Raw genomic sequence first — 461,373 nt, forward strand, 5'->3', positions numbered from 1 at the left:
ACTGATTTACTTTAAGAAATTAAAAAGTACCGAGACAAGGGAAGCCAAACTGGTTATATACAACCACAAGTAAAGCAAATTGGTGGTTCCATGGATAAAAACATTCAGGTTATCTATGGCTCTGCTTAGGCTGACCATCCAATGCAGACAACCGGCATCGTAAAGAGATATGTAAAGGATACTAATAGGCGTAAAAAAAGCCTTGATATTCAAGGCTTTTGTATTTGGTGCCCGGGGCCGGAATCGAACCGGCACGACCTTGCGATCGAGAGATTTTAAGTCTCTTGTGTCTACCAATTTCACCACCCGGGCGGGTGATTACTGCTGAATTTGTTGCGGAGCGTATTCTATCACTGTATCGCGCATTTTTACCGTAATCGGGACGATTTTTTTAATAATTTTGTCATTTATTTTCATATAAGCAAGATACAGTACGTGATCAATAGAGATATGAAAGAGTGATAATTCTAGATACAAAAAAAGCACCCTAAACTGGGTGCTTTTTTAAGCGGGCGTATCTTTATGGATTGACTAACTCACGCAAAATCTTCCACTCGCCACTGGAGTGTTCCAACTCCAAAGTTTTATTCACGTTATCGGCAAAGCCTTTTGTAGCAATTCGCTTAGCATTACACACATCACAGCCTTGGCTATTCTTTTGTTTTAATAGCTTATAGTTGGTCACACTATATTCTTGGTGGAATGTTGCTTTTGCTTTATCGCCTTCGCAAGTCACTTGCACATTCGACAGTGCTAAGTTAATTTTCCCAGGGGAAGACAAACGTTGCTTACGTTGCTGCTCCCACGCGCTTCTTGTGAGTGGGGGCTCAGGGTTGAATTTTTCTGAGTAAGTTTTGATATAGGCATCATAGTCTTTTTGACGCCATGCAGTTGCCCAATTGTTCACTTGTGCGGTTACCACTTCCGGTGAACATGCTCCAGCTGTGGCAGGCGCTAATGCAGTGGTTCTATCTGTTGGTTTAATCAACTGGCGGTTAGTGACATTGAGCGGTTTGGCATCTGCCAAAATAGCGGCTTTATCAATTGTCACCGGTACGGCTGCAACAGCCTGACAAACAGTGGCGGCATCTACATAGTCTTCACGCTTTACTTCAGGTAAGCCTTGTCTGGCTGAGCCAATTCTATTGACCAGCTGACCTTGCCCAGCAAACAATCTCGCATAGGCATTCATCAAGTCATATTCGGTATTGGCATAGCTACGCTTTGCCTGAAAATACTCATTTTCTGTATCGAGCAAATCCAATAAGGTTCTTTGACCAATATCAAATTGCTTTTGGTAAGCTTCTCTTGCGTTTTCAATAGATGCACGATGTTGATCGCGATAAGTGATTTGCTCTTTTAATTGGCGGATATCGTTATAAGCAATGGTGACGATTTGACGCGTATCGATACAGGCTTTATCACGCAAATCATTGGAGCGATTGAGTTTTTCCAATGTTTGGCTAACTGCCGCTTTATCAGAAAAGCCATTAAACAGGTTAAAGTTCATGGTCAGCTCTAGTAAATCCGCTGCGCTGGTACTGTTCTCACCATCAGAGCTGGTACCCAAATTTTTACGCGCTTGCAAATCAAAGCGGGGCAAGTAGCGCGCCTCTTTGGTTTTCACTTCTTTTTGTGTGGCTTGAATATCTTCTATGGTCGAGAGTAAATCTGGATTGGAAAGATAAGCCACTTGCAATGCCTCTGTTGGGCTAGGTGCAATTTCACCTGCTACAAACGCTGGCATTTCTAGCGTTTCTGGCGGCAACTCCCCTAATAAGCGTTGTACTCTGGCAGTCACTTCATACAAATTAGTGGTTTCTGTTAGCAAGTTAGCCTCAGCTAATGCTAAACGACCTGACGCCTGCTCTAAATCCACACGTCTCGCTACGCCAGCATCTACACGCTCTTTGATTTTGTCATGATATTGCTTGTGAATGACGTAGTTGGTTTTTGCATATTCGGTGAGTTGGCGATAGCGCAACGTATCGATATAAGAGCGCACAAATTCCAGCGTAGTATTTTGCATGGCACTTTGTAACTCGTAATACCGTACTCTTTGCGCATGTCCTAAGCGACTGACTTCATTTGGCGTTGCAAAACCATCAAAAATCATCTGTCTGAGGACTAGTTCGTTGTTGGATCTTGGAATAGCAGTACCATTACGGCGGCTAAAGCCACCATCCATATCCTCTTGCCTACGGTAGCTGCTGACAATATCCGCTTTAGGTAGATAACCGCCCTTGACCACATCGCGTTCGTAGCCCGCACCAGTGTATTCATGGTACTTGACTTGTACTTCCGGATTGGCGGAGATGACTTGTTCAACCATCTCTTTGAGCGTCGTCAATGTTTGCGACTGAGCGCTGAACGAAAACCATGAGAGTGTTGCAAATACAATAAACGGTTTCAGACTACTTATTTTTTTCATCAAGTGAGTTCACGGATCTTTATAACATTATAGAAATCATTAGGTTAGTAAAAAAACCTGAACTGAATATACTATACATAACTTTCCAAGTAAAGAAAAAGGGAGCAGCCAAATCGCGCCGCCCCCTCTAAAAACCATCAAACAGTGTTAATAAATGTTAATCCACAACTAAAGCACCATTGGCCAACATACGTTGTAGCAAATCTGTTTCATTGCCAGCTGTTGCGCCGGTCGCGGTATACAGGTTAATGCCTTGCAAGACAATACGTTGATCCTCTTGCGCTGCACTATAAGTGCCGCCAGTGAATCCACCTGCCGAGCTAATTCGGATTTCGGTATTGCCGCCATTGATATTAATATCAATATAATTCAGCAAGTTACCAATATTAGGAACGCTTCCGGTATTCAACAAGGTAGAGGCTTCGCCTTGTAGTAAATCGCGTAAATCTAGCGCATCTACTCTTGTTGCATTAAAGTCGGTCACTGTCGCATTGCCAGATCCACCGTAACGGAAATCAGTCACAGTATCGATGGCCGGTACACCTAACGTGCCTTTATCAGCAAGATTCCATTCAAAAATATCTTTACCAAGCGTGCCATTGGCAGGTGTGCCAGTGTCGCCTGTAAGCGTATCATTGCCTGCCCCGCCTATGATGCGATCATCGCCCAGCAAACCCATTAAGGTGTTATTACCATCATTACCGATGATTCGGTTATTGACAGCATTACCTGTCACGTTGGTGTTAAACGATCCACTTAGCGTAACGTTTTCAAAGTTGGTGGCAATGGTATAGGTACCGGGATTATAAGTAGCTGCAATCTCGATATTGTCAGTACCCTCATTTGCATTCTCAACAATCACATCGCCAGCACTGTCTATGCGATAGATATCATCGCCCAAACCACCAATCATCGTATCGTTGCCAGCGCCACCAATCAGAATGTCAGCACCGTCTCCACCATACAAGGTATCGTCACCGTCTCCGCCATCTAGGTAGTCAGCTCCGCCATATCCGTACATGATGTCGTTACCGCCAAAGCCTTGGATATAGTCTCGCCCTTCTGCACCCGTCAAAGTGTTGGTGTTACCATCACCATCCAACACAGAGCCTGTCCGCAAGTAGTATTGCTGATTGATGACATCGTCTTCAACAATATCCTGGATACGTGTATCTGTAATATTAGGCAAGTTAGCTGCTGAGAAGAACGCAATACTATCTAGCGAGAATGGTACCCATGTTGAACTGGATGTCAGTTTAAACTCAAACTGCAAGTTGGCATTACCGCCTTGTTCCCAATACAACAACTCAATTGAGGTGAATCCGGAAATCAAATCGGACACTTCCACGTTGGTAAACGTACGTGTGGTGGGTGGTTGATTGCCGTCAAACTCAATCAGCGTTTCACCGCCGACTTTCAATCTAAAGCCATCATCCGCATAGACTCTAAAGTCGTAGTTACCACGCTCTAGATACGCAAACCCTGTCATTCGGATAATCGCATCTGTGGTTGTGCCTAAGCCTGTTTGTGTGCCTACCGTTGCGCCCACTGGTGTGCCTGTTTGCACTACGGCAGTTGCAGCATCTGTGTACAAGAAGTTAGACAACTCTCGATTGGTTAACGTGTAATCATAGCCTGGCAAACCAGAGCCTGCTGCGGTGTTAGGGTTAGTACCCAAGTTACCGTTCACAGCCCTATCATTGCCAAACTCGTCTGTCTGCAAATCATTACCATAATTTAAGCTACGTACACTAAACCTTACATCGGCTGCATTGGTTGCTGCTGCGTTAGACGTCCCTACGATATTGCCAGGGCCACCCATAGCCAAATTACGGCCATTGATAATCGCAGTCACATCTTCTACCGATTCAATATTCGCGCTTGTCCCCAATGCCGTTGCAGTACCATCATCAGCATGCACACGATTACCGGCAACCACGGTTTCGTTGTATCCGTAGTATTCACCCATCAGACCATCTGCAACAATCGCTACTGGCACTGGTGTAATCGCGGTTAAGTCTAAGGTACCAAGAACGGCTACTGAAATCGTGGCAGTATCAAAGCCGCCATTGTTATCCGTAATCCGATACGTGAAGACATCATTGACTGTTTGCCCACCCAAGATGTTTTGCGTCTGGATGCGGCTGTTGTCCAAGGTGTAGGTATAAGTACCATTAGAGTTAATCACCAACGTGCCATAAATACCACTGACTGTAAGTGCAGAACCTAATGGCACTGCGCCCACCACGGCACCTGTACCTGCCACTGCCCCAGTGATAAACAGCGTATCGTTATTAGGATCAGCATCAGCTACATTGCCACTGCCACCCAATATCGCGTTGCCCGCCAACACTGAGTTCACAGTGTCTTCCTGCAAGTTGCTAACCGGTACATCGTTGATTGCATCTGGTGCATTATTGACATCCGTAATGGTGGCTGTGCCCACAGCAGAGGTATTGGTAGTAACACCTACCGTCCTGGTCGCTGTCAGCGTAAAGGTTTCACTGACTTCAGTAATGTTGTCTTGCGTAATTGGTGTACGCACCAATACATAAGTACCATTGATTGGGATAGTCGCAGTAGTCGCATTGCTCCAAGTAGCGCCATTGTCTGTCGACACTTGAATATTGGTCGCACCTGCTGCACCATAATCTACGCCGCCGCCAGTGGCTGTGCCATTAGCAAGCGCCAAACTGAAGGTAGTCGCCACAGAAGACGGATTGCTGAGTGACACAACGAATTGCGCAAAGCCTGCTGTTTGATCTGACACAGTAAGACTGGACACGGCTAATGTTGGCGTATCGTTATCCGTACCACCTGCCCCTGCACCATCATCGCGTATCGTACCGATACCGATACCATCAGCAATCGTCGCATTGGTTGCACCACTCAAATTGACTCTAAAGGTTTCACTGCCTTCATATATATTGTCGTTCAGAATAGGCACTGTAATGGTTTGCGTGGTGACGCCAGAGGCAAAAGTTAAGGTACCAGAGCTGGCAGTATAGTCACTACCAGACAATGCTGTTTGATTCACCATGCCGTAATTCACGGTCACCGTATTACCGCTTGCTGCACTTAAGGTCACCGTAAACGTCATGGTACCGGCAGCCTCATTCACGGTGACATCGTTAATCGTTAAGCTTGGGGTAGGATCATTATCGGTAATCGTACCCGTGCCTGTCACACCGCCAACCGTCAGCAACAATGTTTCATTTGGCTCATCCAACGTATCATTCACGGTTGGAATACTGACGCTGAAGCTTGTCACACCACCGGGAATAGTAATCAGCCCGGTGCCTGAGTTATAAGTCACGCCATTCGTGAAAGTCATTGCGCCATAATCGGTAGGCGATGCCGTACCGCTGAGCGCTAGCGATAAATCAACGGCAGCAGCGTGGGCTGAAATTGTCACGGCGTAGGATAATGTCGCCCCTTCTGTCACCGTAGGGCTAGAGACGGTGATTTGCTCATCCACAATGGTGGCCGTGCCGGTAGCATTTGTATTGCTGGTAGTGCCAGTGGTGACATTGGCAGATAGCGTAAATGTCTCGTTTTGAAGCTCGGTACCACCAGTGTTTTGGTTGATAGCTGTGCGAACAAGAACAGTGGTTTCTCCTGCAGCAAATGTCGCCGTGTTTACACCAAACGCCGACCAAGTCACACCACCATCGGTAGAGACCTGCATACGAGTGTTGTTGCCATAATCTTGGGTAGAGCTAGCCGCTGGGTTTGCTGTGCCACCGCCAGTGGCTGTACCATTGGCAAAGCTTAAACTCACTGTGACTGCACTGCTACTTGGGTTAGACAAGCTCACAGTAAACACTGCGTTGAGGTTATCCACTTCCGCGACTGAAATATTATTTACGCTCAGTGCAGGCGCCGCATCATCATCATTGATTGTACCCACGCCGGTAACGCCGCCTACGGTCAAGTTGTAGGTCTCATTAGGCTCATCTATCGCATCTTGAGTCGATGCGATAGTTGCAGTAAAGCTAGTAACGCCAGCTGGCACAGTTAATATGCCACCACTTAAAGTAACGCCATTTGAGAACGTCACAGCACTGCTGTAATCCACATCCGACGTAGCTGTACCACCACCCAAGCTATAAGCATACGTAGTCGCCACACTAGATCCATTGGTCAATGTAATGGTATGCACCAAATTACCGCCCTCTGTTACGCTTGCAGCGCTCACGCTCTGGATAGTGGGCACAGCATCATTATCAATAATGGTGCCTACGCCTTGGGAATCTGCAATCGTCGCATTGGTCGCACCGCTCAAATTCACAAAGAATGTTTCATTTGGCTCATCAATGGCGTCATTATTAATGGGCACGGTAATGGTTCGTGTCGTTTGCCCTGGCGTAAATGTCACTGTGCCTGTGCTATTAGTATAATCAAGTCCTACTCCAGCCTGAGCCGTACCATCTGCAGTGGCATAATTTACGGTAACTGTTTGTCCTGATGCCGCTGATAATGTCACGGTAAATGTTGCAGTGCCCGCTGATTCATTCACGGTCACATCGTTAATGGTCAGGCTAGGCGTTGGGTCATTATCGGTAATGGTTGTGGTAACACTACCATTTGTGCCGCTCACCACGATACTTTCAAAATTACCTCCAGTTGCAGAAGCAATGGTGACCGTAAAGTTTTCTAATGGCTCATCTAACAAATCATCAATGGTCGCAATATTAAAATTAGCAGAGCTGCTCCCGGCAGGAATAGTCACGGTAGCTACGCCCGTATAGTCCGTTCCGTTTGCCGCCGTACCACTATAAGTTAAGTTTATCGTCACCGCAGTTGTCTGCGCCGGGCTGGTCAGCGAAACCGTATACGAACCTGATGCGCCCTCCGTCACATTGGCACTTCCAGAAATACTCACAGTGGTCGCATCCGCATCTTCATTGACGGTGGTGCTGACGGTGCTGCTGGTGGTCAAGGCTTCGTAGGTGCCGCCACTGGTGCTGGCAATACTGCGCACGACGGTGGTGCTGCCTTGCACATAGACGTCATCCGCACGGACCACGACTGGCGCACTGGTGCCGCTGGTCTGACCGACGGCGATGCTGATGGTAGTGCCGTTATCTAAGGTAATGACGAGCGGACTGCCAGTCACAGCATTGGAGACCGTGGCGGTGTAGGTAATGGTGTTGCCTTCTAATACGCTGCCAGCAGAGGCGGTTAAGGTCACGGTGGTCGCATCCGCATCATCGATGACGGTGTTGTTGACGGTACCGGTGGTATTGACCGCTTCGTAGTTAGCACCACTGGTACTGCTGATGGTGACTGGGCTCAAGGTTTGTGTGCCTTGGGCGTAGGCGTCGTCAGCACGTACCGGGACCGCAGCGCTGTTGGCGCTGGTTTGTCCGACAGGGATGGTGATGGTGCTGCCGTTGCTTAAGGTCACGACCAATGGTGTACCGGTCACGGCGTTGTTGACGGTGGCGGTGTATACAATGCTGCCGCCTTCGCTAATGGCGCTGCCATTGGTGGCAGAGCTTAGGGTCACGGTGGTCGCATCCGCATCTTCATTGACGGTGGTGCTGACGGTGCTGCTGGTGGTCAAGGCTTCGTAGGTGCCGCCACTGGTGCTGGCAATACTGCGCACGACGGTGGTGCTGCCTTGCACATAGACGTCATCGGCACGGACCACGACTGGCGCACTGGTGCCGCTGGTCTGACCGACGGCGATGCTGATGGTAGTGCCGTTATCTAAGGTAATGACGAGCGGACTGCCAGTCACAGCATTGGAGACCGTGGCGGTGTAGGTAATGGTGTTGCCTTCTAATACGCTGCCAGCAGAGGCGGTTAAGGTCACGGTGGTCGCATCCGCATCATCGATGACGGTGTTGTTGACGGTACCGGTGGTATTGACCGCTTCGTAGTTAGCACCACTGGTACTGCTGATGGTGACTGGGCTCAAGGTTTGTGTGCCTTGGGCGTAGGCGTCGTCAGCACGTACCGGGACCGCAGCGCTGTTGGCGCTGGTTTGTCCGACAGGGATGGTGATGGTGCTGCCGTTGCTTAAGGTCACGACCAATGGTGTACCGGTCACGGCGTTGTTGACGGTGGCGGTGTATACAATGCTGCCGCCTTCGCTAATGGCGCTGCCATTGGTGGCAGAGCTTAGGGTCACGGTGGTCGCATCCGCATCTTCATTGACGGTGGTGCTGACGGTGCTGCTGGTGGTCAAGGCTTCGTAGGTGCCGCCACTGGTGCTGGCAATACTGCGCACGACGGTGGTGCTGCCTTGCACATAGACGTCATCCGCACGGACCACGACTGGCGCACTGGTGCCGCTGGTCTGACCGACGGCGATGCTGATGGTAGTGCCGTTATCTAAGGTAATGACGAGCGGACTGCCAGTCACAGCATTGGAGACCGTGGCGGTGTAGGTAATGGTGTTGCCTTCTAATACGCTGCCAGCAGAGGCGGTTAAGGTCACGGTGGTCGCATCCGCATCATCGATGACGGTGTTGTTGACGGTACCGGTGGTATTGACCGCTTCGTAGTTGGCACCACTGGTACTGCTGATGGTGACTGGGCTCAAGGTTTGTGTGCCTTGGGCGTAGGCGTCGTCAGCACGTACCGGGACCGCAGCGCTGTTGGCGCTGGTTTGTCCGACAGGGATGGTGATGGTGCTGCCGTTGCTTAAGGTCACGACCAATGGTGTACCGGTCACGGCGTTGTTGACGGTGGCGGTGTATACAATGCTGCCGCCTTCGCTAATGGCGCTGCCATTGGTGGCAGAGCTTAGGGTCACGGTGGTCGCATCCGCATCTTCATTGACGGTGGTGCTGACGGTGCTGCTGGTGGTCAAGGCTTCGTAGGTGCCGCCACTGGTGCTGGCAATACTGCGCACGACGGTGGTGCTGCCTTGCACATAGACGTCATCGGCACGGACCACGACTGGCGCACTGGTGCCGCTGGTCTGACCGACGGCGATGCTGATGGTAGTGCCGTTATCTAAGGTAATGACGAGCGGACTGCCAGTCACAGCATTGGAGACCGTGGCGGTGTAGGTAATGGTGTTGCCTTCTAATACGCTGCCAGCAGAGGCGGTTAAGGTCACGGTGGTCGCATCCGCATCATCGATGACGGTGTTGTTGACGGTACCGGTGGTATTGACCGCTTCGTAGTTGGCACCACTGGTACTGCTGATGGTGACTGGGCTCAAGGTTTGTGTGCCTTGGGCGTAGGCGTCGTCAGCACGTACCGGGACCGCAGCGCTGTTGGCGCTGGTTTGTCCGACAGGGATGGTGATGGTGCTGCCGTTGCTTAAGGTCACGACCAATGGTGTACCGGTCACGGCGTTGTTGACGGTGGCGGTGTATACAATGCTGCCGCCTTCGCTAATGGCGCTGCCATTGGTGGCAGAGCTTAGGGTCACGGTGGTCGCATCCGCATCTTCATTGACGGTGGTGCTGACGGTGCTGCTGGTGGTCAAGGCTTCGTAGGTGCCGCCACTGGTGCTGGCAATACTGCGCACGACGGTGGTGCTGCCTTGCACATAGACGTCATCCGCACGGACCACGACTGGCGCACTGGTGCCGCTGGTCTGACCGACGGCGATGCTGATGGTAGTGCCGTTATCTAAGGTAATGACGAGCGGACTGCCAGTCACAGCATTGGAGACCGTGGCGGTGTAGGTAATGGTGTTGCCTTCTAATACGCTGCCAGCAGAGGCGGTTAAGGTCACGGTGGTCGCATCCGCATCATCGATGACGGTGTTGTTGACGGTACCGGTGGTATTGACCGCTTCGTAGTTAGCACCACTGGTACTGCTGATGGTGACTGGGCTCAAGGTTTGTGTGCCTTGGGCGTAGGCGTCGTCAGCACGTACCGGGACCGCAGCGCTGTTGGCGCTGGTTTGTCCGACAGGGATGGTGATGGTGCTGCCGTTGCTTAAGGTCACGACCAATGGTGTACCGGTCACGGCGTTGTTGACGGTGGCGGTGTATACAATGCTGCCGCCTTCGCTAATGGCGCTGCCATTGGTGGCAGAGCTTAGGGTCACGGTGGTCGCATCCGCATCTTCATTGACGGTGGTGCTGACGGTGCTGCTGGTGGTCAAGGCTTCGTAGGTGCCGCCACTGGTGCTGGCAATACTGCGCACGACGGTGGTGCTGCCTTGCACATAGACGTCATCCGCACGGACCACGACTGGCGCACTGGTGCCGCTGGTCTGACCGACGGCGATGCTGATGGTAGTGCCGTTATCTAAGGTAATGACGAGCGGACTGCCAGTCACAGCATTGGAGACCGTGGCGGTGTAGGTAATGGTGTTGCCTTCTAATACGCTGCCAGCAGAGGCGGTTAAGGTCACGGTGGTCGCATCCGCATCATCGATGACGGTGTTGTTGACGGTACCGGTGGTATTGACCGCTTCGTAGTTGGCACCACTGGTACTGCTGATGGTGACTGGGCTCAAGGTTTGTGTGCCTTGGGCGTAGGCGTCGTCAGCACGTACCGGGACCGCAGCGCTGTTGGCGCTGGTTTGTCCGACAGGGATGGTGATGGTGCTGCCGTTGCTTAAGGTCACGACCAATGGTGTACCGGTCACGGCGTTGTTGACGGTGGCGGTGTATACAATGCTGCCGCCTTCGCTAATGGCGCTGCCATTGGTGGCAGAGCTTAGGGTCACGGTGGTCGCATCCGCATCTTCATTGACGGTGGTGCTGACGGTGCTGCTGGTGGTCAAGGCTTCGTAGGTGCCGCCACTGGTGCTGGCAATACTGCGCACGACGGTGGTGCTGCCTTGCACATAGACGTCATCCGCACGGACCACGACTGGCGCACTGGTGCCGCTGGTCTGACCGACGGCGATGCTGATGGTAGTGCCGTTATCTAAGGTAATGACGAGCGGACTGCCAGTCACAGCATTGGAGACCGTGGCGGTGTAGGTAATGGTGTTGCCTTCTAATACGCTGCCAGCAGAGGCGGTTAAGGTCACGGTGGTCGCATCCGCATCATCGATGACGGTGTTGTTGACGGTACCGGTGGTATTGACCGCTTCGTAGTTGGCACCACTGGTACTGCTGATGGTGACTGGGCTCAAGGTTTGTGTGCCTTGGGCGTAGGCGTCGTCAGCACGTACCGGGACCGCAGCGCTGTTGGCGCTGGTTTGTCCGACAGGGATGGTGATGGTGCTGCCGTTGCTTAAGGTCACGACCAATGGTGTACCGGTCACGGCGTTGTTGACGGTGGCGGTGTATACAATGCTGCCGCCTTCGCTAATGGCGCTGCCATTGGTGGCAGAGCTTAGGGTCACGGTGGTCGCATCCGCATCTTCATTGACGGTGGTGCTGACGGTGCTGCTGGTGGTCAAGGCTTCGTAGGTGCCGCCACTGGTGCTGGCAATACTGCGCACGACGGTGGTGCTGCCTTGCACATAGACGTCATCGGCACGGACCACGACTGGCGCACTGGTGCCGCTGGTCTGACCGACGGCGATGCTGATGGTAGTGCCGTTATCTAAGGTAATGACGAGCGGACTGCCAGTCACAGCATTGGAGACCGTGGCGGTGTAGGTAATGGTGTTGCCTTCTAATACGCTGCCAGCAGAGGCGGTTAAGGTCACGGTGGTCGCATCCGCATCATCGATGACGGTGTTGTTGACGGTACCGGTGGTATTGACCGCTTCGTAGTTGGCACCACTGGTACTGCTGATGGTGACTGGGCTCAAGGTTTGTGTGCCTTGGGCGTAGGCGTCGTCAGCACGTACCGGGACCGCAGCGCTGTTGGCGCTGGTTTGTCCGACAGGGATGGTGATGGTGCTGCCGTTGCTTAAGGTCACGACCAATGGTGTACCGGTCACGGCGTTGTTGACGGTGGCGGTGTATACAATGCTGCCGCCTTCGCTAATGGCGCTGCCATTGGTGGCAGAGCTTAGGGTCACGGTGGTCGCATCCGCATCTTCATTGACGGTGGTGCTGACGGTGCTGCTGGTGGTCAAGGCTTCGTAGGTGCCGCCACTGGTGCTGGCAATACTGCGCACGACGGTGGTGCTGCCTTGCACATAGACGTCATCGGCACGGACCACGACTGGCGCACTGGTGCCGCTGGTCTGACCGACGGCGATGCTGATGGTAGTGCCGTTATCTAAGGTAATGACGAGCGGACTGCCAGTCACAGCATTGGAGACCGTGGCGGTGTAGGTAATGGTGTTGCCTTCTAATACGCTGCCAGCAGAGGCGGTTAAGGTCACGGTGGTCGCATCCGCATCATCGATGACGGTGTTGTTGACGGTACCGGTGGTATTGACCGCTTCGTAGTTAGCACCACTGGTACTGCTGATGGTGACTGGGCTCAAGGTTTGTGTGCCTTGGGCGTAGGCGTCGTCAGCACGTACCGGGACCGCAGCGCTGTTGGCGCTGGTTTGTCCGACAGGGATGGTGATGGTGCTGCCGTTGCTTAAGGTCACGACCAATGGTGTACCGGTCACGGCGTTGTTGACGGTGGCGGTGTATACAATGCTGCCGCCTTCGCTAATGGCGCTGCCATTGGTGGCAGAGCTTAGGGTCACGGTGGTCGCATCCGCATCTTCATTGACGGTGGTGCTGACGGTGCTGCTGGTGGTCAAGGCTTCGTAGGTGCCGCCACTGGTGCTGGCAATACTGCGCACGACGGTGGTGCTGCCTTGCACATAGACGTCATCCGCACGGACCACGACTGGCGCACTGGTGCCGCTGGTCTGACCGACGGCGATGCTGATGGTAGTGCCGTTATCTAAGGTAATGACGAGCGGACTGCCAGTCACAGCATTGGAGACCGTGGCGGTGTAGGTAATGGTGTTGCCTTCTAATACGCTGCCAGCAGAGGCGGTTAAGGTCACGGTGGTCGCATCCGCATCATCGATGACGGTGTTGTTGACGGTACCGGTGGTATTGACCGCTTCGTAGTTGGCACCACTGGTACTGCTGATGGTGACTGGGCTCAAGGTTTGTGTGCCTTGGGCGTAGGCGTCGTCAGCACGTACCGGGACCGCAGCGCTGTTGGCGCTGGTTTGTCCGACAGGGATGGTGATGGTGCTGCCGTTGCTTAAGGTCACGACCAATGGTGTACCGGTCACGGCGTTGTTGACGGTGGCGGTGTATACAATGCTGCCGCCTTCGCTAATGGCGGTGCCATTGGTGGCAGAGCTTAGGGTGACGGTGGTCGCATCAATCGTATCCAACACGTTAGTTACCGCAGGTGTAGGATCAATCGAGCTTAAAATTCCACCGCCACTTAAGGCAGTAATCGTCGCACTAACGGTAGTAGGGTCAATATATGGGTCGTCCGATCCGGCAATCGATAGACTGACCGAGCCCGTGGTTCCTCCAGCAGGAATAACGATGCTTTGTCCATTAGACAAAGTCACAGTCAAGTTACTGGTCGGCGGTTGAGTGATAGTGGCGGTGTAAGTGATGACACCTCCAGCTTCTGTGATGCTCGGCGTGGCTGACAATGTGACGGTTGCAACATCGTTGTCTAACAAGTTAGTGGTAACGCTGCCATTTGCTGCGCTGACTACAAGATTTTCAAAATTGCCACCACTAATAGCACCTATCCCCACCACGATCGTTTCGCTACCTTCTGCTGCAACGTCATCTGTAATAGGCAAAGTAAAACTGACACTGCTAGCGCCTGCCGGAATAGTGACGACGGCTATACCAGTGTAATCACTGCCATTGCTGGCTGTACCAGCATAGGTGATGTTGATAGTCAGTGCAGTCTGTGCTGGGTTGGTGAGCGATACCGTATAGCTGGCTGTACCCCCTTCTGTAGCACTTGCACTGCCTGTAATGCTGATGGTGGTGGTATTAATCGTGTCTGTCACGTTGGTGGTAGCTGGTGCCGGATTCACGTTCAATTGCTCAAAGTTGCCGCCACTGGCACTGCTGATGGTTTTGCTAACAGATCCAGCATCCACGTACACATCGTCTGTCGGCGCTGCCAAAGTGGTGGTGCCGGTAGTTGCACCAGCCGCAATATTAATCACTTCGCCAGTAGATAAAGTGACAGTCACTGCTGACTGTGCAGGATTGCTCAAAGTCGCGGTGTATATAATGCTGCCGCCTTCAGCTACCGTAGGGGTTGCTGTTAATGTTACCGTTGTCGCATCTACGGTATCTGTAATCGTCGTCGTCGCGGGGGCAGCATTGACTACAAGGCTTTCAAAATTACCACCTGTTGCAGAAGTAATCGTGAGTGAGACAGTGCCTGTATCGACATAAACATCATCCGTCGGTGCTGAGATTGAAAGCGTACCCGTTGTTGCGCCATTGGGAATCGTAATCGTGCTGCCATTACTCAATGTCACAGTGACTGCACCTTGCGCCGGACTGGTCAATGTTGCTGTGTATACAATGCTGCCACCCTCAGCAACACTTGGCGTAGCGGACAAACTCACAGTTGTGACATCAATAGTATCTGTAATATTGGTCACTGCAGGTGTAGGATCAATCGAGCTGAGGATACCGCCGCCGCTTAGCGTAGTAATCGTAGCGCTTACGGTAGTAGGGTCTATATATACATCATCACTCCCTACCAACGTGTAATTGCCTGTGGCAGAGGTCGCGCCTGCCGGAATAGTAATAACAACCCCATTATCAAGCGTCACGGTGAGTGGGCTGGTAGGTGCTTGCGTGATGGTCGCAGTATAGACAATGGTGCCACCTGCCTCCGTAATGCTAGCAGTTGCAGTCAAGGTCACGGTAGCAACGTCGTTATCAAGCAAATTAGTTGTGACAGAGCCGTTGCTGCCACTCACCACTAGGTTCTCGAAATTACCGCCAGATACAGAGCCAATACCCACCACTAAGGTTTCGGAGCCTTCTGCCAATGCATCATCATTCATCACAATATTGAATGTTGCACTGCTCTGCCCTGCTAGGATCGTCACACTGGTGACCGCAGTATAGTCTGCACCATTCGCGGTGCCACTATAGACTAAGTTAATTGTAGTATTGGTTTGCGCTGGGCTGGTCAAGGAAACCGTATATGTTGCCGTACCATTCTCAAGGACAGAAGCCGTACCGGTAATACTCACTGTTGTGGTGTCAGCCGTATCCGTAATCGTTGTATTGACTGGCGTAGTATTCACTGCCAAGTTCTCAAAGTTACCGCCAGTTGCACTTGCAATAGACCGAGTCACGATAGAACTATCTAAATAGACATCGTCAGTTGGTGCCGGAATGCTGATAGAAGCCGATGTTGCACCCGCAGCAATGACAATAACCTCGCCAGTAGACAAAGTCACAGTGACTACTGTACCTGCCGGGTTACTTAAACTTACTGTGTATACAATCGCACCGCCCTCAGCTACGCTGGGGCTTGCAGTTAAGGTTAGCGCAGTGGTGTCCACCGTATCGGTAATTATTGTGACTGCCGGCGTTGTGCTTACAGTCATTGGCTCAGCGCTACCAGTCACAGTCGTGATTGTCGTGCTGATCGTAGATTGGTCTAAATAAGGGTCGTCATTCGGTGCAACGGTATAGGTTGCAGTGCCAGTGCTGGCACCTGCTGGAATCAATACAGTTTGACCATTGGAAAGCAATATTGACATGGGAGCGGTGGCAGCACGGCTCAATGTCACGGTGTAAATAATATCGCCACCCGCCTCTGTCAGTGATGAGGTAGCGCTTAAGCTCACGCCCAATGGCGGAAGTGAAGGCGTTGTCGTTAATCCGGTATTATTTAAATCAAGGTTCAACTCATCTTGCGTACGCGCACGAATCGGCTCATCTTGTAACTCACCATCAATATTGTATTCGTATGCAAAGCTGAATTGATTGAGCACATCATTGATGCGAAGCAAATTAACGAAGCCAAAACCGTAAGAATTTCTGCCGCCAGCATTGCCTGCCGCCGTTTCTTCCAGCACTTCGTTCACGTCCTGGCCAGACTCAATGGCTTTGACTACACTCTCAATGGTGGCCAAATCCACAGACCCATCTAATTTATCTTGCGCAAAAATTGTGGCTAAATCTTCGGTCAGCGCCACAATTTGATTGGCTGGAATATTAATATTTCGGCCATCGTTCATCGATAGCTCGACCAGCGCGCCAGACATGGTCTGGATGGTATCGCCCAACTCAACGGAGTCACCTAACTGAAGCTCTCGCTTTTCACCATTGTCTTTAGTGATGTAAGCGGTTCCTGTTAATGCAACAACTTTTCCGATGAGTGCCATGGTTTTATTCCAAATAATTAATTAAAAACAGCAAGTCAAATTGACCACACTGGCATTAAACACAAGTTTTTACCAAAAAAATATTGTACTAACGGCCAATACGCCTACTTTTTAGAACTACCCAATAAAAGCCAGTTTGATTGTGGCTTTCAAATACGTCTGCCACTGTAAAAATAGCGAAAATGGGTTTTCCTTATGGTTAAATAGGTGCATTCTCGCTTAAGCGGTGGTAGCACCTTGTTTTGGAGCAAGTTATTTCAACACCTGTGACCAGCATTGTTCATGTTATCGATCGCGCGCGCATGTTGATATGCATCATGCTCGGATTCTGCTGCGTCGCATACCTGTATGCCGGTGGCGTGCAATTTAATCGCTTAACCGAACTTGCCAAACAGCGCTATGGCGACCACGCCGTGCAAAGCATAGGCGAGCTCAACCAAGCACTCAATCGCGTCAGTAACGCATCTGACGAAGAAAAGCTTATTGCGATTAACGGATTTTTTAATCGAAAACTTGAATTTGTTGACGATTTAAATTTATGGAAGCAATCCGATTACTGGGCGACCCCGCTTGAATCGATTGGCATGCAGGCGGGCGACTGCGAAGACTTTAGCATTGCCAAATACGTATTTTTAAAAGCGCTGAATATTTCCAATGAGAAATTACGCCTGACTTACGTACGCGCGCAACTGTATGATCAAGATGTAAAAGTCGTCAAAGCCCATATGGTGCTGAGTTATTACAAAACCCCCACGTCAGAACCCCTTATTCTGGACAATCTGATTCCGGATATTTTACCTGCATCGCAGCGACCAGATTTAAACCCGATTTTTAGCTTTAACGATAAAGGCCTATGGGTAGGCAGCAGCACGCAACCCAAAGCCAGCTCACAACAACATTTATCAAAGTGGCGGGATGTGTTGTTACGCATTCGTGCAGATGGAATAGAATAAAAGAGTTAAGGAAAAGACCATGTCACTCATTCATCAAATTCGAATCGCATTATTTCTTGTCATTATCGCAACGGCGGGTGGCAGTTTGATTTTTAGTACACTCGACAGCAAGCAATACCTAGAAGAAGAGCTGCAGAAGAAAAATCTGGACAATGCCAACGTGCTGGCACTTGCTATGTCACAAATGGAAAAAGATGCCACGATGATTGATTTATTCATTTCGGCACAGTTTGATGCGGGTCATTATCGCTATATCGGTCTGTTTGACCCCAATGGCAAACTGATTACCGAGCGTGTCAACCCCAACAGCAGCACCATCGCCCCTGATTGGTTCACACGCTGTGTGCCGATTAACGTCACCCCAGGATTCTCGAACATTCAAACTGGCTGGACGCAATACGGCACGGTGCATGTGGAAAGTGATGTGAACTTTACCTATGACCGATTATGGCATGCGGTCAAAAACATGTTGATTTGGGTGTTATCCATTAGCTTAATTGCCTATATTGCTTGCGGACAGTTGTTAAGAAGGATTTTGAAACCGCTGGATGATGTGATTGGGCAGGCGCAAGCAATTGGCGAGCGTCGCTTTATTAATATTCAAGAGCCCAAAACGACAGAATTTAAAGCCGTGGTAAGAGAAATGAATCAGCTTTCCACACGCGTCAAAGAAAATCTGAACAAAGAATCTGAGCGCTTGGATGAATTACGTTTAAGAATCAATTATGACGATGCCACCGGCTTAATGAATCACGATTACTTTATGAATACGGTTGATTCAAAACTGCACCAAGAAAGCTTTGGTGAAGGCGCGCTCATTATCATCCGCATTTGCAATCTTGCTGAGATTGACCGCGATATTGGTTACCATCAAACCAATTTAATGCTCAAAAAAATCAGCGGCGCCATCACCTCCATTTCCAGTCACCAAGAAGGCTTGATTGCAGGCCGTATTAGTGGGCGCGATATTGCAATATTTTGCGACCAACCCAAAGATGAGTTTGTATTAGCACAACACTTTAAGGAAAACTTACTGGATGCGATGACACTCGCGCACACCGAGTATCAAGCCCCGCTATTTGCTTGTGTAGTCACTAAGACTAAATTTACCGATGAAAGCCAACACTTATTTAAAGCACTCGACTTTATTCTAGAGCTCTCGCATCTCAACAACGCACAAAACTTCCGTATCGTAAATGCGAACAGTATTGTGGCCACTAAACACCAATACCTCAACGAGTGGAAAACATTACTCGGCAATGCCATCACGCATCATCGAGTCAAACTAGAACATTACCCAGTGCTCACCATTCACGGCGAGCTCATTCATTACGAAAGCCCCGTCCGTTTGCAGCTAGAGGAAAATAGTAAATGGCTATCTGCTGGCGAGTTTATTGACTGGGCCATTCAACTCGACTTAATTCAATCGATTGACACGCTTGCCCTAGAAACCGCAATAGGCTTGCTAGCGCAGCATAACCTGCCCATTTGCTTGAATATATCCGAAAGCACGATGCGGGACGCTACTTACCTTAAAACAGCGGAAAGGCTCATTCAACAGCAAGGCATCAACACTGATTTATTGAGTTTTGAAGTCCCGGAAACCGCCGCCTTTAACCATCTGAATGAATTTAAAACCTTTACCCGTCAACTCAAAATGCTGGGTTGCCGTGTGGGTGTGGAGCATGTGAGTTTACGCATTTCACGCTTGGGTGAGTTACACGACCTCGGATTAGACTATGTGAAATTTGATGCCTCTCTCATCCGTGGCATTGATATCAACGAGAGTCATAAATCATTGTTACGTGGGTTATGTTTAATTGTGCACTCAATAGGTATCTACACCATTGCCGAAGGGGTAAATACAGAAGCCGAAATCGCAGCGTTAACAGAAGTGGGCATGGATGGCCTGACTGGGCCGGGTATTCGTATGGACGAGTAAGCATACGCGCGCCAGTTAGAAATACAGTGACTATGTATACGTCAGGTAGATTAGCGTAAAAGCTGGTGTATTAAATTTGATAATTTTGGTTGAGAATTAACGCCAAGTGCAACCTATCTTTGACTTTTAGTTGCTCAAAAATAGAAGCCAAATGCGCTTTCACAGTACGGTCCGTAATATTCAAAATACGGGCAATCTCTTTATTGCTTAGCCCTTTGGCGGCCTCTACCGCCACCTCTTTCTCGCGCTGCGTCAGCTGATTCAACAAGCTGTTGACATGCGAGTTATGGCTAGTGGTCATTCTGGTCGATACTTCAATCAACTTTTGTAATAGCGTATTCCCCAACCACAGTCCGCCGTGTGCAATGACAGTTTTGATTTCAGCCAATGCTTCTGCGGTCGCGTAAGCATGGCTGTAACCTACTGCCCCCAAACTCAAGGCATATAAGGCCTCTGCCTGATCCGGCGCATTGGCCAACACCACGACTTTTGCATTGGGATAAAGCGTGGTAATGCGTTTGATTGCGCCTTGCATCCAATGCTGGCGGTCTTCGTTCATGTGTAGCCAAAATACCAGTTGTGCTTGATTGGCAGTGGTTGAGACCTCACGCACACACTGGCAATCGGTGAAAGCTTGTTGCCAGCCAGGTAATGGCTGAGACAGTGTGGTAACAAAAATATCTTGCATAGTTGTAAGGGATTCTTTTTATCGCTCGCTGAACGCGTAAGACTTTGCTTTTAATACTGGTTTTAACAGATACGATAAGACCGTTTTTTTGCCCGTCAATATGTCCACCTGCGCCATCATGCCCGGAATGATCGGCAAACCTTTGCCAATGACAGATTGCTGGGTACGCACTTTCACAATGTAATAGGCATTGCCTTTATCATCCACGGTTGAATCCGCAGCAATGCTATCCACCACGCCGTTTACAGTACCATAAATGGTGTAATCATAAGCGGTGAGCTTAATAATGGCGGCCTGCTCGGGCCTGATAAACGCAATATCTTTGATTTGGACTTTGGTTTCTAAAATCAAACTATCATCCGTCGGCACCACTTCCATTACTTCTTTACCCGGCTGTATCACACCGCCCACTGTATTGAAAAACAAGCGGCTCACTTTACCATTCACTGGAGACTTCAACATGGACTGCTTTACTTTATCGGTAAGCGCCACACTGGTTTGGGTGAGACTATTCACCTTGGCCGAAGTGTCATTGAGCTCAGTTCGCACTTTACTTAAAAAAGATTGCTCGGCTTCGGCAATTTTACGTCTAGCCTCAGAAATAGAGACTTGGATCCGGCTAATTTGCGCGCGCGCTTGGTCAATGTCTCCTCGTGCTCGCGTTGCTTCCCGGTCTAATCTTAAAATATCGATTTCCGATACCGCGCCACTGGCCAGCAAGGGCTTGTTCGCAGCCAACTCTTTACTGGCCGACTCATAAGTCTTTTCTGCAATTTCTTTTTTAAACTGCACTTCTATCAATTCCTTTTCACGCTGTACCATTTGGTCGCGCGCAATATTCACGGTGGAATCCAACTCTTCGCGACTGGCCAAATATAAAGCACGCTCTTGCTCATAGACTTGAGGCATATCTTGCTGCACCTGTGCAGGTGGACTATAACTGGTGCCATTCGCCAGTGCCTTTAATCGTGCCTCTTTTGCTAACAGCGCTAAATACTGCCCCTGATTCTCTTTGAGTGAGGAAGCCGCGCGCGTTTCATCAATCTTAATCAGCGGCGTCCCTAGCTTCACTACATCTCCAGCTTTGACTAAAATTTCCGAAACAATCCCACCATCGAGTGATTGGATTACCTGCACTTGACGTGACGGCACCACACGTCCTTCACCACGCGAAATTTCATCGACTTGTGCAAATGCTGCCCATACCAACAACGCCACCATCACAGCCAAAATGGTGTAGAGCAACTTTTTGGCTTTAAGCGGCGTTTGCTCAACAATGGCAATATCCGCTTCTTGATCCCAAGCCAAACTTTCTTGCGTTTCCGCTGGAATAACTTTATCAATCATCGAATGTATAGGCGTTGCCAGCCAATTACGGCCGCCAAATACACGGGTAAACGCCCCAATCTTTTTAAATAAGCCCTCACTCATCTCAATTCCTCATCAATGGGCTTTACCCACTTTGCCTGCACGTAACGCTTCGATGACATCTTGTTTCTTGCCATCTGCCACTACGCGGCCAGCATCAATCACAATGAGACGCGTGACCAAATCAAATAATCCCGAACGATGGCTAATCAACACCATCGTGTGCAGGTGGGTAGCCTCAGCCAGTCGTTTTTTCACTGCATCTTCGCCAGAGTGGTCCATCGCGCTGGTTGGTTCATCTAACAACACAATCGAAGGCCGTGTAATAAACGCCCGGGCAATGCCTACGCCTTGTTTTTGGCCACCGGAGAGTGTCTCGCCACGCTCACCTACCAACAAATCAAAACCTTTGGGGTGTGCATTGGCAAACTCATCGATGCCGCCTACATGCGCTGCCGCCAGTACAGCAGCATCATTGCTATGAGGGGCACGCATGGCAATGTTGTCGCGCAATGAGCCATAAAACAAATGTGTATCTTGTTGTACGTATCCTATACTGCGGCGCAACTCGGCCGGGTCTATTTGTCTAGAATCAATACCATCAATCAAAATCGCGCCTTCTGTAGGTTTATACAGACCCAAAATCAGCTTATTGATGGTACTTTTGCCTGAGCCCATGCGCCCCAATAAAGCCACATGTTCACCGGCTTTAATTTTGAAAGACACTTTAGTCAACGCCAGCTCTTCTGCGCCCGGATATTGAAAACTGACTTCTCTAAACTCAATATCGCCACGGAACGATGGACGAGACAAAAAGTTAGCATTAGCGGGACGCTCTACTGACTTATGCATGATCTCGTCTAACGATTGCAATGAGGTAGACGCTGTGTGATATTGACTCAACAAGCCAGCTGTTTGCGCAATGGGTGCCAATGCCCGAGAAGCCAGCATCGTAGTTGCGATCAAGCCCCCCATCGTCAAATCACCACTCGTGACCATATAGACGCCTAGCAACACCAGTACCACAGTCAATATCTGTTGAATGGCATTAGAGCCGTTATTAATGGAAGAAGCCAGTAAGCGCAATTTACTGCCCACCTCAGTGAGATAGCGTGCACTATGCTCCCACTTGCGTTGCATATTGCCTTCAATACCTAAGGATTTAATAGTTTCCAAGCCCACCAAGCTTTCTATCAGCGTGGCATTACGAATAGCACCAGCGCGGTACATGGTTTCTGATAGCTCATGCATTTTGGTCTGCACACTCAAGGCATATACCAGCATGATGATGGCGCCGATCACAACGGGCAAGACCATGACCCAATTAATCCAGGCAATGACGACAATAAAAATAATGCCGAACGGCAAGTCAATTAAAGCGGTGATGGTGGCAGAGGTAATAAAGTCTCTGACACTCTCAAAGGAACGTAGGTTAGAGGCAAAAGAGCCTACAGAGTTTGGCCGCTGATCCAAATGTAGCCCTAGCACTTGCTCCATGATGCGCGCACTGAGCTTGACATCAATCCGTGCACTGGCCCAATCTAGGAAAAAAGCGCGCATGGTACGTAAAATCAAATCACCCACCACAATGATGAGTACACCCAAGCCCATGACCCACATGGTTTCAATCGCGCGATTTGGCACAATTCTGTCGTATACGTTCATCGTAAATAAAGGCATGGCCAGCGCAAATATATTGACCAGAAGAGCGGCCAACATCACATCACGGTAAATGCGCTTATTCTCTGCCAACGTACCCCAGAACCAATGTCTTAAGCGCACCTTACCTACCTCTGGTGCGCGTTGATCAAACATATACTTGGGCTTGACTGTAATGAAATAGCCGGCATATTTGGCTTCTAATTCAGCCAAAGGCAAATGCGTTTCAGCATCGCCCAATTCAGGAAAAATCACATAGGCGGTATTGGTGGCGTAATCAATGCGGGCAAGCTTACATGCCTCATCATTATGTAGCAGTAGTGTGACGGGTAAGAATTCTTTACGAATAGACTGTAGCGGCTTTTTAAGCACGGTGACCGAAAGTCCCAGCCGCTCAGCTGCGCGTTTAAAAATTGCTGGCGTCATTTTGCCGTTAGGCAATGGCAAGCCAGCAATCACCGCATCTTTAGTAGTCGTAATATGATGGGTTCGGCAGGCCAGCATCAAACAGCCTAAGAGTGAATCAAAACTTGCATCTTGCTGATCTGCCAGATCTTCTAAGTGCATTTGACTGTTTTCCAAATTCATTCAAGTAACCTGTTTAGTACGAAAATTCGCGTTGTTATTCTTAAACACGCACTAATGTAACAACATTTCTGGGGGACTGCCAGTAAATTACTATTGCGTAGGAGACAGGATACATAAACTGGCACAACACCAAAGCATTGAATAACGAGGTATTTACTGCGGACTTAGGTATTTGGAGGCGCGAGCCGGAGTCGAACCGGCCTAAACGGCTTTGCAGGCCGCGGCATAACCGCTTTGCTATCGCGCCGTGTCTTTCAAACAAAGCTGAAAGATTTAAGCTAAAAAGGGAAAGCTACTTGTTGTGCTTTCCCTTTTTAATATTTGGAGCGGGAAACGAGTCTCGAACTCGCGACCTCAACCTTGGCAAGGTTGCGCTCTACCAACTGAGCTATTCCCGCATGAATCATTACGTCGTGTGCCGTAAAGAAGCGAGCATTTTAGCGATTTTAAATTTAGTGTCAAGGCGCATTTGCAGGTTTTATGACAATATCCTGCGAATTATTTGTCTTGACAATTTATTTCATCGAATCTTTCATCACCGGCCATGCCGCTTTTAAATAATAAGCCATTGATACCAATGTTAAAATTGCTGCGATGATAATCAGCACTTGCCCAACGAACTTGGTGTTGAAGTGCCCAATATTATCGTAATAAAGTAGTAATAAAATCGCTAGCATCTGTGCAGCAGTCTTCACTTTACCAATCATCGCCACTGCCACGTTGCTACTTTTGCCAATATTGGCCATCCATTCGCGCAAGGCACTAATGGCAATCTCCCGCCCAATGATAATTAATGCAATCACTGCGCCTATGCGCTCAAACTCCACCAACACAATCAAGGCAGCAGCCACCATCAATTTATCGGCCACCGGATCTAAAAAAGCACCGAAGCCGGACATTTGATTAAACCTACGTGCCCAGTAGCCATCAAGCCAATCGGTAACGGCGGCCAACGCAAATACGATAGTAGCAGTGAAGTTTACCCAGTGCGCTGGAAACGCAGCCAGTGTCATGGCATCTTTAGGTAAATAGAAGATTCCCACAAATACAGGAATCAAGGCAATCCGCAACACCGTTAAAATATTTGGCACATTCCACAACATAGTTTTAATCACTTAATGAAATTGATCATAGATTTTTTCTGCAAGAGACTGGCTCACACCATCTACTTTTGCAAGTTCATCTATGCTAGCATTTTTTACGCCGTCTAAACCACCAAAACGGGTGAGTAGCGCTTTGCGGCGTTTAGCACCAACACCCTCAATGTCTTCCAAACTAGAAGTGATCCGCGCTTTGCCTCGTTTGGCACGGTGCCCCGTAATGGCAAAACGGTGTGCCTCATCACGGATACGCTGTAATAGATGCAAACCTTGATTGTCTTTTTCTAAATTGAGCATTTCGCCGGTATCCGAGAAAATCATGGTCTCCAGCCCGGGTTTGCGCTCCTCGCCTTTCGCGATCCCTACCAGCAAAATATCGTCCAACCCGACCTCTTGCATGACCTCAATTGCAATCCCTAATTGCCCTTTACCACCATCAATAAACACCAAATCCGGGCGCTTACCTTCACCAGCAGCCACTTTCTTATAGCGTCGTGTCAGCACATCGCGCATCGCAGCATAATCATCCCCCGGTGTGATGCCTGTGATGTTGTAACGGCGATATTCGCTGTTTTGCATATCACCTTTATCAAACACCACACAGCTGCCTACGGTCGCCTCACCCATGGTATGGCTAATATCAAAGCATTCAATGCGTTCTACGGTTTCGGATAAGTTTAATGCTTCACGCAAGGCAATCAATTTGGCTGCTTGATTAGCAGAGGAAGCAGCACGTTGCGATAACGCCAGTTCCGCATTGGTATCTGCCATTTTTAACCAGACACGTTTATCGCCAATGGGATTGGTAATAATCTTAATTTTGCGTTGCGCTTGCTCGCTTAACACCTCTTCAAAATCTCTGGCTGCAATCTCCATGCCACAGACAATCATGGGGGGCGTATTTTGTGCGGTGTAATGCTGGGTAATAAACGCTTCTATCGTTTCACTCAGTTCAGCATCCTGACTGTTTTTTGGGAAAAAGCTTTTATCCCCCAAGTGACGGCCACCACGAATCATCACCAAGTTAATGCAATGCTGCCCTTCCAATGCCTGGCAGGCAATGACATCAGCGTCAGATACAGTGAAATCGCTCACAAACTGCTTGGCCTGCACTTGCCGTAAGGCTTGCATACGGTCACGAAACACCGCAGCAGCTTCGTACTCCTGATTGGCGGCGGCTGTGTTCATTTTATCGCCTAGCACATCCATCACCTCACTGGTTTTGCCTTCCAGAAACAACGCCGCATGGTGCACATCTTGTGCATAATTTTCTTGATTGATGTAATCCACACAGGGCGCGGTACAGCGCTCGATTTGGTATTGCAGGCAAGGGCGTGACCGGTTAGCAAATACCGTATTTTCGCAAGTCCGTAACTTAAACACTTTTTGTAGCAGCTGTATGCTCTCACGCACCGCCACTGAGTTAGGGAAAGGGCCAAAGTATTGACTGCGCCCTGTAGACTTGGTGGCTTGGCGTTGCGTCCCACGATGAAATGCCAGCCTTGGAAAAGCATCACCTGTCAGTGCAATATAAGGGTACGATTTATCGTCCCGGAACAGGACGTTATAGCGCGGCATTAAGCCTTTGATCAGATTATTTTCCAGCAACAACGCTTCGGCTTCAGACCGCGTCACCGTGGTTTCAATCTTGGCGATTTGCGACACCATCATACGTGTACGCGGGCTCGGCAGATTTTTATTAAAATAGCTGGAAACGCGCTTTTTAATGTCTTTTGCTTTGCCTACATAAATCACCACCTCTTCCGCATTCATCATGCGGTATACCCCAGGCAGATTGGGCAGGTTTTTTAAAATAGGTTTAGGATCAAACATCCTTGCATTTTAGCATTGGCTTGCCGAGTTAAGCGAAATCGGCGTAACGACTATTCAACGTAACATGCCTACTCGTCCAGCAGCTTGCCACCTATCGCCCAGTCTTCGTATTCCACTTCTTCAAAGGTAATGTAAGTGTAATTAGCGGGTTTATGCGCTACGCGCGCCAAGGTTTCGGTGATTTCTTTGGCAATCTCCGCTTTTTGTTCGCGGGTGACAGCGCCTGCAAGTTTAATATTGACGTATGGCATGGTTAACTCCTTGTGGTTTACTCAACGGTATTACTGCGACCTAATAGATAAGCAACACTGATAGTAGCCATCAATGATGGTGTTCATGGCTGTTGTGTTGGCTTTCGCCACGAATATCTAGCCAAATATCTTTGATTAAACTCATGGTCACCAACAACAAGAGCACAGAAATCACCAAAGAAAGTAATGGATCAATCGCCAGCCAACCAGTGTAATAGATCACAACACCAGCCATCAGTGCCGCCACCGAGCCCAACACATCGCCCATCACATGCAACAAAGCCGCACGATGATTGAGATTATCCTTACCGCCATGATGATGGGCGTGATGGTGCAAACGCTGGGCGACGATTAAATTAATCACCAGCCCAAAAAATGCGATCAGCATCACATAGCCACCGGCCACCACATACGGGTGTTGCAAGCGATCAAACGCCTCAATCACAATCCATACGACCACTATCACCATGAGCGCCGCATTTAAGATAGAAGCGATGATTTCAGCACGACTATGCTTGGCCTCGCGACGCGCCTTGGCTGTACGATGGGAGGCATACATGGCTAAGCCCAGCGCGAACACATCGGAAAACATATGCCAGGCATCGCCTAGCAAAGCCAGCGACCTTGTCCATATCCCACCGGAAAATTCGATGACTGCAAACACGGCAATTAGAATAAAGGGTATTAAAAACGGGTTAGCATGCTGGTGGTCTTCTGCATGTGTATTGTCTTGTGGATGTGCATGCGTGTGATGCATGTCGGCGTCATGGTTGTGCGGTGTAGTCATGCCAATATGCTACCCCATGGCCAGCAAAGTGCCAATAAAAAAGCAGCTTTTTTAAGAAGCTGCTTGATTCAAAACCTTGCGTGATTTAGATGAGGTTAACGTGCTTTTTGCACACATTTATCATGTGCAGCTTGGCGATGTACACGCCATTTTTCTTTCATCGCATTACGCTCTACATCATCAATAAACCCATCATTATTCGTATCCTGACGTTTAAAGCGTTCTTGCAAATGCTGATCGCGTACAGATTTAAACTCATCAAAGCTGATTTTTCCATCTTTGTTAATATCGTCTTTTAATGCATCTTGCGCTGTCTTTTGCTCGCCACCTTCTTGATGGTTTGCGTAAATGCTCATGGTGGTGAATGCAAACCCGGCTGCCGCTGCAAGTATTAATAATGTCTTTTTCATGTTCATCCTTTGTGTATAAAAAGAAGCCCTACAGCTTACAAAACGCAACCGTGCATTATTTGTCGACAATCTCACGTAGAGATAACGGTTTAGTCTTTTATAATAGCCATCATTTAATCGTTGAATTTTTATGCTGAGTTACCGACACGCATTCCATGCAGGCAATCACGCCGATGTACTGAAGCACTATGTGCTGAGCTTAGTACTTGGCTACTTCAATCAAAAAGAAAAACCTTATTGGGTCATCGATACGCACGCAGGCGCTGGTATGTATGCGCTTACAGATGGTTTTGCGCAAAAAAATAGAGAGTTTGAAACGGGCGTTGCCCGCTTAATGGCTTCAGACGCTTTACCTGAATTAGTGCAGCGCTACTTAGAAGCGGTAAACGCAGTCAATACAGAAGGTTCGCTTCAGCTTTATCCTGGATCGCCACAGATTTCTGCGCATTTTTTGCGCGACCATGACAAGCTGCGTTTATTTGAGCTGCACCCAAATGACTTTAAGCTGTTGCAGCAGCATTTTGCGGGTAAGCATCGTCAAATTAAAGCCGAGATGGTCGATGGATTTCATGGTCTTAAAGCCTGTTTACCGCCACCCATCAAACGCGCCGTGGTATTGATTGACCCGCCTTACGAGCTGAAAGAAGACTATCAGCGTGTCGTGAGTAGCCTGCAAGATAGCCTCAAGCGATTTGCAACTGGCACGTATTTGGTTTGGTATCCGTTACTGCAACGCCCGGAACCCGGCGCGATGGTGCAGGCACTGCAACAACTGAACACGCAAAATTGGTTGGACATACGTTTACAAGTAGAACAACCGCATGCAGATGGCTTTGGCATGTACGGGAGTGGTATGTTTGTCATTAACCCACCTTGGCAACTACCGGAAATACTCAGCAGCAGCATGCCCAGCATTACTGAGCTATTGGGTTTGGACGCATCGGCACAGTTTAATCTCGAGTATGCCATCACATAGTCATACACTTCAGGTAAAATCCAACTTTTGATTTCGAGTACATCGCACCATGCAAGAAAACACCAACATTAGCCCAAGCCAGTACAAACAAAGCAACATCATGACCAACATTTTGTTTGGTAGCCGCTGGTTACAGCTGCCTCTTTACTTAGGCTTGATCATTGCACAAGCCGTATATGTTTACTTTTTTGCAGTAGAACTTGTGCATTTGGTGGGCAAAACTGCCACCATCAGCGAAGCCGACATCATGTTGATTGTGTTAGGCTTAATTGATGTAGTGATGATCTCAAACCTACTGATCATGGTCATTGTGGGTGGGTATGAAACCTTCGTATCGCGCTTAAACTTAAAAGGCCACCCGGATGAGCCAGACTGGTTATCTCACGTGAATGCCAACTTGCTTAAAGTCAAACTGGCTACCGCGATTATCGGCATTTCATCGATTCATCTGCTCAAAACCTTTATTAATGCTGCAAATTTGAGCAACGATGTCATGATGTGGCAAACCATTATCCACATGACGTTTGTGGCTTCAGCGGTTTCGATTGCTTATATCGATAAGCTGATGACACACGCGGATGACAATAAGCACTAATACTTATAGCGAATATGGCGAGGAGTTCCCGTCTCCTCGCTCACAGTAAATGATTGAACGGCAATGGTTTTCTCATTCTCAGTCTCAATCCTCACCCGCCACTCTCCTAGCGATATATTTTGCTTGTAGGTATAGCCGCGATAACCATTGTTACGCCCACCGTTTAAATCAAAGCCAATGCGCGATTGCGTCTGCCAACCGTTTTTCTTTGAATACAATTGCCAGCGATGATACAAACGCACCTCTAGCCCTGCTGGTGCAAATATGGGAGAAAAGCAATATAGCCGCTGTCCGGGCACTACTTTCAGGTGGTTACTTGTCTTGCGCCAAAACTGCCATATCGGGCCACGCTGCTGGATAATAAAGTAGTTGCCGTCTTCTTTTTTCACGTCATAAGCAATAGCAACGTCGCGTGTCACCAATGGCACCGGAGGAATCATATCCGCAGCATACGCCAGCATGAGCACCCCGGCAATCAGCCACACCGGCAGAATGCTGCCCAGATTCTGCGGAGTCTTGGAATACAGATAAATCACCAAACTCGCACCCAAAATCGTACTGAGATAAAACCAAATCGGATGCACGCTCCCGAATAGAAACGGCAACAGAAAGTTAAACAGTAAAATGGCGCACAAGCCAAACAGCGCCCAGCTTAAAGTAAATCGACGATACGCATTTTCTAAGAACTCATTGGCAATGAGCAACACGCCAAGAAGAATTGAGGTTAGGAAAGCCAATGCATGATTAGCGCTTTTAAAGTACAGAATAAACAGCGCACTCAACAAGCTACCATACAAAAACTGAAGCGCTAGATAAGGCCAACCTGTTGTAAAAAACCAGTGCAAACGTTTGGGGATAGTCGTTTCGTCTACCAAAATAAAACTTGGACGACTCATGATATACAGCAACATGCCCGCCGCAAATAAATACCCGGAAAAAATCAGCAAGTCAGATGTGGCTACGCTACGGCCAATGGTTAGTGCATCCCATATAAAGCCTGAAAAAAAGAAAATAGCAGGTAAAAAGCCTGCTATTTTCTTTGAAATATCTTTTAACATATTGAATATATTAAAATATTATAAAAATACAAAATAGTTACCTTTTAAAAATTCTTGTTGGTTGCGCTCTTTTCAGTGAGACCTGATATAAGTCAAAATAGCCAGTTTCAAAGCAACGTCTAGCACCATCAAAATATGCAAGATACTCATCAAAAAGTACCTGCCCATATTGCGCTATTAGCGCTTCTTTATTCTGCAACATTTTCTCACTCCAAGCTTGTAAAGTAGGTACATAATCGTGACCAATTCTACTTACGGCAGATATTTCATATTTATCTATCACAGCCTCTTGGAGATCACTAATTGACGCTAATGCAGAGCCAGGAAATATCTTATGTACAAGCCATGAATCTCTTAGCTCATCAATATTATTTGGGAGTCTTGTAATAATAATTGTCTGAAGTCCGACATAGGCGTCGGGAGTAGTAACACTTAAGCACCAATCAAAAAACTGCTTATAGATTTCTCGTTGTTTACCAGAAATACTGTCTTCATACGTAGCAAAATGTTCGAGACAGCCAATAGAAATAACTGCATCAAATTTAGTTTCTGGTGGTTGAAAGTCTTGCCATGCACATAGCTCAGCTGATGCGATTGGATTATTTGCACTATTTACATACTCTAGCTGCTTAGTACTGAGTGTTAAGCCGTGCACATGGGTATTAGAAAAATTTTCATTGATATATGTTGATAGCCCTCCCCAGCCGCATCCAACATCAAGAACCTTGCCACCGGACTTTACGTGGGAATAGTTGCAAAGCCTCTCAAACTTATCTGTTTGAGATTGCTCAATTGTTGTTGCGGTATCCCATACACCACATGTATATCCAAGATACTTATCATCAAGGAATAACGCGTAAAACTCATTATCTACATCATAGTGCTGTTCAATATCTTCTTTCGTAGCCATTACTATCCTTGTGAGTTCATATGCATTAAATATAGCGACTGCTGTTTTTATAAAAACAGATATTAACCTTAAACAATTACTACTCCAACTGAAAGTCATTTAAGTTTAAAGCGAATGTGAATTTTAGAAAATAGTTAGGTTTCCGTCATTAGTGATGACATTCCTACTCACAACACCAAAAAAATCACATTTACAAATACTATCTATATGTTTTTATTAGAATTAATGAAGAAACTATACTGGCATATGAATTGCTTCTTAAGATAAAAAATATTAACTTTTGAGGAGTATTGGAAAATGAATACAAGTCTATTTTTCAATAGCATTTTAATGCTCTGCAAAGAAATTGCTTCCCCATTCTTATACGCGTTCAAACATATTGAATTTAGCAAGCATGGCGATGAATATCAGCAAGCTGTTTTTAGGCTGTTCATCATCACGTTGACGCTAGCATTTGTATCCATGTCATACGATCAGGTTAAACCTGTTATTTACTTTGCTTTAACAATATTTAGCTTTGCCTCGTTAGCGTTCTTAGTACATACCAGACTAAACTCAGCACCAAACCTCAGTCGTCAATTGATTACAATGCTATCTGATGTATTAGCTACATCATTTGCTGTGCATCTTACCAATGATATTGGAGGTGTATTTATTGGTGTATATCTCTGGCTAATTATCGGCTACGGTTTCAGATTTGGTCGTCAGTTATTGATTGCAACCTACATTGCCAGCTTGACTGGGTTTGTCATTGCCAGCCTCAACAGCCCATACTGGCAATCGCACATGACAGGCTTTTATGGCTTGCTATTCACGCTTGTGTCTATTCCTATGTATGCATTGGCTTTGCTCAACCGATTGAAAGAGGCCACTTACAAGGCAGAGGCTGCCAGCCGTGCAAAAAGTGAGTTCCTTTCACATATCAGCCACGAGATCCGCACTCCGCTTAACGGGATTGTGGGTGCATGCAGCTTGTTAGAGGCCTCTAACCTAGATAAAAACAATGCAACGCTCTTTAACGTGATGAAGAACTCATCTAATGTATTGCTTGAACTTGTAAATAACGTGTTGGATTTATCAAAAATCGAGAGTGGCAAAGCCGTTGAGCACAAAGAGGATTTTTACTTACAAAACCTGATTCTGACTACTGTCAACTTATTCGAGACGCAAGCCAATCATAAAGGCATTGTCATTGACTATGACATTGCGCAGGACACCCCATTAAAATTGCACGGCAATTTATTGCATACCAAACAAGTGCTGATTAACTTAGTGGGTAATGCCGTTAAGTTTACCGAACAAGGCTCTGTCTACGTAAGGGTGACCGCTGCTAAACATTCACAAGGTAAAGTGATTGTCCGTTTTGAGGTCAAAGATACCGGTATCGGTATTTCAAAAGAATCCTTACCACATATTTTTGAGAGCTTTACGCAAGCCGAAGAATCTATTAAATACAAATTTGGCGGTACAGGTTTAGGCACCACTATCTCTAAAAAACTAGTGGAATTAATGGATGGTGAAATTGGGATTGAGAGTGAGTTGGGTCAAGGCTCTACTTTCTGGTTTGAGATTCCATTAGATGTTGTCACCAATGAGGACACTGAAGGTCAGGTTTCATCTGAAATCATTTCTTTCAAAAAAGCCATGCAAGCCAGCAAGAGAAAACCTTGCCGTATTTTGGTGGCAGAAGACAACGAGACCAACATTCTCATCTTGTCACAAATGTTGGCACTGGGTCAGCATCAGTTTGATGTTGTTAAAAACGGCCAACAAGCGCTGGACAAACTCGAAGAGACTACTTACGACTTAATGATTTTAGACTACAACATGCCAGTAATGGGCGGTTTAGAGGCGTTACGTATTTACCAAGCCATTAATGTTGGCTTGCCACAAGTACCTTCCATTATTTTGAGCGCCGATGCCACACATAACACTATTGCCGAATTCGATGAGTTGGGCGTTGCCGCTTACCTCACAAAACCTATCCAAATTGATGCGTTGAATCTTGCCATTGAAGAAGTGGTTGCAAAATCCAAACAAAAATCTTACCGCGATGCCGCACCTGTGGTCTCATTTGCCGCCAGCAAAGAGCAAGTGCTCAGCGAAGAACCAAGTGCAATCATTGCATCCTACACTGGCAATACCGCACTTAACTTGGCACGTTTGGCAGAGTTAGCTTCTATTAGTAAAAATGCAGGGTTTGTTGAAAGCTTGATTCTAGGCTTTATTGAAGATACCGATAGAAACTTGAGCGACTTGAAAGTGTATGTGCAAGCGCTAGATTTTGCGAATATTCATGACACGGCGCATGCGATTGCAGGGAGTGCAACCAACATTGGCGCTGAGGAACTCAGCCAGATTTGTGTAGAGTTAGATGACATTACACCAAATGAGATTTACAAGGTGCCTACATTGTTTGCGCAAGCTAACCATGCATACCAAAACACCAAGCTAGCGTTTGCAGATTACCTTGCGACGCATGCGCAGCAAGCTTCAGCAAATTAGTAGTGCAGAAAAACAAAAACAATCAATGAATTATGAAGCTGCGCGTTTGATAGAAACAACATTGTCCGCCACTGGCGAAGTATGTGGCATCGGTGCAGTTAAGTATTGCTTTTCTTGGCTGTAGATAAAGCGATCCATGATGCTAAATTCACGCTCGCCTAGTTTTAAAGCGGTATCTACCCAAATTTTGGTGATATCCAACAGCTCGTCATAAGTAATAGGGTTGACTCTATTTTTGGCACGTTGCGCAGCCAAATAACCGTTAAAGTAGCGTTTGTTTTTTTCAATCCATTCATACACCGCTTTTTCACCTTGACCGTCATCGACTAACACATCGACCAAACCAAGCTCAAACGCTTGTTCGGCTGTATATTGTTTGCCTTTGAGGATCATTTCGTCAGCGACTTTCATCCCTGCTTTACGTGCAACTAAACTATAGCCGCCCATACCAGGGAACATGTTGAACAAAATCTCAGGAAAGCCAAAATAGCTTTTGCGTTCAGCAATGATGACATCGCTGGCCAACGCACCTTCCAAACCGCCGCCCAAAGCCAAGCCCTGAACCAAAGTGATGTTGACGATAGAGGAGTTATTGAACCGTGACAGCCTGCTATGCAGAATATCAATGCCTTTAATTGCGTAATAAAGTAAAGCGTCTTTGTTTTTATTTAAGGCTAATTCACGAATCAAGGCAAGATGCCCGCCTAGATTGAATACATTGGGTGTGAGCGATGCTGCAACAGAATACTTCACTTGAAAAACACGGTCATTGGAGTACAACACGCCCGCAGCTTTTTCAAGCTCTTGCTGGTGTTGGGTTAACTCGTGAATAATTTCATGGTTGGCACAAGGAATGATATTTTTCTGATTAAAGTAGGTCCATAAAACCTCATGGCTTTCATCATATTTTAACGATAACTGCTTAAAATGATTACTTAAACCAAATTCAGAAATATTCATTAAAATCTCGCACTTTAAACAAAGCTTTATGGCATTATATTCTAGTTATTTAAAAATAATATAGCCGAAAAGGCGAATTGTGATAAGGATACCGTTGAATGAGCAAAGAAGTTGTCAATAAAGACGAAATTAAAACGTTTTTAACTGAAATATTTACCAAAGAAAAAAATATCCCCGCAGAAAAGTTAACCGCAGAACAAGCTTTAAAGGATTTAGACATTGATTCTTTCGGCTTTCTTGAAGTGATTTTTAGTATTGAGCACCAATACAACATTTCTTTCCCTAAAAATTATGAGCATATTGTGACGGTACAAGATTTAGTCAACGTCACACATGACTTAATTGCAGCAAAAAACTAAGTTTTTAGTATGAAACACCAACGTCGTGTAGTGGTAACCGGCTTTGGTCTGGTGTCCCCCTTGGGCAACACCATCGATGAGTTATCCGCAAATGTATTTGCCGGAAAATCTGGTATTCAACAATTTGTCGGCCCATATTTAGATAAACTCTCCTGCAAAGTGGCTGCACAGGCGGACTTTGACCCTACCCAACACTTTGAGAAAAAAAGTGACTATTCCATTCTCGACAGAAATGGGCAAATGGCGCTACATGCCAGCAAAGAAGCGGTTAAACACGCAAAACTTGATACTGATAGGCTGAACAAATTACGCACTGGCGTGTATGTAGGTACTGGCATGGGGGGTATCCATTCGGTAGAAGATGGTTACCAGACGCTATTTGTGGAAGGTGAAAACCGCTTAAAGCCTTACACCGTATTGATGTGCATGTACAACAGCGCAGCGGCAGCTATTGCTACCCATTTTTCCATTTCTGGCCCTAACCTTACTTTCTCAACAGCATGTTCATCCTCAGCAGTTGCTATCGGCCAAGCGATGAAAGACATTCGTTATGGCGAAATAGATGTGGCATTGGCTGGTGGCACCGATGCGATTTTGGCCTACGCCAGTATTAAATCGTGGGAAGCGATTCGCACGCTGGCCGGAGAAGACAAAGAAGATATCAGTAAATCCTGCAAACCATTTTCCGCCAACCGTACTGGCTTGGTGATTGGCGAAGGTGCAGCGACGGTGATTCTAGAAGAGTTATCCCACGCACAAGCCAGAGGTGCGCATATTTATGCAGAGATTGTGGGGTATGGCGCAGCCAATGATTTTAAACATATTGCCGTGCCGTCGGTCGAGGGTCAGGCCGCAGCCATGCAAAAGGCTTTGGATGATTCTGGATTAAATCCTCAATCAATTCAATACATTAACGCACATGGCACCGGCACAAAATTCAACGACGAAACCGAGACCAACGCCATCAAGCAAATTTTTGGTGATCACGCTTACCAATTAGCAGTCAGCTCAACTAAATCCATGCATGGTCATTTGATGGGCGCAGCGGGTGTGCTAGAAAGCATCATCACATTATTGGCCATGCAGCGCAACGAATTACCCCCCACTATTAACCTGCAACAAGCAGACCCTAAGTGCGATTTAAATTACGTACCTAATCAATCACAAAAAGTAGACTATTTAGAATACGCCATGTCCAATTCGTTTGCATTTGGTGGCACTGGCGCAACACTAATCTTCAAAAAAGTTTAAGGTTACACTTTAAGCCAATACTTTTAACTCGCTACCAGTGCAGGGGCATAAAAAATTTCCGGCCTTATTCTCTTTAACGTAGAGATAATCCATGTGATTTATTTTTAAATCATACTTTTGCTGCAGCCTTGTCGTATGTATTCATTAAACGTTTGCCTAAAGCTATTGAAGTCGACGTTGGTGACTGTTAATGCGCTTTCCAAATAGCTATGTGGCCTACCGCACAGAATATTTGATGCTTGCTAAGTAATATGCGTTCAAGTAGACACTCGTTTATGCGCAGCTGCTATTCAACGCAATTAGATTAAGGCAAAAAATGCAAAACAAAATGATTAAAATCGCAATTGCAGCAACTTTAGGGTTAACCTCGCTCGCATCCACTGCAGAAGATATGTACCGTGGCGCTTGGTATGCTGTGCCAGGAATTAGCTACATGAACACCGATAATGATTTAGAGGCTGACAATGGCCGTGGTGGCTTTATCAGCATCGGTAAAGAAGTGAGCCCAAACTGGGATTTCCAAGGTCGTTTAGGTTATAACCGTGCTGATGAAGACACTGGTCTTCCTGGTGTTGGTGGTAAATACAAACAAACAACACTTGGCATAGATGCTTTGTATATGTTTAGCCGTGATAAATTCCGCCCATTCTTATTGGCTGGCGTTGGTGCAGCTCGTAACAATGTTGACTATAGCAATGCAGGTATTGGAGATAAGACCAGAACATCTTGGTTGGGTAGCGTAGGTTTGGGTGCGCAGTACTTAATCAGTGAAGAGTTTGGTTTACAAGCTGACTTACGTCATCAGTGGAGCAAATCAGATGCTAAAAATGCAGCACGTACCATTGATGCAGATGGCACGATTGGTAATACAGTGTTTAGCCTAGGCGCTATCTTGCGCTTCGGTGCCCCAGCACCTGTAGTAGCTGAAGCGGCCCCAGAGCCGACACCGATTGCGGCTGCTCCAGAGCCCATGCCAGAGCCAGAGCCAGAGCCAGAGCCAGAGCCAGAGCCAGCTCCAGCTCCTACAGCAGTTGCTGTTGCTGTTGCTGAACCATGTAAGCCAAAATTTGAGACAATTACGCTTTCTGCTGAAAAACTATTTGGTTTTGATAAGGCCAAACTGCAAGATGGTGCCAAGCCTATTCTTGATGGTGTTGTTGCGAAACTAAAAGAACACGAAGAATTTAAATTGGTGATGGTCACTGGTCACACTGACCGAATTGGTTCAGAAGCTTATAACCAAAAACTTTCCGAGCAACGTGCGCATCAAGTAAAAAATTACATTGTTTCACAAGGTATTGATGCCAGCCGTTTGCAAGCTGTTGGCAAAGGTGAGTCTGAACCCGTAGCAGATTGCAAAGGCATTAGAGGCAAAAAACTAATAGAGTGTCTAGCGCCAAACCGTCGTGTAGTGATACTGGATGAAGAACAGCATAAAGTTGAAGGTCAAAATGCTTGTAATTAAGTAATCACTAGCATCACTGAACTCGTTTTATTTTCTGATTTAATTAGCGCATGTTACCTACTACATTAACTCTAAAAAACAGTTCAGCTTAAGCAAAGCACTCAACCCAGGCAAGTTACATACTTAGTTGGGTTGAGTGATATACCAAATTTAACTAGACAGACTCAGCAATCGGAATGACTTTCTTACCCGAACTCAAAGTATCTAACGCAGCTTTGTACTCGGTCATTTGGTGGAAATTCAAATACTTATAAATTTCTGCCGTATTGGCCAATTTATTACCGACCGTTTCCAAGTATTCAGCGTGGGTAGGCATGCGGCCCAACTTAGCACACACAGCTGCCAATTCTGCCGAACCCAAGTAGACACGCGCATCTTTACCCATACGGTTATCAAAGTTACGTGTACTGGTAGAGAATACTGTGGCTTTATCTGCCACGCGTGCTTGGTTACCCATACAGAGTGAACAGCCCGGCACCTCGGTACGCGCACCTGCAATACCAAAGGTGGAGTACACACCTTCGTCACGCAGTTGCGCTTCATCCATACGTGTTGGCGGCGCAATCCATAAGCGTGTTGGAATACCACCTGCGCCATCCAGCACTTTGGCTGCTGCACGGTAGTGGCCGATATTGGTCATACAGCTACCAATAAATACTTCATCAATTTTGTCGCCCACCACAGCCGTCAATGGCTTGATGTCGTCAGGATCGTTCGGACAAGCTACTAAAGGCTCTTTGATTTCATTCAGATCAATTTCAATGACGTGCGCATATTCTGCATCTGCGTCCGGTTGTAGTAGTTCTGGTTTAGCTAACCATGCCTGCATATTCTCAATCCGGCGTTGTAGCGTACGCGCATCTTGGTAACCATTTTCGATCATGTTTTGCATCAACACAATATTAGAGTTGAGAAACTCAATCACCGGCTCTTTATTCAACAATACGGTACAGCCATTGGCAGAGCGCTCTGCAGAGGCATCTGCAAACTCAAACGCTTGCTCCACTTTTAAATCTGGCAAGCCTTCAATTTCTAAAATACGGCCGTTGAATACATTTTTCTTACCTTGTTTGCCAACCGTCAATGTACCTTCTTGAATCGCCGCATAAGGAATCGCATTCACCAAATCACGCAGCGTAATGCCTGGCTGCATGGTGCCTTTAAAGCGCACCAGCACTGACTCCGGCATATCTAAAGGCATGGCACCAGTTGCGGCTGCAAACGCCACCAAACCAGAACCCGCCGGGAAGGAAATCCCAATCGGGAAACGCGTATGAGAATCGCCACCCGTCCCTACGGTATCAGGCAAAATCAAGCGGTTAAGCCATGAGTGAATCACACCATCGCCCGGTTTTAAACTCACACCGCCGCGGCTGGACATAAACTCGGGCAACGAATGTTGTAATTTAATATCGACTGGTTTTGGATACGCAGCGGTATGACAGAAGCTTTGCATCACCAAATCACTGCTAAAGCCCAAGCACGCCAGCTCTTTCAACTCGTCACGCGTCATGCCACCAGTCGTATCTTGCGAACCGACCGTGGTGGCTTTTGGCTCACAATAAGTGCCGGGACGCACACCCGCCACACCACACGCTTTACCCACCATTTTCTGAGCAAGCGTGTAACCTTTGCCAGTGTCTTTGGCCGGGATTGCTGTAATAAACGTAGTTGGTAAGGGCAAGCCCAGTGATTTGCGCGCATTGGTGGTCAACCCACGGCCAATAATCAATGGAATACGGCCGCCGGCACGCACTTCATCCGGCAAAGTAATCGGATTCATTTCAAATGTTGCAATCACTTCACCAGACTCAGACAACACTTTGCCTTCATACGGTTGAATAACAATCACATCGCCCGTTTTCATTTTGCTGACGTCGCATTGAATTGGCAATGCGCCAGAGTCTTCAGCGGTATTAAAGAAAATAGGGGCAATCTTGCTGCCTATCACTACACCACCAGTACGTTTATTGGGGATGTTGGGAATATCGTTACCCATAAACCATTGCACTGAGTTAATTGCAGATTTGCGTGAAGAACCTGTACCCACAACATCGCCCACATAGGCAAGCGGCAGGCCTTTCTGCTTAAGGGCTTCAATGGTGTTTAAGCCGTCTGGCATTTTGTTCACCAGCATGGCTTTGGCATGCAATGGAATATCCGGGCGGCTCCAAGCCTCTTGTGCTGGGCTTAAGTCATCAGTATTGGTTTCGCCATCGACTTTAAACACGACGACTTTGATTGCATTGGCCAGCACCGGCTTGCTGGTGAACCATTCTGCATTGGCCCAAGAGGTAATCAGTGTTTTTGCGTGGGTATTCCCTGCCTTCATCTTGGCTTCCACGTCATGAAAAGCGTCAAACATGAGGATGGTATTAGAAAGCGCTTTGACGACCTGTGCCGCCATATTGCTATCCAACAACTCTACTAAAGCTTGCACGTTATAGCCGCCCAACATGGTACCTAGTAACTCTACCGCTTTATCTGCAGATACCAAGGGTGAGCTGGCTTTACCTTTTGCGATGTCAGCCAAGAAAGCTGCTTTGACATAGGCCGCTTGGTCTACGCCTGCAGGAATGCGATTGGCTAGTAACTCAAGCAGCAAAGCATCTTGCCCGGCTGGGGGTGACTTGAGTAAATCAACCAACGCGGCCACTTGTTCTGCATTCAGGGGTAATGGGGGTAATTGTTGTGCAGCACGTTCCTGCACGTGGGCTTCATACGCTTTTAACATGTGTGTAGACTCGTTTCTTAATGGATGAAATCATTATAAACCAGCCTAATCTTGCAAGCCGTTTCACATTTGTAAAAACGCTTAAATTTAGGTAGCTAAAATAAGGCTAGTTTGTTGTGTTCTGGTAAGTTTTATCTGAGTACAACTCTTTGGCAAATGGGGTACTGCAACTCTTGCCACTGGCAGAAGATTCCCATTTATCCAACAATTCTTTTTGGTAGCCAACGCCATGCTGCTTTTCCAAATAGGCACGCACTTCAAACACGTCTGCAAATCCGTTGTGGTCTTTATCCATCAACGCCACCTGATCCTCTACCGAAGGACCAATATATTTGCCATTGGCATCGGTCAGGTAATCCAGCATGCTCTCTGCCTGCACATTGGCAGAAGCGAGTAGCACGCCCAAAAAGTATAAACGTTTTAACATGAGTTTCTTATCCGTCATTTTACTTATAAGACCCATATTAAAACAAATCGTGCGGGCAAGCTATGTGACTTTTAACACATTAAAAATCATGGTTTACACTGCACGGATTGCTATTTTTTGCTGCCACTGCGCAGGGCCAGTTTTGTGTACCGATTCACCTTGTGCGCTGACTGCAACGGTGACTGGCATATCGACCACTTCAAATTCATAAATGGCTTCCATGCCCAAATCTGCAAATGCGACTACGCGTGATTTTTTAATGGCCTTACTCACTAAATAAGCAGCCCCACCCACCGCCATCAAATACACGGATTGGTAGCGTGCCATCACCGCAAGCGCCTCATCTCCACGCTCTGCTTTGCCGATTGAGCCTAACAATCCAGTGTTCAGCATCATCTCAGTATAATCGTCCATACGGGTTGCGGTCGTCGGGCCAGCCGGACCAACCGCCTCATCACGCACCGCATCTACCGGGCCTACGTAATAAATAAAACGATTAGTGAAATCCACTGGCAATGCCTCACCGTTAGCCAGCATATTGGCAATGCGTTTATGTGCTGCATCACGCCCTGTTAGTATTTTACCTGTCAGCAATAGCGTCTCGCCCGCTTGCCAAGTCAGCGTCTCTGCCTTGCTGATTGTGTCTACATTGACACGCCTTGCCTGCGCGCTCGGCTTCCAGTGTACATCGGGGTAGATATCTAAATTGGGCGGTGCTAACTCTGCCACACCGGTACCATCCAACGTAAAGTGCACATGACGGGTGGCTGCGCAATTAGGGATAATCGCCACAGGCAAACTAGCGGCATGCGTTGGGTAATCCAAAATTTTTACATCCAGCACTGTCGTTAATCCGCCCAAGCCCTGTGCACCAATCCCTAGCGCATTCACCTTTTCATACAACTCCAAGCGCAACTCTTCGATACGAGACAGCTTTTCATTTTGCGCACCTTTGGCTTTTAACGCATGCATATCAATGGGTTGCATGAGCGATTCTTTGGCCAGTAACATGGCTTTTTCTGCACTGCCGCCTATGCCTATACCCAATATGCCAGGCGGACACCAGCCGGCTCCCATGGTAGGCACCACTTCCAGCACCCAATCGACAATACTGTCGTTAGGGTTCAACATCGCTAACTTAGCTTTATTTTCACTGCCACCACCTTTAGCGGCCACGGTGACCTCGACCGTATTGCCTTGCACCAACTCCACATGGGTAATCGCTGGGGTATTGTCTTTGGTATTTTTACGTCCACCAGCAGGGTCGTTCACAATACTGGCGCGCAACGTGTTATCCGGGTGTAAATAGGCACGGCGCACACCCTCATTCACCATGTCTTCTAGATTCAAATCAGTTTCAAACTGCACCTGCATGCCCACTTTAACAAACACCACCACAATGCCGGTATCCTGGCACAGTGGACGTTTACCTTCTGCACACATGCGTGAGTTGGTTAAAATTTGGGCGATGGCATCTTTGGCGGCTGGCGACTCTTCAATCGCATAGGCCTCACCCAAGGCTTGGATGTAGTCCTCTGGGTGATAGTAGGAAATATATTGCAACGCATCGGCGATGCTTTGAATAAAATCTTCTTGCTTAACGATAGTCATCTTGAGCTTTTGCTGGTTGCAATATTCGGGCTAATATCTTTACGTAAAATTTTACCATTTTTTGTGCGTGGAAAATCTTTTGCCAAATACACCGTTTTGGGTGATTTATAGGCTGCCAAGTGTTGTTTGCCATAGGTAAGCAAGTCATCCGGGGTCACTGCTGCATCTGGTTTAGGGATCACGTAAATCACCACTAGTAACTTGTCTTTTTCAAGCTCTTCACCTACTGCTGCACAATCCGCTACTGCAGGGTGCCCTTTGTAGACTCGCTCGATCTCATAAGGGGAGACGCGATAACCAAAGCTTTTGATGATGTCATCCTTACGACCTAAAAACCAAATGTAACCATCTGCATCGTATTTGGCGTAATCTCCGGTGAAAAAGTAGCCATCATGCTTGTATTTTGCAGTTTCTTCTTCTAAATTCCAGTAACTCAGAAATAAGCCTGGGTCATGATCTTTCACGCAAATCATGCCCTCTTCCCCCACAGTCACTGGTTGCATGGTTTCTGGATTCAGCAAATGAATCTCATGCCCTGGCTGCGGAAACCCCGCTGAACCCGGGCGAATTGGACGATACTTGCTCTGAGAAAGATAGTAAGAGAATTCACTCATGCCTACTGCTTCATAGATATCCAAGCCAAAACGATCACGCCACTGCGCAAGCACTTCATCGGAGAGGTGCTCACCTGCGCTCATGTAGTGCCGCAAACTCTGGATATCGGCTTGTGTTGCACTTGTTTTTTGAATGAGCTGACGGTAAATAGTAGGCACGCCAATAAAAATGGTGGCTTGATGCTTTTGAATCAAATCCAGCCATTTCTGCGCATCATTCTTACCCTCATGCACGATGACCGTTTTACCTAAATAGAGCGGATCCATCAAACCGGTGCCCAGCACATATGTCCAGTTAAATTTGCCGGAATGCATGATACGGTCTTGTATCTGCTCGCTATAGTTAAACCAAAATTTTGCCGCTGGCTGACGCCCCAGCAAAGCACGGTGTGCATGCAGCACCCCTTTGGGGTAACCCGTGGTGCCAGAGGTATACACCAAATAAGCCGGATCATCGGCTTTGGTCGTATGCGCTGGTGCTATCTTATCAATCGCCAGCATGCAATCTTCCAAGCGCTGCACGTTAAGTGCCGCCGCTTTCACCTCTGTCACGTTTTCTAGCTGCGTGACCAGCACATGGTTAAGGTTGGCAATATCTGCCGCATTTTGTGTAATCTGCCCTGCCATCACATTCCAAGCAGCGGCATCTGTTACCAGCACTGTTGCGCCAGAATCTTTTGCCAGATACGCGACTTCTTCTGCGGTAAGCAAAGTGGAGGTAGGCACAGAAATCGCCCCCATCTTCATGGCACCTAAAAAGGCAATCGGATAATCCAAACTATTAGGTAGACGAATCAACACGCGATCGCCCACCTTAACCCCTAAGTTACGCAGCACTTGTGCAAACTGATCAGTACGCAGCGCCAACTCTGCAAACGTAATACTAGACGTGCCCAAGGTATCATCTTCTACAATCATTGCCACGGTTTCAGCGCGTGCCGTATTCAGGTGCGTATCGGTACAAGCCACGCCAATATTGAAGTAGCCTGGAATGTTCCAAATCCATGGTGGAAAATCAGTGAATTTATGCATGTATGACCCCAAAATATCTTTTACTTATTTTTTCCCTAGTGCAAACAATCTACGTATTGGCGTTAACCCGCACCCCAAAAATTCAGAATTTACCGATGAAGCGCAAGGCGCACAGCGCGCAGAAAGCGGAATGTACATGTAGTACATGAGCATTTTGAGCTCTGCGCAACATAACGATTCGCGGTAAAAATGCATTTTTATAAAAGCACGCCATAAGGCCAGTTCTGACGTACTACTTGTGCTGGCAATAATTGCAAGACATGTAGGGCAAATTCCATATCGCTGGTTTTAAGTGCGCGCAACGCATGCGCACGTAGCAGCGTTTGCAAGGCTTTACCAAACATAGGCGGATCCAGCATCTCCCCTTCAAATTTAATGGCACCGCCTAGTAGCGCATCTGCCTCAATCGCCGCTTTTAAAATACTGACTTTCTGTGTGATATCCGTCGGCGATGGGGTGTATGCGGTTTTACACAAATGAATGTGGCCTGGATGAATCACTTGTTTGCCTGTGAGCCCCATTGCAGCTTCTTTACACGCATGCTTGTACACCACACGTGATTCGTTATCGCCATGCAAATCCAGCCAACGGCGGACATCATGTGGCTCTAAAAACTTCTCTGGCATGATGTTACTGCCAATGAGGGTTTCCACTCCGCCAATCACGCCCTTACCTGCAATCCGTGCTTCAAATAGCAATTGGTTGATAAAGTAAAACAGCTCTTCAATCCAGTTTTCTGGGGTAATGTGTATCCCCATCGCCTTTGAGAAGTCATGGATACCAAACACCACATGTTTGACGGTGTTGTATTGCATTAAATCTGGTGCAATTTTGAGCGACTTTGGGTGCTCGATAATCGGCTGAATGGTGATGTTGGGATTAATGCTAATCAAAAAGCTAGATAAATCACGCACCTCGGCTGCACCATATGCTTCGCCTGCTTTCGCGAGCATCACCACATCAATATATTCGCCCATATCACGTACCAGCTTCATGTCTTCCTCGTACTCATCGGTACGGAAAGAGTTGGCACGAATGGCAATCGTCACGCGTTCATTGATTTTTCTGAGCTGAGGCAGTTCTTTGCGCAGTAACTCGCGGCTCATTTCCTTTTGGCGGCAACCATCTTCCAAGTCAAAAATCAGCGTATGCGCGTTGGTAAAATGCGCATGCTTTTTCATGCGTGCCGAGGCTTGCTCCATGTCTTCATAAATACCCAAACTTGGGGCATATTTTACTGGCGGATAATACAGTTGTATGCCAGGCCAGTAATCCCCCAAAGCGCGCGCATCCAGTGCAATAGGCTCTTCACCAATGTGCTGTATCATGCTTCCTCCTGTTGTTTTTGCGCACTGGCTAAGCTTAGTTTTTGCAATACACCTTCCAGTGCCACCTCATGCTTTACCCGTCCAACGCTTTGAATCATGGCCCAAAAATCGCCATCCGGTAATTCCAGCATCTCATCAAACACTTCCATTTCTGCCAGTGTGAGACCGCCAAATTGCTCTTTTATAAAACGCTGCAAGACAATATCCAGCTCTAACATGCCACGCCTGCAACGCCAAGCTAAGCGCCTTTGTTCTGCATCTTGCATAATTTCTGCATTTAACATCGTATCCACCTCCAACACATGACGCCTATATTTTTCTCTATAAGACTTTGATACCAAAAATCTTTTTACCGGTTTTAGACTTGGCTTCTTTGTTTTCTTTGGCACGCTCGATTTTTAAATCTTTAATTTTTGCAATGGCCGCATTCGGATTCAGCTTTTTCGGGCACACATCCACACAGTTCATGATGTTGTGGCAACGATACAAACGATACGGATCTTCCAGATTTTCCAAACGCTCTTCTTCTGCTTGATCGCGTGAATCTGCAATAAAACGATAGGCCTGCATCAATCCTGCTGGTCCAACAAACTTATCAGGGTTCCACCAAAAACTTGGGCAAGAAGTAGTACAAGCACCACACAAAATACATTCGTACAAGCCATCTAATTTCGCACGGTCTTCTGGGCTTTGCAGACGCTCGGTTTCCGGCAGCGGATCGTTATTTTCCAAATAAGGTTTAACGGAGTTGTAATGGTCAAAAAACTGCGTCATGTCCACCACCAAATCGCGAATCACTGGCAAGCCCGGCATGGGACGCAACACAATCGGCTGCTCTAAATCCGCTAGCTTGGTAATACAGGCCAAACCATTTTTGCCATTGATATTCATCGAGTCACTGCCACACACCCCCTCGCGGCAAGATTTACGCAAACTTAAGGTGTCGTCTACTTGTTTGATACGCACCAAAGCATCCAGTAACATTTGGTCACTGTCTTCCAAAGCAATATCGTAGTCCTGCATATAAGGCTTTTTATCGACATCGGGGTTGTAGCGATAGATGGAGAATTTCATACTAATACACCCTTTTCTTCGGCTCAAACGATTCAACAGTCAGCGGCTTTAATCGCACAGGCTTGTATACCAAGCGATTGCCTTCCTTGTAATGCAATGAATGTGTGAGCCAGTTTGCATCGTCACGCTCTGCAAAGTCCTCACGCGCATGTGCACCGCGACTCTCCTTACGATGTTCAGCCGCATGCATGGTGGCCACAGCCGCTTCCATCAAGTTATCTAGCTCCAAAGCCTCGATACGTGCGGTATTGAATACTTTACTTTTATCTTTGATTTGCAAATGCGGGATGCGCTTGGCTACCGCATCAATTGCGCTGACACCTGTTGTTAGCAGTTCAGGGAATCTAAATACGCCACAGTGTTTTTGCATGGTTTTGCGCATATCGGCACCCACTTCGGCCACGCTCTCGCCATTCTGTTGACTTTCCAGACGCGCAATGCGTGCAAGGGTTTTGTCTGTGGCGTCACTGGGCAATGGTTTGTGCGCTTTGTTCTCACGAATTTCGCTCAACATTTTATCGCCAGCCGCTTTGCCAAACACCACTAAATCCAACAGTGAATTGGAACCCAAGCGATTAGCGCCATGCACGGACACGCATGCACACTCACCTACTGCATACAACCCATTGACGATTTGCTCTGACTGTCCATCATGCAAGACCACTTGGCCATCTAAATTGGTGGGAATACCGCCCATCATGTAATGCGCAGTCGGTACGACCGGAATTGGATCTTTAATAGGGTCTACATTGGCAAAGGTTTTCGCGATTTCGCGAATACCCGGCAGACGTTTATTGATGACCTCTTCACCCAAGTGATCGAGCTTTAGATACACCGCATCTTTGTATTTACCTACACCACGGCCTTCTTTGATTTCTGTCGCAGTTGCGCGCGAAATCACATCGCGACTGGCTAAATCTTTAGCATTTGGTGCATAACGCTCCATAAAGCGCTCACCTTCAGAATTCACCAAATAGCCACCTTCGCCACGTACGCCTTCCGTAATCAACACACCTGCATTGAGTACGCCTGTAGGGTGAAATTGCCAAAATTCCATGTCCTGCAACGGCAAGCCTGCACGTGCCGCCATGCCCAAACCATCGCCGGTATTAATAAACGCATTGGTGCTGGCCTGAAAAATACGACCTGCGCCACCGGTAGCAAGTAAAGTGGATTTGGCGTGAATTAGATGCAAATCGCCAGTTTCGATTTCCAGCGCAATTACCCCTAATACATCGCCATCGGTATCGCGAATCAAATCTAGCGCAAACCATTCAATCAAAAATTGCGTATTGGCGCGCACATTGCGTTGATAGAGGGTATGCAACATGGCGTGGCCAGTTCTATCTGCCACCGCACAAGTGCGAGAGATCGGTTTTTCACCAAAGTTTTGTGTCATGCCGCCAAATGGGCGCTGAAAAATCCGCCCATTGTCTAAACGGTCAAATGGCATGCCAAAATGCTCTAACTCAATAATCGCTTTGGCCGCATTTCTACACATAAACTCAATGGCATCTTGGTCACCTAGATAGTCAGAGCCCTTGATGGTGTCATACATATGCCACAGCCATTTATCCTCGGCCACATTGCCTAATGCTGCAGCAATGCCGCCTTGTGCTGCCACAGTATGAGAGCGCGTTGGGAATACTTTGGATAGCACCGCCACCTTGGCACCAGCCTCAGCCAACTGTAGCGAGGCGCGTAAACCTGCGCCACCCCCGCCAATAATGACTGCATCAAATGTATGTTGTTGGATTGTCATCGCCACTAATTCATCTTTATCAAAATCGTTACCATCCAAATCAAATCTACGATCAGTGCTAGCTCTACCAGCAACTGCATATAAGACCTGACGACCACATTGAACACATAATCTTTCAGCACATCACGCACACCTAGCCAAGCATGCATGATCAAACAAATCCAAAACAACAAGGTTGCCAACCGCCACCACCAAGGGCTAAAAAAAGCATGCCATTCTGCATAGTTGGCAGGCTGTTGAATCGCCACCAGCAACACAAGCACCAAGGTGTATATCGCCATCGCCACTGCGGACAAGCGCTGTGTCAACCACTGACGCATGCCCGGATAGCGATCGGTAAGCAACTCAATCAACATAAGCTGCTACCAGATGCACCAAGCAAATACCAACACTGCCACACCGACCAAGCCCAATACCACACGGCTTGAAAAACGCGCTTTCTGCAAACTCGTCATCCAATGTACATCCATGGCCAAGTGACGGATTCCCGCAAAGAAATGATGAAAAAACGCCCAAGCCAAACCAATTAATATTAGTTTGAACGCCCAATGCTGTAAGCCGCTTGCAATCATCAGGTATTGCACTTCACTTGCCAGCGATTGTTGCAACACCCATAACACTGCAGGCAGCATTAAAAACAGCATCACCCCACTTGCGCGATGCATGATGGAAACCACAGCATTGATCGGCAAACGAATCGTCAACAGATTCAGGTTTTTAGGCCGTTTTTTGATCGGCTTGTTTGCAATCATTCTGCCGCCTCTGCTACTGCCGTGGAGACATACTTCATCAATCGTGGGTCAAACGGTTTGGGAATAATGTAATCTTTGCCAAAACTCAATGCGCTTAGCTGGTAGGCTTTTAACACTTCTTCCGGCACCGGCTCACGTGCCAGCGCACTCAAGGCTTTTGCTGCGGCAATCTTCATGTTCTCTGTGATTTTTTTTGCCTTAGCGTCTAAGGCACCCCGGAACAAATAGGGAAAGCACAGCGCATTATTCACTTGGTTAGGAAAATCACTGCGGCCAGTCGCCATGATCAAATCATCGCGCACTGCGTGGGCTAAACTAGGCAACACTTCAGGGTCTGGATTTGCCAAAGCAAATACAATGGGATTGCTGGCCATGCCCTTAATCAACGCAGGATCCAGCGCATTTTTGGCAGATACCCCGATAAACACATCCGCATCGGGCATCACATCGGCCAACACTTTATTGTTAGAAGGCACTACGGCCAACTCACGATTGTTGTCGTGTAAATCTGGACGATTGGTATCCAACACACCACTTCTATCTACCATGGTGATATTGGTCGCACCCATTAACTTGAGCAGTTTTGCACAGGAACAACCCGCCGCACCCGCGCCTAAAAACACAATCTTGGCGCGGGCTAGCGTTTTGCCTTGGAGCTCCAAAGCATTGAGCAGTGCAGCAGCCACAATGACTGCCGTGCCATGCTGATCATCATGAAATACCGGAATATCCAGCCGTTTTTTTAGTTCGTTTTCAATATAAAAACAGTGCGGCGCTGCAATATCCTCTAAATTAATACCGCCAAACGTAGGCGCAATATTCACCACGGTTTGAATAAACTCATCTGGCGTTTTCGCATTGACTTCAATATCAAACACATCAATACCGGCGAATCGTTTGAACAACACCGCCTTGCCTTCCATCACCGGCTTACTGGCTAAGGGACCCATATCGCCCAAACCTAGTACCGCAGTACCGTCGGTAATCACCGCCACCAAATTACCTTTGTTGGTATATTTGTAGGCATTTGCAGGGTCAGCATGAATTTCACGTACTGGCTCCGCCACCCCTGGAGTATAGGCTAAAGACAAATCATCTTGCGTGGCACATGGCTTGCTGGAGTCCACGCTTAGTTTTCCCGGTGTCGGAAATTGGTGATAGTCCAAAGCGCGCTTTTTTAAATCGTCCATTGCTTATTCCAATTGGTAGATATTTTAATTTTCAACTATTCGACAATCAGTGCTTTTCAAAATTTACTGCAGCTAGGCGGGTGAGTGCAGACAGCGCAACTGGCACGGCAAGCGAACTCAACAATGCTGATGAAGATTTTTCAATTACTCCAACTCACTCATGTAGTGATGATCATCGGTAAGGCATAATCCTAACCGCCACTCCATTGGCTTATCGCCATAAGTAAAAGACACTCGCTCTATACTTAATAACGGGTAGCCATCCTGCAAACCTAGCGCCTTAGCCACTTCTTTATCAGCACCCACTGCTTTCAAACGCTCTTCTGCGCGAATCATGCGAATACCAAATTGCGATTCGTACATGCTGTACATGGAGCCATTGCTTTCTTCCACTTTGGCGCTATTTAAGCCTTTAAATGGTGCAGCCGGCACAATAATGTGATCATAAATAAGCGGCCTACCGGAGAAAGTCAGCAAACGCTTGACTTCAATCGTTGCCGCCCCTGCTTTAATATCGAGCACTTTTGAAATATGCGCACTGGCTTTGGTCTTTTCACAAGATAAAAACTCATTTTGTAGTATTTCTTTTTGACCATTCTCTGCGGTCAGACGTAAAAATCGCAGTTTAATGTCGTCTTCTTTGTGTGTAGCAACAAACGTGCCCTTGCCTTGACGGCGAATCAAAATGTTTTCGGTAGCCAGACTATCAATTGCCTTACGCACCGTGCCTTGACTCACTTTATAGCGCTGCGCTAAATCCACCTCACTGGGAATCATTTCACCTGGGCGCCATTCGCCACCTATTAGGCTTTGTGTAATGAGCACTTTAATTTGATCGTATAACGGCCTATAGCTAGGGGAGTTAAATTGCTTATACATATTAATCGTCCTGTGCATTAAATTTTCGTGTCCCATATTCTTTAATTAACACCTTCATTTGCAATTCAAATTAACCACTTGCAACACCGCTCAAAACTGCACACCGTTGCTTAAGCGTATTTATATCACGCACAATGTCCGCTGTCTACTGTTTTATATCTTATATAAGACATAAGATATATGTTGACACATTTGAAATTAACTCTATATAATCAATTTCAATTAACAACTCACCTGTAACCTACTACTGGATAAACATGATGGAATACTGCCTACGCCCCAGACGTTCTATGCTGTATGTACCTGGTTGCAACACGCACTATTTAGAACGTGCGCGAACACTGGCTGCTGATTCTGTGATTTTGGATTTAGGCGATCCCATCTTAATCGACGCAAAAATCCAATCTCGCGAGAATGTAGTGGCGGCCGTAAAAAAAGGTGGCTACGGCAAACGCGAGGTCGTCGTCCGCGTCAATGATTTGGATTCGATTTGGGGTGCCGATGACATTAAAGCAGTGGCCAATATTGGCGCCGATGCCATCTTGTTTCCCAATATAGAATCACGTGAAGATGTATTAAGGGCGCAGCAGGCTTTAGACGATGCAGGTGGCAGTCATATGCCTATCATGGTGATGATTGAAAGCCCGATTGCGGTGTTAAATGCAAAAGAGATTGCTTCTGCTTCAGATCGTATTATCTGTATTGTGATGGCCACTTCCGATTTAATCTCTCAGTTACACGCACACGTGACACATGAGCGCTCAGCCATACTGACCTCACTATCGTTAGTGATTCTAGCTGCACGCGCTTACGGGCGATGCGTGATTGATGGCATTACCAGCGATTTTAAAAACATGCATTCTTTTGAGTATGCCTGCCGTTTAGGCAGAGACATGGGCTTAGATGGCAAATCGTTAGTGCATCCGGCACAAATCGCCTACTGTAATGATGCATATACGCCAAAAGCCACAGAAGTCGCGCATGCGCGCGAAATCATTAAAGCGTTAAAAGAAGCAAACGCTTCTGGCCAAGGTACGGTGGTGGTCAATGATAAATTGGTGGAACACCATCACATCAAGGCTGCGCAGCGTTTAATTCAGTTGCATGAGTCAATAGCCGAATTAGAAGAGGAGTTCATCTGATGACACACTCTAACAAAATACATCACGGGCGATATTTTGAAGACTTCACACTGAATGAAGTCATTCAGCACGCCACACCACGCACCATTACCCAAGGTGATACCGCTTTATATATTGCACTGACGGGTGAGCGTAACCCATTGTTTTGCAGCGAGCCATTTGCACAGTCACTGGGTTACAAAACAATGCCAGTGGATGACTTGCTCGCATTTCATATTGCCTTTGGCAAAACGGTGCCAGATATATCTGTGAATGCAGTGGCCAATTTAGGCTATGCCGATGTGCGCTTTTTGCAACCCGTATTTGTCGGCGACACGTTAAGCACTTCTAGCCAAGTCATTGGTTTAAAACAAAACTCCAATGGCAATAGTGGCGTGGTCTGGGTACGTTCTACCAGTGTAAATCAAAACAACATGCCGGTAATAAGCTGGGTGCGCTGGGTAATGGTGCACAAAAAAAACGAACACGCACCGGCACCAGATACTGTGATACCAACGCTACCTGAATATGTGCCAGCAGACCAATTAAGCATACCTAATGACTTTTGTGCACATAATGAAATCAGCGTCGCCACAGGCGGTCAATACTTTTGGGAAGATTATCAAATAGGCGAACGCATCCATCACCCTTCTGGATTAACGATTAACGAAAGTGACCATACCCTGGCCACGCACTTATATCAGAACAATGCGCGCTTGCATTTTGATGCACATATGATGAAAGACTCCGTCATGGGTAAGCGATTGGTATATGGCGGTATCGTCATTTCGGCTTGTCGCGCCATGAGTTACGAAGGCCTAGAAAACGTATTAAGTGTGCTGGCCATTAACGGCGGCACGCATGCCAACCCATGCTTTGCTGGCGACACCATCTACACACTGACCGAAGTGCTCGACGCATGGGCGTTACCCAATCGTAGCGATGTCGGCGCTTTACGTTTACGCATGGTGGGCCTTAAAAACTGTGGCCCAGTCAGCTTTGAATACATCAAAAAAGACACTGGCTATCACACGCATGTGTTGTTAGACCTTGATTACACAGTGTTAATACCACGGAGAGAGCAATAACATGAGCAACTCAACCAAACCACACCCCAGCGAGGCTTTATTTGGTGGAGAAAAGCCATTTCCTTTAATACCCGCTTGCGAGCATTTTGCTGGTAGCGAGAAACTCATCCTCAAGGCGCTTAGTCTGCAAGAGAGCATCGGCCAAGTGTTTGATATTACTTGTGATTGTGAAGATGGCGCTGCCAGTGGACAAGAGCGAGATCATGCAGAAATGATTGTGCGCGTGCTGAATTCCGAAGCCAACAAATACCAGATGGCGGGTGCGCGTATTCACGATTACACCCACCCCGCTTGGAAACAAGACATTGACATTCTAGTGGGCGGTGCGGGCAAGGTCTTAAGCTACATCACCATTCCCAAATGTACCGATATCAGCCAAGCCAAAGAGATGATTGCCTATTTACAAAAAATGGCCACCTTTCACGGCATTGAGCGTGTGATCCCTGTGCATATTTTGATTGAAACGCATGGCGCACTCAACCAAGTACATGAGATTGCCAAATTACCTTGGCTACAAGTATTGGATTTTGGCTTAATGGATTTTGTCAGTGCGCATCATGGGGCTATCCCGGCCAGTGCAATGCGCAGCCCCGGCCAGTTTGACCACCGCTTGCTGGCACGTGCCAAAACAGAAGTGGTTTCAGCGGCACTCGCCAATGGTGTGGTGCCTGCCCATAACGTTACACTAGATTTAAAGAATGTAGAAACCACCTATAGCGACGCATCCCGTGCACGCAACGAATTTGGCTTTATGCGCATGTGGAGCATTTACCCAACGCAGATTCAAGCCATTGTGGATGCGATGAAACCCAATTTTGATGAAGTGGCCGATGCCGCCAATATTTTACTGACGGCACAAGCCGCCGATTGGGGTCCTATCCAATACGCCGGTGAACTGCATGACAGAGCCACTTATCGCTATTTCTGGGAAGTCTTGCAAAAAGCAAAATTGACCAATGTGGCGATTTCTGAAGAAGCCAATGTCGCATTTTTTAATTAATCGTGTTTCTATTTAAGTACAGGTTGAGTTAACCATCATGACACCAACACTCTCTGCTGGCGCCCGTTTTAGAGCAGCACTGGCCGCCGAAAAACCGCTACAAATCATCGGCGCCATCAATGCCTATCACGCCATGCTTGCGACGCAATCTGGATTTAAGGCTATTTATTTATCTGGCGGTGGCGTGGCAGCAGGCTCTCTTGGCTTACCCGATTTAGGCATTTCTAGCCTTGAAGATGTGCTGGTCGATGTGCGCCGCATTACCGATGCAGTGGATACGCCCTTGCTTGTCGATATTGATACCGGCTTCGGCGGTGCGTTTAATATTGCCCGTACCATCAAAAGCGTGGCCAAAGCAGGTGCAGCCGCGGTGCATATTGAGGACCAAGTGACTGCCAAACGGTGTGGCCACCGCCCCAACAAAGCCATTGTGAGCTTGGATGAAATGGTAGACCGCGTAAAAGCAGCTGTGGATGCCAGAACAGATGCTGATTTTGTCATCATGGCACGCACCGATGCATTAGCAGTTGAAGGTTTGCAATCTGCCATCGACCGCGCCTGTGCTTGCGTTGAGGCCGGTGCCGATATGATTTTTCCAGAAGCCATGACAGAACTGGGCATGTATAAGCAGTTTGTAGATGCCGTGAAAGTACCCGTGCTCGCCAATATTACCGAATTTGGCGCTACGCCACTGTTTACGGTAGATGAGCTGGCTGGCGCGGACGTAAGCATGGTGCTGTACCCGTTGTCTGCATTCCGTGCTATGAACCAAGCTGCGCTGAATGTATACCAAGCCGTGAAAAAAGACGGTACGCAAAAGCATGTATTAGACACCATGCAAACACGCATGGACTTGTACGACCACTTGGGCTATCACGCCTTTGAACAAAAACTCGACGCTTTATATAAAAAGTAGGGAGACCGAGATGAATACTACTACAGACCCCATCACGACAACTGATGCACCCAAAAAGAAAAAAGGCGTAGCGCTTGCTGGTGTATCCGCTGGTAGCACTGCGATTTGTACAGTGGGCCATACCGGTAACGATTTACATTACCGTGGCTACGATATTATCGAGCTGGCACAACATGCCACGTTTGAAGAAGTCGCTTATTTGTTGATCCATGGCGAGTTGCCCAACCAGGCACAACTCACTGCGTACCATCAAAAGCTCAAAAAGCTACGCGGCCTGCCCAATGCGCTTAAAACAGTATTGGAACAGATTCCAGCCAATGCGCATCCAATGGATGTCATGCGCACTGGCTGCTCCATGCTTGGCACATTAGAACCAGAAGCGGCCGACCGGAATACAGAAGCGGCTAAAACCTTAGGTGATCGACTGATTGCCTGCTTTGGTTCTATTTTGATTTACTGGTACCACTACAGCCATAAAGGCGTGCGTATTGAGGTGGAAACCGATGACGATTCTGTCGCCGCACATTTCCTACATTTATTACACGGCAAAAAACCATCTGCATTGCATATCAATGCCATGAATACCTCGTTAGTGCTGTATGCAGAACATGAATTCAATGCCTCTACCTTTACTGCGCGCGTCATCTCAGGCACCTTGTCCGATATGTACTCTTGCATTACGGGTGCGATTGGTGCATTGCGCGGCCCCAAACATGGCGGCGCCAATGAAGCGGCCATGGAAATCATCGAGCGCTATAAAACGGCTGATGAAGCAGAAGCCGACATCATGGCGCGTATGGCGCGCAAGGAAATCATCATTGGCTTTGGTCACCCGGTGTACACCATTGCAGACCCGCGTAATGAATCCATCAAAGCTGTCAGCCGCGCATTGTGTGAAGCTGCCGGCAACATGAAGTTATTTGATATTTCTGCACGCATTGAAGAAACCATGTGGCGTGAGAAAAAAATGTTCCCCAACCTAGATTGGTACAGCGCCTCTAGTTATCACATGATGGGCATTCCCACCGGCATGTTCACGCCTATTTTTGTGATCTCACGCACGACGGGCTGGATTGCACATGCGATTGAACAGCGCATTGATAACAAAATTATCCGCCCGAATGCGGAGTACACAGGGCCAGAAAATAGGTCATTTGTCCCACTGAATAAACGTTAATTAAATCGCGGTACTCACCAATTAAGTTGCCTTTAGCAGTCAAGGTTTTGAGTTATAGCGCAAGGCGATAGCCATGCAAAAACCGAGATAGTACAAGTAGTACAGCGAGGCCTTTTAAATGACGAGCAACACCGCAATACACTCAAACACTTATTGATAAAGGTAACTAGCATTATGTCAGCGCATATCTCTAACGTCCGTCCCGCTCCCGATCAAGTAATTGTGGATATCGCCAACTATGTAGCGGATTACGAAATCAACAGTGATGAAGCCTTTGATACCGCCCGCAACTGCTTGATGGACACACTGGGCTGTGGATTTGAAGCATTAGACTACCCTGCTTGCACCAAATTATTAGGCCCTGTGATTGCAGGTACCATAGTGCCGAATGGCGCAAAAGTACCGGGCACCAGCTACCAACTTGACCCTATTTTAGCGGCGTTCAATATTGGCGCGATGATTCGCTGGTTAGACTTTAACGATACTTGGCTGGCGGCCGAATGGGGCCACCCTTCTGATAACTTAGGCGGCATTTTAGCTGTGGCTGACTATATATCACGCAAAAACATTGCTGAGGGCAAAGCACCACTCACCATTAAAGATGTGCTGACTGCCATGATTAAAGCGCATGAGATTCAAGGTATATTGGCATTAGAAAATAGCTTTAACCGCGTAGGTTTAGACCATGTGATTTTGGTAAAAATCGCCTCTACTGCTGTCGTCACCAAGTTACTGGGCGGCAATAAAGAAGATATTATCAACGCCGTATCTAACGCGTTTGTGGATGGACAAAGCTTACGCACTTATCGTCACAGCCCCAATACTGGCTCACGTAAATCTTGGGCAGCGGGCGATGCCACCTCACGCGCAGTGCGTTTGGCTTGGATGACACTACAAGGTGAAATGGGCTACCCCTCTGCACTCACCGCTAAAACTTGGGGCTTTTATGATGTGTTATTTAAAGGCAATGCCTTTAAATTCCAACGCCCTTATGGCTCTTATGTAATGGAACAAGTACTCTTTAAAATCTCGTTCCCGGCCGAATTCCATGCACAAACCGCAGTGGAGTGTGCGTTCCAACTGAATGCAGAAGTCGGTAATAAACTGCAAACATTAGAACAAATCGCACAGATAGACAAAATTGTAATTACCACACATGAATCTGCCATTCGCATTATTGATAAAACCGGCCCATTAGACAACCCAGCTGACCGTGACCACTGTATTCAATACATGGCAGCAGTAGGTTTGTTAAAAGGCAGCCTCACTGCGCAAGATTACGAAGATGCTGCGGCTGCAGATCCACGTATTGATGCAGTGCGTGCCAAAATGGCCTGTGTGGAAAAAACAGAATACACGGCCGACTACCATAACCCGGAAAAACGCTCGATTGCCAATGCCATTCAAATCTTCTTTAAAGATGGCACCAGTTCCAGCAATATCGCTGTGGAGTATCCAATTGGTCACCGCCGTCGCCGTGGTGAAGGTATTCCAGAGTTGGTGAAAAAATTCAAAGTCAATTTAGCACGCCGTTTTGATGCTAAAAAACAGGCTGACGTATTGGCGCTATGCCTAGACCAACACAAACTGGAGCGTACGCCAGTGAATACATTTGTGGATATGCTAGTGGCTTAACACATACTTGTAAGTGGTTTTCTTAAACACCTTGTTTGAATAGTGATTTAACGGTAGGAAGTAAAATTGTTTTGCCTGCCGTTAATTTTGCTAATGACTAAACGCAATTCCGGTAAAGTTTTTGCGATAGTCATAATTATAAGTTGGGCACACCGCACCTCCAACACGCTTGTAATCTAGCCAATAGCATTTCCCATCACCATCTACTGATACTATTTCTAACACCTCTCCAAGTTGACCTGGAATAACTTGCGCTTTGACAAAAGGAACGTTTTTGTCATGCATAAATCCTACGTATCTCAATTTATCCAAATTTGGAAAGTCTTTTTTAACCAAAGAATTAATACCCGTAGCACCACCATCCTCATAACTAAATTTAGTCCACGTAGTCACCAAAACATAGTCTTCAATGTGAGTACATCTCGGATCTTTATTATCAATAACCTTTTTGCAGATAGATTCTAGGGGATTAATTTTCACACCATAAATATCAACAAACTCATCGGAAACAGTAGCATCAATAACACTAGAGCCATAGACAATTCCAGATTGATCTGTATTATTTACCATGTTCTTAATAGCGCTGCCGGTAGTTCCGCACCCTGAAATCATGCTAAGCATTAGCATCAAAACTACATTCTTTACTTTCATAATGACATCCACTTCAATAATTAATCTAACTATACTATTCGCATTGCCATGCTGTTATTAGTAGTATTTATAACCCACAACATTATATCGGGTTAATTACAAAACTTAAGTTCGTGTGATTTTATGTGCTTTTATCTTTTCAACGTCTATGATAAAGCTAAGAACGCTAGCCTCTAATACCAAATCAAAATTAGCACTGTGATTTATCAAAATAGACTAGAAATAGCCTTTTAATACGCCAATCAATTTGCGCACGCATCCTCTACCCTACTAGCTTCCCACAAAATCGTGGGGCGATTGCAAGTAAACAGGTAGATTGATGATAGAGATTCAACATTTTATTTATCGCGATGGCGATCCCACTCCGCTGCTTTATGGCACTTATGACCCTTGGTTGGTTGCGTTATCCGTGACCATTGCCATCGGCACATCGGTGCTAGGCATGCAGTTGGCGCGCGTTGCGCGCAAGCAAACTTCGCTATTGCTCAAACAGGCCTCTATCATTGCGGGCTCTATATCATTGGGTGCCGGCATTTGGGCCATGCATTTTATTGGCATGATGGCACTCAACCTTTGCACGCGTGTCGATTACGATACGTTCACCACCATACTTTCCATGGCGCCTGCGGTAGTGGCTTCTTGGTACGCACTATATTTACTCTCGGGCGACAAACTCACTTACCAACGCTTATGGTTAGGTGGCACGTTGGTAGGCGCTGGCATTGGTGCGATGCACTACACCGGCATGCTGGCCATGCAAATGGCGCCTGTTTTAAAGTTTGATATCCAATGGGTACTTGTTTCTGTTGTAGTAGCCGTAGTACTAGCCACCAGTGCGCTGTGGACAGGCTTACACCTCAATCAACAAAAACGCCTGTCTTCTCTCTACTCGCTAGTGTTAAGTGGCAGCCTGATGGGCATTGCCATTGCCGCTATGCACTACACTGGCATGGCTTCTGCGCGTATTCTGGGCACTGCCGATCAGCAATATAACGCGCTCAACAACCACTCATCTTCATTATCGCTGGGCATCTTTCTGGTCACAACGCTCATTGCAATTCTGGCTGCGGCCATCAATGCGCTGATTCACTACAAACAAATGCTGCATTCGCTGCAATATAACCAATCGCGTTTACGCACTATTTTAGAGACGGCGGTAGATGGCATCATTACGATCGATATGAACGGACGTGTCCTGTCTTTCAACCATGCCGCGGAGCAGTTGTTTGGCTGGCAAAGTGAAGAAATGCTGGGTAAAGACACAACTATCCTGATGCCCAAAGCATACAGTGTGCGCCATAACCATTTTTTAAAAAATTTTGGTAAGAATGGACAAGCCAAAATCTTAGGGGTTGGACGCGAGGTTACCGGGGTACGCAAAGACGGTTCAACTTTCCCCATGCGCTTAGCAATTGGCAAAGCTGATATTCCTGGTGAAACGGTGATTGTTGGATTCATCACCGACTTAACACAACGTAATGCCATGAAAACCGCAGTGCGGGAACGTGACGAACAATTACGTTCATTGATGTCAAATATTCCCGGCGTTACCTTCCGCTGCCTGTATAACCAAGACTGGAAAATGTTGCTGATTAGCGAGTCAGTGAAAGATCTTACCGGTTGGACGGCTGAAGATTTCTTGAAAAACAAGCTGTCATTCAGTTCATTTACCCATTCTGATGATTCCACACGCATCGCCACAGAAGTAGAGGAAGCACTAGCCAAAGGCGAGCACTATGCCATCGAATATCGCATTCGTCACCGAGATGGCCGTGAAAAGTGGGTCTCTGAAGTGGGTTGTGCGATTCGTGATAAAACGGGTGCTGTGCAAATGCTGGATGGCGTGATTTTGGATGTGACCGAAAACAAACTCAAAAATGCAGAGTTTGAAAGTATCGCGCGTGCCATCAATCAATCGACCAGCGTCGCCGAATTTACGTTGGATGGCATGATCCTAGACGCTAATCCTAGGTTCTTAACGCTTTTAGGCTACGAAAAACACGAGATCATAGGCCGACACCACTCCATTTTTTGCTCTGCGCAAGATGCAGCGTCTGAACGCTATCGTAATAAATGGCAAGCGCTGAACGGAGGCGAATTTGTGCAAGGCGAATTCAAACGCCTCGGTAAAAATGGCTCCGAGCTTTGGATTCATGCTTCCTACAGCCCAATTTTAAATGCGGATGGTAAGCCCAGCAAAGTATTGATGTTCATGATTGATATCAGTGCGCGTATCCGTATGGAAAACGACCTAAAAGAGGCCAAATACAAAGCCGAGCAAGCTGCCAGCGCCAAGGCCACTTTTCTAGCCAACATGAGCCATGAGATTCGCACCCCCATGAATGCAGTTATCGGTTTCAGCGAAATCATGATGGACACCAACATGCAAGATGAGCAACGACGGTACATGCATACCATTAACAGCTCGGCAAAATCATTGTTGCATTTACTGAACGATATTCTGGACAGTGCGAAGCTGGAAAAAGGCAAACTGGAGCTGGAAATCGTAGATTTCTCTCTACATGAGTTACTCGATAGCATTATTTCTACGCTGTGGGTGCAAGCCCGACGTAAATATTTAGAGCTGCAACTCGAATTGGCCCCAAACGTTGCTCCATATTATGTGGGTGCACCCGATCGTATCCGCCAGGTATTGATGAACCTGCTTGGCAATGCGATCAAGTTTACCGAACAAGGCCATGTTAAGCTGGTCGTCACCCAATTGGATCACCAGCAAGTATCGTTTGCCGTCATGGATAGCGGCATTGGCATTCCTCAAAATCGCTTAGATGTGATTTTTGAACCATTCACACAAGCAGACTCATCCATGAGCCGTAAATTTGGTGGCACAGGATTAGGGACCACCATCAGCAAACAGCTAGTGGAACTGATGGGCGGGCACTTAGTGGCAAAAAGCGAGATTGGCTCTGGCAGCTGTTTTACCATGATTCTGCCGTTGCAACTTGGCACAGTCCAAATAGAAAAAACAAAGCATCAAGCCTATGCATTGCCTGCCCTACGTATCCTTGTGGCGGACGACATTCGCCAAAACCTGGATTTGATCAGCATTTTGCTGGGCAGAGATGGTCATCACATTACAACCGCTAGCAATGGGATTGAAGCGGTGCAGTACTTTAATCAGCAACCATTCGATTTGATTCTGATGGATGTGCAAATGCCTCAGTTAGATGGCTTGGGTGCTGCAACACAGATCCGAACCATTGAAACGGCGCAGCAGCTTGCACGCACACCCATCATTGCACTGACAGCCAGCGTGTTGCAAGAAGACCGCACTGCCGCTTACAAGGCTGGCATGGATGGCTTTGCAAGCAAACCTGTTGATATTGATGCGCTTACCCGTGAGATGATACGCGTACTCAACGGACATACTTCCACTGGCGCGGATACTCCGCCAAGCCTACAACTGCATACAAAAAATGACACCATAGACTTGGAAAAAGGGCTGGCTTTATGGGGCAATAAACCGCTTTATTTTCAAGAGTTAGCGCGCATCGTCGCCGACATTCCACTGCAAATGGCGCGTTTAGATAGCACGCTTGAGCAGCAGAACCCTCAGCAACTTGCTGGCTTGGCGCATGCAAGCAAAGGTATTTGCGGCAATCTGGCACTGCCCGCACTGTATGCACATTTCGCCATACTAGAAAAACAAGCCATGGCCGGAGATTTGGTCAGCGCAACCGATACGTTGCATCACATTTCTACAGCTTGGCACACATTGCGCACATGGCTAGCGGCACAACCAGCAACAACTCCTGCAAGCATGATGCAAGCAGATGCAGCAGCCTATGATATCCCTATGCTGCAGACACAATTAACAGCGCTGGCACAAGCGGCTCAACTCGCTGAATTAGATGACAAACGCATGCAAGCAGTCTCCACAATGGCGCCGGCTATATACCAACCTACTATCCAACTTATTTTGAATGCCTTTAACGACTTTGAATTTGAACTGGCGGCAACACATATCGTGCAGTTGCAATCGCAAATTCAAAGCGGAGCACACTGATGACACATCCTGCAATACTCCAACCAAGAGTGCTGATCGTTGACGATGAGCCCACTAATCTCAAAGTACTGAAACAAGTATTACAGCAAGACTATCGTCTGAGTTTTGCCAAAAATGGCGCTGATGCACTTGAGCTTGCCGCGCGTGAATTGCCTGACCTGATTTTGCTAGATGTCATGATGCCGGAAATAACCGGGTATGAGGTCTGCCAACAACTGAAGTTAACCGCTAGCACCCAATCTATCCCGGTGATTTTTGTCACTGCACTGAAAGACGAAGTAGACGAAACTAAAGGCTTTGCGTGTGGTGCTGTGGATTACATTACCAAACCTATTACACCGGCTATTGTGAAGGCACGCGTGCGCACCCATCTTTCGCTAGTCCGTGCCGAGGAACTGAAAAAGACACATCTGCAGCTCATTCAAAGGCTAGGACGCGCTGCCGAATATAAAGACAACGAAACCGGTATGCATGTGATGCGTATGAGCCACATATCAAAAATACTGGCACTGGCATTAGGCTTTAATGAAGACTTTGCCGATAAGTTATTACAAGCCGCACCCATGCATGACATTGGCAAAATCGGCATCCCCGACCATATCTTACTCAAGCCAGGTCGCTTAGATGACGAGGAGATGCGCATCATGCAGCAACACCCACTGATTGGCGCTGAAATTTTGGCGAATACAAACTCAGAGCTCATCAAACTCGCACATTCTGTCGCGTTGCATCACCATGAAAAATGGGATGGCACTGGCTACCCAGCCGGCATCAAAGGTGAAGCAATTCCTATCGAAGGCCGTATTGTGGCGGTGGCTGATGTGTTTGACGCACTAACCAACAAGCGCCCCTATAAAGAAGCGTGGCCTGTGGACAAAACCATGGATTTTTTCAAAGAACAGCGTGGCAAACATTTTGACCCAAGCATAGTAGATGCCTTGGTGCGCGAGTTAGACCACATTTTGCAGACTGTCTCACAATGGCAGGATACCTAGCTAGCGAACACTAGACAGAGCAAAAGCTGCCCAGCCCGGTATCCACCACTACAATCTAACCCTTACCACGGCAAGCCTTCACCTTGGTGAAAGAAGCCACCTGTTGGGCCATCTGCTGCCAGCAATGCCAAGGCAACACTGGTTTTGTAACTGTCTTCGACTTCCATCGGTGCACTATCGCCACCCAGTTCTGTTTTTACCCAACCTGGATGCGCTGAATTGACTTTAATAGCCGTTCCTTTTAATGCGTGTGCCAAATGTACAGTATAAGCATTGAGCGCTGTTTTAGAGGCGTTGTATGCGAATGATTTAGCGGGATCAATTGGAGAGTTTTCCATGCTATGCAGAGTGAGTGAGCCTAAAATGCTGGATAAGTTAACAATACGGCCGGCGGCTGAGCGCTGTATCAATGGCAATAGTTTTTGCGTTAACGCAATCACCGCAAACAAATTCACATGAAAAGTATGCTGCAATACTTCCAGACTAACTTTGCTACTGTTGTTATCGCCCATTAGTTGCTCTTCACTAATACCCGCATTATTCACCAAAATATCCAACTTGCCATAATGCTGTTGCAGATTGTCATGTACCGCATCAATGGTGTGCGCTAGATCTGCATCGTACTGCACCGCAGTTGCTTCGTACCCCAGCGCTTGCAACTGCTTTGCAGCAGCCAGCCCTTTTTCTACATCACGCGCACCCAACACTACTGTTACGCCAGATGCCGCCAAATTTTTAGCGGTTTCAAACCCAATGCCACGGTTAGCGCCAGAGATAAATGCTACTTTTTTTGTGTTTTCCATGTTCATATCCTATATTATTTACCAAACAGTAAATAAATAATGAATGAATTTCATTCGGGCGTCAACAAATATTTTTACCAAGTGGTACAATATAATAAATATGACAGTGGATATCCATTCAATTGAGCAATCAAACACAAGACAAAGTAAGCAAACCGCGCGGACGCCCGAGTGAGTTTAATCACGAGGTGGCTCTGGAAGCAGCATTGAATGTGTTCTGGGCGCAAGGGTATGAGGGTACTTCGATGGCCGACCTGACAGTAGCGCTTGGCATTAATAAACCGAGCATCTACTCAGCGTTTGGCAATAAAGAGGCTCTGTTTAAAAAGGCATTAGCCAAATATGCACAACAGCATGTGCGTGTATTGCCAGAGGCGTTAAATGCCCCTACTGCCAAACAAGCCGTTGAAGCGTTCTTGACACATGCTGCCAGACTATTGACCAATCCAGATACACCTAAAGGCTGTTTGATCGTACAAGGCGCGCTGGCGTGTAGCGAAGATGCGAATACAATCCACGCACTGTTAGCCGACCATAGAAAAAATTTAGAAGCCGCCTTTGCCAAACGCTTTGATTTAGCCAAAGTGCAAGGCGATCTCAACATGCGTACAGACAGTACGGCGCTTGCTAAGTTGGTGACCACCGTACAACAAGGCATGTCGGTACAAGCCAAGAGCGGCGCGAGCAAAGACGAGCTGCTAGCGGTAGCTAAGCTGCTATTGCAATCCAATGTGTTTGGGTAATCCAGCGCGCAAGCATTTCTTTCATCCGACATGTTCAGTGGCAAATTCATGTAAAATAACGGTTTTCCGAAATCGTTAGTTACGTGTTATGTCACTCACCACTTTAAATGCACTCTCCCCACTTGATGGCCGTTATCAACCCAAATTAGACGCTTTGCGCCCGTATTTTAGTGAATACGCACTCATTAAACATCGCACTTGGGTAGAAATTGCATGGCTCAAAGCCTTGAGTGCAACAGCAGCGCTTAAAGAGATTGCGCCATTTAGCGCTGATACCATCAAAGAGCTAGATGCTGCCATTGTAAACTTTAGCGAAGCAGATGCCGCACAAGTAAAGGCGATTGAAGCGCGCACTAACCACGATGTAAAAGCCCTAGAATATTGGCTCAAAGAAAAATTCGATGGCAATCCAGAAGTCAAAAAAGCCAGTGAATTTATTCACTTTGCCTGCACTTCAGAAGACATCAACAATCTATCGCACGGCTTAATGCTCAAACACGCACGCGATAGTGTGATGCTGCCGTTTTTAGACCAATTGATTACACGTTTGACTACATTGGCGAACGAATTAGCAGCAACCCCCATGCTCTCACGCACGCATGGCCAAACCGCTAGCCCAACTACACTTGGTAAAGAGTTAGCCAATGTGGTGTACCGATTAAAACGTCAGCAAACACAATTAAAAAACAACGAAATCTTAGGCAAAATCAATGGTGCGGTGGGTAACTTCAACGCACATTTATCCGCCTACCCTGAGTTTGACTGGGAAAGTTTTGCCAAACAATTTGTGGAGTCATTAGGATTAACCTATAACCCGCTGACCATTCAGATTGAACCGCATGACTATATGGCTGAGTTGTACGACACACTCGCCCGCATCAACACCATTTTGATTGATTTGAATCGCGACATTTGGGGTTACATTTCTGTAGGTTACTTTAAACAAAAAGTAAAAGCGGGAGAGATTGGTTCATCTACCATGCCGCACAAAGTTAACCCGATTGACTTTGAAAACTCCGAGGGCAACTTGGGGATGGCCAACGCCATTCTGCGCCATATGGCAGAAAAACTACCCATCTCGCGCTGGCAGCGTGACTTAACCGACTCGACCGTATTGAGAAATATGGGTGTGGGCTTTGGCTACACCTTACTCGGTTATGATTCTTGCCTACGCGGTTTAAACAAATTAGAGGTGAATATTCAACGCCTAGATGAAGACCTGAACAATAGCTGGGAAGTCTTGGCGGAACCTATCCAAACCGTGATGCGCCGTTACGGCATTGAGAATCCGTATGAGCAATTAAAAGAACTCACACGTGGTAAAGGCGGCATCAATCAAGCGTCATTACATGCATTTATTCAAACGCTCGACATTCCAGCAGAGGCAAAATCAAACTTATTGGCACTCACGCCAGCCAACTACATAGGCAAAGCTACTGAGTTAGTAAAGAAAATGTAATGGCAATCATCACTGAAGCAAATGCTACGCTTGCTGTCCTTATTGATGCAGACAACGCACAAGCATCTATTATTGAGGGTTTACTTTCAGAGATTGCAAAGTTTGGTGTTGCAAGCGTCAAGAGAATTTACGGGGATTGGACCACGCCGAATTTAGGTCAGTGGAAAACTGTTTTACTCAATCACTCTATCCAACCGATACAGCAGTTTAGGTACACAACAGGCAAAAATGCTACGGATAGTGCCATGATTATAGATGCCATGGATTTGTTGTACACCGAAAAGTTTGATGGCTTCTGTATTGTATCAAGCGACAGTGACTTTACGCGTTTAGCATCTCGCATTCGCGAATCAGGGAAGCGAGTGTACGGATTTGGCGAGAAGAAAACACCCATGCCATTCGTGGCTGCCTGCGATCGCTTCATCTACACAGAAGTGTTCTCGATTGCAGAAAGTGCGGAAAAAGAATCCACTAAAATACCTAGTCATAAATTACGTCAAGACCCTAAGCTGATTAGCCTGTTCCAAGTTGCAATAGATGCGGCTTCAAACGAAGATGGATGGGCGAATCTTGGTGGGGTCGGCAGTAACATCATCAAAAATGCCCCGGATTTTGACCCACGCAATTATGGCTATGCAAAGCTGGCTGATTTAGCAAAAGCCATTGAACTGTTTGATATAGAAAAGCACCAAACCCATTTGCTGCTTAGAAATAAACAGAAAAAATAATCTGTTTCATAACTTCCTAATTGTTTTTAAGGTGTGAAGCCTATCGTTTTAATCACGCACATTCAGTATTTTCAGTATTTAAAGCATCGTTGGGCGCTATTACGTGCTGGCGTGCGATTACTGTTGTGCGTATTTTGCTTATGCAGCACATCCGTCAGCCTTGCTGACACCAGCACACTGCTGCACATCAAAAAAAACTCACCATACGCAACCACCTTCAAAATCTCACTGGCGCCTGACCAAACAATAGATACAGACGCCCTGCAAGACTTGCTCAAAACGCATTTGACGATTCATGAGGCATTAGAAAACACACGGTTAAATCAGGCGGAATGGCTGCGACTTGTGCAAGAAGCACCTAAAGAGATCAAAGAGTTACTGGAAACAGAGGGGTATTTTTCAGCAGAGGTAAACATCGAATCCTCGCCAACGCAAGATACGAATGAAGCGGTTTTTGTGATTACCCCCAACCCAAGAACACAGGTGCAAGAGGTTAGCCTGATATTCAAAGGTGAAATTGCGCATGCGCCGGCAGAGCAATCCCCATCATCCACCACATTAACGCAAGGCTGGTTGTTACCCAAAAGCACACCATTTACACAGCAAGGTTGGTCAGAAGCCAAGCGCGCATTACTGACTGCCATGCTGGGAGAACGCTACCCCAATGCCAAGATTGAATCTAGCCAAGCCATCATCGACCCAGAAACGCATCAAGCCAAACTCAATTTAACTGTCGATAGCGGGATTGGTATACATTTGGGTAATTTGGTCATTGAAGGTCTTCATCATTATCCGGAATCGCTGGTGCGTAATCTCAATCCCATTGAGTCGGGCATGCCATATAGTCAAAGTACACTGCTCAAACTTCAAAACACCTTACAAGAAACCGGTAAGTTTAATCGGGTGACTGTCAGCGCAACCACTCAGAAGCCTAACCAAGATGGGTTAGCCGATGTGGTGGTGAATGTGCAAGAGCGTGAACAAGAAAGTGTGAGCATTGGCGTGGGTGCAAGCACTAACACCGGTGCACGCGTGGTTTTAAACTACACAGACCGTAACTTATTTGAGCGCGGCTTATTGTGGGATACCTCATTGCGGCTTGAACAGCGGCTGCAAGCAGCCACTTCCAGCATCAAGCTCATGACGGATGCCAGTGGCTACCGCGACAGCATTAACAACAGCTTGGTACGTACCAATGTAGAAGGCCAAATCACAACGGCCGTTAATAATGGCGTCAAGCGTAGCTGGGGCGATCGTAACTTTGAGCAGTTTATCGGTGCCAACTTGCTGTACGAATTTCTGTCTATTGATGGTGAATCTACAGAGTTTAACAAAGCCGCTACGTTTGCTTATGGCTTAAGCCTGCGGCGTTTAGACCATGACCTGATTCCGACCAAAGGGGTGATTTTTAGCTCGCAGTTTCAGATGGCGCCAATCGAACGCTTATCTGATGGGCGATTCTTACAATCACAAGCCAAGTTACAAGGCTTTTATCCGCTGGGCCAAAATACACAGTTTTTAGGTCGGTTAGAGATTGGCGTGGTCACAGGTTCTGACAGCGTACCTGCGACTTATTTGTTTCGTGCTGGTGGCGATCAATCCGTACGTGGCTATGCGTTCCAGGCATTGGGCGTAAAAGATGGCGATGCCATACTGGGCGGGCGCGTACTGCTTACCGGCAGCACCGAGCTAGTGCAGTGGTTTACCTCATCCTGGGGCGCCGCAGCGTTTGTAGATTTTGGTAATGCCGCCAACAGTTGGCATGATTACAAACCTGCATATGGTTATGGTTTTGGGGTGCGCTGGAAAAGTCCGGTGGGCCCGGTGGGTGCCGATATCGCCTATGGTGAAGAAACCAAAGACTATCGGCTGCACTTTAATTTAGGTGTGAGTTTTTAATAAATGAATTTACGTATACCACACTTGCAATCGCGTTCGCGCTGGCCGCTTATGCTTTACGCGTTGTTGCGCACATGCAGCGTATCTGCGCTGTGCCTGTCGCTCATCATCACGCCACAAATGGTACTGGCAGCCAACTTACTGGTGTATTCCAACCTCAGTGCGCTTGAAATGGATTTGGGCAACGCTATTCTGCGAGTCGATCGTATCGACTCCAATCTATCAATCAGCTTAAATACTGCTGGCGAGCTCACGGTCTCGCGGTTTCATGCCAAACGCGCCAGTCTGACGTTTAAGCCATCACCTAAAGCAGCCAATCCATCAACTTCCAATACACTTCCTGCCAATATTGCATTGCCCTTACCTATTCAATTGCAACAGGGGCTGATCGATGAGTTGACGATTTTACAAGCGGACGAATCGCAAACACTCAAGCAGATTCAATTCAATCTACACGCTAACGACCAAAGCCTTGCGCTTGAGTTACAAGTCTCAGAAAGCCCATGGGGGCAATTACATACCGCAGTAGACATGGTGAATAAAAAGCCGTTTGCACTCAATGGCTGGCTGAGTGCGCAGAACACACAAGCCAGCACGCCTTATCAGCTCAAAGCCAATATCAGCGGAGACTTAGCGCAAATTCACGTCACTGCACACCATCTTTACCAGCCCGAAAACAGTGGTTTTGCCATCGTTCCGGCCGATCTCAATCTGCATCATGACAATCTCATCAAACTGACTGCAGACATTAGCTTGCAGGATCAGATGCCAGCGCATTTAGAGGTTGCATTGCAAGCATTAAATGCCGCGCATATCCACCCGCAACTGAGCGGCCAACTCAATCTTTCACTCACTGCGGATGGCATGTTGAGTGGTCAACAACCACTCAAAGTGTTATTGCAGGCGCACGACAGCCAATTACAGCAGCATCCGCTCATCCTGAATGCAGAAGCGACGCTCGTGGATTTTGTACTTTCATCACTCAATCTTGATGCACAATTAGCCAGTAACACCCTGCATGTAGAAGGTGGTTTGAATGCCAATGACCCATCGCATAACACGCTGCGTTGGCAAGCCAACTGGCCGAGTCTCAGCCAAGTTATGACGGGTCTCTCCGGAAAAATCAGCAGTCAAGGCGAACTCACACACAGTGGTGATGACTATCAAACGCATTACCAGTTGCAGGCTGAAAAACTTCGTCTTCCAGATGCAATACAGATTGGCAGTGTGCAGGCGCAAGGTCAGTTCTCTACCATAGCGCAGGCGCCTTTAGACAACAAAATTACCATCACTGGGCTACACAAAGGCGCCTCAGCAGATGCAGCTACCCATGCTATTAACGCGCAGATAACACTGAATGGCAGCTTGGCCAAACATACGCTAACACTCTCCACAGAGAATACAGACACGCAGCAAGCAACATTTGGTTTAGATAGCGTGATCGAAGGCGGAATATCAGCACAAGGTTGGCAAGGCACGTTAAGCAAGCTCACTAGTCGTGACCAAACCTCCATACGTCTAGCGCAGCCTGCGCCTATGCGTTATAGCGCAGAGACCGGCTTTGCAATGCAGCAAATGCAACTCAAAGTGCAAGAAGGCACGATACAGCTCGACGCTTTGCACTACCTTTCGGCGCAGACGGCAACAGCCAACAGTCCTGCCCTAAAAGCGCGCTTCAATACGCAGGGCCGCATTGAGCAACTGCCAGTCAAAGCATTACAAGATTACCTTGGGTTGACCAATCCCAATGTAGAACAAAGTCTGACGCTTAACGGGGCATGGAACGTTGATATTGCCGAACAAATCAACGCAGATATGACGCTTACACGTGCAGATGGCGACATTACATTGCATGATGTAATTCAAAAAACCAAACAAAACTTAGGGTTGAGTACCATCCACCTACAATCCAAGATTGTGAATAATCAGCTCAATGCCAGCGCCACAATAGAATCACAGCATGCCGGGAACATTCAGGCCAGTGCCGCCACAACCTTCACTAGCACTGCACATGGCTTTGCACTCAACCGAAGCGCACCATTGGCATTGCATGTAGAGGCAAACTTACAGCACCTGAATTGGCTAGCCTTGCATGATGCGAGCACCACCTTGGATGGGCAGTTGAATTTGAAACTGGATGGCCATGGCACGTTAGCTGCGCCAGAATTAGACGGCTATTTGCGTGGCGAGCATTTAGCTGTACAAATCCCTAGCCAAGGGGTGTTACTTAACAACGGCACACTCAATGCAAGCTTTGCCAAGGAAACACTCACCATCACCCAACTGGATTTTGAAGGAAAATCAGGCACATTACGCGCGCAGGGGCAAGCCAATCTGTTCAAAAACCCGGCGCAGCTCAATCTGCAGGTGCAGGCCAATCGCTTTACTGCGTTATCGCGCACAGACCGCTTTATCGTGCTGAGTGGTGAAGGCGATATGCAATTGGCAAGTGGGCGTGCGCTGATTAGCGGGCAATTTAAAGTGCACAACGGGCTATTTGAATTGCCCAAAGCAGGCAAGCCTATCTTGGATGACGATATCATCATTTTAGGCAAACAAACCGAAGAGAATCCGACCAATATTGCACTTGTATTGGATGCGCTAAACATTGATTTTGGGCGTAAGCCAACTGCGCCCTACGATGAAGCACATCACTTTTTACTGCGGGGACAAGGCCTTAACGGCGCACTCAGCGGACAAGTGAAGCTCTCAGGCAATCTACAGCAATTACAGGCGTTTGGTGCGCTTGAAGTCAATGGCACCTACTTGGCTTACGGGCAATTATTAGACATTGAAACCGGGCAAATCAACTTCAGCGGCCCTATTTCCAACGCGGGCCTAAACATTGTAGCGATGCGCAATTTAGAGCCGACCAAAGTAGGCGTGAAGCTCACAGGCGATATCCAGTCTCCAGAACTGAAATTAGTCTCGGACCCGGAGACCAGTAACGATGACAAGCTTTCACTCTTAGTGCTTGGCCGCCCCATGTCAGAAGCAGGCAGTAGCGAACTCGCGTTGCTTTCAGTGGCCGCAGGTGCACTCTTATCGCAAGGAGACTCAGTACCGTTACAATCCAAGATTGCAGGTATCGTTGGATTTGACAGCTTGGATGTCAAAGGCACCAACGCCACCAACTACAGTGTTAACATCGGTAAGCGCATTAATCGTAAATTAGTAATTGGTTATGAAAAGAGTTTGTTTGGCTTACTGAATGTGGCTAAACTCACTTATCAGCTGACGCGCAGAGTGGCCATAGAAACCAAAGCCGGCTCTGAAAACGCGCTGGATGTTGTGTATAGTTTCGACTTTGACTAACGCAATCCAAAAGTATCATAGAAAAAAGCATGATAGAAAGTAGTGTGCATGATAGAAATTCTAGTGTTGTATTACTCTCAAGGTGGCGCCGTACGTGACATGGCGCAGCTGATTGCCCGTGGCGTGGAAAGCGTTAACGGCGCAAAAGCGCGTGTACGCACGGTGCCTAAAGTATCGGCCAACCATGAAGCTACAGAGCCGGATATTCCTACCAGCGGTGCACCTTATGCTGAGCTAGCTGACCTGGAAGCTTGCGCAGGATTAGCACTAGGTAGCCCTACCCGCTTTGGCAATATGGCAGCGCCGATGAAATACTTTTTAGACGGCACTGCTGGCTTATGGCTAAAAGGCGCACTGATCGGCAAACCAGCCGCAGTATTCACCTCCAGCGGCTCTATGCATGGCGGCAATGAAACCACCTTAATCTCCATGATGTTGCCTTTACTACACCACGGTATGCTGATTACTGGTCTGCCTTATTCCGAGCCGCAACTCAGCACAACCACTACAGGTGGCACACCGTATGGTGCCAGCCATATTGGCGGCAGTATGGATGACCGCCCGATATCGGATGATGAACGTAAGTTGTGCATTGCGTTGGGTAAGCGTTTGGCCGAAACGGCGTTAAAACTGAGTTAGCCTATATATGTCACTCACCCTAGAAGCGCAGCGGTTTTTATTTAGCACCCACTCCGGCATTCTCTCTACGCATTCTGCCAAGTTTACAGGTTACCCTTTTGGCTCTGTTGCGCCATTTGTGCTCAATCACCAAGGCATGCCGACTATTTTGATTAGCAGTATTGCCGAGCACACCAAAAATATCTCGCACAATGCGCATGTTTCTTTGTTGGTATTTGCCGGCGCCGAAGACTTGCAAGCCAATGCACGCCTAACATTATTGGCCAAGGCCGAGCAAACCGATAAGCAGAACCCACTGATGCGTGAACGTTATTTACGCTATCTGCCGCAAGCTGAACAGTATTTTGATATGCATGACTTTACGTTTTATACGCTGTACATCACGCAAGCGCGCTATATTGCCGGCTTTGGCAAAATGGGCTGGATGCATGGAACTGACATGCAATTACCCACGCATCCACTGATGATTGAAGAGCAGAGCATTATTGAACACATGAACCACGACCACGCACACAACCTATTGGCCTATTGCCAGCACTACCATGATGTTCACGCCAATTCAGCAGAGATGATTGGTATAGACACCTTTGGCTTTGATGTGCGGGCGCATACCAAAACCGCACAACGTTTACGCTTTGATTTTGAAACACCTATCACCAATGCAGAAGAAGCAAGAACTGCGCTGGTGGCCATGGCTAAAGCGTGCCGCACATGATACGCCTACTTCATCTAGGGGCGAGCGTCAGCTTAATCGCCCTAATTATGCTGTGTGTGGCTTGGGAGCTTTGGCTAGCGCCGCTAAAAACAGGCGGCAGCATGCTTGTGCTTAAAGTGCTGCCGCTCCTAGTACCTTTGTTTGGCATTTTGAGAGGCAAGCGCTATACCTTTCAATGGGCCAGCATGCTCATTTTGCTTTACTTTACCGAAGGCACCGTCAGAGCATGGTCAGAGCATGGCTTATCGGCAAAGCTGGCTGGTTTGGAGATCATTCTGAGTCTCGTTTTTTTTGGATGCGCTATTTTCTATGCAAAATGGATAAAAAACCATTCAAACAAAAGCTTAGGAAGCAAGAAATAACCGGCGAGCGGGGAAAGTGCAAGGCGCACGGAACGCAGAAACCGAGATAGTATGCAGTATACAGCGAGGTTGCGAGTAGCGTGCAACGCAGCAATTTACCCGCGCAGCCACTTATTTCTTGCTTCCTTAAGTGATTTGCCCGCTGACAAGCTGCTTAAAACCATTATAATTAATGCATGCGAATTTTAATTTCTAATGACGACGGCTACTTTGCGCCTGGCCTTAGCGTCCTTGCTTCACACCTAGCCAAGATTGCCGACATTACCGTAGTGGCTCCCGAGCGTAACCGCAGTGGTGCCAGCAATTCGCTGACCTTAGATCGCCCACTGAGTGTACGCAAAACCAGTCATAATTTTTACTACGTCAATGGCACCCCTACTGACTGTGTGCACATTGCCTTAACCGGCTTGATGGATGAGATGCCGGATATGGTCATCAGCGGCATCAATGATGGCGCCAATATGGGGGACGACACGATTTACTCCGGTACCGTCGCAGCCGCCATGGAAGGCTATTTGCTGGGCATTCCTTCTTTTGCCATTTCGATGTCGCAGCATAACGCTATCCACTTTGAAACAGCTGCACGCATTACAGTAGAACTGGTGCAGCATTATGCCAAGACACCACTGACTTCACCCACATTGCTTAACATCAATGTGCCGGATCTGCCTTATGATGAGATTAAAGGGCGTGTAATCACTCGCCTAGGCAAGCGCCATAAGGCTGAGCCAGTAATACAACTTAAAACACCACGTGGGGAAACTGTCTATTGGGTAGGCGCTGCCGGACAACCCAATGATGGTGGTGAAGGTACGGATTTTCACGCCATTGCACATCAGCAAGTGTCTATTTCGCCTATTCAAGTAGATTTAACCAAACATACGCAACTTGCAGCACTCAACGATTGGATACAGAAGTAATTACCATGGCATTACTCAGGCCTACAACTAAATCTGGCATTGGCATGACCTCATTGCGAACACGTGATCGCATGCTGACTCGCCTGCGTGAGCAAGGCATTAAAGATGAAGTCGTACTCTCGGCCATTGGTGAGATTCCAAGACATATTTTTGTGGATGAGGCCTTGTCTATCCGTGCGTATGAAGATGTTTCCTTGCCGATTGGTTTTGGTCAAACCATTTCACAACCTTATATTGTGGCGCGCATGACAGAGGTGCTACGCAATGGCGGGCCACTCAATAAAGTATTAGAGATTGGTACCGGATGTGGCTATCAAACTGCAGTGCTGTCCAAAGTATCCAATGAGGTATTTTCGCTGGAGCGTATTCGCCCATTGGTGATGAAAGCACGCAGTCATTTGCGCACGCTCAAATGCACCAATGTCAAACTGGATCACGCGGACGGTAGTATCGGCCTCACTGACTATGCGCCATTCAATGGCATCATTGTCACCGCCGCCGCTAGCCATATTCCTGAAGAGTTATTGGCACAACTCGCCATGGGCGGCCGCTTGGTTATTCCTGTTGGCACCACCACGCAAACCCTTTACCTGATTGAACGCACCCCTACCGAATTTAAACAAACCAAACTAGAAGCGGTCAAATTTGTTCCCCTTCTAGGTGGTACAAGTACATAAAGTCTCATGCTACAAAAATCTCTACTCGTTATACTCACACTGACTTTAATCGCTTGTGCAGGCATTCCACCCGCACCCGTCATCGATCGTGACACCTCTGCCAATAAACAAAGCGCGCCCGTCGCAAAAGAGCCTACCGGTAGTGATTGGCGCCCAAATAGCTATACCGTCAAAAAAGGCGACACCCTCTATGCGATTGGGTTGGAGTTTGGTTACGACTATAAAGACATTGCCAGCGCCAATAATTTGACACCACCTTACCCTATTAGAGTCGGTCAAAAATTGATCTTGCCGAGCAACGGCAATGCAGAGAAAAATGTGAGTACGACTGAAAATGGTGTAGTGGTCACCCCCATTAAAACTGAGCCGGTTGCCGAAACCAAACCAACAGCACCAGCGGTGACGCCTATCCTTAACCAACCCAAGGCGATGCGTGAACCGTATAGCATAGAAGCGCTTAATCGCGCCTCACCCAAAGGTACAGAGCCTGCGCCAGCTGTAAAACCCAGTGCCACTGACACAGCTGCAACCAAGCCTACCGAGAGCAAAGTAACGGGCGACGATGCAGTGACCTGGTCTTGGCCAACCAACGGCAAAGTGATAGCAAGTTTTAACGAAGCCTCTAATAAGGGCATTGATATTGCCGGTACTGCAGGCCAAGCCATTGTGGCAGCCAGCGGCGGCAAAGTGATTTATAGTGGCTCTGATTTACGCGGCTATGGCAAACTCATCATCATCAAACATAATAAAACCTTTTTATCGGTCTACGCGCATAATAATAAGCTGTTGGTAAAAGAAGGTCAGCAGGTGACCGCTGGCCAAAAAATTGCAGAAATGGGCAATACCGACAGTAATACGGTGAAGTTACACTTTGAAATTAGACAGCAGGGTAAATCCGTTGATCCTGCTAAGTATTTGGCACAAAATTAACGTAAGACTTTGCTGAGGCACATCTATGGATCCGAACAAGTACGCTAAAAACGCCAAAATAAACCCGAATAGCAAAGTCGGCACAGCAGGTTCCATCATCTCATTTCTACTGATGGTGATTGGGCTGATAGGTCTTGGTATTGAGCTATTTAAAGATGGTAGTGTCGTCAAATCTTGGATCGGCAGCCTGTTTGAGTCAACCGTAGGCTTGTTGATGATCCCTGTGATTATTGCGGCAGCTTGGCTCTTTAATCGCTGGACTTCTTCTCCGTCTAAAACTGAAAAAACAAAAGCAGGCGACATTCCCATGTATATCATGATGGCGATTGGCGCTTTTTATGTGTTTCGCATCATCACAACTGGCGGATTCTAGTTGTTGATATAAGAAAAAAGCCACGCAGTTGCGTGGCTTTTTTATTCACATGTATCCGTAGATTATTTTTGATTGGCCGCGTAATACTCACGTACCGGCGTCATGTCAAACTCACGTGCCCATTTGATAATTTCATCAAAAGCTGGCGCACCAATTTCACCTACTTGGGCATGAATGCCAGCTTGCTCACGAATCACTAAAATGCCTGGGATTTGATTCACTTCAAAATACTCAGAAATTTCAGGGTCAGTCTCAGTGTTTACCATACCAAAGACAATATCAGGGTTTTTCTCTGCAGCGGCTTCAAACGTTGGGGTAAAAGCCACACATGGATCACACCATGGCGCCCAAAAATCGACAATCACAAACGGATTGTTTTCGATGGTTGATTTAAAGTTTGCTTTATTGAGTGTGAGCACAGCCATACCAAAAACCCCTAATATTTCTTAAAATAATTGTCTATTTTAACAGAGACCTACACAGAAGTAGGCGAACGCAGCGTTGACAATGCGAAAAATGATGAAAATCGACAGTTTATGTACTGAGAATGCAGGTTTTCAAAGTGGTTTTTTGCGCACCGTATACACAAAAACCATCTATTAGAGGATGGCTTTATCCCATGCCCCATTAAAAAATAACTCACCTAATGGGCGACGCTCTCTTGGTGCCAATTCACGTTCACGCAAATCTTCAGGCAAGCTATCTGCAGACCCTGCATACCCAATCGTGACCATAGACATCAGCGTAAATTGTTCTGGTACCGCAAAAGCCGTTTGCGCTTTCGCAACATCAAATCCACCCATCTGATGCGCAGCTAAGCCAAGTGCGGTTGCTTGTAGGCATAGATTTTCTGTTGCCGCACCTGTGTCATAAGGCGCCCAGCGATTGGGTTTTTGGTTGTGTCCAAACAAGGTATTTGCACAAATCAGTAGCAATACTGGTGCGTGTTGTGCCCATGTTTGATTACCTGGCACCAAGCAATCAAGTGCCTTTTTCCAAGCGTCTGGGTTGGTGGTTTTATCGCACACCACAAAGCGCCAAGGTTGATCTCCAAAACAAGAAGGCGCCCAACGTGCAGCTTCTAACAAGCTAATGATTTGTGTTTGGGACACTGGCTTATTGGCATCATATGCACGTGGACTCCAACGGTTAGCAAGCACATCGTGAATCGTCGTTTGTGTAATGGCTGGTTTATGCATGGCAGTCCTTTTTAATGTAATGATTTTTTGAGTTGATACAGCAATTCTAATGCTTGTTTAGGCGTCAGGTCATCTGGTTGTAGCGTCTCAATTTCCGTCACAATTGGATGCATTGCCGCAGGCATCGGTTCCTCAAAGGCCGTAAACATATCGGGTTGATGCGCATTTTGTGCAATTTGATTATTCTCTAATTGTAAAAGTTTACGCTTCGCTAGCTGCACAACACTTTTAGGAATACCCGCTAACTGCGCTACTTGAATACCATAGCTTTGATTCGCAGCGCCCTCTTCTACCTTATGTAAGAACACAATGCCTTGACCATGCTCCACCGCATCCAGATGCACATTGGCCGCATGTTTGGCATCATCCACAATGCGCGTCAGCTCAAAATAATGCGTAGCAAACAAGGTGAGTGATTTATTGTTATCCAACAATTGTTTTGCCACTGCCCATGCCAAACTTAATCCATCAAACGTACTGGTACCGCGCCCAATCTCATCTAACAGCACGAGGCTTTTTTCGGTAGCATTGTGCAGAATATTCGCCGTCTCGGTCATTTCCACCATAAAAGTAGAACGCCCGCCAGCGAGATCATCCGAAGCGCCAATACGGGTGAAAATACGATCAATCTCACCGATATTGGCCACACTGGCCGGTACAAAGCAGCCGCAATACGCCATCAATACAATCAACGCTGTTTGGCGCATAAATGTCGATTTACCGCCCATGTTCGGCCCGGTAATCAGCAACAACTGTCGATATGGACTAAGCGTTACATCGTTGGACACATAAGGCTGTGAGATGCTCTCGACCACAGGATGTCGCCCTGAGACGATGGACAAGCCGGCCTCTTGCGTAAACATAGGCTGCACATAGTGCAATGCTTGCGCGCGTTCGGCAAAGCAGCACAATACATCCAAACTGGCCACCGCACCTGCATTCATATGCAACGCGCGAATATGCGGTAGCAAGGATTCCAGCACTTGCTCATATAGCATTTTTTCGCGTGCCAGCGCTCTGTCATTAGCACTTAAGACTTTGTCTTCAAACGTTTTAAGCTCAGGGGTAATAAAACGCTCTACATTTTTGAGCGTTTGGCGCCTACGGTATTCTGGGGGCGCATTCTCAGCTTGTGCACGGCTAATTTCAATATAAAAACCATGCACACTATTAAACTCAACCTTTAGATTTTGTAACCCGGTACGTGCCTTTTCTGCGGCCTCGTACTGGAGTAAGAAATCGCCATGGTTGGTTTGAAGATTGCGCAACTCATCTAGTTCAGCATCGTAGCCATCTGCAATCACTCCGCCCTCGCGTAACACTACGGAAGGCGCTTCACGGATGGCATTTTTTAAAGTATCCACCACCGCGCTGGGTGCCTGCAAGCTTGCGCCCAAGGTTTGCAGCAACGTACATTGCAAATTAGCGAGTGCAGTTTGCAACATGGGCAACTGCAATAAGCTCTCACGTAAGCCGGACAAATCACGCGGTCTTGCTGTCTTCAGCGCGATACGCGCAGTAATGCGCTCAATATCGCCTACAAGCTTTAAGCTTGCTTGCAGCGGTTGCCACGCATACGTTTGCAATAACTCAGCAACCGCTTGGTGACGCATGTGCACATGCGTTTTGTCTCGCAACGGATGGTGTAACCAGTGGCGCAGCAATCTGGCGCCCATGGCAGTTTGTGTGGTATTGAGGAGGGAGTACAGTGTTGGTGAGGCTTCGCCTCGGATTGTGGTATCAATTTCTAGATTACGGCGGGTAGCGGCATCTAGCTGCACATATTGACTGGTTTGCTCAATCGACAAACCAACGATATGTGGCAATGCGGTACGCTGTGTATGCTTCACATAGTCTAACAAAGCACCGGCGGCGGCAATTGCCGCGGGCATTTCATGACAACCAAATCCGGCTAGATCCAAGGTATTCAGTTGTTGTGTAAGTGTACGTTGTGCGGCATCCAAATCAAACTGCCAAGGCGCCAAACGTTTTTTAAGTGCTTTATAGTTAGCCAATGCCGCATGCTGAAATGTTTCCTCACATACGATTTCCGCCGGATGGATGCGCTCTAGTTCTTGCGATAACTGGCCGGTAGCAACCTCACTCAATACAAAATCGCCTGAGGCTAGGTTTAGCCTTGCCAATCCAATGACGCCATCACCCGCATAGATACTGAGCAATGGTTGATCACGCGTTTCATCCAACAAAGCGGCATCTGTCAGCGTACCCGGCGTCAGGATACGCGCAACCTCACGCGCCACCGGGCCTTTGCTGGTAGCAGGATCGCCCACTTGCTCACAAATTGCCACTGCTTCGCCCATTTTGGCAAGCTTCGCTAAATACTGCTCGGCTGCATGATAAGGCACACCAGCCATTTTAATCGGCTCGCCATTACTGCTACCACGACGGGTTAAGGTAATGCCTAATAGACGCGAAGCTTTTTCTGCGTCATCAAAAAAGAGCTCGTAAAAATCCCCCATACGATAAAACAGCAACATATCCGGATGTTGTGCTTTGAGCGCCAAATATTGGCGCATCATGGGGGTGTGTTGTGCGAGTTGCTGCGCTGGCTCTAATGGCTCAAGCGGCGTTAATGGTTCAGGGGCAATCGACACAAGCGTACGTACTACTCAAGTGTAGGTGTTTTAATACGTTCTGTGAGGTGTGGTGCAATCACTTGCAACATTTGTCCAAACACTTTGGGGTTGCCGGCGACAATATTACCAGTTCTTAACCAGCTTTCGTTGCCTTCAAAATCGCCGACAATACCACCCGCTTCTTGCACCAATAGCGCACCCGCAGCGATATCCCAAGGCGATAAGTTGATCTCAAAGAAACCATCGGTATACCCAGCAGCTACATAGGCCAAATCTAATGCAGCAGAACCTGGACGGCGCAAGCCTGCCGTTTTTTTGGCCATGTCTTTAAAGATTTCTAGATAAGTATCTAAATAACTGAAATCTTTGAATGGGAAACCTGTTGAAATTAAGCCGTCTTGCAATTTACTACGATTCGTCACACGAATGCGCTTGTCATTTAAAAACGCGCCACGGCCTTTTGTCGCGGTAAACAAATCATTGTGGACAGGGTCATAAATCACAGCTTGTGTGAGTACGCCTCGTTCTTGCAGCGCAATCGAAACGCAATAACAAGGAAAGTTATGTAAGAAGTTAGTGGTACCGTCTAAAGGATCAATAATCCAAATACTTTCAGCATCCACATTGGTTTTACCACTTTCCTCACCATAAAAGCCGTGCGTTGGGTACGCTTCTTTCAAGATGCTGATAATGGCATCTTCGGCCGAACGGTCTACTTCACTGACAAAATCGTTGTAGTCTTTGGTTTGCACTTTGAGCGCACCTACGTCTTGTGACGCGCGGTTAATAATCTTGCCTGCTTCTCTGGCCGCTTTGGTCGCAACATTTAATATGGGATGCATTATTGATGGTCTTTGCGTGATGTACTGTAAAATAGCATTTTAGCATTTAAGCCAGCTTATCCAAATATCTAGTTGACCAACGCCCAAGTTAACCAAAAACTTATGACTGAAGACCTATTGACTGATCGCATTTTTAATCACATACGGATTGTACTTTGCCAAACCAGCCATCCGGGCAATATCGGATCGACCGCACGCGCCATGAAAACCATGGGCTTGAGCCGACTCTACCTAGTACAGCCTAAGCATTTTCCTGATAGCGAAGCCAATGCTTTAGCAGTGAATGCAGCCGATTTATTGGATACGGCTGTGGTGACACAAACACTGGAAGAAGCCATTGCCGATTGCCAATTTGTGATTGGCGTCAGCGGCAAACAGCGTTCACTCTCACAACAAGTTGTGACCGTACGTGAAGCGGCTGCCGAAGTGAAAGACATTGCAGCGCATCAAGAAGTGGCGCTGGTATTTGGTACAGAAATGAGCGGCTTATCCAATGAAGAGGCGAACCGCTGCCACATGCTGGCCACTATTCCCGCCAACCCGGAATACACCTCACTCAATTTGGCACAAGCCGTGCAAATTATGTGTTACGAACTGCGCATGGCGATCACTACAGGCGATCTGCACTACCAAGAAAAGACTGCTGAACTGGCCACGCAAGACGACCTAGAACGCTTTTATGAACACATGCGCGAAGTGCTGGAACATATTGGCTATATTAACCCACGCGCACCTAAAAAACTCTTTGAACGTTTACGCCGCTTATACGGACGCACCCGCTTAGAAAAAGAAGAGGTCAATCTATTGCGCGGCATTCTCACCTTAAGCGTGACCCCAAAAAAACATACTAAATATTGATGCCGCTAATTAACCTAGTAATTTATTCAACTATTACTTTATGGCATAATAGCGGATTGATTTTTCAGCCGTGAACTTATGTTTAATCACTTAAAAGAAGATATCTCAATTGTATTTGACCGCGACCCGGCGGCGCGTACGCATTTCGAGATTCTTACCACCTATCCCGGTGTACATGCCTTGATTATGCACCGCATTAGTCACTGGTTCTGGACTAAACGCTTTTACTGGCTGGGCCGCATGCTGTCTCATATTGGCAGATGGCTGACTGGCATTGAAATTCATCCCGGTGCAACCATCGGTCGCCGTGTGTTTATTGATCACGGCATGGGTGTAGTGATTGGTGAAACCGCTGTGATTGGCGATGATTGCACGCTGTATCATGGCGTCACATTAGGCGGCACTTCATGGAACAAAGGCAAACGACACCCCACGCTTGAAACAGGCGTGGTGATTGGCGCAGGCGCCAAAGTACTGGGCCCTATTACGATCGGCAAAAATGCAAAAATCGGGTCTAATGCCGTAGTAGTAAAAGATGTCCCAGACAACGCAACTGCTGTAGGCATCCCAGCACGTATTCTGGAAGAGGAAAAGCAGAAAAAACGCGACGATACAGCGCAAAAAATCGGCTTCAGCGCATACGCTGTCGGCAACGATGAGAACGACCCCATTACCAAAGCTATTCATAGCTTGCTAGACCACGCCAATAAGCAGGACATTGAATTGACTGCACTCAAAGCAGAACTTGCCAAACTCAGTGATGCGCAATCTGAAACTGATGTGGGTCAGGCATTTGCTACCAAAAAGCCAAACGTTTCCTAGCCTCGCAGTTTTAGCACACATTGAAGGTGTGAACTAAGCCCAATAATAATTGACTAAATTAGTAGGTTATTATAAAATAGACTCTAATTAAAACGGTATATTGATATTATGCGATTGACAACAAAAGGACGATTTGCGGTCACTGCAATGCTAGACATTGCATTGTACGAGGCGGACAAGCCAGTCACATTAGCAGGCATTAGTGAGCGTCAAAGCATTTCGCTCTCTTATTTAGAGCAATTATTTAGTCGCTTGCGCCGCCAAGGCTTGGTGACTAGTGTGCGTGGACCTGGTGGCGGTTATCGCTTAGCCAAACCACATCACGAGATTTCGGTATCTAACATTATTACCGCCGTGGATGAGTTGATTGATGCTACGCAGTGTGGCGGTAATGAAAACTGCCACGACGAAGGCCGCTGCATGACACATGACTTATGGACAGCGCTGAATGGCAAGATTTTAGAGTACCTGTCTGGCGTTACCCTTGCCGACATGGTGGATATGCAACGTAAAAATGGACAATGTGAAAACGCAGTGGTGTTTGCACCACGCAAATGTGCGACAACAGAGGCATTAAACGCTTAATGAATACTGTGTATTTTGATCACAACAGCACCGCCGCACTGCATCCGCAAGTGCTGGAAGTGATGTTGCCGTTCATGACTGCACAGCATGGCAACCCGACCAGTCGTCACGTATTTGGTCGCAATGCACGCGACGCAGTCGAGTACGCAAGAGCGCAGGTTGCTGAGACCGTGGGCGTACAAGCTTCGCAAGTGGTGTTTACCGCTAGTGGTACAGAGGCCAATAATTTTGCAATTCGAGGAATCGCTGGCAATTTAGCACCAAGCCAAATGTTGTATAGCAGCATTGAGCACCCATGTGTGTCTCGCCCGGCACTGGCATTGCAAACCAATGGCTGGCAAGTAAATAAAATTAAGGTCGATCCGCATGGGCAGTTAGACCTAGAACACCTGAATGCATTATTGCAACGCCCGACAGGATTGATTTCTGTGATGCTGGCAAACAATGAAACCGGCGCATTGCAACCACTGACTGCAGTAACAGCAGCAGCTAAACAGCACAAAGCATTTGTGCATACGGATGCGGTACAAGCGTTAGGCAAGGTGCCTGTGGATTTTTATGACTTGGGTGTGCATGCAATGACCTTGTCCAGCCATAAAATTGGCGGCCCATTAGGCGCTGGCGCTTTAGTACTCGATAAACGTGTAGACATACAACCGTTGCTGTTGGGCGGCGGACAAGAAAAAGGGTTACGTAGCGGCACAGAAAACGTAGCTGCGATTGTAGGGTTTGGTGCGGCATGTGCAATTGCACAGCAACAATTGGCTGACTATCAAACACACACCACGTTGTTACGCAGTCAGTTAGAAGCAGGATTGCATCAGCTAAAAGCCACTGTATTTGGCGCAGAAAATGCGCAGCGTTTACCGAATACCAGCTTTTTTGCTTTTCACCATATTGAAGGTGAGACATTGGTCACCGCGCTAGACAAAGCCGGGTTTGCCGTTGCGAGTGGCTCAGCCTGCTCGAGTGATAGCACAGAACCCAGCCATGTATTACTGGCGATGGGCGTAGAAGAAGAACTAGCAAGAGGCGCTGTGAGAGTGAGCTTAAGTGCGCATAACACCGTACAACAAGTAGACACATTTTTGGCGACCTTAGCGCAAGAAGTAAAACGATTAAAAGCCATGACCGCGATTGCGGCGTAGCTAGTTAGCATCACAGGTGATGCAATGACAAATTATTTAAATTGAAGCGATTGGAAAGTAAACAATGTCAGATAGAGCACCGATTTATTTAGACTACTCTGCCACCACGCCGGTTGATCCGCGTGTTGCAGCTAAAATGATTCCGTTTATTACGGAGCATTACGGCAACCCTGCATCACGTAGCCACCCGTACGGCTGGACCGCAGAAAAAGCGGTAGAAAACGCACGTGAAGAAGTAGCCAAGCTAGTCAATGCTGACCCACGTGAAATTGTATGGACTTCAGGCGCAACCGAATCCAACAACTTGGCGATTAAAGGCGCAGCAAACTTCTATGCCGCAAGTAAAGGCAAGCACATTATTACTGTAGCTACTGAGCACAAAGCAGTGATTGACACTGTGCGTGAGTTAGAGCGCCAAGGCTTTGAAGCCACTTATTTAGAGCCTGAGCCAAATGGCTTGGTTGATTTGGAAAAGTTTAAAGCGGCGATTCGTCCTGATACGGTATTAGCCTCTGTGATGCTAGTCAATAACGAGATTGGCGTGATTCAAGACATCACTGCGATTGGTGACATTTGCCGTGCAAACAATGTGATTTTTCACGTAGATGCCGCACAGGCAACTGGTAAGGTAGTGATTGATTTAGAAACGCTACCGGTGGATTTGATGAGCTTTTCTGCACACAAAACCTACGGCCCTAAAGGCATTGGTGCATTGTATGTACGCCGTAAACCGCGCATCCGCATTGAAGCGCAAATGCACGGTGGTGGTCATGAGCGCGGCATGCGTTCTGGCACATTGGCTACGCATCAAATCGTGGGCATGGGCGAGGCGTTTAGAATCGCACATGAAGAAATGGCAGCAGAGAACGAGCGCATCCGTATGTTACGTGACCGTTTGTTGCATGGCTTGATGGAAATTGAAGAGACTTATGTGAATGGCGATTTAGATCATCGTGTACCGCACAACTTGAACATGAGCTTTAACTTTGTAGAGGGCGAGTCACTCATCATGGCCGTCAAAGACATTGCCGTGTCATCTGGCTCTGCATGTACTTCTGCCAGTTTAGAGCCAAGCTATGTACTACGTGCATTGGGTCGTTCAGATGAATTGGCACATAGCTCAATTCGCTTTTCGATTGGCCGTTTCACGACGCAGGCTGATGTGGATTACACGATTGATTTGCTCAAAAGCAAGATTGGTAAGTTACGTGAGTTATCCCCATTATGGGAAATGTTTAAAGATGGGATTGATCTGTCCAAAGTACAATGGGCAGCGCATTAAAATGCTTCTCTTTTCTCGCCTAGCGGCGTTGTCGAAAAGCTTGCATAGCAATGCTATGCGGCGCTTCTCTCCGCCTTGCTAGTCAATAAAATAGTGCGCATTTAGTAGTCAATAGAAGAGTTTTATAATTATAAAATTGAAAAGGCAAAACAAATTCAAGGCAGCGAGGCGAAGACAGTACGACTAGTACGGCAAGCCGAGCTAACGCAGAAGTTGTGAAGCATTTTTAATTTAAGGAGAACGGTATGGCATATTCAGACAAAGTTTTAGACCACTATGAGAATCCACGTAACGTGGGCTCTTTGGACAAGAACGCTTCCAACGTAGGCACCGGTATGGTGGGTGCGCCAGCGTGTGGTGACGTGATGAAGTTGCAGATTCAGGTCAATGATGCTGGCATTATCGAAGATGCCAAATTCAAAACCTATGGTTGTGGCTCTGCCATTGCATCAAGCTCTTTGGTCACAGAATGGTTAAAAGGCAAAACCTTGGACCAAGCAGCAGAAATTAAGAACTCTGCCATTGCAGAGGAATTGGCATTGCCGCCAGTAAAAATTCACTGCTCAGTATTGGCAGAGGATGCGATTAAAGCAGCGGTGGCCGATTTAAAATCTAAGCAACCTGGATCAAAAGAAGCAGCTTAAGTATGGCGATAACACTGACAGAAACCGCAGCAAAACGCGTTGAAAAGTTTTTGGCCAATCGTGGCAAAGGCATTGGCTTGCGCTTGGGCGTCAAAACCACTGGCTGTTCCGGCATGGCTTACACGCTTGAGTTTGTGGATGAAATGCACACAGAAGACATGGCGTTTGAAAGCCATGGCGTGAGAGTGATTGTTGACCCAAAAAGCCTAGTCTACATTGACGGGACAGAGCTCGACTTTACCAAAGAAGGCTTAAATGAAGGGTTTAAATTCAACAACCCCAATGTGAAAGATGAATGCGGCTGCGGCGAATCGTTCACCATTTAGCAGCTGCGGCTGATCTCTACATCACGCGTAACGTCTTTTTATGTCACACACTGCCCATCACTTTTTTGAACTACTTGGCTTGCCGCAGCAATTCAGTATTGATTTAGAGGTGTTGCAACGTAATTACCGCAAAATCCAAGCAGAAGTGCACCCGGATAAGTTTGTGACAGCGACACCAAGCGAGCGCTTGCAATCAATGCAAACTGCAACCTTGATGAATGAAGCCTACCAAACCCTAAAGCACCCGACCTCTCGCGCAAGGTACTTATTGCAGCTACAAGGCATTGAGACATTAGAGGACAGCAATACGGCGATGCCGGCTGATTTTTTAATGACACAAATGGAGTGGCGCGAAGCGATGGAAGATGCGCAGCATGCGCATGACATTGACGCCCTAGAGGATTTACTGCGCACCATGAAAGCTAGCGCCAAGGCGTTGCAAGAAGAGTTTGCAGATACCGTATCCGGGAACCCACAAGCAGCGGCGCAGTTGGTTAGAAAGCTCAGTTTTATTGATAAAGTCAGTGCTGATGTGCAAGAGATCATCAGTCGATTAGAAGATTAAAGTAAAGAATTCACATGGCATTACTGCAAATTTCCGAACCAGGCATGAGCGCCGCGCCCCATCAACACCGATTAGCGGTGGGGATTGATTTAGGCACTACCAACTCTTTGGTGGCCACCGTGCGTAGCGGCATGAGTACGGTGCTCCAAGATGAGCACGGTCATTCGCTATTGCCTTCTGTGGTACGCTATTTGTCAGAGAACGAAATTGTCGTGGGCCATGAGGCACAAGCCCAGCAAAGCAAAGACCCCGTTAATACGATTGTCTCAGCCAAACGCTTTATGGGCAGAAGCTTACAAGACATTGCTGATCGTGCGCATATCCCCTACCGCTTTGTGGCTGGAGATGGCGTACAGAGTATGCTGCAGATTGAGACACGCGCAGGCTTAAAAAGTCCGGTAGAGATCTCAGCAGAAATTTTAAAAACCCTCAAACTACGTGCTGAGAAAGCATTGGGCGGCGAGCTGGTAGGTGCAGTGATTACCGTGCCCGCCTATTTTGACGATGCCCAACGCCAAGCTACCAAAGACGCTGCCCGTTTAGCGGGGTTGAATGTGTTGCGTTTATTGAATGAACCCACCGCAGCAGCCGTGGCTTATGGCTTAGACAATGCCTCTGAAGGCATCTATGTGATTTACGATCTTGGCGGCGGTACGTTTGATATTAGCATTCTGCGCTTATCCAAAGGCGTGTTTGAAGTGTTGGCCACCAATGGCGACTCTGCGCTTGGCGGAGATGATTTTGACCACCGTATTTACTGTTGGGTACTAGACCAAGTGCGCGCCAGCCAACAACACTTTAATCCGCTGAATGAGGAAGACACACGTTTACTTCTGACCAAAGCGCGCCAAGCCAAGGAGTGGCTCACCGACAATCACGAGGCACAGATTCTATGTAAATTGAGCGATGGCAGCCTGGTCGATGTGACACTTACGGTGGATAAGTTTTTAGAGCTCACGCAAAATCTGGTGACCAAAACCTTAAGCCCGACACGTAAGGCCATGCGCGATGCAGGACTAGACATTGAAGCGATTAACGGGGTGGTGTTAGTGGGTGGCGCCACACGCATGCCGCACATCCGTCATGCAGTAGAAAATTACTTTAAACAAGAGCCGCTGACCAATTTGGATCCCGACAAAGTCGTCGCATTAGGCGCGGCTATTCAAGCCAATGTGCTAGCAGGTAATCGTAGCGATGATGAATTATTGTTATTAGACGTCACCCCGCTCTCACTGGGCTTGGAGACGATGGGCGGATTGGTCGAAAAAGTCATCCCTCGCAATAGCACCTTACCGATTGCACGCGCGCAAGAATTTACCACCTTTAAAGATGGTCAAACCGCCATGAGCATTCACGTGGTACAAGGCGAACGTGAATTGGTCTCCGACTGTCGTTCTTTGGCGCGATTTGAATTACGCGGCATTCCGCCGATGGTGGCTGGCAGCGCGCGCATCCGTGTCACTTTTCAGATTGATGCGGATGGCCTACTTTCTGTCAGCGCGCGTGAACAAACCAGTGGCGTAGAAGCCAACGTAGTAGTCAAACCATCCTACGGGTTGAGTGAAGACACCATCACGGGCATGCTGCAATCCTCGTTTAGCGCTGCAGAGAGCGATAAGCAAGCACGCGCATTACGCGAGGCCACCGTAGATGCCGAACGTTTGATAGAAGCCATTCAAGTTGCGTTGACGCAAGACGGTGCTCAACTGTTATCGGCAGAAGAGCAGAAAACGATTCAATTACAGATACAGGCATTACAAACGCTGAATCAGGGCAAAGATAGTCATGCCATCCATCAAGCTACCGAAGCGCTGAATCATGCTACCGAAGCATTTGCCGCACGCCGCATGGACGCTTCAGTCAAACAGGCGCTGGCCGGCCAAGATGTAAATACTTTAGAACTTTAAGCGGAAATTAAACCATGCCACAAATTATCGTATTGCCCCATGTTGAGTTATGCCCAGATGGTGCCGTGATTGAAGCCAACAAAGGTGAGTCTATCTGTGAAACCTTACTGGACAACGACATTGATATTGATCATGCCTGCGACAAAGTGTGTGCATGTACCACATGCCATGTGATTGTGCGTGAAGGCTATCGCTCACTGAACAACCCGCAAGAGAACGAAGAAGACTTGTTAGATAAAGCATGGGGGCTAGAGCCGTTATCACGCTTGTCTTGCCAAGCCATCGTGGGCGATACCGATTTAGTGGTAGAAATTCCAAAATACAGCATTAACATGGCCAAAGAAGGGCATCGTTAACGTTATAAGCACCCATTAAAAAACCGCCTCTCGGCGGTTTTTTAATTTACTGCGTTTGAATAAGCAAACTCAGGCTTAAACTTTGAGTGTGTCTTCCAAAAATTTCACTTTACCAGTTTCCAAATCATATATCCCGCCGATAATACCAATCTCGCGCGACTCAATCATGTCTGCAATGATATCGCTCATGCGGATAATGGAATCAATTTGATATTTGACATTCAAGGCATTAATTTTTTCAACGAAGTCTGGATTTTTGGAGTTGCGTTGCTCAGCCGCAATCGTTTTCTCATGACGGATGGAAGGTTTGATTAGATTAATAATCTCACCAATATGGCCATCTTTAAAGTCATCACATGCTGCTTTCACTGCGCCACAACTGGTGTGCCCCATCACCACGATTAATTTACTGCCCAAATACTTTGAGCTGAACTCCAAACTTCCCACCGCTTTGTCCGATGCAATATTACCGGCCAAACGTACGCTGAAAATATCGCCCAATGCCTGGTCAAACACCAACTCTACAGGTGCACGTGAATCGCTACAGCTTAAAAAAGACGCAAACGGATGTTGTTTATCACGCGTGATGCGCAACAAACTTTGGAAGTCTTTTTCCACAGAATAGTTGTTGATAAAACGGTGGTTACCTTCTATCAAAATATCCAGCGCCTCGGCCGGGGTCATTTTGTCACGATCAATTAAAGGATGTTTATACATATTTCCACTTTCTTATTAGTTGCATAGTATTAAGCGCGTTAAGACTTAGATTCAAGACTTAGGCTCAATAAATGCAATGGTTTCAACATCAATGTTTTTGAGTTTTGCGTGCAGATGATAATCACGAATAAACTCAACCACATCATACGAAATCGATTTGCTATTAGAGCAATCAATAATCACTTTGGTATTGCGGGGAATCGCTTCTAACGCAGAGATAATACTCGCCTTGTTAAAAAACGAGACCTCTTCTGCCAACACAATATGATGCACCTCGCGCCCATCTTCGGTCTTAGAAGTAGATTCCTTCATATAGTGCGAATTGCGATAGCTGTGATGTAACGTAAAGACAATGCCAACCACTAAGCCAATGCCAATTCCAGTCAGTAGATCGGTGAGTAAAATAGCAATCACTGTGGCAATAAAGGGTGCAAACTGCTCCCAACCCAACTTATACATGCCGGTGAATAAAGAAGGCTTGGCCAATTTGTAACCGACCATAATCAGAATCGTCGCCAAACTTGCTAACGGAATCATGTTCAACAAACTGGCGATGGTAATTGCGCTTAACAATAACCATATGCCATGCAGCACTGCGGATAATTTAGATTTAGCACCAAAGGTAATATTGGCTGAACTACGCACAATCACTTGCGTAATGGGTAGACCACCAATCAGCCCAGAGAGCACATTGCCTATTCCTTGCGCTTTTAATTCAGTGTTGGTCGGCGTCACGCGTTTAATGGGGTCAAGCTTGTCGGTCGCCTCTACGCACAGCAGCGTTTCTAAGCTGGCCACAATCGCCATCACAAATCCTACTTTATAAATCTCAATATTAGAAATTTGCGAGAAATCCGGAGAAGTAAATTGACCCAAAAAGTCTTTTAAACTATCGGCAACAGGTAACTCAACAATTTGATCCGGTGCCAATGTAAAGTTCAGCACACCGGTTTGGAATAAGTAGTTTAAAAGAATACCCAGTAACACCACTACAATCGGGCCTTGCAGAATCTGAAACACTCTGTGCTTTTTACTGAGTACGGTATCCCACAAAATTAAAATGGCAATAGAAATGGCCGCAATAAACAGTGCACCTGGAGTCAATAAATTCCAAGCATCCATCAGCGATGTAAACGTATTGCTGCCATCGGCCTGAAAGAAAGACTCATTGCCCTCGTAATCAAAGTCGTAACCAAGTGCATGCGGAATTTGCTTCAAGATAATCAGCAGGCCAATCCCCGTCAACATGCCTTTAATGACGGATGAAGGGACAAAATAGGCAATAAAGCCTGCTTTAAAAAAGCCTAGTAAAAACTGGATAACGCCTGCGACGACGACGGACAGTAAAAAGGCCTCAAACGAGCCCAAGGTACCGATTGCGGTAAGCACAATCACGGCTAAACCTGCAGCAGGGCCACTGACACCTAGCTGAGAACCACTGGCAATACCAACCACAATACCGCCGATAATGCCGGCAATGACACCGGAAAACAGCGGCGCACCAGAGGCCAATGCAATGCCCAAACACAGCGGCAGCGCTACAAAAAATACGACGATACTGGCAGGGAAATCACTATTAAAATCTTTAAAAAAACCGAAAAGCTTTGATTGCTGTGACAGGCTTGTTGACATTTATTCTTATCCTAAAACATTGAAATCAAAAGAATAACCATAGTGAAGTATCACCACGGCCGTGATGTACTTCATTATAGATTCTAAATATTAAAATTTAGTTTCTAAAACATATAATATTTGGTGTTCTGCCAGAAGCAAGAAATTATATACGCACCAAGGCGGCAATTCCGTCTTGGTGTGATGCAGGCCACGTATTCTATTCGCTACGGGATACGGCCTTAGTTTGGCCATATTGGCCTACTTATTACCCTCCAAATAAGGACGCTGCCCCAGCATACGAATACGCAATTGCTGATATTGGGTAGGCCCTGCTTTCTCCTCATGCGCTTCGTCTTTCACCAGAGTCGCGCCTTCCCAGTGCTCTGCCTTATTGGCACTTGCATCCGAGCTAGGGGCTTGGTACGGACGTTTAGAAATATGCTGGTTGATGATGCTGTGCTCATGATTCTCTTCAGCTTGCGCTACACCTGCTGTCAACACACCTACTGTCAACAATAGCGCAGCTGTTACCGTACCAATCAAACCTATGCTCTTCATTACCATCTCCTTATGCATACTTAATTCATACCCATCAATTAGTATGGGCGTTTTGATAAATTGCTAAGACGCTGTGCTTGCTGTTTTTGATCTACAGCATTGCCATCTTCGTTCACTTCGCCACGTACCAATGTTGCGCCTTCAAACTCATTAGCTTTTTGATAAGCACTATCAGGAAGCGGTTGTGCATATGGGCGTTTTGAAAAATTTTGGTTATGGACATTCTTTTTGTACGCATCTTCAGCATGTACAGCACCAGATACCAATAAAGCGACTGAAGACACAATGACTGCTAAATTTAAACTTTTCATTTTCTCATTCTCCAAATTTTAGTTATTTCGGGCGATTGATTGCTTTCCCGATGAAACGCATTATGCATGACGCCCATCAACTAAAAATCTACCATTATAGGTAGAACGGTATATACTACTTGGCATATGCCGAATGACCTACCAGACAACCAAAACCAGCCAATCGACACGGACCAGCCGACCAGTGCGCGTGCGCTTAGGCAAAGCGTTAAGCAAATACAGGCCAACGATGCGCATACGCGTACCTACCTTAGCCTAGGCCAAGCATTATTTGAGCGTGGCTGGGATATCAACACCGCCTCTAGTCTACTACGTTCGCTTTGCACCTTGCTTTCTGCGCAACACGCGCTACTGGCTATTGAAAGCTCTGGCAAACTAGTCGTATTCAGTCAGCTTGGTCAAACACTCCCTGTGGGTGCCAGAATTCCTATGATGGGCGTGCTGGCCATGATGCTGAAAAATCCAGTGCGGTTTACTCTATATGAACATAAGCACACGCAACTCTGGACACATGGAGATGTCAACCACCACGAATGCCTGATTCCTATTGCTTTGGGACAGCATGGCAAAGGAGTGATTGGACTCTCTGGCAAAAAGCTCACCCTGGGCACGCCAGAGGTGGAAACTCTACAAGCCATTGCTGGCCTGCTAGGATTAGCAATCTCGCAACATCAAGGGCCGGCGCGCACAGAAGCTGACCTGACTATCCTCGAAGCGCTCACGCCTAGGGAACGTGAAATTCTGGCGCTACTACCTGCAGGATTCAGCAACAATGAACTTGGAGCGAAGTTGGGCATTGCGCCAGGCACGGCTAAAATTCATGTGGAGCGCATCTTGAATAAGCTTGGGGTAAAAGATAGAACGCAAGCAGCCGTGAAAGCCGTCGAGCTTGGCTACAAGTCGTCATTTAAGACTATTTAGCATACATTTTACTGATGAATAATACGCAACCACCTACCAAAGTAAAAACGTTCCAGCCGCTGAGTTGGGTGGCGCAGGCTTGGCAAGACTTACCTTTGGGCATCAAAGGCGTGTGCGTGATCACCTTGCCCTTACTTGTTTTATTGGCCTCACTTGGCTCTTTATATGTACGTGAGCAAGAATCCACACAATTAGAAAACAAGCTCCGCGTTGCCCTGCAAAACCAACGCGATATTCAACGCGTGCATACGCTGCTGATTGAAGCCTCTACTGGGGTGAGGGATTATTTACTGACTGGGGACAAACACTTCTTGGATATCTTTTTTCATGTGGAAAGTAAGCTTCCTGCAATATTGTCGGCGTTGAAGATTCAATTGGACAATGATGCACAAAGAGCGCGCCTAGCCAACATCAATCCCTTGGTTGAGCAAAATCTACATGATTTGAGAATACTCTCTGAATATGAGTCCAACATTGCTTCGGATGACCTCATCGCCAAGTTTAAATCTCAGGTGAGTACACTGGATAAATTACGATTCGAGATTGAACGCCTCAATGCAGAGGAAGCGATTTTAGTGGCCAAAGATCAGCAGGACGTGGTCGATCAGCGTCAGCGTCACATCAACATTACACTGGTTGCCGCAGTATCCGGCATCATTGGCTCTATTCTTGCCGTATGGATATTCTCCGGCACGATTGTCAGGCGCGTACGCTTGTTGAGGGATAGCGCAGGCCACCTTGCCAAAGCCGAGGCGCTGGACTTACCTTCTAGTAGCCGTGATGAGCTTGGGCAACTGTCTGACGAGCTAGATCACGCATCGCAATTGCTGGTTAAAAATATCACAGATGCCGTGCAAGCCAGACAAGAGGCTGAAGAAGCCAGCGCATCCAAAAGCATGTTTTTATCCCGAACCAGTCACGAGTTAAGAACACCACTCAATGCCATTTTAGGGTTTGCCCAATTACTGGAGCAAGACTTATCGCCGGGAAAGCAGCGGGACAGCGTATCGCTCATATTAGGTGCAGGTCAGCACTTGCTCAAATTAATCAACGAAGTGCTAGAGCTTGCCAAAATCGAATCCGGCGAGATCTCTCTGGAGCTCACACCGACTGCGGTGAGCACTATGTTGGAAGAAGCCACGCGCTACATTGCACCGATAGGGAAAATCCGAGATATTGAAATCAAATGCGAGATTGCCCCAGATCTTTGGGCACTGGCCAACCGACAAAAGCTGCTGCAAGTAGCGCTTAATTTGCTGTCTAATGCGCTTAAATACGGGCCTGCAAATTCTACTGTACGACTGAATGCATACAACCGTCATAGCAATATCATTATTGAAGTACAAGATGAAGGTGCAGGCATTCCCACCAAATTAAAAGAACGTTTATTTACCCCATTTGACCGATTAGGTGCAGAACAAACCAAGGTGGAAGGCACTGGGCTTGGACTTGCACTTTCCAAACACATTATGCTAGCCATGCATGGCAGTATTCACGTGGCAGATGATAAGAGTTTATTCTGGATAGAAATTCCAGCATGCGAGCCTAATATAACCACCAACGCGTTTTCACATCCGCATAACAAACAGCAGGTACCGCTTAACCAAAAACACACCATATTGTACGTAGAAGATAATGTCAGCAACCGTGCACTGGTAGAAGCCATCATTCAGCGTCAGCGTGATTTACGCATCCATTGTGTGTCCACCATCAAAGACGCCAAACAGTATTTAACAGAAGCCATGCCATCGCTATTGCTGATTGATTTGCACCTGCCAGACGGTTCTGGAGAAAGCCTTGTCAGTTACATTAAGGAAGCACCAGCTTATCAGCATATTCCCATTATGATATTAAGCGCCGATGCCCTATCAAACACGATTGAGCGATTGAGAAACGCAGGTGTAGCGCACTATATTACCAAGCCCTTGGATGTGGCTGCGTTTAACAAAAAAGTAAGAGAATTGATTGAAACTTAGCAGACTAGACCATACTTAGACTAGACCACACTCAGAATAGAATATGAACGAAGCCGATATATTAAACGCCAAAATTTTAGTGATTGATGATGCAGAAGCCAACTTAAGACTGCTGGAAGACTTGCTGGCAAGAGAAGGCTTTCATCAAGTCATCAGCACTGCAGAATCCGCACGCGCTTTAGACTTATTTAAAGCATTTGAGCCAGATCTTATTTTATTAGACTTAATGATGCCGGAGCTAGACGGCTATGCAGTATTAGAAATGCTGTCTCGCCATATCTCTAAAGATGAATACTTGCCGGTATTGGTATTGACTGCGGATGCAACTATTGGCGCCAAAAGAAAAGCGCTGGCGCTTGGCGCTAAAGATTTTCTGACCAAGCCGTTTGATAATATCGAAGCCATGCTAAGGGTATGGAATTTACTGGAAACGCGAATGCTGTATCGCCACTTAAAATCACTCAATACCGAGGTGCGACCTGTTCAACACGCACCGCAAGCACCTGAATCAGAGCAATAGACGGAGATAAGCGCTAGCCCCGCAACCAATGCATGTCTAGCGCGCTGGCTGCAACATGGCTACACGGCTCAACCCTTGTTGTACCTTGGCAGTTTTCTCTGCCAATTTTCCCAAATACTCCATGGCTTGGCTGTGCTGATGATTGAGTGCCAGCACTTGCTTAAAGTGTGCTTCTGCACTGTCATAATCTTTGGTTGCATACTCTGCAGCAGCCAAATAGAACCAAGATTCTGCCGTATTGGGTTCGGTTTGCACCCATTGCGTAGCTACTTTTAATAAGGTGCTCCACTCTTGTGAGAGGTAAGGTTGTACCACCTGCATAAAATAAGGACGTTGCTTGATGTCCATCGCCCAAAAAGGTTTTTCACTTTTTGCACCTAATGCTTGTGCAGGTTTGCGCATCAACGCTTGCACCCATTCCACTGGCATATAGTAGTAATACGCAGCATCGCCTCGGCTTTTGAGTGTAATGATACCAACCAAATTACCTGCATCATCAAAAGCACCGCCGCCACTTGCGCCCAATCTGAATGGAGTAGTAGCGCGAATAATCACACTGTCATCCATGGGAAACAAACCTTTCACCACGCCATACGTGTTAACTGGTGTTTTTGTTTCGTCCGGATAGCCGATAGTAAACAGTGAAGATTCGTACTGTAATGTTTTGCTGGCACCCATGTTGACAACAGGTGCATCTAGATTGTCTACAGTCAGCATGCACAAATCATGATGCCAATCTGCTTTGATTGCGGTAGCAGCATGTGGCTCACCATTCACAATCACAGACACATCGGTAGCATCAGTCACTACGTGGCAATTCGTAATCACTTCGTTTTTGGCAATGACCACTGCAGAGCCTAAACCTTGCTTACCATTAGGTAAATTAACTGTCACACGCAACACGCTAGCATTCAACGCACGCACCATATCATCTGCTGGCTTGGCCCATGCACTACCTGCTGCACATAGCAGTAACAGTAGTGTATTTAGTGTACCCAAGTAACGTTTCATCATTGCGCTTCCCTATCTGCAACCAAATCTGACTTCGTTTTTCAAATGTCAGGCCAAATGTCAGGTTTAGTGATGTAGTACAAACAATGTTGCTTTTAACGTTAGTTTTGCAATAAGTGTTCCAACTTGAAACCATATTCACCCATATGGCTGGGATGCGCCTATTGAAGCCACTTAGGTGGAATTTAACAGTTAGGCATTGGGAAATATTAAGTATTGAATCAAGCAGTTATGCACATTTTCAGTGCAAGGTAAATGCTGAATTGGTGCATGGGTATGAATTGCCAATACGCATAAAAAAGGCCGCTATGTAGCGGCCTTGAAGAGATACAACTATTTAAATTTGCTTAGAAGTTATATTGCAACTGCACACGTAATGCATCAGCATCAAACGTTTCGTAATCTTTTCTATTGGCAGTGTTACCGTTCACAAGATTCGTACGTTTCATTTTGTGGTATTCAGCACTAATTTCAACTTCTGGTGCAATTTGCCACTCAACGCCAGCTTCCCAATCATTCACATGGTTTTCAGGTGCATTGGTCTCAGCTTTGTTAAAGCCATCAAAGTATTGCCATTTAACAAAAGGAATAAACGTACCCCAGTTATTCCAGTTATCAATTTTATACATCGCCATCACATAACCACCATTGAGACTCTTTTCTTCAATTCGGTTTTGCGTAATATCTAAGCCTGGTGTTTTACCCCAGTTCCATTCGGCTTGTAAACCAAATGGTTGTGGATACATGATAAAGCTCACGCCTACACGCTCATCCGTAAAGCCGTTGCGGTATCTACCAGCCGCACCACCTTCAATGGTTGGCGTACTTCCAGATGTAGCACCAATCGCATTTCTGTTATAAGTACCAGTCGATGGTACATACTGACCATGGTAGCCCTGAATACTTGCTTCATAAATCTGACCAGATTCCGTTTTCCAAGGATAAGTGGCACGTGCTACAAAGTGGTAGTTATCATTGGTATCACGCGCGTTAGCACCTTGACCATTGTAGAAACCACCACCCAACATACCGTAGTTGCCTGAGTGTTTAAGTCCTTGTTTGCCAATTTCTTCAAACAAGGCTTGAATGTTTTGCGGGGTATAGTAGTAGAACACACCCAAGTCACGCTCATCTTTGACCGCACTGTTCAATGCATCGTTACGGTCTGGTGTTAAACGGTTTGAACTTGATTGTAAGTTTTCAAAACCGAAAGGCACTTTGGATTGACCAACACGGACACGGTGCACTTTAGTTGCATCAATATTAATATCGCCGTATGCGTCACGCAATTGTGCATAATTGAAACCGCCACCTGACGCACCCTGTGGGCTGCTGGCAAGGTCTGGCTGAATATAGTAACTTAAGTGATCGCCATAATCGCCATAGATAATCACGCGCGCACGACGGATCAGTAAGTTTTTATCTGCACCACCTAATGAGCGGTCATCCCCCACAGAGCGGTCTGACCATAAGTTAACACCTTCATCACCGCCCAGCATTTTGGTCGCGCGTGTTTGTACATAACCGCGAATATTCACATGACTAGTCCAGTTTTTCTTTTCTTTTGTTTTTTGGACACTCATCTCTTCAGCACGGCCTTTGGTTAATAAAGCGCCTTCCTCTTCCGTCAAGACGCCTTTACTCACCAAGGCTTGTACTAAGTCACTAGTGGAGTCAGCAAGCGCATTCACGCTCATCAACGATGTACTTGCCAGCGCGATTGCTACCATGCCGCGTAACTTCAAATTCATTCAGATTCCCCTCTGATTAACGATCAATTTTTGATGAACGCATTTTGAGGGGGCAATATGACAAATTGATGACAAAGAGCTAATCAACGGACTAGTTTTGCACATTTACAACAAAAAAGCCGATGCACTATGATGCATCGGCTTTTGTTCTTACTACGCAGTCAAAAAATTAAGGGATTGCTTAACTTTCTGCGCGCATATGCGGGAATAAAATCACATCGCGAATACTTGGGCTATCGGTAATCAGCATGACTAAGCGGTCTATGCCAATACCACAGCCCCCCGTAGGTGGCATGCCATATTCCAAGGCACGAATAAAGTCCGCATCGTAATACATGGCTTCTGCATCTCCGGCTTCTTTTGCTTTCATCTGCGCATGGAAACGTGCTGCTTGGTCTTCCGCATCATTCAACTCGCTAAAGCCATTGGCCATTTCGCGCCCAGTAATAAATAGCTCAAAACGCTCGGTAATGTCTGGATTTTTATCTGAGGCCCTTGCCAGTGGCGATACTTCTACCGGGTAGTCAATAATATACGTCGGCTGCCACAATTGGCTTTCCGCGGTTTCTTCAAACAATGCTAATTGCAGCGCGCCCAAACCGGCATGGTCAAACGGTTTTGTACCGTGTTTTAATATTTCCGCGCGTAAAAACGCTGTGTCATTTAATTGCTCTAGCGAGTATTGCGGTGCATATTTTTGAATCGCGCCGACGATGGTCAAACGCTCAAACGGCTTGCTTAAATCGACCTCTTTGCCGTCATAGCTTAATACCGCTGTACCGCGTGCCGCAATGGCCGCAGCGCGAATACATTGCTCGGTAAAGTCCATCAACCATTGATAGTCGGTATACGCTGCGTAAAACTCCATCATGGTGAATTCTGGATTATGGCGGACGCTTAAGCCTTCATTACGGAAGTTACGGTTGATTTCAAATACGCGCTCAAACCCACCCACCACTAAACGTTTTAAATACAACTCAGGCGCAATACGCATAAACATTTGCATGTCCAACGCGTTGTGATGCGTAATAAAAGGCTTAGCCGACGCGCCGCCGGGAATCGGATGCAACATCGGTGTTTCTACTTCTAAAAACTCGTTTTGAATCATAAAGTTGCGAATAGCAGACACCACTTTGCTACGCGCTTTAAATGTCTCACGCGTTTCTTCGCTGGTAATCAAATCCACATAGCGCTGGCGGTACTTGATTTCCTGATCTTGCAAGCCATGAAACTTCTCTGGTAGCGGACGCAAAGATTTAGTGAGCAGTTGAATCGCTGTCACGTGAATGGAAAGCTCGCCTGTTTTGGTCTTAAACAAACGACCAGTAGCCCCCATGATGTCGCCTAAATCCCAATGTTTAAAGCGCTCGTATAACTCCTCACCAACATCATCACGTGCTACATACAATTGAATACGGCCGGTAGCATCTTGAATAGTAGCAAAGCTGGCTTTACCCATCACACGTTTGAGCATCATTCTGCCAGCGACAGTGGCTGGAATAGCTTGCGGGTCCAACGTTTCTTTATCAAAGCTATCGTACTGCGCATGCAACTGATTGGCTTTGTGTTGAGGCTTGAAATCATTGGGGAACACCGCTGTTTGGCTCGCCTGCGCTTCACTGCGCATGGTTTTTAATTTTTCGCGACGCTCGGCAATCACATGATTTTCATCTGCTAAATTGCTTTCAACTAGCGGCATTTTGTTTTCGTCAGAAGTTACTGGTTCACTCATGAAAGGGTCTCAACACTGTTTAGGTTAGCGCGTTAAACTTGGCGCAAATAAGCGCGTATTCTAACATTGATTGCTTTTTATTGCGTACGACCAATGCGACTTAGCCATGCGGCACTATAAATGTGCAATGTTGCTATTGCTGGGGCAAACCAATGGATTTTTCATGCCCATTAAATATGTAAATGATTGATTTATAGAATGTAAATTGATTGGTGCAGTTGTTGCTTAGTAATAAGCATTACGCTTATTCCGTGCAATGTTATGACTAACCTGTTCACAAAACAAAACCAGCAACTCAAAGAAAACATTCGCTATCTTGGGCGTGTACTCGGCCAAGTGATTATGCAGAAAGAAGGCGAAGATAAGTTTGATTTAATTGAGAACATTCGTAAGTCCGCAGTGAAGTTTCATCGTGAAAATGACCAGTACGCCTCGCTGCAATTAGAAAAATACCTGAAAGACCTGACGCCCGAGCAAACCATTTGCGTGGTGCGTGCATTTAGCTACTTTAAACATTTGGTGAATATTGCAGAGGATCTATACACCCAGCAACTGACTCGCCTGAATGAAGACAACCTAAGCCCGGGCATGTTGGCACATTCCGTGGATAAAATTACCCAACACCAACTCCCGTTTGACACCATTGATACATTTTTTAAAGATGCGCTGGTTTCGCCAGTGTTAACGGCACACCCGACCGAGGTGCAACGTAAAAGCATTTTAGATATTGAGCACACATTGGCATTTTTGCTGGCCGAACGTGGCTCACTACTCTCAAAGAAAGAGTTAGAACGGAACCATTTATTGATAGAAGGCGCTATTTGCTCGCTCTGGCAAACTAGAATCCTGCGCTTTTCTAAACTCACTGTGGTCAACGAAATTGAGAATGCGCTGAGCTATTACGAGACCACTTTTCTCAAGGTGATTCCTGAAATACTGCAAGATTTGGAACGTGAATTAAATACACTCTACAAATCAGATACCGATACCAATTACACCTTGCCTAGCTTTCTCAACATGGGCAGCTGGATTGGCGGCGACCGTGACGGCAATCCTTTTGTCAATGGCACCACGCTGCTCCAAGCCATCCATTTACAAACGGCGGCGGTGTTTAAACACTACGTCAAAGAATTTGATGCGCTGCGACGTGAACTTGCCATTTCATCTCGCTTGATTAACATTGACGAGGCCGTACAGGCACTGGCCGTCCGTTCACGGGACCAATCACCGCATCGTCTGGATGAGCCTTACCGATTGGCGATCAATGGCATATTTGACAAACTATTGGTCACCGCTCAGCAGCTAGCACCGCAGGTAGAATTTAAGGACGTACCCACCAATGTTGCACCTTACCCAGATGCCTATGCACTATTGGCGGAGCTGGCGATACTGACGAACTCTCTGAAAGCCAACAAAGGCGAAAAGTTGGTCTATGCTCGTTTAGGCAAAATGACCAAAGCCATTGAAACTTTCGGCTTTCATTTAGCGACCATTGATATCCGCCAGTCTTCTGACGTGCATGAGGCCGTGATTAAAGAGTTGTTTCATAAAGCCGGCTATGACTTTAATTACGATGAGCTGACTGAAGACGAAAAAGTCAAAACACTGTTAGATGAGCTGAAGCAGCCACGCTTGCTGTTTTCAGCATTTCAACAATACTCAGAATTGGTGCACACCGAAATTGGTGTATTGAACCAAGCCCGCGAGATTCGCAAACGCTACGGTCAGCGCGCCATCCGCCAATACATTATTTCGCATACAGAAACACTTTCTGATTTACTAGAAGTAGCACTATTACAAAAAGAGAGCGGCATGCTGCGTGGCATTTGGGGCTCACAAAAGATTCAAGTAGATTTAAATATTGTGCCGCTATTTGAAACCATTGCCGACTTGCGTCATGCACCACTCATTATGGGACAATGGCTCAGTTTGCTGGGCATACGCCATGTATTGCGTTATCAAGGCAACGAACAAGAAATCATGCTGGGTTATTCTGACAGCAACAAAGACGGTGGCTTCTTAACTTCTAACTGGGAGCTCTACAAAGCTGAGATTTCCTTAGTCGAACTATTCAGCCAAGCCAAGATTAAGCTCCGTCTGTTCCATGGACGCGGCGGCACTGTTGGTCGCGGTGGCGGTCCAACTTATCAAGCCATCATGGCACAGCCACATGGCACGGTGGATGGGCAAATTCGACTGACCGAGCAAGGTGAAATCATTGCCAATAAATATGCAGACCCTAAGGTGGGCAGACAACATTTAGAAACCTTAATTGCCGCCACCATTGATGCGAGCTTGTTTCCGCTAGATGATTTAGAGGTACAGAAAAGGCGTGCGTTTGAGGGTGTGATGGAAGCGCTATCCACCACCGCCATGACCAGCTACCGCAGCCTAGTGTACGAAACCCCTGGTTTTGCCGACTATTTTTTTGCAGCAACACCGATTTCTGAAATTGCCGAGCTGAATCTGGGTAGCCGTCCTGCCGCGCGTAAATCTACCCGCAGAATTGAAGACTTACGCGCAATTCCATGGGGCTTCTCTTGGGGGCAATGTCGGTTACTATTACCGGGCTGGTTTGGCTTGGGCAGTGCTATTCACCAATACATTCATAGCGATGAATCTGGACAAGAAACGCGCATTCAAACGCTGAAAGAGATGTTGACCTATTGGCCGCTGTTTAAAACCCTGATTGCCAATGTAGACATGGTGCTGGCCAAAACTGATTTGGTGGTGGCCAGACATTACGCGCATCTGGTAGAGGATAAAGCATTACGTGAAAGTATTTTTAGCCGGATAGCACATGAATATCAGCTGACCACAGATGCGGTGAATTTGCTACAAGGTACCACTGAGCGTTTGAGTAGCAATCCCACCTTGGCTAACTCTATTCGCAACCGTCTGCCTTACTTAGATCCACTCAATCATCTACAGGTGGAAATGATTCAGCGCCATCGTCAAGGCGACACGGATGAGAAGCTCAAGCTCTCTATCCACCTCACCATTAATGGCATTGCAGCAGGCTTAAGAAATACAGGCTAAGACAGGTTAGTGTTAAACGCCCTGCTTCAAACTCACTTGTATAAAGGGGTCTAGGTCGCCATCCAGTACGCCTTGCGTATTGCCAATCTCAACATTGGTTCGCAAATCTTTAATACGACCTTGGTCTAACACATAACTTCTAATTTGATGTCCCCAGCCGATGTCAGTTTTAGCGTCTTCCAGCGCCTGTTTCTCTTCGTTACGTTTGTTTAACTCCAAGTTATACAAAGCACCTTTCAGCATATTCATCGCCTCTTCGCGGTTGCGATGCTGTGAACGGTCATTCTGACATTGCACTACCGTGTTGGTCGGCAAATGCGTGATACGGACTGCAGAGTCTGTCTTATTGATGTGCTGGCCACCGGCACCACTGGCACGATAGGTATCAATGCGCAAATCGGCAGGGTTGATATCGATCTCGATCGAATCATCGACTTCTGGGAATATTTGCACGCTGGCAAAACTGGTATGGCGCTTGGCGTTTGAGTCAAATGGAGATTTACGCACTAAGCGATGCACGCCATTTTCGGTACGCAAGGTGCCGTAAGCATAATCGCCAGAGACTTTAATAGATGCGCCTTTAATGCCTGCCACATCGCCTTCTGACTCTTCCAGCACTTCCACTTTAAAACCTTTGCGTTCGCAATAACGCAAATACATACGCAGTAACATCGCAGCCCAATCTTGCGCCTCGGTACCGCCGGAACCTGATTGAAACTCAATAAAGCAATTATTAGCATCCATGGGGCCAGAAAACATGCGGCGGAACTCCATCTCCGCAATACGTTGCTCCACTGCTAACGAGTCTGCATCTACGCTGAGCAGCGTCTCGTCATCATTTTCTTCACGCGCCATATCAAACAAATCGCGGCTATCCTGAATGCCTTGCTCCACGCTATTGAGCGTATTGACTACCAGCTCTAGTTCGCGCTTTTCTTTCCCTAGTTTTTGCGCTTTTTGCGCGTCATCCCAAACTTTCGGATCTTCTAATAAACCGTTGACCTCTTCTAGGCGCTGTGACTTTGTTTCAAAGTCAAAGATACCCCCGAAGGGCAAGGTTACGAGCGTTTAAATCATTTAAACGGTTGGCAATCTGGTTGAGTTGTTCGGCTTCCATAGGTCTAGCAATTTAAGTAAAACCGCGATTATACAGGAAGCGCCGAATGCACGTTGCATGCGTGCTAAGTGCTATAGAGTTGGGTGCTTTAGGTTTGGATAACTTCGCCATCTTCTTTGGTAAACGTGCCAATATTGGGATTTTCCAATATCGCCAATACCAACTAAGAAGATCGACACAAGCGCGTGCCCTTGCTAGTGACGACAATGGGGCGGTTGATGAGAGTAGGGTGTGCCAGCATGGCGTCTATCAAAGCCTCATCATTTAAGCTGGCATCTGCCAAACCCAGTTCTTGATAGGGCGTACCCTTCCCCTCAACAATTGTCTAGGGCTGATATTCATAGCAGCCAGTAAAGCGCACTGAGTCTCGCGGTCAGGCGGTTTTTTCAGATACTCAATCACTTCTGGCTCAACGCCACTGGCACGAATCATTCGCAACGTGTTTCGCGATGTGCCACACGCTGGATTATGGTAGATTTTTACAGTTTGCAAAGTACGTATTCGGCTCAAAAGGCATTCAAAATAGTCCCGCAAATATTGTCATATTGCTGTCACAAATATTTCATACACTCTCTCCAACTTACATTCGATTGAATCTGCTTTAGCAAGATCGAGCATAGTTAAACAAGATGTAATTCATTTTAATTCGGAGAGATTTTAATGCAAACACTGTTTGTTAAATCATTAAGCGTTGCTGCCTTAGTCACTGCAGCATTCAATATTCAACCTATTCAAGCCGCAGAAAAAATCATTAAAATTGACGGCTCAAGCACAGTTTATCCAATTACCGAAGCGGTAGCGGAAGACTATCAAAATGAAAAGAAAGTCAAAGTAACGGTCGGTATTTCTGGTACTGGCGGTGGCTTTAAAAAGTTTTGCCGTGGTGAAACCGATGTACAAAACGCATCACGCCCTATCTTGAAAAAAGAAATGGACGCGTGTAAAGAAGCGGGTATTCAATACATTGAACTACCTGTTGCTTACGATGGCTTAACCGTGGTGATCAACAAAAACAATGATTTCGTTAAATCATTGAGTGTTGAAGAGTTGAAAAAAATGTGGGAACCGGCAGCACAAGGTAAAGTAAAAACTTGGAAGCAAGTGAACGCAACTTTCCCAGATACGCCACTTAAATTATTTGGTGCAGGTTCAGATTCAGGTACATTTGACTACTTTACCGAAGCGATTGTAGGCAAAGCAAAATCTAGCCGTGGCGATTACACTGCATCAGAAGATGACAATGTATTGGTACAAGGCGTGAACAGCGACAAAGGCGGCTTAGGTTACTTTGGCTTTGCTTACTTTGAAGAAAACCAAGACAAGCTCAAAGCAGTGCCTATCGTAGCTAAAAAAGGCGCGCCAGCTGTGATGCCTTCTGTTGAAAGCGTAAAAGACGGTAGCTACCAACCACTTTCTCGCCCATTGTTTATTTACGTAAATGCCACTGCAGCTGCGTTTAAACCAGAAGTGAAAGCGTTTATTGACTTCTACCTACAAAACGCACCTACATTGGTAAAAGAAGTTCAATATATTCCGTTACCAGCCAATGAGTACGCAGCGGTGACCAAACACTGGAAATCACTCAAACCAGGTACGGGCTTTGATGGCACACCAGAAATCGGTGTAAAAATCGAAGACTTACTCGCACGTATTAAATAATCGCGCTAGCTAGTACTACTTAAAAACGACACTTCGGTGTCGTTTTTTATTTTCCGTTCAATTGATCTCTGTCAAGATAGTTACTGACCAAACACCTGAATTATCATAAAATTGCGGCTGTAACATTTTGGTCATTGATGCATCAATGACCTACTCATTGTCTCTATTGTTAGGTTTAATCCATGACTTTTGTATACAAGCGTTTACTGTTCATCTCATTACTCGCAATGACCGCATGCCTAGTCGCCTGCTCCCCTTCCAAAGACAACGCCGCTTCTGGAAACAACAAAAATGCCATCGTGAAGATTGATGGTTCCAGCACGGTGTTCCCAATCACCGAGGCCGTATCGGAAGAATTTCAAATTGAGACCAAGACCCATGTGACGGTCGGTATTTCTGGCACAGGCGGTGGCTTTAAAAAATTCTGTCGAGGTGAAACCGATGTGCAAAACGCCTCTCGCCCTATTCTTGAAAAAGAGATGGCGGCCTGCAAAGCTGCTGGTATTGAATTTATTGAGTTGCCGATTGCATTTGACGCATTGACTGTGGTGGTGAATCCTAAAAACGATTTTATCAAAAGCATCACCGTGGCTGAGTTGAAGAAAATGTGGGCGCCGGAAGCACAACAAACCATTACCACTTGGCAACAGGTCAACCCAGCTTGGCCAGACACTGCGCTCAAGCTATTTGGTGCAGGCTCGGATTCCGGCACTTTCGATTACTTTACCGAAGCGATTGTGGGTAAAGCAAAATCCAGCCGTGGTGATTTCACTGCATCAGAAGATGACAATGTACTGGTACAAGGCGTGATTAATGACAAAGGTGGCCTAGGCTATTTTGGCTATGCTTACTACGAGGAAAATCAAGATAAAATCAAAGCAGTGCCTATCGCCTTGGATGAAAAATCTGCTGCAGTATTGCCAAGTAAACAAAGTGTCATGGACGGTACCTACCAACCACTATCACGGCCATTGTTTATTTACGTGAGCGCAAAATCCGCGAAAGAAAAACCAGAAGTAAAAGCATTTGTAGACGCTTACTTACGTGATGCGACGGCATTGATCGAAGAGGTTAAATTTATCCCCTTGCCAGAAAAAGACATGCAGGCGGTACAAGCGCATTGGGCGGCACTGAAAACTGGCACCGGCTTTGGCGGTAAGCCAGAGGTTGGCATTAAAATCGAAGATTTACTCAAGCGTATTCAGTAATAGTACGCACTTCAGTATCTCTCGACTTACAAGGCAGCTTTCTTAGCTGCCTTTATTGTTTATAGACGCCGTAAAACAAGCGTTATCTTATCCAAGTGTCATATGTAAAAAGCAATTTGACTTATTTTTGTCACATTTCTTTATTACAATCGTGTTAACTTTAAAAATAGAAATATATAATGTCGGCTTCCGCTCAAACTCTCAGCACAACTATGATGCAAACCATTAGCCCGCGTTTAGCCAAAAACATTAAACGGAACGTACGCGAACGTATCATCGAGTTCATTTTGATGCTTGCTGCGCTATCTGCAGTGTTGACCACTTTTGCGATTGTTGCGGTGCTGCTATACGAGTCACTCACCTTCTTTAAAGTCGTCTCACTCAAAGACTTTTTGACCGATACACAATGGACACCGCTGTTTGAAGATGCGCATTACGGCATCATGCCTTTGGTCTCTGGCACACTCACTACCTCAGCCATTGCATTGTGTGTAGCCATTCCAATTGGTACTGTTGGCGCTATTTATCTTTCTGAGTTTGCCAGTCATCGCGTGCGTGAAACGGTCAAGCCGATTCTTGAGCTACTGGTAGGTGTACCAACCGTAGTATTTGGTTACTTTGCATTGTTGTTTGTTACGCCACTTCTACAAAAAATATTCCCAGATTTACCCGGTTTTAATATGTTGGGCCCAGGTATCGTCATGGGCATCATGATCATCCCTTACATCTCTTCCGTTGCCGAAGACGCCATGCGCGCAGTGCCAATGAGCATGCGTGAAGGCAGTTATGCCATGGGTGCAACCCGTTTTCAAACGGCTGTAAAAGTGGTCACACCGGCCGCTATCTCCGGCATTATCGCTGCCTATATTTTAGGTATCTCACGTGCTGTGGGCGAAACCATGGTGGTGGCGGTAGCTGCAGGCCAACAGCCAAACCTGACCTTTAACCCGATGGATAGCGCCGCTACTATTACTGCCTACATCGTACAAGTCGCTTTAGGCGATTTACCGCATGGCAGTATTGGTTACCAAAGTATTTTCGCAGCAGGCTTAGTGCTCATGTTAATGACATTGTCTTTTAACATTCTAGGCCATGTCGTACGTAAAAAATTCCGTGAGAACTACTAATGAATGATACGCAAATAAAACAAGCCAGCGTGCTGGAAAACATTGGCGCTGTGCGCGCCATGATCAAGCGTCATAAACGCAATGATATTTTGTTTTCCATCATTGGTTTAATCGCACTGATGATTGGTCTGCTGACATTGTGTACGCTGTTTATTGATCTCATCATGGATGGCTATCAACGTTTCAATCTGAGTTTCTTTAGCGAGTTCCCATCCCGCCGTGCTGCACGCGCAGGTATTTTGTCTGCTTGGGTGGGCTCATTATTAGTAATGACCGTCACCTTTCTAACTGCCGTGCCTTTAGGCGTAGCGGCAGGCTTATATTTGGAAGAATATGCAAAAAAAGGCTGGCTGTCCGATTTAATCGAGATCAACGTCTCTAACTTGGCAGGCGTGCCTTCTATTGTGTATGGCTTGCTCGCTTTAGGTTTGTTTGTCTATGGTCTGGGTTTAGGCCAAAGCATCTTAACTGCCGGCCTTACTTTAGGTTTACTGATTCTGCCAGTCGTGATTGTGTCTACCCGTGAATCGATTCGTGCTATTCCTGTGGCGATTCGCGAAGCTGCTTATGCAGTCGGTGCGACCAAATGGCAAGTAGTGAAAGACCACGTATTGAAATATTCACAAGGCGGTATTTTAACTGGGGTAATTATTGGCATGGCGCGCGCATTGGGCGAAACTGCACCGGTCATTACCATTGGTGCATTGACCTTTATTGCGTTCTTGCCACCTTCTCCGATCAGCACCGAACCACCGTTTTTAAACTTTGAATGGCTCACTTCTGGCTTTACCGTGCTGCCGATTCAAATGTTCAACTGGCTGTCACGTCCGGACCATGCTTTCCATATCAATGCAGCCGCTACCGGCGCCATCATTATCGTTGTCACATTATTGATGAACGGTACGGCGATTTGGTTACGTTACAAAATTCGTAAAAATATTAAGTGGTAATTTAGAAACTTTAGGAAACCCAATGGTGAATGTCACTACCCCTATTAAAGCCGAATCACGCGATTTAAACTTTTTCTACAGCACTGGTACCAAAGCACTCAAAGGCATTAACATGCCGCTGTACGAAAACAAAATTACCGCGCTGATTGGTCCTTCCGGTTGCGGCAAATCTACATTTTTGCGCTGCTTTAACCGTATGCATGATTTATACCCTGGCAACAAATACCAAGGTCAAATTATCATGCACCCAGACAACACCAACATTTTGGATCAAGGGGTAGACCCGATTGAAGTACGTATGCGTATCAGCATGGTATTCCAAAAGCCTAATCCGTTCCCTAAGTCTATTTATGAAAACGTCGCCTATGGTTTACGCGTACGCGGTGAGAGCAATAAACGCATCATGGATGACAAAGTAGAAGAAGCGTTAAAAGGCGCTGCATTGTGGAACGAGGTCAAAGACCGTTTGCATGATTTGGCATTTAACTTATCTGGCGGTCAGCAACAACGCTTGTGTATTGCGCGTGCATTGGCCACAGATCCTGAGATTATGCTGTTTGATGAACCGACGTCTGCATTGGACCCCATCGCAACGGCCAATATTGAAGAACTGATGAGCGAGTTGCGTGGCAAGCTGACAATCCTAGTAGTGACGCACAATATGCAACAAGCGGCGCGCGTGTCTGACTACACTGCCTATATGTACTTGGGCGAATTGATTGAGTACGGCGATACCGATAAGATTTTTACCAACCCTAGCCGTAAAGAAACTGAAGATTACATTACCGGTAAATTTGGTTAATCATTAAAGCAGCCACAAAAAAGCCAGCATCTGCTGGCTTTTTTATTTGCGCTTGAGTGATACATCAATACATCACTCCAATATCACAACCTACTCCGTTTGTGGTGCAGAAAACACTGGCGTTTTTTGCTGTGCATGTTGCCGCTGTATCACCACATTGGTATACAGTGCTAACAGCTTCTCAGCCTGTGCTGCGGCCGACCATTTTTGTTGTGCATACGTTTTACCACGTAACCCCAACGCCTCGCGTTGCTGTGCATTAATGAGCAAGCTCTGAATCTTCTCTACAAAATCCAACTCATTTTCTTGTGCAATGCGTGCACCCAAGTCTTCTACCAACACCGAAGCAGTGCCCAATTCTGCAATTGCAACGACGGGCGTTGCTTGTGCCATCGCCTCTAGCAACACCAAGCCCTGCGTTTCACTTTTAGATGCAAATACAAAAATGTCTGCCGCTTGATAGCATGCATTTAACTCTGTGTTGCGATCCAAATAGCCTAAAAACTGTACGTACTTTTGAATGCCTAGCTGATGCACTTGTTGTTTTAAGCTAGCCTCTGCCGGCCCTTCCCCGGTAATCAACAATAGAATATCCGGCACTTCATCGGCCAAGATACGCACAACCTCTAACAAAAAGCTGATATTTTTCTCATGTGCGACCCGCCCCACATACAACAGCATAGGGCGTTGTGTTGGGATGCCATGCTTTGCTCTAAATGCCATGCCATCCGCCGGTGCAAAGCTATTGGCTTGTAAGCCGGTAGCAATCACTTCCGATGGCGTATGTACACCGTATCTTCGCAATACATCTAACATAGGCTGAGATGGCGACACCAATGCATCGATTTGATTGCACTGGCTTTTTGAGATCATTCTGGCCAAACCTCGTGCCATGAACTGTGGAATCACTGGCAAATAGTGGTGCAAATAATCCTCAAAAAACGTGTGATAGGTTTCTATCACTGGAATATTGAGCGCTTTAGCCAGCTGCAACCCTGCATAGTGCGCAACAAAAGGTGTATGAATATGCAAAATATCGTAAGACTGCTGCTTTAAAATCGGCAACAGCGCTTTCACCTGGCTAAACTTCATCAGCTTATCTTCAGGGTCAAAATAAATACTACGTGATGGCACACGCGTAACCCAAGCCTCATCCGTTGTTTCTACACCGTAATCCGGTGCTATTAAATGTACGGTATGGCCCATTTGCTGCATTTGTGCAGCAAACGTTCTGATACTGGTCGACACACCATTCACGCGTGGGAAATAAACATCCGAAATCAGTAATATATTCATGTAGTTATCTATTTTAAATTAAGCTCCTTTGATGCTAACGTCATAATATGACAGCCATGTGAACACATCACATTAAACCTTATACAACGTCATAGAATGTTCATGCTTGTGTCACAGCACCTTCATTTCCTCATGTAAAAGTGCACGCATGCAGAAAAGAATAATGATTAAAGTACTCTGGGGGTTTCCGTTGTTGATCTATGCAATGGATGCCAATGCTTGGGGCCTGTTTACCCACATTTATTTTGCACAATACGTAGTGCTTGCCACGCCGATACTAGACCCAAGAGTACAAAATGCCATTAAGAAGTTTCCGCAACTTGTGATGGCAGGCGCTTGTTTGCCAGACCTCGCATTAATTTCAAAACACTTTAAAACCACCCATGAATGGCAACAAGCGCAGACGCTATTGACGTCTGCCAGCACAGATGAAGAATTGGCTATTGCTGTGGGCTATACCAGCCATTTGTTTGTGGATATTGTGGCGCACAATCACTTTGTACCTGCGTTTGAAGCTAAGTGGCTTAATGCATCGATTGTCACGCACGTGACGTCGGAATGGGCGATGGATGCCTATATCCGTAAGCACTTGCAATATCGTCCGTTCCAACTACTCAGAAGGCATATCGACACCATTGCACCGTTTATTGCCCAAGGCTTTCAGTGCTCATCGCAGCAAGCCTATCAAGCGCTAAACCGCCTAGCTTGGGCCGATAAGTTGTTACGCTTTAGTCAGTTATCGCAGCTTTGCCTACATCGCATTAGACATCGTGACGATGAGTTTGTGTTGAAGCTGGAATATTACTTACAGCAAACGCACGAGGCCTTGCAACAGTTTGAACCCGTATTGCAAGGGCAAACGCCCGCCTTGTTTGCAGAGCTGACACACATGAGCGCGACAGAGATGGTGGTGTGGCGAGAGAAGTGTTTGATTGAGGCGAGATTACGTTTAACGACTGCGGTGAAAGTGTACCAAGATTACCAGCAGCAACTGACCACACCGCACGCCTAGCCTACCTTAGCTTAGCTTAGCCTACAGAGTACTGGCACTACATTAAAATAGTAAGGCTTTGTTTCTGTAGCCAGAACGCACAAAACGGAAAACGACTGCCTAGAATAGGTAGTCGCCAAATATGCTTGCTACACTTATGCTTCTTACACTAGCAAGAATGAGCAGTGTACGATCAAGTAACCAATCATGGCGCCTGCTAATACATCACTTGGGTAGTGTAAGCCTAGAATGACGCGTGACATGGCCACCATCAGCATAAACGGGATCAGCAAGAATGCCAGCACAGGAAAGTAAGCGATAGCAATCAAGCCAAACACTACAGCGTGCAAAGTGTGGCCTGAAGGGAAACTAAAATGATCCAGCGGTTTGCCCACTACCCATACATCTTGTCGTACCTGAAATGGACGTGGGCGATGTGTTTTGAGTTTTAACCATTTGTAGACCAAGGTACCGGTGAGGCCCGCGGCCATCATATGCAGCACTGGCTTCAGCCCTTCGCCTTGCTCAACCAGCATAATGGCGGCCATCAATAGATACCAGAACACGCCATCGCCAAGACGACTCACTGCGCGGAAGACATCGCGAATAATGCGATATTGATTGGTATGGCTCACGCTTACACACAGCGCGCTATCCATTGCCTGCATCCGATGTAAATATAAACGCATGGTATTGTTCATCATCAATCCTTATGACTCTTATTGATGATGTCATCATGCAAGCCCACGATGAAGCAAGCATGACAAACAGATGAACTTTTTTTGAAGGCCCACGCTACATCATGGGCTCTCTATCAAGGTTTATGCTGCAGCTTTTTTAACTTCTCCGGCAATATCTTCTGCCAACTGCTGCACTAGCACACGGTCTTGGCCTTCTACCATCACACGTATTTTGGGCTCTGTACCAGATGCACGTAACAGTACACGACCAGTCCCATTGAGCTTAGTTTCTGCCGCACTGACCGAGGCTTGAATACCTGCGTGACTTAAATCAAGCTTTTGCGCAGTGGTTACATTAATCAGCACTTGTGGGTACAACGTTAAGCCAGCACCCAACTCTGCTAAAGTTTTGCCACTCTCGCGCAATGACTGCAACACTTGTAGCGCTGCAATAATCGCGTCACCACTGGTATGTTTATCCAGCGTTAAAATATGGCCGGAGTTCTCCCCGCCTAGCTTCCAATTTTTTTCGTTGAGCAATTCAAGCACATAACGGTCGCCCACCTTGGCACGTGCAAAGGGGATTTGATGTTGTTTGAGCGCATGTTCCAATGCTAAATTGGTCATCAAGGTACCCGCCACGCCGCCCTTGAGTTTGCCTTTGGCGTATAACCCCAATGCAATCACATACAGCAACTGGTCACCATCTAATAAAGCACCATGCTGATCCACCATCATCACACGGTCACCATCGCCATCAAATGCAATACCCAAATCCGCTTGATGTTCCAGTACGGCTTTTTGCAATGCTTGTGGATGTGTGGAGCCCACTTGTTCATTGATATTGATGCCATCTGGGTGATTACCGATGGCAATCACCTCTGCGCCCAACTCGTGAAATACATCTGGCGCTACATGATAGGTCGCACCATGTGCACAGTCCAACACAATTTTTAATCCGCGCAAATCCAAATGATTTGGGAATGTGCTTTTACAAAACTCGACATAGCGGCCAGCTGCGTCATCTACGCGTTTGGCTTTCCCTAAGTGTGCAGACTCCATCACTTGCATCGGCTGTGCCAACTCGGCCTCAATCGCATGCTCAACGTCATCTGGCAATTTAGCGCCTTGGCTAGAGAAGAATTTAATGCCGTTGTCGTAATAAGGATTATGCGATGCTGAAATGACAATCCCCGCTTGAGCGCGTAACGCACGTGTTAAATAAGCGACGGCTGGCGTTGGCATAGGGCCTGTGAGCAGCACATCCACGCCTGCTGCCGATAACCCGGCCTCTAAGGCAGCCTCTAACATATAGCCAGAGATACGCGTATCTTTACCAATCAATACAGCTGGGCGCACGCCTTTAGGCAATGCTTCACGCTTGGCTAATACACGACCGGCGGCATACCCCAAACGCATGACAAAATCCGGCGTAATGACAGACTCCCCCACTTTGCCACGGATACCATCTGTTCCAAAATACTGTTTACTCATCCTAGAGACTTCATTCATTATGTAATTGTTATATTTTACCGCTTGTATACCTAGCAGACGAGCACAAAATATCTCACCCCAATCGCTAGCCAACAATCAAGCTTCGCTAGCTTAGCTTTTAAAGAATCGCCGTCACGACCTTGAGTGCTTCCACGGTCGCTTTTACATCATGCACACGTACGATGTTTGCGCCCTTCATTGCAGAAATCACTGCAGCAGCCACACTGGCATGCAAACGCGCGTCCACATCCTGACCGGTTACTTGCCCCAGCACAGATTTCCGCGATAACCCTACCAATAACGGGTAGCCTAAACCCTGCAAGCTTGCTAGCTCTTGTATTAACTGAATGTTATGGGCTCTGGTTTTACCAAAGCCAAATCCCGGATCTAGCATAATCCGCTCTTTAGCTATCCCTGCCGCAAAACAAGCGGCTGCGCGTTCTGCCAAAAACGATTTCACTTCATCCACCACATGCGTATAGACCGGGTCTATTTGCATGGTTTGCGGCGTGCCCTGCATATGCATTAAACACACACCTACTTTGCTACTGGCCACAGCTTGCATGGCACCTGGCTCTTGTAACGCACGTACATCATTGACAATACTTGCGCCCGCACGAATTGCTTCTACCATCACCGCAGGCTTATAAGTATCAATCGAAATAGGCACTTTGACGTGTCGCGACAACACTTCAATCACCGGGATGACACGATCCAATTCTTCTTGCAACGCTACTGGTGTTGCATTTGGTCGTGTGGATTCGCCACCAACATCTAGAATATCTGCACCCTGCTCCACCAAAGCAAAGGCGTGCTCTACCGCAGCTGAAGTATGTACAAAATGCCCTCCGTCTGAAAAAGAGTCAGGCGTGACATTCACGATGCCCATCACGTGAGGGCGAGTGAGTGTTAATTCAAATTGTGCACAATGCAATATCATCATAAAAAAAGGGTTGGTCTAAATTTACATTTAGCCAACCCTGTTGTTCCAACCAATTAATTAGTCATTTTTTGCGGTAGGTTGCGGCGCCGGATTCACTACTGTTCCTGTGCCACCACCAGAAGATGGCTTGGTGCTCGCTTGGCGTGGTTTAGGTGCACGTACTGGCAACCCAGCCATGATGTCGTTGATTTGATCAGCATCAATGGTTTCGTGCTCCATCAATGCTGCGGTCATCGCTTCCACCTTGTCACGGTTATCTTCCAGTAACTTACGCGCAATCCCATATTGCTCATCCAAGATACGACGAATTTCTGCATCTACTTTTTGCTGTGTCGCTTCTGATACAGTCTTAGAGCTCATGCTACCAAAAAACGAATCTTGCTCATTGCCTGCATAGACCATGGTACCTAACGCATCAGACATCCCATATTTGGTGACCATATCGCGCGCTAATTTAGTAGCACGCTCAAAGTCGTTCGATGCGCCAGTCGACATTTGATGCATGAAAATCTCTTCGGCAATACGGCCACCAAACAAGATGGAAATTTCTTCTAGCATTTTGTCTTTGTAATTACTGATGCGGTCAAACTCTGGCAACTGCCAAGTCAAACCTAAAGCCCAACCACGCGGCATGATTGTCACTTTATGTACTGGATCAGCCTTAGGCAACAATTTTGCCACCACAGCATGGCCACTCTCGTGATAAGCCGTATTACGACGCTCTTCTTCGCGCATCACCATGGATTTACGTTCAGGGCCCATGAAGATTTTATCTTTCGCATCTTCAAAGTCAGCCATATCGACAGTGCGTTTATTGCGGCGCGCTGCGAACAATGCGGCTTCATTGACCAAGTTTGCCAAGTCAGCACCACTAAAACCAGGGGTACCGCGTGCCAAAATATCCGCTTTCACATCTGGATCAATCGGCACTTTACGCATATGCACTAACAAGATTTGCTCACGGCCTTTGATATCAGGCAAACCTACCATCACTTGGCGGTCAAAACGGCCAGGACGTAATAAGGCTTTATCCAATACATCTGCACGGTTAGTGGCTGCAATTACAATAACGCCAGAGTTGGCTTCAAATCCATCCATCTCGACCAACATTTGGTTCAACGTCTGTTCACGTTCATCATTGCCACCGCCTGTGCCTGCACCACGGCTACGACCCACAGCATCAATCTCATCAATAAAAATAATGCATGGTGAGTTTTTCTTGGCAGTTTCAAACATGTCACGGACGCGCGCTGCACCCACACCCACAAACATTTCCACAAAATCTGAGCCAGAAATCGTAAAGAACGGCACTTTAGCTTCGCCAGCAATGGCGCGTGCCAATAAAGTTTTACCTGTACCCGGAGGGCCTACCATCAAGACACCGCGCGGAATGCGGCCACCCAGTTTTTGAAACTTGCTTGGGTCACGTAAAAACTCAACCAATTCAGTCACTTCTTCTTTGGCTTCGTCGCAACCCGCCACATCGGCAAATGTCGTTTGGTTAGAGCTTTCGTCTAATTGACGTGCTTTACTTTTACCAAATGAAAATGGACCACCGCCTTTGCCGCCACCTTGCATTTGGCGCATAAAGAAAATCCACACACCAATCAGCAAAATCATCGGGAACCATGACACAAAAATACTCATTAAAAGTGATTCTTGCTCTTCTGGCTTAGCCTCTACCACTACATTATTTTTCAATAAATCAGATACCAACCATGGATCTGTCGGCGCATAAGTATTGAAGTTTTTACCTTGGTGTGTCGTGGCGCGTAGCACGCGACCATCAATTTGCACTTTGGCAATATTGCCTGCTTTGACTTCTTGCATGAATTGGGAATAGACCATTTGGCTGTCATTCTTGGTAGAACTGCCAAATTGGTTAAAGGCGGTCATCAGGACCAATGCAATAGCAAGCCAGATTGCAATACTTTTTGCGATATTGTTCAATTGTGTTCCTTCACCTAAGTATTAGGATAAGTAAATTTTATACCTTTTTATCGGCATCATGTTGCATAACTACAGTATTGATAAAGGATTATTTACGTTTTAATCCAAGCAAATAAACCTCACTACTACGATCTCGCGATGCCTTTGGTTTACGTGTCACCACTTTTTCGAATTGTTGGCGCATGGTTTTCACAATCTCGTCAAAACCGCTGCCGATGAACACTTTGACCAAGAAATTACCGCCCGGTTTCAACCAATCTTGGCTGAATTCCAAAGCAAGCTCGGTCAGGTAAGCCGCACCCGCTTGATCTACATCTTTTACACCACTTATATTGGGGGCCATATCTGCAATTACAAGGTCAACTTGTTGATTATTTAAGGTGTGCTCTAGCTGCTTGAGTACGCTTTCCTCGCGAAAGTCTCCTTGGATAAATTCCACATGTGGAATAGGGTGCATCTCCAATATATCTAATGCAATCACGCGCCCTTGACCTTTGAGGCGTTGTACCACCACTTGCGACCAACTACCTGGGGTAGAGCCCAAATCCACCACAGTCATACCAGATTTAATCAGCTTATCTTTGTCATCGATTTCCATCAGCTTATACGCTGCACGCGCACGATAACCATCCTTTTGCGCCATTTTGACATAAGGATCATTCAGATGTTCCTGCATCCAAGCTTTACTTGTTCTTGATGGTTTCATAAGGAATTAGAGGCTTCGTGATAAAATGACTGCAATTGAATAGAAATGAATATTATGCAACTTAAAACCAAACAAATCGCACACCTTCGTGGCTTAGCACACAATTTAAATCCGGTGGTCATGATTGGCAACCAAGGCCTGACCGAAAACGTGATAAAAGAAATTGAATTGAATCTAAACGCGCACGAGCTGATCAAGGTACAAGTAGCCGGCGATGACCGTGATGCTCGCAAAGCCATTTATGCCGAGATTTGTTACAAAACCAATGCTGTGGCTGTGCATCACATCGGCAAACAATTGGTATTTTATCGCCCTAGCGAGACCATCAAAGAGTCCGCCAAGGTCGTCATTCCAAAACTATAATTAAACAGCACGCGCTCAGCGTGCTTTTAATACCACAACAAATCCCAATAGGCATTCAATCACGTACGCTACGCTGGATACGCCATGCCAGGTACTAAAACGGCTGGCAAATACGCTGTGCATCACATCGTTGGGGAACGCATTGGCTTTTAACTGGGCCAACAATGGCTGAATGCCGAAATGCCCAGCCAGTACTAACAGCAGCATGACCATAATTGCCCAAAAATAGCTTTGTTTGAGCGCCACCGTACCAAACTCTATCAAACGTTGAATCAGTAAATAAAACGCGCTCGCCATGCCAATGTAGCTGACAAGTGTAAACAATCTACCGGCTACTTGACCAGCGGTCTGACGGTCTTGCAAGGTATCAAATAGCACATAGGCTGTGAATCCGGTCATCCACAAAGCACCGACCCACAAGGTAATGACGATTAAGGTAAGTTTGCGTGTCATATCAAACGTAAAGTACTTCGATAATTTCGTACTCTTTGATACCGCCTGGTGATTGCACCTCGGCTACTTCGCCTTCAGATTTACCAATCAGCGCACGCGCAATCGGCGAGCCTACGGAAATTTTTCCGCCTTTGATATCCGCTTCATCCTCACCCACAATTTGATAGATTTTGGCATCACCAGAATCTAAATCTTCAAAACGGACAGTGGCACCAAACACAACACGGCCTTCAGCATTGAGTGTTTTCGGGTCAATCACCTGTAAATTAGACAATTTGCTTTCTAGCTCGGCAATTCTGCCTTCAATAAAACTTTGACGCTCTTTGGCTGACTCATATTCAGCATTTTCAGATAAATCGCCCTGCGCACGCGCTTCAGCAATGGCCTGAATAATATTAGGTCTATCCACTGCGCGTAAACGTTGCAATTCTTCTTTAAGGAGTTCTGCACCGATGACGGTGACTGGAATTTGATTTACTGCCATATTAAAACCTTATCAATCGACTACAAAAAAAATAAACCACACTCAGCTTGAGCGTGGCTTTGTTAAATAATTCAATTAAAGTGAGTGTATTTTATGCAAGTCTTTTATGCAAGTCTTGAATCGACTCTACATTTAACTCCTGCATGTGCGTCATACCGATACACGCTGCCTTTGCACCAGCCAAGGTAGTGTAATAGGTGACCTTATTTTGCAATGCACTGCGGCGGATTTCATAGGAGTCTGCCACCGCTTTTTTGTCTTCGGTCACGTTCACAATAAAGTTGATTTCATTATTTTTAATCATATCAACAATATGAGGACGGCCTTCTGCCACTTTATTCACAGGCACCACCTTCAAACCATGCTCCGCTAAAGCCCTTGCCGTACCTTTTGTGGCCACCAATGTAAAGCCTAAGTTCGCTAAATCATGCGCGATATCGACTACCTTTTGATGGTCTTCGTTCCGTACGCTGATAAAGGCTTTACCGCCTTTTGGCAGTTTAGCAGAGGCGCCCAGTTGCGACTTCACAAAGGCTTCAGCAAAGGTATTGCCTACGCCCATGACTTCGCCGGTCGACTTCATTTCAGGGCCCAATATCGTATCAACACCCGGGAACTTGATGAAGGGGAACACGGCCTCTTTCACAGAGTAATATGGTGGAACAACTTCTTTCGTCACCCCTTGCGATTGTAAGGTTTGACCAGCCATACAACGTGCTGCGATTTTAGCTAATTGCAACCCGCAAGCTTTGGATACGAATGGTACGGTACGTGAAGCGCGTGGATTCACTTCTAACACATAGACCGTCTCACCTTGTATCGCAAACTGCACATTCATCAAGCCTTTTACACCTAAGGCTTTTGCCATTTGCACGGTCTGTTGACGCAACACATCTTGTAGCGCCTTACTTAGGCTGTAAGGTGGTAATGAACATGCAGAGTCGCCAGAGTGCACACCCGCTTGCTCCACGTGTTGCATAATGCCGCCAATTAACACCTCTTCCCCATCGCTAATCGCATCTACGTCAACTTCAATCGCGTCGTTCAAGAAACGATCCAGCAACACCGGAGATTCGTTAGAGACTTTCACAGCTTCACGCATATAACGCTCAAGCTGGCTTTGCTCATGCACGATTTCCATGGCGCGACCACCTAGCACATAGCTAGGACGCACCACTAGAGGATAGCCAATCTCTTCTGCCGCTCGAATGGCCTCTTCTGGCGCACGTGCAGTACGATTGGGTGGTTGTTTTAATCCTAAATCATGCAACATTTTTTGGAAGCGTTCGCGGTCTTCCGCACGGTCAATCGCATCAGGTGTAGTACCAATAATAGGTACACCCGCTTTTTCCAAATCACGCGCTAATTTCAAGGGTGTTTGACCACCGTATTGCACAATCACGCCCACTGGTTTTTCAATATTGACGATTTCTAATACATCTTCTAATGTCACCGGCTCAAAGTACAAGCGGTCTGAAGTGTCATAATCGGTAGAAACGGTCTCCGGATTACAGTTGACCATAATGGTTTCATAGCCGTCGTCACGCATGGCAAACGCAGCATGTACACAGCAATAGTCAAACTCAATGCCTTGACCAATACGGTTTGGGCCACCGCCCAATACCATGATTTTTTTCTTATCGGTCGGCTGCGCTTCGCACTCCTCCTCGTAGCTTGAATACATATAGGCCGTATTCGTTGCAAATTCAGCAGCACAAGTATCCACACGCTTATAGACTGGACGTACATTCAGGGCCTGACGATACGCACGCACCGCATGCTGATCCGTCGCCAACAATTTCGCCAAACGTCTATCAGAAAAACCAATACGTTTAAGCTTAAACATGGCCTCTTTATTTAAATCAGCAATATGCTTACCACTTAAAGCGGCTTCATGTTTGATGATGTCTTGAATTTGCGCCAAGAACCAAGGATCAATTTTGGAAATATCGAAAATCTGCTCAATGGATAAGCCCATTCTGAAGGCATCACCCAAATACCAAATACGCTCAGGGCCAGGCTCACCCAATTCTTTGGTAATTTTGTCTAAATCTGTGGTGATTGGGTCTAAACCATCAACGCCTACTTCTAAGCCGCGCAACGCTTTTTGGAATGACTCTTGGAAGCTACGGCCAATGGCCATGACCTCACCCACAGATTTCATCTGTGTGGTTAAGCGGCTATCGGCTTGCGGGAATTTCTCGAATGCAAATCGAGGGATTTTAGTCACCACATAATCAATGGAGGGTTCGAACGAAGCTGGGGTCTGGCCGCCAGTAATTTCGTTACGCAACTCATCCAAAGTAAATCCAACCGCCAATTTAGCTGCAATTTTAGCAATGGGGAAACCTGTGGCTTTGGAAGCCAACGCAGATGAGCGTGAGACACGTGGATTCATCTCAATCACAATCATGCGCCCATCATCTGGATTAATCGCAAACTGTACGTTGGAACCACCCGTATCCACCCCAATCTCGCGCAATACTGCCAATGAGGCATTACGCATGATTTGGTACTCTTTATCAGTGAGCGTTTGTGCGGGCGCTACCGTGATCGAATCGCCCGTATGTACGCCCATTGGGTCTAAGTTTTCAATCGAACAAATGATAATGCAGTTATCTGCCTTATCACGCACCACTTCCATCTCATACTCTTTCCAGCCGAGCATGGATTCTTCAATCAGCAATTCTTTGGTAGGTGATGCATCCAAGCCACGTTCACAAATGGCCATAAACTCTTCACGGTTATACGCAATGCCACCACCACTACCACCCATGGTAAAGGATGGACGGATAATCGCTGGGTAACCAATATTGGCTTGCACTTGCAATGCCTCTTCCAAGCTATGTGCAATCGCAGACTTGGCAGAACCCAAACCAATTTTGGTCATGGCTTCTTTAAATTTTTGACGGTCTTCCGCCTTATCAATGGCTTCTTTAGATGCGCCAATCAATTCGACATTGTACTTTTTCAATACACCGTGCTTGTCCAAATCCAACGCACAGTTCAATGCAGTTTGGCCACCCATGGTAGGCAGCAATGCATCAGGTTTTTCTTTGGCAATGATTTTCTCTACCACTTGCCAAGTAATTGGCTCAATATAAGTGGCGTCCGCCATTTCTGGGTCGGTCATGATGGTGGCTGGATTCGAGTTCACCAATATCACGCGATAACCTTCTTCGCGCAGTGCTTTACAGGCCTGTGCACCAGAATAGTCAAACTCACACGCTTGACCGATGACAATCGGACCAGCGCCGATGATCAAAATACTTTTAATGTCGGTTCTCTTTGCCATTAGCTGGTTTTTCTTTCTTGCATTAATTCAATAAACTGGTCAAATAAATAACCCATCTCGGTTGGGCCGGGGCTTGCTTCCGGGTGGCCTTGAAAGCTGAACGCCGGTTTGTCCGTGCGCGCAATACCCTGCAAGCTACCATCAAATAAAGAGACGTGCGTTACTTTCACGTTGGCAGGCAGTGTAGTCGGATCTGCCGCAAAACCATGGTTTTGGCTGGTGATATACACACGTTTGGTGGCTACATCTTGCACCGGGTGATTTGCACCGTGGTGCCCAAATTTCATCTTCATAGTTTTAGCGCCACTGGCCAATGCCAACAACTGGTGACCCAAACAAATACCGAAGGTAGGAATGCCGGACTCTACCAATGTTTTAATGGCGCTAATTGCGTAGTCACATGGCTCTGGGTCACCAGGGCCATTCGATAAGAAGATGCCATCAGGCTGATATGCCAATGCTTGCGCTGCTGTCGCCTGCGCCGGCAACACAGTCACCTTGCAGCCACGCGAAGCAAGCATGCGTAAAATATTACGTTTCACGCCATAATCAAATGCCACCACTTGGAATTGAGATTGATCCGGCTTTGTGTAGCCTTCCCCTAACGCCCACTCACCTTCTGCAAACGCATACGGCTTGTCACAACTGACTACCTTCGCCAAGTCCATGCCTGATAAACCAGGGAATGCTTGAGCGAGTGCCAGCGCTTTTATTTCATCAATATCGCCTGCCATAATACAGCCAGCTTGCGCACCTTTTTCACGCAACACACGCGTCAACTTACGCGTGTCAATGTCTGCAATCGCCACCACATTATTGGTGGCTAAATATTCTGAGAGCGTTTGTGTACTGCGGAAATTACTGTGTAACAAAGGCAAATCGCGGATAATTAAACCTGACGCATAGACTTTGCCGGATTCCACATCCTCTGCATTGGTACCGTAGTTGCCAATGTGCGGATAAGTTAATGTGACGATTTGTTGGGTATAAGAAGGGTCGGTCAGAATTTCTTGATAACCGGTCATGGAAGTATTGAACACCACCTCCCCAACCGTATGGCCTGCAGCACCAATTGCAATGCCTTTAAAAACAGTTCCATCTGCTAACACTAAAATCGCTGGAATTGTTTTTGACACCATGGGCTCCTTTTGTTTTGACACGACACACATCTGTTACACACATCCAATATTTTAGATGTGCAAAACGGGAAAAGCTTTGTAAACTCTTCCCGTTCTTAGAATTGACGCATTATAGCCGAAATTCGACTGCGCCTCAAGCGCTAGGATTGTTTAACTAACGTAAACCGAGCACATCACGCATATCAAACAGCCCGCTAGAATGGCTGGCTAAAAACTTTGCAGCACGTAAGGCACCTTGCGCAAAAGTGGCGCGGCTGCTGGCTTTATGGGTTAATTCCACCCGCTCTCCCACGCCAGCCAACACCACGGTATGATCCCCTACCACATCCCCACCACGCATGGTCGCAAAACCAATAGTCCCTGCCTCGCGTTCGCCCGTTACACCCTCTCGAGCATAGACTGCGCAATCTTTTAATTGCTGTCCTAGGCCCTGCGCTGCAGCCTCACCCAAACGCAGTGCAGTGCCAGAAGGCGCATCAATTTTGTGGCGATGGTGCATCTCCACCACTTCAATGTCATATCCCTCATTGAGTACCCTAGCCGCTTGCTCTACTAAATTAATGAGCAAGGTCACACCCACACTCATATTAGGAGCAAATACAATCGCAATCTCTTTTGCCGCAACTTCAATGCTTGCGCGTTGCGCCTCGCTAAAGCCAGTGGTCCCGATGACATGTTTGACTTTAAGCGCACGGCAAACATCAAGATAATGCATACTGGCTTCCGGACGCGTGAAATCAATCAAGACATCCGCACCCTTGAGGGCTGCACTCACATCACTACTTAACTGTACTTGTGTCAGCTTCCCGAACTGCTCGCCTGCATCACGCCCCAACTGCGGACTACCTTCCCGATCCAGCGCGCCATGCAACACCATATCCGCGTGATTGAGCACACCCTCTATCAGCGCATGCCCCATCCGCCCTGTTGCACCTGCTATCACTACTTTTACCATAATTCTCTTCTATCATTAATGACCAGCACTAACCTATGACACCACGCAGCAGCTGGTTAAAACCCAATTTTTTCAATGACACCATCTAAGTGTTCGCTAGACTCTTCGGGCGCGAGTATTTTTTGTTCGCTCGCACGTTTGCCATTGGCGACCACAAACTCTCTGACAATGAGCCAGCGCTGCGCAGCTGCATCAAACTGTAAATCAAGCTGCTTGGTGACTTCATCACTAAACACTTTAGACGCATATTTTTGGAAAAATTGCACGCTGGCTTGGTTACCATGTTGCGTCACAGCCACATCCTCAAGCACCAGATTGATATCACCGCGCTTACCAGACAAACGCTGCTTACGTTGTGCTGCCCATGCGCTTTTGCTCAAACCACTTTCCGGCTTAAATCCATCGGCATAAGCCGCAAAATACGCCTTTACATTTTTATTACGCCAAGCGTCCACCCATGCATTAACTGTAGCTTGTATCGCTTGCGCTGCATCACCCACTTCACCACCAGTTGCAGCCGCCACAGCTGTCGCTGCTACAGTCCCACCTGCCCTCTGCGGTAGCGCTTCCGGTGCTATTTGCTCAGGTGTAGCTTCGGCTGCAACAGATGCCTGCGCCTCCTGCGCTTGCGGTAGCAGGTTCACACTGTCCACGCCAGCCATCTCTGGTTTTTTCTTGAGAATAGATTCAGTTTCGACTGCACCCTCATTGGCAATGTCTGCTGCGGCTGCGGCAGTAGCAGCTTCTGCACCTACTGGTGCTGGCGATACTGCACTTGAAGCCACAGCTGCCGCGGCCACTGCTGCTGTTTCAGCAGGCAGGTCTGTAGTGGCGGACGATGTTGCTGGAGCCGCCTCAGGCGCTGCAACCGGCTCATCTGAACCCCAAAATTTAAACATATCAAACCAAGGTTTTTCCACTGGCTTTTTGGTGGTCGTGACAGATCTAGCAGAAGTATCCACCGGAGTGTCTGCAGACTTGTCGGTCGCAGCCACTACATCACCACGCACCGTCGTGAGTAACTCTTTATCAAAATCGAGAATCACTCTACGCTTTTCTATCACTTTGCCTTGCTGGCGCAACTGATAAAAATAATCCCAACGGTTGCCATGAAAGCTATCAACGATTAAAGGCGTGCCCATGATATACCGCACTTGCGACTTGGTCATACCCGGCCTTAACTGCAATAACATTTTTGAGGTAACAACGTTACCTTGCTGAATATCCATTTTGTAAGATTTTAAGGCAGGTAATTTGGAGCCACATCCGACAAAAAAACAGCTAACAATCAAGCATATGGGGGTGAAGATTTTCGAAAAATAACGCATTACGGTCACTTTAAATAAAGACTTGTTGTTGAATATTCATTAATATACCATGTTGATCAAGTATTCAAAAATACAGCTTAATGAATGGCGGATGAATAACATGCATGACCAGAAAGATTTAAAAAATGCCGGGCTAAAAGCTACATTACCTCGCTTAAAAATCTTGGAACTCTTCGAAAACAGCACTGAGCGTCACCTATCTGCCGAAGACGTATACAAGATTATGATTAACGCCGGCGAAGACGTTGGCTTAGCAACTGTCTATCGCGTACTTACACAGTTTGAACAAGCAGGACTACTGGCACGTCACCACTTTGAAAGCGGTAAAGCCGTGTTTGAGCTTAACGAAGGCAGCCACCACGACCACATTGTATGTATTAAGTGTGGCCGCGTTGAAGAGTTTTACGACGAAGAGATTGAAAAAAGACAAAAAAGCGCGGCGGATGAACATGGCTTTACCATGCATGACCACTCACTGACTATTTATGGTGTGTGCAAAAAACAACCCTGTACCAATAAAGGCTAAGCGTTACCAAAACCTTAGTCTTGATAAAAGTCTTAGCATTTACAAAAACCAAGCACTATTTAGCCAGCATTTCTTTTGCATGTTGGCGTGTAATCTCAGTAATCTGTAACCCACCCAGCATACGCGCCACTTCATCCACACGTTCTTCTGTTGCCAGCCGACGGATATGACTTAAAGTTGTCCCGGCGTGCTGTGTTTTGCTGACTTGTAAGTGGTGTTGCGCTTGCGCTGCAACCTGCGGCAGATGTGTGATGACCAGCACTTGTCGCGCATCGCCCAGTTGCTTGAGTAAAGTACCGACGACCTCGGCCACGCCACCGCCAATACCGACATCTACTTCATCAAAAATCATACACGGGACCGTGCCGGAAGAAGCCGTAGTAACGTGTAGCGCTAAGCTGATTCTGGAGAGCTCGCCCCCTGATGCGACTTTAGCAAGTGCTCGGGGCGTTACGCCTGCGTGACCAGCCACTAAAAACTCAATCTGTTCCAAGCCATACACCATTGGCTCACCGGGCAGGAGTGCGACTTGGAATTGTCCGCCTTTAAGTGAAAGGTGCTGCATTTGCTCAGTAATGCTCGCAGTGAGCGTCTGCGCTGCTTGCGTTCTTTTTGCCGTGAGTGTTTGGGCGTGCTGCTGGTAAGCCTGCCATGCCTGCGCTTCTTGCTGCTTCAACATGCCGTCATCCACTGAGCTTTCTAGCACTTGCATGCGCGCAACACAGGCCTCTAGCTCCATAGGCAACTCTTCTGGCTTAATGCGATATTTACGGCTGAGCGCATGAATCGATTGGATACGCGCCTCCACTTCCGCCAGCCGTGCAGGGTCCAACTCTGTGCGCTGCAAATAGCGGTTTAGAAAACGGCTCGCTTCCTCCAACTGAATAGCTGCGGACTCCACTGTGGACAATGCCTCTTGTAACGCAGCATCAAAATCCATTAACTGCGACAACTGATGCTGCACTTGCTCTACCATTGCACCAGCATTGGGTTCCGCCTCGGACAGTAGCGCTAAGCAGGACTCTACCCCTTGCAACAAACTGGCACCATGGCTCAGCCGACTATGCTCCTGTTGCAATGTAAGCCAGTCTTCCGCCTCAAAGGCCAGCTGTTTGATTTCACGCGTTTTGTCTCGCAACTCAGCCAACTCTTCGGCATATGCTTCAGCATTAGTTTCTGCTGCCAGCCTTTGTTGATGCAGCTTACGCCACTGCTGGTAGCACTCAGCCACTTGACCTGCAAGCGCTTCTGCTTGCGCATATGCATCTAGAATTTCACGCTGCGTACTGTTTTTTAATAGCGAGTGATGGGCGTTTTGGCTATAAATATCTATCAATAATTCGCCCAATTCTTTTAATTGTGCGACAGTAGCCGAGGTGCCATTGATAAAGCCGCGACTGCGCCCATCCGCATAGATGACGCGACGTAAAATCAAGTGCTCGTCCACATCAATTTCATGTTCGGCCAGCCATTGCTGTGCCAGCTTATTATGTGCAATGGTAAACGTGGTACTGATATCGGCCTTTTCAGACCCGGCGCGCGTGACAGCGCCATCGTTGCGCGCACCCAAGCTGAGTGATAGCGCATCAATTAAAATCGATTTACCGGCACCTGTCTCCCCGGTTAACGCCGTGAACCCGGCGTCAAACTCTAGGTCTAGTTGCTCAACAATAATAAAATCACGAATAGATAACGCTTGTAACATAGGCTTACTCAACACATTTCATGGTCATTACGGGCTGCATTGAAGAGTTATCCCCAGTTGAGCTTGTTGCGTAACATATCAAAATAGCAATATCCCTTTGGATGCAGCAACAAAATATCCTGCTTGGCACGCTGCACACGAATTTTATCGCCCGCATTCAATGTTTGCTGGTATTGCCCATCTAAGCTCAGCTGTGCGTCATCTGCTTGCATCACGGTCACTTCGCATACGCTTTCGCTGGTGACAGTAATAGGGCGATTACTCAATGTGTGTGGGCTAATTGGCACCAAAGAAATTGCCTTTAAATCCGGATGCAGAATAGGGCCGCCAGCAGAAAGCGCATATGCCGTGGTGCCAGTGGGCGAGCTCAAGATCAAACCATCTGCACGCTGCTTTGACACAAACTGACCATTGATTTCCACTTCCATTTCCATCAACCGCAGGGCGTTTTTGACCACCACATCATTCAGCGCTACACCGTGCAACACAGGCGCACCAGCGCGGTAAATAGTGGCTTCTAACAGCATACGGCTTTCAGTCTGATATTCACCGGCGAGGATTTTATCCATTTCCACCAGCATATCTTCGGTACGTAAATCGGTTAAAAAACCAAGGCGGCCACGATTAATGCCCACCAAAGGTACCGGCTTAGGCAACTGACTTTCGTGCAGGCTTCTAGCGACGCTCAGCATCGTACCGTCGCCTCCCATCACCACAACCAAATCCACCAAGCTGCCAATATCAGCCAATGTTGCAGTGTTAAACCCGTTCAGCGCTGCGTGATGCGCCGTGTTTTCTTCTACCCATACCTGAATACCTTTGGTAGATAAATGGCTTGCCAGTTGTGCAAGTTCGTCTTGCATGTGTTGCAATGCACTGGCATCCATGTATTTGCCAATAATCGCAATCGATACAAATTGTTTTTTCATGGCAGAATTAAATCACAGAAGCGCCCAGCTTAAAAGCAAATGCCGCTGTTATCTAGGAACTAATTCGGGCAAAATAGCACCTTACTTAGCATGTTGAATTTCAGCTTGGACAAACGCGCGCAAATATTACTCAAGACCTTGGTGGAACATTACATCAGTGATGGGCAGCCGATAGGCTCGCGTACGCTCCTACAGCACTCCGGTTTGGATGTCAGTCCGGCGACGATTCGCAATGTGATGAGTGACTTGGAGCAACTTGGGTTTATTACCAGCCCACACACTTCTGCCGGACGCATTCCTACGCAAAAAGGGTACCGCCTGTTTGTGGATTCGTTATTAACAGTTAAGCCATTGGAAAACAACGCGTTTCAGCAACTCAAAGATGGATTAAACTCACCCAACCAAACCGCTTTAATTAGCAATGCAGCCGACATGCTCTCGCAACTCACCCAATTTGCTGGCGTAGTGCTCACGCCCAAGCGTAAACGCGTTGCGTTTAAGCATTTAGAGTTTTTAGCGTTGTCCGAGAAAAAATTGCTGGTGATTATCGTGACGCAAGACGGCAACGTGCAAAACCGCGTTATCGTGACCGAAAAACCATATACAGCCAGCGATCTCACGCAAGCCAGCAATTACTTTAATGCGCATTACCAAGGCTTTACTCTGGAAGAAGTGCAGCAAAAGCTACATGCAGAACTCAAGCAGATGCAGACCGAGATGAACCAATTGATGACGGCAGCATTAGAAGCAACACATTTGGACGGCGACGAGAACAAAGATGCGGTAGTGATTGCTGGGGAACGTAACTTGTTACAGGTGGATGAACTCTCCACCAATGTCACCAGCTTACGTAAATTATTTGAGATCTTTGAGCGACGCACCTCACTGATGCAACTACTCGACAACAGCCAGCGTGCTGAAGGCATTCAAATCTTTATTGGAGGCGAGAGTGGTTATTTGCCGCTGGATGAGTGCAGCATGGTGACCGCACCGTACGAGGCAGATGGCCAAGTGGTCGGCACCTTAGGCGTGATTGGCCCAACGCGCATGGCCTACGAGCGTGTGATACCAATTGTTGACGTGACTGCCAAGCTGCTTTCCAACGCGCTTTCTTCTAACTAATCACCAACATTCGCATCATCACTCATTAGCATCTTCACTGGCAAACTCATGGCATATTACGATACAGAACCCCCTTACACCCATGGCGACCAACTTAAAGTAGGTATATTGCTTGCCAATTTAGGCACGCCCGATGCCCCTACCGCCAAAGCATTACGCCCTTACCTCAAGCAATTTTTAATGGATACACGCGTAGTGGAGATTCCAAAGCTGATTTGGTACTGGATATTACATTGCATCATTTTAGTCATCCGCCCCAAAAAATCGGCTGAGAAATATGCGCAAGTATGGTCAAGCGAGGGCTCGCCTTTACTGGTACATGCGCAAAAACAAACCAAAATGCTGGAAGGATTTTTAGCGCAACATATCAAATCGCCCTTCGCTGTTGCGCTAGGCATGACCTATGGCAACCCAAGCATGCAACAAGCTATCGATACGTTAAAGGCGCAACATTGCAATAAAATTTTAGTATTTCCGTTATACCCGCAATACGCAGCCAGCAGTACGGCCGCAGCTTTTGATGCGATATGGCGCATCTTGCTCAAAACACGCAACGTGCCCGCGATACGCACTATCAAACACTATCACGACCATCCAGCTTATATTGCAGCCTTAGCAGCGAATGTACGTGAACATTGGCGCCTGAATGGTGGTAAGCCTACTAAGCTGGTCATGAGTTTTCATGGGGTACCTAAATTCCATTTGATGAAAGGCGATCCTTATCATTGCGAATGCCACAAAACAGCGCGACTATTGGCAGAAGCGCTAGAGCTGACCAAAGATGAATATGTAGTGGCATTTCAATCGCGATTTGGTAAGCAAGAGTGGCTCAAACCCTATCTTGCCAGCACACTTGAGGCGCTAGGAAAAGCCAATACAAAACGCATTGATGTGATTTGCCCAGGCTTTAGTAGCGACTGCTTAGAGACATTGGAAGAAATTGCAATGGAAGGTGAGCATATCTTCAAAAGCAATGGTGGTGGCGACTACCACTATATTCCTGCGCTGAATGAGAGCGAACTGTGGATTCAAGCCATGACCCAAATCACACTTGAGAACTTACAAGGCTGGGTCAGCCCCAGTTGGGATAATGCCGCGGCTAAAAATACATCTGACATGACAAAATTGCGTGCGCAAAGTTTGGGTGCAAAACAATAAGCGTTATACTTATGTTTTGGCTGATACATTAACATTATGATAGTAATTACTGGCGGCGCCGGCATGATAGGTTCTATCATCGCTTGGCATCTCAATACCAAACTCGGTCGCGATGATTTAATTATTACCGACCGGATTACCCACGAAGCACAGTGGCAAAACTTAGTGCATCGCCACTATGTAGAATATTTGGATAAAGACCAGCTGTTTGACTGGTTAGAAGACAACGACCACGTGACAGCTGTGATTCACATGGGTGCCATCAGCGCAACGACAGAGCGCGATTTTAACAAACTGGTGGCTGACAATATCCATTACTCGCAAGATCTATGGAGCTGGTGCGCTGAACATGAAGTGCCCTTCTTCTATGCAAGCTCTGCTGCCACCTATGGTGCAGGTGAGCGTGGTTACAACGATCTCAGTATTGACCACTTAAGACCACTCAATGGCTATGGCTACTCCAAACACTTTTTTGATCAATGGGTGCTCAGGCAAGTGGCTGATAAGCAGCCCACGCCGCCTGCATGGGCTGGCTTTAAATTTTTCAATGTGTACGGCCCTAATGAATACCATAAAGAGCGCATGGCAAGTGTAGCCTTTCATACCTTTAACCAGTTTAAAGAAACTGGCACCATGAAACTATTCAAGGGCACCAAAGCGGGTGTGGAAGATGGCATGCAACTGCGGGATTTTGTGTATGTCAAAGATGCCGCTAGCGTAGTGGCTTACTTTCTGAATGCAGGATTAAGCAAACGTAACGCGCCCAATGGTATTTACAACATTGGTACGGGCGAAGCGCGCAGCTTTAAAGACTTAGCAACCAATGTCATGACCAGCATGACACGAGAGCCCCATATTACCTACATTGATATGCCATTAGACCTGCAAGGTAAGTACCAATACTTTACGCAAGCCAGCATGGATAAGTTGCGTAAGGCTGGCTACAAAACGCCTTTTACCAGCCTTGAAGATGGCGTAAAAGATTATGTGCAACACTATCTCATGCAAGAGGACCCCTACTGCTAATGAAATACGTTGATTATTTAAAAGGTGAACATGCTGCGCATATGGCCATGTTCAATGCACTAGAATCACTATTCCCATTGATTAGCGATGTCGGCATTCAGCTACAACAGTGTATCCAACGCGGTGGCAAAGTTCTGCTGATGGGCAATGGTGGTAGCGCAGCCGATAGCCAACATATTGCTGCAGAGATAGTTGGCCGGTTTAAGAAAGAACGCAAAGGCTTGCCTGCGATTGCGTTGACCACAGACACGTCTATTCTGACTTCTGTAGGTAATGACTATGGCTACGACTATATTTTTGCGCGCCAGATTGAAGCCCTATGTAGACCTGAGGATATCGTCATTGGCCTGACCACCTCTGGCAATAGCGCTAACGTTGTGAAAGCCATTGAAGCTGCAAAAGCAACAGGCGCGACCACGGTTGGACTCACAGGCGGGACAGGTGGCAAGCTCACCGCCTTGTGTGATTACAACATCGTGGTGCCGTCCAGTGTCACCGCACGCATTCAGGAAGCACATATCTTTATCGGTCACTCGTTATGTGAAATTTTAGAGTCTGACTGATGCAACACACTTTAGTAAGCCGCGTTAAACAGTTTGGTCAAACAAAACAGCATGCGCTCGTCATTGGCGATGTTATGCTGGATCGCTATCTGATTGGTGAGGTCAGCCGCATCTCGCCTGAAGCCCCCGTGCCGGTGGTACTACTCAAGAAACAAAATGAGCGCGCTGGTGGAGCATCCAATGTAGCCGCTAATTTAGCGCTACTCGGTGTTCAAACACATATTCTGGGGTGTATTGGTCAAGATACTGAAGGCAAGTCATTGATGCAACTCATGCAAGCAAGTGGCATTGATACCCAAGGCATGGTCACCTCTTCGCACCGCCCCACCATTGCCAAAACACGTGTTTTGGGTGGCCATCAACAAATGATGCGACTAGACCAAGAAAACAGTGGTGTATTTAATGCAGAAGAAACCAGCCAGATTCTGAATGCATTTCAACAAGCGCTCGCAAAAACACCCTCCATTGTTGTCTTATCTGATTATGCGAAGGGTCTGCTCAGTACAACCATTTGCCAAACAATCATTCAAGCCTGCCAACAAGCCAATATACCGATATTAGTAGACCCAAAAGGCGTAGATTACAGCAAGTACCAAGGCGCTACCGCACTCACCCCGAATAAAAAAGAAACAGCTGAGGCCTGTCACACCAACGTGAACGATGTTGCGTTGATTGAAAAAGCCCAGCAACTCAAATCTAGTTTGGGGCTTCAATTTCTAGCCGTCACCCGTAGCGAAGAAGGCATTACGCTATTAGATGACACCACACATCATTTGCAAGCCGCAGCACAGCAAGTATTTGATGTCTCTGGCGCGGGAGACACTGTCATCGCCACTTTGGCGGCTGGGCTCATGCATGGACTAAGCCCATTAGATAGCTTGGAACTTGCCAATGTGGCAGCAGGCGTTGTGGTGGGTAAAGTGGGTACTGTTCCCATTACCAAAAGCGATCTGATTCATGCACTGGAAGACCAACGCTCTAATGAACAAGCGCATAAGATCTGCGATCTACCAGAGTTACTAGAAAAAGTGGCTGTTTGGAAACAAGCCAAACAAGCGATTGTATTTACCAACGGCTGTTTTGATTTACTGCATGCTGGCCATGTGACCTATTTAGAAGCTGCCAAAAAACGTGGCGACAAGCTTATTTTAGGGCTGAATACCGATCGCTCTGTGAGCGCACTCAAAGGACCAACACGACCCGTTGTCAATGAGAACGACCGTGCACGCGTACTAGCCGCGCTCGCCTCTGTGGATGCCGTGATTTTGTTTGATGAGGACACTCCGCTTAACTTAATCCACGCGATTCAACCCAATATCATTGCCAAAGGTAGCGATTACACTGCCGATCAAGTAGTGGGCGGCAAAGAGGTACTGTCATGGGGTGGTGAAATTGCGCTGATTGATTTGGTTGAAGGCCGTAGCACCAGCAACCTAATCAAAAAAATGAATAGTTAGTTTGGTATATCAGTCATGCCAGAAAAAATTCTGATTCTTGGGCCAGCTTGGGTAGGCGATATGGTGCTTGCACAAAGCTTGTTTAAAACGCTTAAAAATAACAGACCAGATTGCACGATTGACGTGGCAGCACCCGCTTGGACACTTCCATTATTAGCACGTATGCCAGAAGTGTCTGAAGCCATTGCACTCCCGTTTAAGCACGGCGAGCTGGCATTCTGGCAAAGAATAGAATTTGGCAAAGCGTTTAAACACAAAGGCTATACACAAGCCATTATCCTCACCAATTCGCTTAAATCCGCTATTTTGCCTTGGGCAGCCGGCATTAAAAAACGGACGAGCTTTTTGGGTGAAATGCGTTACGGACTGATTAACGATATCCGCCCACTGAATAAAGCCACACTTAAAATGACGGTGCAGCGATTTGTAACTTTGGGGCTAGCGCCTTCAGAAAATTTACCGCATGTGCTGCCAAGACCAGCATTAATGGCTGATCTAGCACATGCGCATACGCTCGTACAAACATTACATATCCCACCGCTACAGTCTCCAGTGCTGGGACTGTGCCCTGGCGCAGAATACGGAGAAGCCAAGCGCTGGCCTGCCGAATACTATGCAGAAGTCGCCAATGCTGCGATTGCAAAAGGCTGGCAAGTGTGGCTTTTTGGCTCCGATAAAGATATTCCGGTGACTCAGCAGATCAATCAGCTGACACAAGATAAATGCATTAACTTGGGCGGAAAAACCAAACTGGGAGATGCGATTGATTTGATGGCGCTCTGCCATACGGTGGTGAGCAATGATTCCGGCTTGATGCATGTCGCCGCGGCCTTAGATAAGAAACTGATTGCCATTTTTGGCTCTTCCGACCCTTACCACACACCACCGATGCACCCCGATGCAGTGATTGAATACTTAAAGCTGGAGTGCAGCCCATGTTTTGAACGTCAGTGCCCGCTTGGACATTTGAATTGCTTGACACAGATTAAGCCGCAAACCATCACGAGCAAAATCGTCGCAGCACATCCATAATATCGGTCATGCGCATCGTTTGCGTTGCTTGTATCTCACGTCTGGCCTGTATCACTTCTGGCAACTTAGCACATGCCAAATAAAACCCTCTGAGGTTGACCTTATCCAGCAGCAATACCTCGCCCAGCAACTGTACGATGGAAGCTGGAATAGCGCCAAACCATAATTGGGTTGCAGACAAATGCATCCACTCTAATATATAGCGGTTTCTACGGCGGATGGTTTTAATGTGGTTCATTTTCACATTAGAGCGGATAGAACCCACACTCTGGTGCACAATATGTACACTCGGCTCAAAATAACTAGCCCAGCCTCTGCGCCATGCGCGCAAACCTAAATCGTAATCCTCACTATAGAACGGCTTGAATATTGGATGAAAGCCTTGCAAGGCGTTGAACATAGACTTTCTCACCATAAATGAGCCGCCATGTGCATAGGCAGCAGGCAATTTCTCGCCTGCTGTTCGCAGTGTAAGTGCTTTTTCCAAGCGCCAGCTCATCAGTTTAAGCGTGCCAGCCTTGAATTGGCGAAGGTTCCAAGAATGCCTTTTGACATCGCCCCGCTCGTCATATATTAAGGGATTGACTGAAAACGTATTGGGATCTTCAAAATACTGTACCAGTGGTGCAAATAGCGACTCAGCCACTTCTACATCAGAGTTCAATAAAAACAACAGCTCAGTTTCAGCGGCATTAACGCCACTATGGATGGCTTCGGCAAAGCCTTGGTTTTGCGCATGTACCACTACTTTCACTTGCGGGAAATGCTCTTTCAGCACCTGTAAACTAGCGTCTTGAGAGCCGTCATCCACCACAATTAAAGCGGACTTGCCTGAGTAAGTCTGCATTGCTTTCAGTACGGAAGGGATGTTCTTTTGGAGCAAGGTGGCCCCATTAAAATTAGGAATCACCACTGTAATGGGTGGCTGCATATTATGTATGCTCCCGTCTATCTAAATAGAACATGACGCCCATGACTAGCGCGACCACATTCAAATGAATACTCACAAAAAATGGCAGCGTGATGCTGACCGCCACCAAATCTACAGTCAGTATTGTGAGTAAAAATAGAATAATCATTGACATCCGATGTGTGGCTTGGTGACGAAGCCTCAAGTATCTAGAAAACAAGGCATAGTACAACCATAAGATAAAGGACACCACAACCGCTAGACCCGTCACACCAAATAAGTAAAGCACCTCTAGCACTGCATTATGTGGGCTGTTATAGGTAATGCCTTGCGTTGCGTAGTAGCGCGAATATGGCTGAAAATCTTGCACAAAACTCTCTGCACCATGCCCAAACAGCCATTGTTGTTTGCTACTATTTTGCTGCATCACCCAAGTGTCCTCCCAAATCGTCACGCGCTCTTCTGTATTTGCATGCATCACCAAGTCATCCAAACGTGTTTTGAAATTACCAGCATCGGAAAAGAACAAAAGTCCAAACACCACGCCGGCGAGTCCAATCAACATGACTTTCGCGCGATGGCGCAAACATACAACACCAATCAGCGTCGCAATCATCAACGCTATCCACGTAGGCCTAGACGAAGTATTGAGCAATAAATAACCCAGTAGGACGGCTGATAACATCAGCCCGTAACGTTGAACTCCTCGGCTCCAGTTGGCCGCTAAAAATGCGGCCGTGACAAAAAACAATGCACTATAGATCGCTAAGTAATGTGGATTTTTGGTGGTGCCGTACATCTGCCCGAGCACGTGAATAAATACCCACTGAAATAGCGTATAGGCATAGACCGCCAATATCAGCGTAGGCAAAAAATAAGGCTTGATGCGATCATGATGGCGCGCCATCAATACAATCCCGGCCATTAACCCCGTTGCCAGTAGCATATGCCTTATTGTTTTAATATCCCATGGAAAATGTAGCGTTGCAATCCACTCCAAACCAATCAACGTGATGAGCGGCAGTAGACATTTCAACAATGCTTTACGCTCATCTTGATTATGTTGATCGGCTTGAAACAAACAAACACCCAAACCAAGGAACAATGCAAGATAAGCTAAGGAGCGATAAGCACTACCCCATGTCAGTGCCTGAAAAAAATAGCTAAGCACGACTATGCAGAACAAGGAGAAAATCACTCTAAAACTCAATACATTAGGAATAGTCATCATCGTTATTGCCTGAATAAGTAGCGCGCCACATCGGCTTCTTGCATATGCACACGCTGGCTAGCTGCACAGTAAGCACTGATCAGGACTTTTATATTAGATAAGCCAAAGTTTTCGGCTTCGGCTGCATTGCGCCAATAGCGGGCAAAATTTCTTTTGCGACGTCTGCGCTCTAAGCGCCACGGAAAAATCGTCATTTCAGAGATATCAATTAAGCCAAACTGCCCGGCTGGTGTCAGCACAATATTGCCAGAGTGTAGCCCACGAAAGTAAATGCCTAAATCGTGCAAACCTGCCATAAACGCACCTAACTTTTGTGCATGCTCAGTGGTAAGTTCGTGCCGTGTAAACAACTCTCTTACTGTCACACCTTCTAGCGGGGCGTACAGCACGGCAGATTTATGATCGCTACTAAGGTGAAACAATTGCTTTACTTGGATGGTTGGAATAGCAAGTTGATGCAGACGTTTTTCATTTCTACAAAAACTTCTGGCATACGAAAAGAAATTAGCACTACTGAACGTACGCTTCACCCGAAATATCTTGAGAATGTCGCCATTGGTTAACCGCACTACTTTGATACCAAAATGGTCTTGTTCCAATATTTCACTGGTACTTAACCATTCAGCGAGTTGCGCATCGGACAATAACGTGCTGCGCTGGTACCAGTTTAAGAAAAATGCTTTGAACAGTGTATACATGCGCGATAAGTCAGCTATTTAACATTGAGCAAGCTTGCAATAGCGGGCAATACTTCGATATTATTTTCTTCACAAAAGGCTTTCCAATCCGTAACCTCCGTCCAGTCGCTCAAGAATACAAAATCTAAGCCTGCGTTTGTAGCCGCCTCATGATCATACTTGCTATCGCCCAAAAACAATGCTGGTAGACGTAAGTGACCGCTCGCTTTTTCCCGTGCAAGCACTTCATCTTTGTTATCAGGGCTACCGAATAAACCGCCAGCAAACAAGTTAGCCAATACCTCTCCGGATGGCAATGTTCTTTTATGAAATAAATCTCGAATTTCTTGTTGGTCACCACCAGACAGTATCATCCATGGGGCATCTGGCGTTTTCGCTTTTAATGCTTCTAAACCATCCGCCATCGCACAAGCCATCAGTCCTTCTTCCAACTCTGCCGCAAAGGTATCTAACCACACTTGAATCGCTTCTTTAGTCACAGGCTGTTTTAGCACTTCCCGCAAATACCAATCAAACTTATGATACCGAGAAATACCACCTAACCGTACATGATAATCCACCAGTGCTTGCGCTTGCGCATCGGTGACACCTAGACGCTTGGCGGTACGAAAATACGCCTCTGTCTTGACAACATTCGAGTCCAAAACGACGCCATCACAATCAAACACAATGGTCTTATACTCAGCAATATTCAGCAAATTGATTCCAATAAAAAAGGCTTTGTGCCTATATGCACAAAGCCTTCATTATACCGTTTAAGTCGCTTATTACGCCGCTTTAATCGCGCTGGCTTCTTTCGCAAGCTTGGTAATATGCGCCCAGTCCCCACGTGCCACTGCATCTGCTGGTGTTAACCAAGTGCCGCCACACACCACCACGTTAGGCAATGCTAAGAATTGCGGGGCTGACTCTACGGTCACACCGCCAGTAGGACAGAACTTCACATCACCGAATGGGCCAGAAAAACCTTTCAGCAAGTTAATACCACCCACAGCCACAGCTGGAAATAGTTTTAAAAAGTAGTAATCGTCGGCATTGGCCATCATGATTTCTGAGCCAGTAGATACGCCTGGCAATAACGGCAAACCAATTTTGCGTGCAAATTGACCTAACTCACTGGTGTAGCCTGGGCTCACCGCAAATTGGCAGCCAGCATCTTTAGAGGCTTGTGCATCTTTCAAGTTACGTACGGTGCCAGAACCCAAAATAGCATCAGGCACGTGTTTAGCAATTTGCTCCATACCCGCTAGCGCACATGAAGTACGCAATGTCACTTCTAACACCTTAATACCACCTTCAAGTAAGGCTTCTGCCATTGGCACAGCATCTTCAACGCGGTTAATCACAATCACTGGAATCACGGGACCGTGATTAGCTAAATCTAATGTACTCATAGTTTTCTCATTCTGCAAAATTAATCAATTCTAGTTTTAGTTTTAGTTTTTTGAGGCAACGGCTGAATAAACTTTGATAATCAAGCGAGAACTAAGCGCGAGAGCGCAGACAGTACACACAAGTACGGCAAGCGAGCGCATCAACGTTATCGCTTGATTTGCAAAGTTTACAACCAGGTGACTGCGCCCTCTTCAGCCGACAGCACATTACGACGCATGCCGCCAAACAACTCACGGCCAATGCCATGCGCATTATGCTGACGCTTGCTATCAGATAATTCTTCTACCTCACGCTCTGCCCATACGTCTTCATCCACCAACACGTTGACCATGCCCACTTTGGCATTCAAGCGAATAATATCACCCGTACGTACTTTGGCTAAAGCGCCGCCGGCAGAGGCTTCTGGACTCAAATGAATCGCCGCAGGAATTTTCCCAGATGCGCCACTCATGCGACCGTCTGTCACAATGGCGACCATAAAGCCTTTATTTTGCAGCACAGCTAATGGTGGCGTTAATTTATGTAACTCTGGCATACCATTGGCTTTAGGGCCTTGAAAACGTACCACGGCCACGAAATCGCGCTCTAATTCACCGCGATCGAATGCTTCCAGCAACTCTTCTTGCGCATCAAACACAATGGCTGGCGCTTCAATAATGTGACGGTCTTCTGGTACCGCAGAAATCTTAATCACGCTACGGCCCAAATTACCTTTGAGCAAGCGCAATCCACCTGATTCGTTAAATGGGTGTTCAGCCGTACGTACAATCGTTTCGTCGCTGCTTTCTTTAGGCAGGTCTTTCCAAACCAGTTTATTGTCTTCTTGGGCAGGCAATTTGCCATACTCGCGTAAACCACCATAAGCCACAGTGAACACATCTGGGTACATATAACCAGCATCAATCAATTCACGAATCACGAAAGCTGGGCCGCCTGCAGATTGGAATTCATTGACATCGGCTTTGCCATTTGGGTAGACACTGGCTAAAAGCGGTGTAGTTTTTGCCAAGTGGTAGAAATCCGTCCAATCAATAATGATACCAGCAGCGCGTGCAATCGCTACCCAATGGATTAAGTGGTTAGTTGAGCCGCCTGTAGCCAATAAAGCTACCATGGCATTCACAATCACATGCTCATCGACCAACTTACCAATCGGTGTGAAATGATCACGCTTGGTGTTATGCAGCACCATTTTCACGGCTTCGCGCGTCATCATCTCACGCATGCCATCATGCGGGTGGATAAACGCAGAGCCTGGCACGTGCAAGCCCATGGCTTCCATCAACATTTGGTTGCTGTTGGCAGTGCCGTAGAATGTACAGGTGCCTGCACCATGATACGCGGCTGACTCTGAAGCCAATAACTCTTCACGCCCCACCAAACCTTGGGCATATTTTTCACGCACTTTGGATTTAGTCGTGTTATCAATCCCAGTGCTCATTGGGCCAGCTGGCACAAACACACATGGTAAATGGCCAAAATGTAATGCGCCAATCAGCAGACCCGGCACAATTTTGTCACATACGCCTAACAATAATGCTGCATCAAACACATCATGTGATAGTGAAATCGCGGTACTCATGGCTATGGTGTCACGGCTGAACAGTGACAGTTCCATGCCAGGCTCACCCTGCGTAATGCCATCACACATGGCAGGCACGCCACCAGCCACTTGTGCGGTAGCACCGTATTTATGGGCTTCGTCTTTGATAATATCCGGATAATTGGCATACGGCTGATGTGCAGACAGCATATCGTTATAAGCCGTTACAATACCGATATTCGGCGCTTTTTCCGCCACAATACGTAATTTATCGTTCGATGGCATGGCAGCAAATGCATGCGCCACGTTGGCACAGCCAAGGCGGTCTGCACCACGCTGGCGATTGGCAATTTCATCAACACGTTGCAGATAAGCAGTACGAGTGGGTCTACTGACTTCGATGATGCGTTCGGTTACTTCAATATGGGATTGTTTCATGCTAATGCTCAACTCTAATAATGGTGTCGCGCGAAAACGCGGATTGTTTTACTTCCTACCCTTGTGCTAGCTTTGATTATCCCTAAACTGGTGCATATCGTCAAACCAGAATAGAGCTAATATAGAAAATAATTTTTAAAATGAATACCTTACGATTTTAATATACTATTCAATGCGCTATTTTTTGGTGACCAGAATGTCTTCCAACATCAGGTATTCGAGATCGCAGCCATAAAACATATTGAGCGCATCGGTAGGACTACATATCATCGGCTCACCGCGGCGATTCAATGATGTATTCAACACCACAGCATTGCCACGCAGTTTTTCCAAATGTTCAATCAATTCGTAATAACGTGGATTCGTCTCACGCGTCACCACTTGCGCGCGCGCGGTGCCATCCTCGTGCACCACTTCTGGAATACGTGACTTCCAGTGCTCAGCCACATCAAAGGTAAAGGTCATATAAGGGGCTGGATGCTCTGTTTGTAGAATATCCGCTGCCACTTTGTCCAACATGCTTGGACAGAATGGACGCCAGCGCTCACGATACTTAATCTGCGCATTGATACGATCCGCCACACCTGGAAAGCTGGGATCACCCAAAATACTACGGCAACCTAACGAACGTGGCCCAAACTCCATGCGCCCTTGTAACCAAGCCAAAGGGTTGCCTGCAGCCAATAACTCTGCGGCTTTCTGTGGAAAGTTTTCCACTTGAGTAAACATCGGCTTATTAGGGTGCGCTTCGCATGCAGCAATACACTCTTCACTCGTAAACGATGGCCCTAAATAGGCGTGTTCCATTTTATGGATGGTTTCGCCCGCCAAATGCGCTGCATACGTGGCGGCGCCTAATGACGTACCATTATCGCCCGATGCTGGCTGCACAAACAGCTCTTTGACATGTGGCATGGCGATAATGCGTTGATTCAATTTCACATTGAGCGCAACTCCACCTGCCATCACGATTTTTCCAGTCTCGCGAATAATATCGCCTAGATAATACTCAATCATTTCCAGCGCAAGCTCTTCCAACAGGGCTTGGATAGAAGCCGCGTAATGAATGTACGGATCATCAATCTCATCGCCCTGGCGCTTAGGCCCAAGCATCTTGATCAGCTCTGGCGTAAAGTAGTAACCTTTACCGTTTTCTTTATAGCGACGCAAACCGACTACATTGACTAATTTGGTATTAATGATCAATTCGCCATTTTCAAATTTCATCAGGCCAGATAAATCATATTTTTTCGGGTCGCCATAGGGTGCCATGCCCATCACCTTAAACTCGCCGTCCAGCATGTCAAAGCCCAGGTATTCTGTGATGGCACCATACACGCCACCCAATGAGTCCGGATCATAGAACTCTTTGATCTTATGGATTTTTCCGTTTTCGCCATAGCCAAAAAAGGTCGTGGCATATTCGCCTTTGCCATCAATTCCGACAATGGCCGTTTTTTCTTTAAAGCCGCTTAAGTGATACGCGCTAGAAGCATGCGCCAAGTGATGCTCTACTGGCACAAACTTGGCCTTACTTAAACCTAAGTCTGCCATGAGCTGCAAAGATTTGTCACGGTTACGCCGAAAACGACGATTACCATTAAATAGCGCATCTAAAGCACGATCTGGTGCGTACCAGTGGCGCTTAGCATAATGCCAACGTGCGTTACTGCTTAATGGTATCTCTGCGTACGGAAATGCAACAATATCCACGTCTTCTGGCTTAACGCCTGCTTGCTTTAAACAAAACTTGGCGGCTTCGTACGGAAATTTATTTTTTGCATGTTTGTCGCGAATAAAGCGCTCTTCCTCTGCTGCGGCAATGATTTTGCCATCCACCAAAATAGCGGCAGAAGCATCATGTCCTAACGCGCCTGATAACCCTAATACAATCATCTAGTTAACTCTATTCAACGTGATTAATTACTTAAAATTTTTGCCTGAATGAGTGGTGTATGATCGGCATACACCACTTTAAAACTCTTCACAAACGCATTATACAGGGATGTGTCATCTTTCCAATTTTGCATCAGCCTTTGTAGGTCTTTGACATGCGCACGATTGGCGAAAAACGCATAACGGTGCTGTTGCATGCTATCCAAATCAATCAATACCGGCTCACCTGCCAGCACTTTGATATTGCTGGCCTTTAAATCGCCATGGGAGATTTGTAGACGCCATAGTCGATAACATAATTGCACCACCGCTTTGACCAGTGCTGCACGGCTTACACCGTCTAAACGACCGGAAAATGCCTCTGTCAGATCAGGCGCATCCAAATATTCGCTTAAAAAATAAGCTTTACCACGCAAGCCAGCGCAGCGTGTTTCCAACAATGCAATCGGCTTGGCTGTCGGCACCGCTAACAATTGCAATCGATACGCATTGGCCCAAGAAACTGCTGCACGTGATGGGCGCCACATACGGCTGAACCGATGTCCAAGGTTTTTAATGTTATACCGTTTAATCACTATGGTTTGCCCGGCAACAGACGTACTAGCTACCGTACACGTATTACCGTCTTTGAGCAGTGTAAATTGCTGCATCACAGCATCTAGCGCTTCAGCCGTAGCAGGTACTGGCAAGTGCAAAAAAGACGTGCTGCATGCAAAAAAACCTTGAGAGTTTTGTGCCACTTGTACATCGGTACATTGGCGGAATACCTTACGGTCAGCATAGCGACTAGCCATCTCAGTACGCTGCTTTTGAATCATTTGATGTACATGCTGGACGTCTGGTGGCGCTGACCAGCCCCGAGTCTTGGTATATAAGGCTAGCCAAGTCGGCAAATGCTGTTCTAATTCAATCACATCGATTTTGGACAACAGCGTGCTTAAGTTTTGTAACGCTTGATGTTGGCTTAAAGCCGTTATCTTACGGATGCCATCGCCATCAATGCTGTAAATACGCTCAATAGCATTTTGGCCAGAAGATTGCACCAAAAAATTCTTCAAATACATATCGGTTTGTAATATGCCTGCCTGATGCTGTTGCGCGACGATTGCCACCAATTGGCTGAGCAAGTGCAAACGTGCTTTGGGTGAAGCCTGCGTGTAAAACACTTCAGCATTCTGGCTATCTTCAATCGCTTCAATCAACATCACGCGCACATCCGAGTGCTGCACTTGGTCAAACGCCAATATGGTTGGGGTAGCAATTTGTGCGGCCTGTAACGCTAAAATGCCTTGTTGGTCGCGCTGTGCATAGCGGCTTGCCTGAGTACCAGCAAATAATTTTGCAAAAACGTTCTGCCCTTGCCATGTGGCTTTGGCAACCAATCGTTTACCAGACACCACGCGGACATCGGACAGCAATTGCAATTGTGTACCATTGGCTAAAGCGATGGCCTCAGCATGTAAGCCATGCTGCGCCAGCAAAGCTAGTGCAGAAGCAGACAATCCCATTAGTTACACCCTATGCCAGACATCAACATGCGTTTACTTAAACCAAGCTTTGATGCGTGTAAAAAAAGACAACTGATCATCTGCCTGTTGTTTTTTGGCGCGCTTATCGCGTTTTTTGCGTAGTTTCTCCACATCCGCTTTGGTTTTGTCATCATCATGCGGTCTTGCCACATAAAGCGTATGCCTTGATTCCCCTGTTTGATTTTGAATGGGCTGTGCTTTGTAGTAATACAGTGCGATGGATTTACGTGTAATGTGCGCTGGTGTCGTCAGTGGGTCTGGGTGACCGTGAAAACTATCAGCATCCGTATTAAAAATCACACATCGATTAAAGACTGGCGCAACTTCAACCACCTTATGCGTCATGGCTTTATCCCAAAGTTCCAATTTACCGCCATACGCCTCTTGCCAATCTTTATTTAAATAAATCAATACGTTGACCCGTCTGAACAGTTGCAACCCCTCGTTCACTTGAAAGTCTGCATGGATGCCTAATAACCCACCACTGCTCGTCTCGTGCAAACCACCTCCAGCAAAATAAGGGTCTGGAATCAAGCCTTCAATATTGGTAATGCCTTCAATAAAGCGTACAAACTGCGCGGAGTTAAAAAAGGCAAATGCGGCACGTAAATGCGCATCACAATCGTAAGGCGAGATTTGGCGTTTATGAGTACCGCCATAGCCTTTTTCATAGACTTTATCGTGCTGTTTAGGGTCTGCTGGAAAGTGTGCCAACAACGACTCCGTCATGGCTTCTGGCAAAAAGTGATCCATCACCGCATGGGCAAATGGCTCGGCAAACGCATAGGCATCCATGCGCGCTTGGCCTAATTGAAAGGCAGTGTCTTCGTCCAAAGAAAACCCTTGGTCTAAACGGATAGGCAGTACGGCTTCTGATGCACTCATGTCTTTTTGATCCCGATGACTTTACCCTGACAATTTTTCTAGCAAGGATTTTTTGCGTTTAAACCGGCGATTCTGCTCGGTGTACCCTGCATTTAAACCTACTGTACCGGCCTCTACATGATCCAAGTATTTAAACAACTTTCTCGGGCTAATCAGCCCAATGGTATAGCCCTTAGCTTTTAATAAATCTTGTAACTCATAGCCTGGATTACGATTACCCATTAAAAAAGTATAGTCATGTTTACGCATGATTTTTACATTCCAGCAGGCAAAAAAGCTTTTGATATGTGCCTCCAAATAAGATTTGGGCGGCTTGGCCTTCAAACCCAACCATAATTTGAAGCGTCTGGAATGACGTTTGAAAAAGCGTGACACCACACGCCAAACGGTGCGTACCAGCCCACGATCCAACTGTTCCAAACATCCCAGCGCAGCAATATGCTGGTGTTGGTGCAATAGCTGGATGGTCTGATTAAAAATGGATGCATCGTACACAAAGGTATCGGTATGCATTAAAAACACGTAGTCGGTTTCTATTTTTTCTAAAATGCTATCCAAACCCTGGCCATGCGCGACAAAACCTTTTTCTGCATAGTCTGCATCCCGTACAATCAAATGGATCCAATCTAGGCTACGCAAGTAAGTAGCGCTTTCGTCTTGCGAGTTATTATCCACCACCCACACTTGCGCATTCAGCCCGGCATCAATATGTTTTTTTAGTAAATCCAAACAAATCTTGGTGAGATCCGGCGTTTTGTAATTGACGATCGCAATACTAAACGCGGGGTTTGCATGATTGAATGATGATTCCAACTCGAGACTCCTCTATCTCAAACTAAGTACTTTTAATACGCTTTTTAGCGCCGGCCTTTTGTCGTTTTGAACGTGCAATAATGCTCCGACAGAACCACTTGCTCGCCCATGTTAATCGCGAAATTTGACAGTATTGCTTAAAAAAGTACAAGCGACTTGTCTTACTCCAACCAATCGAGTGACGGTTTAATGCCGCCAAATCAAAGTAAGCGTTATACCAAAAAAATGGACTGTAGCGGGCTTTTTCCAAATCAATCAATGCCACGCTAGGTGCTGACTCTGCATTGCTTACAAAAATATGCTTGGGATACAAAGCACGATGCATCAAATGAAAGCCGTGCAATCTACGTATGGTGGTGGCCACGGCCTGTAACAACTGTTGCTTTATTTGCTTGGGTTTCGCAAAAAAATCCGTCGCTTCTGTGATCACATCCAATGGTTGATATTGCGCCAATTCTTTGGTCATTAAAATAGCGCACATTTTACCGTCTACTATTTGCTCACCATAAAATACCACTTCTGGCGCTGCAAATTGTTTGCCTTGCAGAAATTGCAGATGCTGAAATTCGCGACGAAATGTAGGCTCTTGTTTGGGGAAAGTAGCAAGACTCCAACGACCATGATTTTGCTGTTTTTTAATAAAAAAGCCATGCGCTTTGCCCTCATCCTCAAGCTGCATGCGGGCAACGCCACTCCAGCCACCCCGGCGATGATTGGGTGCTTCAAACCAATTGACTTCATGGTTCCACAGCTGCGTAAACCCGTCTAGCTGATGTAAACGCAGAAGACTGGCGTACTCGGGCGCGATAAACGTGTTCAAGACATGACCTTGTAAAAAAGCTGACATATGATTTTAGCAGGCTTTATGTCATGGCAATCAAATTGCACGCATCAAGCAGTGTTGACGAACTATTTTTGCAGATCCGTTTTTCAAGTTAGAATGCCCACCATCATCATGCTGCATATATTCTCAAGTCTATTAGCGAAACTCTCGCTTCCAAAGTTGCATCAATTTGGCGCTCGCCTAGGACGTATTTTATTTTTCATTTCGTCTGGCAGTGCAGCAGTGCAGCGCCGCAATCTATTACAAAGCCAATTAGTCTCTACTGATATCACAGCTGTGTTGAAAGCCAATGCAGAAGAAAGTGGGAAATCGCTGATTGAAACATTGGCGATTTGGCAAAAAAGTGACGACGCATTGCTCGACTTAGTCAAACAAGTGCATGGCTGGCAACACATCACCGCCGCACTGGAAGCAAAAAAAGGGTTGATTTTCTTAACGCCGCATATGGGCTGTTTTGAAATCACCTCTATCTACTACGGCGCAAAACTCCCTATTACTATTTTATACCGCCCAGCCAAACTCAAATGGTTACAAAACCTGATGAATGTGGGGCGCGCCCGCCCGGGTGTGACGCTGGCGGAAGCCAACACACAAGGCGTACGTAAATTGATGCAAGCGTTAAAACGTGGAGAGGCGATTGGCATTTTGCCTGACCAGATTCCAGCCGAAGGCGAAGGCGAGTGGGCGCCGTTTTTTGGCAAACCGGCTTATACCATGACGCTGGCGAGTAAACTGGCAGTCAAAACAGGGGCTACAGTCATCATGGCATTTGGTGAGCGCCTCGCCGATGGCGAGGGCTACACAATTCATTTAACACTTGTGGAGTCTATTGCTACTTCAACACTGTTGAACCAAGCGATTGAAAAGCAAATTGCACAAAAGCCTGAGCAATATTTGTGGAGCTATAACCGCTGGAAGCAAAGACGACACGCAATTAAGCAGTAACGCCTTAATTACATAGCACTCCTAAATTTTATCCGGCACAAATTGGTAGCTCAAAGTAAAAAATGCCGATCTCGGTGCGCCAATCCCTAAAAAGCTGGTACCTTGCCAGTCAGCGCTATTGTAGTTAAAACCGCTTTCACCAATCGCTCCACGAATCGAAGGTGAAAATGCGTTTAAACCCAATCTACCTGCACTGGCATATTCTTTATCAAACAAGTTATTCACTTGCATCCCAAATATCCATTCTGGTGTAATTTTGTAACTAGTTTGAAAGTTAAACACGGTATAGCCTGCTGTTTTGCCTGGACCAAAACCAGTGCGTTCGATTGTGCATTGATAGCCACCGCATATAGGTCCCGTAATTGGTGATGCAGGTCCGGCTTTATGTTTGTTATTCTCATTGCCACGCACAAATGCCTCGGAATGCATCACCATATTGAGTCCAATATTCCATTTATCGGTCACCTCGTAACTGAAGTTAGCATTTAGGTTATGTAGTGGAATACCTGGCATGCGATTACCCGGTTTTACCTTAATTTGCTCAAAAGTACCCTCTTTATCGTAATTGATGTCATAGATACTGCCGGCACTGCTATTGTTAGGGCTAGCCAAGATAAACTTCGATTGGAAGGTGGCATCGGTCAACCCATAGTTAATACCAAAACTAGCTTTACCAGCTGTACCTTTTAAACCCATCTCCAGACCTTGGCGACGGGTATCGCCAATATTCTGAAAATAGCTTTGCGTCGCATTCACCGAAACAAAATAAATATCATCGGTTAAATCGGTGCGATACACACTGGCGTTCCATTCGATATCTTCTGTCAATTGCCCTCTAGCCCCAAACTCAAGGCTTTTGGAGCGCACTTGCTTCAAATAAGGGTCACCTGACATGGCCCCAGGCAGGTTGCAGCTACGTCGCTCACGCCAAGTTCTCTTAGCATACTTAGGGTTACCATTGCTATCGTAGCCATCAAAGACTGGACTATCATCGAAAGCACAGCCCAGTTCAATCGTGGTAGGCGTTCTGGCGCCACGGCTCCAGTTACCATATAAATTCAAATTCTCTTGTGCTTGCCAAGTCATTCCTAGTGATGGGTTGAATGAACGGTATTTGAACCGTTCTTTCTCACCTGTTGCCATGGCAAGAATATTTTTACCATCACTTCCTAAAAAGCCATCTCCCATATAACCGTAACTTGGGTCAAATGGCACAATATATCCATCCAATCCCGTCGGACATTCGCTGGCCTCTATGGTACCGTCGTTGTTATTGTCGGTACATAAAGCTGGATAGTTCAGTAAGTTTACAATTCTATTCACATCGCCAAATGAGCCAAGCTTGCTCACATCTAGCTTGTTATTTACTACAGTGTGGTTAAATCGTGCTGAAGCATTGATGTTCAGTGTTTTAGTAGGCGTCCAAGTTTCACTAAAGTACACGCTTTTGGTAGTGTTATCTCCTTTGAAGTCATTTAGCGCAAAACCTCGTTCTGGGCTGTTGGCTGAGTACTCCCATCCTAATTGGCTAGGGTCTACATATCCATGTCTATTTTTATCCAAAAACCCAAGATATTGTTTGCTGTCATAAGTGCTGTCTGATGTATCAAACGATCCGCCCACCATTAACTTGTGGTGATCCAGGTTCCAGTTAAGCTGTAAAGCGGCACCTTTACCCAGCTGATCAATTTTCGTATCGTTAAAAATAGCAGTTGGCGTACCCTCTATGTAGCCTGTGGCTTGATATGGAAATCCTGAACCATTATCAATTGCTGCAGCCCTACCATCGCGATAAATGTAATTACCGTTGGCATCTTTAACACAAGGCGTTGATCCTATGTTGCCTGTCCCAGTCATTGCACACAACTCAGAATAGAGACCTCTATTAATCGGTTCGGCTAACTCCCAATAGCTATGAAAAAAACCAGACGAATCGGTATATCCCCCAAACACCCCTCCTGCTGTGCCTGTAGGAACCACATCATAAATATAACTAATGTTTCCGGAACCTGGGTGTGAGGTATTTGCCATATGTGTAATCCCTGCGGATAACCCATAAAGATTATTGGTCGCTTTCATTGCAGCCCTGTTCTCCCAGGCAAACCGCACCAATCTGGCATACTCTGGGGAAGATACAGTAGCGTTAAACGCACCAGGGATGGTTGAAGCACCCATATTGCCCCCTGGGCCAGTAAAATCATTCCCTATGCGCGGATCGTAGGTCCAGTTCCATACCGGATTACTTGAGCCATCTGAAGCAGCCACCTGAACTTGATCTGTCACATTTTGCCATTGATTATTTTCATCAAGATATTGGGCCTGAGTACCGAAATTGGTGCCATAAATTAAATTATTTGTACAAGGATCATTAGGATCCGTACAAGCCGCTATAGTTACAGCGCCACTCACCGGGTCAACATACCTTGCCAACGGGTTGTAATTTGAATCGGCAGCCACATTCATCAGGTAATCGTTATAGTCGGGCAAACCGTCACGATTGATATCCGGTAACCCTGGCAATAATTGCCGACTTCGATCTCTGGTACTCGCAGTTGCCGGGATGTCGTCATCTCCCCCGAAATTTTCATTTACATCTGAGGTGTGGCTTTTGCGCTTGCTCTTACGATTGTAAATCTGGCCGGTAATGTTAAAAGTGTCAGTAACATCCCAAACGCCAGACAGCTGGAATTGCAGCAGATCATTTTTACTTTCATCGGGCGAGGTATATACCTGCTGGGGGTTTTGGTCGACCATTTGTTGCGGAAGCAAACCGTTGCCGGTGAGCTTGTTACCGGCATAGAGCATAGACAAGCCTAAACGAGTACGTTCGCTCTGCCATTCTGCTTTACCGAACACCTGATTGACTTTACTAGGGGAGTCATCACGCCAACCATCTTCCATAAAAAAATTGCCTGAGACAAAACCAGCAATTACTCCGTTATTGTTTCCCGCAGATAGTTGCAGTTGCTTACGGCCAAAAGAACCAGCAAGCACTTCAGCATCTAATGACTGGCCATCAAAACCGCTTTTGGTGCGCATGCTCAGCGCACCGCCCAAGGTACCTAGACCATATACAGGGTTGGAGCCGGGAAAGATATCAAGACTGCTGAGTGCGTTCATGGGAATCATGTCCCAATTCACCACATCCCCAAATGGCTCATTCACACGAATGCCGTCAAGAAAGACAGAGATGCCTTGCGCAGTGCCTAGTTGCGGTGAGGCGGTAAAGCCACGGTATTGCAGATCCATCTGAAACGGGTTGCTTTGATAGTCATTGACAGTAACCGATTGCAGTTTTTGATTCATTAAATCTGTAATACTGACTGAATGTGCTTCTTTAATGTCTTTGGCAGTAAGCGTTTGCACGTTGCCTGGAATTTGTTCCTTGGTGAGACCCAAGCCCGGTAGTGGCCCTACTTCATAAAATCGCTTGGCGCGTACGTTGATTTGGTCAAGCTGGATTTTTTTGTCTTCCGCCTTAATATCTTGTTTTTGAATCAGCACTTTTGTACCGTCGATCTTGCCTTGCAGCCCGCTTCTTTCCAGCAACCTATTCAAGGCTTCTTGACGTGACATGCGCCCTTTCAAGGCACTGGCTTTTTTCTCCAAGATAAGGGCGCTATCTACAGTGAGGGATAAGTTGGTTTGTAGGGCAAACTGACGCAATGCCGCCCCCAATGGTTGGGCTGGCATATCTACGGTGATGGGGACTAAAAACTGCTCTTCCTGCTCGGCAGGCAGTTGTGTGTTAAGTTCTGCCGACCATAATGTTGGCACAAAAGTTTGGAGTGTTGCCCCGGCAACAACCGCAAACACCATACGTACAGCTTTGTTTTTTTGCATGATTCAATCCAGAAAACACATGGTTATACTGGGATGACCATTGAGGTGAGAAAACACCTGATATGCTTGCAAAAAAATTATGGACGCGGCTGAATAACAAGTTGCTCAGATGTCTGTTGCAATGTGACAGGTAAGGATTGTGGTAATCCGCGAATAAAGTCGTTGATTTCTTTAGTTTTAAGTACCGCATTCACGTTGGGAGAAGTCTGACCAAAGAATTTTGCTTGTATTGGCTGTTGGCGATAGCGTGAAAGTGTTTCAGCCACTTCCTGCATGTCGGCCTGATCAAACACAATCAATCCTTGGGCAAAACCAAACCCGTCCCCTGCATGGCGATTCACACGTTTTGGTACATCATTTGCAACAATTTCAGCCACTTCACCGTCACGTAGCAACAGCGGCGCTTGCGCATCATCAGCACGTGCTACTTGCACCCGCCCATGGTCTACACTCACACGTACGCGGTTGGCAAGCTGATTGACGGCAAAGCGCGTACCCAACACCGTCACTTTGGCTTGCGCCGTTTGCACAATGAATGGTCGCTCGCTATCTTTGGCCACATCAAAAATAGCCTCTCCGCGCTTAATATGCACCACCCGCTGATGACGATAAAAAATGATATCCAACTCACTATTAGCATTGGCGGTGACTACGGAACCATCCTCTAACTTACGCTGGCTAATTTGCGCAACAGCCGTGTTTTGTGTGTGCTGCGCAATAGGCATGGCTTGCCAAGCTGCATATTGGATTTGACCAAACCAGCCCAGACCCAAACAAAGCAGTAAAACGGCCATGCCTGAGCCCAGTTTGGTCAGCTTCCTGCTACGCTGAGTCTTTTCAAAGTATTGTTGTTGCGTCAGTGCATCAGAAAGATTTTTCAAACGATCTGTAGAAGTAAAATCTTCCATAGTGGAAGTGACTAAGCGATAAGCACTTTGGTGTCGCACATCTGCTAACAACCAAGTTTCAAATGCCGTGCGCTCTGGCGCATCGGGCGCAGCATCGCGCATCTGCATATACCAGCGAATAGCCGCTTGTTTGATTGTGTCTGGCAGTTTAGACATGGTGCTATTCCATCTCAATCAATTCACGGGCATTGCTCAAATCCAACAGTGCGCGCATTGCATGCCGTTCCACCATGTTTTTACTGATTTCTAATTTTTCTGCGATTTGGCTGTGTGTATAACCCTCTACCCGGTACAACCAAAATACCTGACGGCAACGGGGAGGCAATTGATCTAAAATTTGTTGAATATATTCTAAACGCTGCTTGATATCGACTAACCTCTCTGTCGAAAGCGTTGGTGTGTCTATCCACTCACGGTTAAGTCCAAGCTCTCCATCTAACGAGACAAAGCGTTGCCCGGCATGGTATTCATTCACAATCAGATTACTGGCAATGGTACGAATATAAGCGTGCGGCTCTTTATGAAAGCGTATACCGTTTGAAACCGTATATCGAATCAGCGCATCATGCAGAATATCTTTAGCCAAATGCGGGCAAGCCACTTTATAGCGGATATAGCCCAACAAATCGGAATAGGCCCATTCCAGATTAATCCCACACCAAGTTAACGTCTTTTCCATAACTGGCTAAATCTGCAATATTTATGCCACCAAACAATATCAACTAACTCACTGATCTAATTAGGAGGCCATTGTCCACCTCTCTGAAAACAACCAAAAAATTGGTTGTAATCAACCAGCACTGCTCAGCTTTTTAGCCAAAGCTACGCTAGTATTTTATCTAATCAATACTCTAAAACATCATGTGCTAAATCAATTGAAAGTATCTCAACACCACGACCAGTTCAATCACCAGCAGTAAGCAAAACAACCCCGGTAAAATAAGTAACCACCGCTCATGGTTAAACAAGCCATTTAACCAATGTCTAGCCATAAAAAGAGCTTTGCTCATTGAGAATATTCTTTTCATTGGCATCGCTCAAAATCACTATTGTTTATTCGGGTCAAACTGCCAATTCAAGCTAAACCAGACAGCTCTTGGAGTACTTGGTGCAATAAAATTTGTGCTAAGCCAATCACCTGAATTATGGTTATATCCACTTACCCCAACAGCACCGTTGATACTTGGAGAAAATGGATTGCTACCCAAGCGGCCAGCAGTGAAATACTCTTTATCAAATAGGTTTGTTACCTGCATACTAGCTGTCCACTCGCTATTAAATTTGTAGCTGGTCTGAAAGTTAAAGGTGGCATAACCCGGCACTTTTCCTGGATTAGTTGTGGGTTGCCGTGATGCTATGACGACACCTATATTAGGGTCTAAATATTCAATGGTTTTTGTCACGCCCACTTTATGTTTATTATTTTCATTGCCTCGCACAAAGCTTTCGCTATGCATCACTGCACTTAAACCAACCTGCCATTTTGAAGTAACTTCATAACTGATATTGGCATTTAGATTATGCAAAGATATGCCCGGCATACGATTACCTTTTTCAACTTCAATGACATTCATCCCAAAAGGCACTATAAACTTAGCACTGCTGTTGTCTTCACTTAACATCAAGAAGTTGCTTTGAAATGTGGCGTCTGTCAGTCCGTAATTGATACCAAACCCCCATTTATCTTTTCTACCCGATAAGCCAGCTTCGATACCACGGCGTCGCGTTTTGCCGATTGTGTCAAAAAATCCTGACCCACCCCCAGCCGTTACGAAATAAATATCATCTTTTAGATCGGTTTGATAAGCACCCAAATTCCACTGTATAGCTTCAGCACCTAAAAGATTATTTAACGTTCCACGCATACCAATATCGTAAGTAGTGGCTCTAATTTGAGGTAAATAGGGATCACCAGATAAGGCAGTGGGTAACGAACATTGGCGATTTTCAGCAACGCTCTTAGGCTCCTGATAAGTTCCACCTTGACCATCACTTAAAAGAGGACCAGATGGTGTTCTATCCAATGCGCATCCCAATTCAATTGCGCTTGGAGTACGCGTACCTTTCGACCAGTTTGCAAATAAATTTAAATTCTCTTTAGCTTGCCATGTGGCTCCCAACGATGGATTAAACGAGTAATAACTGAATTTCTCGGTTTCCGCTGGGTCAAGCACTCTTCTTAAATTAAGCGGGCGATAGCCTAGTGGAATACCCGCACAATCTTCCATCGTCACAACCCCATCCCTATTGGTATCCCCGCACACGTTATATCTATCTGGCTCTGAGATAATCTCACCAACACCCAAATTTAAAAAGCCGCTTCTGGCAGCAATTTTGTTTTTGGTGCGGGTCTGGTTATAACGACCAGACGCACTAAAGTTCCACGCTTCGCTGGGTGTCCAAGTCTCGCTAAAGTAAATACTTTTGGTGATGTTGGTGCCTTCAAAATCATTGTTTTTGTAACCGACAAATGCAGTGGCAAATTGTGGATGCGCTTGTGCTGGATCTAAATAGGCTCTTCTATTCGCATCTAAAAAGCCCAATTTTTGCTCATTCGTATATTCAGCACTGGCAGAATCAATTGAAGCGCCCACCATAAATTTATGATGCTCAAAATTCCAGTTAAGTTGTACAGAGGCACCATCAGTGATTTGGTCAATTTGATTATCTGTGAATAAAGCCGTTGGTGTGCCTTCTACCACACCTGGCTGATTTAATTCAAATCCATCTACCAATATTGGTGCAAAGGTATCTGGGTCATAGCGCTCCAAAGGATTGGAATTAAAATTTGAGGCATCGCATGCTGCCATGTTAAGCGGTGTTAAAACCATTACATAATTTTTGATGACAGCATTCGTATTGGGGTCTCTAGTAAAAAAATAATTTGACTCGTCATACACAATTCCACCCGCGCTGTAGGGGGTAAATATTGTTCCAAATGAGCTATCAAAAGAATTCTCATTAAAAAAGTTGGGGTCATTTGGCCCGTTTAGAGGTGGCGGCGTATTACCTCGTGTGTAAGCATTAAATTCCCTAAAGTTTTTATTCTGTTCGTAAATATAGCGAAATGCCGTCAACACGTCTTCTGGTAGTTCAGAATTAATTAAGTTGGTGTAATTATTAATATCTAGCGTACCGTTATTAAAGTCTTGCGCTAAATTGGTATTTGAAAAATCAACGTTATTACCCTGCCCTGTATTTGTGTACACCACCGGTAACACAAGGTAATCTGGCACCCCGTAGCGATTGGCTTGGCTACCTGGTCCATATGCATTTGCACTATCACTAACCCTATATAAACAAGTGTATTGTTCTGATGGATCTAATAAACGTCTAGCTACTAACCCCCCATCATAATCTCGCATCACATCTGCACCCACTTGATGGCGTTTACTATTACGGCGGTACACCTGCCCTGTGACAGTAAAGTTATCATTGACGAAATAATTACTGCTTAGTTGAAACTGTTGCAACCTGTTTTTAGTGGTGTCCGGACTCGTGAATACACTTGAGGGGTCTCTCGCATATTCCTCACTGGGTAGTAATCCATTACCCGTTAAATCTGTTCCCACAATCAGCGTACTCAAACTCAGATCTAACTTGTCTCCTCTGTAACTCGCTTTACCAAAGAACTGGTTCACCTTGCTTGGTGAGTTATCACGCCAACCATCTTCCAGAAAGAAGTTACCTGCACCAAATAAAGCCACTGTACCGTTGTTCCAACCACCTTCTACTTGCAGTTGTTTACGGTTGAATGACCCGTATAAAACTTCTGCATCGACGCCTTCGTAATTAAAACCATCTTTGGTTTTAACTGTAAATGCGCCACCTAATGTATTTAAACCGAAGATAGGATTAGAACCTGGGAATACATCGACACTGGCTAAGGCGTTCATGGGGATCATGTCCCAGTTCACCACATCACCGAATGGCTCATTCACTCGAATACCATCAAAGAAAACACTTAATCCTTGTGGTGTGCCGATTTGCGGGCCTGCGGTAAAGCCTCTATAGGAGACGTCCATTTGAAAGGGATTGCCTTGATAGTCATTGACGGTGACTGACTGGAGCTTTTTGTTCATTAAGTCAGTGATGCTTAATGAGTGAGAGTCTTTGATCTCTTTAGCAGTGATGCTTTGTACGTTGCCGGGGATTTGGTCTTTGGTTAACCCTAATCCAGGTAAGGGACCTATCTCGTAGAAGCGTTTGGCACGGACTTGGATTTCGTCTAGCTGTATCGTCTCTGCTTTTTTCTCCTGATTAATTGCACCTTTGCGTTTAATGGCGTAGCCGCCCTTACCATCTGGCTGCGCTTCTAGCCCACTGCCTTGTAGCAAAGTCTCAAAACCTTGTTGGGTGGTATAGCTTCCTTTTAAACCGTTTGTCGATTTATTGAGTGCTAAATCAGGGTCAAATACTAAATCGACGCCACTTTGCTGCGCATATTGATTCAGCCTTTGGCTGAGCGTACCTGCCGGTATTTGGTATGGTTTAGCTTGTTGTAGCGATTGATAGGATTTTTTAAGTTCAGCCTCGGGCAAACCTGTTTCTGCTGTGGCAGCCTGCATAGAAAACAATGCTGTTAAGGCAGTGAGCGTAGAGAGTGATTTATACATGCGTTTTTCTTTCGCCAAATAATGGTGGTATTGATTACCTTGACGAAGCAAAAACAGAAACAGACAGTGCCTAAATAATAAATTTTAACTTTGAACGTATTTAAATATCAGGCCCAAAGACATGATTCATCTATTGATGAAAAAAAACGATGACATTACTTGAGAGAACGTACATTTGCACACGGTTAGTTTTGTCGCAGACACATATAAGCACCAAGTATGTAAGTCATTGTTTGCGTGTTAATTTACGCGGATGCACTACAATGCCTTGTGCTTCTTGGGTTACTTGTATAGGTAAACGATTGGCAAGCAACTCCAAGCTACGGTTGACATTATCCGCAGGAAACACGCCGGACACTCTTAATTGCGCTACCTGTGGTATTAAGGTGATTGGTATAGGTGAATAGCGTTGTAGCTGCTGAATAACGCTTATCAGCGGCGCATTATCGAATAAAAGTTTGCCAGAAACCCAAGCATTCATTTGACTCACATCTACCGATTGTTTGGGTGAGACGTTTTGCGGTGTGATCTCTATAGATTCACCAGCGGAAACAACGACACAATGTGCAGAATTCAGCTGATACCAACGTTGCAGATTGCACGCTTTAACTTGTGACTCTAATACGGCCACTTGCGTTTTAGTACGCTGCTCGTTTTTGCGATACACCGAGAATTGCGTACCCAACGCTTGTGCAGTGCCATCGGCCGTACTCACAACTAGCGGACGGCCAGTATCTTTTGCCACTTGTATAAATAACTCGCCATGCTCCAGCACAATTTCGCGCTGATGCGCACTATAGCGAATGTTAACCACGGTATCGGTATTGATGACCAACTTACTATGATCGGGTAAATCAATCGTTTTTTGCTGGCCTATAGGCGTTTGATATTGTGCAACCCATGTAGGTTTTATTTGCTGCGTGTGGTACACCAGCGCAGCACTCAGCCCAACCACTAGCATAGCTGCAATAGACTTTGCTGCTTTCCTGGCAGATTTTTTCTTCTTCAAAAATTCTGTCGCTGCTAAATTAGATTCAATGAGCGGTTTCGCCCCGGCTATGGTCTCTACATTAAATTGCTGCCACATCGATTGCACGCGCTGATAAGCTATTGCATGCGCCGCATTACTTGCCAACCAAGTCTCAAACGCCGATTGTACGGCAGCAAACTCATCCGCAGCCGCATCATGCAACTGCATATGCCACTGAATAGCCTGCTCTACAATGGCCGTATCAGTGGAGTAGGATTGGTGCAGAGAGGTCATTGATTAATTTGCATAAGCAATTTGGTAGCAGTGCATCATTGCACGTGCTATATATTGTTTAACCATACTGGCAGATACCCCAAGAATGTCGGCAATTTCAGCATGCGTTAGCCCATCTAATCGATACAAAATAAAAGCACGTGCGGCTTTAGTTGGCAACCCTTCCAGCATCACGATGATCTGGTTTAAGATATCAATCGCCTCTTGGATTTGCTGAGGAGATGCAGCAAAATCCGGCTGTGCATCAAACAACATGGCCAAATACGCTTGCTCCAGCTTTTGTTTACGGCGGCTATCAATCAGTAAATGCGTTGCTATCGTTGTTAAATAAGCACGTGGCTCAATAATCGTAGTTAAATCAATGGCATTCAATTGCTGCTTATGCAGTAGCTTGGTAAATACATCTTGCGTTAAATCAGCTGCTTCAAAGGCTGACCCCAGTTTTTTACACAACCAATGCTGCAGCCAGCGATTGTGATTTACATAAAAAACTGCAGCCATATTTTGCATAATCTAACGCTATCTGACGAATCAAAAAAGTATTTACAGTGATTACTAGCAATTTTTATGCTTTACATTACACGCAATAACTCATTGATTTGCATAGAGGCCGCAAACAGCGTGGCTGTTTATAGCCAGCTCTGGGCTGATTACAACCAGTTGGATTGATTATTTAGGGAGAATACTTTTCGGTAGCGGCGTTAAACACTAGGTCAGATTTATTTAATGGCCTGTTTTTCTAGTGCTAACCGTTTCTGAAATTTTTCACTGTTAAATTTGGCATAGAGCTTTTGTGCACGTGCACAGATTTGCTGCCAGAACGCTTCATTTTGTGGCAAATAGTGCTGTTTAAATAGTGCAATATCACTAGCATCCAAGCCACACGCCATCGCTGAAAAATATAAACCGGCGATGTCTTTCATGACCGCTGTGCCTTTGGTAGATTGCTGCTGCAACATGCGATGCAAATCAATGAGATACAACTTAACCATACCTTGCTTTAGCTCTGCCTGTTTCAATACAAAATGACACAGATAAAAATCACGGTGGCACATACCCACTTGATGTAACTTTGCCGCCAGTTCAGCCACGGCAATTATGAGCTTCTGTTTAAACGCTGCATCCGGAGAATTGTTCACCCAATCGGCACACACCTCTTCCAACGAGACAATATCACCCAAATCTTCCGTCATCACAAACGATTGCAAGCTTGCAGGATTACGTCCGCGCTGACCATACGCAACCAATGGTGTGGTCGGAATACCTAGCTGCGTCAGCTGTTGAATCGCATTCACTTCTGTCATCGCCCCCAGAATAGGCTTTTTGAAGGTCACTAGATTTTTAATGATCTCAGCCCAGCCAACGCCAAAGTGCTGCTTAACAAAATAGGAGTGCTCGCCCAACTTGATTTGAATGGTTCTGCGCCCTTTGACATCGCGAAACGCTTTGCCCTGCAACTGCATCATCGCGGCAAACGTATTCTTACGATTCAACCAACTACGGATGGATACGGGAACGTGGAGTAACTCTTTCATGCGTGTGTCTGCTCTGCTAACCGGATCAATATCTTAGCCTCTGCGCTACCATCATTGGCCCGCATAATCTGCTGTGTATGGTTTAGACCATTGCTGCCCCACGCCGTTCGCTGTTCGGCGGTCGCGGTACACATGGCTAACCACTGCTGGTTAAATAGTGTCTGATCAAATGGCAGCGGACTGACTATTCCCGCATCAGCATCGGCGACATGATGCGCATAGCCACAACTTTCCGTCACCAACATGGTTGCACCACTGGCCATGCCCTCCAATATCACCAACCCTGTGTTTTCTCTATAGGCTGGGTGCACACAGACATCTGCCCCTTGCATCAACCAAGGGATATCCGAACGACCTTTTGAAATCACCACATGGGCTTGCAGGCCTAGTTTATTGACCATGGATTGAAACTGTTTAGGGTTATCTTGCCCCACTGCAACTAGCTTGGTATGTTGCAGCAGCTCTGACGGCAGTGCAGCCATGGCTAAGATGGCGCGGTCCAAGCCTTTCATGGCAAAACCGGATCCCGTCAGTAAATACACAAAATCATTGTCTGCAAAACCAAAGGCGTCGCGTAAATGCTGGCGCATCTCGGCTTTGTCTTGCAACACAAAACGTTCTGGCGATAAGAATGGTGGAATGTAATGAAAGCGCTCACTTTGCGTGCCATACCATTGTTGAAAGTTTGGCTTCTCAGTCAATGAAACCGCCAATATTTCCGTACTGACGTCTTGAGCAAACACTTCTTGCTCGCATTTAGCAAACCAGCGATAGCGCGGCGTGAGGCGGTACAGCCAATTGCGCTGCTGATGGGCACGCTGAATAAAACAGGGATCCGCAGCAAAATGTGCATCCAAATTGGCCATACGGTTATAGCCAAACACAAAATCAAACTTTGCCGATTGAATGATGGCAAACGCCGCATCAATAAACTTTTGATAGCGCTGGAAATTGAACCAACCGGATTGCGGAAGCACATGCACCTTTATATTGGCTGGCACATCGCCTTGCCAACTGAGGGTGAACACCTCGACTTGATGCCCACGCTCTAATAGCTCGTTGGCTGTGCGCAACATATCGCGCTGCATGCCACCAAAAGGGAAGTATTTAAAAATAATAAACGCAAACTTCATTTTTGGAATTGTATGCGAAAATACGCGGATGAAACGCATTCTGCTGGTTAAAACATCCTCACTAGGCGACGTCATTCACAACTTACCAGTAGTCAATGACATCTTGCAACACAATCCCGAAGCCCAGATTGACTGGGTGGTGGAAGAAGGTTTTGCGGATATTCCGCGTCTGCATCCTCGTATCAATCAAGTGTGGGCTGTCGCCGTTCGACGCTGGCGCAAACAATTATTCAAAGGCGCCACTTGGCAGGAAATTCAATCATTTAAGCAAGCTATTGGTGCGCCACATTATGATGCGGTGATTGATACACAGGGTCTCATCAAAAGCGCGCTCATCACAAAATTGGCAAGCGGCCCCAGTCATGGTTATGACAAACACTCTATTCGCGAGCCTATTGCTAGTATGGCTTATCAACAGACCTATAGCATTAGCTACCAACAACATGCCGTTGCGCGCAATCGCACTTTGGTCGCTCAGGCACTCGCTTATCCAGTGCCTACCAACGCCCCAGACTATGGCATTCAAGGGAATGCTGCACAATTCCCAGTGAGTTTATCGCTACCCAAACAAGCGTTTGTGATTGGCTTACATGGCACCAGCCGCGACAGCAAATTGTGGGCTATCGACAGATGGGTTGCACTGGGAAAGCAACTAGAAAACGAGGCGACCGCTTTAGTATTGCCTTGGGCTAGCCAAGCTGAAAAGCAACGCGCAGAACAAATTCAATCGCATCTGACACACGCCATGGTGTTGCCTAAGCTCAGCATCGGCCAATTGGCGACCATCATCGCGCAGGCGCGCGCCGCGATTGGTGTGGATACCGGCTTATCCCATCTAGCCGCTGCATTAAACATTCCTACCGTTGCCATTTATACCGATACCAACCCAGCACTCACAGGCGTCATGGCGGGCGCGTTTGCACCAGCCATCAACCTAGGCAATATCGATGCCTCGCCCAGTGCAGATGACGTATACAACACATATCGCCAAATCATTGCATCATCAAGTCGGTAGTTCCGTTTAAAAAGTTTTCCATCAAGGCTTGAAACACCTCCGAATAACCCCACTTTAAAAAAGTGTTATTAATATTCGGGGAACCACATGCAAGAAGATCAAACAACGCCAGAGAACATGGCCGATACACAGGCGCAATCCACCACAGAACATGCGCCAAATCCAGAAGCTCAAATTGCTGAACTTGAAAAAGCTTTAGGAGAAGCCAAAGCCCAGGTGTTATACATCAAAGCAGAAGGCGAAAACATTCGCCGCCGTGCGGGTGACGATATTGAGAAAGCGCGTAAATTTGCATTAGAAAAATTTAGCGGCGAGTTACTGGCAGTGAAAGATAGTTTAGACGCCGCATTAGCCATTGATAGTACAGATGTTGCCAGCTATAAAAATGGTGTGGATCTCACTGCCAAACAATTACTCAGCGTGTTTGAAAAATTCAATATTGCGGAGATCAACCCAGTCAACGAGAAGTTTGACCCAAACAAACACCAAGCCATTAGCGCGGTGGATTCTGAATTAGAACCCAACACCGTAGTGAGCGTATTGCAAAAAGGCTATACGCTCAATGAACGCGTGTTGCGCCCGGCATTGGTGATGGTAGCCAAAGCAAAATAAAACCCTTTTTTAATTAAGGGCTTGAAAACAAAAAAAACACCCTCACCTAGCAGTTAAGCAAATAAGCCTTGTGTCACAAAATCAGACACAGCGCATGATAGAAATTGAATTGAAAAGGAATATGAAATGGCAAAAATTATTGGTATCGACTTAGGTACAACAAACTCTTGTGTTGCTGTCATGGAAGGCGGCAAACCACGCGTGATTGAAAACGCCGAAGGCGCACGCACCACTCCATCGATTATCGCGTATCAAGAAGATGGCGAAATCTTAGCGGGTGCTCCGGCTAAACGTCAGGCAGTTACCAACCCAAAAAACACACTGTTTGCAGTGAAACGTTTGATTGGCCGCCGTTTTGAAGAAAAAGAAGTGCAAAAGGACATTGGCCTGATGCCTTACACCATTGCAAAAGCCGATAACGGTGATGCATGGGTTGAAGTGCGCGGCGTCAAAATGGCACCGCCGCAAATCTCTGCAGAAGTATTACGCAAAATGAAAAAAACTGCGGAAGACTATTTAGGTGAAGAAGTCACAGAGGCCGTGATTACGGTACCGGCTTACTTTAACGATAGCCAACGCCAAGCCACGAAAGATGCGGGTCGTATTGCTGGTTTAGAAGTCAAACGTATCATCAACGAGCCAACAGCGGCTGCGCTAGCGTTTGGTTTGGACAAACAAGAAGGCGACCGCAAAATTGCCGTGTATGACTTAGGCGGCGGTACTTTCGACGTGTCGATTATTGAAATCTCTACCATCGATGGCGAACACCAATTTGAAGTGTTGAGCACCAACGGCGATACGTTCCTGGGTGGTGAAGACTTTGATAATCGCATCATTGATTTCTTGGCAGATGAATTTAAGAAAGAGAATGGCTTGGATTTACGTAACGATTTATTGGCCAAACAACGCTTAAAAGAAGCAGCTGAAAAAGCGAAGATCGAGTTATCTGGTGCACAGCAAACTGAAGTGAACTTGCCTTACATCACAGCGGATGCGACTGGCCCTAAACACTTGGTGGTAAAAATCACCCGTGCAAAACTAGAGTCTTTAGTTGAAGACTTGATTGAACGCACGATTGCACCTTGCAAAACTGCTATTAAAGATGCGGGCGTATCGATTGATGACATCACTGACGTGATTTTGGTCGGCGGTCAAAGCCGTATGCCAAAAGTGCAAGAAAAAGTGAAAGAGATTTTTGGTAAAGAGCCACGTAAAGACGTGAACCCAGATGAAGCTGTGGCCGTAGGTGCAGCGATTCAAGGTGGCGTGTTACAAGGTGATGTGAAAGACGTGCTGTTGTTAGACGTAACACCATTGAGCTTGGGTATCGAGACGTTGGGCGGTGTGATGACGAAACTCATCAAGAAAAACACGACGATTCCTACTAAGGCTGCGCAAACATTCTCAACCGCAGAAGACAACCAAAATGCGGTGACGATTCAAGTGTTGCAAGGTGAACGTGAAATGGCTTCTGCCAACAAGTCACTGGGTCAATTTAACTTAAGCGACATTCCACCAGCACCACGTGGTATGCCACAAATTGAAGTGACGTTTGACATTGACGCCAATGGTATCTTGCATGTGTCTGCCAAAGACAAAGCCACTGGTAAAGAAAATAAAATTACCATTAAAGCAAACTCTGGTTTGTCTGAAGCAGAAATTCAGCAAATGGAAGAAGATGCAGCGAAATATGCGGACGAAGACCGTAAATTGCGCGAATTGGTAGATGCGCGCAATGCAGCGGACGGCATGGTACACAGTGTGAAGAAATCACTCACTGAACATGGTGATAAATTAGATGCTGACGAAAAAGCCAAAATTGAAGCAGCAATTAAAGAGGTAGAAGATGTGTTGAAAGATGGCGACAAAGAAACCATTGAAGCCAAAACCAATGCATTGATGGAAGCTTCACAGAAATTGGGTGAAAAAGTATACGCCGAACAACAGGCGCAAGCGAATACTGAAAGCGCTCAACCACAAGGTGAAAAAACAGTGGATGGTGACGTGGTAGATGCTGAGTTTGAAGAAGTGAAAAAAGACTAAGTCACATTGCCCTGAAAAAGCACAGGTCGCAGAATACATATGGTTTCTGCCCCTGTGTTTTTGTGGTTAAAAGGACTGAATTTAATTATTGAAAGAGTGCTTTATTAATTTCTAAAGTAACTCCATGGTGAACACATTATGGCTGCAGCAAAAAAAGATTATTACGAAGTACTAGGCGTCAACAAGGACGCATCCGACGAAGAGATTAAAAAATCGTATCGCAAGCTTGCGATGAAATATCACCCTGACCGCAACCCAGACAATCCAAAAGCAGAAGAGCAATTTAAAGAAGCCAAAGAGGCTTACGAAATGCTATCCGATGATCAAAAGCGTGCGGCGTATGACCAATACGGCCATGCAGGTGTAGACCCAAGTATGGGCGCTGGCGCCGGCGCTGGCTTTGGTGGATTTAGCGATGCCTTTGGTGATATTTTTGGTGATATTTTTGGCGGTGGACGCGGCGGCGGTCAACGTTCTAATGTCTACCGTGGCGCAGATTTGCGCTACAACATGGAAATTTCATTAGAAGACGCGGCACGCGGTACGGAGACCAAGATTCGCATTCCAGTACAAGCGGCATGTGAAACGTGTGATGGCACAGGCGCCAAAAAAGGCAAGTCGCCTGTCACATGTACCACCTGTAACGGTCATGGCCAGGTGCGCATGCAACAAGGCTTTTTCTCTGTACAGCAAACCTGCCCCAAATGTCATGGCACAGGCAAAATCATTAAAGATGAAGACCAATGCGGCACATGTCATGGCGCAGGCCGCATCAAGCAAAACAAAACACTCTCCGTCAAAATCCCTGCTGGGGTAGACGAAGGTGACCGTATTCGTCTAAGCGGCGAAGGCGAAGCAGGTGTCAATGGCGGGCCAACGGGTGACTTGTATGTGGTGATTCATATTAAACCACATGAAATGTTCCAACGAGATGGTGGCAACTTACATTGTGAAATGCCGATTAGCTTTACTACGGCAGCACTTGGTGGCGAGATTGAAGTACCAACGTTGGGCGGATCTGCCAAAATGAAAATTCCCGCAGAAACACAAACTGGCGGTGTGTTCAGGTTACGTGGCAAAGGGATCAAACCACTGCGCGCAAGTGATTATGGTGATTTAATGGTGCATGTCGTGGTAGAAACACCCGTCAAACTCACCGAACATCAGAAAAAACTGCTGAAAGAGTTTGATGCAAGTACGCAGGCAGATGCTGGCAAACACAGTCCAAAAAACAAAAGTTGGGTAGACAAAGCAAAAGATTTCTTTAGCTAACCTCAAGATAGGCTACGTGACACCCATGTTGTCACGTAGCTATAATCCTGCAGCATTTCCTGCTAAACTCTAGCAAAACCCTCAGAAATTCAAGCATTTACAAATCAGTTACAAAGTTTTTTGGACCCTTACACTTCTGTTACAGCTAGGTCATCAAACTGCAATATCTTCTTGTTAAAGTACATCAAACGTTAACAAAGGAGAAAAAAATGAACAACATCAAAACCATTACCAAATTAGTATTTGGCGTATTTATGGTGGCTAGTTTGGGTCTATCTGCAATGCATGGTCATGCAGCTGGCTTCAACAAAACGGGCCAAACAGATGGCAAAGTTTACTCTCCAATTAAATTTTATGATGTGGTTGAACACACCAAACCAAACGAAGTTGCAAAAAACTTCGGCGCTCCAGATGAAGTATTAATCTTAAAAGCCCCTAAAGGCGAAATGGCTGGTGTGGTATGGATTTACCGTGACGCTGTATTGAAACAACATGGCATGCAAGATGCACGCTTTGTGTTGATTAACGGTGAAATGAAATACGTGACATTGTCAGACGCGACCACATAATCGCCAACCGAATACTTGCTATCCAAACCCCCTTTTGCCCGCGCCCGCGGGCATCTTTTTGTCCAGCGATCACCGATGAATAACGACTGTAGATAAAACAGGTCTATCCAGCTATACTGCGCTTTGTTTACTTATCACACTATTGTTTTATCTCGCACGTTATGAATTTATATCCTGTTGCCATCGTCGAAAATTTTTATGAAGACCCTGATGCAGTGCGCGCCTACGCACTTAAGCAGAAATATCAGTTTTTAACTGATAGAAAAAATGCTGAGTATGTATATCCAGGTTCTAGAACATTGGATATTGTGGATTTAGATAAAACATTACAAGAAAAAATACTGAAGAAATTTATCTCTATTTTCCATAACTCTGAATACGATGTGATGCGCTGGGCGGTATCTACAAACTTTCAAAGCGTGACGGAGGAGTATGGAAAAGGCGTGATACACACCGATCAAAATACGATTTTAGCAGCAGTACTTTACCTAACGCCTGACGCTCCACTCGACTCTGGAACTTCGCTATTTAAACCCAATAACACCTTTGATGAGACGAAGTATCAGAAAGCACTCAATGATGGTGACAAGCGTTTCCGCGCTGGGGATATTGTCATGGATACCAGCTACCACAGCATGTTTGATGAGATTGTGCGTGTCAATAATGTATACAACACGCTGATTGTGTACGAAGGCAGACACTACCATGCGGCCAATCAGTTTTTTGGCAAGACGTTAGAAGACTCTCGCTTGAGCCAAGTGTTTTTTATTAATCGGATTGATGCGCAAAAAAACTCTGTTTTCCCACTCAAAAGAACACAAGCAATTAACGTTTAGTTAACGAGTAAGCCATTGAGTATCACCCGCAGCTCATCATACGCATCAGCGTAATCTTCGTATTGCTTGCCAGAGGTACGCGCATACCAATACTTGCTGTTCCACACGTCGCCTTCAATTTTATGCAGAACAGCATGAATCCAATTGGCAGTGATATCTGAATAGTCTTGTGCAATGTGATGTGAACCATCCCAATCGCCTGCCAGCGCAAGCTCGACTGACTGTTTAAGTAACGCGCGATTATCCATAGCACTTAAAGAAACTGGCGAATAAGTTTAACGCGGATATTCAATCGACCCTTTTTGGATGAATTCGATTTTGTATCCATCCGGATCTTCGATAAAAGCAATCACAATGGTACCGTGCTTCATCGGGCCAGCCTCGCGGATGACTTTACCGCCTTTGGCTTTCACCAATTCACAGGCTTTGTATGCATCGTCCACCTCTATCGCCATGTGCCCGTAAGCACCACCCATCTCATAGCTGGTTTTGCCATAGTTATAGGTGAGCTCCAATACTGCATTGTCATACTCGTTGCCATAACCCACAAACGCTAATGTAAATTCACCATCAGGATAATCGCTGGTACGTAGTAACTTCATGCCCAGCACTTCCGTATAAAATTGGATAGAACGTGGTAAATCGCCCACACGCAACATGGTATGCAACACTCTCATGACTCACTCCTAACAGTTTGTAATACGTTGATATTTTTCTAATAATTCTGCTTTGGTTTCCACTACATCCGGATTGAGTGGAATGCAATCAATTGGACAGACTTCCACGCATTGTGGCTGTTCAAAATGGCCCACACACTCCGTACATAATTGCGGATGTATGACGTAAATTTCTGGGCCTTGTGAAATCGCTTCATTGGGGCACACTGGCTCGCAAACATCGCAATTGATGCACTCATCGGTAATCATTAACGCCATAACTTAGTTATCTTTTATCTAGACTTAACTTCTTTAAAATCGCTGCCTCTACCGCCGGCGAGACAAACTGATGCACATCGCCACCAAGCCTTGCCACTTCGCGCACTAAACTGGACGATACGAACATATACTGTTCTGCAGGGGTTAAAAACAAGGTTTCTAATTTAGGATATAGCTTACGGTTCATACCGGCCAATTGAAATTCGTATTCAAAATCGCTAGCGGCACGCAAACCGCGTATCACCATTTGTGCGCCCTGCTCTTGCACAAATTGCATCAATAGACCACCAAAGCCCACCACCTGAATATTATCTGCAGCAAATACCGATTTGGCTAGGGCTACGCGCTCTTCTAAGCTAAACAAAGTGGATTTACTGGTACTCCCGGCCACAGCCACAATCACCTGATCGAATAAATCAGCTGCGCGGCGTACAATGTCTTCATGCCCCAATGTAATGGGGTCAAAGGTACCTGGGTAAACAGCGATTCTATTTTTACTCATCTCAACGCCTATGCCTAAATTGTCATCTCTATATAACAGAAGAATATTTCAACAAATGATAATACACATTTCCGGCTTTGCTTTGTTTAAATACCTCCCAATGCGCTGTGGGTGCGATAGCAAACTCGGCTTCGACATAGACCACACCATTTGTTTTTAAGCATTTAGGTAAGTGCGGCAGCACCTGCTCGACACATCCTTTTTGGTAAGGTGGGTCACAAAAAATCACATCAAATTGCTGTTGTGTCTGCAGTAAATACTGCATGGCATCTTGGTGCAGAATCTGCGCATGTTCGGCCATTAGCAATGTTTTATTTTGCACTAGGCTCTGGTAAGCCGTACGCGACCTCTCGACCATGACCACCTCACGCGCATTACGGGAAAGCGCCTCAAAACCAAATGCACCAGTTCCGGCAAATAAATCCAAGCAAGTTTTGCCTGTCATCTCTTGCCCCAGCCAATTGAAGACAGTTTGGCGAACACGCTCTGGCGTTGGCCGCAAGCCTTCGGCATCCGGAAATTTGAGTAAGCGGCTGCGCCAAACACCCGCATTGATGCGGACTTGATTTTGGGCTTGTTTAGATTTCATAGACGGCTGCTTCAATAAAACGCTTTGCTTCATAAAGGCGTAAGCTTAGCGAAACATCTCACAGTTGTCATGCTTTGCGATATGGCCAAGCGCAACTGACGCTCAGCCATACGATGTGTGTTGATTATTGCGCGCCGACGATCACAGTGACAAAGTGATCCGGTTTAACGCGACGTTGAAATGCATCTTTGATTTGCAGTGCGGTAACTTTAGCAATTTGCGTATTAAATTCATCCAGATAAGTCAGCGGCAATTGGTAAAAGCCTATCACGCTCAGGTAATCTAATATCTTGCTATTGCTATCAATACGCATTGGGAATCCGCCAATCAAGTTAGATTTAGCCGCTTTTAACTCTTTGTCTGTAACACCGTTTTGCACAAACTTTTGTACCACTTCATTCACCAGTTTTAATGCATCGTTGGCTTGCTCTTTCTTGGTTTGTAGGCCAATCTGAAACGGGCCTGACTCTGCCATTGGCATAAAGTAGCTATACACGCTGTACACCAGGCCACGCTTCTCGCGCACTTCTTCAGTTAAGCGTGAGACAAAACCACCGCCACCCAAAATATAGTTGCCCACATACAACGGAAAGTAATCGGCATCGCCACGTTTGATTCCCGGCTGACCCACTAGAATATGTGCCTGACTGGCAGGGTGCGCTACACTTTTCACCACTGGCGCACCCAAGGCCGGCACAGGCTCTAGGCGATCAATCGCTGCGCCTTGCGGCAATCCCGAGCTCATTTGGTCTGCAATAGCACGCGCTTGCGCAGGCGTCATATCGCCGATCAACGCAATCACTGCGCTTTTAGCTGTGTAATAAGTTTGATAAAAACGACGTAAATCTTGCACCTTAATCGCGTTAATTGTGTCGATTTCGCCGCTCTCATCCAAACTATAAGGGTGCTCGCCATACAATGCTTGCATAAAGAGTTTGTTAGAGATACTTTCTGGCTGCGTGGCAGACTCTTGCAAGCCAGATACGATTCTGACTTTCTCTCGCTCCAACACTGTTGCTGGAAAATCCGGCGCATGCAGCACTTTATTAAAAGTATCCAAGGCCTTGTCTTGTTCACTGGTCAGTGTACGCAACTTAAATCCGGCACGGTCCAAATCAAATTCACCATTAAATACTGCGCCAATGTCTGCAAATGCATTGGTAATGGCCTCTTCATTCATACCACCTGCACCTAAGGTCATCATATAGCGCGTGACGCTCGCCACACCAGAATTGGCTTGGGTATCGCGTGCGCTACCTGCAGGGAAATTAATACTCACATCTACAATCGGCAAGTCATGATTCTCTACAAAGTACACACGTGTACCGCTGGCGGTTTGCCAATGCTGAATATTCAGCGCGGCATGCGCCGTCAATGAAAACAAGCACACCAAAATACTGATACTTAACTTAAACATACGTTATCTTTCTTGCTGGTTAGTCTTAATTGGGGTTGGCTACACAAATGCCGATAACTTAGTGCACATGCGGCTTACCTTGTGGTTTCGCGTTAGGGTCTATTGGCTGCGGATCCAAAGTCACTACGGTCATGTTGTCTTTGGTCAGATACTTTTTAGCAACCGCTTGAATCTGCTCTGAAGTCACTGCTTTTAATTTTTCCGGATATGCTTTAATCAGAGTCCAAGGGTAACCCATTGTTTCCAGCTGCCCTAGCTGCATGGCTTGATAAAACATAGAGTCTCGTTGATAGACATCTGCCGCAATAACTGAAGCTTTTACACGGTCCAGCTCGTTTTGTGTCACACCACCGGTTTTAATCAATTCGATTTGCGCAAGTAACGCCGCCTCTAACTCTGCAACGGTTTTACCTTCTGAGGGAGTACCCACAAGCTCAAATAATGATTGCTGACCACGTGAAGTCGTGTCATATCCAGCGCCCACGTCTGATGCTAATGCAGTTTCTCGCACCAATTTCTGATTTAGCCGTGCGGAATCATTGCCACTAAGCACGCCAGCCAGCACCTCTAGCGCATAAGGCTCCCAACTGGTTTCAGATTGCTCTGGCTTAAATGCAAGTGCAGGCGCATGAAAGCCCATGGCCAAATACGGCAACTTACCAGGCGCTTTGACGATAGCACGACGTTCACCCAATTGCGCAGGCTCCACTTGTGGTTTGCGTGCTGGTAGTTTGTGCGACTTGATAGGGCCAAAATACTGCTTGGCAAGCTTGAGCACTTCATCCGTTTTGATGTCCCCCACCACGACTAAGGTAGCGTTGTTCGGCGCATACCATGTGCGGTACCATTCACGCGCATCTTCGGCGGTCATATTTTCCAGATCATTCATGTGCCCAACTACAGGCCGCGCATAAGGATGCGCACGGAAGGCAATGGCCTGAAACTGCTCGTTGACTTTAGATTGAGGTTTGTCCTCGGTACGCCATCTGCGCTCTTCCATCACCACTTTGATTTCTTTGGCAAACTCTTCATCGGTGATTTGTAGGTTTTGCATTCTATCGGCCTCTAGCCGCATAGATAATGGCAAGTTGGATTTTTCCAGCTGTTGAAAGTAGCAGGTGTAGTCCATACCAGTAAATGCATTTTCTTTACCTCCCGCGGCTGCAATCAAACGCGAGAACTGGCCGGCCGGCACTTGTTTTGTACCTTTAAACATCATATGTTCCAGCACATGCGCCACCCCGGTTTTACCATTCACTTCATCCAGCGCACCCGCTCTATACCATACTTGCGAGACCACCACGGGTGCGCGATGGTCTTCCTGTATCACGACTTTAAGACCATTCGCCAACGTAAACTCTTTTACCTCAGCCTGAGCCACCAAAGGGAGGAGCGTCAAACAAACCCATATCCAACGATTCATGTTCAAAACAATTCTCTTTCTTAATTTTTACAATAGCCAAACACTCAATAATGACAAACGGCCAATGACTTTAGTTCGCGCAGCAAAACCAGTGCGCCATATTCTTGATCAGCAATTTAGATACATTCTACATAGCATGCATGCAAGTTTACGTCTAAAATAGACATCAAGCCTATTTATCAGCACCTTATTATTTAATATTTTCAAGATGTTTAATATTTTCAAGAAAAAATCCGAGACAGATCAAGAAATTGCGCCAAGCGAAAAGGTAGCTCAGCCTGTAGTAAAAGCAGCTGACCCCACACCAGTTAGCTTTGCACAACGTTTAAAGCAAGGGCTGGCCAAAACAAGGCAACAGTTTAGCAGCCAGCTGGCCACCCTGTTTGGCGGCGGTAAAATTGATGCAGACACTTATGATGAACTGGAAACCATTTTACTGACCTCCGATATCGGCGTAGCCGCTACGGAAAAGCTGCTCAGCCAATTAAAAAAGCGCGTGACGCGCGATCAACTTGAAGACACCTCCGCACTCAAAGGGGCATTAAAAGCTGAGCTACTTGCTGTGTTACAGCCACTCGAAGTACCGCTTGAAACCCACACGCATACACCGTTTGTGATCATGCTGGCGGGCGTTAACGGTGCAGGTAAAACCACCACTATTGGCAAGCTAGCCAAACACTTTCAAAGTGAAGGCAAAAGTGTACTGATTGCAGCAGGCGATACGTTTCGTGCAGCGGCCCGCGAACAATTACAAGTATGGGGGGAACGCAATCAAGTGCATGTGATTGCTTCCGAGGGTGGTGATGCTGCTGCCGTTATTTTTGATGCGGTCAATTCGGCCATTGCCAAAAAAATTGACGTGGTAATTGCCGACACGGCTGGCCGCTTGCCTACGCAAATCCATTTAATGGATGAAATTAAAAAAGTACAACGCGTGATTGATAAAGCTTACCCTGGCGCGCCGCATGAAGTGTTACTGGTGCTAGACGCCAATACCGGTCAAAACGCGGTGAGTCAGGTGAAAGCCTTTGACGATGCTTTAGGCGTGACAGGCTTGGTGTTAAGCAAGTTGGATGGCACAGCCAAAGGCGGCGTGATTGCTGCCATTGCAGAGGCTAGACCGATTCCTGTGCGCTATATTGGGATAGGTGAAGCCATTGATGATTTAAGACCGTTTAGTGCGCAGGCTTTTGTCGACGCGCTGTTTGATGATGAGGCTTGACCTTTGATTCTTAGCTATAATCCTATTCATGTCTACGCGTACACACCATCATGATTGTGTTTGATCAAGTCACCAAACGCTACCCGAGCAGTGGCGATATTTTGCAACAACTCAGCTTCTCCATCGACGATGGAGAAATGGTGTTTGTCACCGGGCATTCTGGCGCTGGCAAAAGCACATTACTCAAACTCATTGCCGCCATTGAGCGTCCAACACACGGCACAGTACTGATTAACAACCAAAATGTCAGCAAAATCAGTGCGGCCGCTTTACCTTTTTTACGTAGAAAGTTTGGCCTGATTTTTCAAGACCATAAATTACTGTACGACAGAAACTGCTTTCACAATGTCGCGCTGCCGCTCAGCATCAATGGCATTACCGGAGATGAAGCTGCTAAGCGCGTGCGTGCTGCATTAGATAAAGTCGGCTTACTCAATAAAGAAAAAGCCATGCCTATCACGCTATCTGGCGGTGAGCAGCAACGCTTAGCCATTGCGCGCGCAGTGGTGAGCCGGCCGGCCATTTTAATTGCGGATGAGCCCACCGGTAATTTAGATACTAATTACGCAGCCGATATCATGCAGCTATTTCAGGCATTTAACCAAGTTGGGGTGACCATGATTATTGCCATGCATGATGCCGCCACGACACAACAAACCGCAAACCGCATACTGCATCTAGACAAAGGGCGTTTGACCACGCTGACGCAACATGCATAAATGGCTCAATCAACACCAACAAGCGGCCATGCTAGTCATCGATCGACTGCGCAAGCAATGGCTAAGTACTGTGTTAATTATCACCGTCATTGGCGTGACACTAGCAATCCCCAGCTTGATTTACGTGATATTACAAAATGCAAACACGCTGATTCACGATGTAAAACAAGACACACAAATGAGTGTATTTTTACAAAAAGAGGCCTCTCAAGCCAATACCGATGCCATTAAAACACATCTCAGCAAACAAGCTGACATTGCCGAATTCACCTTTGTCCCCAAAGAAGCTGCGCTCAAGCAATTGATGGAAACAACCAATAATCCAGAGCTGATTGCCTCGCTCAACCAAAATCCACTGCCTCATGCCTTTTTTATCACGCCTAAATCACTACAACAAGAAGCCATGGCCACACTCAAAACATCGCTTCAAGATTTAGATGGCGTGGCAGAAGTGGTGATAGATAGCGCTTGGGTCAATCGCCTCAATAGCATTTTAAATATTGGCAGCAAGGCAGTATGGATTTTTGGCTGTTTGCTTGGCTTTGCATTGATTGCGGTGATTAGCAATACCATCCGCATGCAAATTCTCACGCACAAAGAAGAGATTGAAGTCAGCGAGTTATTTGGCGCCACACAAAGTTTTATCCGCCGCCCATTCTTATACCTTGGCACGCTCTATGGCCTAGGTGGCGGCATCATTGCTTGCTTGCTCTTGTGGTTCATTCTTTATCTGTTCAATCTATCTGTGGTGCAACTCGCGCGCGAGTACGCTTCTGACTTTACCTTGCAGATCAATTTTTCCGCGACTTACCTGTACATGCTAGCACTCTCGATTATCATCGGCTGGCTAGCAGCATATTTGGCCATCACGCTCAGAACTAAATCTGCATAAGACTCAACCCCCTAAACAGGGGATTGTTGATCTAGCATCAAACTTGTTAAAGTCCGCTTGCGCGTTTTTAATCAACAATAATTTAGCGCATCCCTCTTTAAAAAAGGCACTCCTCAAGGCGTGCCTTTATTTTTTTGTGCGTAGCCTTAAATTTTGATACATGATTACGCGTGAGAGTGCCACACAGGACTATTGCTGGACTAAAAGATTGATACGTATAATGCCCAAGCAATCACTATCCAATACTCAAAACACTCATTTAACCAACTAACAATATAAAGAAAGCGTGTAAAAATGGCCTTGATTAAACTCCTCACCGCTTCATTGGGCGTCTATTTAGCATTATCCAGTTCCGTGTACGCCAACACCACCTTCAACTTAGCTGCATACCCGCTCTCTGGAACCAACCACTTTACTGCTACGCTTACAACAAACCTGACCGGCAGCTTTACTGATGAACTCGAAATTGAAAACATACTTAATAGTTCAAGCTATATAGCAACGCTCTTTAACGCCTCAGAACCTGTTACTTATATGGATAACTCAAACTCCGTGTGGGACTTGATGACGGCAGGAGCAGATGCCACACTGACAATAGATGCTTCACAGATGACACTGAGTTTTGCAACATTAAATGAATACACCTCAGGCGTACTATTACTCAGATCTGCTGATTTCAGATCCACATTGCAATACAGACAAGAGAACAATGTGACAGACTATAACTTTGTTGACTATAGCTTTGATGCGCTGGTTAGCGCGAACAGTCCGATTGAATATCAAAGCGCGTTTACCCTTCCAGCAATCACCACGGTTCCAGCACCTTCATCTGCATTACTGCTTCTTTCCGGCCTAGGACTTATTGGAATCAGAAGTAAAACTATGAAGCGTTAATTTCATATATTTTCATTGTTAACCATCTGTTTTATAATTGATTAACGCCTATCACAATCGGCCTGATTGCACTTTTGAGTCAGGCCAACTTTATTCGGCATCAAAAATATATGTCGAAATATGCAATTATCCGTTTTCCAATATTCAGAATATGTTGTAGAATGCGCTCCCTGTTGGTTAGGCAGGGTGCTTAGCTCAGTTGGTAGAGCGTCGCCCTTACAAGGCGAATGTCAGCGGTTCGACCCCGTTAGCACCCACCATTCAACACAGTAGTCGCAAGTCGCGTTTAATACACGCATCAGTGCCAAAGTGATAGTTTTAGGAGTGGTAGTTCAGTTGGTTAGAATACCGGCCTGTCACGCCGGGGGTCGCGGGTTCGAGTCCCGTCCACTCCGCCAATGAATAAAAAAGCCTGCACATGTGCAGGCTTTTTTATTGCCACATTAACCATTTAACCATGTGTCAAGGGAATAAGACATGCTCTGTCGGCCACACACCATCAAACGAAATCTCCGGGTGTTTCTCAGCCACTAAATCACGCACCTCCTGCACGCGTTGAAAGGGTGCAATCACAATCATGAGCACTTGCCCTTTTGCAATTCTGCTCTCAAACCGTTTTAGTTGTGTATTGGGTATATTCGTTGCAACAATTGCTGTCCACACACCGCCTGCCAACAACCCAACCAATACACAAATAAGTATCATGGCCACCATAGGAATCGGCTTTGTATACCACCAAGTTGGAATAGCAATAGCCACCAGCCCCGCTGCCAATCCGGCAAGTGCGCCCAGCCCTGTACCTATTTCCCAGCCTTCAATCAAATCGGTACGCTCAGATACAGCAGGCTCGGGTAAATCATCCATTGGCGTCCCCTGCTTGGCAAGAAAGTGGATGCGATTTGCGCTTACGCGCGCAAGTAACAAATCATTCATCATTGCATGCGCACTATCTATATTGGGTAACATAAAATACAGTCGACGATTCATGGTGATCTCCTTATTTAAGATTCGAGCTATCTACTACTCAAAGGTGGATACTGCCTAATTCGTGCACAAAGCGATTACGGTATATATTTTATGATTGCTGAATACGAACATCACTACATTGACTTCGGCAAATTTTTAATCAAAAAGTTCGGGCAATGTATTTTCTTGAACATGGATATTGGCGCATATACGTTTGATTGATGCCTATTTACATGCGTTCGAAAATCTTTCAATATGCACTGTTCAACGCACGGCAAGCGCTTTGATGCGATAATATTTTATGGTTTCTGCACATCACTCCACTTCTGTTTCACTCAACCCCCATGCACAGGACATTGCCTCATGGGTTGCATCCTCAGCCAAACGCTTTTCATCCACCGAAATCGCGCTGATCCGTGACGCCTGCGATTTAGCCACTGTTGTCTACGCTGACCATCTTGAAGTGACCGGCACGCCATTGCTAGCGCATGCACTCGGCACAGCTACCATCCTCATAGAGATGAACATGGATGTAGATACCATTGCTGCCGCCATCTTGCACGCTTTGCCAGCGCATATGGCTGACTGGCAAGCAACGCTAAAAGACCGTTTTAGCGCCAATATTGCAGATTTGGTCGATGGCATTTCACGTATGGAACAAATTCAGGCATTGAGCGAGATGGATGGCCTACGTGACCCAGAACGGAAAACTGACGATCAAGCGCGACAAATAGAGGGCTTGCGCAAAATGCTGCTAGCCATGGTGCAAGATATCCGCGTAGTGCTCATTAAATTGGCAGAGCGCACGCAAACCTTACGCCATTTATCTGGCGCCAGCCTGGATTTACAAAAACAGATAGCGCAAGAAAGCCAAGGGGTATTTGCACCTCTGGCCAACCGCCTTGGCGTGTGGCAGCTAAAATGGGAGTTAGAAGATCTCTCGTTACGCTATCTGGAGCCGCAACTATACAAAGATGTTGCTAAAAAGTTGGACGAACGCCGCATAGACCGAGAGCAATACATTATCGATGTCGTGGCACAACTTAAACATGAGTTAAGCCAAACTGGCATTCAGGGTGATGTGAGTGGGCGACCCAAGCACATCTACAGCATCATTAAAAAGATGAAGAGCAAGGGCTTGGACTTTAGCGAACTCTACGATGTTCGTGCAGTGAGAATTCTAGTTGAAGACATCAAGGACTGCTATGCAGCGCTAGGTCTTGTGCATAACCTATGGCAGCCTATCCCAGGCGAGTTTGACGACTACATTGCCCGCCCTAAAAGCAATAACTACCGTTCATTACACACGGCTGTGACAGGACCGCGTGGCTTGGCGTTAGAAGTGCAAATCCGCACGTTTGAAATGCACCAGTATTCCGAACTTGGCGTAGCAGCACACTGGCGCTATAAAGAAGGTGGGAAATCCGATGCCAAGTTTGACGAGAAAATCGCTTGGCTGCGCCAGATATTGGCATGGAAGGATGAAGCATCCGATAGCAGTGACTTACTAGAGCAATTTAAAAGTGAACTGTTTCAAGACAAAGTCTACGTGCTGACACCACAAGGCAAAGTGATCGACCTACCTAAAGGCGCCACCCCTATCGATTTTGCTTATACTCTGCATACTGATTTGGGGCACCGCACGCGTGGCGCCAAAATCAATGGCAGCATCGTGCCGCTCAACACAAAATTACAAAATGGCCAGCGTATAGAAATACTGACATCTAAATATGGCTCACCCAGCCGTGATTGGTTAAGTGCCTCGCTTGGCTTTTTACAAAGCGCAAGCGCACGCGCCAAAGTGCGGCACTGGTTTAAATATCAGCACTTTGAAGAAAATGTTGCGCAAGGCCGAGCGAAACTAGACCGTGAGCTACACCGCGCTGGTATCGGTGCTATTAATCAAGAAAAAATCGCCCAAAAGTTGCACTTTCAAAAACTGGAAGACCTGTTGGCGGCGATTGGTCGCGGAGATGTCAGTGAGCACCAAATTGCCCTGACCATTCAAGAAGAAATGGCGCCCAGAGCTGAAGAACCCCTGCCACCGGCCACCCCTAGACGCGTCACTGCACAAAAAGCGCAATCAGAGATAGTGCTGGAAGGCATTGGCAACCTGCAAACCAACACGGCAAAATGCTGCAAACCGCTGCCACCGGATGCGATTGTAGGTTATCTCACACGCGATCACGGTGTGACCATTCACCGCATGAGCTGCGCGTTTATCGTTCGACTACAGGAAGATCGACGTAATCGCCTACTCGGTGCGCAGTGGGGTAACTGCCAGAATGTCCGCACAACGATTGATATTGAGATAGAAGCTAACGATAGACAAGGCCTGCTTCGCGATATCAGCGATTTATTTGTGCGCGAAAAGGTCAATGCGACCAAAGCCAATACCATGACCAGAAACAATCTGGCGTTGATGCAGTTTTCAATAGAGATCGCGGATAGAGAACAGTTAAGCCGCTTATTAGCGCTGATTCAGCAGCTGCCAAATGTGACTACGGCAAGACAACGGGTTTGATTGTAATTGGCTGAATGACAAAACTCCACTCTTTCATACACTCACCTGATTGCGCATGTACTTGCTATTGCTTTCGACACGTCTGAATCAGTAGCTAAACGCAAGATTTAAAAAAACAACATGTCAAAATTAACTCTCAAATAATATTATGCTTACTCAAACATCTAACTTCCTAGCGAGCATAAAAGCCTTAGTCATCTGGATAACGCTTTGGTGCATATCTTTTTACTTACTCTTATTCTCACCAGTTTTTCTTCGTTTCGACAATCCCATACTTAATTACAGCATCTTTATGTTATTGGTACTGCTAATTCCATTCTCACTTTTATGGCTCAGTAGAAATATATATGGTTTTTGGCGGGGGCTTTTAATTGTTATCGCTATAGCTTGTTTTATTCCAATATCATTTATAGCCTTAATTACTTTTGCCACTACAAGTATAGACAACAATGGAAAAGACCTAAGTTTTGAAAAAATTGGCGAGCTTAAAAATAAAAATCATTATTATCGGCTGTATCGAACGAATGGCGGAGCGACCACATCCTTTGGTTTAGCGCTTAGGAAAGAAACGCCTTTATTCTCAGGCTTAATTATTGTTTCTCCCGTAAAAGGATTCAGTCCTGCATCTAAAGGTACGTTAGAAAAATTAAGCGCAGAATCTGCTAGACTTGTTGTACAGCCTAATGGCTTTGGCAAAGGTGAGCAAATTTATAACTTCTCACTGGATTAGCACCTATCCCATTTCTATCAAATGTGACGTTTGGCGCACCCGTTCATTCAAACCTTCGTTTATATTTAGAATAAAAGCCTTTTCATGAACTTTTTTCCACTAGCACTCTCCAAGTGAGAGTGCTAAAATTAATTATTCGTCAATGAAAAGGAGTTTTACTATCAACGCTTTGACCATTCCTTCAGTAGCCTCTTTAGATAGCTTAGATCAATACCTGCGCACGATTAAAGTGTTCCCGGTACTGACAGCAGAAGAGGAATATGATTATGCGACCCGTCTTAAAAAAGATGGTGACTTGGAAGCAGCGCGCGCGTTAATCGTGTCTCACCTGCGCTTAGTAGCCAGCATTGCGCGTGGTTACGCAGGTTATGGCTTACCGCAATCCGATTTAATTCAAGAAGGCAATATCGGCCTGATGAAGGCGGTAAAGCGTTTTGATCCTGACCGTGGTGTGCGTTTGGTATCCTTTGCAATGCACTGGATTAAAGCCGAGATGAACGAATTTATTGTGCGCAACTGGCGCCTAGTTAAAACGGCGACCACCAAGGCACAACGTAAATTGTTCTTTAATTTACGTAGCATGAAGCAAAGCTTTGACACCCTGAGTGCAGATGAAGTGCAGCATATTGCTAAAGAGCTTAACGTTAAACCAGAAGAAGTCATGGAGATGGAATACCGTTTAAACGGTCAGGAAATCTCTCTGGACGCGCATATTGATGACGATGGTGATGAATCATTTAGCCCAATTGCTTATTTGGAAGATGAAAGCCCGGAACCTGCACAGCATTTAGAAAACGTACAGACCGAGCAACGTCAATCTAGCGGATTGAGCAAAGCCTTGATGAGCTTGGACGAGCGTAGCAGACGTGTAGTGGAAGCGCGCTGGTTAAACGAGAATGAAACGTCTACATTGCATGATTTGGCCGCAGAATTTAATGTGTCTGCAGAGCGTATCCGTCAAATTGAGCAAAAGGCGATGCAAAAAATCAAAAGCATCATGACGGCTGAACTTGAGCACTAAGTGTTAATCACTGGGTGTTAATCACTTGATGCTTTAATGACGCAAATAAAAAAGCCGCCCTAACTTCTAAAAATAGGTGCGGCTTTTTTATTGTGCATTTATTGCCAACTAAGCTGCTTGGCTCTCCGCCTCTTCGTTATCAAAATCCAAAGCGTTGCCCATGTGCTGGCGCAATACTTTTAAATCCATCACTTGAGAACGAATCGCTTTTTCTACCGTTTCCAGCTCGGCAATACGGTCTTCTAAGGTATCGGTGGCTTGGTAAATACGTTTAATGCTCTCCAACCGGCGGCGCAATTGAATCTGATGCTCGCGCACTTGTGATTCCATTGGCGCAATCACTGCTTTTAACCAGTTTTCTACATCACGGTTAGCCACTTCATACACATGTATCACGCGGCTGGCCAAGGTTTCAAAGAACTTGCTGGTCAACGTCATTTTCTCGTTAGCAATCATATTGAAAGCGGTATTGAACTGCTCTTTATAGGCACGCTCGTATTTAGCAAGCTCTTTTTGATAGCGTAAGGTAGAGAATGCCGGCGGTTCAGACTTGCGCAAGCCATGCTCTTTGGCAAATTTCTCGTACATCACGTCCATCATTTTTTTGATGTCTTGAATATGCTCATCCGATGACACCAAACGGCCTTTTAATTCCAAGAAAAAGTCATCCATGGCATCACGAATCGTTTTGGTGAAATTGGCTTTCACCATCGTTTCGCGCGTATCATGCACCTTGTGTTTCAGGCCATCCATGCCTAACAATGTGAACAGTTTATTGGTTTGTTGTGAGAACACGCTGCGTAATGCCTGAAAGCGTTGTAAGCCTTTTTCAAAGTTTTCTTTGTCCACTTTCACTTTGTTCATCATGTGCTCAACAACGTCTTCGTTTTTACCGCGTAAGCCACGCAGTTCTTCCAGTTGTTCTAGCACACCACTGATACGTGACTCCAAAATCAGATTGGTATTGGTAATCAAATCATCAATCTCGTTTTTGGTGTTATCGCGTACGATTTCTTTTTTGGATGGAATCAACTCATCCGACAATGCTTTTTCCAACAGCGGCAGACGGCTTTGTTCAAGCAAGGATTCGTCGCCATTCACTTTTGCCAGCAGGCCTTTTTGTGCAGAAGTAGGGAAAATCTGTGTAGTTTCCAAGCCAAGCAGCTCAGCACTGACTTTCACTTGCTTCACTAGCTCTTTTTCGATTTCCACATCGTCTTTGAGCTCGTCCCACAAGCCATCAATCTTATTCAGCACCGCCATACGGCCTTTTTGTTTCCAACGTGTACCGCTAATGTATTGGCGCCACACATCAATCTCTGATTTAGTTACGCCGGTATCTGCACCTAAAATAAATAACACAGCATGTGCGTTTGGCAACATGTTCAGTGTTAATTCTGGCTCAGTACCAATCGCATTTAACCCTGGGGTATCCAAAATCACTAAGCCCTGCTCCAATAAAGGATGCGGGAAATTAATCATGGCATAGCGCCAGCACGGCACATCCACAGAACCATCTTTATTGAGGCTCATGGCGTCGTCACTGTTGTTTGGATCATACAGACCAAGCTTCTCAGCTTCTTCTGCTGTCACACGCTTAGTACGGCTGACTTCTTTAAACGCTTCCACCATGCTGTCGTTGGAGTTCACATCAAACTCAACCACAGTCCATTCTTCAGGATAGCGTTTGTATTCGGAGGTTGATACATCGGTAGCGCGTGTATCAATCGGCAATAGTTGCAATGAGGTAGGCTTAGTTGCTTCGTACAGCAACTCGGTAGGACACATGGTGGTGCGGCCTGCACTGGAAGGCAGTAAGCGTTGGCCGTAGTCGGCAAAGAAAATCGCGTTAATTAGTTCTGATTTACCGCGTGAAAACTCAGCCACAAAAGCTACATTGAGCTTATCTTCACGTAAACGCTCAAGCAAGTGCGTGATACGCTGCTCCACTTGAGAGTCATTTAATTCATGCTCATTCAGCCAATTGCGATAATCATTGATGCAATCAACTAGGGATCTTCTCCACTCAGAATAAGCTGCAAATTGATGTGCTAATCTATTTTCTGCCATACCCGTCCCGTATCACGCTTTTTTACAATAGTGACTCTAGCATGATTTATAAAAGCATCAAATAAATCAGCAGGCTAAGATGTGTTTTTCAAAAAAATATCAGATAAGTGGTTAATTTTTTACTACAAACGGTAATGCAATGTTGTATTTTGAATAATTCGCGCTAAACAATCAGTCATCTATGATGTTCTGTTATCATTTCAGTCTTGATTAATTGCTTATTTTTGATATCGACATGAGCGGACTAACTCCAGACTCCCCGCGCCCGACAGCCATTAAACTTCATCAAGCGTCCAAGCTGCTAGAAATTCATTTTGATAACGATACCGAGTGCATGCTCTCTTGCGAAATGTTGCGCGTGTACTCGCCTTCTGCAGAGGTACGCGGCCATGGTGCAGGGCAAGAGGTGCTGCAAATTGGCAAAGAAGAAGTCAACATTGCGGCTATCGAACCCGTGGGCAATTATGCGGTCAAGCTAGTATTCTCCGATGGTCACGATACCGGCCTATACTCTTGGGATTATCTGTATTATTTGGCAGAAAATTATCAGGCATTATGGCTAGAGTACATCGGCAAGTTGGATGCTGCAGGGCACCCGCGCAAAGAAACTCATTAAGGATGTTGCACATGGAAAATAACGGCGAACACACCACCCATTTTGGCTTTAAAACTGTTGCCGAGCATGAGAAAAAAGCTAAGGTTGGCGAAGTCTTCCACTCTGTAGCACAAAAGTATGACGTGATGAACGACGTAATGTCTGCTGGGCTACATCGTGTCTGGAAGCAATTTGCAGTAGATACCAGCGGCGTGAAAGCGGGCGATAAAGTGTTGGATATCGCGGGTGGTAGCGGCGATCTATCCAAACTATTTGCTAAAAAAGTAGGGGTCAACGCCAGCCATAATCCTGGCGAGGTGATTTTGACTGACATCAATGCCTCTATGTTGGGCGTTGGGCGTGACCGCATGTTAGATGCCGGCTTAGCAATACCTGCCATGCAATGTAATGCCGAGCAATTGCCTTTCCCCGACCAAACGTTTGACTGTGTGATTGTGGCATTTGGCTTGCGCAACATGACACATAAAGACGTTGCGCTGAAAGAAATGCAGCGCGTACTTAAAACAGGCGGACGGCTACTGGTTTTGGAGTTCTCTAAAGTATGGCAACCGCTGGAAAAACTGTATGACCTATACTCATTTAAGTTGCTGCCTATGATGGGCAAGTGGATTGCCAAAGATGCAGACAGCTACCAATATTTGGCTGAAAGTATCCGCATGCACCCAGACCAAGAAACACTCAAACAAATGATGCTGGATGCAGGGTTCCATCGTGTGGATTATTACAACCTGTCTGCAGGTGTGGTGGCGTTACACAAAGGGTATAAAACAGCATGATCGCTCCACTGGTGACGCGTTTTTTACAGCATATTACCCAGCAAAATAACTGGGCTAGACCCCACTTAATGCCATTTGCCGGACAAATGATTACGTTTGATTTTGTATTGATGCAAGCGCACCTCATCATTCTGGAAGATGGCAGCTTAGCGATTGCACCAGACCGAACACAGGCTGATGCCACCGTACACATTCCACCTAGTCTAGGCTTACGGCTGGCAACGGGCGATGCCCATGCAAAATCGCTGATTAAAGTAGAGGGTGATCTGCATTTAGCGACAGAAGTCAGCAAAGTGTTGCAGCAAATGCGCTGGGATATTGAAGAAGATATCAGCCATGTGGTGGGAGACATTGCGGCGTTTAAATTAGGTGAAGTCAGCAAATCCATGTTTGCACAAGCCAAAAAGCAATCGACCGACTTAGCTGACATGGTGTCGGAATACTGGCAAGAAGAGAAAAACATTCTGGCCAAGAAAACGCACGTTACGCAATTTAACGATGCTGTAGACACGCTCCGCCATGATGTGGAGCGCTTTGAGAAGCGTATTGATAAACTGACGCAATCAATCACACCTGCCTCCACGTCTAGTGACGAAGCGCCTGCGGCCAAACCTAAAAAGCCACGCACGCGTCGCTCACCCCCCTCTCAAGAAAGCGCTTAAATTTAGCATGCACTATCTTCGTCTTTTTTATATTTTGTATGTACTGGCATGGGCAAGACTGGATGAGTTTTTAGCCAACCAAGGCGCCTTTACACTGATTCACAGCGTCCTCAACGTTGTATTATTTTGGCGTAAACAATCTGCACCACGCGCAGTGCGTCTGCGCATGGCGTTAGAAAAACTGGGGCCGATTTTTGTGAAGTTCGGGCAAATGCTTTCTACCCGTCGTGATTTATTACCAGTGGATGTCGCGGACGAATTAGCCAAACTGCAAGACCGCGTGCCGCCGTTTCCTTTTGCCCAAGTCAAAACAACGATTGAAAACGCATTTGGCTTGCCGATTGAGCAAGTGTATGCAGAATTTGACACAGCACCCGTGGCCAGCGCATCTGTCGCACAAGTACACTTTGCCACGCTGGCCAATGGTCAAGAAGTAGCCGTCAAAGTGTTGCGTCCCGGCATTGCCAAAGTCATTCATCAAGACATTGCCTTGATTAAGAGTCTGGCTTGGTTGGTGCAAGCGCTATCTAGCGAAGGCAAACGCCTAAAGCCATTAGACATTGTGGATGAATTTGCCAGACACACCGAGCACGAATTAGACCTAACACTGGAAGCCGCCAACTGCACGCAACTCGCTAAAAATTTCCCAGATAAGCGCTTGTTGATTCCAGAAGTGTATTGGGATGATTGCCGCAAGGAAGTCATGACCATGCAGCGCATGCATGGCGTGCCTATCAGCCAAATAGATGTGCTACGGGAAAAAGGCATCGACATCACGCAACTGGCGCATGACGGGGTAGAAATCTTTTTTACGCAAGTATTTAGAGATGGCTTTTTTCATGCCGACATGCATCCTGGCAATATACAAGTGGCGACCGAAGGCATCCACAAAGGCAAATATATTGCCTTGGATTTTGGCATTATGGGCAGCCTATCCGATACCGATAAATACTATTTGGCACGTAACTTTTTAGCATTTTTTAATCGCGATTACCGTGATGTCGCTGTTGCGCACATTGAATCCGGCTGGGTACCACCGAACACCAATGTAGAAGAATTGGAAACGGCTATCCGCGCAATTTGTGAGCCGATTTTTGATAAGCCTCTCAAGGACATTTCGTTTGGACGCACGCTGCTCAGTTTGTTTCAAATGTCGCGCCGCTTTGGTGTCATCATTCAACCGCAGCTAGTGATGCTACAAAAAACTTTGCTGAATATTGAGGGCTTGGGCCGCGAGCTCGACCCCAATATTGATTTATGGCAAACCGCTAAACCGTTCTTAAAAAAATGGATGAGCGAACAAGTCGGCTGGCGCAGCATCCTCAAGTCTGTACAAAAAGAGCTGCCATTCGTACTAAAAAATGCGCCAGAAATGCCAAGATTGGTACATCAGTTTTTACAACAAAATATTCAAGCACAGCAGCATACGCCTCAGCAAACCAAGCTTGCAGAGCTAATACAAGCACAGCATCGCCATGCTAAATGGCAAAAGTGGACGAGCTTGTCGATTGCGGTGCTGGTCTTGCTACAGTTGGCGAGTTTGATAATAATTCTGGTTAAGTAACTCTCACTAAGTAAACTTTCTATCAAGGAAAACATATGCGTAAATTGAGCGTCATCGGTGTGATGTTGAGTATGTTTCTATTGGCGCCGCTTGCATGGGCAGATACCACACCCGTCGGCCTATGGAAAACCATAGACGACACAACAGGTAAACCGCGTTCACTGATAAGGATTAGTGAAAATAATGGCGAATACAGCGCCGTGGTAGAAAAAGGCTTACGCGAGACCGATACTGGCGAGGCCGTGTGTGATAAATGTACCGATGAGCGTAAAGGCCAAAAGATCATCGGCATGACCATTGCCAAAGGACTAAAAAAGAACGGCACCAAATATGACGGCGGTGAGATTTTAGACCCCGAAAGCGGCAAACTGTATAAATGTAAAATGACTCTGGACGAAAGCGGCAACAAGCTTGAGGTGCGTGGTTACATTGGTATTGCGCTGATTGGCCGCTCACAAACCTGGCATCGCGTTGAATAGGAAATAGATTTAGTTAAATAACAGGAAGCGACTATGCTCATTTGGTTTGTCATCGTTTATCTCATGATTTCAATTGGGATTGGCCTAGTCGCCGCCACCCGCGTACACAACACCAAAGATTATGCCGTGGCTGGCCGCCACCTACCCTTGCCAGTAGTCATGGCCACCGTATTTGCCACTTGGTTTGGTGCAGAAGCCGTATTTGGGGTATCCGCGACCTTTGTGCAAGAGGGCCTCAACGGCGTAGCTGCAGACCCCTTTGGCTCCAGCATGTGCTTGATTATTGCCGGCTTCTTTTTCTCCACACAACTCTACAAACTCAACATTATTACCTTGGGTGATTTCTACCGTATGCGCTACAACCGCAGCGTAGAAGTACTCACCACCATTGCCATTGTTGTATCGTATTTAGGCTGGGTAGCCGCACAAATCAAGGCACTCGGCCTGATCTTTAATATGATTACGCACGGCGCCATTAGCGAAGAAGCAGGCATGATTTTAGGCACCGCCATTGTGCTCACCTACACCACGCTTGGCGGCATGTTATCTGTGGCAGTGCTAGATTTTGTACAAATGATCGTTGTCATTGGCGGCTTACTGTATATCGGCAGTATCGTTTCCGGCATGACAGGTGGCGTAGCCCCGGTGATTGAGCATGCACGCCAAGCGGGCAAGCTAGACTTCTTCCCCAAAGGGGCAGACGTTTGGGTATGGATTACCTTTTTAGGTGGCTGGGTCACCATGATGTTAGGTTCCATTCCGCAACAGGATGTATTTCAACGCATCACCTCTGCCAAGAGCGCCAAGATTGCATTGTGGGGCTCGCTGTTAGGGGCAAGCGTGTACTTTTGCTTTACCTTTGTGCCCATGTTTATTGCCTACTCTGCCACGTTGATTGACCCGGCTGTCTATGGAAAACTGGTGGCAGAAGACTCACAGCGTGTATTGCCTACGTTAGTGCTAGAACACACGCCCTTGTTAGCGCAAGCCATTTTCTTTGGCGCAGTCTTATCAGCTATTATGAGTTGCTCCTCTGCCACCTTGCTTGCGCCGTCTGTCAGCTTTGCCGAGAATATTGTTAAAGGCTATATGCCTCACCTCACCGACAAAGGCTTTCTAAGGGTCATGCGCTTCTGTTTAGTGGGTTTTGCCATATGCGTTTTACTCTACGCACTCAATTCAGAGCTCTCGATTTTCGGCATGGTGGAATCTGCTTATAAAATCACACTCGCTGGCGCATTTATTCCACTTATATTTGGCGCATTCTGGAAGCGTTCTACCAGCCAAGGCGCGCTTGCAGCCATTGTTGGCGGCATTGGTAGCTGGGTGCTGATTGAAGTACTGATTGGCGAAGCAAGCCTGATTCCACCACAACTGATAGGCTTGGCCGTGAGCGCAGTGGGCATGGTGGCTGGCTCGTTATTGCCACAAAAAATTGGCGGCAACCCGGAAAAACCACAGGGCTATTTGCATGAGCATGCAGCAAGACCGCATCAGCATTAGCTGATGTATTACATCATATTTTTAGGCTGTACTAAACTTAAATAACCCAATGAATATATTGAAAATAGTACGTATTTTTACAATATTAAAAACGTGTTTGACGGAATGTTTTACGTCAAATAGGATGTTACTTTACGTTAGGGGCGAAAGTGAAAGGCACATATGAAAGGTAGTTGTCTTTGCGGTGGGGTTGCATATGAAGTGTCTCAGCTTGACACTCCAATAAGTCATTGCTCATGTCAAACATGTAGAAAAGCTCATGCCGCTGCTTTTAATACTGCCGCTGGTGTTAAACACTCAAACTTTCGCTGGGTGCGTGGTCAGGAACTATTAAAGTCATTTGAGTCATCAAAGGGCAAACTCCGTTTTTTTTGTTCAAATTGTGGCACTCACTTAATTGCCCAACGCACAGGGCAAGAGCATGTAGTTTTACGTGTAGCAACATTGGATGAGCCTCCTCAAAAAACCCCCGAATTTCATATTTTCAAATCTCACGAAGTTTCATGGCTTAAGTATGATGGAAAAATTCCTGCTTATTCTGAATGGCAGCCAGGCCGTGTTTAATACACCTATCCAATCATTCAAGCGGTACGCCTAACGGCGCCCCTAAATTCAAACGTTAGGCAGCAACAATGAATCGTCTAATATTCCTTCTGGTTTTAGTAGTCGCTAGCAGTACGGCAGTCGCCGCACCAACCTCAGCACCAGTTCGCGCTGAAATCGATGTCTTGCTGACCAATCTCCAAGCCTCCGGCTGTGAGTTCAGCCGCAATGGCGCTTGGTACAGCGGCGCAGAGGCCAAAGTTCACCTTCTCCGTAAGCTCGAATACCTAGAGGGCAAGAGCACGCTCCGCAGTACCGAACAGTTTATTGAGCTTGCTGCTTCGTCGAGCAGTTTCACCGGTCAGTCCTACCAAGTCAAATGCGGCAATACGCCGCCAGTTAAGAGCCAGCAATGGCTCACTAGGGAACTTGCCTCAATCCGCTCTTTAAGCAGCGGAGGCAAGCCATGAGTGCTGCCTGCATGCAGCCTAGCACTGTTAATGGGACGCCGAACGTGATGCCTTCTGACAAACGCTACAATAAAACGTAGAGCGCTGGCCTTGGCGGACACTTAAAATCGGTTTTCCGCACACTCTGCATGGCTCGCCAGTTCTGCCATACACAAAGTAACTTTGCTGAAAGTACCCTGGGTTGCCATCTGCGCCAAAAAAATCGCGCAAACTACTGCCGCCTGCTTTGAGCGCATCGCTGAGCGTGGCTTTAATCTCTTCTACCAAGCGTTCACACTGTTTGAGTGTAAGTTGATTGGCGGGTGTTTGCGGGGCAATACGTGCTCTAAACAGGGACTCGCTGGCGTAGATATTGCCGACACCGACCACTAGGTGTGCATCCATGATGGTAGTTTTGATGGCCGCGGTGCGTGTGCGCATATTGTGATGCAAATAGCGTGCGTTAAAAGCTTCTTGCAGCGGTTCTGGCCCTAGCGTAGCCAATAGCGGATGCTGATTGACATCGCCGTCCAGCCATAGCACAGCGCCAAAGCGCCTTGGGTCACGCAAGCGCACTACGCGGCCATCGCCAAAGCCAATATCTAGATGATCGTGCTTTTCAGGTGGGCTAAATTGTTCTAGCAGGCACAACCGGCCAGACATGCCCAAATGCAAGAGTAAAGTGCCGCTACGTGTGTCGTTTTGCATGGTGGCCAAAATATATTTGGCGCGGCGTTCTAACTTATGTAACGTTAAACCAGTGAGAATGCTGGGCAGTTGTGGCGGAACAGGCCAACGCAAGCCGTGATGACGAACCTCCACATGGCTGACGGTTTGCCCGAGCACAGGCATGAGGCCAAGGCGCGTGGTCTCAACCTCTGGCAGTTCCGGCATGGCTTATTTCAGGTTGATGGGTGGGTTGGTCATGCTAAAGCCCACATCGTTAGGAAAGTGGTAAATAATACCTTCATCCGCGCGTGCCAACAGATATTCCGGGGATTCTTGCATTTTATCAAAGTGTATTTTCTTGCCGTCTTTTAGCTTCACTTCAAACGAGGGGAAGGTGGCTTTGCGGTCTGGCGTATAAAACTCGACTGACGTAGCTTGGCTTTGCTTCCAAGTAAAATCCAACCATTCGTTCATGTCGTTTTGTGTGGGCTTGGCTTTGGGCGTGCTGATTTGCCATTTGCCTTGGGTATCGATATCAACGTTCAGGCGAATTTCTTCCCATTGCTCTAAGCGCCCTAAGTCCATTCCAACTATTTGTTTGGCTTCGGATGGCGCGATTGGGCGTTTATCCACAAGCTCAATGGCTTGTGCAGACGCTGCCTCACTGTAAGCGCCGGGTAATAAATACACGGCATCGTTAAAGCCAACATACTGCTCTTCTGTCACGGGATTATAAGCACCAAAGGCAAAGGTATGCGTCGCGCTGGCATCCGTCAGTTTGAGTTTGAGCGATGGGTTATCCAATCCGTATTTGGCTAAATCGGTCGCAGATAACTGCGTTTGGGATTTAGCCGCGATGATAGACAAAATGCGCTGCACCGACATTTGATCTGCACGTGCTTTGTATGGGGCAGTCATGCGCCATAGACCATCTACTTTTTCAAAGGCCAATGGTGCCTGAGTAGGAAACTCTACTTTGACTGTAGTAAAGCCGCCCATTTTGAGTTGGGAAATTTCATGCTCCGTTGCGGACTGCGTATTATTCTGTGGTCTTAAATGCAAAAAGACAGAAATACCAATAATTATTGCCAATAAACTGAGATTTATTAACCAACCTTTTTTCATTGCGACTTCCTAAAATCCGTTAAGCTTTACGACGCTTCCACCAAAAAAATATACCAAACAAGAAAATAACCACTGGCAGTATAAATTGTGTACCGTAACCAATCACCATCGCACTGATGGAGCCTTGTGGAATACTGATATTCACGTCTTTGAGCGGCATTGGCTGTATGGTAATTAACCTATCATCGCCCGCTAGCCAGTTAATGATATTGATACCAAAATCTAAATTACCGCCATTAGTAATAAAGGTATTAGACAAGAAATTGGCATTGCCTATGACCACCACGCGTTGACCTTTTTTGCCGTATTCACGCTCAAGCGCTACGCCAATATTGATCGGGCCCGGCTTGTCTTTAGCGCGATCGAAAGTGACTTTAAAGTTTTTTGCATCCGCAGGCACTTTGTCAGACTCTAACCAGCCATTGGGCGCCACATCAACCAATCGGCCAACCTTCCAGCCTAAGTCATCCGAGGCTTTTGCATCGATTTCATGGGCTTCCGGAAACACCGTACGCAACTGAAAATTACGCGTAATGGTGTGATCCCCATAAAAACTGGCAAAGGCCACTTTAGGATCAGCGTTATATTGTTCAGCAGATTTATCTATCACAATGCCCGGAGAAACCGTTAAGCCTAAATAATCCGCCACCTCCTTCATGCCATGTAGGTTATTGTCATCCAACAACCAAAGTACGTTGCCACCAGCCTCAATATACGCTTTGATTTTTTTAGCTTCAATTTCACTCACATCAACTTGTGGGCTTGCGATGACCAACATAGATCCATTGGCTGGCACGCCTTGCGCAATGGTTAAGTCCGGATTAGCAAACTTAAAACCTTTGCTTTCCAGCTGTTTACCAAATTCGCCCAAATCATGATTCTTAATGCCTTGTAAGTGACGCTCGCCATGGCCATCCAAATACATAATCGGTTGATTATTAGTACGAGACAAACGCACCAGTAAATTGGTCATTTCTTGCTCGGCAAATGGTGGGGTGATGTGTTCGGTGCGTTTGTTATATTCCACAACGGTCTCGCCATCTACTTTTACGCCAGCATCTTGCGCAAGTTTGGGCTCTTTAGTTGGGTTTACAAATGTAAGAAAAATGTTTTTCTTTTCGCGTTGATAACGCGCCATGAACTCGATTAAACTTTTGCGGAAAGTATCTCCGTTATTGGCATCATCATTGGTTGCATACACGGTGATATTCACATCGTTTTGCATTTGTTTCAGTACATTCACGCTGCCTTGCGTCAGGATATTGCGATTGGCTTGCGTGATGTCTTTTGCGTAACGGTATTGGTGTGTGAGGTAACCTACCATCACCACCAATAATAAAAATACGACGACAAACATCCAGTTTTGCGCCAATATTTGTAATCTTAATTTGCTATTAATCTTCATAATAAAATCTGGATTAGCCTCTTAAACGGTCTGCATCTAAGCGACGGATTGTTAATGTTAAAAATGTAATCACGAACAACAGAAAAAATGCCACATCAGCCGTATCAATCAAGCCACTGGCAAATGAACCAAAATGCTTTAATAGCGAAAAGTTAGCAATGATACTGGTTGGATCCCCACCAAAAAAACGATCCAGCATCATCAACACAAACAACGCAACAAAACTCAAAATGCCTGCCACAATAGGCTGCGTTGTCACGCTAGAGAAATAGAGGCCTAACGCACAAAAGCTTGCCACCAGTAAAAATAAACCAACAGAGTTGGCAATAATGTAACCAAAATCAATATCAGACCAAAGATTGAGTGTTGATAAGGTAAGTGCGATATAGACAATGAGGATGCTTAAAAAACCTAATAGACCAGAAAATTTCCCTAACACGATTTCTGTAATGGAAAGCGGCGCACTAAACAAGAAGGGTAACGTTTGGCTTCTGCGCTCTTCTGCAATTAAGCGCATAGAAAGCAGCGGTACTGCAAACAGCATGACAAATGAAGCAGCACCATACACGGTTTGCGAAACAAACTGCGTAAGCCCAATACGCTCGGCTGGGCGAATCGCACCTGAGGCTACATCTAGATAATTCGTGACCCCGTTGGCAAAGTAATTGCCAAAGATGCCCATCATCACTGCCAAAATAATCCAGCCCATGGGCGATGCAAACATACTTTTGAGTTCTTTTCTTGCAATACTGAATACCATGATTGTTCCTTACGCTGCTTTTTCTTCTACTGCAGCGGCTTCTTGATAAGTGAGCTGCACGAATACGTCTTCTAAGCTGGTTTGATCCGGCGCGATTTGATACAGCCCCCAGCCCTCTTTCACAGCGGCTTCCACAATCGCTTCATGCGGGGCTTGCCCTTCGGCAAAACGTACGCGCACCATGCCATCCACTTGTTCTACTTCGGTAATGCCGGGGATTTGCAATAAAGCTGAATCGGTAGGTGTACGCTTAAAGCCTAGCAAGAGCTTATTACCAATGCGCTGACGTTTCAGCACATCAATCCCGCCATTAAATACCAGCTTACCTTTATCAATAATCTGTACATGGTCACACACCATTTCGACTTCTGGCAGAATATGCGTAGACACAATCACACTGTGTTCTTGACCAATTTCTTTGATGAGTGCGCGAATATCGCGGATTTGAATGGGATCTAAGCCAACTGTAGGCTCATCCAGAATCACAACCATTGGGTTATGAATAATGGCTTGGGCAATCCCCACACGTTGTTGATAGCCGTTGGATAAGTTCTCAATCAAGCGTTTGCTCATGTGCGATAAGCCACAGCGTGCTTTGGCAATTTCTACTGCTTTTTTAATATGTTTACCGCTCACGCGATGCAGTCTAGCAGCAATGGTCAGGTACTCATCTACTGTAAACTCTTTATATAAGGGGCGCATCTCCGGCAGGTAACCAATCAACGCTTTGGCTTCCTTGGGATGCTCAATCATATCAACACCACAGATTTTGACGCTACCTGCACTAGGCGCCAAATTACCGGTCAACATTTTCATGGTGGTAGATTTACCGGCGCCATTGGGGCCAAGAAAACCTAATACTTGCCCTTTAGCCAGATGAAAACTAACATCGCTCACTGCCGCCCTACCCCCGTACAAGCGCGTGAGATCAACTGCTTCTACTGTTAAATTATCCATAAATAAACGTATCTTTAATTGTTATATGTGTCAAAAAAACCAACCACCTATTGAGGCAAAACTTGTAGAAAAGTTTCTTGCAAAACGATATAGTCGTAATTAGCAGTGTTGCAACATAACACTATCATTTGACAAATGATTGCCTAACCTTTAATTATGGATGAACTTGCATAAACTGTCACGGACTAAACATCATTGTCGCCGATGCCGTATGCGTCATTAAACGTTGCAAGCCAACCTAACAGGAATTATTTTGATGCCAAACATTAGAAAAGTTGTTCTCACACTCGCGATTTGCTTTGCGAGTAGCCATGCCGCTTATGCTGAGAGCGCTTCTACAGTACAACCAAAAGTACAACCCAAAATTACACAAGCCAATGCCGAGTTTGTTTATAAGTATTTATTGGGTGAAATTGCAGGACAACGTGGCGAACTCTCTTTGGCGAGCCAACTGTTTTTAGACTTAGCCAAACAAACACGTGATGCTCGATTAGCCGAGCGTGCCGCTAGAGCAGCAGCCTATGCCAACCAACCCGCCTTGGCGTTGCAAGCCTCCACCTTATGGACAGAACTAGACCCTAATTCAACCGAGGCACAACAAGCCGCCAGCCAATTGCTGGTAGCCAGCGGCAACCTAAAGGACGCCAAGCCACAAATTAAAAAATTATTAACAAAAGAAGACACACGTGCCAATGGTTTTTTGTATCTCAATACCCTGCTAGCCAAACAAAGAGATAAACAAGAGGTACTAGAAGTCGTACAAGACTTGGCCAAGCCTTATCCCAAATTGCCGGAAGCGCATTTTGCCGTAGCACAAGCCGCTTTCTTTGCCGATAAAATGGATTTAGCCACGGCAGCACTGGCTGAAGCAGACAAACAGCGTCCGGGCTGGGAACCTGGCGCACAAATGCACGGGCAGATGCTATTTAAAGAATCTCCGGAAAAAGCGTTGGAATTTTACAGGTCTTTCTTGAAAAAATACCCCAATGCCAACGAAGTCCGCATGGCTTACGCCAAAACATTGGTTAATCAAAAGAAAATTCAGGAAGCTAAACCAGAGTTTATCCGCCTAGTGGAAAGCTCTAAAGGTAGCCCGGAAGTGAGCGCAGTGGTTGGGCTTTTATCTTTAGAGTCCGGCGAATACACAATGGCAGACCAATATTTTGAGCAAGCATTGAAAAATGGCTTTAAAGAGCCAGATCAATTGCATTTGTATCTTGGTCGCTCCGCAGAAAAGCAGAAAAATGATACGCGCGCACTCAACTGGTACGACAAAATCCAGTCGGGCGAGCTTTATTTAGATGGTCGCCTTGCAGCAGCGCAAGTGGTTGCCAGAACCAACAATGTGGATGCCGCCATCAGCATGCTGGATGACATCAACGATTTAACAGTAGAACAGCAAATCACGGTCATTCAAACCGAAGCCAATCTACTTGGGCATGCCAAACGCCATCAGGAAGCCTTTGATCTGCTGCAAAAAGCCAATACCAGCTTTCCGGAATCGGCTGAACTTACCTATGACTTTGCCATGGCAGCAGAGCGTGCAGGCAAGTTAGACGTGATGGAAGACGCTTTGTATAAGCTGATTAAAATGCGTCCGGATTATGCCGCGGCTTATAATGCACTGGGTTACTCTTATGCAGACCGTAACATTAAGCTGATCGAGGCCAAAACCTTGATTGAAACTGCGCTTAAACTATCTCCCGGCGACCACTACATTATGGATAGTTTGGGCTGGGTATACTTCCGTTTAGGTGATTTGCCGAATGCTGTAGAGCAGTTGCGCCAAGCCTATGCCATACAAGCAGACCCGGAAATTGCAGCACACTTGGGTGAAGTCTTGTGGAAACAAGGTCAGCAAGAAGAGGCTAAACGCATTTGGGAGCAAGCGCTTAAAGCTTACCCAGAAAACGATGTGTTACTGGCCACTACTAAGAAATTCAAATCTTAAGCCATCGGTGATTCGTTAATTCGTACCGTTCAATCATTCTCTATTTGCTAGTTATCGTGCGCTTTTTTCTCGCCTTACTGTTGTTGAGCTTGGCAGGTTGTGTGACACAGCCTGCCATCAAACCAGCTGCCGACAGCACAATACACAAGCAACACCTGAATAGCCTAGGGCGAATTCAAGCCTTTAACCTTAAAGGTAGAATTGCCGTCAATGCCAACGGTAAAGGCTATTCCGGCAGTGTGACTTGGGCACACCAACAAGACAAAGACACCATGGATGTATTTACCCCTCTGGGTGGAAAAGCTGCACATATTGTCAAAAGCGCATCAGAGGTCAGCCTGACCAACACAAAAGGCGAAACCGTTTCAGCCCAAAGCGTAGAAGCGCTCACCGAGAAAACATTGGGCTGGCGTTTACCATTAAGCGGCCTGAGCGATTGGGCTGTCGGCAGGCCCACGGCTGCGCCGATTACGCATCAAGCCTGGGATGAATTGGGCAGGCTGACGCAATTAGAGCAGCAAGGCTGGCAAATCGAATATACGCAGTACACCGCCTACTTAAACACCGTATTGCCGCAGAAAATTACGCTTAAAAACCAAAGTCTGCAGCTCAGGTTGGTCATCGAACAGTGGTCGGCACTACCCTAATTAGATAATCTAAGCGCAAAACACCACCCTGTTTTCTCCTTCAGATTTGCTGGAGCTTGGCATAATAGACTATCCAATCATTCCGTATATTGATGATGTCGCCTATTTATAAAATATTATGCAGTGTACTACTGCTGGTGTATGCGCTACACAGCGAGGCCGCCACTTGGGTCAAACTGAAAGACAATACTTACTCAAGATTGATGCTGGACAGACAATCTGTCCTGACACATGAATCTTATACAAAAGCTTGGGTGAAGATTGAGTATAAAACGCCACAAAAAAATCCGGATTCCGTAGACAAGGAATACACCCTATCAAAAGCATTGTGGTATTTTGACTGCGCAGTGCAGAAAACCGCGACTACTCAAGTATTTCAATATTTACATCAAGAGTTAGTGTACTCGGCCGCTGTCGATCTCAAAAATGCTGAATTTACTGAACCACAGCCAGATTCCGATGTGGAAATTGCCATGCGTTATGTGTGCAAATCGGCCAGCAGTCATGCAGCTGCCAATGTAGCACCGCAACCTCCTGTGTCAACGCTGGGGCTAGATCCAAAAAAAGAAACCATGACCAATCTAGCGCCTCCCGCAGCTGGCAATGCTGCCGCAACGCCCATGAAGACAGCACCAAAAGCCGACAATGAGCCGCCTAAGAATGATTCACCTAAAAAAGCAGAAAAACCAGTGGCGGCTGAAAAGGCTGATGTCAGCAAGACCGCACCAGCCAAAGCAACCGCAGAATGGTCATACGAAGGCAAAACTGGTCCAGACCAATGGGGTAAGCTCGACGCTCAATTTAACACTTGTAGCACTGGCCTCAACCAATCACCAGCTCCGCTTGATAGCACGATTCATGCAGCGCTCAAACCGATTCGATCCATTCAGAAGTTTACTGCCAAAGATATTCAACGCTTGCCACATGGCATGCGCGTAAATTTTAAAGAAGGCAATATGATGGTGTTGGACAAATCTGCTTTCCAATTGAAATATATGGATGTGCACACGCCTAGTGAGCACCAAATCAACGGCCAGTCTTATCCTTTAGAATTGCAATTCCTTCATGTAGACAACAAAAAAAATGTTGCCATGATGAGCGTATTATTTAAAGCGGGTGACCCCAGTGAGGCGATGGAAAAACTATTGGTACAACTGCCTAAAACTGCTGGAGAAATCGCGCTACTCAAAGCACGTCTGACCCCAAGCGATTGGATGCCTACGAATCCTCAATATTATCGATACAGCGGCTCGCTTACCACGCCCCCCTGCACGGAAGGCGTACGCTGGATTATCATGAAATCACCAAGACAAGCCTCTAGCGAACAACTCAAAGCATTCGCGGATGCGATTGGCAAACCCAACCACCGCCCAACGCAAGCATTGAATGGCCGTACCGTGCTGGAATAAGCGACTCCAGCCTTTATCTGCATCATCCGCTAAAAATTACTCACCGTTAAGCCTGCATAGATTGCAGATGCGCTAAAATAAGCGCCTATGCACAGTCACCACACATTTTTGGCGCCCGCAAAAATCAACCTGTTTTTACATATTACAGGGCGACGCGCTGATGGCTACCATACACTACAAAGCGTATTCCAGCTGTTAGATTTTTACGATACTCTGCACCTATCGGTACGCCAAGATGGTCAAATCATGCGCCAATCCGAATTAGCCAACGTACCGGCCGAGCAAGACTTGTGCGTGCGTGCTGCACGCGCGTTGCAAGACGCCACGCACTGCAAACTAGGGGTTGATATTTCCGTGGAAAAGCATATCCCAATGGGGGGTGGTTTAGGCGGGGGTAGCTCGGATGCAGCTACCACGTTACTTGCACTCAACCAGTTATGGTCATTGCATTTAAATCGCCAAACCCTGATGCAGATTGGCGTACGCTTAGGTGCGGATGTGCCTTTCTTTTTATTCGGGCAAACCGCTTGGGCAGAAGGCATCGGTGAAGAGTTAACCCCAGTAAGCGTACCCAATACGACAGACGAAGAGACATACTTGGTGCTTACGCCACAAGTGAATGTCGTGACCGCACAAATTTTTGCCAATTCTAGATTGACAAGAGACACGAAACCATTGAAAATAGCGGACTTTTCAAGCCAAGCAAATTCTAAGTTATTTAGAAATGACCTTGAAAACGTAGTGTGTGAAGAATTTCCATCAGTTGCAACTACCCTACAATGGCTAAACCAGTTTGGTGAGGCAAGAATGAGTGGCTCAGGGGCATCTGTGTTTGTGAAGGTTAATTCAACGCAAGTAGCGGCTGAACTTTTAGCAAATAAACCTACTAATACCAATGGTTTTATTGCTAAAGGCTTAAATTATCACCCGCACTTCAAATTAGCCGATTAAAAGTTTTTTGGGGAATCGCCAAGCTGGTTAAGGCACCGGATTTTGATTCCGGCATGCGAAGGTTCGAATCCTTCTTCCCCAGCCAAATAAATGTTTAAGCGTGTAGATTTAATCAATTTACACGCTTAAATTTTTTGTACAATATAGCTAACTTCTTTTATAAAGGTTATCACATTGAGCAACGGCAGCATGATGGTGTTTACTGGCAATGCCAATCCTGTTTTAGCGCAAGAAGTAGCTAAACATTTGGGCATTGACTTAGGTCGCGCGGATGTAGGCAGATTCTCCGATGGAGAAATCATGCTCGAGCTACTGGAAAATGTGCGTGGGCGCGATGTGTTTGTACTGCAATCCACCAGCCACCCTACCAATGACAGCCTGATGGAAGTCATGGTCATGGTGGATGCGTTACGCCGCTCTTCAGCGGGTCGTATCACTGCTGCGATTCCTTATTTTGGGTATTCACGCCAAGACAGACGTCCGCGTTCTGCACGTGTAGCGATTACCGCAAAAGTAGTAGCCAATATGCTCACCAGTGTGGGCATTAATCGTTTACTGACGATGGATTTGCACTCTGATCAAATTCAGGGTTTCTTTGATATTCCGGTAGACAACATCTACGCGACACCGATTTTGATTGACGACCTGCTGATGCAAAAGCATAAAGACCTAGTGGTTGTCTCTCCAGATGTGGGCGGTGTGGTGCGCGCCCGCGCATGTGCTAAACAACTGGGTTCTGATTTGGCGATTATTGATAAGCGCCGTCCAAAACCAAACGTAGCCAAAGTAATGAACATTATTGGTGAAGTAGCCGACCGCACCTGTGTGATTATGGATGACATGGTCGACACCGCGAACACCCTATGTGAAGCAGCAGCGGCCCTTAAAAAACAAGGCGCTAAAAAAGTATTGGCCTATGCTACACATCCGATTCTTTCTGGTAGCGCTGCGGAACGCATTACCAATTCAGAGTTAGACGAATTGGTCGTGACCAATACCATTCCACTTAACTTGGCATCGATGAACTGTAAAAAAATCCGCCAATTGAGCGTAGCGCCGTTATTGGCAGAAACAATCAAACGCATTAGCCAAGAGGAATCTGTTTCCTCTTTGTTTATGGATTAAGTTGTAACGAATTAAAAAGTTAACGCATCAAAAATGACAAGAAGATAAGCCGCAGAAAGTACAACTAGTACGGCTAGGCGCAATCGACACAGTCAGTTTGGATGCGTTAATTTTTTCACCCTGTTTTCTGGTCGCGGAGAACAGTTTTTAACGCAGTAAGGCCCCAAAGGCTTAGCAGTAAATTTAGGAGTTTCAAATGAGTATCGAAATTAATGCAGTCAAACGTGACGTTAAAGGTACGGGTGCGAGCCGCCGTCTACGTCGTGCTGGCAGTGTGCCAGGTGTAGTATATGGCGGTGGTAAAGACGCGATTACTATTGAATTAAATCATAAAGAATTGTTTTTACAATTCCGTCATGAAGCTTTCCACGCCTCTATTCTAGATTTGAATTTAGATGGCAAAAAAGAAAGCGTTCTATTACGTGACTACCAAATGCACCCAGTACGTAACACGATTCAACATATCGATTTTCAACGTGTTTCAACCACAGAGAAAATCCACGTGAAAGTGCCTTTCCACTTTATTAACGCAGACGTAGCACCTGGCGTGAAATTAGGTGGCGGCATTGTTGCACATATCTTGACCGAAGCTGACGTAAGCTGCTTGGCAAAAGACTTGCCTGAGTTTATCGAAGTAGATTTAGCCAACTTGGAGATGGGTCACTCAGTGCACTTGTCACAAATCAAATTGGCAAAAGGTGTTGAGTTTGTGCAATTAGCACACGGTAATGATGCCGCTGTTGCAGCAATTGCTAAGACACGTGGCGGCGTATCTGACGACGCAGCAGAAGCGACTGAAACACCAGCAGCTTAAGCTAAACCGCTGTAAAATGAACGCGCACTTAGTACTAAGTGCGCGTTTTTTATTGTGTATTCGCGCTGTTTTGCCCCATTTTACTCATACATGAAAGTATGTTTGCAGATGCATGGAATTCGATTATTTGTAGGTCTAGGTAACCCCGGTGAAAAGTATGTGGCCACCCGCCATAATGCAGGGTTTTGGTGGGTTGACTTAATCAGCCAACAAACCAATAGTCCGCTTAAGCTAGACGCAAAGATGTTTGGTGAAACCAGCAAGATGAGTGGTCAAGCTGACACATGGTTACTAAAGCCAAATACCTTTATGAACGCAAGTGGAAAAGCGGTAGCGGCCATCGCCAACTATTACAAAATCAAACCTGCAGAAATATTAGTCATTCATGATGAGCTAGATTTGCCTGTAGGTACAAGCAAGCTTAAATTAGGGGGCGGCCATGGCGGGCATAACGGCCTGCGAGATATTCACGCAGCGCTGGGCACACCCGATTACTGGCGGCTACGGGTTGGCATTGGCCACCCGGGTGACCGCAATGAAGTAGTGAATTTTGTGCTGAAACCGCCACTTAAAGCAGAGCAGACGGCCATTGATGAAAGTTTGTACCAAAGCAGTAAGTTGCTTACATTGTTGCTTGCAGGTCAGTTTGAGCAGGCCATGCTGACATTGCATACCAAGGCCTAGAGTAGAGTTCAGGTTAAGCCACATGCGGTTTACGCATGCAAATATTACGCCGTTTATTGTACTAGTGCGGCTTGGTTCTGCTGCAGTGTGTAGGCTTCCAAATCCTTCGCCGACAGCGATTTAGCAAACAGAAACCCTTGCGCATAATCGCAACCGGCTCTAATCAGCAGCGCTCTTTGTTGTGGCGTCTCAATACCTTCCGCAATCACTTTCATGCCTAAACGGTGCGCCATCATGATGATGGCTTCGCACAAAATCAAGTCATCTGAGCCTTCTGACAAATTAGCGACAAACGATTTATCTATCTTCAAATAGTCGATCTTATACTTTTTAAGATATGACAATGAAGAGTAGCCGGTACCAAAATCATCTAGCGCTACTTGCATGCCTATCTCTTGAAATGCTTTTAAGCGCTGTTTTACCTCGCTAGAAGGATCGAGCAATAAGCGCTCGGTAATTTCCACCACAATAGCCTTACCTGGCGAATGCTCTGCCTTGGCAATATCAATCCAGCCATGTGCCTTATCATCTTCACTATTGAACTGTATAGGCGATTTATTCACCGTCACCTGAAAATTGGGAGAGAGATGCTCTCTCCAATGCACGGCTTGCTTAAGCGCCTCTCTAAACACCCAGTCACCAATTTCGTAGATCAAGCGTGTATCTTCTGCAATCGGAATAAACTCTGCCGGACTAATATCGCCGCGTGTGGGATGACGCCAGCGGCACAAAGCCTCCGCCTTGTGTACACGCCCAGTATGCAAATCAATAATCGGCTGGTATTCCAAATAGAGTTGATCATGCAATATCGCCTGTCTTAGATCATTCGACAGTTGCATGCGATGTTGCGCCACTTGTTGCATTCGCGCAGTAAAGTAGCTAAAACAACGCCCGCCCTTTTGCTTGGAGGCATACATCGCCTGATCGACGCTTTTCATCAAGTCGTCAATCAAGAGTGCATCATCCGGAAAAATAGCGATGCCAATACTGGCAGAAATATAGGCGGTTTCAAACGATAGCTGGAAAGGCTGCGACAAGGTTTGCAGTACTTTTTGCGCCACTATTTCCACATGATTAAGATCCTCATGACCGATATCTTCAATAATCAGCACAAACTCATCGCCACCCAGCCGGGCGACAGCATCGGATCCACGCATACACTCAACTAAACGATCCGCTGTGAGTTTAAGCAACACGTCGCCTTGATCGTGACCTAAGGTATCGTTGACCTCTTTAAAGCCATCTAAATCTAGAAAAATAAGTGCTACTTTTAGACCGGAGCGCTTGGCCTTTTGGATTTCCTGATCCAAGTGCGCATAAAACATACGACGATTAGGCAAGCCGGTGAGCGAATCAAAGTTGGCATGTTGCCAAATCGCCTCTTCTGATTTCTTTAAGCTAGAGATATCGGCATGCGTGCCGACCATACGTTCCGGAAAACCATTGGCATCACGGCTGACCACCATGCCACGGTCTAAAATCCATTTCCAGCTGCCATCTTTACATTGCTCACGGTGCTCATTTGAGTACACATCATTGGCACCCGTTAATGTTGCATCAAGCGCCTGCATCACGCTTACGTAGTCTTCGGGATGTACACGCTTTTTCCACTCTTCAATATCATCTTTAATCTCGGACTCTTCAAAGCCAAGCATTGCTTTCCAGCGTTTAGAAAACACCACTTGATTGCTTTTGATATCCCAATCCCACACACCATCACCAGCACCTTCTAACGCAAACTGCCAGCGCTGCTCACTCGCATTTAACTGGTTATTCACTTTATTCATGGCCTCAGCAGCGCGGATTCTGGCTGCCAACAAAAATAAAATCCCGGTTAACGAAAAAGAGATAAAAATACCTAGCAACCCTATCTGGTTAGCCCGTTTGTAGTCTAAATTTTGTTCAAATTTTGGTAATGATTTTGCCTGTAACTCCCACTCGTAACCCATGGCCTTGATAGTGTACTGTTTAGAAAACATGGCACTGACTGACTTGTTTTGGAACTGTGACTCGTGCGTTTTATAAATAGCCCCATGTTGCTTATTCTCGGCGCCATCTAACACGGCATATCCCAGCAATCCATTTTCCGCTGGGGCAATCGCTTCTGTAAAAAACAATTCACTATTGATGGTGGCCAATACCCAGCCATAGATATGCTCACGGCGTAACGTCACGTTATTATTAGTGGTGTTATTTTGATAAATGGGCAATTGCATTAAAAAGCAATCATTGACTTGGGTGCCTTGAATCGATTGCATCACGGGGGACACAATGACGGTATTCAAATCTGCCGACTTTTGAAACACTTCACGGATGGACAACTCACCCAACGCATCTAGCAATGTTTTGGTTTGTCGTGAAGCAATCAGCAATGATGAATTAGGCGCCGCATACACAATAGGTGCATAGAATGTGCGTACTTCCTTTGGCTGCATTCGCTCCGCTAGCGATTGCCATTCAGTGCTCAAGGTTTCATACGTTTCGGGGCGAGTAGAATCAACATAGCGTGCAAACGCGATACTGCGCAAACCGGGCAAATGATTGGGCTGTAATAGCACGCTTACATAATCATTAAACTCTGTCTCGCTGACAAAATTAGAAGCGCGAAAGAAACTTTGAATGCCGATCAGCGTATGCTCAAACTCTAGCAATTGGCGTTTGATTAAGCCAGTGGCCTCTTTTGCGTGATATTCAAAACGGATTTCTTGCTCAACATAGGCGTTATGTTTTTCGTTCTGCCAAATCAAATAAGTAATGGGCAATGCCGCCAATAGAAAAACCCAAGGCAACCATGCATCAGCATGGCGTTGCATAATCCATTTGTGATTGAGCATATGCCCTAACATTATCCGATATTGTTGTGCACTCTAGAATTGCATTATGCGCAAATTTTTAACAGGTTAAAAGTATTTTCGCCCCAAGTTAGCGCATCTTAGCGACTTATTTATGCAAATAATTATTTTGGCGACAAACTAACGAAAAGGTTAAAATAACGCACTTTACGTCAATAGGCTTTTGCGCATTGCTATTCAAGCATAAGTCTCAAACAACACAATTAAGGTTATTCATATGAAATGCGGCATTGTTGGACTCCCCAACGTTGGAAAATCCACCCTTTTTAACGCCATCACCAAAGCAGGTATTGCAGCAGAAAACTACCCATTCTGTACGATTGAGCCCAATGTAGGCATTGTAGAAGTGCCGGATACACGCATCCAACCACTGATTGATATTGTGAAACCGCAAAAAGTACAGCCCGCGATTGTGGAGTTTGTAGATATTGCCGGGCTAGTGGCAGGCGCATCTAAAGGTGAAGGTTTAGGCAATAAGTTTTTGGCCAACATTCGCGAGACCGATGCCATTGCACATGTAGTACGCTGCTTTGAAGATGCCAACGTCATCCATGTCGCCAATAAAGTGGATCCACTGTCTGACATTGAAGTGATTAATACCGAACTCGCACTCGCCGACATGGAAACCGTAGAAAAAACCATGCAACGCGAAGGCAAAAAAGCCAAAAGCGGCGACAAAGACGCCATCGCATTAATGAAAGTATTAGATAAAGTACTGCCAACCTTAAACGAAGCAAAAGCCGTGCGTACGCTAGGGTTAGACGCTGATGAACTGCAGCTATTAAAGCCGCTGTGCCTCATTACGGTTAAACCTGTGATGTACCTTGCCAATGTGGACGAAGGCGGATTTCAAAACAACCCACATTTGGACAAAGTGGTTGCACTAGGCAAAGCCGAAGGTGCACCAGTGGTCACCATTTGCGCGAAAATTGAAGGCGAGATTTCTGAGCTGGATGATGAAGACAAGCTGCTGTTTTTACAAGAGCTCGGCCAAGATGAACCTGGTTTGAACCGCGTGATTCGCGCCGCTTATGATTTGCTCGGCCTGCAAACTTACTTTACTGCAGGCGTACAAGAAGTACGCGCATGGACAGTCAAAAAAGGCGCCACCGCACCGCAAGCTGCAGGCGTGATTCATACCGACTTTGAACGTGGCTTTATTCGTGCAGAAGTCATTGCTTACGATGAATACGTGAAAAACAAAGGCGAGCAAGGCTCAAAAGAAGCTGGCAAAATGCGTTTGGAAGGCAAAGAGTATATTGTGCAAGATGGCGATGTGATGCATTTCCGCTTTAATGTTTAGTGGCAGGCAATTGAACACTTTAGAAAGCATATAAGCGGATTTTAAGTGTTTTTGCTTTGACAACCACCCCATAAAACACTAAAATTGCGGGCTTGCTTAAATCAAAGCAACCAGTTTACCGGTGATGTAGCTCAGCTGGTTAGAGCACAGGATTCATAATCCTGGGGTCGAGGGTTCAAGTCCCTCTTTCACCACCAACACAAGGTTTCACAAAGTATCGTAAACCTTCTAAAAGCCCCGTAGTTAATAGCTTCGGGGCTTTTTTATGTTTCAAAGAGTTGCATATTGCGTCTTTACATTCCAACATTTTTGACAGTAGAATTGGCAGTAAGCATGAAAGCTTGCATTCACCCTACTGTCAAAACTTCATGACAGCGTTATTTATCAAGGGTTTTAAGCGTATCAGCTGACGCTATTAATACTGACATTAGTATTAAATATCATATTTATAAGTGAATAAATTAACTGAGTGAGGTTACAAATGCCCCTTACTAATACAGCAATTAGCAACTCAAAACCAAAAGATAAGCCTTATAGACTATCAGATGAAAAAGGGTTGTACTTATTGATTCAAAATACTGGTGGGAAGTTATGGAGATTCGACTACCGTTACTTGGGCAATCGTAAAACAATTTCGATGGGATCTTACCCGGAAGTATCACTCGCAAAGGCAAGAGAAAAAAGAGATGATGCTAGAAGACTATTAGCAAATGAACCACCTGTTGACCCCAGTGATAATCGAAAAGCTTCAAAAGCATCTACAAAATTAAGCAGTGAAAATAGCTTTGAAGTGATAGCTCGGGAGTGGTGGCAAAGTTATATGAAAAACAAAGCGCCCTCTCACAAGGACAAAGTAATAAGGCGATTCGAATTATATTTATTTCCTTGGATTGGAGACAAACCTATCTCCGATATTACGGCACCACAGATGCTTGAGGTGGTTAAACGTATTGAGAAACTAAATAAAACTGAAACTGCACACCGTGCATTACAAACTTCTGGCCAAGTATTTAGATATGCAGTGCAAACTGGAAGAGCTATTAGAGACGTTACTGCAGACCTTAAAGGGGCGCTATCAACTACTAGCGTCAAACACATGGCCGCATTCACAGATCCAAAACAAATAGCCGAGCTATTAAATGCAATAGATGGTTTTAAAGGCACACTCACTGTTCAGTGTGCATTGAAGTTATCTCCATTAGTTTTTGTTCGCCCAAGTGAATTGAGACAAGCCAGATGGAAAGATATTAATTTAGATGCTGCAGAGTGGCGATTTTTAGTTAGTAAAACGAAAACTGATCATTTAGTACCTTTATCCAGACAAGCAGTAGCTATACTTAAATCGATACATCCATTATCAGGACGTGGTGAGTTCGTATTTCAAGGTGGGCACTCTCCATTGAGACCTATGAGCGAAGCTGCAGTGAATGCAGCTTTAAAAAGGATGGGATATGACACGCAGAATGAAATTACAGGGCATGGATTTAGAGCAATGGCACGTACCATTTTGCATGAACGCCTAAATATAGACCCTCATATTATTGAACACTGAATCGCCACTAATTTTATAGACACTCTTCAGCCGTTTTCTTGAATTGGTTTTCGTAGTCTATCGGAGATAGCAAGTTATTGGAATTATGACGTCGTTTTGAGTTGTAGAACAACTCGATGTAATCAAAAATATCCTGCCTTGCATCATCGCGATGATTGTATATTTTGCGTTTGATCCTTTCCCGTTTTAATAATTGAAAGAAGCTTTCAGCCACAGCATTATCGTGGCAATTTCCGCGTCTACTCATGCTGGACTCAAGGTTATGTGCCTTCAAGAATATATCCCAATCCTCGCTGGTGTATTGGCTACCTTGGTCAGAATGTATCAGCACTTTATGTTTAGGTTTCCTGCGCCATACCGCCATCAGCAATGCATCCAACACCAGCTCTTTAGTAATGCGCGATTGCATGGACCAACCCACAATGCGTCGTGAGAACAAATCCATGACCACAGCAAGATAGAGCCAGCCCTCATGGGTACGGATATAAGTAATATCTGTTACCCATGATTGGTCTGGCAATGTGGGATTGAATTGCCTATTTAACGTGTTGGGACTGGTTATATAAGGCTTGCCACCATAATGCCTAGGCTTACGGTAGCCCACCTGCGCTTTTAAGCCGTGTGCATGCATCAAGCGATAGACGCGGTTAACCCCAATACGCTCACCCAGTGCACGCATATCACTATGTACTTTACGATAGCCATATACGCCACCGGACTCTAGCCAACATTGCTTAATCAAGCCTGTTTGGCGTTGATCGTTCTTATGGCGAATTGAGTGCGGATGTTTTAACCAGGTATAGAAGCCGCTGGGATGCACCTCTAGCATCCTACACAGCCATCTTGTCGGCCAACAGTCCTGATGATCTTTGATAAAGGCATACCTTACTCGGACTGCTTTGCGAAGTATGCCGCGGCTTTTTTTAATAGATCACGCTCTTCTGTGACACGTTTCAGCTCTTTACGTAGCCGGTTGAGTTCAGCTTGTTCCGCATGTTTGGTTTGGTGGGTTGCTGCGTCGGGTCCGAACTTCTTCACCCACGCATAGAGGCTGTCAACAGTCACATCAAGTCGCTTTGCCACATCGGAGACTGTATACCCCCCTTCAGTGATTTGACGGACTGCTGCTAATTTGAATTCTTCTGGATATCGTTTACCGCTCATTTGTCGCCTTTCTTTGGTCGCCATTATTACGGCTCAAAGGCGTCTAGTAAACTAGTGGCGATTCACACCAACTAGCGCATAAAGTACCAGATGCACTTGGAGCTGCTTACAACCGTACTAAATTTATAGATCAGCGTACAACAATGATGCAGACTTGGGCAGATTATCTTGATGAACTTAAAATTACCCACGCTTTTAACGGATGAAATATCTGATACCAACATTATCACCTGCTAGGACTGCTTTGGGGACAAAGCGGACGTTCAAAACATTAATTACAATTAGTGATTTGAGTATGTAAAACTTGCAGGAATTCATAAAGTCCAGATTTAAGGACCCTTTTCAACATGTAGTATTGATGGAAGGGATGCAACCATTAAATCCCGTGTATTTACAGAACAAATAATACATCCCTCAGATGCCTCACCGGGTTTCAATTGATTTTCGCCATGAATATAGAAGCCATCTCGCCCAAGCATATTGTTGCTTACATGAGGTGTTAAAGGGACAGCTTTTTTGATTCTTCCACCAGCTATTTCAGTAAAACTTCCTAATGTATACGTCCCTCGTGGTATTGGACCTAAATTTTTAACCCCTTGAAACTCAGGTTTGTTCTTACAATCTCCATACCCAGAATAACATTTTTCGATCGGGTTAACACTAATACCATTTAAGTAAAATAAATCTCCAGTACTTTGATGATACAACCAATCTGGCATAAGTTATCTCCTAAATAGTTTTAGATAGTTGCGAAATTTATTTTGAATTTTCTAATTTGGAATACAGCGCAACCCTTTACTTTTAAAATCTATATTTGCGTAATAAGATGCTCTTTCTATACAGGATTCTGGGTTGTAGTCTGATTCATGTAAGATTTGAGCTTTTTGTTTTGAATTGAGATAGATTGCTTTACATTTCTTACCATTTACAGTTGTGGTAATAGGTCTAACTTCTTTACCAATATAACAAAGATAATTACCTTTTTGGTTAAGATTTTTGTTCGTATTGATCGGAATTAATTTATTAAATTTACGAGTGAAGTTAAATTCTGGATCTTCCCCAACTGCGGTAAGTACAACAGTTGGTTTCCCATATTCTATTTCAGTTGTTTTTCCAATAGTTGTGGTTAACACCCATTTTTTATCTAGGATTATTAATTTCAACTTTGGGTTACTATTATTTTCAAGAGTGGAAATATCTGTAACAATTTGTTGGACCTCACGGGCCGCAGAATTTTGCTCGATACTAGTCCAAATTCCACTAGCTGGATCTAGATTATTTTTTGGACTTTCTATTGGGTTGCCTCTTCCGTCCTTCAAAAAGCGACCTTTCGCATCTTTCACATACTGATTCTTGTTAACACAATCTATATCTTTTGCAGAAATACATTCTGCTAGATTAAGTCCATCTGCCAATGGAGGTGAGTAAGCTGCAGCGCTAGATTTACCGTATTGAATCAGTACTGATCCAGAAGATTTAAGGAAGCCATTTGTGATTGCAGCCTCGTCTCCACCTTGAGCAGCCACTGCAACCCCGCCTGCAGCACCTGCAAGAGATGCCTTTCTTATGGCATCCTCAAGGGTGGAGTTTGCTGTGAGTGTTTCCTGTCCAGCATTTAATTGACTAGTAATTCCTGATAGTACGCCTGCCTTAAAAGCTAAGTTCGCATCACCTGTAACTCGATAAGTGTGCCAAGCTGAATATGCAGCAGCCCCGCCTGGTCCGCCATATACTGCGGCAGCACTGGCTGCTGCTTGATTTATTACTGAACTTTCTTGAGTAGCTTTAAAGAAATTTTCTTCATTAGATTGTAAGGGCTCTGTTGCAATTCCCCATGCGGCATCTACAACCTTACCTTCTCTAAGCCTTCTTTCGGCTGCTTTGATAGCATCTGACTGAGCATTTAAAGTACGTTCCTGATATCGTCCAGCAGCTTTTACAACATCAACTGCATCATTGAAGCTTTCGCTAGATTGTTTTAAAGTATCCCTCCAACCCTTCGAATAGTTGGCCTCAATATCTTTTCCAGTTTTAGAAACATTCATTACAATATCTTTACCAATATGTTCGACTGTAGTGTAAATATTTTTTTCTATAGTCTCCAAAATGGAAACCTTGCCTAACTCATTATTAACAATCGTTATTAATTTTGCAGTTCCTAAATTTTTAACATCACGAGTGCCTGATTTGACAATATCATCTGCTAACTTAATTGCAGGGGCAGTAACTCCCTCCGTAATATCTCTAACTGGATCTGTAATTTCTTGGGGTAAGCACCTAGCACCTACTAGTTTGCATGGGTCAGGGTTAGTAATGATATTAGCAACGTCGCTTAAACTTGGAACTTTGATGCTAGGAAGCTTTATGCCAAATGCAAAGGATGAAACTGGCACAACAAAAATAACCAAAACGCACCAACAAATCTTTGATTTGAATTTTACTAATCCACTTAAAATTTTATTTAAGTATTCATTTTGATTAAATTCAAACATCTCAATCCTTAGGGTTATAGTTAAGAGCCATAAATAAATCGTAAAATTTTACGATCCTAAAAAAATTGGGTATTCATTTTTTACTCTTTTTTTTATTATATTATTGGTGTCAAAATGAAAGCTTTGCGAACAATTAAACAATCATATGTTTACGTTTTGCATTTAATGTATGTAAAGCTATTCTATTGATATTTATAAATAAAAATACCCCACAGTTGGGGGGGGTGTCGCTTACTTAGCGTGTGGAGTAATATTTAGCATACAAATTAAAAAAAAACGCAGTACAACAATAATAAAGGTGCTGTATGGACGCAGAGGTTAGGCTCAGCTGACCTGCTCCCCGCTTGCCATACCAATCTAAATTGAAATAAAGTCCACTTTCAGGAGTGGCGTAATGAAGAAGAGCAGATATAAAGAAGAACAAATCATTGGTTTTTTGAAGGAAGCAGAAGCAGGATTTCCAATTGCCGACTTATGTCGGCGAGAAGGCATCAGTGTTGGTACTTTTTATAGTTGGCGCGCCAAATTTGGTGGTATGGACAGCACCGAAGCACAACGTCTTCGTGCATTAGAACGCGAGAACGCGGATCTTAAGAAACTGCTGGCAGAAGCGCATTTGGATATCTCCGCACTTAAAGTGGCTTTTGGGGTAAAGCGCTAACCCCACAAGCAAAACGAGTAGGCATACAACGTATCCTTGATGCTGGCATGTTGTCAGAGCGTAGAGCTTGTAGCTTGGTGGGGTTATCTAGATCATCATGGCGCAACCCGCCGCAGGATGAAGAAGCAACAGTATTACTTCGGCAGCGTATTAAGCAACTCGCTCATGAACGTAAGCGATTTGGCTATCGACGTATCCACGATATGCTCAAGTTTGAAGGATACGCGGTGAATCACAAACGCGTTTATCGTCTTTACACTGAGCAAAAGCTCACGGTAAAGCGACGTAAGAAAGCCAAGCGACCCATCACAGAACGTGCAGAGTTGCTAATACCTGATGAGCCTAATCAAGTGTGGAGTATCGACTTTGTGATGGACAGCTTAGCTAATGGACGCAAGCTCAAGTGTTTAACAATCGCAGATGACAAGACCCATGAATGTATCGATATTGCAGTGGATCATGGCATCAGTGGTTTGTATGTCACCAGAGTCTTAGAGCAAGCGGCAATATTTAGAGGCTTTCCACAGGCGATTAGAACCGACGGTGGTCCCGAGTTTACCAGTCGTGTATTTATGGGCTGGATGCACACCAACGGTATAGAGCATTTACTGATTCAACCTGGTAAGCCAACCCAGAATGCGTATATTGAGTCATTCAATGGTAAATTTAGAGATGAATGCTTAAATGAACAATGGTTTGAAACATTGGCGCAAGCTAGGAAGGTAATATCAGCCTGGCGCAGAGATTATAACGAAGTAAGACCGCATAGTAGCTGTGGGCGCATTCCACCAGCTATTTATGCACAAAAACTTAGACAAGCAACATGATTTTTAAACGGACTTTTTTTCAGAATCGGTTGGTAGTGTTACAGGGGGCAGGTCACACTAATGACATTTTAGCACAACAAAATGATAATAAATACTTTAAAAACAGATGCTTACAATAAAAGTTTGTGAAGTTTTCACTTGGATAGACTCTTTTGATTCCATCAAAAAACTATTTTTTGTTGACTACTATAAGGCTACTAGAACAATAAATGGATACGAATAAACGTAGCTTTTTTATTTATTGCCTCTCTTTCATTCGTAGATGCTGCATGAGCAACATCTATTACTAGACAATCAAATTATAATAAAGACTTCGAAATATATACCGCCATCAAATAATCTCTTGCATATTATTTCAAGTTATACTTAACCTAAACTGTTATTACAATAAATAAAAATTGTTTGTTGAAACAAACTAGGGAAGCAAAATGCTTGAGCAAACTACTAGCATTAGCGGGGACCTTATAAACTCTAATAATAACTCCGCTATCACCGTTCAGAACATGAAATCAGGAAACCTAGACAAGGTGAAAATTGCTACCTCAAAAGAAAATTTAACAGGCCGCCAAAGCCCTATTATTCTTTCTCCTAAAAAACCACTACCAGCAACACTCCCAGATTTTAGTTTATGGAATGGTGATGTAGAAGCATTTTTGAAATGCCTTCCTGAAGAGCCCATATTTGATATGATCGTATCTTCACCTCCTTATAACATAGGTAAAGCATACGAAAGTAAAGCCTCACTTGAACACTACTTAAATTGGCAAGAGCGGATTATCGACCTCATGATTCCGCTCCTTAAAGATACTGGAAGTCTTTGCTGGCAAGTAGGCAACTATGTAGATAATGGCCAAATTATCCCTTTAGATATCGAATTCGCTCCAATATTCAAGAAGCATGCGCTACAGCTTCGTAATCGTATCATATGGCATTTTGGGCATGGCCTTCATACTAAGCACCGTTTCTCAGGCCGTTACGAAACCGTAATGTGGTATACCAAAACAGATAACTATCTTTTCGATGTTGATCCTATTAGAGTTCCTTCAAAATACCCAGGCAAAAAGCATTTTAAGGGACCAAATGCAGGCAAACTCTCAGGTAATCCACTAGGTAAAAATCCCGAGGATGTTTGGAGTATTCCAAATGTTAAAAGCAACCACGTAGAAAAAACTGATCATCCCTGTCAGTTTCCTGTAGGGCTAATTGAAAGGTTAGTCCTTTCAATGTCTAAACCAGGGGGCTTGATATTCGACCCTTATGCGGGTGTCGCATCTACAGGCGTAGCGGCTGCAATACACGATCGAAAATTTATAGGATGTGAACTTAATAAATCATATGTAAAGACAGGTATTAAACGCCTGCAAGAAGCATTGGATGGCGTTGCAAGATATCGGCCCCACGACAAACCAATATACGATCACACTTCAAGTGCCCTTTCTAGGTCCCCCGAAGAATGGTCCGAGAAAGAAGTTGAATGAATTTTGCAAAATATAGCCATTTAGGTGGTCTGCAAGCTGTTCCTACTGACTTGCAACTTGAAATTGAAGAAGCGATTACTAGCGTTAATGTCATTCCAGTAAAGGGTGTGGCGTCAAAGATTAGGCAGGCTTTTATTAGAAGTCTAGGAACTAGTGGATGGTCAGGAGAAGCTGCTGTATCTAAAGGCTCGAAGATAACAGTAACATCAACTAAAAAACAAGTTGGTTTATGTCTGCAAACTGGCAACGTATCTCGTATTTATGCAGACCTTTTAAAGTTACAAACTATGTATCTTAACTCTGCAATCAAATCGGCCATTGTGGTTCTGCCTTCGAGTCCGATAGCAAAAAAAATGGGTAGCAATATAGCTAACGCTAAACGACTTGAACGTGAAATTGAGATTTTTCGACTGGCATATTCGGTTCCCACTATAGTTTATTCACTGGAGTAAGCATGTCATCCATCTCAGCAATTAGCAATAACCTTGGCTGGCCTCAACATAAAAGAGTTGAAGAACTAACAAAGCTTAATGTTGATACCCCCAGAGCACATTTTCGAGTATTTTTTAAAGGGCAAAATCTTGACCTACCAATAATACGCGTCCCTATAAGTTTGCCAAAATACCGTTTAGCAAATGGACGAACCTCCTCCTTACAAGCCGAATACCTAGCTAAAAATTCAACTCAAACCAGAGATCTATTTACTGGTGACCCCGAGCTCTTGGATGCTCAACTAGCTCAACATGAGTTATTACTAATGGTAATGATGGAACAAGGCTTAAGAAAAAAATTCGATGATCCTTCCAACAAACAAGTGGAGCCAATCTTGCTGGATGAGAGAGGATTTGTAGTAAACGGTAATAGAAGGCTATCTTGTTGGCGTGACCTTTATAATTCAGACGTCTCTAAATATGGGCATTTTGGATATATTGATGTCGCAGTTTTACCGCATAGCGATGAAAAAGATATTGATAGGTTAGAAGCATGGCTTCAAATCCAAAAGGATATCAAAGCCGATTATAGTTGGGACGCACGCGCTAACATGTTGCTTGATAAACAAAAACGCGAGGACTTTTCTAATAAAGAACTATCAGATCTTTACGGCCTTAAAGAGAATGAAATAACCGAGCTGATTGATATGCGTGACTACGGTGATACATATCTTCGCTCCAGAGGTAAAACAGATATGTGGTCCTTAGTATCTGATCACGAAGAGGCTTTTCGCAAAATTGTTTTTTCAAGACCTAAAATCCAGGACTTAGGTAGTCAAGCAATATTTATGGAAGCTTCATTTGTTCTAATTGACAACCCTGCAAAGGCTGGGGGGCGACTATATGAACAAATCCCTGCAATCTTAGATTGCCTAGATCAGGTAAAAGAAAAACTAGTTGAAGAGTTTCCAGTAGCAGACTCTCAAAGCTCAGCTCAAATTCAAGATTTGTTTGGAGGTGGTGGTAATAACAGTGCCAGTAACTTTCTACCACTATCCTTAGAGATAAGAAAACCTGAGAATATTGGCAAGGCAAGGGATATAATTGTTGAGGTAATAACCAGCGCCAAAGAGCTAAAGAAAAACTCTAAAGCAGCGGAATATTTATTAGAATGCTGCAAAAAAGCAAATGCTCAGCTATCAGCAGCTGTTCAAGACGGTTTAAGACCTGAATCAAATCTTAAAGGTGTTTCCAAACAGCTAGAAATAATAGAGTCTAGCATTGACACTATCCGCAGATATTTAACAGAACATGTTAAAGATTGATTATAGAGCTAGGGACCGAAGAGCGGTTCTGTCATGGACCAAAGAGGAAGAAAACTATCTTTGGATAGATGCTTTAAAAAGGCTAACTTTCGACTGTTCTGAGGAAGCGAGCCAAGAAGACTCTTGGACAATTTCACTTCCTTGGTGGACATTTGCTTCTGCTCGACCCAAACTTCTGCAGCTATTTACTGGTTATGCGCTTGTCCTTAATAAACATTTTAGTGTTTCACTTGAGGCTGTTAAGTTACTGGAGCAGTCCAAACGAGCAGTAGACTCTCATGAGAGTGCTAAACATTCTGTCTCTATTCCTGAACAGACTCTACGAGCTAAGTTGAAAGATATAGGCTTCACCAGAAACCTGTCGAAGGAGCAAGTAAGAAACGTAGGTAAAATTGCTGCTTTAACATCTGCCGCAACATTTTCTGTCCCGGGTGCAGGGAAAACGACCGAAGCCCTAGCTAATTTCTTTTTCAAGGCTAACAATGATGAAAATTTATTAGTCATAGCTCCAAAAAATGCTTTTGCTGCCTGGGATGAACAGTTGGCAGATTGTATGCCCAGTATTGCAAACCACTTTGTCCGCTTGAGAGGCGGCAGAGATAAAATCAGCAGAGCGCTCGATGCCAAACCTCGCTTCATGTTGATAACCTATCAACAAATGGCAGTAGTATCAGACATTGTTGCGGGCCATTGTGCCTATGTGAAAGTACACGTCTATTTAGACGAAAGCCACCGAATTAAAAGCGGCTATTCTAAGAAAACTGCCAGATCGGTTTTGAATCTATCACACTTGCCGGTAGGTAAGTTGATTATGTCTGGCACGCCGATGCCACAATCTGTTGACGATCTAATACCCCAGTTTGCCTTTTTGTATCCAGAAATTCCATCTTCGACAACCGAAGTAGTCGATCTTATAAAACCTGTATATGTAAGAACCAATAAAAAAGAACTTGGTTTGCCTGATGTTGATAGGGTGTTGGCTCAACTCCCGATGGCCCCCATGCAGGCAGAGCTATATAAGTTGATGAAGTTTGAAGTTGCAAGAGAAGCCGCAAGTGCTTTGAGCATTCCAAGCAAACAAGCATTTAGAATGCTTGGCAGATCTGTTGCTCGGTTACTTCAATTTGTTTCAAATCCATCGCTTCTTTCGGCGGAGCTCAACTTTGCGCATCCGGATATGTTAGCAGGTGTTTTAGCAGAAGGTGACGGCCCAAAAATGAAGTACGTTCTTAAACGTGCGAGATCATTAGCTAGGTCAGGAAGCAAAGTTCTGATTTGGTCTTCGTTTGTCCGAAATGTTGAATACATTGCAGAAAGGCTTTCAGACCTTGGTGCTGTATACATACACGGTGGAGTTGATGCTGGTGACGAAGATGATGATGAATCTCGCGAAGGAAAAATTAAGTTATTCCATGATGACCCTAATGTGCGAGTATTGGTGGCAAATCCAGCAGCCGCTAGCGAAGGGGTGAGCTTACATAGAGTTTGTCATCATGCGCTTTATTTGGATCGAACCTTCAATGCTGCACACTACCTTCAATCTGAAGACAGAATTCATAGGTTTGGACTACCGCCAGATCAATCAACAACAATAGAAATAGTTGAGTGCATTGGCACAGTAGATGAGACTGTCCGTGAAAGACTTAGCTATAAAATCGGCCAGATGGCTGCAGCATTAGAAGACTCCTCACTCAAGCCAGACCCTATACCAATAGATCCAAATGATATTGAAGACTTCGATGAATATAGCACTGGACTTGCTTCAGGAGATATTGAACTATTACTTCGTGATTTTTCCAAGGAGGAGTAGTTGATCCAATTTTCACCTGGTTTGGCACAAAGTAGCTTTGAGTTATTAGATTTAATATCACGAAGTGAAATGTCATTCTCACATATCTCTGTTGAATTCTCTAAAATTGGAGTTATGTCAGCAAAAAGCGTTTTAGAGCTATCCCAATCTTTAAATTGGGTTCAGGCTGGCGAGAATGGTGAGGCTGTAATAACAGTCGAAGGTGCACGAATTAATGAACTTGAAGGGTATGAAAATAAAGTTAGACGAGCTCTACTTGATTACATAGATATCGTGCGCCCACCCTGGATTCAAAATGCAACATATGGAAGAGCTAGAGTAATTGCATTTGCCAATAGTGGAATATCACAAATTTTTATTGAAGCTGGACTAGCATACGGCACCGATCCAAAAGTAGTGGAGTTTTGGGATGAACTCGCATTAAAGGCGCGTGGTCAAAAAAATATGCGACTCAACAACATAGGACGCATAGGTGAACGCTTGACGCTTGAATATGAACGAGCTAGGACTAAACGTGAGCCTAAATGGATATCAATAGATAGTAACGCGGACGGCTATGACATTTTATCTATAGCTAACCAATCAGACATTAGCCGCCTGCCTATTGAAGTTAAAACATCTTCAATTGGTCTTACTGGCTCTTTTCATTTAAGTTCTAACGAATGGGAATGCGCCCTGTCGAATGATTTTCACTTATTTCACTTATGGGACATTAGCGGAAAAAAGCCTCGTTTAGCAATAATTTCCAAAGATGAGGTCTTAGGCCAAGTGCCAATTAATCAGGGAACTGGCGAATGGCAATCTGTTGAGATTCCATTCAGTAGCTTCATAAAATTTTTTATAGAGTCTGATTCATCTCTTGTTTGATAGAGGTGTTACTAAATATAAATTTATGTTGATTCAACATATGTTACTCACCTGAAATACAGCATTAGGCTTTCTTGGAGTACTGCCAATAACTGTACGCAATTATGTATAGTAAATTTTAAACACGTTAATGCGAAGCCAACTTTAAGGCTTCATAGACATACAAAATCATATGGAGTTTTTTATAAAAACTCAGGTAGTTCATCATTCTCAAGATAATTCATCATATTCAAATCAGCCAAAATTGAGCGATATATCACTGCATCCCAAGAATTCTTTGAGTGGATAGATGCCATGTCTAAAAACTGTTCAATCAGATTTCTAAAGTTCGTAGCTCCAGGCTGCCGACACTCTTTAGCTTTGCGAAGAATATTCCGAAATACAGTTTTAAAGTATTCCGTGAATCTTTCTAATAAACTAACTCCCTCTAAATGCAGTCTCACTAAATGCTTTAGTCCTGGAGGCAAATCATTATTGATCGATATACTTAACCTGGGAGTAACGTACGGAGGATTGAACGCAATTGAGAACAAAGGCCTATCAACCTCATCGAAATATGGATGTATATATCGTTTATTTCCGTCTTCAGTAATATAATCAGCTAGCTTTTCACCTTGGCACCAATCACACATAGGTACTAAATTAATCAATACGACTGATAATTCGGGATAGACATCTTTTGGTAGATAGTGGTCTAACGTTCTAGGCCGGCCAGGCTCACCGCAGCTTGGACATATGACAAGTCCATTCTTTTTTCTCATTTGTTCAAGCTGAAGATAAGGTAATTTGTCTATACTGGGGGAATACAATCCTATTAAGGAAACTTTTCTTCTTGAAGCCTCCTCAATACTATCAGTGTAATTGGCTAGGTCTAATGGAATAATTAAACTTGGATCACCCTGGGATTTTATATACAGTTCAATTTGGGGGATCAAGTCAGGTTTAAGTTTGTCGTAAAAAGCTTTATACCAATATCTTTCAACAAAAATTCTACATATTAATTCTATTGAATCTTCACTGGGAGGTAATAATTTAGTTACCATTTTCATATCCAGAATTTAAAATTTTTATGATCATTTCTTCATTGATTTCTGCACCCAGAGATTGTATAAGCGTTCTTGAGTCACGAACTTCGTTGAGCTTTCCTTCAATCCAAGAATCAAACGGTTTGGACACTGAGCTATCGCCAAATACGTAAGAAGATATTCTTTGCATATCGCTACCAAAGGTCTCAAATGGGGGATGGTCGATTTCCACCTTGTCGTGATTCTTTCGATATACATGTATGCACTTGGCAGGAATCTCTCTAGCGATTGCTAACGAATGAGTAGCCAAAATTGCTTTTGAGTTGAAATTAAATAAAACTTTCTTTAGCAAAGAAATGAATTCAATTTCAAGAGTTGGATGTAGAAATAACTCAGGCTCATCTATAACCACTAGACTATCTTTTTTAATCTGACCAACAACATTTATAACAATATAACTAAATAGCCGCTGCCCAGAGCTAATTTCAATTTTCTTACCCTCTCTAAAAAATAAAACACCAGATTGAGAATTTACGATATTTTCTAAATCATGCATCGAATCCTGAAGTGTCTCGAACACTGAATTGTTAATTGGTAGATATCTTTTTCCATTTTCTTCGATGAGTTGAAGGGTATCTTTAATCGGGTTTATTTGACTCTCATTATTCAATAATTCAAGAGCTATCGAGTCGAAACCAATAGCAGGCATTAAAACTGTATTTATTGCCTCAAATTTCCCCTCCCAATCCTGTATAAATCCTAATGTCTTATCTTCTGAAAGAGCTCTTATTATTGATGCTACAGAATCGCGTGCAGGTAAGTTTCTGCTAATTCCTATAGAGTCAAGTCCATCTGAGTTAGTCCTTAGGTTTCTAAATCCAAAGTATTTATAAGCATCTTTATCCTTTAGATCAGTCTTCGATAAATCCAAAGTGAACTCTTCAAAAGGACTGTAAGAAATCAATATTAATTTCGAAATATTTGGATAATGATCAAATGGAGTGTGTTTAAAGTTTTCGAGTGAGGTTTTGCTACCGCTTTCAACTCCAAGCCAATATTCAACAAGAGACTTCAAGGTGAATGACTTGCCTATACCATTCGGCCCTATGAGAACATTTATATCGTAAGGTAAATTTACTGAGTTGAAATGGAAAGCTATAGATTCTTGAGTTTCATCAGCCATACGAATATTCATTGTGAAATCCTGAATGTTCGAAGTTTGATTATCAAAAAGTCTCCATCCATCCTCAAAAGCTTTACGTGCCCCTCCTTCCCTTAAAGGTGAGGAAGTAAAATCCTCATGTTCAACTAACTTTATAGCTTCTTGATCCTGAACAACATTTGCTAGATATCCAGCATCTTTGATCAACCTCAATACGGTAATCGCATCTTGCTTACCTAATTTGGTTAAAAGGATTTTATAAAAATCAATATCGCTTGGCACAGACACGTACTTAATATTCGGTATAGGAAAAAATCCATCCCAGCCATTCTTTCTAAGCTCATTGAGTAACGCAGGTGAGTTAACACTTTCTTCAACAAACAACTTGAGGGAGAAATCTAAAAGTTTCTCACCCTCAAAATAGAGTGCAGCGTTCAAAGTCGTCTTTACTGTATAGTCATCCCAATTGTTAAATGAGAGAGCCAGTATGTTATTTTCAGAATCAAGCTTTGAGGGGGTCCATCTCCAATTCTCACCTTCGTGATAATAAACCTTCATAATTGACTGCTTTCAGAGTATTTTTATAGAGTCGTTGATTTGAAATTCATTTTATATTGTTTTTAAGTTCACTCAAGTCCACGTTCATTAATAATCTTAGTTCACGTAACGTGAACATTGAAATTAAATGAATAATTCTAATAATCCAGAGAAGCGTTCTTAATTATCAATTTATTTGGATACTTATATGTACACTTTAAATAATTAATGTAAATATATAAATTGACGTTTTATTTATAAATGTATATATTTAAATATACATACTATATTTAATGTTTACTTTAAGGTATACATAATGGTTAAAAAAATTGTATTGGCACAATATCAAGAAATTGTTAATAGTGCAGCTAAGCATATTGCTCCCATAAATCGTCCACTGGAAGGCTGGGTATGCACAGTACGCAAATCGCTTAATATGTCAGGCGCACAACTCGCAAGGCGACTTGGAGTAACGCGCGCGCGCATATCTCATGCTGAGAAAGCCGAAATCTCTGGTGCTCTCACCCTCAATACCATGCATGAAATGGCGAAAGCCATGAACTGTCAATTTGTTTACGCTATTATTCCGAGCCAAAATATAGAAACACTTATTGGTAGACAGGCAATAGAAAAAGCAACTAGCTTAGTTCGCAATGCAAGTAATCATATGGCGTTGGAATCACAAACCTTATCCAATGGGCAAATTCATGACGAAATTGATCGCATATCAAAAGAGCTGCTAGCACGCATGCCCTCTGACTTTTGGGATAAGTAATGGCAGCACCATTCAATGACAACAATCCTGAAGGGGCTACGCCCTTAGATCGTGATGAACTAGCAGGATTAAAATTTGCACACGTGACCACACGAGGCGAATTGGATCATTTAGAGCAAGCGAATATTCAATCAGGAATGCAGTGGCTTAATCGCACCAGACAAACAGAAATTTTATCTGAGGTCTTTATAAGAACGCTCCATAAAAGATTGTTTGGCGAAGTCTGGCGTTGGGCTGGGACCTTCCGCACCACCGAGAAGAATATAGGTGTTGATCCAATCACGATTGCTATTGAACTACGTCATTTAATTGATGACACACGCTATTGGATAGATCACCAAACCTATCCACCACTTGAAATTGCGGCTAGGTTCCATCACAGACTGGTCTATATTCATCCATTTCCAAATGGCAATGGTCGCCATGCACGTATTATGGCTGATGCCATATTGACCAAGATCTACGGCAATCCTTCAATTGACTGGGCCGGAGGTTATGACCTTCAATCTATGAATGAGCGAAGACAAGTATATATCAGCGCTTTACGAGCAGCAGATCAGCGTGATTACATGCCGCTATTCTCTTTTATTGGTCTTATTTGAACGCACTAAAGTTAGTTTGCCTTTGCACATGCTGTATGTGGCCAATATACTAAACTTTCAAAGCTGACTAGTGATAAAGTTGCTTATCGTTAGTGAAGTCTCTTAATTAAAAAGGGCATTCCTTTGCGAGGATGCCCTTTTAACGCTTTAAACTACTTCACTTTTTTAGGCAAAAATATCAGACCATGATCTTTAGCCCAACTTGGATAGGTGCATTTGTTATCTTCACTAAAACAACATGCAATATCAGTTTTTTTGGTTCGAATTGCTTTGACTGGTGGCTGCTTAATATCGATGCCTTTACTCAATAAAGCATTGCGATGACGTCTAAGCGTTTGCGAGCTATAAGCATGATTTAAATCAATGCCACTAGCCCACAACCCATATACTTGACGTAAGGTTAGTTTTAATCGCATGACCTGTAATGGCATGAGTTTGTGCTTTACCGAACCATTAAAAGCAGCTTGAGTTATCGCAAGCTCCATCATTTCTTTGACTTTGACTATTGACCAGTTGCGGCCTAAGGTTAATCCATGATTACGCAATGCTAGGCTATGTAATGTTAACTCAGCGCGAATAAGCCCCTTAGCATAGGTCAATAGCTTGTCACGTTGAGCAATATTAGCTGGCAATGGTTTGTTCCCTAGCTCACGTTTTTTATCATATAATTTAAACGCGAGCACTTTAGAATGCTGATTTAAGTAAACAGATTCTTTGTAATAGTTCGATACGTTTCTACCTTGTAAACGCCAAACGTTTCCGACCTCATGAATGATATTTGGGATTAATTTACCATTTACCCGATATGACCATGCAATATCAATTGAATTGACAGTAAATTCACCCCGCTTAATTGCAGCAAGCTCTTTTTCAGCGATGCTTATATTGAGACCTTTTGTAACTTCAAGTACTAAGGCATGAGTGATGCCAATCACATCATTGCTGCCAAATAAGTTGTGACCTTGTAAAAATTTTGCAGCACATGTTTTTACTCTAAAACACTCACCATTGTTATTAGATTTAACAAATAATTTATCACCAAATTTATTCGCAATCTCAATACCCTTTCTATAATCTCTAATAACTCCAGTACTAACCTCTATATTTCTGAGAATATTGCCTATACTTAAATGTTTACAATTAAATGTGAAGTCTAAATCGTCAATCATAGTATTTCCTTATTTGATAATTATTTTGATAAATGTGATTACGTATTACAGCTAGCGCACTCATGCTTTTTTACACTTATCGATATACGCAAGAATGTCGCTTTCTAACCAACCTGTAGTCCTGACGCTGTACTGAAACGAAGCAGGGATCCTCCCTGCTCTCTCCAGTCGCCATAATGTGCTCCTTGAAATTGATAACATTTGGCATACTTCTTTTGCTCTAATAATTTTCATAAACTGCCTTTCTAGTTCATTTGCATTCGGCGACAACTGAGTTATCGCCACCGTGCAATTCACTTAATTCACTAGGATTTAAGTAAATGCCGATTTCTTTACAGTTATTAATTTGGGATAAAGGCTGAAATTGATGAAAATGGCAATAATTCACCATATAATTCAAATATATATTTTTAATTTATTGATTTATAATGTTTTTATAGATGAATAGAAATTATTAAAATGGCGATTTTAGAAGATTTTAAACAGAAAAAGACATTAATTAAGTTGCGTAAGTTGTTTATTGAAATGCAAAATGAGTGTGAAGACTATGCAAAAAATAACGCATTAGAAAAGAGGATAATTAAGAGCCTATCTAATCGAGGTAATACAAAAAGACTTTATTTTTTAGAGCGTGGAGATTGGAGTGAAACGTTTCAAAAGAAAATAAATGCGTTACAACTAAAAACTGCGCGCCTAGGTTACACCGGAAGAAAAAAACCGAGAGATTTTTGGACTCCTACGATAATCGAACATGCAACTAAAGTTCAATTCGTGATTTACCAAGCGAAAGCGGTGAGAAAATTATCGATATCGCAAGCCAGAGCTTTTGCGATAAAGCATGAATACGAAAAACTTGATCACTCTCAAACTTATTTTGCTAAATACTATAACGGTAGGGACTGTAACATACGAGTGGAATATGAAAACTTGATTAAATATTATCAATTTACTGACATTGCTATCTGCTTGTGTGAAAACAATAAAATACCAAAGATAAAAAAACGAATTGACCACACGTTGGACTTATTCCCTTCCCAACCTGAGATTTTCAGTTATTAAAGTCGACTTTCGGCCCATATCTGCATAATTCCTAATTTAATGTTTGGTAGTGCAGTCTAATCAGCATTAGGCTGCCTCATACATGCAATTGACAAAATTGTTGTATCTACAATTGTCCACAAAAGAGTCATTGAATAAATGCATAAGTCCATAAATAGGATCTGCTGCTGGCAAGAGTTCCCATTACTCAACAATTTAACTAAATATAAACACGACCATGCTCTTAAAAGACAAACTTATACTTTTTTAAATGAAATGCCATTAGTGTATTAGTCAGTAGCGAAGAATAGTATTATCGCGGAGCATCAATGTAAAGTAAGTCACAACGCACCTCAAGACGTTTAGTCTCATTAGATTTAGGCATAAAGACATCTTTTATTTCAGAAGGTACGGGAATAAATGTTTGATTTTTCATTACAATCGTACATGTTTCGAATGAACCTCCACCTGATTTTGGTGCGACAGGTTCACTTAGCTGTATGTCGTAGTAAAGACCAACTTCTCCAGAGTGATGTTCAAAAATGAATAAAGCTTTTTGCCCCCCCCAAACTACCGACGTACGATGTGGCTGCAGGAAAAACTCTCCCCTTTCTTCTCGTATCCGTTTACTAATCGCAATGAAACAACTATATCCTTTTAAAGGAGGGTCAGAATCTTCAATTGTCAGCAGCTTTCTGTCAGTTTCAATATCCGTGCGCAGTATTGATGGCATAGCACTATAATCAGGAGAAGCGTTAGAGTTATTGTCAGCAAATTGCTCACCCTCAGCAACATCTGGAACAACATCGTGGACACGGCCAGTAGCTGCTGCTTCTATCACTTGATAACTGCGTCTGACAGTAGCTACTTTTGCTGAGGCTTGATCCAAAGTGATCTTTCCTTCAAGGTAGTCTTTCCACAATGAGGTTAAATTTTCTAAATCGCTACGCTCATATTCAAAGACATCACGTGTCCTCTGAAGAGTCTGTAAAAACGCTTCTGTACCTTGACGAGTAGAGCTTGGTACAAGCTGACTGACTTTCGGGAAGATGACATTACGAACAAAGTCCTTTGCAAGATGACCAAAGACTCCATACTCTTTTTCGTAGATCTCGACTAGAACTTTTACATTTGAAGCGTTAGGATCGAGAATAATACGAACTAAACTTTGATTATTAATTACAAGTATTGGTAAACCATGAGAAATCGTACCAAAGTCTATTTCGGTAGAAATGAAATAGTCAGATTTCAATATTTCTGAAAGTCGAAATACTAATGCTGATTGGGCCATGGATAACTCTGACTTTTTAAGTAAATTAAGCACCTTCGGTTCATCACTAAGTGTCTCAACAGTGCCGTAAAGGGTAAGATATTGGCTTTCACATTGTCGTCGTTGCTGATTACGTGCGAGTTGAACGACAGGTCTTTCGCTTGATGCATGATTCATAACCCCAGGATCGCTACCACCATATATTAGTAATGGCTTAGATTTGCTAATGTTAACCAAATCAATCAAAGTTGCCGAATCGCCAGGTTCTAAACGTGCACGTAGTTGGCCACAAATATCCCAACGTTGATGACGTGCGGCCCAATTGATAAATACTTGACTGTTATTAGCTTCAGGACGTTCAGCCAAATGTTCTGAAATCAATTGATCTAGTGGAGCGCCAAACATATTAAGAAATTCAGTACTTTCTGTCGTAAGTGCCTCACGACCTGCGGTTGGCTTTAATAGAAGAAAATCCGCCACCCCTCCAAGCTGATATAGGGAGTTTATTTGGGCCGTAGCGAGCCCAAATCGATTACGGAAAGTTCTTACAACATTCAAACCTTGCCTTAATACCATTTGTCCAATTAAATTTTGACCACTCAGCTTGATATTGGAAACACTAACTCTTACTTCACCGCTGCCAGCACCAGTCATAACGATATCAGCAATTAGATGAGTTCCTAAGGGCACATTCACACCATTCCATCTCCAGCTGACTTGTAATTCAGGTATAGCATTTTGAAACTGTTCTTGGCTAACAATAGACCCATTTACACGCACTGGAATTTCTACGAAACGCACGAATTCTGTGATATAGGATACTGCTTGGATTACATCAATTGATTTACCAGTCTGCATAGTAGCGATTACTACACTTCCAGACTCACCAGTACAAGTTTCGTTGAAGAATTTGATGCAATCATCTGTTACTGAAAGTGTTTTGCGCTCAGCCAAACATCGGGTGCGCTCGGGCGTTTTTGTGCTTTCACTTACCACTTCTAAACTATCTGCAATACCGAAATTGGCCATTGCACCAATACCAAAGGTTCCCACAACACCGGCGGCACGGGCTTCATCGGTATTTTTTGAGCTTGAACCCGCTCGCCAAAAGTGCTCACGTAACTCAGTGCGAGACATACCAATTCCATTGTCAGAAACTGTAATTCTTGTTGGTTCGATTAAAACGTCAATCAACGGCTCAAAGACATCACCTGCATATTTTCGTAACATAATTGCATCAAAGGCATTCTGTACATTCTCTCTCAGCAATGCGAATGGTGAGGGATATATCTGGGATGCTAACAGCTCAATCATACGACTGATGTCAACACTAAATGGAATTGCGTCTGAAGTATCACTTGTCATAATTTAACCAATCTTTTTAGTTTTACTTTAGTTTGCAACTCATTCATTATCGACTCAGGTAAGTTTAATTTATCTTTGTATTCAGTTATTAATGCCCCTGCTTCTGAACAGCTATTTGTAGCAAGTTTGGCATCAAACAGAAATAGTAATTCTTGAATTGTTTGTGGATTCCCGATTATTTCAATCAACTTAGTGGGATCGCCATATTTAACAGCTGCACTAACTGCTAATAATCTGCCGAAGGAATCATTTTTTAAGTCGATAGCAGATAACAATCTCAGAGCTTTTAGCGGATTAGACTCTACCTTAATTGCATACTCTGCATTACGTATTGTTTCAAGATGCTTAAGTTCGGCAGGATTTTCTGGTCTACCTGCAGCATCTAGCGGAGCAGTCCATTTAAGGTCAACATAACTGCGCCCATTGAAGTCTTGTAGTATTGCCCGTGAAAATAAATTTGCTATGCGCATTTCACGTACATGAATACGGGCGCCAGAATAATCGTCATGGATTTCAATAATACTATATCCTCGGTACGCTCCCATTGGCAGCTCACGAAGCCCAGCACAAAGTGAACCTGCACTCGCTACCACCATAGTTTCCTGTGTCAATAAATGCACATTTTGAGGAGTAATCTGTACTCGATGTTGATGACCATAAAGTCCAAGTCGAAATCCACGACCAATCATACCGCGAACAATTTCCTTATCCATGTAGTCATGTCTATATGGTGGACCTTCAACGTCATGGTGCCATACCGCAACACGCAACCTCCATGGTCCTAAATCTTTTAGGTCGATATGAGATTGCGCAATAACTTCGCGAGGGATATCACCATGGAATGAAAAACAATCATTGCCATGGCATGAGTTAAATGCGGCAATGGCTATTCTTCCCTCATCAAGGCTATAAAGATTGGCACTAGACCAAGGTTCAACCCGCATCATATTATTTATACCACTATAAAATTTTTTGAAAAAATTCCAAAACGCGGCTAGTCGTTGGCTGTAAAGTTCTTGATCTTTAATTTGATAGAGTTGGCGTGATTTCCAATCCCATCTATACGGTGAGTCTTTCTCAAATAACACACTTGGAAGATTCTTGGGATACTTGCTATCATCAACAAGCTCCATTGAACTGAATGAGACGTTCCAATCAATATCGTGATTTCCTGGCACTATAATTATTTTAGATCGATCTCCATTCAGAAATCTTTTGGCAAGATCACTAAGAAAATCAAGTGCAACATCATATTGCGAAGAAAGCTCTTGCTCTGAGTTAGGTGTGTTTAATCCAACTCCTTGAATAATATCCCCACTAACAACTATTGCATCAGGAGGTCTAATAGGAGGGTCTTCCTGTTGGTATGAATCTTGATCACAAATTAGAGCAGACAGCAGTTCTGAATTAGAGATCGGGTCACTAATTGCTCGATGTAAATCTGTGATGTGTAATATTGAATACATACCATGAATATAATTGTCTGTATGTGTTTATGCAACTTATGACTTCATATACTTTGCTAAGCCTTGATATTCACCACAGCAGAGATATAGCTAATCTGCCTTAACTGCTTAATATAGGCAAGGAATACATTGCAAGATTGATTGATTGTTATTAATAATGTATTACATTGCTTAAATTTTAAATTATCAAAATTCATGCTTCGTGATTTGACATATGACAGTAGATTTGACAGTAGATTTTAATAACCAATCAGTGAATATAGCTTAGATATTGGCTAGTATTGATTTGTTTTGTTGACTCTTTCACCACCAATAAAAAAGCGGTTTCCAGAAATGGGAACCGCTTTTTTCATATGTGTTTTCTTAGCTAGTCGCTGCTATATAAGCAATAAAAAAGACCATGACAACTTACGCGATTATCATGGTCAGAATACTGCGAGATCAACAAGCAAGTTGGGAGTCTACCCCTCTAATATTTATTGTTAACTCTTTATATTAAAGGTCCTAGTGATAGCTCTCCCTGATATTTGAAATGCAACTAGTATGCCAAATTTTAAAAACAATATTAACCTGTTGATTTTTAATAATATTTGTATGAAATTTAGTTTTTCACCAATTTTAGCTTTGGTTGATTGCAACCGATGTGGTGGATGTTGCTTCAACCAAATGCTGCATATTGCAATGGTTTCGGTTGTGCCAATATGCTTTTTTTCAAACGTTTGATCACGCTTTTTTGTTCTTCCAAATTAAGGTGTGCAAAGTAAATGCGCATACTGATTCGACCGGTTTGGTCATGTTGATACACCGTAGAGGTGTCTAGTGTTAATACGGCTTGCTGCATGCGTTCAACTAGCATGATCTCCGTAGCCTCTGTTTGCCATTGCACCCACACCGCAAATCCGGCACTCGGTATCTCGCATTTCACTGCATCTCCCAATGCTTGCTTGAGTAGCTGGCAAAAGTGATCGCGCCGCTCTAAATATATTTTTTGTGCACGTTTTAACTGCTTTTTAACCTCGCCAGATAGCAGCAGTTCTGTGAGCGCTAGTGTCTGCAACTGGTCATGGCTATCGTTTATCGTGTTCAATTTTTGCATAAATGTTTCATGTAGCTGTTGGGCTGAGATGATATACGAGGCTCTGTAGCTGGCGTTTAACATATGCGCCAAACTACCAAGGTAAATCACCCGCCCCGCTTGGTCTATGCTCGCGAGTGTTGGCAAGCTATGTTTAGCATACTGAAATGATGCGTGCGTATGATCTTCAATCACATAAAAATCATAGCGCTTGGCCAGTTTGAGTAGTTGCGCACGATTGTCCGTAGACATACGCCACGTGGTGGGCTGCTGACATTCCGGTGAGACATAGATAGCGCGCACCGGGTAATTGATGCATAGCTTTTCCAAATCGTCGATATCCACACCATGTTGATGATGTTTAACGGTTTGAATATGCGCATGATTTTTCTTAAATGCCGCAGCAGTCGCAGGGGCATGCAGTGCTTCTAGTACGACGTAATCACCTTTTGCAAACAGCGTGCTAGCTACAATCTGCAAACTGGTTTGTGCCGAAGGCGTGATTAGCAATTGTTCTGCTGCAACATCCATGCCCTGCTCAAAATTGAGCATATGGGCAATTGCTTGACACAATGGCGCTAGCCCATGCAGCTTGAGTGGGTGTTGCCGTTTGGTGGCAATCAACGCATGACGCGTAGCGCGCACTAAAGCCTGTAAGTTAAATAGGCGACTATCGCCATAGGGGTAGCTGAGATCAAATGTATCTTCACTCAGGTCATGATGCGCATACGCAGTCTGTTCCAAATGCAACGTAGTGGTATGTTGTTGGGGGAGCGCCTGCAATGAAGATAGAAAATTGGCTGATTCTACGGGTTGCTGTTGACGTACAAATGTGCCGCGCTTGTCTTCGCTATATAGCCAGCCTTGGGCGACCAACTCATCGTAAACTCTAATCACCGTTTTACGGTTAATGCCTAACTGTTGTGAAAGTTCCCGGCTGCCCGGTAATGGCGTGCCCACTGCAAATGCGCCAGTTTGAATGACATGGATGAGTTTATGCGTAAGCTGCTGATGAATCGATTGGCTCGATACTCTTGAAACAGTAAGATTCAATTCCCATGGCCTAAGCATACGTATTCCTTACAAAGCAATATCACTTAACCATGCTGACCCGCACGCACTGTCTAACTCACAATCTTGCAGATCAACATAATCGCTTTGTGGAAACCTAGGCTATGTCCACTGCACTATAGTATCAAAAATTTTCAAAAATTCACAAAATTGACTTGGACCCCTTTTTTATAACAAAACTGGATTAGTGTTTGTGTAAGGCAATTGTATTAAAGTTACAACTGCTTAACATATTGAAACAATCTACACGTAATGCGTTTGTTTTTTGTATGTTTGTTTCTTAAGCTGGGCTCCTAGTACCAGTATTATCTAAGCAAAGTGCTACGTTACATAACCTAATGTAATCAATACACTTCACTCACTATTAATATCTTTGGAGATAATACGATGACACACATCAAACGTACGATGGGGTTAGCGGCAAGCATTGCTTTAGCTTTCCCGTTATTCGCTTCAGCAGCAGCTGATCAAGAGGCAGCGATGAAAGATGCAAACAACTGGTTGCATCCACGTGGCCAGCATAACAACCAAGGTTTTAGCGCATTAAAACAAATTAACAAAACTAATGTTAAAAACATCAAAATGGCTTGGACATTCGCTACCGGTGTAAACCGTGGTCACGAAGGTTCTCCAGTGGTGGTTGGTAACATGATGTACCTACACACTGCGTTCCCAAACAACGTGTACGCACTTGACTTAAACGACAATCAAAAAATCGTATGGTCATATTTCCCTAAACAAGACCCGTCAGTACAAGCTGTTTTGTGCTGCGACAACGTTAACCGTGGTTTGGGCTATGGCGACGGCAAGATTTTCTTGCAACAAAATGACGGTATGTTGGTTGCTTTAGATGCGAAAACAGGCGCTAAAGTATGGGAAGTTAAAAACACAGATCCAAAAGTGGGCGCTACAAATACTAACGCTGCACACGTAATCAAAGACAAAGTATTGACAGGCTGTTCAGGCGCTGAGTTCGGTGTACGTTGCTTCTTAGCCGCTTACAATATTAAAGATGGTTCTTTGGCATGGAAAGCTTACTCAACAGGTCCTGATGCTGAAGTATTGATCGGTGCTGATTTCAACTCAGCTAACCCATCATACAGCGCGCTGTCTGTTTACCAAGACGTAAACGGCGGTAACAAACAAGGTGGTTCTTTCAAACCGCTTCCAAACGACCAATTAAAAATTGGCGAAAAAGAATTAGGTACACGTACATGGTTGAAACCACAAGCAGTGAAAGATGGTTGGCAACATGGCGGTGGCTCTGTATGGGGCTGGTGGCCGTATGATGCACGTACAAACTTAGTGTACTACGGTACAGGTAACCCATCTGTATGGAATCCAGATGTACGTCCAGGCGACAACAAATGGTCTATGACTGTGTTTGCACGTGACTTAGACACTGGCGTGGCTAAGTGGGGCATGCAAATGACGCCACACGATGAGTGGGATTACGATGGCGTGAATGATGTGATTCTGTTTGACAAAGGCAGCAAAACATACGCATGGCACCATGACCGTAACGGCTTTGCTTACACTTGGGACGCACACACAGGCACCTTGATTGCTGCTGAAAAAGTACATCCATTTGTAAACTGGGCAACTGGCGTTGACAAGAAAACAGGCGTGCCAGCTAAAGATGCTAAAGCTTCAACACACCAAGACTACAACGCTAAAGGCATCTGCCCAGCTGCATTGGGCACTAAAGACCAACAACCAGCGGCTTACAGCCCACGTACTGGTTTAATGTATTCTCCACTCAACCATGTGTGTATGACATACGAGCCAGTTGAGTCTAAATACGTTGCTGGTCAACCATGGGTGGGTGCTACTTTAACGATGTTTGCTGGTCCTGATGGTGTAATGGGTGGCTTCGGCGCTTATGATCCAATGACCAACAAAAAAGTTTGGTACAACAAAGAACGTTTCTCAGCATGGGGTGGTGTACTCACTACAGCATCTGATTTAGTGTTCTACGGCACTTTAGACCGTTGGTTAAAAGCGGTGGATGCACAATCAGGTAAAGAACTCTGGAAATTCCAAGTAGGTTCTGGCGTGATTGGTAATGCATTTACATACGGCAATAAAGGCAAACAATACGTGGGTGTATTCTCTGGTATTGGCGGCTGGGCTGGTGTAGCGATGAACCTTGGTATGACTAACGACACAGACGCACTTGGTGCTGCTGGTGGTTACAAAGAGTTAACCAAATACAACGCTGCACCTGGCGGCGGTGGTTTAAACGTATTTAGCCTGTAATCTATCACTACTAGTTGTAGCTACTATTAAAACACCCCATTTTGATGGGGTGTTTTTTATTGAGCTAACTCGCCTTTACGCTCAACAATCAGTGGGTTATTGGCATCCAAGTTCACATTACGTATTGAGCCATCTGCCGCTTCAAACCAGAGTGTTGTCTGTTTATTGGCTTGTGTCACCGTGACTAATTTTCCATAAGCTCTTGGTATTTGAAATTTGGCCCGCGTTTGGTTAAGGCTATTTTGCAAACCAAAAGACAGCTTATCTTCATAGAAATTGTCTGTTCTTAACGCACCAAAATCAAATTGATACGCCCAAACCACGCCAGAAAACAGGGCCGTAAATACAGAAAAAATTACAATTAGCTTTTTGACTATGCTCAATGAAGTCTCCTTACTTTTTCAAATAGATGGCAGCTTAACTACTCTTCTCTGACAGTGCAGTCATCAATTCATTCTTAAAATGATTAGATTGCATTTTATATTTTGTGGTGCTAGTATACAGATCGGTATATACCGATCTGTATACTTAACACTTATTTTATTCATGTATCTTAATTTTGGTAATTCTTTAAGATCACCACTAAGGAGTCGATATGAAATTTCACAATGCAATATTAGGTCTATTTTTCAGCGCATCACTGGTCGCAAATGCCGCAGATGCAAACAAACTCAAGGTTGAAGAAAAAGTTGAAGTCAATGCCAATGCTGCGCAGGTATGGGAAAAAGTGAACAAATTTGGTGATTTAGGCGCATGGCATCCAGCAGTGGCAAACACCACTATTCAATCTGGTGCTGAAGCAAAAGTGGGGACCGTACGCGTACTCACCTTGCAAGATGGCGGCAAAATTACAGAAGAATTGAAAGCCTATGATACCAACAAAAAAATGTTTACTTACCGCATTATTGAAGGCGTACTTCCTGTCAGTCATTATATCTCAACTGTACAAGTCACCTCTCTAGCATCTAATAAAACGCTAGTCACTTGGGTAGGGCATTTCCAACGCAAAGATTTATCTGCTACACCTGCACAGGGTCAAGATGATGCAGCAGCAGTGAATACAATCACTGCTGTATATCGTGCAGGCCTAGACAATTTAAAGAAAATATCTGAGTAGTTGGTATTCAATGCGGCAGATATTTGTTTGAGTTGATATTCAAGCAAATATCTGCTGATTATGTTGCAGGTTTAAATACATAAAACAAATTGGGCTCGCTCATAATATAAATACTTTTGTCTGATCCCACCGCTATACCTTCAGCTTGCGGCACATGCGCCTTTAGGCCATGAAAGCCTTTCCACAACGCCAATGCGCCTAATGCATTGCCCTCTTCATCGTATTCTTTAATCAATCTGGACTCGTCACTTAACAGCAACAAATGTCCGGTTTCACTGTGAAACGTCACGGAGGACAAATCTCGCATTGACCACTTAATGGCCTTATCAAAAGCGTCTAACCGTTTGATATCAATATTCAATGGCTTGGATACATCCGCGTCAAAAAAACCACTCACGGACATAATGTATTTAGGATCACGCTCCTTCGCCACCAACAAACGGCTGTGATTGTCATCCCAAGAGACGCCCTCAAAATTTTTATTGCCTGAAGCATTGACGCCCAGCCTAAGTTTAGGCGCATTAGTCACATCTAAAAACTGAGCATCATTGTCTAGCTCCGCCAAAATCAAGCGATTATCGCGCTCATCGGCAATCACATAACGGTTACCCGTCACATGCGTAATCCCTTCCATGTCATCCACGCCTTTCACATGCACTTCACGCACGATGTGCCCTTGTAAATCAAACTCAATAATTTTTGACTCTTGATTCAACACCGTGAATAACGTGTTGCGCTCTACGTTGTGCGTAAGCCCAGAAGCATTTTTTAATGCTGCGATTGGCAATGCATCGATAGTGACTTGGTAATTGCTTAGATGGAACGTATTGTCATCTGCAGCTGGTTTATAGCTATGCCATGCATACCAGGCCAGCGCCTCCAGCTTGTAGTAATACGCCAACGAACCAAGTGCGAAGCATATCGCAATGATCCAACTCCATGTTTTAGATAGTTTAAAAGTAAATTTCATTTGTCGCTTATACGTCTTGTGTCCAATGGAATTTATGCATAATGCGATGCGCCACTGGCGCTAGAAACAACCCAACAATCACTAGAAAAACCAGCCCTGCATACAAGGCATATAGGCCTGCAAACAATTTCCCATGGTCGGTTTGTGGTGGATCCACCGGGCCCATACCTCCCAATAGCATCGCAGCATTTAAAAAAGCGCTGTGCCAAGACAGGTGCTCAAAATACAAATAACCCAGCATGCCAATAGCAAGTGAAAACAGCAACAGTAAGGCAGCCGTGATTGTATGCAAGGCCATGCGCAATAGAAACTTATGCTGAGAGATGGGTGGGTGATGGCGGGATTCGTACATAAGGACTCCACAATAAGATGGGCTGATGCCCATGAAGTTCAATGACTGGATGACCGCTGAATTATATTGGATTTACATGTGCGCAGGGTGAGCAAAACCAGTTGAGCAATACTACTGAACAAACCCTGCTGATAATGAATAAACGATATGCAATGAAACGATGATGGATGAGGTGCTGAAAACAAAAAAGCCCAGTAGTTAACTGGGCTTTTGTTAAGGTAATTAAACCTTATTTGTTCATTACGTACATTGTTACTTCGAAACCGAAACGCATTTCAGTAGCTGCTGGTGTTGTCCACATAATAATCTCCTTTTGTTTAAACACATCCACATGATGTATCTGTATGACTCACACTATACCGACAGGTTTAAATAATGGCCTATGTGCTTGACGTATTGTTGCCTAATGATTTTACGTAAAAGACCTACTGTATTTTATCAGGCTGACTACTTCATGGTTCTTAATTTTGAGGCCACATAAGAAGCAGCGGCTGTTCTGGTTTCCACCCCCAGCTTGGAAAACACATGTTCCAAATGCTTATTGACTGTTCTCGGGCTGGTGCCCAAAATATCGCCAATATCACGATTGGTTTTACCTTTGATCGCCCAATACAGCACTTCTGATTCGCGTTTGGTGAGACCAAAGGTGCTTGTCAGCGCTTGAATTTGGGCTTCATCAGACTCTTCACTCAGCAAAATAATCCACTGTTCATCACTGCTATCATCAGCAAGGCTCAAGGTTAAGCGGCTAGAGCCTTTAATCATGTTCAACGCTTGCGTACGCTCAGCGTTGGCTTGCTGCATATTTTGCAACCAATTCAACATGGGCTCTGGCGTGGTGTCTGCAGCATGCAACCCACTTTCATAAAAATAGCGTTGCATCCATTGTCTGGCCAGTGGGCTTTGCCAGACAATTTTTCCGTCTTGCGGTGTAATCGCAATAGCCGCTTGGCCAAACGCATCCAGCGCACTGCGCGCTTGGTTCATGAGCTTGACCGTTTGCAGATGCGAGGCAATCCTAGCCAACACCTCTTTAGGTCGAATCGGCTTGGTCACATAATCCACCCCGCCCGCCTCAAAGCCAGCCGCCACATGCTCAGCTTCAGTCAGCCCCGTCATAAAAATGACCGGGATATGCCGAGTCAGACTATTGGCTTTTAATTGGCGGCAGGTTTCAAATCCATCTATGCCGGGCATCATCGCATCCAGCAAGATAACGTTGGGTTGCGCATCGTTCGCGCGTTGCAATGCCGTCTGCCCGCTATCGGCAACCAGTACCATATAGCCGGACTCATCCAGTGCATCATGCAAATAGGCCAAATTGTCCAGCACATCATCTACGATGAGCACCGTGGGTGTTTGTGTAAGGGTATTCATTGTTTTACGTCTTCAATATATTTTTTCACTGCTTCTAATTTAAATTGACCGACCAGTTGCTTCATTAATGCAATAAAGGATTGATATTGAGGGTTTAACTGCTCAATCTCATCCAGTTTTTGGTGTATGCCTTTGACATACCCCATATTGACCAGTGACAAAATATCCTGCAAATGATGCGACTCTGGCATTGTAATCATATCGCCGCTCATTGCGTCAATGGTTGGCACCACTTGGTTGCGTGTATCGTGATTTTCTTTTATCCACTCAATCGCCAGCCTGCTGCCAATCCAATCCAGCAAGTCTTCTACATTCACCGGCTTCACCATAAAGTCTTGGCTATCAATCCCTGCCGCATTTTCCAGATTTTTGTCATATGCGTTGGCCGAGACAATTGCAATCGGGATATTGGAATGATGCACTTTACGAATGATATAAGAAGCCTCCCAACCATCCATCACTGGCATCGCCAAATCCATGAGGATGATATCTGGTTTAAACTGCTGATACATATCCACACATTCTTTTCCGGTTGCTGCTTGTGCGACATCAAAGCCCAAAGGCGCAAGAATATTGATCACCAACTCCCGATCCACTTGCTCGTTATCTACCACCAGCACTTTGCGACGCAATCCACGATACCCTACTCGCTTACGGTAAACGGCAGGTTCTACCTCTACATCTTGTCGAATTTGCGATAAAAACAGGCGGATTTCAAATTGCGTGCCCCTACCTTGCTCACTCTTAAAGTGAATCTCACCACCCATTAATTCTGTTAAGAGTTTACTGATGGTCAGACCCAAACCGGTACCACCGATATTGATTTGCTCTGCGGCACTGCCACGTTCAAATGGCTCAAATATCTTTTGATACTCGGAAGGTTTGATGCCAGGGCCAGTGTCTTGAATTTCGATATGGGCGATTTCACGCGCATAACTGACGCGGAAAGTAATGCCGCCCTCTTTGGTAAATTTAACCGCGTTGCCCAATAAGTTAATAAGAATCTGCGTCAACCGTTTTTGGTCTGCACGCACCAAAGCGGGTAATTCTCCACGCTGTTCAAATTTAAAATAGAGACCTTTATTACGCGCTTGCAGTTCAAACATGCTGACAATTTGGTGAATAAACTCGGGGAACTTGAGTGGCTTAGTATCAAATGTGAGCTTGCCACTCTCGATGCGCGCAATGTCTAATGTCCCCTCAATCAGCGATAGTAAGTGCTCACCACTTCGACTGATGACACGTATCGCTTGGCGGCGATGCTCAGGGATAGATGCATCATTATCGAGCAATTGTGCGTAACCTAAAATACTATTGAGCGGGGTGCGTAACTCATGACTGATACCCGTGATATAACGGCTCTTTGCTTTATTGGCTTGCTCGGCCAAATGTCTGGCCAACTGCAACTCAGTATCGGTTTGTTTATGCAGATCAATCTCACGCAATAGCAAGCCCGTTTGTCGGTTAGACTCTTCTTGCGCCACTCGCCGACTCTCGGTAGTGAGCACTAACCACCACGCTACAATTCCACTGGCAAACACCAAGGCGGCAAACACTTTGAGATAGCCGCTACGTAGTTGCGGCAACAGCTCAGAGGCAGTGCCTTCTAATATCAAGGTCTCATGGAAGTAAATCAAACCAAGCACTGCACCAAAAAATCCTAAAGCAATGGTCATCAGCAACAAATAATGGGCAACCCCGCCTTTGATATGCGGCCACAGCGACTTAGGCAGAATAAACTTGTTCACGTCTATCCATTGTTGCGAGAGTTTTGCATGGGGCTTGCACGCATCATTGCAGCGTGCATCCAGACAGCAACACAATGAGCAGATTGCGCCCTGATACGCCGGACAGTGCGCCATGTCATCTGTCTCGTACTCTCGCTCGCACACCACGCATTTTTGCATGCGCTTAGTAGTGGGAAACACGAAGGGTTTACGCGCAATGTAGTAACGGCCCTTGGTCAGCCAAGCAATCAAGGGCGAAGTAATGAGCGCTGTACCCAAGGCAATAAATGACGAGAACGCGGTCAGTGTCTCGCCAAATACCCCAGAGAACGCTGCAATCGAAATCACCGACGCCAGAAACATGGTGCCGACGCCAACCGGATTGATGTCATATAAGTAAGCGCGCCTAAACTCAATGCCTTTGGGGCTGAGTCCCAACGGTTTATTAATCACCAAATCTGCCACTACTGCGGTAATCCAAGCAATGGCAATATTGGAATACAAGCCTAGCACTTGCTCTAACGCTTTAAATACATCCAACTCCATCAGCATGATAGCAATCACCGCATTGAATACCACCCACACCACACGCCCGGGGTGGCTATGTGTGAGCCGCGCAAAGAAATTAGACCATGCCAATGAGCCGGCATAGGCATTGGTCATATTCACTTTAATTTGTGATACCACCACAAACAAAGCGGTCACGGCCAAGGCTACATCGTATGAGCTAAATGCATAGTTAAAGCCAACCAAATACATGTGTGTGGGGTTTACTGCAGATTGAAACGACATATCACTTTGTATCACCAGGTAAGCTAGCAGTACGCCGCCAAGCATTTTGAGCATGCCTAAGAATACCCAGCCTGGCCCAGCCATGAGCACGCCAATATTCCAACGCCATCGATTTTGCACCGTTTTGTCCGGCATAAACCGTAGAAAGTCGACCTGTTCACCAATTTGGGGAATAAGTGCCACACCAACCGCTGTGGCTGCACCAAACATGTGCAAGTTAAACTCGCCCGCTTGCCCAGATACACCGGCAAACATACTAAGTTTAGATAAGATATCCGGATCATGATGCAAGATGGCAATGAAGGGCAAAAACATCAGTACCAGCCAGATAGGCTGCGTAATCATTTGAATACGGCTAATCAACGTAATCCCGTGCGTCACCAGCGGAATCACCACCAGCGCGCTGACTAGATAGCCGATATAGAGTGGCATTTGGAAGTACAACTCTAGCGCATACGCCATGATGGCGGCTTCTAAGGCAAATAAAATAAAGGTGAACGAGGCATAGATAAACGAGGAAATCGTGGAACCGATATAGCCGAAGCTGGCACCACGGGTGAGCAAATCCATGTCTAAGCCATATTTAGCTGCGTAATAACTAATCGGCAAACCGGTAAGAAAAATAATTGCGCCAACTGCCAATATCGCCCAAAATGCGTTGATAAACCCATAATTGACAGCAATCGTGCCGCCAATTGCTTCTAACACCAAAAATGAGATTGCACCTAGTGCGGTGTTAGATACACGTAAAATTGACCATTTACGAAAGGAGCGCGGCGTAAAGCGTAAAGCATAATCTTCGATAGATTCGTTAGCGACCCAGGTATTGTAGTCGCGACGAATCTTCACAATACGCTGTGTGGGCTCTGCCTGCGGCGCTTCGCGCGCATTGAGTTCTGCTGTTGCCAAACGAGATTCCTCATGATGTAGAAGTGGTCTAACGCTTGTAAATAAGCAATATCTATTCCTTGGCCGAAATTCCTAGGCAGAACGAGGCCAGCCACATCTTAATCAATGAGCAAAAGTTGATATGTACGTTAAATAACGTATATCACGTGACGTGATGATTGAACAAGCGGTGCATCACACACCAACCATCGTTAAAGTAGGTTAAACCGTGAGCAACAGGTTAGCACCTAACCCTAGCATGAGTCCAGCCAGCAATGATTGCGAGAGCGTGAGTAAGCGGTGGCGCTGCATGCCGAGCACATAACCCAAGCCATGTAATCCAGCGGTAGCAATCAGCATCCCCAACAAAGGCAGCGCCATATTGGCCATTTTGTCCTGATACAACTCCGTACCATGTGCCAAGCCGTGCATCAACGCAAATAGCGCAGTAAACAGCAGTTGCAATTCACGGTGAATAGCAAAACGCGTCATCAACACCACGCCCAACGCGATCAAACCAGCAGCAATGGTAGACTCCACGCCCCCTATTGCAATACCAGCCATACCTAGCAATGCACCTAACAACATTGTGCAGACAAAGGTCAGCGGCAATTGCCAGCGCGCTTTTCCACCCACATTGGCGGCCCATACCCCAACGGCCAACATCATCAATAGATGATCCCAACCTAATAGCGGGTGCAGTAATCCGGCAGTAAATCCGTGAGTCAATCCGTGTCCCGGGTGCGCCAGCGCAAAACCGGAGAATAGCGACAGTACAATACTTAGTGTGAATTGTTTTTTCATCATAGCCCTTTACAACATTAATCCTTGTTTTTCAATAAACCGCACTATCTCTTCTAAGCCTTGACCAATCTTGAGATTGGTAAAAATAAATGGGCGTTCTCCGCGCATGCGTTTCGCATCTCTATCCATGACTTCCAGTGAGGCGCCCACCATCGGCGCTAAGTCAATTTTGTTAATCACCAACAAATCTGATTTGGTAATACCAGGCCCGCCTTTTCTGGGGATTTTCTCACCAGCCGCTACATCAATCACATAAATCGTTAAGTCAGAAAGTTCTGGGCTGAACGTCGCTGCAAGGTTATCGCCACCGCTTTCCACAAATACGATATCTAAGGTTTGAAAGCGTTGACTGAGCTGCGCGACGGCTTCTAAATTCATGGAAGCATCTTCGCGTATCGCCGTGTGTGGGCAACCACCAGTTTCTACGCCAATAATGCGCTCTGGCGATAAGGCTTCGTTGCGGGTCAAAAATTCCGCATCTTCCTTGGTGTAAATATCATTGGTCACCACGGCAATGTTATAGACATCGCGCAGGCGCTTACACAAGGCCAAGGTAAGCGCGGTTTTGCCAGAGCCAACTGGACCACCAATGCCTACACGTAAAGGCTCTTGATAGCTAACTGCTGGCACTTTTTCTTTTAATTGCACTGTCATTTTCTAACCTCTACGAACTCAATTAAGACCTAAATAATCTGCTGTACTGCGTTTCGTGTCTGCACCCTGCGATACTTAACAAAGGATTAAAGTTGCTGATGGCTTCATCTGGCAACTGCATGGCATCTGCAACGACCTGTGGCAATGATTGCCCTAAATGCAGCAAGATTTTTTGCCCGGCCACTTGGCCCAATGGCACTGTTTTCATCGCGGCACTGGCCTGATTTTCTAGCCATCCCCACACATAGCCTTGTAACGCATCTTGCACATGAATTTGCCAATGCTGTGCAATGGCGGCATAGATAGTGGGGAAAGCCGGCGACTGCATGCTATGTATCTGCGCCATCAAAGTATCGGGCATTTCTTGCAAGTCATTAAGCAAACGACATAGTGAATAACCCATCTGGCGTGTCTCAGCCAGCGCCTCTACTGTATCCCGCCCAGCTTGATAAAAAGCATCCCAAGTTTGCACAGCTTGCATATCACCCGCCTGCCACGCGCCATATAAACGATGCAATACAGGCAACTCAAACTGCGCTTGGTAAATATGCAGCACATCACCAACCCAAGTTTCTGCACTGGCTAAATCATGCACATCGCCACATTCAATCGCCCATTCTAGGCCTTGCGAATAACTATATGCGCCTACCGGCAGCATGGGACTCGCCAATTGCAATAAGCGACTCAGCGCCAGACTTGATTTCAGCACATGTGATTGTGGTGCATTAGCCATGTTTGAGTCGACGCTTTGACTGTTGCTTTAATTGTTCCAGAGGACGTAGATTGGTCATCGCGTCGTCATCATGTCCATGGCGATGACCACCACCGTAAGCACCGGCTTCTGGCTCAAACGGCGCTTGGCTCTCTGTGACTTGCATGCCCAAACCCAGCAACATTTCTTTGAGTACATAATCTTGCTCTAAACGCAGCCAGCCATCGCCTACTTGCAGTGGCACATGGCGGTTGCCCAAATGATAAGCGGCACACATCAAAGCCTGTGTGCTTGCTGCGGTCACATCATATACAGGCTCTTGCGCAGAGACGATTTGTATTACCGTGCCGGATTCTGACTTCAATAAATTGCCACCACGCAGAATAATGCCCCGGTCTAAAAACAAAGCCGCTTCCGTGCCGGATTTCAATATGACCCGTAATCGACTTTTCTGGCGTTTATCAAACGGCAGTTCTAAGTAGTCGTCAATGTGCGTAGCTAGCGTAATGCGTTCAGTAATATGTAGCATGATTAAAATAAGAAGTAACGTTGTGCCATCGGCAATACTGTGGCCGGCTCACAGACCAAATCCATGCCATCGGCCAATACGCGATAGGTTTCCGGGTCTACATCAATCGTCGGCATCCAGTCATTGTGAATCATGTCTTTCTTTTTCACATGGCGCGTGCCGCTGATGCCCACCAATGGTTTTTGCAAGCCAAGTGCAGCTATCTCAGGATTGCTTAATGCGGCTTGCGAGACAAAGGTTACCGCCGTTTTCAAACCACCTGCATAGGCACCAAACATAGGGCGATAATGCACGGGTTGCGGCGTTGGGATAGACGCATTCGGGTCGCCCATGGCAGCGGCAGCGATCATGCCGCCTTTTAATATGGTAGAAGGTTTAACGCCAAAAAAGGCAGGGCGCCATAGCACTAAATCCGCCAGCTTACCGACTTCTATCGAACCCACTGTATGCGCAATGCCATGCGTCAGCGCAGGGTTAATGGTGTATTTAGCAATGTAACGTTTGATTCTAAAGTTATCGTTACGCTCAGAATCTTCTTTAAGTGGACCGCGTTGCACTTTCATTTTATGTGCAGTCTGCCAAGTGCGAATAATCACTTCGCCCACACGCCCCATGGCTTGCGAGTCTGAGGACATCATAGAAAACGCACCTAGGTCATGCAAAATATCTTCTGCTGCAATGGTCTCGCGGCGGATGCGGCTTTCAGCAAACGCAATATCCTCGGCAATAGCGGGATCTAAATGATGACAAACCATGAGCATATCCAAATGCTCATCAATGGTATTCACGGTAAATGGCCGAGTCGGGTTGGTGGAAGATGGCAACACATTGGCATAACCAGCTGCTTTGATAATATCTGGCGCGTGACCACCGCCAGCACCTTCGGTATGGAAGGTATGAATGGTGCGGTCTTTAAATGCACCAATGGTGGTCTCCACAAAGCCAGACTCATTCAAGGTATCAGAATGAATCGCCACTTGCACATCCATTTCTTCTGCCACGCTTAAACAGTTATCAATGGCAGCAGGGGTGGTGCCCCAGTCTTCATGTAGTTTTAAGCCTATGGCACCTGCCGTGATTTGTTCACGCAAAGGTTCTGGCAAACTGGCATTGCCTTTGCCTAAAAAACCCAAGTTCATGGGGAAAGCATCGGCCGCCTGTAACATGCGGTGAATATGCCAAGGTCCTGGCGTACAAGTGGTAGCAAAGGTGCCGGTGGCTGGGCCCGTACCGCCGCCTATCATGGTCGTCACGCCCGACATCAACGCTTCTTCAATTTGTTGTGGGCAAATAAAGTGAATATGCGTATCAATGCCGCCGGCGGTGACGATCATGCCCTCACCTGCAATAATCTCAGTGCCTGCGCCAATCGCTATGGTCACTTCTGGCTGGATATCCGGATTGCCTGCTTTACCAATCGCAGAAATACGCCCAGCTTTAATACCAATATCGGCCTTCACCACGCCCCAATAGTCGATGATTAACGCATTGGTAATCACCGTATCAGCCACATCAGCAGACACCAACTGCCCTTGCCCCATGCCGTCACGTATCACTTTACCGCCACCAAACTTCACTTCTTCGCCATACACGGTGTAGTCTTTTTCTACCTCCACCCAAAGCTCAGTATCGGCTAGGCGCACCCTATCGCCCACGGTGGGACCGAACATTTCGGCATAGGCTTGCTTGTCTATTTTTAAAGTCATTCAACTCAATCCTTGAAAAATCTCAAAGCGAAAGTAAGCGTAGGCGAAAAGGCAGCGACGACACCGGAGTTTACATAGAGTAAATGAGGATGTTGGCGGTGACTTTTTAACACCAGATGACTGAGCGGCTGATTTTTCATTCCGAAAGAGCACCCATCACTCTGCCTGCAAAGCCATATACTTTTCTATCACCCGCTAACGCTACCAATTCAACGGTGCGCGTTTGACCTGGCTCAAAACGGACTGCCGTACCAGCTGCGATATTCAAACGAAACCCATAAGCCAATTTCCGATCAAAATCGAGCGCATCATTGGTTTCAAAAAAATGATAATGTGAGCCGACTTGAATAGGCCGGTCGCCTTTGTTCGCCACATGCAAGGTAACGACATGACGCCCTACATTCAAGAGAATGTCGCCGCTGTCTATTTTCATTTCGCCTGGAATCATGTATTTCCCCTTTATGGATTCCATGAGATGAGTGAATGATCAAAATGGATGAAGTGCAAGGCGCACGGAGCGCAAAAACCGGAATGTACTGAAGTACATGAGGATTTAGAGCACCGCGCAACGCCGTAATTCGTCATTTTCATCATTCAATGGCTCATGGAATTGGGTGATGAACGGTGACTAGCTTCGTCCCATCTGGAAACGTCGCTTCAATTTGAATATCGGGAATCATCTCCGCAATACCCTCCATGACATCATCACGACTCAGTAGTGTCGCGCCATAACTCATGAGTTCAGCGACCGTTTTACCATCGCGTGCACCCTCCATAATGGCGGCAGAGATGTACGCAATGGCCTCTGGGTAATTGAGCTTTAATCCACGTCCTTTACGACGCTCTGCTAACAATCCTGCAGTAAATATCAGAAGCTTATCTTTTTCTCTAGGAGTCAGTTCCATCTAACGCATCTCATGCTTCATGTTGATTGATTATGTATTCAAACTCTATGTATTCCAGATTCTTGGCCTAGTAACTTCACGACCCGCATACCAAGGGCGTAGTAGCTGCCACAATTGCTCAAAATACTGTTTGGCGGTTTGTGCAGATTGCCCTACATAGCGTGCTGAAAATACCTCTGGCAACGCAGTGACTCCATACCGTGCTTGCAAATCCAATGCCAAATTTGGTTGTACTGCCTTGCACGCTTCAATCACTTCTACCGGTACAGTACCAGCCACCACGATAAAGCTTGCAGATACTGGATTGCCGCTTAATCCTACGATAGATTGCATACATCGACTATGTGGCGTCAATGCACCCACTTCGCGCCAAATGAGTTTTTGTTGCCTATAAATGGCAAGATTTTGGTGCATATGCCCAGTTTGCCAGCGCTCTTGTTGTGCTTGCCTGCCAAAACAAACAATATCCCATGCTGCGTAACGGGCATCTGCCGCTAAATCAATGCGGGCAGAAAAATCCACTTGCGCACCATCGAATAGAATATTCTCTTGTGGCAACCACTCTAGGCAAGCATTGTCTGCCAAAGAAAAATGTAAATGTTGACTGGCGGGCTGCCCATTGGCTTTGTACCATTTGCCTGCGCCTGGTGTGGTCAACAAAGCGTGCGCTTGTGGTTCAAGCGTTACCTCTAATGTTAGCGCATCACCACCCGCAACACCACCCGGCGGATGCACTATTACACCGTGACAGACGGCTTGCCCTTCTGGATGCAAACTCTTTTGCAATACCAAAGGGCCACGGTGCTGCTTAAACGCTAGAAAACTACGCGCCCCTTGGTTTGCGTCTTGCTGCTGCGCGACTTGATGATGCGCAAATCTAAGGGTTAAATGTGCCGCCCAATGCCTGGGAGGGGTACCTAGCACTTGTGCTAAGCATTCAGTTAACTCACTTTTGATTTGCGCATCATCCATCGCCACATCATGCCACAAAATCTAACTTTACGAGTACAGCCAAATACAACCACCCATGCTTAAACAGACAGATAACCTTTGATTTTGGCCGCATCGACTTCGCCACGTTTATCTTCATGAATGAACTTGCCTTTATCAATCACAATGATGCGATCCGCCACCTCCATGGTAAAGCTCAACACTTGCTCGGAAACGATAATGGTAATTTCACGCATCTTACGTATCTCATTCAACACGCGGGCAATGTCTTTAATAATGGAAGGTTGAATCCCTTCCGTTGGTTCATCCAATAACAGCACTTTTGGATTGGTGACTAAAGCACGTGCAATAGCCAACTGTTGCTGCTGACCACCCGACAAATTGCCGCCTTTGCGTTTACGCATATCAAACAAGACAGGAAACAACGCATAAATATCTTCAGGGATTTCACGCGATTTTGATTTTTCCAAACCCGTTTCAATGTTTTCCTGCACTGTCATGCTGGGGAAAATCATACGGCCTTGCGGCACATAGGCCAAGCCTCTCGCTACACGTTGATAAGTGTCCGCACCTTGTAAACTTACGCCATCGACCATGGCTTTTGTCGATTTGCTTGGCAGAATGCCCATCAACGATTTGAATAAGGTGGTTTTACCCATGCCGTTACGGCCCATGATGGCCAGTGTTTCGTTTTTATTGGCGGTAATATTCAAGCCATGAATGACTTGGCTTTGGCCATAGCTGACTTGCAAATTTTCAATTTCAAACATGCGGGTTCTCCTAATGACCTATTAATTAATGACCTAAATACACTTCAATCACTTTTTCATCTTCTTGCACTTTGTCCATAGAGCCCTCGGCCAAAATCTTGCCTTGGTGCAATACGGTCACTTTATGGGCGATCTTTTTGACGAATTCCATGTCATGCTCAATCACCAGCACAGAGCGGTTGTTGCAAATTTTATTCAGTAACTCGGCTGTTTGGTCACGTTCTTTTGCACTCATGCCTGCCACTGGCTCATCCAGCATCAGCAACTCTGGATCTTGCATCAGCAACATGCCGATTTCCAGCCATTGCTTTTGGCCATGACTCAATAAGGCCGCTTCTAAATCGAGTAAGTCAGTGAGCATGATTTCTTCTGCCACTTTACGTACTTGTGCTTCAACCTCGGCCGTGCGCTTAAATGTCAGGCTACCAAACACGCCACGCCCTTTGGGGTAGGACACTTCCAAGTTCTGATACACCGATAAGTTCTCGTAGATCGAAGGCGTTTGGAATTTACGGCCTACGCCTTCACGCACAATTTCGTGCTCAGAAAGTTTGGTAAGCTCTTTATTCATGAACTTGATAGAACCTGATGTAGATTTGGTTTTACCGCAAATCAAATCCAGCACCGTGGTTTTACCTGCACCGTTTGGCCCAATCACCACACGTAACTCGTTTTTATCGATATACATGGTGAGGTTATCGACCGCTTTAAATCCATCAAATGAAACCGTCAGGTCTTCGATGGACAATACAAAGTCTGTATTACTCATGCTTTTGCTCCCTTCATATTGGCCACTTTCGCAGGTTTCTCTTTTTTAGCTACAGGCGCTTCAATGTGTGACAGCGTAGGCTCAATCTTTTCCGGTTCTGGCGTGTCGTCATAAAACCGTTTCATGAACTTGAGTTTTCTAGCATGTTGATCCCACAACCCTGCTAAACCATTTGGGAAGAACATCACCACCGCCATGAACAAACCGCCCATCAGGAACAACCACAATTCTGGATACGTTTCTGAGAAGAAGGTTTTACCGTAGTTGACTAACAAGGTACCGTATACCGCACCAATCAAGGAGATACGCCCGCCTACCGCACAGAAAATCACCATTTCAATGGATGGCACAATGCCCACAAACGAAGGTGACATGAAGCCGACCTGCAAGGTAAACATGGCGCCACCAATCGCAGAAATCATGGCAGCGATACAGAAGATAAAGATTTTGAAATCAGATACGTCGTAGCCAGAGAAGCGCACGCGCTCTTCTTTATCGCGCATCGCCAATAACAACATGCCAAACTTACTGGTTAAAATGTATCTGGAAAGCAAGATGCAACCGAATAACAAGATGCCATTGACGTAGTACAAGATGTATTTTGCACTATCGGTACGTGTATCCCAACCCAACATGGTTTTGAGGTCAGTAATACCGTTTACGCCACCAGTTAAGCCTTGTTGACCGACAATCAAGATACTTAAAATTAAGGCAATGGCTTGGGTAATGATGGCGAAGTACACGCCCCCTACACGACGCTTGAACATGGCAAAACCGATAATGTAAGCAAATAGCGCTGGAATCACCAAGATAGCCAATATAGTTAAAGGCAAGCTCTTGAACGGCTCCCAAAACCATGGAATGGAAGTCAACTGGTTCCAATCCATAAAGTCTGGAATGCCTGGTGTGGTTTGGATTTTGGTACTAATCGGATCTGAGGCTTCTAACTTCATGAACATTGCCATGCCGTAACCACCTAAACCAAAGAAGATGCCTTGGCCCAAACTCAAGATACCACCGTTACCCCACAACAATACTAAGCTCACCGCTACAAAGGCGTAGGTCAGGTATTTACCGACTAAATTTAGCCTGAATATATCGACACCAAGTGGCAGGGCGACAAAGATAACGGCAGCCAGCACTGCTAACCCTAACAGCCCTTTCTTGCCTCCCAGCAGTTCACTCGAACTTAACTTACTTAATATGGCATTCATCTATGTTCTCCTCATCTACGTCAAACAAAATTTGTGGCACTACTTACTATTTGTAATACTTGCTTTTGATCACACTTGCTTGCAGTATTACTTACGTAGTTTCGAAGCAAACAAACCTTCTGGCTTCATCATCAAAATCCCTACAATCACCAACAATGTAGACACCTTACCCATCGAGCTAGTCATAAAGAACTGCAAGATTGATTGTGCTTGTGCAATACCGAACGCGGAGGCGATCGTACCCATCAAGCTGGCTGCACCACCAAACACCACCACCATAAAGCTATCGACAATATAGAGTGTGCCTGTGGTTGGACCGGTAGATGCAATCGTGGTAAACGCAGCACCTGCAATCCCTGCAATCCCACAGCCTAAGGCAAAGGTCATACGATCCACTTTACTGGTATTGATACCAACAGCGCCTGCCATCACACGGTTTTGCACAGTGGCACGTACACGTAGACCCCAGCGTGAGCGATACATAAACAAGTACACCCCAGCCGTGACAATGATGGCTAAGAACATCACGAATACCCCGTTAATGGGGATATCAATGTCTGGTGTTGGCTTGAAAGAACCGAGCATCCACTCAGGCAATTCAGCACTCACTTCTTTTGCGCCAAACGTTGAGCGAAAGATTTGTTGCATCACCAAACTCAAGCCCCAAGTCGCTAACAACGTATCGAGTGGCCGTTTATACAGGTGCCGTATCATAATAAATTCAATGAAATACCCGACTGCAAACGCTAGAAAGAATGCAATGAGTATGGCAAAGACAAAGTAGTAATTCACAAAACCATAAGTGGCTGCCAGCTTAGAGATCATCACCGTGGTATAGGCACCAATCGCCATAAACTCACCGTGTGCCATATTAATCACACCCATTTGCCCGAAAATAATTGCGAGACCAAGTGCCATGAGGAGCAACACTGTAAACATGCTCAGGCCAGAAAAGCCCTGCATCACCACAATATTGCCAATTTCCGCCATCGAATAATCAAACATATCGGCCTCCTACTCAAAACCTGCTAATGAAATAAACTGAACCTACCATCTCAACCTACTACTATTTGCTTGCAAGTGCTTGCCTGCAAATTGCGGCAACCTGATCACAGACTGCCGCATATTGACTACTCAGGTGCGTGGTCTACACCACGCAACTTTCAACTATCTTTAAGCTACTATTGATAACCTTTTGGGAATGGATCAGGTTTGATGTAACCAGAGGTGTAAACCACTTTCGCTTGACCATCTTTACCCCATTGACCAATACGTAATTTAGTCGTTAAGTGATGGTTAGCTTCTACAGTCACAGGGCCTTCTGGTGCATCTTTGAACTCATAACCTGGTAAAGCAGCTTGTACTTTGTCTACGTCAAAGCTACCTGCACGCTCAACCGCAGCTTTGTACAACCATGGGCCTAAGTAAGCAGCTTGTGTCACGTCACCAATCACAGAATTAGGACCCCATTTCTTTTTAAACTCAGCCACAAATTTCTTGTTGGCTGGGTTGTCTTGAGATTGGAAGTACTTCATGGCTGAGTAGAAACCAGCTAAGTTTTCACCGCCAATGCCTAACACTTCATCCTCAGTCACTGAGATGGTTAACATCGTTTGTTTAGCTGAATTTAAACCAGCAGCATTCAGTTGTTTAAACCATGCTACGTTACTACCACCTACTACCGCTGCGTAAATCACGTCTGGTTTTTTCAGTTTGATTTTGTTAATCACAGAACCAAATTGTGTATCACCCAAAGCAATGTACTCTTCACCCACCACTGTGCCTTTTAAGTGTTGCTCAATGTGTTTACGGGCAATTTTCATCGAAGTACGTGGCCAGATGTAATCAGAACCGATCAAGTAGAAAGTTTTCGCTTTCTTCTCTTTAGCAATCCAATCCAACCCTGCAAGAATCTGTTGTGTTGCTTCTTGGCCTGTGTAAAACACGTTTTTAGATTGCTCTAAACCTTCATAGAACGTTGGGTAGAACAGTAAGCCATTCTCTTTTTCAAATACCGGTAATGCCGCTTTACGTGAAGCAGATGTCCAGCAGCCCATAACCGCAGCCACTTTATCTTTTACCAATAGTTTTTTAGATTTCTCAGCAAATGTTGGCCAGTCTGAAGCACCGTCTTCTTGAATCACTTCAATTTTGCGGCCCAAAATACCACCCATCGCATTGATTTGCTCAATCGCTAATTTTTCAGCTTGGATAGAACCGGTTTCGCTGATCGCCATCGTGCCGGTAGCTGAGTGCAAGATACCTACTTTGACTGTGGTATCCGTCACGGCTAAGCCTGTAGTGTTCACTTTAGCGGTTGGAAAATCCGCTGCCAAAGCATGGCTGGAAATCACACCCACTGCTAGCAGTGCGCCAACTAGCGCGCCACCCGCTTTCATAAAACTACGTCTGTTAAAGGTACTCATTGCTGTGTCTCCTGTTTAAAAAATCAAACTGTAAAAATTAAAAATATTTAAAACTAAACTTACTTCAACTCAATTTGCTTTACTTCATCGGCTTGACTAATGCCCAAGCATCCAAGGTCTAGCGGTTTTTTTGGTTTGTACTTGCAGCGCAGCTTTGCCAGTGTCTTCATTCACTTTAGTAGTGGTTTTGCAGGTGTGTGACCCGGTGCAACCGCAACTAGAACGTCGACCAACTTTAGGATCATGTGCAGATTTTTCATTGCGCTCATGCGCCTCACGTTGCTGCTTGCCCATGATGGCTAAGCGTGGGACTGACATAATGCGTGGGCTTTCCGCGCCGCACTCTTGGCAAAAAGCAGGTTCACTGCATTCACTCATTCTGCGTAGCGCACTAAACACGCCGCAGCTGTCACATTCATATTCATACATGGGCATTTGCAAACTCCTTAACTTGTTTTGGCGGTATCAACGCCTTGTTTCACCATGATTTTTGGTCCATCTGCGTTCGGCTTCATATCAAAGTCGAAAATCTCAGTGGGTAACCACAGCGTTGCACAAGCGTTAGGGATATCCACAATGCCGCTGATATGCCCTTCCACTGGCGCGGTGCCTAAAATCGAGAGTGCTTGGGCGCCGGTGTAGCCAAATTTCTTCATGTACTCAATGGCATTCAAACAAGCTTGACGGTATGCCACATGCACATCTAGGTAATGCTGCTTACCTTGCTCATCGACAGAGATACCTTCAAAAATGATGTAATCACGATAAGTAGGCGTTAAGACGCTGGGCTGAAAGATTGGGTTTTTAATGCCGTACTTTTTCACGCCATCTTTGATTAAGCTGACTTTGATATCAAGATAGCCCGCCATCTCAATCGCACCGCAGAACGTAATTTCACCATCGCCTTGTGAGAAGTGCAGGTCACCCATCGAGAGACCGCCATCTTTCACATACACCGGGAAATAAATCTTAGAGCCCTTAGTCAAGTTCTTGATATCGCAGTTACCACCGTGATCGCGTGGAGGTACCGTACGCGCACCTTCTGCTGCTGCTTTTTTGGCATCATCGCCTGTCAATTTACCCATGACTGCAGATTGTGGATTAGGTGGTAATGCCAATGCTGGTACACGGTCTGGATCAGTGGCGATCAATTCAGCTTCGCGAGTATTCCACTTTTCCAACAACTCTTTAGAGGGCAAGCAACCGATTAAACCCGGGTGCATGATGCCGGCAAATTTCACATTCGGCACATGACGTGAGCTAGTGTAAATACCATGGAAATCCCAAATCGATTTGCGTGCTTCCGGATAATGGTCAACTAAAAAGCCGCCGCCATTTTCCTTAGCAAAAATACCGTTAAAGCCCCATTGCGAGTCTTCAAACGTACCCACATCTAAAATATCCACCACCATTAAATCGCCTGGCTCAGCACCTTCTACGCCAATCGGGCCACTTAGATAGTGCACTTGAGTTAAATCTACATCGCGTACGTCATTGGCGCTGTCGTTGTTGCCAATTTGGCCGCCAGTCCAGTCCATACATTCCACACGGAATTCATCGCCTGGCTTTACCATCGCCACCATCGGCAGATCAGGATGCCAGCGATTATGAATCTGGCCATCTTGCTCCCATGGTTTTTTGTCTAAATCTAACTTGACGATTGTTTTCATCCTTCACCCTCCATATTGATCAGTTAAGTTCCAAGAATGGATGTCAATTAAAATTGGAATTGCATTGCAACAGTGATTGCATTGACGCTGCTTGAACCAGTCACTTTGGTGTCTGAGTAAGCGGCTGTAATCGTTGCGTTATATGGCTCAATTACATAGTTAGTACCAATTTCATATTTCTTGGTGGTATCTGCTGTCGCTGCATCTGAATCAAATTTTTGATAGCGTGCAAATGGCATGAATTGGCCCCAGCCCACTTTAGAATTGAACAAATAAGCCACACCTGCTGAGTACGCTTTACCTTGTTCACTTAAGAACACGTCATCAGTGTCATAGTCGTAGTAAGCAGCTTCAGCTGAGAAAGTGCCTGGGCCTACGTCTTTTTTCTCCAAGAGAAAGTCCACGCTGTAAGAGCTGTAGTCACCAACATCGATCGCGCTGACTGCGCCATCGGTTTTTTGTCTACCAGCAATACCAATGGCTAAAATGTCTTTAGCGCCAAAGTAGTTACCTGTACCGTAATAGCCTGGCTCCGCATCCCACAAGTCAAACTGCAAACGACCGGCATACATTAATTTGTCTTTGTCACCAGCAGTTTCTGATAACGCGCCTACACCACTGAATCTAAAAATCTTGTCGCCTTCAAACAGACCAAATGAGTAACCGATATGGCTATCCATTGCACTACCCACAATCGCTACACCTTCGTCACGACCAATGGTGCCGCCGTTCCAGCCATAGCGAGAAGCCACATTGGCCCAGTAGCCGCCACCCATTGAGTAGTAAGGGCCTGCCATGTTGGCGCGATCACTTGGAGAGAGGAAACGACCTGCCCAAATGGCAATGTCATCGGTGATTTGTAACTGCACGTTAGCGTCAATCACTTCAGTAGCGCCGCCAGTACCTGAGCTTTCTGTATTCAACATGCCTTTAATGTATTTATTCAGCGAACCTGAAATGTAAATACGCGCACTGTTCATGGAGAAATCGTTAGAGCGGTCATCACCATTAGCTGCACCATCTTCTACAGAGCTATAGCTACCAATGGTGCCAAAACCGATGCTCACGTATTTGTCTTCACCGAATGTAATCGTGCCTGCTGCATGCGCACTCAGCGCACTTAATGAACATGCCGTTAACATCGCCGAACGTAATACGCTTTTCTTTAAATTCAAATTCATGTCTACTCTCCCATAGAGTCAAAAAAACAGGTTTAGAAAAATTTGGCATGTGCATTTCAACTTCAATGCATTTGTCACGGAGCAAGATTAACGATTGGTAGGAGTGAGTTAAATACGTCATATTGCGTAGTCAGTTTCTGCGCAACTGGCTGTATATTGTGCACATCAAAGATGAATAAAATGGAAGTACTACGTCAATGAATTTTTCAAAAAAATACTTAACAATCATTGTGTTAGCAATTACAGCAAGCGCGTGTGGCGAGGTGTCTTATAAACGCGGCGCATCTGTGAGAGACATTGAATCTGCGCATAAAGCTTGTCGCAGTGTATCTGAGGCAGAGTTCTCAAACTGCTTGCAAAAACAAGGGTGGGAAGTACAAAAATTTGATGATAGTGATCTGTTTGCAGAGACTTCTGTCACAGATAATCGCGGTACACCGCCAGCTAACGCTGACAAATCTGCTTTTGTGGAAGTGCAAGAAAAACCTCATGCAGATGCCAGCAATGCAGATAAAGTAGTGCAAAGCAAAGAAGCGCAAACGGAGCAAATGCAGAAGACAGAAAACACAGTCGCAAGCAATGCTAGCGAAAGCGCATCAACTGCTGCTAACACCCCTGCTGCAGAAACCAAAGTAGAAAAAAAACCAGCAACGGCGCCTGTAGACCCGATGAAGACTTACAAAATTAACTCTTGGTGGAAATTTGGCGGAACGCCGACACAACTCAAAGCCGATCAGACCAGTTGTGTTGCAACGCTTGGCGAAGCGCATCAGCCTGATATGGCAACACAAACTTACACACGCGGCTTGATAGAGTGCTTACATAAGAATGGCTGGAAGGCATTGAAAGCGATTAAATAAAAAAAGCCCTCACCGGGCCTTTTTAAACACTCAAATCTTATGTATTAACCAGCTTGCTCAACAATTTGTGCAGAGAAGCGATAACCAGAACCACGTACGGTTTGAATCAAGTCTTGGTGGTTAGAAACCATCAATGCGTTACGCAAGCGGCGGATATGTACATCCACGGTTCTATCTTCCACAAACACGCGGTCGCCCCATACTTTATCCAGCAACTGCGTTCTGCTGTGCACGCGTTCTGCGTTGCTCATAAAAAAGTGGAGCAACCTGAACTCTGTTGGGCCCAGCGGAATATTGACGTTATTACCGGTGACGCGATGGGTGGTTGGATCTAACGACAACCCAGAAATCTCAATCGGATCATCCGTCATTTGTGGCGCACGGCGTCTTAACACCGCTTTAATACGCGCATTCAACTCACGTGGGCTAAACGGTTTAGTCACATAATCATCGGCGCCCACTTCCAAGCCACGTACTTTATCGTACTCATCACCTCTTGCTGTCAGCATGATGATAGGAATCGCTTTGGTCAGATTGTCTGATTTTAATCGTCTGGCATATTCAATACCACTCATGCCAGGCAACATCCAGTCCAATAAAATTAAATCCGGCAATGTTTCTCTCAATAATTGTTGCGCATGTTCTGCGCTGAGCGAGCGTAATGCGTTATACCCCGCTTGTTTAATATTCAGTGCCAGTAGCTCTTGAATCGCTGGCTCGTCTTCTACAACCAATATGTTTGCTGTCATTGCTTAAACCCTATTGTTTTTAAGTATGCTCATTCTATGACCGAAATATGACAAATTCATGACAAATATTAAACGCCCAATTGGCTCAAAATACAAAGGTTAATTGCCAATTCTGCAGATTTGTAACAATATGTTAATGGCATGTTGCTTATCAGAAATAATAAGGGTTGAGGATGTCTGACTTTTTATCAAAAGAACATATTACTGCAGATGCAAGTTTTAATCGTTGGTTGGTGCCCCCAGCCGCATTAGCAGTACATTTATCTATTGGGATGGCCTATGGCTTTAGCGTATTTTGGAAACCGCTGGGTAATGCGTTACTGGATGCCGAAGGCAAACCATTGGCTGCATGTGCGGCAGGCGCTACAAGTTTTGCCGAGAAACTATCCGGCACCGGCAAAGCCCTATTTGCGACCGATTGCAACTGGACGCAATTTGATTTGGGCTGGATGTACACTTTATTTTTTGTTCTACTTGGCTGTTCTGCTGCCCTGTGGGGCGGCTGGTTAGAGCGCGCAGGTCCAAGAAAAGCAGGCTTAGTGTCAACACTTTGCTGGTGCGGCGGTTTGCTACTTTCAGCTTATGGTGTTTACAGCCACCAACTTTGGCTCATGTGGTTAGGCAGCGGCGTCATTGGTGGCATTGGGCTTGGGCTCGGCTATATTTCACCAGTATCTACCCTGATTAAATGGTTTCCAGATCGCCGTGGCATGGCCACCGGCATGGCCATTATGGGCTTTGGTGGTGGCGCCATGATTGGCTCTCCACTAGCGACTAAATTGATGAGCTATTTTGCCACCCCTACCGCCCCCGGTGTGTGGCAAACATTTGTGGTACTGGCTATTATCTATGCTGTATTCATGACATGCGGTTCGCTAGGTTACCGCGTACCAGCTACTGGCTGGAAACCCGCGAATTGGACACCTCCAGCCCCATCAACCAACACCATGATTGCAACCCGCCATGTGCATCTGGACAAAGCCCATAAGACCCCACAATTTTGGCTATTATGGTTAGTATTGTGCATGAACGTTTCCGCCGGCATTGGCATTATTGGCGCCGCCGCACCCATGCTGCAAGAGACCTTTGGCGGCGCACTGATTGGCCAACATACCGTTGGTTTTGCCGACATTAAGAAAGACGAAGCATTGACCATAGCGGCAGCCGCTGTAGGCGCTGGTTTTGTTGGCATTATTTCACTCTTCAATATTTTTGGGCGATTTGCGTGGGCCACCTCATCCGATGCCTTAGGCCGCAAACGCACTTACTTTATTTTCTTTATATTGGGTGCACTGATGTACTGCGCCGCGACCTATATGGCAGGTCATAAATCACTGGCGCTATTTGTAGCAGCATTTTGTGTGATTGCCTCTATGTATGGCGGCGGATTTGCGACCATTCCAGCCTACCTTGCCGATATGTTTGGCACGCAGTTTGTGGGCGCCATTCATGGCCGTTTACTCACAGCATGGTCAACAGCTGGTATTGTCGGGCCCGTCATTGTGAATTACATGCATGATATTCGCTTAGAGGCAGGTGTGCCGTTTGACCAAATTTACGCCCCTATTTTTATGGTGCTAGCAGGGTTATTGGTGGTTGGATTTCTGGCTAATTTCCTAGTCAAACCAGTGGCAGATAAATACTTTATGACCGATGCAGAACTGGCGGAAGAGCGCAAAATCAGTCATGAAAAATTTGCTCAGACACAAGCCAATATGCAGGCGTACACTGCATCTGCCCCTCAATCTTCGTTGGTGGTGAAGTTGGCGTGGCTGGCAGTATTGGTCCCCATCAGCTATGGCGTTTGGATGACCGTGCAGAAAGCATGGGTGTTATTTAGTTAGGAATGGTAGTCAATCAAGTAGATTCGGTCGAGAATAAGGGTTATTAGGTTAAAATAACGCTTTTAGAAATCGTTAGGATTGAAATTGAATAAAATCGCTCAGGATTTAAACGGCGCAGGTAAAAAAATTGGGATTGTAGTGTCACGTTTTAACAGCAATATTGGTGATGCGTTACTCAGTGCTTGCCATCAAGAGTTGCTTAAACTTGGGGTCAAACCACAAGACATTAAAATTGCCACTGTACCTGGCGCGCTAGAAACACCATTGATCTTGCAACACATGGCCTTGAGTGAACAATACGATGCGCTGATTGCATTGGGTGCCATCATCCGTGGTGAAACATACCATTTTGAAGTGGTTGCCAATGAATCTGCTCGTGGCATTTCAGAAGTGCAGCTCAACACCGGCATTCCAGTGGCCAATGCAGTCTTGACCACAGAAGATGATGCGCAAGCCGAAGCCCGTATGCACATTAAAGGCGCTGAGGCTGCACAAGTAGCCATTGAAATGGCCAATTTGGTACGCGCGCTATGAGTGGCGAGCAACAAGCAAGCAAGCCGGTAAAGAAACCTAAAACCAGCCAAAATCGACGTAAATCACGCGAACTGGTGTTAAAAGCGATTTATCGCGGCATGATGAATGCAGGCGAGCTTAAGCAGATTGCGACCGATGCCAAGGATGACCCGGATTATATTAAAACGGACGAGGCATACTTTAAGCAGTTACTGGCAGGTGTCACAGAGCATGTTGAAAAGCTGGATCAAGAGATATCAGCGTTTATTGACCGCAAAATTAATGAGCTCAGCCCGGTTGAACATGCCATTTTGCGTATTTCCAGTTATGAGTTGTTTTTTGATGTGAGCATTCCATACCGTGTCGCCATCAACGAAGGTGTTGAGCTAGCTAAATTATACGGTGGGGTAGATGGCCACAAATATATCAATGGCGTGTTGGATAAAGTCGCGGCAGTAGCAAGACCCATGGAATTTAGAAAATAAACTTTATCTCTTTCACGCTTTCATCCTATTGAGTTAGGCGATTTCATGAAATCGAAGAAAAGTGAAGAAAAGCCTGTTAGCGACTGATTGGATAATTGCATTCGGATTATCTCTTCTGTTATTGCTGAGCAGCCATAGCCAGTGGATGCAAGCCATTGAGCGCATGGCTTATGATATTGGCATGCAGTTGTCGCATCGCGAGCCTGGCCATGACATTGCCGTGATTGCGATTGACGACGAGAGCATCCACAACATTGGCCGCTGGCCATGGTCTCGTCAGGTGCATGCCACCCTCATTCAACAACTCACCTCGGCCAAAGTGATTGGCCACACCGTATTTTTTCTAGAGCCGCAAGTCGATCAAGGCTTAGCTTACATCAATCAGTTGCAAACCAAGCTTCAGCACTCCTCCATAGCCAACAGCACAGATGGCCATGCGCTTAATACCATGTTAGAGGATGCACAACGCGCCCTTAACGCTGATGCGCGATTGGCAGACAGTATCGCGCAGGCCAATAATGTGGTGTTGGCGATGCCCTTTAAACTGGGTGTGCCAAATGGCAAGCCTGATGGCCCGCTGCCTGATTACATCACACGGCAGGCACTGACCAATGTGGTGGATCGCATCCATGCTACTCAACACCAACTGACGCCGACTTCCGCACTTAAAGCTTACCCGCCGATTGCACCAATCGCATCACAAGCACGTGCCATTGGTCATCTCAACCAAGTGACAGACGTAGATGGCGCTGTGCGCGTTGAGCCGCTGGTATTACAGTATTTTGACCAATATTACCCATCACTCGCTTTGCAAGTTGCAGCGCGCTACTTAAACCTGACCGCACAAGATATTCAAGTGCAACTGGGCCAAGGTGTACAAGTCGGAAAATTAAATATTCAAACTAATAATGCACTGCAGATGCATAGTTTTTTCTACACATCTCCGCTTGCGCAAACGCCCTTCCCAATGGATTCTTTTTACGATGTCTACAGCGGCAAAATCCCGGCGTCTAAATACCAAGGCAAAATTGTATTGATCGGCATGGCGGCTACAGGTGACGGCGGCGATACACAAATTACGCCGATCTCTGCCCATATGCAGCCGATACAAACGTTGGCACATCACATTGCCAGCATTCTGAATGAGGATTTTTTTATCACGCCAACTTGGGCACTGCTTTTGGAATACGCTGCATGGCTGAGTATTGGCCTCTATTTAATGTTTCTGTTGACGAGATTGTCTGCCAGCACTGCAGCTGGTGTGAGCCTATGCTTAGGGCTGCTGTTAGTAACGATGCACCTTGTCTTTATGACGCAGTACGGCTGGTGGGTACAGCTGATGATGCCTTGCGTATTGTTACTACTCGGACATGCGCTGCTCATCTCTAAGCAATATTGGTTGACTGAGCGTGGCAAACGCCTCGCCGACGCCGAGTCCTCAGAAAGCAATCGCAATCTGGCGCTGATGCTACAAAGCCAAGGGCAACTCGATATGGCGTTTGATCGTTTTAGAAAATGTCCGCTAGAAGATAACTTGATGGATAGCCTCTATCACTTGGGGCTGGATTTTGAGCGTAAGCGGCAATTCAACAAAGCCACGCAAGTGTTTAGTTACATGGCGCAACATAATCCACATTTTAAAGATCTGACACAGCGTATCGCAACATCACGCCAGCTTTCTGAAACGATTGTGTTGGGTGGCCAATCAGGCTTATATACTGATTTATCTAGCGCAGACGGTACACTTTCCAAGCCAATGTTAGGCCGCTATCAAATTGAAAAAGAGCTAGGCAAAGGTGCGATGGGTACCGTGTATTTGGGGGTTGACCCTAAAATTGGCCGTCAGGTTGCCATTAAAACCTTGGCGTTATCGCAAGCCTTTGAAGCCAGTGAACTGGAAGCCGTCAAAGCACGTTTTTTTAGAGAGGCAGAGACCGCCGGCAAACTGAATCATCCTAATATTGTCACCATTTATGATGCCGGCGAGGAACATGATTTAGCCTATATTGCCATGGAACTACTCAAAGGACACGATCTCAATCCATATACCAAACTGGGTCAACTCCTGCCGCTGGATACTGTGCTAAATATTATGATCAAAGTAGCGGGTGCGCTGGATTATGCCCATCAACAACATGTGATTCATCGCGATGTCAAACCCGCCAATATCATGTACGAGCCGGACACCCAATCAGTCAAAGTGACCGATTTTGGCATTGCCAGGATTACTGACACATCTAAAACCAAAACAGGTATGGTGCTAGGCACGCCCAACTTCATGTCTCCGGAGCAATTGTCCGGCAAAAAACTAGATGGGCGCTCTGATTTGTTTTCACTAGGCACAACGATGTACCAGTTAACCACAGGAGAGTTGCCATTTGAGGGAGACTCGATGGCCAATTTAATGTATAACATTAGCCAAGCAACACCCAAAACAGCGATTGAAATTAACCCGAATATTCCGCTAGCAATCTCAAATATCATTCAAAAACTATTGGAAAAAGATGTTCAAGCCCGTTACCAATATGGCCAAGCGCTCGCCGCCGATTTGCATAGTTGTCTGCAATCATTAGCACGATGAGTGATCTGGAGTTCGCCTTACGCGTTGCACGCCTTACCGACCGAGGCCAGCTGCGTTCACGCAACGAGGATGCCATTGCCAGCGATGCCAGTATAGGCTTTGCACTTTTGGCTGACGGCATGGGTGGTTATAACGCGGGCGATGTCGCCAGCCAAATGGCAGCACTGAGTATTACTGCGGAATGTACAACCCAGTTTAACCAAGCACGACAAGCCAACCAGCCTGTGACTACACACATGGCTAGCAGATGGATGGCTGATGCAGTGGCCGCTGCCAACAGCGCCATTTTAGAGGTCTCGAATACACAAGCCCAATGCGCAGGCATGGGAACCACGCTGGTGGTGACTATGTTCGTCGATAACCAAGTAGTGATTGGCCACATTGGCGATTCCAGAGCGTATGTTTTACGTAACGCTCAATTATCACAACTCACCAACGATCACTCATTGTTACAAGAACAAATCGATGCCGGCCTACTCACTACCGAGCAAGCCAAATATGCCACTTATAAGAACTTTGTCACCAAAGCTTTGGGCGTCGATCCGGTGGCCGATTTGGAGATCAATACTCACACAGTACAAGTCGGCGACTTATATTTATTATGCTCGGATGGGCTCACCGACATGGTAGAAGACCATGAAATCGAGTCTATTCTCATCGAACACAATGACGATCTGGAAGCCATCGTGCACCTGTTAATCAGAAAAGCCAATCAACGGGGTGGTAAAGATAATATTTCTGTGATATTAATAAGCGTGATTGATGATTACTCATTAAATAAAGCAAATTGGCTGCAATCACTCTATAAAAAAGTCACACATAATAAGGGTTAGGGGTATGTCAAAGTTAGTCTGTACATTGGATGACCGCGTGATCAATGAATATCCATTGACCAAGGAACGTATTTCTATTGGCAGAAGACAGAACAATGACATTGTGATTGATAATCTAGCCGTCAGTGGCTTGCACGCTGCAATTGTCACCATTGGTAAAGACTCTTTTCTGGAAGACGCCAACAGCACCAACGGCACGTTTGTCAACTTAAAGCCAGTCAGAAAACATGTACTGGTAGATGGGGATGTCATCGAAATCGGTCGGCACCAATTTAAATACGTACGCGGCAACAGCCAAGTATCCGTCAGCAAATCGGCTACCCAGGTAAAAGAACAACATGGGAAAGAAGAACATGCAGGCTCTACCCCACTAGAAAAATCACCCCATACCCAGCCACCTTCACTTAAGTCGCTGATTCAAATGTCCAGACCGATGAAAAGTGAAGAAGAGTCGCTCTCTGAAACCACACCATCGCCTATTGAAGCTGTCAGCCTGCCCATTGGGAAGCTACGCATTTTAAATGGATCTAACGGTGGCAAAACCTTAACATTGAATAAAACGCTGACCACCCTTGGCAAACCCGGCACACAAGTGATTGTCATCACCAAGCGTACAAATGGCTACTTTTTGAGCCAAGTAGAAGGCCATGAGCATCCAAGCATCAATGGTAACCCACTACATACACTCTCGTATGGATTGAAAAATAACGATTTACTAGAGATTTCCGGCATTCAAATGGAATTTACATTTGCTTAAATGCTCACTGGGTAACCCCACCGCATCTAGTCACCATGTCATTTGATCAGTCTCTCGATCAGCTTGAGCGCTTAAATGCGATTGGCATTGCATTATCATCCGAGCAAAACACCAACCGATTACTGGAAATGATTTTACTCGGCGCACAAGCGCTGACGCATGCCGATGGCGGGACTCTTTACACCATCACGGAACACCAAAGTTTAAAGTTCGAGATTTTACGCAATGCGACCCTCAACATTGCACTGGGCGGTACCACTGGTCAGCCAATTCAGTTTCCACCGATTCAGCTGTACCTTGGCGATGGCGCGCCCAATTTAAATATGGTAGCGGCTTACTGCGCAATCCAACAAACCACGATTAATATCGAAGACGCTTACGCCACACAACAAGGCTTTGACTTTTCGGGTACGCGCGCATTTGATGAGCGCACGGGCTACCATTCACAATCGTTTCTCACTGTGCCCATGCGCAACCATGAGAATGAGGTGATTGGGGTGCTACAGCTCATCAACGCAAAAGATCCTATCTCACAAGCCATCATCCCATTTTCAGCTTCACACCAACGCTTGGTGGAATCACTGGCATCACAAGCAGCTATCGCATTGTCTAACCATCATTTAATTGATGGGCTCAAACGTTTATTTGAGTCTTTTATTAAACTGATTGCCGATGCCATTGATGAGAAATCTCCTTATACCGGCGGCCACTGCCAACGTGTCCCAGAATTAACCATGATGCTGGCTGATGCAGCCATCAAAACCCAGCAAGGCGCGTTTCAAAGTTTTAACATGAGTGAGCAAGAGCTATACGAGCTCAAAATTGCGGCATGGTTACATGATTGTGGCAAAGTCACCACGCCTGAATCCATCATGGATAAAGCAACCAAACTGGAAACTATTTTCGATCGCATCCATTTGGTGGATGACCGCTTTGAGTTGTTGAAATCTCAACGTGAAGCCACGCACTTGCACAAAGTGATCGAAGCGCAGGCCAAAGGCAAAACCATTAGCCCCAAGCACCTTGCCCATGAAATCAATGTCATTAAAAAGCAATTGGACGACGATAAAAATTTTATTCGTAAGGTCAATTACGGCAGCGAATCTATGAGCCAAGCGGATCAGGCACGCGTACGCGAAATTGCCAATTATCAGTATCGCAATGAAGCGGGGCAATCGGTGAAGTTTTTAACCGACGATGAAGTCTACAATCTGACGATTCCCAAGGGCACACTGACGCCGGAAGAACGCCAAATTATTAATAACCATATTGTGGTGACCATCAATATGCTGGAGTCTTTGCCCTACCCCAAGGGTTTGCGCCGGGTGCCAGAATATGCGGGGGGCCACCATGAGCGTATGGATGGCACCGGGTACCCTAAAGGCTTAACGCGAGAGCAAATGTCTATCCCAGCCAGAATCATGGGCGTTGCGGATATTTTTGAGGCACTTACCTCAAAAGACAGGCCCTACAAAAAAGCAAAGACACTGTCTGAAACCTTAAACATTTTGGGCAATATGAAACTCAACCACCACGTTGACCCTGATGTATTTGATTTATTTATTCGCGAAAAAATTTACCTACAGTACGCAGAAAGATTTTTGGATCCAGCGCAAATTGATGTGATTGATGAAAGCAACATCGCAGGATATCAGCCTTAATTGAATGCTGATTGAAATTTAGCTAGGTGTTTAAAAATGCTTTTGCTGTACACATAATCGTCGGCACTTGTTGCAGATCTACATGATGGAATACTGGGCCACCAGGAATGAAGCGCAAATTAGGCCCAAGTTCGCACTCACCTAAGCATTGAATTTCTTCGACCTTTAACGGCAATCCATCTTTAGCCACCACCTCGAGCAATGTTTGCTTAATTGCATTTGCCCCGCGCGCACCACAAGAAGGCTGATTGGGATTCCCCCGGTGGTGAGTACAAATTAAAATGCATTTCATATCAAGCGCCCATAATCAATTAGATTAAGTTGGGATAGTCTCTGCAACAAGATGGCCGCGATTGTCCATTTTCAAATAACTGCCTTGCTCATACCAATCGCCCAATACCCAGCGCTCACAAGCATGCCCGTCTACATTGAATGCGTGACGATCTGGCCGGTGGGTATGACCATGAATCAATACTGGTGGAAAATCATGCTCGCGTACTAACTGTGCAACTGCATCGGCATTCACATCCATAATCATGGACTCTTTTTGAGACTTCTCCACCTCACTGCGCGCCCTAGCCTGTGCAATAAATGCTTTTCGCTCTGCCAATGATTGACTTAGAAACGTGGATTGCCAAGCCGGCTGGCGTACCTGCTCACGAAACGCAATGTAGCTTACATCATCCGTGCACAATGCATCTCCGTGCGTGAGCAATATGCGCTGGCCATGCATCACTGTTAATAATGGATCCGCAATTAGCTGAACACCCGTTGCTTGAGAAAAAGCCTCCCGGATTAAAAAATCACGGTTCCCATGCATTAAATACACTTGGGTGTTTTGCTGAGTAAGTTGATGTAATGCATGTAAAATCGGGCGGTGAAAATCATCCTGCATGGCATCATCACCTGCCCAATATTCAAAAAAATCACCCAAGATATAGAGTGCGTCAGCTTGTGCAGCCACCTCGGCTAACCATACAAGAAAAACCGAGGTGATATTTGGTCGTGACTCACATAAATGTAAGTCAGAAATAAAAAGGGTATCGCCCTGCATTCAAGGGTTTAGCTCACTGTAGCTTGTAAAATAACCACTGGCTCTACTGGCACATCTTGATGACCTGCACGGCTAGTGGTTGGCACCGCTTTGATTTTATCAATCACGTCCATGCCTTCTACCACCTTGCCAAATACACAGTAGCCCCAGCCACTTGGCGTAGGTGCTGTATGATTCAAAAAATCATTATCACCCACATTGATAAAGAATTGGCTACTGGCTGAATCTGGTACAGAAGTACGTGCCATCGCAATGGTGTACTGGTCATTGGTTAATCCGTTATCCGCTTCATTTTTAATCTGTGCATCGGTTGGTTTTTGTTTCATGTTGGCATCAAAGCCACCACCTTGAATCATAAACCCGTTAATCACACGGTGAAAAATCACCCCTTCATAAAAGCCTTTTTCAACATAACTTAAAAAATTGGCTACTGTAATTGGTGCTTTTTCTGCGTTTAATTCAATGGTGATATCACCAAAGTTGGTGGAGAGTTTGACCACAATATTTCCTTTAATAGATGATAGATAAATTATTTTGCTGCGACAGGTGACTTCACTTTGGCTTGTTTAATCACAATGGCTTTAATAGGTACGTCAGAGAATCCACGGTTATTGCCTGTAGGTACAATGCCGATTTTATGGACGACATCCATGCCGCTCACCACCTTGCCAAACACACAGTAACCAATGTAATCAGGCTCTGGGCTGGTGTAGTTAAGAAACTGGTTGTCTGCCAAGTTAACGAAGAATTGCGCTGTCGCTGAGTTTGGGTCTGAGGTTCTTGCCATTGCAATCGTACCAGTTTGATTCAGCAAGCCGTTATCAGATTCATTGGCGATTGGCGCACGCGTTGGCTTCTCGGTTAAATCACGCTCAAAACCACCACCTTGAATCATAAAGCGGCTAATCACACGGTGAAAAATCGTATTGTTATAAAAACCATCATTCACGTAACGTAAAAAATTCTCTACTGTTTTCGGCGCTTTATCCGGGTACACTTCCACCACAAAATTGCCCGCAGACGTCTCAAACTCGACTTGCGTGGCGGCTGTAGCACTCGACATTAGGCCCAAGAACAACGTCATTGAAATGATGAATTGATTGATGTATTTCATTACACAGCACCTTCGTAAATAATTTTCCATTGGTTATTTTCATATACCCAATACTGGCGTTTTTTCATGCGATTTTGTAACGACGCACTTTTAAAGTCCTGCTCAAAATTCACAACAACCATCGGTTGCTGCGCATTGGGATAGCTAAATATGCTCACGTTTTCAATACCTACCGAGACACGCGGCTTTTTAGCCTGTATCAAACGTTTGTAATTTGCCCATTGATTAAAATCACCATCACTATAAAAAAAGTGTGATGAATAATGTGCTAAATAGGCTTCCGAGTCCTGAGACTCCCAATCTTTACGCCAAGCTTCAATAGAGGTTTTTAGCGCTTGCTTTTGCGCCACCTGCACCTCGCTAGATGCTTCGGCCAACCATTCCACGCCGTTGGCAATAATTACCGGCGTATTGCCACGGTTTAGAATAGGATGTAGCGATTTGATATCCGGATTGGATAACACTACGCAACCATCACTCGCACGGGGTGGACGGCTATAGGTATCTGTTGGTGTACCGTGCAACCAAATGCCAGAACCGTTTCTCTTTTCATTGACATCGATTTCATTCGGATAATTCAGTGGATAAGCACCCTCACCATACATATCCGGCAGAGGCCCACTTAGTTTAGAAGAGGCAAAATATACGCCAAGCGGTGTGCGCTTATCCCCCTGTAATTTCTTATCAATGCCATTTTTACCAATGGTCACGTAATAGTCAGCAATATACTTTAGCTGCCCGTCTTCTTGCTTGGCATACAGAAATAATCTAGATTTTGAGGTATCGACAACCACCGCATAACGCTGGGAGGAATCTAACTGAATCAATAAGTTAGGTTGTAAATGGTCTTTATTTTTTTCTAAATAACTCTCTAAACGCTTTTCCGCCTCTTCTTTTAAATCTTCGATCTGGCGCGGATCGCGTACGGAGGTATCTCCAAATGCGCTCAGCATACGCGCTCTAGAGGCGAGCAAATCTCCACGAATAAGATAAGCCAGTTTGAAGTTGGGAGTATTCTGAATCAGTTGATTCACAGTGTTTAAAGCATCGCCAGTTTTGCCTTGTTTAATTTCAAACAAAGTCTTAGCCAGCATGCTCTCAATGATATTGGTACTGTATTTTTGCGCAAGAAAGCGAGAAGCAATGCCTTCTTGATTCACAGCAGTCGCATTCCATGGCAATACCGAGCCAAGCAATAGAATAACGACTGATAAATGTTTAATACGTACCATGGGTATAATTATACCCTCCAAACCTAAAACTTACCTCAAATTCAACCAGATATCTGCTGCATTTGAGGCGAAACATTAACGTCCGGCGATTTCCTGCTGAATCAACCACGCACCGCCTACTTTGGTCATCGCCAACGTTTTACGTGTACTTTGTGGCTTACCATCTGCAACATAACGCTGACTAAATTGTACTTTGGCGGCATCACTGCCCTCCATCGTCACTTTGGCGTTATTCACTTCTACCGCAATCGTTTTTGGACGACTTACGCGATCGCGCCGTGTCGCTTCCCACGCTTTACGTGGTTCGCCTTTCGGTGTTTTAAAGCTATCCGCATAGCTGGCCAAATATTGATTCACATCTTGTGAAGACCACGCTTTTGCCCAAGCATTCACAGCATCCAATACTGCAGTGTCATCGCTAGCCGCAGCTACTGGCTCTGGTTTTGCAGGCTCAGCCGGTTTAACTACTTCAGGTTTTTTGCTATCCATCGGCTTGGCAACAGACGTCGCTGGCTTAGACAACTCCACGGTTTTGACTGGATCTTTGCTTGCCACGGCTGGCTTATTAGCGCTGGCCTTACCACCAAACAAATCTGTAATCATGGATAGCTTGCCCTGTGCCCTTGAGTTTGAAGCATCTAACTTAAAGGCTTTGTCATACGCTTCTGAGGCTAGGCGTGCATAAATATCACCTAGATTTTCATGTGCTGTTGCATAGCTTGGGTGTGTTTTGATGGCGGTTTCCAGCGCTTTACGCGCTTTATCATACTGCCCTTGATCCGCGTACAACACGGCCAAATTATTGTAAGGCTCCGGCAAGTTCGGGTATTTCTCGGTCAAGTCGGTAAAGGCCTTAATGGCTTCATCGCGCTTACCCTGCTCGACCAAAATCACGCCCTTCATAAACAGCGCTTCGGCGTCTTTCGGGTTGGTGTTCAAATAAGCATTTACTTTCTCTAGCGCCGCAGCTTGATTGCCCTGCTCGGAAAGCAAATTAATTTCTTTCAACTCTGCACTTGCGTTCCCCGCAGCCATGCCCATGATCGAGAAATGCAAGGCAGAAAAACCGAGCGTCACGGCAATCAACGTTTTTATTATTTTAGTGTGCATGGGCTTTTTACCTTGAGAAGAATCGAAGATGTTCATTATGTTATACTTGAGACGATGATTAAGTGCCTAATTCTATCAATAGCCTAGGCCATACTACAATAGCTGGCTTGCTTAATCACTGATTAATTTTACTTTTTTCCTATTAGAACACGCTTTACATCACACTGCGCATGTTAAAAATTTACAACTCTCTTACCCGCGAAAAACAAACCTTTACCCCGATTGAGCCTGGCAAGGTGCGCATGTATGTATGTGGCATGACCGTATATGATTTTTGTCATCTAGGTCACGCACGTGTGATGGTGGTGTTTGACATGGTTGCGCGCTGGTATCGTGCCAGCGAATACCAAGTAACGTATGTGCGCAACATTACCGACATTGACGACAAAATCATCAAGCGCGCCAATGAGAATGGTGAAACGATTGATGTGCTGACACAACGCTTTATTGATGCCATGGATGAAGATTCTGCCAAACTTGGCATCATTCGGCCAGATATCGAACCGCGCGCGACACAGCATATTCAGGGCATGCTGGATATGATTGCCAAACTGATTGAAAAAGGCCACGCCTACCAAGCAAGCAATGGCGATGTGTTTTACAAAGTGCGCAGCTTTAACGACTATGGCAAACTTTCTGGCAAAAGCCTGGATGATTTGCGTGCTGGCGAGCGCGTCGAGGTAGATACCTTTAAACAAGACCCTTTGGATTTTGTGCTTTGGAAATCCGTCAAACCAAATGAACCTAATTGGGATTCCCCTTGGGGCAAAGGGCGCCCGGGCTGGCATATCGAATGTTCCGTCATGAGCGCAGAACATTTAGGGGCGCATTTTGATATCCACGGTGGCGGACAAGACTTGCAATTCCCGCATCATGAGAATGAGATTGCGCAATCCGAAGCCGCACACAGTTGCCAAATGGCTAACTACTGGATGCACAATGGCTTTGTGCGTGTGGATGATGAAAAAATGTCCAAATCACTGGGCAACTTTTTTACGATCCGTGAAGTGCTTAGCAAATATGATGCAGATGTCGTACGCTTTTTCATTTTACGTGCGCATTATCGTAGCCCGCTTAATTATTCCGATAAGCATTTAGATGATGCAAAACAAGCGCATGACCGATTTTATTTAACATTGAAGAATGTATCACCTGCAAATATTGATATCGACTGGGAAAATCAATATGCCGCAAGATTTAAAGCAGCTTTAGATGATGACTTCAACACGCCGGAAGCCATGGCAGTACTTTTTGATTTGGCAAACGAGGCCAATAAAACAAAAAACTCTAGCGTTTCTGGTCTTTTGAAAAAATTAGGTGGCATTTTAGGCTTACTCACGCTAGATGCTGAGCCCTATTTGCAAGGCCGTAGAGAAGTGACCAGAGCTTTAACTGGAGTTGAAGCTAAAGGTCAAATAGGAAATGTCTCAGCAAAAATTACAATTAACATTTCCGGCGAAGAGCACGATATTCAAGATGTTATTCAAATGAGGCTAGACGCCAAAAAAACAAAAAACTTTGCCGAAGCTGACCGCATTCGTAAAGAACTAGCCGATGCTGGCATTATTTTGGAAGACACGCCGCAAGGGACTACTTGGCGCCGTGCTTAAGTGATACCTAAAAGTACAGGCCTATTCAGCCTGATACTTGACCACGTGATTACGGCCGCCATTTTTGGCGCTATACATTGCCTTATCTGCGTGGCTTAATAAATCCTCTAAGGTTTCCCCAAAGTCTGTCACGCCAAAGCTGGCCGTAAGCGATAGCAGATTTTCTTGTGCCAATATAATGGTCGAGTTCATCATAGTGCGTTTTAGGTGATTAGCTACTTCTTCCGCCTCGCTCACGCGCGTATTCGGCAACAAGACGGCAAACTCCTCGCCACCAAAACGACACAACACATCCGATTCTCTCAAATTGTTTTTGAGCAGTTGCGCCAAACTGCTCAGCGCCATGTCGCCGCAAGCATGACCAAAACTATCATTAATATTTTTAAAGTGATCCACATCCAGCATCAACGCGCTGACAGGTTGCTGGTTGCTTTTGCAATAATCGAATAGTAATCGCGCCTTATCAAAAAAGGCTCGGCGATTATTCAGGCCGGTCAATGCATCCGTACGCGCCATGTCCTCTGCGCTCATTTTGGCTTGTTGTAAATCATAAGCAAGTTCTAGGTTTCCATTGAACGTTTTTTGCAACAATATGCTGGTGATAATGCAAGAGACATACATACAGCACGCCGCAACGCCCACCCAAAATGTTTGGTCGTAGCCTAATGTCAGCAATACGATAATCATGGGCACCAAGGCCAGAGAAACCGAAGCAATTTGCAGATAACGTAGCGGGCTGTACCATGAAATAGCTGCGCCAGCTAAGCCAAGCGAGAAAGTATTCAGGATAAAGATGGCCGTTAAGTTGTCTCTGGGCATAATCCAAATAAGCCCAACGCTCCAAGAAAGAAACACCAGCAACAAGCTGATAGCAAAGGGTTGCTCCCAACGCAGCACATCAGTGCCTTGTGGGTTAGCCTGTTTGAATCGAGAGATAATGACAATCCGCATCAGTGCTAGCAAGAGCGTGATACCGAACCAGATGAGTAATTGCTGACGATTGGCAAGCTTCCATAACGCAGCCACCAAAAACAACCCAGCTATCGCACTCAGTACAATCGGAATAAGGCTGTGCATATACAACAGCTTGATTTTCTCAATATGAATATGCGTTTGTTTGGATTCCATCTTCTAAATTCCTGCCCTATGGACCAACACTTCACTCGTGTTTTTATTATATTTTTTTAGCATTAAAGTGTACCACAATAAGTATTTGGCGATAGTAAATGCCAATGTATCAATCACATAGCGCTAAGCAACGAATTATTTAGCAAAATAAATGCACCAGCTTTTGAACAATAATTCCGCATAGTGGTATACACAATGCACCATCTTAAAGCGAATACGTTAAAATAAACTACTTCAAAATTCCATGGGAACATTGTAATGCCTGTTCAATTAAGCGCACCACAAGCCGCATCTCTTTTACCTGTTCGAGGTGTTCAGTTAGGCTATGCAGAAGCCTATGTGCGCAAACCTAACCGTAAAGATGTGCTCGTGATTACCTTGGCAGAACATAGCAGCGTTGCTGGCGTGTTCACACAAAACCGTTTCTGCGCTGCGCCTGTCACGCTATGTAAATCGCATTTATCACAGAATGAAGGCATACGTGCTTTGCTAGTGAATACCGGTTGTGCCAATGCAGGCACCGGCGAAGAGGGCTTGCAACGCGCACAACAAACTTGTCAGGCATTGGGTCAATTACTCAATATCAAGGACAGCCAAGTACTGCCATTTTCCACAGGTGTGATTTTAGAGCCTTTGCCGGTAGACAAAGTGATTGCGGGCTTGCCCGCCGCGATTCAAAACTTAAAAGAAGATAATTGGCTGAATGCTGCTGAAGCCATTATGACCACCGATATTGTGGCCAAGGGAACGTCGCGCCAATTACAACTGGATGGCAAAACCGTGACCATTACCGGCATCAGCAAAGGCTCCGGCATGATCCACCCCAATATGGCGACCATGTTGGGTTATATCGCTACCGATGCAGCGGTAAGCCAGTCTGCGCTCGAAAGCATTATTCAATACGCAGTCAACAAATCGTTTAACTGCATTACTGTAGATGGCGATACCAGCACCAACGACAGCTTGATAATGATGGCAACGCGCCTAGCCGGTAACGTAGAAATCACAGAACAAAGTGCAAACTTTGCAGCGCTGCGCGATGCACTTACGGATGTTGCGGTTGAACTAGCGCAAGCCATTGTACGCGACGGTGAAGGTGCTACCAAGTTTATGACAGTACAAGTAGAAGGCGGAAAAGACGAGGCAGAATGCCGCAAAGTGGCGTATGCCATTGCGCACTCACCGCTCATTAAAACCGCATTCTTTGCCTCTGACCCTAATCTAGGGCGTATTCTGGCCGCCATTGGTTATGCAGGTATTGATGACTTAGACGTCAACAATATGGAACTGTATTTGGGTGATGTGCTTGTTGCCGAAAAAGGAGGTAGAGCCGCCAGTTATGAAGAGGCGCAAGGTGCTGCCATCATGAAAGAGTCGGATATCTTAGTGCGCGTAGTACTCAACCGCGGCAATGCAAACGTCACCATCTGGACCTGTGATTTTAGCTATGACTACGTCAAAATCAACGCCGACTATCGGTCATAAAGCGCGACTCAATGAACAATACAATAGAACACTTAATTACGCGTGCAGAAAGCTTGATTGATAAGCTGGAAACATTATTACCTGCTGCAAATGCGCCTATAGATTGGTCGGCTATCGCTTGGCGTTGGGTGGCCAAACTGGGCAAAGGTGAATTGCAGGCCATCTCGCATCCACATGTCATTCAATTAGAGAATATTCTGTTTGCTGATCGACAAAAAAAGGAAGTGGTACGCAATACGCGCCAGTTTTTACAGGGTTTGCCAGCCAACAATGTGCTACTGACTGGCGCGCGCGGCACAGGAAAATCCACCTTGGTCAAGGCACTGTTAACAGAATTTTCTGCAGCAGGCTTACGCTTGATTGAGGTGGAGCGTCACGATTTGACGCACTTGGCCGAGATTGTCAGCTTGCTTCGCGACCGCCCAGAAAAGTTTATTATTTTTTGTGATGACCTCACCTTTGAGGCCAATGATGAAGGCTATAAAGCACTTAAAGTGGTATTAGATGGCTCGATTGCCAACACCTCAGACAATGTGCTGGTATATGCCACTTCCAACCGAAAAAACTTGATGCCTGAAATGTTTGCCGACAATCTGCCCGCGCGCTACGCCGATGGTGAAATCCGCCCCGGCGATACGATAGAAGAAAAAACCGCGCTAGCCGAACGCTTTGGCTTATGGCTGAGTTTTTACGCATTTGACCAGGATGAGTATTTGCACATTGCTGCCAACTGGTTGAACACGTTTGATATTGCATTTGATGAGGAGGCACGGCTTGCTGCCTTGGATTTTTCACTGACCCGCGGCGCGCGCAGTGGTCGTGTCGCCTATCAGTTTGCGCGTGATTATGCGGGCAAGCGTAAGTTAACGCCAGCACATGACTAAACCATGATGACTAAAGTCGTGCAAGTCGCCGTCGCCATTCTACAAAAAACGAATGGCGATTTTTTATTAGCCAGCCGACCACAGGGCAAAGGCTGGGCTGGCTGGTGGGAGTTTCCCGGTGGCAAAATTGAGCAAGGAGAAGCGCCTGAGCATGCGCTTGCGCGTGAGTTACAAGAAGAGCTAGGCGTGACGCCAACAGCTGTTCAGCCATGGATAACACGCCGTTACGATTACCCGGCTACCCACGATGCCAGCGCCAAAACCGTACTGCTCCATTTCTTCTTTGTGACCGCTTGGCAAGGTGAAGTCATGCCGCTAGAAGGACAATCCCTGTCTTGGCAATCTCCGCAACATGTACAAGTGAGCCCGGTATTACCAGCGAATGCGCCTATTATGCATGCGCTGGCTTTGCCCACTATATATGCAATTTCCAATATAGCAGAAATGGGAAAGCCGCAATTTATGCGCGCATTGGCGCATGCGCTAGACCAAGGTTTGCAGCTTATTCAAATTAGAGAGAAACAGTTAACACGTGATGCACTCTCTGCATTGTCACAAGAAATACTGGCCCTGTGTGCCCCGTATCAAGCAAAAGTCATGATCAATACAGACATTGCGCATGCAAGACAACTCGGCGCACACGGGGTCCATTTAACCAGCCGTGATTTAATGCAGTTACAGCAAAGACCAGCACACTTGTTAGTAAGCGCTTCGTGTCACAACCCATTAGAGTTAGCGCATGCTGCTGCATTAGGGTTGGATTTTGTGGTGCTGTCGCCAGTGCTCGCCACATTAAGCCACCCTGATGCACCCCCAATCGGTTGGGAGACGTTTGCACATTGGATTCAACACTATGCGTTGCCGGTGTATGCCCTAGGTGGCATGACCAGCCAACATCTTAGCAAGGCATTACAAGGTGGTGCACGTGGAATTGCCATGCAGCGTGGTGCATGGCTAGCTGATTAAAATCAACCAGTTGTGATTAATTGACTTCTTTTATGGGTAGCGTAACGCTTTGGTGCGTGATGTTATCTGCTTGATCTTTAAAACAGAGCTTTAGCGTGACTGTCTCACCAACTTTAAGTGGTTTTTGCAAACCAAATAGCATTAAATGAAAGCCGCCCGGCGCTAGTTTTTCCGGTGTGTTCGGCTGCAAAGCCAACACATCTAATTTGCGCATTTTCATCACACCATTACTCATGGTCATGCTGTGAATTTCCACTTCATCCGCGCTGCTGCTTTCAACATACACCAGCTTCGCCGGCTGTGCACTCTTGAGCGTCATGTAAGCGGCACCTACTTTTTGCCCCGGCGCAGTGGCTCGCACCCATGCCTCTGAAATAGCCACATCAGCCAATGCAAGATGACTTACGGTTAACAGCAGCATAACAAATAAGGATGATTTGAACGGATGCTTCATTTCACTCGACTCTCTAACAACACAAATTGGGGAAGACTACTGATATCAAGACTATCAAACATAGACAAAATTCAATTTGAATGTTGGTCTTCATCCAATTCCGGTGGCGTGTTATCCGGAATGCGAAAACGCTCATTGGCCCAATCGCCAAGATCTACCAATTGACAACGTTTGGAGCAAAATGGTCGATATGGGTTTTCGGGGCTGAATTCTGCTGGCTGCCCACACTGCGGACAATTGACTAAACGCTTTTTGGATGTATCTGACACGACTTACTCACACTCACTTTAAAACTAGAAATTACAAATGACCATGGCAAACTCAACATCATGGTCACATTGTTTGGGTTTTTGCACAAAATCCAAGCTGTTAAAACGAATGTTGATGGCGTATTTATTGGCACTGACCTCAGGGAAGCAAGGAGAGTCTTCCACTTCAATTCTTAATAACTGCGCAGGTCTCACACCGCCTAGCAACTGTTGAAATGCACCTTGACGTGCGACGTGTTTAATTAACTCACCACTGCCTCGAAGAATCTGCAGAATGGTTTGGATGGCTTGATGCATCGGCATCAGGCGTGATAGCCAGGTTTCAAAATCTTTACGCCTACGCTCCTCACCCAAATACAGCCAATGATGATAAGACGGCAAATCAAACTCACATACACCACCTGGAATATTGGCGCGTTGCTTAATGCTCATTAGCCAATCATTCTCTCGTAACGCCTGGCCTAGCTTGAGCGTATCACCTCGTAACGCAAGTGCGCTTTTCTCTAGACTAGCAATCGTGGTGTTTAAAGCCTCTTCTGCAATATTGGGGTTACCGCGCAAATGTTGCAGATGGGATTTTTGACGTTCTAGCTCTTGCAATAAATCCATTTTCAAATCTGCGCGATCAATAATATCGAGCATTTGCAGAATGGAGATCAGTGCGGCGTGATGGTTGAATTCGTGCCCTACATTGACATGATGCAGCACTTTAGTGAACAAGTCCTCTAGGCGAAGATAAGTTCTGATACGCTCATTAAATGGAAATTCGTAGCTAGACACGATAGGGTATTAAGTCAGCTTACTTATATTTGTAAATTGCAGTGAATTATCAGATTTATTTGCTAACTATGCAAGTATTAATGTAATTTTTATGAAATTGATAAATATTTTCTTCAAATTCTGCCAGACCTGCGTTGTTGGTGATGATGGTATCTGCCATTGCAATTCTGCTTTGGCGTGACGATTGTGCATCGATAATTTGCTGTGCTTCTTGCGCACTCAATCCACTGCGTTCCATCACGCGCGCTAATTGCAATGATTCGTCACAATCAATCACCAGAACATGGTCAATATACGGCAAATAGCGCTGGCTTTCTTGCAACAGCGGAATGGCCAACACCACATAAGTCGAGGTCTCTAACGCTGCAAGTTGTTTAACGGCCTCATCGAAAATCGCTGGATGCATGATGGCGTTCAATTTGACTCTGGCATCTGGTTGCGTAAATATCAGTGCACGCATCAGCGGCCGATTCAACGCCCCCTCCTCCGTGATAAATTCGCCACCAAGCTCAGTAGCAATCTGCGGCACTAACGCGCCTCCTGCTGCAGTGAGTGTGTGCGCAATGACATCTAAATCGACGATCGGCACACCTAAGCTACTCAGCATTTGCGTGGCGATACTTTTACCGCTGCCGATGCCCCCTGTCAGTGCAACTATTTTCATGCATGCACCAAATCGTATACTTACGCTACTGTACCAAGTACAAAGCAGCGAGAGATTGCCCGTAAAACAATGCGGCCATCCCACCCAAGGCTAAAAATGGGCCAAAAGGGATCGCTGTCTGACGGTCTTTATTTTTGAACACAATCATACCAATGCCTACCACAGCGCCAATCACAGAGCTGAGCAGAATGACTGCGGGTAATAACTGCCAGCCAAACCATGCGCCAAGCGCGGCCAACAGTTTGAAGTCGCCATAGCCCATGCCCTCTTTGCCAGTGACGAGTTTAAATAGCCAATAGATTGACCAAAGAATCAAGTAGCCGGCCATGGCACCGATGACGGCTGACGACAAACTGACGAAACCGTTGTTTAAATTGAACAACAGCCCCAGCCACAGCAGCGGCAAGGTGATGTCATCCGGCAGTAATTGTGTATCAAAATCAATACAAGTTAACGCAACCAACGCAAACACAAACACCCATGCAAACAAGGTAGTAGCGCTATAGCCATACTTTACGGCAACTGCACCAATCAACGCGCCGGTGACAGCCTCCACTATTGGGTAACGTGCACTGATAGGTGCTTTACACTGACGACACTTTCCTTTTAGAAACAAGTAACTCACCACAGGGATGTTCTCCAGTGCAGTGATGTTGTGCTGGCATTTGGGGCAAGCGGAGCGCGGTGTCACTAGATTATATTTAGCTTGCTCTGGCGTATCTTTTCCTTGTAATTCAAGGCAGTTAGCATGCCATTCGCGCTCCATCATGATAGGTAAACGGTGAATCACCACATTAAGAAAACTACCAACTAACAGGCCAAATACGACAGAAAGCGTGATAAAAAATGCAGGTTCGGCACGCAACAATTCCGAAATAGGCGCAAAAATTTCAAACATAATGACCTTATGGGTGATGTAAACTTTTGCCATCATCGCATCGTTAATATATGTGTGCAATATCGAAAATGATTTTGGTGTAAAAATTGCTAGTTCAATATTGCAAGGCTCTTGAATAGTACTTAACAGTCACCACATAATAGATGTAATTGAAGCAAAGGACTCTTGATGACAAACGACAATAAAGTATTCGATAGAACGCAAATTGACAAAACACAAGTTGAGCTCAATCAATTTGAGCACCCCGCATGGGATGAACCCATCATTTGTCGCGTAGAAGTGGATTTGCCAGGCTGGTTAGCCCAACTGACTGGCGATCGCTCTTGGGAAATTTATGGTGAAGACGAAGAGGAAACCTGCATTAGTTTTATGATGCGTCAAAAGCAAGGTTCAGAGCACCACGTGATTAAACATAACGCATTGAAACAAGCAGAGGTCACCTTGTATCACAATGGGTACGCTGTGGTGGATGTAGATGGCGAAGCGCTATTTGATGGCTCCTTGACTACCGGTACTAGCGAGTGCGCGCACTTAAGCTATTACCATGCAACAGGCGAGCAAATCATGTTGAATTAACAGATGTTTAGCAGAACGATATACGGCTTATCAGCGATGCTGGTAGGCCGTTTTTATATGTGATTAATATTGACGTGTAACTGAAAATTCGGCCAACTCAACCAACGCACGCTGGTGTTGGTTCTGCGTAAAAGGAGCAATCGCCTCACAGGCCAGATCCGCCTCTTTTCTTGCTACATTACGCACATACGCCAATGCACCGGTTGATGTTAACACTTCCATCACCGCTTCCATTTGCGTCAAATCCCCTTGGCTAATCGCCTCTTTGACAAGCGTTGCCTCTGTAGCCGTACCATGCTGAATGGCATACAGCAATGGCAACGTCGGTTTTCCTTCTGCCAAATCATTGCCTAGCTTTTTACCGATTTGTGCTGGGTCGCCGCTTAAATCCAGCACATCATCAATCAATTGAAATGCTGTGCCTAAACGCATGCCGTACTCGGCCAAGCCTTGCTCTTGTTGACTGCTTGCGCCACTCATCACAGCACCCAAACGGGTTGCAGCCTCAAACAGTTTGGCCGTTTTAAAGTGTATAACCTTTAGGTAATCCTGCTCGGTAATGTCTGCTTTACGCACATTCAGTAATTGCAACACTTCACCTTCAGAAATCGTATTGGTGGCCTCTGCTAGAATTTCCATCACCCGCATATTTTGCAGTTTGACCATCATTTGAAACGCACGTGAATACAGAAAATCACCCACCAATACACTGGCAGCGTTACCAAATACATGGTTCGCAGTGGATTTTCCACGGCGTAAATCAGACTCGTCCACGACATCATCGTGAAGCAATGTTGCGGTGTGTATAAACTCGACTATCGCAGCCAAATGATGGTGCTCTGCACGAATGCCTTGGAACATATTGGCTGATAGCAGTACCAACGCAGGGCGCAAACGTTTGCCACCACTATGGATAATGTATTCGGAGACTTGATTAATGAGCGGGACTTCGGAATGCAGCGACTGACGGATTACCGTATCGACTACGTTCATGTCGGTTGCGATATTGGTTTGAAATGAATTGAAAGCCACGGATGCGTCAACAATAAAGGTTCTAAATTACGCTGATTGCACAATGATCAGTTGCCATGATTTAGGTGAATGTGCGTTTTTGACTAAAAACAACGCTCAAACAATCACTTAACAAGGTTGGCTTTACTCAGCAAAGTGCGCATATTATCACGATTTAACCCTATGCGCATTAGTCATTGCCACTTCTCCAATGCATTAAAAAGGGGTAACATGAAATCGTCTGAAAGCGCTATTTTTGAGTGCATTTGCTAAGGAGTGAGTGATGATAAGAAGTTATTACATTGATTACCCGCAGGAACATATCGAAGGACAAGCCCATCGCTATCGTTGCCTTTTTTGCAAACAGGAAACCACCGCGATTAATGGTCATTTAGAGGGGCACGCCACGACCTGTACCTACCGTCTGCAAATGGAAAAAGCTGGGTTTGAATGCCAGCACAGTGATGCAGCCACACCAATGACAGAAGCAGACGATTACGATTAAGAAGAGAGGGCTATCGTTTTCAATACGTAGCAACCTCTCTCTTATAGCCTTTAGTGTTTTAGGAATACACGCACTTGTTTAGGTTGCAAGTATACCTGCGACCCTTCAATCAGTTGCAGTTGCAAGAATCGCTCTCTGGTCAACTCAGCCTCAATAATGCGTTCATCATCTTGGCTTTGTAGCTCCAACCTCACCAGCGGGCCTAGGGAGTGGATATAGTTCACCGTGGCAGAAAAACTAGGAGCGCCATTGGGTTCTTTGAGCACTTCAATATCATGTGGACGGATATAAGCCAACGCTGCGGCATCATCGACAGACTGATGCTCCACGCTATCCACCGTGACCTCATTGATGCTTGCACGCCCCTTGTTAACGCGGCTTTCAAACTCATTCACATTGCCCAAGAATTGATATACGAACGGCGATGCCGGTTGATCGTACACTTGCTGTGGTGAGCCAATTTGTTCTACCTTGCCATGGTTCATGACCACGATTCTATCGGCCACTTCCAGTGCTTCTTCCTGATCATGCGTCACGAATACGCTGGTAATGTGTAATTCGTCATGCAGCCTGCGTAACCAACGACGTAAGTCTTTACGCACTTTTGCATCTAAGGCGCCAAACGGCTCGTCCAACAACAACACTTTGGGCTCTACCGCCAAAGCACGCGCTAAGGCAATACGCTGACGTTGCCCGCCAGAAAGTTGTGGAGGATAGCGATCCGCCAGCCAGTCCAACTGCACCAGTCCCAGTAATTCACGTACGCGGCGGCGAATCTCCGCTTCTGATGGCCGCGTGGCTTTAGGGCGAACGCGCAAGCCAAACGCCACGTTTTCAAATACAGTCATGTGTCTGAACAACGCATAATGCTGGAACACAAAACCAACCTGCCGCTCACGCACATTTTTATCTGTGGTGTCATCACCATGAAACGCAATGCGCCCATCGTCAGCGGATTCCAAACCGGCGATAATTCTTAGCAACGTTGTTTTACCGCAGCCTGATGGCCCAAGTAATGCCACCAACTCACCAGAAGGCACATTGAAATTGATATTCTGTAAGGCGTGAAATTTGCCAAACTGTTTGCTGATATTGTTAATTTCAATACTCATATTTGCATTTCCCTATTTAATCCAGTTGTGCCCAGTTGGGTGCGTGTTGTATCCAATGACCGAAAGCATTAGCCGTTCGCTTCTTTCTCAAACTCAGCCGCATTCTTGGCAGACTGCCACTCAACAAATGTTTTGAGCGCCAACGTCACCAGTGCCAGCAATGCCAGTAGCGATGCCACAGCAAAGGCCGCTGCATACTGGTACTCGTTATATAAAATTTCCACGTGTAATGGCATGGTATTGGTCATACCGCGGATATGACCAGATACCACAGACACTGCGCCAAACTCACCCATGGCCCGCGCGTTGGTCAAAATCATGCCGTACAACAAGCCCCATTTAATGTTTGGTAGAGTCACACGCCATAAAATCTGCCAGCCGGATGCGCCCAATACCAGAGCAGCCTCTTCTTCATCTTTGCCTTGTGCCTGCATTAATGGAATCAGTTCACGTGCCACAAAGGGGAAGGTCACAAACACTGTGGCCAACACAATGCCGGGGATTGCAAAAATCACCTTCATGTCGTTGTCTATCAACCACTCGCCAAACCAGCCTTGCAAGCCAAAGATCAGCACATAAATCAACCCGGCGACCACTGGTGAAACAGCAAACGGCAAATCGATCAATGTAATGAGGACACTCTTACCTCTAAACTCAAACTTAGCAATGGCCCATGCTGCGGCTACCCCAAACACTAGATTCAGCGGCAAGGCAATGGCCGCGGCAATCAAGGTGAGCCAAATCGCAGAGAGTGCATCTGGGTCAATCAACGCACTAAGATAGGTGTCCCAGCCTTTACGCAGCGCCTCTGTAAACACAGCTGCCAGTGGTACAAACAAGAACAGCGTTAAAAATGCCAAGGCACTCGCAATCAGCGTCCAGCGAATCCATGCGGGCTCAGAAGTCGCGCGGCGATGCGCCACCTTGGTCTGATAGCGTACGTGTTGTGTAACGGTAATAGCGGTCATGAAACTTCCTATTCGATTGCTTCGGCGTTACGGCGGCTACTCCACCACTGCAAACCATTAATTGCGAGTAATAACAGAAATGAAATCAGTAGCATCACCACCGCCACCGCAGTCGCGCCGGTATAGTCATATTGCTCAAGTTTGGTGATGATAATCAGTGGCGTAATTTCCGACACCATAGGCATATTGCCTGCAATAAAAATCACCGAGCCATATTCACCAATGGCACGTGCAAAGGCCAATGCAAACCCAGTCATGAGTGCCGGCAACAGTGCAGGGAAAATAATCTTGTAAAATGTTTGCCAACGATTAGCGCCCAAGCTGGCGGCGGCCTCTTCGGTTTCGCTTTCCAAATCCTCTAATACTGGCTGCACGGTACGCACAACAAACGGCAAACCAATAAATGTCAGCGCAATCACCACACCCACTGGGGTAAACGCCACATGGATGCCGTTAGGTTCTAAAAAGCTACCAATCCAGCCATTTTTGGCATAGACCGCAGTTAAGGCAATCCCAGCCACAGCCGTGGGCAAGGCAAATGGTAAGTCGACCAAAGCGTCAATGAATTTTTTGCCAAAGAAATCATAACGCACCAATACCCAAGCAGTAAGCAACCCAAATACAGCATTGATAGAAGCACCAATAAACGAAGCGCCGAAGGTGAGTTTGTAAGAAGCCATGACGCGCGGCGCAGTCACCACATGCCAAAACTCAGAAAAACTAAGCTCTGTCGTTTTAATTAAAGCAGCAGAGAGTGGAATGAGCACAATCAAACTCAGGTACAGCAGTGTGTATCCTAGCGAAAGGCTGAACCCCGGTAAGACATTGGTTTTTTTGGACATAGTTTTTTTAATTGATGTAGGCGAAGGCAATATAACAAACTCTTTTATAACAATTAAATATTTATTTTTTATAACAATATTCAGTTTAATTATATTGATGTCGTTACGCGACCTGTTGTGCGAATTGTCGTTTAATCACTTCAGATGTACTGAGATGCCTGGCCGAGCTTGGGTGGCCAAATAAATACCCTTGAATTAACGTCGCACCGGCATCGACAGCCACATGCAACTGGGAGGAAGTTTCTACGCCGGTAATAATGGGCTTTGCCCCCAGCGTTTGTACAAAGTGCACCAAGCCAAACAACGCTTTACGCACCAAGGGATCATGTTCAGCTTGCTGAATCAACTGTAAGTCAAATTTAACGTAATCAGGGGCGATTTTCCATAAGCGGCTAACAAACGAATTGGCACTGCCAAACCGATCAATCGCAATCTTATAGCCACGGTCTTGATAGTTTTGAATGGCGGCAGCCAGTTGCTGCTCATATACAGCCAACTCTGTATCTTGTTTAAACGTATCAAAATCACGCACCTCAATCACAACACGCTCTGTCGATACCGCGTGATCATGCAAAATGCGTTCAAATACTTTACCGTGCTCATTCACGCGCATCAGCAAACTAGGGTGCACATTTAAAAACAGCAAGCCGTTTTCTTTAAAAATCTCGTGATAATTCAGTACATGCAAGGCCCTGCTAACGCGATCAAGCTTCACCAACTTGTCTGATTTATCGGCATAGGTAAATGCAAAATCCGGGGTGACTTCTTGAATATTGCCCAACTTGGGCCTGAGTAAAGCCTCATGTCCATGAAAGTCTCCCGACTGGATATCATAAATCGGCTGAAAAGCAGAGGCCAAATGCACGCCAGCAAACTCACTGGTATATTCACCGGTATGATTGGCTTCCAAGTTAAAGTCATCCAACTCCAATAACAGAGATGACTTTAACTTTTCGCCTAACGCCGCTAGGCGCGCTTTACTTTGTTTTCCACTTTGCGACATACGCTTTACTCTACTTCTCTACATCATTCCTGATTAATACTACTTTTGATAAATCTGGTCGAAAATTGCGCCATCGGCAAAATGCGTTTTCTCGGCATTGGCCCAACTGCCAAACAACTCTTCTACTTTAAAGAGTGAGATCGCATGAAAATCAGCTTGATGTTTTGCTGCCACTGCAGCAACTTGTGGACGCAGATGGTGATGCACAGCAATGGCCTGACCTTGTTCTGAGTAGTGGAAGTCCAAATATGCTTGCGCAACCGCACGTGTTTTCTTCTTATCCACGACTTTATCGACCAAGGCCACTGGATTCTCTGCCAAGATACTTAACGGTGGATACACCACTTCAAACTTGTCTGCACCTAACTCTTCTTGAATCAGAGTGACTTCATTTTCAAACGTCAGCAATACATCACCAATTTCACGTTGGGCAAAGGTAGTAGTCGCACCACGGCCACCAGTATCTAGCACTGGTACGTTTTTGAACAAGCTAGCAACGAACGCTTTTGCCTCTGCATCGCTACCGCCTTTTTTAAGCACATAGCCCCATGCGGCCAAATAACTATATTTGCCATTGCCCGAGGTTTTAGGGTTAGGGATAATCACTGACACATTGGCTTTCACCAAATCATTCCAGTCTTTAATCTTTTTAGGGTTGCCTTTACGCACCAAAAAGACAGAGGTTGAGGCGGTTGGCGCACTCTCATTGGGTAAACGCGCTTGCCAATCTTTAGGAATCAATTTACCGCGCTCATACAAGATATCAATATCCGGTGAGCGGTTCATGGTAATGACATCTGCAGGCAAGCCATCCACGACCGAGCGTGCTTGTTTGCTGGAGCCACCATGCGATTGTTTGATACTGACGGTCTCGCCGGTTTTCTCTTTCCAATACTTAACAAATGCTGGATTGAGCTCTTTATAAAACTCGCGAGACACATCATAAGACACATTCAAAAGCTCTGTGGCTGCGAACGCCAAGCTTGGCAATGCCAATAAAACAAGACTTAGATACCGCATGCATTACACCCCTTAAATTCCCATAAGGTGCTCAATATAAACAACCATCAAAATAATGTAAAAGAATATAAAATTATATATTTATAATAAAATTGTATAAATAAACTAACACTTTTTTACTTAATTTTAGGGTTTTTAGCGTATATTAGGCCCTTATTCGTCAATTGCTGACCAGACAACTGGAAGCCAGTGCGCCTAACTTAGGCCGCTGGCTTTTTTTATGCCTGTCGCTTTAGATTGCAACAGATACGAGAGGACATAATGACGCAACCACTTAACCAAACATTAGGCATTGCAGGCATTGTGAGTGAGTTACGTGAAGTACGCCTCACCTCGCTGGAACACCGCCACCGCCGTAACAATCCACCTAAACTGCCTTCTAGAAAATCTTTGCAATCCATTGTCGATGGCTTGTCTGCGGCGCTGTTTCCCAACCGTTTGGGCATGCCGGATCTACAAGAAGATGGTATTGATTATTTTGTTGGCCATACGCTAGACACGGCCTTACGTGATTTGTATGTACAAGTACAACTGGAACTCCGCTACGCATCCGATACTGAGCATTCCAAAGCACCAAGTAACACGACAGCACTAGACAAAGTACGCACATTCTCACAGCAATTGCCGCATATTCGTACGGTGCTGGATACCGATTTGAATGCAGCATTTGAAGGCGATCCTGCGGCACGTAGTTTGGATGAAGTGCTGGTGTGCTACCCGGGGATTGCTGCCATCATTCATTACCGTTTAGCGCATGAGCTACACAAACTGGGCCTGCCGTTGATTGCGCGGATTATCTCTGAAGTTGCGCACTCTGCGACTGGCATTGATATCCACCCTGGTGCCACGATTGGCAATGGATTCTTTATTGATCACGGCACGGGTGTCGTCATTGGTGAGACAGCGATTATTGGTCGCCACGTGCGCCTATATCAGGCCGTGACGTTAGGTGCAAAACGCTTTCCTACCAATGCACAGGGCCATCTCATCAAAGGCGATGCCAGACATCCGATTGTAGAAGACGATGTTGTGATTTATGCCGGTGCGACGATTTTAGGACGCATCACGATTGGTGCGCATTCTGTGATTGGCGGCAATGTATGGCTGACCAAAAGCGTGCCGCCCAACAGCAATATTACCCAAGCACAAACACAAGATGTGGCCAATGCCACACCACAACCATCTAACGCAACTTAGATAACGCAACTTAGATAACGCAGCTTAAGCAATCAAAATAGTAATCAAAATTTTTAACAGGAGAACACAATGACTGATATTCATCAAGCACACACCGCCCTAGGTGATGTTGCTGCACGCACGCTATCGAATGCGACCAAAACCGTACCCATGATGGGTACGATTACCCCTCGCTGGTTAGTGCATTTATTGCACTGGGTGCCAGTGGAGGCAGGTATCTATCGCGTCAATAAAGTCAAAGACCCAAGTGCAATTGAAGTTGACTGCTCGGCTAAAGATGAGCGTGAGATTCCTGCGACTTTTGTGGATTATGAAGAGTGGGGCCGTGAGTACGTGCTGAACGCTGTGAATACTGCAGTGGACGTGCATACCCGCGTTTCTGATTTATATAGCAGCCCGCATAACCAAATTAAAGAGCAATTACGCCTGACGATCGAGACTGTAAAAGAGCGTCAAGAGAGCGAACTCATTAATAACAAAGAGTACGGTTTATTGCACAACATCGTCGACAGCCAAAAAGTGAAATCCAGAACAGGCTACCCTACACCTGATGACTTAGATGAGTTATTGGCTAAAGTATGGAAAGAGCCTGCGTTTTTCTTAGCGCACCCACAAGCCATTGCGGCATTTGGTCGCGAATGCACACGCCGCGGTGTACCTCCACCAACCGTTGCATTATTCGGCTCACAATTTATCACTTGGCGCGGCGTACCGCTGATTCCTTGCGATAAATTACGCATCACCAATGGCAAAACAAACATTTTGCTGTTACGCACAGGTGAAAGCCGCCAAGGAGTGGTTGGGTTATATCAACCTAACTTACCAGGCCAGCAAACCATGGGCTTATCTGTACGCTTTATGGGCATCAACCATAAAGCCATTGCTTCATACTTGATTTCTTTATATTGCTCATTAGCGGTATTGACCGATGATGCGATTGCCGTGCTAGAGAATGTAGATGTAGGCAACTACTATGACTATAAATAATCCACACGATTTGGCCTCCTATGAACCAGAGGCCATACTCGCAGCATTGCCGGGTGACCACCCGCGCATGGCAGCGGCGTTGGCGCTTGGTCGCGAGGCCAGCCATACCGGGCACTTGGATGTGGCTGAACTCAGCCGTTTGGCCAATGAAATCTTTGCAGAAGGATTTCCAGCTGGCTCACCGTTCAAGCAGCAGGAATCTTTTCCGTCTAATGCCTCGTTGAGCCATATTGCCAGTGACAGCGTGTTACCAAATACGCAGTCACCAGCGCTCCCTGATGGCGACTTACGCGCTGCACTAGAGAATAGTTTGGCTACGCAAGCGCTACCTAATCATGAAGCCTTGCACCCACAGCTTGCACGACCTATATCTACACAGCCTACATTTGCATTGCCTACATTTTCACAATTGGGGCTTGCACACCAGGTTGTAGACATTGATCAATTGCTACTTGGCGCGGTAGATCCTTACCAATCTGAGCTAGCGCAGCTGTTTGGTAACAATGCATTGGCGGCTACGCCGCAAAGCGCGACTAGCCTTGCTTTGCCAGCTAGCGAGCAGTTACCGCTGTTACAAAATTCGCAGGCCTATTATTTTTTGGCGGAGACAGCTGCTCCAGCCACCAAATCCGTGCCTGCGTTTACCAGTGCACATCCCGCATTTGATGTGCATGCGGTACGCAAAGATTTTCCCATCTTGCGTGAATTGGTGAATGGCCGACCACTGATTTGGTTTGATAACGCAGCCACTACGCAAAAACCACAAGTGGTGATTGACCGCATCAGCCAGTTTTACCAGAATGAAAATTCTAATATTCACCGTGCTGCACATGCTTTAGCTGCGCGTGCAACTGATGCTTATGAAGAAGCCCGCGAAACCGTGCGACGCTTTATCAACGCGCCATCGGTGGATAATATTGTGTTTGTGCGTGGCACGACCGAGGCGATTAACCTAGTGGCCAAAACCTGGGGTAAAAAGCATCTGGGCGCAGGTGATGAGATTGTCATTTCGCACTTAGAGCATCACGCCAACATTGTGCCTTGGCAGCAACTTTGCCAAGAAACAGGTGCTGTGCTCAAAGTGGCTCCGGTGGATGACAGCGGCCAAATACTATTGGATGAGTACCAAAAGTTACTGACCACCAAAGTGAAATTGGTCTCGTTTACCCAAGTATCTAATGCCTTGGGCACTGTGACGCCAGCCGCAGAAATGATTGCGATGGCACAACGTGTGGGAGCAAAAGTATTGTTGGATGGGGCGCAGTCTGTATCGCACATGCGTACTGATGTACAAGCGCTAAATCCTGATTTCTTGGTGTTCTCCGGACACAAGATATTTGGGCCTACCGGTATTGGCGTATTGTATGGCAAGCAAGATGTTCTTAACGACATGCCAGCATGGCAAGGTGGCGGCAATATGATTCAAGATGTGACCTTCGAAAAAACGGTCTATCACCAAGCGCCAGCCAAGTTTGAAGCTGGCACCGGCAACATTGCCGATGCAGTAGGGTTAGGCGCTGCATTGCAATATGTTGAACGTATTGGCATTGAAAATATTGCCCGGTACGAGCACACATTGCTTGAGTACGCCACGCAAGCAATGAGCCAAATCGACGGTATCCGCTTAGTGGGTACTGCGCAAGACAAAGCCAGCGTATTGTCGTTTCAGCTCAGAGGTTATCAAAGTGAAGAAGTAGGTGCCGCATTGAACGAGGAAGGCATTGCTGTGCGTTCCGGGCATCATTGTGCACAACCAATCTTACGCCGCTTTGGTTTGGAAACCACAGTGCGTCCTTCTCTAGCGTTTTACAACACCACGGCTGAAGTAGATGCCATGGTGCGTGTATTACGCAAGTTATCCTCTGCACGTTATGTCGCCTAGTTTTATCTAAGCGATCATGCAAAAAAGGCTCAATCATCATGATTGAGCCTTTTTTATGTCCAAAATTAAAGTGAACTGAGCGCTTGCGAGAGCGCAACTAGATAATCCGTATTTTTTGTATCATGGTGTCCAGTTGCTTTGTGATAGGTTGTAGTGTGATACACAGCATTGGTGACAGCACGGACTTTCACAGTACGTGAAATTTCATGGCCTTGCTGATTAAAATAAATCACGGCGGGTAGCTGATCTTGGGCAAGGCCAAAACGTTTTAATTGCTGCTGAAAGCCCAGCCCTTCTGACGTAATAAATACGGGCGCGTAATAGCGATTACTTTCTACTTCGGTGAGCAGCTTATCGGTTAACGCGGTGGCATCCTCACCATGTGCGGCTATACCAAGAATAACGCCTTTACCACTTTGTTGAATTTTTGCGACTACGCGCTGCTCAATACTGGGCGAATTGGCAGGCTGGCCAACACTTTGTGCCGCCAGTAATATCCACGCCAAGATAAATACCGAGGCGCTGAGTATTGTTTTAAATTGTACGGATTGGAATGACATAGCAATCTCCTCACATCATGAATATTAAGGGGTTAGCTACATAGAATGAAGCTAAGTTAAACTAGACGACGATGAATGGTTGTAATGTCTTGCGACATCCAGACAACACTGCGCTGTCTTGCCCTAGCTGTTTCATGAGATGTTCGCGTGCATGTGTGAGATTGGTGGCATAGACAATTTTCAATTGTCGCTTGCTAGCCGCACGCTTAATTGCGTAAGTGAATGAGTGGTTGATCCAAGAAGTGACCAACACCACTAATTCGGTATTCTGAGGGATTTTTTTGTGATGGTCCCCTGCCTTACGGCCAGACCAATGTTCAATATCATGATGACCATATTTGGAAACGATCTTTTTAAGACCATCAATCTGATCACCGCCTACGATTAATACTGTACTCATGATAAGAGTCTCCTAATAAGCCCGGACCGAATTGTGTTCGGAACCGGGCATGTCAATCTTAGCTAACTTATTGTTATTAAATAATCTTGTTATTAAATAATTTTTGTTACTTTACTTTTGATAGATCTCGTCAAACACACCACCATCGGCAAAGTGTGTTTTTTGCGCTTTTTGCCAGCCACCAAATACATCGTCAATTTTGATCAGGCTAATACTTGGGAATTGCTTCTCGTATTTTTTAGCCACAGATTCCAATGTTGGACGATAGTAGTTTTTAGCAGCAATTTCCTGACCTTCTTCAGAGTACAAGTACTCCAAATAAGCTTGTGCCACTGCACGTGTTTTACGTTTATCCACAACTTTATCAATCACAGTCACAGGCGGTTCTGCCAGAATAGAAAGCGTAGGCACGACGATTTCAAACTTGTCCGGACCTAACTCTTTTTGCGCTAAGAACGCTTCGTTTTCCCATGAGATCAATACATCACCAATACCGCGCTCCACAAAAGTCGTCGTCGATCCACGTGCACCGCTGTCTAACACCGGCACGTTTTTGAAGATCTTCTTCACAAAGTCACGTGCTTTTGCATCGTCGTTATTGTTGTGTTTAAGCGCATAGGCATACGCTGCTAAATAATTCCAACGTGCACCACCTGATGTTTTCGGGTTAGGTGTAATGACAGAAATACCTGGTTTAGTTAGATCATTCCAGTCTTTAATGCCTTTAGGGTTACCTTTACGCACCAACAATACAATTGTTGAAGTGTAGGGTGAGCTATTGTGCGGTAAACGTTTTTGCCAATCTTTCGGAATCAACTTGGCTTTGGCACCAATCTCGTCAATGTCGTATGAAAGTGCAAGCGTCACCACATCAGCTGCCAAGCCATCAATCACGCCACGTGCTTGCTTGCCTGAACCACCGTGCGATTGTTTAATCGTCACGTTATCGCCAGTTTTTTCTTTCCAGTGTTTAGCAAACGCTGCGTTGTAGTCTACATATAACTCACGGGTCGGGTCATAAGAGACGTTAAGCAAGCTAATGTCTGCCGCCCATGTTGCCAACGGCACAAACAGTGCGCCAATCAGCAAGGTTTTTTTCAAAATATTTAATGTTTGCATTATGTTTTATCTTTCTCTTTGTACTTAATTAAGGCGCCTAATTAAAAGCCCAATAAAGTGAGTTCGGTGTAGAAGAAGTTTGAGCTGTCTGAGCGATTTTGGTCAAAGGCAGTGCGATTTGCTGCCGTAGCACTTACCGCATCTTGTACAAAATCACCGGCCCAGAAATGCGCGTAGCCTAAGTTAAGCGAAGCATATTGATTCAGTGGGAAACGTACCCTTAAGTCATACTCTTTACCCAAATCTCTGCCAGACCTGCCACTTGCATCCTGTAAGTTGTTACCCGCAGCCCAACGGTCTGTCGCATCATCTAAGTGATACCAACTGAAGCCAGTGTCGACTTTTACGTTATCCAGGAAAGGTACTTTCGGATCAAACTCAACACGTACTTTGGCCGCACGGATATTGTTCATTTGCACATAGTCGTTGTTAGACCAAGGGCGCGCAAACCCAAACAAGCGGTCAAAACCTTGCGCATCAGAAGTATCGGTATTGGTGTTGCCTCCTGATACATGGTCACCACTGGCAACGCCGTAAGAAGCACTCAAACGTGGTTTCCATGATTGCTTGGCGAAGGTGTAGCCAATTTCCGCATTATAGGCATAAGCATCATGATCGACAGTAATATAGCGGCCAGCGGGTACCGTAGTGCCGATAAAACGCTCTACATGCCCCCATTGTTTATTGTAAGCAGCATCGTAGTCCCACTGTGTACCCGGAATCACGCCATATACGCGGATACCACCAGTGCTCACTTCCCGATCAATACTCGCTCTTGCCTGCTGTATCGCAGTGTAAACAGTGCGATCGTTATACGCTGAGCCGTTACCGTCATACTGAACCTTGCTACCATCCTGCTTCAGATAGAAGTAGTATGGTTGTATCGTCACGTATTCAGACCAGCCGCGCCAATCGCCCACAAGACCGTAAAATTTCTGAGCGTGATCGATTTTATCCAACTGCGAAGTAAAGCGCTGTATCGGTTGTACTGCAAACGCCTCTAACTGCCAGTCATTTTTCTTCTCACCAATATTGGCACGAACACCCTGGAAAGTATTCGTTGTGTTGCGCCATTCGTTACGCGCAATCAAACGGCGATCCAAGTCTTCCCAAGCTAAACGACCACCACGCACCCAGAATGGACGGCTATTCCCTAGATCATCTTTCCCGAAAATACTGTCTTTGTAATACAGTTCCAAGTAAGCCTGCAGAATGTCTGCATGGTCGATATCTCTTGGATCGCTAGACAAGCGACGATCAGTGCTGTCGTTGTAATCACTGTGATTACGACGAGAATCTTGCAATTCAACGGCGAAACGGAATGGGTCAAGAATATTTTTCAAGCCCACATAAGCACGTGAACGCAGTAAGAGTGGGTCATCAATGTTTTCTCGTGCACGACGGAAATCGTTTTGGCGGCTCTCATAACGCGCACGATACTCAAAACCAACATCTAGCCAATCTACATCGGAAAATGCATCAAAATCTTTCAGCCAAGTTTTGTTGGCCTGTTTGACATACTTAGGTGGCTCGGTTTCTTTTTGTGTGCCATAACTGCGGCGCTCAACGTAGTAACCATTTGCGGCTTTGGCAGCGGCTTTTTCTTCGGCCTTGATTTCCTCTAAACGCGCTTTGACTTTTTCCTGTTGTGCAACATCCTCTTGCGTGGCCTCTGCGGTGACAGCAGCCGCGGCTTCCTCACTCCAGCCCAAAGCTGGGTTTAAGATCATCCCTGATAATGCTAATGCGCGAATAATTGTTTTATATTGCATTGTGTTCAACTCCTAATCGTCTTCCAGTGGTCTGGTCAATGGTTTTTAATGATTGGTTTAGCGCCAGATGCTGGTAGCTATTTTTTAAAAGCAGTTGATTTTGTTTCAAACCTGACTTTTTCACGACGCTCAATTTGCGTCACACGTCCATCGTGCACAGTGATTTCTACGGAGCCATACCCGGTTTGCTTTTGTATCAAAGAAATTGCATTGGCAATGGCTGTTAATACAGCTTCGTCATTTTCTTGAGTGAATTTTGGTTGAACTAAGCTCATGGGTTTGTATTCCCTTTAAAGAATTTCTGCACTTTAGCAAACCCATTTAATAATTAAAAATACTTTATTGTAATAACCATATAACTATTAATAATATTAAAAGCATATATGTAGTACCTATACATAACGGTTTCAGCTACAACGAGAAAAGCTAGCCCAACCCAAGCAATACAAGTGTTCATGATTTTTCTTAGCTGTCATTCATGAACAAAAACATACACTCGTTTTCTAATCGGTTCATGATGTCATTGTTGTTAAGCAATCAGTACAACACTGAACGTGTATCCTGTGACAATGGCATGCGTGAAAGATGGCTCAAGTACATGATGCTTTCATCAATAACGACTAACAAATAAGCAAAGGAGATGGCCTTGTCTACACAATCAAAATGTCCGTTCTCAGGCGGCGTACCCAAAAATGCGATTGCCGGTGCGCATACCAACGCCGACTGGTGGCCTAACCAGCTAAATACCAAACTTTTAAACCAGCATTCGCCATTACTAGACCCCATGGGGGATGACTTTAACTATGCGGAAGCATTTAAAAGTCTAGACTTGAATGCAGTGATTGAAGATTTACATGCTTTGATGACAGACTCCCAAGACTGGTGGCCTGCCGATTACGGACATTACGGTCCGTTTTTTATTCGCATGGCTTGGCATGCAGCAGGCACCTACCGTATTGCAGATGGCCGCGGTGGTGCGGGCTCTGGCACACAACGTTTTGCACCACTCAATAGCTGGCCTGACAATTGCAATTTAGACAAAGCACGTCGGCTACTCTGGCCCATTAAACAAAAGTACGGCAAAAAACTCTCATGGGCAGACCTGATGATGCTCACAGGCAATGTGGCGTTGGAATCCATGGGGCTCAAAACTTTTGGTTTTGGCGGTGGCCGCAAAGATGTTTGGGAGCCAGAAGAGATTTATTGGGGGCCAGAAGCAGAGTGGATGGGAGACCAACGTTACACCGGTGACCGTGAGCTTGAGAATCCGCTAGGCGCAGTACAAATGGGCTTGATTTATGTGAACCCAGAAGGGCCGAATGGCAACCCCGACCCGATTGCCTCTGCACGTGACATCCGTGAAACCTTTGCGCGTATGGCCATGAATGACGAAGAGACTGTGGCACTCGTCGCTGGTGGGCACACCTTTGGCAAGTGTCACGGTGCCGCTGCGCCAACGCAATATGTAGGGGCGGAGCCAGAGGGCGCAGGTATTGAAGCACAAGGGATTGGCTGGCAAAACAGCTTTGGTACAGGTAAGGGTGTACATACGATAACCAGCGGATTAGAAGGCGCATGGACCACGCACCCCACCCAATGGGATAACGACTATTTTGATATTCTGTTCAAATTCGATTGGGAACTCACGAAGAGCCCAGCCGGTGCACGCCAATGGATACCAAAAGGCGGTGCTGGCGCTGGCACCGTGCCCGATGCACATGACCCGACGCTACGCCACGCGCCGATTATGTCCACTGCTGATCTCGCACTGAAGATGGACCCAGTTTACGAGAAAATTTCTCGCCATTACCATCAACACCCTGCCGAGTTTGCAGATGCTTTTGCAAGAGCTTGGTTTAAGTTGACCCATCGCGATATGGGTCCTATCTCGCGCTATCTTGGCCCGCTTGTGCCGAAAGAAACACTGATCTGGCAAGACCCAGTACCTGCGGCCAATCATGCATTAATCGAAGAGCAGGACATCACTGGATTGAAAGCAAAGCTGCTGACATCCGGGCTTTCTATTGCACAACTAGTGACCACCGCTTGGGCATCTGCATCTACTTTCCGTGGCACTGATAAACGCGGAGGCGCCAATGGTGCGCGTTTACGCCTTGCGCCACAAAAAGATTGGGAAGTGAATCAGCCGGCCGAACTCAGCGTAATCTTGCAAACACTATCGGCCATCCAAGCAGAATTTAACGCTGCGCAGTCTAGCGGTAAGCAAGTATCGCTTGCTGATTTGATTGTATTAGGCGGATGCGCTGCGGTGGAAGAAGCCGGCAAAAAGGCTGGCTATAATGTCAAAGTGCCGTTCTCACCCGGCCGAACTGACGCGACACCAGCGCAAACTGATGCTGATTCATTTGCTGTGCTCGAGCCGACCACAGATGGATTCCGCAATTATGCCAAAGCTGGGTTTGCATCCACCGCAGCAGAACGTCTGCTAGACAAGGCCAACCTGCTCACACTGACGGCGCCAGAATTAACAGTGCTGATAGGTGGCTTACGTGCGTTGCATGCCAACTATGGGCATACTCAGCATGGTCTGTTTACGCAGCGTCCGGAAGTACTCACTAACGACTTTTTTGTGAACCTGCTGGACATGAGTACCCAATGGCAAAAATCATCTAGCGCTGAAGGCGTATTTGAAGGTTTGGATCGCGCAACCGGTAAAGTTAAATGGACAGCGACGGTGGTGGATTTAATGTTTGGCTCTAACGCCCAACTACGTGCTATTGCTGAGGTTTATGCAAGCAGCGATGCACAACATGCTTTCTTGCGTGACTTTGTAAAAGCATGGGACAAAGTCATGCGCTTAGATCGCTTTGATTTGGCATAAGTATAGTTAGCCAGTTGCAATACAAATCCTAGGCGAGATACATACAGCATTTGCATCTCGCCTGGGCTATCGTTTTATCGTTTATTAGATGAGCATCCCTCCAGACACCTCAATTCTTTGCGCATTTACCCAACGATTATTTTCCGATAACAAAGCGGCAATCATTGGGCCAATATCATCTGGCACCCCTACTCTACCAAGTGCCGTTTGAGAGGCAATGTAAGCATTTACTTCTTTGTTATCACGCACCAAGCCGTCACCAAAATCTGTTTCAATCGCGCCGGGTGCTACGGTATTCACATTGATTCTGCGTGCGCCCAACTCTTTGGACATATACCGTGTGAGCACTTCAATACCACCTTTCATGGCGGCGTATGCGCTGTACCCCGGCAAAGCAAAACGTGCTAAACCACTGGAGATATTGATAATGCGGCCGCCATCATTTAACAGCGGCAACATTGCTTGGCTTAAAAAATAAGTCGATTTGAGATGTATATTCACCATGTCATCAAACATCGCTTCGGTCGTTTCTGCAAAAGGTGCTGTCACACCAGTGCCCGCATTGTTGACCAAATAATCAAACCGTTCCGTTTGCCAATTGCTTTGCAACACTTGCTGTAAGCGCGCGGCAAAATCTGCAAATGATTTGGCATGCGTCACATCTAACTGCAAAGCAGCTGCTTTGCGCCCCATGCGCTGGATCTCAGCCACCACGGCCTCCGCTGCATCTTTTTTGCTGTGATAGGTCAGCACTACATCAATCCCTTGTGCAGCCATCGCCAACGCCGTATTTTTGCCAAGACCACGGCTTGCCCCTGTAATCAGTCCAATGTTGACTTGCATGTTGTTTCTCCTATGGTTGTGAATCAATGAACGTCATTCTATTGATTAATTAATCAGTGATAAATATGCAATATTTGATTACACTGTTCATAATAAATTAACAATAAACAGTATCTATATGGACAATACCGAAGCGATTAAACGCTTTTTAAGAGTAGCCGAATTAGGCAGCTTTACACGCGCAGCAGACGCATTAGGCTTACCCAAAGCGAGCATCTCACAAGCTATTCAACAATTAGAAACAAAGCTAGAAACGCAGTTACTCCACAGAACCACCAGAAAAGTACAACTCACACCAGATGGTCAGCTGTTCTATGAGCGCGGCAAAGATGTGCTCAGTGAGCTAGATGAGCTGGCATCGCTTTTTTTAACAGATGATCGCAGCGTGCAAGGGGTCATCCGTGTGGATATGTCACACCCAATGGCCAGACAGCTAGTCATTCCTCATTTGCCGGAATTTTTTCAAAAGTACCCCAACCTCCATATTGAATTGAATAGCAGTGATCGGCATGTCGATTTGATTGCGGAAGGCTACGATTGCGTCATTAGAACTGGCAATCTTGCGGATTCCGGGCTGATTGTGAGAAAAGTAGGCGAGATGCGGCAAACTAATTTTGTGAGCCCTGCCTATATTGCTGCACATGGCGAACCCAAAGAGTTGAAGGATTTAGACAAACATTTGCTAGTACATTACAACGTGAGTGGTGGCCAAAAATTTGATGCTTTCGAGTATTGGGATGGCCAACAATGCCAGAAAGTTTCTATGCAAAGCCGCATCACTGTAAACAACACAGATGCTTACCGAGCGGCATGCATCGCAGGGCTAGGGGTAATGCAAGCACCACTACTAGGCGCACAAGAGTATCTACTTACTGGCCAATTGGTTGAGGTGCTGAAAAACTATACAGCACCGCCTATGCCTGTTTCTATTTTGTATCCACATCGGCGCAATTTATCCAAGCGCGTGCGTATCTTGATGGATTGGCTGAGTGATTTACTTGCTCAGCACTTATAAAAGTGATTCAAGGTGGCACGTAAGTTCAAGGCGCCCTAGTTATCAGCCCGTTACAAACATCTTCCAATCAACATAAAAAATCGCTTGATTCAAACACTTGTTTGAATTTACACTACACTTTTAAAACAAACGTTTGATTTATTTTTTAATGTCCACACCCAATCCCGACATTCAGCCACGCGAAAATATCTTGCTGACCGCCCTCAAGCTGTTTTCAGAGCAAGGCTACGAACGTACCACCGTCCGGCAGATTGCCAAGACCGCTAACGTCAACGTATCCGCTATTTCTTATTACTTTGGCGATAAGAATGGTTTGTACAAAGCTGCTTATACCGAACCAATGGGCTGCCCTAGCGATGACATTCCTTTGTTTGACCAACAGGATATGTCACTGGAGCAGGCATTAACTGGCTTATTGAGTGGCTTTGTTGAACCGATGAAGCAAAACGAACTGGTTCGCCAGTGTATTCGCTTGCATATGCGCGAGATCATTGAGCCCACTGGTTTGTGGCGAAATACCATTGATAACGAAATTACCCCCCATCATCAAGCGCTACTAACCGTACTCAAACAACATTTGGGATTAGATAACGCAGATGACGACTTGCATCGTTTAGCGTTTTGCATCGTGTCTATGGGTGTGCATTTATTTGCGGGGCGTGACGTGATTGAAAAGCTTTGTCCGCAACTGATTGAAACAGAAGCGGCGCTGGATATCATGCTTGAGCGCATGGTGATGTTTGCAATAGGCATGATAGAAGCTGAAACTGCGCGCAGAAAGGGGCGGGTATGCAGCAACAGCTAATTTCACGGTTATCGCCGGTCATCATCGCAAGTATATTAAGCGGCTGCACATTATTGGATGGGCTCACCCAAAAATATAATCCATTCAACACCATTGCCGCGACACAACCACCCACACAATGGCAAGCACCACTGCCACATGGAGGGCAGATTAAACATCTGAATGAGTTCTGGCAGCAATATCCTAATCCGGTGCTGCTAGACCTGATTACTCAAGCCCAAATGCAAGCACCGGATGTCGCCACCGCGGTTGCCAACATGGCCGAAGCGCGTGCTAACCGGGTGAAAGCGGGCGCTAACTTACTGCCTAAGCTAGATGGCACCTTAAGCGCCTCACGTAGCTTGCAGCAACCTAAAAATACGCAACTCAAAGGGGGTGGTAGCGCAGTCGGCGGTGGCGGATTTGGATTTGCCAATACCAGCCCAACCAATACTTATCAAGCCAATCTGCAAGCGTCTTGGGAGTTAGATTTATACGGCAGCAATAGCGCTTTACGCAACGCCACCATCGCCCAAGAGCATGCTGCCAATGCAAGCTGGCATGAAGCCCGCGTCTCAGTAGCGGCAGAGGTTGCCACCAGTTATTTCAATTATGTCTTGTGCCGCCAACAATCCACACTGCAGGATCAAGTATTCAGCTCTAGTGAATTCACAGCCAAATTGACAGAAATTGCTTATCAGGCCGGGTTTAAAGATGCCGGCGAACAATCTACGGCTATCGCCAATATGATGGATGCAAAGCAACAAGCCAAATACCAAGTTTCGCAATGCGAACTGGAAGTCAAAAACCTGACGGCACTCACCTATTATCCGGAGCCTGAATTACGCCAAAAGCTCGCCACTGCAGAAGCCAATACGCCACAGTTGGATTTGGACCGCTTATTCGTGATTGAAGAAATTCCAGCCACGGCCATACGGCAGCGCCCGGATATTTATCGCGCAGAAGTCGATGTGATACGTGCAGCGGCAGATATCAAGCAGGCGGTTGCAGACCGCTTACCAAGTGTGAGTTTGCAAGGTTCTATCGGTTGGCTTAAAACCACCAATATGACATTTGAAAGCAAAGGACGAGTATGGTCGCTAGGGCCGATTCAGCTGACCTTACCTATCTTTGATGGCGGCGCGCTCAAAGCCACGCAAGACACGGCCGAAGCACGCTATCTTGAAGCTTCTGCCAAATATCGTGGTGCTATTCAGAACGCTGTAAAGGAAACAGAAACAGCATTGGTAAACTTGCACGATACCGGAGAAAGACAGCAAGATGTGTTGCAGAGCTTAGACAAACTGGCTACCAGCCTGCATCTTACCGAGGCTAAAGAAAAGGCTGGTTTTGCTAGCAAACTAGAAGTGGAAGAAGCCAAACGCAATGTATTACAAGCACAAAAAAACGCCCTGACCTTACAGCAAACGCGCGCCAATGCTTGGCTCAACCTTTATCGTGCCGCCGGGGGTGGTTGGCAATCCCCAGCACAGCAAGCCCAACCTTTGGACAATGCATCTGATCAATCACATGCCGAAAAGAAAGAAGCCTCATGAGCTCGACACAAAAAAAGAAATACCTACGTACCTTATTCTGGATAGTTGCAGCGGGCATTGTGATTGTTGGCATTCAGCAACTGATAAGCCATCAGGCCGCAGCGCCTACCCCTGCGGATACCGACAAAACCACGCAAGCAGTAGGCAAGCCCGCATTGACTGTTGAGCAAGTAAAACCGCAGCGCACCATGATGCATCAAACCATCATTGCCAACGGCAGTGTCGCGGCCTGGCAGGAGGCCATCATTGGCGCAGAAGTCAACGGACTGGCCATTAAAGAAGTGTTGGTCAATGTAGGTGACACAGTCAAGCGCGGGCAAGTGATTGCGCGCTTTAACGACAGCACCATACAGGCAGATCTGGCACAAGCACAAGCCAATGTGGCTGAAGCCAAAGCGGCGATGATTGAGGCGGAAGGCAATGCGCAACGTGCGCGCAGTATTCAAGACTCAGGCGCACTGAGCAAGCAGCAAGTGGATCAATACTTGAGCACAGAGGCCAGCACCAAAGCACGCTTTCAGTCTGCACAGGCAGCTTGGGATGCACAGAACATCAAACGCACACAAACCTTGCTGCTCGCGCCAGATAACGGCGTAATATCCAAACGCGATGCTACCGTAGGCCAGGTCGTTTCTTCCGGGCTTGAGCTATTTCGCTTGATTAGGCTAGGCAGAATCGAATGGCGTGGTGAATTCAATGCAGAAAACATCAGCAAAGTGCAAGCCGGGATGGCCGTTAAACTCACTTTGCCAGACAGCAGCCAAATCACTGGCAAAGTGCGCACACTGGCGCCAACTGCGGACAGCAATACCCGCAACACACTGGTATATGTAGATATCCCTAATCAACAGGCTAGACCGGGGATGTTTGCTAAAGGTGAGATTCAATTGGCAGCGGCTGAGACCAACACCCTGCCCTACAGCGCAATTGTGATGCGTGATGGCTTTAATTATCTGATGCAGATAGACGACAGCCATCATATTCACCAAATCAAAGTCACACTGGGCAATAGAGAAGGCCATTTGGTGGAAATCCTAGACCTGCCGGATGCCAACGCAAATTATGTGGCCAGTGGTGGCGCATTTTTATCGGATGGCGATCTGGTGCGCATTGCTGAGACTGCTGCCCATTAACACTGCGGCCATTACGTTATTTTCTAAAGCATACCTATGAATGATATGACCCCAAGCCACACCGAGCCCACCAGCTGGAATATTTCTAACTGGGCCATTAAAAATCCGGTACCCAGCCTGATTCTCTTTATCTTGCTGACGCTGGCGGGACTCATGGGCTTTAAGGCCATGAAAATCCAAAACTTCCCGGATTTGGATTTACCTACAGTCACGGTTACTGCCAGCTTGCCCGGTGCATCCCCTACCCAACTTGAAAACCAAGTGGCCCGCAAGATTGAAAACAGCATTGCCAAGCTACAAGGCTTACGCCATATCACCACCAAAATCCAAGATGGTAGCGTGACTATCACCTGCGAGTTCAGGCTGGAAAAACCAGTGCAAGAAGCCGTGGATGACGTACGTTCTGCGGTATCGGAAGTGCGTGCAGACTTGCCGACCGATCTACGCGAACCGATTGTCAGAAAGCTAGATTTAGCTAGTTCGCCTGTGTTGGCGTTCACCATCGCGTCTAACAAGATGGATATCGAGGCACTGTCTTGGTTTGTGGATGACACGCTGACCAAAAAGCTACTCACCGTTAAAGGCGTGGGCAGTGTTGGGCGTGTGGGTGGTGTGACCCGTCAAATATGGGTGGCGCTAGATACAGAAAAACTACAGGCATTAAACGCCTCAGCCGCTGACATTTCACGCCAGCTTGGTATGACGCAAATGGAAACATCAGGCGGTGTGACCAAACTGAGTGGGAGCGAGCAACCCATACGCACCATTGCCACTGTTAAATCAGCACAAGATTTAGCAGAGACCACGATTACATTGAGTGATGGCAGACGCTTCCGGTTAGATGAAATTGCCAAGATTGAAGACACCTATGCCGAACCAAAATCAGCGGCCTTATTAAACGGCAAAAAGGTATTGGGGTTTGAAGTCAGCCGTAGCCGTGGCGCCAGTGAGCTTGATGTGGGTAGCGGCGTAGATAAAGTGTTGAAAGAGTTGAAGGCAGCACACCCCGATATTGAACTGACCGAAGCGTTTAATTTTGTGGCGCCCGTGCAAGAAGAGTTTGATGCGTCTATGACCATGCTTTACGAAGGCGCGCTGCTGGCAGTGTTAGTGGTGTGGTTATTTTTGCGCAACTTCCGCGCAACCTTTGTCTCCGCCATCGCCTTGCCGCTTTCAGTTATCCCCACGTTTATTGGCATGAATTACCTTGGCTTTTCTATCAACATCGTCACCTTGCTGGCGCTATCGCTAGTGGTGGGGATTTTGGTGGATGACGCCATTGTAGAAGTAGAAAATATTGTCCGGCATATCCGGATGGGCAAGACACCTTACCAAGCAGCCATGGAAGCCACCGAGGAAATTGGGTTGGCTGTGGTCGCCACCACCTTCACGCTGATTGCCGTGTTTCTACCTACCGCATTTATGGATGGCATACCGGGCAAGTTCTTTAAACAATTTGGTTGGACGGCAGCTATTGCCGTATTTACCTCACTGGTAGTCGCGCGTTTATTAACGCCGATGATGGCGGCTTATTTAATTAAAGACGGCCAACAAGAAGAAAAAGACAGCCGTCTGATGCAGGCTTACCTTAAGCTGGCCAGCTGGTGCATCCGCCACCGCAGCATCAGCATCTTGTTTGCCATTGGGTTTTTCATCATGTCATTGATGCTGGTGCCATTGCTGCCTAAAGGTTTTGTGCCGGCAGATGACAACTCTCAAACCCAAGTGCAAATCGAATTAGCGCCGGGTGCCACGTTGGCAGAAACCACGGCCAAAGCAGAGCAGGCACGCCTAATATTGGCTAAAGTTAAGCACATCAATAGCGTTTACACCACCATTGGCGGTGGCAGCGCCGGTAGCGACCCATTTGCTGGTGGCGGCGCAAGTGAAACACGTAACGCGACGCTCACTATCCAACTTGACCCGCGTGGACAACGGCCTAAAAAGCAAATCATTGAAAATGAAATGCGCAACACTTTGCAAGCACTGTCCGCCGCAAGAATCAAAGTGGGCTTAGGTGGCTCTGGGGAAAAATACATCATTGCCCTGACTGGTGACAATCCGGAGGCCTTGCAACAAGCGGCCAGAGCGCTGGAGACTGATTTGCGTACGGTGCAAGGGTTGGGCAACATCGCATCAAGCGCATCTTTGGTACGACAAGAAGTCGTGGTCACGCCAGACTTTGCGAAAGCCGCCGACTTGGGGGTGACCACCTCTATCATTGGCGAGACCCTGCGCATTGCCACGGCAGGTGACTACGAACAAGCGTTGCCCAAGCTCAATCTGGATCAGCGCCAAGTGCCTATAGTGGTCAAACTCAACGAAGAAGCGAAAAAAGATCTAGAGGTATTGGGCAAGCTGGCAATCCCCGGCGCAAAAGGTGCAGTGCCCTTAGACCAAGTGGCGACGCTGGAAATGAAGAGTGGCCCGGCAGTGATTGACCGCTACGATCGCGCGCGCAACATTCAATTTAATATTGAGCTGTCTGGTGCTGCCTTGGGCGATATCAGTACCGAAGTCAAAGCATTACCTAGCCTACAACAGTTGCCTGCGGGCGTGAGTTTTACCGAGGTTGGCGATTCTGAAATGATGGCTGAGCTATTTGGTAGCTTTGGTCTAGCCATGCTCACCGGCGTCATCTGCATCTACTTTGTACTGGTACTGTTGTTTAAAGACTTCTTGCAACCCATCACCATTTTAGTTGCACTGCCACTCTCCTTAGGCGGCGCATTTATGGGGTTGCTGATTGCACAAAAATCGTTCTCCATGCCATCCCTGATTGGCCTGATTATGCTGATGGGGATTGCCACCAAGAACTCCATACTACTGGTGGAATATGCCATCATGGCGCGCCGTGAACATGCCATGAGCCGCCTAGATGCGCTTATTGATGCCTGCCATAAGCGCGCAAGACCCATCATCATGACCACCATTGCAATGACCGCCGGCATGCTGCCGATTGCACTTTCCATGGGCACTGCGGACAACTCGTTTAGAAGCCCGATGGCGGTAGCTGTGATAGGTGGGCTTTTGACTTCTACACTGTTAAGTCTACTGATTATCCCAGTAGCCTATACCTATGTGGATGATTTCGAACACTGGTTAAGCAAGTGGTTTCAATACGTAAAACGTAAGGTGGGCAATAAATTTTAACCCACTAAGCATACTGGAGGCTGCTTAGAGGAATAAGCTGACCTTCATAGCTTAAAGGTCGGTTATCTTTTTTAGAGTAGAAATGTTAAAATTCATGGATGTTATCGGTCAAATTTCAGCAATTGATATGCAAGATCGCTCTCGCGGCGATTGTATTCGCAAGCTTTGCGCCCAGCATTTCGCATGCATTGAATGCCATGTCTGGTAGGAATTTCACGCAGGACGTATGTACCAGTGATGGCCGTAAAGTAAGTATTCAAGTCATGACAACGCAAGGTCGGCAACTAGTGACCGAATTTAACATTAAGCCTTCTAAATCAGACCATCAAGAGTTAGTGCATCATTTAGAGCACTGCCCATTCTGCAGCCATTCTGTATCTGATGTAGCCATTGTGCCATCACATGCAATTATCGTCTCGATTTTAACAGCCGTTGCTCAGCGTCAAGCGGTAATTGAACAACCTTTATATAGCGTTTTCACCTCTCTTCCACCGCACTCACACGCACCGCCGCTTTTTGCTTAAAAGTTAATTTTCACAACTCACTAGCTGAGTTGGTTATTCATTTTTTAAGGGAAGCAACATGAACAGATTAGTACATACATGCGTGTTGGGTGCATTCACTACGCTATCTCACCCCCTATGGGCTGCCGATGACGCCATCGAATTGGGAACGATTGAAGTCAAGGCTTCATCAATTGCGGATGCTTATCCATACAGCGCCAGCACTGCAACTAAAACAGACACACCATTAATTGAAACGCCACTTTCTATTCAAGTGGTGCCCGAGGAAGTGCTGGGAACACAAAATGCTCAAAAAATTGCCGATGTGATACGTAATGTAAGTGGTGTGCAAACACAGCACTCGTATGGTGGCGTAATGGAGCAATATAGCATTCGCGGCTTTCTACAAACTGCTAGTGGGTATCGCAATGGCATTCGCATCCCATTACTCAGGTTTGATCTGGCCAATGTCGAGCGTGTTGAGGTGTTAAAAGGCCCGGCTTCAATGTTGTATGGCCCAACTGACCCCAGTGGTCTGATCAATATCGTGACCAAAAAACCGCAAAAAGAAACTGCATATTCATTTCAGCAAAGCATAGGCTCGTTTGACTTTTTTAGAACGCAAGCCAGTGCCACAGGTGCAATTGATGATGCAGGAATATTAAGCTACCGCATTGATGCTGCCTGGAGCCAAACAGATAGTTATCGTGATGTGACGAATAGTGACCGTTATGTTATACCCATGGCGCTTGCGTTTAGACCAAACGATAAGTTGGAAATAAACTTGAGCGTGGAGCCACAACGTGACCGTATGGTGTATGACCGTGGTGTGCCTGTTGTGAACGGCAAGATTGCCGATGTACCCAGAAGCCGTAGCTTTAACCAAAATGATCACGATGACTACAAAAGCATGAGCACTGACTTGAACGGCTCATATCGATTTGATAATGGCTGGAAATTAGCTGCAGGCGTATTCAACAATGTGCAAGATAGAGATTTAAACATTATTTATTTTGGTAATGCGGATGCAAGCGGCAATATCAATCGCAATACTTACATTGGTGAAGAGCACTTTAAAACACGTACCAGCTGGGCAAATGTAACTGGTGATCTTGAAACTGGGCCAATCAAGCATAAGTTACTATTTGGTACCGAATACATCAACTCTCGTCTAAGTTTCGGTGTATTTGATCGCAGTGTAGACAGTGTAAATGTGTTTACCTACAAAAATAACTATATCGATTTAGACCCATTACTCACAGGTAGTTATGATGGCTTTGGAACTTATAAAGTCACTAGCCTTGGGTTCTATGCGCAAGACCAAATTAAGTTGAATGATCAATGGCAATTACATGCTGGGTTGCGTCACGATAACGTTAAGCAAGATTTATCATTTGCTTACTACAGCCCAACGGATATATATCATCGTAATGACAGCAAAACTACACCACGCATAGGCTTGCTGTATCAACCCGTGCAGTGGTTATCACTGTATGGCAATTGTGCGGAATCCTTTGGTATGTCATTTAACTATGAGGCCGATACGCTATACAAACCAGAAGAGGCGCGTCAGTGTGAAGTAGGTATGAAAGCAGAGGTTTTAGATGGGCGCTTTAGTGTCAACGTTGCCGCGTTTGATCTGACTAAAACGAATATCCCAACCCCCAATCCTGTTAACGCCAACCGTACCGAAGCTATAGGCGAAGCGCAGAGTAAGGGCTTGGAAGTAGATGTGCAGGGCAAAATCACAGATAACTTACGTGCAATCGGCTCGTTAGCATTAACCGATACAGAAATTACTAAAGACGGTAGGGGCAATCAAGGTAACCGCTTACCCTACGCACCCAAGTATCAATACAGTTTATGGTTAGATTACAACGTATTTGGTACACAACCACTTGGCTTATCTGTAGGTGGAGGGTTATTTGGCAGTGGTCAACGCTATGGCGATGCTGCAAATACATACAGCGACGGCAAATACACGACCGTTGATTTATATACTGCGTACAAGTTTATGTTAAATAAAACCAAGGTGACTACGCAAATCAATGTGAACAATGTATTTAATGAGAAGTTTTATTACTTGCGTAGCACATCAAGCAATCTGCCAAATGCACCTACCAATGCAATAGCAACAGTTCGTTTTGATTTTTAGACATCAAAACGAATGAACCGTAAACTGTGGGTAGTAATACACCGTTGGTTGGGGCTGATAATGGCAGGCTTTCTGCTCATTATTGGCCTCACCGGCAGTTTGCTTGCATTTTATCCGGAGCTGGAAGGCTGGATAAACCCTGAGCTTTACCCAACCGAACAGCAAGGTAAACCCATGATGAGCCTTGCACAACTAGCTTTACGCGCCGAGCAGTTACAGCCGCAGGCAATGGCAACCAGGGTTCAGTGGGGTGCAATCGGGTCACGGGCTGTGTACGTAGCACCCAAAATCAATCCTGAAACCAATCAGCTCTATTCTCTACCATTTAACCAAATATTTATTAACCCATATACGGGTGAGCAGTTAGGGCTTCGCCAATTCGGAGCCATCTCACAGGGCATGATTAACTTTATGCCCTTTATTTACCGCTTACATTACGAACTCGCTTTGTCAGATTTTGGGATGTGGGCACTGGGCATTATTGCTCTAATTTGGACATTAGATTGCTTTATAGGGTTGTATCTTACTTTTCCGGCAAAATCATTATCAATCAAGCGTCAACGTATTCACACTAAGAAAAGCTGGCTTGCCCGCTGGAAACCAGCATGGCTTATACGCTGGCATGCAAATGCTTATAAGCTTAATTTTGATTTACATCGTTCAGGTGGTTTGTGGCTATGGCTAATATTGCTTACGTTTGCGTGGTCGAGTGTGTATATGAACTTATGGGATACCGTATATACCAAAGCCACCCAAAGCGTGATGGAGTACAAAGCCTATTGGACAGAATTTAAACCAGTTGATGATACTACAAACTCACCACACATTGGCTGGTTACTAGCAGAACAAATCGCTCAGAACTTAATGGCAGAAAAAGCCACAACACAAGGATTTAAGGTAATTAGAGCAGTATCACTTTACTATAATAAAAGCCTTGGTGTTTACGATTACCGTGTGCGCAGTAGCCGAGACATTCAAGACCATGGGGGCCAAACACAACTATTTATTGATGCCAACACTGGGGCCTTCAAATTACTATTGTTGCCGACAGGGCAATATGAGGGGAACACTGTCACCACTTGGCTTTTTACGCTACACATGGCCAATATACTGGGCTTACCTTATAAAGTTTTTGTATCTGTTCTGGGTGTAGCTATCGTTATGCTTAGCATCACGGGGGTATATATCTGGCTGCGGAAAAGAATAAGTAGATCCGCTGTAAATTGACAATTACAACATAAATAATGTTATCTAAATCCTAGCTAAATGTCTGCTTTGGGGATTCTGCGGTGATGGGGACAAAGCTGTCCCCTAAGCTTAGGTTTTTTAAACTGCAGATATCGGCCCAAAGCAGATCTACGAAGTCAAACATCTCAAAGTGTAGTCTCTCAGCTTGGCTTTGATAGCATATCTAGATAATGTAATTCCAGCGGTGCCCGTAGCAAATCAGGCAAAGTTTTCAATATTTCCTGCATGTATGGCATATTAAAGTGCTGATCTAAATCGCTTCGATCATACCAATTTTCATACATAACAAATACTGTAGGATCATCTGAAGATTGGTGTAAATCATAATTGATACATCCTGGCTCAGATCTACTAAGGTCAATTAACGATTTCAGCCTAGTAGCCAACTCGTCTTTGCATTCAGGTTTTGCATATATAAATGCAACTAAAGTTAATTTCTTTTTCATGTTTTATCCTTTAAATAGTTTCAAATAAAGATGCATTGGTAGATTCAATCGAATTTTCATTTGGATAATTAGCTACAACACGGTCAATTTCTAAACGTAAACTTTTGAACATATTCTCGATGTCATTTTTGTTCATACGACTCACGGCTGGAGCTATAAAAGTCGAAGCCAAATTTATTCCACAGAATTTTAGAACTCCGCCAATGAAAGGCTTCAGCATTTGCTCAATTGATCCCGTGTACTTGCTATCAGCAATCAGCTCTTCTCTAGTAGCTCCGGTTGTCAAAGAGAGCATTGCACGTTTACCTTTTAACAAGCCGTTTTCAAACATGTGCTCATCATCATAGGCAAAACCATTGCTCAACACTCTTTCCACCCAGCCTTTGAGTATTGCTGGAACCGAATACCACCAAAGTGGAAATTGAAAGATGATTAAGTCAGCGTCTTTCACAACATTTTGCTGACTTAATATCTCTTGGTGATAGCTATTGGATACACTTGCATTACGCTGTTCATGAGCCAAGGAAAAACGCATGGGGTTGCTTCTTTGATTGAAGTCAGCTGGAGAAGGAGCCATTTTAAATCCATCAGCATAAAGATCAGATTTTTCAACTGACCATCCATGGAGCATCAACTGCTCAGTCATCACTGCCATCATTGAATGGTTCATACTTAGAGGCTCGGGATGAGCGATAACAATTAGTGCTTTCATGATACTTCTCCGTTAAATTGATTAGCCGTAAACTCGTTCCCAAACCCAAGCCTCTTTGGGAGAGGATTCCATATCCCAAAATATGTCTGCTACATCTCGGGATTCTTGCGAGTCTGAATCAATAAGCTTGCTAACCGTTACTGTGCCAATGTGTATACCTTTAGCTTTGAGCGGCTCGAACATGCCTTTTGTGAGAGCTCGAATGCCAGCTTTGCCAATACTGATAGGCAGAAAGTCGGGAGATGGATTGATGCCAAAGCCGCCTCCTGTTATAAAAATGGAACCTTCGTTCTGAAGTGACATGCCAATTTCTGCTGCGCGTACCGCAACTAAAGCGCTCGTCAAATTGATATTGATGTCTGATTCCAGCTGCTCTCTGGAGTGATCAGTCAATGTCATGGGCTTAAGATTGCCCGCTTCATCATAGCGAAGCACGCCAGCGTTATAGAGAACTGTGAGACGAGTCTTATTAGCTAATCTAGCTACCAAGTTATCAATCTGGGTTGAATCATTAGCATCAGCGACTTCTAATGTTGCTTTTACCCCATATGTACTCAACTTTGCAGACTGAGCTTGCAGGTTTTTAAGATTGCGTGAAGACAACACAACTTCGTAACCTTCTCTAGCAAACCGTTGAGCTGTAGCCAAGCCAATACCTGGTCCAGATCCGATAATGAGTAAGGTGCTTTTCATAATGTATCCTTTCATTAAAATTTTCATATTCGATTGGTTAACAATCTCCAGCACTAAAGTGCTGGAGATGTAGTTCAAACAAAGTCAGTAGAAACAGCTAGGTCTTTCCAGGCATCCAACTCTTTCTGAACGAATTGATTTTTTTCAGTGATCTTTTGGACGGTATCTGAGCCTAGTGGCAATCTCAAAGGAGGATTCTCACTATCTACTAATTCCAAGATTGCTTTGGATAACTTAGTAGGATCGCCTGGCTGGGCATGATTAGCTGATGCTGCAAAGTCACGCATAGCTCCCACAGTTTCAGCATATTCTGCAAAATTTTTCTTGGTAGAAACAAGTGAGGTACTATCTAAAAAATCTGTACGGAAGAAGCCTGGTTCGACAGTTGTAGCCTTGATTCCGAACGGTTGGAGCTCATATGCCAGTGACTCTGTAAGCGCTTCTACTGCAAACTTGGTAGCGCAATACACTCCCCAACCTGGGTAAGAGGCATAGCCGCCTATTGATGAAATGTTAATGATGTGACCACTAGCCTGTTTGCGCATATATGGTGCAACTGCACGAATAACATTCAGCACCCCAAAAACATTGGTGTTAAATAAATCTTTTACTTCTTGATCTCCTGATTCTTCAACTGCTCCTAGCAACCCATAACCGGCATTGTTAACAAGAATATCAATACGTGAAAATTGTTGGATAGATTGTTCTGCCGCCTCAATGGCAGCTTGCTCATTGGTAACATCTAATTTTAATGCCAACAAGTTAGGGTGACTGCCTAAAGCATTAATGACAGTTTGTGGGTTACGAGCCGTAGCAACCACCTTATCGCCGCGTGCTAACGCATCTTTAGCGATTAATGCACCAAAACCTCTTGATGCGCCAGTAATAAACCATACCTTTGAATTTGTACTCATGATGTTCTCCTGTTGTTTAAATGTGCTGCGAAGTGCAGTACATGGGAGCCATCATAGTTATTCTGGATTACCAATAAAATACACAATATAATTGTTTAATTATCAACTAAAGGTTGTTTATATGGAGTTAACCCGTTCTTTAACCATGTTTTTAGCCGTAGCTAATAAGTTGAGCTTTAGAAAAGCAGCCATTGATGAAGGTGTGTCTCCACAGGCAGTAAGCAAGTCCGTTAAGCATTTAGAGAAAAATCTTGGGGTGAAGCTTCTTCATAGGACTACACGCCATCTGAGCTTAACGGAAGAGGGAGAGCGTTTATATCAAAATGCCAACCCTGGTATGCAATTGCTGAACGATGCATTAGACGAACTCCAGGAAAATAAACGTGGCATGAGTGGGCGCATTCGATTGGCAGCCCCCCTGGCATTCGGCAATCGAGTTCTGGTACCACTCATGCATGAGTTTCAACTGTCTTATCCAGATGTGCATTTTGATTTGATGCTGAGTGATGCTTTTGTAGACACCATCAGTCAAAGAATAGATATCGGTTTTAGGACAGGGCTTTCGCCCGAAAGAAACGTAATTTCTAGAAAGCTGGGAGACATCGTATCTGTTATCTGCGCAGCGCCATCTTATCTTGAGGAGTACGGAATACCATCCAACATAGAAGACATTCAAAATCACCGATGCACAGGCTTCCTGCATCCTCAAACTGGCAAAGAAATGCCATGGGAAATACAGGTAGATGGGGAACTTACGTATGTGCACGTGCCAGCAATTGCCAGATTCAACAACATTGAAGCTGAGATTGATGCAGTAAAACTTGGATTAGGTATAGGGCAGTTAAGTGAATATCTTGTTAAGCAAGAACTTGATACAGGGGCGTTAATTAGATTAATTCCAGAAGGAACAACTGCAAGATTGGGGATCTATATGTATTACACAGAAAGAACTCAAATCCCATTCCGAATACGACAATTTATTGATTACTGCCATAACAAATTTTTAAATAAATAAAATTTTTATAGAAATTTTGGCGAGGTGATTAAAACTTCCAACGTCAGCTTGGGGACTTTTGAGACATTCAGTAAATTTTAGTAATACCTCTCATTTGGGCCGGTAACTACCATTAACTAATTATTAATTCAGCTTAAAGTCTACCGGCACCACCACGGTAAAGTTTTTACTGGCCAGCGCCCCTTTTACCGGGATTTGCGCCACCGCTTTTTTTAACATGCGCATTGCTTCATCATCCAGCGCTTGACGCTGGCTAGACTCCATAATCGTCACATCCACCAACCTGCCCGCAACAAATTTGGCGAGGAGTTTGACCGTGCCTTCCCAGTTGCGTCGGATGGCGATGGCAGGGTAGTTTTTATTTTTACCGACCAAATCTTGGAGCTGCTGACCATAGCCATCCCAGGCCTCTTCTGGACTGGCCTCCGAAGGTGTTGCATTCTCAGAGGTTTTAGTACTATCGCTATTGCTGGCCTCACTGTTTGCATGCGCTGTTGTTGATGTAGTACTGCTTTGTGGTGTATTCGTACTCGCTTGCGATTCACTCGGTTTTGCCTGTGTCGTTGGCACCTCGTAGTCTGCTGAGGCTTCCGGTGATTCGGCTGTCAATACGGGCGTGACTTCCCGTGGCTTGACTACTGGCGTGGGTTTGACCACTTGCTTTTGTACAGGAGGCGTCACTGGTTCTTGCACCGGCTTTGGCTGAGCTGGTGCAGGGTTGCTGGCTGGCTGACTAGGGGCTTGTGCTAACAGATTGCTGAGCTCTACCTCAAACCGTGTGGGCTTGGGTAGCGGAGTTTGCTTGAGGTAAGGCAACCAAAAATAAGCCGTAATATGCAGCACGAGCGATAGCAGTAACGCATAACGCAGTTGATAGTCTTTTTCTAATACTGGCGTGGGCTGCTTCTCTAAAAAGTCTAACGAATCATCATGCGGATGGGATAGCTTGCCAAAAGTCATGCAAGCTCCTAGTGGTTTATACTTGGCTCTGCACTGGGCAGATCTGTACTTAGCAGGTCCGTGCTTGGCAGATTAGTACTATTAACATCCGGCATCATGACAAACGTGAATTTGGCTATTTTCGCGCGCTGAATCGCTGCCATGACTTTTGCCACCACGCCATATTCCACTTTCTCATCAGCCATGATATCGACCGCGTAATCGGGCACTTTGGCAGATTGCTGCAACGCAGTCTCTAAGGCGGGTTGACTCAGTTTGACTTCATCCAAGTACAGGTCTCCTTGTTGCGTAATACTAATGTGCGCAGATTTGATTTGTGTGGACACTGGTTCCGCGGAGGCTTTGGGCAGTTTGACCGATACCGCATTCATCAATAAGGGCGCCGTGACAATAAACACGGTGAGCAGTACCAGCATGACATCCACCAATGGCGTCACATTAATCTCGCTCATCATGCTGTCTTGGTTATCGTTAGTGAGCATCGCCATGTTGAATTACTCCCTTAAACCGGACTTCATGATGAGATATTGGAATGTATCGCCAAAGTTATCCATCTGCGCATTGCTGGTTTTGAGCTTGCGTAAAAAGTAGTTATACGCCAACACGGCGGGTACGGCGGTGGCAATACCAATCGCGGTAGCAATCAGCGCTTCCCCAATCGGGCCGGCCACTACATCCAACCCAGCAGAACCAGTGGCCGAAATATCTTTAAGCGCATGCATAATGCCCCAAACGGTACCAAACAAACCAATAAACGGTGCCGTAGAGCCAATGCTGGCCAGCACAGATAATCCACTTTCCAGCTTGCTTTGCTCTTGGTATACCTGATTACGCAAAGCATGCAACACCATGTCTGTCTGGTATTGTTTATTGACTAAGCTGACATCGTGCTGCGTATGAAACAATTCATCCAAGCCAGCTTTACATACTCTTGCTAAGCTGCCCTGTGCATCTCTTGCAATGGTGACCACACCGCGCAAATGTTTCACTTCTTTAAGTGCATCTGCAAAATACTTGTTTTGTTGGTTGATTTTGTAAAACGCCCAACCTTTGTAGATAACCACGCCCCACACCAAAACTGAAAGCATAGCGAGAAACAACAATACCAAATTCACAATATCCAACGTCATATTCATAGCCATATTCCATTCTGTAAAAAGTGTCAGTGAGGCGAACCTCTTATTAAAAACACGGGTTCTTATTACCTATGTCGGTTTAACCACGCATTACCCTGATGTGTTAATTCAAAAAATTTTATTTATTGCGCTAAAAGCGCTTGCAAACGCCCTGAATTACTCATGCGCAGCGCTGTCTTCACTCACAATGAGCCATCTGCCATTTTTGTTTTCCATTTCAAGAATCTTTTCGGTCGCAACCTTATGCTGACCATCGTGAATGGTTTCAATGAACACGGCCAATGCTTGCGGACCTTCAGCCTCAATAGTTAAATCTGATAATTGAATCGCTGTATTGGACGCTTTGCTTATTTCCACTCTGCGTTTACGTTCCCACTGTTGGCGAGAGCTACCTTCCTGCGATATAAAATTGGCTGCATAGGTATTAAAGTAAATATCTGTATTTTTGTTACTCAGCGCACTCGCCCAGTTATTAATCGCCGTATCAATTGCTTGTATTTCTTTTGCTTTTTGAGGATCGACGACGACACCCAAGCTTTCTGACTGCGCAGCCCGACTCTCTTGAATCGACTTCATGACTTCGGCGCTGGGCCCGCCTCGTTTAGCCATCATTTCTGCTAGTTTTAACTTGGCTTTTTGTTTGTACTCACCAGCCTTGTCAAAGTCATAGCGCAAGCTTAGCGATACCGCTTGTCCAAAATACTTTTCACGCATATTGGCGTCATAGCTGGTAAAGAATGTGATCTGATCATTTTCGTCATCACTGCTGAGTCGAATACTGCCGCCAAATACAAAGTCATCACGTACTGGCTGAATCGCCGGGCTGACAAAGCTGTTGCCGCCGACCACAAATCTAGCTTGTGTAGCGGGCGCAATATCACCAAACTCATGTCGATACATGCCGTGTAACTCTAACTCCGCACCCCAAGTAGGCTCTTGCATGGCGTACACCAATTTGCCACCCAGCCCACCACGGTATGACTTAAAGTTTCGACTTTCAACTTCCAAGTTAGTCGGCGCTGGTACATTTTGGAATACCTGCATGCCATTCTCCGTAACGCCAGAATCATATGGGCTACCTGGCGCTCTATAAGTGAGTGGTCTGGACACTGTTGTGTTTTCTTTATAGCTATCCTCCCTGACAAAACTGTAATCCAACGCCGCCATCGGGATAAACGTAACATCATCAGAAAATGCCATGGGCATACCAGCGTCAACACGCCCGGAAAGTTGCCAGCCGCCGCGCTCGCCCACCGAGCTAAATTCAAATAACTGACGGCGGCTTTCGTAAGTATTGCGCCCTACACCCAGTGCTGCATTTAGGTAAAAGTCTTCAGTAGCCTTAGAGCCATAAGCCGCCACCAAGTAACTATTGCCATCAATACGATTATTGACGGTATGCCCAGTATTGACGATATTGCTGCGTGCATACCCTGCGGCGAACCCTAAGCGCATATCCGTGCCAACCACTTCTACATCACGGTCTATACCTGCAGAAAATCCAACGGATGAAAACTCATAGCCATCGCCTAGATCCATGCGCTGTTGTACGCCACGGTCACCAAAACCTTGCACCCAAATGCCAAGGTTTGCGGGCGATGCACCACCCTCCGTAGCATCTGTTGCACTATTGGTTTGCGCTTTGGCCAAACGCACTGGCACTCTACTGGCATAGTGTTGCGTTAAATAGCCATCCACCATGCGCGCGGTGGTCATGTTGAACAGCTTGTCGGTATTGCCAAGCACCATGCGAATACTGCCGTCATTCACTTCTGGGCGTAAACGTTCAGCGGAGCGAATCACATCAATCCCTTTCACAAATGCTAAGTCTGCCTGTAGTTTGACGGCCTGTTTGTTATCGCCTGTGTAACTAAAGAACGCATCTACAGCATTGGCCGCGCCTTCGGTGACGAGTGGCCTTAAGAAATCTGGCACAGCCACATCTGCCGTCATGATTAAGTTGCCAGCATCTTCACGTAACATCCATTGCAAAAAGCCATCGCCATTTTGCAGCATGGGCAATCCATTCACATTGGTGGCAATCACATATTCATTGCCATCTAACACGCGTGTGCCTACTTTGCTGGCGGGTATCAACAGGCTATTGCTATCAAAGTTGGTTGCACCGGTACTATTGATAAGCCCTGCACCTCTTGGCCCAACGGACAGCAGTAATACCGAGTTCGCGTTCATGGTGGTATCACCACTCACATCCAGAATGGCGTTGCCTAAGTTGAGGGTACCGCTATTGATTAAATTACCGACAATATCGCCAATCGCTTGGTTACCCACTAATCCTGATGCTTCAGGGACATCGCTATTACCAGGGTCTGCCATTAAAGTACCACTACTTGAAACCACCACATTGGCAGCATTGATAGTGATATTAATGGGTGGCGTGTATGCATTGGTGGCATATAAAATCACGGGGCTATTAATGGTCATATCACCAGAAACAGTCACGTCACGCTCTAGCCGCAGCGTTTTTTGCCCGAAGGTATTAAAGGCTGTCATACCGGTAAAGTTAATCTGCCAATTGTTACATCTGTATTGAGCAATACAGGTATAGTTGAGCGTGTTGGTGCCAAGCCCGTTCGTTTGAATGTTTGTATTAAAATTAGCGTCTGTCGTCACAATGTTAAAGGTATTGACTGCCCCCACGACATCATTGACGACCACACTGCCCAAACGCGCTGTCCCGATCGCTGCTGGTTCATGTAGGTAATTGAGCGTAAATACGCGATCACCATGTACCCTGTAAAGGGTAGTTGGCACACCGCCCACCACACTGACCACTTCGCTATCTGTTTGATCTACATAAATATTATTGATATAGGCATTGACGTTATTCACCTCGTGATTACCTGAGCCTAAGTAGATATTATTGATATAGATCCCACCAAACTGCGCAAACTCGCCTTCTGCAGTATTTGGGATTCTCTCTAATGCCAGCCCGATGTTATTAATCACACTGTTTCTTGGCCCTACTTCATCCGGGTTAATAGCAAGTGCCAGACTCGGATCTTGCTCTAATGCAGCGGCGGTCATAGGGTTACGATCTACGACATAAATATCCCCAATGGAGCCAAGGTTAGCAGCCCCAAGATTTTTAGGGTTAGTGACACTTCTCAACGATATGTTATTGATAATGGTTGTACCAGCAATGACATTGGTAGCCTGCTGCGTGCCATCTTGCACGGCAGGAGGTGTATAAGTGGCGCCTGCGTAGCTAATAATATTACCGCCACCATAAGCAGGGTGACCAATATACGAAGTATTGTTGACCGTCAACAACGCGGAGTTACTTAAAATCGCTGCTGCGTATGGCCCAGTGGCTGATATCACGCTATCTAACCCAGAATAGGCATAGCGATTCGGATACGATACACCGTCATCAACATATTGATTATTCACGGTAAGTGATGAGACACTGGCTCCGGCACGCACAGCTGCTATATAGCCAGCCAGTACACCATCACTGTAAAGTAAACCATTAGCATCATTACTCCAATTGCCAGTAAATGCGCGTGCTGGATCCCCGATCATTTCAATGTTGCCAGCAACATTATTAATGACAACGGCATTGGGGCCATTTGCCTCAACGGTACTCAACACACCTACAGTAGTCGCGGTATTGCGAAGAATAGATCCATATTCCCCAGGCGTCACCACATAGCCATAATCCGGGTCTAGCACTACTGGCGAAATGGTAAAGTTTGGGTCTGTCGTCACATTAGTGAACGTTGCAGGCGCTGCCGTATTATCGATAATAAAACTACCTAGCGATAAACCATCCGTCACCGTAGAAGTGCCGCTACATGTATACGTACCATCTCCGTTATCTACGCATGCCGCCATCACGGGCATACTTGGGATCATCACCGTGAGTGCCAATAGCACATGGGTCAGTAAGCGTTTTTGTTCAAACATCTGCGTATGATTCATTACTGTACCCCTGCACTTTCCAACCCACTGACTTGTAAGTTTCTCGTCGCCACTTGTTTACCTTTATCCGTACGATCAGATTGACGTGTTTTCTTGTTCATGGAGGTATTGATAGGTTTGGTTGATTTCACATCAAGATAGCTAGGCGAGGTGTTGCGCTCGCGCACAATCTTCCATTGCCCTTCTTTTTGTTCAAATGTCAGCACTTTACGCATGACCACTGGCTGCCCTGCACGCAATGCTGTTTGCGTAAATACCGCCGCCAGTTTCTTGCCCATTGGCGCAACCACAATGTCGCTGAGCGCTGAAGATTGCACTTGTTCTGTGCCTATCAACGTTTTCTGCTCATCGGCCCATCCATTATGGCTAGTGCCCGGTGGCGCATACCCTGCAGAATAGCTTTGAATATACGCATCAGCATTGTTATTCAGCATAGCCATATTCCAAGCTTCAACCGCCAGCTTCACTTGATGCTTGGCCATTTCCACACCATAAGGCGTGCGTTGTGTGACTGGTTGTGATTGCAGTTCATCGATTTGCTTCAGCAATGCCACTTCTTCCGAACTTGGACGAGCAACGTATGCCGCCTCTAACGTATCTGGCTCAATTCTGGTGATGTTAGAGGACGGTAGTTCGCCTTTTTGGGTGGCATCAAAATCGTAACTCAGGCTTGCCCAGACCCCTCTTGGCGCACCGGCGGAAATAAATTGCGATGAAATCCACTCATTGGAGTTGTAGTTGAAGCCACTAGACCCAATAGCGCCATAGGTAGAAGGTGCAAACGGACTCACCCCCAAACGCCCGGCAGAATAATATTTTTTATCCAACACGTTATTCACCATTAGCGACGCAGCCCAGCCATTGCCAAAGTTATAACGCCCGCTCATGTTCAGGACGGCATAACCGGGTGCGGTACCAGAATAATTATTGCCTATCACGCCACCAGTACCGCGCCCGATACCATCGGCTGTCACTCTTGGTAAGTTTGGCGTATGCGCGTTATTCTCATTCCCGCGTAAATATGAACGGCTATGCGCCACCATATTCATATTGAGTTTGAGGTTAGGGGTTAATTTATAGCCCCAGTTAAAGTTGAAGTTATTAAATGGCACACCTGGCATCACATTGCCCGGCTTCACATCAATCACATTAATCGGCCCAAAGAATGGGTCTCTGACTGCGGTACTGTTGGCTGTACTAAATGTTTTAAAGTGCGATTGAAACGTTGCGTCAGTTAAAGAGTAGTTCATCCGGAAATCAGATTTTCCATATTCCCCAGCCATACCAAACTCAATCCCTTGGCGTCGCGTATCACCAATACTCTGGAAGAAACTTAAATCGCCCGTTAATGCTGTTAAGTAAATATCATCCCGTACATTGGTGCGATACGCGGATACGTTCCACTCCAAGAAATCATTGAATTTGCCACGCGCACCCACCTCGTAGGTTTGTGCAACCACCTGTGGTAAATAAGGGTCGCCGGATAGCGAGCTGGGCAACTTACAACCACGACCTTCTGCCAAGCTGCGTGGGATTGCTGTGGTACTGGTAGGGTTACCGTAAATATCAGTGGGGATCACCAGCGTTGCATCGTAGGCACAGCCCAACTCAATCACGGATGGCGCACGCGTGCCTTGATTCCAGTTAGCGTACAGATTCAAATTAGGTTTGGCTTGCCAAGTTGCACCAATGGAAGGATTCAACGAGTGATAGCTAAATTTCTCCGTTGCGGACTTTTCCAGCAGATTTAGCCCACTAGGGAAAAGCCCTGCCATGACTAATTCATTGAAATAGGTCTCGGCTGGAATAGGCGCATCTAGGCTGTAAGGACACTCCGACAAATCCGTGCCCGGACAAATAATGCCATAGGCATAACGGTTTAAATACCTTAATCCCGTCAGTGTGCGATCTGCCTTGGTAGGCGCGAGTTTATTGATGATATTGGTATAGTTATAACGTGCTGAAAATGAAAAGTTTAAGGTTTGTGTCGGTGTCCATGTTTCACTAAAGTAAGCACTGCGCGTACTGGATTTTCCGGCAAAATCATTGATGGTCGCATCATGATCCGCGAAGTAATATTCCTCACCCAATAAATTGGGGTCATTGATTACGTTGCGGTTCTCATCCAAGGTACCTAAACGCTGTTTACCCACATAGCTGGAAGTCGCCTTATCGATGGACGTACCCACCATAAATTTATGGTAATCGGTATTCCAGTTAAGCTGTAACGCTAAGCCTTTACTTACCTGCTGGATATTGGAGTCGGTAGTAATCGCAGTAGGCGTGCCTTCAATCACGCCAGTATATGGTTCAGCACCCAAGGCACCATCTCTAGAGACTCCACCACCTTCGGCAGCAATCATGCCCTGATTCCAATAGCCATTAATCCCTGTTCTACATACATCTGCATTGACTGGCACATGCGCAAATATATAACTGGTCGTACCATCGGCATCAAGATATGGCATACCACTACTTGATTGTGGAAAATCCATAAAGCTACTGATAGTACCTGCGCCATATGGCAAGTCATCAGTTCCTTGGATATACGGATTCACAAATACATCGTATACACCAGTTGCAAATATCGTTTGCAAAGCGTTAATCACTGGCTCTGGAACAACCACGCTACCTTCATTTTGAGTGAGCGACATATCAAACCCACCGCCCGTACCAGCACTAATGAGGAACGGCATATAATTAGCCTCACTCACCACAAAATAATTAGGGATGCCGTCTCTGTTATCATCCGCGTATGCACAGTGAATATTTTTACCAGTGCCAGGTAAGCGCGTCCCCTCATGGCTGTAGGTTCCATCCGGCTGAAAGTTTTCCAAGTCAATAATATCGCCAGTTGTGGAGTGGCGTTTACTATTACGGTAATACGCATGACTGGTAATGTTAAAGGTATTGGTCACATCAAAAATACCAGCAAGCTTGAGTTGAAACAGCTTATTTTGCGTTTCATCGGGCGAGGTAAATACCGCGCTTGCATCTTGGCGATACAACTCTTGCGGCACTGTGCCATTCCCTTTGAGCTTATTGATGACGCCTAAGCCGGACAGCGCGAGTGACGCTCTATCGCCTTGCCATTCCAGCTTGCCGTAGGCTTGATTCACTTCACTTGGTGAGTTATCGCGCCAACCGTCTTCCAGAAAAAAGTTACCGGCACCAAATGCCGCAAAATCACCAAGGTCCCAGCTGCCTTCTTCTTTATCTGCATTGTTAATACCACCGGAGACCTGTAATTGCTTGCGCCCATAAGAGCCTGCGAGCACTTCGGCAGAAACTCCCTCATCCGTAAAACCGCTTTTGGTACGCATGACCAAAGCGCCACCTAATGTGTTGAGGCCGAATAAAGGGTTAGAGCCGGGAAACACATCCATGCCACCCAATGCATTCAATGGAATCATGTCCCAGTTGACGACATCACCAAATGGCTCATTAACGCGCACGCCATCAAAGAACACGGACAAGCCTTGCGGTGTACCAATTTGTGGGCCTGCGGTAAAACCGCGGTAGCTCACATCCATTTGAAATGGGTTGCCTTGATAATCGTTGACGTTGACGGATTGCAGTTTGGAGTTCATCAGATCAGACAAACTCAAGGCATGTGCTTCTTTAATCTCTTTAGCGGTAATGCTTTGAATATTTCCGGCAATCTGCTCTTTGGTCAGATTCAATCCGGGCATTGGCCCAACATCGTAAAAACGTTTGGCCCTTACCTTGGTTTCTTTCAGTTCTAATTGCGTTTTATCTTTACGTTTGATGATGATGCTATCGCCACGTGACACACTTTCTAAGTCCGTTCCAGTCAGTAGCTGATTCAGAATTTCACTGCCAGTCATATACCCTTTAACGGCAGGTGCAATTTTTCCAGTGGTGATTTTGCTATCAAAGCTAAGGCTGACACCCGCATAATTGGCAAACTGTTGTAGTGAGGCCGCAAGTGCTTGCGAGGGAATATCTACATTCATCACCCTGCCAGTCATGCCATCACTAGGCAATGTGGTATTTAACTTTTCTCCAGCCGCGATGACTGGGACAGAATAGGTTGACAAGCTCAACAGCGCAGCAAGCACTGCCAGATAGCTTGTGCGCACTACCGCGCTTGCCGATGTGGGTCGATGACACCCTAGAACTGTTTTCATAATTTGCCTGTGATTAAAAATGTGCTTGTACTGCTATAACCAAGCAGGCAAAAAAATCCTGATGTCTTAATTCAATTATTTTTTATTTTTGCGGTTGCGCTTTTAGCCATGTTGCTTCTGGGGTGGACTGCAACGTGACAGATGTGATTTCCGGTAAGCTCCATAAGAACTTTTCAATGTCCTTTACTTTCACCACGGCTGTGACATGCGGATTACCCGAGGGCATGAGTGTTGCCTGTACCGCAGGCTTGCGGTAGCGCGAGAGCACTTCGGCTATTTCATCCAAACCGGCATACTCAAAATTCAGTGCGCCCTGCTTAAAATTAAATGCCTCGGCGGCACTACGCTGCACAATCACTGGGTTATTGCGCATTTTAATTTCCGCCACTTGGCCGTCATGTAACACCACTACCTTGTGATTTTCAGGGTCTGGTAGCGACTCTACGCGCACACGGCCATGGTCCACACTCACGCGTACCAATTGCGCTAAGCGGTTCACAGCAAAGCGCGTACCCAGCACTGTTACCTTCGCGTAACCGCTATCGACAATAAAGGGCCGATCAGCATCTTTTGTCACTTCAAATATCACCTCACCACGGTTCAGTTTCACCAACCGTTTATTGCGGTAGTAAGTCACACTGACATCACTATTGCCGTTAATAAAGAGTGAGCTGCCATCTTCCAATGTTTGGCTCAACTGCTCGCCCACTTTGGTCACTTGTGCCATCTGCATGGTAGGGGTAGCTTGCCAGCGCTCGTAACCGGCAACGCCTAATAGACTGGTCACCGCAATCAAGGCAATACCCAATAGATTGCTGACCATTTTTTGTGTTCTTTTGGTACGCGTGACTTGTTCGTAATACTGCTTTTGCGTCACCGCATTGGCCAACGATTTTAAATTCTCTTTGCTATCAAAATCTTGCCAAACATCCGCCACTGCATGATATTCATCAGCATGTGTGCGACTAGCCATTAGCCAAGCTTCAAAACGTCCTCTTTCAGGATGATCGGGCTCTGCATCCCGCATACGTAAAAACCACTTCACTGCGGTCTCTGTGATTTTTTGTTGTGTGGTTGAACGCTTGAGCGAACTGAATAATGTGCTGGACATAAATTGTGGGTAGTAATGGCTTATGGATAGATCAACGCTTTGGCGGCTCTTAAATCCACAAGTGCGCGGATGATGTGTCGCTCCACCATATTCACACTGATTTGATAATGCGCAGCAATCGCATTCTGTGACATACCTTCAATGCGGAACATCCAAAACACATCTCTACATTTGGGCGGTAGGCTATCAATGATTTTTTGCAGCAGTTGCAACCGCTGCTGAATATCCAAAAGACGTTCCGGGGATGGCGAAAGCTCCTCAACGGCATACGCACTATGCAGATGATCAAAATCACCACTCGACTCATTGCCTGACTCAATATACATAGGCACAAACATCGCGGCTTCATGATGACTATCAATCAGCAAATTGCGCACAATCGTTGTGAGATAAGCCTCTGGCTGTGCATGCCTCTGCTCGTTTTTGGCCAGCGCAAACCTCACCAGCGCATCATGCAAAATATCAAATGCTAAATGCTTGCAATGAATCCGTCTAAAAATAGAAGGCAATAAATCATGGTATGCCCATGTTAAATTGATTCCATTCCACATTAGCGAGCTATTCATTTATGTACTCAATGCCTAAATGATTAACCCTAATGCAATAATCGCTCCAAAGTCATGCATCTATAACATTATGATTTATTTACATATTTGTTTAGCGTGTTGTTGAGTGTTGGTTTATTACAACCAATGCAGGGTGCTATCAACCAAATAGCTATCAACTGGGGTCAACCAAACCCACACATTGTTGTGCGGGCTTGATTCAAATGAGTGTGTTAAAAACTTGGTTTGGAATTGGGGTCAAACTGCCAATTCAAACTAAACCAAACGCCACGTGGCGCACCTGGGGCAATAAAGTTTGTAGTGAGCCAATCACCAGAATTGTGGTTATAACCATCTGGACCAATTGCACCGTTAATACTGGGTGAAAATGGGTTCACCCCTAAACGCCCAGCACTGAAATATTCCTTATCAAACACATTGTTAATCAGCATTGTTGCTGTCCACTCTTTGTTAAACTTATAACTGGTTTGGAAATTAAACACTGTGTACCCGGGCAACTTGCCTGGATTGCTTGATGGCTGCCGGTAAACTGTTTTCCAGCCAAGAGGTAAAAGGTTCGCATCATACTCTCGCATCACCACTGGTCTTGGCACACCTGGGCGATGTTTATTGTTCTCATTTCCGCGTAGATAAGTCCATGAGTGAGCAACCGCACTCAATCCCATTGACCATTTGTCAGTCACATCATAATTAACGCTAGCATTAAGATTGTGTAGAGAGACCCCTGGCATGCGATCACCTGGTCGAACCGTAATCATGCCAGGCGCGACTTCACCGCCGGTGAGCACTTGCATAGGCGTAGCACTACTATTTGCCTCGCCACCCGTTACAAAGGTGCTTCTAAACTTTGCATCATTCAACGCATAGTTGAGGCCAAAACGAAACTTGTCCACGTTACCGTTCAACCCCATCTCAACGCCTTGACGACGGGTGCGACCAATGGTGTCAAAAAAGTTTTGGTTTCCAAAATAAGTCACCATGTAAATATCATTTTTTAACTCAGTACGATAATAGCCAAGATTCCATTCCAGCATTTCACCCCAGCGACCCCGAGCACCAATATCATATGTTTGCGCCTCTACTTGCGGTAGGTAGGGATCTCCAGATAGCGCGCTAGGTAACTGGCAAGAGCGACCGTTGGCAACACTTCGTGGTATATAAACTTGGTTACCGTTACTGTCTACACCATATTTTACTGGGGTCTTATCCAGTGCACAGCCCAATTCAATCACACTAGGAGTGCGTGTACCTTGTGCCCAATTAACGTACAGATTTAGGTTTTCCTTGGCTTGCCAAGTTAAACCCAGTGATGGATTGAGCGAGTAATAGCTGAACTTCTCTGGTTTTTCCGGATATTTAGCCACTGTGCCGAACGGTATCTGATAACCGGTTGGTATATCGCATGCTGGATCCGGACAAAGCGCATAATCATTTGGATAGTTCAGATAATCGGCCAAAGATATTTCGGACCCCCCAAAATCGCGCGCGGCAAATGTCGTGTTTACTTTGGTTTGGTTATAGCGTAACGCGCCTGTAATATGTAATGTCTCAACCGGGCTCCAAGTCTCGCTGGCGTATAAGCTTTGGGTAGTAGAGGTACCACTGAAATCATTATTCTCAATGCCTACATCGGCTGCCCTGAACACATCCAGCGCACCATCTGGATCTAAATAGGCATTGCGTTTAGCATCAAAAAATCCTAAACGCTGGCTATTGAGGTATTCAGAGTAAGGCTTATCAATGGATGCCCCTACCATGAACTTATGTTTTTCTAAGTTCCAGTTTAATTGTAGTGATGCGCCATCCACCTTTTGGTTAATTTGATTATCGGTAATCACTGCGGTCGGTATCCCCACTACCTCTCCAGGCTGGTCTCCTTGCAAACCATCCACGGCTACTACACGATCATTCACTATTTTTGGATTATAGGTAAGCCCTCGCTCACCTTCCAGCTGCGCTTCAAAACAAGCATCACCATTCAATGCAGCTCTATAAGCAATCAAATGCTTTATGCCATCAGGGGTATAGTAAAAACTAGCGGATAATGCCGAGAGTATTCCGAAATCGACTGGGAACGATGGATCAAGTCTAGCAAAGTCAGATGCCATCTGATCGAATTTCGCAAAATATGAAATCTCAGAATTTGAATACGAGGTTTCAGCGCCTATCGGACTGATAAAACCATCAGCAGTGTCATTCACGATGAAGGTAGTGGGATTTTGATAATAAGCAAATTGGGACTTTGCTGCAGCTAAAAACTCTGCCGAGTTGATTTCTTGCGGCCCTAATAAACTCATATCTGCAACACCAGTATTAAATAATGCGTTCAGAAACGGACTGGAAGATAAATCATTGGGATCTGGAATATCGATCCTGACATAATCAGGTAGGCCATATTGATTGGTACTCATGAATTTGCAGGTAAATTCTTGTCCATCTGCAAAATTTTGGCTTAAGGCCATACCCTCATAATCCGTGTAGGCATCCCCTGTGATTTGCCTTCTGCGACTGTTTCTGCGGTATACCTGCCCTGTTACTGTGAAATTATCACTTACAAAATAACTACCAGAGAGCTGAAACTGCGATAGTCGATTCTTGGTTTCATCCGGACTAGTAAACACACTGCGTCTATTTTGTTCATAAAAATTCGTGGGCACCATGCCATTCCCTACCAGATTGTTGGCCACTACCAATGAGCTCAAATTCAAATCTAGTTTATCCCCCCTGTAACTGGCTTTAGTGAAAAGCTGATTGACTTCGCTAGGGGAGTTATTACGCCAGCCATCTTCCAGAAAGAAGTTGCCTGCAGCAAATAAACCGATAGTACCGTTGTTCCACCCACCCTCTGCTTGGAACTGTCTTCTGCCAAATGAACCAGTGAGTACATCTGCATCAACACCTGTATTATTAAAACCATCTTTAGTTTTTACGGCAAATGCACCGCCCAACGTACCCAGGCCAAAAATTGGGTTAGAACCGGGGAATACATCAACGCCTGCTAAGGCATTCATGGGAATCATGTCCCAGTTCACCACATCACCAAACGGTTCGTTGACTCTTATACCATCAAAGAAAACACTTAAGCCCTGCGGGGTACCAATCTGTGGGCCTGCGGTAAAACCCCTATATTGCACATCCATTTGAAAGGGGTTGCCTTGGTAGTCATTCACAGTAACTGACTGTAGTTTCTTGTTCATTAAATCGGTAATGCTTAATGAGTGCGAATCTTTGATCTCTTTGGCGGTGATGCTTTGTACGTTGCCGGGGATTTGCTCTTTAGTTAGGCCTAGTCCGGGTAAAGGACCTATCTCGTAGAAGCGTTTGGCGCGGACGTTGATTGTGTCTAACTGAATATTTTCTGACTTCTCGACCTTTACACGCGCACGCTTAATAACAATGGTGTTGTCTTCTACATTGGCTTCAAGCCCCGTATTTTCCAGTATTTTCTTTAAAGTCTGGCTTTCGTCATAGCTACCTTTTATGGCTGGTGCCAGCTTGCCTTTTGCCAAACTGTTATCAAACACTATATTTTTACCCGTCTGTTTTGCGTATTGTTTTAATGATTCCGCTAACGGCTGAGCCGGCAGGTTAACGGTCACGGGAATTTCAGTATTGAGTGCACCAGCATACGCATTTAACGCAGTCATCAAACTCACTGAACATGCAGCAATACTTATTGCTTTTGGTTTTAAACGGGGGAGTTGCATACAGAGTCTCTCAAATAAATTTGGTTGAATACTGTATTGACGAGGCACAATTGAATTGCCTGATGTTGGAATATAAATATTTCTTGATCGCTAAGTTGGGTAAGCAGATTGTGCACTTGTGCAAATACCGCTTAAGCCTTAGCGTAAACGATACGGCGCAAATGCAAACCTACTGATTTCGATTGGTAGAGCGGTTTATCTCTGTTTTACTGGCTGAGTGTTTTACAGTCACATCCGCCACCTGTGGCAATGATTGAATAAAGGCTTCCATCTCTTTAATTTTAACTACCGCAGTTATGCCTACCGATTGATTCACGTGGGAGACTAAGGGGATGGCGCGATATCTGGATACCGTTTCAGCAACCTCGTTTAAGTCAGCATCTTCAAAAATGATTCTGCCTTGCGTAAACTCAAACATACTCAATGCATTGCGATCCAGCTTGTGCAACGATTGCGCCGTGGTAATTTCTGCAACTTGGCCATTGGTTAATACAATAATACTAGTAGAAGGTTTACCATCACTAGTTAGCGCCTCAACCTGTACTTTGCCGTGGTCCACCGCAACATAGGTCTTTTCTTTGAGCCGATTCACCAAGAACCGGGTGCCTTTGACGGTAATTCTAGCATTAGCGCTTTCCACCACAAACGGCCTACTTTGATCTTTAACCACATCAAACACAGCCTGCCCTTGTTTCAGTTTAACAACACGCTTATGACGATAATAAATCACCTCAACATCAGAGCGAGCATCCAGCGTAAGTTGTGTGCCATCGGACAAGTACTGGCTAACAATATGTCCAACCTGGCTTGATTGTGCAATGTGCGTGAGTGGTTGTTGCTGCCAATCTTGCCAAGTTTGGTACGCAAACACTGCACAAAAACCCAACACCACAATACTGGCAAACTTTGCTAACGAGGCAACCTTGCTTCTGCGTTTGATATCCTCATCTAGCTTTTTGCGCTGCATTGCCTCCGCCAGCACTTCTATTTGCTTGTGCGAATCAAAGTCTTGCCATGCTTGCACAATAGCGCGGTAGGCATCTTGATGGGCAGCACTTTGCATCAACCAGCTTTCAAACTTACTACGGTCTGGGTGATCTAGGTCTGCATGTTGCAGCCGCAAAAACCATTTAGCCGCTTCTTCACGCACACTTTTATGCAGAGTATTCATCATGCGCTCAGTAAGTAATCTTTTGCCAGCGACAAATCGACCAGCGCGCGCATGACATGGCGCTCTACCATATTCAGGCTAATGTTTAATTGTTGAGCGATATCTATTTGCGACTTGCCTTCAATCCGATATAGCCAAAATACCTCTCTGCATTTTGCGGGCAAACAGTCTATGATGTTTTGCAGTGCATGCATGCGCTGCTTGATATCAGCCAAGCGCTCTGGGGATTTGAGCCAGGACGCTTCCATATCAAAGCGGTCGTCGTTTATATCTTCCTGAAAGTTAAGTGCCTGTACATCCACATAGCGCGCATGGTAGCGATGATGATCCACGATTAAATGTTTCACGATAGACCGAAGATAAGCATGCGGCTCAAGAATGGATTCAACACTGTTACGCACTGCGAATTTGACGATGGCGTCATGTAACAGGTCATTTGCCAAATGGAAATTGTTAGTCTGTGCATAAATCTTACGCAATAGATCCGTGTAAACCCATTCCAGATTCAGGTTATGCCAATAGGTAAATGTATCCGGGCGGTTAGGTGTCAGGCTCATCACGTTGCTACTAACAGTTATTTTTGCTTAATAATGCAAGTTTCATTCCTTATAAAGCAGCGTCATAACCCTCTGATTTATCTATCAATAATATAAACTCCACCTACTTTGTAAAAAGCTTGGTTGATATAAACCCGAGCACTGGTTGATATCAACCAACCCAGTTGCATTCAAGTAGAGAGCATATGCTTTCCATTCCATATTAAAAGCACTTGAAAATGAACAGACCTGTCTGTATTATTTAATCGCTGTTTATTATTCAATATTTTTAAAGGGAGATTGATATGGAAGTATTACTAGTAGGCTCTGTTGCTTGTATTACGGCTTTAATTTCGTCGGCTTGGCTCATGACATTTGCGAAGTGGTTTCCAATTAAAGCAGTAGATGAATTTTTGATTGATTATAAAACCATGATTCGTGCCCATGTGGACTACGCATTGATGGGATTATTTGGGCTTGGATTTTATGGAGCGGGTAAAGCGGCAGGGCTAGAGTTGCCCAAAATCGCATGTTTTTGTTTGGCTGTTGGTGGTTTTTCAAACCCAACCGTATTTGTGATTGCAGCATTTGATACGGATTTTTGGAGCAAAACCATTTGGAAAGTGTATTCAGCGATCAGCTTTGTGGTTACAACCATTGGATTTACTTGGTTGTGTTACGAGCTTTTAAAGTTTGCTCTATAACTAATTTTCCCAGATTACGGATACAAAAAAGCGCTCAAGTCATTGAGCGCTTTTTTACGTGCGGCATATGCACTGCGTTTGGTACGCTAGCACTTAGCATGCTGCTTACCTAGCGCTTAACACAATGCTTTATATTGATGTTTTAATCAGCGTAATCGCTGCACTCTTGGCACGGCTAGCTGCGCCAGACCCTGGACTTAATCGTTCAATCAATGCAGCGCCCTCGAATAGAATGGTGAGCTGTTGACTCAGTGCCTCAGGCTCTTTAGCACCAGCTGCCGCTGCAATTTTAGATAAGTAGCCTTGTAGCTCTACCGCTAACACTGCTGAATACTGATTAATCGGGTGATCTGGGTCCGGAAATTCAACCGCCGCAATATGGAACGGAAAACCGTGAAATTCCGGGGTCATGATCCACTGCTCAACAAGCTCACACAGTAAAAACAGAATATCTTGAGAATCTGCTTTTTTAGACACCAGCTGTGCGTTTAGCCACGCATAAAATTTATCAGACTTCTCTCGGAGGTAAGCAGTAATGAGTTGATTCTTACTCGGAAAATGCTTATATAACGTGGCTTTAGCCACGCCAGCTTCCGCAATAATGGTATCTACTCCAGAGGCTTGTATGCCCCTGGTTTCAAACAGCGTAGTGGCTGTGGTGAGAATTTTTTCATACATATTCATCTTTATTTCCTTATCTAAGCTATCTAGGCAAAGCTGCGATAAATCATTGAACTGACAACGGGCGCATTAACTCTTGCGGGTACAAACAGTTGACATACCCTAAGGCCAACCTGAGGTTTTCGACATTCTGTACTTCTACTACCCCTTTGTTTACAAACAACAAAAAAGCATGACGCTGTTCTTGTGGCAACATGGCGGCTTGCGGTAGCTGGCAAGTACCTGCTTTCATTTTGTGGTACGCCAGTTGCAACATACTCATCGTGACAGGGTCTGCATCACTTTCATTTTCCACTGCTTCCGCTGGCACCAAGGGCGAATCGGCTACAGCATGATGGCTTTTGAGCACTTTAGAATGGTTCATGATTGTCGTGCTGAAGCCAATCAACAAAACGACGGTAAACAGCCCAAATGAAAACAACCGCCTTTCACGCCGCACATCTACATAACGGTGGATAGACTGCTCGACCAAGTTCCATGCTTTATCCGACCCAGTTTGTGCTTGCGTTTGTATGGCACCTACGGTTAAAAATAGCAACTGGTCGGACATGATTTCCGGAAGTTTGGATGGTGACTTGCCAATGGCTGCATGCACCATTTCTTTAATGGCATTGACATCTTCCAGCGTTAAATCCAAACCTTGTTGTTGTGCAGTTCTATGTACAACCCTATCGCTATTCCAGCGCTTAAGTTGGCGGCAAAGTGCCACCAGCGCTGTGTTTTCAAGGTTTGCGTAGGCACGGAAATACTGAAAAAAATCTAATGAGAATAAGTAGCTGAAGTTGCAGTGCTTCAGAATTCCCGTAGAAAAACCCCAACCTTGGCTCAATGTAAATTACTCCCTAAAAATCTACTTGCACTTTTTATAACTCTTCAAGTAGACTGTAATTAAGTGAACAGACCTGTCTGAATACTACCTTGATCACGCACAAAATGCAATGCATTACCCACTAATACTTTTATTTTACACAGGATTACTATGAAAAATGCAACAAACGATATTCAGTTGGCCGATTGGCGCGACCACGCATTAACACTGGAAAATGAAGTAAAGAAGGTGATTGTTGGCCAAGACAAGGCAATTAGATTAATTAATCTTGCCATATTTGCACGTGGTCATGTGCTACTTGAGGGTGGTGTGGGTGTGGGTAAAACCACCTTATTACAATCCATCGCACGCTGTATTGGTGGTGCATATGAGCGTATAGAAGGCACCGTCGATTTGATGCCAAACGATTTAATCTATCACACCTATCTGGGTGAAGATGGCCGTCCAAAAATTGACGAAGGTCCGTTATTGCGTGCCGGTGAAAATTTGTCAGTGTTCTTCTTCAATGAGATCAATCGCGCACGCCCACAGGTACATGCGCTGATGTTGCGCGTGATGGCTGAACGTCATGTGAACGCATTCAAAAAAGAGTATCGCCTGCCGCACATGGTGGTGTTTGCAGACCGTAATCAGGTTGAAAAGAACGAAACGTTTGAGATTCCTTCTGCCGCGCGTGACCGCTTTATGATGGAAATTCCGATTGATATCCCAGCCGATAGAGAATTGCGTAAAGCACTCATGTTTAACATCAAATTTCAACATGCGGAACATTTGACCAAGCAAGTGGCATCCAATGTACTGCAATTTGATCAGCTCAATGCGTTCTCTGACACGCTACAAAACCATATCAGCGCGAGCCATGTGCTAGAAGAGTACGCGCTAGACTTGTGGGAATCTACACAGCACCCAAGCAAATTTGGTATTCACTTGGATAGCGTAGACGTGAACCGTTTGATACACACAGGCGCAAGCCCACGCGGGATGGGCATGCTACTGAAAGCGGCGCGAGTCAATGCGTGGCTGATGAATCGTGACAGTCTATATCCGGAAGATATTCATGCGGTATTCCACGAGTTGATTGCACATCGTTTGGTATTTAACCCCATGTACGAAAACCGCAGAACGCAATTGGCACGCGAGCTCACCAGCAAAATTCTAAGTACAGTTGCCGTGCCTTCTCAAGCAAAAGCAGCATGATTCCAGCATACGCAAAACCGTTCTTTTACCAAACGCCGTGGAAGTCTAGCAGCATCCATTTTGGTGAACATCTTGGTACACAGCGGGGCTTGGGCGAGGAGTTTAAGGGCAATGTGGATTTCATTGATTACCCTGATGCTAGGCGCATGGATTTGCGCCAAACATTGCGCGACCCCTATGAGCAGATACAGGTTAAGTTGTTTAATCAGGACAACACCACACCCATTTTTGCCGTGTGCGACCTGTCCAGCTCGATGCAGTATAAGGGGCAAAGTAGGAAGCTAGATTTGGCAAAAGAAATTGCCGCGTCCATTGCTTATTCGGCATTTGATACCAGCGATATGTTTAGCTTTATTGCCTACAACACACAGGTGATTGAAGAGCTCACGCTCAGCTTAAGTCATCACGTGCATCAAGCCTTTGAAGTGATAGACCAGCTGAGTGCCTACGAAAAAATGCGTGTTGGGCCAGAAGGCATTTTGGAGGTTCCGGAATACCTAAGCCAGCACAAAGGCCTAGTGTTTTGGATTTCAGACTTTCATATGCCGATCAGCCTGATTGAACAAGCGTTGAATGCAATGTCATCACATCAAATTATTCCCGTTGTACTTTGGGATGCGCACGAGTATACCAAGCTCCCTAAGTTTGGGTTTGGCAACATGATAGACCCAGAAACGGGCGCAAGCAGAACCATCTTCTTTCGTGAAGCGGTAAGAGCGCAGTTTGAGGCCGCGTTTGCTGCAAGAAAGCAAGCGCTAGACACTTTATTCACGCGCTTTGACAGCCAAGCCATTTATATCCATGGCAAGTACGATCCGGATGTGATGTCGCAATATTTTGAACACATGATGGCTTAAATAGCCAGATGGCTAAAATAACAAAGGGAATTATGCGTAATTCAATCGTAAAATCAATATTGGCTATTAGCCTTACACTCTTGTCACTACAAGGATTTGCGCAAGCGTCAGCGGTGAAAGTGCTTAACATCACCAATCCACACCATAGCAATGCTATTCAAATCGGCGATGTACTGAATCGCACCATCGAGGTTGAGGTCAGCTCAGCCTACCACTTGCCTAAAACGTCTCTGCCATTAAAAGGGGACAGTAAAGATGGTATAGAACTACGTGACATTGCCGTACAAAGTACGCAGCACGGTGATACCACGACCTACCACATTGCACTTAGCTATCAGGTCTTTGCCAGCGCCGCCAAACCAATGGTGATGCGATTACCCAATGTGCATTTCACACTGGCAGGTGGCACCACTGCAGCCGCTATTGATATGCCTGCTTGGCAGTTTTGGTATTCGCCACTGGTAGCAGAAGGCATTACCAATGCCAAAGAAAATATGCAGCCACAATCCAAACCACCACTATTTGATGTGAGCATACACTATAGCTGGCTATGGCTAGCACTCTCCGTATTAGCTACAGGTCTGATCGGGCTCATCTATGTCAATGCAGATAAATCCTGGTTGCCTTTTATGAATGGTGCATTTGCGCAAGCGTATCGCCGCATTAAAAAACTAGGCCATCGCCAAGGCAGTCATCAGCATGCTTTGATGTATATGCATCAAGCGTTTAACCAACTGTATGGGGAGAATTTATTTGTACACGAGCTGGACAAATTTCTAGCGGCGCATCCTAAATTCTTAAAAATGCGCGCGGACATTGATGCGTTTTTTACGCAATCTAACGCTGCACTGTTTGGCAATCACGCATCGAATGGTCAGGAGTTACAACAGCTCAAGGCGCTCAGTAAACGTTTTAGAGATTGCGAGCGAGGCATTTAATGACGCTATTACATCCATGGGCACTTTTATTAGTGCCACTCGCAGCCGCGCCATTTATATTTAAGAGCCATCAAGGCCAAATGTACTCTTGGTTAGACATTGCACCCAAAGATAGGCTGTCAGACATTGCCAACCGCGTTGTCAAAACCATCATCGCCCTACTCTTACTGAGTATTGTGCTTGCACTGGCCTCTCCACAAGGTGCCAGTAAAAAAGAGCAAAAGGTGGGTAAAGGCGCACAAACGGTATTTGTGATTGACCGTAGTGTGAGTATGGACCATCCATTTGCCGGGCAAAGCACTAGCGGGCGCGCTGCAGAGATAAAATCTGCCGCTGCACGCAGACTGATTACCGATTTTATTGATTCCCGCCCGGACGACATGATGGGCGTCGTTGGCTTCACCAACTCTGCCCTCTATGGCATGAAAATCACCACCAATCGTGATGCTATCCACGCTGCCATTAATGCAGCTACTGGCGCCGCACTCAATCAAACCAATATTGGCGCAGGTATTACCGAGGCGGTCAGCTTATTCGACAACATTCAAAGCTCTGGATCACGCGCGGTAATTTTGCTCTCTGATGGCGCAGGAAAACTAAGCCCACGTGTGAGATACAAAATATCAGAATACTTTGTGGGCAAAAAGTTAAGCCTGTACTGGATTGTATTAAGAGAGCCGGACGACATCAGCATCTTTACTAAAAATACTTATAGCGAAGATAGTGTTCCCGATTCTATTGCACTAGACCGATATTTCAAATCGCTCAATATCAAATACAAAGCGTTTGAGGCAGACAACCCAACTGCATTGCAATCTGCATTGCAATACATCGATGCGAAAGAAAAAAACATGATTCAGTACTCGGTCAATATTCCCGGCCATGACTACTCAAACAATCTTATCGTCATCGCATTGATACTCAGCTTGCTCATATTAGCCATTAAAAATCTAAAGGTACACGCATGATCAGACATATTAAAAATAGCAATGTGGTGTTTGGTGCTTTGCTCGCCATTGGTTTAGTGGGCGTTGGGTACGAAGCTTTTCAAATCCATAGAACCGAACAAGTGAACCGAGTGTTAGCGGCGGGGCAGTTGGTCACCAGTGACCGCTACCCCTATCTACAAAAATTTACTGCAGCCTATGACCAAGGCAATAAAAAAGACTACAAACATGCAGTGCAAACCTACGGGCAATTATTAGAAACCAAACCAACTTTAGAGCAGCAAGCCAAAATCCAATACAACATTGGCAATAACCTATTTGTGTTTGGGCTAATACGCAGAGTCAATGATGATGGCACCTTACAAGACGAAGCGCGCTATGCCTATACCCAAGCCAAAATGGCGTATGAGCAAGCATTAAGAATCGCTCCACAAGACCGTGCCGCCAAATTCAATTTGAATCTATTGCACTCGGTGATGGCAAATAATATGAAGCCTGCACCCAAAGACCAGTCCACCATGGAACTGAGCAACTTACCGATTGGTTTGCCATGAAAAAGATACGTGCATTTTTAACAAACAATCACGAGACTCTGCTGTTTACAGCAGCGTTTGCTTGTTTATTACTGGCATTGTTCAAGCCAGAAATTCAATTAAAGCAAGAGGTGCATAACTACTTACTGCTTGCTGATGTATCACAAAGCATGAATGCCGAAGATGAGCGCTGGAACAACCAACCGGTTAGCCGGTTAGCCTACACACGTCAACTGATGAAAAACATTGTGCAGACATCTGCCTGCGGTACTTATTTTAGTGTGGGCGTATTTGCTTCGGACAATGTGGCTTTATTGATTACACCCTTAGAAGTCTGTGCGAATTTAGATGTGATCACAGACTCCATAGACCATCTGGAGTGGCGCATGGCATGGAAAGGCAATAGCCGCTTAAGCTTTAGTATACGTGCGGCAGCCAACACGTTTGACTCGCTCAATGTGCCGGCACACTTGCTGTTTTTTACCGATGGCGATGAAGCACCGCGCGTCAACGTCACCATCAAACAAGACCTTAGCGGCATTCAAATTGGTAAAAACTTCACGTTTGTCGGTGTAGGCGGCAATACCAAAGTGGGCGTACCCAGATTCAATTCCGCAAATGAGCGGGTTGGCTATTGGCCGGTGAGTGATAACAACAATGCTGGCGCTGTTGGTGTCACTTATTCAGACCCAAGCCAGGATGAACCTGATCCGCCAGTGGCGTTTGCAGAATATGACCGCTTTTTATCGCAGTTGGAAGAAGAGTACTTAATCTCGCTTGCTGGAGAATTTAAAGGCACGTATATCAAAGGGCAAGACAACAACGCGTTTTATGCCTTTGTGCAAAAACAAAAACCAGCCGCTAGTTTTGTCACGGCGTATTCGATGCGCTGGGCATATTTACTTTTGGCCGCGCTACTCATCCTCGCAACCTTTATACCGAACGTGTTATACAAACTACGCGGGAGCGCGAGACTTAGATTCAAATAAATCTGCGCTGGGGAGCTACCTCAGCGCAAACGTTATGACGCGTTACTTTAACTGACCGTAGCCACCATTTTGGCCCGCGCCGTATGCAATTTTCTGTAGCTGCCAATCAGGCGGTGGTGCCTGTCCAGCCCTTCCAATTGCATACTGGTCGGCGTCAAGCCAAAGAAGCGCACGCTGCCGTCCACTGAGCCTATTACAGCGTCCATCCGTACATCGCCAAACATCTTGCGGAAGTTGACCTCGTAATCGGCCAGCTCTAGCTCGTCATCCAGCACGACTTCCAGCACCACATTCAAGGCCTGATAAAACAATCCGCGTTCTAGCGTGTTGTCGTTGTATTGCAGGAAGGCACCTACCAATTCTTGCGTCTCTTCAAATTGCTGCAAGGCTAGATTTATCAGCAGTTTCAACTCCAGCACAGTGAGCTGACCCCAGGCCGTGTTCTCGTCAAACTGAATGCCGATCAGGGTGCCGATATCGCCGTAATCATCCAGTTCGTTATTCTCCAAGCGCTCAAGCAATGCTTTTAGGCTAGCATCGTCCAGTTGATGCAAGTTCAGGATACCCTCACGGAACAGCAAGGCCTTGTTGGTGTTATCCCACACCAGATCTTCTACCGGATACACTTCTGAATAGCCCGGCACCACTATGCGGCAAGCCGCTGCACCTAACTGGTCATATACTGCCACGTAAGCTTCTTTGCCCATGTTGGCCAACATCCCAAACATAGTCGCGGCTTCCTCAGCATTCGCATTCTCGCCTTTTCCTGAGAAATCCCACTCCACAAACTCATAATCAGCCTTGGCACTGAAAAACCGCCACGACACAATGCCGCTGGAATCAATAAAGTGTTCCACAAAGTTATTCGGTTCAGTCACCGCTTCACTGGCAAAGGTCGGTTGCGGCAAATCATTCAGGCCTTCAAAACTGCGGCCTTGCAGTAATTCGGTCAGGCTGCGTTCCAGCGCGACTTCCATACACGGGTGCGCGCCGAACGAGGCAAACACACCGCCGGTGCGCGGATTCATCAAGGTCACACACATCACCGGGTATTCGCCACCCAGCGACGCATCTTTCACCAGTACCGGGAAGCCCTGCGCTTCCAGTCCCTGAATACCAGCCACAATGCCAGAATATTTCGCCAGCACTTCTTGTGGCACATCGGGCAAGGCGATTTCGCCTTCGATGATTTCGCGTTTGACCGCGCGTTCAAAAATCTCGGATAAGCATTGTACTTGCGCTTCGACTAGCGTGTTACCGGCACTCATGCCATTGCTGGCGTACAGGTTTTCGACCAGATTAGAAGGGAAATAAACCACCTCACCATCTGACTGCCGTACATAGGGCAGCGAACAGATACCGCGCTCGGCATTGCCAGAATTGGTATCGATCAGGTGCGAGCCACACAGTTCACCATCAGGGTTGTAAATCTCCAAGCAGTAGTCGTCCAGAATCTCTTTCGGCAGCGCATCTTTACGGCCCGGCTTAAACCAGCGCTCGTTCGGATAATGCACAAATTCGGCATTGGCAATCTCTTCGCCCCAATACGACCCGGCATAAAAATGGTTGTTACTCAGCCGCTCGATATACTCACCCAAGGCCGACGCCAGCGCACTTTCCTTGGTCGATCCTTTTCCGTTAGTGAAGCACATCGGCGAATGCGCATCACGGATATGCAACGACCACACATTCGGCACAATATTGCGCCACGACGCGATTTCAATCTTGATGCCCAGACTCGCCAGCAAACCAGACATATTGGCGATGGTTTGTTCCAGGGGTAAGTCTTTGCCGGTAATGTAAGTGCGCGTGTCGGCAGATGGATTCACCATCAGCAAGGCCTGCGCATCTTCGTCCAGGTTAGCGACTTCTTCAATAATGAAATCCGGCCCGGCTTGCACTACTTTCTTGACCGTACAACGGTCAATGGAACGCAAAATCCCCTGACGGTCTTTGTCGGAGATATCAGAAGGTAACTCGACCTGAATCTTAAAAATCTGCTTGTAGCGGTTTTCAGGATCCACCACATTGTTGTGCGACAGGCGGATATTGTCGGTAGGAATATTGCGCGTGTTGCAGTACAACTTTACAAAATAAGCCGCACACAAAGCCGATGAAGCTAAAAAATAATCAAACGGGCCAGGCGCCGAGCCATCACCTTTATAGCGGATAGGCTGATCGGCAATCACCGTGAAGTCATCGAACTTGGCTTCAAGACGTAGCTTATCGAGAAAGTTGACTTTAATTTCCATGGGAGCTTATTCCAAGTATGCTGCAAAAAATGCTGAGGGCGCTATTATCCCCCACAACGCCAGCGCCGTGTAATACATTGATGCTTTACACAAACGCTAGCGCATAAAAAGAAATGGCTAGAAAATCTTCTGGGGCAATTGGTTCTAGCAGGCGTACAACTTTTGCTGCCTAGCTGTGCTTTTGACACAAAACAGAGTCGTTTTGATTAGAGATTTTGTTCATTATTTCTTGCAGCATGTTTGCAGCCATATAGCCTGCGCTAATGGTTTTAATTTCCCCATGATCCTCTAAAAGCAGCGCTGGAAAACTAGATATTCCAAAAGTGTGTTTGACTGTCTTGAAATGATTCTCCGTTTCTAATTTAATTTCCTCACTATTAAACATAGTTAAAATCAAATCATCATTAACTGGATAGCCCTCTAAGGCAAATGTGTTGGATAATATTTTTACCAGCTCGCTTGGGCTTGTCACATCTTTACCATCCACATAAAAACCATGCTGAATAGCTCTAAATATCTTAAGTATACTAATACCGGTATTCATCTTAATTGCTGTGACGAGTGCTCTACAAGCTGGCCCAGAATCATAGACGAACCCTTCTCTTGCCATTAACGCTTCTCTGTTAAATGGCAGACCACTTATGGCCTCTACTTTTGACCAGTGCATCAATCTAAACCGCTTGTCGGCATCATCTAGCACTTTATTCGATCCAGCGCTTAGCCCACCCACCACTATTTCCAAAGAGATCTCTGGATTCATCTCCATTAATTCCGCCATTTCTTTGCTAAAGCCATAGCACCATGAGCACATTGGGTCGGCTACATAAATCAGTTTCATTTCTCATCCTTTCTTGGAGTAGCTGGATACGCTTTTACATATCCAGCTTTTTTTTAGATTAATGGCCTCTAAGGCGTCTGGCTGTGGTTGTTTCACCTGCGACTCCCCAGTTATCCGTTTCAACTTCGTCGATAATCACGAAAGTGGTAGCGGGGTCTTTATTCAGAACTTTTACAACGAGGTCAGTAGCACCTTGAATGAGCTCAGCCTTCTGTTTTGGAGTTACACCTTCTTTGGTTACCTTGATATTGATGTATGGCATGATTATTCCTTTCAATCATTGAATCAAAAAACTACCATTTACCTGAGCTGCTACCACCGTCTACTGGAAGCACGATACCCGTTGTAAATTGCGCATCTGCCAGATACATCACAGCATCCACAATATCTTTAGTGGTACCCATTTTATTTGATGGATGTAAGGCCTTTAAGAAAGGATGGTTTTCTATGGAGTGCATAGGCGTATCTATAATGCCAGGCGCCACAGAGTTAACCTGAATATTGAATGGTGAAAGCTCCAATGAAAGCGCTTTTGTAGCGTGATCTATACCGCCTTTGATTAAAATAGCCAATGAAGCCGGCACATTGATATTAGGCTGAATCGCTACACTGGCAGTGATGTTCACAATATGCCCTGATTTGTTTTCAGACATATGCGCAGCAGCTTCACGACTTGGGTAAAAAAACCCTTTTAAATTGGTGTCGATAAGTTGGTTTACATCTTCATCTGTATAAGCAGTAATGGGCTTAGCAATAAATACACCTGCATTGTTAATAAGGATATCCACTTTGCCAAACCTAGCTTTAGCTTGGCTGAATAATTCTTTTGCAGTATCGGGTTTTGAAATATCACCCGCTACGCCTACAAAGTGTTGTGGACTTCCTAATTTTTTTGCAGCTTCATCCAGCCGATCTTGGGTACGGCCGTTCCCTACCACGTGATAGCCTCTTTTCAAATAAGCCTCTGCCAGTGCAAAGCCAATACCGCTTGAAGCGCCTGTAATCACTACTGTTTTTGTGTCCATGATTTTCTCCTAATGTAAGTTTGGTTGATCATCTACTCACAATTTACCTAGCAAGTGATGATGAAACGTACTTTACCTTTGCATTAAAAGTAGATAAATACTATATTTATCAAATTATTTATTACATGGTGGAATATATGAAAAGACAATTTGATGCTGTGTTACTGGGGAGCATTGAGCTGTTCTGTCTGGCGGCAGAACTGAAAAGCTTTACCGCAGCGGCGAATGCAGCAGGCGTTACACCAGCTGCTGTAAGTAGATCCATCACCCGGCTGGAAGAAAGATTAGGAGTACGTTTGTTTGTTAGAACGACTCGACACATCAGGCTGACAGAATCTGGAGAGCTATATTTTCATCACTGCAAAGACGCATTGACTCAGTTAATGGAAGCAGAAACTGCGGTTGCTGGGCAGCAAATAAACCCTGCCGGCACTATAAGAATCAGCCTGCCAACTACCTACGGCCACTATAGAGTCTTGCCTATATTGGCTGATTTCAGAACCCATTATCCGAACATCCAATTTGAGCTACATATCACCAATAGAAATATCGATTTTTTGGAAGAAGGCTTTGATTTGGCAGTCAGAGGGCGAACACCTCCCGACTCAAACTTTATCTCAAGAAAAATAGAGGATGCAAAATTGGTAGTAGTCGCTACACCACAATATCTATCTCAAAAAGGACAGCCTCAAAAACTGGAGGACTTAGCCGATCACGATTGCATACAATTTGAATTACCGAGCACTGGCCGCCCAATACCCTGGCTTTTTTACAAAGACTCAATTGAGCACGAGATTTTGACAAATGGAAGCTATCGTTGCTCAGAAGATATATTGGGTGGCGTAACCCTCGCTAAGTCTAGTGCCGGCCTATTTCAAACCTACCACTATGTAGTTGAAAAAGAGTTGGAAAATGGCACATTAGTGGAGGTACTGAAAGAATTTTCTGGGAGAGCTCGCCCTTTTAATTTGATGTACCCACACGGTAAGTTTCTCTCAATTAAGGTAAGAACACTGATTGATTTTATAATGAATAGACTCGGTGTTTAATATGCATCTGGAGAAGGTATCACGAGGTTCTTTTCCAAATACTCAATCAGTACTTTGGTTTTAGTCGGCAAATGTCGGCGTGATGGGTAAACCGCATATAGCGTTTGATCTCTACCCGGAGCAAACTCAGGTAAAGCAAGGACAAGTTCTCCGGCTTGTAATTCTTTATGTGCTTGCCAATAGCAAATCATGCCAATGCCTAAACCATCTTTAACTGCTTCTATTAATGCTTCACTATAGTTGGTTTGAAAACTGCCACTGACGCGCTGGTGTATGGTTTTTCCACCCACTTTAAACTCCCAGTTGTAGTGCTCATTCAATACAATGCAATTATGCATGGCTAGATCCTCTGGTGAAGTTAAAGGAGGTGCGTTATCTAGATACTCTTTTGTTGTGCAAAGCACTTCTGGGGATGGCCCCAGTTTTTTTGCCACAAGGGTCGAGTCGCTCATCTGAGCACCGCGGATAGCTAAATCAATGCCTTCCGCCACAATATCTAGCACCTTGTCGGAAAGCTCAAAGCTTATTTTTATTTTTGGATACCTCTTCAAAAACTTTAATATCAGTGGCATTAAATAAAGCCTAGCAAATGAAGCAGATGCAGTGATGCGTATTAGTCCCGCAGGCTCAGTTTTTTCACCCCAATCCATTTCATAATCGTCAACGGTTTCTAACAAATGCTGTGCTTGCGAATACAGCCGAAGGCCTTCGTCCGTGTGCTGAATGGTTCGGGTAGTCCGATGAAACAACCGTGCACCAAAATCCTTTTCGATTTGGGTTAATCGCTTACTAATCACGCCCGGTGTTGTTTGGTTGAGCGTAGCAACTAGCGTTAGACTTTTCTTCTCAAAAATTTGTACAAATATCCGTAAATCATCTAAAGAATTAAACAATTTAGCCTCGCTCATTTTTTCCAAATAAGCACAAATAATATTCTATATCTTGCATTTATTTCAATTTAAAAATAAGTCAAGATGACGCATCAATGGAGGATATCCCTATGTCAGTGACAAATATGAGTGATTACGAAGCGATTACTGGTTTAATTCAACATTATATTAATGGCGCAATTTCTGGCAAAGGCAGTGACATGAAACCTGCTTTTCACAATGACGCCACGATTTTTGGCTATGTCGGCCCTGACTTGTTTGCAGGGCCTATTCAAGGGCTATATGATTGGAACGATACGAACGGACCTGCTAAAAACTTGATCTTTCATATTGTGAGCATGGATATTGTCGGCACTATTGCCAGCGTGCGCGTAGAAACCGATGACTGGACCGGGCACAGATTCACAGATTTTTTTAACGTTTTAAAGTTAGATGGGGAATGGAAAATCATGAGTAAGATTTTTCATTTACATCAGTAGTTTTTTCAACATACTAAATTGGGGAAAATAATGGCATCACTATATTCAGCTGAACACCGTGCGTTACAAGAAGAATTCAATACAACGAAACTAGCTAATTTACTGGATAACGGTTGGATACATGAAAAAATATCAGAAGATGAAAGTAAATTCATCAGTAGCCGAGACATGTTTTTTCTTTCCACGGTAGATCCGCATGGCATGCCAACCGTATCTTACAAAGGCGGCCCTACTGGTTTCGTAAAAGTGTTGGATGAAAGTACTTTGGTATTCCCCGGCTTTGATGGAAATGGCATGTTTTACTCGGTAGGCAATATAGAAGCGCAGCATAAAGTGGGTATGCTCTTCATTGATTTTGAAACCCCTCATAGAGTGCGCGTACAAGGCACTGCTGAGTTGGTGAGAGAGCATGAGCTGCTGGCTGAATACACTGAGGCAAAGTATTTGATCATGATCAAAGTCACTAAAATTTGGGTTAACTGCCCACGCTATATTCACAAATACAAAAAATTAGATCAATCCAAATACGTGCCAGAGCCTTGCAAGGTCACGCCCATTCCAACATGGAAGCGATTAGACATCGTTCAGGATGCTATTACGCCAGAAGAAAAAGCCATTGCTGAATCACAAGGGCTTGTAGATATCAACGAATACGAAGCTAAGGTAAAACGTGGGGAAGGATAATATTTGCCCGGTATAACAATACTTGCTCAACGTAACAATCAGAATGCCTGCTTAGGAGACTCTGTACATCATCAAATTGCAGTATGGGTGCGGGCGTAGTTTCATTTGTCAGTTTTCACAATAGGGATTGGAATTTCCATTTCCCTATTGTTTAAATTAACTTCACCAATGTCTATTAAAATACTAATGACGAGGGTCATCTTTAGGATTGGTGTAGGTGATTGCCCAAGGCCCGGTAGCAATAAGCTCAACAATTGTTTCTTCATCGGTTGTCCATACATAATGTGTATGACCTGTCGGCAACACAAAACTCGAACCCGCCTTGAGCATCTCACCTTTTTTCTTATCTAAGACATTACCCATACCATTCCCCAACTTACCACTCAAAACTGTAACCACCTCTGTAAATGGGTGCGTGTGTGGTGGAATAGGATAATTCTTTGGAAACTTAAGCCACGCAATGAACACTCCAGCTTTGGTAGGATCTCCAACAAGAATTGCGCTTTTGGCACCCTTGGGTAAAATCGGTTCATCTTTCCATTGCACGGTCTCAGGCGTAAATGATTGCATGCTATCTGCATGCATTCGGCTAATTTTATCTTCCGCTAAGGCTGGCCCAGCCAACGCAAAAACGATTGCAATACTTAACATATATTTCATTTGATTCCCCATATAAATTGATGATGAAAAATTCAATTCAATCATTTGACTGAACGAGTATACAGAACTGTATACATGCTGTGATATTGCTCGATTTTCAGATTGAGCAGATGCCAAATTTCATTAAATAATCCTAATGATTTTGGTGAAAATGGTGGTCAGCACCAGCACTACTCACGAATGAAAAGCGCTGAAACGCTGGCTGCGTCTCGGCGTATTACTCTTGAATTACAAAGCCATCTTCGCTCACGATCAGCCAGCGACCGCCTTTTTCTATTAAATCAAGCGCCTTTAACAACGTTTGTTTTTGCCCCCCGTCTGTCAAGGTTTGCGTAAACACTGCAGTCGCTTGGTTTCCGTTGGGCGTAATGGTTAAGTACGAAGTTTTGATGGCAGCATTACCATCACGCGAGATTTCAAGTTTACGTTTTTTCTCCCATGCTTGACGTGTACTACCATCAGGCGGCGTGAACTCACTGGCATAGCTATTAAAATACATTTCTATATTTTTATTGGCTAAAGCATTCACCCATTTGCTAACGGCTGACTCAATTTGTACTTCATGTTCTGATTTAGGTGTGCTTTGCGCCACGGAAGCATCGCTCACCGGCGCAATGGCTTGCTGTATTGCATTAATGTCTGCTTCTGTAGCATTGACCAATTGTGTTTGCTTAATCTTAGCCAACAGTGCTGCTTTGTTATGATTGGCGCGTTGGATGTAACTAGGCCCTTTGTCAAAGTCATACCGAATACGCATGGTCATATTGTGGCTGAAAAACTTATCGCGCATCTCCGCCTCATAGCTTGCCAATAAGCTTACTTGGTCGTTCTCATCATTACCTGTTAGTTGTACGCTTGCGCCTGCCACAATACTTTCACGCGCAATGTCCACGCTTGGGTTATTAAATGTGCTGCCACCTGCTAAAAATCGTGCAGTTGTCGTTTGCCCGATATCACCAAACTCATGCATCCAAAGCGCGTGTACACCAATATTTGCATTCCAGTCATCTTGTTGAAGATTCCATAATGCTTTTGCACCAATACCAGAGCGGAAAGAGTCTGTAGCCTTGCCATCCACAGCCAAGGCAATGGGGGTGCCTGGAGTGACTGTATAAGAAGGATCACCAGCACGGCCAACGCCATTCACACCAGTAATCGTTTTGCCTTTCTCTTTGTAGCCAGATTCATCTAGATGGTTATAACGTAAAGTAGCTACGGGAATAAACTGTAGCTCATCCGTCAATTGGAATGGATAGCCTGCATCTAAATGGCTGCTAAACTGCCAAGCATCGTGCTCGCCAGTCGCGACGCGCCCTAGTGCAAGCCGTCGCGTATCAATCACGTGCCTACCGCCCCCAATGGCTGCATTCAAGTACCAGTCCTGCATATCCCATGCGCCATAAATAGCGGAAAAGTAGCTATTGGTATTGATTGTATTATTGTCTGTGAGGCCACTGTTATCGATATTGCCGCCAGCAAAACTAAATAGCGCACCCAAGCGGAATGTTTGATCAGCACCAATATCACGATCTGCACCGACTACAAACCCTGTTGAATGGAGCCTGAAACCATCGACACCCTCACGCTTATCTTGTGTACCTTGATAGCCAAACCCTTGCATCCAAATGCCTGTACTGGCTTTGGGCTTATCCACAGCGCCCGCGTTGCTGTCCAGGCTGGCTACGCTCACCTTTTTATCACCAGCGAGGGCCTGTTCAACCAAGCGATTTTCCAGAATACCGAATGTGCGATCCGTGTTACCCAGCACCATCCGAATAACGCCATCATGAATTTCCGGACGTAGACGCTCGGTTGCACGCTGTAACTCTTGGTTATCTAGACCTTGAATCTCTAATTGCAAACCTGCAATCACTGGGTCTGTGCTCGGCGCATTCATCAAAGCCATGACCGCATTGGTACCCGCTTTAGTCGGGTTAAGTATTTGGGGAATGGCATTGTTGGCGGTCAGCACGATATCCCCTGTGCTATCGCTACTGGTGAATTGCACAATGCCACTATTGATAATATTTGGCTGGCCACTTGAGTTGGTGGCAACCGTAAACGTATCGCCAGAGCGAATGTATATATCTCTAAACGTGGGAATCAGCGTGCTGTTATTGCTAAACGTACCAGTGCCTCCTTGTACATCTACCTTGCCGTTACCCGTAGGTAAAATACGGAAAGCTAAACTGGATGTATCGGTAAAAGTAGCATCACCATTCACCACTAGTGTTGCATCGCGCACCGTAATTCGGCCATTATTGATAAGGTTTGCATTTATCACGCCAATCGCATCTGGTGCTGCTGGAAATGGGGAGTTTGACGGCGTGTAATCATAATTGCCAAAATATCCGTAAAAATTATACCCTTGGCCAATCGTAACTGTATTGGCGGTAATTGCGCCAAATTCACTAAAGAAAACATTTGAGTTCAGGTTGACATTACCGCCAGCTACATTGAGTGTTCTGATATCGAAAAAAGTATTGGATGATATATTCACGGTACTGACTTGCAATGTCGCATCTGCTGTACAGCCCCCTTGAAGCGCGGGTGGGAAACAACGTAAATTAACGGTGTTGTCTCCCAAGCCATTGGTAAAAATATTGGTACTAAAATTACTAGGCGTGAGTGTGTAATAAGGGCCGCCATTAAACGCAGGCACCAACGAGCTCAAATTAAAATTAAACGTATTCAATGACCCTACAACATCATCAACACGTATTTCATTGCCACCGCCTTCATTAAATGTGCCGTTGTTAGTCAGGGTAAATGTTTTAGCACCAGATACCGTGCCAACAGTGGTCGCCACGCCGCCCACCACATCAATAATTTCAGCATCACGCTGGTCTATATAAATGTTACCCGTCATATAGCCGCCCGCCTCATTATTAATGACGTGCTCACCGTTACCGAGGTAAATATTGCCGTTAATAAAAGCTAAATAACCGTTATTAATCACGCTATTTCTAACACCAACTTCATTAGCCGCATGGGCCAGTACTAAAGAAGGGTTGTTTTTCTGCGCGGCCAGTAATAAAGGGTTACGGTCGACCAGTACAATATCGCCCTGTATACCACTGGCATCTTGATTGGGATTGATATTATTCAACGTCGTTAAGCCAGCGCCATAGTTAGCGATTGCCCAATGCCCCTCCCCCAAGGTATCCCCAAGGGTAAATGAATAAGAGGTATTGGCAATTAAAGATTTATTGGTAATGTTAATCTGCGCAGCATTGCCATAGAGCGCAGCAGAGTAATCACCTGTGGCCTGCACGCTAGGAAAGTAAGCTGAAAATATCGCAAAATTAGGGCGAGGGCCAATTTGGTTAATAAAGTTAAATGTGGCGGCATCTGCGTTGGCACGGATTGCACTGGCCACACCCACACTGGCGCCATTATTGAGCAACTGCCCGTTGCTATCAGCGCTGAATGCGCCTGAGTCTATCGTAAGCCCAGGCCCTATCACTGCAGGAATAATCACTGCCGGCGTAATCAGATTACCATCTTGGTCATAGACATCTTCACTTACAACGATCTCTTCACTGATGACCAAATCACCTCTATTCACAATAATATTGCCACTATTTTCGACTGTGGCTGCATTATTACCATTGGTTTGTATGGTGCTCACCGTGTCTTGTGTGATGGCACTGTGGTCATTAATGATCTTAATATTAGGTTGATTATTCAGGCTCGCCGCACCACTGGTGCTATCAAGTGTGACGCTGCCAGTGATAGGTGTACTGTTACTCGTATTACCAGTACAGGTAAAACTGCCACCGCCGTTATCCACGCAGTCAGCATGCGCATGCGCTGAAAAAACCATGAATCCAATACTGAAAATAGCACTGATTGCTGCAGCCATGGGTTTGCGTTCAAATAGAGTAAACATGTGCATTATTTGTTCTCCGCAGTCAGGCTAACCTGAATATTTTTAACTTTTACTGCACTATTTTTCTGTGTTTTTAACTGCTGCTCACTACTTATCAACTTAGCTTCACGCGCTTTAGCGGCATACTCACCCACAATCGTCCAACGCCCATTCTGTTGCTCAAGGTATAGTATTTTCTTAGTGGCTTGCTCTCCCTGCGCAGAAGTGACCACTTGCTTAAACACAGCCGCCATGCGCTTACCTTGTGGTGTCACCAGCAAGTCTTTGATGGTGATTGCCAAATTAGGCTCAGTGAACATGTCTATTTTTTGCTGCTCTTCCCAAGCGGCATGACTCATACCTTCTGGCGCAAATGTCGGCGCATAATGTTGCAGCACTTTTTCTGTATTGCCTGCCATCAGCGCAGCTTTCCACGATTCAATTGTGGCAGTGACCTCATCTTTAGCAATACGTGTAGATTGCTCAGCATTTAACTTGAGTACCGGGAGTGTGGATAGTGTTGCCATGGTTTTTTGAAGCGCCAACTCCTGCGCAGAGGGTGGTGGCGCTTCAGGTGGCAATGTGTCTGGCTCCGTGCCAAAATTAACGCGGGGTAACGCTTTTTTAGATGCATCAAAATCATATGCAAGTGTCGCCCATACGCCACGCGGTGCGCCTGCTGACATAAATTGTGTGGATGTCCACTCACTCGAATTATAGTTAAAGCCGCCTGGGCCAATTGCCCCATAGGTGGATGGTGAAAATGGCGTTAACCCTAATCGACCAGCCGAGAAATATTGCTTATCTAATAAGTTATTGATAATGAGTCCGGCTTTCCAGCTTTTATTAATCTCATAACTGGCTCTGAAATTGAGCACCGCATAGCCGTCAGACTTACCATTCCGCTTAAAGTCAGGTGTAGGGATAGTGATTTGTGCTGCCTGCCCTGTCGCATCTAATCCTGTCGTCACAATGCCTCGGCCAGGTCCTGCCGTATGCTCATTGTTTTCATTGCCACGCACAAACGCATCGCTGTGGCCAACCATGGTCAACCCCAATTTCAATGCGGGTGTCACCTTATATCCCCAGCTAACATTTACGTTATGCAATGGCACCCCTGGCATGCGGTCACCCGGCTTTACTCTAATCTGCCCATACAATGGATTTGTGGTCTCGTTACTTAAAAAAGAGCTATTATTGAGGCTTAACATCCTAAAGTCAGATTGAAATGTGGCTTCCGTCAGCGAGTAGTTGACTCTAAAATCGGACCGTCCATACTCGCCGGATAATCCAAACTCAATGCCACGACGGCGCGTTGCACCGACATTTTGGAAGAAGCTTAAAGTAGGGGTTGGCGATACTAAATACAAATCATCTTTTAAATTGGTTTGATACGCACTGACATTCCACTCTAATAAATCTCTAAATTTACCGCGTGCGCCAAACTCTGTCGTTTGTGCCACCACTTGTGGCAGATACGGGTCACCCGATAGAGAGCTTGGTAAATTACAGCCGCGTCCATCTAATAGGCTACGTGGCTTAGAACCAATCACTCGCACACCTGGGTCGTTTGGATAGCGTCTTCGCAATTCTTCTATGTCCACAAAGTTGCCAAACTCATCCCTACCGTAAGGCACAATAGTTCCGTCATATGCACAACCTAGTTCAATGACTGAGGGCACCCGCGTACCTTGATTCCAACTTGCATAAAGATTTAAGCGTGGTGTGGCTTGCCAAGTGACCCCTACCGCAGGGTTGAGTGAATGATAATTAAATTTTTCTGTGATTTTTTTATCGAGACTATTCAACGTGCTGTTTGTACGCGCTAGCCTGTCTTCTAACGGGACAGGCGCAGACAAATTAATAGGGCAATTGCTGAGGTCTGTGCCTGGGCAAATCGTCACAAAATCATATTGGTTAAGCAGTTTTGCAATATCCGATCCCACACCATTGACTTTCTGTGGGGCCAGTCTATTTTGTACATCGGTGTAGTTATAGCGGCCAGAGAAAGCAATATTGAGCGTTTCGGTAGGCGTCCAAGTCTCACTAAAATAGACACTTTGCGTTTTTAACTCACCATCAAAGTCGTTAATGGTGACATCATGATCCGCCGCATAAAACTCTTTACCCAACTGACTGGGGTCGTTAAATACATTGCGCTGATCATCCACTTGTCCATATCGCTGTTTACCCAAATAAGTAGCAGAAGAAGCATCCACAGACGCCCCTACCATAAATTTATGATAGTCAGTATTCCAGTTAAGCTGGACTGCGCCCCCTTGTGTTGCCTGCTCAATATTAGAGTTAGTGATGATTGCAGTAGGTGTTCCCGCTACCACGCCTGTACCAGTGCCATTCACAGCACCGTTGGTATTCGTTAAAGCACCATCTCTACGCCGTCCTGCCGACGTGCCATCTGGTAAAGTATCGCCGAGTATTGCTACGCCATTGTCTTGTTCAATACGGTCTAGTGGGTCTGTACAGTCAGCCTGATTGACAGGTGGTTTAAATAGCAAATAGGTTTGGGTGCCGTTGTTATCAAAACTAAAAAAGTCAGAGGCACTTAGACCCACATCTGCATTACTTTCCAAAACACTACTGCCATTTGGCGCGCTAAAAGCATTTATAAATCGTGTTAAATCTGCAGTGGGAATGTTTGCATTAAGTGGGCCAGCTAATGCATAGTTAGGGACAGAACCGCCAGTTGCATTGAAGTCTGCGTAAAAAGGGCTGGGGTTATTTGCATCCAAAGTATCAAGATAATAATCAGGCAAGCCATCTGCATTGGCATCGGTAAATGCACAGGTATAAGTTTTGCCGGGCGTGGGTTCACGTGTTGCGCGAAAAGCCTCTCTAAACGTATCAATATCAATAATATCGCCAGTGGTAGACACGCGATTACTACCGCGCTTATACACCATGCCGGTAATGCTAAACGTATCGCTGACATCAAACACGCCCGATAGTTGAAACTGCAATAACTTATTGCGCGTGACATCTGGCGAGGTAAACACTGCTGTTGAGTTTTGCTCATACAATTCAATCGGCACAGTACCGTTACCCACTAGTTTATTGACTGCGGCTAAAGAAGAGAATGCCAATGAAGCGCGCTCGCCTTGCCACTCTAACTTACCAAATGCTTGATTGACTTTACTTGGCGAGTTATCACGCCAGCCATCTTCTAAAAAAAAATTACCCGCGCCAAACGCTGCAAAGTCACCATTATTCACACCGCCGGATACTTGAAATTGCTTACGTCCAAAAGAGCCTGCCAACACTTCTGCGCTTACTCCTTCGGTGGTAAAGCCACTTTTGGTTTTTACCGCCAAGGCGCCACCCAAGGTATTTAAACCAAATAGCGGGTTAGATCCCGGGTAAACATCCATGCCCTCCAGTGCATTGGTTGGAATCATGTCCCAGTTCACCACATCCCCAAAAGGCTCATTCACGCGAATACCATCAAAAAACACACTGAGGCCTTGAGGTGTACCGAGCTGCGGTGAAGCCGTAAAGCCACGGTAAGTCACATCCATTTGAAATGGATTCCCTTGATAGTCATTCACGTTGACCGATTGCAGCTTACTGTTCATTAAGTCGGTAAGGCTTAGCGCGTGCGCCTCTTTAATTTCTTTGGCGGTTACACTCTGCACATTGCCGGGGATTTGCTCTTTAGTTAAGGCAAGCCCAGGCATGGGGCCTATGGCTTTATATCGCTTAGCGCGGACGTTAATGGTGTCTAACTCAACGGTTTTGTCTTCAGTGACAGATACATTCGCTTTTGGGGGCAAGCGTTTGAGTAAATATCCGCCCTTATTATCAGGCGTAGCCTCCAGCCCGGTGTCTTTCAATATCTCATTAAACCCTTCTTGCAGGCTGTAGCTACCTTTTAATCCATGTGTTGTTTTGCCTTGCGTGAGTTGCGGGTCAAATACAAGCGTTACTCCAGATTCTGCGGCATAACCACTCAGTGCCGTACCAAGATTACCTGCAGGAATACGGATATTCATTTTGGGCAAAGTGGTATTCAATGCTTTATCTTCAGCATGGGCTTCTGGCAAAAACCATAGTACAAGCATCATGATTAGTAGGAGTAAAACAATGATGCCAATTGCCTTATAGGCATGCGCGACAAGTCTATTGCTGTCTATTTTTTGTGTGAAGTGCTGCCACTGCATGAGAACCCTCTAGCCATAACTGAAGTGATATTGCTGTTATGCCAATCGAGAATTAAAAAGTGCTAATGTTTTTTTAATTTTTTTAGCAAATATGGAAAATACGTTTAAAAAACCAGGATTAAAGCGCGCTGACTTTAGTAAAGAACTTTGTATAGGTCTGGATTTTTACTGGGAATTTTTCTGCAATATGCTGCAGCGTAATATCCGTATCATGTATAGGGAAAGAGCCGGAAATTTGAATGTCAGCTACTGCCGGGTCACATTGCAACAAGCCCGGACGGTAACGTGACAGCGCTTGAACAAACGCATCTAGCCGCATGTTATCAACAACGATAAATCCTTTTGCCCATAACGCATCTAACGTACTGGCATCTGCCTTTTGTGAAAGTTGACTTACTGAAAATTGAATCGACTCACCAGCCTGCAAAGTAATACTCTGCTGTGTATTGTTTTGTGGGGAAACGCGCACCGCGCCATCAAACACACTGACTTGTGTGTGACCACCAAAGTCCCTCACCGTAAAGCGGGTACCCAGTGCTACCGTCTTGCCGTGTTGGGTAGTGACCAACAATGGACGGTATGAACGCCCTTGCTCATGTGCAGTTTCAATCAGCACCTCACCCGCAATCAGTTCAATCCAACGCTCAGACTCTGTAAAGTGAATATTGACACTGCTAGCACTATTTAAGGTGAGCGTACTGCCATCTGCCAGCGTCACTTGCTGTGGTCCGCCCGTAGGCGTACGGTAATCGGCCAAGAGTGGTTGCCATGGCTGCGTTTGATACCCTGCATAACCTAACCCACCAGCGCCAATCAATACAGCTAGCTGTTTAAGTGCTAATCGACGCTGTGGAGACGGCGCGCTATATAGGCGCTGTAAGGTTTGATTAATCTCTTGATGGCTAGCAACGGTTTTAAAATGTTGTGTCGTTTGCTCAATTTTTTGCCAAGCCTGCTTATGCAAAGCATCTGCCTCTTGCCATTGCTTAAATGCAATGAAATCCCGCTCTTTTGCATCGCCTGAAGAAAGTTTGACAAACCAGTCACTGGCCTCATCTAGGGCGTGATTAAATGAGCGAGCTAGCATATTGATGCTTGTTGCAGCGCCACACAATGCAGCAATGCTTTTTTAATATAAAGCCTAACAGAAGCCACTGAGATACGTAAATCAGCCGCAATTTGCGCGTGCGTCAACCCATCCACCTGCGAAAGCAAAAATGCTTTCTGAGTCTTGTATGGCAAACCGCCCAGCAATGTATCAATTTTGATGAGCAACTCTAACGCCATTGCACGCGACTCTTCAGATGGGGCTGCAGCAGGGGAAAAGTGTGCCACCTCCTCTAGATACGCCCGTTCAATATCGCGTCTACGGATATGATTCACCATCAAGCCATGTGCAATGGTCGTGAGGTAAGCGCGTGGCTCTGCGATCGTCAATGGTTCTGATTTTTGCAGTAGCTTTACAAACGTATCTTGTGTTAAATCAGCCGCATCTTGGCTGGATCCCAGCTTTTTACACAGCCAAGCATAAATCCAACGCTGATGGTGTTGATAGGTATGTATAAAATCAATGGCGCTTGGATCTAATGCTGTCATGAAAGGCTCAAAAATGGGGTTTTGAGCTATGTTGCAAGATTTGTACCGCCTAGCTTACAACATGTAAGTCATTGTTATCACTTTAATATTATTTTTTAACAATACACATCTGGTTGACTACAACCATCCGTTTGGTTGTAGTTGTCTGCTTTCCCATATGCTGCAGTCATTAGCTATAGGGTATAGAAGCAATTTTCCTTAGTAAAATCTGATAGGTTAAAACGCTCTCATTGCACTTGCTATGTCTCAGCTTTGGGGATTTTTTCCCGAGCCTAATTAGTACTTTCTGAAATGTGTATCGATGGCGGGATACGTGCTTACGCCACCAAACCACAAGACCAGTCGCACCAAGCATGGCTATAACCACTCATTAATGATCATGACCCACAACCTATATCTTGCTGAGACAAAAGGGATAATTACTCAAACAAAATCTACTTGTACAACCGATGAACACGCACACTATTTGGCCAAACACGTAATATTTGTGTGTGCGCTATTAGTTTTTGTAATATATATTTGCACCTCTATTCTTGGGTTATCAAGAGAGATGAAAAATGTATTATATAAATCAATGCGATATTGTGAACTGTCGATCCAATTGCTGTACTACTTTCAATAGTTTGTTTCAGCAATGAGGCGCTGCACAATTAGCGCGACCCTTTATTCTTACAACCAGCCTAGCTTGGTGTATTGGATTTCTCTGCATTTACCAGTACTAGAGACGGCTTTGAATGGTGAAAATGGTGTATGCATTCGTTAAATGGTTGAATACTTTAAGGAGTAAGTCAGTGATCAGTGTCTGGAGAAAAGCTCCATATACCCCACATTTAATTGCTTTACGTATTTTTGTTATCTACATTTTATCTGGTCTTTTTTGGATATTTTTTAGCGATAACATTCTGGAGGCGCTAGTCTCTTCGCAAGAGCAATTCACTGAATACAGTATTTATAAAGGTGGCGCATTTATTACGCTTACCGCTTTTATGCTTTATTTTTTAGTGCGTGGCAGCGTACAAAAACAGTTCGATGTTAAAACTTCTTTGCATGTAAGTGAGGATCGCTGGAAATTCGCTTTAGAAGGTGCTGGCGATGGCGTTTGGGACTGGGATATGGTCACGGACCAAGTGTTTCGCTCTGCGCGCTGGAAAGAAATCTACGGCTACACCAATAACGAGATTGAAGAAACGTCTAGCGCTGGGCGTCAGCTCGTCCATCCCGATGATTTAATGCATCAAATAGAAGATACACAAGACTATCTACATGGGAAAAAAGACTTGTATGTGTCCGAATACCGTCTGCTTTGTAAAGATGGTACTTGGAAGTGGACACTTAGCCGTGGCATGGTAATTAGCCGAAATGCCGATGGAAAACCTTTGCGAATGATTGGTACGCATACGGACATCAGTGAAAGAAAGAATGCAGAGAATCAACTATTTCAATTAGCGCACTACGATCAAATCACACGCCTGCCTAACCGAGTCTTGTTTCTAGATCGATTTCAACAGGTGCTCAAGTATGCCAAACGCGACCAACAACCCATTACTTTAATGTATCTTGATTTGGACCGCTTTAAAGAGGTCAATGATACGCTCGGCCATGATATGGGTGATGTATTGTTGAAAGAAGCGGCAGACCGTCTCATGAAATGTGTAAGAGCAGATGATACTGTCGCGCGCATGGGCGGCGATGAATTTACCGTGATATTGAATAATATCGACAATCAAATTAGCACTGAGCGTATTGCGCAAAGTATTTTAGATAAATTCACGGAGCCCTTTCATTTGGATGGGGAAGTTGTCTATATCAGCGTTAGTATCGGCATTAGCGCTTACCCAGTGGATGGCGATGAAGTAGAAGTGTTACTTAAAAATGCAGACCAAGCCATGTATGTGGCGAAACAAAATGGCAGAAATCGCTATCACTACTTCACGTCAGTCATGCAAAACCATGCGTTAAATCGTTGGAATCTAAGCAATGATTTACGTGGTGCAATAGCTGCCAATCAACTTACACTCTATTACCAACCTATTGTCGATCTCGACACAGGGGATATTCATAAAGCAGAAGCGCTCATCCGCTGGCAACACCCGACGCGTGGCTTGGTGAGTCCTGCTGAGTTTATCCCCATTGCAGAAGACACTGGCATGATCATTGAAATTGGTGATTGGGTATTTACCGAGGCGGTAGAGCAAGTCATCAAATGGCGCATGCATCAACCCAATTTTCAAATCAGTATTAATCGCTCCCCTGTGCAGTTCAGGGCTAATCTCAAATACCATTTGAACTGGGTCAACCATCTACATGCACGCAACCTGCCTGGCAACAGCATGTGTATTGAGATTACAGAAGGGTTATTGTTAGATGCGCGCGATGCAGTGATTCAACAGTTGGATAGTTACAGTAAAACAGGCATTAAAATAGCGATTGATGATTTTGGCACGGGCTACTCATCGCTCGCCTATTTAAGAAAATTCGACATTGATTATGTCAAAATAGACAAGTCATTTACCTCCAATATCCAAGCAGGTTCTAGCGATATGGCGTTATGCGAGGCCATTATTGTAATGGCACATAAACTAGGCAAAAAGGTCATTGCAGAAGGGATTGAAACCCAAGCGCAGTTAGACCTATTGATTAAAGCAGGTTGTGATTTCGGACAAGGCTACTTATTCTCAAAACCAGTCCCTGCCGATGCGTTTGAAACGTTACTGGCAGAGAAGGCTGCATTTATCTGTGCGTAAATAAAGCAGCCAGCTTCGTCATCCACTGTGCCCCGTTATTCACACTGCCCTGGGCCACTTGCTCTAGTGGGTAGGTGAGATTGCGTTATACATTTACTCCAAACAAAGTGTATCTAATTGCATCGTTCATTAGGCAAACAAACTCACTCCAAGAATGGCCGCAAGCACCACTAATAAAGCAAGCGCCAAGAATACAAAAAAGAACAATTTGGAAATTTTGGCAGCACCGGACTCTACTCCGCGAAACCCTAACACCCCCGCGATAATAGATATCACCAAAAACAACAAAGCATAGTAAAGCATATCCTCACCCCTTAATTTGATAAGTTAATTGTTGTTAACAATCATGTAATCATCATATTCGCCAGATATCATTCTCTATATAGGTCAAACCCTCTACTTATCGTAAGAACCTACCTACGCCGGAAGTCACTTGCCTTTCAACACAAGTTAATTTGGCTTGGATTGGCTAAATAAGCATTGACCAGATTAGTAGATGAAATTGTTACGAAATGAAACTGAACAGAACTTTAATGCGTTTTATTGCATCAGAACTATGTATGCGCCAATAAGCACGTTGTTTATGCCGCTTTTAAAGTGGATATCAAGGTGTATTGGCCAAGCAATTTTTTGTATTAAAAAAATTAAATCATGCGTCAGTAAGGAGAAAAACGATTATGAATTGGGATCACATTGAAAATAACTGGGATGACTTTAAAGGAAAGATAAAGCAAAATTGGACAGAAATCAGTGATCAGCAGTTAGAAATGGTTGCCGGAAAACGTGACCGTTTCGCACGGGTAATTCAACGCACTTATCACATAGGTCCATCAGAAGCAGAGTTGCAGTTGTCCGATTGGCAAAATTCACAAATCAATATTGATGGTCACTTTTATGCTAAGCCACCCTTACTGCATAAGCATTTTTAAATCACACCATCTCAATTTTTCCGGCACCTAAAGTGCTAGATGACAACCCAGCGCAAATATATCAATACTGAGCATGCACTTAGTGGCGCTTGCTTCTAGCGCTCAGCCTTGTACTACAGATTATCGTATACAGATCATCAAATGACAAAGGGCTAGCCTAAGCTAACCCTTTGTTTTATTTGGCGCGCCCGAAGAGATTCGAACTCCTGACCCCTTGGTTCGTAGCCAAGTACTCTATCCAGCTGAGCTACGGGCGCGTAAGCGGTGCATTATACGCGAAACTCACTGATTTTCCCAGTAGAAAAACACTGTTAAGTGAGTCAAATCCATGCATTCCGTATGAAACGGTGGTACATGAATTAATGCGTTCTGCAACGAGCGGCGTATGTTACGCGATTATTATTCGTTAGTCACGTTTTTTTCACCGATACCGCCGAATAGATGCAACTTACACACAAGACCTGCAAAACAACTTAATGCTACTCAAACTGCCCCATCAACTTGGTATCCTGATTAGTCACTTTGATTACCGAATGTGACTTCATGACAGAGTGCGGTTTATCATCCATGACATCTTTGTATAGTTGCGCAGTATTTTCAGCAATTCTTTGCCAGTTATAGCGCCCAACCACCCATTGACGAACAAACTCGCGTTCACCTGGGCCGATTGGATTGAGCACCCGCTCTTTCAATTTGGTCGCCAATGTATCAATGTCTCCAAGTGGGAAATAATGCTCTTGTGACAGCCCTACTTCTAAATTTGCAGGGATACCGCTCGCGATGATGGGCAAACCAAAACTAAGCGCTTCCAGCATGACAATGGGCAACCCTTCGTGCGAAGATGGCAGCACAAACAAACCTGCATGCGCGTACAGCTCCCTAAGTGCCAAGCCTTTTTGAAAACCAGTCATCACTACATTTGGCGTCATCACAGCGCGATTCACCAAAGAGGTTTGATAACTATCAGGGTGATCTGACCCACCCACGATGACTAATTTCCAGCCGGGAATTGCAGCTTTAACAAACGCATCGATTAAATCCAAATGGCGTTTTTCTGGCACTAATCGGCCAACCAACAATACATAACGTTCTGGGATAAGTCCAAATTGGTTAAGTGCAACAGTAGATAGTGGTAATTGCGGCAATACCACGCCATTCGGGATAAGTGCTGATTCAACACCATGCTTATCACGTACCAGATCAGTAATGACTTTTGAGATAGCAACCCGTCCATTGGACCAGCGCATGCCAAACCGCTCGCCTAAGCGCAATACTAGGCGCGCGAAGCGTCCCCATTTTTGACGTTCATAGTCAGGGCCATGATGCGTCACGACTACGCGTAGACCAAGTAAGCGAGCTAATAGCGTCATCAGCCCGGGGCCTATTGCCTGAATATGCAGAATATCCGGGCGCTTGATGGCAGCATATAGCACGCCGATAAAGCTATGCAATATGGCCTCTAACCCTTTAGTTTTGGGTGCCCACAGAGGCTTAAACTTAACCCCCTGCCACTCTGCTCCAATCTGCTCCGATTGATAGGCTGAACGGGTAATTACCGTTACATCATATCCAAGCTTCACCAACAGAGGGCACAGATGCTCAGCATGTGTCTCTACACCACCCTGCACTTCAGGAAACGCGCGTAAACCCAACATCATAATCTTCATTGCTTTTACTACCTCCACACACTCGCTTATGCAAAATACTTAACCAACTTTTACTACAGCAACGTCTCCGAACATCGCACCACCTAATGCACTCAGCGCTGGGCATACGACTCACCTCGCCTGCCCAGCCACCAATCGGTTGCATACAACCAATCAATGGGTTTTATTCAACCAAGCCGCAGTGCGTCTAAGTATTCCGAGGGGAGCCAAAACGAATAAAAACAAATCAATTCATTCATCAAAACCCTTACGGAATCTAGCTTGCAGCGTGATTGAAATTACTTTTCACAACACATCATTGATATCGCCTACAGATATATAGTGGCAAATACTATGCCCGCCACCGATGTCTCACGCGGTAGCACAGCATCATTCAGTCTCTGGGAATTAAGGTATTAAAAATTACCTTGTTGAAAGCGCAACAGACAGTTGCGCAGAGGGTAAAACTATGACTCTTTCTAATCAGGTGTCTCAAACACACGTAATACATCTTTTGCGAGCTTGGCCCAGTGATATTCAGCCTCCAGCAATGCACGTCCATGCTGGCCTAGCATTGACATCTGTTGCTGGCTAACCAGCAAAGCCAATGTTTTTTGCGTCATGGCAGCATAATCGTTAGGCGTAACCAATACCCCTGTATGGCCTTCAACCACCAGCCCGCGATAAAACAAAAAATCCCACACCACGACAGGCAAGCCCATCGCCATCGCCTCTAAACAAGTGCCTGGTAGGCCTTCGTAGTAGGAGGTCGACACGTAGACTTTGCTTCTGTTGTAATACGAAACCGTTTCTAAAAAGGACACTTTCCCGGTCAGCCATATATTGTTGGCATATGGCAAAAGCTTGTCTTTCACCCAGGCGTAATCATCACCATAGCCAACTATCGCAATGCGAATATCCGGTTTATTTGTAATCAGTTGTAGGCACAGCTCCACCATGGAACGGCTGCCTTTTCTCAACTCAATCCTGCCGCAAAATAGTACGTCGATATCTTTATCTACTGAAGTATCTGGCGTAAACAAAGCGGTATCAGCCCCGTTTGGAATCACCGTGATAGCGTTTTTGAATTCATAGGCAAGCACCTCTTGCCGCCCTTGTTCAGTTAAGGTAATGACTTTTTGCGTACGGCTAAAGATTCGATATTCCATCCATGCCTTGATCGCCAGAGAGTATTTCCCCCATTGACTATCAAAATGCTTGGTCGTATAAAACTTGCCAGACATGCCTAGATAAGTGGTGTGCGCCGTTAACACCACAGGGATATCTTTTGGAAGAAACAGGCCGGGAATCAGCGGCGGAAAGTGCAAGTTAACCCACTTAATTTTACCGGCTTGGTATAAATGTATGAGCTGCTTACGTGCTTGCCAAGACCAAACTACTAGACTGAGCCGATGCGCAGCCAGCGGAAGATGAATGATTTCTACGCCCGCATAGTGACGGGCTGTTTGATGCTCATCGCCCGTAATCAAATAAATCGGCGGGTGATCTGCTGGCAAATTAGCTAAAAAAGAATCTAAGTAACGCGCAATGCCGCCAACGCCATAGAACTGTGGATAAACAATTGCAATCATAAAGAACTCTTAAATTTATTGTGCATTTTTTATTTAACACTACGGGATTGAATAATCTTTCGTCCTAGGTCCACTGCAGGTAGCTCAATATGTGTGTAGGAAAGTTTGGCTGCAAAATAACTTATTGATATTGAAAGAATTAAAAAAAATAAAAAAGAGACTACAGTGTTAGGAACTATGAATTGAGCTACCAATATTAGACATAACATATGCAGCAAATATAGTGAGTAACTTACTCTTCCCAGCTCCGCTAAATACTTGTTTGATATGCTTTTAAAATTAATTGCATACATGAATAAGCATATCGCAAGAAAATAGGCATACAGCACCCCACTAGGCTCAAACAATACAAGACCTTTTTCTTTGGCTTCTAAGACAGGGAAAACAAAGCCTGTAACGATGGGAATGGAACATATAGCAATCAATAAAAAAGCCGTTGCCAAACGCATAGCCGATTTATTTTTTTCAACGAGTGCAAGGCGTAATAAATTACCCGCGAACAAAAACGAAAGGTGAAATAATATAAATTGAACTGGTATCCCTAGCTGAAAAAACTTGTTTCCAATGATGGCTAGAACCGTTGTCATATTTAGGGCTATTGCTGATACGCCTATCACTAGAGGCTTATCCAACCACTTTAAATAAAAAAGTACTGCGCAAGATATATAAAATATGATTTCAATGAATAATGTCCAAAAAACCCCACTCATTTCGTTACTTCCAAATAGCTTTGGAACCATGGTTAAGTTTGCAAAAAATTGCGAATAGGGATACGCATTAGATAGCCCAATATAATTTGCAGAGACTAAAATAAGCACCAACACAAACCAATACGCTGGATAAAGTCTGAAAACTCTACTGATAAAGAATTTTTTTATAGTCGCGCCTGGTTTCAAGCTTGCAGGGATAATAAATCCACTAATTAGAAAAAAAAGGACGACACCAAACAATCCCCAGTTGACTGATTCAGCAGTGATAAAATTTACAAACTGTCGCAATGGATAATCGCTACCAAATTCATGATAGATATACCCAAAAAAATGGTGCACGACCACTGCACTAGCTGCCACTCCCCGAAGAACATCTAAATATTCAAGCCTATTATGTTTATCTATACTCACCAATTGAGTGTCCATTCAATGCTTAGAGTTAAACAGTCTGTCAAAAACTTCATCCACTAATCTTTGCCATGTGTAACCGGCAACGATTTTATTCCGCGCATTGGTTGCTAACCGCCCAATGTCATCCGATGCCATTAGATCGCATACGGCTTGTGCAAGCAGTGCTGGGTTATTGGCTTCGACCAATACACCGTCTTTACCATGCTCGACTACTTCGGGAATGCCCCCTACTGCAGAGCTCACCAAACAAGTGCCTGATGCCATCGTCTCAAACACTACCAGCGGGCACGGGTCCTGCCATACAGAGGGTAAGACCACCACATCTACTGCGGAATATAGATATTTAAGCTTGTCATGCGGTAAGTAGCCGGTAAATAGAATGGCATCGCTCACGGGGGCAGCCAGTGTGATCAGGCTTTGTTCGTAACTGGTTTTAGCAGCGCCACCAAAAAATGACGACCCTGTAATAATGAGGCGTGTGTTGGGTAGGCGCCGGTGGATTGCTTGAAATGCTTCTATCAGCACATGCACCCCTTTAATCGGCGTTAAGCGTCCAACATAGAGCAAATAATGCTTGTCTGGCGCAATGCTGACGATATCTTGTAATTGACGTATGGCCTCATCGCCATAGGGTTTAAAGACATCGGGATCTGTTGCATTCAACACCACGCTGAACTTATGCGTATATTCAGGAAAGTTTGCCAGTGCCTGGCGACGAATGTAATCACTCACGCAAATCACATGATCGACTTTGGCTAATGCCCGCCGATACAGCGGGCGAAACAGGCGCATAGAAAGATGATCATTGTGCATATGCAGTACAATTTTTTGGCCAGCCTGTTTGTGCATAAACAACAGTAAATTGGGTTCATTATGCAAATACACCACGTCGAAGTTGGTAACTACACGCGCAACACGACACCCATAAGAAAATACGTTTTGTATTTTGGCCAGGTAACGCAATGGATTTTTCCAAGTGACGCGTTCTTTCACACGGTGGAAAAATCGTTCTATTTTTGTCCAAGGGATACCGATATATTCAATGCCAGATTGCCCAGCACTATACGCAGGCCTTGAGACAATCGCCAGCCTAACGTCTGCGCCGATTAACCGTCGACTGACTTCATCCACCCAATGCTCTACGGCACCGCCCTGCACGGGGGGCACTGGTAATAACTCAGGCACAACAATCACCAGCGATTTCACAGGAGCTCCTGACTAACAAGCTCAAAATATGTCGTTGGCCCATGTTTAAGCTTGGCAGTATCGAGTACCACAGTCATTCCATCTGCGTCTTGCGTCACCGGAATCGCATCGCCACGCTGACCGCGCAATGTGGTTGAAAAAAGTTTGAGTGTGGCTGCGTGTTGGTTTTTAAGGTTGAGCTTAAATTTAGCAACACGCATCAATACTGGCTTTTTACCTAAGTCTTTCAGTGTGGTTTCGGCTGCATCCATAAAGCGCATATCACTGTTGCGTGCATCTGTCGCCACGATTAACAACATACGTTTACTTGCTTGTAATGGCTGGCCATCCATAGATGACACTGAAATTAAAGCAGGGGCATCCGCTTGCTCCACGGCCAAATGATTTAAGCGTATGGGCGTTAAGGCATCAAACACGACAGCTTCGGTATTGGGAGTCATCACAATCAGGCTTTTTTGCTGACTATTCAGTACGATTTGCCCAGTATCTGACTGATAGATACCACTCTCTGCATTGGTCAAATTATTGGCTGAGATTAACCCTGTTTTTTGCATAGCACTCACACGGCTGGCCCAGCGCTGATCGACCACAAATGGAGTTTTGCTTATTTTTGGGCCGAGTTTTCCGGCATATTGTTGCGCCAGACCATCCACTTTCTCGGCAAAACTCAAGGAAGATGGGTTAGCGTCACTTGTAGGCTTACCAGTCAATTTAAACGCACTATTGCCAGGCTCTACAGCGGCATCATAAGCATTAGTAGGTACGCGATTTTTCCAATCCAGTCCCAAGCCGGTCACGAGTGCCAAACGTGAAATATCTGCTGGCATATTGCCCAGAAAAGCACTCTGGTTAAATACATAATCCTCTGACAACTTCACGCTGACCATATGTTTGGCGGGTGCAACATCGCCACGTAAATAAAGCAGTGCAGCTAAGGTGTCTGTGGCTCTGGCAATTGGGTCAAACCCCACCACAAAAGGATAAATAGCATCTTTACGACCACCGGGAGCGGCGTAGCTTAAATCAATGGCACCAGAATGCTGACAAATAGCATCCCAACCTTGGAACGCGGCATAAGCGGGTACTGCCAACGCAGATTCACGCCGATATTGATTCCAAAACACTTGCCCAAACTCTGTCACGGTATAGGCTTTGCCTAGGTGCCTGCCACTGGCTAACTCGCGAATATATTTCACACCGTCTTGCAATGCGCTATCTTGCCGCATTACTGAACCGGGCTGCGTAAACAGCGTTGGTTCAAAAAAGTAATTATGCAAATCCACCCAGTCAAACTGACCACGTGATACATGTGCCGCAGGTGATAACCAGTTATCGTATGCAGTCAGCATGCCCTTGTAACCCAATTGTCTTAGATATTGGGTCATCCAATCGCCCGTGGTCTTTTCTAGCGCCACAAAAAAACGTTGGGTATCCGCCATACGCGTGCCGGTCCATTGTTTGGGCGTGGGGAAAGCCACAGACTTGGCTTCGATCGACTCGCCTGCACGCAGCTCCCCTTTCCACGCCTTGGCAAGCGCGGCGGTACTGCCATATTTCACTTTAAGCCAATCGGCAAATTGTGGGCGCAATGCATCCGGCACGCCGTTACGGGTGACAAACGCCAGCCCGCCTTCATTGACCATAATCACGCCCGCCAATGTGGTGTCTTGTAAGGTTGTTTGGCCTGTATAAGGATTTTTTGAGGCCAGCATTTTTTCCATCAGCTTTTTCCAATGGGCTTGCACCTCTTTGTCGTAATACACACGTAACTTGGCATCATGTTTAGATACCCAGCGTTCCTGCACATTGCCATATCCGGCGTTGTCGGAACTCAATCCATTCAATACGTAGTAAATGCCTTCGCGCTTTAACGCGGCCAAAAGATAATAAAAACGGTCCAGTTTGTCCGGGTCAACATCAAAATCTTTCTGACGCCCGCTCATTAAGGTGTCTTCAACAAAATCCAGTCTGGCCATGTTGTAGCCATGCATACGTAACTGTCGTGCATAAAGTGTAGCCATGCTGTGATCCGGAAAACCACCCGTGGCTGTACCAAAACCTAAGGCTGCAATCAAAAATCGTTTTGGCTGACTGGGATTATCTTGTGTAGCCCAATAGCCCTGTGGCGCAACCAGCAGCCGTTTATCCGCGCTTGGCTGCGGAACCAGATTTGAAAAATCAAGAATGCTGCCGGGCTCAATCAGTAAAGAAATATCTTTGACTGGCTGCCATTGCCCTTCGGCTGCTGATATCCATGCCGAATACGCAAACATCGCTAACAATACAAACACCTTCATAGCCGTGACTGCTTATCGCTTTCTGTGAATTCGGTGATACGTGCTGGCTACTTCACTTGAGATACTGTCGTAGCCACGTTCTGCTAGCACGTATGCACGGCCTTTTGCAGCCATGTCTTGTGTGAGGTGTGGGGATTGCAATAATTGAATCACCGCTTGCGCAAACTGCTCTGCTGTATAGGGCACGCATACCCCAGCACCACTTTCTGTGATGACCTGCTGTTGATCCGGATTGTCGTTACCAATAACCGGCACTCCCAAGGCCATATACTCAACGGCTTTGGTGGGTGAGCCCATATCTAATAAATAGCTTCTAGGCACGGGGGATAACCCAAGCTCTGCCGCACGTACATAACGCCAAGCTTGCGTGGCCGCTTGCCAGCCATTCCACAGCACGTAGTCTGAAACGCCGGCTGTATCTGCTTGCGCTCTAAGCCAAGCCCGATACGCAACATCATCAACATCACCCGCCAGTACCATCAGCACATTGGGCACATGTTGTTTCACGATAGCCAACATCTGAAACAATATTTCAATGTGCCGCACCGGATCCATGGTGCCTAAATAGATGAGTACACGTTTACCTGCCAAACGCGCATCGTCGGAAGGCAGAATCTGCTCCAAACTTACAGCCTCGGTATCCACGCCCATAGGTACCGGTGTCATCTGCGCAAATGGGATACCCTGATTGACTAAATCTAAGCGCATTTGCTGGCTTTGCACAAACACATGATCCGCGCGTTTTAGCACAATGTAATACAACAGCCACTGCCCGATATACCCTTGCAGCAGAGGAAAGAAATAACGCATACCCGCGCGATACCCACGCTTTTTGGCACGATCTATCTGGCCTTCAGACTGTGGATAAGATAACCAATAGTAAAAAGGCAAACCTTTCACGCGTGCTGCCAGTAGTGCAAATACTGCCGTGACCGACATATCGCGCACCTGAATCGCGTCATATTGCTGGGCATCAAATAAGCATAACGTTTTTAGGTTATGCAGCATCTTTACAACGTATTGTGCAATACGGCTTTGCGGCATATTGCATACTATCGCTTGCCCGCCACCCCAAGCTGTTAATGGCGATGTTGCTTGAATATCGCGATCAGTTACCAAATCACACGTCACGCCATGCCGTGGTAAATACTTACCAAATAAAGCAACGACATCTGGCCTAAAGGTGGGCCATTGCTCCGCTGTAAAATACAAAAGATGCAAGCGTTTAGGCTGCATGTTGTATGGCCTTAGGTAAATGAGATGCGCGCTTTTTATCCCCATGTAGATTAAGCAAATAGCCTAAATAGCCTAGCACTAGGGCATAGATAAGCTCCATAGAAACGAGGTTGACGATAAAGTCTGAGTAGATAATACTTAACGCGAGCAAGGCAATCGATGTCTGAATTGCAAGTGCATCGGCTTTTACAGCTGCTTCACTTGTTAAACGGTATAGCCTGCCCGCTGCGTTCCAAGCGGAAACAAAAATGCTGAGGAACATCACAAACCCAATCACCCCGGTATCCCATAACAGGGTAGAAGCCGCGGTAAGGTTAATCCCATAGTAAGGGTACTTCGCCCCAATATGCCCGCCCATGCTAGTCAATGAGGTGTAGGAACTCCCCAGCCCATTCCCAATGAGGAAGCTAGCAGGGTCATACAGATGCTGCTCTTTAAACCAAAAGGTAATGGAGGTTAAGCGGTTGAGCAGTTGTCGTTTGGAATAGCCTTGATCGCCAACGTTGTACCTTAGCGTTAACTCAATGACCTCATACAAGCTGCTGTCCATCAGCACAGTGATATAAATATAGCCCAATACTAGCGTGACTATCGTCAAGCCCATCAACGCCAGAATATATTTCAAAGTCGATTCACGCATCTCTTTTCTGAGCAAAATCAACCCGGCCAGCGGCAACATCACCACCGCAATTTTAGATTCGCCCATGCCCAATGGCAGAAGACAGATAAAGGCCATGGAGAAAAAGAACGCATGACTGATTAATTTTGCACGCCAACGCGCAGCTAAAAAAGAAAGCGTGATAAATATATAGGTCACCATGACAGAATTGGGGCTACCGCCTAACAGGTTGGCCCCAAATGTGCCGGCAATTACATCCGTGGTCTCGCTCGACAGTGAAATACCACCGCGCTTGGGTACCAATACCAATAGCTCATATAAAGCAAAAGGCATTTGTAGTAAGGCAACCACCAATAAAAATTTGCGCCAACGCGCATAGCTCGCTGGTAAAAACACCAATAAAGTGAGTGCTAACATCAACCCAAACGCTTGAAAATAGCGCTTGAAACCTGCCAAGAACTCACCGAAAGAATGCCATTGAATGAACGTGACCAAAACCGCATACACCATAAAAATTAATGCGATTTTGATGAATGTCGGTGCATGCCGCTCTTTGCTCCAAGCCATATTGACCAAGGAAGGCAATATCAACAACAGGCTAAAGATAGAGACAATCCAAGTGACTTTACCAAACTGTGGGCTGGCAGATAACACCCCCATCAGTAAGCCAATAATCAATATAATCCAAATGGTCAACTCTGGCACTAGCAATAATGCTGGCCCAACTATTAAGCCAGCGCCCATGCCGACTAACACTGGGTTGGCCGTGGTTGCCAATAAGCCAAAAAAGATAGAGGTTAAGACCACAACAATGAAGAGCCCAATCGCGCGGACTTTGCCATGCTTGACGCCTAAGTGATATGGGTCACTTTTGATTGCAGGTGCTGATGTAGGGTTTCGTTTAAAAAATCGCATGTCGTCGTATGTCTAGTGCATCACTAAAAGATCGGTGACCGGCGGACGATAGGAACACGCCACCGTGAACTCTTCCGGCAAGGTGCCTACAGCAATCAGCATCACAATTTGTTCTGATGCTGGAATAGGGGCTACTTTTCGCATAGCCCTATCAGCGCTGGGTTCTTTTGACCAGTTTAAACAACAGGTGCCATACCCTAAATCATGAAAAGCAAGACATAAGGACATGGAAAACATACCGCCATCAATCCATGCTTGATAGCGTTCTGCTACCCCCAAAAAACTGCCAAGCTCAGTAGTGACGACCAAAATAACAGATGCATGCTCAGCAAAGCCACGTCCACCACCTTGTATCGCAAGTAGTGCCGCCATGTCTGCTGGCTTGCTAAACGCATGTACCCGCCAAGATTGCCTATTGCACACAGAGGGTGTTTTTTGCGCCAACTTCACTGCCCGCAAAATATTATTTTCCGGAATGGCCTCCCCACTAAACTGCCTAACGCTATGGCGTGATGCAAACAATGTAGAAAACCCATTGTCCCGTGCTGATTCCAGCGATTGTCGGTTCACCTTGGTCACACCACCTTGCCATGATTGCATTGCGCTCGTTGATAGCTGGTATTGTTGGACAATGTCATCTAAACGCTGCGCCACATGATCTACAGGGTGAGACAGTTGATGATGGAATGCCACATAACTGTTGAGTGCGGCCAATGCTGTCATAACCGTTGTATCTAAGCCGTAGTCATCCATGTAACGCGCAATGTCATCCAATAGCGTAGGAATAACGGTCATGCCAAAGCCGAGACGCGGTGCAGCCAGGCTCAAGCCTTTTTCTACTTGGTGCGCATACAGGGTCATTCTTGCAGCACGCTGAATTTGATCATCACGAGATTTATTTAGCCCTGCATAGGTAAAAAACCGCACAAAGTCATAGACATAGCCAGGCATCAACTTGATTGCAAAATACATATCACGCAGCCGCTTTTGCAAAAAGGCTGGTGAGTATTTCAGAATCCATGTTTTATATGTCATATGCGTATGCGACTTTAATCATCGAAATGTCTAGGTTACTGCAGTGCTTGTTTCAAAAATTGTAACGACTGCGCGCTTAACTTAGCCAAGCGCTCGTTAAATACCTCCACAGGCGCTTTGGCTAATAACACTTGCTCAAGTGCTTCGGGCGTACTAACAATGCGTGACTCCATGCCAAACTGGTGTAGCAAATAAGTCAGCTTATTTGCATTGCTGCCTAACGGATTATCGCTACGCACAAATGCGGCAAACTGTTTTCCATATTTCATGGCAAAAATACTGCCATGGAAAGTTTCGGTGACAATATAAGCAGCTTCTTTAAATAGGCTGAGCACTTCAAAAGGTGATACCACAATATTGTCATCACACCACGCGTGGTATGCCCCAACCGAAATCACTTTCAATTGATGCTGCAACGCAAAAGCTTTCACCGCATTGATTTCGCGCGCAGAGTCCATACGACCTTCATACGCATACACCAGCAAATAATTCCCATCTACAACGCGTTGTTTGGGCAGGTGTGCATCAAAATCATAAATCAATGTTGGATCAACCACCATGGTGGGCGATTGCCCGGTGCACACCTCTACCAACAAGCGCGTATTCTCATCCCTTACCGAAATATCACTCATTTTTTTAAAGCCGGATCCCAGTTCATCCACCATGTTATCTGCAATTACATCGTTCCAGTTGGCATAGCCGGCAGAGGCCGCGTAACTCATGATTTTTTTTGCGGTGATGTCATGACCAAACAAACAAGGGACATAGCCAAACACTTGATTTTGACAATAATTAAATACTTCATCACTGCCTATCACCATCGCATCTGCTTGTAGGTTGTAATTTTTGCTGATGCCAACACCTAACATAGGCATAAAATCATGCTCAAAGCGGGTATTGAAACGATGTCTAAATTGATGCTTGCTAATGGTGGTATGCAGGTTAGCCACAAGTTGAGGGATTTTTGCTACTTTTTTTACAAGGCTAGGCGCAACCACTTTTTGGCCAAGGTGCCGAGGTGATCCATGATGAAAGTCTCTAAACGTGACCGAATGCCCCAATGATTCTACGACGCTTTTTAAGGCATATGCCTGTAAAAATGAACCATAGTTCTTCACACGATGCATTGTCAAAATACCAATTTGCATAACCACCTCGACCTAACCTTTATTCCCGATGAGTTCGCGCGCAAATTGCACGCTCGCTGACAATTTCAGCCTGACAAACATCAGGCTATACATGCCTACGGTGATGACCAGCGCCAACACCCAGTGTGTACCAAAGTGTAAGAAAGCCTTGCCGGCCAAGACTGACACCAGCAACATCGCTAACGATTCAGCACTGGCTTTCCAGTCATGCTGATATTGAAAGCCAAGCGTAGACAGTCGATGCGCTACCCAATAGTTAGCCAAGATCAGCGCGAATATATTAGCCATTGGGAGTGCAATAACCCCTAATATTGGAAATGCTGCTATGCCACCCAGCACCGAAAGCGCAAGAAAAATATTGCTTGGAAGCATCACGTCATAACGCTCCACCATTTGCGCAAGCATTTCCAAAATGACGCGCTGGGTTTCAAACACAAGCAATACCAACAGTACACTCAGCACGGATACACTGATGCCTGCAGCACCGTATTTACCGGCTGAAATTAACAGCAAGATTTCGCGCCCACTGACCAGCATGACTGCAAGGAACCCAGCCAATAACGCCAAGTTAATTTGAAGTGATTGCTCACACAAATTGGCCGCAACTGCAAAATTACGTGTGGTGCTATACCTTGCCACCACCACTGGCCTAATCAGACCAATCAATAGCTGCGTGGGTAAGTAACGTTTAATGTATTCATAGAGCGAATTTGCAAAGCCAAACTTTGCCATCAAGTGCTCTCCAAACATGGCACCACCAACTAAACGATTGGTATTGGCGCCAAACGGTAGCGTAGCCAAATGCTGGAAATAGGCCGCTTTAGAAAATGTAATCAGTTGTGCACGGTTTGCTTCAAACCATTCTGATTCAGGCGCATCGGCAATTTTTCTTTGCCAAAGTACCGACCCTATGCCGACTAACATGATGACCATGGCAATAAACTCTGCACAGGCTTCTACCCAGATCACATCGACTAGGTCTACCTGTTGGGGGTGCTGATGAATGAGCATCAGCATACCGACACAACGGAGAATCGCAATGATGGAGAATGCAGATTGCGCGATACCCTGATGTAACGTGGATTCCAAGATCATCGATAAAAACTGGTTTGTGGACCGAAAAGCAACCACCACTAAAAATATATTGAAAATGCTGACGACTGAGGCTAAGCCAATCCACCCACTTAAATAGCTGGAAAATAACCAGGCTAACAAAAGCAGTAGTATGAGTATGCTTGTCCGAAATCCTAATCCGAATAAGATTAAAGAGCGCAGGGCTTTGGCTTGGAATTTGACGTACAACTCTGGCACATAGCGCAGAAACATGTGTGCGATACCAAACCCTGAAAGCGCGGTAAACACTTCGACCAGCGCGACCAAGACAGAATATTTGGCAAAATCACCGATGGAAAGCGCATGCACCACCAGCAACATTGCACAAAAGCCACCCAGTGCAGAAACGCTCTTACCTATAAAGAAATGTATCAGGCCGCGCTTAACGCGCTCCTTGCCATAACGTGCAATCATCTGTTGCTCAACAGATACATTACTGAGATAACCCGGCCAGTTTGGCGCGGTCTTGTTGAGGCAAGGCCGCAATCAGCGCACGCACAAACGCTTGCTGTACTGCATACCCAGCATCTGCATCCGATGTAATTGAGGAAACACGGAACAGCAAGCCATCCGGAATTTTTCCACGGAAGCCGTAACGCAATTGCTCTAGTTTGGTTTGCTTGCTGCCCAGTACCGCTTTATTACCCACGGTTGTCCAATAGGTGAGCGGCTCAGCGCGCATGCCTAACACTGTGTACAACCTTCTGACCGGAATATTGCCAAAGTCTGTTTTGAGCTCACCCACTTGATTGGACATTAACTGAAACCCTTGTGCCGGATAACAGACTTCTGGGTAATGCAATTGCTTTGCATCGCTTTGGTCAGCACCGTAAGCAATAGAAAGCATGATGCGGTCGCCTGTACTATTGACGTAAGTGCGAGAAAGCGTGGCCGTATAAATTCTATCTAGCTTTTCTTTTACCTGCGGATTCACGATATGACCGTTTTGCTGCGGCTCATCTTTCCAGTCACCAAACTGCATAGGAATCATATTTTCCAGAATCACAGCGGGGCCATCATCGGCAATACGATGGGTTGGATGTATTGCCATAGCCACACCTGCAGCCAATAGCATCAGTACTGCCATGACGATATTTCTGAATGTATGATGCATTATCCCGTCACTCCACGCATTGCCGGTTTTGTTTTATGCATCTCTAGCCGCTTACTAAAATATTGCAGCACAGAATCTACCGACATAATCAAGGTTAAGGCCACAATAAACAGCACCATACCAGCAAAGCCATGGATAAAACCTTGGCCTGCTTCATCCCCAAAATAAAAGGTAACCAGTGTCAGCACCATGACGCGAATCACATTGGCGGTAAACGAAATAGGAATAATCAACAGTGCCAGCGTAAAGTTACGAAACAGGGAGTCATGCTTGACCAGATTCAGGTACAGCAAGCCCAGTGCTTCCAATGAAATCAACGTATGCATACCCGCACAAGCATCTGCGACCAACAACTGGTATTGACCAATTTGTAGTACCACACCGGATCTGGCTATTGGATAACCCGCCCAATAGAGGATTTGTTCTGCAACAGTAGAGACCGCAATTTTCATAGGCAATGTAACTGCATCAAGAAAGAATCCCGGCAATGGAATCATGAAAAAAATAAAGAATAGCGGGAACCACATCAACTTGAGTGCCCGTGTGCCGCGTGTAATCAGTAATACCGCAGAAAATATCAGGATTTGTGAGCCGATATCGAACATTAAGATATCTTGTGAGCGCCCCAATACATAGCTGAGCAATCCAGCCAGCAGGATGATCCAGCCTAATATAGAAACCATTGTGGAAGGGTTTACAGCGGGTGCATTCAATAAGACATCACGCTTTTGCCAAGCCAAAAATAACACCACCATCAGCACAATCGGGCCATGTGCCTGATCTTGCGTGGACCATAAATCGGTAGCGATTGCGTGATACATCGGAATGTAAAGCGCCAGTAGACCCAGTAATATAGGCCACCATTCTTTAAGTACAGATTGAAGACGGTTTGATGTTTGCATAGACAGTGAAATCAATGGATAAAGGCTGTACTTACTTATTTACACACAATACTTACTCATACTCATTTAATACGGCGCCAACTACTTGCGCACCAATCTCTTTAATCTTCTTACTGAGATCATTAATCTTGGCTAACTTGGTATGGTTTTTACGTGCGACCACCAATGCTCCACCAGTACGTGCCACAATAGATTGATAGTCAGCACTTTCATCCGCCGATGACGTGTCAACGATAATCACATCATATTGATTGGCGGCGCTGTTCAGCAGTTCGGAAAAAGCACTGCGACTTAATAGCTCCTGCGGATTGGGTGGAATGGTACCTGCACCCAATACCGACAAGCCCATGAATGACTCGATACGCACAATGGCGTCTAGGTCGGCTCGGCCAACGATTATGTCCGATAGTCCTCGCTGCCCTTTTAGGTTAAAAATTTTATGCTGACGCGGCTGCCTTAAATTTGCATCAATCAGCAAGGTCTGCTCGCCTAGCTGAGAAAACACAACGGCTAAGTTTGCTGCAATATAACTGCTGCCATCACCACTTTGCACACCGGTAATCGCAATGGTCGAGCCATGCTCAGCAAACCAACGCAACACCAATTGTGTGCGTAGCGCACGCAATGCTTCCACTTGCGGGGTAAATGGCTGATAAGCAGCCACAAGCTCCCTGCTATAACTACCTTGCCCGGCTTGCAGGTACGGATAATCAAACTGCATGGAAACCACTTGGCGAATATCTTCACTGCTTACCAAGCCTAAGCTTAATGCAGCATCACCAAACCGCAGGCCTTTCTCTTTTTGCAAACGCAGAACGCGCTCGGCACCTTCTGGCGTTAACTTACCTAAATCAAGCAGTAAGCGCCCAATGCTGGTATCGCGTTTAATCATATTGTCTGGTACGGGTACTTGGATCAAATTCATAGGGTGACTCTCGAGTTAGGCCAACTTAAGAAAACGCAAAAATGAAAACCGCTTGGATTTTGTGGAAATGACACTGGAAAGCACACCCAACACAGGAATCTCGACTGACTCCTGAATATCCTCAACAGAACGCACGCGTCTATCCAACATTTCGGCCAACAGCCCGAAGCCAACACCTAACATGAGGCCAAGAAAAACCGACAGCAATATATTGAGTAGTATTTTCGGACTGGAATGCTCGATGGGCGCGACAGCCGGATTTAATATGGAAATATCTGTTTGGTTGGCCTGCCCCTCAAGATTAGACATCATAAAGCGCTGACTCACTGCATCTAGTGAGCGCTGTGCGTTTTCCATATCGCGTTGCAGTATCATTAATTGATCGCGTGTGCGATTCAGCTTAAGCACTTTCTGCTTTTGCGCAGCCACTTGTGCTGCCAACTCAGATTCACGCTGACGATAGATTTTAGCTGACCCGCCAACACTGGCACTGGTAGAACGAATCGCTTCTTGCAACTGTGATCTTAGTTTACTGATTTCAGCCTGTGCAGATTGAATCTGTGGATGATTTTTATCTAATCGCTGAGATAAATCTGCTAATTTGGATTCAGATCTTGCAATGTCTACTTTCAAGCCCTGCACTAAGGCATTGGAAGCCACATCGGGAGAGTCTGCCGCATTACTGGATACGCCAGCCTTGCGTGAAGAGGCCTCAATAGCCTGAGATTGCGCCACCACATATTGCGTGGTTAAGTCATTCAACCGTGCGTTCTCAGTATCAAACTGCTCAATGCCGCTGGTAATGCCATTGTCTTGCTGATACTTAGACAATCTGGCTTGTGCTTTTTCCAGCTCATCGCGTAGTGTTTTGGATTGCGAACTCAAATAGGTAGCAGCACCCTGTGCTGGCTCCGCTTTCAGTTGCAAGCTTGTTTGTTGATAGGCCGCTGCAAACGTATTGGCCACCCCTGCTGCAAAGTCTGGATCCGAACCACTGAATGAAATTTCAATGACGCTACTTTCACGAGAAGGCACTACGTCTAATTTTTGCAATAACAGATCAGCAAACCAATCACGTATATCGCCCTTGCCCTTAGTGGCTTCCATAAACTGTTTTTTTGCAGTATCGCTGTCTGCAAATTTAAGCGCATCCACCACTTTTCTGGCCACGCTATGGCTGGTAATAATATCGACTTGCGTTGCCATATAGCCGGGCATCAACTGTGCCGGCAATGCAATGCCAGTCACTGGGTCAGCCCCTTTGTAATTCAGCACGAGCGATGTACTGGCTTTATAGCTTTTAGGAATCAGCAAGCTGACTGCCACAGTGGTGAGCACCGTCAAGCCAAAGGTCACCAACACTATCTTGGAACGCGCTTTTAAAAGGAGTAGAAATTGCGTAAAGTTCATGGCTATTTTTCCTAAAACAAGCTTTCTTGCACGTAAATGACGTCTTCGGCCAGCACTTTATCGGTTAGCTTCACTGAGATCACTTCCACATCCCCTTTTGCGTTACGACGATGCAATTTAATGCCACGTTGCGTACCACGTGCGGTTGGCCCACCACCTTGCGCCAAGGCCTGCACTACCGTCATATCGCGCTCAACGCGAAACGCGCCTGGACGCTGCACCTCACCAAAGATATAGCCAATAGGTGCGCGCGGCACATAAATCATATCGCCGCTGGCCAGTGCAAAATTGGCAGCATCGCCACCAGAACGGAATATCTTATCCACATCGATTTCAAGATGCTCTAACTCGCCATTACGAAAGGTACTGAGAGAAATGGTATCCGAGCCCCCTTGCGCAATGCCGCCGGCTACGGATAAAAAGTCTGCCAACGTGCGCACACCATTGGTGACCGCGTATTTACCTGGGCGATTTACCTGACCCAGTACAGACACATCACGTGAGTGGATATAGACAATTTCACCCCCCGTTAAAGTTATGGTTTCTGCTTCAGAATTACCAATAATTTTATTTAAATCGTATTGCGTTTTAACCGATTTATTGACGATGGTAATCAAATCCGAGCCGTCAACCGTCGGGCCTCCTGCTAACGCTATCAGCTCAGGCAATGTGGTGACACGCTCTAGCGGATAGCGCCCGGGCTTGTTAACACTACCCAACACCGACACCATTTTGCTTTGGAATTGCAACACCAATATATTGACCTGCGGCTGCTTCACAAAACCGCCGCTTTCCAACATGGTGGCAATTTTTTTCTCTGCCGCACTCGCAGTTAGTCCACCAACCGAGACATTGCCAATTAAAGGATATGAAATCGCACCATCTTCAGGCACCCGTGTCTCCAAAGATAAATCCGGATTATTGTGCACACTAATTCTAAGTACATCCCCCGCACCGAGCTGATAAGAGGAAGACGATTCTGCCAGCACCGGCTGTAGCCAAGTGCCAAGTACAATCGTCATCAAAACAATCAATATATTCCGCATGTATTTCGTATTCCCTATTGTTTAAATCTGGCCAGCGTTCTGCATGATGGCGTAACGGCATTGTGGCTTATCCATGCCAAATCCACTACGCAGCCACGATAAATTACAATCCTGATAGCCCTTTTTCCACATGTTCAGCCAACGGTTTAGCTGGGTTTGCGCTTGGTGGGGTTGCAGCAGGCGCCACTGGCACCTCCGCCGACTTGGCTTCTAGGGGTGCCGCCGCATTGGCCTGACCCTTCGCATCAGGCTCATACGCTTTATCCAGATACACCACTTTGGCAGCCGCACGCAGATTCTTCATCTCCAACTCTGCTACCGCTTTGCGCTTATTGCCAAACAAAATACGCTCAATTAAAGGTGTGGAATCTTTTTCAGCAACAGGCGCGTCTTTGACCTCTTGAATACGGGCAATCAAATTGGTTTCTTTGGCTCGCACAAAAATGATATCACTCACTTTCATCTTACCTAACTGCTCTAACAATTGCTGCGGCAGTGTCTCGGCCGCATGTGCTGCTTGTGTGCGTCTATATTTAATGCTGCGTTTATCTAGCAAGGCTGTAATTTCTTCCATTGTTTTTGCTGCATCCACTTCAGTTTTGAGCGCATCACTATAAGTATTTGCAGGCAACATAATCTCATCCATGATGTATACCTTACGATTCGCAAAAATCTGCGGATGTTGGTTACGATACGCTGCAACCTCTGCAGCAGTAGGCTTAGGTGTCTTTGATATTTTTTCTTCGATATAAGCTTGTGCCAGTATTTGCGACTTTGCGTTTTCTAGTGCCTGCAGCACTTGTGGATTACGATCCAGCTTCGCCTTGATTGCCTCTTGCACGATAATTTGGCGGTCAATCAACCCTTGCACGACTTGTTTAGCCGCCGCTTCTTTCTGCTCTGGCTTAACATTTGCACGCTGCAATTCATTATTGATTTGATGCACGGTAATTTCATCGCCATTCACTCTTGCAATCGTTTGCGAGGAATGCGTCTCCGATGTTCCTTCTTTACTGCCACAAGCATTTAACGAGACAAAAGCCATGACCATCACCAAACATTTAGCGCTTAAGTAGACATTCGCCAGCGGGGACTTTAACGAATCAATATGCATCAAAATTCCTTATAAACTATTTAAAACAACAAATTATGTAACGTTAGCCGATTGCCAATATGCACGCTTTGCGGCTTGTTACAAAAAAAATTGCCCACAACGCCAAAGCTGTTGCGAGCAGACATGCCATCACAATCCAACGCAATAAATACAGCTCTGAATAAGGCGGTATGGATTGATTTAACGTAAAAAAATATGAGTAATTCTCATGATTAATAAAAAGCAATGTAAACGTAATACGCGTATTAATATTGAAGCGACAACACAACTGGAAGCTACTCTAACATCGTTAAGTTACATTTAAATGACCAATAGTCTTTCAAACAACCAATACGCTTTTAAACAACCAATACGCTTTTAAACAACCAATACGCTTTCAAACAACCAATACGCTTTTAAACAAATAAGTGGCATTCAAACCAATGAATGCCACCAAAGCTACAGACTTACTTGATTATTTTTGTTTACGACGACGCGCAACTGCGCCCATCAAGCCCAAACCAGCCAAGAACATGGCATACGTTTCTGGCTCTGGCACTGCAGTCACTGCCAATACATCTAGACGACCACCAGCCGCATTAAAGGATGGCGTTCCCCACCATTGACTGCCATCGTTTGCAATGCCAAGACCAGTAGAACGCACTCTGATCCAAGCATACGCATTAGGCAATCCAGCATTTTGGCTATCCACAGCATTAGCTAGCAAGGCTGCCACGGAGAAACCATTGTAGCCGTCTTCACCGTTCAAGAAATCCAATGTGGAAAATTGACCATTGACAAAAGTGCCTGCAGTGAAATTGATTTCCTGCTCCCATGCAGGATCACTAGAAGGGTTATTACCCCAGTTATTACCCACACCACTTGAACTTAATGTACCGCCTTCCGCAAACTCAATACCGCTAGTAGCTAGGCCGCTTACCGTTCTAAAACTGTCATTGGTCAGATTTTCTGTACCAGCAAAATTGATTTCAAAAGAAGAAATAAAGATAGAACCAGTGCCTGATGAGAATTGATTCAAACCATTGAGACTGATTGTTGTACGCACACCACTCGCGCCATCACCTAAGTTCAAGTCTGATAAATCAGTAAATGTGATAGTACCCACAGAAGTTGCGGTACCGCCGGAAGCTGTAGCAAAATCACCTTTTGGCAATGCGCTGCTAGTTGCAGCGGTAGGTGTGCCGTTATTTGCAAGATAATCAAAGTTGAATGTCACCGTTGCTGCGTTTGCTGCAACTGAAGACACTGCAAATAACGCCCCTAATACTGCTTGTTTTAAAATTTGTGTGTTCATAAAAATCCCTCTTAAATTAATATTATTTTAAGAAGGCGCACAACCTGCATGCGCCCTCTATTTCCATTTTTAATTAAACCTTGCGACGACGACGTGCTACCGCGCCCATGACACCTAAGCCCGCCAACATCATGGCGTAGCTTTCTGGCTCTGGCACTGCAGTGACAGCAACATAACCACCGATATAACCACCCACTACAGACTGACCTTCCTCACCAGCCTGAAAAAAGCCAATCGCTTTATCACCTAACGCATAGTTAGTAGCATTTGTTTTCACAAAAAACAAACCACTCCAAGGGTTACCCTCACTCACACTGAAATCACCTTTTTGGCGGACAGCTGTTTCATCCAGCGCAACTGTACCGTTATAAGTGTAATCAGAGGTTTGTGCCGCTTGATACATGCGCAAATCGTAATCCGTTGCAAACGTCCAAGCTACAGAAGGCGATACACCACCAGTAGATGCATTGTAACGATACAAGTAATTAGCCTCTTCGTTGTTATTTACAACATTCAGATAGCGAGTAGCAAATACCAAGCTATTATCAGCACTGTCACGATATACAAAATCAAAGATATCCGCCTGCGCAGAACCCGGCGCCAAATCGACACCTGTTGTTACACGCCAATCGAGTAAAGTCAGTGTACCGGTACCTGTAGTATTGGTACCGGTATAAGTACGATAATTAATCGCGGTTGCGACCACTTCGCCAGCAGCATTCCCACTAATATACTCAAAAGTATCAATATCTCTTACGATCGGATCATATCCAGCCAAATACGTAGCACTCACAGTCTCAATATAAAACCGATCAGCAGGACTATTCGCACCATTTAAGATACCGCCATTACCTGTAGTTAAAACACCACCTACACCATCCGTTAAGCTTACAAAGTTACCCGCCGAGGCTGAGGCCGCCGACGTAATCAACGCTACTGCTAATGCAATTGATTTTAATTTCATAACGTTCTCCTATTTCAAAACTACTTATAAACAAACCACTTGGTACTTAAAACACAAAGTTCAACATCTTAGCTAAGCAAGCATTTAACAAAAGCAATCCAATTTCACTTGGAAAACACATGCTTAACTCAACTGCTGGAATGACGACAAAACTGTCACTTTGCTATTTCTGCAAAAAACGTACCATGAATTTATTTAAAAGTGTTATTCGATGTATTTCATACTTTCGCTGCTAGGCCAATCAAATCGAAAAATAAATAAACATATTAAAAACATACACATACAAATTAAAAATATCAGAGATATTTAGTTATAGTCGCAACCAATAGCCCGATTGGACTAATGCAAAATAAAAATTGAAATGTATTGAAATAAGCTATGCATCATATCTACCGAAGTTAAGCACCCAACCCTTGGCTATTAACAGCCACTCTGGCTAATAGCAACCACACTCACACAGCAACATCTAATACAGCACAGCTATTGTGATTTTCCTGTTTGAGATTGTTTGATTTTTTTCCAATCTAAATCAAATTCCAAACCGAGCCACGCCGCTCTTGGCGCACCCGGACCGATAAAGGTAGTGTTATTCCATGCCGAATCTTCTCTCGGCCCAGCACCGCCGCCATATTGGAATGTGCCTTGCGCTGAAAACGGATTCAACCCGAGATCGCCAGCAGTGGCATAATTTTTATTAAATAAGTTGTCCACTTTGACAAATAAGGTAACACCATGGTCGAATTTATAATTCGCTTTAAGGTTGAATGTGGCATAACCCGAGATTTTCCCGTCACCTATATAATCATAAACGTCACGATCAGGCGAACCATCCAGCGGATTCCCTGGGGATGCTACATCGACATTTAAAGCTGCACGTGGTCGATGTTTATTATTCTCATTACCTCTTACATAAGAAAAAGAATGCATCACCATGCCCAGCGTCGCATCAAAGCGGTCAGTGAATCGATAGTTCCAGTTAGCTTGCACAATATGATTAGGCATGCCCGGCAACTGGTCGCCCGGCTTAACATTGACATAAGCCTGACCTGTAACAGCAGATGTATTTGTACTATTTGCGTTATTGATAAGCTGCGAAGGCGATTCAAAAGTCGCGCGCATAAATGTGTAGTTGAGCGCGAGTTTACTGTTACCAAACTCTCCCTTCATTCCCATTTCTACGCCTTGTCGCAAGGTCTGCCCAAAGTTATCAAATACCCCGCGATTTTTTCGCCCCAGCGGTATAAACAATATATCGTTTTTGAGTTCGGTTCTAAACAAGCCTACGTTCCAGCTAAAGGCATCTTGTCCACCACGCATACCAGTTTCATAGCTGGTTGAACGTACTTGTTTCAGATACGGGTCAGCCGATAACGCTGTTGGAATATTGCAACCATACTGAAAATTTGTGCTGTTTCCCTCGGTCCCTTTATCGTCTTTGGCACAACCTAATTCAATCACCGTAGGAGTTCGAGCACCACGACTGACATTGCCATACACGGTCAAATCCTCTTGGGGCTCCCAAGCAACACCTATAGACGGATTAAAACTACGATAGTCGTAGTCACCTGTTGAGCAGATAAACCGAGCAAAAGGATCACTACTGCCCGCGAAGGTACAGCGAGTATTACTTCTTGGATTGCGATTGCCATTGAGCAATAATGGCTCAAGGTTAAAATTATAAAGATCATTCCCACGATCAGAAAGCAGGCGATTTTTGACGTTGGTCCAATTGTAACGGGCGCCATAGGTGATATGCCAATTATCAACAGGCGACCAGGTATCACTAAAAAAGATACTTTTGCTGCGACTGCTACCCGTTAGATTATTACGCACAATACCCGGGAAACTTGTTTCCACCCGACGGACGGATTGAAAGTAAGGATCTGTTGTTAAAGTGACATTATGATCAGCATCCACCACTCCGAGCGCTTGTGACTGCATAAACTTGATGCGTGTCTCATCTAAATTAGCCCCAGCTGCAATCTGATGCTCTTCAGTTTCCCAAGTAAATTGTAATGCGCTGCCCTTTAAAGTCTGTTTAGATTCAGATAAATTGAACAAGCCATTCAATGTACCGACATCATCCACACCATCTCCATCAGCATCGGGCCCACCCCACTGAGACTGCAATGCGCGGTATGAATCATAGATATCGGCACCAACTGCTTGTTGATGCAGATTACGGCGATAGGCTAGAGCAGAAATGCTCATGTGATCACTAACATCCAAACGGCCATTCAAGTTGTAATGTGCCAACTCGTTTTTCACACCATCAGGTGAGGTAAACACCGAACTACGATCCACATCTGCCATTTCAAAAGGCAGCATACCATTACCTGTTAAGCTGGAGTTCGCATTCAACACACTAAAATTAATCTCGCCCAGCGGCAAGCGAATCGTTGCCGCATTATAGAGTTGACGCACATTACTAGGCGAGTTATCACGCCAACCATCCTCTTCAAAGTGGTTATAAGCGGTAAAAAAGCCAAAATTTCCCACATTAAAACCATTAGAAAACTGCATTTGCTCACGCCCCCATGCACCGCCCAGCAACTGCGCTCTTAGGTGTGCATCGGTAAAGCCATTTTTGGTACGCAGTGCCAATGCACCACCTAAAGTATTGAGTCCAAACATAGGGTTGGAACCGGGTATCAAATCTAGACTGGCAATGGCGTTCATAGGAATCATGTCCCAATTCACCACCTCGCCAAACGCCTCATTCACACGCACACCATCCAAATACACAGAGATGCCTTGTGGCGTACCAATGGAAGGGGATGCGGTGAACCCACGGAAATTTAAATCTTGTTGAAATGGATTACCGTTGTAATCATTCACCGTGACAGACTGTAATTGCGAGTTCATAAACTCCGTGACATTTAGCGCCCTGGACTCTGCAATCTCTTTACCTGAAGCGCTCTGGATGTTGGTAGTGGACAGTCCGCGATCAATAATCAACCCTGGTAACGGTGTGACGATGCGGCTCTTCTTTGCCTTCACCTCCACTTTATCCAGCACTATGGTTTTTTCATTTACACCTGTCGGTTTTACATTGCTAGGCTTGGATTCTGTGGTGCTTGGTTTAGGGTCGGCTTTATTGACTTGCGGATTATTTTGATTGGGTTGTTTTTCCTCTGCCATGACCTGAGTAGCCAGCGCTGCAGCAAGCGCACACAGCAAGAAAATGTTACGAGGTACCGGCAATAAAGAAAACATTAACAACCCTTGGACAAACCACATTATCTGAACAGGGTTTTTCAGCAACTTCTATACCAAACGGGCCCACACACTCAGGCTTGTTGGGCCTTTCTAACAAGCGTCCTCTACACGTCATTGAGCGGCATCTATTCACGCGTACATCAACGACTTAACATTGCTATCAAAATAAGTAGTTAGCGCGGAATGTTCAGACAATACTTATCTATTGCGGCAGATGGACGCCATCAAACGTGAGAAGTGGTCATAAACAATGCAGCCTAGCGACAGCAGGCACGTATGAATAGATGGTTAAAACTGGCTGATATAAACCATAGCTTGGTTCTTATCAGCCATGCGCAACCACCAACATTAAGTAGGTGTGTTTGGCTTTACGGATATTGATGGATATGAGGCTAGCGGCCAAATGGCGCCGCTAAGGGCTCACCTACAAACAGGCCTTGCATCGGCCAAGCCACGCTTTTCCAGTAGGCTTCAATGGCAGAGTTCCCCATGCTATACCACTTGAGCATCACCATGGGATGTGGAAATTTTTGCCAATGGTTACAAGGCTCAGAAACGGTACCATAACTTGCCGTCGCCCCTGCGTTCAGCCAATGCAAAGCAGTGGCCTGATGTTTCCCGTTCAAATCCCCGCCAAATGACGTCAGGTGATCGGCCAATGCGCCAGGTAAGAACTTTAAAGTTTCCAAGCCCTCAACCCAAGGCAAACCAGTCTGATAAATCATCACATCCTGTGCACCCAGCAACTTATCTGATTGCATGGTCATGATACCCAATCCGCTGCCGGGAATACTGGCGCCATTGGGTGGGAAATACTGCGCTCGAATACTACGCGCTTTATCTGAAGTATTCAGATAGTACGCCGTTGAACGGAACACGCCCATATCACTGACCACCCCTCGGTCGATTAGCGATTTCGCTTGCGCAAAGGTTTCGGTAGGTAGCAGCATCGTTAAGCGAATACCAACATCTGTGAACGGCTTACGTGAGGCAGTATTGAAATAAGGGTTCAGCTTGCCCGCAGCACATGTATTTTTGCATTGCTCAGGGTCATAGCCAAAACTCAGCGCCGACGTAATCGAATTACAATCTACGGCATAGGGCGTTTTCCATACCAATACCAAGGCCTGAATAGATGCGTTAAGTTGGGTTTCAATCTCCCACTTCAATCGCGTAAAGTCGGCCAAACCCAACTTAGCCTTACCCGCTGTCGGCAGCGTCACATGTAATATATTTTTTGCAGGAATGCCTCGTGCAACGCGATAATACTCACCCACCTTCACACTCAATGCATCCGCATCATTAACGACCACAGCCACTTCATCGGGTGTTAAGTGACTGCGTGAAGGCGTTACTAGTAAGCTATTGCCTGCAGCGAAAACACACTGCATCACAGCCATCAACAAGCCAATAGAACATACAAAATGACGCATCAATGTACCAAAAACACAGAAACTATGGTCTAAAAGAAAAGCTGTGCCGAGAGGCTTGCACTGTTGTCACTAAAATCCAACGAAGACTCAGTAGACTCACGCGCACTGTGTTGCAAGCTACCACCCAAGGTCACACTGCGCCAAGGTTTCCAACTGAATGATAACGACAACGCTTTACCACGGTCTTTGCGGTTGATATCTGGCAAGCCCAGCACACTATTACCTTCAAACCGTCTATCAGAAAGACTTGCACTCATTTGTAATGATAATTTATCTGAGATTAGCCACGATGGTGACACTGCAAAAGTATCCATCACGGTGTAACTGCTGGTAAATGTTTGAAAACTGGCAAGCTCACGCGATGCCGTCGTAACTATCTGCAGCTTAGCGGTAGGCAACCAAATATAACTGATATTGCCGAACACACCAGAGTAGTCGCGATTTGAAAGATTCTCATATTCGCGATCAAGATACCCTAGCTTGCTACTAATTCTTGACTTACCTGTCAGCACCCAATCTAAAGTCGCATTGGTTTCACGCTCATCAAAATTAGCATCAAAAAAATTAGAGATAAGATTATTATTTTCACCTTTTTTGCCAAGCAACATCACGCCCATCGCACTGCCCGAAGGGAAGACGTACTTCAATCCGGCGTTTACAGAGTCTTGTGAGTAATCCGATTGCTCATTAAATACCTGACTGTTTCTCAAATCAAAATAAGAAATCCCTGCCAGTAAATGCCAGTTGCCATGAGGTGTCCAATCAATATCAAAACGATGTGATCTTGTTGTACGGATATTGGTGGCTCGATAGTCGCGATAATCCTGAAAGTTATTGAGCGATTCCGTTCTATCAGATGACAAGTTACCGGTCAGGTAAGGGGTAAGCGCCCACAGCCATGCAAGCTTGTATTCGTTCGCATCAAAATCAAGGAAGTCATAATTCTGGTAGCGGTAAGCCGTTCTCGTGTAGTCTGCTTTAAAACGTTGTAATGAATACTGCTTATCAAAACGTACGCCGGCAAAACCGGTGGTAATGTTGTCCCAGCGCTCTTTACGGCCAGCCACTGTTCTCATATCACGATCAGACGACACTCTGAATACATTGTCGTCATACTGCTGGTTCACACCTGCAACGATATTAAACGTATCTAATTCATCCGCAAGTGCATCGAGCGAAAATAGCAATACGCTTATATTCAGCATGTGAACAATACAATGTCTTCTCAACTTTACAACCTTTATGAATAACGAATTTCAGCGTTGATTTGCGTCTTGATTTACCACAAACGCATATATAAGCAAAAATCGTGCAGAGCAGAATTCAGTCTGCCTTGCATTTGCCCTATGACAGCTTGATCGGCGGTCTGCCAATATCTTACTGGTACAGTTATTGCTATTTATGACGTTCATGCATATTTATTAAAAAATTCATTTAGCGCACGTTACTTTCATGCAAAATGACTTTTTATCGCCAACTACCAACCCTACTTTCACCCTTTTATCGTCAATGAATGCTCACAACACCAATCCACCCGTGCATAAAACAACCACCATCACCATTGCACGCGAAAATACTATTCATATAGTAGAAGCTTTTCTTGACCCTCTTGTGACAGTTTTCACACTTTGGGCTATCGCTATTTATTTAGAGGGCACATTACCCCCCTCCTATCTCATTTTGTCGATTATTGTGTTTTCCGTGTCGTACCCAGGGCACTCCAAAATACAGCGCACTACTTGGCAAATTGTCAAAAACACATTAGTCAGTTGGAGCTTATTTGCACTCCTGTTCTTAGGTTTTGGTCAGATGACCCACTCTATCAATTTGTTTCCCTATGAAGCGATTGTGTTGTGTATATTTTTAACCCCCGTACTGCAACTCATGGCCAACTTCGGGTTACGTACGTTTGCTCCCGCATTAATTAAACTGCAAGGGCCTGCAAAGCGCGCCATTATTGCCGGTATGAATGAGCAAGGCCTTGCACTCGCTGACCGCTTAATGCAATCCGAATATGAAGCTATCGAACTCAAAGGATTTTTTGAAGACCGCAGTGTGGATAGAATTCCTAGCCAGTCTCAATATGCCATCTTGGGAAAATTAAGCGAGTTGGGCGGCTACGCAAAAGACCATGACATCAATATCATTTATCTATCATTACCCATGGCCAGCCAACCCAGAGTACTCAACTTGCTGGATGACCTTAAAGACACCACCGCCTCTATTTACTTCGTACCGGATATATTCTTAACAGACTTAGTGCAAAGCCGTGTCAGTGAAGTAGATGGCATTCCTGTAGTGGCAGTATGCGAGAGTCCTTTTATGGGATTTTCCGGAATTACAAAACGCTTAGCCGACCTGATATTTTCAATCATCATTTTGATACCGGCGTTGCCATTGCTACTACTGATTGCTATTGGGATTAAACTCAGCTCCCCAGGCCCAGTGATTTTCAAACAAAGGCGCTATGGTCTTGATGGCAAAGAAATTATCATCTATAAATTTCGCTCAATGTCGGTGTGTGAAGATGGCAATGCAATCTCTCAAGCGCAAAAAGATGATGCCCGTACTACACCATTTGGTGCGTTTTTGCGCAAAACATCGCTAGATGAACTGCCACAACTGATTAATGTACTACAAGGCAGAATGAGCGTGGTTGGCCCAAGACCGCATGCGGTTGCGCACAATGAAATGTACCGCAAGCTGATCAAAGGCTACATGATTCGCCACAAAGTAAAACCTGGCATTACCGGCTGGGCGCAAGTCAATGGTCTGCGCGGAGAAACCGAAACCTTAAATAAAATGCAGTCGCGCATTGATTATGATCTTGAATATCTGCGTCATTGGAGCATGCGCTTTGACTTACACATCATATTCAAAACAATCTGGGTCATATTATTCAATAGACAGAAAAACGTTTATTAATAGCCGCCTTCCATCGTGACTATTTACACTCAGGCAAAAGCTGCATTACCTATTGGCTGAAATAGCCAGCTCAAACAATCTGGTTGTACCATGACGATTACAAGATCATGGACGATTACAAGATCATGGACGATTACAAGATCATGGACGATTACAAGATCATGGACGATTACAAGATCATGGACGATTACAAGATCATGCGCGCAGAATCAGGGCGAAAAAAATCCCCAATTAAGGGGATGATGGCGGAGAGCGAGGGATTATCACTGCTACCACCATGAAATGCTTCAATCACAAGCTATATCAAGAACTAAGTATAATTTTAGTTAAAAAGTGCTACCAAAAATTCGATACCATTTTTGCTACCACTCTAATGCGGGTCGAATTATAACTCAAAATTAATAATCTTCAACTGAATAATCAATCAATTAACTTGTTACGAATATACAAGGTCGCTAAAATTAAACAATTGATAATTAATATAGATAAAAACAATGACTGAAGAGACAGTAGTAGTGTTACCTGGACTTTACGGGATAAAAAAGTCTAATAGAACAGGTATACATCTTTGGGGTAAAAATCAGTTTAATAGCACCTTTCCTGCTGCTCTAGCTTGTTGGATGAGAGACCAAGGATTAAAGCCAGTATATATAAGTCTAAACCCAGATTTAAAAACTAAAGTTAGTGATGAGAAGTTAACTTTTGATGATGTATTTAATTCAAAAGCTCCTACAGAAGAGTTAGATTTTCATTTTGAAACTGTCTATGAGCCATACAAACCATATGATTTTGATAAATTGGATCATATTGATTTAGTTGTCAAAAAGGATAAAGATTATTTAAGACCATTAGAAGTAAAGCTAACAGTCTTGCCTGACAATGCTACTGAAAAGAAAGCTAACCAAGCATTGTGGGGTGCTGAATTAGTAATAAGACCAGATTCAACATCATATGCAGCACTGGGAATCTATCACTCATTAAAATCAAAATCAGTTGAAATAAGAAAAATTCTTGAATCTGCTGAACAAATTAGTGATTGGGAAAATAAAGCAGAAATTATCAATCATAAAGATTTGATAATTGATACTTTAGACATCTTTCAATCTAAATACTGTTCATATCAACAACCATTTTTAATGCAACCCATTTGGAAGACCTTAGGTAAAAGTCCAGAGCTAGATGACAATGCCTTTGATATTTTTATATGGAGTGACATGGCTTTATGTAGGTTAATCATTGACCAAGCAAAAAATGAATTGATTGCAGAAGCAAAGAAACTTGAAAAATTGAAAGTTAAATCTGCAAAAACTGGAGTGCCAATTCCAAAAAAATCTACTAAACCAGAAAAAGTTTCTAGATATTTAAGAGCAAGTGCCAGGCTATTAAGGTGTTTATATGATTTGTTTACAAAAGACAAAACTCATATTGATAGAATATTTAGAGGAATGAGTTTAGGTAATCAAACCGATAAAGAGTGTTCTCTTAATGGTGGAGTAACCAATACTTACATGAAGCACCCAAGATTACTTAAACCAGTAATAAAGAAGGAAACACTTGCTAAGTTAATTATAGGTGGAGGTGAAAAGCTATTGAGCCCAGAAAGAAGATTTGATGCAACTATTTACTTTACTGCTGCTCATTTATTTGAAGTTTTAGAAACAGATTACTCTAAAAAATAAGATACAAATATGTTGACAAGAATCTTAGACGTCAATATATTGACGTCAACTTAATTCAAAAAGTATTAAATGAAAACTGTTGATTTGTTTTGTGGTGTTGGTGGATTATCACTAGGCTTTAAAAAAGCTGGTTTTAAAATACTATCGTCTTATGATTACTGGGACAAAGCAGTTCAGGTTTATAAAAACAACTTCAAGCACCCAGTTCAGCAATTTGACCTTTCCAATAGTGAGTTAGCATCCTTAGAAATTAATAGATTTAATCCAGAGATAATTATTGGTGGTCCACCATGCCAAGACTTTTCTCATGCAGGTAAGAGAAATGAAGGTGGCAGAGCTGATTTAACATATTCATATGCAAATATCATTCAAACTGTAAAACCAGAATGGTTTGTTATGGAAAATGTAGATAGAGCAAAAAATAGTGTCACATATTCCAAAGCAAGGGAAATTTTTAAAAATGCTGGATATGGATTAACTGAAAAAGTATTAGATTCCAGTTTTTGTGGAGTGCCACAAAAAAGAAAGAGATTTTTTTGTATTGGTAAACTTAATGCAGAAGATGATTTTTTAAATGAAATTCTAACTTCTGGATTAAGTAAAAATCCTATGACATTAAGAAGCTATTTTGGTGACGAGCTAAATCTAGAACACTATTATAGACACCCAAGAAATTATAGTCGTAGAGGTGTTTTTTCTATAGATGAGCCAGCACCAACAATCAGAGGTGTGAATCGACCTGTACCACCAAACTATACTCAACATAAAGGTGACCCAGTAGGTTTAGATAATATCAGACCATTAACCACTGCTGAAAGAGCAAGAGTTCAAACATTCCCAAGTACATTTGTTTGGACGGGTTCAAAAACTGACATGGAACAGATGATTGGTAATGCTGTGCCTGTTGAGTTGGCTAAATATGTAGGTAAAGCAATTATGAAATACATTAAACAAAATTCATAACAGGTTAGAAAATGGATGAACAATTTAAAAGTTGGTTAATTGAAAATAAACAACTGAATCCTAGATCAGCAAGTGATGTTTTGTGCAGAATCAAAAGAGTAAATCTTTTAATCCCGATAAGTCTTGATATGCCTAATCACAAAATACTATATGATTTATCTTGTCACCATGAATTTATAAACTTTACAACAAGTGTGAAAAGCCAATTAAAAAGGTCAGTTAATCTTTATTATGAGTTCGTGAGTTTAAAACACAATATATAGTAAAAATTAAGATTTAAACCGCAGCATATTGATTAATGCTTAATAATACACTATATATTGTAATATTTTTACAATAAACCACAATATGTAGTTGACAAAATCTTAAATTGTTTTATAGTAATTATGATTTAGACGAATGTAATTAGGAAAAGCTTAAGACTATTTCTCTACAAGTATAACTCTCGTAATTCCTAATTATTACAACTAACCACAGCAATGTGGTTTTTTTGTGCCTATTGACTTTGATAAATTATTTACTAAATTAAAGATTGTAGGGAAATAGTATTATTCGTCTAAATCACGGTTCGTACTATATTCAGTAAGCTAGTAATAGTTTGGAAAGCAGACGACTCGTTAAACAAAAGCAACTGCACATGAGTATGCCAACACTACTAGAACGACTTACAACACCAATTTAATAATAGGTGAAAGTGTTTAGAATGGGAAGTTGGATAGACACAAGGGAAGACAATCAGCAGACCCCCCAACTGTATTTTTAAGAATACGAACTGCGAAGTAGAGAAAACTTAAATTATTCTCACCCGATGCTATGTGGTAGTAATCACAATAGTATTTTGGAAAAAAGTCAGGGTGAACCAAATTTTAAAAAAATCTGGTTCCTTAGGGTAAGACTTTTCCGAAACCGTGTGATAGCACGGTGAGGCAAAGTCGAAGAACTTAAGATCTTAAGGGGTAGATCTGTCTACAATATATAGATTAGTAATCTGTAATGATAGTTGACATACTGATAAAGTAAGGTAAAATTAGGTATAAAGTAAAGGAGATATTACCATGTCAGAAATAGTTAAAACATCATTTAATCTTTCTAAAGATATTTTAAATCAACTTGAAGCAATGGCAAAAACAAGAGGAGTATCTAAAGCAGATATCCTAAGGCAAGCTATTGCTAATCAAAAGTTCTTTATTGATACTGAATCAAGTGGTGGTAAGATTCTTATTGAAGAGGAAGACAAATCTCTTAAAAGAGTAATTTTTCGCTAACTATAATAGTGTGGTACACCAATGTCAGTAGAAACTGAAAACGAACCAGTTGAAGCTATTGAGGAGTTAGATTTAGAGGATTCAGCTAACTCAGTTGCTTTCTCAAGAACTCCTGAACCAGTAGCACCAGTTACTAAAACATATAATCATCAACAGCATCAAGAAAGTTTTAGAGGCTGGATTGCTATATTACTAATTATCTTATTAGCTATAATAGTAATTTATTGTTTATGTTTTTTATCAAATCTACCCCAAACAGATGCAGATAAATCTTTAAATAACTTGATACAGATATTGCAAGTTGTTTTTGGACCGCTAGTTACATTAGTAGCAACAGCAGTAGGCTATTATTTTGGTGCAAATTCTAAAAGTTCAAATGATTGATTAATAAACCATTGAACCAGTTGACATTTAACTAATATCAAATATATTAATAGCTGAGTTATGTGATTCCCAAGATTCATAACTCTTCTTATACAAACTAACACCAGCAATGGTGTTTTTTTGTATTTAAAAGCACTTCACTTGCATTCTTACAAATATTTATTAAGATAAAAGTTGAAGATATAGGAGCAGTAATTATGAGTGGTGATCAATTTAACAATGCCAATTATTGGAGAAATCAGAGTTCTACTGAAGCTGATAAACTTCAAAGAGAAAAAGAAAAAAATCGTAAAGAAAATGAAGCTAGAGCTGAACAACAGCAAAGGGATCAATTTCAAGCCACTAATAATTTACATTATTTAAATCATAAAATTAGTGAACAAGAAAAGGAAATTGAATACTACAAAAGTTTATTAACTAAACCTATGCGAGAAATAGCAGAGAAAAATCAAGAATTTTTAGAAACTTATCATGAGCAACAGACAATTCTAGGATCATGGGTATTAAATCAAAGAGCATATAAAGAGATTGCAATCAAATTGGGATTGCAAAATGGTCTAACAAAAGAAGAAGTAATTGAAGAGGCTGATAAAATTAAAGAAAAAGTTATAAACAATCAAACGGAATATGATAATAATTTTAATCAAAATGATTGGGAAACATTTTATGCACCAAGAATTAGAGAGAAAATGGGGATTAAGTGATTTTTAAATAATTAAAAGCACCAACAATGGTGCTTTTAATTATCGCTTTAATCAAGCTACAGGTCCAATACCAGTTGGTATGCTTTTTACCTCAGGCTTAGTTGGACCAACAAAATTTTCAGTACCAGGAGCTGGAGCTGGTGTATCAATTATAGGATTTGCTGATTCCATAATACTACTAGCAATATTACTCATTGCTGTTTTAGGAGAGTAATTATGATTTGCATGACCTTGACCACTTGAAACAATCATTTGATTTTGAAATTGTTCAACACCACCAGAAATGCCAGAATCTTTTATAGTATTCAATAAAGAGTCATACTGAGTTGATTTTTCATAATCAGCATTTGTTTTGGGTTGAGAAAAACCAAGTGCATTAGCTTTCTTCTCAGCAGCACCATCACCAAAATTATTATTTAATTTCAATCTATCATTTTCTAAACTCTTTTCATTTTCCATTTTTGTATAATTGTGTGCAGTTTCTTTTATTTTTCCAGTTGCTTCACTAGCTTTTCTACCTATACCTGCACCAACAAATCCACCTACACCAGCAGAAGCAGCTGCACTACCTGCCCCTTTTTCTGAACCTCCAGTAAGTTCTTTTGCATAACTACCAACTGCCTCACCTCCACCACCAATCCATCTTAATAACTCATCTGGAATAATGTGCATAATTGCATGTGTCTGATTCACAAATGCAAACATGATAACTGCATAAATAACTGTTCCAGCAATCAATGAAATAAATGCCATAAATCCATTTACATTCTGGCCAGAGAATGCAAAAACTTGGAAGTAGATTTTATTGATAAATTCACCAATTACAGCAGACATTGCAATTGAAGCAATAAATCCAAAAATCAATAATGCAGGTCTTAATAACAAACCTAATAACATTGTGTATCCATTACCACCACGACCAGTTAAATCGTCACCATTTGGGTGTAAATGCATTACAGCCCATAGTGGCGCAGCTAATAAAGCTATTACACATTGAATTAACCACCCACCTATGCAACCTAACCAAATAATAAATGGAATCATAGGAATTAAGTATGCACATGTGAAACCAACAACCATAAGTGCTGAAATTGGTATCATTAAAAATTGCATAATGACACTTAAAGCACCTAATGTTCCTGCTGAAGCAGCACCAGTTGCTTTTGACATACCTAAAGTAGCTATTGTGGCAATCTCACCTTGAGAAGCTTCTTTTGCTGCTGAAGCAGCAACTGAAATGGCAGTTGTGGCAACCATTGCACTTGTCCAAACACCTAAAATTCTATTTCCCATTTCATTTACAATAATTACTGGGTGACGAGAATCATTTTTTAAATCAAATAAACTAACACCAGAAACAATATCTGCAAGCTTATTACCAATAGCAGCACTGATACCAAATCCTGAGTCATTACTACCTACATTTTCACTTTGAGTTCCGGGAGTTGTTCCAGTCAAACCTTTTTCTTCAGCAGCATTAAGAATATCATTTGCTATTAAATATGAACTTGCATCTGCAAATGTTTGATTGGTAAAAGGTGGATTAACTTCACCTCTTGCAACTGGATATGAAGACAAACCTTCATGAAGCTTATTATTGTTATGCACAATATTATTGAAATAAGCACCAGCTAAAATCCAACCATAATCTTTATTATTAGCTTCTTTTGATTGAGGAATAGTTTTAGCAGCAGTTTGCATATCAGTCATGTAAGTATCTGCAGCCAACTCAATTTTTGCATAATATTTTGAAGCATTATCTCTAACACTATTGTCAGCAACAGCTTCATTAGCTAATGCTTCCATTGATTCAATCATTTTTTTGGTTGCATTTTTAGAAGCAACATTCATTGGAGATAAATCTACAGATTTGAATATATTATCTAGTGGTCCAAGATAACCAGGATTAGTTGAAGCTGGATTCGTGTTGTAAATTGCATTACTATGATTTGGAACATCACCTCTATCAGTTTCAAATTTATCAGGATTATTAGCATAACCACATGCAGATCTTGAAGTTGAATTTGAACCATATCCATAATATGAATTACCGTTTGTAGTTTCAATTCTCTTAAATTGATATTTCCCTAGGTTTAAAGTTGTTCTTGTCTCTTCAGGCATTTCTTCAATAAATCTTTTATGAGCAGCAACACATACAGAAGCTGCAAACATATTTTCTGCTACTTTTGTGAGTTCGTCCTTACCTGTAGTTGGAAAAGTAATATTTGCATTTACAGTTGGTGTGGTTAGATAACCAGTCCAGATAGTGCTTGCTAAACCAACACCCATAGTTATACACATAGCTACTAACTTCATCATTAAGCAATAACCACCAGGAAGAACTGGAAGGATTAAAGCAGTGCCTACTGAATATCTAATTGGTATCCAAACTGAAGAAAACTTTTTTCCTAACATTTCACCATCATGAGCTGTGCCTAATGTGCCAGCTAAAATTGTATAACTTGCTAACAAACCACCTATTATCAAAATAGCACCATTAAAAATACCTATAGCTGCACCAAATTGATCATTACCACCATTAAATAATCCACCAAACAATTGGTCTAAAATTTTTATACTTATATCTTCAGCAGGTGGGTCAAACTGAGCAAATGCTAATGCTGGTAAAACTAACATTGAGATACTGATTAAATATTTGAGAAATTTTTTCATACGAAGCTCCTTATTTTTATTCTTCTTCACTATATAAATTACAACTTTTTTATGAAATGTCAAAAATTTAACTAATCTAAATAATTGATATTATTGAGAAAATTGACAATAAAAACTAATCTATATATGTTGAGTGAATGCCAGAAAGCAAAAAATCACTACGAGTAGTGATTCATGCTAAGCAATTTGAAGAAGTTAGAGCTTTTGAGGATTGCTATATATCTACAATAGTAAAAATTTAAGAATTGTCAAACTACCACCAAGGTTTTGTAGCAAAATTTAATAATGCTGTCATTGAAGTATTGTAATCAGCTATACCTAACATTGCTGCAAGTAAGACTAAACCAACTAATAAAAAACTAGCCAGAGTAATAATCAGAACCCACATTAATATTGGATAAACAAGCTCTTTCCAAAATCCTTCAGCTAAAAAATCAAACCACTTTAATAATGTATCTTTCACAATAAATCTCCTCTTCTATATCTTTAAATCTAATAAATTTGAATTGAATGTCAAATTTCAAACTTGATATTTGAGATTTTTCTATTAGATTAAATCTATATTTGAGGTGATTTATGAAAAATCCATTAACAATAATGACTGATTATTTTGAAGAACTGATGGATATAGATAAATTGGATATTGATAAATCAGAATCAGACAAACTTAAATTTATAGCTTATTCAAAAATGAATCTTTGGACTTTTTTTGATTTACATAGATTAGTGGGTAAATCAATAAAATATGAAAATAATTACTACACTCAAATTCACGATATGCCTAAGCATTTTATGATTTTTAAAGAGTTGCAAAAAAGAATGCCAATTATTCCCAAGGAAAAATTTAGTATATTTATTGACGAAAATGACAAAAACAAATATTTATCAGATTTAAAAAATATGCTTGATTCTGAATATCAAAAAAGTTGCTTAAATGGAATGGATAGCACTTACATGTATCCTGAAGAAATCATGAGTAACATAGATAATTTATTAAAAATGAAGCCTGATGATGCTTTTGAGAGTTTGGAAATAAGTACCATGAATTTACTTGCTTTAAAACTTGATAAGCAAATACCTAGGAAAAATGGTATTCAAGAAAAAATATCTAAAATCTAAAATTAGTTAATTTTTTTAAGTTTTACGACTCCCCCCGTTACTCAACACAATAAAAATGGGGGAGTAACACTTCAACACTTTTCACACCTTCTTTTAGTTTATATAGTGTTGCTTGCAACTATGCTTTTCCTCTCTCTTTCTAGGTTTTTGGTTTTGTTTTTATATATCCAGAAATCAAAAAATATCTAATAAATCTCACACTAATTCATACTTTTTTATCACTTCGATTCGACATTCAAAAAAAAATCACTAAGATAAATAGTAGAGATAAAGAATTTAAGCAAGCGTAACCAAGAATACGTATAAATAAATTTTCTACGAAAATTGATTGATAGTATCTTGAATATTTTGGGGTTCCCCCAATCCCCTTGATAAATCTTAACCTCCTAAAAAAATAATAAGAATAAAGGAGTGGTGTTATGGAGAGTATTGAAAAAGTAAGAACTGGCAGAACTGGATTTGAAGTAAATAGATTAATAAGAAATCAAAGAATTGAGATCCAAGCTTCACCCACTGAGTATGAAATTTTAGAAAATTTAACTATAAAAAATAACTACAATTCAATTGCATCATATATTCGTGAAGTTGCACTTGAAGGCCCACCACTTCAAGGAACTAAGAAAACAAGAACACTTGAAAGAAAAAAATTAAGTAGTGATCTAGGTAGAGTTGGCTCAAATATCAATCAAATTGCCAAAACCATTAATCAACATATTTTAAAAAGTATAGTTAGAGGTGTTGATCCAAATGAGCTAATTGCATTGCTATTGCAATCAGATATTGCACAAATTAAATCAGATTTAGCTGATATTAAAAAAGCATTATTGAAAAAATAATGATTACTAGACTTTTTAATTCTGGCACTTCAAATGGTCAATCACCAGTTAATTATTTATTAGGTGATAAAGACCATACTGGAAAAACTCGCTCAGTTAAACCAGAGGTGATTAGTGGAGATCCTGATACAACAATATTTTTAATTAACAATATTGATAGGAAATTCAGATACACAAGTGGAGTTTTATCATTTAGAACAAATGAAAAACCAACAGAAGCACAACAAAAAGAAATTATTAATGCATTTAGAAAATCATTTATGCCTGGCCTGAAACAAGATAATTTTAATGATTTATGGGTTGGTCATTATGACAAAGGCAATTTTGAAATGCATTTTTTAGTTGTGGCTGAAGAATTAAAAACAGGTAAAAGATTAAATATTTCACCTCCCGGCAAAAGAAACCAAGAGTTTTTTAATACCTTTACAAAGGTAGTTAATCAAAATTATGGCTGGGATCAAGTCATAGCAGATCCACTAAAAGTTGCATTGTCAGCATTTGATTTAAAAGTGGATAACAAAGAAGCTAAAACTTCAAAAGTGATTAAAAATTATATTAGTGAAAAATTACACACAAATATATTAAATGGGAAAATTGGAGATAGAAATCAACTCATTAAATTTTTGAAACAACATAAAATTGAAATTACTAGAGTTGGCAAAGATTATCTTTCAATCAAAATGCCTAATGAGTTAAAAGCAAGAAGATTAAAAGGACCTATGTTTGAAGCAGGTGCAAACTATACTGATTTGATTAAACAACACTATGAATCAAAAATACCTACTCAATTAAATGCTATTGAATATAAAGAAGCTAAAAGCAAATTACAGGACTTTATAAATGATAGAACTGCATTCAATACTAAGTTATACCTAACACCCAGAACTTCATTTAGAAGACCTAGAAAAGCTAAACAACCTACTAATGTAGTGCAATCACTAAAACAAGATATTAAAAATATTGATACAAAAATGCCTGAACTACCAACCAAAAATCTGACACAAGATGAAGGTATTGCACCAAATCAATTCAAAGATAATATTAAACAGATTAGAGATAAAGCTAATAGCAAGCAACCAAGCAGTGGTGGAACTTCAACAAACAATGTTGCTGCAGGAAGTATTCTTTCACAAATAGGATTTTTAGAAGCTGATTTGCATCAAGTGAATATGCAAATAGGAAGTGAGAAAGATCCTAAAAAAGTTTCTGAATTAAGAGCTAAATCTATCAGACTTCAAATGCAGATTAGAATCATGTATCAAAATTTGAACTCAGCTAATGAGAAATTTGCTGAACAAATGAAAAAAGCATATTCAACTAAAAAATACTAATCTTGATAAAAAGGAATACTCAAATCTCTAGCAATAGTCATTTGAGCAATAGAAATCTCATCTTTAAGTTTTGCAACTGTGACAGTGTTTCTATATAGCTCAACATTCACATTATCAATTTCATGCCCCATAAAATAACATCTTGGCTCTAATCCAACATTAAGATTAAAAAAAGTATCATTCACAAATTTTCTGATGGAGTGGAATACTAACTTTTTTCTATCAATACCAACAATTTTCATGTGTCTTTTAAATTTTTGACTAACAGCATTGCCAGAACCTTTGCCAAGTCTATTCTCATATTTAAAGACTTTGCCTTTAATATTCACTTTAGCACCAAATTTATTCTCAAAAATTTCTTTAGGAATTGGTATCTCTCTAGTGCCAGCTTTGGTTTTACTATCTCTAATTTTGATAAAGAAATTATCTAAATGGTCATATTGAAACTGGTCTTTAGTTAAACTGGTAATTTCTGAAATTCTGCAACCAGTGATAACAGCTAACACTACACACCAGTAATAATCAGGATCTTTAACCTTTTGAGTTTTCATGTAATCACTATTAAAGATTAGCTTCATCTCAGGTAATTCAAAAATAGCAAAACCATTCTTTTCATACTCAGTTTTACTGACAATATTTTTATTAGAAGCTGGATTGGGTATAGAGCAATAGTGCAATCTGATTGCAAAGTTGTATAAAGCTCTCACAACAGATACTTTATTATCAACAGTCCTAGTGCTATTGCCATTGGTTTTTAAATGCACTTGAAACCTTGCAATATCACTCTCAAGCACACTATTGATACTGGGATTCTTTAGAAACTTGGCAAATTCATTGATAGCATTTTTATAAGCTAATACTGTGGCTGGTCTTTGTTTATCATTTAACAAAAACATTTGATCTAAAACTTCAAGAATTTTTAAACCAGATTGTTGAACTGGTGCAGGAGCTGGAGTTGATTTAGCAGCATGAGCAATGCCTTCATTTTCAACTTTAGTTAATAATGATTGCAAAGCTATCATCATATTTGCATGATCTTCTGCACCATCAGATTCTAAAATACCTTCTTTTAGATTGATTTTATACTTGTTGAAACCAGAAGAATCAGTTGCCATTTTACAGACTCGCATTAGTGCTAGAGCCTTAATAATAGCCGTTTGTTTGTCATTTGTGTGAAGTGATTTTTTGACTTGTATGCCAAAAACTCTAGTATGGAAATAGTAGGTATTCCCACGGAGATAAACTGGTAAAGTCAGCATGTTGCTACCTTTTTTGCTACCAGTTCTCGATACTACTATATTGCTAAACTACTGAATTAAAACATTTATATGACTTGGCGGAGAGCGAGGGATTCGAACCCTCGATACAGATTTAAGCCCGTATGCTTCCTTAGCAGGGAAGTGCCTTCGACCACTCGGCCAGCTCTCCGTTTACTACGCTAATTGCTTTTGCAATTTGAGGGCGTGATACTACTTGAATCATCCTCAAAAATCAATTTAATCTTTTGTTACGCGGCCTCTAATTCAAACGCTTTGTGCAATACACGTACCGCTAGTTCCATGTACTTTTCATCAATCACCACTGCAATTTTAATCTCACTGGTGGAAATCATTTGAATGTTGATGCCTTCTTCTGCCAAAGTGCGGAACATTTGGCTAGCAATGCCCACATGCGAGCGCATACCCACACCCACCACGGATACTTTAGCAATCTTATCATCGCCATTGATTTCACGTGCTTGGATATGCCCTTGCACTTTGTCACGCAAGATAGACAAAGCCTTGTTCATCTCGTTTTTATGTACGGTAAAGGTAAAGTCTGTAGTGCCATCAGCGCCCACGTTTTGGATGATCATATCTACATCGATATTGGCATCGGCCACTGGGCCAAGAATTTGATACGCAATACCAGGCTTATCTGGCACGCCTAATACTGTAATTTTGGCTTCGTCACGATTAAATGCGATGCCTGAGATAATGGGTTCTTCCATGCTGTCATCCTTACTATCTTCTTCAAATGTAATCAGTGTGCCATCGCCATCTTCATCAAAGCTGGAAAGCACACGCAACTTAACTTTATATTTACCGGCAAACTCTACAGAGCGAATTTGCAATACTTTACTGCCCTGTGAAGCAAGCTCTAACATCTCTTCAAAGGTAATTTTTTCTAAACGGCGTGCTTCTGGCACTACACGTGGGTCAGTCGTATAGACACCATCCACATCCGTATAAATTTGACATTCATCAGCACCCAATGCTGCTGCCAAAGCCACACCGGTGGTATCTGAACCACCACGGCCAAGTGTCGTGATGTTGCCATTGGCATCCACACCTTGGAAACCAGCCACCACACAGACATAGCCATCTGCCAAATCACGCTTCAGATTATGCTCATCAATATTGAGGATACGCGCTTTGTTAAATGCGTTGTCGGTCAAAATTCTAACTTGCGTACCAGTGTAGCTTTTCGCTTTAATGCCTAGCTCCATCAGTGCAAGTGCTGTCATACCAATCGTCACTTGCTCACCCGTAGAAACCATCACATCTAACTCACGTGGGTCAGGGTCTGGCATGATTTCTTTTGCCAAGCCAATCAAACGGTTGGTCTCACCAGACATTGCAGACACCACGACGACTACTTGGTGCCCCATCGCTTTGTAACGTGCCACGCGCCTTGCTACATTACGAATCCGCTCTGGATTCGCAACGGAAGTACCGCCATATTTTTGTACAATTAGTGCCATGTTTAACTCTTTTAATCACCCAAATAAAATAATTGTTATATTTGCATTACCACTAGTATGCCATTGACGCCTTACAGTAGGCTTACTCAGTTCTTTAATTTAGCCTAATTTGGCTTTTACCCAAGCTTCTACACTAGCCAATGCCGTAGACAGTTGACTTGGATCTGTGCCGCCTGCCATCGCCATATCCGGCTTACCACCACCTTTACCGCCCACTTGGCTAGCCACGTGATTCACCAAATCGCCCGCTTTGACTTTAGCAATCAAATCTTGCGTTACACCGGCAGCCAAGCTCACTTTTCCATCGTTAACAGCGCTTAACACAATCACTGCCGACTTGAGTTTGTCTTTCAGTTTGTCCATGGTTTCGCGCAGACCATTGGCATCAGCACCTTCTAGCATCGCAGCCAATACTTTGACGCCTGCAATATCTATTGCCTGCGCAACCAAATCATCACCCTGCGCGGATGCCAGCTTGGATTTTAAACGTGCAAGTTCTTTTTCAAGTGACTTTGCATGTTCGTTCAGTTGTGCAACTTTGTTGGCTAACTCATGTGCAGGCGCTTTTAAATCGTTCGCCAATTGTGTAATCAAGGCTTGTTGCGCATTGATTAGCTTTAACGCGCCTTCACCGGTAGTGGCTTCCACACGCCGTACACCAGCGGCCACACCACTTTCAGATGTAATTTTGAATAAGCCAATATCACCTGTGCGGCTTACATGGGTACCACCACACAACTCACGGCTTGAGCCAATATCCAATACGCGCACTTCATCGCCATACTTCTCACCAAATAACATCATGGCGCCAGTTTTTTGTGCAGATTCAATATCCATGACGCGCGCCTGTGTCGCAGCATTCGCTAAAATCTCTGCATTCACAATCGTTTCCACTTGCGCGATTTGCGCATCGGTCATGGGCGCATTGTGCACAAAGTCAAAGCGGGTTTTTTCAGTATCAACCAAACTGCCTTTTTGTTGCACATGCTCGCCTAATACTTCGCGTAATGCTTTGTGCATCAAATGGGTGGCGGAATGGTTACGCATAGTGTTGGCACGTGCTTGTGTATTCACACGTGCAGATACAATATCGCCTACGTTTAACGACCCTGTTTTTAATACGCCATGGTGACCAAACACGGTGGCCTGAATTTTTTGGGTGTCTTCTACGGCAAAAATGCCATCGCTTGCGCGCAACTCGCCACTGTCACCAATCTGACCACCTGACTCTGCATAAAACGGGGTATCGTCTAATACCACCACGCCCATATCACCTTCACTCAGGGTGTTAATAGAAGTGCCATCTTTATATAGCGCCAACACCTTAGCTGACGTTTCCAGTTTTTCGTAACCGTGGAAAGTGGTGGCTCGACCGTCATATTCCAGATTCGTCGCCATTTTGAATTTTCCGGCAGCCCGCGCTTGTTCTTTCTGGCGTGCCATCGAGACTTCAAATTCAGCCACATCAATTTTTATGTCACGTTCACGAGCAATATCCGCTGTCAGATCAGATGGGAATCCATATGTGTCATGAAGTTTAAAAGCTAAATTGTCCCCTAACAACAAATCAGTGCCGACGGGATGTTTAGATAAAGCGGCTTCCAAAATTTGCATGCCATTTTCAATGGTTTCAAAAAAGCGGTCTTCTTCTTGTTTAAGAATGTCGTCAATACGTTTTTGCTCACTCACCAGCTCTGGGTAAGCACCGCCCATTTCTTTGACCAAGTCTGGCAACATATGATGAAAGAACGCACTACGCACACCTAATTTATAGCCATGACGAATCGCGCGGCGAATAATACGGCGCAATACATAGCCACGCCCTTCGTTGCCAGGAATCACGCCATCGGCAATCAAGAATGAACAGGCACGGATATGGTCTGCCAATACTTTTAGACTTGGGCTGGCTAAGTCAGCGGCTTTGGTTTCACGTGCCGCTGCTGCAATCAGCGTTTGAAATAAATCAATCTCATAGTTGGCATGCACGCCTTGCAATACTGCCGAGATACGCTCCAATCCCATACCCGTATCCACACTTGGTTTAGGCAATGGATGCATCACGCCCGCCTCATCGCGGTTGAACTGCATAAAGACGTTGTTCCAAATCTCAATGAAGCGATCGCCATCTTCATCCGGGCTGCCCGGAGGTCCACCCCAGTGTTTGTCGCCGTGATCGTAAAAGATTTCCGTACATGGGCCACATGGGCCGGTGTCACCCATCATCCAAAAGTTGTCTGAGGCATAGCGTGCACCTTTGTTATCGCCAATACGAATGACTTTCTCTACGGGCACACCAATTTCTTTGGTCCAAATATCAAAGGCTTCATCGTCCTCTGCATAAACCGTGACTAGCAATTTCTCTTTAGGCAACTTGTAGACTTCGGTCAGTAACTCCCATGCGTATTGAATCGCATCACGCTTAAAGTAATCACCAAAGCTGAAATTGCCGAGCATTTCAAAGAAAGTATGGTGACGTGCGGTGTAGCCCACGTTTTCTAAATCGTTATGCTTACCACCAGCACGCACACATTTTTGGCTGCTCGTCGCACGGGTATAAGGACGTTTATCAAACCCCAAAAACACATCTTTAAACTGATTCATACCCGCATTGGTGAACAGCAAGGTCGGGTCACCATGTGGCACAAGTGAGCTAGACGCCACCACTTGATGGCCTTTAGAGGCGAAGAAGTCTAGAAATGCTTGGCGGATTTCGTTACTGCTGGGTTTGCTACTGAGTTTAATTGTCATCTTCAAACTTACTATTCAATACGTTCTTTATAATGTCAAAACCAAAACCTCGGCTTTGTAAAAATCTGGCCTGTTTGGCCCACTCCTCGCGGTTTTGTGGACCTGCTTTAAATTTCTTGCGCCACACCTCTCGCGCATTGTCCAACTCAGTCTCTTTAAGTGTTTCTACTGCCTGCGTAATCAGCTCGTCTGCCACACCTTTTTCACGTAACTCATGTGCTACCTTTGCACTACCAAATTTGGCTTTACGCGCATGCACAATTTGCTCTGTAAATCTTGCATCACTTAGCCAACCACGCTGTTTAAAATCATCTAGTAGCGCTGGTATATCATCCGTTTCTTCTGCATACGCTTTAAGCTTTTGGCTTAACTCGGCATAAGAGTATTCACGTTTAGCCAGATACTCCAGCGCGCGTTGCCTTAATGACTTCTCGACCATTGCCATTGGCTAACATGCAATTTTCTGCAGCTGACAAAAGATAAGTTAATCGTCTTCGCCACGTGCAGAAGGCATCACCTCGGCAATTTGTTTTGCATTGGCGCGAATTTTCGCTTCAATCTCTGCAGCGATTTCTGGATGCTCACGTAAATACTCTTTCGCGTTTTCTTTACCTTGGCCAATTTTCTCGCCATTGTAGCTGTACCAAGCACCGGCTTTTTCTACCAATTTAATATTCGCGCCTAACTCAATAATTTCACCTAAGCGAGAAATCCCCTCGCCATACATGATGTCAAATTCGGCCTGTTTAAACGGCGGCGCTACTTTATTTTTAATGACTTTGACACGCGTTTCGGAACCAGTGACTTCATCACCTTTTTTAATCGCGCCGGTACGACGAATATCTAAACGCACGGATGCATAGAATTTAAGCGCATTACCACCAGTCGTGGTCTCTGGGTTACCAAACATCACGCCAATTTTCATGCGGATCTGGTTAATAAAGATGACCAAGGTGTTGGTGCGCTTGATGTTACCTGTCAACTTACGCAAAGCTTGTGACATCAAACGAGCCTGTAAGCCCATATGGCTATCACCCATCTCGCCTTCAATTTCAGCACGCGGCGTGAGTGCAGCGACAGAGTCGACGACGACAATATCCACAGAACCTGAGCGTACAAGCATGTCCGCAATTTCAAGCGCTTGCTCACCTGTATCCGGTTGGCTAATCAGCAAGTCCGGCACATTCACGCCTAGTTTGGCTGCGTATTGTGGATCTAGCGCATGCTCCGCATCAATAAACGCGGCCACACCGCCCACCTTTTGCATTTCGGCAATCACAGAAAGCGTTAAAGTCGTTTTACCTGAGGATTCTGGGCCATAGATTTCAACAATACGACCACGGGGCAAGCCTCCAATCCCTAGCGCAATATCCAAACCCAAAGAACCTGTGGAAACCGCTTGAATATCTTCCCCGATATCGGAATCACCCATGCGCATGATGGAGCCTTTGCCAAATTGCTTTTCAATCTGAGAAAGTGCGGCTGCTAGCGCTTTGCTTTTGTTGTCATCCATGTAAATTTTGCCTTTATTTTAAACCACTTAAATTAACTGACCATTATTTCATAAATTGCTATTTATGGTAAGCACCAAGCACTGTTCGCTCGTCATTTACTTAAGAAACCATCATGCCCAAATTATTCAGAAAACGCTTGTAAACTTTTGCTAATTGAACGCGTTTTAACTGGTAGGGAGTGACCATTTATTAGATGGAGGAGATATGAAAATTTTAAAAGCTTTATTTGTAACCATCGCGATTACTGGTGCAACGATGTCGGTAGCCAGTGCGCGCGATTCATTTAGTCTAGGTGTAAATATTGGCGGGTATGGCTATGCGCCACCGCCTGCCGTGTACTATTACCCTGCGCCAAGCGCCGTCTATTATGGAGGGCCCGCTTACTATGGACCACCGCGTGCAATTCGCTACGCTCCTGTAGTGCAATATCGTTACTATAATAACGACCACTACCAAGGACATCACCGTGGATGGGACAGAGGCCGCGGCGATTGGGATCGTGGTCACAACCACGGTGGCAGAGGTCGTGGTCGCGACTAGCGCATTATTATTTAAGCATACCCATCAAGCCTAGCAACATATGTTCTGCGGCTTGATGTCGTATCTGCGTCCGATCCCCGCGAAACAGTTGCGTTGAACGCTTCAGTCGGCCATCGGCATGTGCCCAAGCAAAACAAACTGTGCCGACAGGCTTTTGCTTGGTGCCCCCACTTGGCCCAGCAATGCCCGTGATACTGCCTGCTAGACTCGCCTGACTGTTTTTTAATGCCCCCTGCGCCATCGCTACCGCGGCTTGCTCGCTCACTGCACCATACTCATCCAACGTCTGCGCAGACACACCAAGTGCATCCACTTTGGATTGATTGCTATACGTAACAAATCCACAATCAAACCAAGCTGAGCTGCCCGCAACACTAGTGATAGCCACAGCAGCTAGGCCACCAGTGCACGATTCCGCTAACGCCAGCACCTCTTTGCGTTGCTTAAGCTGCGCACCCAACTCTTCAGCCAGCAGCACTAATTCATCCATATCCATCCTTGTATACATACAATGGCATATAACGCTGCCAATAAGTCATCTAACATCACGCCTAACCCGCCTTTTACCATGGCATCGCACTGACGAATTGGAAAAGGCTTCCAAATATCAAACAAGCGAAATAATAGAAATGCGGCGAGCCACCATCCCCATTGTTGCGGCGTAAATACAAGCACCAGCATCATGGCCACGATTTCATCCCAAACGATGGCGCCATGGTCACTTACCCCTAAAGCAAGTCCAGTCTGATGACAAAAATAAATGCCCAAAGCAAACAACACAGCAATCATTAGCAATTGCTGAGACATCGCCAGATGCATGACGCCTAGAAAGAACGGAAAACCTACCAAAGTACCCAATGTACCAGGCGCTTTAGGGGATAACCCAGTGCCAAAGCCAAAACTTAAACAATGCACAGGGTGCGATAGCAACAATTTCAATGAAGGCGCACTAGCCAAAATGATCAAACCCCTTTCCGGCAAAAGATAATGGCTGGTTCTGATATGTCAGTAGCAAGCCTGCGCCAGAAGTCACTTCACCAATGCATGTCAAAGGCACGCCGCACCGCTGACTGAGTACTTCAATCTCGGCACGCTTGTGTTTAGGTACGGTAAAGCACAATTCATAATCATCGCCACCGGATAATATCGCTTGCTGGAAAAGTGGACTATGTAACGATTGTTTTACCATGGATAGACAAGGTACTTTCTCTAAATCAATCTCTGCCCCCACATCTGACGCCTTGAGGATATGACCTAAATCAGCAATCAGCCCATCTGAGATATCGATACAGCTATGCGCCATACCTCTCAACCCCATGCCTATGGCCAAACGCGGCTGTGGCTGATGCAACGCTTTTAAACAGTCGGCCAAGATCACATCCGGCACTATCAATTTTTTTTGTATATGTGCCAAGCCTAACGCCGCACTCCCCAGCATACCTGATACCCAAATATCATCCCCCACTTGCGCGCCGCTGCGTAACAACGCCTGACCAGTTGGCACCTCGCCCATGATTTGCACGGTAATATTGAGCGGTCCACGTGTGGTGTCGCCCCCTATCAAATCAATATCAAATTGCGTGGCGCAATCAAAAAATCCTTGTGCAAATCCTGCCAGCCAATGCGAATTCTGCTCCGGCAAAGCTAGCGCAAGTGTGATCCATTTTGGCATGGCGCCCATGGCTGCCATGTCCGACACATTGACGGCTAGCGCTTTCCAACCAATCCATGCCGGGGGGCAATCTGCGTAAAAGTGAGTGCCTACTACAGAGGCATCGACCGATACCACCAACTGACAATGTGGTGCAACACGCACTAGCGCGGCATCATCCCCCACACCTAAATCGGCCTTGGGTGTGGCGCGTGTAAAGTACCGTGCGATTAAATCAAATTCGCCGTGCATTTCAATCTCATTGGGCATCTGATACTACTTTACTTACATACGGCAATCGCACGAGCCAACTGTACACGATCAAACTGATGGCAATACCGACAACATCTGCCAACCAATCTCCCACACTTGGCATACGGGTAATCGTCCATGCCCCCTGCGCCCATTCGATAACTGCGCCATACATAGCGAGCCCAACTGCCGATTGCCAACGCCACTTGGGAAATGCAAGCAACGCCAGCAAAGTGAGCATCACAAACACGGCAATGTGCTGTACTTTATCCCAATATGGCCAGCCACCCTCTTTGGGAGGTAGCTCAATTAACATGAGATAGGTAACCAACATGAGTAACAGCATAAATAGGTACGGCAAGCTTGCAACTACCCAGCGTTTAATGATTTGTATCATGTTATGTAGACTTCACTGCTGACTTAGGTCTAAACGCAGTCACAATATCGGCATGCGTCTCTAAATAAGGCATTGGCGCATCCGCCGTAGCTAACAAATCCAAACAATAAGGTACTGCTGCAAAAATACCATGGGCAATGACTTTGCCATTGTTATCTTTCAAGCCCTCTAGCGTTTCCTGAATCGCTTTGGGCTGGCCAGGTAGATTAATTATCAAGCTTTGTTTACGAATCGCGGCCACCTGCCTAGACAAAATTGCGGTGGGCACAAAGTGCAAACTAATCTGGCGCATCTGCTCACCAAAGCCCGGCATTTCTCTGTCAGCAATGGCAAGTGTGGCCTCTGGCGTTACATCTCGCAACGCAGGGCCGGTACCGCCCGTCGTCAAAATTAAATGGCACTTTTCCACATCGACCAAATCGACCAGCGTGCTGGAAATTAGCATTTGCTCATCAGGAATTAAACGTGCCTCCACCACAAATGGTGTCAGCAAGGCCTTTGTCAGCCACGCCTGTAAACTGGGGATGCCTTTGTCGTCATACACGCCTTGCGAAGCACGATCACTGATTGAAACCAAGCCTATTTTTATGAATTGTTTTACCATTTTGCTGTCACAATAGCCACATGAAGTGAAATCATATCATTTTCGACCTTAAAGGAAATTTATGCGCGACAATTCTGGCGTCAAGATAGTCAATATCACCGCCCCTCAAAATAAGCTAGCCCCACAATCCAAAGCATTAGCCATTTCAGCACGTCAACACATACAAAAAAAATGGATGTTACTGATGGCGTTTACAGTGTTAGCGCTTATTGTGAGTACGTTTGCTTCAGCCGACGAAAATTTATACGCCAAAAATTATAAAGCGCAGAATGCATATGGCTTGACCTCGGCACAGGCGAGCCTAGATACCAAAATGTATGTCAGCAACCATAAGGAAGAAGACAATATCAGCATGCTGGAAAATGGCTATGACATGATGGGCAGCAGTGGTTTTGAAGGCGGTGATGTGCCGGCAGACTTAGCGCTACAACATGGTAAAACGATTAAGGCCGATGTGGTATTGGTGTATAGCAAATATGGCTCAGCCAAATCGGCCAGTTCAAAAATGGAAATGATTCGCGAGGCAGTGAAATCTGGCAAATCGCTGACAGAAAAGGACATGGCGAGCGAGCCTACGGTGTATAAATACTATGCCAGCTACTGGGCCAAGCTTCCCACCCCAACTTTAGGGGTGCATGTCATCAAGTTAGTCCCTAAATCCGGCGATCCCGATCAGGCAACTGAAGTCCCCGGCTTACAACTGCTAGCTGTCATCAAGGAATCTCCTGCAGCCAAAGCAGGCCTGATCAGAGGCGACCGCCTATTAAAACTCAACAACGTGGTATTAGAAAAACCGGAAGACTTAACCTCTACCGTACGTCAATTAAAAGGGAAAGTCGTTAGCATCCAGTTTGTGCGTGATGACGTTGAACAAACGGCCACCGCGCAGTTGAACTAGCCATAAATTTACAACCATTATACTGGCTGTAAATTAGCCTGTTGCGGCTTCGGCGTGTGGCAGGCTTCCGTAAAATGTATGTTAAGCTGTGCTCAACAACCATCAAAATATACGCACAATGTTTCTAGATATCTTTAATAATTACAAACAAAAACTTGCCGCCTCACAAGCAGATACCACTGAATTTCTCGCCGCACTGATTGCCGAAATCCGGCCGAGTGACCCCAGTCACCATGAAGAAGCTGCGCACGCAATTCAGGCGTTATGCTTTACGTTGAATCAGCATGAAGAAGATGCCACGTTATTGAGAAACGCAATTCTTCATATTATCCAAGAAAAGAAATCGGTCTCATTGTTTGCGGATTCCGGCATTCAAACAAACCATGGATTTTTTGCCGAATTATTCCGACGTATCTCCCACCGTATCTTGCCAGACGCAATAGACACACAGTATCTGAAAGACGTGTTCGGGCTCATCTTCCATGTATCTTCCGATGCTGAATGGGTATGTGAAGTAGACGATGTCATATGGAAAGATTTATTTGCTACGTTGCAGTTTCAACGCGCTGACCACACGCTCAAAAGCAAAGCCAACAAGCAACTGGTAGACGCCATCCAGGTGCTATCGTATCGGCTATCTGCCTCTGGACTTGACTCTGATCTCATTAAAAATCATGAGCATTTGGAAAACTACACCTCACCTTTTATTATCCAGAATGTTGAGCTACATAAGCTCTTGTCTGAACAGCAGTTAACGCAAGCAGACATCAATCATATGCATGTCATGTTAGACCAGTGTCAGCTGGTGACGGATAAAGTGAGGAAGGGCTGCGAGCAAACCGGGACCAGCATCCAATTGACTGCTCTGATACAACGCATTCAACAACAAATCGCACGGTTACGGCAGCTCTTCCATATTTTCATTAGTGTAAGCAATCCCCAGCTGTCCGAGCCATCGGACGGTGAGCATGATGTGGCCGGCAAAGTCGTGCCATTATTTAAATCGCTGGTCGCCGCCGAGTGCGAGAAAAACAGTATTTCCAGTCACTGGCAACAAAACATGGAGTTGATGGCGTTACGCGTCACAGAAAACGCTGGCCGCACTGGGGAGCATTATATTGCGGAAAATCGTTCGCAATATTTTGCGCTGGTGAAATCCGCCATGGGCGCCGGACTTATCATCACCTGTATGGCGGTGCTAAAGGTGTTGATTACAACGGCGCACCTGCCACCACTGACAGAAACCATACTGGTAAGCCTTAACTATGGCCTAGGCTTTGTCATTATTCATGTACTACACTTTACAGTGGCCACCAAACAACCGGCCATGACTGCTGCCACGATTGCGGCGACGATTGGTGAAAGTGGTAGCAAAATCAAAAGTCTGGATAGCCTAGTGAAGATTGTTTCTCAAACCACTAGCAGTCAAACCAGTGCAGTTCTCGGCAATGTGATTATCATCATTCCATTTGCCATGCTGTTTGACCTGCTGATCCAGTATTGTACTGGCCACCATTTTATTACGCCAGAAAAGGCACATGCACTGCTCAAATCGAATGACCCGCTACACAGTGGCGCAGTAATTTATGGCGCAATGGCAGGAGTGTGTTTATTTTTGGCTGGGTTAATTGCTGGCTTTCATGACAATTTATCGGCGTTTAATAAAATTCCAGAACGCATCAATGCATTGAAATGGCTCAAGAAAGGCTTGGGCGAAGCACGCTTACAAAGCGTTTCCAATTACATTCGGGACAATTTAGGTGCCCTAGCCGGTAACTTCTACTTTGGTTGCTTATTGGGCATTACTTCTGGCTTGGGGGTCATGTTGGGCCTACCACTGGACATTCGTCACGTGACCTTTGTTTCAGCGTTTTTTAGCTTTTCCGTAAGTGCATTGGACTTTCAAATCACCTATACCATGCTGACGTTAGCGTTGCTTGGCATTGTATTAGTGGCGACTGCCAACCTGCTGACTAGCTTCTTTTTGGCACTGTATGTAGCGATGAAATCCAGAAAAGTACGCTTTGAGCATTGGCGTATTTTCACTAGAACACTACTTTCGCGTTTAAACCGACACCCAAACGAGTTCTTTTTTCCGCCTAAGGAATAAGTGATGCCTGATAAAAGTGGGCTATAACTTTTTGATCAACAACACGTGTTGATCAGCTTCTTTTGTCACATCTAATAACTCGAAAGAGTTATTAGAAATCAAAGTCCTAATGTTCTGTACAGCAGAGTCGCGCGCGACTGTCACTTTTAGTACATCGTTCACGCTGAGCAAGTCCAGTGTTTCCTTGGTTCTAATCATTGGGATTGGGCTGTCTGCATCCCCAAGATTTAATTGTGCTTGATAGTTCATCTCCATAGCCCTTCCTTTTATTCTTCAATTACTAATTACTCTTCGATGTGCTCACTTTTAGCTTCAATCGTTTCACGAATCAGCTTGAATAGCTCACGACTACTTTTAGGCGGCTTTTGTGCCGCTTCTTCTCGCTGCACATTACGTATCAATGTACGCAGCTGCTGACTATCCGTTTGCGGATATGCCAATAAAAACTCAGACACCGCCTGTGCGTCTGCTAGTAGGCGTGTGCGCCAACGTTCCATGCCATGAAAGCGCGCATTCTCTTCATTGTGCTTACCTTCCCAGCGTTGCAACTGATCTACGATGGGCGCAGGATCAAGGTCTCGCATCAATCGTCCTAAGTATTGCATTTGGCGTCTAATCGCACCGTTGGCTGTAATGCGTTTCGCTTCGATCACCGCCTCAAACAGGGCTTCCGGCAAATTCAGTTTAAGTAGTTTGTCTTTAGGCAAATCCACCAACTTTTTGCCAATCGCCTGCGCAGCATCGGCCTCTGCCTTAAGCTTAGTTTTACTGATTACTGGGATAATTGCGTCTTTATCTTGCATGATTTTTGATTGAGTGCGGCATGAAATATGCCAATCACGGTATGATAACAGCTTTAACACGATCATTTAACCCTTAAAGACTGTTCATGGATTTAGATACCTTAAAGCAAATCGCGGAAGACGTACTGAAACAGGCCAAACTCGCAGGCGCATCCAGCGCAGAAACCGAAGTAAGTTATGGCACCGGACAAAACGTTTCGGTGCGGCTGGGCGAAGTAGAGAATATTGAATACAACCGAGACAAAGGGGTATCGGTGACGGTGTATTTTCAAGACAGAAAAGGCCATGCCAGTAGTTCTGACTTAAGTCCAAAAGCATTAAAAGATACGGTAGAGGCTGCCTGTAATATTGCAAAATTCACCGCAAACGATCCATTTTGCGGGCTCGCAGATGCTGCACTCATGGCTACAGAATTTCCGGATTTATCGCTGTCTCACCCATGGAAAATAGGCGTTGACGATGCTATTGAGATTGCAAAGCAATGTGAGCGCGCTGCACTTGATGTGGACACCAAACGCATCACCAACTCCGAAGGCGCAAGTATCTATACCAACGCTGGCGTATTTGCGTACGCCAATTCACATGGGTTCAATCATGGCTATCCAAGCACACGTCATAGCATTAGTTGCTCGGTGATTGCAGAAGCAGAAGAGGCCATGCAGCGTGATTATTGGTATAGCAGTGCACGCGCCGCAGAAGACTTAGACTCAGCAATTGCAGTCGGCCGATGCGCAGGTGAGCGCACGGTGCGTCGTTTAGGCTGCAAACCAATTAAAACTGGCCAGTATCCGGTTCTATTTGAAGCACCGCTGGCTGGCAGCCTTATTTCCTCACTGATCAGCGCCATTTCCGGTGGTAGCTTATATCGTAAATCCTCATTTCTATTAGATAGCTTGGGCAAATCCGTAGGCGCGCCTTTGCTGAACATTCAGGAAGCCCCTCATCTGCTTAAAGGATCGGCAAGCAGCCCATTTGATAGCGAGGGCGTAGCAACGCATGCACGCCAATTGGTGCAAAACGGGGTACTGCAGGGCTATGTACTCTCAAGCTACTCGGCACGAAAGCTAGGTATGCAAACCACAGGCAATGCTGGTGGTGCGCACAATCTCATTGTGCAAGATACACAACACAGCTTTGACGATTTACTGAAACTGATGGGCACAGGTCTGTTAGTGACCGAAGTATTAGGGCACGGGCTGAACATGGTAACCGGGGATTATTCGCGCGGTGCCGCCGGCTTTTGGGTGGAGAATGGTGTGATTGTGCATCCGGTAGAAGAAATCACCATTGCCGGTAACATGAAAGAAATGTTGCAAAGTATTATTGGTATCGGTACCGATGTGATTCCGCATAGCTCGAAACTGATCGGCTCTGTTTTACTTGAGCGCATGACGGTAGCCGCCAGCGACTAAGATCATCCGGGTTGTTATACAATACAAAAGCCCCGAGTACGGGGCTTTTTTATTGTGCTAAATCGCGAGCTTGCGTGCTATTTACTTCGCTGGCTCTGCATCTTCTTCCGCAGGTTCAAAATCGCCATCGTCTTGCTTAATCAGATCTTGTGGCACTAAACCATCTTGCACTAAGCTAGCTCGGCGTTGCAAATAGGCATCACGTAAGAATGCATATGGGTCAATAGACGCGTTATCGACGATATCCGTAGCATCCAGCAACTGTGTACGTTTATCAATTAACTGAGCCGTGCGCAACTGATTGTGTAAGCGAACCTGACCAATGTTATGCGTATAAGTGATCGGGTCGGAAGTCACTGTATCTACCGCCAAACCAGCAGCATCTCTCACAGTACTTGGGCCAATAAATGGCAGCACTAGATAAGCGCCATTGCCTACCCCCCAGTGCCCTAGCGTTTGACCAAAGTCCTCGCTACGCTTTTCAATATTGTCCATGCTGGCTACATCAATCAACCCAGCCAAACCAAATGTGGTATTAATCACAAAACGACCGGCATCAGTAAACGCATGTGCGAATTTGAACTGTAATAAATCGTTAATGACAGTAGTGAGCGTGCCAATGTTACTAAAGAAATTGCTCACACCCTTGCGAATCGGTGATGGTGTCACCGTTTTATAAGCGGTTGCAACGGGCTTAATCAAGCCACGGTCAGCCACATCATTGAATTTGTAAATACCACGATTGACCCCTTCTAGCGGGTCTTTATTGGTTGCAGTTGCACATCCTGCGACCATACTGGTGAGCGCAACGGCAAAAAATACATGCTTTAATTGTTTGATCATTTGTTTTATCGCTTATTTTTAGTATTGGCAACAACCACCTAACACCAATATATGTAACACTACTTTAACAATTATTACTTACACTGGTGGGATTGTCCATAGCATCAAGCCAATACCTATCCCCTTTTTAAGTATGCCAAGCATAAATTAATCGCTTGTGTATGACAACCGAAACAAACCAAGCAATTCTCACACCAAGTATTGCATCATCACACTTATATCTTAGCCGATTTGTACAGATCCAGTGCCAGTGCTCGTTGTACGGCATGATCGACAATTGGATATGGGTAATCACGCCCGATTTCTAGTGCGATAAGTTGTTGCCTAAATGACGAAATTGTCCATGGGGCATGTATTTCTTTGTCACTACACATAGCAATTTCTGGCACATATTTGCGAATAAACTTACCTTGCGGGTCAAATTTCTCCGATTGCGAGACCGGATTGAAGATTCTGAAGTAGGGTTGCGCATCACACCCGGTGGAAGCGGCCCATTGCCAACCACCATTGTTGGCCGAAAAATCAAAATCAATCAGGTGTTGCGCAAAGTAGCGCTCACCCCAGCGCCAATCCACCAATAAATCTTTCACCAGAAAACTCCCAGCGACCATGCGCAATCGATTATGCATATACCCGGTCTGGTTCAACTGACGCATGGCAGCATCCACAAGTGGGTAGCCAGTCTTGCCTTCGCACCAGGCAAGGTAATGCGCTGGATTATTTGGAAAGTGCAACGCTTCATATTCTGCTTTATAAGCCTTACCTTCAGCCAAATCGGGCCGATGATACAAAATCTGAAAGTAAAAATCTCGCCAGATAAGCTCATTGAGCCAAGTTGTTGCACCTGCGCTTCCTTTTTGCCACGCGACTCTTGCCAAATAGCGGATGGATACCGTGCCAAAACGCAAATGTACCGAGAGATAAGAAGGGCCTTTCACTGCCGGAAAATTACGCGCCTCTTCGTAATAACTTATGCGCTCGAGAAAATCCTCAAGCAGCGCTTTTCCACCAGACATGCCTGTTGGCAGCTTCATGCTTTGCAGATTGGTGCGCGTGAATCCCATTTGCGCTAACTCGCGCAAGACATACTGCTGTGCGATTTCATCACTAGCTACAGCATAGTGATGGCGATAGGCATCAACCGGGTATGGCTTAACGTAGAAATCATTCAGCTTTTTGATATGCGCGTTACGATAGGGAGTAAACACACCATAAGGTTTACCGGCTTGCGACAATACCTCACCTTGCTCAAAAATGACTTGGTCTTTATATTGGTGAAAAGCAATTTTTTTGGCTTTTAAATGTGCGGCCACGGCGGCATCGCGTGCAATGGCAGCAGGCTCATAATCACGATTGCTATATACTGCATCGACTTGAAGTGTATGCGCCAACTGAGGAATAAACTGTTCGGCGAAATCATAAGCGACTAACAAATCGCCACCTTGCTGTTGCAAAGCCAACTTGAGCTCCCGCACACTCTCCCAAATAAACTCGACACGGCGATCTGCTTTGTTTGGTAGGGTATCTAGGATGTGTCGATCAAACACAAATACGCAGTAGACATTAGCGGCTTGTTTGAGCGCGTGATACAAGGCGGCGTGATCAAAATCACGCAAATCACGCCTAAACCAAACAAGTGCTTTTTGAATCTGTAAAGACATTGAGCAATGCGATAAATGAAAACCGCATTGTAAGCAATTTTGCTCAAAGATGTGCGGTCACTACCCTCGTGCACCAAAAAGATACTTAGCGGCGACTACTTCTTCTTTTTTTGCAGGTGCAGAAATAGGCACCACCTTTTGATCCAAAAAACCTAATTTATTTTGTAACTCTAGCGAAACCAGCAGCAGTTCTTCATCGCCCAATGTATCGGCTTGCTCAAAGACATGTCTCGCATACTCTTGATCTTTAACGACTTTTGCCGGATTAACAGGCCCAATCACCTTTCGCGCCGCAACAGAAAATTTTGACAACAGCACCAACAACTCATTATCCATCATTCAGAACTCTCCAAAAATTTTGGTAGACGCAATGCACAAATACCCTGAATTGCAACGACGCAACATGCACGATGCTGTATTAAGCAAAATGCATGCTAGATGGATTATTCTTTGTGATACGGATGATGTTGAATGACGGTATAACCGCGATACAGTTGCTCGCTAAGCATGACACGCACCAGGCCATGTGGCATAGTCAGCCGAGATAAACTCCACAACCAATTGGCTTTTTGCTTGAGGCTATCATGCAAACCATCGGCCCCACCAATGACGAGTGAGATGTCTTTGCCCAAGGTCTGCCAATGCTCCATTTTGGTAGCCAACTGTAAGGAAGTCACCTCTTGACCATGCTCATCTAGTACTACTAGGTAGTCTTTATCAGCAACCTCCAAAATACGCTTGGCTTCTGCTTCTTGCACTACCTCACTATTTTTACCTGAGGCACGCTTATCGGGTTTGATTTCGATGATTTCTGTTGCAAACTCACGTGGCATACGTTTTAAATATTCGGCACATGCCAACCCCACCCAATGTGGCATTTTATGGCCCACTGAGAGGATTTTCAGTTTCATGCAGGAGTTAAAGCGTGGTTAAACTGCTGAGGATTTCAAAACGTCTTGCGTCACATGGCCACTTCTGCGATTCTCGGTCTCGCTCCATAACTGCTCCAAGTTATAGTAAGCGCGCGCGGTAGGTACCATGATATGCACAATAATATCTTCTAAGTCGACCAGTACCCACTCGCCCTCTTTCTCGCCTTCGACACCGCGAATATCAACGCCTTTTTCTTTCAGCTTTTCGCGGACATTATCTGCAAGCGACTTAGCTTGGCGGCTGGAATTGGCGCTACAAATAATCATGTAACTAGTGAGTGAGGTCATTTTTCGCACATCAAGCACGGAAATATCAAACCCTTTGATGTCTTCTAACGCGTCAACGACCGCGTCTTTCATGGCTGTAAGTTCTAACAAGAAATTCTCTTTTATCTGAATGGCATTAAGCTGCTTGCACAGGGATGGATTTTTTTTGCTCTACAATGCGATTTTGCGGATCGACATAGACAAGTTGCGGCGCATATTTTTCTAATTCAATTTCCGTGTAATGCGCATAGCTGGCAATGATGATGATATCTTTAGGGTGCGCTTTGTGTGCGGCAGCCCCGTTGACAGAAATAATGCCGGAATGTCGCGCCGCACGGATAGCGTAGGTACTGAAACGCTCACCATTGGTCACATTATAAATATTAATCTGTTCATATTCACAGATGTTGGCTGCTTCCAATAAAGCCTCGTCAATCGCGCAACTGCCCTCATAATGCAACTCACTATGCGTGACATGCACTCGATGCAATTTGGATTTAAGCATGGTTCTTTGCATTGTGTTGACCTAACTTGGTTGCCTAACTCGGCGAAAGGGTTGCTATTATAATCATTTCAAGGGTTTAGCGCAAAATTCAATGTTATCAATCAAGCGTGTTTTACCTAATTTTGCGGCACCTAATACAACTAGTTGTATATCTTGCGGCGTAGCAGGCAATAAAGTCTGAGCAGACCGTATAGCCACATAGTCTACCTGCCACCCTTGCTGCGTCAACTGCTGTGTCGCTGCTTGCTCTAAGCTGACGTAATCATGCTGGCCCTGTAGGGCTTTCTCTTCCACTTCTTTTAAGGCACGAATCAATTGTGTGGCTTGCGTTTTCTCGGCAAAACTCAAATAGCCATTACGTGAGCTCATGGCTAAATTACTTGGCTCGCGCATGGTCTCACCCGCCACAATGGTCAACGGCAAATTGAATTGACGCACCAGTGCTTGAATAATGTGCAACTGTTGAAAGTCTTTTTTACCAAACACCGCCACTTGCGGCTGTACCATATTAAATAGCTTCAACACCACAGTTGCTACCCCCATAAAATGCCCAGGGCGCGTTGCTCCGCACAAGGTATTGGCAATGGGCGGCGGCTGTATGGTCATGGTTTGATGCAAATTGACGCCATCAAAATCCGGATAGACCTCACTCACCGTAGGCACAAACACATAATTGACGCCTAATTGCTGTAACTTCTCACAATCTGCCTCTAACGTGCGGGGATAATTGGCTAGGTCCTCATTCGCACCAAACTGCAACGGGTTGACAAATATACTCACCACTACACAACTTGCATGTTGCTTGGCTAATGCAACCAAATGCAAATGCCCGGCATGTAAATTGCCCATGGTGGGCACAAATGCGATATCAGCATGCGCACTTAGCGCGTCTCGCAACGCTTGTACAGAATGAATCAATTGCATACGACTCACCTCTTAATAGCTATGTTGCGGCGCAGGAAATGTACCCGCTTTGACTGCATGTATATAAGCGCGCACCGCGCTTTGCACACTGCCGGTTTCGCTCAAAAAATTACGCACAAAGCGCGGCGCTTTAAATGCATCTGCAGGCTTATTAGCGGACCCAGAGTAAATGCCTAACAAATCCTGCAGCACCAACACTTGGCCACTGCAATCCGCCCCTGCGCCAATGCCAATAGTTGGCGCGTTGATCGACTGTGTGATGGTTCTGGCCAATTGCGCTGGCACCATTTCCAACAAGACAAAACTCACGCCTGCATCACTCATCGCTTGCGCATCTTGCATGATGATATTTGCTGCTGATTCCGTTTTACCTTGAATTTTATAGCCACCCAATTGATTTACCGATTGCGGAGTAAAGCCAAGGTGCGCACACACCGATATGCCACGATCTATCAAGTACTTAGCCGTGTTTACCATTGCGCCACCACCCTCAATTTTGACGATATGTGCACCGCTATTGATCAACTGTTGCGCATGTTGCAAGGCAAGCTCTTGGTCATGCTCATAAGTGCCATAAGGCATATCGGCCATGATGACTGTTTGCCTTGCACCAGCAGCCACGGTGCGGGTGTGGTAACACATGTCTTGCAGCGTTACTTGTAAGGTATCAGTCTGCCCATGCAAGACCATCCCCAATGAGTCGCCCACCAACAATATGTCTACCCCTTCAGACTCCATCAACTTGGCAAAGGTAGCATCGTAACAAGTCAGCATGGCAAGCTTATCGCCACGCTGTATTTTTTGTGAAATATCAGATAAAAGCATGCCCTATTTTACAACTAAACACTGCCGGTTTTTTGATTGGTCAGTATTTTCATGGAAATGCCCATAAAAAAAGCAGCCTAACTTGGCTGCTTTAATCATAAAACTCAAGCGGCATTTGCAATACCACTAGCCGCTATTTAAATGTTTTACGGCGACGTGTGATGCCAAAAATACCTAGCGCAGTGGCCATCAATGGTAAGGATGCTGGTACCGGTACTGCGCTCACGTTATCATGACCGCCCTCATTAGGCACATCAACACAATTCACAATCTCATTAATAAGTTGCTTTGTTTCTTCTGTGAAAATCACAAAATTCTGCTCAGGGATTAGTGTAGAAACGTTCTGTTCAGCTGCAGGTGGTGTCACGATATTAGCTGGTGGGGTCGACACAGGTGCAGGCGGCTTCAAGAATGTAATACTAGCCACTGTAATCTTACCTAAACTTCCAATGACAACCGCGTTAGCGCTTGTTGCAGTAATTAATAAAACAAATACGATTGATAGTTTTTTCATGTCACACCCCTTTAGTTGTTTATTAATATCATGGGTGCATCATAGATAACAATTTGCAACACTTCAATGACCCACATGGGCTGACCCATTTGGGCTAACGCTTTAAAAAAATACAAATAATCAAACACTTACTCAAAGTTAGGATTAAAGTATTCTCGACTGCCTTTGATCTGGCTGATACGTTTGACCAGCAATTCCAGTGCCGACTCATCTTTAATAATATTGAGCTTTTCATTGTTCACAATTAACAGGCGCGAAGCATCATAGGTGTGAAAAAATTCGCTATAGGCATCTGCCAAACGTTCTATGTATTCGCGTGGAATTTCTTGTTCATAACTGATATTGCGCTCTTGAATGCGGTCTGCCAACTCATCCACTGGCGTTTGTAAGTAAATCACTAAATCTGGCTTGGGCGATTTGAGCTGCAAATGGGTATAAATTTGATGATAGAGTGCATATTCTTCATCATCTAAATTCAAGCGCGCAAACAAAGGATCTTTCTCTAAAAAGAAGTCCGCAACTGTTGGCTTGGCAAACATATCACGCTGTGTCATGTCGGCAATTTGTCTGGAGCGCTGAAACAAAAAGAACAATTGCGTAGGTAGCGCATAACGTTGCGCATCCTGATAAAAGCGCGGTAAAAACGGATTAATCTCGGCTTTTTCGGTGAGCAGCTCTGCCGAGAATTTTTCTGACAGCATTTTAGCCAACGTTGTTTTGCCACTACCTATCGGCCCCTCTACTACAATGTAAGGGAATTGATTGAATATACTCATACTAAGCAGAAAGCCCTGATAAAGATTGAATGTCTGATTGCTGGTATTGTGTTGCCAATTCTACAACACTCTTTCCATTGGGTAAGGTTAAATCCGGTGCAATTTCAGCCAATGGTAATAGTACAAAGCTACGCTCGTGCATTCTGGGGTGTGGCAAAATCAGCTCGGGCGTATGCATCGCTATTTGGTCATACAATAACAAATCTAAATCCAGCACGCGTGGCGCATTGGGAAATGGACGCTCGCGTCCAAAAGTGGCTTCCACAGCAAGCAATTGACGCAGTAATACCGTAGGCTCTAGCAAGGTATCTATCTTAGCCACGGCATTGATGAAGTCCGGCTGATTGTCATACCCAACGGGTGCCGTTTTGTATAGGCTAGAGCGCAGTAGCAAACGCGTTGCTGGTAACTGTGCCAGTGCGTCAAATGCGCGGCTCACTTGCTTGACCGGGTCTTGCAGGTTGCTACCCAGTGCAATATATGCGATTGCCATGATTAATCGTGCGTAGGCTGTTGTGCGGCTGGCGAGCCAACTGTTTTCTTTTTAGGCCGTCTACGGCGTTTTTTAGGGCCGGTGTCCGGCAGCAACATCGCCGTACGGGTTTCAGTGCTAGCATCGGCAAATGTCGTCCACCACGCACCGATCTCTTCTGGTAACTCACCAGACTCGCACCTTAATAAGAGAAAATCATAAGCAGCACGGTAGCGCGGATGCGTCAGTAACGCATAGGGACGTTTACCAAAGCGCTGCTCAAAACGCGGCTGCATGCTCCAGATTTCTTTCATGGTTGCAGTAAAGCGATTATGGATTGCCATTTTCTCCGCTTGGAGATCAATGACTTCGCTCATCGCCAAATGCAAGGCCGGAATTGGCGGCTGCCCTTGTTGCTGATACACCTGCCAAGACGCTAGCACCTCATGCCACAACAAGGTCGCAAATAAAAAACTGGGGTTAGACGATTTTCCGATCAGAATACGGTCATCGGTATTTTTTAGTGCCAGCATCACAAAGCGCTCGCCCATCGGTTGCTCAAGTACCACATCTAACAGTGGCAGCAAGCCATGATGCAATTGCTGGACACGCAAGGCATTGATGCTCTCAATGGCGTGACCGGACAAGAATAGTTTAAGCATTTCATCAAACAGCCGGCTCGGCGGCACATCTTGTAGCAGGTCGGCCATTTTACGGATAGGTGCTTCAGTCTTTGCCTCGATTTTCAAACCCAATTTGGCAGACAAGCGCACCGCACGCAACATGCGTACCGGGTCTTCCTGATAGCGCGTGACCGGATCACCAATCATACGTAGCTGCTTGGCTTTCAAATCGGCAACGCCATTATGAAAATCCAAGACTTCGCGCCGCGCCGTGTCGTAATACAAAGCATTCGCTGTAAAATCACGACGTACAGCGTCTTCTTCAATTGTCCCGAAAATATTATCGCGAATAATCCGTCCGGAGTCCGAGGTTTGTGCATCTCCTTCGCTCAAGTGATGGCCGCGAAAAGTAGACACCTCAATAGTTTCATTTCCCCACATGACATGCACCAAGCGAAAACGCTTACCAATGATGCGCGAGCGCCTAAAAACCTTATACACCTCTTCGGGTGTAGCATTGGTCGCCACATCAAAGTCTTTGGGGGTGAAGTGCATCAGTAAATCACGTACCGCACCACCGACAATGTAGGCTTGAAAACCCGCTTTTTGCAGCCCTTCACATGTTTTGAGCGCGGCTGGACTAATCAGCGACTGATTGATTTTATGCGACTTCTCTGAGATGACATTCGCTGAGGTCACCGACCCTGGATCGGCCTGATTGATGACGATGGCCGCTTTCTCACGCTTGGAAAATACTTTTTGTAGGAATTTTTTAATCATTGATGGGTTGGGTTATTCCATAAAACATCAGGCACGCCGGCTTCCTGATTCAATTGACGACACAGGACAAACAGTAAATCGGATAATCGATTGATGTACTGTAGTGATACCGTTGTGAGCGTATCTTGCGCATTCAGCGTATGCATCGTGCGCTCAGCGCGACGGCATACCGTTCTAGCCAAATGGCAATAAGCCGCAGCACGGCTACCGCCCGGCAAAATAAATTCTTTCAATGGCGACAATGATTCATTCCAGTCATCCAAGGTATGTTCCAATGCCGTGACGCGCTCGGCCTTGACCATTGTATAGCCAGGCATGCACAACTCTCCGCCTAGGTTAAACAAATCATGCTGAATCTGCGTCAATGCTGTTTTAACTTGTAAAGACACAGGTTCGGTCAGCATCAGGCCAATCACGGCATTGAGCTCATCGACATCGCCCATGGCTTGCACACGCAAATGGTCTTTTGCAACGCGCGTGCCATCGCCCAAACCTGTGGTACCTGCATCGCCGGTACGGGTGTAAATTTTGCTTAAACGATTTCCCATAAACCTGTTTGCACAATTGGTAAGCATACAATTGCTACCAATGCCCGCATGGATATGCGCCCTTTAATTCATCTATAATGCCAGTATTATAAAGGATGAACTCCTTCTTCATGTCTAAAAATAATACGATGTCTCAAAATCCGATTGGGGTGATGGATTCTGGCGTAGGCGGCATTTCCGTGCTCAAGCATATACATGCGCAACTCCCGCATGAAGCGCTGACCTATTTTGCGGACAGCCGCTATGCACCCTATGGCAACAGAAGCCCGCAAGAGATTCAGCAGCGTTGTTTTGCCATTGCAGATTTCCTCATCGCGCTACAAGTCAAAGCCATTGTAGTGGCATGTAACACAGCAACGGCCGCGGCCATCACTGAAATGCGCGCGCGTTACACTTTACCGATTATCGGCATGGAGCCTGCTGTCAAACCTGCCGCAGCGGCCAGTCAAAATGGCATTGTGGGTGTACTGGCCACAGTGGGCACCCTCAAAAGCGCACAATTTGCGGCCTTATTGGAAAGTTATGGTCGTAACGTTAAAGTCGTCACGCAAGGCTGTGTAGGCTTAGTGGAGTGTATTGAACGTGGAGAGCTGGATGCCGCACATACACGCGATTTAATCCGACAATACACTGCACCGCTCTTGGCGGAAGGCGCCGATACTATTGTCCTTGGCTGCACTCATTACCCATTTGTACGCACTGTGATTGAAGATATCGTCGGCAAACACGTCACACTCATTGATACTGGTGCAGCCGTGGCAAAACAGCTACACCACAAACTAACCGAGCAACAACTGCTTACAGACAGTAGCGACACGCCACACATTACGTTTTATACCAATAGCCAACAACCTGAGGCCGCTGCTGTCATTGAAACGCTATGGGGACAAGCCGCCCAAGTCCAATTGCTGCTTTAAGTGCTGGGCTGTTACCCCTGCGCGTTCAGCTAGCTCCTCTATCAATATGTCGAATGCGCGGATATCTAACTGCCGCAATTGATGTGCTAATACAGGCTGGTCTATTGGCAAAAACGATGCCCCACCCAGATCACTCAACACTACCCGCTGCGCACTCCACAAAATATTATGTGCATAGACATCACCGTGCATCAATCCGCACTGGTGCAAATGACAAAGTGCATCTGCCACGCCCTGCAAAATATGTAATGCTTGCGCCGGTGTTAACTGGCCACCTTGCGGATAGACATCTCGCGTACAGCTATCAAAGCTAGGCGGATCGGCCAGTATGTGCAAATCAGGCTCCAGCAAAGGCATGACCAAACCAGAAGTTCCTTGCGGATGCTGATCTACCATGCCCTTCAAGCCAACCAAGTTTGGGTGCTCTCCTGCCAGCATATTGGCGTGCATTTCACACCTTGGTAGACCATCGCTAGTCACGCCGCCTTTGAATAATTTGACAGCCACGCACTGTGTAGATTGCGCAGTATCTTGCCATTGCGATTGATAAGTAACGCCAGAAGCGCCTTGGCCAAGCACCGGTCCTAATTGCAGCGATGCCCAATCAATAGCACGTATTGGGCGCTGCGCCATGTGTGTACGTTCGGAGATATCCGCACAGGGATTGCCTGCATACGCCAGCCATGTGAGCTTGGGCAAATTAAACAGCCAATCGGATAAGGCTTCGAATCGATTGGCAGATAGCCTCAACAACTCTAAGGCATGACATTGCCGCATTGATTCCGGTAACACGCTGAGTTGATTGCCTGCCAACATCAGCTTTTGCAGCTTGCCACACTTGCCTAAAGTATCAGGCAAATGTTTCAGACGGTTATCCGTGACGATAAACCAGCGCAAATGCTGAGTAGGAATGGCTGATGCCGGAATATGCTCGATTTGATTGGCTTTAAAGCCAATCATGCTTAGCTTGGCACACTGCCCCAACACCTCTGGCACATGTGTAAACTGGTTGGATGAGCAAAATAAAATGCGCAACTGCTTAAATCGCGTTAAATCATTGGGTAAATCCGTGAGGGCGTTGCCCGTTAAATCGAGTATTTCCAGTGAGTCGGTGAGCGAATACAGCGCTTGCGGAAAGCTGGTCAATCCAGCACTGATTTTGATGTGCTTAGCGCCCTCCAACTTACCCGCATTAAGCAGTGCAAGTGTGTCAAAGGACGAAGCTGTAGAATCTAGCAATGCAGTGTATCGGCTTAATGATGTGAAGCCACTTCGCCTTCTTTGAGCTTGTAATTCGTTCCACAGTAAGGGCAAGCGACATGGCCTGTTTTGGCTACATCTAAAAACACGCGCGGGTGCGATGCCCACAACGCCACTTCTTTGGTCGGGCAATGCAAAGGCAAATCTTTGGCCAAGATTTCAATCTCATTGTTTTCGAACTCTTTTACATCTGACATGGCGTCACTTTCTTAACGGTTTATTCTGTAATGATAACTTGAAAATTAACGCCCTGCATTGGCAATGCGGTGCTTATGTTGTTTCTGCGATAGCTTATATAACAGCCACAACAACATGATGACGCCAATATATAAAGTGGATTGTAAAACGTTCCAATACGTATCTGCCAATGACGATGCGAAGTAGCCAAAATTCTGGCTAATCAATAAGTACATGACCCACATATAAGGCACGGTCCATTGACCAAGTGGCCGGTAGACCACAGACAAAGGTAAGATAATGGCTAGCAATAGAATTGCAATGCCATAGTGATGCTCCCAAGCAATAGGAGAGGCGATCGTCAGGCTCAACATCATAATCGACAGGTCAGTTGCATTGGGTTGACGCAGAAATTTCCAGAATAGCGCAACCGCCAACAGCAGCGCAGAGGTCAGCAAAGTGGTCAGATACACCCATGGGTGATAAGGTGGAAATGTATTGGAAAGCCACTCTAGATTATTCCCATTCAACAATAGCCGATGCATGATGCCATTGATGGATTGATTGGGATAAAAACTCTCGCCGTGTTGACTCAGAAAAGACAATACGGAGAAATAGTCTGTCCAGTTTTCAACGCCATATAGCGACACAGACACTAAAAAGATGATGGCTGACGAAATAGAAAACGTAATAAGAAAATGCCACTGCCTTCTGATGAAGGCCCATGGAATCAAAATAATCCATTGCGGCTTAAAGCTACAGCAAATGCTCAATAAAACACCTGCCGCCCCCAAACGCTTAGTCTGCCACGCCAATAAAGCCAGCCCAGCCAATAAGGTCATGAATGTTTGAACCTGGCCCAAGAAATAAGACCGTAATATAGGATAAAACATCGCCACAGCAGCAACCCCAGTCAGCAAAGCCAATACGCGCATCCAAACAGGTATTTGCTGTTGCGTCTCGCTAAAGAGTCGCGAAGTGGTGTGCCAAGCAGTGACAACGCTTTTATCAATCAGTTTGTAAAACACAATACCCAATAGCGGTAAACATAACCAACTGATGATGTTGGCGTTGTCAACAATAGCCTCGTACGACAAGCCAAAAAAACGATGCGGTAGATCGAAAATGAGTAACGCACTGGGGGGATATTGAAACTTAGTTTGGTCTTTTAAGATAAGCGCATCATAGATTGACTCACTTGGAAACGCATCCAGATGCGTGAGCGCTTTGACCATCACGCCCCAAGAATCTGCACCTGCAATCGCATGTAGATATGTTGCAAAATAGATGGTGGTTAACTCGTTGCCATAACCAAACATGCGCTGCAAACCAATATTGATGACTACCGCACTTGCTACAAACATCAGCAACAATGCCAACGAGGTGCGCATCACTTCAACAAGACTTGAACTACTGTGGCTGTCTGCATTGAATATCATATGCAATGCAGATTTTGCAGAAAACCGCACTAACACTGCCACACCACACAGCACTAAGGCTAGTAACAATAACTGAACTTTAATATCCATTATTTTTTGTTGAGTGATGTGACACTAGAATGTTAAACCAAAGTGAGCCATCCCATGTGTTTCTCGGATTTACCTTTCACCACATCAAAGTACAGGCTTTGCAGTTTTTCTGTGATAGGGCCACGGGCGCCTTCGCCAATCGCACGATTGTCTAGCTCGCGAATCGGCGTCACTTCTGCAGCAGTACCTGTAAAAAACGCTTCATCTGCACTGTACACTTCATCACGCGTAATACGTTTCTCAATCACTTCCAGCCCTAATTCTTTAGCCAGTTGCACAATCGTGTCGCGTGTAATGCCTTCTAACGCACTGGTTAAATCCGGCGTAATCAGTTTACCGTTACGTACGATAAAGATATTTTCGCCAGAGCCCTCTGCAACAAAGCCGTCTACATCCAGCAACAACGCTTCTTGGTAGCCATCTTGCGCTGCCTCTTGGTGCGCCAAAATACTGTTCATGTAGTTACCATTGGCTTTGGCTTTACACATGGTGATATTCACGTGATGACGTGAAAAAGAAGAAGTCTTCACGCGAATGCCTTTGGTAATCGCCTCTTCACCCATATAAGCGCCCCAACTCCATGCCGCGACAATCACGTGCGTAGATAACGTTTTAGCAGAGATACCCATCGCCTCAGCGCCATAGAACGCCATTGGGCGCATGTAGGCAGATTCGAGCTTGTTATCCCGTACCGCCGCTTTTTGCGCTTCGATCAGCGTTGCTTTATCAAACGGCATTTTCATGCCTAAGATATGCGCACTGCGGAACAAGCGATCCGTATGCTCTTTTAAGCGAAAAATCGCAGGCCCTTTATCGGTTTTGTAGGCACGCACCCCCTCAAACACGCCCATGCCGTAATGCAATGTGTGCGTTAATACGTGAGTCGTTGCATCACGCCAGTTGACCATTTTGCCGTCATACCAAATTACGCCATCACGGTCTGCCATTGAGGTTGGTATTGCCATTTCGCTTGCCTTATCTTGTGAAAATTACAAAAGCAATATTGTAAACCAAAGCAGCGAATTTATTGCTTATGTTAGAATCAAAATCCTAGAATAAAGTCAAATCTTATTCGTAAGTGAGTGTAATTGTTACCAAAGGATACTTTTCATGCGTAAGTGGTTATTTTTAAGCCTATTTTTAATGCTGACTGCCTGTAATGCAGCCCCTAAAGCCGCCCATTTTATCGGCACCGATATTACAGGTGCAGAATTTGGTAAACCGCTCACATTAACAGATCATACCGGCAAGCTTCGCGCGATGTCCGACTTCAAAGGCAAAGTGGTCATCATGTTCTTTGGTTATACGCACTGCCCGGATGTTTGCCCAACCACCATGAGTGATCTCCGCCAGACCATGAAGTTACTAGGTAAAGACGCGGATCAAGTACAAGTGCTATTCATTACCGTTGATCCGGAACGTGACACGCAAGAAGTACTGGCACAGTTTGTACCCTCGTTTGACAAGCGTTTTATCGGCTTGCGCGGCTCCCTGCAAGAAGTGTCCGAGAACATGGGCAGTTATAAAATCTTTGCTTCTAAGGTCGTCAGCAGCACCTCAAGCAACTACACGATTGACCACAGTGCTGGCTTATATGTGTTTGATAAAAAAGGCACAGCGCGCATCTACATGAGCTATGGGCAAAAGCCTGCCGATATTGCACATGATGTGAAACAATTGTTTTAACGAAATATTAAAGACGGTGTAGCTGCGGTGAAAAGCGCTTGAGCGCTTGTTCAACGATTGCATGTTCCGGAAACAGCTGCGTTAACACTGCGTAAAACTTGGCAGAATGATTCATCTCTTTCAAGTGCGCCAATTCGTGACAAACGACATGATTAATGATTTGCGGCGGTGCCTGTATTAGGCGCCAATTCAAACGAATTTGACCACGGCTATTGCAACTCCCCCAACGTGATTGGGCACTGGATAGCGCAATCGGCGGCGTGGGTACCCCCAACTTAGCAGAAAAAATTTCCACCCTGCGCGCAAAGTCCTCATAGGCCTGCTGCTGATACCAGCGAATAATGCGTTTGGCGATGGCCTCTGTATTGCCAATGTCTTTGACCGTCAGCACCAGACGTTGCCCATCCAAACGGAGTATTGGCTTTGCACTGGTTTCCAGTAGCTGTAATTCAATGTCCTGCCCCAACAATAATAAGTGCTCACCATGCTGCCACTGCACTTTGTCTACTGCATTGACTTCGCGCAAGGCCAGTTTATTACTAATCCAAGCAGACTTCTCTAACAGGATTTGATTTAACTGATGGGTCACCAAACGCTTGGGGGCGTGCACCACCAAACCTTGTTGCGTGATTTTCAAACCGACGGTACGCCGCGTACGATACTCGAGCAAATAGGCAATATGCTGACCGTTCGCAAGTGTGATGGTTTGCTCTATCAAAGCGATTGCATCTCCGCCTCAATCCAAGCTTCCACGCGCTGATTCACTTCATCTGGCTTCATGCCAGCCGTTTCAATCGGCGGCCCAATCACCACTTGAATCGTGCCTGGATATTTGATAAATGAATTTTTGCGCCAATAGCGGCCAGCATTGTGTGCCACGGGCACTACTGTACTTTGCGTATGCGCAGCCAACCATGCGCCACCAACATGATACTTGGCGCGTTGGCCAGGCGCTGTGCGCGTCCCTTCCGGGAAAATCACTACCCACAAGCCTCTAGCCAAACGGTCTTTGCCATTGGCCACCAACTTTTTGAGCGCTTCGCGTCCGGCACTGCGGTCAATTGGAATTGCCGCCAGCGCCATAAAGGCCCAGCCTAAAAATGGAATCATCAATAGCTCACGCTTCATGACCCAAATCTGCGGTGGGAAAATGGTTTGCAAAGCAATCGTTTCCCAAGCAGATTGGTGTTTGCAGAGAACAATAGAAGGATGATCCGGAATATGCTCACGCCCTTGTACAGACACGCTCAAATTACAGGTGAGCTTAAGCCAATATACGGTGCAATAAGCCCAGCCGCTGGCAATGCGTGAACGTGTGACGTTATTCAGCGGGACAAGTAAAATAGCAATAACAGAGAAAATGGGCGTGATGACAAGCAAGCCCAAATAGAACAGCAGTGATCGAAGCCTAAGTATCATTTAGTCAGCAATAATATGTTGTACGGCCTCTGCCAGGTCCGCTACCACAAGGGTATCCGATGGCAAGTTTCCTTGAGCAAAAGTATCTTCACCTTTGCCAGTGCGTACTAAAATAGATTTGCAGCCCGCATGGCTAAACGCCTGTAAATCTCGTAGCGCATCCCCCACCCCATATACCTGATTTAGCTCAATAGAAAAACGCCTGCCGATTTCTTCCATCATGCCGGTTTTAGGTTTGCGACAATCGCACTGATCATCTGCCGCATGCGGGCAATAAAATAAAGCATCAATGCGTCCACCCATCTGTGCCAACGCGCGATGCATCTTATCGTGAATTGCATTCAGCGTGGCCATATCAAACAAGCCGCGCGCAATGCCCGATTGATTGGTTGCCACCACCACGCGATACCCTGCCTGATTCAGCGTCACAATCGCCTCTAAGCTGCCGGGGATAGGCACCCATTCGTTTGGACTTTTGATGAACGTGGCGCTATCTCGATTGATGACGCCATCCCTATCTAATATGACCAGTTTCAACAGTATGCTCGCAGAGTTTAGCTTGCTAATTTGGATAAATCAGCCACACGGTTCATGGCTTGATGTAATTGGTTGAGTAACGCCAAACGGTTATTCCTTAAATCCACATTGTCCGCATTGACCATGACATTGTCAAAAAATGCATCTACAGGTGCTTTGAGTACAGCCAGTGCTTGAAGGGATGCTGTGTAATCGCCAGATTCAAATAGCTGATCGGCTTTCGGCTTTACTGTAGTTAACGCATCTGCAAGTGCTTTTTCTGCAGGTTCTTGCAGTAAGTTAGCATTCACTTCGGTCGTTAACTCACCTTCTACTTTTTTCAGAATATTGCCTACACGCTTATTGGCAGCGGCGAGCGCAGGGGCTTCAACCAAACTAGCAAAACTACGCACCGCAGCAAGACGGGCGGGCACTTCACTAAGGAGCTCTGGTGTCAGTGACAATACCGCGTCTACTTCTTGTGCACTTGCGCCTTGGTCACGCAGGTTTACACTTAAACGATCATAACAAAACTCTTTCACTGCAGCGCGCGCACTTGGGTCAGGAACAAACTGAGAGAATGCGATTTCCATCACAGCATTTAACGATAATGGCAATGCCGCATCTATTAACATACGAATAATACCTAATGCTTGGCGACGCAACGCAAATGGATCTTTATCACCCGTTGGCTTTTCACCTATGCTAAATAAGCCCACAAGCGTTTCAAGCTTATCGGCTAGCGCCACAATCACACCCACTTGATGACGCGGCAAATCATCACCAGCAAAGCGTGGCTTATAGTGATCTTCAATCGCAAACGCAACATCATCATCCAAGCCTTCATGTTGCGCGTAATAGCGCCCCATAATGCCTTGCAACTCTGGAAATTCGCCCACCATATCTGTGAGCAAATCCACTTTAGATAAACGCGCTGCCTGTATCGCTTTGGCCGTTAAACTTGGGTTGATTTGTTCAGCAATCGCTTTAGCAATGGCTACTACACGGGCATTGCGTTCGCCTTGGCTACCAAGTTTGTTGTGATATACCACTTTGGCCAGGCCATCGATACGACTTTCCAGCGTCTTTTTACGGTCTTGATCAAAAAAGAATTTAGCATCGGCCAAACGTGGGCGCACCACACGCTCATTCCCACCAATCACTTTGGATGGGTCTGCCGGTTTGATGTTAGAGACAATCAAAAATTTGTGCGTGAGTTTGCCGTTCGCATCTAGCAAGGGGAAGTATTTCTGATTGGCCTTCATGGTCAAAATCAGGCACTCTTGTGGCACTTCCAAAAACTCTTGCTCAAATTGGCCAAGCAACACATTTGGCAGTTCCACCAGCGCTGTCACTTCATCCAGCAATGCATCGTCGTCAATCGGCGTTAGATTTTCTTTTGCTGCGGCGGCAGTGAGTTGACGTACGATTTCCGCTTTACGCGCTGCGAAACTTGCAATCACAGCACCTTCATCGGCAAGTTGCTGCGCATAGCTATCCGCCGACTGAATGGTAATGGTCGCATTTTTTGCTTCAAAACGATGACCCTGCGTGCTGTTACCAGCCGACAATCCAAGTACCGTTGTAGGCACAACCTGGGTTCCATGCAAAGCGACTAAGCCATGCGCAGGGCGCACAAAATTGACACTTTCCCAGCCATCATTGATTTGATAAGTCATGACTTTAGGAATTGGCAGTTTTACTAAGGCTTCATCTAGCGCATATTGCAAGCATATAGACAAAGGCTTACCTTGCGCTATATCAGTATGGAATAAAACATCCGTTTTGCCATCATGCTCTTTTGCAACTCTTGCCTTTACAATATCCTTAAAATCAGCCTCTTCGTTATATCCGCAAGTAGAGATTAATTTTTTAATGAGGGCTGGGGTTGGATTACCATTTGCGTCCAATCCGATTGCCGCAGGCATCAGCTTAGCTGTGATTTTTTTGGGTGGCGAAATATCATTCACTTTTGAGACTAATACAGCAAGCCGTCTTGGCGTTGCAAAAGTCTCAAATATTGACTCATCACTGACTAACTCGTCTGAATTTAAACTCTCAAAAATACTAGCTGCAAAAGACTCGCCCAGTTTTTTGAGCGCCTTTGGCGGCAATTCTTCTACAAATAACTCTACTAATAAATTTTTTGCTAGGTTGCTACTCATGCTGCGGCTTTCTTATTTTGTTCTATTTGTGCTAACACTTCGTCAGCCCACGCTTTGGGCGCCATGGGGAAACCCAAACGTGCACGGCTATCTAAATAACTGGCCGCCACACTACGCGCTAAGTTACGAATACGCCCAATATACGCAGCGCGTTCTGTCACAGAAATCGCACCACGTGCATCTAGCAAATTAAAGGTATGGGCGGCTTTAAGCACTTGCTCATACGCTGGCAATGCAAGCTTTTCTTCCATCAAATGCTTGGCTTGTTTTTCGTGCGCATTAAATGCGATCAACAGAAAATCGACATCGCTATGCTCAAAGTTATAAGCAGATTGCTCTTTTTCATTTTGTAAGAACACATCACCATATTTCACGCCGGGTGAGTAAGTGAGGTCGTATACATTTTCCACGCCTTGCAAATACATGGCGAGACGCTCTAAGCCATAAGTGATTTCACCGGTAATGGGCTTACAGTTAATGCCGCCGACTTGCTGGAAGTACGTAAACTGCGTGACCTCCATCCCATTGAGCCACACTTCCCAGCCCAAGCCCCAAGCGCCCAGCGTCGGGTTTTCCCAGTCATCCTCTACAAAGCGCACATCGTTTTGTTTTAAGTCAAAGCCCAAGGCTTCTAACGAGCCCAAATACAGCTCCAAAATATTGGCTGGGGCTGGTTTAAGCACCACTTGAAATTGATAGTAATGTTGTAAGCGATTTGGATTTTCGCCATAGCGGCCATCTTTAGGACGACGGCTTGGTTGCACATAGGCCGCTTTCCATGGCTCTGGGCCTAGTGCACGTAGAAATGTAGCAGTGTGGCTTGTGCCAGCGCCTACTTCCATATCGTAGGGTTGCAGCAAGGTACAGCCCTGTTTATCCCAATAGTCTTGTAGCGTTAATATAATTTGCTGAAAAGTCAGTGACATTTGTTCTTATTCCAAAAAATACGTTGTCAGCTTCGGCTTGTCGTACTTTAACCGTACTGCCTGTGCCTTGCCTCCTTGTCTTTTTTCTACAAAAACAAAGTTTAAAGCAGGCGTAAAAATGATGATTGCTAAAACCTCGATTTTACTTGGTTTTACGCCATAAAACAAAAGCAATTACACCAATGCTGAATAGAATAAATGGCCAGTTTCCCCATGCAATATAGGGCGTAGTACCTTGGTAGCCCTGCGCATTTCCTTCCAATATCACCTGTGTATCGTGCGGTGCATGCGCTAGCACTACACCATGCTGGTCAATGATCGCTGTCGCGCCAGTGTTGGTGGCTCTGAGCATCATGCGCCCGGTTTCAATGGCACGCACCTGGCTAAATTGCATATGCTGTTCCGCAGCAAATGATTGCCCATACCATGCATCGTTACTCATGTTGACCAGCAAGGTGGCTGCTGGCAATTGCCGAATAATTTCTTCACCAAATACATCTTCGTAGCAAATATTCACGGCCACATGCTGATTAACCAACTGCATGGGCACTTGATTACCTCCGCGCGATAAATCACTCAACGGAATATTCAACCAATCGCGATAGATCCAGCCGAAGATTGCTTTGAACGGAATAAATTCACCAAACGGCACCAAATGGCTTTTAGAGTACGCCTGCATTGGCGCAGTACCAAAACTAATAGCACTATTAAAGTAACTTTCATTCGTAGCATCGTATTGCACCAAGCCCACCAGCACATCACCCTGATTTTGTTTACCATGCGCGCGCAAGCGCTCTACTGTTGACGCATCCAGTTGCTGCGCAATCACTGGCAAAGCGGTTTCTGGCAATACAATCAGCTGTGCTTTGCTTTGCTCTACCATCTCCAGATATTGGCGAATGGTCTGGCCAGCCACATCGGGCGACCACTTGATGGACTGACTAATATTGCCTTGCAGTAAAGCCACACTTATCGGCTTGCCAATTGGCTTGGTCCATTCCACTGCTTTGAGTAAAAAGCCTGAAACAACAAGCACAACAATACAAGCAATCGCATTACGCTTCCAAATACTGCTCTGCTGCGGTTGCGCAAACCAATAAGCCACTATCGCAGCCATCAATGCAGTCAATGTAGAAGCTGCATACACGCCGAATATAGGCATGAATCCAACCAAAGGGCTATGCGGCACTTGGCTATAGCCCATGGTCAACCAAGGGAATCCTGTGAATATCCAGCTACGTACCCAGTCTGACACGCCCCATAGCACAGGCGCACTCAACCATAGATAGCCGATGCGCTTGCTTACATAGCCGACCATTGCAGGAAACAAGGCCATAAATGCACACAGGCAAAACGTACAAAACCCTGCGAACCACCAAGGCATACCGCCAAATTCATGCAGGCTGATATAAATCCAATAAATGCCAAACCCATACAGACCCAAGCCAAAGCTTAGCCCTAACTTAAAAGCTTGCTTGGGTTGCTCAGATGTTTGCCATAAGTAAAACAGCACACCCAAACCAAGTAGCGGCGCAACAAATAGTCCGTAAGGCGCAAAGCCAAACACAGTGAGCGCGCCAGCAAGCAACGCCCAGATATTTTGTTTAAGACAGGCTGTTTTAAGCATATTGATGATTGAGTAACAAATTAAAACCCTCGGATTGTAACGCCTGCGCGCACACTTCATGTACAAAAGTGGCAGCAAAAATGAATAATCACGAAGTTGATTGACACAAGAATTGCGAGCGGACTATATTAAACGGGTAGTTTAACGGTTACTAATTAATAATTGATACGAGGAGGGTTTACATCGTGAGCATGATGTCAGAGTTTAAGGAGTTTGCATTAAAAGGTAATGTCATGGACTTAGCCGTGGGTGTGATTATCGGCGCAGCCTTTGGTAAGATTGTGGATTCGCTAGTAGGCGACATCATCATGCCCGTAGTCAGCACATTGGTTGGAGGCTTGGATTTTAGCAATATGTACATTCCATTGAATGGCCAAGAAGCTGGTCTGGCCTTAATCGAAGCCAAAAAAGCCGGCGCTGTATTGGCTTACGGTAACTTTATTACAATCGCACTTAACTTTATCATCTTAGCGTTTATCATTTTCCAAATGGTACGCATCATGAATAAGCTGAAAAAAGCAGAACCTGCCGCCGCACCAGCACCAACGCCAGAAGATGTAGTGCTGTTGCGTGAGATTCGCGACTCACTTAAAAAATAAGCCTTGATAGGCAAAGGTTGAATAAAAAAGGCGCTTAAGGCGCCTTTTTTAACATTACTCATCCAAGCTTACATTAGCTTATTTATTCTAGAGCTTACATTTCCGGTTTAACTTCCGGCACTTCATACTTTTGCCCAGCTGGTACTTGTTCGCTACCATCATTGTTTAAAAACACCACCACATTTACTTGATCATCAATAAAATCCAGCTCGGTCGTTTGATAATATTCGCCATCGGCAGCTGTGTTGATGTAATGGTAATGCCAGATAGACGCCACCACTCGGCCAGAATCTTTGAGTTTCACATCTTCCGCTTTTGCCGGTTCACCAAGCAACTCTACAATTTTGGCTTTGTTTAATTTGCCAATGGCATTCACAAACGCCTTCTCTTCTGTCGGCAACTCACCAGCCAGCGGCTCGGTTTTAATTTCGCCCGCATTCACATGCCATGCACTCAATGCAATACTTAATACACCTACAGTTTGCCAAATTTTCATGACACTCTCCTATCAATGACATTATGAGAAGCGAATTTAAAATTAGTTCAACAGTATATTGCGCGCAAGCTAAATTGATGATGCTATGTGTTTTCTATCGGATACGGCTCTTCCGGCAACACTTCCACCAAAATAGAATGTAAGCGCCTACTATCCGCTCTAACCACTGTGACTCTGATATTATCAATATTGATGGCATCTCCACGTTTAGGCAAATGCCCAAATCGATTCACCACCAAACCACCAATAGTAGAGAATTCTTCGTCGCTAAATTGCGTACCTACCGCTTCGTTAAAATCCGTAATTTCCGTCAGCGCTTTTACCCGGTACTGCCCATCCGCATGATGAATGATATTGTCTTCGTCTTCATCGTAATCGTATTCATCTTCAATATCGCCGACAATTTGTTCCAGCACGTCCTCAATGGTGACCATTCCTGCCACACCACCGTACTCGTCGACCACAATCGCAATATGATTACGATTACTACGAAACTCTTTCAACAACACATTCAAGCGCTTAGATTCTGGAATGAATACAGCCGGACGCAACATATCGCGCACATCAAAATCTTCACCCGCGTAATACCTTAGTAAATCTTTAGCAAGGAGTATGCCAATCACATCGTTTTTATTGTCCTCAATTACGGGAAAACGTGAGTGTGCAGTTTCAATCACATGCGGAATAAATGTTTCTGGCGGATGGGTAATATCAATCACATCCATTTGCGAACGCGGGATCATAATGTCACGCACTTGCATCTCGCTGACTTGCAGCACACCCTCAATCATCGCGAGAGAGTCGCTATCCATCAGGTGATTTTCGTAAGCGCTATGCAGTAGCTCTACTAACTGCTCGCGGTCTTCTGGTTCGCGTAGTAAAAAGTGGCTTAAACGTTCTAATAAGCTAGGTTTATGTTGGGGTTTTTCCGACTCACTGGCCATGCTAAATGCGGGTTAGGCATCCTGTGTAAAGAGATAGGGATTAGGATACCCTAATTTTTGTAAAATTGTTACCTCAAGCGCCTCCATGAGCTCCGCTTGCGGCTCAGTTTCGTGGTCATATCCGTGCAAGTGCAATATGCCATGCACCGTTAAGTGTGCATAATGCGCTTCTAGGGATTTATTTTGTGCACGCGCTTCTGATTCGACTACCGGCGCACAAATAATAATATCGCCCATCAGATGGGGCTCTTCTGTCAGTGGAAACGTCAGTACATTCGTAGCGTAATCCTTGCCGCGATAAGCACTATTTAAGGCACGCCCTTCTTCTGCATCGACAATGCGAATGGCAACTTCTGTTTCCACACGCACCGCAGCACGCACCCAACGCTTAAGTTGCTGCTTAGTGGGTAAATGGGGCATATGCGTGGCATATTGCACAGAAAGAGAAATAGCTGTCATAACAAGATCGCGCACATAAAATTGAATTGCCTCCATTATAAAGACTATTTCTGTGTGCTCAAATCAAGCATTTACTCAGTCAATTCAATGCAAATACTTCATGTTCTTTTGTTGTAAAGGCATAATGCACATTCGATACCAAGTGGTTAGCAGATGATTAAGGAATTGTCATGACAGAAAAAATCAAAATAACAGACTATTTTTCAGCACACATCAATGGTGAGCACCGCACCGCACTCACAGCCATACTCAACGATGTCATCACTGCATGTAAAAAAATAGCGATTGCGATTGATAGTGGCGCGCTAGAAGGCACTATGCACAACCTAAGCTCTGAAAACGTACAGGGTGAAGTACAAAAAGCGCTGGATGTGATTACCAATGAGATTTTTATTGAATCTGCACAAACCAGTGGCTATGTTGTCGGCATGGCCTCCGAGGAAATGGAAGAAATCATTCAACTTGATGAAGACATCTCCCCAAACGGCCAGTATTTATTGCTGTTTGATCCTTTGGATGGCTCTTCCAACGTCAATGTGAACATCTCTGTCGGCACAATTTTTTCTATTCTAAAAAGCCCGGGGGCAATGCCTGTACTGGCAGATTTTCTGCAACCCGGCTCGCAACAAATCTGTGCTGGTTATGCCTTATATGGCACTTCCACCATGCTGGTACTCACTATTGGTAACGGCGTGCATGGCTTTACACTGGACAACGAGTTGGGTGAGTTTTACCTGACCCATGCCAACATGCAAGTACCTGCGGATACGCAAGAGTTTGCGATCAATATGTCCAACTACCGGTTTTGGCAAGCGCCGATACAACGTTACATTGATGAGTGTTTACAAGGCGAGGAAGGCGACCGCGAAAAAGATTTCAATATGCGCTGGGTTGCTTCAATGGTGGCGGAAATCCATCGCATCTTAGTGCGTGGCGGTGTGTTTATGTACCCGATGGACAGTAAAATCAAAAAACAAGGCGGTAAGCTGCGCCTGCTGTACGAAGCCAACCCGATGAGTTTTATTATGGAGCAAGCAGGCGGTTTATCTACCACCGGACATATGCGTATTTTAGAGTTGGTGCCAAGTGCATTGCATCAGCGTGTTCCGGTCATCATGGGTAGCAAGCATGAAGTTGAGCGCATCGCAACCTATCACGGCAAAACCAAGCGCTAGACTGCTTTACTCAATAACGGCCCAAAGTAGACGTTCGTATCTTAACTTCATTATTGTTACTTGACTTAGTTGCGCCCCTACTTGCTATTAATTATTATATGGACAGAATAATAGCCAAGCCTAAGGCTTTAAAATAAAAACAAGGGGTAATAAATGTACGAAACAATCACTACAAAAAAACTATCTACTGGTTCCATTTTCAAGTTAATCGCCATCGGCTCGCTTTGCTCAATTGTTCCACTAAGTATATTTATGGGTGTTTTCGCTCTTTTTGGAGCAAATTCGATTACATGGAATGAAAAACCAATTACAGGCATCGCAGGACTAGTGGCGTCTCCTTTTATTGGTTTGCTTATATCACTAGTTTTTACGGCAGCATTCGGCATTTTTGTTGCTACTGGTCTCTGGGTATATTCAAAATTCCGCTCTATTCAAATTGAGCTAAAAGATGTGATTCGCGGTGGCTAAAAACGCAACCTATCACTCAAGCGAGGCTGGCTAAAGTCAGCCCCTTAATTTTTAAGGTTCAGCTGATAAATATTAACGAAGAGAAAAGGTTCAATTCATGAGCACACCTCGCGAGCAATTAATCGAACTGATAGAGCAGGGAGTCATACCAGAAGAAAAAATCGACACTGCACTCACTGTCTTAAAGATCGTACCCAACGGCAAAAAATGGCAGGCTTTTATCGATTATCTCCTACTTTGGCTAGGTGGTCTTGCGCTAGCCTTTGCAGTCATGTTCTTTATCGCATACAACTGGAAAGACTTAGGGCGTTTTTCCAAATTCGGCATGGTAGAGGGGGCTATTGTTTTGGCTGTTGTCGCATACTGTAAATTTGCGGAAGACTCCATCGCCAGCAAGGTCTCTATTCTTGTAGCAACAATCTCTTTAGGTGTGTTGTTAGCATTGTACGGGCAGACCTACCAGACCGGTGCAGATCCCTGGCAACTGTTCTTCAACTGGGCTCTGCTAATGTTGCCATGGGCTATTGTCGGACGTTTTTCCGCAATATGGATAGTCTGGATAGCACTTATCAACGTCTCTATTATCTTGTATTACCTGACATTTCGCGGATTGTTCGGTCTTGTTTTCAGTTCTGAGTCAGCCATGTTGTGGATCATATTTCTTTTTAACACCCTTGCTTTAATCACATGGCAGCTACTGGCAACGACATGGCAATGGCTGTCAGAACAGTGGGCTATTCGGCTACTGGCTATCGGCTCTGGTGTTCCATTGACTTGCCTAGTTTTACTCTCAATTTTTAGTCCTCAAGAGGTAGTCGGTTATCCTGGACTGGTATGGGGACTATGGTTGGCTGCAATGTATTATATTTATCGATATGTAAGACTAGATCTCTTTATGCTTGCTGGGTGCTGTTTGTCCACAATAACGATAACAATTTCATTCCTAAGCAACCACATATTGCACCATGATGATGCAGGTGCTTTTCTGCTTCTTGCCTTGATCGTTATTGGGATGGGTAGTGGTGCTACCTTGTGGCTTAAAAATATTCACCGGGAGAGTCTATCATGAGTAATCAAGTGTGGGCTCTCTTACAGGAGCATGGAATCGTTGAGGGTGCGCAACCTGAAAGTGAAGTTTTAGAGTCTCCTTGGTATATCAAAGCTCTTTTAGCATTTTCCGGTTGGCTGGCAGCAATCTTTATTCTTGGATTTATTGGCGCTGCTTTCCAGTTTGTCTTTAAAACACCCGGAGCAGCTCTTATTTTCGGGGGGATTATGCTAGTAGGTGCTTTTGCTTTATTACGCATACCCGCCAATGAGTTTGTTGAACACTTAGGCTTGGCCACAAGTATGGCAGGCCAAGCTTTAATTGCCTACGCAATATTCGACTTTGCCAATCATAATCAAATAGTGGTATGGCTTCTGCTCGCTATGCTGCAAGTCGCTCTGGTGGTGGTGATGCCTAACTTTGTTCATAGCATCGTATCTACTCTGGTTGCGGCAATAGCTATATCTATGGCGCTCACAGAACTGCATATCCCTTATGTGATTGGCGGGATTCTTATATTTGGCACTTCGCTCTGCTGGCTGCACGAATTCCACTATCCTCAACAGATGAAAAAAATAAGGGCCATCGGATATGGCTTGGTCCTCGCAATTATTGCACTGAAAGGAACAGCCCAATTTAACTACCAAACGTTCGGTGGGCTTTCCTCTGAAAACCATGAGTTCTGGGCACAGCCATGGCTTGGAGAACTCATGATAGGAGCAGTAACGCTATACGTTGTTTGGAGTTTATTGCAGCGTTATGGACAGCCAGTAAGAAGCCGACTATCCATTATAACGTTGTTAGCCACTCTTCTCATTTGCGCGGTATCTATGAATGTTCAAGGCATAACTGTGGGGATGGTGATCATCAGCTTCGGTTTTTTCTGTGCAAACCGCGTTCTTCTCAGTTTAGGAATCGTTTCACTTCTGTTTTATATTTCTTCGTACTACTATCTGCTTGATACGACATTACTGGACAAGTCCCAATCTTTACTCATGGTCGGGCTTATTTTGCTCTTTGTCCGTTGGCTAATGTTCAGAATTTTCCCAATAGGCAATGAGGTGCACCATGCATAAGAAGATCGTGATTGGCTCGCTTCTAATTATTCTGGTTCTTGTGAACTGGTCTATTATCGGAAAGGAAAAACATTTAGTTGAAGGAAAAGAGGTATATCTTGAAGTTACTCCCGTGGATCCTCGTTCACTGATGCAAGGAGATTATATGGCGCTGAACTTTCGTCTTGGTGATGAAGTTTATCAGGCTCTGCCTAAAACAGAGGATCGCCGTCAGTGGAGGCATGACATAGCAGCATCGGACGGTTTTGTTATCGCCAGCCTTGATGCGCGAAACGTGGGTACATTCAAAAGCCTTTACATAGATCAACCGCTTTCAAACAAAGAGATACTTCTACGTTACCGTGTTCGTAACGGCACAGTGAAATTTGCTACCAATGCCTATTTTTTCCAAGAAGGTAATGGGAAAATTTACGAGCCAGCACGGTACGGACAGTTTCGCGTGGACGACAAGGGAGAGTTATTGTTAGTAGCAATGTACGACAAAGATCTAAAAGAGTTAGGGGTCAATGAGTAGTAAAAGCAAACTTGCACATTTACTCTGAGGCTTAATGGCATCGGATATGCGACTCGTTGGTTGTCAGCCTTGGGCCGATAACTGCCTTTAACTTTATAGAGATAACAACTACGGAGAGAATAAGCGAGCTCCAGCAAGTGGGAGCTTGAGTATCAGCCAGTCACTTCACTATCGCGCTTAGTTGCCCGGATTTATAGCGTTCAGCCATCGCATCGCATGAAATGGGTTTAATGAGGGAGGCCTTCCCCGCCGAGCCAAATGCCTCATAACGCGCCTTGCAAATATCACGCATGGCCACCGTACTCACTGTTAAGAATTTTCTGGGATCAAATTCCTGCTTATTCTCATCAAAAAAGCGGCGCAACGCACCAGTAGTCGCCATGCGTAAATCGGTATCAATATTGACCTTACGCACACCATACTTGATGCCCTCTACAATCTCTTCCACCGGCACACCATAGGTTTCACCCATATTGCCGCCATGCGCATTGATGGTTTTGAGCCATTCTTGCGGGACTGAAGAAGAGCCATGCATCACCAAATGCGTATTGGGGATGCGCGCATGGATTTCTTTGATGCGATGAATGGCCAAGGTTTGCCCAGTAGGCGGGCTTGTAAATTTATACGCACCATGCGAAGTCCCGATGGCAATCGCCAAGGCATCCACGCCCGTTTTCTTCACAAAGTCAGCGGCTTCTTCCGGGTCGGTCAATAACTGTTCATGACTTAAAATACCCTCAGCACCAGAACCGTCTTCCTCTCCGGCTTTACCGGTTTCTAATGAGCCTAGCACGCCCAGCTCACCTTCAACCGACACGCCAATGGCATGTGCCACTTCTACAATTTGTTTGGTCACGCTGACATTGTATTCATAGCTAGAAGGCGTTTTAGCATCATCCATGAGCGAGCCATCCATCATCACGCTGGAAAATCCTGAGCGCATAGCTTGAATACATACCGCAGGGGTGTGTCCATGATCTTGGTGCATCACAATGGGAATATGCGGGTAAGATTCAATCGCTGCTAATACAAGGTGACGTAAAAACGCTTCACCCGCATATTTTCTGGCACCAGCAGACGCTTGCAATATCACAGGGCTATTCACTGCGTCAGCCGCCTGCATAATGGCGTGCACTTGCTCCATGTTGTTCACATTAAACGCAGCCAAGCCGTACTGGTGTTCGGCTGCGTGATCTAACAATTGTCGCAATGATACGAGTGCCATATTTTTCTCTTTATTAAGATGCTAGCGAAATACCATCATCTTAAAACGTTGACCATACGGGCATATCGATAATTAACGCTATTTAACCGGTTTAATTAAGGCGTTTATGCAAGCGTTGTAAACGGCTACTCCGCTGCATTTTTCTGCTCGTAGTTTTCATACGCATTGATAATTTTTTGTACCAATGGATGACGCACCACATCTTGCGACAAGAAATGTGTCATCGCAATGCCTTTGACATCCTTCAGGATTTTTTGCGCTTCTACCAAACCACTTTTCTGATGACGCTGTAAATCAATCTGCGTCACGTCACCGGTAATCACAGCTTTGGTGCCAAACCCAATGCGCGTTAAAAACATCTTCATTTGTTCAGGCGTTGTATTTTGCGCTTCATCCAAAATAATAAAACTTTGGTTGAGCGTGCGGCCACGCATGTACGCTAATGGCGCGACTTCAATGGCGCCACGTTCAAACATTTTATTCACTGTGTCATAGCCGGCCAAATCATACAATGCGTCATATAACGGGCGTAAGTAAGGGTCCACTTTTTGATTTAAATCGCCAGGCAAGAAGCCTAAACGCTCACCAGCCTCTACCGCTGGGCGCACTAACACAATACGCTTTACGCGGTCGCGCGTCATCGCATCCACCGCACTAGCCACCGCCAAATACGTTTTACCTGTACCGGCCGGGCCAATCCCAAACGTAATATCAAAATCTTGAATCTGCTGCAAATAAGATACCTGCCTTGGGGTACGCCCATGCAAATCGCCACGCCGCGTCATTAGCACTGGCATGGCTTGGCTGGTGGTCACATCTTCTGGCTTTAGTTTATCTACCTCGACCAAGCCCAGCTGAATCTCTTCCAGCTCGATAGGCTTTTTGGCGCGCACATAAAAGTTTTCTAACATTTGCGCCGCAATACGCACATTGTCTTGCTTGCCAGACAAGTTAAACGTGCTGCCACGACGATTGATATTAACCTCAAGCGCCGTTTCAATTTGTTTAATATTCTCGTCTAACGCACCGCACAAATTGGCTAAGCGGGCATTGTCTTCAGGGCGTAATTGAATTTCCATGGTTTACTATCTCAACTAATGACTATCTCGCCTTGTAAGCGTTTGGGGTTGGTCACATCCGTGATTTTCACTTGCACAAATTGATGAATCAACGCAGGCGCTCCCTGAATATCCACCACGCGATTGTTATCGGTTTTACCCGCCAATAATGTACTGTCTTTCCAAGATACGCCATCAATCAACACGCGCTGGATCGTACCCAGCATGCCACGGCTGATCGCATCGCCTTGTGCTTCATTGATACTTTGCAGTTTGGCTAAGCGTTCCAATTTAGTGGCGTGCGGCGTATCGTCTTTGATAAACGAGGCTGGGGTACCTGGCCTTGGGCTATATAAAAAACTAAAGCTGTAGTCAAACCCAACATCTTGCATCAGTCTCGCTGTTGCCAGAAAGTCTGTTTCCGACTCACCGGGAAATCCCACAATAAAATCCGAAGTAAACGTAAGATTTGGGCTTGCTGCTTTTAGTTTGCGTATCGTACTTTTATATTGCAGCCCAGTGTAGTTGCGCTTCATTGCCATCAAGATACGGTCACTACCTGCCTGCACTGGCAAATGCAATTGCACCGCCAACTTTGGCACACTCGCAAAACAAGCGATCAAGCGCTCATTCATTTCATTGGGGTGACTGGTGGTAAATCGAATGCGTCCAATCTCGGGGATTTCAGCCAGTGTCTCAATCAGCATCGCCAAGTCTGCTTCTACGCCATCATACTCTGCACGATAGGCATTGACGTTTTGACCCAGCAAAGTAATTTCTTTCACCCCTTGTTCTGCCAACTGTACCGCCTCAGTCAAAACATCAGCAAATGGCCGAGAGACTTCTTCGCCACGCGTATAAGGCACTACGCAGAAACTACAGTATTTACTGCAGCCTTCCATAATGCTTAAAAAGGCAGTCGCACCCTCTATGCGCGGTGGTGGCAAATGGTCAAATTTCTCAATTTCTGGAAAAGTGATATCAACTTGAGACTGCCCTGAATTCTGACTTTGTTTAATCATTTCAGGCAAGCGATGCAAGGTTTGCGGGCCAAACACCACATCCACATAAGGCGCGCGCTTGATGATGTTGTCACCCTCTTGCGACGCGACACAGCCACCGACACCAATAATTAAATTGGGATTTTTTTCTTTGAGTGGAATAAAGCGGCCTAAATGGCTAAACACTTTATCTTCTGCTTTTTCACGCACCGAGCAAGTGTTAAGCAAAATCACATCCGCATCTTCTACCGTTTGCGTTTCCACCATGCCTTCACTGGCCGCCAGCATATCGGCCATGCGCGATGAATCGTATTCATTCATCTGACAACCAAAGGTTTTAATAAAGACTTTTTTGCTCACTGTGACAACATTTGACGTTAAAACAGTATTTTAGCTTATTTGCACCTAGCAAGGTAAAATGGGCGTATTCCAAATATTGAACTGAACACATGCAAGCACTACCGATTTTCCTGAATATTCAACAGCGTCCGTGTATCGTCATTGGCGGTGGCGATGTCGCTACGCGCAAAGTCACCATGCTGCTCAAAGCCAGCGCAGACGTCACCTTGGTATCCCCCAGTTTATGCCATGAACTGCAAGCCATGGCCGATGCGCAAAAAATTCACCACGTTGCGACTGCATTTACACCGGCGCAACTGACTGGCGCTTGCTTGGTCATTGCCGCTACCGATGATGAAGCAGTAAATGAAGCTGTATCCATCGCCGCAAAAGCATTGAATATTCCAGTCAATGTCGTAGATGCTCCGGCCTTGTGTACATTCACCATGGGCTCTGTGATTGACCGCAGCCCAGTAGTCATTGCCGTATCGTCTGAAGGAAATGCCCCTGTACTAGCACGTTATATCCGCACCAAGATTGAAACCATGTTGCCTGCCAGTTATGGCCGTATCGCAGCCATTGCGGGAGAGTTCCGCGACCAAGTCAAAGCAAAATTTGCAACAACGCAATTGCGCCGCCGCTTTTGGGAAGATGTATTACAAGGCCCTATGGTAGAGCGTGTGTTGTCTGGACAAGAGGAAGCAGCACGTGAAGTATTGCGCGACATACTCAGCGACAACCCCAGCCAATCCCCCAAAGGCGAGGTGTTTTTGGTGGGCGGCGGCCCTGGTGACCCTGACCTACTCACATTCAGGGCGCTCCGTCTGATGCAGCAATGCGACGTATGCGTCTATGACAAACTGGTCAGCCCAGAAGTAATGGAACTGGTACGCAGGGATGCAGAACTGATTTATGTGGGTAAAGCGCGCGACCAACACACCATGCCGCAGGAGCAAATCAATGAACTACTTGCAAAACTTGCACTTGAAGGCAAACGTGTATTGCGTTTGAAAGGCGGCGACCCGTTTATTTTTGGGCGCGGCGGTGAAGAGATTGAAACCCTGATGCAATATGGTGTGCCATTCCAAGTAGTACCTGGTATTACCGCAGCCAATGGTGGCTCCAGCTATGCAGGTATACCGCTCACGCATCGCGATTATGCACAAGCGTGCCTATTTATCACCGGGCATCTCAAAGATGGCACTATTGATCTGGATTGGGATGCCATGACGCGCCCCCGCCAAACTGTAGTCATCTATATGGGCTTGGTTGGGTTAGCAGAAATCTGTCAGCAACTGATTCAACGTGGCGTATCACCTACTATGCCAGCTGCAGTCATCCAGCAAGGCACCACGCAGCGCCAACGTGTGGTCACTGCCACACTGGCTGATTTGGCCGAAAAAGTAACCATTGCCGAGATGAAGCCGCCATGCTTGACCATTATTGGCGAAGTGGTGTTACTCCGAGAGAAATTGAATTGGTTTCAACCATAGCCAATATAGCCAGCTATCTACTTAAACCCATGTCCGTGTATGCCAAATAGACATATCCGCAAGACATTACGCGACCCTGTCACCGCCGTGCAATTTCAAATTTTAGTGCTAGAGCAAGACGAGCAATACGCACATACCCTCAAGCTAGAAATCGAAAGCCAGCTACGAGTACAAGTCGCTACAGTGCATTCGGCTGCAGCTGCAAGGTTATTACTTACCGAGCAGCCCAACACGTTCTTCTTGGGCATCACCAGCGCTATTCATTTAGATTCAGATGCCTTCGAGAAGGTCGATCTACTGGGTGAATTTAATATCCCAATCATTGCCATCGTCTCGCACTATGAAGATGAAATGCGTGACCAGCTCATCAAGCGCCATGTCATTGACTATGTGGTCAAAGGGCAATCTGACGACATCACTTATATATGCGAACTTATCGTCAGAGTGCATAAAAACACCTCCATTAAAGTGCTGATTGTAGACGACTCTAAAGTGTCGCAATTTGTAATTGCACGTGAGCTTATGTTGCAAAAATTCAACGTGTTACAAGCCACGAATGGGATCGAAGCTTTAGATATCTTGCACCAACATGGAGACGTAAAATTGGTGCTGGTTGATCACCAAATGTCGATGATTGATGGCATCACATTTGTACAAAAAGCACGTGTTATTTACCCTAAAGACCAATTGCTCATTATCGGCATTTCCACTTCTTCTGACCCACGCTTGGCCGTTAAATTTCTGAAAGCAGGTGCTAACGACTTTATTTCCAAACCCTTCAATTATGAAATTTTGCTGTGTCGCATAAATCAAAATCTAGACATGTTAGATGCTGTTGAATTTGCAAAGCATTTGTCCAATATCGACTATTTAAGCAATGTGTTTAATCGTCGCTATTTCTTTGAGCATGGCGACAAAATATTCAAAACACTGCACGACAATAGCCCACTCACCGTCATGATGATGGATATCGATTTTTTCAAAAAAGTGAACGATGTCTATGGCCACGATGCAGGCGATGAAGCAATCAAAAATTTTGCGCAGCAGCTAAAAGCACACTTTCATGGAGATATTGTGGCTAGGCTGGGTGGTGAAGAGTTCGCTGTGCTCAGCCAATCGCCTATCTATTTGACCAGCTTTGAACATATTGATGCGTTTAGGGCAAAGCTTGCGGGGCAATCAGTGTGCGTTAAACAACATGTCATTCAGTACACTTGCAGTATTGGCGCCACCAATATACTGCGCAAAAATTTAAATGACATGATGATTCATGCTGACAGATTACTGTACAACGCTAAGCGTAATGGCCGCAACCGAGTAGAGGGCAAACCAGCGGGCAAGCATTAGTGCATAATAGGCAGAGACAGTCTTGCTTCTAACCCGCCTTGTGGGCGATTGATCAGCTCCAGACTTCCGCGATGCAACTTGGCAATACGGTTACAGATGGCCAAACCCAAGCCACTGCCTCCTTCGTTTTTATTGCGTGCGCTGTCCATCCGCTCAAATGGCCTGAGCAGTCGTTGCGCATGTTCAGGCGGAATCCCCGGGCCATTATCCAAGACACTGATAATGATTTTGTCCGCAGTAATTTTACTGCTCACCGCCACCTCACCTTTAGCATAGGCATAGGCGTTACCCACCAAATTATCGAGTAAACGTTGCATGGCCAGCGGCCTGAGCGGGATATAGTAAGTAGCGGTAAGATTGAGTTTCAAGTTACGACCGGCACGGGCTTGCCGCTCTGCCAGCGAACGCAGCAATTCATTAATATCGACCATTTTGGTCGGCTCACCTTCCACACCGCGCACAAAATCCAAGAACTGATGGATGATGTTGTCCATATCACTGATGTCTTCAATCATGCCTTGCTTCATGCTATCGCCAGTACCGCCAGATAACATCTCTACTGCCAATCTTAACCGTGCGAGTGGTGTGCGAATATCATGCGATACACCAGCCAACAACAACGTACGCTCAGCATCTAAACGCACCAGCGATTCCGCCACCTCATTAAAGGTACGGCTCACCTCGCGCAACTCTTCCACACTGTCTTCTGGTAATTTAGGCGCTGGCTCACCATTACGCAAACGCTCCGCAGCATGCACCAATAAATTAAGTGGGCGATTGATTCTGGAAGCAATAATATACGCACCTAGGAGTGACAGCAGGCCCACCACCGCCGCCCAACCTAGCCAATGCCATGGGAACGGACGGTCCACCTGAATCTTAGGAATGACCACCCAGAAATCATCTTGCCCCACATTGAAACTTATCCATAAACCGGGAATATCGTAATGGTTGACAGTGATGATGGTTTCATCGCCCAAACGCTCACGGATTTTTTGTGCAATCAGATTAATAAATGGGTCTTGCGGTAGCGGTTCAATGTCTTCTAAAAAGTCAGCCGCGTAGACGCGTACACCTTCACGCCCAGACAGTTCTGACAACAATGCAAGACGTCTATTCTCATGCGAGGCGATGAGTGACGCGCGCGTGTAATTGACGATAGTGACCGCTTGTAAGGCGGCCGTGGTGGCGCGTGGTTCTCGATCGAAATAATCAAAGATCTTTAAAGAGGCATAGATACTAATCGCCAGCAGCAAGGCAATCAGCAATAGCAATCTAGATAGGAGTGTGCGTGGGAGTAATCTCAAAACAATCTGCTAAACGTGATGATTACGCGGCCTCACCATCAGGAATGAACACATAACCAAAACCCCACATGGTTTGCAAATAGCGTGGGTGCGCAGGATCTGCCTCTATAATGCGTCTTAAGCGCGAGACTTGCACATCAATACTGCGGTCAAATACATCCAGCTCACGTCCGCGGGCAAGTTGCATTAAACGGTCACGGGAAAGTGGTTGACGTGGATGCTCGGTAAACACTTTAAGCAAAGTAAACTCACCACTGGTAATGGTAATCGGCATGCCATTCCTGCTTAAACTACGGGTGTTCGCATCAAATACAAATTCACCAAAGCTAAATGCCTCGACTTTGCCACTATTGTCTGCATTGGGCGAATGCTCGTGACGTCGTAATACTGCGTTAATCCGTGCTAACAGTTCACGCGGATTGAATGGTTTAGGCAAGTAATCGTCCGCCCCCATTTCCAGTCCGACAATCCTATCCACTTCGTCACCGCGCGCAGTTAACATAATGATGGGGGTCGTCAAATTAGATCCGCGTAGACGGCGGCAAATTGCCAAGCCATCCTCGCCTGGCAACATCAAATCCAGCACTAACAAATCAAACGACTCCGCAGCCAACGCAACATCCATTTCTTTTGCGTCAGAAACTGCTTTGATACTGAACCCCTGCTCGGTAAGATAACGCTGCAGCAACTCACGCATGCGCAAATCATCATCGACCATTAATATTTTTTTTGTATTTTCCACGATCATTCATGCCCTTTTGGAGAGTATTGCGTCATGTTAATGACTGCCAATCGCCAAGTATATGGTTTAAAAGTGAATAAATCTAGAACCTGCAAAACTTAATACCTCTAAGGTTATCTAAATATACAAGCAGTATAAGTTGAAATTTTACAATTAGTTACAATTAAGCGATGATGTGAAACAAAATATTTACAATCATAATTCAAGATAACGCTCTTAAAACTTAGGTATTTAGCTGTTTCTGACCAAAAACAAGGTAAAGACTACACAAAAAAATCCATGGCTTTGAATTTCTCTCCCATCATCAGTATTAAATATTTGCTCGTTACCGCCGGGCTGATGCTTACGTCGCCTGTGATTGCAGAGAATAAAATGTTTTTTTCTCCGACCGATGATAAGCAAGTATCGACCGATAATGACGATGCAGGACTAGAGCAAACCTTGGAGCATAATTTCAGCCCGGAAGACAGGGCGCGCTTACGCAAAGCGTTATCCGATTACGCCAAACATACTGATCCAGAACATAATCAGATAGAGCTTAAACGTAAAGCCATGAAAGACAGCATTACGCAGCGCTTTAATGACTGTAACCGCGATAATGACGATTCGCTAGACCGCGAAGAAACCACACAATGTCTTCCACAAATTGCACGACATTTCAGCTATGTAGATGTGGATGAAGATGGCGTGATTACGCTAGAAGAGTTAGAACTAGCACAAGCCAAATCCATAGAGCGTCAAAAAGCTGCCGAAGCCCGCATGGAAGCGCAACGCATCCAAGAAAAAGAAGCGGAAATCAAAAATCTAAGTAAGTCCAAAGTCAACAAACAAGCAGCCAATGGTCGCAAACGCCCTAGCTAATTCCCTTTAATATCAGAGTCTAGCCCGAACTATTCGCCAAAACGCTGCTCCCTGTCTTTAAACTCACTTTCTAGTTTCAAGCTTTCTGGTTTAAAGTACACTTCATGCAGTCACCAAGTTCATACACCGCTAAAACAATCGCCAGTATGCAAGACATTGATGCGCTTGCTTGGAATGCGCTGACAGACGGCACACCATTTTTACAACATGCGTTTTTATTGGCGTTGGAACAATCTAAATCCGTAGGCGAAGGCACTGGGTGGTCAACCTGTGCCATCACACTGTTCGATCAACAAGCGCAACTAATTGGCGCTATCCCCGCCTACTTAAAAACACATTCTTATGGTGAATATGTATTCGATTGGTCATGGGCAGAGGCTTATACACAGCATCAAATCCCCTACTATCCCAAGCTGGTGTGCGCCGTACCATTCACGCCGGTGACTTGCAGCAAGCTATTAAGCCATGATCCTGTCGTGTCGCAACTATTGGTTGCCGCACTGACGAATATGCTGGATCAACATCAGCTATCGAGTGCGCATGCCTTATTTCCATCCGAAACATGCAGTCCATTTTTTCAGGAGGCTGGCTGGTTAAAGCGAGATGGTGTGCAATTTCGCTGGCAGAATAAAGCGTATCCAAACTGGGAAGCATTCTTAGCAACACTAAGCCACGACAAGCGTAAGAAGATTCGTCAGGAACGCAAGAAAGTAGTGGAAGCCGGCGTGCAATGCAAATGGCTAATGGGGACAGACATTAGCGAATCCGATTGGGATTTTTTTTACGACTGCTATTGCAATACCTACCGCGCGCATCACTCAAGCCCTTATTTAACGCGCGAATTTTTTAGCTTAATTGGCAAGTCGATGCCATCCAACATATTAATGATTGTTGCCGAACTGTATGGGAAACCAATTGCAGCGACACTTAATATCTATAATGCCAACACCTTATACGGCAGGTATTGGGGCGCATTACATTACGTGTCCAATTTGCACTTTGAGCTTTGCTATTACCAAGCACAGGCCTTTTGTATTGCCCAAGGCATCACCTATTTTGAAGGTGGCGCGCAAGGTGAACATAAACTAGCTAGAGGGTTTGAACCTAGGCCAACATGCTCATACCATCAAATTGCACACCCTGATTTTAAAGCTGCGATTAGCAGATTTCTGCAAAAAGAATCTAGCCATATGAGCGCATATACCAGCGAGTTAGAAGAGCGTGCGCCATTTAAAAAGACGCTTTTAGAATAGCGATTGCGTCTACGCTACCAGGCAATCTCTTTGCCATCATAAGCAAAAAACTTTCCGGAACGATTCAACGATAAATTTGCAATCACTTTGCGCAACCCACTTACGCTGGTCTCCGTATCGATCAAGCCATTCGGGCCGCCCATATCAGTTCTTACCCAGCCCGGATGCAGCGATGCCACCGAAATACCATATTTATTTAAATCGTGCGAAAGACTTTTCATGACCATATTGAGCGCAGTTTTAGATGAGCGATAAAGATACTCACCGCCACTCGTATTGTCGTCAATGCTGCCCATTTTGCTGGTCATAGCCACTAGCTTTGCATTACCGGCTTTCACTAAATGTGGAACAAACACTTCTGCTAATTTCAAGGTCGACATCGTATTGATCTTGAACGCTTGCATCCACTGCGCATAATCAACATGGCGAAATGAGCTCTCCGGGTATATGCCTGCATTGTTGATCAATAACTGTATGGATTGATCAGCCAAAGTTCTACCCAACGCCTCTATTTGATCGAAGTCTCCAACATCCAAATGGTGGATTTCAATCTGTTGATTGCCTGCGGCCAGTCGCTGTAATGCACCGGCCTGCTCTGGCTGTCGGCAGCATGCAATTACCCGCCAACCGTCATCGGCATACTGACGTACATATTCCAGCCCAATCCCACGGTTTGCACCTGTAATCAATAAAGTTTGATGGTCACTCACCTCACACGCTCCTGTTATCTCTATACCTAAATTGTAGGTTATCATAAACTTATGACGACCATGATGAACATTCCATGCACGCGATAAAGATGCGTTTTATTTTCGGGTTACTGAGTCTGTGTGTGTTGTGTACACTCAAGGCCACCGCAGCAGATTTGAGCAGCAGTGTGTTGTATCGCCCATCACAGCTCACTGCCAAAAATGTAGCGGTGGTGTTTAACCAGAACGACGCCAAGAGTATTGAAATAGCCAACTACTACATGGCTGCCAGAAATATCCCTAAGCAGAATCTGATTGGCATCAGCATTCCCGCGGACACACAGTCGTCTATTTCTCCAGAAAAATTTGCGCCTATCAAACAAGCGGTTGATGGGCAACTCAATACAGACATTCAAGTGATTGTGCTGGTATGGACAACGCCATTTGCCGTGGGTTGCAACAGTATTACAGCCGCCATGACTTTTGGTTACCAAGCCAAACAATGCGAGAACACCTGTGGCGCCGGCACGTTAAGCCCTTACTTTAATCACGCCAGCTTACAACCTTTTCGCGACCTCGGCATACGTCTCTCTATCCTCATACCCACAGACTCTGTATCCTCCGCCAAAGCGCTGATAGATCGTGGTGTATTGAGCAGCTTTAGCGTAAATGAAGGCACTGCTTACTTTCTCAAAACAGCCGATAGCGCAAGAAGCAAACCAAGAGAGCGTTTTTTTCCCAAAGACCTGAGCACCATCCAAACCAGAAGATTATTTCTGCGCACACTGAATACAGAGTCCATACAGCACAAACGCGATGTGATGTTTTACTTTACCGGGCAAGTCTCAGTAGCCAATCTGGATACATTAAATTTTCTACCCGGTGCGGTAGGCGATCACCTGACATCATTCGGCGGCGAGCTCACGCCTGGCAATCCCTCGCGCATTACACAATGGACGGAGGCTGGGGCGACAGGCAGTTATGGCACGGTATCCGAACCTTGTAACTACTGGCAAAAGTTTTCCAATCCTCAGGTGTTGTTATCACATTACTTAGCGGGGGAAACCTTGATAGAGTCTTACTGGAAGAGTGTTGCATGGCCAACACAGGGCTTGTTTATTGGCGAGCCATTAGCAGCGCCTTATCAAAAACTTCCACTCAACGCTGACCCGCTCACCCCATCGCAACCTGAGTAATTGCATCCATTTACGCTGTTAAAAATAATTAAATATTGCGCACACGCTTGTCACAAAAGCTCGTTATAATTAACCACCAATTTTTTGAAGCGCTTAAATTGTGCAAGATATTCGCTGGAAAGCATTTTGGCTCATTCTTTCGTTAACAGCATTTTGCTTGTTAATTTGGCTGGTATATGACACCAAAACCGCACTCATTATTTTTAGTGTCGGCATACTGATTTATCTTGCTGGCCATCTCTATTGGCTGCACAAACTTTACACTTGGCTACTCAAACCTGTCTTGAATCACATTCCCAATGGCACTGGTATCTGGGAAGATGTATTTGCCATGCTGTACCAAGAACAACGCAAGCACTCCCGCAACCAAAGCCAATTAAGCACCGCGCTTGAGCGTTTTAGACACGCCACCAGCGCCCTGCCCGATGCCGTCGTGGTGCTCAACACACAAAATGAAATCGAGTGGTTTAATGATCCGGCAGAAAAACAGTTGGGCTTGAACAAACACCATGACGAAAAACAACCCATCAATTATTTGGTGCGTAATGGTGAGTTTCTCAGCTACTTACAATCCGACGACTACAGCTCGCCCATCAAGCTCAAGTCTTGGCGCAACCCTGATGTCACACTCGAGATTCAGCTGATTCCGTTTGGCACCAAGCAAAAGCTGCTGATCTGTCGTGATATTTCCGCATTGGAAAAAACGGAAGTCATGCGCCGTGATTTTATTGCCAACGTCTCGCACGAGTTACGCACCCCGCTCACGGTCATTGGTGGTTTCTTAGAAACCTTGTCAGACATGGCG

General features: G+C 45.4%; 406 protein-coding genes and 9 tRNA genes (1 of these 415 running past the window's edge). 169 read left to right on the top strand and 246 right to left on the bottom strand.

Annotated features, from left to right (window positions below; genetic code table 11):
- Positions 1–225 precede the first annotated feature (225 nt).
- From FG11_RS07485 to FG11_RS07495, 3 genes are all read right to left on the bottom strand, one after another.
- Positions 226–312 (bottom strand) — tRNA-Leu (locus FG11_RS07485).
- A gap of 208 nt (positions 313–520) precedes the next feature.
- Positions 521–2,431: a TolC family outer membrane protein gene (locus FG11_RS07490; protein WP_152604055.1), complete on the bottom strand. Its 1,911-nt coding sequence runs from the start codon at positions 2,429–2,431 to the stop codon at positions 521–523.
- Between the two features lie 157 nt (positions 2,432–2,588).
- Positions 2,589–16,610 (bottom strand): immunoglobulin-like domain-containing protein, encoded by a 14,022-nt coding sequence (locus tag FG11_RS07495; RefSeq protein WP_047534071.1) that lies wholly within the window; start codon positions 16,608–16,610, stop codon positions 2,589–2,591.
- A 302-nt stretch (positions 16,611–16,912) separates the two neighbouring features.
- Here FG11_RS07495 and FG11_RS07500 point away from each other — a divergent pair, with 302 nt between their 5' ends.
- Both FG11_RS07500 and FG11_RS07505 read left to right on the top strand, forming a co-directional pair.
- Complete coding sequence (locus FG11_RS07500) at positions 16,913–17,563, top strand: transglutaminase-like cysteine peptidase (RefSeq protein WP_052185085.1); 651 nt, start codon at positions 16,913–16,915, stop codon at positions 17,561–17,563.
- A gap of 19 nt (positions 17,564–17,582) precedes the next feature.
- Positions 17,583–19,505 (top strand): bifunctional diguanylate cyclase/phosphodiesterase, encoded by a 1,923-nt coding sequence (locus tag FG11_RS07505; protein ID WP_047534073.1) that lies wholly within the window; start codon positions 17,583–17,585, stop codon positions 19,503–19,505.
- 70 nt (positions 19,506–19,575) lie between these two features.
- On the opposite strand, the gene FG11_RS07510 is transcribed toward FG11_RS07505, so the two are convergent.
- The 10 genes from FG11_RS07510 to FG11_RS07555 all read right to left on the bottom strand — a co-directional run bounded on the left by FG11_RS07510 (position 19,576) and on the right by FG11_RS07555 (position 28,189).
- Complete coding sequence (locus FG11_RS07510; RefSeq protein WP_047534074.1) at positions 19,576–20,193, bottom strand: helix-turn-helix transcriptional regulator; 618 nt, start codon at positions 20,191–20,193, stop codon at positions 19,576–19,578.
- Between the two features lie 18 nt (positions 20,194–20,211).
- Complete coding sequence (locus FG11_RS07515; protein WP_047534075.1) at positions 20,212–21,624, bottom strand: HlyD family type I secretion periplasmic adaptor subunit; 1,413 nt, start codon at positions 21,622–21,624, stop codon at positions 20,212–20,214.
- A 12-nt stretch (positions 21,625–21,636) separates the two neighbouring features.
- Positions 21,637–23,787: a type I secretion system permease/ATPase gene (locus FG11_RS07520; RefSeq protein ID WP_052185086.1), complete on the bottom strand. Its 2,151-nt coding sequence runs from the start codon at positions 23,785–23,787 to the stop codon at positions 21,637–21,639.
- Positions 23,788–23,981: 194 nt separating this feature from the next.
- A tRNA-Cys gene (locus FG11_RS07525) sits at positions 23,982–24,055 on the bottom strand.
- Positions 24,056–24,130: 75 nt separating this feature from the next.
- Positions 24,131–24,206, bottom strand: a tRNA-Gly gene (locus FG11_RS07530).
- 117 nt (positions 24,207–24,323) lie between these two features.
- Complete coding sequence (pgsA, locus tag FG11_RS07535) at positions 24,324–24,911, bottom strand: CDP-diacylglycerol--glycerol-3-phosphate 3-phosphatidyltransferase (protein ID WP_020182463.1); 588 nt, start codon at positions 24,909–24,911, stop codon at positions 24,324–24,326.
- Between the two features lie 12 nt (positions 24,912–24,923).
- Positions 24,924–26,741 (bottom strand): excinuclease ABC subunit UvrC, encoded by a 1,818-nt coding sequence (uvrC, locus tag FG11_RS07540; RefSeq protein WP_047534076.1) that lies wholly within the window; start codon positions 26,739–26,741, stop codon positions 24,924–24,926.
- 68 nt (positions 26,742–26,809) lie between these two features.
- Complete coding sequence (locus FG11_RS07545) at positions 26,810–26,992, bottom strand: tautomerase family protein (protein WP_020182465.1); 183 nt, start codon at positions 26,990–26,992, stop codon at positions 26,810–26,812.
- Positions 26,993–27,062: 70 nt separating this feature from the next.
- Positions 27,063–27,779 carry a cation diffusion facilitator family transporter gene (locus tag FG11_RS07550; protein WP_020182466.1) on the bottom strand — a complete coding sequence of 239 codons (717 nt, stop codon included), beginning with the start codon at positions 27,777–27,779 and terminating at the stop codon, positions 27,063–27,065.
- A 95-nt stretch (positions 27,780–27,874) separates the two neighbouring features.
- Entirely contained in the window at positions 27,875–28,189 is a 315-nt protein-coding gene (locus tag FG11_RS07555) for a hypothetical protein (RefSeq protein WP_047534077.1), read from the bottom strand.
- A 130-nt stretch (positions 28,190–28,319) separates the two neighbouring features.
- On the opposite strand from FG11_RS07555, the gene FG11_RS07560 reads away from it, so the two are divergent.
- Entirely contained in the window at positions 28,320–29,165 is an 846-nt protein-coding gene (locus tag FG11_RS07560; RefSeq protein WP_047534078.1) for a 23S rRNA (adenine(2030)-N(6))-methyltransferase RlmJ, read from the top strand.
- 49 nt (positions 29,166–29,214) lie between these two features.
- Positions 29,215–29,760, top strand: coding sequence for a TIGR00645 family protein (locus FG11_RS07565; RefSeq protein ID WP_020182469.1), 546 nt, complete (start codon positions 29,215–29,217; stop codon positions 29,758–29,760).
- Here the strand turns inward: FG11_RS07565 and FG11_RS07570 are convergent.
- Together FG11_RS07570 and FG11_RS07575 are read right to left on the bottom strand one after the other, a co-directional pair.
- On the bottom strand, positions 29,757–30,818 hold the full coding sequence (locus FG11_RS07570) for a DUF2914 domain-containing protein (RefSeq protein ID WP_047534079.1): 1,062 nt from the start codon (positions 30,816–30,818) through the stop codon (positions 29,757–29,759). The two genes, FG11_RS07565 and FG11_RS07570, sit on opposite strands and share 4 nt — an antisense overlap.
- Positions 30,819–30,855: 37 nt before the next feature.
- On the bottom strand, positions 30,856–31,728 hold the full coding sequence (locus FG11_RS07575; RefSeq protein ID WP_047534082.1) for a class I SAM-dependent methyltransferase: 873 nt from the start codon (positions 31,726–31,728) through the stop codon (positions 30,856–30,858).
- Positions 31,729–32,025: 297 nt separating this feature from the next.
- Here FG11_RS07575 and FG11_RS07580 point away from each other — a divergent pair, with 297 nt between their 5' ends.
- The gene (locus FG11_RS07580) at positions 32,026–34,233 is read left to right on the top strand and encodes an ATP-binding protein (RefSeq protein WP_081978196.1); all 2,208 of its coding nucleotides are present in this window, start codon (positions 32,026–32,028) and stop codon (positions 34,231–34,233) included.
- A gap of 30 nt (positions 34,234–34,263) precedes the next feature.
- Here the strand turns inward: FG11_RS07580 and FG11_RS07585 are convergent, their stop codons facing one another.
- Complete coding sequence (locus tag FG11_RS07585) at positions 34,264–35,193, bottom strand: crotonase/enoyl-CoA hydratase family protein (protein WP_020182473.1); 930 nt, start codon at positions 35,191–35,193, stop codon at positions 34,264–34,266.
- 98 nt (positions 35,194–35,291) lie between these two features.
- Between FG11_RS07585 and FG11_RS07590 the strand changes: the two genes are divergently transcribed.
- The 3 genes from FG11_RS07590 to FG11_RS07600 all read left to right on the top strand — a co-directional run bounded on the left by FG11_RS07590 (position 35,292) and on the right by FG11_RS07600 (position 38,268).
- Positions 35,292–35,552: an acyl carrier protein gene (locus FG11_RS07590; protein ID WP_020182474.1), complete on the top strand. Its 261-nt coding sequence runs from the start codon at positions 35,292–35,294 to the stop codon at positions 35,550–35,552.
- A 9-nt stretch (positions 35,553–35,561) separates the two neighbouring features.
- Positions 35,562–36,803 carry a beta-ketoacyl-[acyl-carrier-protein] synthase family protein gene (locus FG11_RS07595; RefSeq protein ID WP_047534087.1) on the top strand — a complete coding sequence of 414 codons (1,242 nt, stop codon included), beginning with the start codon at positions 35,562–35,564 and terminating at the stop codon, positions 36,801–36,803.
- Between the two features lie 316 nt (positions 36,804–37,119).
- Positions 37,120–38,268, top strand: coding sequence for an OmpA family protein (locus FG11_RS07600; protein ID WP_047534089.1), 1,149 nt, complete (start codon positions 37,120–37,122; stop codon positions 38,266–38,268).
- 154 nt (positions 38,269–38,422) lie between these two features.
- On the opposite strand, the gene acnB is transcribed toward FG11_RS07600, so the two are convergent.
- The 12 genes from acnB to FG11_RS07660 form a co-directional block, all read right to left on the bottom strand.
- Entirely contained in the window at positions 38,423–41,002 is a 2,580-nt protein-coding gene (gene acnB / locus FG11_RS07605) for a bifunctional aconitate hydratase 2/2-methylisocitrate dehydratase (RefSeq protein ID WP_047534091.1), read from the bottom strand.
- A 106-nt stretch (positions 41,003–41,108) separates the two neighbouring features.
- Positions 41,109–41,429 carry a hypothetical protein gene (locus tag FG11_RS07610; protein WP_025224633.1) on the bottom strand — a complete coding sequence of 107 codons (321 nt, stop codon included), beginning with the start codon at positions 41,427–41,429 and terminating at the stop codon, positions 41,109–41,111.
- Positions 41,430–41,522: 93 nt separating this feature from the next.
- Positions 41,523–43,040, bottom strand: coding sequence for a fumarate hydratase (locus FG11_RS07615; protein WP_020182479.1), 1,518 nt, complete (start codon positions 43,038–43,040; stop codon positions 41,523–41,525).
- Positions 43,037–44,686 (bottom strand): acyl-CoA synthetase, encoded by a 1,650-nt coding sequence (locus FG11_RS07620; RefSeq protein ID WP_047534093.1) that lies wholly within the window; start codon positions 44,684–44,686, stop codon positions 43,037–43,039. Before FG11_RS07620 ends, FG11_RS07615 begins: the two co-directional genes overlap by 4 nt.
- A 197-nt stretch (positions 44,687–44,883) precedes the next feature.
- Positions 44,884–46,014 carry an HpcH/HpaI aldolase/citrate lyase family protein gene (locus tag FG11_RS07625; protein WP_020182482.1) on the bottom strand — a complete coding sequence of 377 codons (1,131 nt, stop codon included), beginning with the start codon at positions 46,012–46,014 and terminating at the stop codon, positions 44,884–44,886.
- The gene (locus tag FG11_RS07630) at positions 46,011–46,298 is read right to left on the bottom strand and encodes an FAD assembly factor SdhE (RefSeq protein ID WP_047534094.1); all 288 of its coding nucleotides are present in this window, start codon (positions 46,296–46,298) and stop codon (positions 46,011–46,013) included. Before FG11_RS07630 ends, FG11_RS07625 begins: the two co-directional genes overlap by 4 nt.
- Before the next feature lie 37 nt (positions 46,299–46,335).
- Complete coding sequence (locus FG11_RS07635; protein ID WP_020182484.1) at positions 46,336–47,088, bottom strand: succinate dehydrogenase iron-sulfur subunit; 753 nt, start codon at positions 47,086–47,088, stop codon at positions 46,336–46,338.
- Between the two features lies 1 nt (position 47,089).
- Positions 47,090–48,850 (bottom strand): succinate dehydrogenase flavoprotein subunit, encoded by a 1,761-nt coding sequence (gene sdhA / locus FG11_RS07640; protein WP_025224637.1) that lies wholly within the window; start codon positions 48,848–48,850, stop codon positions 47,090–47,092.
- A gap of 5 nt (positions 48,851–48,855) precedes the next feature.
- Positions 48,856–49,206, bottom strand: a complete 351-nt coding sequence (sdhD, locus tag FG11_RS07645) for a succinate dehydrogenase, hydrophobic membrane anchor protein (RefSeq protein ID WP_047534095.1) — start codon at positions 49,204–49,206, stop codon at positions 48,856–48,858.
- 6 nt (positions 49,207–49,212) lie between these two features.
- Complete coding sequence (sdhC, locus tag FG11_RS07650) at positions 49,213–49,602, bottom strand: succinate dehydrogenase, cytochrome b556 subunit (protein WP_047534097.1); 390 nt, start codon at positions 49,600–49,602, stop codon at positions 49,213–49,215.
- The gene (locus FG11_RS07655; protein ID WP_047534099.1) at positions 49,599–50,792 is read right to left on the bottom strand and encodes a malic enzyme-like NAD(P)-binding protein; all 1,194 of its coding nucleotides are present in this window, start codon (positions 50,790–50,792) and stop codon (positions 49,599–49,601) included. The genes sdhC and FG11_RS07655 overlap by 4 nt, the downstream gene beginning before the upstream one ends.
- Positions 50,793–50,936: 144 nt before the next feature.
- On the bottom strand, positions 50,937–51,671 hold the full coding sequence (locus FG11_RS07660) for a GntR family transcriptional regulator (RefSeq protein WP_047534101.1): 735 nt from the start codon (positions 51,669–51,671) through the stop codon (positions 50,937–50,939).
- 260 nt (positions 51,672–51,931) lie between these two features.
- Between FG11_RS07660 and FG11_RS07665 the strand changes: the two genes are divergently transcribed.
- The 6 genes from FG11_RS07665 to FG11_RS07690 all read left to right on the top strand — a co-directional run bounded on the left by FG11_RS07665 (position 51,932) and on the right by FG11_RS07690 (position 58,608).
- On the top strand, positions 51,932–52,813 hold the full coding sequence (locus FG11_RS07665; protein ID WP_025224640.1) for an HpcH/HpaI aldolase/citrate lyase family protein: 882 nt from the start codon (positions 51,932–51,934) through the stop codon (positions 52,811–52,813).
- Positions 52,813–53,880: a MaoC family dehydratase gene (locus FG11_RS07670; protein ID WP_047534103.1), complete on the top strand. Its 1,068-nt coding sequence runs from the start codon at positions 52,813–52,815 to the stop codon at positions 53,878–53,880. Before FG11_RS07665 ends, FG11_RS07670 begins: the two co-directional genes overlap by 1 nt.
- Before the next feature lies 1 nt (position 53,881).
- Positions 53,882–54,880 (top strand): HpcH/HpaI aldolase/citrate lyase family protein, encoded by a 999-nt coding sequence (locus tag FG11_RS07675; protein WP_047534106.1) that lies wholly within the window; start codon positions 53,882–53,884, stop codon positions 54,878–54,880.
- Positions 54,881–54,917: 37 nt separating this feature from the next.
- Positions 54,918–55,796, top strand: a complete 879-nt coding sequence (gene prpB, locus FG11_RS07680) for a methylisocitrate lyase (RefSeq protein ID WP_025224643.1) — start codon at positions 54,918–54,920, stop codon at positions 55,794–55,796.
- A 10-nt stretch (positions 55,797–55,806) separates the two neighbouring features.
- Entirely contained in the window at positions 55,807–56,973 is a 1,167-nt protein-coding gene (gene prpC / locus FG11_RS07685; RefSeq protein ID WP_047534108.1) for a bifunctional 2-methylcitrate synthase/citrate synthase, read from the top strand.
- Between the two features lie 174 nt (positions 56,974–57,147).
- Positions 57,148–58,608 (top strand): bifunctional 2-methylcitrate dehydratase/aconitate hydratase, encoded by a 1,461-nt coding sequence (locus tag FG11_RS07690; protein ID WP_020182495.1) that lies wholly within the window; start codon positions 57,148–57,150, stop codon positions 58,606–58,608.
- A 90-nt stretch (positions 58,609–58,698) separates the two neighbouring features.
- On the opposite strand, the gene FG11_RS07695 is transcribed toward FG11_RS07690, so the two are convergent.
- Positions 58,699–59,259, bottom strand: coding sequence for a hypothetical protein (locus FG11_RS07695; protein ID WP_020182496.1), 561 nt, complete (start codon positions 59,257–59,259; stop codon positions 58,699–58,701).
- A gap of 319 nt (positions 59,260–59,578) precedes the next feature.
- On the opposite strand from FG11_RS07695, the gene FG11_RS07700 reads away from it, so the two are divergent.
- Together FG11_RS07700 and FG11_RS07705 are read left to right on the top strand one after the other, a co-directional pair.
- The gene (locus FG11_RS07700; protein WP_047534110.1) at positions 59,579–63,286 is read left to right on the top strand and encodes a PAS domain S-box protein; all 3,708 of its coding nucleotides are present in this window, start codon (positions 59,579–59,581) and stop codon (positions 63,284–63,286) included.
- Complete coding sequence (locus tag FG11_RS07705) at positions 63,286–64,281, top strand: response regulator (RefSeq protein WP_025224647.1); 996 nt, start codon at positions 63,286–63,288, stop codon at positions 64,279–64,281. Before FG11_RS07700 ends, FG11_RS07705 begins: the two co-directional genes overlap by 1 nt.
- Positions 64,282–64,343: 62 nt before the next feature.
- Here the strand turns inward: FG11_RS07705 and FG11_RS07710 are convergent, their stop codons facing one another.
- Positions 64,344–65,084, bottom strand: coding sequence for an SDR family oxidoreductase (locus tag FG11_RS07710; protein ID WP_047534112.1), 741 nt, complete (start codon positions 65,082–65,084; stop codon positions 64,344–64,346).
- 122 nt (positions 65,085–65,206) lie between these two features.
- Here FG11_RS07710 and FG11_RS07715 point away from each other — a divergent pair, with 122 nt between their 5' ends.
- The 12 genes from FG11_RS07715 to FG11_RS07770 all read left to right on the top strand — a co-directional run bounded on the left by FG11_RS07715 (position 65,207) and on the right by FG11_RS07770 (position 77,844).
- Positions 65,207–65,827, top strand: coding sequence for a TetR/AcrR family transcriptional regulator (locus FG11_RS07715; protein WP_047534115.1), 621 nt, complete (start codon positions 65,207–65,209; stop codon positions 65,825–65,827).
- An 88-nt stretch (positions 65,828–65,915) separates the two neighbouring features.
- Positions 65,916–67,286 (top strand): adenylosuccinate lyase, encoded by a 1,371-nt coding sequence (gene purB / locus FG11_RS07720; RefSeq protein ID WP_047534117.1) that lies wholly within the window; start codon positions 65,916–65,918, stop codon positions 67,284–67,286.
- On the top strand, positions 67,286–68,014 hold the full coding sequence (locus tag FG11_RS07725; protein WP_047534119.1) for an NYN domain-containing protein: 729 nt from the start codon (positions 67,286–67,288) through the stop codon (positions 68,012–68,014). Before purB ends, FG11_RS07725 begins: the two co-directional genes overlap by 1 nt.
- A gap of 33 nt (positions 68,015–68,047) precedes the next feature.
- Positions 68,048–69,913 carry an autotransporter assembly complex protein TamA gene (locus FG11_RS07730; RefSeq protein ID WP_052184982.1) on the top strand — a complete coding sequence of 622 codons (1,866 nt, stop codon included), beginning with the start codon at positions 68,048–68,050 and terminating at the stop codon, positions 69,911–69,913.
- Between the two features lie 3 nt (positions 69,914–69,916).
- Entirely contained in the window at positions 69,917–73,228 is a 3,312-nt protein-coding gene (locus FG11_RS07735; RefSeq protein ID WP_052184983.1) for a translocation/assembly module TamB domain-containing protein, read from the top strand.
- A 48-nt stretch (positions 73,229–73,276) separates the two neighbouring features.
- Positions 73,277–73,867, top strand: coding sequence for an NAD(P)H:quinone oxidoreductase (gene wrbA, locus FG11_RS07740; protein WP_020182507.1), 591 nt, complete (start codon positions 73,277–73,279; stop codon positions 73,865–73,867).
- A 7-nt stretch (positions 73,868–73,874) separates the two neighbouring features.
- Entirely contained in the window at positions 73,875–74,582 is a 708-nt protein-coding gene (locus FG11_RS07745; protein WP_047534121.1) for a HugZ family pyridoxamine 5'-phosphate oxidase, read from the top strand.
- Positions 74,579–74,944 (top strand): DUF2069 domain-containing protein, encoded by a 366-nt coding sequence (locus tag FG11_RS07750; RefSeq protein WP_026361768.1) that lies wholly within the window; start codon positions 74,579–74,581, stop codon positions 74,942–74,944. The genes FG11_RS07745 and FG11_RS07750 overlap by 4 nt, the downstream gene beginning before the upstream one ends.
- A gap of 176 nt (positions 74,945–75,120) precedes the next feature.
- Positions 75,121–75,864, top strand: coding sequence for a 5'/3'-nucleotidase SurE (gene surE / locus FG11_RS07755; RefSeq protein WP_020182510.1), 744 nt, complete (start codon positions 75,121–75,123; stop codon positions 75,862–75,864).
- A gap of 5 nt (positions 75,865–75,869) precedes the next feature.
- Positions 75,870–76,541, top strand: a complete 672-nt coding sequence (locus FG11_RS07760) for a protein-L-isoaspartate(D-aspartate) O-methyltransferase (protein ID WP_025224654.1) — start codon at positions 75,870–75,872, stop codon at positions 76,539–76,541.
- Positions 76,542–76,547: 6 nt separating this feature from the next.
- On the top strand, positions 76,548–77,471 hold the full coding sequence (locus FG11_RS07765; RefSeq protein WP_047534123.1) for a peptidoglycan DD-metalloendopeptidase family protein: 924 nt from the start codon (positions 76,548–76,550) through the stop codon (positions 77,469–77,471).
- Between the two features lie 25 nt (positions 77,472–77,496).
- Entirely contained in the window at positions 77,497–77,844 is a 348-nt protein-coding gene (locus FG11_RS07770) for a hypothetical protein (protein ID WP_020182513.1), read from the top strand.
- 62 nt (positions 77,845–77,906) lie between these two features.
- Here the strand turns inward: FG11_RS07770 and FG11_RS07775 are convergent, their stop codons facing one another.
- The 4 genes from FG11_RS07775 to FG11_RS07790 form a co-directional block, all read right to left on the bottom strand.
- Positions 77,907–78,269: a thioredoxin family protein gene (locus FG11_RS07775; protein ID WP_020182514.1), complete on the bottom strand. Its 363-nt coding sequence runs from the start codon at positions 78,267–78,269 to the stop codon at positions 77,907–77,909.
- A 174-nt stretch (positions 78,270–78,443) separates the two neighbouring features.
- Entirely contained in the window at positions 78,444–79,043 is a 600-nt protein-coding gene (locus FG11_RS07780; protein WP_047534125.1) for a nitroreductase family protein, read from the bottom strand.
- Positions 79,044–79,054: 11 nt separating this feature from the next.
- The gene (mutS, locus tag FG11_RS07785) at positions 79,055–81,583 is read right to left on the bottom strand and encodes a DNA mismatch repair protein MutS (protein WP_047535948.1); all 2,529 of its coding nucleotides are present in this window, start codon (positions 81,581–81,583) and stop codon (positions 79,055–79,057) included.
- A gap of 86 nt (positions 81,584–81,669) precedes the next feature.
- Positions 81,670–82,482 carry an inositol monophosphatase family protein gene (locus tag FG11_RS07790; RefSeq protein ID WP_020182517.1) on the bottom strand — a complete coding sequence of 271 codons (813 nt, stop codon included), beginning with the start codon at positions 82,480–82,482 and terminating at the stop codon, positions 81,670–81,672.
- Between the two features lie 102 nt (positions 82,483–82,584).
- Here FG11_RS07790 and FG11_RS07795 point away from each other — a divergent pair, with 102 nt between their 5' ends.
- The 10 genes from FG11_RS07795 (at position 82,585) to fdx (ending at position 90,975) form a co-directional block, all read left to right on the top strand.
- Positions 82,585–83,340 (top strand): RNA methyltransferase, encoded by a 756-nt coding sequence (locus FG11_RS07795; RefSeq protein ID WP_047534127.1) that lies wholly within the window; start codon positions 82,585–82,587, stop codon positions 83,338–83,340.
- 78 nt (positions 83,341–83,418) lie between these two features.
- Entirely contained in the window at positions 83,419–84,162 is a 744-nt protein-coding gene (cysE, locus tag FG11_RS07800; RefSeq protein WP_020182519.1) for a serine O-acetyltransferase, read from the top strand.
- Between the two features lie 108 nt (positions 84,163–84,270).
- Positions 84,271–84,747, top strand: coding sequence for an Rrf2 family transcriptional regulator (locus tag FG11_RS07805; RefSeq protein WP_025224660.1), 477 nt, complete (start codon positions 84,271–84,273; stop codon positions 84,745–84,747).
- Positions 84,747–85,895 (top strand): cysteine desulfurase family protein, encoded by a 1,149-nt coding sequence (locus tag FG11_RS07810; protein ID WP_047534129.1) that lies wholly within the window; start codon positions 84,747–84,749, stop codon positions 85,893–85,895. The genes FG11_RS07805 and FG11_RS07810 overlap by 1 nt, the downstream gene beginning before the upstream one ends.
- 64 nt (positions 85,896–85,959) lie before the next feature.
- Positions 85,960–87,177: an IscS subfamily cysteine desulfurase gene (locus FG11_RS07815; RefSeq protein ID WP_020182522.1), complete on the top strand. Its 1,218-nt coding sequence runs from the start codon at positions 85,960–85,962 to the stop codon at positions 87,175–87,177.
- Positions 87,178–87,422: 245 nt separating this feature from the next.
- On the top strand, positions 87,423–87,821 hold the full coding sequence (iscU, locus tag FG11_RS07820; protein WP_020182523.1) for a Fe-S cluster assembly scaffold IscU: 399 nt from the start codon (positions 87,423–87,425) through the stop codon (positions 87,819–87,821).
- Between the two features lie 2 nt (positions 87,822–87,823).
- The gene (iscA, locus tag FG11_RS07825) at positions 87,824–88,147 is read left to right on the top strand and encodes an iron-sulfur cluster assembly protein IscA (protein ID WP_020182524.1); all 324 of its coding nucleotides are present in this window, start codon (positions 87,824–87,826) and stop codon (positions 88,145–88,147) included.
- 40 nt (positions 88,148–88,187) lie between these two features.
- Positions 88,188–88,712 (top strand): Fe-S protein assembly co-chaperone HscB, encoded by a 525-nt coding sequence (gene hscB / locus FG11_RS07830; protein WP_047534132.1) that lies wholly within the window; start codon positions 88,188–88,190, stop codon positions 88,710–88,712.
- 14 nt (positions 88,713–88,726) lie between these two features.
- Complete coding sequence (gene hscA / locus FG11_RS07835; protein ID WP_047534135.1) at positions 88,727–90,619, top strand: Fe-S protein assembly chaperone HscA; 1,893 nt, start codon at positions 88,727–88,729, stop codon at positions 90,617–90,619.
- 14 nt (positions 90,620–90,633) lie between these two features.
- Positions 90,634–90,975 (top strand): ISC system 2Fe-2S type ferredoxin, encoded by a 342-nt coding sequence (gene fdx, locus FG11_RS07840; protein ID WP_020182527.1) that lies wholly within the window; start codon positions 90,634–90,636, stop codon positions 90,973–90,975.
- 75 nt (positions 90,976–91,050) lie between these two features.
- Here the strand turns inward: fdx and FG11_RS07845 are convergent, their stop codons facing one another.
- The 4 genes from FG11_RS07845 to FG11_RS07860 all read right to left on the bottom strand — a co-directional run bounded on the left by FG11_RS07845 (position 91,051) and on the right by FG11_RS07860 (position 94,175).
- A complete protein-coding gene (locus tag FG11_RS07845; RefSeq protein WP_020182528.1) occupies positions 91,051–91,692 on the bottom strand; it encodes a carbonic anhydrase in 642 nt (213 codons plus the stop codon).
- A 51-nt stretch (positions 91,693–91,743) separates the two neighbouring features.
- Positions 91,744–93,324, bottom strand: a complete 1,581-nt coding sequence (locus FG11_RS07850) for a SulP family inorganic anion transporter (RefSeq protein WP_020182529.1) — start codon at positions 93,322–93,324, stop codon at positions 91,744–91,746.
- A 240-nt stretch (positions 93,325–93,564) separates the two neighbouring features.
- Complete coding sequence (locus FG11_RS07855; RefSeq protein ID WP_047534138.1) at positions 93,565–93,864, bottom strand: hypothetical protein; 300 nt, start codon at positions 93,862–93,864, stop codon at positions 93,565–93,567.
- A gap of 38 nt (positions 93,865–93,902) precedes the next feature.
- Positions 93,903–94,175: a hypothetical protein gene (locus FG11_RS07860; RefSeq protein WP_020182531.1), complete on the bottom strand. Its 273-nt coding sequence runs from the start codon at positions 94,173–94,175 to the stop codon at positions 93,903–93,905.
- A gap of 126 nt (positions 94,176–94,301) precedes the next feature.
- Here FG11_RS07860 and FG11_RS07865 point away from each other — a divergent pair, with 126 nt between their 5' ends.
- The 3 genes from FG11_RS07865 to FG11_RS07875 are packed head-to-tail and all read left to right on the top strand — an operon-like array spanning position 94,302 to position 97,592.
- The gene (locus tag FG11_RS07865; RefSeq protein ID WP_047534141.1) at positions 94,302–95,096 is read left to right on the top strand and encodes a response regulator transcription factor; all 795 of its coding nucleotides are present in this window, start codon (positions 94,302–94,304) and stop codon (positions 95,094–95,096) included.
- Positions 95,097–95,110: 14 nt separating this feature from the next.
- Entirely contained in the window at positions 95,111–97,072 is a 1,962-nt protein-coding gene (locus tag FG11_RS07870; protein WP_047534144.1) for an ATP-binding protein, read from the top strand.
- A 43-nt stretch (positions 97,073–97,115) separates the two neighbouring features.
- The gene (locus tag FG11_RS07875) at positions 97,116–97,592 is read left to right on the top strand and encodes a response regulator (RefSeq protein ID WP_020182534.1); all 477 of its coding nucleotides are present in this window, start codon (positions 97,116–97,118) and stop codon (positions 97,590–97,592) included.
- Between the two features lie 36 nt (positions 97,593–97,628).
- On the opposite strand, the gene FG11_RS07880 is transcribed toward FG11_RS07875, so the two are convergent.
- The 3 genes from FG11_RS07880 to lysS form a co-directional block, all read right to left on the bottom strand.
- Positions 97,629–98,606 carry a trypsin-like peptidase domain-containing protein gene (locus FG11_RS07880; RefSeq protein WP_200884568.1) on the bottom strand — a complete coding sequence of 326 codons (978 nt, stop codon included), beginning with the start codon at positions 98,604–98,606 and terminating at the stop codon, positions 97,629–97,631.
- Between the two features lie 344 nt (positions 98,607–98,950).
- Positions 98,951–100,354 carry a porin gene (locus FG11_RS07885; RefSeq protein ID WP_020182536.1) on the bottom strand — a complete coding sequence of 468 codons (1,404 nt, stop codon included), beginning with the start codon at positions 100,352–100,354 and terminating at the stop codon, positions 98,951–98,953.
- Positions 100,355–100,535: 181 nt separating this feature from the next.
- Positions 100,536–102,086: a lysine--tRNA ligase gene (gene lysS / locus FG11_RS07890; protein WP_052184984.1), complete on the bottom strand. Its 1,551-nt coding sequence runs from the start codon at positions 102,084–102,086 to the stop codon at positions 100,536–100,538.
- 261 nt (positions 102,087–102,347) lie between these two features.
- Here lysS and ppc point away from each other — a divergent pair, with 261 nt between their 5' ends.
- Positions 102,348–105,125 (top strand): phosphoenolpyruvate carboxylase, encoded by a 2,778-nt coding sequence (gene ppc / locus FG11_RS07895; protein WP_047534146.1) that lies wholly within the window; start codon positions 102,348–102,350, stop codon positions 105,123–105,125.
- 12 nt (positions 105,126–105,137) lie between these two features.
- On the opposite strand, the gene prfB is transcribed toward ppc, so the two are convergent.
- The 3 genes from prfB to FG11_RS13815 form a co-directional block, all read right to left on the bottom strand.
- A protein-coding gene (gene prfB, locus FG11_RS07900) for a peptide chain release factor 2 (protein WP_152604056.1) occupies positions 105,138–106,242 on the bottom strand; the annotation gives its coding sequence in 2 pieces (ribosomal slippage) (positions 105,138–106,160 and positions 106,162–106,242; 1,104 coding nt in all).
- A 163-nt stretch (positions 106,243–106,405) separates the two neighbouring features.
- Positions 106,406–106,525, bottom strand: a complete 120-nt coding sequence (locus tag FG11_RS13810; protein ID WP_442922038.1) for an ArsC/Spx/MgsR family protein — start codon at positions 106,523–106,525, stop codon at positions 106,406–106,408.
- On the bottom strand, positions 106,507–106,674 hold the full coding sequence (locus tag FG11_RS13815) for a hypothetical protein (RefSeq protein ID WP_442922052.1): 168 nt from the start codon (positions 106,672–106,674) through the stop codon (positions 106,507–106,509). Before FG11_RS13815 ends, FG11_RS13810 begins: the two co-directional genes overlap by 19 nt.
- Positions 106,675–106,902: 228 nt before the next feature.
- Here FG11_RS13815 and FG11_RS07910 point away from each other — a divergent pair, with 228 nt between their 5' ends.
- The 5 genes from FG11_RS07910 (at position 106,903) to pstB (ending at position 111,988) form a co-directional block, all read left to right on the top strand.
- Positions 106,903–107,901, top strand: a complete 999-nt coding sequence (locus FG11_RS07910) for a PstS family phosphate ABC transporter substrate-binding protein (protein WP_020182541.1) — start codon at positions 106,903–106,905, stop codon at positions 107,899–107,901.
- A gap of 182 nt (positions 107,902–108,083) precedes the next feature.
- Entirely contained in the window at positions 108,084–109,109 is a 1,026-nt protein-coding gene (locus FG11_RS07915) for a PstS family phosphate ABC transporter substrate-binding protein (protein WP_047534148.1), read from the top strand.
- Positions 109,110–109,288: 179 nt separating this feature from the next.
- Entirely contained in the window at positions 109,289–110,236 is a 948-nt protein-coding gene (gene pstC, locus FG11_RS07920; protein ID WP_020182543.1) for a phosphate ABC transporter permease subunit PstC, read from the top strand.
- Complete coding sequence (pstA, locus tag FG11_RS07925) at positions 110,236–111,186, top strand: phosphate ABC transporter permease PstA (protein ID WP_020182544.1); 951 nt, start codon at positions 110,236–110,238, stop codon at positions 111,184–111,186. Before pstC ends, pstA begins: the two co-directional genes overlap by 1 nt.
- A 22-nt stretch (positions 111,187–111,208) precedes the next feature.
- Entirely contained in the window at positions 111,209–111,988 is a 780-nt protein-coding gene (gene pstB, locus FG11_RS07930) for a phosphate ABC transporter ATP-binding protein PstB (protein WP_020182545.1), read from the top strand.
- Between the two features lie 90 nt (positions 111,989–112,078).
- On the opposite strand, the gene FG11_RS07935 is transcribed toward pstB, so the two are convergent.
- Complete coding sequence (locus tag FG11_RS07935; protein ID WP_047534150.1) at positions 112,079–113,284, bottom strand: glycosyltransferase; 1,206 nt, start codon at positions 113,282–113,284, stop codon at positions 112,079–112,081.
- 148 nt (positions 113,285–113,432) lie between these two features.
- Here FG11_RS07935 and FG11_RS07940 point away from each other — a divergent pair, with 148 nt between their 5' ends.
- The gene (locus tag FG11_RS07940; RefSeq protein ID WP_047534152.1) at positions 113,433–114,296 is read left to right on the top strand and encodes a zinc dependent phospholipase C family protein; all 864 of its coding nucleotides are present in this window, start codon (positions 113,433–113,435) and stop codon (positions 114,294–114,296) included.
- A gap of 143 nt (positions 114,297–114,439) precedes the next feature.
- Here FG11_RS07940 and FG11_RS07945 read toward each other — a convergent pair whose 3' ends face one another.
- The 5 genes from FG11_RS07945 to rlmE form a co-directional block, all read right to left on the bottom strand.
- Complete coding sequence (locus tag FG11_RS07945) at positions 114,440–114,976, bottom strand: phosphatase PAP2 family protein (RefSeq protein WP_025224675.1); 537 nt, start codon at positions 114,974–114,976, stop codon at positions 114,440–114,442.
- A 120-nt stretch (positions 114,977–115,096) separates the two neighbouring features.
- Entirely contained in the window at positions 115,097–116,449 is a 1,353-nt protein-coding gene (glmM, locus tag FG11_RS07950; protein WP_020182549.1) for a phosphoglucosamine mutase, read from the bottom strand.
- Positions 116,450–116,567: 118 nt separating this feature from the next.
- Complete coding sequence (gene folP, locus FG11_RS07955; protein WP_442922041.1) at positions 116,568–117,392, bottom strand: dihydropteroate synthase; 825 nt, start codon at positions 117,390–117,392, stop codon at positions 116,568–116,570.
- A 57-nt stretch (positions 117,393–117,449) separates the two neighbouring features.
- Complete coding sequence (ftsH, locus tag FG11_RS07960; RefSeq protein ID WP_020182551.1) at positions 117,450–119,342, bottom strand: ATP-dependent zinc metalloprotease FtsH; 1,893 nt, start codon at positions 119,340–119,342, stop codon at positions 117,450–117,452.
- Between the two features lie 88 nt (positions 119,343–119,430).
- The gene (gene rlmE / locus FG11_RS07965) at positions 119,431–120,048 is read right to left on the bottom strand and encodes a 23S rRNA (uridine(2552)-2'-O)-methyltransferase RlmE (RefSeq protein ID WP_025224677.1); all 618 of its coding nucleotides are present in this window, start codon (positions 120,046–120,048) and stop codon (positions 119,431–119,433) included.
- Between the two features lie 54 nt (positions 120,049–120,102).
- Between rlmE and yhbY the strand changes: the two genes are divergently transcribed.
- On the top strand, positions 120,103–120,411 hold the full coding sequence (yhbY, locus tag FG11_RS07970) for a ribosome assembly RNA-binding protein YhbY (RefSeq protein WP_047535966.1): 309 nt from the start codon (positions 120,103–120,105) through the stop codon (positions 120,409–120,411).
- A 15-nt stretch (positions 120,412–120,426) separates the two neighbouring features.
- Here yhbY and FG11_RS07975 read toward each other — a convergent pair whose 3' ends face one another.
- The 6 genes from FG11_RS07975 to bamE form a co-directional block, all read right to left on the bottom strand.
- On the bottom strand, positions 120,427–120,864 hold the full coding sequence (locus tag FG11_RS07975; RefSeq protein ID WP_020182554.1) for a DUF4149 domain-containing protein: 438 nt from the start codon (positions 120,862–120,864) through the stop codon (positions 120,427–120,429).
- Position 120,865: 1 nt separating this feature from the next.
- The gene (greA, locus tag FG11_RS07980) at positions 120,866–121,348 is read right to left on the bottom strand and encodes a transcription elongation factor GreA (protein ID WP_020182555.1); all 483 of its coding nucleotides are present in this window, start codon (positions 121,346–121,348) and stop codon (positions 120,866–120,868) included.
- Positions 121,349–121,439: 91 nt separating this feature from the next.
- Positions 121,440–124,643, bottom strand: a complete 3,204-nt coding sequence (gene carB / locus FG11_RS07985) for a carbamoyl-phosphate synthase large subunit (RefSeq protein ID WP_020182556.1) — start codon at positions 124,641–124,643, stop codon at positions 121,440–121,442.
- A complete protein-coding gene (gene carA / locus FG11_RS07990; RefSeq protein WP_047535969.1) occupies positions 124,643–125,779 on the bottom strand; it encodes a glutamine-hydrolyzing carbamoyl-phosphate synthase small subunit in 1,137 nt (378 codons plus the stop codon). Before carA ends, carB begins: the two co-directional genes overlap by 1 nt.
- A 157-nt stretch (positions 125,780–125,936) precedes the next feature.
- Positions 125,937–126,737 carry a 4-hydroxy-tetrahydrodipicolinate reductase gene (dapB, locus tag FG11_RS07995; protein WP_047534157.1) on the bottom strand — a complete coding sequence of 267 codons (801 nt, stop codon included), beginning with the start codon at positions 126,735–126,737 and terminating at the stop codon, positions 125,937–125,939.
- Positions 126,738–126,793: 56 nt separating this feature from the next.
- Positions 126,794–127,966, bottom strand: a complete 1,173-nt coding sequence (gene bamE, locus FG11_RS13290; RefSeq protein ID WP_235276361.1) for an outer membrane protein assembly factor BamE domain-containing protein — start codon at positions 127,964–127,966, stop codon at positions 126,794–126,796.
- A 199-nt stretch (positions 127,967–128,165) separates the two neighbouring features.
- Between bamE and fur the strand changes: the two genes are divergently transcribed.
- A complete protein-coding gene (fur, locus tag FG11_RS08005) occupies positions 128,166–128,591 on the top strand; it encodes a ferric iron uptake transcriptional regulator (RefSeq protein WP_025224683.1) in 426 nt (141 codons plus the stop codon).
- Positions 128,592–128,646: 55 nt separating this feature from the next.
- Here fur and recN read toward each other — a convergent pair whose 3' ends face one another.
- A complete protein-coding gene (gene recN, locus FG11_RS08010) occupies positions 128,647–130,296 on the bottom strand; it encodes a DNA repair protein RecN (RefSeq protein WP_047534160.1) in 1,650 nt (549 codons plus the stop codon).
- Positions 130,297–130,343: 47 nt separating this feature from the next.
- Positions 130,344–131,225, bottom strand: a complete 882-nt coding sequence (locus FG11_RS08015; protein WP_081978198.1) for an NAD(+) kinase — start codon at positions 131,223–131,225, stop codon at positions 130,344–130,346.
- A gap of 90 nt (positions 131,226–131,315) precedes the next feature.
- Here FG11_RS08015 and hrcA point away from each other — a divergent pair, with 90 nt between their 5' ends.
- From hrcA to waaF, 6 genes are read left to right on the top strand one after another with little or no spacing between them, the layout of a single operon-like run.
- Positions 131,316–132,347, top strand: coding sequence for a heat-inducible transcriptional repressor HrcA (gene hrcA, locus FG11_RS08020; protein WP_029647608.1), 1,032 nt, complete (start codon positions 131,316–131,318; stop codon positions 132,345–132,347).
- A 48-nt stretch (positions 132,348–132,395) separates the two neighbouring features.
- Complete coding sequence (gene hemH, locus FG11_RS08025; RefSeq protein WP_047534162.1) at positions 132,396–133,505, top strand: ferrochelatase; 1,110 nt, start codon at positions 132,396–132,398, stop codon at positions 133,503–133,505.
- 36 nt (positions 133,506–133,541) lie between these two features.
- Positions 133,542–134,531, top strand: coding sequence for an ADP-glyceromanno-heptose 6-epimerase (rfaD, locus tag FG11_RS08030; RefSeq protein ID WP_025224687.1), 990 nt, complete (start codon positions 133,542–133,544; stop codon positions 134,529–134,531).
- Entirely contained in the window at positions 134,531–135,094 is a 564-nt protein-coding gene (locus FG11_RS08035; RefSeq protein WP_047534166.1) for an SIS domain-containing protein, read from the top strand. The genes rfaD and FG11_RS08035 overlap by 1 nt, the downstream gene beginning before the upstream one ends.
- Entirely contained in the window at positions 135,094–136,551 is a 1,458-nt protein-coding gene (gene hldE / locus FG11_RS08040; RefSeq protein ID WP_047534169.1) for a bifunctional D-glycero-beta-D-manno-heptose-7-phosphate kinase/D-glycero-beta-D-manno-heptose 1-phosphate adenylyltransferase HldE, read from the top strand. The genes FG11_RS08035 and hldE overlap by 1 nt, the downstream gene beginning before the upstream one ends.
- A 15-nt stretch (positions 136,552–136,566) precedes the next feature.
- Positions 136,567–137,583: a lipopolysaccharide heptosyltransferase II gene (waaF, locus tag FG11_RS08045; protein WP_047534171.1), complete on the top strand. Its 1,017-nt coding sequence runs from the start codon at positions 136,567–136,569 to the stop codon at positions 137,581–137,583.
- Here the strand turns inward: waaF and FG11_RS08050 are convergent.
- From FG11_RS08050 to FG11_RS08100, 11 genes are all read right to left on the bottom strand, one after another.
- On the bottom strand, positions 137,552–138,514 hold the full coding sequence (locus FG11_RS08050; protein WP_047534174.1) for a glycosyltransferase family 2 protein: 963 nt from the start codon (positions 138,512–138,514) through the stop codon (positions 137,552–137,554). The two genes, waaF and FG11_RS08050, sit on opposite strands and share 32 nt — an antisense overlap.
- 1 nt (position 138,515) lies before the next feature.
- Positions 138,516–139,724, bottom strand: coding sequence for an O-antigen ligase family protein (locus tag FG11_RS08055; protein WP_047534177.1), 1,209 nt, complete (start codon positions 139,722–139,724; stop codon positions 138,516–138,518).
- A gap of 2 nt (positions 139,725–139,726) precedes the next feature.
- Positions 139,727–140,422: a hypothetical protein gene (locus FG11_RS08060; protein WP_052184988.1), complete on the bottom strand. Its 696-nt coding sequence runs from the start codon at positions 140,420–140,422 to the stop codon at positions 139,727–139,729.
- 14 nt (positions 140,423–140,436) lie between these two features.
- Positions 140,437–141,120 carry an HAD family hydrolase gene (locus FG11_RS08065; RefSeq protein ID WP_047534180.1) on the bottom strand — a complete coding sequence of 228 codons (684 nt, stop codon included), beginning with the start codon at positions 141,118–141,120 and terminating at the stop codon, positions 140,437–140,439.
- Positions 141,121–141,189: 69 nt separating this feature from the next.
- Positions 141,190–141,816: a bifunctional 4-hydroxy-2-oxoglutarate aldolase/2-dehydro-3-deoxy-phosphogluconate aldolase gene (gene eda / locus FG11_RS08070; RefSeq protein WP_025224694.1), complete on the bottom strand. Its 627-nt coding sequence runs from the start codon at positions 141,814–141,816 to the stop codon at positions 141,190–141,192.
- Positions 141,817–141,983: 167 nt separating this feature from the next.
- A complete protein-coding gene (edd, locus tag FG11_RS08075; protein WP_020182575.1) occupies positions 141,984–143,798 on the bottom strand; it encodes a phosphogluconate dehydratase in 1,815 nt (604 codons plus the stop codon).
- 177 nt (positions 143,799–143,975) lie between these two features.
- Positions 143,976–145,694, bottom strand: coding sequence for a carbamoyltransferase family protein (locus tag FG11_RS08080; protein ID WP_047534182.1), 1,719 nt, complete (start codon positions 145,692–145,694; stop codon positions 143,976–143,978).
- Between the two features lie 23 nt (positions 145,695–145,717).
- Positions 145,718–147,202, bottom strand: coding sequence for a lipopolysaccharide kinase InaA family protein (locus FG11_RS08085; RefSeq protein ID WP_052184989.1), 1,485 nt, complete (start codon positions 147,200–147,202; stop codon positions 145,718–145,720).
- A gap of 33 nt (positions 147,203–147,235) precedes the next feature.
- Complete coding sequence (locus FG11_RS08090; RefSeq protein ID WP_047534192.1) at positions 147,236–148,108, bottom strand: 2OG-Fe(II) oxygenase; 873 nt, start codon at positions 148,106–148,108, stop codon at positions 147,236–147,238.
- A gap of 21 nt (positions 148,109–148,129) precedes the next feature.
- On the bottom strand, positions 148,130–148,921 hold the full coding sequence (locus FG11_RS08095) for a glycosyltransferase family 2 protein (protein WP_047534193.1): 792 nt from the start codon (positions 148,919–148,921) through the stop codon (positions 148,130–148,132).
- A gap of 22 nt (positions 148,922–148,943) precedes the next feature.
- Entirely contained in the window at positions 148,944–149,768 is an 825-nt protein-coding gene (locus FG11_RS08100; RefSeq protein WP_047534196.1) for a lipopolysaccharide kinase InaA family protein, read from the bottom strand.
- Between the two features lie 93 nt (positions 149,769–149,861).
- Between FG11_RS08100 and FG11_RS08105 the strand changes: the two genes are divergently transcribed.
- A complete protein-coding gene (locus FG11_RS08105) occupies positions 149,862–150,710 on the top strand; it encodes a lysophospholipid acyltransferase family protein (RefSeq protein ID WP_235276362.1) in 849 nt (282 codons plus the stop codon).
- Between the two features lie 21 nt (positions 150,711–150,731).
- Here FG11_RS08105 and FG11_RS08110 read toward each other — a convergent pair whose 3' ends face one another.
- The 9 genes from FG11_RS08110 to FG11_RS08145 form a co-directional block, all read right to left on the bottom strand.
- Positions 150,732–154,553 (bottom strand): TonB-dependent receptor domain-containing protein, encoded by a 3,822-nt coding sequence (locus tag FG11_RS08110; RefSeq protein WP_047534198.1) that lies wholly within the window; start codon positions 154,551–154,553, stop codon positions 150,732–150,734.
- A gap of 77 nt (positions 154,554–154,630) precedes the next feature.
- Positions 154,631–155,617 (bottom strand): FecR family protein, encoded by a 987-nt coding sequence (locus tag FG11_RS08115; RefSeq protein WP_025224702.1) that lies wholly within the window; start codon positions 155,615–155,617, stop codon positions 154,631–154,633.
- A 4-nt stretch (positions 155,618–155,621) separates the two neighbouring features.
- Positions 155,622–156,140: an RNA polymerase sigma factor gene (locus FG11_RS08120; protein ID WP_025224703.1), complete on the bottom strand. Its 519-nt coding sequence runs from the start codon at positions 156,138–156,140 to the stop codon at positions 155,622–155,624.
- Between the two features lie 187 nt (positions 156,141–156,327).
- Positions 156,328–156,471 (bottom strand): hypothetical protein, encoded by a 144-nt coding sequence (locus FG11_RS13610; RefSeq protein ID WP_160277148.1) that lies wholly within the window; start codon positions 156,469–156,471, stop codon positions 156,328–156,330.
- Positions 156,472–156,507: 36 nt separating this feature from the next.
- The gene (locus tag FG11_RS08125) at positions 156,508–160,077 is read right to left on the bottom strand and encodes a TonB-dependent receptor domain-containing protein (RefSeq protein ID WP_025224704.1); all 3,570 of its coding nucleotides are present in this window, start codon (positions 160,075–160,077) and stop codon (positions 156,508–156,510) included.
- 226 nt (positions 160,078–160,303) lie between these two features.
- Positions 160,304–161,341, bottom strand: a complete 1,038-nt coding sequence (locus FG11_RS08130) for a FecR family protein (protein ID WP_047534201.1) — start codon at positions 161,339–161,341, stop codon at positions 160,304–160,306.
- A gap of 3 nt (positions 161,342–161,344) precedes the next feature.
- The gene (locus tag FG11_RS08135; RefSeq protein WP_235276363.1) at positions 161,345–161,842 is read right to left on the bottom strand and encodes a sigma-70 family RNA polymerase sigma factor; all 498 of its coding nucleotides are present in this window, start codon (positions 161,840–161,842) and stop codon (positions 161,345–161,347) included.
- A gap of 218 nt (positions 161,843–162,060) precedes the next feature.
- On the bottom strand, positions 162,061–162,876 hold the full coding sequence (gene rfaP, locus FG11_RS08140; RefSeq protein WP_047534204.1) for a lipopolysaccharide core heptose(I) kinase RfaP: 816 nt from the start codon (positions 162,874–162,876) through the stop codon (positions 162,061–162,063).
- Entirely contained in the window at positions 162,873–164,009 is a 1,137-nt protein-coding gene (locus FG11_RS08145; protein ID WP_047534206.1) for a glycosyltransferase family 4 protein, read from the bottom strand. The genes rfaP and FG11_RS08145 overlap by 4 nt, the downstream gene beginning before the upstream one ends.
- A gap of 28 nt (positions 164,010–164,037) precedes the next feature.
- Here FG11_RS08145 and waaC point away from each other — a divergent pair, with 28 nt between their 5' ends.
- The 6 genes from waaC to FG11_RS08175 all read left to right on the top strand — a co-directional run bounded on the left by waaC (position 164,038) and on the right by FG11_RS08175 (position 170,356).
- A complete protein-coding gene (gene waaC, locus FG11_RS08150) occupies positions 164,038–165,024 on the top strand; it encodes a lipopolysaccharide heptosyltransferase I (RefSeq protein WP_047534209.1) in 987 nt (328 codons plus the stop codon).
- An 87-nt stretch (positions 165,025–165,111) separates the two neighbouring features.
- A complete protein-coding gene (grpE, locus tag FG11_RS08155) occupies positions 165,112–165,636 on the top strand; it encodes a nucleotide exchange factor GrpE (RefSeq protein ID WP_047534210.1) in 525 nt (174 codons plus the stop codon).
- 126 nt (positions 165,637–165,762) lie between these two features.
- On the top strand, positions 165,763–167,679 hold the full coding sequence (gene dnaK, locus FG11_RS08160) for a molecular chaperone DnaK (protein ID WP_025224710.1): 1,917 nt from the start codon (positions 165,763–165,765) through the stop codon (positions 167,677–167,679).
- 138 nt (positions 167,680–167,817) lie between these two features.
- Positions 167,818–168,951, top strand: coding sequence for a molecular chaperone DnaJ (dnaJ, locus tag FG11_RS08165; RefSeq protein ID WP_020182594.1), 1,134 nt, complete (start codon positions 167,818–167,820; stop codon positions 168,949–168,951).
- A 209-nt stretch (positions 168,952–169,160) separates the two neighbouring features.
- Positions 169,161–169,520 carry a hypothetical protein gene (locus FG11_RS08170; protein WP_020182595.1) on the top strand — a complete coding sequence of 120 codons (360 nt, stop codon included), beginning with the start codon at positions 169,161–169,163 and terminating at the stop codon, positions 169,518–169,520.
- A gap of 161 nt (positions 169,521–169,681) precedes the next feature.
- Entirely contained in the window at positions 169,682–170,356 is a 675-nt protein-coding gene (locus tag FG11_RS08175; protein WP_047534211.1) for a DUF6445 family protein, read from the top strand.
- Here FG11_RS08175 and FG11_RS08180 read toward each other — a convergent pair.
- From FG11_RS08180 to FG11_RS08210, 7 genes are all read right to left on the bottom strand, one after another.
- Positions 170,353–170,604, bottom strand: a complete 252-nt coding sequence (locus tag FG11_RS08180; RefSeq protein WP_047534214.1) for a hypothetical protein — start codon at positions 170,602–170,604, stop codon at positions 170,353–170,355. The genes FG11_RS08175 and FG11_RS08180 overlap by 4 nt on opposite strands.
- 27 nt (positions 170,605–170,631) lie before the next feature.
- Positions 170,632–171,033, bottom strand: coding sequence for a lactoylglutathione lyase (gene gloA / locus FG11_RS08185; RefSeq protein WP_025224711.1), 402 nt, complete (start codon positions 171,031–171,033; stop codon positions 170,632–170,634).
- 9 nt (positions 171,034–171,042) lie between these two features.
- A complete protein-coding gene (locus tag FG11_RS08190; protein ID WP_047534217.1) occupies positions 171,043–171,291 on the bottom strand; it encodes a YfhL family 4Fe-4S dicluster ferredoxin in 249 nt (82 codons plus the stop codon).
- Between the two features lie 7 nt (positions 171,292–171,298).
- Positions 171,299–171,793 (bottom strand): pantetheine-phosphate adenylyltransferase, encoded by a 495-nt coding sequence (gene coaD / locus FG11_RS08195; protein WP_020182599.1) that lies wholly within the window; start codon positions 171,791–171,793, stop codon positions 171,299–171,301.
- Positions 171,794–171,821: 28 nt separating this feature from the next.
- A complete protein-coding gene (rsmD, locus tag FG11_RS08200) occupies positions 171,822–172,382 on the bottom strand; it encodes a 16S rRNA (guanine(966)-N(2))-methyltransferase RsmD (protein WP_088177928.1) in 561 nt (186 codons plus the stop codon).
- 124 nt (positions 172,383–172,506) lie between these two features.
- On the bottom strand, positions 172,507–173,799 hold the full coding sequence (locus FG11_RS08205; protein ID WP_020182601.1) for a M16 family metallopeptidase: 1,293 nt from the start codon (positions 173,797–173,799) through the stop codon (positions 172,507–172,509).
- A gap of 58 nt (positions 173,800–173,857) precedes the next feature.
- Complete coding sequence (locus FG11_RS08210) at positions 173,858–175,222, bottom strand: M16 family metallopeptidase (protein WP_047534228.1); 1,365 nt, start codon at positions 175,220–175,222, stop codon at positions 173,858–173,860.
- A 208-nt stretch (positions 175,223–175,430) separates the two neighbouring features.
- On the opposite strand from FG11_RS08210, the gene ftsY reads away from it, so the two are divergent.
- From ftsY to FG11_RS08240, 6 genes are all read left to right on the top strand, one after another.
- On the top strand, positions 175,431–176,444 hold the full coding sequence (gene ftsY / locus FG11_RS08215; protein ID WP_047534231.1) for a signal recognition particle-docking protein FtsY: 1,014 nt from the start codon (positions 175,431–175,433) through the stop codon (positions 176,442–176,444).
- Positions 176,445–176,494: 50 nt separating this feature from the next.
- Positions 176,495–177,163, top strand: a complete 669-nt coding sequence (gene ftsE / locus FG11_RS08220) for a cell division ATP-binding protein FtsE (RefSeq protein ID WP_020182604.1) — start codon at positions 176,495–176,497, stop codon at positions 177,161–177,163.
- Positions 177,156–178,055 (top strand): permease-like cell division protein FtsX, encoded by a 900-nt coding sequence (ftsX, locus tag FG11_RS08225; RefSeq protein ID WP_047534234.1) that lies wholly within the window; start codon positions 177,156–177,158, stop codon positions 178,053–178,055. Before ftsE ends, ftsX begins: the two co-directional genes overlap by 8 nt.
- 294 nt (positions 178,056–178,349) lie before the next feature.
- A complete protein-coding gene (locus FG11_RS08230; RefSeq protein WP_047534237.1) occupies positions 178,350–178,949 on the top strand; it encodes a PEP-CTERM sorting domain-containing protein in 600 nt (199 codons plus the stop codon).
- Between the two features lie 184 nt (positions 178,950–179,133).
- Positions 179,134–179,209: transfer RNA gene (locus FG11_RS08235), tRNA-Val, on the top strand.
- A gap of 61 nt (positions 179,210–179,270) precedes the next feature.
- Positions 179,271–179,347 (top strand) — tRNA-Asp (locus FG11_RS08240).
- 64 nt (positions 179,348–179,411) lie between these two features.
- On the opposite strand, the gene FG11_RS08245 is transcribed toward FG11_RS08240, so the two are convergent.
- Positions 179,412–179,936 (bottom strand): hypothetical protein, encoded by a 525-nt coding sequence (locus FG11_RS08245; protein ID WP_020182606.1) that lies wholly within the window; start codon positions 179,934–179,936, stop codon positions 179,412–179,414.
- A gap of 280 nt (positions 179,937–180,216) precedes the next feature.
- Between FG11_RS08245 and FG11_RS08250 the strand changes: the two genes are divergently transcribed.
- The 3 genes from FG11_RS08250 to rpoH all read left to right on the top strand — a co-directional run bounded on the left by FG11_RS08250 (position 180,217) and on the right by rpoH (position 184,190).
- Positions 180,217–182,439 carry a RelA/SpoT family protein gene (locus tag FG11_RS08250; protein ID WP_047534238.1) on the top strand — a complete coding sequence of 741 codons (2,223 nt, stop codon included), beginning with the start codon at positions 180,217–180,219 and terminating at the stop codon, positions 182,437–182,439.
- A gap of 292 nt (positions 182,440–182,731) precedes the next feature.
- Positions 182,732–183,169 (top strand): hypothetical protein, encoded by a 438-nt coding sequence (locus FG11_RS08255; protein WP_152604057.1) that lies wholly within the window; start codon positions 182,732–182,734, stop codon positions 183,167–183,169.
- Positions 183,170–183,311: 142 nt separating this feature from the next.
- The gene (rpoH, locus tag FG11_RS08260) at positions 183,312–184,190 is read left to right on the top strand and encodes an RNA polymerase sigma factor RpoH (protein ID WP_200884569.1); all 879 of its coding nucleotides are present in this window, start codon (positions 183,312–183,314) and stop codon (positions 184,188–184,190) included.
- Between the two features lie 108 nt (positions 184,191–184,298).
- Here rpoH and FG11_RS08265 read toward each other — a convergent pair whose 3' ends face one another.
- The gene (locus FG11_RS08265; RefSeq protein WP_020182611.1) at positions 184,299–186,260 is read right to left on the bottom strand and encodes a dynamin family protein; all 1,962 of its coding nucleotides are present in this window, start codon (positions 186,258–186,260) and stop codon (positions 184,299–184,301) included.
- A gap of 235 nt (positions 186,261–186,495) precedes the next feature.
- Here FG11_RS08265 and FG11_RS08270 point away from each other — a divergent pair, with 235 nt between their 5' ends.
- The 8 genes from FG11_RS08270 (at position 186,496) to FG11_RS08300 (ending at position 192,873) form a co-directional block, all read left to right on the top strand.
- The gene (locus FG11_RS08270; RefSeq protein WP_047534245.1) at positions 186,496–186,876 is read left to right on the top strand and encodes a gamma-butyrobetaine hydroxylase-like domain-containing protein; all 381 of its coding nucleotides are present in this window, start codon (positions 186,496–186,498) and stop codon (positions 186,874–186,876) included.
- Between the two features lie 11 nt (positions 186,877–186,887).
- Positions 186,888–187,652, top strand: a complete 765-nt coding sequence (gene ubiE, locus FG11_RS08275; RefSeq protein ID WP_020182613.1) for a bifunctional demethylmenaquinone methyltransferase/2-methoxy-6-polyprenyl-1,4-benzoquinol methylase UbiE — start codon at positions 186,888–186,890, stop codon at positions 187,650–187,652.
- The gene (locus tag FG11_RS08280) at positions 187,649–188,314 is read left to right on the top strand and encodes a ubiquinone biosynthesis accessory factor UbiJ (protein WP_047534248.1); all 666 of its coding nucleotides are present in this window, start codon (positions 187,649–187,651) and stop codon (positions 188,312–188,314) included. The genes ubiE and FG11_RS08280 overlap by 4 nt, the downstream gene beginning before the upstream one ends.
- 7 nt (positions 188,315–188,321) lie before the next feature.
- Positions 188,322–189,878, top strand: coding sequence for a ubiquinone biosynthesis regulatory protein kinase UbiB (gene ubiB / locus FG11_RS08285; protein WP_047534250.1), 1,557 nt, complete (start codon positions 188,322–188,324; stop codon positions 189,876–189,878).
- 35 nt (positions 189,879–189,913) lie between these two features.
- Complete coding sequence (locus FG11_RS08290; protein ID WP_047534252.1) at positions 189,914–190,357, top strand: DUF2147 domain-containing protein; 444 nt, start codon at positions 189,914–189,916, stop codon at positions 190,355–190,357.
- A gap of 33 nt (positions 190,358–190,390) precedes the next feature.
- Positions 190,391–191,860, top strand: a complete 1,470-nt coding sequence (locus FG11_RS08295; RefSeq protein WP_020182617.1) for a sodium:solute symporter family protein — start codon at positions 190,391–190,393, stop codon at positions 191,858–191,860.
- A gap of 162 nt (positions 191,861–192,022) precedes the next feature.
- Positions 192,023–192,424, top strand: coding sequence for a GFA family protein (locus FG11_RS13465; protein ID WP_081978200.1), 402 nt, complete (start codon positions 192,023–192,025; stop codon positions 192,422–192,424).
- Positions 192,425–192,492: 68 nt separating this feature from the next.
- Positions 192,493–192,873 carry a DUF5329 domain-containing protein gene (locus FG11_RS08300; protein ID WP_025224721.1) on the top strand — a complete coding sequence of 127 codons (381 nt, stop codon included), beginning with the start codon at positions 192,493–192,495 and terminating at the stop codon, positions 192,871–192,873.
- A gap of 27 nt (positions 192,874–192,900) precedes the next feature.
- Here FG11_RS08300 and mutM read toward each other — a convergent pair whose 3' ends face one another.
- Genes mutM through FG11_RS08325 form a run of 5 tightly spaced genes read right to left on the bottom strand, consistent with a single transcriptional unit; the run spans position 192,901 to position 197,768 of the window.
- Positions 192,901–193,746, bottom strand: coding sequence for a bifunctional DNA-formamidopyrimidine glycosylase/DNA-(apurinic or apyrimidinic site) lyase (gene mutM / locus FG11_RS08305; protein WP_047534255.1), 846 nt, complete (start codon positions 193,744–193,746; stop codon positions 192,901–192,903).
- A 3-nt stretch (positions 193,747–193,749) separates the two neighbouring features.
- The gene (locus FG11_RS08310) at positions 193,750–194,646 is read right to left on the bottom strand and encodes a DUF4340 domain-containing protein (protein WP_047534266.1); all 897 of its coding nucleotides are present in this window, start codon (positions 194,644–194,646) and stop codon (positions 193,750–193,752) included.
- Between the two features lie 19 nt (positions 194,647–194,665).
- Positions 194,666–196,051 carry a GldG family protein gene (locus FG11_RS08315; protein ID WP_020182622.1) on the bottom strand — a complete coding sequence of 462 codons (1,386 nt, stop codon included), beginning with the start codon at positions 196,049–196,051 and terminating at the stop codon, positions 194,666–194,668.
- A 13-nt stretch (positions 196,052–196,064) separates the two neighbouring features.
- A complete protein-coding gene (locus FG11_RS08320) occupies positions 196,065–196,811 on the bottom strand; it encodes an ABC transporter permease (protein WP_025224725.1) in 747 nt (248 codons plus the stop codon).
- A 9-nt stretch (positions 196,812–196,820) separates the two neighbouring features.
- Positions 196,821–197,768, bottom strand: coding sequence for an ABC transporter ATP-binding protein (locus tag FG11_RS08325; RefSeq protein ID WP_020182624.1), 948 nt, complete (start codon positions 197,766–197,768; stop codon positions 196,821–196,823).
- A gap of 256 nt (positions 197,769–198,024) precedes the next feature.
- On the opposite strand from FG11_RS08325, the gene FG11_RS08330 reads away from it, so the two are divergent.
- From FG11_RS08330 to pth, 8 genes are all read left to right on the top strand, one after another.
- A complete protein-coding gene (locus FG11_RS08330) occupies positions 198,025–199,719 on the top strand; it encodes a tetratricopeptide repeat protein (RefSeq protein WP_047534269.1) in 1,695 nt (564 codons plus the stop codon).
- Between the two features lie 56 nt (positions 199,720–199,775).
- Positions 199,776–200,366 carry a lipoprotein insertase outer membrane protein LolB gene (gene lolB / locus FG11_RS08335; protein ID WP_047534271.1) on the top strand — a complete coding sequence of 197 codons (591 nt, stop codon included), beginning with the start codon at positions 199,776–199,778 and terminating at the stop codon, positions 200,364–200,366.
- Between the two features lie 92 nt (positions 200,367–200,458).
- The gene (locus tag FG11_RS08340; protein ID WP_020182627.1) at positions 200,459–201,775 is read left to right on the top strand and encodes a carbonic anhydrase; all 1,317 of its coding nucleotides are present in this window, start codon (positions 200,459–200,461) and stop codon (positions 201,773–201,775) included.
- 87 nt (positions 201,776–201,862) lie between these two features.
- A complete protein-coding gene (gene ispE, locus FG11_RS08345; protein WP_047534272.1) occupies positions 201,863–202,726 on the top strand; it encodes a 4-(cytidine 5'-diphospho)-2-C-methyl-D-erythritol kinase in 864 nt (287 codons plus the stop codon).
- A gap of 8 nt (positions 202,727–202,734) precedes the next feature.
- Positions 202,735–202,811 (top strand) — tRNA-Gln (locus tag FG11_RS08350).
- A gap of 104 nt (positions 202,812–202,915) precedes the next feature.
- Positions 202,916–203,851 carry a ribose-phosphate pyrophosphokinase gene (locus FG11_RS08355; protein ID WP_020182629.1) on the top strand — a complete coding sequence of 312 codons (936 nt, stop codon included), beginning with the start codon at positions 202,916–202,918 and terminating at the stop codon, positions 203,849–203,851.
- 196 nt (positions 203,852–204,047) lie between these two features.
- The gene (locus tag FG11_RS08360) at positions 204,048–204,665 is read left to right on the top strand and encodes a 50S ribosomal protein L25/general stress protein Ctc (RefSeq protein WP_020182630.1); all 618 of its coding nucleotides are present in this window, start codon (positions 204,048–204,050) and stop codon (positions 204,663–204,665) included.
- 108 nt (positions 204,666–204,773) lie between these two features.
- Entirely contained in the window at positions 204,774–205,349 is a 576-nt protein-coding gene (pth, locus tag FG11_RS08365; RefSeq protein WP_025224730.1) for an aminoacyl-tRNA hydrolase, read from the top strand.
- A 53-nt stretch (positions 205,350–205,402) separates the two neighbouring features.
- Here the strand turns inward: pth and FG11_RS08370 are convergent, their stop codons facing one another.
- Positions 205,403–208,183 carry a bifunctional diguanylate cyclase/phosphodiesterase gene (locus FG11_RS08370; protein ID WP_160277150.1) on the bottom strand — a complete coding sequence of 927 codons (2,781 nt, stop codon included), beginning with the start codon at positions 208,181–208,183 and terminating at the stop codon, positions 205,403–205,405.
- A 235-nt stretch (positions 208,184–208,418) separates the two neighbouring features.
- On the opposite strand from FG11_RS08370, the gene ychF reads away from it, so the two are divergent.
- From ychF to FG11_RS08390, 3 genes are all read left to right on the top strand, one after another.
- Positions 208,419–209,504 (top strand): redox-regulated ATPase YchF, encoded by a 1,086-nt coding sequence (ychF, locus tag FG11_RS08375; RefSeq protein ID WP_020182633.1) that lies wholly within the window; start codon positions 208,419–208,421, stop codon positions 209,502–209,504.
- A 120-nt stretch (positions 209,505–209,624) separates the two neighbouring features.
- Positions 209,625–209,701 (top strand) — tRNA-Met (locus FG11_RS08380).
- 284 nt (positions 209,702–209,985) lie between these two features.
- Positions 209,986–211,056 carry a tyrosine-type recombinase/integrase gene (locus FG11_RS08390; RefSeq protein WP_081978202.1) on the top strand — a complete coding sequence of 357 codons (1,071 nt, stop codon included), beginning with the start codon at positions 209,986–209,988 and terminating at the stop codon, positions 211,054–211,056.
- Between the two features lie 13 nt (positions 211,057–211,069).
- On the opposite strand, the gene FG11_RS08395 is transcribed toward FG11_RS08390, so the two are convergent.
- From FG11_RS08395 to FG11_RS08410, 3 genes are all read right to left on the bottom strand, one after another.
- A protein-coding gene (locus FG11_RS08395) for an IS3 family transposase (RefSeq protein ID WP_369751682.1) occupies positions 211,070–212,220 on the bottom strand; the annotation gives its coding sequence in 2 pieces (ribosomal slippage) (positions 211,070–211,983 and positions 211,983–212,220; 1,152 coding nt in all).
- Positions 212,221–212,549: 329 nt separating this feature from the next.
- Positions 212,550–212,939, bottom strand: a complete 390-nt coding sequence (locus FG11_RS08405) for a tlde1 domain-containing protein (protein WP_047534277.1) — start codon at positions 212,937–212,939, stop codon at positions 212,550–212,552.
- 51 nt (positions 212,940–212,990) lie between these two features.
- Positions 212,991–214,712, bottom strand: coding sequence for a hypothetical protein (locus tag FG11_RS08410; RefSeq protein WP_047534280.1), 1,722 nt, complete (start codon positions 214,710–214,712; stop codon positions 212,991–212,993).
- Positions 214,713–215,106: 394 nt separating this feature from the next.
- Between FG11_RS08410 and FG11_RS08420 the strand changes: the two genes are divergently transcribed.
- From FG11_RS08420 to FG11_RS08445, 6 genes are all read left to right on the top strand, one after another.
- Positions 215,107–216,200 (top strand): IS3 family transposase gene (locus FG11_RS08420; protein WP_088177900.1). Its coding sequence is split into 2 segments (ribosomal slippage): positions 215,107–215,368 and positions 215,368–216,200, totalling 1,095 coding nucleotides; the frame shifts between segments, so codons are not numbered across the junction.
- Positions 216,201–216,628: 428 nt separating this feature from the next.
- The gene (locus FG11_RS08425; protein ID WP_200884570.1) at positions 216,629–217,678 is read left to right on the top strand and encodes a DNA-methyltransferase; all 1,050 of its coding nucleotides are present in this window, start codon (positions 216,629–216,631) and stop codon (positions 217,676–217,678) included.
- Positions 217,675–218,130, top strand: a complete 456-nt coding sequence (locus FG11_RS13295; protein WP_052184991.1) for a BglII/BstYI family type II restriction endonuclease — start codon at positions 217,675–217,677, stop codon at positions 218,128–218,130. The genes FG11_RS08425 and FG11_RS13295 overlap by 4 nt, the downstream gene beginning before the upstream one ends.
- Before the next feature lie 2 nt (positions 218,131–218,132).
- Positions 218,133–219,434 carry a hypothetical protein gene (locus FG11_RS08435; RefSeq protein WP_047534283.1) on the top strand — a complete coding sequence of 434 codons (1,302 nt, stop codon included), beginning with the start codon at positions 218,133–218,135 and terminating at the stop codon, positions 219,432–219,434.
- Positions 219,421–221,244 carry an SNF2-related protein gene (locus FG11_RS08440; protein WP_047534286.1) on the top strand — a complete coding sequence of 608 codons (1,824 nt, stop codon included), beginning with the start codon at positions 219,421–219,423 and terminating at the stop codon, positions 221,242–221,244. The genes FG11_RS08435 and FG11_RS08440 overlap by 14 nt, the downstream gene beginning before the upstream one ends.
- Positions 221,245–222,111, top strand: coding sequence for a DUF3883 domain-containing protein (locus FG11_RS08445; protein WP_047534289.1), 867 nt, complete (start codon positions 221,245–221,247; stop codon positions 222,109–222,111).
- Between the two features lie 182 nt (positions 222,112–222,293).
- Here FG11_RS08445 and FG11_RS08450 read toward each other — a convergent pair whose 3' ends face one another.
- Together FG11_RS08450 and FG11_RS08455 are read right to left on the bottom strand one after the other, a co-directional pair.
- On the bottom strand, positions 222,294–223,160 hold the full coding sequence (locus FG11_RS08450) for a hypothetical protein (RefSeq protein ID WP_052184992.1): 867 nt from the start codon (positions 223,158–223,160) through the stop codon (positions 222,294–222,296).
- Positions 223,144–224,856, bottom strand: coding sequence for an AAA family ATPase (locus tag FG11_RS08455; protein WP_047534292.1), 1,713 nt, complete (start codon positions 224,854–224,856; stop codon positions 223,144–223,146). The genes FG11_RS08450 and FG11_RS08455 overlap by 17 nt, the downstream gene beginning before the upstream one ends.
- A gap of 295 nt (positions 224,857–225,151) precedes the next feature.
- On the opposite strand from FG11_RS08455, the gene FG11_RS08460 reads away from it, so the two are divergent.
- Both FG11_RS08460 and FG11_RS08465 read left to right on the top strand, forming a co-directional pair.
- Complete coding sequence (locus FG11_RS08460; RefSeq protein ID WP_200884571.1) at positions 225,152–225,610, top strand: mobile mystery protein A; 459 nt, start codon at positions 225,152–225,154, stop codon at positions 225,608–225,610.
- A complete protein-coding gene (locus tag FG11_RS08465) occupies positions 225,610–226,212 on the top strand; it encodes a mobile mystery protein B (RefSeq protein WP_047534297.1) in 603 nt (200 codons plus the stop codon). Before FG11_RS08460 ends, FG11_RS08465 begins: the two co-directional genes overlap by 1 nt.
- Positions 226,213–226,364: 152 nt before the next feature.
- Here FG11_RS08465 and FG11_RS08470 read toward each other — a convergent pair whose 3' ends face one another.
- Together FG11_RS08470 and FG11_RS13820 are read right to left on the bottom strand one after the other, a co-directional pair.
- A complete protein-coding gene (locus tag FG11_RS08470; protein ID WP_047534299.1) occupies positions 226,365–227,381 on the bottom strand; it encodes a phage/plasmid replication protein, II/X family in 1,017 nt (338 codons plus the stop codon).
- 60 nt (positions 227,382–227,441) lie between these two features.
- A complete protein-coding gene (locus FG11_RS13820; protein ID WP_081978203.1) occupies positions 227,442–227,615 on the bottom strand; it encodes an AlpA family phage regulatory protein in 174 nt (57 codons plus the stop codon).
- 225 nt (positions 227,616–227,840) lie between these two features.
- On the opposite strand from FG11_RS13820, the gene FG11_RS08475 reads away from it, so the two are divergent.
- A complete protein-coding gene (locus FG11_RS08475) occupies positions 227,841–228,440 on the top strand; it encodes a hypothetical protein (protein ID WP_047534301.1) in 600 nt (199 codons plus the stop codon).
- 292 nt (positions 228,441–228,732) lie between these two features.
- On the opposite strand, the gene FG11_RS08480 is transcribed toward FG11_RS08475, so the two are convergent.
- From FG11_RS08480 to FG11_RS08490, 3 genes are all read right to left on the bottom strand, one after another.
- A complete protein-coding gene (locus FG11_RS08480) occupies positions 228,733–231,054 on the bottom strand; it encodes an ATP-binding protein (RefSeq protein WP_047534303.1) in 2,322 nt (773 codons plus the stop codon).
- Positions 231,051–232,520 carry a metallophosphoesterase family protein gene (locus FG11_RS08485; protein ID WP_047534305.1) on the bottom strand — a complete coding sequence of 490 codons (1,470 nt, stop codon included), beginning with the start codon at positions 232,518–232,520 and terminating at the stop codon, positions 231,051–231,053. The genes FG11_RS08480 and FG11_RS08485 overlap by 4 nt, the downstream gene beginning before the upstream one ends.
- A 658-nt stretch (positions 232,521–233,178) precedes the next feature.
- The gene (locus FG11_RS08490) at positions 233,179–234,666 is read right to left on the bottom strand and encodes an aminotransferase-like domain-containing protein (protein WP_020182651.1); all 1,488 of its coding nucleotides are present in this window, start codon (positions 234,664–234,666) and stop codon (positions 233,179–233,181) included.
- Between the two features lie 387 nt (positions 234,667–235,053).
- Between FG11_RS08490 and FG11_RS08495 the strand changes: the two genes are divergently transcribed.
- Positions 235,054–236,925 (top strand): outer membrane protein assembly factor BamB family protein, encoded by a 1,872-nt coding sequence (locus FG11_RS08495; RefSeq protein ID WP_020182652.1) that lies wholly within the window; start codon positions 235,054–235,056, stop codon positions 236,923–236,925.
- A gap of 56 nt (positions 236,926–236,981) precedes the next feature.
- Here FG11_RS08495 and FG11_RS08500 read toward each other — a convergent pair whose 3' ends face one another.
- Positions 236,982–237,308, bottom strand: coding sequence for a hypothetical protein (locus tag FG11_RS08500; protein ID WP_025224747.1), 327 nt, complete (start codon positions 237,306–237,308; stop codon positions 236,982–236,984).
- Between the two features lie 212 nt (positions 237,309–237,520).
- On the opposite strand from FG11_RS08500, the gene FG11_RS08505 reads away from it, so the two are divergent.
- Positions 237,521–238,042: an SRPBCC family protein gene (locus FG11_RS08505; protein WP_025224748.1), complete on the top strand. Its 522-nt coding sequence runs from the start codon at positions 237,521–237,523 to the stop codon at positions 238,040–238,042.
- A 58-nt stretch (positions 238,043–238,100) separates the two neighbouring features.
- On the opposite strand, the gene FG11_RS08510 is transcribed toward FG11_RS08505, so the two are convergent.
- From FG11_RS08510 to FG11_RS08605, 21 genes are all read right to left on the bottom strand, one after another.
- Entirely contained in the window at positions 238,101–239,012 is a 912-nt protein-coding gene (locus tag FG11_RS08510) for an SdiA-regulated domain-containing protein (protein ID WP_052184993.1), read from the bottom strand.
- 7 nt (positions 239,013–239,019) lie between these two features.
- Positions 239,020–239,364: a hypothetical protein gene (locus tag FG11_RS08515; RefSeq protein ID WP_047534307.1), complete on the bottom strand. Its 345-nt coding sequence runs from the start codon at positions 239,362–239,364 to the stop codon at positions 239,020–239,022.
- A gap of 229 nt (positions 239,365–239,593) precedes the next feature.
- On the bottom strand, positions 239,594–239,665 hold the full coding sequence (pqqA, locus tag FG11_RS13755) for a pyrroloquinoline quinone precursor peptide PqqA (RefSeq protein WP_012777389.1): 72 nt from the start codon (positions 239,663–239,665) through the stop codon (positions 239,594–239,596).
- 146 nt (positions 239,666–239,811) lie between these two features.
- Entirely contained in the window at positions 239,812–240,741 is a 930-nt protein-coding gene (locus FG11_RS08520) for a response regulator transcription factor (RefSeq protein WP_020182657.1), read from the bottom strand.
- Positions 240,738–244,169, bottom strand: a complete 3,432-nt coding sequence (locus FG11_RS08525) for a hybrid sensor histidine kinase/response regulator (protein WP_047534310.1) — start codon at positions 244,167–244,169, stop codon at positions 240,738–240,740. The genes FG11_RS08520 and FG11_RS08525 overlap by 4 nt, the downstream gene beginning before the upstream one ends.
- Positions 244,170–244,370: 201 nt before the next feature.
- Complete coding sequence (locus tag FG11_RS08530; RefSeq protein WP_052184994.1) at positions 244,371–244,955, bottom strand: HupE/UreJ family protein; 585 nt, start codon at positions 244,953–244,955, stop codon at positions 244,371–244,373.
- Positions 244,956–244,961: 6 nt separating this feature from the next.
- The gene (ureG, locus tag FG11_RS08535; RefSeq protein ID WP_020182660.1) at positions 244,962–245,606 is read right to left on the bottom strand and encodes an urease accessory protein UreG; all 645 of its coding nucleotides are present in this window, start codon (positions 245,604–245,606) and stop codon (positions 244,962–244,964) included.
- Positions 245,607–245,628: 22 nt separating this feature from the next.
- On the bottom strand, positions 245,629–246,339 hold the full coding sequence (locus FG11_RS08540) for an urease accessory protein UreF (protein ID WP_020182661.1): 711 nt from the start codon (positions 246,337–246,339) through the stop codon (positions 245,629–245,631).
- On the bottom strand, positions 246,332–246,847 hold the full coding sequence (ureE, locus tag FG11_RS08545; RefSeq protein ID WP_020182662.1) for an urease accessory protein UreE: 516 nt from the start codon (positions 246,845–246,847) through the stop codon (positions 246,332–246,334). The genes FG11_RS08540 and ureE overlap by 8 nt, the downstream gene beginning before the upstream one ends.
- A 2-nt stretch (positions 246,848–246,849) precedes the next feature.
- Positions 246,850–248,553: an urease subunit alpha gene (gene ureC / locus FG11_RS08550; RefSeq protein ID WP_025224754.1), complete on the bottom strand. Its 1,704-nt coding sequence runs from the start codon at positions 248,551–248,553 to the stop codon at positions 246,850–246,852.
- 136 nt (positions 248,554–248,689) lie between these two features.
- On the bottom strand, positions 248,690–249,001 hold the full coding sequence (locus FG11_RS08555) for an urease subunit beta (RefSeq protein WP_047534329.1): 312 nt from the start codon (positions 248,999–249,001) through the stop codon (positions 248,690–248,692).
- A 154-nt stretch (positions 249,002–249,155) separates the two neighbouring features.
- Positions 249,156–249,458 carry an urease subunit gamma gene (ureA, locus tag FG11_RS08560; protein WP_020182665.1) on the bottom strand — a complete coding sequence of 101 codons (303 nt, stop codon included), beginning with the start codon at positions 249,456–249,458 and terminating at the stop codon, positions 249,156–249,158.
- Positions 249,459–249,503: 45 nt separating this feature from the next.
- On the bottom strand, positions 249,504–250,430 hold the full coding sequence (locus FG11_RS08565; RefSeq protein WP_088177903.1) for an urease accessory protein UreD: 927 nt from the start codon (positions 250,428–250,430) through the stop codon (positions 249,504–249,506).
- A gap of 59 nt (positions 250,431–250,489) precedes the next feature.
- Positions 250,490–251,179: an urea ABC transporter ATP-binding subunit UrtE gene (urtE, locus tag FG11_RS08570; protein WP_020182667.1), complete on the bottom strand. Its 690-nt coding sequence runs from the start codon at positions 251,177–251,179 to the stop codon at positions 250,490–250,492.
- 25 nt (positions 251,180–251,204) lie between these two features.
- On the bottom strand, positions 251,205–251,948 hold the full coding sequence (urtD, locus tag FG11_RS08575) for an urea ABC transporter ATP-binding protein UrtD (RefSeq protein ID WP_020182668.1): 744 nt from the start codon (positions 251,946–251,948) through the stop codon (positions 251,205–251,207).
- Positions 251,945–253,162 carry an urea ABC transporter permease subunit UrtC gene (gene urtC / locus FG11_RS08580; RefSeq protein ID WP_025224756.1) on the bottom strand — a complete coding sequence of 406 codons (1,218 nt, stop codon included), beginning with the start codon at positions 253,160–253,162 and terminating at the stop codon, positions 251,945–251,947. The genes urtD and urtC overlap by 4 nt, the downstream gene beginning before the upstream one ends.
- Positions 253,163–253,249: 87 nt before the next feature.
- On the bottom strand, positions 253,250–254,167 hold the full coding sequence (gene urtB / locus FG11_RS08585) for an urea ABC transporter permease subunit UrtB (RefSeq protein ID WP_047534349.1): 918 nt from the start codon (positions 254,165–254,167) through the stop codon (positions 253,250–253,252).
- 176 nt (positions 254,168–254,343) lie between these two features.
- Entirely contained in the window at positions 254,344–255,588 is a 1,245-nt protein-coding gene (gene urtA / locus FG11_RS08590) for an urea ABC transporter substrate-binding protein (RefSeq protein ID WP_025224757.1), read from the bottom strand.
- Between the two features lie 96 nt (positions 255,589–255,684).
- Positions 255,685–256,023, bottom strand: a complete 339-nt coding sequence (locus FG11_RS08595; protein ID WP_020182672.1) for an FmdB family zinc ribbon protein — start codon at positions 256,021–256,023, stop codon at positions 255,685–255,687.
- A gap of 11 nt (positions 256,024–256,034) precedes the next feature.
- Positions 256,035–257,258, bottom strand: coding sequence for a formamidase (gene fmdA / locus FG11_RS08600; RefSeq protein ID WP_020182673.1), 1,224 nt, complete (start codon positions 257,256–257,258; stop codon positions 256,035–256,037).
- Positions 257,259–257,305: 47 nt separating this feature from the next.
- Positions 257,306–258,439, bottom strand: a complete 1,134-nt coding sequence (locus FG11_RS08605) for a hypothetical protein (protein WP_020182674.1) — start codon at positions 258,437–258,439, stop codon at positions 257,306–257,308.
- A 197-nt stretch (positions 258,440–258,636) separates the two neighbouring features.
- Between FG11_RS08605 and FG11_RS13300 the strand changes: the two genes are divergently transcribed.
- Positions 258,637–259,299, top strand: coding sequence for a hypothetical protein (locus tag FG11_RS13300; protein WP_052184995.1), 663 nt, complete (start codon positions 258,637–258,639; stop codon positions 259,297–259,299).
- A 44-nt stretch (positions 259,300–259,343) separates the two neighbouring features.
- On the opposite strand, the gene phoB is transcribed toward FG11_RS13300, so the two are convergent.
- Positions 259,344–260,048: a phosphate regulon transcriptional regulator PhoB gene (gene phoB, locus FG11_RS08615; RefSeq protein WP_025224759.1), complete on the bottom strand. Its 705-nt coding sequence runs from the start codon at positions 260,046–260,048 to the stop codon at positions 259,344–259,346.
- A gap of 173 nt (positions 260,049–260,221) precedes the next feature.
- Here phoB and FG11_RS08620 point away from each other — a divergent pair, with 173 nt between their 5' ends.
- From FG11_RS08620 to FG11_RS08650, 7 genes are all read left to right on the top strand, one after another.
- Positions 260,222–261,892: an OFA family MFS transporter gene (locus FG11_RS08620; RefSeq protein WP_047534352.1), complete on the top strand. Its 1,671-nt coding sequence runs from the start codon at positions 260,222–260,224 to the stop codon at positions 261,890–261,892.
- Positions 261,893–261,976: 84 nt separating this feature from the next.
- Positions 261,977–262,426 (top strand): 6,7-dimethyl-8-ribityllumazine synthase, encoded by a 450-nt coding sequence (gene ribH, locus FG11_RS08625; RefSeq protein ID WP_047534354.1) that lies wholly within the window; start codon positions 261,977–261,979, stop codon positions 262,424–262,426.
- Positions 262,423–262,890: a transcription antitermination factor NusB gene (gene nusB / locus FG11_RS08630; protein WP_047534355.1), complete on the top strand. Its 468-nt coding sequence runs from the start codon at positions 262,423–262,425 to the stop codon at positions 262,888–262,890. The genes ribH and nusB overlap by 4 nt, the downstream gene beginning before the upstream one ends.
- Before the next feature lie 61 nt (positions 262,891–262,951).
- Positions 262,952–265,471, top strand: coding sequence for a serine/threonine-protein kinase (locus FG11_RS08635; protein WP_047534357.1), 2,520 nt, complete (start codon positions 262,952–262,954; stop codon positions 265,469–265,471).
- Positions 265,468–266,304, top strand: a complete 837-nt coding sequence (locus tag FG11_RS08640) for a Stp1/IreP family PP2C-type Ser/Thr phosphatase (RefSeq protein WP_047534360.1) — start codon at positions 265,468–265,470, stop codon at positions 266,302–266,304. Before FG11_RS08635 ends, FG11_RS08640 begins: the two co-directional genes overlap by 4 nt.
- A gap of 4 nt (positions 266,305–266,308) precedes the next feature.
- Positions 266,309–267,061 (top strand): FHA domain-containing protein, encoded by a 753-nt coding sequence (locus tag FG11_RS08645; RefSeq protein ID WP_047534361.1) that lies wholly within the window; start codon positions 266,309–266,311, stop codon positions 267,059–267,061.
- 35 nt (positions 267,062–267,096) lie between these two features.
- Positions 267,097–268,722: an HD family phosphohydrolase gene (locus FG11_RS08650; protein WP_047534363.1), complete on the top strand. Its 1,626-nt coding sequence runs from the start codon at positions 267,097–267,099 to the stop codon at positions 268,720–268,722.
- Positions 268,723–268,744: 22 nt separating this feature from the next.
- Here the strand turns inward: FG11_RS08650 and FG11_RS08655 are convergent, their stop codons facing one another.
- The 6 genes from FG11_RS08655 to FG11_RS08680 all read right to left on the bottom strand — a co-directional run bounded on the left by FG11_RS08655 (position 268,745) and on the right by FG11_RS08680 (position 273,232).
- A complete protein-coding gene (locus tag FG11_RS08655; RefSeq protein WP_047534365.1) occupies positions 268,745–269,014 on the bottom strand; it encodes a (2Fe-2S) ferredoxin domain-containing protein in 270 nt (89 codons plus the stop codon).
- A 24-nt stretch (positions 269,015–269,038) separates the two neighbouring features.
- The gene (locus FG11_RS08660) at positions 269,039–269,776 is read right to left on the bottom strand and encodes a UDP-2,3-diacylglucosamine diphosphatase (protein WP_047534367.1); all 738 of its coding nucleotides are present in this window, start codon (positions 269,774–269,776) and stop codon (positions 269,039–269,041) included.
- Between the two features lie 8 nt (positions 269,777–269,784).
- Positions 269,785–270,276: a peptidylprolyl isomerase gene (locus FG11_RS08665; protein WP_020182686.1), complete on the bottom strand. Its 492-nt coding sequence runs from the start codon at positions 270,274–270,276 to the stop codon at positions 269,785–269,787.
- A gap of 29 nt (positions 270,277–270,305) precedes the next feature.
- Entirely contained in the window at positions 270,306–270,890 is a 585-nt protein-coding gene (locus FG11_RS08670; protein WP_020182687.1) for a peptidylprolyl isomerase, read from the bottom strand.
- Positions 270,890–272,122 (bottom strand): L,D-transpeptidase family protein, encoded by a 1,233-nt coding sequence (locus FG11_RS08675; RefSeq protein ID WP_047534369.1) that lies wholly within the window; start codon positions 272,120–272,122, stop codon positions 270,890–270,892. The genes FG11_RS08670 and FG11_RS08675 overlap by 1 nt, the downstream gene beginning before the upstream one ends.
- A 75-nt stretch (positions 272,123–272,197) precedes the next feature.
- A complete protein-coding gene (locus FG11_RS08680) occupies positions 272,198–273,232 on the bottom strand; it encodes a tetratricopeptide repeat protein (protein ID WP_047535999.1) in 1,035 nt (344 codons plus the stop codon).
- A 170-nt stretch (positions 273,233–273,402) separates the two neighbouring features.
- Between FG11_RS08680 and cysS the strand changes: the two genes are divergently transcribed.
- A complete protein-coding gene (cysS, locus tag FG11_RS08685) occupies positions 273,403–274,842 on the top strand; it encodes a cysteine--tRNA ligase (protein ID WP_047534373.1) in 1,440 nt (479 codons plus the stop codon).
- Positions 274,843–274,863: 21 nt separating this feature from the next.
- On the opposite strand, the gene FG11_RS08690 is transcribed toward cysS, so the two are convergent.
- Positions 274,864–275,970: a GGDEF domain-containing protein gene (locus FG11_RS08690; protein ID WP_020182691.1), complete on the bottom strand. Its 1,107-nt coding sequence runs from the start codon at positions 275,968–275,970 to the stop codon at positions 274,864–274,866.
- 258 nt (positions 275,971–276,228) lie between these two features.
- Between FG11_RS08690 and argJ the strand changes: the two genes are divergently transcribed.
- The 3 genes from argJ to FG11_RS08705 are packed head-to-tail and all read left to right on the top strand — an operon-like array spanning position 276,229 to position 279,305.
- Positions 276,229–277,455: a bifunctional glutamate N-acetyltransferase/amino-acid acetyltransferase ArgJ gene (argJ, locus tag FG11_RS08695; protein WP_047534375.1), complete on the top strand. Its 1,227-nt coding sequence runs from the start codon at positions 276,229–276,231 to the stop codon at positions 277,453–277,455.
- A gap of 11 nt (positions 277,456–277,466) precedes the next feature.
- Positions 277,467–278,339, top strand: a complete 873-nt coding sequence (locus tag FG11_RS08700) for an ATP-binding protein (protein ID WP_047534378.1) — start codon at positions 277,467–277,469, stop codon at positions 278,337–278,339.
- Positions 278,340–278,345: 6 nt separating this feature from the next.
- Positions 278,346–279,305: a Nudix family hydrolase gene (locus FG11_RS08705; RefSeq protein WP_025224772.1), complete on the top strand. Its 960-nt coding sequence runs from the start codon at positions 278,346–278,348 to the stop codon at positions 279,303–279,305.
- Between the two features lie 16 nt (positions 279,306–279,321).
- Here the strand turns inward: FG11_RS08705 and FG11_RS08710 are convergent, their stop codons facing one another.
- From FG11_RS08710 to FG11_RS08730, 5 genes are all read right to left on the bottom strand, one after another.
- Positions 279,322–279,726, bottom strand: coding sequence for a copper chaperone PCu(A)C (locus FG11_RS08710; RefSeq protein WP_200884573.1), 405 nt, complete (start codon positions 279,724–279,726; stop codon positions 279,322–279,324).
- 104 nt (positions 279,727–279,830) lie between these two features.
- A complete protein-coding gene (locus FG11_RS08715; protein ID WP_020182696.1) occupies positions 279,831–280,028 on the bottom strand; it encodes a DNA gyrase inhibitor YacG in 198 nt (65 codons plus the stop codon).
- Positions 280,029–280,052: 24 nt separating this feature from the next.
- On the bottom strand, positions 280,053–280,808 hold the full coding sequence (zapD, locus tag FG11_RS08720; RefSeq protein ID WP_025224774.1) for a cell division protein ZapD: 756 nt from the start codon (positions 280,806–280,808) through the stop codon (positions 280,053–280,055).
- Between the two features lie 55 nt (positions 280,809–280,863).
- A complete protein-coding gene (gene coaE / locus FG11_RS08725) occupies positions 280,864–281,472 on the bottom strand; it encodes a dephospho-CoA kinase (RefSeq protein ID WP_047534384.1) in 609 nt (202 codons plus the stop codon).
- 25 nt (positions 281,473–281,497) lie between these two features.
- Positions 281,498–282,370 carry a prepilin peptidase gene (locus FG11_RS08730; RefSeq protein WP_047536001.1) on the bottom strand — a complete coding sequence of 291 codons (873 nt, stop codon included), beginning with the start codon at positions 282,368–282,370 and terminating at the stop codon, positions 281,498–281,500.
- 168 nt (positions 282,371–282,538) lie between these two features.
- Between FG11_RS08730 and FG11_RS08735 the strand changes: the two genes are divergently transcribed.
- Positions 282,539–282,946, top strand: coding sequence for a hypothetical protein (locus tag FG11_RS08735; protein ID WP_020182700.1), 408 nt, complete (start codon positions 282,539–282,541; stop codon positions 282,944–282,946).
- A 63-nt stretch (positions 282,947–283,009) separates the two neighbouring features.
- Here the strand turns inward: FG11_RS08735 and FG11_RS08740 are convergent, their stop codons facing one another.
- Positions 283,010–283,939 (bottom strand): polyprenyl synthetase family protein, encoded by a 930-nt coding sequence (locus tag FG11_RS08740; RefSeq protein WP_047536003.1) that lies wholly within the window; start codon positions 283,937–283,939, stop codon positions 283,010–283,012.
- A 301-nt stretch (positions 283,940–284,240) separates the two neighbouring features.
- On the opposite strand from FG11_RS08740, the gene FG11_RS08745 reads away from it, so the two are divergent.
- Positions 284,241–284,462, top strand: a complete 222-nt coding sequence (locus FG11_RS08745) for a hypothetical protein (protein WP_020182702.1) — start codon at positions 284,241–284,243, stop codon at positions 284,460–284,462.
- A 50-nt stretch (positions 284,463–284,512) separates the two neighbouring features.
- Here the strand turns inward: FG11_RS08745 and FG11_RS08750 are convergent, their stop codons facing one another.
- The 5 genes from FG11_RS08750 to FG11_RS08770 all read right to left on the bottom strand — a co-directional run bounded on the left by FG11_RS08750 (position 284,513) and on the right by FG11_RS08770 (position 289,407).
- On the bottom strand, positions 284,513–285,574 hold the full coding sequence (locus FG11_RS08750) for a sulfate/molybdate ABC transporter ATP-binding protein (RefSeq protein WP_047534387.1): 1,062 nt from the start codon (positions 285,572–285,574) through the stop codon (positions 284,513–284,515).
- Between the two features lie 68 nt (positions 285,575–285,642).
- On the bottom strand, positions 285,643–286,542 hold the full coding sequence (cysW, locus tag FG11_RS08755; RefSeq protein ID WP_020182704.1) for a sulfate ABC transporter permease subunit CysW: 900 nt from the start codon (positions 286,540–286,542) through the stop codon (positions 285,643–285,645).
- Between the two features lie 8 nt (positions 286,543–286,550).
- The gene (gene cysT, locus FG11_RS08760; RefSeq protein WP_025224778.1) at positions 286,551–287,384 is read right to left on the bottom strand and encodes a sulfate ABC transporter permease subunit CysT; all 834 of its coding nucleotides are present in this window, start codon (positions 287,382–287,384) and stop codon (positions 286,551–286,553) included.
- Positions 287,385–287,487: 103 nt separating this feature from the next.
- Positions 287,488–288,387, bottom strand: a complete 900-nt coding sequence (locus FG11_RS08765; protein ID WP_047534390.1) for an EAL domain-containing protein — start codon at positions 288,385–288,387, stop codon at positions 287,488–287,490.
- A 39-nt stretch (positions 288,388–288,426) separates the two neighbouring features.
- A complete protein-coding gene (locus FG11_RS08770) occupies positions 288,427–289,407 on the bottom strand; it encodes a sulfate ABC transporter substrate-binding protein (RefSeq protein WP_047534393.1) in 981 nt (326 codons plus the stop codon).
- A 261-nt stretch (positions 289,408–289,668) separates the two neighbouring features.
- On the opposite strand from FG11_RS08770, the gene epsC reads away from it, so the two are divergent.
- The 3 genes from epsC to FG11_RS08785 all read left to right on the top strand — a co-directional run bounded on the left by epsC (position 289,669) and on the right by FG11_RS08785 (position 293,473).
- Positions 289,669–290,604 (top strand): serine O-acetyltransferase EpsC, encoded by a 936-nt coding sequence (epsC, locus tag FG11_RS08775; protein WP_047534394.1) that lies wholly within the window; start codon positions 289,669–289,671, stop codon positions 290,602–290,604.
- A gap of 69 nt (positions 290,605–290,673) precedes the next feature.
- On the top strand, positions 290,674–291,591 hold the full coding sequence (locus FG11_RS08780; RefSeq protein ID WP_020182709.1) for a family 2A encapsulin nanocompartment shell protein: 918 nt from the start codon (positions 290,674–290,676) through the stop codon (positions 291,589–291,591).
- Complete coding sequence (locus FG11_RS08785) at positions 291,578–293,473, top strand: family 2A encapsulin nanocompartment cargo protein cysteine desulfurase (RefSeq protein WP_047534396.1); 1,896 nt, start codon at positions 291,578–291,580, stop codon at positions 293,471–293,473. Before FG11_RS08780 ends, FG11_RS08785 begins: the two co-directional genes overlap by 14 nt.
- A 65-nt stretch (positions 293,474–293,538) precedes the next feature.
- On the opposite strand, the gene FG11_RS08790 is transcribed toward FG11_RS08785, so the two are convergent.
- The 5 genes from FG11_RS08790 to FG11_RS08810 all read right to left on the bottom strand — a co-directional run bounded on the left by FG11_RS08790 (position 293,539) and on the right by FG11_RS08810 (position 297,599).
- Entirely contained in the window at positions 293,539–294,033 is a 495-nt protein-coding gene (locus FG11_RS08790) for a hypothetical protein (RefSeq protein WP_047534399.1), read from the bottom strand.
- A gap of 61 nt (positions 294,034–294,094) precedes the next feature.
- Positions 294,095–294,433 (bottom strand): DUF2325 domain-containing protein, encoded by a 339-nt coding sequence (locus tag FG11_RS08795; protein ID WP_047534402.1) that lies wholly within the window; start codon positions 294,431–294,433, stop codon positions 294,095–294,097.
- 111 nt (positions 294,434–294,544) lie between these two features.
- Positions 294,545–295,552: a sulfate ABC transporter substrate-binding protein gene (locus FG11_RS08800; RefSeq protein WP_047534405.1), complete on the bottom strand. Its 1,008-nt coding sequence runs from the start codon at positions 295,550–295,552 to the stop codon at positions 294,545–294,547.
- Between the two features lie 41 nt (positions 295,553–295,593).
- Positions 295,594–297,324, bottom strand: coding sequence for an alginate export family protein (locus FG11_RS08805; protein WP_047534408.1), 1,731 nt, complete (start codon positions 297,322–297,324; stop codon positions 295,594–295,596).
- A gap of 77 nt (positions 297,325–297,401) precedes the next feature.
- Positions 297,402–297,599 carry a YezD family protein gene (locus FG11_RS08810; RefSeq protein WP_025224787.1) on the bottom strand — a complete coding sequence of 66 codons (198 nt, stop codon included), beginning with the start codon at positions 297,597–297,599 and terminating at the stop codon, positions 297,402–297,404.
- 365 nt (positions 297,600–297,964) lie between these two features.
- Between FG11_RS08810 and katG the strand changes: the two genes are divergently transcribed.
- A complete protein-coding gene (gene katG, locus FG11_RS08815) occupies positions 297,965–300,166 on the top strand; it encodes a catalase/peroxidase HPI (protein WP_047534411.1) in 2,202 nt (733 codons plus the stop codon).
- An 84-nt stretch (positions 300,167–300,250) separates the two neighbouring features.
- On the opposite strand, the gene FG11_RS08820 is transcribed toward katG, so the two are convergent.
- Positions 300,251–301,009: an SDR family NAD(P)-dependent oxidoreductase gene (locus FG11_RS08820; RefSeq protein WP_047534414.1), complete on the bottom strand. Its 759-nt coding sequence runs from the start codon at positions 301,007–301,009 to the stop codon at positions 300,251–300,253.
- Between the two features lie 118 nt (positions 301,010–301,127).
- On the opposite strand from FG11_RS08820, the gene FG11_RS08825 reads away from it, so the two are divergent.
- From FG11_RS08825 to FG11_RS08860, 8 genes are all read left to right on the top strand, one after another.
- A complete protein-coding gene (locus FG11_RS08825; RefSeq protein WP_047534417.1) occupies positions 301,128–302,024 on the top strand; it encodes a LysR family transcriptional regulator in 897 nt (298 codons plus the stop codon).
- A 148-nt stretch (positions 302,025–302,172) separates the two neighbouring features.
- Positions 302,173–302,829: a CerR family C-terminal domain-containing protein gene (locus tag FG11_RS08830; protein ID WP_029647645.1), complete on the top strand. Its 657-nt coding sequence runs from the start codon at positions 302,173–302,175 to the stop codon at positions 302,827–302,829.
- Positions 302,814–304,364: an efflux transporter outer membrane subunit gene (locus tag FG11_RS08835; protein WP_052184996.1), complete on the top strand. Its 1,551-nt coding sequence runs from the start codon at positions 302,814–302,816 to the stop codon at positions 304,362–304,364. The genes FG11_RS08830 and FG11_RS08835 overlap by 16 nt, the downstream gene beginning before the upstream one ends.
- On the top strand, positions 304,361–305,497 hold the full coding sequence (locus FG11_RS08840) for an efflux RND transporter periplasmic adaptor subunit (protein WP_025224791.1): 1,137 nt from the start codon (positions 304,361–304,363) through the stop codon (positions 305,495–305,497). Before FG11_RS08835 ends, FG11_RS08840 begins: the two co-directional genes overlap by 4 nt.
- A 36-nt stretch (positions 305,498–305,533) precedes the next feature.
- Positions 305,534–308,650, top strand: coding sequence for an efflux RND transporter permease subunit (locus FG11_RS08845; protein ID WP_020182722.1), 3,117 nt, complete (start codon positions 305,534–305,536; stop codon positions 308,648–308,650).
- Between the two features lie 98 nt (positions 308,651–308,748).
- Positions 308,749–309,174 carry a DUF2946 domain-containing protein gene (locus FG11_RS08850; protein WP_020182723.1) on the top strand — a complete coding sequence of 142 codons (426 nt, stop codon included), beginning with the start codon at positions 308,749–308,751 and terminating at the stop codon, positions 309,172–309,174.
- Positions 309,175–309,232: 58 nt separating this feature from the next.
- A complete protein-coding gene (locus FG11_RS08855; RefSeq protein ID WP_052184997.1) occupies positions 309,233–311,308 on the top strand; it encodes a TonB-dependent siderophore receptor in 2,076 nt (691 codons plus the stop codon).
- A gap of 12 nt (positions 311,309–311,320) precedes the next feature.
- Complete coding sequence (locus FG11_RS08860) at positions 311,321–312,535, top strand: PepSY-associated TM helix domain-containing protein (RefSeq protein WP_047534419.1); 1,215 nt, start codon at positions 311,321–311,323, stop codon at positions 312,533–312,535.
- A 161-nt stretch (positions 312,536–312,696) separates the two neighbouring features.
- Here the strand turns inward: FG11_RS08860 and FG11_RS08865 are convergent, their stop codons facing one another.
- The 4 genes from FG11_RS08865 to FG11_RS08880 form a co-directional block, all read right to left on the bottom strand.
- Positions 312,697–313,002 (bottom strand): putative quinol monooxygenase, encoded by a 306-nt coding sequence (locus FG11_RS08865; protein ID WP_047534421.1) that lies wholly within the window; start codon positions 313,000–313,002, stop codon positions 312,697–312,699.
- Between the two features lie 10 nt (positions 313,003–313,012).
- Positions 313,013–313,714, bottom strand: a complete 702-nt coding sequence (locus FG11_RS08870) for an NAD(P)H-dependent oxidoreductase (protein WP_026361793.1) — start codon at positions 313,712–313,714, stop codon at positions 313,013–313,015.
- 21 nt (positions 313,715–313,735) lie between these two features.
- On the bottom strand, positions 313,736–314,407 hold the full coding sequence (locus tag FG11_RS08875; protein WP_047536020.1) for an SDR family oxidoreductase: 672 nt from the start codon (positions 314,405–314,407) through the stop codon (positions 313,736–313,738).
- A gap of 74 nt (positions 314,408–314,481) precedes the next feature.
- The gene (locus FG11_RS08880; protein ID WP_020182729.1) at positions 314,482–315,321 is read right to left on the bottom strand and encodes an oxidoreductase; all 840 of its coding nucleotides are present in this window, start codon (positions 315,319–315,321) and stop codon (positions 314,482–314,484) included.
- Positions 315,322–315,442: 121 nt separating this feature from the next.
- Between FG11_RS08880 and FG11_RS08885 the strand changes: the two genes are divergently transcribed.
- On the top strand, positions 315,443–316,336 hold the full coding sequence (locus tag FG11_RS08885; RefSeq protein ID WP_235276364.1) for a LysR family transcriptional regulator: 894 nt from the start codon (positions 315,443–315,445) through the stop codon (positions 316,334–316,336).
- Between the two features lie 123 nt (positions 316,337–316,459).
- Here FG11_RS08885 and FG11_RS08890 read toward each other — a convergent pair whose 3' ends face one another.
- The 10 genes from FG11_RS08890 to FG11_RS08935 form a co-directional block, all read right to left on the bottom strand.
- On the bottom strand, positions 316,460–317,296 hold the full coding sequence (locus FG11_RS08890) for an energy transducer TonB (RefSeq protein ID WP_052184999.1): 837 nt from the start codon (positions 317,294–317,296) through the stop codon (positions 316,460–316,462).
- 8 nt (positions 317,297–317,304) lie between these two features.
- Entirely contained in the window at positions 317,305–317,784 is a 480-nt protein-coding gene (locus tag FG11_RS08895) for an ExbD/TolR family protein (RefSeq protein WP_047534426.1), read from the bottom strand.
- Positions 317,785–317,790: 6 nt separating this feature from the next.
- Complete coding sequence (locus FG11_RS08900; RefSeq protein ID WP_036317724.1) at positions 317,791–318,438, bottom strand: MotA/TolQ/ExbB proton channel family protein; 648 nt, start codon at positions 318,436–318,438, stop codon at positions 317,791–317,793.
- A 150-nt stretch (positions 318,439–318,588) separates the two neighbouring features.
- A complete protein-coding gene (locus FG11_RS08905; RefSeq protein WP_052185000.1) occupies positions 318,589–322,377 on the bottom strand; it encodes an autotransporter family protein in 3,789 nt (1,262 codons plus the stop codon).
- Entirely contained in the window at positions 322,377–326,528 is a 4,152-nt protein-coding gene (locus FG11_RS08910; protein WP_235276365.1) for a TonB-dependent receptor domain-containing protein, read from the bottom strand. Before FG11_RS08910 ends, FG11_RS08905 begins: the two co-directional genes overlap by 1 nt.
- An 82-nt stretch (positions 326,529–326,610) precedes the next feature.
- A complete protein-coding gene (locus FG11_RS08915; protein ID WP_052185001.1) occupies positions 326,611–327,639 on the bottom strand; it encodes a FecR family protein in 1,029 nt (342 codons plus the stop codon).
- A 20-nt stretch (positions 327,640–327,659) separates the two neighbouring features.
- Positions 327,660–328,205, bottom strand: a complete 546-nt coding sequence (locus FG11_RS08920; RefSeq protein WP_047534433.1) for a sigma-70 family RNA polymerase sigma factor — start codon at positions 328,203–328,205, stop codon at positions 327,660–327,662.
- A gap of 212 nt (positions 328,206–328,417) precedes the next feature.
- Positions 328,418–331,912, bottom strand: a complete 3,495-nt coding sequence (locus FG11_RS08925) for a TonB-dependent receptor domain-containing protein (RefSeq protein WP_047534436.1) — start codon at positions 331,910–331,912, stop codon at positions 328,418–328,420.
- Between the two features lie 169 nt (positions 331,913–332,081).
- A complete protein-coding gene (locus FG11_RS08930) occupies positions 332,082–333,086 on the bottom strand; it encodes a FecR family protein (RefSeq protein WP_047534439.1) in 1,005 nt (334 codons plus the stop codon).
- Positions 333,083–333,640 carry an RNA polymerase sigma factor gene (locus FG11_RS08935; RefSeq protein ID WP_052185003.1) on the bottom strand — a complete coding sequence of 186 codons (558 nt, stop codon included), beginning with the start codon at positions 333,638–333,640 and terminating at the stop codon, positions 333,083–333,085. The genes FG11_RS08930 and FG11_RS08935 overlap by 4 nt, the downstream gene beginning before the upstream one ends.
- A gap of 284 nt (positions 333,641–333,924) precedes the next feature.
- Here FG11_RS08935 and FG11_RS08940 point away from each other — a divergent pair, with 284 nt between their 5' ends.
- Entirely contained in the window at positions 333,925–334,323 is a 399-nt protein-coding gene (locus FG11_RS08940; RefSeq protein WP_047534441.1) for a hypothetical protein, read from the top strand.
- Positions 334,324–334,452: 129 nt separating this feature from the next.
- Here the strand turns inward: FG11_RS08940 and FG11_RS08945 are convergent, their stop codons facing one another.
- A complete protein-coding gene (locus FG11_RS08945; protein WP_025224805.1) occupies positions 334,453–335,007 on the bottom strand; it encodes a TetR/AcrR family transcriptional regulator in 555 nt (184 codons plus the stop codon).
- A gap of 43 nt (positions 335,008–335,050) precedes the next feature.
- Positions 335,051–335,833, bottom strand: coding sequence for a hypothetical protein (locus tag FG11_RS08950; protein WP_081978204.1), 783 nt, complete (start codon positions 335,831–335,833; stop codon positions 335,051–335,053).
- Between the two features lie 150 nt (positions 335,834–335,983).
- Between FG11_RS08950 and FG11_RS08955 the strand changes: the two genes are divergently transcribed.
- From FG11_RS08955 to FG11_RS08980, 6 genes are read left to right on the top strand one after another with little or no spacing between them, the layout of a single operon-like run.
- The gene (locus FG11_RS08955; protein ID WP_047534443.1) at positions 335,984–337,030 is read left to right on the top strand and encodes an AAA family ATPase; all 1,047 of its coding nucleotides are present in this window, start codon (positions 335,984–335,986) and stop codon (positions 337,028–337,030) included.
- Entirely contained in the window at positions 337,027–337,887 is an 861-nt protein-coding gene (locus tag FG11_RS08960) for a DUF58 domain-containing protein (RefSeq protein WP_020182748.1), read from the top strand. Before FG11_RS08955 ends, FG11_RS08960 begins: the two co-directional genes overlap by 4 nt.
- Positions 337,888–337,919: 32 nt before the next feature.
- Positions 337,920–338,825 carry a hypothetical protein gene (locus FG11_RS08965; RefSeq protein ID WP_052185004.1) on the top strand — a complete coding sequence of 302 codons (906 nt, stop codon included), beginning with the start codon at positions 337,920–337,922 and terminating at the stop codon, positions 338,823–338,825.
- Positions 338,825–339,793, top strand: a complete 969-nt coding sequence (locus FG11_RS08970) for a vWA domain-containing protein (protein WP_025224809.1) — start codon at positions 338,825–338,827, stop codon at positions 339,791–339,793. Before FG11_RS08965 ends, FG11_RS08970 begins: the two co-directional genes overlap by 1 nt.
- Positions 339,790–340,326, top strand: coding sequence for a hypothetical protein (locus tag FG11_RS08975; RefSeq protein WP_047534453.1), 537 nt, complete (start codon positions 339,790–339,792; stop codon positions 340,324–340,326). The genes FG11_RS08970 and FG11_RS08975 overlap by 4 nt, the downstream gene beginning before the upstream one ends.
- Complete coding sequence (locus FG11_RS08980) at positions 340,323–341,294, top strand: vWA domain-containing protein (protein WP_047534455.1); 972 nt, start codon at positions 340,323–340,325, stop codon at positions 341,292–341,294. The genes FG11_RS08975 and FG11_RS08980 overlap by 4 nt, the downstream gene beginning before the upstream one ends.
- Positions 341,295–341,341: 47 nt before the next feature.
- Here FG11_RS08980 and FG11_RS08985 read toward each other — a convergent pair whose 3' ends face one another.
- The 4 genes from FG11_RS08985 to FG11_RS09000 form a co-directional block, all read right to left on the bottom strand.
- A complete protein-coding gene (locus tag FG11_RS08985; RefSeq protein WP_047534457.1) occupies positions 341,342–343,546 on the bottom strand; it encodes an OsmC domain/YcaO domain-containing protein in 2,205 nt (734 codons plus the stop codon).
- Between the two features lie 169 nt (positions 343,547–343,715).
- Positions 343,716–344,384 carry a DsbA family protein gene (locus FG11_RS08990; protein ID WP_047534459.1) on the bottom strand — a complete coding sequence of 223 codons (669 nt, stop codon included), beginning with the start codon at positions 344,382–344,384 and terminating at the stop codon, positions 343,716–343,718.
- A 58-nt stretch (positions 344,385–344,442) separates the two neighbouring features.
- Positions 344,443–344,646, bottom strand: coding sequence for a tautomerase family protein (locus tag FG11_RS08995; protein ID WP_020182755.1), 204 nt, complete (start codon positions 344,644–344,646; stop codon positions 344,443–344,445).
- 31 nt (positions 344,647–344,677) lie between these two features.
- Positions 344,678–345,409, bottom strand: a complete 732-nt coding sequence (locus tag FG11_RS09000; protein WP_025224813.1) for an SDR family NAD(P)-dependent oxidoreductase — start codon at positions 345,407–345,409, stop codon at positions 344,678–344,680.
- Between the two features lie 20 nt (positions 345,410–345,429).
- Here FG11_RS09000 and FG11_RS09005 point away from each other — a divergent pair, with 20 nt between their 5' ends.
- Positions 345,430–346,458 carry a LysR family transcriptional regulator gene (locus tag FG11_RS09005; protein WP_235276366.1) on the top strand — a complete coding sequence of 343 codons (1,029 nt, stop codon included), beginning with the start codon at positions 345,430–345,432 and terminating at the stop codon, positions 346,456–346,458.
- Here FG11_RS09005 and FG11_RS09010 read toward each other — a convergent pair.
- Positions 346,455–347,366 carry a LysR family transcriptional regulator gene (locus tag FG11_RS09010; RefSeq protein ID WP_020182758.1) on the bottom strand — a complete coding sequence of 304 codons (912 nt, stop codon included), beginning with the start codon at positions 347,364–347,366 and terminating at the stop codon, positions 346,455–346,457. The genes FG11_RS09005 and FG11_RS09010 overlap by 4 nt on opposite strands.
- A gap of 92 nt (positions 347,367–347,458) precedes the next feature.
- Here FG11_RS09010 and FG11_RS09015 point away from each other — a divergent pair, with 92 nt between their 5' ends.
- Positions 347,459–347,827: a nuclear transport factor 2 family protein gene (locus tag FG11_RS09015; protein WP_020182759.1), complete on the top strand. Its 369-nt coding sequence runs from the start codon at positions 347,459–347,461 to the stop codon at positions 347,825–347,827.
- Between the two features lie 30 nt (positions 347,828–347,857).
- Positions 347,858–348,511, top strand: coding sequence for a pyridoxamine 5'-phosphate oxidase family protein (locus FG11_RS09020; RefSeq protein WP_047534462.1), 654 nt, complete (start codon positions 347,858–347,860; stop codon positions 348,509–348,511).
- 183 nt (positions 348,512–348,694) lie between these two features.
- Here FG11_RS09020 and FG11_RS09025 read toward each other — a convergent pair whose 3' ends face one another.
- The 5 genes from FG11_RS09025 to FG11_RS09045 all read right to left on the bottom strand — a co-directional run bounded on the left by FG11_RS09025 (position 348,695) and on the right by FG11_RS09045 (position 358,813).
- Positions 348,695–349,216 (bottom strand): cupin domain-containing protein, encoded by a 522-nt coding sequence (locus FG11_RS09025; protein WP_235276367.1) that lies wholly within the window; start codon positions 349,214–349,216, stop codon positions 348,695–348,697.
- 172 nt (positions 349,217–349,388) lie between these two features.
- Entirely contained in the window at positions 349,389–353,036 is a 3,648-nt protein-coding gene (locus FG11_RS09030; protein WP_160277152.1) for an autotransporter outer membrane beta-barrel domain-containing protein, read from the bottom strand.
- A 32-nt stretch (positions 353,037–353,068) separates the two neighbouring features.
- Complete coding sequence (locus FG11_RS09035) at positions 353,069–357,121, bottom strand: TonB-dependent receptor domain-containing protein (protein ID WP_235276368.1); 4,053 nt, start codon at positions 357,119–357,121, stop codon at positions 353,069–353,071.
- A 214-nt stretch (positions 357,122–357,335) separates the two neighbouring features.
- Positions 357,336–358,304: a FecR domain-containing protein gene (locus FG11_RS09040; RefSeq protein ID WP_020182764.1), complete on the bottom strand. Its 969-nt coding sequence runs from the start codon at positions 358,302–358,304 to the stop codon at positions 357,336–357,338.
- A complete protein-coding gene (locus FG11_RS09045; protein ID WP_047534464.1) occupies positions 358,298–358,813 on the bottom strand; it encodes a sigma-70 family RNA polymerase sigma factor in 516 nt (171 codons plus the stop codon). The genes FG11_RS09040 and FG11_RS09045 overlap by 7 nt, the downstream gene beginning before the upstream one ends.
- Positions 358,814–359,604: 791 nt before the next feature.
- Between FG11_RS09045 and FG11_RS09050 the strand changes: the two genes are divergently transcribed.
- The gene (locus FG11_RS09050) at positions 359,605–361,557 is read left to right on the top strand and encodes a putative bifunctional diguanylate cyclase/phosphodiesterase (RefSeq protein ID WP_047534465.1); all 1,953 of its coding nucleotides are present in this window, start codon (positions 359,605–359,607) and stop codon (positions 361,555–361,557) included.
- A 129-nt stretch (positions 361,558–361,686) separates the two neighbouring features.
- On the opposite strand, the gene FG11_RS13480 is transcribed toward FG11_RS09050, so the two are convergent.
- Positions 361,687–361,860 (bottom strand): DUF1328 domain-containing protein, encoded by a 174-nt coding sequence (locus tag FG11_RS13480; RefSeq protein WP_025224823.1) that lies wholly within the window; start codon positions 361,858–361,860, stop codon positions 361,687–361,689.
- Between the two features lie 311 nt (positions 361,861–362,171).
- Here FG11_RS13480 and FG11_RS09060 point away from each other — a divergent pair, with 311 nt between their 5' ends.
- The gene (locus FG11_RS09060) at positions 362,172–362,486 is read left to right on the top strand and encodes a hypothetical protein (protein ID WP_157355063.1); all 315 of its coding nucleotides are present in this window, start codon (positions 362,172–362,174) and stop codon (positions 362,484–362,486) included.
- Between the two features lie 180 nt (positions 362,487–362,666).
- On the opposite strand, the gene FG11_RS09065 is transcribed toward FG11_RS09060, so the two are convergent.
- The 22 genes from FG11_RS09065 to epsL all read right to left on the bottom strand — a co-directional run bounded on the left by FG11_RS09065 (position 362,667) and on the right by epsL (position 391,040).
- Positions 362,667–362,743 (bottom strand) — tRNA-Arg (locus FG11_RS09065).
- Positions 362,744–362,965: 222 nt separating this feature from the next.
- Positions 362,966–364,153 carry a glycosyltransferase family 4 protein gene (locus tag FG11_RS09070; protein WP_235276369.1) on the bottom strand — a complete coding sequence of 396 codons (1,188 nt, stop codon included), beginning with the start codon at positions 364,151–364,153 and terminating at the stop codon, positions 362,966–362,968.
- 458 nt (positions 364,154–364,611) lie between these two features.
- Positions 364,612–365,724, bottom strand: coding sequence for a glycosyltransferase family 4 protein (locus tag FG11_RS09075; RefSeq protein WP_047534473.1), 1,113 nt, complete (start codon positions 365,722–365,724; stop codon positions 364,612–364,614).
- 29 nt (positions 365,725–365,753) lie between these two features.
- The gene (locus FG11_RS09080) at positions 365,754–366,860 is read right to left on the bottom strand and encodes an acyltransferase family protein (protein ID WP_047534476.1); all 1,107 of its coding nucleotides are present in this window, start codon (positions 366,858–366,860) and stop codon (positions 365,754–365,756) included.
- Entirely contained in the window at positions 366,861–368,051 is a 1,191-nt protein-coding gene (locus FG11_RS09085; protein WP_047534478.1) for a glycosyltransferase family 4 protein, read from the bottom strand. It lies immediately after the preceding gene.
- Positions 368,048–370,348 (bottom strand): hypothetical protein, encoded by a 2,301-nt coding sequence (locus tag FG11_RS09090; protein WP_047534480.1) that lies wholly within the window; start codon positions 370,346–370,348, stop codon positions 368,048–368,050. Before FG11_RS09090 ends, FG11_RS09085 begins: the two co-directional genes overlap by 4 nt.
- A gap of 12 nt (positions 370,349–370,360) precedes the next feature.
- Positions 370,361–371,584 carry a glycosyltransferase gene (locus tag FG11_RS09095; protein WP_235276370.1) on the bottom strand — a complete coding sequence of 408 codons (1,224 nt, stop codon included), beginning with the start codon at positions 371,582–371,584 and terminating at the stop codon, positions 370,361–370,363.
- Positions 371,574–373,118 (bottom strand): hypothetical protein, encoded by a 1,545-nt coding sequence (locus FG11_RS09100; protein ID WP_052185006.1) that lies wholly within the window; start codon positions 373,116–373,118, stop codon positions 371,574–371,576. Before FG11_RS09100 ends, FG11_RS09095 begins: the two co-directional genes overlap by 11 nt.
- Positions 373,119–373,130: 12 nt before the next feature.
- Positions 373,131–374,153 carry a nitroreductase family protein gene (locus tag FG11_RS13645; RefSeq protein ID WP_200884574.1) on the bottom strand — a complete coding sequence of 341 codons (1,023 nt, stop codon included), beginning with the start codon at positions 374,151–374,153 and terminating at the stop codon, positions 373,131–373,133.
- A 35-nt stretch (positions 374,154–374,188) separates the two neighbouring features.
- Complete coding sequence (locus FG11_RS09110) at positions 374,189–375,301, bottom strand: polysaccharide pyruvyl transferase family protein (protein ID WP_047534483.1); 1,113 nt, start codon at positions 375,299–375,301, stop codon at positions 374,189–374,191.
- 12 nt (positions 375,302–375,313) lie between these two features.
- Positions 375,314–376,828, bottom strand: coding sequence for a hypothetical protein (locus tag FG11_RS09115; protein ID WP_047534484.1), 1,515 nt, complete (start codon positions 376,826–376,828; stop codon positions 375,314–375,316).
- Between the two features lie 19 nt (positions 376,829–376,847).
- Complete coding sequence (epsI, locus tag FG11_RS09120; protein ID WP_047534495.1) at positions 376,848–377,528, bottom strand: exosortase-associated protein EpsI, B-type; 681 nt, start codon at positions 377,526–377,528, stop codon at positions 376,848–376,850.
- Positions 377,528–378,430 (bottom strand): exosortase B, encoded by a 903-nt coding sequence (gene xrtB / locus FG11_RS09125; RefSeq protein ID WP_047534497.1) that lies wholly within the window; start codon positions 378,428–378,430, stop codon positions 377,528–377,530. Before xrtB ends, epsI begins: the two co-directional genes overlap by 1 nt.
- A 52-nt stretch (positions 378,431–378,482) precedes the next feature.
- Positions 378,483–379,355 (bottom strand): chain length determinant protein tyrosine kinase EpsG, encoded by an 873-nt coding sequence (epsG, locus tag FG11_RS09130; RefSeq protein WP_047534500.1) that lies wholly within the window; start codon positions 379,353–379,355, stop codon positions 378,483–378,485.
- A gap of 15 nt (positions 379,356–379,370) precedes the next feature.
- The gene (epsF, locus tag FG11_RS09135; protein ID WP_047534503.1) at positions 379,371–380,765 is read right to left on the bottom strand and encodes a chain length determinant protein EpsF; all 1,395 of its coding nucleotides are present in this window, start codon (positions 380,763–380,765) and stop codon (positions 379,371–379,373) included.
- An 11-nt stretch (positions 380,766–380,776) separates the two neighbouring features.
- Positions 380,777–381,787, bottom strand: coding sequence for an SLBB domain-containing protein (locus tag FG11_RS09140; protein WP_020182786.1), 1,011 nt, complete (start codon positions 381,785–381,787; stop codon positions 380,777–380,779).
- A 127-nt stretch (positions 381,788–381,914) separates the two neighbouring features.
- Positions 381,915–382,925, bottom strand: a complete 1,011-nt coding sequence (locus FG11_RS09145; RefSeq protein WP_047534505.1) for an EpsD family peptidyl-prolyl cis-trans isomerase — start codon at positions 382,923–382,925, stop codon at positions 381,915–381,917.
- Positions 382,926–383,379: 454 nt separating this feature from the next.
- Positions 383,380–384,219 (bottom strand): PEP-CTERM sorting domain-containing protein, encoded by an 840-nt coding sequence (locus tag FG11_RS09150; protein ID WP_052185007.1) that lies wholly within the window; start codon positions 384,217–384,219, stop codon positions 383,380–383,382.
- Between the two features lie 73 nt (positions 384,220–384,292).
- Positions 384,293–385,183: a PEP-CTERM sorting domain-containing protein gene (locus tag FG11_RS09155; protein ID WP_047534507.1), complete on the bottom strand. Its 891-nt coding sequence runs from the start codon at positions 385,181–385,183 to the stop codon at positions 384,293–384,295.
- A gap of 480 nt (positions 385,184–385,663) precedes the next feature.
- Complete coding sequence (locus tag FG11_RS09160; RefSeq protein ID WP_235276371.1) at positions 385,664–388,399, bottom strand: TonB-dependent receptor; 2,736 nt, start codon at positions 388,397–388,399, stop codon at positions 385,664–385,666.
- 395 nt (positions 388,400–388,794) lie between these two features.
- Positions 388,795–389,835, bottom strand: coding sequence for a TIGR03790 family protein (locus FG11_RS09165; RefSeq protein WP_047534512.1), 1,041 nt, complete (start codon positions 389,833–389,835; stop codon positions 388,795–388,797).
- A 29-nt stretch (positions 389,836–389,864) separates the two neighbouring features.
- A complete protein-coding gene (gene epsL, locus FG11_RS09170) occupies positions 389,865–391,040 on the bottom strand; it encodes an XrtB/PEP-CTERM-associated polysaccharide biosynthesis outer membrane protein EpsL (RefSeq protein WP_047534515.1) in 1,176 nt (391 codons plus the stop codon).
- Between the two features lie 247 nt (positions 391,041–391,287).
- On the opposite strand from epsL, the gene FG11_RS09175 reads away from it, so the two are divergent.
- From FG11_RS09175 to FG11_RS13305, 7 genes are all read left to right on the top strand, one after another.
- Complete coding sequence (locus FG11_RS09175) at positions 391,288–392,760, top strand: undecaprenyl-phosphate glucose phosphotransferase (protein WP_235276372.1); 1,473 nt, start codon at positions 391,288–391,290, stop codon at positions 392,758–392,760.
- A gap of 83 nt (positions 392,761–392,843) precedes the next feature.
- The gene (locus FG11_RS09180) at positions 392,844–393,041 is read left to right on the top strand and encodes a hypothetical protein (protein WP_047534517.1); all 198 of its coding nucleotides are present in this window, start codon (positions 392,844–392,846) and stop codon (positions 393,039–393,041) included.
- A 213-nt stretch (positions 393,042–393,254) separates the two neighbouring features.
- Positions 393,255–394,439, top strand: a complete 1,185-nt coding sequence (locus FG11_RS09185) for a HindVP family restriction endonuclease (RefSeq protein ID WP_047534520.1) — start codon at positions 393,255–393,257, stop codon at positions 394,437–394,439.
- A gap of 69 nt (positions 394,440–394,508) precedes the next feature.
- Positions 394,509–395,402, top strand: coding sequence for a DNA cytosine methyltransferase (locus tag FG11_RS09190; protein ID WP_047534523.1), 894 nt, complete (start codon positions 394,509–394,511; stop codon positions 395,400–395,402).
- A 1,055-nt stretch (positions 395,403–396,457) separates the two neighbouring features.
- Positions 396,458–396,667: a CopG family transcriptional regulator gene (locus FG11_RS09195; protein ID WP_047534526.1), complete on the top strand. Its 210-nt coding sequence runs from the start codon at positions 396,458–396,460 to the stop codon at positions 396,665–396,667.
- Between the two features lie 21 nt (positions 396,668–396,688).
- On the top strand, positions 396,689–397,051 hold the full coding sequence (locus tag FG11_RS09200) for a hypothetical protein (protein ID WP_047534528.1): 363 nt from the start codon (positions 396,689–396,691) through the stop codon (positions 397,049–397,051).
- Positions 397,052–397,248: 197 nt separating this feature from the next.
- Positions 397,249–397,755: a hypothetical protein gene (locus FG11_RS13305; RefSeq protein WP_052185008.1), complete on the top strand. Its 507-nt coding sequence runs from the start codon at positions 397,249–397,251 to the stop codon at positions 397,753–397,755.
- Positions 397,756–397,806: 51 nt separating this feature from the next.
- Here the strand turns inward: FG11_RS13305 and FG11_RS09210 are convergent, their stop codons facing one another.
- Together FG11_RS09210 and FG11_RS09215 are read right to left on the bottom strand one after the other, a co-directional pair.
- Positions 397,807–400,428, bottom strand: coding sequence for a DotA/TraY family protein (locus FG11_RS09210; protein ID WP_047534530.1), 2,622 nt, complete (start codon positions 400,426–400,428; stop codon positions 397,807–397,809).
- Positions 400,429–400,681: 253 nt separating this feature from the next.
- On the bottom strand, positions 400,682–400,891 hold the full coding sequence (locus FG11_RS09215) for a hypothetical protein (protein ID WP_047534535.1): 210 nt from the start codon (positions 400,889–400,891) through the stop codon (positions 400,682–400,684).
- Between the two features lie 113 nt (positions 400,892–401,004).
- Here FG11_RS09215 and FG11_RS09220 point away from each other — a divergent pair, with 113 nt between their 5' ends.
- The 3 genes from FG11_RS09220 to FG11_RS09230 all read left to right on the top strand — a co-directional run bounded on the left by FG11_RS09220 (position 401,005) and on the right by FG11_RS09230 (position 403,714).
- Entirely contained in the window at positions 401,005–401,547 is a 543-nt protein-coding gene (locus tag FG11_RS09220) for a hypothetical protein (protein WP_047534537.1), read from the top strand.
- Between the two features lie 419 nt (positions 401,548–401,966).
- Entirely contained in the window at positions 401,967–402,383 is a 417-nt protein-coding gene (locus tag FG11_RS09225; RefSeq protein ID WP_047534540.1) for a plasmid mobilization protein, read from the top strand.
- Entirely contained in the window at positions 402,383–403,714 is a 1,332-nt protein-coding gene (locus FG11_RS09230) for a relaxase/mobilization nuclease domain-containing protein (protein ID WP_052185009.1), read from the top strand. The genes FG11_RS09225 and FG11_RS09230 overlap by 1 nt, the downstream gene beginning before the upstream one ends.
- On the opposite strand, the gene FG11_RS09235 is transcribed toward FG11_RS09230, so the two are convergent.
- The 6 genes from FG11_RS09235 to recA all read right to left on the bottom strand — a co-directional run bounded on the left by FG11_RS09235 (position 403,711) and on the right by recA (position 410,718).
- Positions 403,711–404,973 (bottom strand): site-specific integrase, encoded by a 1,263-nt coding sequence (locus FG11_RS09235; RefSeq protein ID WP_081978205.1) that lies wholly within the window; start codon positions 404,971–404,973, stop codon positions 403,711–403,713. The genes FG11_RS09230 and FG11_RS09235 overlap by 4 nt on opposite strands.
- 75 nt (positions 404,974–405,048) lie before the next feature.
- Positions 405,049–405,142: transfer RNA gene (locus FG11_RS09240), tRNA-Ser, on the bottom strand.
- Positions 405,143–405,221: 79 nt separating this feature from the next.
- On the bottom strand, positions 405,222–406,457 hold the full coding sequence (locus tag FG11_RS09245) for an aspartate kinase (RefSeq protein WP_020182795.1): 1,236 nt from the start codon (positions 406,455–406,457) through the stop codon (positions 405,222–405,224).
- A 99-nt stretch (positions 406,458–406,556) separates the two neighbouring features.
- Positions 406,557–409,205, bottom strand: a complete 2,649-nt coding sequence (alaS, locus tag FG11_RS09250; RefSeq protein WP_047534548.1) for an alanine--tRNA ligase — start codon at positions 409,203–409,205, stop codon at positions 406,557–406,559.
- A complete protein-coding gene (recX, locus tag FG11_RS09255) occupies positions 409,195–409,650 on the bottom strand; it encodes a recombination regulator RecX (protein ID WP_020182797.1) in 456 nt (151 codons plus the stop codon). The genes alaS and recX overlap by 11 nt, the downstream gene beginning before the upstream one ends.
- 39 nt (positions 409,651–409,689) lie before the next feature.
- Positions 409,690–410,718: a recombinase RecA gene (recA, locus tag FG11_RS09260; RefSeq protein WP_020182798.1), complete on the bottom strand. Its 1,029-nt coding sequence runs from the start codon at positions 410,716–410,718 to the stop codon at positions 409,690–409,692.
- 205 nt (positions 410,719–410,923) lie between these two features.
- On the opposite strand from recA, the gene FG11_RS09265 reads away from it, so the two are divergent.
- Entirely contained in the window at positions 410,924–411,259 is a 336-nt protein-coding gene (locus FG11_RS09265; protein ID WP_020182799.1) for a hypothetical protein, read from the top strand.
- 7 nt (positions 411,260–411,266) lie between these two features.
- Here FG11_RS09265 and FG11_RS09270 read toward each other — a convergent pair whose 3' ends face one another.
- The 5 genes from FG11_RS09270 to mog are packed head-to-tail and all read right to left on the bottom strand — an operon-like array spanning position 411,267 to position 414,163.
- The gene (locus FG11_RS09270) at positions 411,267–411,749 is read right to left on the bottom strand and encodes a CinA family protein (protein WP_047534551.1); all 483 of its coding nucleotides are present in this window, start codon (positions 411,747–411,749) and stop codon (positions 411,267–411,269) included.
- Positions 411,737–412,225, bottom strand: coding sequence for a phosphatidylglycerophosphatase A family protein (locus tag FG11_RS09275; RefSeq protein WP_025224864.1), 489 nt, complete (start codon positions 412,223–412,225; stop codon positions 411,737–411,739). The genes FG11_RS09270 and FG11_RS09275 overlap by 13 nt, the downstream gene beginning before the upstream one ends.
- Entirely contained in the window at positions 412,209–413,180 is a 972-nt protein-coding gene (gene thiL / locus FG11_RS09280; RefSeq protein ID WP_235276373.1) for a thiamine-phosphate kinase, read from the bottom strand. The genes FG11_RS09275 and thiL overlap by 17 nt, the downstream gene beginning before the upstream one ends.
- Complete coding sequence (locus FG11_RS09285; RefSeq protein ID WP_047534554.1) at positions 413,170–413,559, bottom strand: VanZ family protein; 390 nt, start codon at positions 413,557–413,559, stop codon at positions 413,170–413,172. The genes thiL and FG11_RS09285 overlap by 11 nt, the downstream gene beginning before the upstream one ends.
- A 1-nt stretch (position 413,560) precedes the next feature.
- A complete protein-coding gene (gene mog / locus FG11_RS09290; RefSeq protein ID WP_047534557.1) occupies positions 413,561–414,163 on the bottom strand; it encodes a molybdopterin adenylyltransferase in 603 nt (200 codons plus the stop codon).
- A gap of 61 nt (positions 414,164–414,224) precedes the next feature.
- Here mog and FG11_RS09295 point away from each other — a divergent pair, with 61 nt between their 5' ends.
- A complete protein-coding gene (locus tag FG11_RS09295; protein ID WP_047534560.1) occupies positions 414,225–415,061 on the top strand; it encodes a PDZ domain-containing protein in 837 nt (278 codons plus the stop codon).
- A 118-nt stretch (positions 415,062–415,179) separates the two neighbouring features.
- Positions 415,180–417,171, top strand: coding sequence for a site-specific recombinase (locus tag FG11_RS09300; RefSeq protein ID WP_047534563.1), 1,992 nt, complete (start codon positions 415,180–415,182; stop codon positions 417,169–417,171).
- A gap of 21 nt (positions 417,172–417,192) precedes the next feature.
- On the opposite strand, the gene FG11_RS09305 is transcribed toward FG11_RS09300, so the two are convergent.
- Positions 417,193–417,426, bottom strand: a complete 234-nt coding sequence (locus tag FG11_RS09305; protein ID WP_020182807.1) for a sulfurtransferase TusA family protein — start codon at positions 417,424–417,426, stop codon at positions 417,193–417,195.
- Between the two features lie 29 nt (positions 417,427–417,455).
- A complete protein-coding gene (gene yjgA / locus FG11_RS09310; RefSeq protein WP_047536063.1) occupies positions 417,456–417,974 on the bottom strand; it encodes a ribosome biogenesis factor YjgA in 519 nt (172 codons plus the stop codon).
- Between the two features lie 86 nt (positions 417,975–418,060).
- Here yjgA and pmbA point away from each other — a divergent pair, with 86 nt between their 5' ends.
- Positions 418,061–419,386, top strand: coding sequence for a metalloprotease PmbA (gene pmbA, locus FG11_RS09315; RefSeq protein WP_047534566.1), 1,326 nt, complete (start codon positions 418,061–418,063; stop codon positions 419,384–419,386).
- A gap of 81 nt (positions 419,387–419,467) precedes the next feature.
- Here pmbA and FG11_RS09320 read toward each other — a convergent pair whose 3' ends face one another.
- From FG11_RS09320 to FG11_RS09380, 13 genes are all read right to left on the bottom strand, one after another.
- Positions 419,468–420,229 carry an MlaA family lipoprotein gene (locus tag FG11_RS09320; protein WP_020182810.1) on the bottom strand — a complete coding sequence of 254 codons (762 nt, stop codon included), beginning with the start codon at positions 420,227–420,229 and terminating at the stop codon, positions 419,468–419,470.
- 215 nt (positions 420,230–420,444) lie between these two features.
- Positions 420,445–421,890 (bottom strand): cryptochrome/photolyase family protein, encoded by a 1,446-nt coding sequence (locus FG11_RS09325; RefSeq protein WP_052185010.1) that lies wholly within the window; start codon positions 421,888–421,890, stop codon positions 420,445–420,447.
- A gap of 60 nt (positions 421,891–421,950) precedes the next feature.
- Positions 421,951–422,229, bottom strand: coding sequence for a hypothetical protein (locus FG11_RS09330; protein WP_235276374.1), 279 nt, complete (start codon positions 422,227–422,229; stop codon positions 421,951–421,953).
- 104 nt (positions 422,230–422,333) lie between these two features.
- Complete coding sequence (rlmH, locus tag FG11_RS09335) at positions 422,334–422,801, bottom strand: 23S rRNA (pseudouridine(1915)-N(3))-methyltransferase RlmH (protein WP_047534569.1); 468 nt, start codon at positions 422,799–422,801, stop codon at positions 422,334–422,336.
- Between the two features lie 18 nt (positions 422,802–422,819).
- Positions 422,820–423,182, bottom strand: coding sequence for a ribosome silencing factor (gene rsfS / locus FG11_RS09340; RefSeq protein WP_088177930.1), 363 nt, complete (start codon positions 423,180–423,182; stop codon positions 422,820–422,822).
- Between the two features lie 43 nt (positions 423,183–423,225).
- Positions 423,226–423,606, bottom strand: a complete 381-nt coding sequence (panD, locus tag FG11_RS09345) for an aspartate 1-decarboxylase (RefSeq protein ID WP_025224872.1) — start codon at positions 423,604–423,606, stop codon at positions 423,226–423,228.
- 51 nt (positions 423,607–423,657) lie between these two features.
- A complete protein-coding gene (gene panC, locus FG11_RS09350) occupies positions 423,658–424,518 on the bottom strand; it encodes a pantoate--beta-alanine ligase (RefSeq protein WP_047534575.1) in 861 nt (286 codons plus the stop codon).
- 12 nt (positions 424,519–424,530) lie between these two features.
- Positions 424,531–425,343 carry a 3-methyl-2-oxobutanoate hydroxymethyltransferase gene (gene panB, locus FG11_RS09355; RefSeq protein WP_047534578.1) on the bottom strand — a complete coding sequence of 271 codons (813 nt, stop codon included), beginning with the start codon at positions 425,341–425,343 and terminating at the stop codon, positions 424,531–424,533.
- 133 nt (positions 425,344–425,476) lie between these two features.
- Positions 425,477–425,857, bottom strand: a complete 381-nt coding sequence (locus tag FG11_RS13710; protein WP_047534584.1) for a VPLPA-CTERM sorting domain-containing protein — start codon at positions 425,855–425,857, stop codon at positions 425,477–425,479.
- Positions 425,858–425,985: 128 nt separating this feature from the next.
- Positions 425,986–426,633 (bottom strand): deoxynucleoside kinase, encoded by a 648-nt coding sequence (locus tag FG11_RS09365; RefSeq protein ID WP_020182821.1) that lies wholly within the window; start codon positions 426,631–426,633, stop codon positions 425,986–425,988.
- A 1-nt stretch (position 426,634) separates the two neighbouring features.
- The gene (folK, locus tag FG11_RS09370) at positions 426,635–427,126 is read right to left on the bottom strand and encodes a 2-amino-4-hydroxy-6-hydroxymethyldihydropteridine diphosphokinase (RefSeq protein WP_047534587.1); all 492 of its coding nucleotides are present in this window, start codon (positions 427,124–427,126) and stop codon (positions 426,635–426,637) included.
- 2 nt (positions 427,127–427,128) lie between these two features.
- On the bottom strand, positions 427,129–428,508 hold the full coding sequence (gene pcnB, locus FG11_RS09375; RefSeq protein ID WP_047534588.1) for a polynucleotide adenylyltransferase PcnB: 1,380 nt from the start codon (positions 428,506–428,508) through the stop codon (positions 427,129–427,131).
- The gene (locus tag FG11_RS09380) at positions 428,505–429,056 is read right to left on the bottom strand and encodes a cob(I)yrinic acid a,c-diamide adenosyltransferase (protein ID WP_020182824.1); all 552 of its coding nucleotides are present in this window, start codon (positions 429,054–429,056) and stop codon (positions 428,505–428,507) included. Before FG11_RS09380 ends, pcnB begins: the two co-directional genes overlap by 4 nt.
- A gap of 110 nt (positions 429,057–429,166) precedes the next feature.
- Between FG11_RS09380 and murI the strand changes: the two genes are divergently transcribed.
- On the top strand, positions 429,167–429,973 hold the full coding sequence (gene murI / locus FG11_RS09385) for a glutamate racemase (protein WP_088177904.1): 807 nt from the start codon (positions 429,167–429,169) through the stop codon (positions 429,971–429,973).
- Here murI and FG11_RS09390 read toward each other — a convergent pair.
- From FG11_RS09390 to FG11_RS09405, 4 genes are read right to left on the bottom strand one after another with little or no spacing between them, the layout of a single operon-like run.
- Positions 429,935–431,212 (bottom strand): leucine-rich repeat-containing protein kinase family protein, encoded by a 1,278-nt coding sequence (locus FG11_RS09390; protein ID WP_047534593.1) that lies wholly within the window; start codon positions 431,210–431,212, stop codon positions 429,935–429,937. The two genes, murI and FG11_RS09390, sit on opposite strands and share 39 nt — an antisense overlap.
- Positions 431,213–431,226: 14 nt before the next feature.
- Positions 431,227–431,430 (bottom strand): zinc-finger domain-containing protein, encoded by a 204-nt coding sequence (locus FG11_RS09395; protein ID WP_047534594.1) that lies wholly within the window; start codon positions 431,428–431,430, stop codon positions 431,227–431,229.
- Positions 431,431–431,475: 45 nt separating this feature from the next.
- The gene (locus tag FG11_RS09400; RefSeq protein ID WP_047534600.1) at positions 431,476–432,939 is read right to left on the bottom strand and encodes a glycosyltransferase family 87 protein; all 1,464 of its coding nucleotides are present in this window, start codon (positions 432,937–432,939) and stop codon (positions 431,476–431,478) included.
- A 32-nt stretch (positions 432,940–432,971) separates the two neighbouring features.
- A complete protein-coding gene (locus tag FG11_RS09405) occupies positions 432,972–433,886 on the bottom strand; it encodes a branched-chain amino acid transaminase (protein WP_047534603.1) in 915 nt (304 codons plus the stop codon).
- Positions 433,887–434,049: 163 nt separating this feature from the next.
- On the opposite strand from FG11_RS09405, the gene FG11_RS09410 reads away from it, so the two are divergent.
- Positions 434,050–434,625 (top strand): SCO family protein, encoded by a 576-nt coding sequence (locus tag FG11_RS09410; protein ID WP_020182830.1) that lies wholly within the window; start codon positions 434,050–434,052, stop codon positions 434,623–434,625.
- A 7-nt stretch (positions 434,626–434,632) separates the two neighbouring features.
- On the opposite strand, the gene FG11_RS09415 is transcribed toward FG11_RS09410, so the two are convergent.
- The 6 genes from FG11_RS09415 to lnt all read right to left on the bottom strand — a co-directional run bounded on the left by FG11_RS09415 (position 434,633) and on the right by lnt (position 441,278).
- On the bottom strand, positions 434,633–435,343 hold the full coding sequence (locus FG11_RS09415; RefSeq protein ID WP_020182831.1) for a M48 family metallopeptidase: 711 nt from the start codon (positions 435,341–435,343) through the stop codon (positions 434,633–434,635).
- Positions 435,340–436,044: a lysophospholipid acyltransferase family protein gene (locus tag FG11_RS09420; protein WP_081739956.1), complete on the bottom strand. Its 705-nt coding sequence runs from the start codon at positions 436,042–436,044 to the stop codon at positions 435,340–435,342. Before FG11_RS09420 ends, FG11_RS09415 begins: the two co-directional genes overlap by 4 nt.
- Positions 436,045–436,581, bottom strand: coding sequence for a D-glycero-beta-D-manno-heptose 1,7-bisphosphate 7-phosphatase (gene gmhB, locus FG11_RS09425; RefSeq protein ID WP_025224885.1), 537 nt, complete (start codon positions 436,579–436,581; stop codon positions 436,045–436,047). It lies immediately after the preceding gene.
- 17 nt (positions 436,582–436,598) lie between these two features.
- Positions 436,599–438,725 (bottom strand): glycine--tRNA ligase subunit beta, encoded by a 2,127-nt coding sequence (gene glyS / locus FG11_RS09430; protein ID WP_047534606.1) that lies wholly within the window; start codon positions 438,723–438,725, stop codon positions 436,599–436,601.
- Complete coding sequence (gene glyQ / locus FG11_RS09435) at positions 438,722–439,651, bottom strand: glycine--tRNA ligase subunit alpha (RefSeq protein ID WP_047534609.1); 930 nt, start codon at positions 439,649–439,651, stop codon at positions 438,722–438,724. Before glyQ ends, glyS begins: the two co-directional genes overlap by 4 nt.
- A 142-nt stretch (positions 439,652–439,793) precedes the next feature.
- Entirely contained in the window at positions 439,794–441,278 is a 1,485-nt protein-coding gene (gene lnt / locus FG11_RS09440; RefSeq protein WP_047534612.1) for an apolipoprotein N-acyltransferase, read from the bottom strand.
- A gap of 185 nt (positions 441,279–441,463) precedes the next feature.
- On the opposite strand from lnt, the gene mscL reads away from it, so the two are divergent.
- Positions 441,464–441,877: a large conductance mechanosensitive channel protein MscL gene (mscL, locus tag FG11_RS09445; RefSeq protein ID WP_025224888.1), complete on the top strand. Its 414-nt coding sequence runs from the start codon at positions 441,464–441,466 to the stop codon at positions 441,875–441,877.
- Between the two features lie 94 nt (positions 441,878–441,971).
- On the opposite strand, the gene FG11_RS09450 is transcribed toward mscL, so the two are convergent.
- From FG11_RS09450 to ybeY, 3 genes are all read right to left on the bottom strand, one after another.
- Complete coding sequence (locus FG11_RS09450; RefSeq protein WP_047534615.1) at positions 441,972–442,373, bottom strand: hypothetical protein; 402 nt, start codon at positions 442,371–442,373, stop codon at positions 441,972–441,974.
- An 83-nt stretch (positions 442,374–442,456) separates the two neighbouring features.
- Positions 442,457–443,317, bottom strand: coding sequence for an HlyC/CorC family transporter (locus tag FG11_RS09455; protein WP_020182840.1), 861 nt, complete (start codon positions 443,315–443,317; stop codon positions 442,457–442,459).
- Between the two features lie 12 nt (positions 443,318–443,329).
- A complete protein-coding gene (ybeY, locus tag FG11_RS09460) occupies positions 443,330–443,776 on the bottom strand; it encodes an rRNA maturation RNase YbeY (RefSeq protein ID WP_047536068.1) in 447 nt (148 codons plus the stop codon).
- Between the two features lie 170 nt (positions 443,777–443,946).
- Between ybeY and FG11_RS09465 the strand changes: the two genes are divergently transcribed.
- From FG11_RS09465 to FG11_RS09485, 5 genes are all read left to right on the top strand, one after another.
- The gene (locus FG11_RS09465; protein WP_047534619.1) at positions 443,947–444,951 is read left to right on the top strand and encodes a class 1 fructose-bisphosphatase; all 1,005 of its coding nucleotides are present in this window, start codon (positions 443,947–443,949) and stop codon (positions 444,949–444,951) included.
- A 153-nt stretch (positions 444,952–445,104) separates the two neighbouring features.
- Positions 445,105–445,419: a hypothetical protein gene (locus tag FG11_RS09470; RefSeq protein WP_025224891.1), complete on the top strand. Its 315-nt coding sequence runs from the start codon at positions 445,105–445,107 to the stop codon at positions 445,417–445,419.
- Between the two features lie 97 nt (positions 445,420–445,516).
- Positions 445,517–446,488, top strand: a complete 972-nt coding sequence (locus FG11_RS09475; protein WP_047534620.1) for a DUF2157 domain-containing protein — start codon at positions 445,517–445,519, stop codon at positions 446,486–446,488.
- A complete protein-coding gene (locus tag FG11_RS09480) occupies positions 446,485–447,543 on the top strand; it encodes a DUF4401 domain-containing protein (protein ID WP_047534622.1) in 1,059 nt (352 codons plus the stop codon). Before FG11_RS09475 ends, FG11_RS09480 begins: the two co-directional genes overlap by 4 nt.
- A complete protein-coding gene (locus FG11_RS09485; RefSeq protein WP_047534623.1) occupies positions 447,536–448,057 on the top strand; it encodes a GDYXXLXY domain-containing protein in 522 nt (173 codons plus the stop codon). Before FG11_RS09480 ends, FG11_RS09485 begins: the two co-directional genes overlap by 8 nt.
- A 160-nt stretch (positions 448,058–448,217) precedes the next feature.
- On the opposite strand, the gene fba is transcribed toward FG11_RS09485, so the two are convergent.
- The 3 genes from fba to miaB form a co-directional block, all read right to left on the bottom strand.
- The gene (gene fba / locus FG11_RS09490) at positions 448,218–449,282 is read right to left on the bottom strand and encodes a class II fructose-bisphosphate aldolase (RefSeq protein ID WP_047534625.1); all 1,065 of its coding nucleotides are present in this window, start codon (positions 449,280–449,282) and stop codon (positions 448,218–448,220) included.
- Between the two features lie 125 nt (positions 449,283–449,407).
- Positions 449,408–450,361, bottom strand: coding sequence for a PhoH family protein (locus FG11_RS09495; RefSeq protein WP_047534627.1), 954 nt, complete (start codon positions 450,359–450,361; stop codon positions 449,408–449,410).
- A gap of 11 nt (positions 450,362–450,372) precedes the next feature.
- Positions 450,373–451,701 (bottom strand): tRNA (N6-isopentenyl adenosine(37)-C2)-methylthiotransferase MiaB, encoded by a 1,329-nt coding sequence (miaB, locus tag FG11_RS09500; RefSeq protein ID WP_047534632.1) that lies wholly within the window; start codon positions 451,699–451,701, stop codon positions 450,373–450,375.
- Positions 451,702–451,790: 89 nt separating this feature from the next.
- Between miaB and cysG the strand changes: the two genes are divergently transcribed.
- Both cysG and FG11_RS09510 read left to right on the top strand, forming a co-directional pair.
- A complete protein-coding gene (gene cysG / locus FG11_RS09505) occupies positions 451,791–453,173 on the top strand; it encodes a siroheme synthase CysG (protein WP_047534635.1) in 1,383 nt (460 codons plus the stop codon).
- A gap of 39 nt (positions 453,174–453,212) precedes the next feature.
- The gene (locus FG11_RS09510) at positions 453,213–454,520 is read left to right on the top strand and encodes a GGDEF domain-containing response regulator (RefSeq protein ID WP_052185012.1); all 1,308 of its coding nucleotides are present in this window, start codon (positions 453,213–453,215) and stop codon (positions 454,518–454,520) included.
- On the opposite strand, the gene FG11_RS09515 is transcribed toward FG11_RS09510, so the two are convergent.
- Complete coding sequence (locus tag FG11_RS09515) at positions 454,517–455,827, bottom strand: ATP-binding protein (RefSeq protein WP_052185013.1); 1,311 nt, start codon at positions 455,825–455,827, stop codon at positions 454,517–454,519. The genes FG11_RS09510 and FG11_RS09515 overlap by 4 nt on opposite strands.
- Positions 455,828–455,849: 22 nt before the next feature.
- A complete protein-coding gene (gene ompR / locus FG11_RS09520) occupies positions 455,850–456,575 on the bottom strand; it encodes an osmolarity response regulator transcription factor OmpR (RefSeq protein WP_025224900.1) in 726 nt (241 codons plus the stop codon).
- 273 nt (positions 456,576–456,848) lie between these two features.
- Between ompR and FG11_RS09525 the strand changes: the two genes are divergently transcribed.
- The gene (locus FG11_RS09525) at positions 456,849–457,430 is read left to right on the top strand and encodes a hypothetical protein (RefSeq protein WP_025224901.1); all 582 of its coding nucleotides are present in this window, start codon (positions 456,849–456,851) and stop codon (positions 457,428–457,430) included.
- 104 nt (positions 457,431–457,534) lie between these two features.
- The gene (locus FG11_RS09530; protein WP_052185014.1) at positions 457,535–458,683 is read left to right on the top strand and encodes a GNAT family N-acetyltransferase; all 1,149 of its coding nucleotides are present in this window, start codon (positions 457,535–457,537) and stop codon (positions 458,681–458,683) included.
- Between the two features lie 14 nt (positions 458,684–458,697).
- On the opposite strand, the gene FG11_RS09535 is transcribed toward FG11_RS09530, so the two are convergent.
- Positions 458,698–459,393: an SDR family oxidoreductase gene (locus FG11_RS09535; protein WP_020182856.1), complete on the bottom strand. Its 696-nt coding sequence runs from the start codon at positions 459,391–459,393 to the stop codon at positions 458,698–458,700.
- An 89-nt stretch (positions 459,394–459,482) separates the two neighbouring features.
- On the opposite strand from FG11_RS09535, the gene FG11_RS09540 reads away from it, so the two are divergent.
- Positions 459,483–460,568 carry a TIGR03790 family protein gene (locus tag FG11_RS09540; protein ID WP_047534652.1) on the top strand — a complete coding sequence of 362 codons (1,086 nt, stop codon included), beginning with the start codon at positions 459,483–459,485 and terminating at the stop codon, positions 460,566–460,568.
- 100 nt (positions 460,569–460,668) lie between these two features.
- Positions 460,669–461,373, top strand: the 5' portion of a protein-coding gene (gene phoR / locus FG11_RS09545; protein ID WP_020182858.1) for a phosphate regulon sensor histidine kinase PhoR. The gene runs 612 nt beyond the window's last position; the window shows 705 of its 1,317 coding nt (coding positions 1–705); the start codon lies at positions 460,669–460,671; its stop codon lies beyond the right edge, outside the window.

Source organism: Methylotenera sp. N17 (genome assembly GCF_000799155.1).
GTDB lineage: Bacteria > Pseudomonadota > Gammaproteobacteria > Burkholderiales > Methylophilaceae > Methylophilus.

Excerpts from the sequence above, each read along its gene's own strand:
- FG11_RS07490 (WP_152604055.1), bottom strand. The coding sequence starts at position 2,431 with ATGAAAAAAATAAGTAGTCTGAAACCGTTTATTGTATTTGCAACACTC.
- FG11_RS07495 (WP_047534071.1), bottom strand. The coding sequence starts at position 16,610 with ATGGCACTCATCGGAAAAGTTGTTGCATTAACAGGAACCGCTTACATC.
- FG11_RS07500 (WP_052185085.1), top strand. The coding sequence starts at position 16,913 with ATGTTGATATGCATCATGCTCGGATTCTGCTGCGTCGCATACCTGTAT.
- FG11_RS07505 (WP_047534073.1), top strand. The coding sequence starts at position 17,583 with ATGTCACTCATTCATCAAATTCGAATCGCATTATTTCTTGTCATTATC.
- FG11_RS07510 (WP_047534074.1), bottom strand. The coding sequence starts at position 20,193 with ATGCAAGATATTTTTGTTACCACACTGTCTCAGCCATTACCTGGCTGG.
- FG11_RS07515 (WP_047534075.1), bottom strand. The coding sequence starts at position 21,624 with ATGAGTGAGGGCTTATTTAAAAAGATTGGGGCGTTTACCCGTGTATTT.
- FG11_RS07520 (WP_052185086.1), bottom strand. The coding sequence starts at position 23,787 with ATGCACTTAGAAGATCTGGCAGATCAGCAAGATGCAAGTTTTGATTCA.
- pgsA (WP_020182463.1), bottom strand. The coding sequence starts at position 24,911 with ATGTTGTGGAATGTGCCAAATATTTTAACGGTGTTGCGGATTGCCTTG.
- uvrC (WP_047534076.1), bottom strand. The coding sequence starts at position 26,741 with ATGTTTGATCCTAAACCTATTTTAAAAAACCTGCCCAATCTGCCTGGG.
- FG11_RS07545 (WP_020182465.1), bottom strand. The coding sequence starts at position 26,992 with ATGCCATACGTCAATATTAAACTTGCAGGCGCTGTCACCCGCGAACAA.
- FG11_RS07550 (WP_020182466.1), bottom strand. The coding sequence starts at position 27,779 with ATGACTACACCGCACAACCATGACGCCGACATGCATCACACGCATGCA.
- FG11_RS07555 (WP_047534077.1), bottom strand. The coding sequence starts at position 28,189 with ATGAAAAAGACATTATTAATACTTGCAGCGGCAGCCGGGTTTGCATTC.
- FG11_RS07560 (WP_047534078.1), top strand. The coding sequence starts at position 28,320 with ATGCTGAGTTACCGACACGCATTCCATGCAGGCAATCACGCCGATGTA.
- FG11_RS07565 (WP_020182469.1), top strand. The coding sequence starts at position 29,215 with ATGCAAGAAAACACCAACATTAGCCCAAGCCAGTACAAACAAAGCAAC.
- FG11_RS07570 (WP_047534079.1), bottom strand. The coding sequence starts at position 30,818 with ATGTTAAAAGATATTTCAAAGAAAATAGCAGGCTTTTTACCTGCTATT.
- FG11_RS07575 (WP_047534082.1), bottom strand. The coding sequence starts at position 31,728 with ATGGCTACGAAAGAAGATATTGAACAGCACTATGATGTAGATAATGAG.
- FG11_RS07580 (WP_081978196.1), top strand. The coding sequence starts at position 32,026 with ATGAATACAAGTCTATTTTTCAATAGCATTTTAATGCTCTGCAAAGAA.
- FG11_RS07585 (WP_020182473.1), bottom strand. The coding sequence starts at position 35,193 with ATGAATATTTCTGAATTTGGTTTAAGTAATCATTTTAAGCAGTTATCG.
- FG11_RS07590 (WP_020182474.1), top strand. The coding sequence starts at position 35,292 with ATGAGCAAAGAAGTTGTCAATAAAGACGAAATTAAAACGTTTTTAACT.
- FG11_RS07595 (WP_047534087.1), top strand. The coding sequence starts at position 35,562 with ATGAAACACCAACGTCGTGTAGTGGTAACCGGCTTTGGTCTGGTGTCC.
- FG11_RS07600 (WP_047534089.1), top strand. The coding sequence starts at position 37,120 with ATGCAAAACAAAATGATTAAAATCGCAATTGCAGCAACTTTAGGGTTA.
- acnB (WP_047534091.1), bottom strand. The coding sequence starts at position 41,002 with ATGTTAAAAGCGTATGAAGCCCACGTGCAGGAACGTGCTGCACAACAA.
- FG11_RS07610 (WP_025224633.1), bottom strand. The coding sequence starts at position 41,429 with ATGTTAAAACGTTTATACTTTTTGGGCGTGCTACTCGCTTCTGCCAAT.
- FG11_RS07615 (WP_020182479.1), bottom strand. The coding sequence starts at position 43,040 with ATGACTATCGTTAAGCAAGAAGATTTTATTCAAAGCATCGCCGATGCG.
- FG11_RS07620 (WP_047534093.1), bottom strand. The coding sequence starts at position 44,686 with ATGCATAAATTCACTGATTTTCCACCATGGATTTGGAACATTCCAGGC.
- FG11_RS07625 (WP_020182482.1), bottom strand. The coding sequence starts at position 46,014 with ATGATACAGCACATTGGTGAAGAGCCTATTGCACTGGATGCGCGCGCT.
- FG11_RS07630 (WP_047534094.1), bottom strand. The coding sequence starts at position 46,298 with ATGTTAAATGCAGAAATTATGCAAGATGCAGAACAAAGGCGCTTAGCT.
- FG11_RS07635 (WP_020182484.1), bottom strand. The coding sequence starts at position 47,088 with ATGAAATTCTCCATCTATCGCTACAACCCCGATGTCGATAAAAAGCCT.
- sdhA (WP_025224637.1), bottom strand. The coding sequence starts at position 48,850 with ATGACAATCCAACAACATACATTTGATGCAGTCATTATTGGCGGGGGT.
- sdhD (WP_047534095.1), bottom strand. The coding sequence starts at position 49,206 with ATGTTGATTGAGTTGCTTACCGATCGCTATCCGGGCATGCGTCAGTGG.
- sdhC (WP_047534097.1), bottom strand. The coding sequence starts at position 49,602 with ATGATTGCAAACAAGCCGATCAAAAAACGGCCTAAAAACCTGAATCTG.
- FG11_RS07655 (WP_047534099.1), bottom strand. The coding sequence starts at position 50,792 with ATGGACGATTTAAAAAAGCGCGCTTTGGACTATCACCAATTTCCGACA.
- FG11_RS07660 (WP_047534101.1), bottom strand. The coding sequence starts at position 51,671 with ATGTATAAGCAATTTAACTCCCCTAGCTATAGGCCGTTATACGATCAA.
- FG11_RS07665 (WP_025224640.1), top strand. The coding sequence starts at position 51,932 with ATGGAATACTGCCTACGCCCCAGACGTTCTATGCTGTATGTACCTGGT.
- FG11_RS07670 (WP_047534103.1), top strand. The coding sequence starts at position 52,813 with ATGACACACTCTAACAAAATACATCACGGGCGATATTTTGAAGACTTC.
- FG11_RS07675 (WP_047534106.1), top strand. The coding sequence starts at position 53,882 with ATGAGCAACTCAACCAAACCACACCCCAGCGAGGCTTTATTTGGTGGA.
- prpB (WP_025224643.1), top strand. The coding sequence starts at position 54,918 with ATGACACCAACACTCTCTGCTGGCGCCCGTTTTAGAGCAGCACTGGCC.
- prpC (WP_047534108.1), top strand. The coding sequence starts at position 55,807 with ATGAATACTACTACAGACCCCATCACGACAACTGATGCACCCAAAAAG.
- FG11_RS07690 (WP_020182495.1), top strand. The coding sequence starts at position 57,148 with ATGTCAGCGCATATCTCTAACGTCCGTCCCGCTCCCGATCAAGTAATT.
- FG11_RS07695 (WP_020182496.1), bottom strand. The coding sequence starts at position 59,259 with ATGAAAGTAAAGAATGTAGTTTTGATGCTAATGCTTAGCATGATTTCA.
- FG11_RS07700 (WP_047534110.1), top strand. The coding sequence starts at position 59,579 with ATGATAGAGATTCAACATTTTATTTATCGCGATGGCGATCCCACTCCG.
- FG11_RS07705 (WP_025224647.1), top strand. The coding sequence starts at position 63,286 with ATGACACATCCTGCAATACTCCAACCAAGAGTGCTGATCGTTGACGAT.
- FG11_RS07710 (WP_047534112.1), bottom strand. The coding sequence starts at position 65,084 with ATGGAAAACACAAAAAAAGTAGCATTTATCTCTGGCGCTAACCGTGGC.
- purB (WP_047534117.1), top strand. The coding sequence starts at position 65,916 with ATGTCACTCACCACTTTAAATGCACTCTCCCCACTTGATGGCCGTTAT.
- FG11_RS07725 (WP_047534119.1), top strand. The coding sequence starts at position 67,286 with ATGGCAATCATCACTGAAGCAAATGCTACGCTTGCTGTCCTTATTGAT.
- FG11_RS07735 (WP_052184983.1), top strand. The coding sequence starts at position 69,917 with ATGAATTTACGTATACCACACTTGCAATCGCGTTCGCGCTGGCCGCTT.
- wrbA (WP_020182507.1), top strand. The coding sequence starts at position 73,277 with ATGATAGAAATTCTAGTGTTGTATTACTCTCAAGGTGGCGCCGTACGT.
- FG11_RS07745 (WP_047534121.1), top strand. The coding sequence starts at position 73,875 with ATGTCACTCACCCTAGAAGCGCAGCGGTTTTTATTTAGCACCCACTCC.
- FG11_RS07750 (WP_026361768.1), top strand. The coding sequence starts at position 74,579 with ATGATACGCCTACTTCATCTAGGGGCGAGCGTCAGCTTAATCGCCCTA.
- surE (WP_020182510.1), top strand. The coding sequence starts at position 75,121 with ATGCGAATTTTAATTTCTAATGACGACGGCTACTTTGCGCCTGGCCTT.
- FG11_RS07760 (WP_025224654.1), top strand. The coding sequence starts at position 75,870 with ATGGCATTACTCAGGCCTACAACTAAATCTGGCATTGGCATGACCTCA.
- FG11_RS07765 (WP_047534123.1), top strand. The coding sequence starts at position 76,548 with ATGCTACAAAAATCTCTACTCGTTATACTCACACTGACTTTAATCGCT.
- FG11_RS07770 (WP_020182513.1), top strand. The coding sequence starts at position 77,497 with ATGGATCCGAACAAGTACGCTAAAAACGCCAAAATAAACCCGAATAGC.
- FG11_RS07775 (WP_020182514.1), bottom strand. The coding sequence starts at position 78,269 with ATGGCTGTGCTCACACTCAATAAAGCAAACTTTAAATCAACCATCGAA.
- FG11_RS07780 (WP_047534125.1), bottom strand. The coding sequence starts at position 79,043 with ATGCATAAACCAGCCATTACACAAACGACGATTCACGATGTGCTTGCT.
- mutS (WP_047535948.1), bottom strand. The coding sequence starts at position 81,583 with ATGATGCGCCAATATTTGGCGCTCAAAGCACAACATCCGGATATGTTG.
- FG11_RS07790 (WP_020182517.1), bottom strand. The coding sequence starts at position 82,482 with ATGCATCCCATATTAAATGTTGCGACCAAAGCGGCCAGAGAAGCAGGC.
- FG11_RS07795 (WP_047534127.1), top strand. The coding sequence starts at position 82,585 with ATGACTGAAGACCTATTGACTGATCGCATTTTTAATCACATACGGATT.
- cysE (WP_020182519.1), top strand. The coding sequence starts at position 83,419 with ATGTTTAATCACTTAAAAGAAGATATCTCAATTGTATTTGACCGCGAC.
- FG11_RS07805 (WP_025224660.1), top strand. The coding sequence starts at position 84,271 with ATGCGATTGACAACAAAAGGACGATTTGCGGTCACTGCAATGCTAGAC.
- FG11_RS07810 (WP_047534129.1), top strand. The coding sequence starts at position 84,747 with ATGAATACTGTGTATTTTGATCACAACAGCACCGCCGCACTGCATCCG.
- FG11_RS07815 (WP_020182522.1), top strand. The coding sequence starts at position 85,960 with ATGTCAGATAGAGCACCGATTTATTTAGACTACTCTGCCACCACGCCG.
- iscU (WP_020182523.1), top strand. The coding sequence starts at position 87,423 with ATGGCATATTCAGACAAAGTTTTAGACCACTATGAGAATCCACGTAAC.
- iscA (WP_020182524.1), top strand. The coding sequence starts at position 87,824 with ATGGCGATAACACTGACAGAAACCGCAGCAAAACGCGTTGAAAAGTTT.
- hscB (WP_047534132.1), top strand. The coding sequence starts at position 88,188 with ATGTCACACACTGCCCATCACTTTTTTGAACTACTTGGCTTGCCGCAG.
- hscA (WP_047534135.1), top strand. The coding sequence starts at position 88,727 with ATGGCATTACTGCAAATTTCCGAACCAGGCATGAGCGCCGCGCCCCAT.
- fdx (WP_020182527.1), top strand. The coding sequence starts at position 90,634 with ATGCCACAAATTATCGTATTGCCCCATGTTGAGTTATGCCCAGATGGT.
- FG11_RS07845 (WP_020182528.1), bottom strand. The coding sequence starts at position 91,692 with ATGTATAAACATCCTTTAATTGATCGTGACAAAATGACCCCGGCCGAG.
- FG11_RS07850 (WP_020182529.1), bottom strand. The coding sequence starts at position 93,324 with ATGTCAACAAGCCTGTCACAGCAATCAAAGCTTTTCGGTTTTTTTAAA.
- FG11_RS07855 (WP_047534138.1), bottom strand. The coding sequence starts at position 93,864 with ATGAAGAGCATAGGTTTGATTGGTACGGTAACAGCTGCGCTATTGTTG.
- FG11_RS07860 (WP_020182531.1), bottom strand. The coding sequence starts at position 94,175 with ATGAAAAGTTTAAATTTAGCAGTCATTGTGTCTTCAGTCGCTTTATTG.
- FG11_RS07865 (WP_047534141.1), top strand. The coding sequence starts at position 94,302 with ATGCCGAATGACCTACCAGACAACCAAAACCAGCCAATCGACACGGAC.
- FG11_RS07870 (WP_047534144.1), top strand. The coding sequence starts at position 95,111 with ATGAATAATACGCAACCACCTACCAAAGTAAAAACGTTCCAGCCGCTG.
- FG11_RS07875 (WP_020182534.1), top strand. The coding sequence starts at position 97,116 with ATGAACGAAGCCGATATATTAAACGCCAAAATTTTAGTGATTGATGAT.
- FG11_RS07880 (WP_200884568.1), bottom strand. The coding sequence starts at position 98,606 with ATGATGAAACGTTACTTGGGTACACTAAATACACTACTGTTACTGCTA.
- FG11_RS07885 (WP_020182536.1), bottom strand. The coding sequence starts at position 100,354 with ATGAATTTGAAGTTACGCGGCATGGTAGCAATCGCGCTGGCAAGTACA.
- lysS (WP_052184984.1), bottom strand. The coding sequence starts at position 102,086 with ATGAGTGAACCAGTAACTTCTGACGAAAACAAAATGCCGCTAGTTGAA.
- ppc (WP_047534146.1), top strand. The coding sequence starts at position 102,348 with ATGACTAACCTGTTCACAAAACAAAACCAGCAACTCAAAGAAAACATT.
- FG11_RS13815 (WP_442922052.1), bottom strand. The coding sequence starts at position 106,674 with ATGATTCGTGCCAGTGGCGTTGAGCCAGAAGTGATTGAGTATCTGAAA.
- FG11_RS07910 (WP_020182541.1), top strand. The coding sequence starts at position 106,903 with ATGCAAACACTGTTTGTTAAATCATTAAGCGTTGCTGCCTTAGTCACT.
- FG11_RS07915 (WP_047534148.1), top strand. The coding sequence starts at position 108,084 with ATGACTTTTGTATACAAGCGTTTACTGTTCATCTCATTACTCGCAATG.
- pstC (WP_020182543.1), top strand. The coding sequence starts at position 109,289 with ATGTCGGCTTCCGCTCAAACTCTCAGCACAACTATGATGCAAACCATT.
- pstA (WP_020182544.1), top strand. The coding sequence starts at position 110,236 with ATGAATGATACGCAAATAAAACAAGCCAGCGTGCTGGAAAACATTGGC.
- pstB (WP_020182545.1), top strand. The coding sequence starts at position 111,209 with ATGGTGAATGTCACTACCCCTATTAAAGCCGAATCACGCGATTTAAAC.
- FG11_RS07935 (WP_047534150.1), bottom strand. The coding sequence starts at position 113,284 with ATGAATATATTACTGATTTCGGATGTTTATTTCCCACGCGTGAATGGT.
- FG11_RS07940 (WP_047534152.1), top strand. The coding sequence starts at position 113,433 with ATGCAGAAAAGAATAATGATTAAAGTACTCTGGGGGTTTCCGTTGTTG.
- FG11_RS07945 (WP_025224675.1), bottom strand. The coding sequence starts at position 114,976 with ATGAACAATACCATGCGTTTATATTTACATCGGATGCAGGCAATGGAT.
- glmM (WP_020182549.1), bottom strand. The coding sequence starts at position 116,449 with ATGAGTAAACAGTATTTTGGAACAGATGGTATCCGTGGCAAAGTGGGG.
- folP (WP_442922041.1), bottom strand. The coding sequence starts at position 117,392 with ATGATGATATTGCATTGTGCACAATTTGAATTAACACTCACTCGCCCT.
- rlmE (WP_025224677.1), bottom strand. The coding sequence starts at position 120,048 with ATGAAACCATCAAGAACAAGTAAAGCTTGGATGCAGGAACATCTGAAT.
- yhbY (WP_047535966.1), top strand. The coding sequence starts at position 120,103 with ATGCAACTTAAAACCAAACAAATCGCACACCTTCGTGGCTTAGCACAC.
- FG11_RS07975 (WP_020182554.1), bottom strand. The coding sequence starts at position 120,864 with ATGACACGCAAACTTACCTTAATCGTCATTACCTTGTGGGTCGGTGCT.
- greA (WP_020182555.1), bottom strand. The coding sequence starts at position 121,348 with ATGGCAGTAAATCAAATTCCAGTCACCGTCATCGGTGCAGAACTCCTT.
- carB (WP_020182556.1), bottom strand. The coding sequence starts at position 124,643 with ATGGCAAAGAGAACCGACATTAAAAGTATTTTGATCATCGGCGCTGGT.
- dapB (WP_047534157.1), bottom strand. The coding sequence starts at position 126,737 with ATGGTAAAAGTAGTGATAGCAGGTGCAACAGGGCGGATGGGGCATGCG.
- bamE (WP_235276361.1), bottom strand. The coding sequence starts at position 127,966 with ATGGATATTCAGCAAGGTAACGTTGTTACCTCAAAAATGTTATTGCAG.
- fur (WP_025224683.1), top strand. The coding sequence starts at position 128,166 with ATGCATGACCAGAAAGATTTAAAAAATGCCGGGCTAAAAGCTACATTA.
- recN (WP_047534160.1), bottom strand. The coding sequence starts at position 130,296 with ATGTTACAAGCGTTATCTATTCGTGATTTTATTATTGTTGAGCAACTA.
- FG11_RS08015 (WP_081978198.1), bottom strand. The coding sequence starts at position 131,225 with ATGAAAAAACAATTTGTATCGATTGCGATTATTGGCAAATACATGGAT.
- hrcA (WP_029647608.1), top strand. The coding sequence starts at position 131,316 with ATGTTGAATTTCAGCTTGGACAAACGCGCGCAAATATTACTCAAGACC.
- hemH (WP_047534162.1), top strand. The coding sequence starts at position 132,396 with ATGGCATATTACGATACAGAACCCCCTTACACCCATGGCGACCAACTT.
- rfaD (WP_025224687.1), top strand. The coding sequence starts at position 133,542 with ATGATAGTAATTACTGGCGGCGCCGGCATGATAGGTTCTATCATCGCT.
- FG11_RS08035 (WP_047534166.1), top strand. The coding sequence starts at position 134,531 with ATGAAATACGTTGATTATTTAAAAGGTGAACATGCTGCGCATATGGCC.
- hldE (WP_047534169.1), top strand. The coding sequence starts at position 135,094 with ATGCAACACACTTTAGTAAGCCGCGTTAAACAGTTTGGTCAAACAAAA.
- waaF (WP_047534171.1), top strand. The coding sequence starts at position 136,567 with ATGCCAGAAAAAATTCTGATTCTTGGGCCAGCTTGGGTAGGCGATATG.
- FG11_RS08050 (WP_047534174.1), bottom strand. The coding sequence starts at position 138,514 with ATGCAGCCACCCATTACAGTGGTGATTCCTAATTTTAATGGGGCCACC.
- FG11_RS08055 (WP_047534177.1), bottom strand. The coding sequence starts at position 139,724 with ATGATGACTATTCCTAATGTATTGAGTTTTAGAGTGATTTTCTCCTTG.
- FG11_RS08060 (WP_052184988.1), bottom strand. The coding sequence starts at position 140,422 with ATGTATACACTGTTCAAAGCATTTTTCTTAAACTGGTACCAGCGCAGC.
- eda (WP_025224694.1), bottom strand. The coding sequence starts at position 141,816 with ATGAGTACATTAGATTTAGCTAATCACGGTCCCGTGATTCCAGTGATT.
- edd (WP_020182575.1), bottom strand. The coding sequence starts at position 143,798 with ATGAAACAATCCCATATTGAAGTAACCGAACGCATCATCGAAGTCAGT.
- FG11_RS08080 (WP_047534182.1), bottom strand. The coding sequence starts at position 145,694 with ATGATTGTATTAGGGTTATCAGGCGCGTTAGGACATGATGCTTCTGCC.
- FG11_RS08085 (WP_052184989.1), bottom strand. The coding sequence starts at position 147,202 with ATGGGATTGTCTGCTTCTGCACTAGCTTTGCTGGCGCAGCATGGCTTA.
- FG11_RS08090 (WP_047534192.1), bottom strand. The coding sequence starts at position 148,108 with ATGAGTGCATCAGAAGCCGTACTGCCTATCCGTTTAGACCAAGGGTTT.
- FG11_RS08100 (WP_047534196.1), bottom strand. The coding sequence starts at position 149,768 with ATGTCAGCTTTTTTACAAGGTCATGTCTTGAACACGTTTATCGCGCCC.
- FG11_RS08105 (WP_235276362.1), top strand. The coding sequence starts at position 149,862 with ATGCCCACCATCATCATGCTGCATATATTCTCAAGTCTATTAGCGAAA.
- FG11_RS08110 (WP_047534198.1), bottom strand. The coding sequence starts at position 154,553 with ATGCAAAAAAACAAAGCTGTACGTATGGTGTTTGCGGTTGTTGCCGGG.
- FG11_RS08115 (WP_025224702.1), bottom strand. The coding sequence starts at position 155,617 with ATGTCTAAACTGCCAGACACAATCAAACAAGCGGCTATTCGCTGGTAT.
- FG11_RS08120 (WP_025224703.1), bottom strand. The coding sequence starts at position 156,140 with ATGGAAAAGACGTTAACTTGGTGTGGGATTAATCTGGAATGGGCCTAT.
- FG11_RS13610 (WP_160277148.1), bottom strand. The coding sequence starts at position 156,471 with ATGAGCAAAGCTCTTTTTATGGCTAGACATTGGTTAAATGGCTTGTTT.
- FG11_RS08125 (WP_025224704.1), bottom strand. The coding sequence starts at position 160,077 with ATGTATAAATCACTCTCTACGCTCACTGCCTTAACAGCATTGTTTTCT.
- FG11_RS08130 (WP_047534201.1), bottom strand. The coding sequence starts at position 161,341 with ATGACCTCTCTGCACCAATCCTACTCCACTGATACGGCCATTGTAGAG.
- FG11_RS08135 (WP_235276363.1), bottom strand. The coding sequence starts at position 161,842 with ATGGCTGCAGTTTTTTATGTAAATCACAATCGCTGGCTGCAGCATTGG.
- rfaP (WP_047534204.1), bottom strand. The coding sequence starts at position 162,876 with ATGAAAGAGTTACTCCACGTTCCCGTATCCATCCGTAGTTGGTTGAAT.
- FG11_RS08145 (WP_047534206.1), bottom strand. The coding sequence starts at position 164,009 with ATGAAGTTTGCGTTTATTATTTTTAAATACTTCCCTTTTGGTGGCATG.
- waaC (WP_047534209.1), top strand. The coding sequence starts at position 164,038 with ATGAAACGCATTCTGCTGGTTAAAACATCCTCACTAGGCGACGTCATT.
- grpE (WP_047534210.1), top strand. The coding sequence starts at position 165,112 with ATGCAAGAAGATCAAACAACGCCAGAGAACATGGCCGATACACAGGCG.
- dnaK (WP_025224710.1), top strand. The coding sequence starts at position 165,763 with ATGGCAAAAATTATTGGTATCGACTTAGGTACAACAAACTCTTGTGTT.
- dnaJ (WP_020182594.1), top strand. The coding sequence starts at position 167,818 with ATGGCTGCAGCAAAAAAAGATTATTACGAAGTACTAGGCGTCAACAAG.
- FG11_RS08170 (WP_020182595.1), top strand. The coding sequence starts at position 169,161 with ATGAACAACATCAAAACCATTACCAAATTAGTATTTGGCGTATTTATG.
- FG11_RS08175 (WP_047534211.1), top strand. The coding sequence starts at position 169,682 with ATGAATTTATATCCTGTTGCCATCGTCGAAAATTTTTATGAAGACCCT.
- FG11_RS08180 (WP_047534214.1), bottom strand. The coding sequence starts at position 170,604 with ATGGATAATCGCGCGTTACTTAAACAGTCAGTCGAGCTTGCGCTGGCA.
- gloA (WP_025224711.1), bottom strand. The coding sequence starts at position 171,033 with ATGAGAGTGTTGCATACCATGTTGCGTGTGGGCGATTTACCACGTTCT.
- FG11_RS08190 (WP_047534217.1), bottom strand. The coding sequence starts at position 171,291 with ATGGCGTTAATGATTACCGATGAGTGCATCAATTGCGATGTTTGCGAG.
- coaD (WP_020182599.1), bottom strand. The coding sequence starts at position 171,793 with ATGAGTAAAAATAGAATCGCTGTTTACCCAGGTACCTTTGACCCCATT.
- rsmD (WP_088177928.1), bottom strand. The coding sequence starts at position 172,382 with ATGAAATCTAAACAAGCCCAAAATCAAGTCCGCATCAATGCGGGTGTT.
- FG11_RS08205 (WP_020182601.1), bottom strand. The coding sequence starts at position 173,799 with ATGTTTAAGTTAAGTATCAGTATTTTGGTGTGCTTGTTTTCATTGACG.
- FG11_RS08210 (WP_047534228.1), bottom strand. The coding sequence starts at position 175,222 with ATGAATCGTTGGATATGGGTTTGTTTGACGCTCCTCCCTTTGGTGGCT.
- ftsY (WP_047534231.1), top strand. The coding sequence starts at position 175,431 with ATGTTTAATATTTTCAAGAAAAAATCCGAGACAGATCAAGAAATTGCG.
- ftsE (WP_020182604.1), top strand. The coding sequence starts at position 176,495 with ATGATTGTGTTTGATCAAGTCACCAAACGCTACCCGAGCAGTGGCGAT.
- ftsX (WP_047534234.1), top strand. The coding sequence starts at position 177,156 with ATGCATAAATGGCTCAATCAACACCAACAAGCGGCCATGCTAGTCATC.
- FG11_RS08230 (WP_047534237.1), top strand. The coding sequence starts at position 178,350 with ATGGCCTTGATTAAACTCCTCACCGCTTCATTGGGCGTCTATTTAGCA.
- FG11_RS08245 (WP_020182606.1), bottom strand. The coding sequence starts at position 179,936 with ATGAATCGTCGACTGTATTTTATGTTACCCAATATAGATAGTGCGCAT.
- FG11_RS08250 (WP_047534238.1), top strand. The coding sequence starts at position 180,217 with ATGGTTTCTGCACATCACTCCACTTCTGTTTCACTCAACCCCCATGCA.
- FG11_RS08255 (WP_152604057.1), top strand. The coding sequence starts at position 182,732 with ATGTTATTGGTACTGCTAATTCCATTCTCACTTTTATGGCTCAGTAGA.
- rpoH (WP_200884569.1), top strand. The coding sequence starts at position 183,312 with ATGAAAAGGAGTTTTACTATCAACGCTTTGACCATTCCTTCAGTAGCC.
- FG11_RS08265 (WP_020182611.1), bottom strand. The coding sequence starts at position 186,260 with ATGGCAGAAAATAGATTAGCACATCAATTTGCAGCTTATTCTGAGTGG.
- FG11_RS08270 (WP_047534245.1), top strand. The coding sequence starts at position 186,496 with ATGAGCGGACTAACTCCAGACTCCCCGCGCCCGACAGCCATTAAACTT.
- ubiE (WP_020182613.1), top strand. The coding sequence starts at position 186,888 with ATGGAAAATAACGGCGAACACACCACCCATTTTGGCTTTAAAACTGTT.
- FG11_RS08280 (WP_047534248.1), top strand. The coding sequence starts at position 187,649 with ATGATCGCTCCACTGGTGACGCGTTTTTTACAGCATATTACCCAGCAA.
- ubiB (WP_047534250.1), top strand. The coding sequence starts at position 188,322 with ATGCACTATCTTCGTCTTTTTTATATTTTGTATGTACTGGCATGGGCA.
- FG11_RS08290 (WP_047534252.1), top strand. The coding sequence starts at position 189,914 with ATGCGTAAATTGAGCGTCATCGGTGTGATGTTGAGTATGTTTCTATTG.
- FG11_RS08295 (WP_020182617.1), top strand. The coding sequence starts at position 190,391 with ATGCTCATTTGGTTTGTCATCGTTTATCTCATGATTTCAATTGGGATT.
- FG11_RS13465 (WP_081978200.1), top strand. The coding sequence starts at position 192,023 with ATGAAAGGTAGTTGTCTTTGCGGTGGGGTTGCATATGAAGTGTCTCAG.
- FG11_RS08300 (WP_025224721.1), top strand. The coding sequence starts at position 192,493 with ATGAATCGTCTAATATTCCTTCTGGTTTTAGTAGTCGCTAGCAGTACG.
- mutM (WP_047534255.1), bottom strand. The coding sequence starts at position 193,746 with ATGCCGGAACTGCCAGAGGTTGAGACCACGCGCCTTGGCCTCATGCCT.
- FG11_RS08310 (WP_047534266.1), bottom strand. The coding sequence starts at position 194,646 with ATGAAAAAAGGTTGGTTAATAAATCTCAGTTTATTGGCAATAATTATT.
- FG11_RS08315 (WP_020182622.1), bottom strand. The coding sequence starts at position 196,051 with ATGAAGATTAATAGCAAATTAAGATTACAAATATTGGCGCAAAACTGG.
- FG11_RS08320 (WP_025224725.1), bottom strand. The coding sequence starts at position 196,811 with ATGGTATTCAGTATTGCAAGAAAAGAACTCAAAAGTATGTTTGCATCG.
- FG11_RS08325 (WP_020182624.1), bottom strand. The coding sequence starts at position 197,768 with ATGGATAATTTAACAGTAGAAGCAGTTGATCTCACGCGCTTGTACGGG.
- FG11_RS08330 (WP_047534269.1), top strand. The coding sequence starts at position 198,025 with ATGCCAAACATTAGAAAAGTTGTTCTCACACTCGCGATTTGCTTTGCG.
- FG11_RS08340 (WP_020182627.1), top strand. The coding sequence starts at position 200,459 with ATGATGTCGCCTATTTATAAAATATTATGCAGTGTACTACTGCTGGTG.
- ispE (WP_047534272.1), top strand. The coding sequence starts at position 201,863 with ATGCACAGTCACCACACATTTTTGGCGCCCGCAAAAATCAACCTGTTT.
- FG11_RS08355 (WP_020182629.1), top strand. The coding sequence starts at position 202,916 with ATGATGGTGTTTACTGGCAATGCCAATCCTGTTTTAGCGCAAGAAGTA.
- FG11_RS08360 (WP_020182630.1), top strand. The coding sequence starts at position 204,048 with ATGAGTATCGAAATTAATGCAGTCAAACGTGACGTTAAAGGTACGGGT.
- pth (WP_025224730.1), top strand. The coding sequence starts at position 204,774 with ATGCATGGAATTCGATTATTTGTAGGTCTAGGTAACCCCGGTGAAAAG.
- FG11_RS08370 (WP_160277150.1), bottom strand. The coding sequence starts at position 208,183 with ATGCTCAATCACAAATGGATTATGCAACGCCATGCTGATGCATGGTTG.
- ychF (WP_020182633.1), top strand. The coding sequence starts at position 208,419 with ATGAAATGCGGCATTGTTGGACTCCCCAACGTTGGAAAATCCACCCTT.
- FG11_RS08390 (WP_081978202.1), top strand. The coding sequence starts at position 209,986 with ATGCCCCTTACTAATACAGCAATTAGCAACTCAAAACCAAAAGATAAG.
- FG11_RS08405 (WP_047534277.1), bottom strand. The coding sequence starts at position 212,939 with ATGCCAGATTGGTTGTATCATCAAAGTACTGGAGATTTATTTTACTTA.
- FG11_RS08410 (WP_047534280.1), bottom strand. The coding sequence starts at position 214,712 with ATGTTTGAATTTAATCAAAATGAATACTTAAATAAAATTTTAAGTGGA.
- FG11_RS08425 (WP_200884570.1), top strand. The coding sequence starts at position 216,629 with ATGCTTGAGCAAACTACTAGCATTAGCGGGGACCTTATAAACTCTAAT.
- FG11_RS13295 (WP_052184991.1), top strand. The coding sequence starts at position 217,675 with ATGAATTTTGCAAAATATAGCCATTTAGGTGGTCTGCAAGCTGTTCCT.
- FG11_RS08435 (WP_047534283.1), top strand. The coding sequence starts at position 218,133 with ATGTCATCCATCTCAGCAATTAGCAATAACCTTGGCTGGCCTCAACAT.
- FG11_RS08440 (WP_047534286.1), top strand. The coding sequence starts at position 219,421 with ATGTTAAAGATTGATTATAGAGCTAGGGACCGAAGAGCGGTTCTGTCA.
- FG11_RS08450 (WP_052184992.1), bottom strand. The coding sequence starts at position 223,160 with ATGAAAATGGTAACTAAATTATTACCTCCCAGTGAAGATTCAATAGAA.
- FG11_RS08455 (WP_047534292.1), bottom strand. The coding sequence starts at position 224,856 with ATGAAGGTTTATTATCACGAAGGTGAGAATTGGAGATGGACCCCCTCA.
- FG11_RS08460 (WP_200884571.1), top strand. The coding sequence starts at position 225,152 with ATGGTTAAAAAAATTGTATTGGCACAATATCAAGAAATTGTTAATAGT.
- FG11_RS08465 (WP_047534297.1), top strand. The coding sequence starts at position 225,610 with ATGGCAGCACCATTCAATGACAACAATCCTGAAGGGGCTACGCCCTTA.
- FG11_RS08470 (WP_047534299.1), bottom strand. The coding sequence starts at position 227,381 with ATGATTGACGATTTAGACTTCACATTTAATTGTAAACATTTAAGTATA.
- FG11_RS13820 (WP_081978203.1), bottom strand. The coding sequence starts at position 227,615 with ATGAAAATTATTAGAGCAAAAGAAGTATGCCAAATGTTATCAATTTCA.
- FG11_RS08475 (WP_047534301.1), top strand. The coding sequence starts at position 227,841 with ATGGCGATTTTAGAAGATTTTAAACAGAAAAAGACATTAATTAAGTTG.
- FG11_RS08480 (WP_047534303.1), bottom strand. The coding sequence starts at position 231,054 with ATGACAAGTGATACTTCAGACGCAATTCCATTTAGTGTTGACATCAGT.
- FG11_RS08485 (WP_047534305.1), bottom strand. The coding sequence starts at position 232,520 with ATGTATTCAATATTACACATCACAGATTTACATCGAGCAATTAGTGAC.
- FG11_RS08490 (WP_020182651.1), bottom strand. The coding sequence starts at position 234,666 with ATGCTTAGGCCATGGGAATTGAATCTTACTGTTTCAAGAGTATCGAGC.
- FG11_RS08495 (WP_020182652.1), top strand. The coding sequence starts at position 235,054 with ATGACACACATCAAACGTACGATGGGGTTAGCGGCAAGCATTGCTTTA.
- FG11_RS08505 (WP_025224748.1), top strand. The coding sequence starts at position 237,521 with ATGAAATTTCACAATGCAATATTAGGTCTATTTTTCAGCGCATCACTG.
- FG11_RS08510 (WP_052184993.1), bottom strand. The coding sequence starts at position 239,012 with ATGAAATTTACTTTTAAACTATCTAAAACATGGAGTTGGATCATTGCG.
- FG11_RS08515 (WP_047534307.1), bottom strand. The coding sequence starts at position 239,364 with ATGTACGAATCCCGCCATCACCCACCCATCTCTCAGCATAAGTTTCTA.
- FG11_RS08520 (WP_020182657.1), bottom strand. The coding sequence starts at position 240,741 with ATGAATACCCTTACACAAACACCCACGGTGCTCATCGTAGATGATGTG.
- FG11_RS08530 (WP_052184994.1), bottom strand. The coding sequence starts at position 244,955 with ATGATGAAAAAACAATTCACACTAAGTATTGTACTGTCGCTATTCTCC.
- ureG (WP_020182660.1), bottom strand. The coding sequence starts at position 245,606 with ATGACAGTGCAATTAAAAGAAAAAGTGCCAGCAGTTAGCTATCAAGAG.
- FG11_RS08540 (WP_020182661.1), bottom strand. The coding sequence starts at position 246,339 with ATGGCTAATGCACCACAATCACATGTGCTGAAATCAAGTCTGGCGCTG.
- ureE (WP_020182662.1), bottom strand. The coding sequence starts at position 246,847 with ATGCTACATATTACTGAACGCATTACGCTAGCTACGCACATTGACGAC.
- ureC (WP_025224754.1), bottom strand. The coding sequence starts at position 248,553 with ATGACTTTAAAAATAGACAAGCAAGCCTATGCCGAAATGTTCGGTCCC.
- FG11_RS08555 (WP_047534329.1), bottom strand. The coding sequence starts at position 249,001 with ATGATTCCAGGCGAAATGAAAATAGACAGCGGCGACATTCTCTTGAAT.
- ureA (WP_020182665.1), bottom strand. The coding sequence starts at position 249,458 with ATGGAACTGACTCCTAGAGAAAAAGATAAGCTTCTGATATTTACTGCA.
- FG11_RS08565 (WP_088177903.1), bottom strand. The coding sequence starts at position 250,430 with ATGGATGATGCGCAAATCAAAAGTGAGTTAACTGAATGCTTAGCACAA.
- urtE (WP_020182667.1), bottom strand. The coding sequence starts at position 251,179 with ATGTTTGAAATTGAAAATTTGCAAGTCAGCTATGGCCAAAGCCAAGTC.
- urtD (WP_020182668.1), bottom strand. The coding sequence starts at position 251,948 with ATGAGTAATACAGACTTTGTATTGTCCATCGAAGACCTGACGGTTTCA.
- urtC (WP_025224756.1), bottom strand. The coding sequence starts at position 253,162 with ATGAATGCCATATTAAGTAAGTTAAGTTCGAGTGAACTGCTGGGAGGC.
- urtB (WP_047534349.1), bottom strand. The coding sequence starts at position 254,167 with ATGTTTGATTATTCGATGGCGGAAATTGGCAATATTGTGGTGATGCAG.
- urtA (WP_025224757.1), bottom strand. The coding sequence starts at position 255,588 with ATGAGTACCTTTAACAGACGTAGTTTTATGAAAGCGGGTGGCGCGCTA.
- FG11_RS08595 (WP_020182672.1), bottom strand. The coding sequence starts at position 256,023 with ATGCCCATGTATGAATATGAATGTGACAGCTGCGGCGTGTTTAGTGCG.
- fmdA (WP_020182673.1), bottom strand. The coding sequence starts at position 257,258 with ATGAAAACAATCGTCAAGTTAGATTTAGACAAAAAACCATGGGAGCAA.
- FG11_RS08605 (WP_020182674.1), bottom strand. The coding sequence starts at position 258,439 with ATGAATTTGAATTTAAAGAAAAGCGTATTACGTTCGGCGATGTTAACG.
- FG11_RS13300 (WP_052184995.1), top strand. The coding sequence starts at position 258,637 with ATGAATTTTTCAAAAAAATACTTAACAATCATTGTGTTAGCAATTACA.
- phoB (WP_025224759.1), bottom strand. The coding sequence starts at position 260,048 with ATGACAGCAAACATATTGGTTGTAGAAGACGAGCCAGCGATTCAAGAG.
- FG11_RS08620 (WP_047534352.1), top strand. The coding sequence starts at position 260,222 with ATGTCTGACTTTTTATCAAAAGAACATATTACTGCAGATGCAAGTTTT.
- nusB (WP_047534355.1), top strand. The coding sequence starts at position 262,423 with ATGAGTGGCGAGCAACAAGCAAGCAAGCCGGTAAAGAAACCTAAAACC.
- FG11_RS08640 (WP_047534360.1), top strand. The coding sequence starts at position 265,468 with ATGAGTGATCTGGAGTTCGCCTTACGCGTTGCACGCCTTACCGACCGA.
- FG11_RS08645 (WP_047534361.1), top strand. The coding sequence starts at position 266,309 with ATGTCAAAGTTAGTCTGTACATTGGATGACCGCGTGATCAATGAATAT.
- FG11_RS08650 (WP_047534363.1), top strand. The coding sequence starts at position 267,097 with ATGTCATTTGATCAGTCTCTCGATCAGCTTGAGCGCTTAAATGCGATT.
- FG11_RS08655 (WP_047534365.1), bottom strand. The coding sequence starts at position 269,014 with ATGAAATGCATTTTAATTTGTACTCACCACCGGGGGAATCCCAATCAG.
- FG11_RS08660 (WP_047534367.1), bottom strand. The coding sequence starts at position 269,776 with ATGCAGGGCGATACCCTTTTTATTTCTGACTTACATTTATGTGAGTCA.
- FG11_RS08670 (WP_020182687.1), bottom strand. The coding sequence starts at position 270,890 with ATGAAATACATCAATCAATTCATCATTTCAATGACGTTGTTCTTGGGC.
- FG11_RS08675 (WP_047534369.1), bottom strand. The coding sequence starts at position 272,122 with ATGGTACGTATTAAACATTTATCAGTCGTTATTCTATTGCTTGGCTCG.
- FG11_RS08680 (WP_047535999.1), bottom strand. The coding sequence starts at position 273,232 with ATGCACACTAAAATAATAAAAACGTTGATTGCCGTGACGCTCGGTTTT.
- cysS (WP_047534373.1), top strand. The coding sequence starts at position 273,403 with ATGTTAAAAATTTACAACTCTCTTACCCGCGAAAAACAAACCTTTACC.
- FG11_RS08690 (WP_020182691.1), bottom strand. The coding sequence starts at position 275,970 with ATGGAATCCAAACAAACGCATATTCATATTGAGAAAATCAAGCTGTTG.
- argJ (WP_047534375.1), top strand. The coding sequence starts at position 276,229 with ATGCCTGTTCAATTAAGCGCACCACAAGCCGCATCTCTTTTACCTGTT.
- FG11_RS08700 (WP_047534378.1), top strand. The coding sequence starts at position 277,467 with ATGAACAATACAATAGAACACTTAATTACGCGTGCAGAAAGCTTGATT.
- FG11_RS08705 (WP_025224772.1), top strand. The coding sequence starts at position 278,346 with ATGACTAAAGTCGTGCAAGTCGCCGTCGCCATTCTACAAAAAACGAAT.
- FG11_RS08710 (WP_200884573.1), bottom strand. The coding sequence starts at position 279,726 with ATGCTGCTGTTAACCGTAAGTCATCTTGCATTGGCTGATGTGGCTATT.
- coaE (WP_047534384.1), bottom strand. The coding sequence starts at position 281,472 with ATGAAAATAGTTGCACTGACAGGGGGCATCGGCAGCGGTAAAAGTATC.
- FG11_RS08730 (WP_047536001.1), bottom strand. The coding sequence starts at position 282,370 with ATGTTTGAAATTTTTGCGCCTATTTCGGAATTGTTGCGTGCCGAACCT.
- FG11_RS08735 (WP_020182700.1), top strand. The coding sequence starts at position 282,539 with ATGACAAACGACAATAAAGTATTCGATAGAACGCAAATTGACAAAACA.
- FG11_RS08740 (WP_047536003.1), bottom strand. The coding sequence starts at position 283,939 with ATGAACGTAGTCGATACGGTAATCCGTCAGTCGCTGCATTCCGAAGTC.
- FG11_RS08745 (WP_020182702.1), top strand. The coding sequence starts at position 284,241 with ATGATAAGAAGTTATTACATTGATTACCCGCAGGAACATATCGAAGGA.
- FG11_RS08750 (WP_047534387.1), bottom strand. The coding sequence starts at position 285,574 with ATGAGTATTGAAATTAACAATATCAGCAAACAGTTTGGCAAATTTCAC.
- cysW (WP_020182704.1), bottom strand. The coding sequence starts at position 286,542 with ATGACCGCTATTACCGTTACACAACACGTACGCTATCAGACCAAGGTG.
- cysT (WP_025224778.1), bottom strand. The coding sequence starts at position 287,384 with ATGTCCAAAAAAACCAATGTCTTACCGGGGTTCAGCCTTTCGCTAGGA.
- FG11_RS08765 (WP_047534390.1), bottom strand. The coding sequence starts at position 288,387 with ATGTCGCAAAGTGGAAAACAAAGTAAAGCGCGCCTAGCGGCGTTAGGC.
- FG11_RS08770 (WP_047534393.1), bottom strand. The coding sequence starts at position 289,407 with ATGCGGTATCTAAGTCTTGTTTTATTGGCATTGCCAAGCTTGGCGTTC.
- epsC (WP_047534394.1), top strand. The coding sequence starts at position 289,669 with ATGACGCAACCACTTAACCAAACATTAGGCATTGCAGGCATTGTGAGT.
- FG11_RS08780 (WP_020182709.1), top strand. The coding sequence starts at position 290,674 with ATGACTGATATTCATCAAGCACACACCGCCCTAGGTGATGTTGCTGCA.
- FG11_RS08785 (WP_047534396.1), top strand. The coding sequence starts at position 291,578 with ATGACTATAAATAATCCACACGATTTGGCCTCCTATGAACCAGAGGCC.
- FG11_RS08790 (WP_047534399.1), bottom strand. The coding sequence starts at position 294,033 with ATGTCATTCCAATCCGTACAATTTAAAACAATACTCAGCGCCTCGGTA.
- FG11_RS08795 (WP_047534402.1), bottom strand. The coding sequence starts at position 294,433 with ATGAGTACAGTATTAATCGTAGGCGGTGATCAGATTGATGGTCTTAAA.
- FG11_RS08800 (WP_047534405.1), bottom strand. The coding sequence starts at position 295,552 with ATGCAAACATTAAATATTTTGAAAAAAACCTTGCTGATTGGCGCACTG.
- FG11_RS08805 (WP_047534408.1), bottom strand. The coding sequence starts at position 297,324 with ATGCAATATAAAACAATTATTCGCGCATTAGCATTATCAGGGATGATC.
- FG11_RS08810 (WP_025224787.1), bottom strand. The coding sequence starts at position 297,599 with ATGAGCTTAGTTCAACCAAAATTCACTCAAGAAAATGACGAAGCTGTA.
- katG (WP_047534411.1), top strand. The coding sequence starts at position 297,965 with ATGGCCTTGTCTACACAATCAAAATGTCCGTTCTCAGGCGGCGTACCC.
- FG11_RS08820 (WP_047534414.1), bottom strand. The coding sequence starts at position 301,009 with ATGCAAGTCAACATTGGACTGATTACAGGGGCAAGCCGTGGTCTTGGC.
- FG11_RS08825 (WP_047534417.1), top strand. The coding sequence starts at position 301,128 with ATGGACAATACCGAAGCGATTAAACGCTTTTTAAGAGTAGCCGAATTA.
- FG11_RS08830 (WP_029647645.1), top strand. The coding sequence starts at position 302,173 with ATGTCCACACCCAATCCCGACATTCAGCCACGCGAAAATATCTTGCTG.
- FG11_RS08835 (WP_052184996.1), top strand. The coding sequence starts at position 302,814 with ATGCAGCAACAGCTAATTTCACGGTTATCGCCGGTCATCATCGCAAGT.
- FG11_RS08840 (WP_025224791.1), top strand. The coding sequence starts at position 304,361 with ATGAGCTCGACACAAAAAAAGAAATACCTACGTACCTTATTCTGGATA.
- FG11_RS08845 (WP_020182722.1), top strand. The coding sequence starts at position 305,534 with ATGAATGATATGACCCCAAGCCACACCGAGCCCACCAGCTGGAATATT.
- FG11_RS08850 (WP_020182723.1), top strand. The coding sequence starts at position 308,749 with ATGTTATCGGTCAAATTTCAGCAATTGATATGCAAGATCGCTCTCGCG.
- FG11_RS08855 (WP_052184997.1), top strand. The coding sequence starts at position 309,233 with ATGAACAGATTAGTACATACATGCGTGTTGGGTGCATTCACTACGCTA.
- FG11_RS08860 (WP_047534419.1), top strand. The coding sequence starts at position 311,321 with ATGAACCGTAAACTGTGGGTAGTAATACACCGTTGGTTGGGGCTGATA.
- FG11_RS08865 (WP_047534421.1), bottom strand. The coding sequence starts at position 313,002 with ATGAAAAAGAAATTAACTTTAGTTGCATTTATATATGCAAAACCTGAA.
- FG11_RS08870 (WP_026361793.1), bottom strand. The coding sequence starts at position 313,714 with ATGAAAGCACTAATTGTTATCGCTCATCCCGAGCCTCTAAGTATGAAC.
- FG11_RS08875 (WP_047536020.1), bottom strand. The coding sequence starts at position 314,407 with ATGAAAAGCACCTTACTCATTATCGGATCTGGACCAGGTATTGGCTTG.
- FG11_RS08880 (WP_020182729.1), bottom strand. The coding sequence starts at position 315,321 with ATGAGTACAAATTCAAAGGTATGGTTTATTACTGGCGCATCAAGAGGT.
- FG11_RS08885 (WP_235276364.1), top strand. The coding sequence starts at position 315,443 with ATGGAGTTAACCCGTTCTTTAACCATGTTTTTAGCCGTAGCTAATAAG.
- FG11_RS08890 (WP_052184999.1), bottom strand. The coding sequence starts at position 317,296 with ATGACTTTTGGCAAGCTATCCCATCCGCATGATGATTCGTTAGACTTT.
- FG11_RS08895 (WP_047534426.1), bottom strand. The coding sequence starts at position 317,784 with ATGGCGATGCTCACTAACGATAACCAAGACAGCATGATGAGCGAGATT.
- FG11_RS08900 (WP_036317724.1), bottom strand. The coding sequence starts at position 318,438 with ATGGCTATGAATATGACGTTGGATATTGTGAATTTGGTATTGTTGTTT.
- FG11_RS08905 (WP_052185000.1), bottom strand. The coding sequence starts at position 322,377 with ATGAATCATACGCAGATGTTTGAACAAAAACGCTTACTGACCCATGTG.
- FG11_RS08910 (WP_235276365.1), bottom strand. The coding sequence starts at position 326,528 with ATGAAAACAGTTCTAGGGTGTCATCGACCCACATCGGCAAGCGCGGTA.
- FG11_RS08915 (WP_052185001.1), bottom strand. The coding sequence starts at position 327,639 with ATGTCCAGCACATTATTCAGTTCGCTCAAGCGTTCAACCACACAACAA.
- FG11_RS08920 (WP_047534433.1), bottom strand. The coding sequence starts at position 328,205 with ATGAATAGCTCGCTAATGTGGAATGGAATCAATTTAACATGGGCATAC.
- FG11_RS08925 (WP_047534436.1), bottom strand. The coding sequence starts at position 331,912 with ATGCAACTCCCCCGTTTAAAACCAAAAGCAATAAGTATTGCTGCATGT.
- FG11_RS08930 (WP_047534439.1), bottom strand. The coding sequence starts at position 333,086 with ATGATGAATACTCTGCATAAAAGTGTGCGTGAAGAAGCGGCTAAATGG.
- FG11_RS08935 (WP_052185003.1), bottom strand. The coding sequence starts at position 333,640 with ATGAGCCTGACACCTAACCGCCCGGATACATTTACCTATTGGCATAAC.
- FG11_RS08940 (WP_047534441.1), top strand. The coding sequence starts at position 333,925 with ATGGAAGTATTACTAGTAGGCTCTGTTGCTTGTATTACGGCTTTAATT.
- FG11_RS08945 (WP_025224805.1), bottom strand. The coding sequence starts at position 335,007 with ATGAATATGTATGAAAAAATTCTCACCACAGCCACTACGCTGTTTGAA.
- FG11_RS08955 (WP_047534443.1), top strand. The coding sequence starts at position 335,984 with ATGAAAAATGCAACAAACGATATTCAGTTGGCCGATTGGCGCGACCAC.
- FG11_RS08960 (WP_020182748.1), top strand. The coding sequence starts at position 337,027 with ATGATTCCAGCATACGCAAAACCGTTCTTTTACCAAACGCCGTGGAAG.
- FG11_RS08965 (WP_052185004.1), top strand. The coding sequence starts at position 337,920 with ATGCGTAATTCAATCGTAAAATCAATATTGGCTATTAGCCTTACACTC.
- FG11_RS08970 (WP_025224809.1), top strand. The coding sequence starts at position 338,825 with ATGACGCTATTACATCCATGGGCACTTTTATTAGTGCCACTCGCAGCC.
- FG11_RS08975 (WP_047534453.1), top strand. The coding sequence starts at position 339,790 with ATGATCAGACATATTAAAAATAGCAATGTGGTGTTTGGTGCTTTGCTC.
- FG11_RS08980 (WP_047534455.1), top strand. The coding sequence starts at position 340,323 with ATGAAAAAGATACGTGCATTTTTAACAAACAATCACGAGACTCTGCTG.
- FG11_RS08985 (WP_047534457.1), bottom strand. The coding sequence starts at position 343,546 with ATGGAAATTAAAGTCAACTTTCTCGATAAGCTACGTCTTGAAGCCAAG.
- FG11_RS08990 (WP_047534459.1), bottom strand. The coding sequence starts at position 344,384 with ATGAAACTGATTTATGTAGCCGACCCAATGTGCTCATGGTGCTATGGC.
- FG11_RS08995 (WP_020182755.1), bottom strand. The coding sequence starts at position 344,646 with ATGCCATACATCAATATCAAGGTAACCAAAGAAGGTGTAACTCCAAAA.
- FG11_RS09000 (WP_025224813.1), bottom strand. The coding sequence starts at position 345,409 with ATGGACACAAAAACAGTAGTGATTACAGGCGCTTCAAGCGGTATTGGC.
- FG11_RS09010 (WP_020182758.1), bottom strand. The coding sequence starts at position 347,366 with ATGAGCGAGGCTAAATTGTTTAATTCTTTAGATGATTTACGGATATTT.
- FG11_RS09015 (WP_020182759.1), top strand. The coding sequence starts at position 347,459 with ATGTCAGTGACAAATATGAGTGATTACGAAGCGATTACTGGTTTAATT.
- FG11_RS09020 (WP_047534462.1), top strand. The coding sequence starts at position 347,858 with ATGGCATCACTATATTCAGCTGAACACCGTGCGTTACAAGAAGAATTC.
- FG11_RS09025 (WP_235276367.1), bottom strand. The coding sequence starts at position 349,216 with ATGATTGAATTGAATTTTTCATCATCAATTTATATGGGGAATCAAATG.
- FG11_RS09030 (WP_160277152.1), bottom strand. The coding sequence starts at position 353,036 with ATGGCTGCAGCAATCAGTGCTATTTTCAGTATTGGATTCATGGTTTTT.
- FG11_RS09035 (WP_235276368.1), bottom strand. The coding sequence starts at position 357,121 with ATGATGCTTGTACTATGGTTTTTGCCAGAAGCCCATGCTGAAGATAAA.
- FG11_RS09040 (WP_020182764.1), bottom strand. The coding sequence starts at position 358,304 with ATGCTAGCTCGCTCATTTAATCACGCCCTAGATGAGGCCAGTGACTGG.
- FG11_RS09045 (WP_047534464.1), bottom strand. The coding sequence starts at position 358,813 with ATGACAGCATTAGATCCAAGCGCCATTGATTTTATACATACCTATCAA.
- FG11_RS13480 (WP_025224823.1), bottom strand. The coding sequence starts at position 361,860 with ATGCTTTACTATGCTTTGTTGTTTTTGGTGATATCTATTATCGCGGGG.
- FG11_RS09070 (WP_235276369.1), bottom strand. The coding sequence starts at position 364,153 with ATGAAGATTATGATGTTGGGTTTACGCGCGTTTCCTGAAGTGCAGGGT.
- FG11_RS09075 (WP_047534473.1), bottom strand. The coding sequence starts at position 365,724 with ATGATTGCAATTGTTTATCCACAGTTCTATGGCGTTGGCGGCATTGCG.
- FG11_RS09080 (WP_047534476.1), bottom strand. The coding sequence starts at position 366,860 with ATGGACACTCAATTGGTGAGTATAGATAAACATAATAGGCTTGAATAT.
- FG11_RS09090 (WP_047534480.1), bottom strand. The coding sequence starts at position 370,348 with ATGAAGGTGTTTGTATTGTTAGCGATGTTTGCGTATTCGGCATGGATA.
- FG11_RS09095 (WP_235276370.1), bottom strand. The coding sequence starts at position 371,584 with ATGCAGCCTAAACGCTTGCATCTTTTGTATTTTACAGCGGAGCAATGG.
- FG11_RS09100 (WP_052185006.1), bottom strand. The coding sequence starts at position 373,118 with ATGCGATTTTTTAAACGAAACCCTACATCAGCACCTGCAATCAAAAGT.
- FG11_RS13645 (WP_200884574.1), bottom strand. The coding sequence starts at position 374,153 with ATGACATATAAAACATGGATTCTGAAATACTCACCAGCCTTTTTGCAA.
- FG11_RS09110 (WP_047534483.1), bottom strand. The coding sequence starts at position 375,301 with ATGCAAATTGGTATTTTGACAATGCATCGTGTGAAGAACTATGGTTCA.
- FG11_RS09115 (WP_047534484.1), bottom strand. The coding sequence starts at position 376,828 with ATGATTGCACGTTATGGCAAGGAGCGCGTTAAGCGCGGCCTGATACAT.
- epsI (WP_047534495.1), bottom strand. The coding sequence starts at position 377,528 with ATGCATCATACATTCAGAAATATCGTCATGGCAGTACTGATGCTATTG.
- xrtB (WP_047534497.1), bottom strand. The coding sequence starts at position 378,430 with ATGCAAACATCAAACCGTCTTCAATCTGTACTTAAAGAATGGTGGCCT.
- epsG (WP_047534500.1), bottom strand. The coding sequence starts at position 379,355 with ATGAATTTGATCCAAGTACCCGTACCAGACAATATGATTAAACGCGAT.
- epsF (WP_047534503.1), bottom strand. The coding sequence starts at position 380,765 with ATGAACTTTACGCAATTTCTACTCCTTTTAAAAGCGCGTTCCAAGATA.
- FG11_RS09140 (WP_020182786.1), bottom strand. The coding sequence starts at position 381,787 with ATGACGATTGTACTTGGCACTTGGCTACAGCCGGTGCTGGCAGAATCG.
- FG11_RS09145 (WP_047534505.1), bottom strand. The coding sequence starts at position 382,925 with ATGCATATTGATTCGTTAAAGTCCCCGCTGGCGAATGTCTACTTAAGC.
- FG11_RS09150 (WP_052185007.1), bottom strand. The coding sequence starts at position 384,219 with ATGAACACACAAATTTTAAAACAAGCAGTATTAGGGGCGTTATTTGCA.
- FG11_RS09155 (WP_047534507.1), bottom strand. The coding sequence starts at position 385,183 with ATGAAATTAAAATCAATTGCATTAGCAGTAGCGTTGATTACGTCGGCG.
- FG11_RS09160 (WP_235276371.1), bottom strand. The coding sequence starts at position 388,399 with ATGTTTTCTTTATTGCCGGTACCTCGTAACATTTTCTTGCTGTGTGCG.
- FG11_RS09165 (WP_047534512.1), bottom strand. The coding sequence starts at position 389,835 with ATGCGTCATTTTGTATGTTCTATTGGCTTGTTGATGGCTGTGATGCAG.
- epsL (WP_047534515.1), bottom strand. The coding sequence starts at position 391,040 with ATGCTGAATATAAGCGTATTGCTATTTTCGCTCGATGCACTTGCGGAT.
- FG11_RS09175 (WP_235276372.1), top strand. The coding sequence starts at position 391,288 with ATGCAAAATGACTTTTTATCGCCAACTACCAACCCTACTTTCACCCTT.
- FG11_RS09185 (WP_047534520.1), top strand. The coding sequence starts at position 393,255 with ATGACTGAAGAGACAGTAGTAGTGTTACCTGGACTTTACGGGATAAAA.
- FG11_RS09190 (WP_047534523.1), top strand. The coding sequence starts at position 394,509 with ATGAAAACTGTTGATTTGTTTTGTGGTGTTGGTGGATTATCACTAGGC.
- FG11_RS09195 (WP_047534526.1), top strand. The coding sequence starts at position 396,458 with ATGTCAGAAATAGTTAAAACATCATTTAATCTTTCTAAAGATATTTTA.
- FG11_RS09200 (WP_047534528.1), top strand. The coding sequence starts at position 396,689 with ATGTCAGTAGAAACTGAAAACGAACCAGTTGAAGCTATTGAGGAGTTA.
- FG11_RS13305 (WP_052185008.1), top strand. The coding sequence starts at position 397,249 with ATGAGTGGTGATCAATTTAACAATGCCAATTATTGGAGAAATCAGAGT.
- FG11_RS09210 (WP_047534530.1), bottom strand. The coding sequence starts at position 400,428 with ATGAAAAAATTTCTCAAATATTTAATCAGTATCTCAATGTTAGTTTTA.
- FG11_RS09220 (WP_047534537.1), top strand. The coding sequence starts at position 401,005 with ATGAAAAATCCATTAACAATAATGACTGATTATTTTGAAGAACTGATG.
- FG11_RS09225 (WP_047534540.1), top strand. The coding sequence starts at position 401,967 with ATGGAGAGTATTGAAAAAGTAAGAACTGGCAGAACTGGATTTGAAGTA.
- FG11_RS09230 (WP_052185009.1), top strand. The coding sequence starts at position 402,383 with ATGATTACTAGACTTTTTAATTCTGGCACTTCAAATGGTCAATCACCA.
- FG11_RS09235 (WP_081978205.1), bottom strand. The coding sequence starts at position 404,973 with ATGCTGACTTTACCAGTTTATCTCCGTGGGAATACCTACTATTTCCAT.
- FG11_RS09245 (WP_020182795.1), bottom strand. The coding sequence starts at position 406,457 with ATGGCACTAATTGTACAAAAATATGGCGGTACTTCCGTTGCGAATCCA.
- alaS (WP_047534548.1), bottom strand. The coding sequence starts at position 409,205 with ATGACAATTAAACTCAGTAGCAAACCCAGCAGTAACGAAATCCGCCAA.
- recX (WP_020182797.1), bottom strand. The coding sequence starts at position 409,650 with ATGGCAATGGTCGAGAAGTCATTAAGGCAACGCGCGCTGGAGTATCTG.
- recA (WP_020182798.1), bottom strand. The coding sequence starts at position 410,718 with ATGGATGACAACAAAAGCAAAGCGCTAGCAGCCGCACTTTCTCAGATT.
- FG11_RS09265 (WP_020182799.1), top strand. The coding sequence starts at position 410,924 with ATGAAAATTTTAAAAGCTTTATTTGTAACCATCGCGATTACTGGTGCA.
- FG11_RS09270 (WP_047534551.1), bottom strand. The coding sequence starts at position 411,749 with ATGGATGAATTAGTGCTGCTGGCTGAAGAGTTGGGTGCGCAGCTTAAG.
- thiL (WP_235276373.1), bottom strand. The coding sequence starts at position 413,180 with ATGCCCAATGAGATTGAAATGCACGGCGAATTTGATTTAATCGCACGG.
- FG11_RS09285 (WP_047534554.1), bottom strand. The coding sequence starts at position 413,559 with ATGATACAAATCATTAAACGCTGGGTAGTTGCAAGCTTGCCGTACCTA.
- mog (WP_047534557.1), bottom strand. The coding sequence starts at position 414,163 with ATGGTAAAACAATTCATAAAAATAGGCTTGGTTTCAATCAGTGATCGT.
- FG11_RS09295 (WP_047534560.1), top strand. The coding sequence starts at position 414,225 with ATGCGCGACAATTCTGGCGTCAAGATAGTCAATATCACCGCCCCTCAA.
- FG11_RS09300 (WP_047534563.1), top strand. The coding sequence starts at position 415,180 with ATGTTTCTAGATATCTTTAATAATTACAAACAAAAACTTGCCGCCTCA.
- FG11_RS09305 (WP_020182807.1), bottom strand. The coding sequence starts at position 417,426 with ATGGAGATGAACTATCAAGCACAATTAAATCTTGGGGATGCAGACAGC.
- yjgA (WP_047536063.1), bottom strand. The coding sequence starts at position 417,974 with ATGCAAGATAAAGACGCAATTATCCCAGTAATCAGTAAAACTAAGCTT.
- pmbA (WP_047534566.1), top strand. The coding sequence starts at position 418,061 with ATGGATTTAGATACCTTAAAGCAAATCGCGGAAGACGTACTGAAACAG.
- FG11_RS09320 (WP_020182810.1), bottom strand. The coding sequence starts at position 420,229 with ATGATCAAACAATTAAAGCATGTATTTTTTGCCGTTGCGCTCACCAGT.
- FG11_RS09325 (WP_052185010.1), bottom strand. The coding sequence starts at position 421,890 with ATGTCTTTACAGATTCAAAAAGCACTTGTTTGGTTTAGGCGTGATTTG.
- FG11_RS09330 (WP_235276374.1), bottom strand. The coding sequence starts at position 422,229 with ATGATGGATAATGAGTTGTTGGTGCTGTTGTCAAAATTTTCTGTTGCG.
- rlmH (WP_047534569.1), bottom strand. The coding sequence starts at position 422,801 with ATGAAACTGAAAATCCTCTCAGTGGGCCATAAAATGCCACATTGGGTG.
- rsfS (WP_088177930.1), bottom strand. The coding sequence starts at position 423,182 with ATGAAAGACGCGGTCGTTGACGCGTTAGAAGACATCAAAGGGTTTGAT.
- panD (WP_025224872.1), bottom strand. The coding sequence starts at position 423,606 with ATGCAAAGAACCATGCTTAAATCCAAATTGCATCGAGTGCATGTCACG.
- panC (WP_047534575.1), bottom strand. The coding sequence starts at position 424,518 with ATGCAATTGATTCATTCTGTACAAGCGTTGCGAGACGCGCTAAGTGCG.
- panB (WP_047534578.1), bottom strand. The coding sequence starts at position 425,343 with ATGCTTTTATCTGATATTTCACAAAAAATACAGCGTGGCGATAAGCTT.
- FG11_RS13710 (WP_047534584.1), bottom strand. The coding sequence starts at position 425,857 with ATGAAAAAACTATCAATCGTATTTGTTTTATTAATTACTGCAACAAGC.
- FG11_RS09365 (WP_020182821.1), bottom strand. The coding sequence starts at position 426,633 with ATGAGTATATTCAATCAATTCCCTTACATTGTAGTAGAGGGGCCGATA.
- folK (WP_047534587.1), bottom strand. The coding sequence starts at position 427,126 with ATGGCAATCGCATATATTGCACTGGGTAGCAACCTGCAAGACCCGGTC.
- pcnB (WP_047534588.1), bottom strand. The coding sequence starts at position 428,508 with ATGATTAAAAAATTCCTACAAAAAGTATTTTCCAAGCGTGAGAAAGCG.
- FG11_RS09380 (WP_020182824.1), bottom strand. The coding sequence starts at position 429,056 with ATGGGAAATCGTTTAAGCAAAATTTACACCCGTACCGGCGATGCAGGT.
- murI (WP_088177904.1), top strand. The coding sequence starts at position 429,167 with ATGTCTAAAAATAATACGATGTCTCAAAATCCGATTGGGGTGATGGAT.
- FG11_RS09395 (WP_047534594.1), bottom strand. The coding sequence starts at position 431,430 with ATGTCAGATGTAAAAGAGTTCGAAAACAATGAGATTGAAATCTTGGCC.
- FG11_RS09400 (WP_047534600.1), bottom strand. The coding sequence starts at position 432,939 with ATGGATATTAAAGTTCAGTTATTGTTACTAGCCTTAGTGCTGTGTGGT.
- FG11_RS09405 (WP_047534603.1), bottom strand. The coding sequence starts at position 433,886 with ATGGCAGACCGTGATGGCGTAATTTGGTATGACGGCAAAATGGTCAAC.
- FG11_RS09410 (WP_020182830.1), top strand. The coding sequence starts at position 434,050 with ATGCGTAAGTGGTTATTTTTAAGCCTATTTTTAATGCTGACTGCCTGT.
- FG11_RS09420 (WP_081739956.1), bottom strand. The coding sequence starts at position 436,044 with ATGATACTTAGGCTTCGATCACTGCTGTTCTATTTGGGCTTGCTTGTC.
- glyS (WP_047534606.1), bottom strand. The coding sequence starts at position 438,725 with ATGAGTAGCAACCTAGCAAAAAATTTATTAGTAGAGTTATTTGTAGAA.
- glyQ (WP_047534609.1), bottom strand. The coding sequence starts at position 439,651 with ATGTCACTGACTTTTCAGCAAATTATATTAACGCTACAAGACTATTGG.
- lnt (WP_047534612.1), bottom strand. The coding sequence starts at position 441,278 with ATGCTTAAAACAGCCTGTCTTAAACAAAATATCTGGGCGTTGCTTGCT.
- FG11_RS09450 (WP_047534615.1), bottom strand. The coding sequence starts at position 442,373 with ATGAAAATTTGGCAAACTGTAGGTGTATTAAGTATTGCATTGAGTGCA.
- FG11_RS09455 (WP_020182840.1), bottom strand. The coding sequence starts at position 443,317 with ATGGCCAGTGAGTCGGAAAAACCCCAACATAAACCTAGCTTATTAGAA.
- ybeY (WP_047536068.1), bottom strand. The coding sequence starts at position 443,776 with ATGACAGCTATTTCTCTTTCTGTGCAATATGCCACGCATATGCCCCAT.
- FG11_RS09465 (WP_047534619.1), top strand. The coding sequence starts at position 443,947 with ATGACAGAAAAAATCAAAATAACAGACTATTTTTCAGCACACATCAAT.
- FG11_RS09470 (WP_025224891.1), top strand. The coding sequence starts at position 445,105 with ATGTACGAAACAATCACTACAAAAAAACTATCTACTGGTTCCATTTTC.
- FG11_RS09475 (WP_047534620.1), top strand. The coding sequence starts at position 445,517 with ATGAGCACACCTCGCGAGCAATTAATCGAACTGATAGAGCAGGGAGTC.
- FG11_RS09480 (WP_047534622.1), top strand. The coding sequence starts at position 446,485 with ATGAGTAATCAAGTGTGGGCTCTCTTACAGGAGCATGGAATCGTTGAG.
- FG11_RS09485 (WP_047534623.1), top strand. The coding sequence starts at position 447,536 with ATGCATAAGAAGATCGTGATTGGCTCGCTTCTAATTATTCTGGTTCTT.
- fba (WP_047534625.1), bottom strand. The coding sequence starts at position 449,282 with ATGGCACTCGTATCATTGCGACAATTGTTAGATCACGCAGCCGAACAC.
- FG11_RS09495 (WP_047534627.1), bottom strand. The coding sequence starts at position 450,361 with ATGGAAATTCAATTACGCCCTGAAGACAATGCCCGCTTAGCCAATTTG.
- cysG (WP_047534635.1), top strand. The coding sequence starts at position 451,791 with ATGCAAGCACTACCGATTTTCCTGAATATTCAACAGCGTCCGTGTATC.
- FG11_RS09510 (WP_052185012.1), top strand. The coding sequence starts at position 453,213 with ATGCCAAATAGACATATCCGCAAGACATTACGCGACCCTGTCACCGCC.
- ompR (WP_025224900.1), bottom strand. The coding sequence starts at position 456,575 with ATGATCGTGGAAAATACAAAAAAAATATTAATGGTCGATGATGATTTG.
- FG11_RS09525 (WP_025224901.1), top strand. The coding sequence starts at position 456,849 with ATGGCTTTGAATTTCTCTCCCATCATCAGTATTAAATATTTGCTCGTT.
- FG11_RS09530 (WP_052185014.1), top strand. The coding sequence starts at position 457,535 with ATGCAGTCACCAAGTTCATACACCGCTAAAACAATCGCCAGTATGCAA.
- FG11_RS09540 (WP_047534652.1), top strand. The coding sequence starts at position 459,483 with ATGCGTTTTATTTTCGGGTTACTGAGTCTGTGTGTGTTGTGTACACTC.